Origin of the sequence: Winogradskyella sp. KYW1333 (assembly GCF_003335675.1) — a bacterium.
Classification (GTDB): domain Bacteria; phylum Bacteroidota; class Bacteroidia; order Flavobacteriales; family Flavobacteriaceae; genus Winogradskyella.
This window is the reverse complement of sequence record NZ_QPHL01000015.1, coordinates 57,672-424,192: the sequence shown is the minus strand read 5'-3', so window position 1 is coordinate 424,192 and position 366,521 is coordinate 57,672. Positions and strand designations below refer to the sequence as shown.

Here is a 366,521-nt window from a genome sequence, read left to right as displayed (position 1 = left end):
ATCTGCTGATACGGACGGCGACGCGACAGGCGACACTCCTGTTAGTAGCGACGAGAGCGAGACGGTTAACGCGAACCAGACCCCAAGCATAGCGACGGTTAAGGACTTTGCCGATATCGACGGCGGCGCACTTACGGAATACGATACTGTAGGCCAGGTTATCAACTATACGATCACGCTTACCAACGACGGTAACGNACTCCTGTTAGTAGCGACGAGAGCGAGACGGTTAACGCGAACCAGACCCCAAGCATAGAAGCTGTTAAGACGGTAGCGATCAGTAATGATGTAGCACCGGCGGGAGTGAGTTTGGGCGATGAGCTTACCTATACGATCACGGTAGAGAACACAGGAAACGTGACTTTGAGCAATGTGATGTTAACAGATACGTTCTTGGATGCCAACGGTAACCCACTGACCTTAACGGGACCAGCATTTGTAAGTGCGGATCTTGGAAGTGCTGAAGGCATTATTCAAGTTGGAGAAACTGCTACTTATACTGCTACACATATTGTTACTCAAAGTGATATAGATTCGGGTGGATTAAGCAATAGTGTAATTGCTGATGCTAATAGCCCAATGGGTACTGATGTTAGCGATACGAGTGATGATGATGATGACACTGATGGTAATACTGAAGATGATCCAACAGAAACTGTTATTGTTCAAAATCCTTCTATTAGTTTAATTAAAACTACTTTGCCATTAGATGATACGAATGGTGATGGAATTGAAGGAAGTATTGATGATATTATCACCTATGTATTTGAAGTTGAAAATACTGGTAATGTTACTTTAACGAATATTGATGTTCAGGATGTATTACCAGGACTGAATTTAGTAGGTGGACCAATACCAGTGTTAATACCTGGACAAGTGGATAATACGACTTTTACTGCAACGTATCAGATTACTCAAAGTGATTTAGATACGGGATTTGTTACAAATTCTGCTACAGTAACTAGTGAGGGACCTGATGGTGATTTATTAGATCCTTCTGATGATGTGGTTGATATAAGTGATGATCCAAATGATATGAATAACAACGATAATAACGGAAATGGTAACCCTGATGATCCAACAGTAACTGAAGTAAATTCAATTTATGATTTAGAGGTTGGTAAAGTCGTAGATCCGGTAGATCAAGTTGTAGTTGGTGATGAGATTACCTTTACAATTGAGATTGCAAATATTGGTAATGTTACTGCAACAGATATTATTATAAGTGAACAAATTCCAAGTGGATATGTGTTTATTTCAGCGTTAACAACAGCTGGTATATACTCAGATGTAAGTGGAGAATGGAGTATAACTCAATTAGATCCTGATCAAGTTGAAATCTTACAGATAACTGTTGAAGTACTTGGAATAGGTGATTATGTGAATACAGCATTTGTTCAAAGTTCAGTTGGAGGAATAGATGTGAATATAAATAATGACGAAAGTTCTGCATCAGTAGATCCAATATGTTTAACAATTTACAATGAATTCTCACCAAATGGTGATGGTGTAAATGAAACATTTGTGATTGATTGTTTAGAGCGATTCCCAAATAACAAACTAGAAGTATACAATAGATGGGGTAATTTAGTTTACTCTAAGGAAGGATATTTAAATGATTGGGATGGAACATCTAATGGTAGATCAATAATCAATGAATCTGATAAATTACCGGTTGGTACATATTATTATGTACTGGATCTGAGTAATGGTTCAGAACCTAGAGTTGGATGGTTATACATTAATAGATAAACTAATTAACACTGAATTATAAAATACGTTAAAATGATACATAAATCATCAACAATTAAAGGAGTAATAGCTTTAGTATTTATACTAATTAGTGCTAATAGTTTTGCACAGCAAGATCCTCAGTACACACATTATATGTACAATACGTTGAGTGTAAATCCTGGTTATGCAGGACAACGTGAAACACTTAGTGTGGTAGGATTACATAGATCACAATGGGTTGGAGTAGATGGTGCACCGCAAACACAATCTTTAGGTATCCATTCGCCTTTACGAAATGAGCGTATTGGTTTAGGACTAAATATTGTAAGTGATGCACTTGGGCCAGCTAGAGAGACTTTTGTGGATGCAAATTTTTCCTACACTATTCCATTAAATGCAAACGATTTGAAACTTTCATTTGGTGCGAAGGCAGGTTTTCATATGCTCGATACAGATTGGAGTAAAGGTCGTTTTCAAGATCCAGATGTAGTTTTTAACCAAAACTTAAATTTAATATCACCAATGGTAGGTGCTGGATTGTATATGCATACAAGAAAGTGGTATTTAGGATTTGCTATACCAAACTTCCTAGAAACGGAACATTATGATGATTTTCAAGAATCTGTTGCTACGGAAAGAATGCACTTTTATGCAATCGGTGGTTATGTATTTAACCTTAGTGAAACTCTTGAATTAAAACCTGCATTTTTGGTAAAAGGTGTATCCGGAGCTCCATTAATTGCTGATGTTTCTGCAAATTTTTGGTATAAAAAGAACTTAACAGCTGGTATTGCATGGCGTTGGGATGATTCCGTTAGTGCACTTGTAGGATTTCAAGCGACTCCTGGAATGTTTATTGGATATGGCTACGATCTTACCACTACAGGATTGAATAATTACAATAGTGGTACACATGAAATAACTTTAAGATTTGAAGTGAAAAGATTAGGTAGAATATTATCACCACGATTCTTTTAAAAATTTGAATATGAGAAAAGTTTATAGATATATATTATTAGCAATTGTAGTTGTATCAACTTCAATTTCATTTGCTCAACAAGGAAAAATTCAAAGTGTCAAAAACGATTATAGAGATTTTGCTTATGTAAAGACTAGTGAGGTATTACTAGAAGTTGCGAATAAAGGGTACAAGTCAGTTGATCTATTTCAAAAGCTAGCAAATTCTTATTATTTCAGAAATGAAATGAAAGATGCTTCAAAATGGTATGGCGAACTGGTAGCCTTAAACGAGGTTATTGATCCAGAATACTTTTTTAGATATGCTCTGGCACTTAAAGGAATCAGAAACTATGATGAATCCGATAAATGGATGAAGAAGTTCAATGATCTTAAACCAGATGATATAAGAGGTAGAGCTTTTATGTCTAAAGTTGATTATAGAGAAGCGATAGAAGGGTCGAGTAGAGAGGATATTGAACTTGAGAACCTTGAGATAAATACAGAACTTTCTGATTTTGGTGCAACTGAATATGAGAACAGTATTGTTTTTGCATCTTCTAGAGGTGGTGGTCGTAAGTATAGATGGAATAATCAGCCCTATTTAGATCTGTACAGCGTAGAAAAAACTGAATCAGGATTTGGAGAGGTCAATGAGATTCAAGGTAAAGTAAACACTAAGTTTCATGAATCAAGTGCAGTATTTTCACCGAACGGTCAATATATGTTCTTTACTAGAAATAACTTCTTCAATATGAAGTATAAGGAAGATGGAACAGGTGTAAATAGACTTCAGCTTTATAGAGCTAAATTAAGTGAAGATGGAACATGGGATGAAATTCATTCAATTCATTTTAATAGTAAAGACTATAGTGTTGCCCACCCAGCTTTGAATCTATTGGGTAATAAACTCTATTTCGCTTCAGACATGCCAGGAACTTTTGGTCAATCCGATATATTTGTGGTTGATGTTAATGATGATGGTACACTTGGAGAACCTGAGAATTTAGGACCTTCAATTAACACAGAAGGACAAGAATCATTTCCTTTTGTAAATACCGATGGTGACTTATATTTTTCTTCAAATGGTTATCCTGGACTTGGTGGTTTTGATGTGTTTAAATCTGAGGATTTAGATGCGAAAGTTAGAGCTAGTTCAAATAGAAATTTTCCAATAGAGAATATAGGAAAGCCTGTAAACAGTGAGTTTGATGATTTTGGATATTATGAAAATTTAGTAACTAAACGCGTTTACTTTAGCTCCAATAGAGAAGGGGGTAAGGGTAGTGATGACATCTATACTTTTGAAATTCCAGAATGCGAACAACTTGTAGTTGGAACTGTTCAGGATATGGATACAGATGAGTTTTTGCCTAACTCAACGGTTATTCTTTTTGATGGTGAGGGTAATGAATTAGAACGTACAATTGTTCATGAAGATGCCGTATTTCAATTTAGTTTGGACTGTGAAATGGAATATTTGGTCAGAGGAGAGAAGGAAACGTATACCTCTGATGAAAAACGATTTACAACTCCAAACAGAAAACAGGAACTAAGATTGCAACTATTATTAGATAAAGACGAGCAAGTAATAGCACCATGTGATGATTTAGCTAAAATATTGGACATTCCGATTATTTATTTCGATTTCGACAAGTCTAATATTAGATACGATGCAGAAATTGAATTACAAAAAGTCTTGGCTGTATTGAACAAATACCCAACAATGACAATAGATATTAGAAGTCATACAGATTGTAGAGGAACTGAAACTTATAACGAGAGATTATCTGAGCGCAGAGCAAAATCTACGCGTAAATACTTAATTGATAACGGTATTGCTTCTGAAAGACTTACTGCAAAAGGATATGGCGAGTACAGATTAATTAATGATTGTGGTTGTGAACCTACTAACGAGTCTAGTTGTTCTGAAGCTAAACATCAGTTGAACAGACGAAGTGAATTTATTATTACGGGAATCAATGGTGAAACATGTCCTAAAAAATAAAATCAAAATAACAAAATAACTAATAAAATGAGCCGATTAATTTAATTAGTTGGCTTTTTTTTATGAAATCCTTTACTTAATTTAATTCTATTGGTAGTAATTTTGTGATATGGAAGAAGAAAAAGTCATCTTAGTAGATGAAAATGACAATCAATTAGGATTAATGCCTAAAATGGAGGCGCATGAAAAAGCAGTATTGCACCGAGCGTTTTCCGTATTTATATTTAATAATAAAAATGAATTAATGCTTCAGCAACGCGCATTGCATAAATATCATTCTCCTGGTTTATGGACTAATACATGCTGTAGTCATCAACGTGATGGAGAAAGTAATATAGAAGCAGGCAAGAGAAGATTAAATGAGGAGATGGGGTTTGTTACAGATTTAAGAGAAACTACCTCATTTGTTTACAAAGCTCCATTTGATAATGGTTTAACAGAGCATGAATTGGATCATGTAATGATTGGTAATTATAATGAAGAACCAATAATTAATAAAGACGAAGTTGCAAGCTGGAAGTGGATGCCATTGGAAGATGTAAAAGTTGATATAGCTTTAAGACCTGAGAAATATACTGCTTGGTTTAAGATTATTTTTGAAAAGTTTTACGAACATATTAATGTAAATCCGTCATGAAGGTAACTGTACATAGAAAAGCGCACTTTAATGCGGCTCATAGGTTATATAGAAAAGATTGGTCCTATGAAAAGAATGATGTGGTATTTGGAAAGTGTAATAACCCTAATTTTCATGGGCATAATTATGAGCTAATCGCTAGTGTTACAGGCGAAATTGACCCTGAAACCGGCTATGTGATCGACGTTAAAATTCTAAAAAATATTATTAAGGCAGAAGTAGAAGACGCATTTGATCATAAGAATCTCAATGTTGAAGTACCGGAATTTCAAAATTTAAATCCAACAGCAGAAAATATTGCTGTTGTAATCTACAATAAGGTGAAAGCCAAATTAAATCCTAAATTTGATCTTGAAATAACACTTTACGAAACACCTCGTAATTTTGTAACTTATTCAGGTGAGTAAAATTATGACCAAGTTATATCCACTAAAATTTCAACCTATTCTTCAAGACAAGATTTGGGGAGGCAAAAAGCTTAGCCAAATATTTAATAAAAACTCAAATTCTCAAATGTTAGGTGAAAGTTGGGAAGTTAGTACCGTACCTGGTAATGTTTCTATAATATCTAATGGTGTTTTAAAAGGGGTAACCTTACAAAGCCTATTGGATGATTATAAAGAGAGTCTAATTGGTGAAAAGAATTATAAAAGATTTGGTGCAGACTTTCCATTATTAATTAAGTTTATAGATGCAAAAAAAGATTTAAGTATTCAATTACATCCTGATGATGAGCTTGCTAAAAAAAGACATAATTCTTTCGGTAAAACCGAAATGTGGTATGTTATGCAAGCTGAAAAAGGCGCTAACTTAATCGTTGGATTTAAAGATAAAATAGACAGGGAGACCTATTTAAATCATTTAGAAAACAAAACACTGACTAGCATTTTAAACTTTGATGAAGTTAAAGAAGGCAGTACTTATTTCATTGAAGCGGGTCGAGTTCATGCAATCGGTGCAGGAGTTATGTTGGCTGAAATTCAACAGACTAGCGATATAACTTACAGAGTTTATGATTGGGATAGGGTAGATAAAAATGGGAATGAAAGAGAACTTCACAATGATATTGCTATTGACGCGTTCAAATTTGATTTGAAAGACGATTTTAGGGTGAAATATGGAGATTATCCTAACGCATCTAATGAAATGGTAAGTTGCCCATTTTTCACCACAAATTTTTTACCAATTCAAGGTGAGTTAACCAGGAATAACACATATGATTCTTTCATTATATATATGTGTGTTAATGGTGAAGTTGAAATTATTACAGAGGATTTTAGGGAAACCGTTTCAAAAGGCGAAACTATTTTAATACCTGCATCAGTAAAAGATTTTAATTTGATTTCTAACGATGCAAATCTTCTTGAAGTTTACGTCTAAAACAAAGGTGTATTTCTAATTATTTAACTTAAGTATTTATTACTTTTGTACCACAAAATTCAATTAACTATGGCTAATAAAAGAGATTTAAAAAAGGACATAAACTACGTCTTAGGAGATATTATAGAGGCAGTTTATATTTGGGAGTTGGCAAATGCTGAAAAACCAACAAAACAGAGCGAGGCTATAATTGACGAAGCGATTGCAACATTTGATGAATTAATCACTAGGGTCAATGATAGGAGTGTTGAGGATAAAAAAGCACACTTTAAGGCAATTAATAATGATCTTGAGTCAAAAGGTATAAGCCTAATTGACAAAATCAATAAATTAAAATAATTATCAAGCCGATATAGCTCAGCTGGCTAGGGCAGCTGATTTGTAATCATCAGGTCGTGGGTTCGTGGCCCTCTATCGGCTCAATAAAAAACTCCGACTAAAATAGTTGGAGTTTTTTTATTTATTATCTTTTGTCTATAAACTCCTTGAGCTTTTTTCCGTAAAAGGACACTTTGATGTTATCAGTTAATCCATTATAAATTGAGTCGATGTATATAGGATTGGCACTAGGAACTTCATAAAGTGCTAAATATGGTGCAATTTCACTATCAGAATTATTCATAGCATATTGTATGGTATATGAATATTTTCTTTTCACTAATCGTTCAGACAGTTTGTTAATAGAATCAAAAGCAATAGAATCTCCATCTTTTTGGGCTATTAAAGCAACCTCTATTAAATCTAAATTTTGGTTTTTGTAACCTTCCATTATATCTAAATAACCTTCTAAAAGCTCTTGTTGTTTAGATCCTTTAATTGAAGCATCAAAATTAAAGTTTTTCAATGTTGTATTTATTTCTGTAATACCATGGTCTGCAAAAAATGGTATAAAATGTTCTTCGCCATCATTCTTAAAAAGTTTTAAGTAAAGAAGTTTTGGCTCATCGAGATTAGTTTGTAAAACAAATTCTGGCTGTCCTGTAATTTGTAAACTATCTAAATTTACCACTGATGAGTCTCCATCCTTTTGTAAATATACCTTGCCTTTTTTAAGCCCTTTAATTGTTCCTTTTAAAGTGAAATTAGATTCATTAGAATTGTTACAGGAAGCAAGTAGTAATGCAAAAAATAAAGTTGTAAATATCTTATATGATTTAGTCATTTTTAGGATTTAATTTAGGAATACAAATATCTATTATTTGTTTTTAAATTACTAACTAACTGCCGCTAATTCCATTAAAATTGTACAACCAATTGCCGCTATTGTACCAACAGCATAGCCAAATACGGCTAGTAAAACTCCTACTGTAGCTAAGGATGGGTGAAAAGCCGAAGCAACAATGGGTGCAGAAGCTGCACCTCCCACATTTGCTTGACTTCCTACGGCAAGGAAGAAATATGGTGCTTTGATAAACTTAGCAACAAGAATTAAAAGTACCGCATGTATGGTCATCCAAACCACACCAATAGTAATTAACCAGCCATTTTCAAAGATTAAAGTCAAGTCCATCTTCATTCCTATAGTGGCAACTAAAATATATATGAAAACGCTTCCAAATTTGCTTGCTCCAGCACCTTCGTAACTCCTGGCCTTAGTATAAGATAACAGAATAGCTATTATTGTTGCGATGCTAATCATCCAAAAGAATTTAGATTCTAAGAAGGTGAATACATTTCTAGTTGTAACAGATTCAATTCCTGATACTAAATTCTCAAAAAGTGGAGCTAAATAACCAGCACATAGATGTGATATACTCACTGCGCCAAAGGCGATGGCACATATAATCATTAGGTCTGTTAAAGATGGGTTTCGTTTAACTTTCTCGGAAAATAATGTCACTTTTTCCTTTAGTGTTTCGATCGCCGTAGTATCTGCTTTTAACCATCTGTTTATTCTATTTCGTTTGCCAATACCAATTAAAATTATGGCCATCCAAATATTGGCAACAACAATATCAACAAACACCATTCCTCCATATTTGGCTTGGTTGTAACCATAAATCTCTAACATTGCTGTTTGGTTTGCGCCACCACCAATCCAACTTCCGGCAAGTGTTGAAAGTCCTCTCCATACGGCATCAGGACCAACTCCTCCAACTGCATCCGGTGCTACAGTGGCAATTAGTAAAATTGCAATTGGACCTCCAATGATGATGCCTATGGTTCCAGTGAAAAACATTACCAAGGCCCTCCATCCAAGGTTAAATACAGCTTTTAAGTCAATACTTAAAGTCATTAAAACTAAAGCTGCAGGTAGTAAATAACGACTTGCTACATAGTATAAATTTGTACTGTGCTCAATTTCATCACCAGATTCCGTAATAGTTTTCCACTCAGGGGCAATGAGCCCAGCAGTAGTTAAAACAGCTGGTAACATATATGCCATAAAAAGGCCAGGTACAATTTTATAAAACTTAGGCCAGAATCCGGTTTTTATAGATTCTGTAATAAAAACAAAACCTAATGCTAACATTAGGAGTCCAAATACAATAGTGTCGTCTGTAAAGATAGGAGAAGTGTCCATAGTTGAGTTTTAAGAGTATGCAAAATACAAAAATAAAACACCAAATAAAGGGGCTATTTTGGTAGGTATAATTTCATAATAGAAGTACCTAAATATTTAACCAATATGTAAGTTTCAAATTTATTGATCTGGTTTTGGGCGCAAAAGCATTCTCAACAAAATAGTTGTCATTATAGACTAAAAATAAATCTGAAAGAGGTGCAAAACGCCATTGCAGTCTGGTGTTTACGCTAAAATTATCTTGCTGATTGTTGTATTGTAAGAATGTTGCCCAAAAGAGGTTTTTATTAAAAGTTATGTCAAAACGAGGTCCAATCAACCAAAGTTTTGCATCAGAATACGGATCGGGCAAATTTATGTTGTTGTAGTTTAATTGAATAGATGTAGAGAAATGTGGTTGAAATCTATAATTAAGATTGGCATTCAAGGTAAAAATATCACCATTAAAAAAACGTCCCACTGAAGGGTTAATTGAATATGAAAGTATTTTTCTTCTATCTGATCGATAACTAGCACCAATTGTAGTAGCATAATAATCTCCAATGGGAAGTGGTATGGCATTATCAACACCTGTGGGCTCAAATTCATCATACAAGTGTATGAACCTGTTAAACATTTCGAACTGAAGATTAGCTGTGTTTTGTAATGAGCCTTCCCATCTACTAATTATTGTATAGTCAGAGTTTTCAAAATTAAGCTCTGGCCTCCAAATAAAAATAGGAGTAATTGAAAAACTATGTTTTTGCAATGGTCCTTTCTTTGGCCAAAAGTTACGTGTAAATTGAGGGTTTATTTTAAAAATGTCTGTACGTCTAATAAAACCAAGGTCTGATCTAAAATTATCACCAACAAACAATCCGCTCAATCTAATATTATAATTTCTTGAATTGTATTCTGTTGAAGCACCAAATGAGAGGTCATTACTATTTACATTGGGAGAGAAAGATTTATGAAAATAGTACTTACCAGTCCATGTGTTATCTTCTGATGCAAGTCTATAGTCAATACCAAATACTCTATTATAACGGTCGTCAGAAGAGGTGAAATCATAATCTTTAGTAGCTTGTTTGTTGATAAACATGAGGCTGATATTTGACCTTTTGAATAATTTATATTGAGCAGTAATTAAGGCATTATTTGTAGTTGCGATTTCATTAGTTTTATCCTCTGCGGTTTGCATATTTAATATCCCAATTCGCATATTGTTGTTTAACTTACCGCTTAGCCTTACACCCGCTATAATATCATTTTCAATATTGTTTCCATCTAAATCAGTAGCAATCCCAATGCGACGCGAAAAGAAGGGGTTGGAATCTCTTGCATTACCAAAGTCATTAAACAAGTCACTGTTTTCAATGAAGAATTGCCTACGTTCTGGTAGAGAAACTTCAAAGCGCGTTAAGTTCGTTACTTGCTGATCTACTTCTACCTGTGAGAAATCAGGATTTATAGTTAAATCTAAATTTAGACTGTTATTAATGGTCATTTTTACATCTCCGCCATATTTAAAATCTGATGATGAAGGTGTGTCAGATTCATAGTCTTTACCTACTAATTCATTAACGTACGGTATTATGGAAATGGGTGATTTGGATTTGCCCAAAGGCTTTTCAAAAATCATATCACCCATAAATGCTAAGTTGAAAATGAACTGGTTTTGAGGAATTCTTACCCAGGTGTTATTCTCATTATCTTGAGTGTCAAAATGGTAACTATTAAATCGCCATTTTGTTTCACCTTCTCTATATTTGAAAGCTGAAAGTGGAATGATCCACTCTGAAATGTAGTGATCGTCGTGGGCTACAGTTTCGTTTCTCCATTTTGTATCCCAAGCCATATTAAAACCTCTAAGTTCAGTACCGCCTCCAGATAAGAGCATTTCACGTTGCACGCCTTCAGGATTTGAGCCAAAAATAAACGCATTGGTTCCATCATTAAAAGTATCAAATAAGAGTGTGATATTATCGCTCCCACCAGCTCTAAAATCACGTCTTAGAGAAGGAACTATAAACTCATTTCCAGGAGCGTTGACTTTAATGCCTATATAGAGGTTGGTATCGTCAAAAAGCATTTTGATCACTGGTTGTTGCTTGGCTTGTAACGAATCCGTTGGAAAATAATTCCAAAAGTCGGTTGCAGGTTTAGCCTTGCTCCATGAAGATTCATTCAATTGACCATCTAAAATTATGGTCTCAGAAATATATTTTACTTCGAAAGATTTGGTTTGTGCCATCATCAAGGATGATGTACAAAGCAATATAAATTTGAGTAAGCTTTTCAATTAAGATTGGTTAGTGTGAACCAAAAATAATAGAATTATTAATTTTTTAAAGAATTAAGAATCAGAGCTTGTGGATTTTTTTGATGATTTAGGTTGTCTTTTGTTTTCCTTAAGGTATTGCATTAGCATCCATTCTATTTGTCCATTGGTACTTCTAAACTCATCAGATGCCCATTTTTCAATAGCTTTAAGCATATCTTCATTGATTCTCAGTGCAAATGCTTTTTTCTTAGCCATTTTCTACTTTTTTAATCTTTGATTTATATGTTGCTAATATTTTCTTGGTATCATTTTCTTTCTGTGTACCTATTAAAAGCCTTTTTCCGTTTTTTAATTCAAGTTGTATACCAATATCACCAGAAACATTGATGGCAACGCCTTTGGATTTTTTCCATAATGCACCACCTTTTAAACCCCAGCCACCATATTCATTTAGGGCATCATATTTTCTAACATATGCTTCGGTAATTTCATTCCATTGAATGCCTCGGTACTTTATATGAAATGGAAAAAATTTATAATGAATACCATATTCGTCTATTCTAGTAGAAAGTTTAAAAAGAAATATAATTCCTGAAGCAATAATTAGTATTCCGATAATAATTAAAAACTCAGTCGTTGTAAAACTATCAGGTTTCTTTAAATAGGTTCCGACTATAATACCAAGGGGAACCAGCATACTAACCATTATTAGTATGATGATCCATAATTGGTTAAATCTTTGTTCTTCTTTAAAAATTCGCATTATCTGTTTTTATTACGTTCTAATACTACACTCATAAAACCTTGGCCAATGAATTTGACGCTCCAGCCTTCTCTGGCATATTGATTTAAAATGTCTTCAAAATTCTGCAGGCGATTTCTAAACCCTAGTTTAGGCTGTATAACTTTGTACTCTTTCATTTTTCTTCCTCTTTATTATTTAGTACTGTAATTGATATAATGGCTCTTAAAATAATACCCGCCAACATTCCATATACTGTGCCCATAGCAACATCATCAAGTATTGCACCAATGGCAGTGCCAATACTTGTTCCCAAGACACTACTTATTGCAATACTATATATCTGTTTATTGTTCATTTTTTAATGACTTAGTGTACCTGTGTTTACTACTGGAGATGCATCCTTGTCACCACAAAGTACCACCATTAAGTTGCTTACCATAGCAGCTTTGCGTTCCTCATCTAGTTCTACTACTTCATTTTTATTTAATTCCTCTATGGCCATTTCTACCATGCTAACTGCTCCTTCTACAATTTTATGTCTTGCAGCAACAATTGCTGTGGCTTGCTGACGTTTAAGCATTGCGTTGGCAATCTCTTGCGCATATGCTAAATATCCAATTCGTGCTTCTAGAACTTCTATACCTGCTATTGACAATCTTTCGTCAATTTCTTTTTCTAGTGCATTGCTTACCTCGTTTACACTAGATCTAAGCGTAATATCTTCGTCATGTCCTTCATCAGCAAAGTTGTCATAAGGGTACATGCTTGCGAGTTTACGCACAGCTGCATCTGTTTGTACTCGCACAAAATTTTCATAGTTGTCTACATCGAATGCGGCTTTATATGTGTTTTGTACACGCCAAACCAAAATAGTACTGATCATTACAGGGTTTCCTAACTTATCGTTGACTTTTAATCTTTCGCTATCAAAATTACTGGCTCTTAAAGAGATCTTCTTTTTTGTAAAGAATGGGTTTACCCAATAAAAACCATTTTTCTTCACTGTACCTACATATTTTCCAAACAATAGCAAAACTCTAGACCCATTTGGTTGTACCATTATAAAGCCAAAGACCAATAAAAGTGAAATTACTATACCGAAGGCTGGCCAACCAGTTTTAGTAATTGGGAATAGCGCTATACTTCCAAAAAATAGGATTAGAAATATAAACAGCATTAAATAGCCATTTGCTGGGACAATAATTTTCTCTTCTTTCATAATTTAACTGATTAATTGATTAATTTAAATTGATATTAAAATGATATTATAAAGATATAATTTATTTCATAAGTATACAAATGAAATATTTTGTTACACTTTATTTATTAAAATTTAAAAATAAAGTTTGGCACAAGGTTTGCTATATACATTATGTGATGTTTCAAACGAGAGTTACTTAATGTAACATTACTTCAAAATCGTTACATTACAGTTTGGTTAGTTAGTTAGTAAAAAAGCATCTCAATTATGAGATGCTTTTTTAAATGCTCATAATCGGGATAGCTTAAGATTTAATAAAGTTTGTAATGTTTTCAATTAGGGTAGGTGAAATTTTTCTAAAGGACTCATTGTAAGACTTAGAATTTTCTAAATCATCACCTTCTATTTCAATTAGTACATGATTCATCTTTTCTATTATTACAATATTAGAGTTATCGTTGGCTCGTTTCAATAATTCGGCTTCTTTTACTGAAACTTGAAGGTCTTTTGTGCCATTAACTATAAGAACTGGGCAGTTTAATGAATTAATGATATTAGTTGGGTTATAAGCCATCCAGCTTATCATAAATGGTTGAATATCCTTACTGAACATTGAGGATAATGCTAAAGGATAATCATTTGTGGTTTTACCAGCTTTTAAAATTGATACAACCTGCTCAGTATCTTCTTTAAGCATAGGCGCTGTATTATTAATTTGTTCTATAATAACATCACCAATGTTTTGACCAGTTCCAGCCAAAGAAACAAATCCATTAACCTTGTCTTGTGATGCAATCATTCCAACTAAGCTACCTTGACTATGACCGATAACAAATATTTCTGAAAATTGATTGCTCGTTTTAAAATGAGTAATGACATCAGATGCGTCATTTATAAAATCATCAAACTTTATATTGTTATCTAAATTTCCCTGTCTAATTTGCTTAACTATACGTTTATCATACCTGAATGTAGCAATACCGTTGTTGGTTAATTCTTCAGCAAGTTTTTTTAAGGAGTTGTTTATAAGAAAGTTTTGATTTCCATTTCTATCGGTAGGTCCTGATCCAGCAATTATGATTGCCAATTTGTTGGCCTCATTTTGTTCAGGAATTAACAATGTACCATCAATCCATTTAGTGATAGACAATTCGCTTGATAAAAATGTATTTTCTTCATTTTGTGAAAAACACAAATTTGAAATTAAAATTAGCAGTGTATAAATCTGTGTTTTCATATTGTTTTTTAAAATCTAAGTTAATTATTAACGGATTTTATGTCTAAAATTAAAATAAATTTAAGTCAGTTTTAGTATTAGTCCTATCATTTTAATGATTTTTTAAATTGTATTTCATCGATGAAATGCATAATTTCATCTTTAAAAGTTAAAATTTTATGCATTACATCGATTAAATATGTTTTTTGGCGTCAAAATTAAATCCTAATTCTATATTTGAAGTGTACTAAAATTTAGTTTTTAGTTCAATGGATTAATTAATTAATATTTGCATTATGTTGTGTTGACTTAGAGACCCTAAATCTACTTACATAATAAAAAAAGCAAATTAGAAAAACCGGGTTTGAGGGAACCCGGTTTTTTGTTTTATGCATCTAAAAGTTTTCTAAATGTAAGATTGATTCTTGGTGATATTTTAAGTTTTGTTTTTGCAATTTGATGTAGCCAATAATGTTGCATTTCACCTTTCATTATTAGTAAACTGCCATGATCTAATAAAAGTTTATGACGTTCTTCTTTTATGGTTCTGTGTTTAAAATGAAATGGTCGTGACTGACCAAGGCTTAATGATGCTATAATAGGATTTTGACCTAATTCCTTTTCGTTGTCTGCATGCCATCCATTACTATCATTTCCATCTCTATATAGATTTACAAGGACAGTATTAAACGTGGCGTTAGACAAGGTTTCAATCTTTTCTTTAATTGTTTCTAATTCTTTTGTGAATTCTTCTGGATACATTGTTATGTTAGAATATGCATATTGTTTATTAGATTCACCAAAAAGCGCTGTAAGACGTGGTTGTTTATAGGTTTTACCGAAAACTGTTATGTCATCATGTCTCCAATTGGTAGTTTCGTTAATAGAGTTAAAATATTTATCTGCTTCTTGACAAGACAAAAAGCTAGGTACATAAATCAGTTCTGCATTAGGTAAATTAAAGTATTGATTATCGTTTGAAAACAATTCCATAGCATATTTTTTGACTAAATTAGTGCTTAGGTATGAAATTAAAAACTCTTTTAATTCTTCTTTTAACAAGTGGATTGTTAAGCTTGGGTCAGCGACAAACGATGCTACCGACAGGTTTTGTTTATGCTAGGGATGTTATAAATGATCTAGATATAGAGCTACGGTATTTTTCAGTCAATAATTTTGTTGGTGATACTATTGAAGGTTATCATTCCAATAAACTTATTATTACTAAAGAGACTGCAGATAAATTAATGTTAGTACAAGAGGAACTCCAGTCACAAAATCTATGTTTAAAGGTTTATGATGGCTACAGGCCCCAGCGTGCTGTAAATCATTTTATAAGATGGGCTAGAGATTTAAATGATACAATTAATAAATCACAATTTTATCCAGATGTTGCTAAGGAAAATCTTTTTAAGGAAGAATATATAGCATCGAGATCTGGCCATAGTAGAGGTAGTACTTTAGACTTGACTATTATTAATGTAATTACAGGTGAACCACTAGATATGGGTAGTCCTTATGATTTTTTTGGGCAACAATCTTGGGTTGATTACCAAAGTATTTCTGAAACTCAAAAAATGAATAGACAGTTGTTGCAGACAGTGATGTTAAAACATGGATTTAGGAATTATCCTAAAGAATGGTGGCATTTTACCTTGCGTGGGGAACCCTTTCCGGAAACCTACTTCGACTTTGTTGTTGAGTAACTACTTTTTCATGTTGCGCTTGAAGTGTATAATTACACCAACAATATTTACTGCTAAACCTATAACTATAAACGCAGGAGCAGATTCTTCAGTTTTAGCTTGATATCCAATAACTCCTGCGAGTATTACAATTCCTATAAATGCGATTATTAGTCCTGTTTAGTCTTTCATATAATCAATCTATATATAACCATGCCCAATACATTAAAGCGAACTGTAAGGGAATTCTAAGAACTAAAATCCATTTTGGAATTCCTAATGATGCCTTATCATTATTAAGCATATAAAAATGTACGGTTAAAAATACTATCAGCATTGCGATAATACAGTATAAAGATAATGTCTTAAGGGATGGAATACACAACCCAATTCCCATAATTATTTCTGCTATACCACTTAAAATCACTAAATTCTTATGGTTGCAAAAATACTCTGGCATTATGATCATATACATTTTTGTTTTAACAAAATGCAATATTCCTGCGATTATATAAATCGCTGACATAATATAAATGCCTATAGATTCATTCATCTTTATAAGTCTTAAATGAATTGCCTATCCTGTAATTTAATAATTCTTTGTCCATTAAGTTCGGTTTAAAGCCAATTCATTTGTCAAAGTTAAATATTTAATAGTTTTTAAAATAAAATCAAAGTTCAGTGATTTCAGTATCTAACCAATTTAATCTATCTTCTATCCATTCAATAAGGTAATTCTTTTCGTCTTCATAAGAATTTCCAACGAAGTTGTTTGGCCATACATACTGACCCAAGACAGGCCATTTTTCAAAATTCTCTTGAATTCCACCAGATAAGCTAAGTGTTTCTGTATAAGAATCTATTTTTTGAAGTATTGCGCTATTTGAGAGTGAACCACCACGCAATTCTAACCAACGGAGTTTTAATTGAGATACAAATTCTGGATCTTCAAGTAAACGATCCCACCAAAAAGGAATTTGCCAGAAATCATTTGAACATCTCTCATTAAATTTATATGCCCAAACATTAGTTGATCCACCGGAACAATAATCAGCATTACCAAAAGCTAAATTGAAATCCCAGATAGGACCCATTTGAAGTTTTTCATTTTTATCTTTAACGAGCCAAGTACTTAAGCGGTAACCATCTACGTTGTTGGATAATTCGGTAAGTAAAAAGAAGTCAATAAAACTCTGTGTTTCTATATATGCAGAATAGCCAGTATTAGGATCGGTAAAATCATTACTTGATAAAGCATTTTCAAAAGCTAACATATAATTGCTGATGTAGGTTTTTTGTTCTTGTGTAATATCTTCTTCGTCTGGTGTGTCGTATAAAAAATGAATTTCCTGTCCGGAACTTGCATCGTTTGGCGTATAAGTAGATGTAATTGAATTTATATTGGTATATATGGTATTATTAGGGCCATCTGCTTTATCAATTTTAAGTATATAACCACCAGTTAAATCTTCTCCACTATTTTCATTTTCTCTTAATTTATTGATATCGATACGATTATCATCTCTTTTTAATTTTTCCATTAGGACATAAACTCCGTTGTAGGATTCATTTATTATAACATCAACAAATTTTGCTCGGCTGGCATAACGGCCAATTTCTCTGGATAAGTCATAGATAAGCATGTTACGAATCAACGATTTGTCGCTGTAAGGAGCATATAAGATCCAATCTTCTTCTTCAGGGAAACCCAGCAAGGAGACATCAAGGTCTTCATTTGCATCATCTCGCGTTTCAAAGCCAAATTGTTTTTTTGGGAATGATTGAGAAGATGATCCTCTTATTTCAATACCAATATTACCATCATAATCGACTTCATCATTAATTGTGATGGTCATTTGCGCAATTATTTTGGGTTCATCAACAATGGTCGCTCCATTTGTATTTATTTTTACTTGTGGTAATCTGTTTTCTGGTAAAATTATGACTTCTTCATCTTGTTCTCCAGTATCATTTTTCTCGCAAGAATATGTAACTGTGATAATTAGGCAAAGAATAATATAACTATAAACGGTTTTCATTTTAGGTTCTAATATTATATGTTACGAAAATAGAATTATTATAATTTACTTAAATAAAGCTAAGCCATTTCATTCGTCTTTATAGGTCTTATATGCAATACCTATACCATAATTGAATAACCCTTTATCCAATAGGCTTGATTTAAAGCCCTTGTCATTACTGAAATTAATCCAATTATTGCCATTGATAAATACACGTTTTATAAATGTTCTTTTCTCACTTAATTGACTGGTAAAAGGTAGTAGCGGTCTAAAATTAGTTGGTATTTTAATGATACCATTTTTAGCTTGTACCTCTTTATACTTTTTATTTGGTAGTAGCTTACCGTTTTGATCAGTGTAACCCAAAACCTGTAATGAAACAAACAGACCATTGTTTGGAACATAGATATTAAAATCCTCAACGTTTAAGGTAAAAGAGTCACCATTTATCTCTGTAGCTCGAAAAACTATGGTTTCATAGCTTAAAACCTTACCTGGACTACCATTCTCGTTTTCATAAAATTTCACCTTGAATAAGGTTGAAAACTTCTTTTTTTCGCTATTAGAACGTTTTCTTTTTTTCCAATCTCGAGATTCCAAAGCTATTGGGAAAATGACAGATGAAACTTCCTGGTCTTTAAGGTTTGTTTTAGGAAAGTAAACAGCAATTTCAGATTCTATTGTTGGTAGCCAACAATTATAATAATTATCATCTAAATATGGTTTTAACTTTTCTTCTTTAAATTTTCTATTCCGTTTAAATTCTATAGTTACTTCGTCTAGTTCATCAGCTTGGGAAACCATGTATAAAGTATCTATCAATTCATTGGAATTCATATTAAGATCTTTATAGCTTAATGCAGAAATAAATAAAGAATCTATATCTGGATAGAGCTTCTCTGTAAACACAAATTTTCCTTCGTCATCTGCAAAAATTCCATTCCCATTACCAAATGAAACAGCCGCATAACTCACTGGATGTTTAGAAATGCTATCTAAGATGGTAATTTGTGCGCCAACAAATTGTGCAGAAAATAGAAATAGAAAAAGGATTTTACGCATTCTTTATATGTATGGATTTAAAGATACATCATTTATAAACATAAAAAAACGCCTCTGATTAGGAGGTGTTTTTTCATTGATTGGTTTATTTATTAATCTTCTAACGCTTTTTTTGTTTGAGTGTACTCAACATATAAGCCTAAACCTGCAATTATGAATATTATTGACGGATAAACCGCATCTTCATCTAAACCTGTGTAGGTGTCTAATATATTTGCTATTAGCACACCCAAACCTATACCTATTAATAGAAATGCAATGTTGATCACTGTAATTTTCCAAGAAGATCCAGATTTTTTCTAATATTAAAAATAATTGCGTTTACACCTTTTTCTTTTAATGCTAACCTCTCTTTGTTTCTTGTTGAAATATTAGTCGATAATGCCAAATTCAAGCAAAGTACTTATGAAATTTCAACTAAAGTGTACTAGTTGTTATTATCAAACATTTGTTTTATTTCAGGTTTACTAAGTTCAATTAAAGTGAATACACCTAGCAAAATTCCAAGTATTCCTGTTAAGCAGCTTACAACCGCCATTGCGAAAATAAAATTGTAATTCTTAATTGATTTCAAGTAACTAGAGGCTAAAATTTTAAGTATACCCAAGGTCACTGTTATAATTAAACCAATTACCCCAAGAATAATAATTATTATTCCAGGATTGAAAGGCATGTCCTTAGACTGGTCTAGTTCTACAGCACTGGTTACAAAAAATCCTAACCCTACATAAAATATAAAGAAAATCGCAAAGCAGAGTGTTAGTATACCTTTAATTAAAAATAATACACTAAAAGTGTTAAGTTTATTATTAGAGTGCATGATAACAAGATTTAAATATCTGTTACCTAAAGATAACAAAACCACTTCAAAATTGAAGTGGTTTTGTTATTTAAGGTCCTGAATTTCTGTCAGCGTTCCAACTACTTAATCATATCATAACTACGCTTAATAAAGTTTGTTAACTCTTCGCCTTTCAATAGGCCTTGTGACAACCTTGCTAAATCTAAACTCTGATTTATTAAACGCTCTTGTTTTTTACGTGTTTTTGTGTTAAGAATTTCATTCACTAAGTCATGATTTGTATTCACTACCAAGTTGTACATCTCTGGCATGTTACCCATACCAAACATACCACCCCCTCCAGTTTGTTGCATTTCTTTCATACGACGCATAAATTCTGGCTGTGTAATAATAAATGGTGACGCATTACTATCCATTGCTTCCAACTGTACCATGAATTTGTCTGAAGGAACAACCTCTTTTAATAACTCGTTTAGTTTGGTTTTTTCATCTTCACTCAACTTAGAGATAGTTGTATCGTCTTTCTTAATTAAGTTATCAATATGATCAGCATCAACACGTGCAAAAGAGATATTTTCTTTAGATGTTTCTAGCTTTTGCATTAAATGACTAACTATTGGTGAGTCCAATAATAAAACTTCATAATTTTTATCCTTTGCAGCTTGTATGTAAGCATGTTGCTCATCCTTGTTTGAGGCATAAAGAATTACCATTTTATCATCCTTGTCAGTTTGTTTAGCTTTAATAGCATTTGTTAATTCTTCAAAGGTGTAAAATTTACCATCTACAGTTGGATATAAAGCGAATGCATCTGCTTTTTCAAAGAACTTTTCTTCAGATAACATACCATACTCAATAACAATTTTAATATCGTCCCATTTTTTCTCAAAATCTTCACGATTATTATTGAATAATGATTTCAATTTATCCGCTACTTTTCTAGTGATATAAGATGAAATTTTCTTAACGTTTCCATCAGCCTGCAAGTAACTACGAGATACGTTTAATGGAATGTCTGGTGAGTCTATAACACCACGAAGCATGGTTAAGAACTCCGGTACTATACCTTCTACATTATCAGTTACAAATACCTGGTTTTGGTATAACTGAATCTTATCCTTCTGAATATTAAGGTCATTTGTCATCTTTGGGAAATACAAGATTCCCGTTAAATTGAATGGATAATCTACATTAAGGTGAATATGAAACAGTGGTTCTTCAAACTGCATTGGGTACAATTCTCTGTAGAATGAGCTATAATCTTGATCCTTTAAATCTGCTGGTTGCTTAGTCCAAGCCGGATTAGGATTGTTAATGATATTATCAACTGTGATTTGTTTGTGCGGCTCTGTAGTTTCCTTACCGTCCTTATCTTTTGTAGTTTTTGGAGTGAAATCTGGATCGTTAATTTCCTTAGTTCCGAATTTAATCGGAATAGGCATAAACTTGTTATATTTTGTGAGTAACTCTCTTATTCTTGCTTCTTCGAGAAATTCCTGTTCCTCCTCAGAAATATGAAGAATGATTTCTGTTCCTCTTTCTTTTTTATCTGCTTTCTCTAAAGTGAATTCTGGTGAACCATCACACACCCAATGTGCAGCCGGAGCATCAGTATGGGATTTGGTAATAATTTCTACTTTATCTGAAACCATAAAAGATGAATAGAATCCTAATCCAAAATGACCAATGATACCAGCATCTTTACCAGTATCTTTATATTTATCTAGGAATTCTTCAGCACCTGAGAAAGCAATTTGGTTGATGTATTTCTCAACTTCCTCTGCGCTCATACCAATTCCTTGATCTATGATATGAAGTTTCTTTCCCTCTTTATCTATTTTTATTTCAATCTTTGGTTCACCGTACTCTGATTTAGATTCACCAATACTTGTTAAATGCTTTAATTTAAGAGTCGCATCTGTTGCGTTACTGATTAATTCACGTAAAAATATTTCGTGATCACTGTACAAGAATTTTTTAATTAACGGGAAAATGTTTTCTACCGACACATTAATATTTCCTTTTGCCATGATATGTTGTTTTTTTATTCCTGGATTAACAGGTTTGATTTTAATTGTTTATTTCACTAATCCCGTATTCAAATAAAGTACCAAGTATTAAACTGTGACAAGATGGCATAAAAAAACCATTGGCTGTGGAATGGTTTTTCGTTTTCGGAATATTTTTAATTTTTGATTGTTTCTTTAACTTCAATCTTTTCTTCTTTCTTCTTTTTATTCTTCACATGCTTTTCTAACCATTTATCTTGCTCCCATAGCATATGCATTATTGATTCTTTGGCTCTATAACCATGACTTTCTTTAGGTAACATTACCAGTCTAACTGGTGCGCCTAGTCCTTTTAAGGCATTAAAATAGCGTTCGCTTTGCAATGGATAGGTTCCGGAATTATTATCGGCCACACCATGAATAAGTAGTAATGGTGTTTTCATTTTGTCTGCATGCATAAAAGGTGACATATTGTAATAAATTTCTGGAGCTTCCCAATAACTGCGTTCTTCACTTTGAAAACCAAAAGGCGTTAATGTTCTATTATAGGCTCCACTTCTTGCAATTCCTGCAGCAAATAAATTAGAATGAGACAGTAAATTGGCTGTCATAAATGCTCCATAACTGTGCCCTCCAACTGCAACTTTTTCTCTATCAATGTAGCCTAAATTATCAACTGCGTCTATTGCTGCTTTACCATTAGCTACAAGTTGTGTTCTAAACGAGTCGTTAGGTTCTTCATCACCTTCACCAACTATTGGAAACGCGGCGTCGTCTAGTACAACATAACCTTTTGTAACCCAATATATAGGTGAGCCCCAATATGGGTAAACAAACTCGTTTGGATTAGCCGTACTTTGAGATGCACTAGCCTTATCCTTATATTCCCTAGGATATGCCCATAAAATCATTGGATACTTTTCACCTTCCTTATAGTCTAAGGGTAAATAGAGCGTCCCTTCTAGATCTAAACCATCATCACGTTTGTAGCTGATGACGCGTTTGTCCACCGTTTCAAGGCTTTTAAACGGATTTTCAAATGTTGTTATAGCTGTGAGATCGTTTTTTTTATTTATATTCCTAATGTAGTAATTCGGATATTGGGTTTTTGACTCAATACGAACCAGTATTTTACCTTTTTTCAGATCTAAGGCACTATTGAGACTTTCTAACTTATCCGTATACTTAGACTGATAAAGTCGCTTAGTTTTGCCTGTTTTTGTATTGTATTCATCAATGAATGGAAACTGTCCTTCCTTTGAATATCCATTACCCATGAGGTAAATTTTATCACCGTTCATATTGAGTGTGTAGCTACCATATTCATTTTTTGAGGTCACAAAATTTCCAGGATCGCTGTAAACATCTTGATAGTTTCTATCAGAAATAACTTTGGCCTCAGCAGTAGAAGGATTAAACATATATGTTTTAGTATTTCTTGTATTCCACCAATAATCATATGCCATTGCTGAATTGTCATTTCCCCATTCTATCCCGGCAAAACGTTGTTTTGTTTTAAGGATCATTTTTTTTGGTCCATTAAATGGTGCGTTTTGCTCATATACAGCATCTCTATATTCTGCTTCTATTGCTGGATCACCGCTATCTAAAGCTTCTGCCCATACCAAAGTAGAAGGTTTGTCGCCTCGCCATATCATATTGCGTTTACCAAGTCTGGTAGACATAAATCCTTTAGGTCTAACTTCATCTAAAGGAACTTCGTTTACAACGGTTACTATGTTGCCATTTTTGCTATACATAGTGCTTTCACTAGGAAATCTGCCAAATGTTACTAAATAAGAAAACGGTTTTTTAACCTTTGTAATCATTACATAATTACCATCAGGCGAAAAGCTTATGCTTCTATACATATCAGCACCTAGAAAATCATCTACTTTGCCATCAATGGAAACCTTTTTAATCTCAGATCTTGCTAACTGTTCAAAGTTAAACTCGTCATTAGGTGTTTTTAATAAATCTTGATAGGTTCTATTTTGTGCCTTAGCTCCATTACTTACCGAAACAGTTGGTCCAGTTGGTACAGCTACTGCTGTATTTATCAATGGTTTTCTATCAGCAGGTAACATTTTAACCAAAAGATTTTGGTTGTCTTTAAACCAATTTATAGTACTTCCCATATTTGCATTGACCTTAGCATCTGTAAGTTTTGTGACCTTGGCATTGGCAATATTTAATACCCAAACTTCTACTCCAGTGGATGTTGTATTAAGGCAGGCAATCATACTTTCATCTGGTGACCATCTAAATCCTGAAAGTCTTGCGTTTTCTGGTAACCCAGAAACTTGTTTTGCGTCTTTATCTTTTACACCTTTAACCTTAATATTTGTGTAATAATTAGTTCTGCTTCCAATATTGGTTACCGGATTAATTCTAAGACCAGCTAATCTTAATTCTGTTTCAGATAACTCTGCAATTGATTTGTATTGATTGCGATAAAGCAATACCATTTGCTCACCTTTACTGTCAATTTGAACGCCTGGAGCTAATTCTACATCAGCGAGTTCTAAAATCTCATTAGAAGGTTGTTGATATGTAAGATTCTGCTGTGCAAAACCATTAATCACGAAAAGAAATACGAAGATTCTGAGTAATTGTTTCATTATTTTTTTGATTATGGATTAGTGCCTTTAAATTACTCAAAAAAATATCTCCAAAATCTGATAGGCATGTTAAAATTAAATGAAATTTTTAATCTGTTAAATTTATTATGCATGCATAACGAATAGGTTTAGGAATAGATTCAAATGGGTTAAATTTGTTAATCTAACTATATATAACAACTAATGTACAATTCTAGAATAACAGGGTTAGGTAAATACCTGCCAGAAAATGTTGTAACAAACAACGATCTTAGAGAATGGATGGATACCAGTGATGAATGGATACAAGAGCGAACTGGTATAAAGGAGCGTCGTTGGATAGATCCAAAAACCAGTGACGATACTACATCTATTATGGGAGCGAAAGCGGCCAAAATAGCCATTGAACGCGCAGGTTTAACGAAAGACGATATTGATTTTATTGTATTTGCAACCTTAAGTCCAGATATGTATTTCCCTGGAGGAGGAGTAAGGGTCCAAGAGTTATTGGAAATGGACACAATAGGTGCCTTAGATGTAAGAAATCAATGTTCCGGCTTTATTTATGGATTATCTGTTGCTGACCAGTTTGTTAAAACCGGCATGTATAAAAATGTATTAGTAATTGGTAGTGAAAATCACTCAGGAGGATTAGAGCGTTCAACTCGAGGTAGAGGTGTAACAGTTATTTTTGGTGATGGAGCAGGTGCTGCAGTTCTTAGTAGAGAAGAGGACAATAGTAAAGGTATTTTATCAACTCACTTGCATTCTGAAGGGAAACACGCAAAAGAATTAGCCTTGGAAGGACCGAGCACAGGACGTTGGATTGATGCTATTATGGAAGAAAATGACCCTGACGATACATCTTATTATCCATATATGAATGGCCAATTTGTTTTTAAACATGCTGTTGTAAGATTTAGTGAAGCTATAGTCGAAGGCTTGATCACCAATAATTTACAAAAAGAGGATATAGATATGTTGATTCCTCATCAGGCTAATCTCAGAATTGCTCAATTCATTCAAAAGAAGTTTAGGTTGTCTGACGACCAAGTCTACAATAATATAATGCGTTATGGTAATACGACTGCAGCTTCAATACCCATTGCATTGACCGAGGCATGGGAAGATGGTAAAATTAAAGAAGGTGACAATGTCGTTCTTGCAGCTTTTGGTAGTGGATTTACTTGGGGGAGTGCAATTATTAAATGGTAATATTAATTATAAACAAAAAAAGCCCAGATAATTAATCTGGGCTTTTTCAGCTATTAACCAACTTTAACTAACACTACATTATAAAACATAAATTTTATAAAGTTTCGTAATTAAAACTTATCTCCATACTTAAGATGTAACGAATTCAGATTTATTTCAAACTTTAACATATTTAAGTGAATTTTAACAAAAACCCGAAACGCTTGTTTCGGTTTTTTTTATTTAATAGTATTAAAAAGAAATACTTCATTTTTTGATTTTTTTTTGATTGATTTGATAGTTTCTAAGTGTTAAGGCGACTATTTTTACAACGTGTTACCACATTTAATAGAACTTAATATCTTTTTAACAAATGAATAAAACCACTTTAGTTTTAGGTGCCTCATTAAAACCTGAGCGTTATTCGAATATTGCTATCAATAGATTAAGAGGTAAGGACCATGAAGTAAAGGCCTTTGGCTTGAAGTCAGGAGAAATTAATAATGTGCCTATTGATACAGAGTTGATTTCTTATAATGATATTAATACTATTTCAATGTATCTTAGTCCACAAAGACAGAAATCGTATTATGATTATATAATTGGTTTAAGTCCTAAGCGAGTTATTTTTAATCCTGGTACAGAAAACCCTGAACTATATAAAATATTGGAAGAAAATAATATTGAAGTTGAAGTTGCCTGTACACTAGTTTTGCTAGCTACAAATCAATATTAATCTCTTATTCTGAGTAAGTATATTGCTTTAACTCTGCACTATTTGATAAGACAAAAATCACATTATTATCTCTCATCTTTACAACTTCAATTTGCTTTATTTGATCATTAAATGGAGACATACCTAATTTTGAAACAGGTTGATAATTGGACTGGTCTTCAACCAGTAATCCTTTCAATGAGGTGTAAGAACCATGATAGGTGTTGACTTTATCAGAATTACCACCAACAATTAACTTGGTTATGTTGTCAGACTTAATTTCTGCGAAAGTTGTAATTGGTGCAAGTTGCATGGCATCTTCAAATTCAATAAATTCAGAATACTTACCATTGTCATTTCTTAAATAACCAGATGCCAGAGTGTGAGCCACTGACTTTTCAGCTTTTTTAATACTACCTTGTTTAATGACTTCCTCTATCGTTTTACCTGCTACACTTTTATGATCTAAATAAATTTTGTTCATAATATTCATTTGACCAGCCATTTCATCCTTTGAGTTTAGTGGATAATATTTACCATCTCTATTGTAGGCAATTAGTGTTTCGTTAATTCCGTTTTTATCAAAGTCTGAATAGTATAATAAAAGTGGGCCGTCAAAATAAAGGTTGAATTTTGTGTTGAGTCCCCAATTTCCTAACAAAATATCTTTGTCACCATCTGAATCAATGTCAAATGTGCTGATTGACTGCCATAAACCATTCATTTTTTCTGGTATATCAAGTAATTCTAATTTTCCGTTAGTATTGATATATATTTTTGGAGCATCCCACTCACAAGATACGAGTAGGTCCTTGATATTATCACCATTAATATCCGTCCATTCAGCAGATGTTACTTTTGAAGCTTCAAGAGTTTCTTTTATTGTGAAATTACCTGAACCATCATTATTCAAAACGTAAGATTTCACTTTTTTACCGTAGTCATTTGCGACTGAATGATTACCAATAAATAGGTCTGTATCACCGTCACTATCGTAGTCATGGGCTTCGACACTTGTTGAAATATTGGTGTTAGAAGGTATTCTGTCTGAAGCATCTATAAATAGACCATTTTCGTTAATGTATAGTCTGTCTTTCATTAATCCTTCTACCTTCAACTCATTAATACCTGTAGCTACGTAAAGATCGAGATCTCCGTCATTGTCTGCATCAAAAAATGTGGCATCGTTATCTTCATAATAACCATCATTCTTGAATGTTTTTTGTTCTGATAATTTAAATCCAGATCCAGAGTTAAGATATAGCTCACTTACTTTACCTGAAGCACTGCCAATATATACATCTTCAAATCCGTTACCATCAACATCACCTTTGGCAAAAGCCGGTCCAAATATTGAGACCTTGTATGGAATTAATTTTTCTTCTAAAAAATCTGTATAATTATCTTCTACATGCGTGTAATCAATACTGTTATCTGCATTAAACAGGGAGCTTTTGTTTTTAGTGTTATTGTAGACATAAAGCTTATCCGAAGCAGTATATTCAATAGCTATTAATGTGTTTGTGTCTGGAGTATGAATAGTTTGGTATTCATTATTAGGCCATATGATTTCTATAGAATCAATTTTTTCAGTACTACCAATTCCAAAATGAAGCTTACTCTCTAATGAAGATAAAAACCCTCTAGATTTAAATATCTGCTTTGTTTGAGTTTTACCATCGGCATAAACAATTGCTTTTGTACCAATTCCTTCTATATTTGAGCCTTTATAGCTAACATCTAATGAAATATAATTGCTATTATTGTCAGTTGTATTTTTGTACAAGCCAGCAGTCGAATTAAAGTTGTTTGTAACAATATCTAAGTCACCATCATTGTCAAGGTCAACATAAATAGCGCCATTAGAAAGGCTTGGTTTATTTTCTATCCAATTTCCAGTTTGGCTTATTAATCTTTCAGAATTGCCTTCAAAAATTTCATTGGTTACTTTTCCATGAGTCATTTCACCAATAGAATTAAATAGCCATTCCAGGCCTTCACTTTCCGTTCGGCCCTTAAAGGCATTGGATACATACTTCTTAAAATCTAATCCATTGGGACGTCTTAAAATTCCATTGGAAACAAATAAATCCTGGTGGCCGTCATTATTGAAATCTGCAAAAAGTGGTGCCCAACTCCAATCAGTATCAGCAACTTTATTCAATAAGGCAGTCTCGTGAAAATACGCACCATCGTTATTGATTTGTAGCATATTGCGTGAATATTGATCTTTATAACCTAAGTTATCAAGATGTTCTTGCATATTAAACATAGCATCATCACCTTCGGTCTCTTTTAAGATTCGTTCTTCTTTAGGAAGCATATCCAAGGTCATTAAATCTTGGTATCCATCTCCATTAATATCTGCTGCATCACTTCCCATAGAGAATCTGCTAATTGTGGTGAAAGATTCTCCAAGACTTTCTTTAAATGTGCCGTCTTGATTATTTAAATAATAGTAGTCATCTTCATGAAAATCATTACAAACATATATATCATCCCAACCGTCATTATTAAAATCAGCAACAGTGGCACTTAAGCCATAGCCATTTACACCACCATAGATATTTGCCTTTTCACTTACGTCTGTGAACTTACCATTGTTATTATTTAAAAGAACATCGCCTACAAGAGGTACGCGCTTATTTCTTAAATCAGCATTACCATGTGAAAGGGTTGTGTGTACAGCATGGTTTACGATATATACATCAAGATCGTCATCTTTATCATAGTCAAAAAAGTATGCTTGTGTGGAGTAGCCTTTAAAGTCTAGTCCGTAGTCCTTGGCCTTTTCAGTAAAAGAGCCATCGCCATTATTTATAAAAAGTTCGTTATGACCTTTAAAGTCTAACAAACCAGAGACAGCACAGACATAAATGTCTAACAAACCATCATTATTAATATCTATCATAGTAACTCCAGTTTGCCAGTTGGATTTACCATTAATATTAGCTTTGACTGAAACATCCTCAAATTTAAAATTACCCTTGTTGAGATAAAGTTTATTATCACCCATATTTGATACAAAGAACAAATCAGGTAACTCATCATTATTTATATCACCTGCTGCTACACCACCTCCATTATAATAATAAATGTAATTAATAATGCTATGGGTTGGATCTTCAGAAACTAAGTTTGAAAAATCAATACCTGAGTTTTCTGGTGCAATTTCCGTGAGTAAAAAAGATGAGTTTTCAGAGCTTTTATCTCCTTCTTTTGAGCATGCGAAAATAAAAGCAAAAACTAATATTAGTATAGAAAATTTTTTCATTGGAATAGTAGCAAAATCCATGCAACAAATATACTAATAATTTAAGCTATTCCCTTATGCATTAATGCCACCGCAATTTTATTTTACCGTCTTTTTTCTGATTATTAAAAGTCCTAAAAATGTTATTAAGCCATTAATTGGAAGTAGTTCGTAACCTAATGTGTAACCTCCAAGGTTTTCGGGTGGAATTGATCCAATTATTGAAATTATAATAGCAGCGCTTAATGCCACAATCCAAACGTATTTGTCCTTAACTTTATATTTGGTAAAGATTCCAAATGCAAATAGGCCGAGTAATGGCCCATAGGTATATCCTGCAACTGTAAGTAGACTGTCAATAACATTACTTGTTAATACATATTTAAAGATAATTATTACGACAATTAGTAAAATGCTCATTGCGATATGTATCTTTTTTCGGAGGCTTTTTTGGTCTTTTTTAGGTTTCTTATCGATATCTAAAAAATCAACACAAAATGAAGTTGTTAACGATGTAAGTGCGCTATCTGCACTACTATACGCTGCGGCTATTAAACCAAGCATAAACGTGATAGCCAATGTTATACCTAAACCACTGTTTAAGGCAATTTCAGGGAATAATAAATCAGTTCTCGGATTTCCATCCATTAATGGAATTGCGATGTTATTTTTATTAGCATAGATGTATAATAACGCACCTAAAAGCATAAAGAGAAAAGTTGCGGCAACTAACACTATACTAAATGTCACCATGTTTTTTTGAGCATCTTTGAGAGATTTACACGTGAGATTTTTTTGCATCATATCTTGATCGAGACCTGTCATACAAATCGTAATAAACATACCTCCTAAAAAAGATTTTATAAAATGACTACGTTCTAAAAAGCTATCTGTTATAAAGATCTTGTCATAGTTTTTAAGCTCATCTGATGCGAGAAACTCATTGAATGACCAGCCCAAATTGTCATTGATAAAATATATTGAAAGTATAACAGCAATTAACATAAACAAGGTTTGTAAGGTGTCTGTCCAAATAATAGTTTTTATACCACCTTTATTAGTATATACCCAAATAAGTAAAATTGAAATAATCACCGTAATCTCAAACGGAATGTTCCATGCATCAAAAACAAACTGTTGCAAAACAATGGCTACAAGAAATAGCCTAAATGATGCACCGATTACTCTTGAAATAAAGAAGAAAAAAGCACCTGTTTTGTGACTCACCACGCCAAATCGTAACATCAAGTACTCATAGATTGAGGTAACATTGTGTCTATAATAAAGTGGTAGAAGTATAAAAGCTACCACGAAATATCCAAACATATAGCCTAGTACCACCTGAAAATAACTGAATTGCGATCCTTCTATCCATCCAGGAACAGAGATGAATGTGACACCAGAAAGTGATGCGCCAATCATCCCAAAAGCCACTACATACCATGGTGATTGCTTATTGGCTTTAAAAAAAACAGCGTTACTGTCATCCTTACCTGTTAGATAGGAAATTAAGATGAGAATACTAAAATAACTTACAATTAATATCAGTATGGAAACTGGTGACATAAAGCGTTTATTTAAGAATATTTTAGAAAAATACTATTTTTGAAAAAAAAAGCTACCTCAAATTGAATAATTATGAAAAAGTTAATCCTTTTATTTTCACTCTTCTTTATTGTGTTAATCGGGAATTCTCAAGAATATCTTGATTTAATTGCTGAAGGAACTCACACTGTACAATATATATCTCAACAAGCCGAAACTCACTTTGATGAAGTGGGTAGAGATCGTGGTACAGGTTATAAGCCATTTAGAAGATGGAAGTATTTCGCAGAGCGTGCTATGGATGAAAATGGAATACTAAAGACACCTGAATTTTACTACAATGAGCTTCAAAATTATAATGCATTACAAAATAGCGAGTCATTGTTTTCAAGAACAACTGTTGGTACTTGGGAAGAAATGGGCCCAACGTATTGGAATGCTACTTCTGGTTATAATCCTGGTGTCGGTAGAATCACATCTATTGCTGTAGATGAATCTAATTTAGATCATATTATTGTTGGAAGTCCAACTGGTGGCGTTTGGAAAAGTTTAGATGGTGGTAATACTTGGACCGGTCTTACTGATAATTTGGCAAATATCGATGTCTATGCATTGGCTATTGATCCACTAAATAGTAATACATATTATTGGGGATCTAATGTAGGGTCTATTTTTAGATCAACTGATGGAGGAGCAACTTGGGCTTTACACGGGAGTGTTTCCGGTGGTACGGTAAATAGAATTTTAATTGATCCAACGAATACATCTAAAATGTATGCTAGTGCTCAAAGTGGTGGTTTATTCAAATCTACTAATGGAGGATCTACATGGACTTCAATTAATTCTAGTGCCACCACAGGATACGATTTTCAGTTTAAGCCTGGAGATACAAATACAATTTATGCTTCAGGAACTGGCTTTTATGTTTCCACAGACGGAGGCCTAACATTTGATACAGGAGATGGGTTAGGAGCCTGGACTCAAGAATATGTTAGTGGTTCAACAGATTGGACAACTTCTGATTCAAACCAAAACAACACAGCTTCCCCACGAACAGGAAATGGTTTGGCGTTATTCTATATTGGAAACTTTTCTCAGCCAAAAACAAGATTGGTAACACCATCTTTAAATTTAGCTGGTGCTGTTAACCCTAGAGTTAATTTTTCGTACACCAATGTGAATTGGGATGGAGCAATAGATGAATTAAGAGTGTTCTATAAAGCATCTGCAGGTGGAAACTGGACTCAAATTGCAGAATATACTGCTGAGGTGACCAGTTGGTCCGACATTACTTTGAATTTGCCAAATCCAACAGGCGATTATTATGTTGCCTTCGAGGGAACATCAAATTATGGTAGGGGTTTAACATTGGATGATATATCGGTGGAAGACAATAATCTCGGAACTGTTTTTTCAGATGGATTTGAAACTGCACCAAATAGTTTTTCAACTGGTGTTAAAATGATTGGTATTTCGGCAGATGACCCCTCTGTAGTATATGTTGTCGAAGCAGATGGAAATGTATTTGGTGGTTTTCATAAGTCTACAGACAGTGGAGTAAACTTTACTGAACTAAGTCATCCTTTTCAAAATTATTTCGGATATGATACTAATGGGTTTGATAATCTTGGTCAAGCACCAAGAGATATGGCTATTACGGTTAATCCAAATGATGTAAACGATGTGCATATAGCTGGTATTAATACATGGCGTTCTACAAATGGAGGCATTTCATTTAGTATTAGTTCTCAATGGACGCCTGGAGGAGCATCAAATGAGAATATTGGTTACTGCCATGCTGATGTAGATATTATGCAATTTTTTGGAACAGGTGCAAATACGAAGTTATTTGTTGGTTCGGATGGAGGTATTTTCAAAGCAGACGACCCTACATCTGTAAATTCCGATTATTATATGGATTTAACACCAGGATTGGGTATTAGACAATTTTATAGAATTGGAATTAGCCAAACCGATCCGGTTATAGTAACTGGTGGTTCTCAGGATAACGGTTCTTCGGTTTTAAGAGCTGATGGTAATTGGTACGATTGGTGGGGTGCCGATGGTATGGAAGGTTTTGTTGATAAAAACAATTCTCAAATTCTTTATGGAACCTCACAATTTGGATCTTTTGTTAAATCCATAGATGGAGGAGACGATGTCATAAATGTAGCCCAACCAGATGGTAAAGGAGGGCAAAACAATTGGAATTGGGTAGTGCCTTTTGAACAGGATCCAATTGTTCAAAACACCATTTATTGTGCCTTTGATCAGGTATACAAATCAATAGATTCAGGTGTTAATTGGACAGCAATTTCACAAAATTTTGGAGATGATATTGACGAATTAAAGATAGCTCCAACTGACAGCAATAAAATGTATTTAGCTGTTGATGGCGTATTTTGGTACACTTCAAACGGTGGTTTAAATTGGACACAATCGGGATTAAACCTATCTGGTGGACAGGTTAATAGTATTGCGGTTCACCCTACAGAACCTGATAAAATTGCAATTGCTGTAACTAATAGTAATAAAGTTTATGTGAGTACAAATGGCGGTCTATCATTTACAGCTATTCCTTGGGATTTACCAAACTTCTCAGCACAAGCAGTAGCTTGGCAAAATAATGCTGAAGATGGGCTATATGTAGGTATGAATTACGGTATTTATTATACGGATAATGATCTGGGTAACACTTGGATTCCATTCAACAACGGGCTTCCTAACGTGAGAATTAACGAACTTGAAATTAATAGTGCTGATAATAGGTTATATGCGGCGACCTACGGTAGAGGATTATGGAGATCTAACTTATATGATGCTTCGCTTAGTATAGAAGAATTTGATACGGACGATTTTAGTATTTATCCAAATCCTGCAAATAATGAAGTAAATATTAAATGGACCAAACCAGAAATAGTTACTTTAAGGATATATAATAGTTTAGGTAAAATAATGTTTTATGCGAAAAACCTTAAAGTATTTAATGGTCATAAAATTGATGTCTCTAACTTTGAGCAGGGTATCTATTTTGTAAAGTTAAACAGTGACTACGGTGAAGTAACGAAGAAGTTAATATTAGATTAGTATTCTCAAACTGAATATAAGTTTAAGTTCAATTGTTTTACCTTGATAATTGGACTTTTTTATACTTTTTCTTTGAACTTAAAAACTGTACCTTCGCAACTATGGAATTTTCATCAAAACTTCTTGAAAATGCAGTAAATGAGATGTCTCAATTACCTGGAATAGGTAAGCGTACAGCTTTGAGATTAGTATTGCATATGCTCCGTCAACCAGACTCCCAAACCTTTCAATTGGCAGATGCGTTAACCAAAGTAAGATCTGAAATAAAGTTTTGTAAATCATGCCATAATATAAGTGATAAGGAACTATGTGAAATTTGTTCCAATCCAAATAGGCAAGATGATTTGATTTGCGTAGTTGAGGATATCAGAGATGTTATGGCCATTGAAAATACAAGCTCATATAAAGGATTGTACCATGTTTTAGGTGGTAAAATTTCACCTATGGATGGGATAGGTCCACAGGATTTAAATATTGATTCATTGGTTCAAAAAGTGAAGAGTGGACATGTAAAAGAACTGATTTTTGCAATGAGCCCAACTATGGAAGGTGATACTACCAATTTTTATATTTTCAGGCAAATTCAAGGAACTGAAGTTGCCACTTCAACAATAGCTAGAGGTGTTGCAGCTGGTAACGAGTTAGAGTATACAGATGAAATAACTTTAGGAAGAAGTATCGTTGATAGAGTTCCGTTTGAAGCCTCTTTAAAATCTTAGGGATTCGTGAAACTTTCAATTATTATTCTTAATTATAATGTTGAGCACTTTTTAGAGTTGTGCCTAAAAAGTGTGGTAAGGGCAACTAGTACAATAGAGAGCGAGATAATTGTTGTAGATAATGCCTCCAATGATGGAAGTTGCGCCATGGTTAAATCTAAATTTCCCAAGGTTAAATTGATTGAGAATGAAGATAATTTTGGTTTTTCAAAAGGTAATAATATTGGAGTAGCCTGCGCAAAGGGAGAATTCCTTTGCATCCTTAATCCAGATACGGTTGTTGCAGAAGACACCTTTATTAAACTAATAGAGTTTTATAAACAAAGAGCAAAAACTGGGATAGTTGGTTGCCAGCTTATTGATGGGACGGGATGTTTTCTGCCGGAAAGTAAACGCAATATTCTAACACCGTTTGTATCTCTAAAGAAAATGATTGGTATGGATAAATCATACTATGCCAATCATATTGATAAAGATGGAATAGGCAAGGCGGATGTTTATGCAGGTGCATTTATGTTTTTGAAATCAAAAATATATAATGAAGTAGGAGGATTTGATGAGGACTACTTCATGTACGGAGAGGATATAGATCTATCGTATAGAATTAAAAAATCTGGTTATACAAATTATTATTTTGGCAAAACGAGCATAATACATTTCAAGGGTGAGAGTACTATGAAAAATAGTGTTTATGCAGAACGATTTTTCAATGCGATGCAAATTTTTTATAAGAAGCATTTTAAAAGCAATCCTTTGTTTAATACTATTGTTTGGTTAGGGATAAAAGCCCTAAAGAATACAAGTAGATCTAAACAGTCTATAGCACCAATGATAAAAAGCACCTATGTTTTCGCGGAAAACTTGAATAGTGGTGTTTCAATTAAGTTAGTTAAACCAATTGAGCCTATACAAGACTTGGGGATTGAATTACCACCAGATAGTATGCTGGTTTATGATTGCGATTATACAGAATTTAAGACCATAATTAACGATATGAAACAAAAATCAAAACAAGTTAATTGTGTCTATAGATTTTTACTGAAAAGCAGTAATTTTATCCTTGGAAGCGATTCTTCTATCAGTAGAGGCGTTGTGGAAAAATTTTAAATAGATTCAAAATGAATAAAAATCAACAAAATATCTGATTTTTTATTAATTTTGCATTTAACTGACTAATAAAGACCTTCAAATTATAGATATGGCAAAGTTTGAACTTAAGTTACCTAAAATGGGAGAAAGTGTTGCTGAAGCAACAATTACGTCATGGTTAAAGGAAGTTGGTGATACTATTGAAGCGGACGAGGCAGTTTTAGAAATTGCAACTGATAAGGTAGATAGTGAAGTTCCTAGTGAAGTAGATGGTGTTTTGGTTGAAAAATTGTTTAATGTAGATGATGTTGTTCAAGTTGGGCAAACTATTGCTGTAATTGAAATTGAAGGCGAAGAACAAGAGACTACAAGTGCGCCTGTTGAGGCAGTTAAGGATGAGGTAAAAGAACAAGAAATAGTTCAAGAGGTAGCCCAAACGGTTGTGGCTGCTCAACAATCTGTTGAACCTGTAATATCATCTGGAGATCGGTTTTACTCACCACTAGTTAGAAACATAGCAAAGCAGGAAGGCGTATCACAAAAAGAGTTAGATACAATTCCAGGAACTGGTAAAGATGGACGTGTTACAAAAAATGACATGAAGGCCTATCTAGAAAATAGAGGTGCTAAACCTACCGAATTATCTCAAGTGCAGCCAGTATTAGAACAAAAAGTTGAGACGAAATCTGTGTCAAAACCTGTTGTACAACATCAAGAAGCTACACCTGTTATTGCATCTGGAGGTGATGAAATCATTGAAATGACCAGAATGGGTAAACTCATATCCAAGCATATGGTAGAATCGGTCCAAACTTCAGCTCATGTGCAATCATTCATTGAGGCAGATGTAACAAATATTTGGAATTGGAGAAATAAGCGTAAAGATATTTTCAAAAAACGTGAAGGTGAAAATCTAACATTTACGCCTATCTTTTTAGAGGCAGTTGCTAAGGCATTGAGAGATTATCCGATGTTGAATATTTCCGTTCAAGGTGACAATATTATAAAAAAGAAGAATATAAATTTAGGAATGGCTGCCGCTTTACCTGATGGTAATTTAATTGTACCTGTAATTAAAGATGCAGATCAATTGAATTTACTTGGTATGGCCAAAAAAGTAAATGATTTAGCCAACAGAGCAAGAATAGGTGAATTAAAACCAGATGAGATCCAAGATGGTACTTATACTGTTACTAATGTTGGTACATTTGGAAGTATTATGGGAACGCCTATTATTAATCAGCCACAGGTTGGTATATTGGCTTTAGGCGCTATAAGAAAAGTTCCAGCAGTAATTGAAACTCAGGAGGGGGATTTTATTGGAATACGATACAGAATGTTCCTTTCACATTCGTACGACCATCGTGTTGTTAACGGTGCGTTGGGAGGGCAATTTGTCCAAGCCGTTAAAAATTATCTCGAAGCTTGGGATATGGATAGAGAAATTTAATTTTTACTCAAATATTATATTTATTTAGAGGCACAGTTTAATTACTGTGCTTCTTTATTTCACGAAACCTTCCCAGCGTTTCATATAATTAATAAATGTTTTACTTAATCCTTCAGATTTTAAATAATCTTCTGAAACAGGATTTTCTACTGGCATAAAACTTGGGTTTTCAATAAATTTTTGAGGGAAATCGTGATGTAAAATAGCAGAACGACCAATAGTTACAAAATCAATACCAGCCTCAAGTACCTTTCTGACATCTTTACCACTTCGAATATTCCCAGCTACAGTAAGCTTCACATTTTTGAAATTTAGTTGAAGAACATGTTCCATTAAACTAAGTTCGCTTTCAGGATATTCTTCAGGCTTTTTAAAACAATCCCATAAGGATAAATCTAAGAAATCGATATCATGTTCGTTAATTAGCGTTTGACTGACTTTCATCATCTCACTTAATTGCATTCCAAATCGCTCTGGTGATAATCTTACACCAATTAAAAATTTATTACCGCATGCTTGTCTAATTCCGTCCACAATTTCATATAATAATCTTGCTCTATTTTCTAATGAACCACCATATTCATCAGTACGTTGATTAATTTTAGAACTTAAAAACTGAGTTAGGATGTAACCATGAGCGCCATGGACTTCAATACCATCATAACCACATTTATTTGCTCTTGCAGCTGCACCTATGAAATCTTGCCTCAATTGATGAACCTCTGTAAGTGTTAATGCTCTAGCATTATGTTTTTTACTATCTGAAGGACAAACAGCTTTTTGTTTTATCACCTCAAATGGTGACCTCATACCAGCATGATGCAATTGTATAACGGCCAAACTACCATGAGATTTAATTTCTGATGCTAGCCTTTTGTGACCATCAATTAAATCATCTGAAAATATACCTAATTGTCCAGAAAAACCTTTTCCGACTTCTTGTACATGAGATGCGCAAGTCATTACCAAACCAAAACCACCTTTAGCTCTCATGGTGAGCCATTTATACTCATCATCAGATAGCCTTCCGTCTTCGTGGCTCTGTTGATTGGTTAGAGGTGCAATCATAAATCTATTTTTCATTGTTGCACCACAGCTAAAGGCCAATTTAGTTGTGGAATTTTGTATCATGACTATTATTTTTCAAAACAAAATTCGCCTAAATTTATCGTTTCCTCAAATATTTGTTTTCAATAATTATTGTGACTAAATCCACTACCTTTGTATAAAATTTTAGAATATGCAATTAAATCTGAATAAACCAATCTGTTTTTTTGACTTAGAAACCACAGGTATTAATATTTCAAAAGACAGAGTCGTTGAGATTTCTATTCTTAAAGTCTTTCCTAATGGCAAAGAAGAATCGTATACGAAATTGGTTAATCCTACTATACCAATTCCGCCAGAGGTCACAAAAGTGCATAGAATTTCAGATGCAGACGTTGCAGATGCTCCGACCTTTAAGGAAATTGCAAAAGAGGTACATGCTTTAATCAAAGATTCTGATTTAGGTGGGTTTAATTCAAATCGATTTGATATTCCACTTTTGGCTGAAGAAATGTTACGTGCTGAAGTAGATTTTGATATGAAAAATCGAGTTGCTGTAGATGTGCAAACCATATTCCATAAAATGGAGCAAAGGACACTAAGTGCCGCTTATAAGTTTTACTGTGGTAAACATTTAGATGATGCACATAGTGCAGAAGCAGATACAAAAGCTACTTATGAAGTGTTAAAGGCTCAACTTTCAAGATATGACGAGTTAGAGAACGACACTAAATTTTTAGCTGAATTTAGTTCTCGTAAAAAGTTTGTAGATTTCGCCGGTTTTTTAGTCTACAATAAAGAGGGAGAGGAGTGTTTCTCATTTGGAAAGCACAAAGGTAAGCGAGTTGTTGATGTTATGGAACAGGAACCTGGATATTTTGGTTGGTTGCTTAATGCGGATTTTCCATTGTATACTAAAAAAGTGTTAACTGCAATTAAATTACGTCAGTTTAATAATAAATTAGGCTAATGAAACTTATCTGCATAGGAAGAAATTATACAAAACACATTGAGGAATTAGAGAATGAAAAACCTTCAGATCCAGTGATTTTTCTTAAACCTGATACTTCAATTTTATTGAAGAAACAACCATTTTTTATACCTGAATTTTCGGATGAGGTGCATCACGAGGTTGAGGTATTGGTTAAAATTAAAAAAGTAGGGAAGTACATTGATAAGAAATTTGCACACAAGTATTATGATGAAATAGGTCTCGGTATTGATTTCACCGCAAGAGATTTACAAGCAAAATTAAAATCAAAAGGATTACCTTGGGAAAAAGCCAAAGCCTTTGATGGTGCAGCAGTAATAGGTAAATGGTTACCCAAAATACAGTTTGCTGACATTGATAATATAAACTTTAGTTTAAAAAAGAATGAAGAGCAAGTGCAAACAGGAAATACCAGACTAATGTTATGGAAAATAGATGAACTGATAGAATATGCCTCAAAATATTTTACTTTAAAAATTGGAGATATTATATTTACAGGAACACCTGCCGGAGTTGGTAAGGTTTTTGCAAATGATCAATTAAAAGGATACATTGAAGACCAAGAAATGTTTTCAATAAAAATAAAATAAATGGCACAACATTATACATTAGATCGAGTAAGAGAAATGGCAGATAACGACGAAGATTTCGTTATGGCATTGGCCGCGGCGTTTATTGAAGAAGTTCCTGTAGATGCGGACCGATTGAGAAAAGCGATTCCTGAAAATGATTTTTATGAAGCTTATCAAGCTGCTCATAAAATGAAACCAACGTTAGAATTATTTGGATTATCGTCGTATGATGCCTTAATAGAGGTACAAGATTGGGGGAAATTTGAACAAAAAGACAAAGACATAACGTCACAATTGCAAATTGTATTAGAAGGTGTCGAAAACGCAGCTGCAGAGATTAGGTCTGATTTTAATTTGTAATTATTTAATTCCTAAAACATTTTTAGAGATGTGCATGGTAACAAGCATATGTGGCAAATCTACAACTTCTGCTATTTTGAGGTCTCCAGCAAGAGAGCATAAAGCATATGCCTCATTTTCACTTAATTTATGGTCGTTCATTAAATAGTCAACCATATAAAGCGTTGCTTTTTTAGCCGCAATATCAATTGTTGTTCCGTAACCTGTAGTGGCATAGTAATCCTTTGTTTCGTATTGTGGCTCTTCAATGGATTTGTTTTTAATCAACTCAATCTCATAAACTATTCTTAGCGGTACTTCTATAGCTGTACCACATACTTCACCTAAACCTTGCACAGCATGGCCATCACCAATTGAGAATAAGCCACCATCTACAAATACGGGGAAATAAACTGATGTACCAACAGTCATATTAGGATCATCCATATTTCCACCATTTGCCCTTGGTGGAATGGTACTGAGAAGTTCAGATGTGTCTGGAGCCACTCCCATAACGCCAGGAAATGGATTTAATTTAAGTTGAATTGAATCGTTAAAGTTGACTTTAGTTTTGTCATTTTTAAGGTCATATATTCTTAAGTATTCTCCTTTAATGGAGTCGGCAACAAAACTAAATCCAGGATAGATGGCATTCCAGCCCCAATCTCCAAGCTCAATTTCATGCAATGTTACTTTTATAACATCTCCTGGTTCTGCATCTTCAACAAAAACAGGTCCTGTTAAGGGATGGATAGGTTCAAAGTCAAGATTCTCTAAATCTTTAACCGTAGAATTTAAATTAAACTGTTCGTCACTAGCATCTTCAGTAAAAGCTTCAATAATAGCACCAGATTTGACGGTAAGTACAGGTGGTATGGTACTGCTAAATTTATTATGTGTTTCATCCTTGGTAAGAGTAAACTCTGGTTTAAAACTTACTTCTATAGGTAGATCTTCTGTTACTTCAGTAGCCTTTTCTTCATCACATTGATAAAACATACTGCAAAATATTGCACAACAAAAAATTAGATTAGTGATCTTTCTATTGGTCATGGTTAGTCAAGAATTTTATCAAAGGTTGGTTAAAAATAATGAATTAACTTTTTAATAGCTTTACCTTTGCCAAAATCATTTAAAAGACTAACTATTGACGGCAGAAATAATAACAATTGGAGATGAGATTCTCATTGGTCAGATTATAGATACCAATTCGGCATTTATTAGTAAAGAATTCAACAAGATTGGAGTTTCTATATTTCAGATTACCTCCGTACAAGACGATAAGGATCACATATTAAAATCCCTAAAGGAAGCAGAGGATAATGCAGATATCATAATAATCACTGGTGGTTTAGGGCCAACAAAGGATGATATCACCAAGCGTACTATTTGTGAATATTTTGGCGATACTTTAGTTGAAGATAAGGCTGTGCTAGAAAATGTAGAACATTTATTTTCGAAGTATATCAAAACACCTATTTCCGAGATTAACAGACACCAAGCCTTAGTTCCGTCAAAGGCCAAAGTACTAATGAACAAATACGGAACTGCACCTGGAATGTGGATGGAGAAAAGTGATAAAGTCTTTGTGTCATTACCAGGAGTCCCTTATGAGATGAAGGTCTTAATAAGTGATGAAGTTTTACCTGCCTTAAGAGAAAAGTTTCACTTTCCATTCATTAAACATAAAACACTTTTAACCTTTGGGTTGGGAGAAAGTGCTATTGCAACCAGGATCGAGGATTTTGAAGATAATTTGCCTGATTTTATAAAACTAGCTTATTTACCAAGTTTGGGTAGGGTAAGATTACGGCTTTCAGCTAAAGCAATGGATAAGTCTTTAGTTGAGGCCGAAATGGAGAAACAGGTTAATCACCTTGTTAAACTTGTTGAAGATATTTTTATTGGTTTTGAGGAGGATGCTACTATTGAAAAGTTAATTGGTAACAGATTAACTGAAATTGGCAAAACACTTTCTATTGCGGAGAGTTGCACAGGAGGAAGAATAGCACAATCATTAACTGCAAATGCTGGAGCTTCAAAATACTTTAAGGGTAGTTTGGTAAGTTATGCTACGGAATCAAAGGTAAATGTGTTGGGGATTAATGAAGATGTAATTAATAGTTATTCGGTAGTTAGTAAGGAAGTTGCAGAATCCATGGCTAAAAATGTTCGTGAGCTTTTTAACAGTGATTATGGATTAAGCACAACTGGTAATGCAGGTCCTACTAAAGGAGATTCTGATGCAGAAGTTGGAACTGTATGTATTTCTATTGCCACTGAAAATGAGGTTTTATCTAAGGTTTTTAATTTCGGAAATCATAGAGAAAAAGTAATAATGAAGGCAACAAATAAAGCCTTTGAATTACTTCTTAAAGAAATTTCAAAAAAGTGACACTTTATGTTTGTTGAAACATAAAGTTTTACTAAATTTGCACCCTGTTAAAAATTAACGTACCTAAAGAAAGAATACAATGTCAAGAGTTTGTGAACTTACTGGGAAAAAAGCAATGGTTGGAAACAATGTTTCTCACGCCATGAATAAAACAAAGCGCAAGTTTAACGCAAACTTGATTAAGAAGCGTTTTTATATTCCTGAGGAAGATAAGTGGGTAACATTAAAAGTTTCTACGTCTGCATTAAAGACTATCAATAAAATTGGTATTTCTGCAGCACTTAAAGAAGCTAGAGCAAAAGGTTTTTATAAATAATAGCAAAAGCTAAAGTCAATTTACCATGGCAAAGAAAGGAAATAGAATTCAAGTAATCTTAGAGTGTACAGAGCACAAAGCTTCTGGAATGCCAGGAACTTCAAGATATATTACAACTAAAAATAAAAAGAATACGCCAGACAGAATGGAGATTAAGAAATTTAATCCAATCCTAAAGCGTATGACAGTTCATAAAGAGATAAAATAATAGAATCATGGCAAAGAAATCAGTAGCAACCTTACAGACAGGATCTAAGCGTTTGACAAAAGCTATTAAAATGGTAAAATCACCTAAAACTGGTGCCTACATGTTCGTAGAATCAGTGATGTCACCAGAGTTTGTCAATGACTTTTTAAATAAGAAATAATAATATTTCCGATATAAGATTCATAAAACTGCTTTCGTTTGAAAGCAGTTTTTTTATGGCTATATTTGAGCGCATATGACAACTTTACAGAATCCTATAAAAGGCAAGGTTGTTGCCATTAGCAAAGCAAATATATAATATGAGTATTTTTAAAAAAATATTTTCTTCAGAAAAGAAGGAAACCCTCGATAAAGGCCTAGAAAAATCTAAAACATCCTTTTTCAACAAATTAAATAAAGCTGTTGCAGGTAAATCTAAAGTAGATGATGATGTATTAGATAATCTTGAGGAAGTTTTAGTGACCAGTGACGTAGGTGTTGATACTACTTTAAAAGTTATTGAGCGCATTGAAGAACGCGTAGCTAGAGATAAATATTTAGGCACTTCGGAGCTTAATCAAATCTTAAGAGAAGAAATAGCGGCATTACTATCTGAAACTAATATTGGTGAAGCTACTGAATTTACAGTGCCTCAAGACAAAAAGCCATTTGTAATTATGGTGGTTGGTGTTAACGGTGTTGGCAAAACCACTACTATTGGTAAGTTGGCTTATCAATTTAAAAAACAAGGATTAAAAGTTGTGTTAGGTGCTGCAGATACTTTTAGAGCGGCAGCGATAGACCAGTTACAGGTTTGGGCTGATAGAGTTGATGTACCCATAGTAAAACAGAACATGGGAAGTGATCCTGCTTCCGTGGCATTTGATACCTTGCAAAGTGCAGTTAATCAAGATGCAGATGTTGTAATTATTGATACTGCTGGAAGATTACATAACAAAGTGAATCTAATGAATGAGCTGACTAAAGTTAAACGAGTAATGCAAAAAGTAGTAGGTGAAGCACCACACGATGTACTACTGGTTTTAGATGGTTCTACTGGTCAGAACGCATTTGAGCAGGCAAAGCAATTTACGGCTGCTACAGAGGTTACATCATTGGCAGTTACTAAATTAGATGGTACGGCTAAAGGTGGTGTTGTAATTGGTATAAGCGATCAGTTTAAAGTACCTGTGAAATACATTGGCGTGGGTGAAGGTGTCGAAGACTTGCAAGTATTCAATAAATATGAATTTGTAGATTCTTTCTTTAAGTAACATTTAGTATAGATATACTATAAGGCCTTGTTAGCGACAGTCTAATAGGGCTTTTTTTATTTTCTAAACAAATGGTTTTCGTATTTTTATAAAAAAACTAACCATGCGTTTTACATTTATTTTCATTCTTTTTTTGTCCATAGTTTCTTGTAAAAAGGACAAACAGTCAAAATCAACTATACCTCAAGAAACTCAAACTGACGAGATATTATCAAAATCCGAAGATTCAATTGAATTAAAGGCAGTATCAAAATCTGAAGATTCAACTAATTTAAAAGCAATATCTACAAAAGAATTCACTGAATTTAAGGTTTTAGACTCTAAGAATTTAACTAAAGCTGAAATTTGGGATTTAGTTAACCAAAAATTGGATGATTTTACAGATGAAGATTACCATAGGCTTATACCAATTGTTGTAGAACAAGATATTTTAAGTTTACAAGAACATGTTAAAGATGGTAGTTTAAATTATGAAGAACTAACTAAATTCTATTTATACCGAATTAGAAAGTACGATAGGGAAAACCCTAATTCTTTGAATTCTGTTATAGCAGTTAACCCTAATGTGATTGACCAAGCAAAAAAATTAGACCAACAAAAAATTGAAAATACACATCCTATTTACGGTATGCCAATACTGTTGAAAGACAATATAAATGCTTCAGGTATGGCTACAACAGCTGGTGCTGTTGCCTTAAAAGACAATTATGTGGATGACGCGTTTATTGTTAAACAATTAAAATCTAAGGGTGCTTTAATATTAGGTAAAGCGAATTTAAGTGAATGGGCTTATTTTTTCTGTGGAGATTGTCCTAGTGGTTATAGTGCAATAGGGGGACAGACACTTAATCCTTATGGAAGACGGGTCTTTGATACTGGAGGTTCTAGCTCTGGAAGTGGTGTCTCTGTTTCAGCAAATTTTGCAGCTGCAACTTTAGGAAGTGAAACGTCTGGGTCAATATTGTCACCTGCAAGCCAGAATTCAGCTGTTGGATTAAAACCAACCATAGGTTTGGTAAGTAGATCGGGAATTGTACCAATCTCTTCAACGCTAGATACTGCAGGACCCATTACAAGAACGGTTATGGACAATGCAATTGTCTTAGATGCAATTTTTGGCGAAGACAAATCAGATTCTAAATCCATATATGCACTTTGGGATCCGGGTTTTTATACTAATGATATAAAAAAAGCTAGCCTTGAAGGCAAAAGGTTTGGTGCACCCAAACGTTTGTTAGAAGATACGTTGTACCTAAATGCATTGGCCGTATTGAAAAATCAAGGTGCAGAGATTGTAGAAATAGATGAAGAAAAACTAGGCTTACCCAATTTTTTAAGACTTTTAAATCTGGATATGAAAAAGGACTTACCTACTTATCTGGAAAATTATGCCAACAAAGATATTGGGCTTAAATCTGTTGCTGATGTAATGGAGTATAATCTTCAAGACTCAATTGCAACAATGCCGTATGGTCAAAGTTTATTTAAGGGTATTGTGGAGGATCAAGGTGACTCGCTTTTCTTAGAGCTTATTAAAGATACTTTAAATACCAATGGTAAGCAGTATTTTGATATACCTATGAGAAATCATAAGCTCGATGGATTCTTGTCCATTAATAATTATCATGCAGGTTTCGCCGCTGTGGCTGAATATCCTGCAATTACAGTACCTATGGGTTATACAAAAGAAGGTAAACCAAAGGGCTTAACATTTATTGCAAAGCGATTACAAGAGAAGATGTTATTAGAATGGGCTTATGTATATGAACAAGCATCAAAAGCGAGAAAGGCACCCGAATTATAATTAATTAATCATGGCGTTTATTCTAAACCAAAGTTGATTATCAAAATCTGATAGTGCTAAATTTTCACTGTCAGTTGCGCTACCCATCCTAATTACAACTAACTTGTTACTTGGTGATATGTAAATTTTTTGATCGTTTTTTCCTAGTGCGCTATACATATCGGCAGGTGCTTCTGGTATAAGTTCTCCACTAAATTGAATTTGAGTTTGTGGTAATCTAAAAGAAGACTTTCCATTAAGCCACCACATATAACCATAAGCTTCATTTAGATTTTGGGATGTATTTACGGCATCATTTAAAAATGCCTCTGGAATTATTTGTTCATTTTGCCATTTACCATTGGCATAAGTCAATAAACCAAAACGTGCCATACTTCTAGTGTTGCTCCAATAGACGCTAAAGTCACCATTTTGAATCCAAGCACCAGACATACCAATTCTGTCTTTCAATTTTGTATTAAAATAAGACGACCAATTTTGTCCACTCGCACTTGCAATAACATCCTGAAGTTTCACATAAACATTATGATACGCCCAACGCTCTCCAGCATCTGCAATATATTGTAGGTTAGATGAAGATACATTGTCTCCTAGACTATCATCTAATCCAGAAGTCATGGTTAATAAATTTCCGCAAGTAATAAGATCTTCTTTTTCTAGTGGTGTGCTTGTCCAACCAGTTCCAATATAATCGGAAACTTTATCGTTTATATCTAGTAATCCTTCGTCCTGTGCGATTCCCGTAACTGAAGTTGTAAGTGTTTTGCCTGCACTTGCCCAATACCAAGGAGAGGTATTCGTATGACCATCAAAATAAGATTCTACAACAATTTTTCCATTGTGTAAAACCATGAAACTTTTACTATTGTTAATTTCTAAATAGTCTAATAATTCTAGAAGCTCATTTGTATCCCAATTCAATTCCTCCAAAGATTTCGTTTCCCAAATATCTGATGCCAAAGGTGGAAAATAGATGCCTTCTGATTGAGGATTGTTATTATCTGAAGCATTATCATCTGATGAACAGGAAAATAAAAGCAGGGAAAACATCAATAAATAAGGAAAACTAATTCTCATATCAATTATTTGGTTTTTAGACTACAATTAGCGTTAATCGTTTAATTGCTCATTATTAACAATAGTCAATCAGCAATCAAATATCGTAAATCATTGCTTATCTTTGCGCACTGATTTAATTAAAGGTATGCGCACTAAGACAATTAAAAAGAATAGAATTAATGTGGTGACACTTGGCTGTAGTAAAAATGTTTACGACAGTGAAGTATTGATGGGTCAATTAAAGGCAAGCGGTAAAGATGTAGTGCATGAGCAAGAAGGTAATGTAGTTGTTATTAATACTTGTGGTTTTATCAATAACGCTAAGGAGGAAAGTGTAAATACTATTTTAGAGTATATGCAAAAGAAGGAGGCAGGTGAAGTTGATAAAGTTTTTGTTACAGGTTGTTTGAGTGAACGCTATAAGCTAGACTTACAAAAAGAAATACCAAACGTTGATCAGTATTTCGGTACTACAGAGCTACCAGGTTTATTAAAAGCCTTAGGTGCTGACTACAAGCATGAGTTAATAGGTGAACGATTAACAACGACTCCAAAAAATTATGCATATCTAAAAATTGCTGAGGGTTGTGACAGACCTTGTAGTTTTTGTGCAATCCCTCTTATGAGAGGTAAACATAAAAGTACACCTATTGAAGAGTTGGTGATTGAAGCTGAAAAATTAGCCTCTAATGGTGTCAAGGAATTAATATTGATCGCTCAAGATCTAACATATTACGGATTAGATCTCTATAAAAAACGAAATCTTGCCGAGTTATTAGAACATCTTGTTAAGGTTGAAGGTATAGAGTGGATAAGATTGCATTATGCATTCCCAACTGGATTTCCGATGGATGTATTAGATGTTATGAATCGCGAATCTAAAATCTGTAATTATCTAGATATTCCTTTACAGCATATTTCAGATTCAATTTTAAAAAGTATGCGACGTGGTACAACAAAGGAAAAAACCACAAAACTTTTAAGAGAATTTAGGGCCAAAGTACCAGAAATGGCAATTAGAACTACTTTGATAGTTGGATATCCAGGAGAGACTGAGGAAGACTTTCAAACCTTAAAGGAATGGGTTAAAGAAATGCGTTTTGAGCGTTTAGGTTGTTTCACCTATTCGCATGAGGAGAATACCCACGCTTATAATTTGGAGGACGATGTGCCAGAAGATATAAAGTTGCAACGCGCAAATGAAATTATGGAAATCCAATCTCAGATTTCTTGGGAGTTAAATCAAGATAAGATAGGGAAGGAGTTTAAAGTTGTTATTGACCGTAAAGAAGGAAACTATTTTGTTGGTCGTACCGAGTATGATTCACCAGATGTAGATAATGAGGTTTTAATTGATGCTACAAAAACCTATTTAAAAACAGGAGAATTTACAAACGTGAAAATAATCGAAGCAGAAGATTTTGACCTGTATGGCGAGGTTATTTAATCTTAAAATCTAATAAAGTTCCTTTGATTTCAAAAGGATGAAATCTAGAAAAAAGTTCTTCTGAATACCATCCTAGTTCTCTTGTCTTCTTCACCATATCTGCATGTTTTTTATTCTTATAGGCATAGTTGATCATATCATTACCATTGGTCCATAATGAGAATGTAGCTTGCATAAATATGGGCCATTCTCCAATGCCTTTAGAATAAACAAGTCCTTTATAACCATCCATAGATTTGGATACTGAAGGCACATGTCTCCAAAATTTATAGGCTAGTTTGGGTTTAATTGTCGCCCTTGTGATTACAGCCAAAGGTTTGTCATTAGCAAATGGTATAGAAGAATTAAATGGTTCTTGATTACCCCACTTTCCATGTGCTTTTATGGAATACATCAGTATATGACTGTATTGTTTGGCTTCATTTGTATAAGATTGAATAACATCACAATTTAAAAATGCTTGTGCTTCAGATTCCGAGTTAAATACTGTAAGTAAGCCAAAGGTTGAGAAATCTGGCCAAATTGAAAACCCATTACCACTGCCACTACCTAGAGATTTCCAGAATGTAAGTCCGTTGATATTCTTGTCTAATAAAAGCGGTCTACCCATACGACCTAAGGCCCTCCATTTGTTCCGAAGTCCCTCATACTTAAAAAAAGAGATGATAGTAGTTTGTGGCATATAATATAACAGCTAATCTATTGTAAATATAAAGCCATTAGGTTTAAAAATAAAGCTAAAAAAATAGTTGAGCTAAACAATCTAATTATGAAAAATTCGGCACAAAGAAATAAATTAAAGATAGTTTTGCTTTCAATCTACATAGTTTTAAGTGTGTTTATTCGGAACATCATACTTTAAGCTACCTACTTACTTAGATGGTAAGCTGTTAACATAAGCGAAGCTTGGCTCAAAATAAGCTACCATTAGCCCTAATTCGCCCAAAGTGATTCCGGTACCAAGACATAGTCTCTCATTTTTGCACCATTAGAATAATAAGGACCAGTATTGTAGTCTTCCATAAATTTAGCTACTTTCTCCTTAGGTAATCTTATACCAATTTCAGCATCTTTATTTAAAAGTGTAAACATATACCCATTTGATGAGGTATAAATCATTTTTTTGCCTTTACGCTCAAACCCCTTGCATGTATCAACTATTTTATTTTGATTAATACTTAAAGGTAGTAAAATCAAATCAATGCTCGTGGAAGGGAATAATTACTATTTATTTAAAAGTATTGGCTTACCAAATCCTAGATTTTCTAGTTTATCTAATTGAGTTTCTGCATCACCTACAATTAGGTAAATCATCTTATTAGGTTTTATATAGTTATCGATTAGCAGTTTAACATCGTTTACGGACATATTTTTTACTATGGTTTCACGTTGTTTTGCATAATCATCCTTTAGACCATAATTGCCAATGTTAGAAAGCATATTAAGTTTAGCGCCTAATGTTTCAAATGCTCTTGCCGTACTTTTAATAGTGTAACCTTTGGTTACTTCTAAATCTTCTTCACTATAATTTTTTCCATAATTTTCTAGAATTTCCTTTACTAGGTCTGCAGATTCAAAAGTGACATTTGTTCTAACGCCGCTACTAATTGTAAATTCACCAGTATAATTTGATCCAGAGAATCCAGATCTTATGCCGTAAGTATAACCCTTACCTTCTCGTAGTTGCTGTGTGAGCTGTGAAGCAAATCCACCGCCACCCAAGCGGTAATTCATTACTGTGGATGCATAGTAGTTTTCATCTGTTGCTTTTAGGGCAGGATAACCAAACCTAATTACAGATTGTTTGGCACCTGGTACATCATAAAAATATACTTTTGAAGCGTCAGGAACTTTAGCGAATGGTAATTCTGGAATTTCAACTTCTTTTGATTCCCAATTACTATCCATAGTTTTTAACGCTTCTATCACCTTATCTTGGGAAATAGATCCTACCACAAACATCTTTGCAAGTTGAGGTGATAAGTATTTATTATAATAGTCTTGTAAGTCTGTTAATGTTATAGATTCAACGGAGTCTTCTGTGCCACTATTACTATAGGCTAATATGTTATTGTCACCGTAAATTATTTTGGCAAACTCGTAAGATGCTATACTGTTAGGATTACCCTTTCTACGTTTAATACTACTTTTTGTACTTGCTTTTAAGAGTTCAAATTCATTCTCGTCCCATCGTGGTTCTAATAAGATCTCATCGACAAGAGCTATCGTTTCATCAAAATGCTTGGATAGTGTAGTGCCTGAAATAGTAATGTTAGTATCTGTAGCATAGGCATTAATGCGAGCACCTAAACTCTGGATGGCATTTTCTAACTCTTCAGGTGTTTTACTCTTAGTGCCTTTAGTCATTAGATTTGCCAATAGATTTGAAACACCGACCTTATGTTTGTTTTCTAATAAAAGTCCACCTTCAATTTGTAATTCAAATTGTACAAGAGGTACTTCAGTATTCTCAATACCAAGAATGCTTAAGCCAGAATCTAAATTTTGCTTCCAGACTTCTGGTATATTTAATTCTGGGCTTTCACCATAAGATGGCTCAATACTGCGATCAAAATTACTTGGTGTTTTCTCGTAGGTAGCATTGATACTTGGATCAAAAGATTCTTCTGCTCCATCTACAATTTTTTCTTCAACAACACTAGCTAGTTGAGAGTTGTCTAAAACCAGATCAATTTGCCCTTTCGGAACAAAGCTTGTAGCTATATAGTGCTTGTCTTTAATATACTTGTTGTAGACATTCATTACATCTTCTGGCGTAACTTTTAAAATATTCTTCACATCTTGGTTGATGAAACTTGGGTCACCTGCAAAAATTTCATATTGTGCGAGTTGAAACCCTTTGCCTAATACACTAGATAAGCGGTTGTAAAATGATGTTTCTTGGCCTGCTTTTATTCTATTAAGGTCCTTATCTGAAATGCCATTGAGTTCAAAATCCTTAAATCCATCTGAAAGTGCAGTAGAAACCGCATTTAAATCTGTTTGGTTAAATGCTGTAACTGAAAGCATAATTTGTCCTGCTAGTTCAGAATTGTTTTGATAAAAATTTACACGATCTGTAAGTTTTTCTTGATCTATTAAGACTTTGTTTAATGGTGCTTTTTTTCCCGCAGATAAATACTCTGTCAATATACTTAAGGCATAAGACTCCTTATCGTATTGAGGTACTCCTGGCCAAGCCATAGTTAAGCGAGGTAGTCTCGCAAAATTATCTTCATAAAAAAGACGTTTAGAAGATTTTAAAATAACAGGTTGTTTTTCTGTTTCTGATATTTCTTCTCCTTTAGGTATTTCATCAAAATATTTTTTAACCCATGCTTTAGTTTGATCTACATCTATATCTCCTGCTATGGTTAAGGTTACATTATTTGGGACATACCAACGTCTATAAAATTCTTTTACATCATCTAATGTTGCATTTTGGAGATCTTCTAAAGAACCAATAACCTCCCAGCTATAAGGATGGCCTTCTGGGTATAGATTTTTATTAATAACATAAGAATTGTGTCCATAGGGTTGATTGTCCACACGTTGTCGTTTTTCATTTTTTACAACTTGTTTTTCCTTAGCTAAAACAGGTTCCGTAACTGTATTTATAAAGTATCCTAATTTATCAGCTTCTGCCCAAATCATTTTTTCTAAAGCATCTTTTGGGACTGTTTGAAAATAATTAGTTCTATCTCTACTGGTAGAACCATTAGCACCAGATCCACCAATGCGTGCACTCATTTTATCTAAACCTCCTTTACCTAAATTCTCGGATTCCAGAAATAATAAATGTTCAAATAGATGCGCAAAACCTGTCCTACCTTCTTTTTCACGTGCAGATCCAACATGCGCAGTTAAAGCTACAGCTACAACAGGGTCAGACTTGTCAACGTGGAGAATTACTTGTAATCCGTTGTCTAGTGTGATTTTTTCAAAATCTACAGAGAATTCTTTGGTCTCATCTTCGGTATTGTTTTGCTTGCATGCCGTACTAATAATAATAAGGCTGAAGATTACGGCTAGATTTTTTAAAATTTTCATGAGTAATTAATTAATAATTATAATTCAAATACGTTGTTGTTTACAAAAAATAACGAGTTGACTAAAAATAATTTTCCGTTTTCCCAAAAGCTTCTAAATAGAGGATTATCGACCATATAGATAAAACTTCCTCGACCTTTCCTTTCTTCACCGAATACTAGAGAGTTGCTTAATTTCTCAATGGCATTTTTACCTGCAAAACCTGAATATACTTTAGTGTCTTTTATGTGGCCAATATTATATCCTCTATCTAAAAGATTATAACTAGAGCTACCCAATTTTAACGTAAAATACTCCTTATCATAACCATATGCCATAGGATGTGTATTATCTAATTTAACATTGAATATAGCACCTGTAATCATACTATTTGTATATAAACGCTCACGCTCTGCATATGGTATTAGGTTATCTGATGATTCCATTGTATTTGTTGCCTTTAATTTTAATCCAAATCCTTCCTTGCCAGCAAAACTTCTTAAGGCACCATCAATTGCAATTATTTTACCACCTGAGCGCACCCAATCCTCAATCTTTTTAGAATTGTCTTCGTTTAAGACATCGCCATAATATCCATTTGGCATAATAATGACATTATACTTGGCTAAATTTGTTGTGCCCAAATTAGCAGTATTTATGGATGTTAAAGGGTAATTCAATTGATTTTCAAAGAAATTCCAAATTTCACCATAGCTTAATGAAGATGTGCCTTCACCTGATAATACGGCAACTTTTTGTTTGTTTATCAATTTAATGTCTGGTGAACCTATGTCTGGTGTGGTTTGAGAAAATCCGGTATAAATTGGAGTGAGTAATTGATTGTGTTTCTCAGTAAGATATCTTAATGCATCAAGGAAATTGTCAATGTGTTTATTATCACCTTTTGTAATTATTAATGAACCACGCTTAAATTTGTTTCCATTTGAGGTGAAAGATCTTTCAGTAAATCTAACTCTAAAGTTGTTCTTTAGCAGTGAGGATAAAAATTGAGCATCTTTTAATGAATTCCACTTACTCACATAACCGTAAGCATTACTTATTTTCGATTGTCTTTGGTCACTTGATATAGATTGACTTGCCACCTTTGTTTTACTGGCAATTGCATCTAATCCGTACGCATAAGGAAGTGACCAAGCCGTAATATCATAAGTTAGGGAATCTGTAAGTGTTGCATTTGGCTCGAAAAGTACTTTTACCATTTTACCTTTTGGTTGATTGGTGTGTACTACTAAGTCCTCTGATGTAAGACTCATGCTACCTTGTTTTCCTTTGCTATATTGATAACCTGAAGCCTTGGTGCCTGATGCGTATTCAAAATCAATTTCGTGTTTGTTTAATAAGCTTTTTAGACTTTCAATTTTATCATTTTCACCTTTAAGGACGTAACTCTTGTATTTCAGTTTACTATTATCAAAGAATTTTTTGAATTCCACATTTAACTGTTTTGCATTTTTAGAAGCAATTTCAACAGTCGATATTCCAGTGGTGGTATGATGTGTTAAACGCTCTACCAAAGTTAAAACATGCCCTTCGTCATTTAATACGCCCAATCCAGCTCTGCCATGACCGCCTTGTTCGTACGTCATTCCTATAGCTCCCATATAAGTTGGGTAGGTGTCACCATAACTTGGATAAAATAAATCAAATCTTTCCCTAGTAAAAAACAACCAACCTTCAGCGTCAAAATACTTAGCATGGTTTTTACCGATTTGGGTTTGAAAATCAGTTTGCCAATCAGTAATAATTTCATGGTATGGCTTTGCTGCCGGAGCAAAATAGTAAGGTTCATTCATGCCTTGTTCGTGAAAATCTACATGGATGTGAGGTAACCATTTGTTGTATACTTTTAGTCGATTTTGAGTTTCAACTTGGGTTGCCCAAACCCAGTCCCTATTTAAATCAAAAAGATAATGGTTTGCTCTACCACCTGGCCAAGGTTCATTGTGTTCGCTGGCTTGACTATCTAAGTCATATGGTTTGCTCGCTGTCTCGTTATACCAATTGACATAGCGATCTCTTCCGTCTGGGTTAATGCACGGATCTATTATAACAACTGTATTATCGAGCAGATTTTTATATTCTGTAAGAAGTTTGAAAACCGTAAGCATTGAGGCTTCAGAACTAGATGCTTCATTACCATGTACATTGTAGCTTAGCCAAACTATTGCAATATCTGAAGATTCAGAAGTACCCTCTAAAATACCAGTCTGTTTTAAATTGTTCTCTCTTATTGTTTCAAGATTTCTGAGATTTTCTTCGCTAGAAATATAGGCTAGATTTAAGGATCTTCTCTCGTTGGTTTCGCCGTATTTTTCTAAAATGACATTCTTGTGCATTTCATGTGCAACATGCTCAAAATAATCTATAACCTGATGATGACGACTAAATTGTTCGCCAATATTATAACCTAAAAATTCACTTGGGGATTTTAAATTTTGTGAGTTTACAATGGTTAAAGAACTTATTGCAATAAGCAAAATGAAGAAAATGTTGCGCATGTTTAGTTAGTTTTGTTTCAAAGCTAGTAAATATAAAGACTGCAGATTAGATTCTATAATTTGTTAATTTGAATTAACTAAAAATTAGCAGTTAGAAAATTGAAGAGCCTTATATTTATGCCATAATTAAACATAACATGCCAACTGATTATTTACCGTTTAGAGAAACCAATTATTTCTCTAAGTTTATCTGTGATTACCTGGATCAAAAACCAGAGTTGGCGCAATTCTACAACCGTTTTCCAACATTAGCTAATTTTAAGGATCAAATTGAAGAAAAAGCGAGTAGTTATAGCGATGAAAACAGAAAAGTTCTAGTAAAAGTTTTAAATGAGCAATATGCTCATCTTAAAGTGTCTAAAGCCACTTTGAAACATATTGATTTACTTTCAAAGGAGAATACATTCACCATTACTACTGGTCATCAATTAAACCTATTTACTGGGCCGTTATATTTTTTATATAAGATTATTTCTGCCATTAACCTCACAAAACAGTTAAAAAGAACCTATCCTGAGTATAATTTTGTTCCTGTTTATTGGATGGCCTCAGAAGACCATGATTTTGATGAGATAAATTATTTCAATTTTAAAGGGAAAAAAATCCGTTGGAACAGTGAACAAACTGGTGCGGTTGGGCATTTTAATACAAATGGATTAGAGGAAATTTTTAATGTAATTACTTCTGAATTTGGTCCGGGAAAAAATGCAGATCAGTTAAGAGAATGGTTTAAGGAGGCCTATATTAATCATGATAACTTGGCTGATGCTACAAGATATTTGGCAAATCAGCTCTTTGGTGAATATGGTTTGGTTATAATTGATGCTGGTCATAAAGACTTAAAGCGTCTTTTTATTCCGCAAATGACAGCGGAATTGTTAGAGAATGTAGCCTTTAAAAATGTCACTGATACCAACAATTCACTTGAAGCCTTAGACCTTAAAATTCAAGTAAACCCAAGAGAGGTTAATCTTTTTTATATAAATAGTGGAATGCGTGAACGTATCACTGTAGAAGATGGTGTTTATTCTGTTTTAGAAACTAATATACATTGGACGGAAGAAGAATTGAAAAGTCATCTTCAGGAATATCCAGAACGGTTTTCGCCAAATGTAATTATGAGACCGTTATATCAGGAGGTTATTTTACCAAATCTTTGCTACATTGGTGGAGGAGGGGAAATAATTTACTGGTTGCAGTTAAATTCTAATTTTAAGGCTAACAGATTAACATTCCCAATTCTTTTATTAAGAAATTCGGTTTTGGTAAAAACCCGAAAACAAAAGGAGAAACTTGATAAGCTGGAGATTCTGGATAAGGATTTGTTTTTAAATCGCAATACCTTTATTAATAAACGAGTTCGTAAAATCTCTAATATTGATATTGATCTTTCAGAGCAGATTGAACATTTAGAAAATCAATTTATAGGACTTCATCAATTAGCACAACAAACGGATAAGTCATTCTTAAGTGCGGTTAAAGCTCAAGAAGTTAAGCAGTTAAAAGGTTTGAAACATCTTGAGAAACGATTATTAAAGGCCCAAAAGAGAAAATTGGCAAATCAAATAGAACGATGTACAGATTTGCAGGAACAATTATTTCCAAATCAAAGTTTGCAAGAGCGAAACCTGAATTTTTCTGAATTATATCTCGAATTTGGAGACGAACTTGTTACAGAGTTAATGCGAGTGTTAGAACCCTTGAAGGGCGAATTTACAGTGTTAACAATTTGAGGTAATTTTTGTTTTACAGACCTTTCATTTTTAGTTGCAATTATTACTTTTGCACATGCAACATAATAAAGTCCTTATTTTAGATTTCGGTTCGCAATATACACAGCTTATTGCGCGACGTGTGAGAGAGTTAAATATCTACTGCGAAATACATCCTTTTAATAAAATTCCTAAAGAAGTTGACAGCTTCAACGCCGTTATTCTTTCTGGTAGTCCTGTTTCTGTAAGATCAGAAAATGCATTACATCCAGATTTATCTCAAATCAGAGGAAAAAAACCAATGCTGGCTGTATGCTATGGTGCTCAATATTTAGCACATTTCTCAGGTGGAGAAGTGGCAGAATCAAATACAAGGGAATACGGAAGGGCAAAATTAGCTTTCATTAAAGAAGGTGAAGATTTCTTTGAAAATATCCATGAAGATAGCCAGGTTTGGATGAGCCATAGTGATACCATTAAAAAACTACCAACAAATGGTGTTTTGCTAGCGAGTACGCACGATGTTGAAAATGCGGCTTATAAAATAGAGGGTGAGGATACCTACGCTATTCAATTTCACCCAGAAGTTTATCATACAACCGATGGTCACCAGCTATTACATAATTTCTTAATTAAAATTGCAAACGTAAATCAAGACTGGACGCCAAATGCTTTTGTAGAAGAAACAGTTGATGAGTTAAAACTAAAGTTAGGTAATGATAAGGTAGTATTAGGTTTATCAGGTGGTGTTGATTCTTCAGTTGCGGCAATGTTGTTGCACAAAGCCATAAGTAAAAACTTGTATTGCATTTTTGTGAACAATGGCTTATTAAGAAAAAATGAGTTTGAGGATGTCCTGCATCAGTATGCGGATATGGGCTTAAATGTAAAAGGTGTAGACGCTTCGGCACGCTTTTTGGATGCTTTAGCAGGAAAGAGCGACCCAGAAGAAAAACGAAAAATAATTGGTCGCGTGTTCATTGAAGTTTTTGATGATGAAGCACATCGTATTAAAGATGTTAAATGGTTAGCTCAAGGTACCATTTATCCTGATGTAATTGAAAGTGTTTCTGCAACAGGAGGACCAAGTGCAACTATTAAAAGTCATCATAATGTTGGTGGATTGCCAGACTTTATGAAGCTTCAAGTTGTAGAACCATTGAAGGCCTTGTTTAAAGACGAGGTTAGACGTGTAGGTGCCTCCATGAATATGGATTCTCATTTGTTGGGCAGACATCCATTTCCTGGTCCAGGATTGGCAATTCGCATACTTGGAGATCTAACACGTGAGAAAGTACGTATATTACAGGAGGTTGATGCAATTTTCATTAATAACCTGCGTTCTTGGAATTTATACGATAAAGTTTGGCAGGCTGGTGCAATGTTATTACCGGTTAATAGTGTTGGTGTTATGGGAGATGAGCGGACGTATGAAAAATGTGTAGCATTAAGAGCAGTAGAAAGTACTGATGGTATGACCGCAGATTGGGTGAATTTACCTTACGAGTTTTTACAAAAAACTTCTAATGAGATAATAAATAAAGTAAAAGGTGTGAATAGAGTGGTCTATGATATTAGCTCTAAACCGCCAGCGACGATAGAATGGGAATAGTTTGTGACCTTTGGTCAAAATATGTCTCTAATATCATATAGTAACATGAATATTATGAAGAAATTTTTATCTCTGTTATTTTTTGTATTAGCTTTTAATCTATTTGCTCAGAATTATAAGACGCATAGGGTAGAAAAGGGAGAAACTATAGAAAGTATTGCCAAGCAATATTTAGTGACTCCTTTTGATATATACGCTTTGAATCCTGATATAAAGGGTCGTTTAAAACCAAATACAGTTTTAATAATCCCAAATTCAAAGGTAAAGAACCAACCACAAGAGGAAGAAACTTCGGAATTAATTGGTTACAAAAGTCACAAGGTAAAGCGCAAGGAAACCCTATTTAATATTTCAAAAAAGTATAGTGTTTCTATTGAAGACATAAAAAAAGCTAATCGCTTTTTGTACTCTGAAAATCTTAAGAAAGGGGTTAAGCTTAGAATTCCAAAATATAAGACTGTTATATATAAAAAGTCTTATAATAATACCATAAAGAAATATACGGTACTGCCTAAAGAGGGAAAATGGCGTGTTGCATATAAATTTGGTATAACTATAGATGAGCTAGAGGACTTAAACCCAAATATGAAGGAGGTACTTCAGCCTGGTGATGAATTAAATGTACCAAACATTGCTGATAATGAAGAAAAAGCGATAGAAGAATCCTATAACTATTATGAAGTATTACCTCAAGAAGGATTTTATAGGTTGAAGATTAAAACTGGCTTAACACAAGAAGAATTAGAGGAACTTAATCCAGAATTAAAAGAAACAGGATTAAAAGTTGGAATGGTTCTTAAGTTACCAGAAAAATTCGATGCAGAAGGTGAATTGGGTTCTGTTGAAACAACAGCATTACATTCAAAGCTATCAAATTTTGAGACTAAGAAAATAGCATTAATGTTGCCATATCGCCTGAATAAAGTGGATGTGGATTCTGTTGCAGAAACAAAAGACATGATAAAAAACAGTAGGTTAATGTCTGTGGTCTTAGATTTTCATGCTGGAGTTCTTATGGCCTTGGATTCTGCAAAACAATTGGGAATATCTACAGACCTAAAAGTATTAGATACACAATATCAAATTTCAAAAACACGTGAAATATTAGAAGATAACGATTTTTCAGACTACGATGCTGTAATTGGACCCATGAAAGCTCAGTGTTTTGATAGAGTAGCAACTACATTAAGGAGAGACGGCGTCCCTGTTATTGCTGCGCTGAACAAGCCTAATGAAGTATATTCAAATGTATTTCAGACCATACCGCAAGACAAGCTATTGCGAAAAACAATGATAGACTTTATTAAGGCAGATAGTTTAAAACGGCAAGTTGTTGTAATATCAGATCAGGCGAATAGACCAAGGGCAGAAATGTTGAAAAATGAATTTCCTGAAGCTAAGTTGATTTTTTCTCGTAATGACATTAAAACAGATAAAGACGGATATTATATAATACCAGAGGACTTAGAGAGTATATTTCCGACTGATGTGGAAGAAATTAAACCTATTGGCAGATGTATTGTTTTTTTAGAGACTACCAATAATAACTTTGCATCAAATGTAATTAGTATGCTTAATAGCTTGCAAAGAAGCTATAAAGAAATTATTCTAGTTACATTAAATAAAAATAATGCCTTTGAAGGTAAGAATATAGATAATGTTCATCTTTCAAACTTAAAATTTCATTACCCATCTGTTAATAAGAATTTTGAAGAGCAGCACAATTCAAGTTTTGTCAAGGCGTACAAAAGCACTTATGGTGTATCACCAAGCAAATATGCTTCACGTGGATTTGATTTAATATTAGATATTTTATTACGTTTGGCAACTGAAAAAGATCTTTATGAGGCATCTTCGCAAAATATTGAGACAGAATATATCGAAAATAAATTCAGATATAATAAGGCAATGTTTGGTGGCTATATAAATGAGGCACTTTACATTGTGAAATACGATGATTTAAGAATTGTAAGAGCCAAATAATGACATCAAAAGTTACCTATCTAGGAGATTTGAGAGCAAAAAGTACTCATATAAAATCCAATAATACATTTTTAACCGACGCACCCTTAGACAATAATGGTAAAGGTCAAGCATTTTCTCCTACAGATACCGTTGCTACAGGATTAGCAAGTTGTATGCTAACGGTTATGGGAATTAAAGCAAGAAATATGGGTGTTGATATATCTGGTACGACTGCTGAGGTTACTAAAACCATGGCAAGTGAGCCAAGACGAATTTCTAAAATTGAGATTGTAATAAATTTTCCATTTAAGGCCAATGATAAAACAAAAATAATTTTAGAACATACTTCAAAAACTTGTCCTGTACATTATAGTTTGCACCCAGACATAGAAAAAGATGTCACTTTTAATTGGCATTAAATGCAAATAAAACACCTCATAATCTGTTTAACCTTCTTTTTCTTTAGTCAAAACCCTAATGAAGAATCCATGACATGGTCTGAGTTACGCAGACTAACCTGGACAGACTTTAAAGGTGATGTTAATCCAAATTCAGATGCAGTTGCACTAACTGCCTCTGGTATAACATTTGGATTTTCCGTATCCACATCGGGTTCAAGAATTGTTGATTATAGTACTAGTATTGACGCACATTTTTATCCAAATAAATCATGGTATAATAAAGAGGAGGCAGATGATTATATTCTTGAGCATGAGCAACTCCATTTTGATATAACAGAGTTATACACTCGAAAATTTAGAGAGAGATTAACCAAGTTAACCGTTAATCAAAACATAAGAAAGCAGTTAAAACAATTGCATACTTCAATTAACGAAGAACTTAACGAAACTCAAAAACGTTACGACGAACAAAGCGTTCATTCTATAAATACTGAAGTTCAAAAGCAATGGCGAGAACTAATTACTTCTGAGCTTGCTAAACTAAATCAATTTAAGTCACAATAATTGTGGAAGGTAATAAAGAAGCTCTCATTGAGCTGGCCAATTACAAGATGCCTTTTGGGAAATATAAAGGTGAGTATTTAATTGATATTCCTGAATATTATTACACTTGGTTTAGTCAGAAAGGTTTTCCTGAAGGTAAGTTAGGTTTTATGATGACCCAAATGCACGAGATTAAAATTAATGGTTTGGAAGATATAATTAAAAAGATAAGACGCGATTTTAAACGCTGATACTGTACTTTCAAATAACATATTAACAAACCATAAACAATACTTAGAATACTCGTTTTATTTTGTAAATTTGCCTGCGTTTAAAAGCGTATCATGACCACAAACCCTAAGTATATTTTTGTAACTGGTGGTGTGTCTTCTTCCTTAGGGAAAGGCATCATCGCTGCATCTTTAGCTAAACTTCTGCAAGCACAAGGTTACAGAACAACAATTCAAAAATTAGATCCTTACATCAATATTGATCCTGGAACATTAAACCCTTATGAGCATGGCGAATGTTATGTTACTGATGATGGTGCTGAGACAGACTTGGATTTAGGTCATTATGAACGTTTTTTAAATGTACCAACCTCTCAGGCCAATAATGTTACAACTGGGAGAATTTATCAAAGCGTAATTGATAAAGAAAGACGTGGAGAATTTTTAGGAAAAACAGTACAGGTAATTCCGCATATTACAGACGAAATTAAACATCGTATTCAGATACTAGGTAATTCTGGTGACTACGATATTGTAATAACTGAAATTGGTGGAACTGTTGGTGATATTGAATCATTACCTTATATAGAAGCGGTTCGTCAATTACAATGGGAACTCGGTGACAATAATGCTTTAGTAATTCACTTAACACTTATTCCCTATTTGTCTGCAGCTGGTGAGCTAAAAACGAAGCCTACACAGCACAGTGTAAAAACATTGATGGAAAGTGGAGTACATGCAGATATTTTAGTTTGTCGTACAGAGCATGAGTTAAGTAATAGTATCAAAGCCAAATTAGCACGTTTTTGTAACGTTAAGCAAGAAGCAGTTATTCAATCTATTGACGCATCTACTATTTATGATGTGCCAAATTTAATGTTGGATGAAGGGCTGGACAAAGTGGTATTGGACAAATTAAACTTAAAGAGTGATGAACCAGATTTAAACCAATGGAATGAGTTTTTAAAGCGTCATAAAAACCCAAAAAGCGAAGTAATAATTGGTTTAATAGGTAAGTACGTAGAGTTACAAGATTCTTATAAATCTATACTCGAGGCCTTTATTCATGCTGGAGCAGAGAACGAGGTAAAAGTAATGGTAGAGCCTATTCACTCAGAATATTTAACGCCAGAAAATATTGAGTTTAAACTACAGCATTTAGATGGAGTATTGGTAGCTCCGGGTTTTGGTGAACGCGGATTAGAAGGAAAAATTGAAGCGGTTCATTATGTACGGGAAAATAATATTCCGTTTTTAGGGATTTGTTTGGGTATGCAAATGGCAGTTATTGAATATGCAAGAAATGTACTTGGCATTAAAAATGCTAATTCTATAGAAATGGACGAAAGTGCTGAAAACCCTGTTATCAGTTTAATGGAGTCACAGAAAAATGTGGTTAATAAAGGTGGTACAATGCGTTTAGGTGCTTGGGACTGTGACATCGTAGAAGGTAGTATTGCCCATAGTGTATACAATGAAAAGCGTATAAAGGAAAGACATAGACATCGTTTTGAATTTAATAATGACTATAAAGATCAAATTGAATCTGCTGGTATGAAAGCTACAGGTTACAATCCAGAAACTGGATTAGTAGAAATTGTAGAAATTCCTGGTCATAATTGGTTTGTGGGTGTACAATATCATCCTGAATATAAGAGTACGGTTGCAAATCCACATCCTTTATTTGTGGCGTTTGTAAATGCCTCTTTACAATTTAAAAATAAGAAATAGTATCTGCCACTTTGACGTAAAGTGAAATTTGGATAGCTTTTTGGGCTATCGAACTAACTAATCAGATTACCGTAAATTACGGAACAAGTATGGAAGAAAAGAAATTAGATATCAATTCAATAATAGGATTCATTTTAATATTTGGTATTCTATTATATATCATGTATCAAAATCAGCCTACACCTGAAGAAATAGAGGCTCAGAAAAAAGCTGAGCAGGAGCAGGTCGAAGCAGAACGTGAAGCGAGTAAGCAAAATGAAGTGCTTGTAACTAAGGCAGAAGATTATTCTAATACACAGGCATTAGATTCTACACAGCGTGCTGCCCTTCAAAATAAATTAGGAGCATTTTCTTATGCTTTAGCACAGCCAATATCTGGACAACAAACCGAAGTTGAAACGGATGTATTTAAGTTGGTGTTTAATAATACTGGTGGTCATTTGGCTGAGGTCAAATTAAAAAACTTTGTTGACTATGATTCTGTTCCGATTTATTTGATAAAGGACAAGAATAGCAGTTTCAATATTACTTTCGGAACAACTGACAATAGGATTTTTAATACACAAGATTTACCATTTCAATCATCCGTAACAGAAAGTGGTGATAACACAATAGTTTCTATGAAGCTTAAAGTGTCAGAATCTTCATTTTTAGAATACCGTTATGAGTTGAAACCCGATGATTATATGATTGATTTTTCAATTAGATCGCAAGGTTTAAGTAATGTCTTTAACACATCACAACCAATAAATTTAGATTGGCAACAAAAAAATATACGTCAGGCAAAAAGTATAAGCTATGAAAATAGATATACAAGATTAACCTACATGCATGATGGTGATAAGTTGGATAAGTTAGCGCAAATGAATGATGATGAGGAGGTTGTTGATGATGTTAGATGGTTATCGTATAGACAGCACTTCTTCAGTACAATATTAGTTGCAGGCGAGACGACTTTTAAAGATGTGGCTATTACTTCTACAGATTTAGTTGAGGACGAAGAAGTAGATACATTATTTACCAAAAAATATACTGCAAAAATGCCATTGGCATTTAAGGGTGGTGAACTAAATGAAAATTTAGGATTGTATTACGGGCCAACGGACAGTAAAGTTTTAAAATCCTATGGTAAGGATTTAGAAGAAAGTATTCCTTTTGGATGGGGAATTTTCGGTTGGATTAATAAGGCCTTGTTCATACCTCTATTTGGTTGGTTAAGTGGCTTTTTACCTTACGGTATTGCGATTATAGTAATGACCATTATGGTTAAAATATTATTGTCTTTTGTACAGTACAAGCAGTTCTTGTCGCAAGCTAAGATGAAGATTTTAAAGCCAGAATTAGATGCATTAAGAAAAAAGTACAAGGATAATAAACTAAAGGCTCAACAAGAAACTATGGCATTGCAAAATAAGGCAGGGGCTAGCCCATTAAGTGGTTGTTTACCTGGTTTAATGCAGATTCCTGTGTTTTACGCCTTGTTCATGTTTTTCCCTACAGCTTTTGATTTACGTCAAAAAAGTTTCCTCTGGGCAGATGATTTAAGTTCTTACGATTCCATTTTTGAGTTGCCATTTAATATTCCTTTTTATGGTGACCATGTGAGTTTATTTCCAATATTGGCAGCTGTAGCGATTTTCTTTTACATGAAGATGACAACTGGCCAGCAAATGGCTACACAAGCACCACAGCAAGAAGGTATGCCAGACATGAGTAAAATGATGAAGTATATGATTTACTTCTCTCCTTTATTAATGCTTGTGTTCTTTAATAACTATGCATCAGGATTGAGTTTGTATTACTTTATATCTAACTTAATTAGTATTGTATTAATGTTAGTAATTAAGAATTATATCATCGATGAAGAAAAAGTTTTAGCTAAGATAGAGGTGAGCAAGAGTAAGCCTAAGAAACAGAATAGATTTCAGAAGAAAATGGCTGAAATGATGGCGCAAGCTGAGCAACAAAAGCAAACACAACAAAAGAGAAAAAAGTAATTAGTACTAAATATAATAATAAAGCCTTAGCATTTTTGCTGAGGCTTTTTTTGTCTTATGAGATAGATTTATAAAGGCATATCATATGTAAGTTTAAAGTCGCCTAAACATCTGTAAATAGATATTAAACAGAGTTGTTGTTTCTATTGGTAAAAATCTGAGTTTGAAGCCTCATTTATCTTTGATAGTCACAATTAATAATGTAATGAATAGGTATTAGAAAATTTACCAGAAACTATATAAAATGAGTAAACCCAGGCCAATTGCCTGGGTTTACCACTAACTAAATCAATCAATATAAAAATGAGGTAATCAGCCTCGACTTTCCTATAATTAGTCTACCGCTGGTGGAGGTAGAATTACTCTATCAATTACGTGTACAACACCGTTGATAGATTGTACGTCAACTAGGGACGTAATAATGTTACTTACACGGCCATTTTGATCTGTAAGTGTAAAGTTACTCGTGTCTGCTTCAATAGAACCACCTAATGTACCTACAGCACCTGTAGTTAATTCATTAGATTGTACGTTAGCTCCAACAATGTGATATAATAATACAGAGTTTACTGTATCAGTATCTAAATCTGTTAAAGCGCTTAATTCTAATTCAGCCAATAATGCAACAAACGCATCGTTTGCTGGTGCAAATACTGTGAATGGTCCGGCAGTGTTATCAGATACTGTAGCGATATAAGGCACAGTTGGGTTGCCAGTATCAGCATAAGCTAAAGCATCAACTAAAATTGATAATGCTGGATTAGAAGTTGCAAAAGTTGCAATAGTTGGTAAATCTATAACTGTATCAACAATATGGATTGTGCCATTTGTAGCTGTTTTATCTGGATATGTTACTGTAGATACACCATTAATCATTACACCGTTAGATGTTGAAAAATATAAACTTAAATTTTCGTTGTTTGGTCCAGTTGCAGCTGTGTTTGTATAACCAGAACCTGCAGCAACTAAATCAGCAGCCATTAAATTGTTACCTATAATAACGTGATTTAATAAAATGTTTGTTACTAACGCTTCTTCAGCAGCAGACATATTGTTTAAGTCTACACCTGCAGCGTTTAAAAAGGTAGTAAAAGCGTCGTTAGATGGCGCAAAAACTGTGAAAGGTCCAGGGCCTTGTAAAGTACTCACTAATCCAGTTGCTTCCAAAGCATCTGCTAATGATGTTAAATTGTTCTCTAAGGCCACATCGATCACTGTAGTGTCTTGTTCAACAGGGTCATTGCCATAATTGTTGTCATCGTCACTACATGCAGTAAGTCCTAAAACCAAAAAGAATACCGGTAGTAATTTTAATGTTTTTGAAATAATTTTCATTTTTTTAAGTTTTTAATTTGTTCAACATTGCACAAACACTTTATATGTTTGTTTAACGAAATTACAAAATGATTAAACAAAATAGATTTACGGGTTTAATTTTTACAATAATTTTAACAACTTGCTATGCACAAAAGTCAGTTAATCAGTACGATAATAACGGTGAACGTCATGGTATATGGGCAAAAGACTACGAAGGCACCCGTCAAAAGAGATATGAGGGTCAATTTAACCATGGAAAAGAAATTGGCACTTTTAACTATTACAAACTAAAAAATGGCAAAAGTGTATTAAGCGCTACTAAAGTTTTTAATGAGACAAATGATATTGCAGATGTTGTCTTTTATACTTCAGCAAAGAAGATTGTTAGCAAGGGCCAAATGAATCAGAAGAAATTTATTGGTAAATGGACTTACTACCATAAAAACGCTGATAAGGTTATGATTGAGGAACATTATAATTCACAAGGTGAATTAGATGGCTTAAAAACAGTGTACTATGAAGATGGTAATGTTGCTGAAGAGAAATTGTATAAAATTGGTAAGCTTAGCGGAAAAGCTAAATGGTATACCAAAGCGAAGCAATATATAAGAACTACAGAATATTTAGATGATAAGCGCAACGGTCAAACCATTAACTATGATGGTAAAGGAAATAAAGTTTCTGAAGGTACATATAAGGATGATAAAAAAATTGGAATATGGAAGTATTATAAAGAAGGTTCCTTAATCAAAGAAATTGACCATACCAATCAAAAGGTTATCTTTAAGAAAGATTAATATAATATGAGGAAAACTTTACTTTTCATTTTATGCGTTGCAATGCTTTTTTCTTGTGCAAAGAAAAATGTAAACGTTAAACAGATTAAAAAATCTACCATAGATAGTATTACAGATTTAAATTCGTTGAAAGCGTTTGTTAAAACGGTAGATTCTACATTAAAAGATTTTACTTGTGTTTCACCTCATGTTTATAAAAATGAAGAGCTCGCCTCCTCGCCAGTTAAACAAAAGTTAGATTCCATGATTCCAAAAACCGATTATATTAAGGCAGACCTTGATGGTAATGGTTTAATGGATTTGGTGATAACTGGAGAAACCCAATTCTCCTTTCATGTTCTGGCACTAATGAGTTTAGGTGAAGAACAATATAAGATTATACCCTTAAGCTCGCCACGTATCTACAACCAGTTTCCGATTTATACAAAGCTTGTCACTAAAAATGACAGCCCAATTATTGAGCTTTACAAGAAAAGAACAACATTTAAAGATCAAAAAATTGATAAATCAAGCTTAGTATATAAAGACGGTACTTTTGTTGAGTATCAGGATAAGTTTGCAAACTATCAGATTACAAAAATTGAATTTGGTACAACTGGTTGCTTTGGTACATGTCCAGTGTTCGATTTAACCCTAGTTCCTGAGGGCAAATCACTATTTGAGGCAAAATATTACAATTTCAGTCAGAATTTGGGTGAGCGCAAAGAAGAGGAAGGAGATTTTGAAGCTGTCATTAAACCATCTGATTTTAATGCAATTGTTCAAATGATGAATGAGATGAATATTAAAGATCTAGAATCTAGTTATACTGTTAGTTGGACAGACGATCAAACTGCGAAACTAAAGATATCTTTTGCAGACGGTTCCATGAAATACATCCAAGATTATGGGATGCAAGGCACCAGAGGATTAAAGATTTTATACCAGAAGCTATTGGCACTTCGCTTTAATCAAGATTGGGAACGTATTTAGCTTCCCTTTTCATTATAATTTTTAACTATTATTTCCATAGGTTTTCAGAATGGTAAACTAATAAGGATTGCCTTTTTTATTTGTAATTTTGCCACGGTTTTTCAGACCAAGAGACAAAATAAATTAGAATGAAACGTGTTATTGTAGGACTCTCTGGTGGTGTAGACTCTAGCGTTGCGGCTTACTTACTAAAGGAGCAAGGCTATGAGGTCATTGGTCTGTTTATGAAAAACTGGCACGATGACTCAGTCACGATTTCAGAAGAATGCCCTTGGTTAGAGGATAGCAATGACGCTATGTTGGTGGCAGAAAAGTTGGGTATTCCATTTCAAACGGTAGATCTTAGTGTACAATACAAAGAGCGTATTGTAGATTATATGTTTAGCGAATACGAAAAAGGACGTACGCCAAATCCAGATGTGCTTTGTAACAGAGAAATTAAGTTCGATGTCTTTATGGATATTGCCTTAGAACTTGGTGCAGACTATGTGGCAACCGGTCATTATTGTCGTAAAGGATCAATTGAAAAAGATGGTGAAACCATATATCAATTATTATCTGGTGTAGATGGCAATAAAGACCAATCCTATTTTTTATGTCAATTATCACAAGTGCAATTGTCAAAGGCCCTATTTCCTATTGGAGAACTTACCAAATCAGAGGTTAGGGAAATCGCCAAGGCACAAGATTTAATCACGGCTGAAAAGAAAGATTCCCAAGGCTTATGCTTTATAGGAAAGGTGCGTTTACCAGAATTTCTGCAGCAACAGCTTAAACCTAAAGAAGGTGTTATTGTTGAGGTAGATGAATCGCTTTCAACTTACACAAAGGACATACCTAAGTTTGAAAACAAGGAGAATGAGCTGGCTTATTTTTCTACAAAACCATCGTATAGTTTAGATGACGGCAAAGTTGTTGGTAAGCACCAAGGTGCACATTATTTTACAAAAGGCCAGCGAAAGGGATTGGCAGTTGGTGGTACAAAAGAGCCACTGTTTGTTATTGAAACTGATGTTGATGAAAACGTGATCTACACAGGCCAAGGTAAAAGTCATCCTGGATTATTACGTAATGTACTCTTTGTAACTAATGACGAGTTACACTGGATTCGTGAAGATTTGACATTGAAGGATGGTGAAACCATGAACGTTAAAGCACGTATTAGATACAGACAACCGCTTGAAGAAGCAACGCTTCACAAAGTACAATCTGGCTTGTATGTGGAATTTAAAAACAAACAATCTGCCATTACAGAAGGACAGTTTGTAGCTTGGTATATTGGTGACGAATTAGTTGGTTCAGGTGTAATTTCTTAACTTGCAATAAAAAGAAAAGCCATGTTTAGAAACATATTCATGCTTTTATTGCTCCAAATTTCAATAACTGCAACAGCGCAACAAGACGCTTGGATTTACTTAACCGATAAACCAAATGTTGCGTCGTTTTTAGCAAATCCAATTTCTATTCTTACGCAAAAAGCAATCGATCGTAAACAACACCATAACATTGCTATTGATGAGCGCGATGTACCTGTAAATGAAGCTTATATTGCCGATTTAAAAACTCAAACAGGTATTACCGTAATGGCGAAGTCTAAGTGGTTCAATTCGGTGCATGTAAGAGGAACCGAAGCCGATATTAACGCACTTGATGCTTTAACCTATGTGGATTCTATCGATTTTGCTGATAAGAGCCTTAATTCTGGTTCACGAGAATTTCATGCACAAGATAAGTATGATAATTTCGAACAACAGGTTGTTTTTACCTACGGCAATACACAGAATCAAGTTGAGATGATTAATGCAGATAATCTTCATGTTGATGACTTTACTGGTGAAGGCATTACTATAGCAGTTATGGATTCTGGTTTTCCAAATGTGAATACTATAGGAGCATTTCAGCGTTTACGTGATAATGGTGATTTACTAGATGGTTATGATTTTGTAACAAGAAATACAGATGTGTATGCCAATACCGCAAGTTCTCATGGAACACGCGTACTGAGTGATATGGCTGGTTATATACAAGACCAATTTGTTGGTACTGCACCTGATGCGTCCTACTATTTGTTTTTAACTGAAGATGTTTCGAGCGAAAATCCGGTAGAGGAGAGCTATTGGGTAGAAGCAGCAGAACGTGCTGATAGTCTTGGTGTAGATATGATCAATACCTCATTGGGATATCGTGTGTTTGATAATAGTAATTACGATTATACACCTGCTGATATGAATGGCCAAGTAGCCTTTATATCTAAGGGTGCTTCTATAGCAGTTGAAAAAGGAATCTTGGTAGTGGTTAGTGCTGGCAATGCTGGCGCTACAACATGGCAAACGGTAGGTGCTCCTGCTGATTCTCCAGACGTACTTTCTGTTGGTGCAGTTGATGCCAATGGAAATTATGTAGCGTTCAGTAGTCAAGGTGGTACTGCACAAGTAGGTTACCAAAAACCAGATGTAGTGGCTAGAGGAGGAGCATCATACGTCGTGGATCAGAATAATAATATTACCCAGAATAACGGAACGTCCTTTAGCAGTCCTATACTTTGTGGTGGAATTGCATCTTTATGGCAAGCAATACCAGATGCTTCACCGACTGAAGTAATGGATTATGTGAGACAATCGGCTTCGCAATACACTACTCCAGAAGACTTGTTAGGTTATGGTATCCCAGATTTAGACCTGGCAAAGAACATTGCCTTGAGTTTGGATGAAAGCTTACGGCCAGCGTTCTCTATTTATCCAAATCCGGTTGTAAATGAAATACATATTCAATTCCCAGAGAACTATATTAATGCTGGACTAAAGATTTATAACCAACTAGGACAACGAATTTTAAACACCAACCTTACCAACACTTTTAATACGGTTGATGTTTCGTTTATGTCTCCAGGACTCTTTGTTTTAGAACTTAATTCTGAAGGCAATACCAAAACTTACAAGTTCATCAAGCAATAGCACGAATGGAAAATAGAATAACCAAACTCTTTAATATAGACTACCCAATCATACAAGCAGGTATGATCTGGAATAGTGGTTGGCGATTAGCATCTGCTGCAAGTAATGCAGGTATTTTAGGATTAATAGGAGCAGGCTCTATGTATCCAGATGTATTACGTGAGCACATTCAAAAATGCAAACCCGCAACTGACAAACCTTTTGGAGTTAATGTCCCAATGTTGTATCCTAATATTGAGGAGATTATGGATATTATCGTGGAGGAAGGTGTAAAAATTGTGTTTACGTCCGCAGGAAATCCAAAAACCTGGACTAAATGGTTGCAAGACCAAGGTATTACTGTGGTGCACGTAGTTAGTTCTGTAAAGTTTGCGTTGAAGGCACAAGATGCTGGTGTAGATGCAGTCGTGGCTGAAGGTTTTGAAGCAGGAGGTCATAACGGACGTGATGAAACCACAACATTAACCTTAATCCCAATGGTTAAGGAACATCTTAATATTCCCTTGATTGCTGCAGGTGGTATAGCCACAGGAAGTGCTATGCTGGCCTGTATGGTTTTAGGTGCAGATGGCGTACAGGTTGGTAGTCGTTTTGTTGCTAGTGAAGAATCTTCTGCACATACCGACTTTAAAAAAGTAGTTGTTGATGCCAAAGAAGGTGATACACAATTGACCTTAAAGGAATTGGCACCAGTACGTTTAATAAAGAATAAGTTCTACAACGAACTACAAGAGCTTTATAAGACGTCTCCATCACCTGAACAACTAAAGGAATTATTAGGAAGAGCACGTGCCAAACGTGGTATGTTTGAAGGTGATTTAGACCATGGCGAACTAGAAATTGGTCAAATTTCAGGACTTATTCATGATATAAAACCTGTTGCAACTATTGTACAGGATATGTTGACTGAGTTTGAAGAGGCTAAAAAGGAAGTTGCTAAACTTTAGAAATTTTCTTACATAAGTGATATTTATCATACTTAAAGCTTTACCTTTATTAGTTGTAAAAAATACGTAAGGTTACGTATTGACTTTAGTACATAAAATCACGAATTTTAAGACCACCAAGTAATATGTATTTAGAGCGTATTTAATTGGTGATTAAAAGTACATGCGTTTTGTATATCAAAAAATTTGAAAACACGGTATTGTTATACAATATGTATGCATACAAATATTTAATAACCCTTTTTAATACGCGGTTTTTAACGTTATCCATATTAAAATAAATATAAATAAAATGCAGACTTATTTACGTGTTGTACACAATTTGAGAAATGACCGAAACTGAAATAAAAACCGTTGTTGAATTGGAAAAATGGCTAAAGGAAAATTGCTATCCAATGAATAGTTATAGCATTAATGGAAATGCTATTTATGAGGGTTTTGGATTGGAGAATAACGGAGGACTTTTTCAATGGTTCTATACCGAACGTGGAGATAAACAGACTTTGGATTACTTTGCAACTGAAAAAGAAGCTGTTGATTTCGCTCTAGAGAAAATTAAATCGGATGAACACGCTAATCGGAATTATATCGGAATGTATAAATCTGACCAAGAAGTAGAACAAATACTTTCTGTACTAAAAAAACGTGGAATTGAATATTGGACTGACAAAATCCCTTATGGCGGAATAAATGACTGGCGAACTCGAATTTTTGTAATTGGTTGCGGAATTAAAAAAGTACAGGATTTAATAAAAAATGATTAAAAAACTGCGTACAACAATGTATAACCGCAATTACGGCGTAGCTAGCTGGTTAAGATTATGAAACTTCTTACAAATTAATAAAACTAATTACAGCGGAAAAAAACGTAACTTTAAATCCGTAACTGGCGGTTATACGAGACCGTTGTACACAATATCCAAAAAAGACCTAATCTAAACATTAAAATTTTGCAGAAATAAGCTTTTTAAGAAACATTCTGCTGTAAAAGTTTTCAGAAAATTTAGGATTAACTTCCCGCAAGAGTATAAAATTTTCCTAATACATCTGCCTTTCTTAAAAATTTTATACACTTACTACATTTGCCCTTAAATTGATGATTTTTTTGATTACGTATAAAAAACCAGCCACGAAAATCATGGCTGGTCTGCTATTAATCAAAAAATTTGGGGCTGATGGACAAATTACTAACTTATTTACCCTTTTATTTAATTCTTCTCAAATGTGAGCATATCTGTTCCTCCATTACCTCCACTTATATCAATAAGTTCAATTCTAGTAGATGAAGTAGATACAATATCCCAATCATCATTGAGGTCTTCAAAATCATTGCTGTCTGGCACAGGGAAGAAAATATTAAAATCAATATCATCGTCATCATTACTATCATCACTACTGCTATTGCTATCGTCTGTAACAGACCAAGTTCCAGTCATTGTATTTGTACCATTAGTCGCAACCAATGAACCATCAGAATTGAAGCTAAAGTCATACCCATTAAAATCAGAGGTTTCATTTTGACCAGAATCATTAAAGTTCGTGATTCGCCATGTACCAGATTGAGCTGCGCTTTTAATTTCTGCTATTTGTTGACTATTATTGTTTGGGCTTCCGTCATCATCGTCACTAGAACACATGGACGACATTAAAGAAAAACTTAACATTAATAACATTCCAAGATTAAATGCTTTTTTCATAATTATTGTTTTAAAGTTATTTGTTGCTTTTATAGTTTTTGAATAGTTAAGGTATCTGTTCCTCCACCACCTCCGCTAACGTCTTGTATGACTACTTCGGTAGCTGAAACAGAAATTACATCCCAATCATCATCGTTAAATTCTTCAAAAGGCATATTTGTACTAAAATCAAGAGCCATTTGATTACCTGCACTTAAGACTTGCCAAGTACCATTATTTGTATTAGAACCATTTGAAGCTGATACTGAACCATCCATATTAAAATCTAACTCATAACCTGCATAGTCAGAGGTTTGGTCATCTGAATCTTCCGTATAAGAAGCAACTATCCATAAACCATCCGTTAATATTGCTTCTAAATCATCATTTCCATTTCCTCCATCAAATGGGTTTCTCTCAAAAGTTAAGAAGTCTTCTGAACCATCACCACCACTTACATCTTTTAATCTAATAATGTCATTTGTTACTTCAAGAACATCCCAATCATCAGCTAATTCATCAAGTGGAATACCCGTTCCAAAGTTTAAATTTAGTCCAAGTTCGGTATCATCTCCCGATGTTGTTGACCATGAGCCATTTGTTGCGCCGCTCATGTTTGTTGCAATTGCTGAATTATCTGATGCAAAATTGAAAACATAATCTGCAAAGTCTGCCGTTTCATCTGTATCATCAAAGAAATAAGTTACATACCAATCTCCATTTGTTAAGGCATTAACTAGAGCAGTATCATCAATACTTCCTCCTGATGAACAATCACTTTCAAAACGCAATCTGTCATCTCCTAATCTTAAATCGACTTTGACTTCATCATCATCTTCTTGTTCTATTTCATGTAAGTTCCAAGTATCATTAAAATCAGGAAGTCCTGTTACATCAATGGTTACTGAAATATTATTACCAGTTCCTGATGCTTCCCATGTACCATTAAAAGTATTTACTCCTTGAGTAACTAAAATTGTTCCATCACTATTAAACTCAAATTCATATCCTACGTAATTATCTTCTAGGTCATTGTCATTGCGCTCAAGTTTATCAACTGTCCATTCTGAACAATCAGCAAAAACAGTATCAAGGTCATTGGTTGAACAGTTGTCACAATCGTCATCATCAAAATCATTATCGTCATCTTCATCACAACTATCATCTGCAATTTCAATAGCACTTTCTAACTCTTGAATACTATTTATCGTTTGGGTTGTTCCATCTGCAAATATTACAGTAATAGGAAAGTTAATTGTAACTGCTGCAAATTCATCTAAATCATCAATAAAATCATACATATCATTATCGTTGTTGATAATAATAGAATTGATTAAATCATTATTCTCATCAAAAACAGATGCTGTAATAGGGTATTGGAAGTCAATACATTCTATATCATCATCATCTTCGTTTTCGCCAACACAGTTAGCTGTAAGTGCTGCTAACTCTGTATCAGAGTTAACCACAACCGTCGAAAAATCGGTAAGTACTACAGTTATAGGATATGAAATGATAACGGAGTCCACATCATCATCAAACAAATCGATAATATCTTCGATATTCTCATAACCATCATCGTCATTTATTTCAAGTTCAATTCCGTTTACTGTAACGGTAACAGGTAATTGTACGCTTAAACAACTAGCATTATCAATAATGTTATCACTAGAACCATCATTGGTTGCTGTTCTACTCATTAAATTGGCTATAGTTGAATTGGCTTCGATTGTTTCTTCAACTGGTGGGTCAATTGCTAAATCGTCTTCAGTTCTACAAGAAGTCATAGTGATTAAAATCCCTATAACTAATAATAAGATTGGTTTCAATGTTTTCATAATGAAATGGATTTTATTTTAATTTTAAGTTCGTTTGTTAATTGGCTCTTTATTCTTAAAACAACTAATTCAATAAATATCCCAAGAAATTTTTCAAAATTTTCGATTAATTCTTAATTCTAATAATTTTAAATCAAAAATTGTAGACTTTAAATTATTGAATCTGTCATTTGCTTGTCTATATTTATAAAGATTGATAGAGTTGTAATCCTTTTCGAGGATTTGCTCTAATGCCTTTATCTTCATCTTACATTGTAATAATTCCTCTCTTTTCATCATAGAGATTGATTTAATAAATTTTGTTGTTCTATTTACACAAGATGATTGCATTCTATATTATGAATCTTAATACTGATTAAGCAATTAAAGTTTTATATTTAAGACAACTCAAGCTAACATTATCCCAATTAATTCTAGTCAATATTTTTTCTATCTTTCCATTTCAACTAAAAAAAACAATTTTGCCTAAATCATTGCACCAAGATATATGTGATAAAATTCGCTTCTCAAAACTTTATGAGAAGTACGCACAATCGTTGAGCAATATACTTTTTTATAAGTATGGCGAACTTTTAAACCCTTCAGACAAGGTACAAGAAGCATTTATCAAATTATGGGAAAATTGCTCTAAAATAAAACCAGAAACTGCTAAATCTTATTTATATACCACAGCAAATAATATGATGTTGAACGAAGTGAAACATCAAAAAGTGGTATTAAAATATCAACAGGTAAAACCAAAGGACTACACCAATGAAACTCCTGCATTTATCTTGCGTAAGAAGGAATTTTTAAAACGGTTTGAAAATGTGCTGTCTCAATTAAAAGAAGAAGAACGCCTAGCGTTCCTATTGAACAAAGTAGATGGTAAAACACATAAGGAAGTTGCAGAAATTTTAGGCATTACAAAAAAGGTCGCTGAACATAGAATCTACGCAGCTTTAAACAAACTTAAAAATGAGCTTGAAGAACTCAACCGAAAATAATTTTGGGACAATTATAGTTTAAGTTGTTTTATATATATAACAGCAAGTTATGAATAAAGAGTATTTAGTTAAAAAATGGTTAAGTAATGACCTGTCTGACACAGAGACAAAGGCTTTCAATGCGTTGGAAGATGCGGACTTTTACAAAGAAATTATTGAGGAAGCTCAACGGTTCAATGGTAATATAAATGCTAAAGTTGAGTCCTTTAATACATTAGATGAGAAATTAGTTTCCAAAAATAATACTTCTATAAATTGGATAAAGGTTATTTCTAGTTTAGCTGCTATTCTAGTTGTTGGCTTTGCTTTATTTACTTTGATAAATAAAGACCAAATAAGCTCGTTTAAGACCGCTCTAGCTCAAAATGAGACCATAACTCTGCCTGACAATTCAGTCGTTAATCTAAACGAGTTATCAGAACTAAAATATGATAGTTCCAATTGGGACGAGAATAGATCATTACAACTCAAAGGCGAAGCTTTTTTTGATGTAGAAAAAGGAAAACAATTTGATGTTAATACTGACTTTGGAAAAGTGAGTGTGCTGGGTACAGAGTTTAATGTCTTATCAAGAGACAGTATTTTTAAGGTGTCTTGTTATGAGGGCTTGGTGCAAGTAATATACAATGATGAAAAAATTAAATTACCTGCTGGTACAGAGTTTATTTTATCAACAGGAAAAGGTTTAAAATCAAGTATTGCAGTCGCAGAACCTTACTGGCTTAAAAATATGAGTGTTTTTGAAAATGCTTCATTTAAAATTGTCATTGATGAACTTAAAAAGCAATATAATATCAAGGTGCAATATCCATCTGATTTGAATATAAAATTTACAGGTGCTTTTGAACATGACAATCTTGAAAATGCCCTAAAATCTATCACAAACCCCTTTAACTTGACCTATAAAATTCAGAGTACTAACGAGGTCATTATTAAGGATGGGCAGAACTAAATTTTATATATTTCTATTACTGTGCTTTTTTCAAGTATTTAAGTCACTAGGGCAAAATTCAGAACAAAAAGTTCCAATTTCTCAAATACTTGAACAAATTACAAAAATGCATTCTATTACCTTTAATTATGAGAGTAGTCTCTTAAAAGATATTACCGTAATTCCTATATCGAAAGATTTAAGCTTGTCAGCAAAAATCAATAATCTTGAAAGGCAAACCAACCTAGTTTTTGAAAAAGTTAGCGATTTAGTTTACACTATTTCCAAAACTATTAAGTTGTGTGGCTATATTAATAGTTCAGAGTTACCAGAACCTCTCATAGGTGCTACTATCACAAGTAAATTTGCTTATGCAGTAACTAATGAAAGTGGTTATTTTGAAATTGAACTGAAATCTTTAAACGAACTATTGACCATAAGACATATTGGGTTTAAGACGATTGAACGTCAAGTAAAATATTTCACTTTAGAAGATTGCGGAACGATAACAATGCTTGTTCATCACGAGGTTACATCACCAATACTTATTGAAACTTATCTTGTTAGAGGTATAGATAAAAGACAGGATTGGTCAACCTCAATCGACTATAAACGATTTAGTCTTTTACCTGGTCTTATTGAATCTGATGTATTGCAAACCGTTCAAGCTTTACCAAGTATTTTAAGTGTTGATGAAACTGTTTCTAATATTAATATTAGAGGTGGTTCTCACGACCAGAATTTGATGCTTTGGGATGATATAAAAATGTATCAAACAGGGCATTTTTTTGGTCTAATTTCTAGTTTTAATCCGCTTATGACACAAACAGCAAGTGTCATCAACAATGGTTCAGATGTATCACTTACTGATGGTGTTTCTGGGACGATTCATATGCAAACTGACAAACAAATTGATTCAAAATTTAATGGTGTTTTTGGTCTTAACTTTTTAAATGCAGAATTATTTTCAAATATTCCTATAGGTAATAAATCGTCTCTACAAATTGCATCAAGAAAGTCTTTAGATGACTTTGTTAGAACACCAACTTATGACGTTTATTTCGATAGGGTAACTCAAGACACAGAAGTAGAAAATAATAGTTCTAATGTTACAAATTCTAATCAAGAATTTAATTTTTACGATGCTTCATTAAGATGGTTGTATCAACCAACTGATAAAGACTTTATTAGATTAAATTTTATTCTAATTAATAACGATTTAGGTTTCAACGAAACTGCTGATGTCAATGGAGTATCGAGAACCAGAAGAAGTAATATATCTCAAAATAGTCTCGCAATAGGTTTAAATTATAAGAGGCAATGGAACGAAAAACTATCCTCAACTCTTAATATTTATGATAGTGAATATAAACTCGAAGCCCTTAATGCTGATGTATTAAGCAATCAATTGCAATTACAAGAAAATATAGTTTCAGAAACAAGTGTTCGGTTGAATAATTTATATGAACAAAACCAATGGCGTTTCAATCTTGGTTATCAATTCACGGAGACTGAAGTCATTAACTTAAACGATATTGATTTACCACGTTTTGTGAGACGTGATGAAGAAATATTGCGAGAACATGGAGCTTTTGGTCAGGCTTGGTATAAGAATGCAAACAATGGTTTTTCAATTAGAGCTGGAGTAAGATCAAATTACTTAACTCGATTTGAAAAGTTAATTATTGAACCAAGATTAAGCGTAAGAAAATCTATTGGAGAACATATTAAAATTGAAGCCCAAGGAGAATACAAACATCAAAGCACTTCGCAGATAGTCAATTTCCAGAATGACTTTCTAGGAATTGAAAAAAGACGTTGGCAATTAACAGATAATGATAGTATTCCTATTATACAAAGCAAACAGGCTTCACTCGGGTTAACGTATAAAAAAAGTGGCTGGTTACTGGATGTTAAGGGCTATTACAAAACAGTTGATGGTATTACCACACAAAGCCAAAGTTTCAATACAAAATATGAATTTGCAAAAGAAAAAGGAAGTTATGATGCCTACGGTTTTGAGTTTTTGTGTAGAAAAAGGCTAAGTAAATTCAATAGTTGGTTAAGCTATTCGTACATAAACAATACTTATACTTTTGAGGCACTTGAAGATATTAAATTTCCAAGTAATTTTGATATTACACATTCGATTACATTAGGAACAACTTTTAGTCATAAATCATGGAATATTTCAGCAGGATTAAACTACAGAACCGGAAAGCCTACGTCAATCCCTCTGAATGGTAACGAAATTGTAGATGATGACGTAAACTTTGATGAAGGTAATAATGAACGTTTATTGGATTATTTAAGAATTGATGCTTCTGCCATATATAAATTCAAAATAAATAATTCATTAAGGTCAGAAATTGGAGCATCCATCTGGAATATATCAAATAGGGAAAATGCTATTAACAACTATTATAGAGTTAATGAAAGTGATGCAGTTAATGAGTTTTCAAGATTTTCATTAGGTTTGACAACTAATGCTGTAGTTAGACTTCTCTTTTAATAACAATGAATTGAGTTAGAAAAAAAATTAATTTATATTAACATTCCATACACTTTTTCTCCACAAGCTTAAGCCAACACAAAAAGAGTATTCCATTACAATGAAAAAGAGACATTCATCAAGAAAACTTTAGTACTTTTTTGAAGGTTATAAAATGGAATTAAGGTTTAATTATAAAAAAATATTTTTAAGATGAATTTTAATTAAAAACCACAAAATTAGATCTAAAAATACTGTGTACAACACCGTTTATAATTAATTGCTTTGACAAGTGCTTATTTGGAAAATTCCTTCGGAATTTTCTCTGGCACGTTTTTGTTTACTAATTTAGTAGCTGAAACACGCAACTAACCATACACAAAACCGTTAGTGGCAATGCTTCGCACGAGAAAACCGTTCCGAATACTCGGGACTTCCTTTTGCTCTATTGCCACTAACGGCCAGACAGTACGACTGTCATTCGCCGGCAATAGGCTATGGTAGTTGAGCTTAATAATCATTAAAAACAAACAGTGTTAGGCACTGCCACTAACATAGGGTAAAGCGAATAACGTCTAAAGGCTTATATTGCTTATATTTATAAATAAATAGCGCAACTCGCCTTACCCGTATGGCCGTTGGCTGTAATTTGAGAAAAATCATAAAATCACAGTAAAAAAAATGAAACAATCGATTTTAGCTTTACTTATTTTGACCTCATTATGCGGATTTTCCCAAAATTCTGAATATGAAGTTTCTTCGTATCAGACAGAGGGAAGAAAAGCACCTAATACTCATTACATTGGAGAAGCTTGGTTAAATGCTATTATTCACGACGACCCTGAATTGGGTTATAATATCACAAAAGCGACTTTTAAAGCCAACTCGACATTGGATTGGCATAAACATAGTTCTGCACAAGTTTTAATAATTGTGGATGGAGAAGCATATTATCAAGAAAGAGGAAAAGAACCTATAATTCTAAAAACAGGAGACGTTATTAAATGTGAAAAGAATACCGAACACTGGCATTCATCAACCAAAGTTAGTGATGTAACGTATTTAGCTTTATATAGTGGTGGACAACCAACAACTTGGACTGAAGTAGTGACGCAGGAATATTATGGCCATGTTGCCGAAAAGTTGAAAAGCAACTGATTATTGACGAATACAACTAATTGGAATTAAAATGCCAACGAACAACAATGTATAACCGCAATTACGGCGGATTCGACAACGTCCGAATCCATTCGGAATTGCGAGCGTCAGTGCTTAACCGAAAAACAGTAACTTTAAACCCGTAACTCGCGGTTATACTAATCCGTTAGAGTTAATTGAAAGAACAGAGAGTTACTTTATCCATCCAGATAAGGACTATGAAAAAAGTAGGTGAGGTCAACGAAGTGTGCTTTATTGAAGGCTTGGTTTATTTTAAGGATCAATGGTTTTTATATTATGGTACAGCAGATTCTAAAATTTCTGTTGTGGTCTACCAATAACTTATTTCAATACAATGTTTCCTAAATCAAAACCACTACTTTTGCACGATGGTTTTGAGTAACTATACCAAAGAGTTTAGATATAATCTAAGACTGGCGTCTCCTGTTATTTTGGGTATGCTGGGCCACACCTTTGTTAGTTTTATAGACAACGTTATGGTAGGCCAATTGGGTGCGGCAGAACTTGCCGCTGTTTCCTTGGGTAATAGCTTTATTTTTATTGCCATGTCCTTGGGTATTGGATTTTCTACGGCTATTACACCATTGGTAGCGGAGGCAGACTCGGAGAAAAACTTTGGTAAAGGCAAATCTGTATTTAAGCATGGGTTTTTTCTGTGTACCGTATTAGGCATTATTCTGTTTCTATTACTCTTACTGGCTAAACCTTTAATGACAGTTATGGACCAACCAGAGGAAGTAGTTGACCTTGCTATTCCGTATTTGGATTTGGTGGCCTTTTCCTTAGTGCCTTTAATCGTATTTCAGGCTTTTAAGCAGTTTAGTGATGGCTTATCATTGACCAAATACCCAATGTATGCCACCTTATTGGCCAATGTCCTTAATGTAGCGATAAACTACGTGCTCATCTTTGGTAAGTTTGGGTTTCCGCAACTTGGTATCGTTGGTGCTGCGGTTGGTACTTTGGTATCGCGATTTGTTATGCTTTTCTTTTTATGGTGGCTCTTGGCCAAACGAGATAAGTCTAGCAATTATGTGACCAATATTAAGTTCTTTAAACTCAGCAGTCAGCCACTAAAAAAATTGATTAATCTCGGCTTACCTTCAGCCATGCAAATGTTCTTCGAAGTCGCCATTTTTACGGTAGCCATTTGGCTTTCTGGAATTTTGGGTAAAAATGTACAAGCGGCAAATCAAATAGCGCTCAATTTGGCCTCTATGACCTTTATGGTGGCTATGGGACTAAGTGTGGCTTCAATGATACGCGTAGGCAACCAAAAAGGGCTTAAGGATTTTGTAAACTTAAGGCGTATTGCAGAGTCTATCTTTTTTGTTGGGACCATTTTTGCTATGGTCTTTGCCTTGTTCTTTGTAGTATTTCATCAATACCTGCCACATCTCTATGTGAATCTAGATGATGTTACTGAACTGAGCGATATTAATGAAGTGATTGAAATTGCATCAACTTTGTTATTAGCTGCAGCCGTGTTTCAGATAAGTGATAGTTTACAGGTAATCGTATTAGGTGCGTTGAGAGGCTTACAAGATGTGAAGATTCCAACATTAATCACCTTTGTTGCTTATTGGCTCATTGGTTTTCCTATTAGTTATTTCTTAGGTAAGGAAGATGCTTATGGAAGCCTTGGGATATGGATAGGTCTTTTAGCTGGATTGACTTCTGCTGCAATTTTATTGTATATTAGGTTCCATTATATCACAAAGCGTTTAATTTTGCATCAAGACAATACTTAAGCATGGATTTACCAAAGTTTATTTTAGGCGACAATACAGATCATCCTGATGCGATATATATTATCCATACAGAGTTTCCGAGATTCATCATTAACTTAGAAAATGATGAGGTAGAATGGTTTGAGGAGTTTGATCAACACGATCAAAAAGAACTAGAAACCGAAACGGAGAATTACATAAAACTAGCCACAGAATTTTACGATAGGGAAGTACAACGTTACGAAGACTAATGATAGACCAGCTATTAGAACTCGATAGAGAGCTTTTTTTATACCTCAATAGCCTTGGTACTGAGACTTGGGATGACCTTTGGTTAATCATCACTAACAAACTCACATTTATTCCACTGTATGCACTTTTGTTATATTTTATTTATAAAAAATATGGTTTAAAACCCTTATTGCTTATGGTATTGGTGATTTCTGTGATGATCACATTTACAGACCAGATTACCAATGTATTTAAAGATGGTTTTATGCGAGCTAGACCATGCAGAGCAGATGGCGTTTCAGACCTGGCACGTTTTGTAGCAGAACGTTGTGGTAAATATGGTTTCTTTTCTGGTCATTCTTCTAACTCCATGGCAGCCGCAGTTTTCGGAGGGCTCATTTTACGTCCTTACTTTAAGAATCTTATTTTTATTCTGTTATTCTGGAGTTTTATTGTGGCTTACAGTAGAATTTATGTTGGTGTACACTATCCGTTAGATATTATCTGTGGTATGACCTTTGGTGCACTTTCAGGCTTTATGTTTTATAAGCTTGCCAAATACCTCATTAAGCGCTATCTGAACTAGACTTGTCTATCTGGTAGTTGATATACTTGCGTTTCATCCAAAGAAAGGCAAAACAGTCTGCTAATGGGCCAAGTAATCGTTTTCCAAATCCATATTTAGAAGTACCTGCTTGTCTCGGAAAATGTCTCACAGGTACTTGTTTTACGCAACCATTTTGTAGTAGTGTCATAGCGGGTAAAAATCGGTGTAAACCTCTAAACATAGGAATGCCTTTGGCAGTTTCGGTCTTAAATACCTTTAAAGGACAACCTGTATCTTCCATACCATCATTAGTGAATAATCGTCTGACACGATTCGCCATCTTAGAGGATAAGTTTTTTAACAACGTGTCTTTTCTATTGTGGCGTACACCAGAAACGAGTTCGTATTGATCAATATGCTCTAGTAATAGATTAAAATCTTCAGGTGAGGTTTGTAGGTCTGCATCCATATAGCCCACCAAAGGACATGTTACATAATCAAATCCTGCTTTTAGGGCAGTACTTAAACCTTGATTATTTTCAAAAGAAATAAATTCAAAAGCATCATTAACAATGCATATACCTTCAATCTTTGATAAACTGTTATCTGTAGAACCATCGTTTACCAATAGTACTGAAGTTTTAAGAGGTGCGATGTTGATATAATCGTTAAGTTCTTTTTCAAGACGTGCTAAGTTGTCTTCCTCATTAAATATAGGAACTATGATGGTGAACTCAGATTTCATGAGACTATTTTATAAGCTAAGCAAATATTCTGCCGCCACAAAAGGTGTTGTTTTACCAGCTTCAACTAGTGCAAGTTGGTTTTCCAGTTCTGCCTTGATCTTTTCAGAATTATAGAAGTTAGATTTTAAGCGTTCTTCAATAGTCTGAAGCAACCAAAATTTATTCTGGTTATGTCTATTATGTTCAAAGTAGTTATTGGCTTTGGTGGTATTGAGATACTCGGTAATCAATTCCCAAACTTCTGCAATTCCCGTTTGCTTTAAGGCACTACATAGGGTTACTTTTGGTGACCAACCTGAGTCCTTTTCGGGATAGAGGTGAAGTGCTCTATTAAATTCTACCTTGGCAGACTTAGCAGCTTTGAGATTATCACCATCAGCTTTATTGATAACAATGGCATCAGCCATTTCTATAATTCCGCGTTTAATACCTTGCAATTCATCTCCAGCACCAGCCAATTTCAACAACAAGAAGAAATCCACCATACTATGCACTGCAGTTTCACTCTGGCCAACACCCACGGTTTCTATCATAATGGTATCAAATCCGGCCGCTTCACAAAGAATGATGGTTTCTCGTGTTTTTCTAGCCACACCACCAAGGGAATTACCAGAAGGTGAAGGACGTATAAATACATTCTGGTTTTTAACCAAATCTTCCATTCGGGTTTTGTCACCTAAAATACTGCCCTTGCTAAGTGTACTGCTAGGATCAACTGCAAGGACCGCAATCTTTTTACCCAAGTCCGTCAAATGACTGCCAAAGGCTTCAATAAAGGTGCTTTTACCTACACCAGGAACACCAGTAATACCAATTCTAACAGATTTATTGGCATAAGGCAGACAGGCTGTAATTACTTCATTTGCCTTTTTATTATGGTTTGAATTAGTACTTTCAACTAAAGTAATAGCTCGGCTTAAGGCTGAGATATCGCCATTGGTAAGGCCGTTAACCAAGTCTGTAACCGATGGTTGTTTTTGGCGTTTGACCTTAATGGCTTTTGCAGAAACGTTACTGAGAACTTTAGGAGGTTCTACACCTTCTTGTTCCTGTAACGCAGATTTGTATTTAGGGTCTTCTTTTGACACAATAGCTTAAAGTTACAACTTTATTGTTAATAGGCTTCAATAGGAATTTCTATCAATGTTGTATCCCAAGCGAAGGTGAGTTTTAGTTTTCCGGTAGTATTATCAAAAGCAATTGTAAATTTCTCAACGGTTTCGTCCAATTCTTTTACAGCTGCTTCTAGCTCAATGGCGTCGTAGTTTGGGTCCCACATTGGTTCCATTTTTTCATTAACGCCCCATTCGTACTGCCTAGTATTAAACATGATTTTCCAATTGTTTTCCATTGGTACGGTCCATACTGTATATTTTCCTTTGGCTAAGCGCATTCCATTAATCCTTAAATCCATATTGGTTTGAAAGGTCGTAGCTTCATTGGCACCAGTACGCCAGACTTTATTAAAAGGAACAAGAGCACCAAAGATTTTACGCTCGCGCCTAGAAGGTCTATTATATTCTACTTTAAGATTTAAATCGTTCAACTCAATTTTTGCCGAATCCTTAGGACTCAATCTTGGTGAGAAAATATTTTCAACAAATGCAGAATAACATAGTAGACCTACTGCAACAAATGCCAAAATAATAAGTAGGCGCTTGAGAAAACTGTTCATTGATAGCATTTTTTTTGAATGTTAAAGATAAATCAAATACATAAATTTATAAGACTCAAACGCTTAATTTTAAGCAAATCTTATAATTTCTAATTTTTTTATGGCCCTTTATGATTTTCATACTTTTTTAAAATCACTGCAGCCACATACTTTACTTCCATCGTACGTTGAAAAGGAGGATTACGTGTCATTAAATCTATCTCTTGACAATGAGGATCTAAAAAGCGTTGATGTCGGTTCTGTTGATGAATTAAAGGATTATGTTTGGCATGTTATTAAGACAAATAATGGAAAAGTAGCTTATGGTGGCTATTTAGAAAAGCGTGGCATATATAAACGAAGTGATTATTTTAATCAGGCGGATCCAGAAACAGTGCGCAATATTCACTTAGGATTAGACCTTTGGATTGAAGCAGGTACGACGATTTACGCACCTGTGGAAGGAACAGTCCATAGTTTTAAAAACAACACAAATTTTGGTGATTATGGACCATGTTTAATCTTGCATCATCATGTGTCTGGTTTTGAGTTTTACACACTTTATGGTCATTTAAGTTTAGAATCTCTACAAGATAAAAGAACAGGTGATAGGGTCGAAAAAGGGCAACAGATTGCAACTTTAGGGACAGCTGACGTTAATGGTACATATCCACCTCATTTGCATTTTCAGATAATTAAGGACATTAAAAATTATGAAGGCGACTATCCTGGTGTATGCAACAAAATAGATTTGGAATTTTATAAGATGAATTGTCCTGATCCGTCCATTTTAATACAGCCTTTTAAAAAATGATTTAAAATCATCTATTGCAGACACTTTTAAATAGCACTAATAATAGACTAACCTTTTTCATTGCTCTATACTTCAGTTGTTATTTTTTTCATTCCAAGTTGTCTACCTACTAAAAAGCCAATAATCACAAGTACTCCGTCAGAAAGAGTGAACCATAGTTCTTTAGGCAGCATTACAATATTAAAAAAAGTAGCGGCAAGCATTAGACTTCCTACAATGTAGGTTGGTACCATAGATTTTTTGGATATCATTGCGGCAACCAACATACCGATTACGATTCCTGCAAAATGGGCGATGACAACAAATATTTTTGAACCAACAGGTATTAGTTCCATGTTGTTTTTAATCCACTCCATATCCATTGGGTTTGCACCTTCTGGAAATGGAAATAGATTTTGGCCGATTAAGGATTCGAAGATATAAACTGTGACAGAGACGACAATAAAGCCAATAATTGTGGCTAATACATTTTTCATGAGTATTAGTTTAGTTAGTGCTATTAAGGTAATAAAAAAATGATAATAAGTAGATAATTTGGTATTGACCATTTAATATAAAGGCCTGAAATTGTGACTTTTATGGAAAGGATATAAATAATCATCCTGGATTAATGTAACATAAAGTAAATCCTTAAATGTAGATTGCTAAAAAGAAACATTAGTCCTATTAACAACATATTGAAGGCCAGTGTTCTTTACCAAAAAATTCTGATGTCACTCATCAGAATTTTTTAGTTTTCATATTGTTAATTGGTATTAGTATTTGATAATTAGTCATTTACCAATACCCATTCACCTTTATCAATTAGAGGTATTGCTTGCTTATATTTAAGCACTTTACTTTCACCACTCATCACGTGTTTAATGGTAACTCTATCATTACGACCAATCTTTGGTTGTTCTCTCACAATGGTTTCAACAACTTGTTGTTGGCGAGATGCGCCTGCTCCGGCCGCCCTACTTTGTGCAGCGCGTTCATCCATATTTGGAATTTCGTCTTTCTGTGTTTCAAGCTTTTCTTGCTTTCTTCGTTTAGCCTCTTGTATGGTATTTGCAGTTTCTTGTGGAATTTCACCTTTAAACAAGAATGAAATTACATCTTTATTAACCTGATCTATCATGCTTTTAAAAAGCTCAAATGATTCAAATTTATAAATCAATAGTGGGTCTTTTTGCTCATGAACCGCCAACTGTACGGACTGTTTTAATTCGTCCATTTTACGTAAATGTGTTTTCCACGAATCATCTACAATAGCTAAAGTGATATTCTTCTCAAAGTCATTTATTAATTGCTTTCCTTTAGATTCGTACGCCTTCTCTAAATCAGTAACAACCTGTAAATTTTTCACACCATCCGTAAATGGTACTACGATGCGCTTAAACCTATCTCTTTGAGTATTGTAAACATTCTCGATTACTGGATATGCTAAATCTGCTGCACGCTGCATTTTTTCTCGATAATGCTTAAATGCCTCTTTGTAGATTATACCTGCAATATCTGAAGCACCCATTTTAGCAAAGTCAGCTTCAGAAATTGGTGAAGACATCGAGAAGTAACGAATTAGTTCAAACTCAAAGTTTTTATAATCGTTTGCATCCTTGTTGTTAATAGCAATACCTTCTGAAGTATCAAAAATCATATTAGCTAAATCAACACGAAGACGCTCTCCATGTAAAGCATTACGACGACGTTTATAGACAACCTCACGTTGCGCATTCATTACGTCATCATATTCAAGAAGTCGCTTTCTAACTCCAAAGTTGTTCTCTTCAACTTTTTTCTGAGCACGTTCTATAGATTTTGAAATCATGGAATGCTGAATTACTTCCCCTTCCTTTAATCCCATTCTGTCCATCATTTTTGCAATACGATCACTACCAAATAATCGCATCAAATTATCTTCTAAGGATACATAAAACTGAGAACTACCTGGATCTCCTTGACGTCCAGAACGACCTCTAAGCTGTCTATCTACACGACGAGAATCATGTCGCTCTGTACCGACAATGGCCAAACCACCTGCTTCTTTAACTTTATCACTCAATTTAATATCGGTACCACGTCCAGCCATATTGGTTGCAATTGTAACTTGTCCTGGTTTACCAGCTTCTGCCACAATATCGGCTTCCTTCTTATGAAGTTTCGCATTAAGTACATTGTGAGGTACTTTTCTTATACTCAGCATTTTTCCTAATAGCTCCGAAATTTCAACATTAGTAGTACCAATTAATACTGGTCTGCCTGCTTCAGAAAGGGCGGTTACTTCCTCAATTACAGCATTATATTTTTCGCGCTTGGTTTTATATACTAAATCATCCTTATCATCTCTTGCAATTGGTCTGTTGGTTGGAATTTCCACAACATCAAGCTTGTATATTTCCCAGAATTCACCTGCTTCCGTTACTGCAGTACCAGTCATACCGGATAGTTTACGGTACATTCTAAAGTAATTTTGAAGGGTTACTGTTGCAAAAGTCTGTGTTGCGGCTTCAATCTTTACATTCTCTTTGGCTTCAATGGCTTGATGTAATCCATCAGAATAACGACGACCGTCCATTATACGTCCCGTTTGCTCATCAACGATCATAACTTTATTGTCCATTACAACATACTGGATGTCTTTCTCAAAAAGTGCGTATGCTTTTAATAGCTGATTTAATGTATGGATACGTTCTGACTTGATACCGAAATCTCTAAATAGATCTTCTTTAAGATTTGCTTCTTCTTCAGACGATAGGCCTTGATTTTCAATTTTAGCAATTTCAGTTCCCATTTCTGGCATTACAAAGAAATTAGGATCATCCTCGCCAGAAAGAAAATCTACACCTTTATCCGTAAGCTCTACTTGATTGTTTTTCTCATCAATTACATAATAGAGTTCTGCATCTACCTTAGGCATTTCTCTGTTGTTGTCTTGCATGTAGAAATTTTCGGTTTTTTGAAGTAATTGCTTAATTCCTTCCTCACTTAAGAATTTAATTAAAGCTTTATTCTTTGGTATACCCCTATAAACTCTTAACAATTGAAAACCACCTTCTTTGGTATCACCTTCGGTAATTAATTTTTTAGCTTCTGCTAATACGCCAACTAAATGCTTGCGTTGAACTTCTTCAATTTGTTGCACCTTTGGTTTTAACTGATCAAATTCATGTTCATCGCCTTTAGGTACTGGACCAGAAATAATCAATGGTGTTCTTGCATCGTCAATTAATACAGAATCTACCTCATCTACAATTGCAAAGTGATGCGGTCTTTGTACCAAATCTTCTGGTGAGTGCGCCATATTATCACGCAGGTAATCAAAACCAAACTCATTGTTGGTACCATATGTAATATCAGCATTGTATGCTTTACGTCTTGCATCTGAATTTGGTTTATGATAGTCTATACAATCTACTGATAAACCATGAAACTCAAATATTGGCGCCATCCAAGCACTATCACGTTTTGCTAAGTAGTCGTTAACTGTTACTAGGTGAACACCTTTACCTGCAAGGGCATTTAAATAAACGGGTAATGTAGCAACAAGTGTTTTACCTTCACCTGTTTGCATTTCTGCAATTTTTCCTTGATGCATTGCAATACCACCAATTAACTGAACATCATAATGAACCATGTCCCATGTAATTGGCTTTCCCGCGGCATCCCATGTATTGGCCCACATAGCTTTATTACCATCAAGAGTTACATAATCTTTTTCTCCAGACACTTCTCTGTCAAATGCATTCGCAGTGACTGGAATTTCAGTATTGCTCACAAAACGTTTTGCTGTTTCCTTTACTACTGCAAAAGCTTCAGGTAATATAGCGTTTAATACATCTTCTGTTACTTCGTAAATGTCATCTTCTATCTTGTCTGCTGCCAGATATAAATCCTCACGTTCATCGATATCCTCTGTTTCTTCTGCTTTAGATAACAATTCATCTTTCTTTTCTTGGAGTGGTTTTCTGGCTTCAGCAATTTTATTTTTAAACTCTGTAGTTTTAGTTCTTAACTCATCATGAGATAAAGCCTCTAAGGCAGATTCAAATGTTTTTACCTTCTCTACAATTGGTGTAATAACACTAACGTCTTGTTTGGATTTATCTCCTACAAAAACCTTTAATACTTTGTCTAGTATACCCATGTCTATTTATGTTGTAAAAGATTGATTGGTGTCAATCTTTATTTTTTTATATCAATAAATTTATAGTCTCAAAGACTCTTATGCGATTCTTATTTAAGAGAAACCGAAAATAAAAAAAGTCTCTCAGTTATATTAACGTAAGAGACTTTTTTATCAAAATATTATATGTTAATATTCATCCTCATTCCAGAGGTAATCTTCATCAGTTGGATAGTCTGGCCAAATTTCTTCAATTGAATCGTATGAATCACCTTCATCTTCGATCGCTTGTAAATTCTCAACAACCTCTAAAGGTGCACCTGTTCGGATGGCATAATCTATAAGTTCGTCTTTAGTTGCTGGCCAAGGCGCATCACTTAAATATGATGCTAATTCTAATGTCCAATACATTTGCGTCCGTGTTTAATTTTTTTTTGCAAAAATAATTTTTTAGCTGAATAATTCAAGAAAAAATTAAATTAATTAATCATTAATAGAAAGAACATGTAATTTTCAATCGTTTTCAACTTATATAGTTGAATTATACAATTCTAATGACTGAATTCAATTTTTACTTAAGATTCTTTTTTGGGAATCCACTTTATTTCTTCAGCCTGTAAATCATATGACAACTTCCGTGCCAACACAAAAAGGTAGTCAGAAAGCCGATTAATGTACATTAAGGTTTCAGGTTGAAAAGGTTCTAATTCATTAAGATGAGAGGCTAAGCGTTCTGCTCGACGACATACTGTACGCGCTATGTGACAGAATGACACGGTTTGATGACCACCAGGTAAAACAAAATGAGTCATCGGTGGTAGACTGGCTTCCATTGTGTCCATCTCTTTTTCTAAAGCTTCAATATCTTCATTTGATATTTTTGGAATATTTAAGCGAGCCCTACCATTTTTCAGTGTAGCTTTTTCGGGATCAGTAGCTAATATTGCGCCTACAGTAAATAATAGATCTTGAATTTTCATCAAAACATGCTTGTAGTGTTGATTAATATCTTGATCACGTACCAGACCAATGTGCGAATTTAACTCGTCAATTGTACCGTAACTTTCTATTCTTAAGTGATGCTTCGGTACACGTGTACCCCCAAAGAGTGAGGTAGTACCTTTATCCCCCGTTTTTGTATATACTTTCATAAATGTAAAGATAAGGCTAATACTCAAATTCTTAAAAAAGGCCGAGATAGCAAAGTCTATAAATTCAGATTGCTGTTTGTGATTTAGTTATTATAAGTATCTGTGTCAATCATTCCATCATTTAAGCGAATGATTCTTTTTGCATGTGCCGCTACATCTTCTTCATGGGTAACCATAATAACAGTATTACCATTAGCATGAATTTCATCAAATAATTCCATAATTTCTAATGAAGTCTTAGAATCCAAATTTCCTGTAGGTTCATCTGCCAGAATAATTGAAGGCTTATTTACCAGTGCTCTACCAACAGCCACACGTTGTCTTTGACCACCAGACAACTGATTTGGTTTATGGTCCATACGATCTGCAAGTCCAACATCGGTCAATACTTCTGAAGCTCTTTCGGAACGTACTTTTTTAGATGCACCTGCATAAATCATAGGCAAAGCCACATTTTCTAGGGCAGTGGTTCTTGGTAGGAGATTAAATGTCTGAAAAACAAATCCAATTTCAGTATTTCGTATTTCGGCCAATTCATCTTCTGACATTTGGCTAACATCTTTTCCGTTAAGAACGTAGGTCCCTGATGTAGGAGTGTCTAAACAACCTAATAAATTCATTAAAGTAGATTTACCAGAACCTGATGGGCCCATAATGGCGACATATTCACCTTTCTTAATGTCTAAATCTATACCTTTTAAAACATGAACGGTTTGCTGTCCTAATTTAAAATCTCTAATGATGTTTCTAATCTCAATGACGTTGTCACTCATAATTACTATTCTTGGTTGCCATTCATCCTGCAAGATACAGGATTTTACAGTTAATAAGACGTTAAAATTGGGAGGTTGTTACATTCTAATCTTAAAATGTTCTTCGACCTGTTCTTTTCTGAAAAAAACAATACCAAAATGAAAGGTGTCTACAGTAACAGTAACAGAATTGTGATTTTTAATATAATCCCAGGCTTGAGTCATTTCTTGTGACCAATAGATATCATCAAAAATGAATATGGAGTTATTATTTGCTTTTGGCAAAAGAGCTTCAAAGTATTCAATTGTTGCGCTTTTATCGTGGTGTCCGTCAAAAAATATGAGATCAAAACTTTCTTGTTTTATTTTGGGAATGTAGTTTTTAAATGGATTATTTATTAATTGAATATTGCTGTATTTTGACAATGATTTTAGAGCAAATCTGAAGGTGTTATGACATCCTTCAACACTGATTATATTTTCAACTGAATTATTAAGAGACATAGCTTGGGTAGCAATTCCTAGAGAAGTGCCTAATTCTAATATGGACTTAAATTTAAAGTACTTTACAATTCTGAATAGGAGTTTTGCTTTTTTTAAAGGCGTTCCTGCATGAGCTGCAATATCACTGATTTTTCTGATGTTGGATTTAAATACTTTTGAGCCTGATCCAAAATCGGTGATGGTAATACTTTCTTTGTTTTTTAATAGGGCCTTACGATAATCCTTTATGAGATTGTACTCTAGGTGATTCTTTTTGTCATAAATACATTCAGTAACAAATTTGTATACAAAAGGAGAGTGTACACCATGTTTGTTTTTGGATGCTTTAAGGAATTTTAAATAAGCAAGTATCTTGTACATTTAATGCTCTAATTTTTCAGCAAGTTCAAACCAACGCAATTCTTTTTCTTCGATCAAGCTAATTATTGTCTGTAAATCTTCAGACAATTTATTGATATCCTCTTGTGATAGTTCTGGGTTGTTGAATTTACCTTCTAATGCTGTCTTGTCTAATTCTAATGATCGTATTTTTGATTCTAAATTTTTATATTCTTTTTGTTCGTTATAGGATAGTTTATTAGCTTCATTTTCCTTGACAACCTTATTTGTATCTGCTTTTACTTTGATATTTGCAGTTTTTGGCAGACTCGTATCATAAGCCCTGAAATCTGAATAATTACCAGGAAAATCGTCAATGACTCCATTGCCACGGAAAACAAATAGATGATCAACAATTTTATCCATAAAGTAACGATCATGTGATACAACTAATAAAACACCAGGAAAATCTAAGAGAAAATTTTCAAGTACGTTTAGCGTAACTATATCTAGGTCATTAGTGGGTTCATCTAAAATTAAAACGTTTGGATTTTGAATTAAAACAGTACATAAGTATAATCGTTTTTGTTCACCACCACTAAGCTTTTCAACAAAATCATACTGTTTTTTTCTGTCAAACAGGAAACGTTCAAGTAACTGCTGTGCACTAATTTGTCTTCCTTTTGCCAAGGGAATATAGTCACCATATTGTCGAATGACTTCAATTACTTTTTGACTAGGTTTAACAGGGATACCACCTTGTGTGTAATATCCAATTTTAACAGTTTCACCTAACACAATTTTACCATTATCAGGTTTTAAGCTTTGCGTCAGTAAATTCAAAAATGTGGACTTACCAGTTCCATTTTTACCGATAATACCAATGCGTTCCCCTTTCTTAAAAGTGTAGTCAAAACTATCTAATATATTTTTGTCTTTAAATGCCTTATAAACATTATGGAATTCAATGATCTTGCTTCCCAATCGTTCCATATTTATCTCTAACTGTACTTCGTGATCCTTACGTCTTTGGTGTGCCTTTTTCTTTATTTCAAAAAAATCATCTATCCTGCTTTTTGATTTTGTAGTGCGTGCTTTGGGTTGACGTCGCATCCAATCTAATTCTTTTTTAAAGAGTTGTTTCGCCTTACCAACCTCTACCAATTCATTTGCAATGCGTGCTTCTTTTTTTTCTAAGTAATAGGAATAATTTCCTTTGTAGGTAAATAACTTTCCATGGTCAAGCTCTATTATTTCGTTGCAGACACGTTCTAAAAAATAACGGTCGTGGGTTACCATGAACAGTGTTTGCTGTGTTTTTGTGAAATAGTCTTCTAACCATTCAATCATCTCTAAATCTAGATGGTTTGTAGGTTCATCTAGGATTAATATATCGGGTTTACTCAATAAGGATTGCGCTAGGGCCAATCGTTTTTTTTGCCCTCCTGAAAGCGAACTTACTTTTTGCGATAAATCTTCTAATTTTAATTGAGATAAAATTTGTTGGTATTGCGTTTCAAACTCCCAGGCATTATGTCTATCCATAGCTTCAAATGCCAACTGATATCCTTCCGAGTCTTCAGGGTTTTTGAGTGCATTTTCGTAGCTTTCAATGACTTTAAGAATAGGAATTTCCGAAGCAAATATTGTTTCCTCAATTGTAAGTTGCTTGTCTAATATAGGTTCCTGGTCTAGAAACGATAGCCTAAGTCCCTTGCGAATAATTATTTGTCCTTTATCTGGTGCATCCTTTCCTGATAAAATATTTAGAATAGAGGTTTTACCACTACCGTTTTTAGCTATAAAAGCTATTTTTTGATCCTTGTGAATGCTAAAGGACAAGCCTTCAAAGAGGACGAGTTCGCCATAAGATTTTGAAATATTTTCTACATTAAGGTAATTCACTTTTTATTTTTTACAAAGAACGTAAATAAACCAAAAATAAAGCATATAGTTTTGTTATTGTTGGTGATAGATTATATTTGTGAAATACCAAATAAAGACCTAAATGAAAAAGAACATCTTGTTTTTAATATTAATATTTTGTGTTGTCTTGTCATCATGTATTTCAAATAAAGATTTGGTGTATTTTCAAAATAAGGAAACGAGTCAGGATACTTTGATCAATAATCTATCAGAGATTCAAAAACCGTATCGTGTACAGGTCAATGACATCTTAAATATAAGGGTAAAAGCACTAGATCAAGCGAGTGTTTCCATTTATAACCCGGTTGGAGATCAGGTTTTAGATACCCAAGGTGAAGAACGTGCTTATTTAGACGGTTTCACAGTAGATATGCATGGTAATATAAGAATTCCTGTGTTGGGTGAAATAAATGTATTAGGATATACCACAGAGGAAATCCGAAAATTACTAGAACAAAAATTGTTAAAAGATCAGTTTAAAGAAACGGCTAATATTTTTGTTACGATAAAACTAGCAGGTCTCCGTTACGTAACAAATGGGGAGATAGGAAGCCCAGGCGTAAATGTTATATATAAAGACCGTGTCAATATTTTTGAGGCTATTGCCAATGCAGGAGATATCACCATAACTGGAAATAGAAAAGATGTTTTAATTATCAGACAATACCCACAGGGACAACAAATACACAGTGTAGATTTAACCGATATTAATGTTATGAAATCGCCATATTATTTTATACAAAATAACGATATGATTTACATAAAGCCTTTAAGACAAAAGTCTTGGGGTACTGGAGTGACGGGTGCAGATACGTTTAGAACCTTGTTATCTATTGCAACCTTACTTACAACAACAATATTATTAATCAATAGGTAGTAAACAATGTCAGATTTAGAATACGAATTAAATCTTGATGATAATCAACAAGTACAGTTTGATTTTAAGAGTTTGCTTTTTAAAATTTTAGGCAACTGGCCTGTAATATTAATAGCGGTTGTAATAGCTTTAAGTATCGCTGAATTTCAAAACAAAAGAAAGCAAAATATATATCGCCTTGAGAGTTTAATTTCTATAGAGAACGAACAAAGTCCATTTTTTACGGGTAATACCAGTATTTCTTTTAACTGGGGTGGTGTATCAGAAAAAGTAGGCAAAATAATTACAGGCATAAATACGAGAACCCATAATGATTTAGTTGTTGACTCTCTTCAATTCTATGTACAGTATTTGCAGCAGGGACCTTACAATCTTATTGATATTTACAAAAGCTCACCATTTGAATTATTATTAAATAAAAAGAATGATCAGATTACAAATAGATTATTAGAAATTAAGCCTCTAAATGAAAATCAGTTTCAACTTAGTGTAGATTTTACGGAAACTCCAAAGGTGAGTTTTCAAAATTATGACACAAAAACGAAAGGGCAAATAGAAGTAGTACCTAATATTTTTAAAGCGACGTTTAATTATGGGGATAACATAAATTTACCATTTTTTAGTGGTGTGATTAAGAAAAATAAGGGTATTAGCTTTAGTGCAGAATCTAATTATTTTTTAAAGTTTACAGATCATGATGCAACAGTAAATAGCTATAAAAATGCAGTGACTCCTAGAGCAAAATCAAAAAATGCATCTTCTATTCTAATTTTATCAATGCAAGGCACTAATAAGGCTCGTATTGTAGATTACCTAAATGCGACTGTAGATATTTTAGCCAAGACTGAACTAGAAAGAAAAAATATTTATGCCACCAATACCATTAAATTTATTGATAGTAGCCTATCTAAGGTAAATGAACTTCTAAAATCAAATACTTTAGAAATGAGTGATTTTAGAAACCGTAATAAAGTATTTGATATTTCTGAAGAACTCACAACTTTAGCTGAAAGTTTAAAGGACTACGATAAATCTGAGGAGATTGAGCAATCTAAATTAAGCTATCTTAATTCTTTAGAAGATTATCTTTTAACCCAAACTGACTATACCAAAATAGTAGCGCCGTCATCAGTTGGTGTTGAAATTGGTTCTCTGAATGCTATAATCGGTAATATAATTCAACTGGCTATAGAACGCCAAAACTTAGAATACACCACCCAACCCGGTAATGTGCTTTTTAATGATATTGATCGACGTATTGAATCTGAAAAAAATGTATTGTTAGAAACCATAAAATCTACTAAGCGCGTTGTCAATTCTCAAATTAACACATTGAAAGGTAAAATAGTACAATTGGAGTTAGAGTTGGCAGATTTACCTTTAGAGCAACAAGAGTATTTACAAATTCAACGCAGGTTAGATCTTAGTATCGAAGCTTATGATATCTATCAAAGTAAACTAAGCGAGGCTAAAATTATTAAGGCATCTAATGTTTCTGATATTAATTTTATTGATATGGCCAAGGATATTGGTGGTGGTAAAATAGGACCTGATACCACGCTGAATTATGTGATTGCAATAACGTTGGGTATTGGAATACCTATTCTTATTATTATTATTTTATTTCTTTTAGATACTAAGATTCGTAATGTAACAGATGTTGAGAAGTTATCACAAATTCCAATTTTAGGTCTAATAGGAAAGATAGCTCACCCTAATAATCTTATTGTACATGAGCAACCCCAATCTTCAGTTTCTGAATCATTCAGGTCTGTTAGGTCAAGTCTACAATTTATTTTGGGCAAAAATAAAATATCAGACACATTGGCTCAAACTATACTCGTCACCTCCTCTGTGAGTGGAGAGGGTAAAACCTTTTGTTCTATAAATATAGCTTCAGTATATGCTTCAGCAGGTAAAAAAACCTTACTCATGGGGCTAGATTTAAGAAAGCCAAAAATATTTAACGACTTTGATCTAGATAATACGGAGGGTATAGTTGATTATATGATAGGAGAACGACAATTAGATGAAGTCCTTAAAAAAACCCATATTAAGAATTTAGATTTAATTTCGTCAGGTCCAATACCACCTAATCCGTCAGAATTGTTGATGAGTGATAAATTAACTGAGGCCATGTCGATATTAAAACACCAGTATGACTATATTATTTTAGATTCTCCTCCTCTGGGATTGGTAACTGATGCTTTAGATCTATCACGATTTTCAGATGCCATTCTTTATCTGGTACGTTTTGACTATACTCAAAAAGGCATGTTGCAATTAATCAATGCAAAATATAAAAACAGGGAAATTCATAATGTAAGTTACATCCTTAATTTTTACCAGCATAAAGCCCAATATGGTTATACTTATGGCAAGGGTTATGGTTACGGCTATGGCTATGGCTATGGGAGCTATGGAAGTTCATATCATAAAAATAATAAACGATCTATTTGGTCTAGGGCTAAAAAATTGATCTCAAGGAACAAAAAATAGAGTATTTGATAACAAAGCCTCAGCTTAGAGTAAAACGTTATTTCGATTTTATATTAGCACTTATTCTTCTGCCAATTCTTATGCTGCCAATATTTCTTTTAGTATTATTTTGTACAATTGATACAAGGAGATGGGGAGTATTTTCACAGTTAAGGGTTGGGCAACATGCCAAGCTATTTAAGATTTATAAATTAAGAACCTTAAAGGAAGAAAGACATGTCTTAGGACAATTGGACAGAAGTGCGACGCGCCTTGGTAAATTTTTAAGACGGACTAAATTAGATGAATTTCCTCAGATCTTTAATGTCTTAATTGGTAATATGAGTTTTGTTGGGCCAAGACCTGATATACAAGGGTTTGCGGATGAATTAGAAGGAGAAGACAGAAAAATTTTAATTGTTAAACCTGGTATCACTGGTCCAGCAACTTTAAAATATAAGTATGAAGAACGTGTATTAGAGCGACAAAAAGATCCAGAGTATTTCAATAGAACGATTATTTGGGTAGATAAAGTGAAAATCAACAAGAAGTACTTAGAGAATTATAGTTTTTCCTTAGATTTGAAAATCATTTTTAAATCTACTTTTAACATATGACTTACACTAAAGATAAAATTGCCATAATTGGACTAGGTTATGTCGGTTTACCACTTGCCGTTGAATTTGCAAAACAATTCTTAGTAGTGGGGTTTGATATAAATAAGCAACGCATAAATGAACTTAATTCTGGTGTGGATAATACCCTTGAAGTTGAAGATAAAAACCTTCAGGCTGTATTAACTACAAACCTCGAATCTGACAAAGGACTTTTTATAACTGATGATATTGACGCATTATCTGAAGCAAATATTTATATTATAACTGTACCAACGCCAACTGATGTTCTGAATAAGCCTGTTTTTACTCCCTTGATTAAGGCTAGTGAGACTGTTGGTAAAGTATTATCGAAGAATGATATTGTGGTATATGAATCTACTGTTTATCCCGGCGCAACTGAAGATATTTGTATCCCTGTTCTAGAAAAGTATTCTAGTTTAGTGTATAACAAAGATTTTTATGCAGGATACTCGCCAGAACGGATTAATCCTGGAGATAAAAAACATACTGTAACCAAGATTTTAAAAGTAACATCAGGTTCAACGCCTGAGATTGCTGAGAAAATAGATAATCTTTATAAAAAAGTAATAACTGCAGGAACGCATTTAGCCCCATCAATTAAAGTTGCTGAGGCAGCTAAGGTGATTGAAAATTCACAACGAGACATAAATATTGCTTTTGTAAATGAATTATCTAAGATATTTAGACTTTTAGACATTGATACAAAAGCAGTATTAGAAGCTGCGGGTACAAAATGGAATTTCTTAAAGTTTTCACCAGGTTTAGTTGGTGGTCATTGTATAGGTGTAGATCCCTATTATTTAGCTCAAAAGGCTATCGAGTCAGGATATAATCCTGAAATTATTCTTGCTGGACGTAAGATGAATGATAGTATGGGTAGTTATGTAGCAACTGAGACTGTGAAAATGATGATTAATAAAGGAGCCACGATTAAAGGGTCTAAAGCATTAGTGTTAGGAATTACATTTAAAGAAAATTGTCCTGATATCAGAAATTCTCGTGTAATTGATATTATAGAAGAATTACAATCGTATCATGTCAATGTAGATGTATATGATCCTTGGGCATCTAAGGTAGAAGTTAAACACGAATATGGTTTAGATTTAATTACAGATCAAAGTAAACTAGGCTCAGATTATGAGGCTATAATTCTAGCAGTTTCTCATAAAGAATTCCTAGAAATTAACTTAAATAGCATGAAGTCAGACCAATGCGTAACTTTTGATGTTAAATCGTTACTTCCGTTAGATGCTATTGATGCGCGGCTATAACAAATTTAAGAAATAGTATGTACTCAAATCCACATCATAAACAAGATATCTCAAACCTAAGTTTTTTAATTACAGGAGGAGGCGGTTTTATAGGTTCAAACTTAGTAGAATATCTTTTAAAGTATAATGCCAAGAAAGTAAGAGTCTTGGATGATTTCTCAAATGGCTACAGAGAAAATCTTACAGAATTTATGAATAATCCTACCTTTGAATTAATTGAAGGCGATATACGTGACCTTGACACCTGTAAAAACGCCATGGAAGGCATGGATTATGTAAGCCACCAGGCTGCATTAGGTTCCGTACCAAGATCTATCAATGATCCAGCAACAACCAATGACGTAAATATTACTGGCTTTTTAAATATGATGATTGCGCTTAAGGATAGCAAAACCGTCAAAAGAATGGTTTACGCCGCCTCAAGTTCAACGTATGGTGATAGCAAATCATTACCCAAATTAGAGGATAAGATAGGTAAGCCTTTATCACCTTATGCGGTTACAAAATATGTTAATGAATTATATGCGGATGTATTTGGGACTACTTACAATACTGATGTTATTGGTTTAAGATACTTTAATGTGTTTGGGCCTAAGCAGAGTCCTAATGGTGCGTATGCCGCTGTTATACCCTTATTCATGCAATCTTTGAAAGATAATAAGCCATCAAAAATTAATGGTGACGGGGAGCAAACTCGCGATTTCACATTTATTGATAATGTTATTCAGGCTAATGTAAAAGGATTTTTTGCATCAAAAGAGGCTAAGAATGAGGTTTTTAATGTAGCATGTGGAGAACGTATAACAATTAATTATCTCTGGGACTCCCTTAGAGTTGCAGCTGGCTCAGAATTAAAAGCCATATATGGACCACCAAGACAAGGGGATGTTAGAGATTCATTAGCAGATATTTCAAAAGCAGAACGCTTATTGGGTTATAAACCGCAATACACTGTGCGTGAAGGGTTAAAAATTACTTGGGATTCTTTTAATTAATTTCCTGAGAATCAAATCAAAAATTTATCTTTTTCTAAATTGTTAAAATCCCTTTAATAATTGCAGTAGTAAATCATTTATTTCTACCATTTCATTTGTTATATTGGCTCAGACTAAAGCTCGAAAATTGAAAACAACCGAAGACAATTGGTTATATACTATTTCATCAAAACATAAATTAATAGACCTCAATCTAAAAGAAATATGGAGGTATAAAGATTTATTATTCTTGTTTGTAAAACGTGATATTGTAACGGTTTATAAACAAACAATACTTGGTCCTTTATGGTTTTTGATTCAACCACTTTTTACATCTGTAATTTTTACATTAGTATTTAATAATCTTGGGCAGATACAAACTGGTGATATTCCCCCTTTTCTTTTTAATTTGGCAGGAATCACTGCCTGGAATTATTTTAAAGAATGCTTAACAGGAACCTCAGGGACCTTTACCAAAAATCAAAATATTTTTGGTAAGGTGTATTTTCCTAGAGTCATTATGCCAATGTCAGTTACCATTTCAAACCTCTTGAAATTTGGAATTCAAATAGGAATATTTACTGGATTTTATCTTTTCTACTATTTTCAAGGAAGTGGCGTTAATATAAATATCAATATTGTACTGTTTCCAATTTATGTGTTGTTAATGGCACTATTAGGTCTAGGCTTCGGAATGATTATTTCATCTATGACTACTAAATATCGAGACCTGACTATTTTAGTTGGTTTTGGAGTGCAGTTACTAATGTATCTTTCGGCAGTTCCCTATCCAGTGTCTGAAGCAAAATTAAAATTCCCAGAATGGGTTGTACCTATTGTAGTATATAATCCATTAACGCAAATTATAGAGGGCTTTAGATTTATGTTATTGGATTCTGGAACATTTAGTTGGACGAGTTTTGGTTATACAACATTAATAAGTGTTGTAATATTCTTATTGGGATTAATTATTTTTAACAGAACTGAAAAAAGTTTTATAGATACAGTCTAATGGTGAGTAGTGAAAGGTGAATGGTGAGGAGTGAGTTGTTAGAAGTTAATCGAAAAAGAAATTATATGAATCATAAGGATTTAGATGTTTGGAAGAAAAGTATGGAATTAGCTGAATTAATGTATTCAGTGACGAAATCTTTTCCAGAATCTGAGCGTTATGGTTTGACTAGTCAGATGAGAAGAGCTGCCGTTTCTGTGCCTTCAAACATTGCTGAAGGTGCTGCTAGACAAAGTGATAAAGAACTAATTCAATTTCTGATGATTGCACTAGGATCACTTTCGGAATTAGAAACTCAGTATCTCTTGTCAATTAGGTTAGGAATGACAGCCGAGGATAATAAAGTATTGGATTTAATAATTAATGTAAAGAAATTAATCTTAGGGTTGAGAAACTATTTGAGGAATAAATAACAACTCACGTTTCACAATTCACAACTCACATAAAATGAGCGTCATTTTAAGAGCAGAAAATATATCTAAACAATACCGATTAGGTTTAGTTGGTACTGGCACTATAAGTCATGATTTAAATAGATGGTGGCATAAAGTACGTGGTAAAGACGATCCATTCTTGAAAATAGGAGAAGTAAACGACAGAAGTACCAAAGGAGAAAGTGACTATGTTTGGGCTTTAAAAGATATTAATTTTGAAGTGAAGCGCGGTGAAGTGCTTGGTGTTATTGGGAAAAATGGTGCAGGAAAATCGACTTTATTAAAAATTTTATCTAGGGTTACAAGCCCAACAACAGGTGAAATTAAAACAAAAGGACGCATTGCATCCTTATTAGAAGTTGGTACAGGCTTTCACCCAGAAATGACTGGGAGAGAAAACATTTATTTAAATGGTGCTATTTTAGGAATGACCAAAGCAGAAATTCGCTCTAAAATAGATGAGATCATTGACTTTTCTGGCTGTGAGCGTTATATAGATACACCAGTAAAACGATACTCTTCAGGGATGACCGTGCGTTTAGCATTTGCGGTGGCTGCGCATTTAGAACCCGATATTTTAGTAGTAGATGAGGTGTTAGCAGTTGGTGATGCTGAGTTCCAAAAAAAGGCCATTGGTAAAATGCAAGACATCTCAAAAGGAGATGGTAGAACGGTGTTGTTTGTGAGTCATAATATGGGGAGTTTGCAAAGAATTTGTACAAGAGCTTTATTATTAGAAAATGGTGAATTAGTATATGAAGGTTCTGTTGAAAATACTATTGAGAAGTATATCAAGCATGGAGAACGCAATTCTAAAACTTTAATTAATAATGATTTGAATTTACCTCTTTGTGTTACTGGGGCTGAGCTAATTTCTGACAGTAAAGGAGTTATAGATGTTGAAGATGATATTAAATTTAAGATAACTTATAAAGTTAATAAAGCAGATTGTGAAAATTCAATAGCTATAAGATTAGTAAGAAATGGAACAATTTTATTCACAGATTTTGTTAAAATAAACGACGAATATTGTTTAGATAAGCAGTTGGGAAGTTTTCAAGTGATTTCTAAAAACTTTCCTAAAAGATTGCTTAAATCAGGAAGTTACTCTGTTGATATTCATGTAGGAATAATTAAAAAGCAGGTAATTCAAAGGGTAGATGGAGTATTAGATTTTGATGTAGAACTATCTTCAAAACATGGGTACAATTCATCTTTTTCAAAAGATAGACCAGGAGTTATCGGTGTAAATATTGATTGGGATTTAATGTTATGAAAAAGAATGTTCTATATCGATTTTTAAGAAAGTTATATCATAAACTGTTTGGTTTGGATGTGAAAAGAGTAGAAGTGAATTCAAACCCTGAAAAGAATTTTTTTAAAAATGGGGATGCAAATCAGCCATTTAGTGAGCTGCCCTTTGCAGGAGAATCAATGGAGTATCTAATTAAAAACTATGACTTTGAAACAATTTTAGATATTGGAAGTGGTGAAGGAAGACATAGTGATTTACTCGTATCTTTTGATAAAAGAGTAACTTCGATAGATTATGGACGGTCAGTTTATTTTGAACAGAGAATTGAAAAGCATACTTGTATCTTTGGAGATTATTATGAATTTCAATTTGAAGAAAAGTTTGATGCTATTTGGATTTCACATGTTTTAGAGCATCAACCTAATCCAAACTTATTTTTAACTAAAGTTCATTCGGATTTAAAAGAAGGTGGTGTGTTGGCAATTACAGTACCACCATTAAAGCACGAGATTGTTGGAGGCCATGTGTCTTTATGGAATGCAGGTCTTCTAATGTATAATTTGGTACTTGCCGGGTTTAATTGTAAAGACATAAGGATAAAATCTTATGGTTATAACATTGGGATTATGCTTGTTAAAAAAAGTATTTTAAATTTTCCGGAACTTAGCTACGATAAGGGAGATATTATCAAACTGAAAGAGTTTTTTCCAGATAGTATTTCTGAACCTTTCGATGGAGATATTAAAATACTTAACTGGTAAATAATGATTAGTAATTCAAACGATCAGTTGATAGTTTTTAATGAGGTAAAAATTAATTGGATAGTAAAAAGCATTTCCAGTTTTAAATTCTCTATTTATAAGAATGGAATTAAATATTTGCCTTTAAATGAAAATAATGTTGACCAAAACCTTATAAATTTTAATGATCTTAACTTGAATATGAAATACAAATCAATACAATTGTATGATGTAGCGATTTATAATATTTGCAACGATTTAGGAATATTTAAAGACGAATTAAGTTTAGAGGTACATATAGATACAGTTAAGAAGTGGTTTTCTCGAGCTATTAATACAATAGACTATTTAGAAAAAGCTTTTGAAGAAAACGACGTAGCAGGTGCTTTAATCTTTCATGGACATCTTTTGTTTGATGCGTGCTTGTTAGAATTTTGTAGAACAAGACAAACAAAATTTTTAACCCTTGAACTAACGGCGAATAAAAACAAAATTGTATGGGATAATATTTCAGGCTTTGTAGTTACTTATAACCTGTCAAAGAATTTTTTTGATAAGTATATTTATACTCTTGACGAAAATTTAGTGAACGAGTATGTGAAAAATTATATTGAAAATATTCATTCTGTTAAAAGAGAAGAACATTCTTCAAATACTCAATTACAAAATCAGTTAAAAACAGATAAACCATATATTTTATTCTTAGGTCAGGTATATAACGATGCATCTCAGCTATTTACAATTGAAAATGACATTGGCAACCCGGTTAACATTATATATAAACTAGAAGAGATATTAAATCGAGCTAACTTAAGTTTAGTAGTTAAATTGCATCCAAAAGAAATAAATGGAAGAAACCCTGTAACTCAAAAACTGTATGATAACCCTACATATTCTAGAATAGCCAAGAACATAAAGTCAAATAATATACATATCGATAGTGTTAATCAATATGATACATTTCAACTGATAAAAAATTCAAAAGCAGTAGTAACATTAAATTCGCAAGCAGGTTTAGAAGCTAGCCTTTTTAATAAACCCATATTTTGTTATTATAAAGGATTTTATTCTAATTTAGGATTTACAAATGATTATTCTAATTTAGAAGAATTAGAATCTAAACTCTTAGAATTTATTAATGATGATAAAGCTATTAAAAATGAATTATATGCTAAAGGCTTTTTTTATATCTTTTTTGAAAAATATTGTTTTGAATTAAACGAACTTAACCTAATTAATAAAGTTATTGAAATATTTAATTTGAAGACAAAGAAAAGGAACAAATTACTCGTGTTTTACAAAAAACAAACTCAATATTTTAAATATCAATTGTTTAAGTTTACTTGCAAAGCAAGAAAAATGATAAAGAAATAGAAAAATTTATTTTTAATAAGTTAGAAAAAATATAGTCTAGAATGACTAAAGATAGCTATCCCAAAATATCAATAATAACACCAGTTTATAATCAGGCAGATTATATTGAAGCAACCATACTTTCTGTTATCGAGCAAGACTATCCTAATTTAGATTATATCATAGTTGATGGAGGGAGTACCGATGGTACAATAGATATAATTAAAAAGTATGAAAAACAAATCACAAAATGGATAAGTGAACCAGATAAAGGTATGTATGATGCCTTGAATAAGGGCTTTAAACTATCAACAGGTGACATTATGGGATGGATTAATAGTGACGATATTTTACTAAATAGGTCATTGTTTAATTTGGCAAAAATTTTTACAGATGTAAAAAAAGTGAACTGGGTACAAGGCTCAAGTAGTTATATTGATTTAAGTGGAAGAGTCATAAATATAGCAATGCCTAAACGGTTTAGTTTTCTAATGTTTTTAAATAATGATTATAAATGGATACAGCAAGAGTCTACATTTTGGAGACGTAGTTTGTGGGAGAGAGCAGGAAGTAAAATTGATGATAACCTAAAACTTGCTGGCGATTTTGAATTGTGGTTTCGATTTTTTCAATATGATCGCTTGTACAATTGTAATTTGCCAATTGGAGCATGGCGTAAACGAGATGGTCAATTATCTGCGCTGCGAAAAGATGATTATATTAAGGAAATAAACTTGGTTATTGAGACTCATAATATAGACGCAAAAACAACGAGGGCATTAAAACAAATTAAACGTTTAGATGTCTACATTTCTATACTCAAATCACTTAAAATATTTAATGTAAATTATTTAGTCGGCAAAAGAGCAAAGTATTATAATATCATAGATAATGAAATTTACTATTCTTATATGGATAGAGTGTTTAAGACCATATATTAAAGGTGATTTTAGCCTGAAAATTAAATCAAAATTAATTTGAGTATTAAAAGTTTTAAACAACATATTAGAGAACGACTTTATAAACGATATAATATTAGTTTTTCAAAATCTGGAGACGATATTCAATTGCATAAACTCATCAAAGCAAAGTCACCAGGTATTTATGTTGATATAGGTTGTTGGCATCCTACAAAAGCATCAAACACTTATTATTTTTACTTGAGAGGATGGAAAGGGCTATGTATTGATCCAAACCCTGAATTAAAAGAATTATACAATAAAACACGTCCAAATGATAGTTTTTTAAATTTTGGAGTTGGTAATTCAGAAGACTTAGAGTATTATATGTTAGAGGAACCACATAGCTCGATGAATACACTGAATCTTGATTTTTTAAAAAAACATAACTTAACAAATAAGATTAAAAAAACGATAATAGTTCCAACTTACTCTTTAAGACAAATTCTAGACGAGAGTTTAACTCCAAATGACCGACTAGATTTTTTTGATGTTGATGTAGAAGGGTTTGATTTAGAGGTTTTAAAAACAAATGATTGGAATAAATACCGACCAAAAGTTATTATTGTTGAAAGCGATATGTTATTAAAAAAAGATATAACTTCTCCAATTGTTAAGTATTTAGAGTCTAAAAACTATAAATTTATCGGAAAATCAATTATTATGGGTGATTTGGGGAATTTATTTTTAATTGATCAAAAACAAATTTAGTTTTCGTTGTAAGATGTATTTCAACAAGAATAAATATTTAAGTAATTAAATAAAAATGATTTAACTCTCTTAGAGTTTTTTTAACAACAATGACAAGAATATTAATAACTGGAGGCGCTGGAAATATTGGGAGCGCTTTAACTGATAAATTGGCTGAAAACAAAAATAACCAAATAGTTATTGTAGATAATTTTTCTACTGGCGATATTACTAAAATTCCAATTAAAGATAACGTCATTTTTATTAAAGCTGATGTAAACCAATATAAAGACATTATGCCAATATTTGGTCGCTTTGAATTTACATACGTATTTCATCTAGCTGCTGTTGTTGGTGTTGCGCGTACTCTAGAAAATCCCATTGCTGTATTAGATGATATTGAAGGGATAAAAAATATTTTGTCATTATCTAAAAACACAGGAGTTAATCGTGTTTTTTATTCCAGTTCATCCGAGGTTTATGGTGAGCCATTTGAGAGTCCTCAAAACGAAAACACAACTCCTTTGAACTCCAGATTGCCTTATGCTATAGTTAAAAATGTTGGCGAAGCTTTTTTTAAGAGCTATCAAAAGGAGTATGGATTGGACTATACAATTTTTAGATTTTTCAATACCTATGGACCAAATCAAAGTGAAGATTTTGTAGTTCCTAGGTTTTTAAAGATGGCTATGAATAATGAGCCTATAAGCATTTATGGTGATGGTTTGCAAACAAGATCCTTTTGTTATGTAGATGATACTGTTAGCACTTGTATAAAAGCAATGCAATCTTCAGAATTTAAAAATGACGTATTAAATGTAGGGAGTGATAAAGAGATGTCTATTTTAAGCCTTGCTCAACTTATTATAAAGATTACAGACTCAAAATCTGAGATTTTACATTTGGATGCTTTAGAAGAAGGCGATATGAAACGTAGATGCCCAGATAATTCTAAAATGCAAAAAATATTAGGAAGAGAATTAACACCATTGACCGAAGGATTAAACAAATTAATAAGCTATTATGAGAATAGGGCAAAATCCTGAAAAATCTAATGTAGAATTATCTACTAATGTTTTGCATCGAATTGTAATACCTGTTTACATACCAAACCTAGATGAGGATTATTTTAAAGATGGGTTGGATATTTTAAAGTTATGTATTGAATCTTTATTAAATGCCATTCATAATAAAACAAGAATTTCAATAATTAATAATGGATCGTGTGTTGAAGTTAGTTCGTATTTAGAGGAATTGTATGAACAACGTATAGAAATCGATCAGTTATTAAATTCAAAGATAAATTTAGGAAAAGTAAATGCGCTTTATAGTGTTATAAAAAGCTGTTTAGAGCCGATTATTACAGTAACAGATTCCGATGTAATGTTTTTACCTAATTGGCAAAGTGCATGCGAAACTATTTTAAACGATTTTCCTGAAGCTGGTATGGTATCTCCAGTTCCTAGTAGTTTAGGTTATGCAAATGCATTTATAAATAGTACTGTTTATTATGCTTTTTTTAAAGAAAAAATAAAATTTTCTAAAGTTGTATATCCGGAGGGGCTCCTTAATTTTCAGAAAAGTATAGGTAGAGTAATGTATAACGACTATCATTTACAAAACTACCTTACAGTGAGTAATAAAAAAAATAAAGCAGTTATTGGTTGTGGACATTTTGTAGCAACGTTTAGAGCTGAGGTATTTGAAAATTCTCCGAAACAAATTTGTAAAGAGAAAATAGTTGGAGGTAGTGAGAATAGGTATTTGGACTTTCCAAATGACCATGGAGGTTATTTAAGATTGGCAACAATGGATAACTATGCCTATCATCTTGGGAATGTTAAAGAAGATTGGATGTTCAGGGTGCTTAAGGATAATGCTGATAAACCCAAACCAGAGCCACTAAAAAAAATTTCAAAAGGAAAACCCTTAAAAAAACACCAATATTTTATGGGTAAAGTATTACATAGATTATGTTTGGTTAAATTCAAGAAGCAGTTTTTTAAATATAAAGGTTTAAGTAAAGAAGCCGCACAAGAGTATTGATTTTATGACAAATTCATTATCGATTATTACTGTTAATTATAATAATGCAGATGGTTTATCAAAAACCATAAAAAGCATATTGAATCAATCCTTTAAAGGGTTTGAGTATATTATTATTGACGGGGGCAGTACAGATAATAGTTTAGAGATAATAAAAACCCATAAAGAGCATATTACGCATTGGGTTAACGAACCTGATAAAGGAGCATATAACGCTATGAATAAAGGCTTGCGGTCTGCGACTGGTGATTATGTCTTGTTTTTGAACAGCGGTGATTTATTATTTAATAGCGCAACTTTAGAACAGGTTTTAAAAAATATTACTCCAAATGACGACCTAATTTATGGTGATGTAGTATTACGAAATGAGGAACTCAATACTGAACGTGCGCAAGTACATCCCGAAATACTACCGTTTTCTTATTTTTACAAGCAAACTATTTGTCATCAAGCCTGCTTTATTAAACGAAGTTTATTTGATAGAATTTTTTATTTCAATGAGGATTATAAAATTAGTGCAGATTGGGAGTTTTTAATTTATGCCATTTACATAGAAAAAGTAAACTTTAAAAAAGTAGATATAGTAGTTTCTGTTTACGATATGGGTGGTATTTCTAGCAACTCAAAGTATAGATTAACCACTATTAGAGAACGCGAAAAAACTATGGACAAGTATTTTCCGTTATTTAAAGAAGACTATAAAATATTTACATCATATTCATCCAAGAGATTTTCACAATTAAAACGTATTGAAAGCTCAGTGTTTTTAAGAAAAGTAGTATCTGTATTATTTAAATTAATGTTGTTTTTGGTGCCAAATAAAAGGAATTAATATTTATTGCTATTATAAAATAAAACCATGTCTAAAGTTATTTTAATATCACAAAAGCCTTTACCTTATCATGAAATAGGTAGTTGGACAACCATGTATAAAAATTACTTTGAAACTGGAAAAAGCAACATAGATATTATTATATGTGAAGCACCTCAAACTAAATTTAATAACGTAGAATATTGTATTGTACCAAATACAACTTCAACAAAAATAAAGCGAAGATTTTCTAAAAACCCCTACCAAGTTTATATTGACACACTTGTTAAATGCTTAAAGTTTCGTGAAAAGTATGTTATTCAGATTGTAGATAATTTTGGTCTGGCGAAAGCGCTTTGTGATTTTTTAGAGGATGATTTACAGTTGAGGTCACGTTTATTTATTCAGTTCTTTTATCATGGATACCCACCTTTTTTTGGCAACTTTGAAAGCAGGTGGTTTTTTGAGTTTATAGACGAAATGGTTTTGCTAACCCATTCATCTTATATAGAGCACAAAGAGGCATACACTATTTTGCCTTGTCTATTTTCGGTTTTACATAACGGCATAGATGCTGAAAAGTTTTTTAGAGCGTCTGAAGATGAAAAGCGTAAATTAAAGCAAAAATATCAGGTTGAAGATAATACAGTGTTTTTATGGTGTTCACAAGATAGATCCAAAAAAGGACTTGACCTTATTCTTTATGTTTGGAAAATGTTACTTAAGAAACACAATAATATAGAATTATGGGTTATTGGTGCACAAAGAGACATACAGTTAAACCATGTTAAGTTTTTCGGAAAACTTCCAAATGATAAACTGCCAGAATATTATCAAACTTCCGATTGTTATTTGTTTCCCGTTTTAAATCATGAAGGTTTTGGTTTAACCCTAATAGAAGCGTTAAACTGTGGTAATTATTGTATAGCATCAGCACTCGGAGGTGTACCAGAAGTATTACAATACGGTAAGATTGGAAAATTAATTGAAAACCCTCATTTTATTGACGAATGGATTATTGCTGTTGAAGATTTTCTGAAACATAAACACGTATTTAAAAACAAACAAACTCAGCTGTATACAGTTGAAAATTGGATGAAGAATATGAATACTATTATTCTTAATGCAAAGCAACTATTAGAATAATGAAACTAAAAAAAAAACATTAAATTTTTTTTAAAGGTCAATTTCAAAAAAGAGGTTTTAAGATTCAAAATGTGTATCATTTCAATTTTTTAAATAGTTTATTATATCAATTCATTAAAAAAAATAAAGAATTAAACTTCATACAAATTGGCGCAAATGATGGTAAACGATTTGATCCCATTCATGAGTTTATTAAATATAATAAACATTTTGTAGAAGGTTTGGTGGTGGAGCCTGTTAAAGATTACTATAATCAGTTATGTGAAACATACAAAGAATACCCAAAAATAAAACCTTTGAATTTAGCAATCCATAATTCACTTAAAAAAACTTTTATTTTTAAAGTAGGAAAATAATTTGAAGCTAAAGTACCTGAGTTTGCTTTAGGGATTGCTTCCTTTGACAATGAACATCATAAGAAAACAAATATAGCCTCAAAATACATCACAAAAGAAAAAGTAAATTGTACAACTTTAGACAAATTATTGAAGCAAAATTCAATTCAACATTTAGATTTATTAGTTTTAGATACCGAAGGTTATGATTATGAGATATTAATGGATGTAAATTTTAAAACATTATCACCAACAATAATTCATTTTGAGCATGGTTTAAAATCGGGAACAATGAGTAAAAAACAATTTAATGAAATTAAGATATTGTTAAATCAAAATGATTATCAATTATTTATAGAAACTTCAAATACAACTGCGTATAAGACACATGTTTTATTTAATCCCTCATCTTTTTAAATAGAATTATGAACCATTCAACAACCATTATTTTTGCTTATAGAAATCGTGATGTTGTGCGAGTTAATTTAGCACTACAATCTCTACAAACTCAAACCAATAAAAATTTTCAAGTACTTTTAATCGATTATGGAAGCGATATTGAGTATGCTTCTAAACTAATTGCTGTTGTCAAGGCATTTGACTTTGCAAATTATGTTTATGTTGGACATACAGGATTATTATGGAATAAAAGTAAGGCACTTAATTATGGTATTAGAAATGCAACTACAGACTATATCATAACTGCTGATATAGATGTGTTATTTACACCCAATTTTATTGAAAAAGCCCATCAATTAGCTAATTTAAATCAGTTTTCATTGTTTAAAATTGGGTATTTGTCCAAACAAATATCCGAGCAACAACATAGACTTCTAAATTTAAAGCACATTAAAACAACTCATGTAGGTGACACTTTTGGTATTGGTTTGTACCCAAAAATTGTACTCGAAAAGGTTCGAGGTTTAGATGAGTTTTTTCATTTCTACGGTTCAGAAGATGAAGATTTAAATATGCGTGTACAGTTAACAGGAGCAAATTTATTCAGATGTGAGGAGGTAATGCTTTATCACCAATGGCATCCAAGATATCCACAAAAGAAAGATAATAAATTGACAATTCAGCCAAGATTAACAAACATTTTAAGAATAAATCAGCGACATTTTCTTCAAAACAAAAACAATTCAATTAGTCATCCTAATACTAATAGTTGGGGAAATTGTTATAAAAAGGAAGATGCTAAGCGTCTAGAAGATCCAAATGAGGTTATCAAACTAAGCAATATTGCTGCTAATGTTGTACATTTTTTACAAGAAGAATTACCAAAACAATGCAAAGGGGTTATTGAAGTGCTTTTTGTAGAAGACACCTATTATAATTCAGTGAAATATAAAATAAAACAATTACTTGGAAAGCAAACACAACCATATTTTAGTATGAAGGAGATAAATGATTTAGTTTTAAAATCTATTCTATTTCGTTATCGCGATTACAATTACAGTTACGCGATTTCAAAAGACTTTAAGCAAATACGATTTATTATAGATTTAAGTGCATAACATAGTATTAAATCCTTTTAATATGACAGCTTAGATTGCCTTAAACTTTTTTATATTTGAGAATTATCAATCTCGATGAATTAAATGAATAACCTCTTACTTATTGCCGAAATTGGACAAGCACATAATGGTAGTTTACAAAAGGCACACGATTATATCGATGCAGTAGCAACTACAGGAGTTGATGCCATTAAATTCCAAACACATATAGCTGAAGCCGAAAGTAGTATCCATGAACCTTTTAGAGTGAAGTTCACAGATGACTATGCTACGCGATTTGACTATTGGAAAGCTATGGAATTTACTTTAGAAGAGTGGAAATCATTAAAAAATCACTGTGATGAAGTAGGATTAGAGTTTATGAGTTCTCCTTTTAGTAATGCTGCTGTAGATTTGTTAGAGCAAGTTGGAGTAAAACGATATAAAGTTGGATCTGGAGAAGTAAATAATTTTTTATTGCTAGAAAAAATAGCACAAACTAAAAAACCTGTTATACTATCTTCAGGAATGAGTTCGTTTAAGGAGTTAGATGCTGCTACATCTTTTTTAAGATCAAGAAGTATCAATTTTAGTATTATGCAATGCACGTCCGCATATCCAACATCTTCTAAGCAACTAGGTTTAAACATTATACAAGAACTTAAAGAGAGATATAATGTTAATGTAGGTTTTTCCGACCATTCGGCTAAAGTAAGTACTGGAATAGCAGCAGTGGCTCAAGGAGCTGAGATTTTTGAGTTCCATATCGTTTTGAGTAAAGATGAGTTAGGTCCGGATGTTAAATCTTCTTTAACAATTGAAGAAGCAAAGGTGTTAGTAAATGAAACTCGCTATATTTTTAATGCATTGCAGTATCCGGTTAATAAAGATGATGATAGCGCGTTTTTAGAGATAAAGCAAATTTTTGAAAAATCACTAGCGGTTAATAAAAAATTACCTAAAGGGCATCATTTAACATTTGATGATTTAGAAGCTAAAAAGCCAAAAGGTTATGGAGTTAATTCAATTGAATTTGAATCGGTTATAGGAAAACAATTAACTAGAGATTTAAACGAGTGGGAATTCTTGAATAAAAAAGACTTGCCTTAAATGAATACCATTAGAAAAATTTGTGTTGTAATAACGGCAAGACCATCTTACAGTAGAATTAAAACTGCTTTAACTGCTATAGGAGAACATCCTAGGCTAGAACTACAATTAGTTGTTGCAGGATCTGCGTTGCTTGATCGTTATGGAAATGCAGCAAATTATATTGAACGTGATGGGTTTAAAATAGACGAGCGTGTATTCATGGTTCTTGAAGGTGAGAACAAAACAGCAATGGCAAAAACTACAGGCTTGGGTGTTATGGAATTAGCTAATGTATTTTATAACCTTAAACCTGATGCTGTAATTACTATTGCAGATCGTTTTGAAACTATTGCAACGTCTATTGCTGCTGCTTATCAAAACATTCCTTTAGTACATATTCAAGGAGGTGAAGTTACTGGAAATATTGATGAAAAAGTACGTCATGCAAATACAAAACTAGCAGATATTCATTTAGTAGCATCAGAAGATGCTAAAGAGCGAGTTTTGAGGCTAGGAGAGGATAATAACTCTGTTTTCAACACAGGTTGTCCTTCAATTGATATAGCTCATCGATTACTAGAGAGTAAGGGCTTAGACTTTAATCCTATCGAAAAATATGGTGGTGTTGGAGGACTGCAGAAAATGCCAGATAAGTATTTAGTTGTTTTGCAACATCCTGTTACTAATGAATATCACGAAGCAAAAGCTGACGTTGCCAAAACACTTAATGTAATTAACGAATTAAAAATACCAACATTTTGGTTTTGGCCAAATGTAGATGCAGGAGCCGATGGGACTTCTAATGGTATACGATCATTTAGAGAAAAGCATAACCCAAAACATATTCGCTTTTTTAAAAACATGGACTCTAATGATTTTTTAAGGCTTTTAAAGCACAGTCAATGTTTGATTGGAAATAGTAGTGTAGGTATTAGAGAATGTTCTTTTTTAGGTGTTCCTGTAGTTAATATTGGAACACGTCAACACAGAAGACAACGAGGGGAAAATGTTATTGATGTATTGTATGATGAAGTGCAAATCAAAAATGCAATTAAATTACAGTTAGAATCACCTAAAAATAAACGAAGCAATATCTACGGAAATGGTGATAGTGGACAGAAAATCGCTGATATTCTTGCTAATATTGATTTACAATTTCATAAAACAATAGTTTATTAATGAAAATTCTTGGACTTATACCAGCAAGAGGAGGCAGCAAAGGCATTCCTAATAAAAATCGTAAAGTTTTAAACGGGAAACCACTGTTACAATATACTATTGAAGCTGCATTAGGTTCTAAATTACTTAATCGCGTTGTGTTTTCTACAGAAGATGAAACACTTATTAAGTTAGCTAAGGAAATAGGAGTGGAAGTACCTTTCGTGCGTCCTTCGAGCTTGTCTAAAGATAATTCTGGAACCCTGGAGGTTGTACAACATGCATTAAAAATACTTGCTGAAAGAGGAGAAATTTATGATGCAGTATGCTTACTTCAGGTAACAAATCCTTTTAGAACTTCAGAATTTATTGATGAAGCCATAAGGAAGTTTGAAACCGCTAATTCTGACAGTTTACTTTCAGTTTTAAAAGTACCACACACGTACAATCCGCATTGGGTATTCAAGGTTTCAGAAACTGGACACATTAAATTGGCTCTTGGCGATGATAAAATCATGAAAAGACGTCAAGACTTACCTGTTGCTTATCATCGTGATGGTGCTATATATTTGACGAAAGTGGAGACTGTTATGAACAAGAATTCATTGTATGGTGAAACAATTAGTTATATAGAGTCTAATCACGAATACAATATAAATATTGATACTAATGAAGATTGGTTGAAAGCAGAATTGTTAATCAAAACTTTTAGCAAAAAGTAATATTTATAAAACTTAAACATTGTCGAATAACCAAATAAAAATTTTTGTTTTAGTACCTGACGGTGTTAGCTTACGTAATTTTGCATACTCTAGCTTTTATAATCAAGCAAAAGAGAGAGGGTTTGATATTGTATTTTGGCATCATACACCTTTTAATATTGAAACCTTAGGCTTTCACTCTATTTCATTAGAAAACCCAAAATTACACTGGTTAACAACACTATTAAAAAACGTTAGAAAGCGCATAGAGATTTCTCTTTTTGCTAATCGAGAAAATGATAACATATATTATAAATACTTATTCCCATTATCTTATAGCAGTATAAAAAAATCAATTATAAGTATTTTGACACAATTTCTTGTGTTTTGTTTTAATTCTGAAAAAGGAATTAATATTATAAGAAACTTAATTAATACTTTAGAAAAGCAAACAGCTTATTTTAAACATTGTAACTCAGTTTTGGAAAGCCATAAACCCGATTTGGTTTTTTGTACAAGCCAGAGAAATGCTTTAGGTATTGCACCACTACTTGCAGCAAAAAAGCTAAATATTTCTACAATGAGTTTTATATTTTCATGGGATAATTTGCCAAAAGCTACATTAGATGTTTCAGCAGATTTTTATGTGGTTTGGAGCCAGCTCATGAAGAATGAGCTTTTGCATTATTATCGTTTTGTAAGCGATTCTCAAGTTAGAGTGACAGGGACACCACAGTTTGAATCGCATTATGATAAATCACTAATTTTGAGTAAGGATGAGTTTTATTCAAAATATAACTTAGAACAGGATATAACTTACCTTTGTTTTAGTGGTGATGATATTACAACATCTCCAAAAGATGAACTGTATTTGAGGGATATTGCTGAAGCTGTAAGGCAACTAAATATTCAAGGACACAAATTGGGGCTACTTTTTAGGCGTTGTCCTGTAGATTTTTCGAATAGATACGACAGTGTAATAAATACCTATCATGATGTTATTATTCCTGTTCAACCAGAATGGAAAAAAATTGGAGGATCCTGGGATACTATTTTACCCTTACCAGATGATTTAGCCTTATTAGCTAATTTAGCAGAACATACTGAAGCTGTCATCAATTTGGGCTCATCAATGGTTTTCGATTTTGTAGCTCATCAAAAGCCATGTATGTATATGAATTATAATTATCTAAACGCAAGTAATAGCCTTGACAAAGAGGTGTATGTTTATGATTATATACATTTTAGGTCAAAACCAAACGAGGAAGTTGTAGTTTGGTTAAATCATCCACATGCTATTTCTAAAGTAATTTTAGATACCTTAAAGTGCAATCAAAAAACTATTAAAGAAGCAAGTAAATGGTTTGAAAAAATCAATCAGCATCCTCCTCAATTTGCATCAACTCGTATTTTAGATAGTATAGTTGATATTATAAGCACAGCTAAAGCTAAATAACCATGCATATTGCCTTTCTCACTCCAGAATATCCGCGTCCAGAATTAAGTCGCTCTGGTGGTTTAGGTACGAGTATCAAGAATTTGGCAATGGGATTGGTTAAAAGCGGAATTAAAGTTTCAGTTTTTGTAATAGGTCAATCTAGGAATGTTAATTATGATGATAGTGGTATTAAAGTAATTAGTTTGGCAAAAAAGAAACACATTACTTTTAATTGGTACTTTGAACGTAAACGAATTCAGAAAATCATCAATCAATACGTTAAAACAGAAGGGATTCAACTAATTGAAGCACCAGATTGGACAGGTGTTTCTGCCTTTATGAAGTTTAATGTACCATTAATAATCAGACTTAATGGAAGTGATGGTTTTTTTTGTCATTTAGACGGTCGCTCACAAAAGAAGAAGAATTATTTCTTAGAGCATAAAGCCCTAACAAATGCAGATGCTATCGTTAGTGTTAGCACTTTTACTGGTAAGTTAACGAAGCAAGTCTTTAAACTTAAGCATGATATTAAAACCATTCATAATAGTATAGATATTGATGCTTTTAAACCAATTGATGTTGAGATATATGAGGATCAATTATTATATTTTGGAACCATTATTAGAAAAAAAGGCATTTTAGAATTAGCAGAAGCTTTTAATCTTGTTGTAGAAAAAGTACCAAAAAGTAAGCTCCTGTTAATAGGTAAAGATGCCATTGATGTGTTTGAAAAGACCTCTACTGTAAGACTCTTTTTTGACAAACTGTCCTCAAAAGCAAAAGCTAATGTTACTTATCTAACTGAAGTACCATACCATGAAATAAAAAAACATATTGCTGAAGCACAGATTATAGTGTTGCCAAGTTTTGCAGAAGCCTTTCCTATGACTTGGTTAGAAACATTAGCATTGGAAAAGCCTTTAGTTTCTTCTAATATAGGTTGGGCAAACGAATTAATGGTAAACAATTCTACAGGATTTACTGTAGACCCAAAAAATCATGAAGCATTTGCATCAAAAATAATTGAGTTATTAGAAAACTCAGATTTATGCAAAGCATTTGGTAAAGCGGGTAGATTAAGAGTTATTGAAAAGTTTTCAGCTCAAAAAATAACGAATCAAAATATTGAGTTTTATAAATCTGTAATTAATAGATGATTGTAATATTACATAAGGATAATAAGGTTGTCAACGTTTTTGATTATAATTCAAAAGAGGAGATTCAAGCTGGAAGCAGGAATTTATTTGAGGTTTTTTTTGATATTGGAAAGCGGTATGAGAATACCCTTATAGTATGGTGTCATGATGATTTAAAAGATTATATAAACGAAAGTGAATTCAACAATATATTTCATCATAAGTTAATAATGGCTTCTTTTAATACAAAAGATTCTTATTATATAGGTAAACGTATAGGCTATGTGGAATCATCCCCTTTTATAAACGTGAATAAAAAAGTCACTTACCCAACATGGTTAATGAGTAGTTGTATTGGTGGCGTAAATTCTGATGTTTTGTCTAGTTACAATAAAAACGATTATAAAAGTGAAACATTTAGTTATGTTTTAAATTCTATTGCCAAAAGAGGTATGAATAATGGATTATTTTGCTATTCTTCACCCAAACTTCTAATTAACAACAAGATAGCTCCAAAACCTTTCAAACCATCAAAATATGTGCTTTTTAGGTTTATTAAAGCGCATTATAAAAGTAGATGGACTTTCTTAACTTTTTTTAATTGCTTGGTGTATGAAAAAAGATTGTTAGTACTACCTTTTTTAAGGTCTTTTTTTACTTCTAGAAAAGATTATAAACCAAATTTTGAAGATTTAAAAATTGTTACTAGTAAAAGTATTAGTACAATTAATAGTATTGATGTTATAATTCCAACCATTGGTAGGAAGCAATATTTATACGATGTTTTAAAAGATTTAGCAAATCAAACAGTAGTGCCAAAGAATGTGATTATTGTTGAACAAAATCCAGATAAAGGAAGTAAATCAAAACTAGACTATTTACAAAATCAATCATGGCCTTTTCTAATAAAACATACGTTTATTAATAAAACTGGTGCTTGTAATGCTAGAAATATGGCACTACAACAAATAGAGTCTGATTGGATTTTCATGGCTGATGATGATATAAGGTTTGAAAAAAATATTTTAGAAAATGCCCTAAAGGAGATGGCTTCTTATGGTTTAAAAGCAGCTACTTTGAGCTGTATGAGAAAAGAAGATAAAATAATCGAAAAGCCCACGTTGCAATGGAATACATTTGGTTCAGGATGCAGTATTATTTCAAAAAGTATTGCCGAACAAATTAGGTTTGATATTGCTTTTGAAAACGGTTTTGGTGAAGATGGAGATTATGGCATGCAGATTAGAAATTTAGGTGAAGATATTGGTTATATTAGTAAGTGTAGTCTATTGCATTTAAAAGCACCTCTGGGAGGTTTTAGAACAGAAGTTATTCAACCTTGGCAAGATGACGAAATACAACCTAAGCCTTCGCCAACCATTATGTTGTTCAATTTAAAAAACCAAACCAAGAAGCAAATTTTAGGATATAAGACAATTTTGTTTATCAAGTTTTTTAACAGGCAAAAGAACAAGAAAATGTTTTCCTATTTTGTTAATATGAGAAAACGTTGGAAAAAAAGTATGTATTGGGCTAATAAGCTAAAAAACTCTGACAGCTAATGAATTTTTCACTAGTTATATGCACATACATGAGAGCACAACCTTTGTTAAGGTTGCTAAACTCGATTAAAACTCAAACCTTATCTCCTAATGAAATTTTAATCATTGATGGCTCTACAAATATTGAAACTGAACAAATTTTAAAAGTAAAACCTTTTAATAATCTAAAGTATTTTAAAGTAAATAATGACCAAAGGGGATTAACAAGACAACGTAATTTTGGGATTCAACAAATATCAAATGATTGTGAAATTATTTGCTTTTTAGATGATGATATCATCTTAGAGGAAAACTATTTCAAAGAGTTAATTTCAACTTACAAAATCCATCAAAATGCCTTAGCTGTTGGAGGATATATTACTAATGAAGTGAATTGGATGAAATCTGACAGGAGCCGTAATCCATCTAATTTTTATTATGACGGATGGATGCGAAAAGAGCCATCTAGATTTAAGATTAGAGGCAAGTTTGGGCTATTACCAGATAGTAAGCCAGGGTTTTTGCCCTCATTTTCACATGGACGCTCTATTGGGTTCTTACCACCTTCGGGTAAAATTTATGAAGTGGAATTAATTATGGGTGGAGTTTCATCTTTTAAAAAAGAAGTATTTGATAAGATAAAATTTTCAACTTATTTTGAAGGCTATGGGCTTTATGAAGACACCGATTTTACACTGCGATTATCTAAATTGGGAAAGTTATTCGTAAATACTGCTGCTCAATTAGAACATCATCATGATGCACAGGGAAGACCAAACAAATATCAGTATGGAAAGATGGTAGCAAGAAATGGGTGGTATGTATGGAGAGTGAAGTATCCAAAACCCGGACTTAAGGATAGAATAAAATGGAATCTTACTTTTATATTGCTGATGAAACTTAGGTTTTTAAATGTTGTTACAACAAAGAATAGACATGAAGCACTAACAGAATCTATTGGAAGATTGTTCGGATGGTTTTCTTTGCTATTTAACAAGCCAAAAATTCAACGATGAGGTTTCTAATCATAACACATGTACTCCATAAAAAATCAGGGGTTAATTATGCTGGCTATGCACCATATATACAAGAAATGAACTTATGGTTAAAGCATGTGGATGCTGTAGAAATTATTGCACCTTTAATTGAACGAGAAGGGCTATCTCCAATTGATATACCTTATAAACATGATGACCTAAGCATAAATAAAATACCTCAAGTAGAATTTACTTCAATACAAAAGGCAATCATATCATTTTTCAAATTGCCAATTATTTTGTTAACTATTTTCAAAGCATGTAAAAAAGCTGACCATATCCATTTACGTTGTCCAGGAAATATTGGACTGTTAGGAAGCTTGGTTCAAATATGCTTTCCAAAAAAAATAAAAACAGCCAAGTACGCAGGTAACTGGGATCCAAAATCCAAGCAACCCCTCAGTTATAAGGTACAAAAATGGATTTTAAATAATACGTTTTTGACGAGACGTATGACAGTTTTAGTTTATGGCAAATGGAACAATCACACCCACAATATCAAATCTTTTTTTACGGCTTCATATCTAGAGTCCGAAAAGGAATCAATAAACACTAAATCACTAAACGGTACATTAAACTTATTATTTGTTGGTACATTGAGTGAAGGTAAGCAACCGTTGTTGACAGTAAAAGGGATTAATGAGTTGATTAAGTTAGATTATAATGTGTATTTAGATATTTATGGTGAAGGACCGCAGCGCAATATAATTGAAGACTATATTTCTAAAAATAATCTATCAAAACATATCACTCTGCACGGTAACAAGGATAAGGCAACGCTTAAAAATGCCTATCAAAAAGCTCACTTTTTAGTAATTATGTCAAAATCTGAGGGTTGGCCTAAGGCTATAGCAGAAGCTATGTTTTGGAAATGCTTACCCGTAAGTACAGCGGTTTCTTGTGTGCCAGAGATGTTGGATATGGGTTCTAGAGGCAGTTTGGTACAAGACAATGTACATGCCACTGTTAAAGAAATTGAAAATTATATTAAAGATGAAGCACTATATGCCTCTAAAATAGAGAATGCCTTTAATTGGTCAAGACAATACACGCTCAATCGTTTCGATAATGAAATTAAAGATCTTTTGAAAAAATGAGAGTTGTACAATTAATAGATACACTCAATACAGGAGGTGCCGAACGTTTGGCGGTATCATATGCCAATCTATTGACGAAAGATATGAAGGGTTCTTATTTGTGTACAACAAGAGGAGAAGGTCTACTCAAAGCCACTTTAAATGATGAGGTAGGTTATCTTTTTTTAAATAGGAAATATATAATTGATTTTAGGGCTATTGCAAAATTTCTATCATTCATAAAAAAGAACAAGATAACTGTAGTACATGCACATGCTACATCTTTCTTTTTTGCAACCGTGATAAAATGCTGTTATCCAAAACTAAAAATTATATGGCATGATCATTATGGTAAAAGTGAATCACTTGCTAAACGACCTGTTTTATTCATTAAGTATTGTTCCCTATTATTTAACCAAATAATTGTGGTTAATCAAAAGTTATTAGATTGGGCATCTGCTAAAACATGGTGTGAAAATATTAGATATTTACCCAATATTGTAACTCTAGATAATTGTAGTCCTTCCACTATGCTTAAAGGAAATTCTGGCAAACGTATTTTATGTTTGGCTAACTTAAGACCCCAGAAAGATCATTTAAATTTGTTTAGTGCGATGCTTCTAGTAAACAAAATGTATCCAGATTGGACATTACATTGTGTAGGCCTCGATTTTAAGGATGATTATTCCCGTGAAATAAAACAGTATGTCAGTGCAAATAATTTAGAAGAGGTAATTTATTTTTATGATAGTAGGTCAGATATAAAAAACATTATTAAACAATCTGATATAGGTGTATTATCTTCAAAATCAGAAGGTTTGCCTATTACTTTATTGGAATATGGTTTTTTGGGTTTGCCGGTTATCGCGACTCATGTTGGAAACTGTGAATTGGTAATCACTTCAGATAAAATGGGGCAATTGATTCCGAGTAATGATTCTAAGGCGCTATCCAAGGCTCTAATGTATTACATTGCGCATGAGACTAATAGAAAAGCATCGGGACTATATTTAAAAAAACATATTCAATCACAATTTACATCTAATGCTATTAAAGGTGAATTATTGAAAATTTATAAAAAATTAACTAAGCTTGGATAAGAGATCTATTGTTCATAACTATAACATTAATAACAGAGAAAATTATATAGCTCTAATTATTATGCATATTGCTTTGGGTGTGGTTATTAATATAATTCCTGTATTATCAAAAGTAATATTTATAGCTACAATCCTATTTTTTCTTTACAGGATATTTAATGCGACACCAGGTAATAAACCCTTAGAGATTATTTTAGCCTGTAGCTATATGGTCGGTGCAGAGGTATTGTTTAGAATGACCTCTGCTACCTTTTTTTATGAGGGGGTGAAGTATTTGGTTATTCTTTTTATGCTTACAGGCTTGGTTACGAGTTATATTTCCAATAGGGCTTATCCCTATCTTATCTATTTAATTTTATTGGCACCTTCTATAGTAGTTGCAATATTAAATTTAAATTATGGTAGTAACTTAAGAACAAATATTGCATTTGTACTGAGTGGTCCCGTTTGTCTTGGGTTTTCGGCATTATATTTATTTGATAAAAAAATAGTAATGCGAGATTTTTTAGAAGCTTTTAAATATTTGAGCTTACCTATAATTTCAATGACAACCTATTTATTTTTATATAATCCAAGTATAAGGGATGTACTTAGTGGTACGAGTTCTAACTTTGCGGCCTCAGGGGGTTTTGGGCCAAATCAAGTGGCTACAGTACTTGGTTTAGGTATGTTTACATTAACAGTTAGGCTTTTTATGAAATCACCAACATTGTGGTTAAAAATTTTAAACACCATACTGTTAATAGCGGTGAGTTACAGAGGAATCATCACGTTTAGTAGGGGAGGAATATTAGTAGCATTAGCAATGATTGCTGTTTTTTTGCTCTTCTTATATCAAAGATCAACACTTAAAATGAAGGGAAATATTGTTTTTTCTTTTTTATTAATTGTTTTATTAGGCCCTTTAATATGGCTGTATACCTCGAACCAGACGGATGGTCTCATAGAAAAACGTTATGCCAATCAAGATGCTCTTGGTCGCGAAAAAGAGGATATCGCTACTGGACGCTTATATATTTTTAAGAGCGATTTAGAAGGGTTCTTTCAAAATCCTATTTTGGGAGTTGGTGCTAATGGCGCCAAAGAACTTAGAATTAAAAATGGAGAGGATATAATTGCATCCCATAATGAGATTAGTAGACTTCTCTCAGAACACGGTTCTTTTGCATTTATAATTTTATTGATTTTAGGTTTTAAGCCATTATTATACCGAGTAAAAAACAATAAAAATATTTTCTTTTATGCAATGCTTGGATTTTGGTTTGCAACTATAAACCATTCAGCAATGCGTATTGCAGCCCCAGGCTTTATATATGCATTGGCACTATTAAATATTCAAAATGACAAACGTCTTATACATAGGAAACGCCTTAGCACAAAAAGGTAATACTAGTACTACTATAGATACACTGGGAGATCAACTAAGTGAATTTTGTAATGTTAATATTGCTTCCAATAAGTCCAACAAGATATTGAGATTATTAGATATGGTTTGGTCTGTGATTAAATTTAATAAAAGAACAGATTACGTTTTAATTGATACATACAGTACTCATAATTTTTATTATGCTTTGGTAGTCAGTCAATTTTGTAGACTCTTACGAATAAAATACATACCAATATTGCATGGAGGAAATTTGGAGAAACGACTAATCCATAATTCTAGATTAAGTAAATTATTGTTTAGTAATGCAAACAAATTAGTAGCACCTTCCAAGTTTCTAGAGTCTATATTTTTAAAATACGGTTATGATAATTTGTGTTTTATCCCCAATAGCATAGAAATTGATAATTATACTTACAGACAAAGGGAAATCAATAATCTTAATCTTCTATGGGTAAGGTCATTTTCATCAATATATAATCCAGAATTGGCTTTGTTGGTATTAGAAGAATTGAAAAGTAAGGGATTAAACTCTAATCTTACCATGGTTGGTCCTGAAGTTGATGGTTCAATGCAAAGGACAAAGGCGCTTGCAACAGAAAAAAAATTAGATGTTAAGTTTACTGGTAAACTATCAAAAAAAGATTGGATCAATCTATCCAAGTCTCATAATATATTTATAAATACCACAAATATTGATAATACTCCGGTAAGTGTTATTGAAGCCATGGCACTTGGTTTACCTGTGGTCTCAACTAACGTTGGTGGTATATCCTATTTAATACAGGATAAGAAGGAAGGGATATTAGTACCTCCTAATGATGCCAAGAAAATGAGCGATGCTATACTAGAAATTTGTAATGATGTTGATTTAAGAAAATTAATATCAAAAAATGCGAGATCTAAGGTAGAAGATTTTGATTGGGATAAAATCAGTTGCAAATGGCAACAAGTATTGGTTTAAGTCAAATATATTAGATAAGTAAAATTTAATTAGGATAACAAAAAAATAGTATCGTAAATTTAGTTGTTAGCAGTAAATAAATTAAATTGCAGTAAACAAGTTATTTTTAAATCAAAGTAAACAAAGGCCTCCCCAAGTTCATAAAATGACCCATAAAAAAAGCATACATTTTGAAGTTTCTGAGCGTAAGATATTACTGAGACTCATCGATTTGTTGGCTATTTTTCTAGGTATAAGGTTATTGGCAATTGTTTTTTCATATGAGTATTTAATTTTAAATAAACAACATACGCTACATGTTGTTGTACTCGGAATTTATATTACAATTGTACATACTATTTTTGAGCTTTATGATTTACAAAAGGCTAGTAAATTAGATAGTACCGCAAAAAATTTAATTGTTTCATCTTTTTTTGTTGCTCTTTTTTACTTATCTACCCCTTATGTAACCCCAGTCCTTCCTGAACAACGTACATTTATAGTATATTTTTACTTGACCTTATGCATTCCAGTTTTGTTGTGGCGTGTTTGTTATATACAATTTATTGAATCCCCTCGTTTTTATAAAAAAGTATTATTAATTGCAGATATTGGTAATGTTGATAGTCTCGTGAAGACTATTCAGAGATCTGATCCTAATTATAAGATAGTTGGTTTTCTCAACAGCGAACCTAGTAAAAAGGATGCGATTAAATATAAAGGCTTAATAGAATTTCAATTTGATACTATTGAACAGGTGATTTTAAATAATGATATATCTGAAATAATCGTGGCAAGGTTTAACGATAACGAGATGATGTCTCAAGTATATGAAAATTTAATATTACTTGTAGAGCAAGGATATAAAGTAAGAGACTATACCCAAGTTTATGAAGAATTACTCAAAAAAGTACCGCTTCAGTTTGTTGGTGACGATTTCTATAAATATTTACCATATAGCAGAAACAATGAAAATAAATTATATCGCTTCATCCGTAGAGTAAGTGATATTATATTTTCAATTATTGGTTTGATGATAATGATTTGTATACTACCTATTGTAGTATTAGGAAATATCTTCGCCAACAAAGGCCCTTTATTTTATAAACAAAAGCGTATCGGTAAAAATGGAGTGCCATTTAAAATATTTAAATTAAGAACTATGGTAGTTCATGCGGAGTATAATGGTGCAAAATGGGCAGATAAAAATGATAAAAGAGTCACACCTTTTGGTCGATTTTTACGCAATTCACGATTAGATGAAATTCCTCAATTTTGGAATATTTTAAAAGGAGAGATGAATATCATAGGACCTCGACCAGAACGTCCATTTTTTGTAAATCAATTGTCCGAGACTGTCCCATTTTATGAAATACGCCATATCATTAAGCCCGGTTTAACGGGTTGGGCGCAGGTTAATGCGAGATATGGCTCTTCGATTGATGATAGTACTGATAAACTTCAATACGACCTGTATTACATTAAACACAGGGGGCTATTTATTGATTTAAATATTTTTATTAAAACCTTTAGTACCATTATTTATTATAGAGGACGGTAGTATTTACTTGAAGCATCGTAATAAATAAAAATAACGAACGCATAAAGTGATAATTAGAGGAATCAGTCCCACAGCGAAAACTTGCACGCCTATGAGCCAATGAAGTGTCATTAAGCAAAGCATAATAATTAAGAATTTTAAATATCCCTTTACCCAATTTTTCATTCTATTTTTTACTACTTGACCAATTAATATAAAATTTAATGGAAATGCCCAAAGGAGGTTGTAATTATTAGCGGTGGCACTGTGGTCTGTAGCAAACCATAGTAAGAATAATAAAATACCCACAATACTGGTTACACTAAATAAAGCAATATCTAACCATTTACTTCTAGAATGGTTTTTATGATTTCTAAACGTTATAAATAGTATAATAAATCCTAAAAGGCTATTGATAAATATTGGACTTAATAAAAAATTTGAAGTGTCTTTCTCTGGTTTTTTATTATATACAATTGATGAGCGTTTTACAATTGAATCAGGTCCATTGTAAGAGGCGTTTAAGAAAAATTGATGGATATATTTTGGTAAGAACATGAACTCGTTAGAAGATGCATTTTGATCGATTACAGAACCCAAGGCTAGGTCAATACCAAAACTTCCCCAACTGTTATTGTCTACGTGTTCATAAATTAATTCTCTAAACGTTTTTGGTTCGAAATTTTTGGGTTTATTAAAAGTTATTGGATTTGCCGTAACCGATTGAGAAACATCTCTGATTCTTGTAGCACAGTTGTCAAAAAAGAAATCATAAAGATATCTTCTGTTTTCCGGTTTATAATTATTTTCTAAGAAATCAAATAAAGCCTGTTTTTCTGTTTCGGAGAAATTTAAAACTTGTTCTTTTAAAGTACGATTATAATGCACATAATGATTATAAAAATCAGAATAATTATGTCTACTGATTAGGTAATTCAGCTTTCCTAGCGCAAACTTTAAATAAAAATTGGGTGCATCAAAGTCATATTCGCCATAGCCATAAGTAACGTCAATGCCAAGAGACTTATCTGTTACCCTAAAAGCGTTATGTCCAAAAGCATCATTTAACGATTTACCAGGTCCAACAGTTAGTATAGATACTTCTGCATTTGGAGATAATTTAATTTGTTGTGCTACAACAGATCCAATGGAAAAAATAAAAATGAATAGTGTAAAAAATAATCTCATAATTATCTAAAGATACCAAAGTCTATTTTTAATGAAAAGACATTAGAGTATAAGGCTGCACTTTGATCGCCAATATCAGTAAAGGCATAGTCTATTTGTATACCCTTATATTTAAAACCTACACCAAAATTTGGTTGAAATGTTAAGGACTCAGAATTGTCTATTTGCAATTCATTCTGAAAATTACCAACACCACCGCGTAAAAAAACAAGATCTGTATATCCAAATTCAAACCCTAAAGCTGGATTTATACTTGCAAAAGAGCTTGAAATGACATCATTATTTTCTTCAAATCTTACAATAAGATTAGTAGCCGCTAGTAATGAGTAGTCATAATTGAATATCCATTTTTTGGATATTCCAAATTGAAGTTTTGGGATGGTTATTTCAGTAGTTTCGGGTAATTCTTGGTTCTGTCCGTCAACAGCACTACTAATTTGCTCAAACTTATCTTCATCAATGGCCCAAGCATTATAAGTTGTGGTAATGTCTCTAGCCATAAGACCAAATTTCCAATCGTTATCAGTTTCAAATTGTATACCTGCGTCAAGTCCAAATCCCCAAGAAGAGGCAAAATCACCAATAATTCGTCTTATGATTTTTGCGTTTACACCAAAATTCAGTCCATCTAATGGCAGTTTTCTAGCATAAGAAAACGTAAGACCGTAATCTGCAGTGGAAAAGGTGCTGATTCTATCATAATTGATATTACCTTGATCGTCAATTAACTGCGTAGTATCTAAAATATCATCTACACCAAATCTTATGAGTGAAATACCAACCGCGCTTCTATCATCAAGTGGCATTGCGAAAGCTATGTAGTTGTAGTTGGCAATATTAGCGAAATAACTAGAATGCATTAATGCTACCTGCTTATCTTCAATATGTACGAGTCCTGCTGGATTCCAATATCCAGAATTTACATCGGAAGTATGGGATACAACCGCATTACTCATACCTAAGGATGCTGCATCTACACCAATATTCATAAATTCATTAGAATATTTCCTTGTGGTTTGTGCTATAGTAGCAAGCGAGGTAAGTGTTAAGAGAATTACAAGGTAATTTTTCAACAGCAATAATTTTTTACAAAGATGCACAATATTTTCTATCTAATAAACTGCAAATACCAGATCTTATTGTGTGTCAGCCATAATTTGGTGATTTATTGAGATGAGAGTTAAATAGTTTTTTATTTTTACGGAAAGTTGAAGAATGAATATAAAGAAACACATTCCTAATTTTGTAACTCTACTTAATCTTTTTTCGGGCTGTATTGCTGTAATATTTGCTGTTTATGGTAATTTTATCATAGCAGCAATTTTTGTTTTTACTGGTATATTTTTTGACTTTTTTGACGGGCTTTTAGCACGAAAACTTAATGTACAGAGCCCACTAGGAATACAATTAGATTCATTGGCAGATTTAGTAACTAGTGGCGTTGTTCCAGGTATAATCATATTTAAACTTTTATCGTTAACTGTAGATACTCCAGATTTTGCATCGTATAATGACAGTTGGAATTCTGTGTTTCATTGGCAAGGATTTAAATTATCTGTGTTACCATTAATAGGTTTTTTAATTCCATTGGCCTCAGCATATAGATTAGCCAAATTTAATCTAGATGAAGACCAGCAAACTTATTTTAAAGGACTTCCTGTACCTGCAAATACTCTATTCATCTTGTCATTTCCATTAATTTTAGAATTTCAAAATAATGACATCATGAATTCAATTATTATAAACAAGTGGTTTTTAATTGGTATTACTTTGGTAAGTTCTTATTTGTTGAATTCAAAAATCAAATTATTTGCTTTAAAGTTTAAAGAATGGAGCTTTAGGGCCAATACTATGCGATACATTTTCTTGGCATTAAGTATTGTGACATTAATTATTTTTCAATTTGCGGCTATTCCACTCATTATCGTTTTATACATAGTCCTATCACTTTCCGACCAAAAGAACATACACTAAAATTATAATCTAAATATTATTATGGCAGAAATCATTTTCACCCTACTCATGCTTGTTATGTTGCAAGCAGTACTTGGTTTTGATAATTTATTATATATATCGTTAGAATCTAAGAAAGCACCTGAACAAGAACAAAAAAGAGTTAGAAAGGTTGGTATTTTAATTGCTATAGTATTGAGAATTGTTCTTCTTTTTGTTTTAGTATCCATCATAGACTATTTTCAAGAACCATTTTCTTTCTTGACTGGTCATATTGAGAATGTATTGGACTTCGCTTTTAATGGACATAGCATTATTGTATTAGCTGGAGGGGGTTTTATCATTTATACGGCACTAAAAGAAATATGGCATATGATATCTGTGAAAGATTTAGATGTTGACGTTGAGGGAGAAAATAATGGCAGAATGAAATCTGCTAATGCTACCATTTTTAGTATTGTAATTATGAATCTTGTATTTTCTTTTGATTCCATCTTGGCAGCAATTGGTCTCACTAACGAGATTGAAAATTCAAATACAGCCTTTATTGTAATGGCTATTGCAATTGTTGTGAGTGGACTTTTAATGTTGCTTCTAGCGAATAGAATTTCTACTTTTTTAGCTAAAAATAGAATGTATGAAGTTTTAGGTTTATTTATACTTTTTATAGTAGGTATAATGCTAGTAACTGAAGGAGGTCATTTAGCACATTTAAAAATATTTGGAAATGAAATCGTACCAATGAGTAAGACCACCTTTTATTTTGTAATTGCTGTATTAATAGTGGTTGATGTAGTTCAAGGTCGTTATCAAAAGAAACTTTTGCAGGCAGAAGTTCCTAATCAAGATAAAGTTTAAAACTCTAACTTCTTTTTTCTAAGCTCAAAATTTTGACCTAGATAAACTTTACGAACCATTTCATCGCTAGCAAGTTCCTCTGGAACACCAGCTTTTAATATTCCACCTTCAAACATAAGATAGGTTCTGTCAGTAATTGCAAGTGTTTCTTGTACGTTATGGTCTGTAATTAAGATACCAATATTCTTTTTAGTAAGTTTAGCTACGATACGCTGAATATCCTCAACTGCCACAGGGTCAACACCTGCAAATGGTTCATCCAATAATATAAAATTTGGATCTGTGGCTAGAGCTCTTGCAATTTCTGTTCTTCTGCGTTCTCCACCTGAGAGTAAATCACCTCTATTGGTCCTAATATGCCCTAGTCCAAATTCCTCAATTAATGACTCCATTTTATCGTGCTGTTCCTTTTTGCTCAATTTAGTAAGTTGCAAAACACTTAGAATATTATCTTCAATACTCAGTTTCCTAAAAACCGAAGCCTCTTGAGCTAAATATCCAATCCCGTTCTGAGCACGCTTATACATAGGATATTTTGTAATGTCTGTATTGTCTAAATAAATATTACCACCATTTGGTTTAATGATACCAACTATCATGTAGAATGATGTCGTTTTTCCTGCACCATTAGGTCCCAATAAACCAACAATCTCGCCCTGGTTCACTTCAAGAGAAACATCCTTAACTACTTTTCGTCCTCCGTAGGACTTCATTAAATTTTCGGCTCTTAATTTCATAATCTATTCAACAACGCTAAAAATAACAAAATCATATAGACAATTCTGCCAGTAGCAAAGATTTATTAAAAGTTTAACCTTGATTTTCAATAGCTTCCCAATATTCATGAGCTCTCCTTAAATGAGGTATTACAATAGTGCCGCCAATTAAGGTCGCTATTCCTAGCGCTTCACTCACTTCTGCCTTTGAAACCCCTTCTTTATAAGAAGATTCTAAATGATACTTAACACAATCATCGCAACGCAAGACTGCAGAAGCAACCAAACCGAGAAGCTCCTTAGTTTTTTTATCTAATGCACCTTCTTGAAAGGCATTAGTATCCAAGTTAAAAATTCGTTTAACTATTTTATTATTATCAGCTAAGATCTTGTCGTTCATCTTAGACCGATATTCATTAAATTCACTTACTATGTCAGACATTTTTTATTTTTCTTTTCTGATTTCTTACAACTACTGCAGAAATATAAATACTAACTTGATATAATATTAAAATAGGAATAGCTACTATAACCTGGCTTGCAATATCTGGTGGTGTAATTACTGCCGCTAAAATTAATACGATTACTAAGGCAAACTTTCTGTACTTCTTCAAAAAAGCAGGAGTTACCAATCCGGCTTTTGTTAAAAAGTAGATGATTATTGGCAATTCAAAAACAAAACCAGACGCAATGGCTGATGATCTCACAATAGCTATAACTGAACTTACATCAAACTCATTTGATATCATTTCACTTATCTGATAATTTGCCAGGAAATTAAGCGATAACGGTGTAACTATGTAATATCCAAAAAGTACACCTAGAAAAAACAAAACAGATGCTGTAAATAAAAAGCCTCTTGAATTTCTGCGTTCATTCTCTTTTAATCCTGGACCAATAAAACTCCATAGTTGATAAATTACATATGGAAATGCTATGATGAATCCGGCATAAATGGAGGTCCAAATATGTGCTGAAAATTGGCCAGCAACAGTTCTGTTTTGAATTATAAAAGGAAACTTGTCTGCACAGAATGTTGTGTCATTAATTCCAATCAGCTGCGAGATTTTACAAAGCCCTTCATAAGTTGGGAAATCCATATTTGTTGGTCCAAATATGATAACATCAAAAATAAATTTCTTGAAAATAAAAGCTAAAGTTGCGGCAATTAAAATACCTAAGGTGGCCCTAATTAAATGCCATCTTAAATCCTCAAGATGGTCTAAAAAAGACATTTCATCAATATTCTTTATCGCCATTATATAATGCCCTCTTTGATTAAATCGTGAAGATGTACAACACCTGCATATTTACCATTATGTTCTACAAGTAGTTGAGAAATCTCAAATTCTTCCATGAGTTTCTTTGCATCAACTGCCATGGCATCCTCAGAAATCCATCTCGGATTTTTACTCATTATATCTTTTGCTGTCAAAGTAGTAATGTCATTGCTTTTACTTAACATTCGTCTTAAATCGCCGTCCGTGATAATACCAATAATTGCATCCTTATCAACAACGGCTGTAACTCCCAGCATTTTTTCGGTGATTTCAACAATGACTTCTTTAAGGGTTGCATCAGGCCCAACTTCTGGTTTTAAATTTTGCGAAGAAAGGTCGTTAACTCTTAAATAAAGGCGTTTTCCTAAAGCTCCTCCTGGATGATATTTAGCAAAATCATTACTAGAAAACCCTCTTAATTCAAGTAAACAAACTGCAAGTGCATCACCAATAACCAATTGTGCGGTTGTACTTGTTGTTGGTGCTAAATTATTTGGGCATGCCTCTTGCTCAACATAGGCATTTAACACATAATCAGCTTGTTGCCCTAAATAAGATGCTTTATCCCCGGTGATAGCAATCATTTTATTCTCGGCATTTTTTATAAGTGGCACCAGTACTTTAATTTCTGGAGTATTTCCACTTTTAGAAATACAGATTACTATATCATCTTTAAGTATCAATCCTAGATCACCGTGTATAGCATCAGCAGCATGCATAAAAACAGCTGGCGTTCCGGTTGAGTTTAATGTTGCGACAATTTTTGTTGCTATAATGGCACTTTTTCCAATGCCAGTAATGATAACTCTTCCTTTAGAATTATAGATTAATTCTACAGCTTCTGCAAATTCATCGGTTAATAATTCTGATAAATGCTCAATGGCATCCCGTTCTAATTTTATAGTACTTTTTGCAGTACTTAAAATGGATTGTTTAGTGTTCAAAACTAATTTTTATGGCTTTTTTTTAGATTTAAAGAAATATGTTATCTTTAAACTTATTGCAAATGTATATAAAATACCAATAGGGATTAATGAGTATTGCAGAAATTGACTTACATTCCGCGTTAAAAAAATACTTCGGTTTTTCTGGATTTAAGGGTCTTCAAGAAGAGGTAATTAAAAATGTGATAGAAGGTAACAATACCTTTGTTATAATGCCAACAGGTGGAGGTAAATCTTTATGTTATCAATTACCTGCTCTTATAAAGGATGGCACAGCAATTGTCGTGTCTCCACTAATTGCATTAATGAAAAATCAAGTTGATGCTTTAAGAGCTGTTTCTGAAAATGAAGGAGTAGCACATGTATTGAACTCTTCATTGAACAAAACAGAAGTTAGGCGTGTAAAAGATGATATAGTTAATGGAGTTACAAAGCTACTTTACGTGGCACCAGAATCATTAACAAAGGAGGAATATGTAGATTTTCTTAGATCTGTCACAGTTTCATTTATGGCAGTTGACGAAGCTCACTGTATAAGTGAATGGGGACATGATTTTAGACCTGAATACCGTAATCTGAGACACATACTAAAGCGTATTGGAGACAATATTCCAATAGTTGGGTTAACTGCAACTGCCACACCAAAGGTTCAGGAGGATATTCTGAAAAGTTTAGGAATGACGGATGCTGTAACCTTTAAAGCATCTTTTAACAGACCCAATCTATACTATGAGGTAAGACCTAAAACAAAAAATGTAGATGCAGATATTATTCGTTTTGTAAAACAAAATGAAGGTAAATCTGGTATCGTATATTGCTTAAGCAGAAAGCGTGTCGAAGAGTTAGCACAAGTATTACAGGTAAATGGTGTTAAAGCTGTTCCTTATCATGCAGGATTGGATGCCAAGACTCGTGTGAAGCATCAAGATATGTTTCTAATGGAAGATGCTGATGTTGTAGTGGCAACCATTGCTTTTGGAATGGGGATTGACAAACCAGATGTGAGATTTGTGATTCATCATGATATTCCTAAAAGCATAGAGAGTTATTATCAAGAAACTGGTAGAGCTGGTCGTGACGGAGGTGAAGGTCATTGTTTGGCATACTATGCCTACAAGGATATTGAGAAGCTCGAGAAATTTATGTCTGGTAAGCCTGTTGCAGAACAAGAAATTGGGCATGCATTATTACAGGAAGTTGTGGCTTTTGCAGAAACATCCATATCTAGGCGTAAGTTTATTTTACATTACTTTGGTGAGGAGTTTGACACTGATACAGGTGATGGTGGAGACATGGATGATAATGTGAGAAACCCTAAAAAACAGGTAGAATCAAAAGATGAGGTTAAAATCTTATTAGAAACCATAAATAGTACTAATGAGAAATATAAGTCTAAGGATTTAGTACAAGTCATAGTAGGTAAATCTAATGCGTTAATTTCTTCGCATAAAACAGATATACAGCCATTTTTTGGAATTGGAAAAGATAAGGAACCGCGTTTTTGGATGGCGTTAATACGCCAAGTTCTGGTTGCAGGTTATTTAAGGAAAGATATTGAAACCTACGGTGTATTAAGGTTAAGCGAAGAAGGAAAGACCTTCATTGAGAAACCGGTTTCGTTTATGATGGCAGAAGATCATGTCTATGATGAAGAATCTAATGACGGCATTATAACCAATGCAAAGAGCGGTGGCGTTTCAGCTGATGAAAAACTGATGACCATGCTAAAAGATTTGCGTAAGCGAAATGCAAAACGTTTAGCTGTACCACCATTTGTTATTTTCCAAGATCCTTCTTTGGAGGATATGGCATTAAAGTATCCTATTACGGTTGAAGAATTAAGTAATGTGCATGGTGTAGGAGAGAGCAAGGCCAAAAAATATGGTAGAGACTTTGTGGCTTTAATAGCAGATTATGTTGAAGAAAATGAGATTGTAAGACCTGATGATATGGTTGTTAAATCCACAGGTTCAAATTCTGCCTTAAAACTTTATATTATTCAAAATGTAGACAGGAAATTACCTTTAGATGATATTGCATCTGCAAAGGGTATGGAGATGCCAGATTTCATAAAGGAAATGGAAACTATTGTGTATTCTGGTACAAAACTCAATATAAGTTATTGGATTGATGAGATTTTAGATGAAGAGCAACAAGAAGAGATCCACGAGTACTTTATGGAATCTCAAAGCGATAATATCTCAGATGCAGTTGAAGAATTTGATGGTGACTATGAAGATGAAGAGCTTCGTTTATATCGTATTAAATTTATTAGCGAAGTCGCAAATTAATTAGTCTTCCTCGTCTTGTGTCCCCACATACTTTGTGAAACTTAAATCTCTTTTTTTAGTTTTTAATGTCAGTTCCGTAATTATCTGGCTTTGCATATTTTCAATATCAGATGCTTCAATCTGAAAATCAATTTTAGTAATAAAACGTTTTGCAACTTGAGATGACTCGGACTCTAACTCTAGTGTATCCGATTCTAGTTCCAATTCAAAATCATCAGAGGCCATGACCAACGTTGCACCATCAAATGTTTTGCACTTAAATGAACCAACTACAACAGTTTGAAAGAAATAATAGCCTCCAAGTTCATTCAATCCAGCGAAGAGCACATTAGAATCAGATACTCCAAAAGGTGTGTTTTCAACCTCTGAAATTATTCGTTCTACAGAATCAACAGGTTGGGTTAGTTTAGAATTACTTCCAAATACAGCCTTTAATTTAGAGAATGAAAATCCCATTACTTTAATTTTGGTAAAACTAACTTTAATAACCGACTTCTCAAATATTAAGACTTAATTCGTAAATCATAAATCATTGATTATCTTTGCACCCTTAAATAAAAGACAAAACAATGCAAAACGGTTTATACGCAAAATTTAAAACAACAAAAGGAGAGATATTAGTAAATCTTGAGTTTGAAAAAACGCCTGGAACAGTAGGTAACTTTGTTGCCTTGGCTGAAGGTAATTTAGAAAATTCAGCTAGACCACAGGGTGAGCCATACTATAACGGTTTAAAATTTCACAGGGTCATACCAGATTTTATGATTCAAGGTGGTTGTCCTCAGGGAACAGGAACAGGAAATCCTGGATACAAGTTTGATGATGAGATACATCCAGATTTAAAACATGATGCTCCGGGCAAATTGTCTATGGCAAATGCTGGTCCTGGTACAAATGGGAGTCAGTTTTTTATCACCCATGTCGAAACGCCGTGGTTAGATGGTAAGCATACTGTATTTGGTAGTGTTATAGAAGGGCAAGATATTGTAGATGTTGTAGCTCAAGACGATACTCTGGACGCTTTAGAGATTGTAAGAGTAGGTGAGGCAGCCCAAAATTTCAATGCTATTGAAGCTTTTAGAACTTTTGAAGGTGAAAGAGAAAAGCGCGTCGCAGCAGAGCGCGAAGCGGCAAGAGCTAAATTAGATAAATTAGCATCAGGGTTTGAGGAAACAGCTTCAGGATTAAGATATAAAGTCCTTCAAAAAGGAGATGGTAAAAAGGCAGAAAAAGGTAATATGGTTTCTGTACACTACAAAGGTCAGTTAGCTGATGGAACTGTTTTTGATTCTTCGTATAAGCGAAATCAACCATTAGATTTCCAAGTAGGTGTTGGTCAAGTTATACCTGGTTGGGATGAAGGAATATGCCTTTTAAATGTAGGTGATAAAGCACGTTTGGTAATACCGAGTGACTTGGGTTATGGCGCTGCTGGAGCGGGAGGTGTTATCCCTCCAAATGCAACACTAATTTTTGATGTAGAACTTATGGCAATAAAATAGGTAATCAGTTATTTTATATGATTTAAAAGTCTCACGGTTATGTGAGACTTTTTTTATGGGCGTATGTTAAGTAATGTACTATATAAGAGGAACAATATGCTGAGAAGGAGTGTATTTTATCGTTAAAATTTACACTTAAAATGTACTAAACTAGAAATTTTTGACTTTCATCGATTTCCTATAACAATAACTCACTTTAGGTCTAGATTTGTTACTTGCTAATAACAAGCAACCCCAAACCTATAATCAAATAAATATTAACCTAACACTATTTTACGATGAAAAAGGGATTAATAGCACTCACTCTTCTTTTAACAACGCTAAACGCGTTTGCTCAAACAACTCAACTAACTTTCGATAATTTTGATAATAACATTGGTAATTGGAATGACGGAGGTAATGACTGTAGTCGAGGTACTTACAGTGATGGATGTCTTGATAATAGTGGAAAAATCCGCTTAAGAGATAATTCTGGGACTAGTTCTTCTCTTTTTTCTAATCCATATGATCTTACAGATTATGATGAAATAACAATTGATTTTGAATATTTTGTTACTAGTTTTGAGGGTAGTGAAAATTGGTTAGTAGAGTTTAGCTCAGATAATGGTTCTAGTTGGAGTATCATAAAAAATTATATTGTAGATGTAGATTTTACTGAAAATATTTGCTATAACGAAACACTAACTATCACTGCTTCGAGCCAAACATTTAATACTCAAAATAGAATTAGATTTAGAGCTGATGCGTCTGGTAATAATGATGAATTATTTATTGATGATATCCTTGTTACAGGTGTAGAGACTTGTGCGACGGCATCAGCAAGTTTTACAGCAAGTACTACAAATGTAGGAATATCGCAAACAGTTACTTTTACTAATACCTCGGTTGGTGCAGATAGTTACGTTTGGGATTTTGGAGATGGCAGTAATACATCTACTGATGTAAACCCAACGCACGTTTACACTACAGTAGGTACGTACACAGTGACACTTACGGCGACAGGTTGTACCGGTGGCCCTTCAACAGCCACAGAAACTATTACAGTTGTTTCGTGTGACACAAACCTTTCACCGGGTGATATAGCTATCACTGGGTATTTATTACATGGTCACTCTATCGACGTTCCATTTTATAATGATGATCAAGCTAATGGTGCCTTCTCCTTTGTATTACTAACGGATGTAAGTTCAGGAGAAGAAATAATATTTACAGATTACGGTGTTAAAAGTGATGGTACAACCCTTAAATCTGGCGAATCTAATGAAGGTTCTTTAACGTGGCAGGCAAATACTAATCTAGCCTCAGGTACTGAAGTTTTTATAATTTTAGATCACGATGGAGGTGTTGAGACAAATGTAGGTACGGTAAGTAGTAGTGAAGAAATGTTTTTTGACGACGATGGAAACGGTGATCAAATACTTGCCTATCAAGAATCAGTTTGTGGCACAAAAACGTTCCTATATGCGGTAAATTTTGGTGATGAAGGTTGGACTAATGATAAAAACGATGATAGTGAGACGGCATACAGCGCCTTACCCTCAGGTCTTCAAAACAATAATACAGCATTAGATCTATACGACAATAATGATGGAGATACTAAAAAATCTCATGCTGTATACAACTGTGGTACAAGTACGGGAGCTGCAGCAACGGTACTAGCGGCAATTTCAAATACAAATAATTGGGATTATACACTGGCTAATGGTGCTGATAATAGTGGAAATGCATGGTTTGAATTAGGGACATGCGGTTTCTCTTTCCAAGTCACAACTATATGGAATGGTAGTGCATGGTCTAATGGTACACCAGATATCAATGCAGATGCCGTTATAAGTGCTGATTACAGTGAAGCTGGCACTGATCCCTCGTTCAGTTGTAAGTCATTAACTGTAGATGCAGGTGTAACATGTAGAGTTAGAAATAATAAATACATTGAAATTGAAACTGACATCACCGTAGCAGGTAACCTGGTCGTAAAACCTTATGGTGCTATTGTACAAAATAGTGCAAACGGCACTGTGACGGTAACTGGTGACGGAAAAATTCAAAATGAAAAAATTACTGCTCCTTCAAATAATTATTATGAGTACACGTATTGGAGTTCTCCAATGACGAGTACTACCTATAACAACACATTCCCAGATGTATCTACGCAAAGTAGATATACATTTAATGCCGCTAACTATGCTGATGGTAATGGTGATTCATTTGATGATAATGGCGATGCATGGGTAGGAGTTGGAGGAAACACGGTTTGGACTCCAGGACGTGGTTATACCGGTTACCCAGATCCTGAAGTATTTAATGCAGGTGACGGTACACTTAAATTTACCTTTGAAGGTGTTTTTAATAATGGGACTATCGATGTACCGGTATATAGAAATGACGAACATAATACTGATGCTAACTCTAACCTGTTAGGTAATCCTTACCCATCTGCCATAGATGTAAACGCATTTTTTACAGAAAACGAGTTTAATGGTATTGAGACACCATCTAATGATTATGTAAGCTCTTCAGCTGACATAACAGATGACGATGGAATTACAAATGTAACCTTTAATACCATAAACAATTCTCATACCAATCAGCCAAGTGTGTACCAAGATTTTACAGCTATTGAGACAACACTTATGCCAGGGCAATCATATGACTTATCTGTAAATGTTAATACTAATGGCGAGTTTCAATATGAAATACGCGCATGGATAGATTGGAATTTAGATGGTGATTTTACCGATGCAGGTGAAGTATATGATTTAGGAACTGCTTTTAATAATAGTAATATTACAACCACTAATTCGCCACTTGCAGTGACGGTACCTTCCGATGCTGTGTCGGGTAAAAGAGTAATGCGTGTTACAGCAAAAAGTAGTGCAAATAACCCTATACCAAACCCTGATGACACTAATTTCTATGGCGAAGTAGAAGATTATTCTATTATTATAGGAGGAGGTAAATCTTTGGATGCTATCGTTTATCTATGGTCACAAAATACGGCACTTAATGCAGGTCAGTTCTCTACAAGTGATTATGCTTACATCAATAAAGGCGGTGCTCTTGCTGGAGGTGATGGAGTTACTCCTGGTTCTTATATACCTTCTGGACAAGGATTTTTTGTAAACTTCAGTGATAGTGCCGTTCCAACGAATGGGCAAGGTACTGTAAGGTTTACAAATAGTATGAGAAGTACAGGAAATAATTCACAATTTTTTAGAAACACAACAAATAATGATGCGGATAATGACGAAGTCTTTGTAAATAAACTAAGACTCAATTTAACATCAGATAACGGTGTTTTTAACCAAATTCTTGTTGCCTACATGAATGAAGCGACAGATTTGGATGATGGCTTGGCTTATGATGCACCAAGACGCCTAGAAACAGGTGCCGCTTCATATCTTTATTCTTTACAAAATGACGATGCTACCAAGCAGTATGCCATACAGGCAAAAAATGATACTAGCCTAGACTTGAGTGAGGTAATAAAAATTGGTTATACTACAAGTATAGAGCAGGCAACAATATACAGCCTTAAACTTGCAGATATAGTAGAAATTAGTGATGAAGATTCGTTCTTTTCTAATGTACCTATATATATAAAAGACAATTTAACAGGTGCAATGCACGATCTTAAGATAGGTCCTTACAACTTTACCTCAGAGAGTGGTACATACAATGAGCGTTTTGAAATTGTTTTCCAAGCCGATACTCTTGGTATTGAAGATGTTGAAGCAAATGAAAATGCACTGAAAATCATAGAAAGTAGAAACGGCGATGTGAGATTTTTGTTTAACGGTAGCCAAACTATGAGCTCTATTGAAATATTTGATGTACAGGGTAGAGCAATCTATAATTTTAGACCTAATAAAACTGATGTAACCTATAAGCTATCTAATCTTAGACAAGCACCATTTATAGCAAGAATAGTTTTAGATAACGATGTGGTCATCACTAAAAAAGCAATTAAGCGATATTAATTAATAAAGTTACAAATCCCTATAAAAAAGCCTTTCAGATTCTGAAAGGCTTTTTTTGTTTTTTATAATTGTTTCTTGCTATTTGTTGTACGCAATAAAGTGGAGTTTTAAGATGATAAGATGTTTTGAAGCACCTTCATTCCTTCTGTTGCTGTTTTTGCAATAACCTTAATATTTGGGTGATTGACGGTAGCAGGTCTCGGATCTATATAATAGATTGGGACCTCAGAGCTTACATAGTGCATCAACCCATTTGCTGGGTAAACCTGCATACTGGTTCCAATTATAAGAAGTATATCAGCTGTATGGCAAATTTCTACGGCCTTTTCAATCATTGGTACATCTTCTCCAAACCATACAATATGTGGTCTCAATTGGTAGCCCTTGTCACAGGTATCACCAAGCTTTATATCTTCTGTCCAATAGCTTATATCCTTGGGGTTACCCGTACTTCTAATTTTAAAAAGTTCACCATGTAAATGCACAATATTACTACTACCTGCACGTTCGTGGAGGTCGTCTACATTTTGTGTAACAACAGTCACTTTATATTTTGATTCGAGATTTGCAATTGCCTTATGGACCTCATTAGGTTCTACCTCTTTGAGCTGGCGTCTTCTTTGGTTATAAAATTCTAAAACGAGATCGGGATTTTCCCTAAATCCTTGAGGTGAGGCAACCTGCATTACGTCATGGCCTTCCCAAAGACCACCATGGTCTCTAAAAGTTTTCACACCACTTTCGGCGCTCATACCAGCTCCTGTTAAAACAACAATATGTTTCATGATGTAAAAATACTATTTTTGATACATGGCAGATTTAAAACTTCTTAAATATCTAGAATCTTATCTCACTGAGCATAGAAGAGAGCGTTTCACTTCAGTTTTAAAACAACGCACCAAATATTTTACTGTTGCTACAGAAGATGTGTACCAATTGCACAATACGAGTGCCGTTATTCGCTCTTGTGATGTGTTTGGTATTCAAGAAGTCAATATTATAGAAGAGGTTAATACTAAACGTATTGATAGAGAAATTGCAATGGGTGCACAGAAGTGGGTAGATCTTAACAGATATAACACGGTCAACCAATGTATCAAGGATTTAAAAACTAACGGTTATCAAATTGTAGCTACGACCCCACATGCGGAAGACTGTGATTTAATAGACTTTGATATCTCTAAAAAGTCTTGCTTCTTTTTCGGTAGAGAAACCGAAGGCCTCTCACAGCAGGTCTTAGACGAAGCCGACTGTTTTCTTAAAATTCCAATGTTTGGTTTTACAGAGAGTCTTAATATTTCGGTCTCTGCTGCAATTATTTTACAACATGTAACTTCCAAACTCCGCAATTCTGATATTCCTTGGCAATTAAAGGAGGAGGAGCGCATTGCAAAACGCTTCGATTGGATTGAAAAAACCATTAAAAACTACGATGCCATTGTTGAGCGATTTAAATCCGAATCGTTATTTTAAAAATTTATTTCCAGAAAATAAAAAACGTAATGTATTGAAGCATTATTATTAAGCTCTACCTTTCTTTTTGCCCTTGTTACGTTTATTATTGCGGCTTATTACTTTGTATTCTTCGTAACATTCGCTTATAGCGTCTAGGATCTGAAGATCGTTGGCTGTATTGATAAAATCTTTGGAGTAATTGCATTGGTTCACGATTTCATCTAAATCGTACTTGTTGACTTGTAATAAAACAAGAAGCATTTCGCGATCAAAACGTTTGGCAAGCTGGTTTCTAATCTGGTCATCTTGCTTCATTTTCTTGAGTTTCCTCATCTCGTTTGGGTTCTTTCCAAACATGTTGTAAAGAAAATCAGCCGGATTAAAAATCGCTCCTAATACTTTAGTCGCGATATTTGGTCTGCCAGCTTCATAGCCTTGACCAGGTAAACCAGATATTCTATAACGATTATTGGACTGAATAGGCACAGCCAACATATCTACTTTTAGATAACCAGTAAGCTGTAACTGCTTTACAGTGACTTCTTCAAGAGCTAGAGCTAACTCCGTCATAGCAATTTTGGTATTACCAAATTTAAGCCAGTCATTTGTTACTCTAACCTTAATGGTTTTATAGCCTAAGTATGAAAGTAATAATGTATCGTTAGCAACGGCCTTTATTTCAAAAATACCATCGTCATTGGTTGATGTTCCGACAACTTGATTAATATTTACAATATTTACCTCGCTCAGTGGTGCCTGAGTAGAACTACTAATAATTGTACCCTTAACGCGTGTAGGTAGTTTAGTATTGGTGCTGTCTTGGCTATAGCTATAAACTGTAGTAAAACATAGAAATAAGATTAATAAATATCGCATACACATGTATTCCAGTGTAAATGTAATAAACAAAACGCAGTTTGCTGTAGGACTATTACAGATTTGACTTAATATTAACAAGATGCTATTTTGCCGTTTATTGTTGTCAATTAGCCACTATTGTAAATAATGACCTTATTTTTTGTAATTGTTTGTATTTTCGTTTGACAAAATTTGCATTAAATCCGCTTGCCATTTTAAAAAAAATTGAAAAAGACGCTTTTAACAATATTGTTTTGTTTTAGTTTCATGTATTGTGTTTTATCACAAGGTGAAGCGGCAAATTGGTATTTTGGCGTAAATGCTGGTCTCAATTTTAGTTCAGGAGCACCTGTATTAGATTTAAATGGTCAACTTGCAACCAACGAGGGTTGCGGTTCAATTTCTGATGCTAATGGCGATTTGCTTTTCTACACAGACGGTATTACTGTTTGGGAAAAAAATCACAACCAAATGCCAAATGGATTTGGCCTAATGGGAGATCCTTCCAGCACGCAATCTGGCATTATTATACCATTGCCTGGCTCTGAAGTCATTTACTATATTTTTACTGTTGATAGTTCTGCTGGTGACCATGGATTTAGGTATTCTATTGTAGATATGAGTCTCAACAACGGAAACGGAGATATTACGGTAAAAAATGAAGCGCTTTTATACCCAAGCACTGAGAAAATTACGGCTGTAAAACACGCTAATGGTATTGATTACTGGGTCATTACCCATGGTTGGAGTAACAAGGAGTTTTTGGCCTACCAAATTTCACCACAAGGCATTAATGTAAATCCCGTAGTTTCAGAAGTTGGTTCAGTTCACGGAAATGAAAATCCCAATGAACTTGATCAAAATATTGCTAATACTATTGGATATCTTAAAGTATCTCCAGATGGTAATCGCATTGCGAGTGCAAAATTTGGTGCTGATAGTAGTGTAGAAATATTTAATTTTAATGATAATAACGGAGTTGTGTCTAATTCCATTGCACTTAACGATCAGTTTTATAGTAGCTCATCAGCCTCTGGTGCTTATGGTTTAGAGTTTTCTCCCAGTGGAGATCTGTTATATGTTTCGGATAAAAATTTCGATTTTCAAACAAACGAGGCTAGCTCAAGGCTATTTCAATTTGATATACGGTTTAATAACGCGAATGCTATTATTAATTCGAAGACCTTATTATATGAAGGAAGTGAAGAGCTAGGTGGGTTACAACTGGCACTAGATGGTAAAATTTATGTATGCAATTCAGGAAAAACAGCACTTGATGCCATTAATAATCCTGATACTTTGGGTTTAGGTTGTGATTACGAGATTGGTGCTGTTGATTTAGGTGGGCGACTAGTAACATTAGGTTTACCACCGTTTATTCAATCACTCTTTAATGCTACATTCACCATAAATAATTCATGCTTGGGCAACGAAACAACTTTTGAGTTAGTTTCAGCAGTAGACAACGCCTCAGTACTTTGGGATTTTGGAGATGGTACAACTTCAAATTTACAAAGTCCATCACACACTTATGCTAGTCCAGGAATCTACACCGTTAACGTAAGTGCCTCAGTTGCTGGGCAATCCTTGGACTTAATCGATGAGGTCATTATTTATGAAACTCCAATAGCCAATTTACCAACAGATTATTACCAATGTGAGTCTCAAGAGGATAGTGGTTTAACAACGTTCAATCTCGATACTAAAATTGGTGAAATTATGGGCAATCAAAACACTAATATATTTTCAGTATTGTTTTTTGATTCTGAATACACGGCTATAACTGGTCAAAACCCTGTAGACAATAATTATGCTATATCTGATTTTCAAACGGTATATGCACGAATTCAAAACAACTTTAATCCAAGTTGTTATGATATTACTTCATTTAATTTGCAGGTAATGGATAGACCTGAAATTATTGAAGAAGAAACATTTTATATCTGTGAAGATGAATCTATTGTCCTAACTGCGGATGCTGGATTTGATACTTATTCTTGGTCTACAGGTGATCTCGTATCATCCATTGAGATTAGTGTTGCCGGAACCTATAGTGTTGAAATATTTAAGAACCATAACACAACGCCAAGCATCACTTGTAGCACTACAAAGGTGTTTAATGTGATTCAATCAGGCTTGCCTATTGTTGCTGATGTACAAGTTGAAGAATGGCAACGTCAAAATAGTATTACAGTTATCACCGAAGGTTTTGGTGATTACGAATATTCACTCGATAATTTCATTTACCAGGATTCCAACTTATTTTCAAATTTAGCTTTTGGAGATTATACCCTTTATGTGAGAGATAAAAATGGTTGTGGTTTTATTATAAAAGCCATTTCAATATTAGGTTACCCAAAATATTTTACACCAAATAGCGATGGCGATAATCCATTTTGGACTATAATACTCCCATCTGACGAAAATGACTTCGAAATATCAATTTTCGATAGGTATGGTAAAAAATTAATCACACTCAATGCTTCAAGACGTGTTTGGGATGGTACTTATAATGGGAAATTAATGCCTACCTCAGACTATTGGTTTGTTTTAAAACGACCAAGTAAAAATGAAATTCGCACAGGCCATTTTTCACTAAAACGATAATACTTTTATCTACGTCTAGAACGTCTTGGTCTGTCCGTACCAGATCCCGAATCCGAACGCCTTGGTCTATCAGAGCCAGATCCTGAACGTCTACGGTCAGATTTTGGGCCATCCGAACGTCTACCTCGTCTTTCACTACGAAATCCAGAATCAGAGGAGCGCTTTTTACCGCGTCTATCGTCACTTCTTCTTTTACCTCTACCACCACGATCACGTCTACCGCCACCGCCTTTGTTCTCAGTGACTTCAACATTAACAAATCTACCATTGTATTTAAAGTCCGTGAAGAAATCTAATACCTTTTTCTCCATGGCTTTATCGGTATTAAAGAACGAAAAACTGTCCTTTACATCTACCTTAAATACATCGTCTCTGCCAAGGTCTAAAACCTCTTTAATGAAATCCTTAAGAGACATCCAATCGTAGCCATCTTTACGACCTACATTGATAAAATAACGGGTTTCATTAGCAGAAGGAGCTCTGCCACCACCATCGCTAGAATCTGTAACGGTAAGGTCTTTGGCCTTTCGGTAATAGTTGTAAAAACGTGTGAACTCAACTGAAAAGAATTTCTTAATCAACTCTTCCTTGCTGGTATCATCAAACAATTCGTTGATGCTCTCTAAAAAGGCATCAATTTCATGGTTAATCTCGGTATTATGCATTTTATTAGCCAAGCTCATTAGCTGCACTTCGCATATTTCCATACCAGACGGGATATCCTTTTTCTCAAACTTCTTTTTAATGATACGCTCTATGGCATTGATCTTACGCAACTCGCTTTTAGCAACAATAACCATAGACACACCAGTTTTACCAGCTCTACCAGTTCTACCAGAACGGTGTGTATAAGTTTCTATCTCATCTGGTAATTGGTAATTGATAACGTGTGTAATATCATCTACGTCAATACCACGTGCTGCAACATCTGTAGCAACCAGCATCTGTATTTGCTTGTTTCTAAAGGATTTCATTACCAAATCACGTTGGTTCTGGCTGAGGTCACCATGCAATGCACCAGCACTGTACCCATCTTCAACTAACTTTTCAGCTACTTTTTGGGTATCGCGCTTCGTTCTACAGAAGATTACAGAAAAAATATCTGGATTAGCATCTGCCAAACGCTTTAGTGCTAAGTAGCGATCTCTACCATTTACCAGATAATATTCATGTGATACTTGGCTCGTACTTTCGTTACGGTTACCTACTGTAATTTCAATAGGATCGTACATAAATTTTCTGGCAATAGTGGCCACTTCTTTTGGCATTGTTGCAGAAAACAACCATGTGCTTTTGTCATCTGGTGTGTAGGATAAAATATCAGTGATATCCTCATAGAATCCCATGTTAAGCATCTCGTCTGCCTCGTCTAATACACTGTATTCTATTTTAGATATATCTACCAAATTACGGCTGATCATATCTTTCATACGGCCAGGTGTCGCCACAATAATCTGTGCACCACGTTTTACTTGTCTGGCTTGTTCTGTTATGCTTGCGCCACCATAAATGGCAACCACGTTTAAACCTTTACAGTACTTACCATAGAGTTTAAGCTCATTGGTAATCTGTAAACACAGCTCTCGTGTTGGCGATAAAATAAGACCTTGCGTTGTACGGCTGTCTACATTTATTTTTTGAAGCATTGGAAACCCGAAGGCTGCCGTTTTTCCTGTACCAGTTTGGGCAAGTGCTACTAGGTCACGTTCTTCCGCTAAAAGGGTTGGGATTGCTTTTTCTTGTACTTCACTAGGTTTTGTAAACCCTAGGTCAGCAACAGCATTTAATAGGTCTTGGTTAAGACCCAATTCTTGGAATGTACTCATTCGTCTAGTTGTATAATCGATTATGTTATGTAGTGTTACATAAGAAGGGAACCGACATACTTTAACCTAAACTTCTTATAACACCTGTCCTAAACCATTTAGGACCTCTCGCTCAATAATGTTGCAAATATATACTTTAATTTCAATATCTAATAAATGCTATAAAATACTTGATTTTTTGGTGGTTTAGTATGTTGTTAATACTTATACTTCAGTAGTTTATTCAATTAATTTAATCATGTAGTTTTTTAGATCGAAGATATTTAAGTAATAATTCAGGTCTATCTGTCTGTATTATATCGATATCATTTTCTAAATACCAGTCATAAACATTTATATTAAGAGCTGCCTTTTCATCATCATGTCCACCATTATGATGTGGCCACAAGGCATTAACCCAAACACTAGAGCCACTTTCTCTTATTGCTTTAAAGTTATTCAAAAAGTTAATTGTGTCACTCTCAATGACAAATTCAAACGCTACGGGTTTAAGATTTTCAATGTAATCATCTACTACGTCTTCGTTATCGTCTGATGGTAGAAACAAAACTGGCATGAAATATACTTTATCCAAATATTGACCAAATTCATCCTCAACTTCTTGTCTTGTTTTTGAACCCTTTATAATTACCTGATCAAGTGTTTGAGTTTTAGCCATTATTTCGTAGCATTTATCAAATATCTTGTAGCTCTTATCAAGATTAATTAGAATTTTATTTTTAGATAGTAATAGCGCCTCTTCCAATGTAGGTATTCTGTGTTCCGTCTCTATTCCTAAACCATCAATTAATTTTAGTGTCTTAAGACTATCTAATGTCCAATCTTTAACGAATCCCTTCGCATTAGTTGTGCGGTCAATAGTTAAGTCATGCATTAAAACAAGTTCACCGTCTTTTGTCTCCCTAACGTCTATTTCTACCATATCAACACCCATATCAATACAATTCTTAATTGCCTGCATAGAATTTTCTGGTGCATTTCTCCAATCGCCACGATGGGCAACGACAATGACATCTTTGTTTTTTGAATCCTCAAGATTTGTGATAAGTGCTTTTATATCTAATTTCTTTTTGAAACTATTAACAGTCTTATGATGCTCTTGACATCCAAACACTATTAATAATATTAAAACTAATCTAAGCTTTTTCATTTATTCCTAATTTTATTCCTGTTAAACAAGAAGATCGCTGGTTATTTTGCCATACCTTAAACTTATATCCTTCAAAAATTTTGATGTAATCATTTAAATTTTCGTCTTTATCTAAGTGAAATTCAATATTAAAAGATTTCACAATTTTAAGCCAATCTTTATTATGCTCATTAAAAATAGCTTTTTCAGCACCTTCAATATCCATTTTTAGAAATTCGATGTTATCAATAGAATGTTGACTGATAATATCTCTTATGGTCAAGCCTTGTGCAAAGGCTACATTTTTATGGGTCACTTCATTATCGATTGAAAAAGAGTCAAATCTAGAGTCTTTATTATAACTTACTTTAATATTTTTTATCCATACTGCTTTATTAAATAATTGGACATTTTTATAGTGTCGCGTATTATGTTTGGCAATTTCAAAATTCGATGCATCCATCTCATAACCAATAATGGGATTTTCTGGATAAATAGTCTTATAGTGAGCAACACTTAAACCAATATTTACGCCTAAATCTAAAATTATACCGTCGCTTGATAGCTCATAACCTTTTGGTGGAAGATGAAATTTTTTCCATAAAACATAGGCAAATACTCCAACATCGTTATCTATATTTCTGATTTTTACAGGGTGGGCCAGTTGTTTTGGTTTTAGGATCAAATATTTGGCCTTATTTTTTTTACGGCCCCACAACAGCACTAGTATTTCCTTTAGGCTGAACGTAGATAAATAAAATATGAGTTTTTTAAATCTGTAAGAATAACCAAACTCATTATAAGAATAATTCTGTTTCATATGCTTCATGGATAAGCCATTACTCAACAATATAGAGATAAAAATCTAACTGAACTACTTATAAAGAAAATTGATGAGTAGTTGCATGGCCAATCCACGATGACTAATTTTATTTTTTTGTTCAAAGTCTATTTGAGCAAAGGTTTGCTCATAATCTTGAGGTCTAAACACTGGGTCATAACCAAAGCCTTTATTACCATGTTTGCCCTTGGTAATCTCACCTTTGTAAATGGCATTAAATGTATTGAGTTACCCTTATTGTTTTTTAGATATTATTTTCATTTTCCACTTTAATCAAAATGATATTTTTATTTACAATATCTATAATTCTTAAGAGTCAATTCTTCATTAAAAACCGTTCCAAATGGAAGAAAATTTTTTAAATAATTTTCAATATGAATGATGTTTCTTTCTTCTGAGTACATAGGGACTCTGTTAATACTTAGAAACCAATCATAGAGGTAAAAAAATGTTTTTCCGTTTTGATCTTCTCTATAGTATTCTTGAATTTCCATTGGTAGTGAGGTTTTAACCTTGTCGGATACTTCATAATAAAATTGATTTACATCATAAGTATACATTTTAAAAGCTAAATGTTCGTCCCATAAATTAGCTTTGTTTAATAAAGGGCCTACTAAAATAGTAGTAGCTAAAATTAGAGTAGTAATTCCCTTTTTCGATTTTTCTAGAGAAAAAGAAATGTTTTGATTTTCCCAAAAAAGATGAAACAAAATGAAGCAGTTAATAATATTCCAAGGAATTATATTATAGCTTTTAAACAAAAAAAAGACTAAAATTAAAATAAAAACATGCATAGTTACAAGCCCTATAAAAGCATACTTCTTGGTTAACTTAAAAATAAGTCCTAAAGCTAAAAGAGTTTCTGTAAGAGGAATACCAATAGCTACAACTGACTTGAAAAAATAAGGTAGTCCAAACATATGTAGATTAGAAAAATAGCTATAAAAACAAGGATTGAATTTATGAATACCACCCCAAAAATAAATACCAATAAACAAACCTTTGAAGATAGTAGTAGTAGAGTTGAATAGAAATAAAAGTAAAATAATCATTACCTGATAATGGTAGGTGACGAGTCTATTTTGATCATTTAAAACCATTATAATATAAAGAAAGATAATAAATCCTATAAAAATTTTCTTAGGTTTTATGAAGGCTAAAAGATGAAGTATACCATAAATAATAAGAATAGGCATTTCTAAATAATCTGGAGTCAACCATTTATTATTTATTAAAGGAAAAATAGGTAAAGATTTTGTATTTATCCAAAGTTGATTGCATGTAAACAACATGATAAAGTTTAATAATAAACTAAATCTTACGATGGTATAATGTAATTGATGAGCGCTCTGCATTTATTTAAAGTTAATAATTCTATAATTTAACCTAAATAAAAATAAAACAAAGGAGCTAACAACCTAATGACAGAGTTTTGGTCATAGCTTTCCATATTAAGGTTACTTTTAGATAAAATTTAAAGTCGTAAAGCCAATAGATATGTAGATTAATCTTTTAGATGTTTTTTATTTGTGACATTCACTTTGTAAATGTTTACAACGTTGAGATAAATTCAGTTAAAATTGGTTTTTCTGTTGATAAGCGAAGTTAGTATTTTCTCAGTAAGATTTTAATCCGTAATCTTACGTATTCTTTAAAAAATCAAAAAGTTGCTTTATAGCCTTACCACGATGTCCAATTTGGGTTTTTAAGTTGAGGTTGATTTGAGCAAAGGTTTGCTCATAACCTAGAGGTCTAAACACTGGGTCATAACCAAAGCCTTTATTACCTTGTTTTCCCTTGGTAATCTCACCTTTACAAATTCCTGTAAATTCATGGTAGTTACCATTGAGATGCAGGGCAATAACCGTTTTAAACTGGGCATTTCTGTTGGGATTGTCCTTTAGATTATTCAGTAGTTTGTCCATATTGTCATTGGCATCACGCTGTGGGCCAGCATAGTATGCCGTATTTACTCCAGGTTCGCCATTTAGGGCTTCAACTTCCAAACCAGTGTCATCCGCAAAGCAATCATAACCATAATGGTTTTTGATATGGTCTGCTTTTTGTTTGGCATTGCCTTCAATGGTTCCTGTGGTTTCTGGGATATCCTCAATACACAATATATCAGCCAAGCTTAATAGTTTAATATGAGCTGGTACTAAGGCTTGTATCTCCTTTATTTTGTTTGGATTATTGGTGGCAAAAACAAGTTGCATAAATGAGTATTAAATAGGATTTTAAAGATAATTTAATATTCGGTTAAGCGCAAAAAATTGGGTAGCTTTACATTTTATAAAAAAATTGATATGCGTTACTTGATCTTTAGCCTGTTTTTTTCATTCTTATCATATGCACAAACCACTGTAGAAAAGATAGAGAATCAATGGGTTTTAAAGGTAGATGGCGAACCTTTTGAAATTAAAGGTGCAACTTGGGGTTATGACAAGGATGTGGCTAATTATGACACTTATTTTAAGGATTTAAAATATTTGGGCGTAAATACTTTACGTCTTTGGGCTACTGGAGACAACACACCTGCTTTAATGGATATGGCGCATACTCATGGCATGAAAGTGATGGTTGGTATTTGGATGCGTCATGGAAGACCTGGTATGGAAGACGATGATAGTTTTAACTACCTCACTGATAAAAAGGGCATAGAAGATCAATACAATAGCGCCATTGAGGTTGTAAAAAAGTACAAGGATCATCCAGCAACACTGACTTGGGGAATAGGCAATGAGGTATATCTCAATATGGCTACTGACGAAGAAAAGCTGGTGTATTCTCAATTTTTAGAACGTATTTGCAGTGATATTAAGAAGATAGATGCCAATCACCCGATATCATCAACCGAGGCTTGGACCTTTGGAATGGATTGGTGGAGTAAATATGTGCCATCTTTAGATATTTACGGTCTTAACGCTTACGGTGCTGGTGCCAATTTCTTGCAGGAAGAAATGGAGAAACGCAACATTGATAAGCCTTACATTGTCACAGAGTTTGGCGTTATGGGAGAATGGGATGCTACAGAAGATAAAAACGCTGTAAAGATAGAGCCTAACGATACGCAAAAATATGATGCCATTGCCAATGGCTATAAGGATTGGATAACAAATAAAACCAATTGTTTAGGTGTTTATGTATTTCATTACAGTGATGGAAAAGATTTTGGTGGTGTGTGGCTAATGACACATTTTAATGGCAGTTACAGACCACAATATTGGGCCATACGTGATGCTTATACTGGGAACAAACCAGAAAATTATGTGCCAGAAATCACCAACTTAAATTTGCCAGATAGAGCCTATAGTAGTGGTGAATGGGTTACCGTGGATTTAGAAATTTCAGATAAGGAAAACGAAACTTTAGACGTAAGTTTTGCCTATAACCATCGTGTTGGGAGTAGACGTTATAGAAATCAGATTACACCATTAAATCATAGAGGGAATGTTAATGATGGTTTTGAAATACAATTGCCTAAGGTTAATGGTAGTATAAAAGTCTATGCCATGGTGAAGGACACCTACAATAATTTGGGCATTGCTTCTTCGTCTATTGTGGTACAAGATGCTATTGCCAACGCCAAAAGATTCTTAGTACCCAAAGTAGAGCTCCCGTTTTATGTGTATAAGGATGATATAGAAATGCCTTATTTCCCTTCTGCTTATATGGGAAATTATAATGCCTTAGAAATTGATATGAACCACACACGCGAAAAGCACTCTGGTAAAACCTCCATGCGCATTCATTATAAAGAACGTAGCGGTTGGTATGGCATTGGTTTGGTAGATCCAGCCAATGATTGGGGCGATATTTTAGGCGGTTATGATATTAGCGGTGCAAAGACTTTTAGTTTTTGGGCGAAGTCAGATTTTGGAGGTGTCAGTGCCAAGATTGGTTTTGGTTTAATTGGTAAGGACAAGACCTATCCAGATTCGGCCATTGAGGCTAAGGAAATTCCATTGGATTCTAAATGGCACAAGTTTACTATTAAGCTCAAGAAATCAGATTTAAGTTGCATTCGTTCTGGATTTGTGCTTTTTGCAAACGCTTATGGCTCACCACATAAAATTTATATTGATGATATTGTGTTTGAGTAGTATGAAAGTTATTTTTAAACTAGAATTAAATTAGCTTTATTAAAAACCAACCTATGCGATTGAATTATAAATTCATCATTCTCATAGCACTAATAGTAAATGTGTGCCTAGCACAAGATTGGGTATAAACACCAATTTCTGGTATTGGAAGTATTGAGTTTCCATCAGATCCTGAAATCTTTGACTAAAGCGTTGTTTTAATTTATAAGGTTTAAAATAATCATGTCCTTAGAAGTTTCTTGATTCATTATTCGCTAGTTTATAAAACCATAGACGTGATCTTGGTTTTAAATTTTCAGCACTTAAATATTTAGGTATTATTTATGACAATTATCAGTAATAAACCTTATAAAAAATTGTATATTAGAGTAAGGAATTATTAATTAAAACAAGTATATATATGACGGTGAATTTTCAATATGTAAATACTGATGTTAGCGAGACTTTATCACGGTTTACGACAGAAAAATTAGAGAAATTAGCAAATAAATTTGAGTTCATTATTTCTGCTCAAGTTTATATTAAACACGATGACAAAGATCACCAGGCCGGAAAAATCTGTAATATAGAATTGAGTTTACCAGGTCCTAGAATTTTTGCTACATCGAATGAAAAAAATTATGAATTGGCAGTAAATCAAACGATAAGCGATTTATCACGTCAATTAAAAAAACGCAAGGAAATTTTTAAAACACACTAATTATTATCTATAAACGCACAGGCGTTTAATTATACCGGAGGGTTTGCTATCTATCTATGATGATAGGGTTCGTTCTTTAAAATAGTAAACCCTCTGTATAATTGTTCTATAAAGAATAAGCGTACCATCTGGTGCGAAAATGTCATTTTAGACAGTCCTAATTTGCCATTGGCACGTTGGTAAACTGCTTCCGAGAAACCGTAAGGTCCACCTATTACAAATATTAAGTTTTTTATACCAGAGTTGAGGTGTTTTTGCAGGTAGTTAGCAAAAGCAACGGAATCCATTTGTTTGCCATTTTCGTCTAATAATATCAGCACGTCAGACTTTTGGGTTTTAGAAAGGATAAGTTCTCCTTCCTTGTCCTTTTGCTGCGATTCGCTTAGGTGTTTTACTTTTTTTAGATCTGGTATGATTTCAAATTCAAACCGAACATAATGTCCCAGACGCTTCTGGTAATCAGCAATAAGTGTTTGCAAATTGTTGTTGTCGGTTTTACCGATGGCAATGAGTTTAATGGTCATAATTTCAAAGTTATACTTTTTTAGAAATTGATATTCTCTTTTTAAAATTTTTAATCTTTCAATTCCTATTTTTACAGTAAATACATATGTATGATTTCAAAAGAACAATTTGATAAGGAAATAGAACTGATAATCTCTAATGCTTTCCGTGAAGATGTTGGTGATGGCGATCATAGTTCATTAGCTTGTATACCAGGAACAGCAAAGGGAAAGGCAAAACTATTGGTAAAAGACGATGGTGTAGTTGCAGGTGTAGAATTTGCAAAAAAAGTATTTGCTTATGTTGATGAAGACATGGTTATTGAAACCTTAATAGAGGATGGAAGCGATGTGAAATATGGTGATATTGTATTTTATGTTGAAGGTGCATCCCAATCTATATTAAAAGCAGAACGATTGGTATTAAATGCAATGCAACGTATGAGTGCAATTGCCACAAAAACCAAGAAGTTTGTAAATCTACTAGAAGGTACAGGTACTAAAATATTAGACACACGTAAAACCACGCCTGGAATAAGAGCCCTAGAGAAATGGGCGGTAAAAATTGGTGGTGGCGAAAACCACAGATTTGCACTGTATGATATGATTATGCTCAAGGACAATCATATTGACTTTGCTGGTGGTGTTGCAAAAGCTATTAACCTTACCAAGCAATATTTAAAAGATACTGAGCGCGACCTAAAGATTATAGTTGAAGCTCGCAATCTTGAAGAAATAAAAGAGATACTAGACTGTGGAGGAGTCTATCGTATACTAATAGACAACTTTAATTATGAAAATACACAAAAGGCTGTAAAACTAATTGGTGATCAGTGCTTAACAGAATCCTCGGGTGGTATTAATGAGCATACCGTAAGAAAATATGCAGAGTGTGGTGTAGATTATATTTCATCTGGAGCCTTAACACATTCGGTTTATAATATGGATTTAAGCCTTAAAGCCGTTTAATATAATGCTATGACCAAGCCTATAGAAGATAAACTTGATAAAATTCCCGTCCTCAATCTTATTGTTAGATTTTTTAAGAGAATAAAATTACCAGGATTTGAAGGGTTATCAATTTATGATCTCTTGGAACTATATATCATGGGAATAGTTAATGGCGCACTAACCACAAGGGCTAGTGCTATAGCTTTTAGTTTTTTCACGGCCATATTCCCTTTTTTGTTATTCGTTATCATCATAATGCCATATATACCTATTGATGGCTTTGAAACTGAGTTTTTAGATTTTCTAAATTCATTTTTACCACCTCAGACCTCTGATTTTTTCTTCTCCAATATTTTTGAGAATATCAGTGGTAGTGGAGGAGCTGGGCTGATATCTACCATCTTTTTACTGTCCATGATATTAATGGCAAATGGTGTAAGTGCGGTCTTCTCCGGGTTTGAATATTCGTACCACGAGCAATTAACCCGTAATGTAGTGCAGCAATACCTCTATGCATTTGGTGTATCCTTGATTTTGGTATTCTTGGTTCTATTGACCGTTGCGGTATTTGGCTATTTTCAGATTTATATAATTCAACCTATTTATGAAAGTCTCACAGGTCAAGATGCGTTGAAAACTGATTCCGGATTGGGTTGGATTGTCTTTGCTAAGTATTTATTTTTTGTGGTGATGGTGTATATCGCCACTGCAACCTTATACTATTTCGGAACCAAAGAAGGCAGGCATACACGTTTCTTTTCCATTGGAGCATTATTGACCACCTCATTGATTATACTCACGTCGTATTTGTTTGGTGTCTATATTGAAAACTTTTCACAGTATAACAAACTATATGGTTCTATCGGAGCATTATTGATATTGCTGTTATATCTGTGGCTCAATTCTAATATTTTATTGCTTGGTTATGAGCTAAATGCTACCTTAAGAAATTTAAGGAAGAGCTCAGTAGATAATATTGTAAGTTAGTATGAACTACTTCATAGACGTCATACTACCAATACCGCTTCAAAAGGCTTTTACGTATCATATCACTGAGGCAGAAGCCGATTTTATTAAAACGGGAATGCGTGTTGCGGTACCTTTTGGTAAGAACAAAATCTATACTGCCTTAGCGTATAAGATTCATATTAATCCTCCCACAGCCTACGAACCCAAAACGATCCATCAAATCCTGGATGATACTCCTATCATTACCAAATTACAATTAAAGCAATGGGAATGGATTGCCAATTATTACATGTGTAGTTTAGGAGAAGTTATGCGTGCTTCATTACCAAATGCATTAATACTTGAGAGTGAAACCATTATCTCAAGAAATGAAAGTATTACAGTAAATGATGTTGAACTTAAGGATGATGAGTTTTTAATATATGAAGCATTACAGTATCAGTCTTCTTTGAAAATTCAGGATGTCATTTCCATATTAGATAAAAAGCGCGTACTTCCTGTCATAAAAAGTTTGGTTGAGAAAAACATACTTCACCTGCACGAAGAACTATACGAAAAATATAGACCAAAATTAGTAAGATACGTCAAACTTGACGATGCCTTTAAATCCGAAACGAAATTACAGGAGTTGTTGGATATTTTGAGTAGAGCTCCAAAACAACGAGAGGTTGTTTTATCCTTGTTTACACTCCAAGCTCAGAATAATAAACCCATTAAGGTTTCAGAGCTTACCAAAGCTAGTGGCGCATCTACTGCAATTGTAAAGGCATTGATAGAAAAATCTATTTTAGAAGAATATCATATTCAGACGGATAGAGTGCAATACAAAGGTGAAGATAATTCTGAAGTTAAAGCCCTTAGTGAGGTTCAAAATGAGGCTTTAATAGCTATTGAAAATAATTTTCAGGATAAATCCGTTACACTGCTTCATGGTGTGACCTCTTCAGGTAAAACCGAGATATATGTCAACCTGATTAAAAAACAACTAGAACAAGGAAAACAGGTGCTTTACTTGTTGCCTGAAATTGCCTTAACTACACAATTGGTAGAGCGTTTACAGAATTATTTTGGTGAGCAAGTTTCAGTATTTCATTCTAGATACTCTAGCAATGAACGTGTTGAGGTTTGGAACAATTTACTCACCCAAAAGAGCAAGGCACAAATTGTAATTGGAGCGAGATCTGCCGTATTACTACCTTTTTCTGACTTAGGTTTAATCATTGTAGATGAAGAACATGAGCAATCCTTCAAACAGTTTGATCCTGCACCAAGATATCACGCAAGAGATGTGGCAATTGTATTGGCAAATTATCATAATGCTAAAATATTACTGGGTTCTGCTACACCAAGTTTAGAGAGTTATTTTAACGCAATTAACGGTAAATACGGACTAATACAGCTGACGACACGATACAATAATGTTCTAATGCCAGATATTGAATTGGTAGATTTAGCAGATAAGTACAAGCGGAAGCGTATGAAAGGTCATTTCAGTGACCGGCTTGTTGAGGAAATGAAAGTGGCATTAGATGATGGACAGCAAATTATATTATTTCAAAATAGACGTGGTTTTTCTCCAATTGTAGAATGTGTTACCTGTGGGCACTCACCTCAATGTCCTAATTGTGATGTGAGTTTAACCTATCATCAATTTAGAAATCAGTTAAGATGTCATTATTGTGGTTATAATTCTGCCATGATGAATAATTGTGAAGCTTGCGGTAATGCTTCATTAGATACTAAGGGATTTGGTACGGAACAGATAGAGGAGGAGGTGAAGGTGTTATTCCCTGACCATAAGGTAGCTCGTATGGATTTAGATACCACACGAGGTAAATTTGGTTTTGAAAAACTGATAAATAATTTTGAACAAGGAGAAATAGATGTACTAGTCGGTACTCAAATGCTTACTAAAGGGTTAGACTTTAGAAATGTTAAGCTCGTTGGGATAATGAATGCGGATAACTTGCTCAATTTTCCAGATTTTAGAGCTTATGAACGAAGTTATCAATTAATGTCTCAAGTTGCAGGAAGGGCAGGCCGTACGGATTTAAGAGGTAAGGTGTTAATACAAACGTATAATCCACACCATAACATATTACAGCAAGTTTCTGTAAATGCCTATAAAGAGATGTTTAAAGAGCAAATGAATGATAGATATAACTATCATTATCCACCAATTTATAGATTAATTAAAATAACATTTAAGCATAAGGATTATAATAAAGTGAATTTAGCTTCAGATTGGTTTTCAAAATCGTTGAGACAGGTGTTTAAAGCCAATGTGTTAGGTCCAGAGTTTCCGCCAATCTCTAGAATTAGAAATTTATACAATAAGAACATTCTTGTAAAAATTCCACAAAATCAATCCTTAAACAAAACAAAAGAAGCCATTATGAAAATACATAATAGCTTCAATGCTGTAAAAGATTTTAGGCCTGTAAGAGTAATTTTAAATATAGATAACTACTAATAGTTACATATTATTTAAAGCATCTACCAATTGAGTCTTTTTATTTCTACTCAATGGAATCTCATAGGCTCCCACTTCAACATTTTTACTGTTAAAGCGATCTATTTTGTCAAGATTCACAATATAAGATTTGTGAATTCTTAAGAATTTACCTTCTGGTAATTCTTTTTCAAATGCTTTCATTGTAGATAAAACGACTAGGCTATTTTCTTCAGTTACAACTTTTACATAATCGCCTAATGCTTCAATCCATTTAATATCCTTAATATAAACTTTACGTTTTTTAAGATTGCTCTTCACAAAAATGTGTTCGCCATCTGTTTCGTTAAAGTCTAATTTTAATTTATGCTGCTCAATAGCTTTCTCTACAGCAGTATTAAATCTTTCTTTAGTAATTGGTTTTTGAAGATAGTCGGTAGCGTCGTAATTAAATGCTTTAAAAGCATATTCGGTTTTACCAGTAACAAAAATAATTTGGGGTTTGTTGTTGAGTACATCTAATAGCTCAAAACCGTTTAATACAGGCATCTCTATATCTAAGAAGATAAGATCAACCTTGTGTGTATTAAGACCGTTTTTCGTTTCTAACGCACTGCTGTACTCTGCAATAAGATTAAGCGAGGAATGGTTCTCGATTAACTTTACTATAGAGAGACGCTGAATCGCAGAATCATCAACAACTACACAGTTTAAAGTCATAACATTTATATTTTATTAGGTTAAGATATCGACAATAGTACAATATTTTCGGTTAAAAAACAAATTTTACCGACAAAGTGTAATTTTTAACATAATTTTTTGTGCATAAAAGCACGATATTTTAATAGTAAAAACGTTGCTAGAATTAGAATAAATATGTATTTTTGCACCCGTTTTAATAACAAACAAATAAATTATTATGAACAATTATGAAACTGTTTTCATCTTAAATCCCGTTTTATCTGAAGATCAGATAAAGGAAACAGTGAAGAAATACGAAGATTTTCTTGTTTCTAAAGGTGCTAAGATGATAGCCAAAGAAGATTGGGGCTTAAAAAAGCTGGCTTATCCAATCCAAAACAAAAAAAGTGGTTTTTATCACTTATTTGAGTACCAAGTAAATGGTGAAGCTATTGAACCTTTAGAGTTAGAGTTTAGACGTGACGAGCGTTTTATGCGTTACTTAACTGTAAAATTAGACAAGCATGCAATTGCTTGGGCTGAAAAAAGAAGAGAAAGAAACAAACAAAAAGCGTAAACTATGTCATCAATAGAACAACAAGCAAAAGGAAAAAAGGATGGTGAGATTAGATATCTTACACCATTAAATATAGAGACTACAAAAGCAAAGAAGTACTGTCGTTTTAAAAAGTCTGGTATCAAGTATATTGATTATAAAGATCCAGATTTCTTATTAAGTTTTGTAAACGAACAAGGCAAACTATTACCAAGACGTTTAACAGGAACTTCTTTAAAGTATCAAAGAAAAGTATCAGTGGCAGTAAAAAGAGCTAGACATTTAGCTTTAATGCCATACGTTGCTGATTTATTAAAATAAAATATCATAACAATGGAACTTATATTAAAACAAGACGTTGAGAATTTAGGATTTAAAGACGATATTGTAACAGTTAAGAACGGTTATGGTAGAAACTATTTAATTCCACAAGGTCAAGCTGTAATGGCAACACCTTCAGCTAAAAAAGTTTTAGCAGAAACTTTAAAGCAAAGAGCTTTTAAAGAAAAGAAAGTTATCGATGAAGCTAATGCGACTGCAGAGGTATTATCTGGTTTAGAAATCAAGATTGCATCAAAAGTAGGTGCTGGTGATAAGCTATTCGGTTCTGTTAACAATATTGACTTAGCTTCAGCTTTACAAAAAGAAGGTCAAGAAATTGACAAAAAATACATCAATGTAATTGGTGGTAATGTAAAGCGTTTAGGAAAATACAATGCTATTATAAGATTGCATAGAGAAGTTACTGTAGATTTACCGTTTGAGGTGGTTGCAGAAGCTTAATCTTAAGACTATTATAATTAAAAACCGTTTAGTTTACTAAGCGGTTTTTTTATACCTCATTAATGTACAAGTACATTCTCATTTTCGTTTTATCATTTGTTGTGATTTCATGCAAATCCAACAAAAGTGAAACAGTAGCTAAATCTAAACTTGTTGAAGTCTTTAGGGCATCTAACAAGAATTATCCTAATATCAGTGTACATCGTGGTGGAAAGGATATTTTTAATTATCCTGAGAACTGCCTTGAAACTATACAATTTATCAACGATAGTATTTCGGCAATTTTTGAGATTGATATAGCACAAACAAAGGATGATAAATTGGTACTAATGCACGATAATTCTATCAACAGAACTACAACAGGTAGCGGATTAGTTAGAAAAATGACGTATAAGCAGCTTTCAAAATTTAACTTAATAGATGATTTTGGCAATAAAACCTCGTATAAGATTCCTTTGTTTAAGGATGTGTTAAAATGGTGCAAAACCAATAATGTAATTCTTACTGTTGATATTAAACGCAGTGTAAGACAGATTGATGTTATAAACGCTATTAAAGAGGCTAATGCTGAGGATATATGCGTTTTGATTACGTATGATGTGGCTCAAGCTAAATCAGCTTTCAAGAATGCTCCTGAACTATTATTGTCTGTCTCTGCAAGAAACAATGAAGAATTTGAAAGGTTATTGCAATCCAAAATCCCAACAGAAAATATGCTTGCATTTACAGGGACACGTTTGTCACCTCAATCCTTGTATAAACGCCTTCATCAAAATGATATAGTTTGTATACTCGGTACCCTGAGTAACTTAGATAGACAGGCAAAGGCTAGAGGAAATCAATTATATGAGACTTGGAAAGCTATGGGGATTGATATCATTGCAACAGATAGACCTTTTGAAGCTTTTAAAGCCATTAATTGAGAATTTTCGTTGATAACTTCGCGTTTAGGTTAATAAACTATTGTCATTTTTCTTCATAATTAGGTTCTAAAAAATTAATTTTAGTGAGTATTAACTAACACTATTTTTAATAATTATGAAAAATTATGTTTTTGTTATTTGTTTGTTATTTGTCTCCCTGTCTTTTGCACAAGTAACAACATCTAATATTAAAGGTCTCATTCAAGAGGAATCGTTAGAGCCATTATTTGGTGCCAATGTAGTAGCTGTACATACACCTACCGGTACAAAATATGGCGCAATTACAAATATTGAAGGTCGCTATAACCTATTAAACCTTAGAGTTGGTGGTCCTTATACCTTAACCATTAGCTATGTTGGTTTTGAAACTAAGGTGTTCTCTGACGTCTACTTAACACTAGGGATAACAGAAAATATTGACCATGTTATGCAATCAGGCAGCGAAGAATTGGAAGCTGTTGTTTTAACTGGTACTACTTCTGGCACATTTAGTAGTGATCGAACAGGAGCCGAAACTAGTGTTGGAAGACGCGAAATAACTAGACTACCTACTATTTCTAGGTCTGCATCTGATTTTACCAGATTAGAGCCTTCTTCTACGGGCAATTCCTTTGGTGGAAGAAATGACCAGTTTAATAATTTTTCGTTAGATGGTTCTATTTTTAATAATCCATTTGGTCTAGATTCTCCTACACCAGGAGGACAGACTGGAGCACAACCAATATCTTTAGATGCAATTGACCAAATACAAGTTTCTTTAGCACCATATGATGTTACACAATCTGGATTTACAGGTGCAAGTGTTAACGCGGTTACAAAGAGTGGTACTAATGAATTTCACGGCACAGTATATGGATTTTCACGAAACGAGAGTCTTACAGGCGATAAAGTAGATGGTGATTCTGTGTTAAGACCTGAACTCGAGCAAAATCAGTTTGGATTTAGTATTGGTGGACCATTAATAAAAAATAAACTCTTTTTCTTTGCAAATTTTGAAAAAGATCAGCGTACTGATTTAGGTACAAACGGATTCTTTGCAAGAACAACTCCATCTGGTAGTGGTGCAGCTGGAGAATCAAGAGTTCTAGAGTCAGATTTTCAATTGGTTGATAATATCCTTAGACAAGTATCTATAGGTGGTGGTGAATTTTATAATCCTGGTGCATACGAAGGTTTTACTTTTGATAGTAACTCCACTAAAGGTATATTTAAGTTAGATTGGAATATTAATGATAAAAACAGATTAGCTTTTATCTATAATTTCCTTGAAGCTTCTAGAGAACAGCCAGCTCACCCATCTGCATTAGGTTTTAGAGGGCCAGGTCCAAATCAATTGCAGTTCCAAAATGCTGGTTATCAAATCAATAATAACCTTGATTCATTTCAATTAGAATTAAATAGTGATTTAGGCGATGGCGTGAGTAATAAATTTCAAATTGGTTATACACATTTTGATGATTTTAGAAATCCATTATCGACACCAGCACCCACTATTACTATTTTAGAGGGGGGTGCAAACTATATAATTGCTGGTCATGAGCCATTCTCAATAAACAATAACTTAGATCAAAAAGTGTTTCAATTTACAAACAATTTAAACTTTGTAAAAGGAGACCATACCTTCACGGTCGGTGTTTCTTATGAGAAATTTGAATTTGATAATTCATTTAATTTAGGTGCTTATGGCGCTCAAGGGGTGTTCTTCCCTACTGCAGATATCCAATCGTTTAGAGATGCAGCAGGTGATCCAGCAGCAGAAGCAGGATTAGTAGCATTTTATCAAGGTTTATTTAATGATGCTATTGCTGCAAACAGTTCTTTGAATGCAGCAGGTTTAGGAAATCCTGGAGGATGGGCATTAGCAGAGACTAACGTTGGTCAATTGGCTTTTTATGCCCAGGATGAGTGGAATGTTACAGAAGATTTTAAATTGACCTATGGAGTTCGTTTTGATAGACCATTATATTTTGATACAGCTACAAAAATACAAGAGAATATAGATAGAAAAGGTGGTGTGTTTAATCCAGCTGATTTCTCAGGAGGTACTTACCAACCAACTATAGATTATTTTGATCCTGAAACAGGAGAAATGGTTAACCTAGATTCTACAACCTTACCATCAAATAGTTTATTGGTTTCACCAAGACTTGGATTTAATTGGGATGTTAATGGCGATAATAAAACGCAGATTCGTGGTGGAACAGGATTATTCACAGGTCGTTTTCCTTTTGTTTGGTTAGGTAACCAAGTACAAGGTGTAGATTTCTTCTTTTATCAAGTTGTAGATCCTGACTTTAAATGGCCACAAGTATGGCGCACAAATTTAGGTGCTGATCATAGATTTGAAAATGGTCTTACCTTAACTGCTGACCTTTCATACACAAAAGATGTAAATGGTGTCCATGTACAAAATTGGGCATTAGATGATCCTTCAGGAACTTTACAAGGTGTTGATAACAGACCGGTCTACGAAGCTTCTGATATTGCAACAAACGAATTTGGTGGACCAACAAATGCCTATGTATTTACAAACTCGGATAAAGGTAGAATTTGGAATGGTACGTTGAAAGCCCAAAAGACATTTGGTGATGGTTTCTATACTAGTTTAGCTTACAACTATTTAAATGCTAAGGATGTAAACTCCATAGAAGCAGAAATTACGGGTGATGCTTTCGCGGGAAATGCAATTTCTGGTAACGCTAATGATGATGTATTATCTTATTCTAAGTATGGCGACACACACCGTTTTATTGGTGTAGGATCAAAGAAGTTTGAATATGGAGATGGCAAATTTGCCACCACAATTTCTACGTTTTTTGAATATGCTAGAGGTGGTAGATTCAGCTATACTTATGGAGGTGATATCAATGGTGATGGATCTAATTTTAATGATTTATTGTACATACCTACAAGTGGTGAAGTGCAACAAATGACGTTCTCAGGTCCGGGACAGGCGGAGGCTTTCGAATCGTATATTCAACAAGATGATTACTTAAGCGAAAATCGCGGTAGCTATGCTGAACGCTATGGAGCACTCTCACCATGGAGAGGGCGTTGGGATATTAAAATCTTACAAGATTTTAATTTCAAAATTGGTGAGAAGACACACACTTTACAGTTTAGTGCAGATGTACTGAATGTTGGTAATTTAATCAATAGTAAATGGGGTGTTGTAGAGGTGCCAAATAGTATACAACCAATAGGTGTATCTGTAGATGCTAATAACGACCCAACGTATACTTTTAATGGTAATCTAACAGAAACTTTCAGTGCGGATGTAAGTCTATTGTCAAGATGGCAAGCACAATTCGGAATTAGATACATATTCTAAAAGTTATACAGCTTTATTTATTACATTTGCGCTCTTATTTTTAAGGGCGCTTTTTTTATGAAATATACCAGACTTACAAAAGAGCAGTTTGAAGAATTGCACCAAGAATTTATCAATTTTTTGGCGACACAGTCCATTACGGCTAATGAGTGGGAAGATTTAAAGAAAAACAAGCCCGAATCTGCAGAGCAGGAACTAGATGTGTTTAGTGACTTAGTTTGGTTTGGTGTGTTGAGTAAAGTTGAATATTTAGAGCATATCTCACCTCAACACATACATTTATTTAAGTGTAAAGAAAAAAACATGCACCTCATTGCTCTGAAATTAAAACATGACCAGGTGGACTTAACAACAACAGAAGGGTTTCAATGGTTGCGTGATAATCTATTATCTAATGATATAGAATTCTTTAATGCGAACAAAGATTATTCTGACGACAAGCACTTAGATATTTTCAAGCTAATTCAATCAGGTGCCAATATCACTAAAGGTGAATTATTTCAGTATTTCGAAAAATTAATAGGTCAGTAATTGTATTACTCGTAGCGTAAAGACTCAATTGGATCTAATTTGGCCGCTTTTGTAGCAGGATAAAGCCCAGAAATAACAGCCACAATAAACGCTATACTTGTAGCCCAAATCATTGCAACCCATGGAGTGGAGAACTGCAAACTAAATCCAGATGCAACTGCCCAGCCGATTAAGATACCTAGTAATATTCCTAATAGACCACCTAATTGACCAATAATAATGGTTTCCATAAAAAATTGAAACGCAATGGTTCTGTTTTTTGCACCTAAAGCTTTGCGCACTCCTATTTCTCTTGTTCTTTCCGTAACTGAAACCAACATGATGTTCATTAAAGCTATAGTCGAACCAAAAATGGTTATAATACTAATTATCCAAGCGGCTATATAAAGTGCAGCTGTGTTTTCAGCAACTCGATTAAGAAGATCGTCACTACGTTCTATCCCAAAATCATTATCTTCTACTGGGTTTAGCCCACGTATGTTTCTAAAGGTTAAAATTGCATCATCTTGGGCCGCTTCAATCATATCTTGCTTATCAACCTTGATACTTAAACCATAGTTTATTCTAGGGTTGGTAAAAATTGATCTTGCCTTTTGTATTGGTATAATAGCTCTTAAATCTTGATTATTTCCAAATGTGGCACCTTTTTCCTTTAGTACTCCTATGATTCTGAATTTTGAACCTCTAACACTAATTACCTTATCAATAGGGTTTTCTTCGGGAAATAAAGCTTTTTGCAAGTCGCTTCCAATAACTGTAACCGCATTACTGTTTTCAATATCAAATACGTTAAGGGATCGTCCGTTCTCTACTTCAAGTCCAGAGTTTTCTATAAAATTTTCATTTGCACCCAAAATAGTTACTTCGGGATCAGTCTTAATATTTTCATATTTAACCTCTGCTGAAATGGTACCAGTAAAAACTACAGCAACCTTTGTAAATGGATAGTTATAGTTATCTTCAAATTCCTTTACATTTCTATAATTGATAACAGGGTTTAATTTCTGGCGCTCTCTACTGCTTTGACGTTGCGCTGTAAACTCATAGCGTTGAATGTTAAATGTATTGGATCCCATGGAAGAGAAATTACTAGAAATTGTATTTTCTAATGCTGATACACCACTTAAAATACCAACAAGGGCCATAATACCAATGGCAATAATTAATACAGTTAAGACGGTTCTTAAAAGTTGACTTTTTATCGAGCCAAAAGCAATCTTAACATTTTCTCTTGCTAATGAAAACATAGAATTTCTCTAATAGTTGGGTTGTTTAAAAGTATAAGACTACTGAAACAGCATAAAGTTACTATAAAATCAAAATATCTTGGTTATGCCTTTAAAATTTATAATATTTTTGTGAAAAATTAATTGAGAATATGGCGCAAAAACCAAGTATCCCTAAAGGAACAAGAGATTTTAATGCAACTGAGGTAGCAAAGCGAACTTATATCGTAGATACGATTAAGAATAAGTTTGAGGTTTTTGGTTTTCAACCAATTGAGACTCCTAGCTTTGAGAATTCCGATACCTTAATGGGAAAATATGGAGATGAAGGTGATCGATTGATTTTTAAGATTTTAAATTCAGGAGAATACCTCAAAAAAATATCAGATGATGATTATTCATCAAAATCAGAGCAAAAACTAACACCGAGAATTTCAGAAAAGGCACTTAGGTATGATTTAACTGTACCTTTTGCGAGGTATGTAGTACAACACCAAAATGAAATAGAGTTTCCTTTTAAACGCTATCAAATTCAACCTGTATGGAGGGCAGACAGACCTCAGAAAGGACGTTTTAGAGAGTTTTACCAGTGTGATGCTGATGTTGTTGGATCTACATCATTATTTCAAGAGATTGAGTTTATTCAGCTTTATGATGCAGTATTTGACGTTTTAAACCTTAAAGGTGTAACCATTAAAATAAATAACCGCAAAGTTTTATCTGGTATCGCTGAGGTTATTGGTGCAAAAGATAAACTTATTGATTTTACGGTTGCTTTAGATAAACTAGACAAAATAGGTAAGGAGATGGTCAAAGCAGAAATGCTAAGCAAGGGAATTTCTGAGGAGGGAGTTGCAAAACTTCAGCCATTGTTTGAACTAACTGGTGACTTTGGAGACCAAATTAAAAGTTTAAAAGCTATTTTAATTAATTCAGAAGAGGGATTAAAGGGTATTGAAGAACTTGAGTTTATCAATAAAGCTACTGCTGAATTCAAACTTAAATCTGCCAAACTGGAACTTGATGTGACACTGGCACGCGGGCTCAATTATTACACAGGTGCCATATTTGAGGTTTCTGCACCAGAAGGAGTTAAGATAGGTTCAATAGCAGGTGGAGGTCGCTATGATGATCTTACAGGTATTTTTGGACTGAAGGATATGAGCGGTATTGGTATTAGTTTTGGATTGGACCGTATTTATTTGGTACTTGAAGAATTGGGCCTGTTTCCTAATACCATAACAGCATTTACAAAAGTATTATTCATAAATTTTGGTGAGACGGAAGCCATGGCTTGTCTAAAGGCTGTTACAAAACTCAGAGAATTTGGTATTAAAGCCGAGTTGTATCCTGATAAGGCTAAAATGAAAAAACAGATGAATTATGCTAATCGCAGAAATATACCATTTGTTGTTTTAGTTGGTGGTGAGGAGTTAAAAACAGAAACCTTTACCTTAAAAGATATGAATAAAGGTTCGCAGGAATCTATAACTTTTAATGAATTGCTAGAAAAAGTTAATTAATAAAAAAACCCTGACATAATTATCAGGGTTTTTTGAGGTTAAGATTTAAGATTTGGGGCAAAATTATTTTACCAGGACTTTTTTAGTTGATACCGAACCGCTTGCAGTATACAGCTTAATGATATAAGTTCCGGTACTTAAATTCTCAACGTCATATTCAGAGTAACCGCTCTCTGAAATATTTTCTAACTGTTTTACCAACTGTCCCATGATATTGAAGAGTTCAATTGAAGTCACCTCAATAAGGTTGGGATTAATCAGTACAATTTTTTCTATGTCGTTAGAGTAGACAACGTCTAGGGTTTTGTTTTCTTGATCGTCAATACCGAGCAGGTTATTTGTGCCAAATGTAATTTCGAAACGATCTTGATACTCACCTTCGTTTAGGAAAATCGAGTAATCGCTTTCCCTAAGATCGTGGTAGATTTCCAGTACCTTGTCGTGTAGATAGATGTCAACATCACTGGGTACGTTCTTCAGCTTGTCAATGGTTATGGTATTGGTGCCATCTGAATCGGTCTTGACACCCAACGGATACACCGTATCAACGTTTGCCTCGCTGTTGGCCTGTACCATATATGCCTCATCGTTTATAATCCAGTACATATCATCTATCTGTTCTTCGCTAAGAACGGCATCATAGGCCCAATCCACGCCTTCGGTAGTATTTTCGTCTATAGTAAGCAAAAGTTGTCTATGAACGGTATTAACCGAGTTGAATCCTATTCTGAACTTCATTCTATCGTCAGAGGTTTGGTTGTCACTAGAGTTCTGTGCAGACATGTTTCTTACGAATACGGACGATGCACCGCCTTCTTTCTGAAATACGCGCTGACCGTTGTTAAAGTTAATTGTTCCCGAGTTTTCGGCTAAGACGAAGAACCCTTGACCAACAGGTATGTATCTTCCCGGCAATTTGGTAGGTGTTCCGCCAGTACCGACATCAGGATCGTTCGTTCCCATAGATGCCGCGGCAACGGCACCAGAGTAATTATAGGTAGCGTAACCACCTTGGTATTGTTGTAGTACGTGAGAACCGCCTCCCCAATGTTCCCAGAAGTAGAGCGTACCGCTCAATAACGGGTCAGTTTCAGGATTAGAGCCTGGGTCTATATATTCCAGTTCAGGTCCGTTGTCCCTTATAAACTGATCGGCATCGATGGCAGAGGCGTATGGGTTACCTACTAGGTAATTGTTGCCTGCAGTTATTGTTAGGTTAATATCTCCATTATTAGGTTTTCCTAGATATACATAGTTTTGCTCGTCTAATATAGCACCGGTACCAGGTCCTTTCATTGTAAATCCTTCACCTGCTTTAAGGGATCCTGTGCTTCTTACGTGCTGCCATGACGAATAATCACCAGCTGTCTGATTTGAAAACTTCCAAATCCAATAATCTGCTATGGTCACAGGATTTGTAGCAGCGCCGTTATACCCTGAGCTAGTGAAGTTTACAGCGTTGTTACCGTCATAGAATATATCTTGCAGTGTATAGCTATAGTTGTTGGTGGCGATATCCGTATCTCCCACAGGAGCGGACCAGTAGTTATAGGTAAAGGTATCGGCGGTACCTTGCTGGTCTCTTTCCAGTTCGCCATTTACGGCAACTAAAAGATCAGAATCTTCTTCCTGTATCAGCTGAGACTCACCTTCAAGGTCTAACTTGCCTGTAAGGCTTAGGTAATGCGATATATTGATACCGTTACCTGTATCAGTACTGTTGTTACCATCAATGGTCAATTCATTAGCATCTACGTACAATCCTAGAACCGTTCGAACATCATTATTGCCTGCTGGCAGAGATGAATTGTCCATGGTAATATCGTGTGATGTCCTAACGATATTCCAGTCTACCGTAATTGTATTGTCAACAATTGATGTTGTGCCTGGTAAGGCAATGACATCACCATTAGCCCAAGTAGCATCTAAGTCCCAATTACCATTTTGAGTTGACTCGTATGGGAGCGGTGTCGTTTGTCTGTCTACGGTATCCAAGTTTCTTAATGCGCCGTGATTATTATTACCAGACGCATCATCAGTATTGGTATAGGTGTAAATACTCATCGGATAATATCCTGCCAAGTCAGACCAAGGGATTGCATTTGCATCATTTCTCGCAATAGAGGTTGGTAATTCATTACCCATTACTTGACCGGAATTATCCGATATTTCTTGATTCATTACAAAGCGCAGTTCGTCAGCTGAAAGTGCAGAATCCCAAACTCTGACTTCGTCGATATTTCCTCTAAAGAACTGTGTAGGCGCGTTTTTACCTGCTGCTGCAATATAGAAGTTCTCGTCCGTAGCTACTGGAGCTGTCAAATTTCCAGAGTTATCTTCAACACCGTCAATATATAATGAGATACGAGTGCCGTCATAAATAGCGGCAACTTCGTGCCACTCATCATCAGGAATACTTGTATTGGATATTAAACTTTGATCAGAGCCATTTTTCCAAATAATTTCAATTCTGTTGTCGTTTAATATTCTCAAATCATACCCTTGTGTAAATATTACGTCTCGTTTAGAAACAATTGAAGCTGTTCCGGTATCAGCTGCATCTCTTTTAATCCAAGCAGAAATTGTAAACTCAGCAGGATTAAGATCTAATCGGTCATCAACATCAATATAGTCCACTGTACCGTCAAAATAAACAGAGCGTTCAGCAATTACTTGAGGTGCATAGCCAAAGGTGACGTATTTTGTGCCATCGAAGTCATAAGAGGTTTCAAGGTTGCCGTTACCATCAGATATCATAACGCGATAATCTGCCGTAGGATCAAAAACACCTGTATCTGAAATAAACATATAGTAATGTCCTGGAGGTGTTGTATTTCTAATCGCATTTTCTGGGATACTGATTTTGACTTCTGGTATATCGCCACCGGTTTCATTGAACTTCCACGTACGTTGCATTGCTGTAAATGATACGTTTGTTGTTAAAGCAGGTGTACAACCTGCACTCATATTTACTGTAATTGTAGAGGCTGCTAGGTCAAGGTCAGTACCGTCATTTGCCCATACCAAGAATTCTTTATCCTCTAAGGACGTTGCATTTAAATCTTTATTTTCTTTATTAGTGTCATAAATATCAGTAAGCCCTACGGTTAGAATGCCTTCAATAGGTCCTGTACCATCAACGGCATCATTTATACTACTGGATTGTTTTTGGTTTAATTCAGAGGCATCGTCCCTGCCAATACCGGCAACATCATAATTATAGGCCCCACCATCTTCAGATTGGTCCCAAATTACGGTACCGTCACTATTAACATAGTCTTGCGATGTACCATTAATACCAAGCGTAATACCATATTTTATTGCTAGATAGGATTGAATTCTGTTTCTGGCCTGAGTGGCATCACCGTCATTTTGAGTTGAAGAGTAGGTAATAACCTCTGCAATTCTGCCATCAAAACTACCATTCCAGTACTGGCTTCGGCCTAACCAGTATCTGGTATTACTAATAGACGCAAAATCTGGTAAATCGTTCGATGTATTGGCTATAGAATTATTATTAAGAAACATGTCCATATTAGTTACTGAAGCGTTATCTCTTATATTGATAATTCCGATTTTATTGTAATCATTTATTCCAGAGGTGTCAGATCTGCCATAGCCATTACTTCCTGATGTTGTGCCAATACAATATGTAAAATATTCTCCAGAAAAACGTTGTGTATAATTTCCATAACCAAATCCCGTAACATCTTCGTTTTGTGTATTATCTTCAACAGGATCCGAACTTGTGAAGGTATCTAAAGGGATCATGCTTGTGGTAATCGTTGGATCTGGCATAATAACAACGAACATATCAGTACTGTTAAAACCTCCTGTTCCTGTTAATTCGTCTCTACTTCCATCGCTAATTATATAAGTTAAATCACGATTTGCAGTGTTGTTATTATTTTCGAATTCAATAACAGGGTTAAAATTAAAGTTATTAGTAGAATTATCTCTATATACGGGCTCTAATCCGGATACCATTGTAGAGGCATGGTTTCCTTTACCATTATCAAACCATTCTGAAACTAGAGCACCGTCTATATCCTCTTCAATACCATCAATCATGTTTGCTTTGAGCCATAAATCTAGATTTGAAGTAACACCGCCGGGACCATGGGTTGGGCTATTATAAATAGTACCTTTTATTGTAATGTTATCAATATAAACTTCATCATCATTTGCACTGGCATTACATCGTATTCTAAATCGAGAAATTGTAGATGCTGGAAATGTGTATTCACTACTTTTAAGAGTTACTATTTTAGAGTAAAAAATGGGACTAGATGTCGTTTCAAAATCAGCACTTTTTGCGCTAATAGAACCTCCTTCGAATACCTGTACTGTTGTCCATGTACTACCGTTATCATCACTATATTCAATCATGAATTCTTCTGTGTCTTCAACACTATTTGGAGCAAAGAAGAATTTAAAATCAACTTTATCATAATCTGACAAATCGAATGCCTGAGAGTCAAAAGATGAAGCTGATCCTGTGGCATCGTCGTCTCTTACCCTGAGACTGTAATTACCTTCGTACGACCATGTGGAGTTATTAACTCTTGAGGCATCCGCACCCCCCGAACTCCAGCCGTCCAAGCCACTTTCTAAATCAGTGGAATGTATTAATACAGTCCCTGGACCAGGTGGTGGTGGGCCTTGCGCTTTGATATGATAAGGCATTGTCAGAATGACAAGGAATACCCATAGCAAGTTTAGAACTATACGGTTCATTAGCGGTTAAATTTAGATTTGGGACTAAATCTGATACAATAATAGAATATAAATCTATAAAATGCAAAAAAAATCGATGAAACGCATACGTAAAATGTAAATAAATGAATTCCAATAATTTAATTTTCATGAGTTTTAAGGGAGAATAATTATCAAAAACCAAGAAAAACCTACAAATGTGAAGCTAATTAATAAGGATTTTATAAAATTTATATTTTATGCCAGATACCGTCTGCATCTAGGTAAAAACTTCCAATATGGTTAAAATTACATTCTTCTGGTGAAATTATTGAAAGGAAAGTGGAGTCATTTTCTCTAATATAAAGATGGTAATTTTCACCAACCACAGGTTCAAAATTAAAGGAAGCACTATATACCAAATTGTTATACTCATACTGTTCCATCATTTTATCATATTCAGATTTGAGTTCATTGTACTTGGCCTGTATATGCTTATTGACCTTATTAATATTATTGGTTTTCCAAGCAATGGAATCTGTTGATGTGATAACAGGCGCGACCAAATCAGTGGCATAAGGCTTTATATTTGCCTCATAACGTCCAGTTTCAGTATTAAAGACAACTTGATCTGGTTTCTTTTCTTTTTTCACCTTATAAAACAATTGTATTATTGTCGTGCAAAGTTAAGTAATACAATTACAACTGTAGATAGCTTTAATAATTTCTTATGAAGGAAAAATTTTGGAATACTAGTTCAGTTAATGCTGTTTTAAAACTAAAATTAGCTAGTCTGGTTATCGTAAAATCCGTATAATCATCGAAAAAAGACCTTGTGCATTGCTCATTTTGTCATAATTTAAGTACATTGAAGCGCTTCATATTGTTCGTTATTAAAGTATTATGCCTAAAATTAAATATAACCTACTCGCTCTAACATTCCTCTTTCTTTTTGGATGTATTGGGGCTTTTAATCTCGCTAGACGTGTCATATCAGACGCAGAATTCAGGCTTAATATTTCTGAAATCATTGCTTTGCCACCTAGTGCAACGATCTCTGGAACGGCCACTGCTTGCTTAAACGAAACACCTTTACCACAGATCACCTTTACAGGATTAGGAGGTGATATACCTTACACATTTGTTTATACGGTTAATGGTGGCCTGGATCAATCGGTTACAACAAATGGTAACGATAGCTCAGTTTCAATTGATGTAAATACAAATATTTCTGGTGATTTTGTTTATGAACTTATTTCAGTAACTGATAACAATAACGATATTCAATTAGTTAATGGACAAGCAACAATTACAGTTGCAGAACCACCAAATGTCACTTTCATTTATGCGGATACGGGGTGCTCTGCTGATACTGTTATTTTCACATCAAGTGTTAGTGGCGCCGAACCCTTTTCATATAATTGGTCATTTGGAGATGGGAATTTTTCTCAAGATGAAAACCCTGAGCACATTTTTGATGCTTTAGGCTGTGGATTTTCTAATTACACTGTAGAATTAACAGTTACAGATAATAGCGGATGTACAAATACATTCTCATCTCAAATAAATTTGCAACAACGTCCAAACTTGAGTTTTGAGGATTTAAATGCAGGATTTGGTACACCATTTGATAATTGTGGAAACAATACGGTTGACCCTACCTATACTATTAATGTTGGTAACACATCAGTTTCAACAGGTTGCATTATGAGCTATGATGTAGATTGGGGAGATGGTAATACGGCGTCTAATATTACTTTTCCAATTGAACACACTTATTCTGATATTGGATCATATTTTATGACTTTTACAGGAAATAGCGATTCGGGTTGTGACGCAACAAAAACTATATTAGTAAGAAATTCTAGCAACCCTGTTGGAGCAATTATATCACCAGGTAATACAATTGGTCTTTGTGTACCAGTTGATGAAATTGACTTTGCTATAGGATCCTGGGGTTTAAATCCTCCAGATACAGTATATAATATTGATTATGGCGACGGAACAGAAATTCAAATCTCTCAAGACGAACTTATAGCAGGTACGGTGAATTATGACCCATCAAATCCTGAATTATCAGATCCTTTTCCTATACCTCATGAATATACGGTATCGAACTGCCCGGAGCCAAATTATACAATTACAATGGTCATAGAAACCTCCTGTGGTGAAACTATTCTGACGGCCGGTCCTATCATAGTTTTAGAACAACCTGTAGTTGATTTTGAATTTAATAATCCAGGATGTGTAAATACTCAAATTCAATTTACAAATAATTCTACTGGCGGATTTAGTTCTAATTGCTTATCTGTTGGAAACCATTTATGGGATTTTGGAGATGGAACTACTTCAAACCTTCAAAACCCTTCACATATTTATCCGGCCCCTGGCAATTATACAGTCACCTTGCAAGAGTCAAACATCTGCGGTGTTTCCATTCCGGTACAAAAAACTATTTGCATAAACCCACAACTTGAAGCCAATTTTGTATTAGACAACAACACAGGATGTATACCTTTTGAGCTGAATGTAACTAATACAACCGATTTATCACAAACTTGTGGTGATGACACTTATTTATGGAGTATTATTTACATTAGCGATTTTTGTGGTACTGTGCCTTCGTGGTCTTTTACAAATGGAACTGACGAGACTTCAGAAAATCCTTCATTTCAATTTAATAATGCAGGATTATATCAAATAACCATGACGGTTACAAATTCTTGTGGCGATGACTCAACTACTGAAATTATTGAAGTAAAGCAACCTCCAGAGTCGAATTTAATTAGTATTCCAGATTCATGTGGTCCAACCTCAATAAATCCAGTAGCAACAATATCAGCCTGTTCACCAGAGTCTGAAACGATTTATAATTGGTCATTTCCAGGAGGAATACCTGCATCATCAGATCAGTTAAATCCTGGTCTTATAACCTATACCTCAGTTGGAGATTACACAATAACATTTGAAATTACTACTAGTTGTGGTACTTCAACAAGTACAGAGGTCTTCTCTGTAAAAGAAGTTCCAGAGGTAACAAATACAGATATAAACCAAACAATTTGTTCTAATACCATTTCTGCAGAAATTAGCCTTGAGTCTAATCTGATAGGAACAACGTATACTTGGAATGCAAACAATCCAATTGGATTAACAGATTATATACCTTTTGGTGATTCAGATTTAATTCCTGCACAAATTCTTCAAAACAACACAGATACAGATATAACACTTACCTACACTGTAATACCTGAGAATAATGGTTGCCAAGGTCCACCTGTAAATTTTGATATTATAATAGAATCTACACCAGTTATTATAACGCAACCTGAATCTAATGATTGGTGTTTAAATGAGGTTCCAGATGATTTAAATGTAAGTTTTCAAGGATCCGGTTTACCCGATTATCAATGGTATGAAAATACGTTAAATGATAATATTTCAGGAACACCAATTGTTGGTGCAAATAATGCCACTTATACACCTTCAACAGCATCAATTGGTACAAAATTCTATTACGTTATCATAACATTTCCAACAGATCAATGTAATGAGACAATTTCAGAGCCTGCAGAAATTACAGTTTTTCCAGTACCCTTTATTTCAGATAGTTCTTTTATAATTTCCATATGTAGTGATAGTAATTTTACTTATACACCAGATGCATCAAATGGTGATATAGTACCAGAGAATACAACCTATATTTGGCCTATGCCTGTAGTAGAACCCGTTGGAGCTATTTCTGGAATTAGTGAGCAGTTAACCCCAGTTTCATTGATTGAGCAAACATTAGTAAACACCTTAGCTATTGAAGCAACTGCCACTTACACAATTACTCCAATAACGGGAGATTGTATTGGCGAAAGTTTTGAAGTGGTTGTCGAGGTTAATTCGCCAATTTTACTTGATGCTACAGTGGCTAATGATCCCTGCTCAGGCACTAATGATGCTACAATTACTATTAACGGAATTACTGGTGGATCACCACCATATAATGTGCAGTGGAGTAATTTTGGTACAGGAGATATTCAAAGTAATTTATCACCTGGTATTTACACAATAACAATTACAGATGCTCAAGATTGCGTTAGTGAATTCCCTTTTGAAATAGAAGATAATCAACCTTTAACAATTGATTCAATGGTTAATCAGATGTCTTGTGTGGGTGAAAATGACGGACAAATCCAACTCAATTTACAAGGGGGTATAGATCCTATTTCAGTAGTTTGGGAAGATGATCCTACAGCTGGTGTTGAACGCAATAATTTAGCACCCGGAACTTATTCTGTGACTATTACTGATGGTAGACCCTGTATAATTGAAGAAGATTACGTTATATATGATATTTTACCTCTACAGATTTCTGCTATTGTAACGGATGCTTTGGACTGTGAAAACGCAAATAGTGGAAGCATTAACGTGTTAATTGAGGGTGGTACGCCGCCATTCTCATCAGTATGGTCAAATGGTGAAGTTACAGAGGATTTAGATAATCTAATACCTGGAGCTTACAGCGTGGAAGTTACAGATGCAAATGGATGTAATATTGAAGGTAGTTGGGATATTTATCGTTTTGAACCCCTTGTTCTAGATGTGGTAACACAAAGTGAAATAGATTGTGATACCAAATCTGTTGTGCAGACATTTGTAGCAATGGCAAGTGGGGGTGTACCACCATTTCAGTATACATGGTCTAGTGGTACAACAAGTGGAATAAACAACGAATTAATGATAACAGATCAAGAAGGTCTGGTCACCTTAGAAGTATTAGATGCTCAAGGATGTACAGCTAATTTTAGTTTGAATGTTGATTTTCCAGAATTGGGTGACCCTGATTTTGATACCTCCTCCTTTGGGTTCTTGAATTTTGGTGTTTATTCCATTCAAGATCCAATAGAATTTACCAATACTGCTACTGGCGATTATGTTAGTTTTTTATGGGATTTTGGAGACGGAAGTTTTTCGGCTGAAGAAAATCCGGTGCATACCTATTTCAATGTCGGAAGCTATATTGTAACACAATCCGTGACTTATCCATTTGGTTGTGTATACGAACGTATTTATACAATTGATATTGAGAAGGGTTATAAACTAATAATGCCAGATGCCTTTACACCAAATGAAGATGGCCTAAATGATTATTTTGGGCCACAATTTACAGGATTAAATTCTCTAGAACTCAATATTTTTGATACTTGGGGCAGTTTAATCTATTCAGAGTCTGGTGATGATATTAGAGGATGGAATGGTAGGATTAAGGATGAAGCTGTAGAAAACGGCAATTATTATTACATGTTCACCGCCAAGACTTTCTATGGTGATATAATCAAAAAACAAGGCGTATTTGTATTTATTAAATAAGACAAAAATGAAGTTTGGATATATAGCCTGCGTTGCCCTTGTTTTTTGTGTTTGGTCAGTAACTGCACAAGATCCTATATTTACGCAGTCTAATTACATACAAGAAACTCTAAATCCAGGGTTTTCTGGCTTTGAGGATAGCGATCGTATTAGTGCAGGTGTATTGAGTAGAACACAATGGCCAAATCTAAACCTTAGGATTAACACGCAGTATGCCTATGCTAATAAGTCCTTTGATTATGGTCCGAGTATGGGCTTTGGAATAGGGATAAGTGCCCTTTGGCAACACGAATCATTTAATAACTACAATTACTATCAACTCAATGCCAATTATGCACATCGTGTTAATTTAAATGGTGGATGGTTTTTTAGACCAGCAATTGAGGTAGGCATGGGCTTTAAGGATATTAGATTTAGAAGCCTCACTTTGGCAGATCAGATCAATATAGATACAGGTGTCATTAATCCTATTTCCTTAGATCCAGTGAGCAATAATGTGGAGAATGTGTTTTTTGCAGATATTTCTGGTGGTTTTGTTTTTGAAAAAACAGAATTCAATGGCAGAACGTATTGGTTTGGTTTTTCTGCAAAACACCTTAATACACCTAATATTTCTTTTGTAGATGGTGAAAAACTGCCGTTAGATATTTTCTTCTCGATACATGGTAACTACAGATTCCCGTTTTTAAATAATTACAGCATTATGATGACGGCCAATTACATGCAACAAGGACTTTATAATAGATTAGATATTGGTTCTATGTTTCAGTTTAATGATTTTTTAATAGGCGTTACCGCGTCTACAAATCCTGCGAAGAATGATGACAATAGCCACTTATTAACCTCTGTAAATGCCTTTTTTGGCTTGGAGTACAAAGAATTGCGATTTGGATTGTCTTATGATATGAATACTACTAATATAGGAAGAACAGATGGTGTGTATGAGATTTCCGTGACCTATCTTTCAAGATGTAGACGTTGTAGTACAGATCGCAGTAGAAAGCGATAATAGGTTTGCGGTAAAAGTTTCCTGTCATGAAAACCTCTGTTGCAATTGCCTATAACGTCTAAACTTAATTAAAACTTATTACTAAGTATTAAATTATATAAACAGTAGGTGAGTTCCATCCTGATCAGTTCTACTGTAAAAATCACCAATGGTTATTATTCCATCGAGTTCTTTGATAAAGTCTTCCTTTTTAAGATGGAACATATCCACAGCAAGTTTACAACCCCAAAGTTTTTGCCCATACTTATTTCAGTATAGCTCAAGAGATACTTCGCACTTTTGGGCTTCATAAATGAAATAATTTTATAAATTATTATTAGTTTAAGAGGTATTAGAAGTTAAATTCAACAATTTAGAAGATACAATTCTCAGTGATTTAAAATTATAATAATTGGTTATTTGCTTATTAATAAGTTAATTTGATAAGCGCCTCGAGAGGTTAATAAATGTAAGATTTCTAAAATTATTTTCTGTGTTATGTAACAAATGTTACATTAATAATTAATTAAATTCACTATTTTTGATTTAGTAACGGGTTAAAGTGTTACTATCATAAGGTTAAAAAGGCGCCATTCAATAGCAATGGTGCCTTTTTTTTTATCAATATTGAGTTTTAATAAAATGTCATTTTTGTTAAAGAATAAGAAAAATCATAAGTGTAATTTGTAGAAAGTAAACTTTTTTTTATTTTCGTGTAACCTTATGAGCTAAATATTCCCCTAACGAAATATTTAGAATATTTAGATAACACGCCAATAAAGAGGATAGATTAAATCTATCCTCTTTTATGTTTTTTGTGAATTAAGATTTGTATTAGTACACAATGTAAAATCAAATATTGAAGTAATTTTTTTGCAACCATTTAGCATTATTGTTTAGTAATAAAAAGCATATGCTCTTTTAGCATCTGAGTAAAACTTTTATTGCTTTTATTTTTTTGAATTTTTAATAAAAAGGGAATATTTAACTTTACAGAATTACAAAGATATCTGATGTCCAAAAAGAACACATTAGCAGATGCTATTCTCCAACTCATAGAAACCATTATGAAAGCCTTAGGTCATGGCCCAAAACGCACCTGGAACCAGCACGTCGTCCCTTATGAAGACGGTTGGGCTGTGCGACGCGAAGGCAATAAGCGCATTACCTCTAAACACAGAAAACAAAGCACTGCAATACGCAAAGCTAAAACCTTGGCCAAACGTAAAAAAGCAGATGTTGTTATCCACAGAGCAAGTGGTGGGATAAGGGACAGGATTAGTTATGCAGAGTAATTTTCATAACTTTATTCTAACTGTAAATTCTAAAATACAATGTATCAACGCGTCCTTATGTTAGTATTACTAAGTTTATTCCTTAATTGCCAAGGGTCTTGGAAGTCTATACCCTTAGATAGTGTTAAGATTGATACTTTACAAGGGCAATCCTTTTTAATGAAGCCGTTAGTTAGCCCGCAATTGGTGGGTAAGAACTCTGCCAAAGTTGCTAAATACCTTAAGGCATTAGATACTTATAATAGTAATCCTATGAATGCGGATTTTATCATCTGGCTGGGTAGACGCATTGCCTATTTGGGTGATTACCAAAAAGCCATTGGTATTTTTACAGAGGGCATTGAAAAATTCCCTTATGATGCACGTCTATATCGTCATCGAGGTCATAGATATGTAACCACGCGCCAAGTAGATTTGGCAATTACCGATTTAGAAACGGCTGTTGCACTTATAAAAGGAAAGCCAGATCCTATTGAACCTGATGGTATGCCTAATGCACTTAATATACCAGTATCATCACTACATACCAATATCTATTATCATTTAGGTTTGGCGTATTATCTAAAGGCCGATTGGACCAATGCCTTAACCAATTTTGAGAATTGTTTACGAGCCTCTACCAATGACGATATGCGCGTAGCTTCCCTGCATTGGTTGTATATGATATTACAACGCTTAGATCGTGCAGAGGAGGCTAATGCATTGCTCGAACCCATAACATTTGAGATGAACATTATTGAAAACAAGGCATACCATATGCTATTGCTGTATTACAAAGGTGACTTATTGGATAATGATTTAGATGCCAATACCTCGGGCGGATCAAAAGAAGCTGTACATTATGGCATAGCACATTGGCATCAGTATAATGATCAGTTAGAAACGGCAATGGCCATGTATAAGCATTTAATGGCCAATGGTAATTGGGCCGGTTTTGGATACATCGCAACAGAAGCTGAGCTATCCCGAATGCAAGAGTAACTATTATAGGTAGGCCGTTAATCCGTTAAGGTAACAATCTCAAATTTCCAGCCCTTATCGCGTTTATGATTTTTATTGAAATTTGGTGAGTTTAATCCTGCATAGAGCAGAGCACTTCCGGGAATCACAAACCAAAGTGCAGACGCATCTGCGAATACACCAGCTATAACGCTAAAGCCAACCGTTATAGCGCCAAGATAAATAAAAAATGAAGGGCCAATTATAGAGATTAAGAGGGGATTACGTTTTAATGCATCAATATCAGCTAAGTCTATATTTATGTCATCAAAAATAATGGTATTGGTATTGACTACTCTAAAACGGCCTTTAAATTTTTGGCCGTCAAGGGTTCTAAGTTTTATTCTTTTATTTTCTTTAATAATTTTTTCTTTATTAGTGTTGAGGTTGGTGATTTTTATGGCATTGGTTTGAGCGGTAGCAACATTAAAAATGAATGTGCTGATAAGGAGTAAGAATAGATATTTCATTAAGCTGTTTTTTGTTTATATACTAAAATAGGACAATGGTAGTATTAAAACTATAGAATATAAAGTAAAGACCCAAATTTAGGGTCTTTATTATATTACATATTACTCACAGTCTGTTGGTGAGGTACCAATGCGCCACCACTGCCACACACTATCGGGAAATATGACGTTAACAACATCGCCATTGCAATCAAACTCAATATTAAAGAGCATATCGCCATCAATAATTAATACATTAGGTTCAAATGAAAAGGTATCAGGATTGGGTATGGCCTCGCTTGTTTCGAGAGCACTCCAGTAGGCATCATCACAATTAGTGGTTTCATCGTCTCCGCAGTAGTAGATGTAGCGCAATCCGTCTTTAAACTCGTACATAGTGTTTGGTGGTAATTCACTGCCGCCAGCATTGGCCAAAAGCCATTTGCCTTCAATATAATAGGTTTCTTCTGTGACATCGTCGTCACATTGTATGGCGAGAAGTAGGGGCATGAGGCATAAAAGTTTGATGGTTTTGATAAGTGTTTTCATAAAATTTATATTGCTTTTTTTAATAGAACAGTTAAGATAGAAAAATTCCTACTCTTAGTTGCTACTCTTTTTAATTTAGGGTATAACTACAGGATGTAATTTTATTTAAATATGCGTAGGGTTACGTATTGTTATTGTAAGTATTTTCTTTGCTTTTACAGCCTATCGTATAGTTGGGATTAAAACATGGTTTTTTATGCGCCTGCACTTAAAAGCAAGCTTTACATTTGTAGAGATTTATTGAATCTGCGTTTAGGAGTTGTACAATAGTAAAAACCCATAAAACTCCGTTTTGATAGTCTTTTTTTATGCGCCTGCACTTAAAAGCAAGCTTTACGTTTGACGCATAAAAAAACCCTGTACTTATCAGTACTGGGTTTTTACTGCTGTAGCGAGATCGAGATTTGAACTCGAGACCTCCGGGTTATGAATCCGACGCTCTAACCAACTGAGCTACCTCGCCATTATTGCGGGTGCAAATATAAAAACAAATTCAACGACAACAAACCAATCATTCTAAAAAAATAATTTTATAATAAAGTTTTGAATTGCACCATAATTGTATATATTGAGCACATAATACTTACAGTAAATGGACGATAAAGAAAAATTTGAAATGGAGTTTGTAATTCAGGCATCTCCTTCATTATTATACCAATACATATCTACACCTTCTGGACTTTCGGAGTGGTTTGCAGACAACGTAAATTCACGTGGTGAATTATTCACCTTTATTTGGGACGGTTCTGAAGAGCAAGCAAAATTACTAAGCAAAAAAAGTAGTGAGCGTATTAAGTTCCGTTGGCTAGAGGATGATGAAGATGGTGCAAGCTATTACTTTGAATTGCGCATACAGGTAGATGAGATCACAAAAGACGTGTCTCTTATGGTAACGGATTTTGCTGAAGATGATGAGGTAGAGGAAGCTAAAATGCTATGGGAAAATCAAATCTCTAGCCTGAAACAAGTTTTAGGTTCTGCTTAACACGTAACTAACTATTCTATTATATCTTTGTCTCGATTTTTTACAACATAAATCGGGACATTTTTTTATGGTAAATTTTAACGGTAATCTTGTAGAGGCAACGAACTCTAAATTAACTTCTGAGAATAGAGGCTACAAGTACGGTGATGCACTTTTTGAAACGCTTAAAGTGGTAAACAGTAAAATCTTCTTTTGGGAAGATCATTACTTTAGACTCATGGCATCCATGCGTATTATGCGAATGGATATTCCTATGAATTTTACCATGGAATTTCTAGAAGAAGAAATCCTTAAAACTATTGAAGCTAACGACTTAAGCAATAGTGTTGCGCGTGTGCGCCTTAATGTAGATAGAGGTGAAGGCGGTAAGTATTTACCTGGTGAAGATGCGAGCATTAATTACAATATTGTTGCAGAGCCACATCCCAATCCGTTCTATACTATTGATGACGCGTTTTATGAAGTAGATCTATACAAAGATTTCTATATGGCACCTGGTTTATTATCTGGTTTAAAATCCAATAATAAAGCCATACAGGTTATTGGTAGCATTTATGCTAAAGAAAATGACCTGAACAATTGTTTGGTGCTCAATACTGATAAAAGTGTTATTGAAGCATTAAACGGTAATCTATTTTTGGTAAAAGGCGACTGTGTAAAAACCCCACCATTGGAAGATGGTTGTTTAAAAGGTATTATGCGCCAGCAGGTTTTGGAGGTATTGCGTAAAGATGTGAACCTTATCATTGAGGAAGCGTCTATATCGCCCTTTGAACTTCAAAAAGCAGATGAACTGTTTATTACCAATGTAATAGTTGGTATTCAGCCTATTTCGAAATATCGCAAGAAGGACTATGGCACTGAATTCGCCAAGTCGGTTATAACAAAGATTAATGCAAAGATAAGGTTGCTTTAATTATAACTCGGATTTTCTGGTGCATTAGACCAAATGCTATAATCGCCACCTAATTCTAACATTTTTTCACGCCAGAAGGTTGTACAACTTTTAGAGATAATCTGGTTATCGTACACGTTCTCCAAAACCAGCCAAGCATTAGACTCTAGCTCATTATCTAGTTGCTCTTCTGCCCAACCCGAATAGCCAAGAAAAAACCTAATATCATCTTTAGAGATTTTATCAGAATTAATAAGGTCTAAAACCACACTAAAATCACCTCCCCAAAAAATACCATTTGAGATTTCAACACTATTAGGTATAAGACCAGGTGATTTATGAATAAAATAAAGATTGTCTTGTTCTACAGGTCCGCCATTATAGATGGTAAAGTCAGATTCTGTGCCTTCAATTAAATCCTTAAGGTTATATTCTAAAGGTTTATTTAAGATAAAACCCACTGAACCAAGTGCGTTGTGATCTGCTAATAGAATCACGGCACGGTTAAATGAAATATCTCCGATTATGGATGGCTCTGCAATAAGTAAATTGCCTTTTTCGGGTTTCATAATTTTGATTGTAAGCGTACAAAGGTTAACTAAATCTAGGTTATTTTTTTGAAATACACAACTTTAGCTCTTTTAAACTTAAGGCAAAAAAAAACCCGCTCATTAAGCGGGCTTTTTATGTAAAATAAAAATATCTTAGTTTACAGCGCTATTTAAGTCAGATCCTGCCTTAAATTTTACTACATTTTTAGCTTTTATTTTGATTGTTTTACCAGTCTGTGGGTTTCTTCCGTCTCTCGCAGCTCTTCTAGATACTGACCAAGAACCAAAACCAACTAAAGAAACTCTGTTACCTTTTTGTAAAGATCCTTCGATATCAATTAATAACGAGTCTAATGCTTTCTTAGCAGCAGCCTTAGTGATACCAGCATTTTCTGCCATACCATTGATTAAATCTGTTTTGTTCATAAAATTTTAAATTTAAATTGTTAAAAATTCGGTTTTTAATAATAGTTGTTAAAAATCCTTACACAAATTTATAAGTAAAATTAAGCTACGCAAGTAATAGCAAGGGAAAGCAGCGATTTTGTTAATAAGTTGAGTCTTTTGTTAATAAAGCGATGCATTTTGTCTGATTTTCCCAAGGTCAATGATAATAAGGGCTTAGAGAAGTTTTGCGGTTTCAGTAAACTTAAATCCGTTTAAAAGTGATTTTACGTCCATTTTTCGCTTTCCAGGAAGCTGTATTTCCTTAATAATTACATAACCGTCTTTGCATGCCACTTCTAAATGATCCTTATTAATAAGGAGATGGCCTGCTTTAAGATTATGATATTCTGCTTTCTTTTCAACAGCAAATAACTTTACCGTTAACGGTTCGTCTTCATCATTGTCTAAAAAGCACCATGCGGCAGGAAATGGATTTAACCCTCTTATTTTATTATAAATGGTATCTAAACGTTCTGTCCAATCAATTTTACAATTATCACGATTGAGTTTATAGGCTGTTTTTAAATCGCCTGATTTTGGTTGTACGGTCGTTGAAACATTATCCGCTTCAATCTGTTCTACGGTTTTAATAACTAATTCACTACCAAGTACCATTAAGTCATCATGAAGTTCACCAACAGTTGTGTCATGTCCTATAGATGTGCTTTGGGACATAATAATTGCACCAGTGTCAATTTTCTCATCAATAAAAAAGGTGGTTACACCAGTTTCGGTTTCACCATTAATGATAGCCCAATGAATAGGCGCAGCACCTCTGTATTGAGGTAGTAAGGATGCGTGAAGATTAAAAGTACCGTATTGTGGCATTTGCCAAACCACTTTTGGCAACATTCTAAACGCTACTATAATTTGAAGGTTGGCCTTTAAGCTCTCAAGCTCTTCAATAAAGGATTCAGCCTTAAGATTTATTGGCTGTAATATGTTTAAATTATGCTCTAAGGCAAACTGCTTTACTGCCGAGGCTCTTAATTTTCTACCACGACCCGCAGGTTTGTCTGGAGCTGTGATAATACCAACAATATTATAATTATGGTCTAAGAGCGATTTTAGTGTTGCCACGGCAAAATCTGGTGTGCCCATAAATACAATTCTCATATCTCGCTTAGTAGTCATAATTTTTTGTAGGTATTTGTTGCTGTTATTTCTATTTTATTGATTTCCACTAATTCCGAAAGGCTTTTTACAAGTAGCATTTCCGTACATTTCAATTGATTTAATAATTGGCGCGAATTTAAATCTTCTTGCTCTAAGGCTTTCAATATTCGTGCTGAAAGGGTTTTGGTTTCAGATGCATTGGGTACAGATTGACTCGCCAAACACACCGAGCATTTACCACAATCTTCTGAAACAGTTTCACCAAAATACCCTAATAACTTTTTGCTTTTGCATTGTGAGTCATTATTAATATACGCTATTACAGCCTCGATCTGCTGATGTTTCAGTTGATGTTGATGCTCTATGGTTTTAGCAATAGGATTAATAGTAATTTCATCTTCACGTGGTTGTAAAAATATTATTTCAGAATCCGTATTGGCAATTTGAAGCTTAATGATATTGTCTTTTTCTAATAGTTTTAGTTGTTCTATAACCTTGTTTTCTGAGAGATTGGATTTGCTGATTACCAAGTTGAGATTTACTTTGGTATCATAATCAAAAATACCACCATAGGTTCTTAAAAGTGCCTTAACCAAGGTATTGAGATCCAAATGTTTCTCTAGGTATTTAAACAAAAGGTCATTTGAGACTATAAACTGAATCTTGGTTCTAAAATTAAAGTGTTGCGTTAAGGCTATAATTCCATTCCTATCTAATGCCAACAACACATTATAGGTCATACTTGCGTTGAGCTTATAGGTATTGCAAAAGGATTTAAAATCAAGCTGATGCTGACTGTTTTCACCTTCACCATAAGACACTTGAAAATAGTTGCAGAGCTTGTTATAGACTAATTTTATATAGTCAATCGAAGGCAAGGTGCTCAAAAATTGACTTTTAAGATGATCTTCGTCTATATGCTGTTTTAGAATAAATGAATAAGCATCATTTCCATCGCGACCTGCGCGACCTGCCTCTTGATAATAACTTTCTAAACTTTCTGGTAAATTGAAATGTATTACTGTTTTCACATTAGCTTTATCGATCCCCATTCCAAAAGCAGTTGTGGCAATGATTATTTCTTTATTACCATCGGTCCATTGCTGCAAACGGTCTTGTTTTTCTTTATTGGTGATGCCACCATGGTAAAAGGTTGTAGAAAATCCTCTGGTACCCAGATAATTATGGATATCTTTTGTAGCACGACGATTTCTCACATAAATAATTGAGGAACCAGAATGTTTGGTCAATAAATGTTCTAGCTTATAGAGTTTATCGTCGGTATGAATGACATGATAACCAATATTAGGTCTACTAAATGAAGCCTTAAAAATCTTTGGAGCCACAAAATCTAAGTTGTCAATAATATCATCTACAATATTATGCTTAGCCGTAGCCGTTAGCGCTATACAATTCACATGAGGATGTATGTCCCTTAATTGTCTAATGTTGCTATATGCTGGTCTAAAATCATGTCCCCATTGGCTAATACAATGCGCCTCATCAACTGCAATAAGATTAACTTTCATTTGGGCGATACGCTCTTTTATTAATGGCTGTTGTAAGCGCTCTGGTGATAGGTACAAGAATTTATAATTACCATAAATGCAGTTGTCTAAAAGTGTATCTAACTCACTATAAGAGATACCTGAAGTTAAGGCTATGGCTTTTATACCTTTGCGTTTTAGTGATGTCACCTGATCTTTCATTAAGGCAATTAAGGGCGATACCACAATACAAATACCCTCTTTAATAAGCGCTGGTACTTGAAAGCAAATGGATTTACCACCACCTGTTGGCAATAGGGTAAAGGTATCTTCATTTTCAAGAACAGAATTAATAATGTCTTCTTGCAATGGTCTAAAGGAGGTATAATTCCAGTAGCGCTCTAAAACTTCAATTGGATGCATTATTGCAAATTTAAGACCTCTAGAACAAAATCTGAACGTTTTTCTATGGTTTCGAAGGGTACATCAATAAGTTGATACCCAAATCGCATATAAGTTTTTAATAAGTTATGGTGAATTTCAATCGCTTGCTCAAAATTTTCATAGCGTTCACTGTCGCTCGTAAATATTTCTTGCCACGGTGCCAATACAAAAACATATTCGTATTGGTGTGTTGCACAGGTCTCGATGAATTGGTTTGGGTAATCATCACCAATAAAATCCATATACGCCAAAACGTCAGGTAACCCTCTGTCTAAGAAAACCACATTCTCAGATTCTTGAGTGGCGTTTAAATACTGTTGTTTCCTGCCTTCTAAAAGCTTTTTACTAAACAGTAGTGGCTTCGTTAAAAAAAGTTGCTCTATACCGTCTTTTCTGGCTTGTAAGGTAACCTGTCGAGAAATTTCTTCGTAACAAAGAAAACCTTTGGACTTTAGATGATTTATTATGGAGGATTTACCTGTCCCAGGACCACCAGTAATTACAATTTTCTTTGGATTCAAATTGACAATATTTTTGCAGTAAAATTCGTGATAAAAAATTAGACAGAAAAATGCATGGATAAGCTTATCTTTGTAACTGAACAATATTGATATGAGCGACGCTAAAAAATCGGAAGAGTTTTACAGCAAACTAAAAATACAACTGCAAGACACAGCCTTGTGGCCAACGACCTATTTATATAAGTTTATTGTTATTTCTGAAACAGAAAAGATAGATAATCTTAAGGGGCTTTTTAATCATTTAGGAGCGGTTATAAATACCAGAGCTTCAAAAAATGGTAAGTATACTAGTATATCAATTAACGTACGCATGAAAAACCCAGATACAGTAATAGCTAAATACCGAGAAGTAGCAGAAAAAATTGAAGGAGTAATTTCCCTTTAAATTTCTTTTAGGCTTCATTATTTTTTGTACTTTGCAAGAAAACCTAAAGACTGCGGGTTTTTAATTTTGTTTACTACACATTTTAATAATTTTGATAGACGATTTAGAATACAACACAGAACGCGAGCATTTGATAATACCAGAATATGGACGTCATTTGCAGAAGATGATCAATCATGCCAAAACGCGTGAAACCAAAGAAGAGCGAAACAAATTAGCAAAAGCCATTATTTCTGTTATGGGAAATCTACAGCCACATTTAAGAGATGTGCCAGATTTTCAACATAAATTATGGGATCAGCTTTTTATTATGGCCGACTTTGAATTAGATGCTGATTCTCCTTACGATATGCCATCTAAAGAGGAATTAACCTCTAGACCAGACCCTTTAAACTATCCTCAAAATCATCCTAAGTATCGTTTTTACGGAAACAATATTAAAACTATGATTGATGTTGCACTTACATGGGAAACTGGTGAAATGAAAGAAGCTTTGGTTTATACCATTGCAAATCACATGAAGAAGTGCTATCTCAATTGGAACAAAGATAGTGTTGAAGATACAGTGATTTTCGAGCATTTATTTGAATTGTCTAACGGTGAGATTGATCTTAGAAATAGTGAAGAGGATTTGAGCGATTCTTCAAGCCTATTGCGCACAAAAACCAAGTATAGCAACAAAGGTGGTAAAAAATCCAAAAAGAAATATTCTAGCAATAGAAAACGTTACTAAAACGTATGAGTACATTTAAAATAGAAGGTGGCCACCAACTCAAGGGTTCTATTAAGCCACAAGGTGCTAAAAATGAAGCATTGCAGATTCTTTGTGCTGTGCTCCTAACACCAGAAGAAGTAACAATTAAGAACATTCCGGATATTGTTGATGTCAATAAGCTAATTACACTTCTTGGTAATTTGGGTGTTGCCGTTAATAAATTAGATGCCAATACCTATAAGTTCAAGGCAGAGCATATAAATTTAGAATATCTAGAGTCAGACGAGTTTAAAGTTGAAGGTAGAGGTCTAAGAGGTTCAATTATGATTGTTGGACCATTATTAGCGCGGTTTGGTAAAGGATATATTCCTAAACCAGGTGGAGATAAAATTGGACGTAGACGTCTTGATACGCATTTTGAAGGCTTTATTAATCTTGGTGCTAAGTTTAGATATAATCGCGAAGATCATTTTTATGGTGTAGAAGCAGAACGTTTAAAAGGTACCTTTATGCTTTTGGATGAAGCTTCTGTAACAGGAACAGCCAATATAGTAATGGCTGCAGTATTAGCTGAAGGTAAAACTACCATCTACAACGCAGCTTGTGAACCTTACTTGCAACAACTGTGTAGAATGCTCAACCGAATGGGTGCTAAGATTTCTGGCATAGGATCTAATATGCTAGTTATTGATGGTGTTGATAATTTGGGAGGTACTGAGCATACCATGCTACCAGACATGATTGAAATTGGTAGCTGGATTGGTTTAGCAGCAATGACAAAAAGCGAGCTTACTATAAAAAATGTAAGTTGGGATGATTTAGGGCAGATACCTAATGTGTTTAGAAAACTTGGTATTACGGTAGAACAGCAAGGGGATGATATTCATATTCCTGCACACAAGGATGGTTATCAAATACAGAATTATATTGATGGCTCTATATTAACCATTGCAGATGCGCCTTGGCCAGGGTTTACACCAGATCTATTAAGTATCGTTTTGGTAATAGCAACACAGGCCAGAGGAGAGGTGTTGGTACATCAAAAAATGTTTGAGAGTCGTTTGTTCTTCGTAGATAAATTGATAGATATGGGTTCAAAGATTATTCTTTGTGATCCACATAGAGCTACAGTTATAGGGCACGATTTTAAATCTACCCTAAAAGCAACAACAATGACCTCGCCAGATATTAGGGCTGGTATTTCTTTGCTTATCGCAGCACTTTCAGCAAAAGGAACATCTGTAATTCATAATATAGAACAAATTGATCGTGGTTACGAAAATATAGACCAACGCTTAAGAGCTATTGGAGCTAAAATAGAACGTCTACCAGGTAATTGATATTAATCAGAAATACATGAAATTAAAAGCTTCAAGATGACTTGGAGCTTTTTTTGAATAAAGCAAAAGCTCTGAGGCACATCAGAGCTTTTAAATTGTTTTTGAAATGGTTATTTTCAGTTCAAGACGTTAACGTCTTGAATAGCATAACGCATCTATTTTTTATTTATTGTCTAAAAATTCAAAAAAAAGTTAATTTATTTAGATTAATACAGTTTTTATGTTAATTCAATGCGGCTTTATAAGTAGTTAAGCAGCGTTCTCTTGCCATTTTATGCTCTACCATTTTTTCTGAATATATGAGTTCCTGAAATTCTGGCACCCATTTTTTTATGTATTCTAAATTCTTATCGAATTTTTGAATTTGTGACGTAGGATTAAATATTCTAAAATAAGGCGCTGCATCTACACCAGAACCAGCTACCCACTGCCAATTACCAACATTGCTTGCCATTTCATAATCGTGTAACTTCTCTGCAAAATAAGCTTCGCCCCAACGCCAATCAATAAGTAGGTGTTTACACAAAAAACTACCAACCAGCATACGAACGCGATTGTGCATAAATCCAGTTTCATTCAATTGTCGCATACCTGCATCAACCAATGGATAGCCTGTTTTACCTTGGCACCATAATTTGAATTCATCTTCATCATTTCGCCATTCAATCCTATCGTATTTAGGTTTAAAAGACTGATCTTTTGTATGAGGAAAATGCCATAGAATTTGCATAAAAAATTCGCGCCAGATAAGCTCTTGCCAAAATATTTCGTTCTTTTCTTGTATGGCTTTGTCAACCATTTTTCTGATACTCACAGTACCGAATCTTAGATGAGGTCCTAAACGTGATGTTGTATCTTTAGCCGGAAAGTTTCTAGTAGCTTCATATTCTTGGATTAACCTTGGAGTAACCTCATAAGGTTTAATAGGTTGATTGGATCTTGTAAATCCTATATCTTCTAAACTTAAATTCGGAAGGTTGATGTTTTTTACACAATTGTTTAGTTCTTTCTTAGACGGACAAAATTTAAAGTTGATAGTTTTAAATTTTTCCTTCCAGGTTCTCATGTAAGGTGTGTAGACTACATAAGGATTTCCGTCTTTTTTAACGACCTCGTCCTTTTCAAATATGACTTGGTCTTTAAACGTATTGAAGGCAATATTTTCTGATTCTAAAAGTGTTTTTAATTGAGTATCTCTTTCCGTTGCGTAGGGTTCATAATCGTGATTGGTGAATACTTCTGTTATGTTATATTCTTTAATCAGATTTTTATAAATATCAATTGGTTTACCATGAAAGATCGCAATACTACTCCCAAAATCACTCTGAAGTTTTTCTCTTATGCTTTGAAGTGTATCATGTATAAAAGTGACACGAGCATCATCTCTCGGTAATTTTTCTAAAATTTCAGAATCGAAAATAAAAATTGGTAAAACATTTTGCCCACTTTTTAAGGCATTATATAAACCAATATTATCGTCTAATCTAAGATCTCGTCTAAACCAAAATATACTTAAAGGTGTTTGCATTGTTAATAGGTTCCGAAAAGTTGTTCGAGTTGTTCTTTTCTGTAGTTAAAAATACCTTCAAGTTTTGGTTTCACCAAAACCGGATGCAAAAGCCTGCCAAGTATTCCAAAAGGAACTTTATAGTCAATAATATCTTCCATTTCTACACCACCTTCTATTTTATGTACAAAATGTTTGTGGTGCCAAAAGGCATAAGGGCCATACAATTGGAGATCAATAAAATACGTTTTGTCCTTGTATTGAGTGATTTCGCTCACCCATTGAGTTCTAAATCCTGGTATTGGTCTTACACTATATTGTATTACTTGACCAGCATACATTGGTCTATCAGCACCAGAAATAATTTTCATATTCATTTCTTGAGGTGTCAACTTTGAGAGATTTGCAGGATTACACAAAAAAGCCCATGCTTCATCTAATGAAATAGGTAATTTTTGTTTTTTATGTAGGGTAAATATTTTCATTTCTAGTTATTCAAAACAACATAGCCGTTTAGAGATATTGCAATACACAGCCATAATATATATGGCACTAGCAGATATCTCATTTTGCTTAATTCATCATCACCAAAACTTATAAATAAGTATATGATAACCAAAGCTAATGCAATGAGATTATATAGCGCAATACTTGTAAAATGCTGGTTAAAGAACAAATAATTCCAACTTATATTAAGTAATAAAGCGATGCCGTATATGGTTGTAACGTATTTGGATTTTCTTAGAGAAAATAAAAATGACAGGTAAATGGAAAAACATATCATTATTAGTGTCCAAACAACACGAAAAACCCAACCTGGTGGTGTCCAAGATGCTTTATTAAGGCTGTTATACCATATGCCATTGGGGCCATCTCCCATAAAGAAATTGCCGAGTGCTAGTCCAACAAAATTGAGAATTAAAAATAATATGATATAATGGATTTGCTTCAAACCTATTCTGGTTTCAAAACTTCTATCTGGTCCAGTATTTTCTGTGCCTCGGCATATTTTTTATCACTTTCCGTACGGTTAGTCGTAGATAGTTTGTGCCAATCTGCCATTAATTTCTCATACTGCTTTTGCAATTTCTCCAATTTTGTCGTTTTCTTGAATAAACCGAACATAATAGATTATTTTAAATATTTTAGGATTCTATCGTTAAACGGTTTGGTAATAGAATAAAAGTAATCTAGAAACTCACCGTTTTCGTCAACTAGATATTTCTGGAAATTCCATTTCACTGAAGAGTTTTGTCTACCATTTATATACTTTTTTGTTAGCCAAGCATAGAGTCGGTGCTGGTTAGAACCTTTTACGTCAATCTTTTCTGTAATTAAGAACGAAACACCATAATTGACTTGGCAAAACTCCTGAATTTGGTCTGAATTGCCGGGTTCTTGCCTCCCAAACTGGTTGCAAGGCACACCAATAACTACCAATTGATTTTTGTAGTAATCGCTTAACTCTTGAAGTTCTTTATATTGTGGGGTAAATCCGCATTTAGAAGCAACATTTACAAATAATAATTTCTTTCCTTTAAACTCTGATAGATTTATAGGATTACCGATTAAACTGTTTATTTCAATATCATAGATCGATTTTGTTGCATTTTCAACAACATCACTTTCAGTTCCTGTTAGTGTGCTAACAAAGGCTTTTAATGGGTTCATTTTTTTAAAGTTTAAAACTTACTATTCCGCAATCCATTTCAAAAATTTGTCCTGATAAAGACGCGGCCTTATCAGATAATAAAAATGCAGCCATATCAGCCACTTCTTGTGGTTGTAAATATTTTTTAAGCGGATGACGCTCATTCATGTTTTCTATCATTCGTTCATTACGCAATAGCTTCGAAGCCAAATCTGTATCAGTTACCGTTGGCGCTATTGCATTAACCCGTATTGTAGGTGCTAATTCGGCTCCAAGTGATTTGGTAAGTCCTTCTACTGCTGATTTTGAAGCCGCTACACTAGCATGAAATGGCATTCCTAATTTAGCTGCCACAGTACTAAATAATACTACTGACGGTTTGTTTCCGTTTTTAAGTGCTGGCAAATACTTTTGAATTGCCTTTACTGCTCCCAGAACGTTTATGTCAAAATCATTTTTAAAATCATCAATACTTAAACGGTTTATGGGTTTAAGGTTGATACTTCCAGGACAATACACTAGGCCGTCAGCAGAATCTATTTCTGGTAATTCGTCATTTAATATATCGCAATTGTAATGCGTTAAATTACCTGCCGTTTGTATCGGTTCGGTTCTACTGATGTTTACTATTTCATCATAAGAAGAAAGCAAAGACGAGACAATTGCATTGCCTATACCTTTGCTTCCTCCAATCACTATTAATCTGCTCATTGCTTACGCTGCGGTTAGGGGACGACCTTTTAGTCGTTTTTCTATTTTTTGTTTTATAACAGTTAAACGCTTCATTAATTCCATAAGTTTTGCGTCTTTTTTCTGCTTGTATACTTCATTAACACCTAGGATGATTTCTTTGGCTTCTCTAGCTGCTAAAATTCTATCACTTGTTGTCTTAAAAGAAAACTTTCTGTTTTCAAATTCTGTTGCTCTTTCTAAAATATCCATAGCTAATTGTTTATGTAATTTTGTAATTCTGAAATTTTCTCTGGTGTATTAAACTCTCCACCATAATAAGTCGTTACTGTCGCAGATGTATCATCTTTAACACCTCTTGATGAAACACAAAGATGTTTGGCGTCAATTATAACCGCCACATCTTCTGTTTCTAAAACTGTTTTTAGTTCGTTGGCAATTTGATTAGTTAATCGCTCTTGAACTTGCGGACGTTTAGCATAGTACTGTACTATACGATTTAATTTGGACAATCCAATAACCTTACCTGAAGACTTGTATGCTATATGTGCCTTTCCAATTATTGGTACAAAATGATGCTCACAGTTTGAATAAAACGTAATGTTTTTTTCAACTAGCATTTGATTGTACTGGTATTTGTTGTCAAACAAAGCTACTTTTGGCTTATTCTCAGGATCTAAACCTGAAAATATTTCTTCAACATACATTTTTGCTACACGGTCTGGTGTGCCTTTTAATGAATCGTCCGTTAAATCTAAACCTAAAACATCCATTATTTCTGAAAATAATATGGAAATTCGATTTTTCTTCTCGTGGTTAGACATATCGAAAGCATTAGCTTTCATTGGTGTCTCTAAACTTGTGAATAAATGGTCGTCTCCAATATCTTCATGGGTAAATCCATTAAGTTTGTGACCATTTGTTTTGGAAATTGCTTCTGTGTTCATAGCATCTTTTTTATGTGCTGTCTTTAAGTACTCCAAGCTTAAATCAAAGCACGTGTTAACGTTTTGAAATAGAGTTATTTGTTATTGTTCTTTGACGCGAACATTTAAATCTGCCTTTGTCAAACGTTCTTTTTTTACTGTGTTTGGTTGCTCTTCCTTGAACTCGTTCTCTCCACATTCTGAAACTGCTAGGTTTCATTTCTTTGCGCATCAGCTCAATGACTTCTTGCTCTTTTAAACCAAACTGAAATGTAATTGCTTCAAAAGGTGTTCTGTCTTCCCAAGCCATTTCAATTATGCGATCAATATCCTTTAGTTCTAAATTCATATAAATTCAGGTATCGCATATTGCATATCATACTTTACTTTCTCATCTAATAGCTTATCAAAGAATTTTTTGTTCTCCTTGAAAGTTTTGCTATTTCTAAAATGGATAAAACGACCCTGAGCATGCAAACTAGAACCATTTACCTTATAAATAACTAACTGATAGTATGGTATAATCCATGTAAAGTTTTTTAAACCTTGGTTAATCATTACTAAAATACCTTTTGGTCTGAGCTCTATATTTGCATAATTAATATCAGAAACCCTATTCATCATAGTCTGCATATTAGGGCTAACTTCATCAATAATCATGCGTTTTGAGCCTATACCTTTCATTTTCAATTTCTGTACCAAACTAAAGGAACCTCCTACTAAATCAGCGATAATCTGTTTATGGTCAAAGTTATAATGTGTCGTATTAAGAATCATATCTATGTAAATATACAAATGTTTAACTTTTATAATAAATAGTTAAACAAAAATTAACAGAGAATTATGATTGTAGGAATATGACTGCTTTTTTTTGAAATTACTCATTACGAAGCATTCGATTTCTGTCTTGTAGAGTATGTCGTTTTAAAATGCGAAAACTTTCTTTCACTACTTCCGGATCTTCTTTCATATTCCAGAGAATTTCACTGGCACGCTTTCGATTTTCCTTAATATCGACAATAGGATTTGGATAATCTTTGCCCAATTTAAAATAATATAAGCCTTGTTCTAACTCTGTCATAAGATAAGGCTCATGTATAAAAGGTATATCTAAATGGGTAAGTTCAGGGACCCATTTTTTGATGAAAAGAGCATCTGGATCGTGTTTCAGGCTATTAACGGTTGGATTATAAATTCTGAGATTATTTATACCAGTTTCACCTGCTTGCATTTGCAGTTGCGGAAAGTGAATCCCTGGCTCGAAATCTAAAAATTGCTGTGATAAATGTTCCGTAGCATCTTGCCAAGGTTGCCATAATATATGCGTAAAGAATGACACCAGCATAGCACGCATCCTAAAATTAATATAACCCGTTTCTACTAGACAGCGCATACTTGCATCTACTAGTGGAAAACCAGTTTGCCCTTCACGCCAAGCCTTTTGGTAGTCTTCTGATATACTTTTCTTAAGTTTATGATAGCCTTTGTTTACACTGGCATTTTCCATGGTGTGTTCCATTTCAAACTTCTGAATAAAATGTGCTTGCCAGCGTAATCGTGATAAAAAGGCACCAATATGGCGTTTATCTGAAGTCTTATTTTTTAGTTCTTGACCTTTTTGAAATATTTGGCGAATAGAAACATTTCCCCATGCAATGTAAGGTGATAATCTACTACAACTACTTCTTGATGCTTCAGGTTTAGAAATATTGAACATGTAATCTTCATGCCTGTCCTCAAAGAAAGAATTAGCATATTTCCAGGCTATTGTACTTCCGCCTTTTTGAAATGGTGTGTCTTTAGGTGTACTTAAATCAGTCTCTTTTAATACACTTTCTAATTCTAGAATCTTATCAATAAATAACAATTGACTCTCCTTTGGTTGAAATACCTCTTGTGGTTGATACATGTAGCTTTCCCAGTTTTCAAACCAATTATCGCGATTTACCAAACCTCGTTCAACACCATTATTTTTAGATTCAATCCACTCTATAAGGTTATTTCTGCAGTAACGTGTAATTTCTTTATCTCTGTTATAGGTTATGAGTAACCCGGTTTCAACATGAGAATATATAGTATCAATTTTATAGAATTCTTGTATGATATTGAAAGTGCTCTGTATATCATTTATAACTACTAAAACCTTGGTATTATATAGCTTAAGTTGTTCATTGATATCTCTAATTGATTCCTTTATAAAGTTAAAGTGTCGTTCACTGTAATGCCCATCATTTAATAGAATATGCTCAAAGACATAGAGTAGAAGAGTAGGTTTGCCACTTTTTAAGGCATTGGAAATGGCTTCGTTATCTTGAAGTCTCAAATCACGCTTTAACCAAACTACATTTATCCGTTTTTTGCTTGCCATTTACAATTGTGATAAGAAAGATTCAGCATTTTTAAAGTGCTTTTCCCTAGTTTCTTGTTTCATTTTATCGAATGTTCTGATTAACATCCCTAACCTAGGATTGCTTAAAAAGAATTCACGATGTTTATCCATAAAAGTCCAAAAGAGCCCATCCCAAGTTGCTTGCCAAGCACCTTTAGAATAGTTGCTCATTTTCATAATGTAGTTGCTACTGCTTATGTAGGGTTTGGTAGACATGAGTCCACCATCTGCATACAAGCTCATACCGTAAACGTTTGGTACCATAACCCAATCGTAAGCATCAATAAATAACTCCATAAACCATTCGTACACTTCATCTGGATGGAACTCGCACAATACCATAAAATTGCCGAGTATCATAAGGCGTTCTATGTGATGTGCATAAGCGGTTTTGTTTACTTTCTTTATAACATCGTCAATAGGTTGTATGCCAGTTGTACCATCATAAAAGGACTTAGGAATTTTTCTATTGAAATTCCAAAAGTTTTTAGTACGTTCTTCAGTACCCTTTACTTGGTAAACGCCACGAATAAATTCACGCCAACCTAAAATCTGGCGCACAAAGCCTTCTGTTGAATTTATAGGCACATCATTGGACCTGGCATAATCAATCGCTTTATCTATGACATCTAATGGATGCAATAGACCTACATTGATTAATGGCGAAAGCAAGCTGTGATTTAAAAAATGTTCTTCTTTAACAATGGCATCTTCATAAGCGCCAAACTCGTGAAATCGATACTCAAAAAATTGTTGTAACCATTGTTCAGCTGATTTAAAATCCATAGGATAATTAATAAAATCATTCAATTCACCATAGTGGGAATCAAAGTTTTTCTCTACATAAGAAATTGCTTCATTGTGATATTTTGATATATCAGGAAACTGAATACTTGGTGGTGTTTTATCCTTGGGATATTTCTTGCGATTTTCAGAGTCATAGGTTAGTTTTCCGCCTTCTGGTTGGTCATTAACCATGAGTATGTCTCGATCTTTACGTTGTTGCTTGTAAAACGAGGTTTGAAAAAATTTTTTTTTTGAAGGTTTAAAGAAAGAACTCAATTCTTCCTTGGTGTTTATAAATAAAGGACTCTCGTACCATTCTACAGCTATTGATTCAGAAACAGATTTTATATGTTTCTCTAACCAGTTATCGGATGGGTCAATTATATGAAGCGTTTCGAGACCTTTATGAATTAATTCAGGAATCAATTCTCTGACATCAGATGTCTCTGACGTAGCCTCAATATAATTTACTGAAAGCCCCTTGTCTTTTAAAAAGTCTGCATAAGCTTTCATTGATGCCCTGTGAAATGCAATTTTTTGCTTGTGGAATTTGTAATGCGAAAAAAACAAAAACTCTTCAACCAAATAAACATCACAATTTAAGTTTAGAATTGGTGTATCCTTAAATAGCTGATGTGGGAATAGGAGTACTGCATCTGCTGTCATAGTCTCTTGAATTTTATTGTAGGTTTATTACTAGATGAATTGTTGGTTTCAAACTTGTTATGAATTAGAATAATTGCCAATCCAAACAATACAGCAGATATTATTAAAACCGTACTTACCAAACCACTCACTCCAAAGGATAACCGAATTAAAATAGTGGAAACTATAAAACCTGAGTTTCTTATTATTTTGTGGAACTTGTCTGTATAAAAGAAAGAGATCAGTAATAAAACAACATCCACTAAAATTAAAACGGTAAAGAACTCGTCAAAAAATAGGTTATTAATTGTTTCAAAACTTGTTAAACCTTCTGTCGTAAATGAAATACTATCTAACCAACTTGAGAATGTAATTAATGCCATTATGAAAAATGTTGGAACCAAAAAAACTGCTAATATTTTTTTTCGATTTATAAATCTTTCAATTTTTGGCACATCAATCTTGGGTTGGTTGTTTTTGCGTTTTCCTTGTTTTTGAAATTGAAATATTAAATAAAATAGAACAATGGACGCCAAAATATCATATGTAAACTGTAAATCATCTTTTATCTCAAACCAATTTGACGTCAGTTGAAGTCCTGATAAATCTTTAAATAACTTTCGTATGATTATTAGCGTGATAATCTCATATTGTTTGGTTATGTATGTGGTAAAGGATTTTGGTAAATAATAGATTAAGAGATATACCTCATAAATTAAAATAAATGAAAATGGTGTGTAGATGGCTGAAATAGGATTTTTAAATAATTCTGATTCTAAATGAAAATTAATAATATTAAATTTTGACAGAAAGATAAGAGCCAAATGGATAAAGAAGCCCAACAAAGCTACATATAGAATAACTTTCTCAATTCGCTTTTTGGTATTCTCTGATAGAAAAACTGGATATATTTTATTTAGTAAAACCATTTTTAGTTCTTTTTAATTATTTACACATCATTTAGTCATTTGGATGATTTGGTTTTTTTATATAAACAAACTAGGTTGTAACCAAATTCGTCTAAATTTTCCGCTAGCATCATAGCGCTCTGCTTGCAGTTGTACATTAAACTTTCTGTCCCTCGGATCATTACCCACACCTGCGACATACATCCAATTACCATAATTGCTATGTACGTCATAATCTAAGAGCAAAGACTCAAAATAAGAAGCACCTATACGCCAATCTAATTCTAGTTCTTTAGCGAAATAAGAGGCTACATTTTGTCGTCCCCTATTACTCATCCAACCCGTTTCCTTTAATTCAATCATATTGGCATTTACAAAGTCAGATTGTGTTTCACCATTTATCCATTTTTGTAATTGGTTTTGATTTTTAGACCATTCATAATCTTTTTGAAGTATGCCTTCTAATTTAAAGATTTGGTTACCATATTTTAGCGACACATATTTAAAATAGTCACGCCAAATCAACTCAAAAATGAGCCAGTAGGTCGATTGGTTTTTAAAATGTTCTTTTTCAAACTGTTTAATCTTCCAATAGATGGTTCGTGCAGAAATACAACCATTGGCCAGCCAAGGTGAAAACTTAGAACTATAATCAACACCAGCTAAACCATTTCTGGTTTTCTTATAAAATCCTAGTTTCTTAGTTTTAAAGAAGTAATCGTTAAGTCGATTTATAGCTTCTGTTTCGCCACCTTTAAAAGGAAAGGCAGAATTAGGATGGGATTTAAAGTCTACAAAACTTAAATCTGATAATTTTGGTATGCTGGTATTATTTTCAATCCTATTAAATTGGCTTAGTTTTGTTGTTGACGATTCCTCTCGTATATCTATATATTTTTCTAGTTTCTTTCTAAAAACTGTAAAAACTTGAGGTGTTTTAGAAACATCAAAATTGATATCCTCAGGGTGATATAAAAACTGGTTATAAATGTGATGCCAGTTGACATCTGTAGTTTGAGCTTTCACAGTATTTTCTGTATCAACTTCCTCTTGGGTCCATTCCTTTTGAAGGTAGATATCAGTTATTTGATTTGCCTCACAAATTTTTGGAATCACGTTTTCTGGCAAGTCATGGTAGACGAGTAAGTCTATATTTAGTGCATCGAGTTGGGCTTTAAGATTATGAATTGATTCAATTAAAAACCCAGTACGGTATTTTTCGATCTTTTTAAAACCAAATCTGTTCTTATCAAAATGCCTTGGATCAAAACAATAAAGTCCAATAACCTTGTCCGCTTGTTCACTGGCTTTAGTCAACACAGCATTATCTGCTATTCTAAGGTCATTTCTAAACCAAACTATGCTATATTTTTCTGTCTTCTGCATTTTTCACTGCAATATTTTACGTTTTCCCAGTATTTTTCCCATTTTTTGCGCCAAGTAAATTGTCGCTCGCAAACAGGACATATTTTTTCTGGTAGATGTTGTTTTTTAACACCTTTCATTTTGGTTTAACTAAGGCGTTAATCATTCCTTCAAATACAAAAGCATGTAAGGGTGAAATCATGTACCAATACAATCTTCCCCAAACACCTTTTGGTCTAAAAACAGCACGTTGATATAACCTATCTTTTACAATTTTAAATTCTAACCAGGCCTCACCTGGCAGTTTCATTTCAGCAAATAAAAGAAGTCTTTTATCTTTTTTATCAGCAAAAAGTACACGCCAGAAATCAAGTGGGTCACCAGCTTCTAGATACGTGTCATGTGTTCTACCTCGCCGTAATCCTACACCGCCAAATAATTTATCGACGTAACCCCTGATCTTCCATAAACCGTTGAAACTATACCAGCCATTTCGACCACCAATTCCCCAAATCTGATTCAGTGTAAATTCTTCATCGATAATCGTCTTGGAGCGAATATCCTTAAAACAGCCATATTGTGGTAGCTCTATATGTTTAGATAGTTGGTCTTTAAAAACTCCACTACTTACGGCATCTTTCCAACTAGAGATCACAGAATTTTGTTGAATCCGCTGAAACGCCAACTCTACAGCCTTTTTATAGGTCATGGGTTGGATCCTAATATGATTATTGATATCACTTGGTTTACCAATGACTTCAACCTTCATACTATCTACTAATGCTTGAGCTAATTGAAACGATGTTGAAGTTACAAAATAAAGCCAGTAAGAAGAGAGTTTTGGTGTCAAAACTGGTAAAGTATAAATATATCGTTTTAGTCCTCTTACTTCAGCAAACTGTAATAACATTTCCTTATAGGTCAGTATTTCAGGTCCGAAAATATCATAAGAGCTATTGTAAAGCGCTTCTTTTTCTAGCGCACCTGATAAATAGGTTAGGACATCTCTAATGCCTAAAGGCTGTGTTTTGGTATTTAGCCATTTTGGTGTAATCATCACCGGGAGTTTTTCAACGATGTCTCGTATAATTTCAAAAGAAGCACTTCCGCTACCAACAATAATACCTGCTCTGAATGTTGTTAGCGCATATTTCTCTGATTTAAGGGTTTCTTCTACCTGTAATCTAGATTTTAGATGTTTTGATAACGAATGATCATTAACAATACCGCTCAGATAAATAACTTGCTTACATTGGGTGGCCTCAACAAGATTTTTAAAATTTTGTGCACACCGACGTTCTAAGGATTCAAAATCATCCGCGTCAGTGGCCATGGAATGAATTAGGTAATAGGCAACCTCAATATTTATTGGAACTTTGTTGGGTTCTGGACTTAGAAAATCTATTTTTATAAAAGAGCACAGAGGATGCTCAGCTATTTCATCTGGAATACGATTAGTATCACGGACACAGCAAATAAGTTCGTGCTTATCTTCTAGTAACTGTAAAGCTAGTCTTTTGGCTATATAGCCTGTTGTACCTGTAATTAATATTCGCATTAGTCATTGATTATTGCAAATTCTGGCTTTGGTCGTTGGTATTCTAATCGTTTTTTTAATTTTGGCACTGCATAACCATCTAGTCCGTTAATGGTCGCTACTTTACCCTTTGATAAATTAATAAAACCATCATTTTCTAGCAAGTTATCAGGAACATAAAGTTTTTCAATTTGCCCAATAAGTAAAATTGTGTTATTCGCTTTTATGGGATACTCTTCAACATAGCTCATAGCCAATTGAATAGGGCATCCTTTTACAAATGGTGCAATAAAATCGTCCTTAAATTCTTCAATTAAGGACGTTACATCAAATTCTGATATAGACGAATCATACTTTGCAGATGTATGATGAGCATCTTCTAAAATGCCTTCATGGATATGGTTTAGCGTATATTTACCTGTCGTTTTGATATTATCATAGGTATTACGAATAACAGTGGTAGGTCTTAAAAAAAAACCTAATAAGCCAGGATTGGAGCCTAAATGTGTTATGGAACTGAATACAGCAACATTACTCGTACCGGCACTATCCTTTGTGCCAATGAGGTTTGCAGATTTGTACCCAGAACAACTATTTATTAAGTTAATCCTATATAAATGGTGCATTTGGTTGATATCATCTAAACTGAATTTAGCCATCTTATAGGTTTATGAAATTGTTGATTTTAATATTCTCAGCTTTGAGATCAAACATTAAGTTATATAAACCGAAAAATGTTCTGTTGATGTATATAAAGTGAGTTGAACCTCTGTTACCATTCATATTGCGTAGTTCAGTACTTTTTGAATATTTCTGTCCAATTTCACCAACTTTATTGAAAAACTCAGGATCTGAAAAATCAAAAGTTTCATTATGAAAAGGTTGGGTGAATAGGCTTAATAGTTCATGAAACATGGAAGTAAAGAAGTCTATTTCTTGTTTTGAATCGTCATGTCTTAAAATCTCGAGCTCGTACATTTTCTCAGTAAAAGCTTTAGGGTTGTCAATACATTTCTTTTGAGCTAATTCAAAATAGGGTTTATAAAACTCATCTGGTATAGCTTTCATACATCCAAAATCTAGCGCAATTAAATGACCTTCTTCTGATATTAAGAAATTCCCCGGATGTGGATCCGCATGGACCTTCTTCAAAATATGAATTTGATACATGTAGAAATCCCAAAGTGCTTGACCTAATTTATTAGACAATTCTTGGTCATTATTATCAGTTGCAAATTCTGAAAGGTGTTTACCTTCCATATAATCCATTGTAATGATTCTTTCTGATGATAAACTCTCATAATATTGTGGAAATTTTAGATTTGGGATATGCTTGCAAGCTTCCACCACTTCATTACTCTGATTTAACTCAAGAAGATAATTGGTTTCTTCAATAAGTTTATTTTTAACCTCTTTGAAATATTTATCAGAATCCTTTCCTTTTATATTAAACATTTTTATGGCTATAGGTTTAACCAGCGCCAAATCAGAGGTGATACTCTCCGCAACTCCAGGATATTGGATTTTCACAGCAAATTTTCTCCCATTCTTATCTGCAATATGGACTTGCCCAATGCTTGCAGCATTGACTGAAGTTGCGTTGAAAGTATCATATAGTTCTTCGGGATGTTTTCCGAAATATTTTTTAAAGGTTTTTATAACCAATGGTGGCGAAAGTGGAGGTACAGAAAATTGTGATAAAGAAAACCTCTCAACATAAGCTTGAGGTAATATGCTCTTTTCCATACTTAGCATTTGAGCCACTTTAAGTGCGCTTCCTTTTAATTTTTTAAGGCTGTCATATATATCATCCGCATTATTCTGATTAAGACGTTCTTTGGCGTCTTCTTTAGGATTAACGATTTTATCTCCATAATACTTGAGATAATTAACACCAACCTTTGCGCCAGTTGAAACGAGTTTTGAGGCTCTTGAAATTTTTGTAATCGGTATGCTATCTATGGTCTTCATTTAATTGGCGTGCATTTTTTCTTTATACAAAAACTTACCTAAATCTATAAGACTTTTGAAAGAGGTTGTGTCTATAAAATCAAAACTTGCTTTCACAGATTTCTCAATGAATAGATCAGTTTTTTCAAATTCAGAAGACGTATCGTCTAGCCAGAATTTCATTGTAACTAACAATTGTAACCAAGCCGTTTCTTTGATGCTTTTATTTTGGATTTTATCCAACTTCTCGTGGTTTATTTCAAATATGTTAATGTTTAGATGCTCAATATAGCTTGTAAATCTTTGCTTTAGCCTTGCCAATACTTTAACAGTTTTTAATTGGTTTTTACAATCGTCTAAAACATTAACAACGTAGCTTCTATTAGCCGTTAGAATTTCAAAAAAGGTATAATAAAAACTTAATAATTTATTTCTGGAATCAAATGTTAGGTAGTCTTCGCTTTTTTCTAAAACCTCATGTGCGTTATCAAAAAACACTTTAAACACACATTGCTCTAAAGTCTCGAATGAATTAAAATATTCATAAAACTTTTGCTCTTCAAAATTGTTAGTTTTAGCAAACGCATAGATCGACTTGGGTTGCTCGCCATAGGTTAGCACATGGTCCATGTATGATATGATGATATCGGATTCTGTAACTGATTTTTTCTTTGCCATTGTTTTTCATTTACAATGTAAAGTTACAGAATGTTTAACGATAATTAATAAACGTTAAACAAAGTTTAACATCATGAGTAAATCAAGTACTGGCTTGGTAGTATTTATTACGTAACCAAAATGCAACTCTTACGAGTAAAATAAGAGCTGGTACTTCTACTAAAGGTCCAATGACACCTGCAAAGGCTTGTCCTGAATTTAAACCAAATACAGCAATGGCTACAGCAATAGCAAGCTCAAAATTATTTCCCGAGGCTGTGAATGAAATGGCAACATTTTTATCGTAGCTGGCACCCATCGATTTACTGACGAAAAATCCAACAATAAACATCAAGGCGAAATAAATCAGTAGTGGAATGGCTATAACCAAGACATCCATTGGTATTTCTACAATAAGTTCTCCTTTTAAAGAAAACATAACAATTATGGTGAATAGTAATGCTATAAGTGTTAGCGGTGAGATGGTTGGTATAAATTTGTTGGTATACCAGTCTTCACCTTTGAGTTTTACTAATATTAAACGAGACAAGATTCCAAGTACAAATGGTATGCCTAAATAAAGGGCAACACTCTCTGCAATTGTGGCAATTGATATATCTACAATTGCACCATCAAACCCAAAATAAGGTGGAAGAATAGTTATAAAAATATAAGCGTAAAAGCTATAGGCAAAAACCTGAAATATGCTATTTAGTGCAACTAGACCAGCACCATATTCATTGCTGCCTTCTGCTAAGTCATTCCAAACTAATACCATGGCGATACATCTTGCAAGTCCTATTAATATTAGGCCTACCATATATTCTGGGTAGTCCCTTAAAAATATTATGGCAAGAAAAAACATTAAAATGGGACCTATGATCCAATTCAACAATAAGGAAATTGATAAGATTCTGACATCTTTAAATACCTTTGGTAATAACGCGTAATTAACCTTTGCAAGTGGTGGATACATCATTAATATTAGACCAATTGCAATAGGTATATTGGTTGTGCCAGTACTGTATGAGTCAATTAATTTGGAGAATGATGGAATAAAATAACCAATGGCAACACCAATTGCCATAGCCATAAAAATCCATAGTGTTAAATAGCTATCTAAAAAGCTTAGCTTTTTTTTAATGTTGGGCATGGTATCTATTTTTTTAGTTTAGAGAAAACATACTTTAATTCCGTTGCAATTTGAATACTACGCTCTTTATATTTTTCGGCTTGTTGAGGTGTATTGTCAAATGCTTTAGGATCTTCGAAAGTTACTGGAATTCGTTTTTCAGCACCTGAAATAAAAGGACAGCCTTTGTCTGCACTTGAGCAAGTCATAATCGCTGCAAATTGAGAAGAAGGGTTAAAGCTGTGATCGTAAGTTTTTGAAAATCCAATAACAGGATGTGCAAACTCAGAAAATTTTATGGCATAGACAGGATTTGATTCTTTAGATAATGTGTCAATTTTAAATCCAGAAGATTCGAGTGCCTTGGCGGCAGAAGAGAATAACGCAGTAGCTTCAGTTCCACCTGAATAACAAAAAACATTAGTAATATCAAAGTATCGTGCTATGGTTTGGGCCCATATCTGAGACAAATGACTCCGTCTTGAATTATGCGTACAAATAAAATTTAGGTTTACAACTGAATTGTTATTGATTTTATTCTGAATATACTCTGTAAGAGGTTGCAGTATTTCTTTACGTTTGGCAGAAATAGTTGAGACATCTAAACTGTTTAAGGTGTCTTCGATGGTTTTATATAACATGGATTGATTTTAATAATATTAGCAACAGCCTGAATCTGGCGAACAACATGCTGTTGTGTTCTGTAATTCTGAAAGTTTAACCCTAGGTTTTAATGCCTTTTCAGGAATACCGCAATTGTCTTTAGCCAAACAATCGGTGCGTTTTGAGCTTAGCAAGAAATGTTTACCGTCAAAATCTAAATTATACTTACCAATTGTGTCCCCTTGGTATTCAACTTCTACCGGAAGGTCTTCATTTAAATTAAGTTTTGATTCAGAAAGTTCAATGATATTCAATAGTTTTTCAGGATGAAGTCTATGATCGTAATCATTGGCATCCCATAATTGAAAATTAATTACCTCCTCATTTCTTATGGTTCCACCACAATCTATAAAGAGTTTATTTATTTTACCTACTTCTGTTACATGAAAATGTTTTGGTACTAATTCTCCATTTGGAAACTCAAATCCTATAGTTTCTAAGAATCTTAGTTTTTGTTTAATTTCTAATAAGGTCATGATTCTATATGTTTTAACAACAATTTAATTTGATTTCTTGGTTAAAAAAAGTGGTTAGGAGTTGTTTCATTTCCTGCCATTTTTTTTCATTTATGCAGTAGCAAACACTTGTACCTTCAATGTTACCTTTTATTAACCCAAGATTTTTAAGTTCTTTTAAATGCTGTGAGATCGTAGCTTGTGCCAACCCAATTTCGTGCACCAAATCACCACAAATACAGGTTTCTGATTTAAATAATTGATGAAGTATGGCAACTCTAGCCGGATGGGCAAATGCCTTTGCAAGGGTAGCAATTTTGTTTTGAGCATCAGTAAATATTTCTGATTTTGTGACTCCCATATATCCTTTTAATTCGTTTATTGCAATATTACGATTAATAATTGATATGCTAATGATTTATTTAGGAAAATTGTAGTTATTCTTCAAATTGGCTTTTTAAGTTATTATTAACATTTAGCACTGTGGTTAAGTCGTAATTTTATATAGTCTTATAATTCAAATATTAAATCCAAATTAAATGAAAAAATTAGTACTATTTGTATTTGCTGTAACGCTATTGTTTTCAGTAGATGCGCAAATTGAAACACCCCAACCAAGTCCATTCACAAAAATTGAACAAAAAGTTGGTTTAACTGACGTAACACTTGAGTATTCTAGACCCAGTATGAAAGGTCGTAAAATATTTGGTGATTTAGTACCTTATGGCAAGATGTGGCGCACTGGAGCTAATAAAAACACAATGGTTACATTCAGTGATGATGTAGTCGTAGACGGAACTACATTAAAAGCAGGTTCTTATGCAATATTTGTTATACCAGGCGAAAGTTCTTGGGATGTAATATTTTATTCTGATATTCAAAATTGGGGTACACCTAGGGAATGGGACGACTCTAAAGTGGCAGCCAAGACCACAGTAAATACTTATGAAATGCCTATGGCTGTTGAAACTTGGACTATTTCTATAGATGACCTTAAAAGTAACTCTGCTCAAATAGGTTTCATTTGGGAAAACACATATGTTGGTGTTAAAGTTAAGGTGCCGACAGATGATAAGGTTTCAGCGTCAATTGAAAAAACAATGGCTGGTCCTGGTGCAGGAGATTATTATTCTGCAGCGGTATACAATCTCACTGAAGGAAAAGATTTAGATAAAGCTCAAATATGGATGGATAAGGCTATGTCTATGATTGAAAACCCTGGTTTTTGGCAATTAAGACAACAGTCTTTGTTATACGCTAAACTAGGCGATAAGAAAAAAGCCATTGAAACAGCAAAGAAATCATTAGCTGGTGCAGAAGCAGCAGGTAATGCAGATTATGTAAAAATGAACAAGGAGTCCCTTAAAGAATGGGGTGCTCTGTAAAAATTGATAAATAATATCATACAACGCGACTCATTTGAGTCGCGTTTTTTATGCTTTATTTTTAGTAAATATTTGAAGTAAATTCGCAATAATAATAACCACAATGCAACCTATTACATTTAACCATAAATATGGTAAATTAATTATGCCTTCATTATCCATAAAATAAAGTGCTATTATAACTAATTGAGTAATCAAGGCGCCAACAAAGACAGCATTTCCTCTAATGTTTTTAAAGAAAAATGCAAGTAAGAATATACCAAGAACATTACCATAGAAAATGGAACCTATGATATTCACTAATTGAATTAGGTTCTCTGCAAGATTTGCAAAACATGCAATTATTATCGCGACTATTCCCCAACCCAATGTGAACCATTTGGTCATTTTTACCATGTGTTCTTCACCCTTATCTTCTTTTAGGTTTCTGCCATATAAATCAATTGAGGTAATCGTTGCTAATGCATTAATTTCTGATGCAGTCGAAGACATTGCTGCAGATAGTATAACTGCAATTAATAAACCAACGAGTCCAACTGGTAGGTGATTTAGGATAAAACGTATGAACATATAGTCTCTGTCATTGGTCTGGGTGTCCTTTGCAGCATCACTGTAAAGGTTTTTAAGCGCTAATGATTTTTCTTTGAATACAATATTAGAGGTGTCAGATTGTAATGTAATAACCTCTTTTTCTAATTCTTCATATTCTTTTGTATATTCAGGGTCTATTGCTTTTTTAATTAGGAATTTGGATTCAGATCTATATATTTTTTCAATAGCATCTAGTTCTGCAAGTTTCTCTTTAGCTCCATTGTTTGAACTTTCAGTAGTGGCAAATTCTAAAGAGATACTTTTTCTTGAGTCAAAAAGTTCAGATTGTTTTTTCTGAAGTATTCTATATTCATTTCCATATTTAGAATTCAAAACCGTTTGGGTAGAAGCGTCAATAAAGTTTAATGGTGCAGGATTAAACTGGTAGAACACAAAAACCATAACTCCCACTAAAAGTATAAAAAACTGCATAGGGACTTTTAGTAGCCCATTAAACAAGAGGCCCATTTGCATTTCTTTCATGGATTTCCCTGAAAGATAACGTTGTACCTGGCTTTGATCCGTACCGAAATAAGACAACATTAAAAAAGTACCACCGATTAACCCGGTCCAAACGGTATATCGATTTTCTAGATCAAATGAAAAATCCAATACTTCCATCTTGCCTGTTGCACCTGCAATATCAATAGCCTCTGTAAATGAAACTTCATCTGGTATTAGGTCAATAACAACATAAAGTGCCCCAAGCATACCTGCAAAAATTACGAACATTTGTTGCTTTTGTGTTACCGTAACGGCCTTGGTTCCACCAGATACAGTATAAATAATTACAAGTAATCCAATTGCGATATTTAGAGTTACAATATTCCAATCTAAGACCACGGATAAAATAATTGCAGGTGCAAAAATTGTAATACCTGCAGCTAGGCCACGTTGGATTAAAAATAGTATAGCTGTTAGGCTTCTAGTTTTTAAATCGAATCTATTTTCTAAAAATTCATAGGCAGTATAAACTTTTAGCTTATGATAAAGTGGGATAAATACCATGCAAATAATCACCATTGCAATCGGAAGCCCGAAATAGAATTGAACGAATCCCATACCATCAGAAAATGCCTGGCCCGTAGTTGATAAAAATGTTATGGCACTTGCCTGTGTTGCCATTACTGATAGACCAATAGTCCACCATTTAGTAGTATTTCCTCCTTTAACGTAATCTTGTACATTTTTACTTCCTCTTGTTTTCCATGTACCATAGCCAACTATGGTCAATAAAGTAAGGAGTAATACTGTCCAATCTATCCAATCTAGCGTTTGATGCATATGTTATGAGAATGAAACGGTTATGAAATAAAAAAGAATGATATAAATGGCATTAGCCACCAAAATAATGGTGTACATCTTATCCCATTTTTGTTTTGATTCTGGTTGGTTGTCCATTTTTACTAGTTTTTGAGCTGTGTTTTATCTTCTTTTCCAGCAGATAATAAATTGGCGAATAGTCTATATGCACCAGGAACTCCTGCGGGAAACTCCCTAAAGAAACTCAATCCAGTATAGATATAATTTCCTTTCCCATATTTTGCTACTATAAGACTTCCCTTTTTAGAGTTTTCTCCACTATCATTCATTGCAAGGAGTGGTGTAAATTCATCAGACCACTGATTAGGAAAGTATAAACCACGTTCTTGTACCCATCCATCGAAGTCATCCGCGGTAATTTTATTTGGAAAGTTAAGAATTGGATGTTCAGGTTTTAAAATTTTCACATTTGCATTTTCATCTGTAACCCTATCTCGTGACAGCTTCAACTCATACGGTGCGAGTTGTTCGGTTTTTAATTGTCTACTCGTATTATATTGAACCACTAAGTTGCCACCTTCCTTCACATAATCTAATAAAAATCTTTGTTTGAATTTGAGTTCGTCTAAGATGTTGTAGGCGCGTATACCAACAACGATAGCATCAAAATTTGATAAATTTTTAGGTGCTATTTGGTCAGGTTTAATAATTGTTACATTGTAACCAATCTGTCTTAGGCTTTCTGGCACCACATCACCTGCACCTTCTATGTAACCAATATTATTTCCTCTTTTATCAATATCAAGTCTTACAACCTTACTTACGCTTGGCATTAAAACAGTTTGAAACGGAATATGGTCATAATCTATCTCTATTAATTCGTCTGTGTAGTATTCACCGTCAATGTTTATTATAGGAGTGATCAATCCCTCGCTTTGGTTCTTTGGCGGTATTACAGTAAACACAACTTTTTGAATGTCGCCTTTATTTTCAATCTGAATTTTTTGTTTTTGTGGGTAGACGTTCCAATCATTAGGATGTGCCATTTGTACATAACCCTCAATATTTTCTTTACCAGCTTTTACAGTTATTTCAATTTCTTTTTGTTGGTCATTTTCAAAAATAAAAACCTTATCACTTATGCTTCCAGAGACTTGAGGAATAATTTCAAAAGGCCGGTATAATTCGCCTTTATCAGGTCTTGAGTATCTATAAATTACTGGTTTGGTTATTGTTATTGGTGTTTTGGCCATAATTAAGTTAAAATCTACAGAAATACCCCTTGGTGTTTCAGGTAGACCAATTAATTCTTGCTTTTCTACATGGTAGATTCCAATGTCATTTTTTTTATTTAGCCAGTATGGAGTGGTATAATTTAAATCCTCAGGTATAATGACATCTTCAAGAAAATTAAGTTTTTGATTAGGAAGCATTGAGAGTGATTTTGACACGCCTTCAGTCATTGTGGAAATATTGTATGATGCCAATTCTATATTAACATTACTACGGTTAAGAACTTCCATGCGTAAACCAATCAATGAATTTGGCGCAGCTTGTGGCGAGTTTGCAGATACTTCAATATATAATCCTGTGCACGCCTCAATGATTTGAAGAATTTCTTTTGTTTTAACAGATTTCCAATGGTCGTTCGGCAGATTTTGTATTAATTTATATCCTTCAATAAGTTTTGGAAGGTGAGTAGAAGGGTTCATAAAATCGAAACTATTTTCGATATCCTTTAAAATAGTACCAATTGCTTCTCCTCCTTCAATACGGTTCCAAGATGTATCTATCCCTGAGAATAAATCATTACTACCATCTAAAGGTTTGCCCTTCAGAAATTCAATATATTCTTGTTGCGTACCGCGTTGAGATAGACGCCCAAAACCTTGGCATAAATGTTGGCTACTAGCAATAGCTGCGACTTCATTATTAGACAGACCCTTGGTAGGATAATATACTCCAACATCAAAATTTATCATGTTACTCTTGTCTGCCTTTTCGAAGTTCTCTTGACTACCATAAAACCACCAAGACGTATTAAAAAATAACCTCTTAGGTTGCCATGTATCAGTTAAATTAAGATGGGAAGAGTATTTTGTTTTATCGTTTGCAAGATCAAAAGCCTCTATACTTAGCATGGCAGAACTCGTGTGATGGCCATGGGTTCTTCCTGGTGTTCTGTGATCGAATCGATTTATGATGACATCTGGTTTAAACGTTCTAATAGCCCATATCACATCAGACAAAACCTTATCCTTATCCCATATTTTTAATGTCTCATCTGGATGCTTTGAATAGCCAAAATCATTTGCTCTAGTAAAACGTTGTTCACCACCATCAACGCTTCTAGCTGCTAAAAGCTCTTGTGTTCTTATAACACCAAGTAATTCTCTAATTTCTGGGCCAATTAAATTTTGCCCGCCATCACCTCGAGTTAATGAAAGGTAAGCAGTTCTGGCTTTTACATGGTTTGCCATGTACGAAATTAGTCGGGTATTTTCATCATCTGGATGCGCAGCGATGTACAAAACCGATGCCAAGACATTAAGCTTCTGGACGGCCTCATAAATCTCTGATGCATTAAGTTTTTTAGGTTGCTGTGCTTGAATAGATACTATTGTGCTTAATAGAACCAATAGACAAAGTACAAATTGTCTCATGAATAAAGAAGTTAGTTACACCACCAAAGGTAAAAAAGATAATAGGTGAAGATTGTGATTTTAGATTTATTTAACGGTATGGTTTATTTGATGAATTAGGTAAAGGATTTTGAATTTACTACAGCCATTTCTTTTTCTTAAAATAATAAATCATACCTAGAAATATCATAATCATTATTCCCCAAAGAATATAATAGCTGTATTTATAATGCAATTCAGGAATGTTTTCGAAATTCATTCCATAAATTCCTGCAATAAAAGTTAGAGGAATAAAAATGGTAGCAATAATGGTAAGTAATTTCATGACTTCATTCATCTTATTACTAATGGTAGTCATGTACATATCCATTAAACTCCAGATCATTTCTCGATATATGTCTAGATTTTCTGTTACTTGAACTAAATGATCGTAAATATCTCTAAAATAGGTAATTGTGCGTTTGAAAATAAACGGGTAATCACCTTTTTCAATTCGATTTATTATTTCACGAAGTGGAAAAATAGCTCGTCTTACTTTAAGGATTTCTCGCTTTAATTGTTGTACTTCAATATTAATATCTTCTCGTACAGTTCCGGTAAATAAATCAGTTTCTAAATCTTCTATTTTATTGCCTAAGGTTTCAATAATCGTGAAATAGTTGTCTACAACTGCATCGATAAGAGCATAAAGTAAATAATCAGATTTCATTCCTCTGATACGACCTCGATTTAATCTTAATCTATCTCTAATAGAACCGAAGACATCACCTTCTGATTCTTGAAAAGTCAATACGTAGTTTTCACCTAAAACAAAACTTACTTGTTCAATAACAATATTTTCGTCTTTATTATAATAGAGCATTTTTAGTACTATGAATATGTAATTTTCATATTCATCAATTTTAGGGCGTTGGGTGGTATTAACGATATCTTCTAATACCAAGGGATGCAACCCATATTGCCTACCAATATTTTCAATTTCATCAGTATATTTTAAGCCTTCTATATTTATCCAGGTTACAGATTCTGTTTCTTTATAATTAATTGCCTCTTCAATATAAAGCAGTATAGATTCTTCAATATTATCCTTTGTGTAATCAAAACATTGAACATTGAATTTCTTATCGGATTTTTCGCCTGTATAGACTAAGGTTCCAGGAATTTGCCCAATTTGTTTTTGATACTTTTGGGTGCGTTTTTTAGTCATGATTTAAAGTATACTAGTATCATCCAAGGCGTCTTTTTGAACTAAAGTTACCGCCTTCTGAAGGATTAGGTTATTTGGATATGTAACTAGGTTTCCATTGTCTTCTCTCAAAATTAATTGGAAAGCTCTTATGTCTTCTATGATGGCTTCTACCGGATAATCTTTATCGTGAATTTTTATTTTGTCTCCAACTTTGTAAGGAAAGGAAAAGAACATTATAACTCCAGATGTTACGTTGCTTAGTATGGACCAAATTGCGAATAGGGCAATACCAATAACTGCAAAAACAGAAGAAAATAACAAGGTGATATCTTGGGTATCTGCACCTAGGATAAAGGCTTCTATTAATAAAGCAATAAGAATCAATGTTACCGTTACATAACGGCCCATTAAAATTGCTCGTGCTTCAGAAGTGCCACTCTTTTTGCCAATTTTCTTAACTGTTAGTATAATTATTGCTCTGATAATTAATAGTATCAGCAATAACACCACAGTATAAATTATTTCAGATTTACAGGTATAATAAAAATCTAACATATTAAAGCAAATTTGTCTTAAACAAATATAGCCCTAATTCTATTTTAATTTCAAGGTTTTTCTCAACCCAGTATCAGCAGTACTGTTCTTGTTCCAATAAGCGGATTTAATTGTTTCAAGCTTGGTAGCTTTTGTTGTTAGTGTTTTAGACTCAGAACCATAGCCACTTACTGTAGTTTCTTCCCAACCATTTATTTGATACGGAAAACTATTTTCAAAATTGATTTTAAGGGTTCTATTGAGGTTTGGGTAAGACAACATATACATTCCATCCTTTAATACTGCGTAGGCTTTATAGGCTTTAATTTTTTGGTGCTTTAATCTCGTAAATTCTAAGGATGGAATAATATCTAAATCTCCTATTGGCAAGCTTTTCGGATCAATTCTTAATTTGACCCATAGTTCGTTTTCAGTCCAAGTTTTACTTAATTTATAGTTTTGATCTGCTTCTTCTTGAAAATACGAATGAGATATTAATTCAAATTTTTCTCTATTATTTAGTTGGGCATAAACATGGCCACACCAATCTTGTACTGATGCTGTGACTTTTAAGGCATGATTGTTATTTGTAACTGGATAAAATGTGCTTTGCATTATTGAATAAGGATATACACCAGTATTAAATTTTTTTGTGGCATTTAGTTTTAAAACGGGAATATTTGATTTGCTGTAATTGTCAGCTTTCACCTGTAAATCAGGTAAAAAATCTTCAGTAACAAATACCATAACTGCACTACCTTCTCTAATTTCACCATAGCGTGCCTGCTCTAATTTATATGAGGTTATTTCTGCATCACCATCATACCAGTAATTTTTAAATGAAGAAGAAAGCTTTGTTTTTAGTTGAGGGAGATTATCTACGGTTTCATAAACTGATATCTCATCAGTGATTTTTGTTTCTTTCTCCTCACATGAAATGCAAACAGAGAGATATATGATAGGCAACAAAAAGACTAATCTTTTCATAAGGTATTGTTTTTTTACAAAGTTACAATCCTAGTCTTCCATAGCAATGCTATTTAACGTTTCATAAAGTAAATGTGTGGGAAGGCCAACAACGTTATTATAAGAACCTTCAATATTGGTTATGCCTACAGATCCTATCCATTCCTGTATACCATAAGCACCTGCTTTATCGAAGGGCTTAAATTTCTTTATGTAGTACCAAATTTCTTTGTCTTCAAGAGCTCTAAAAGTTACCTTGGTAGTCGTGTGAATAATTTTCTGTGATTCTTTTTGAGTAAAACAAATAGAGGTAATAACATCGTGTGTTTTGTTGCTCATAGATTTGATCATATCAAAAGCATGACGCTCATCTTTTGGTTTTTCAATCGGTTTACCCTCTAGCCAAACAATGGTATCACTTGTTATTAGAATGTCATTTGCTTTCAATTCATTTATAAACGGTTGTGATTTTAATTTCGCCAGATAATCAGTGATTTCATTTGCTTTTAAATTATCTGGATATATTTCTTCTACAGGGTGTAATTTAATTTTAAAATCAATATCCATAGCTTTTAAAAACGCATGACGTCTTGGAGAACCAGAAGCAAGGATGATATTATAACCCTTCAATTTGTCTTTTAGCATTGTACTTACTTTAAGATTAATTGGTACATTAAAATAGAAAGCATTCCGGTTAGCATAACAACTTTAAGGACATGACTTATATGCCTATAATCTGATTTTTGCTCGGCATTAAAGATCTTGATAGTTGCATATATAAGAGGTCCAACCACAAATACTAAAAAGTAAGCAACTACCAATTGTTGCTTAAATAAGTATGTTATTACATAATATATTACAGCGATTATAGGCAGGAGTGAAACTAAAAATGCGACACTATTAGCTCTATCTCTACCAATAACAACGGGGAGAGTTTCTATACCAGCATTATAATCTCCATCAATGTCTTCAATATCCTTAATAATTTCTCTTACGAGATTAATTAAAAATGCAAACACTGCATAATCTAAAATAATGTCAAGGAATGTCTGTTGAGCGGATTTGTTTATTTCTGCCATTACTGGTAAGAGTTCAAAAATACCTACCATTAATATGCTCAATGCCACAACTAGAGAAATAATAATGTTACCAACTATCATTATTTGTTTGAGGGCGGTAGCGTACAGATATAATAAAGCAGAGACTACTACAAAAAGGACGAAGAAGGTCGATTTACCTATACTATTAGATAAATAAAAACCAAGTCCCACACCAATTATATTGAGGACTATAAAGAGGTTAAAGCCCATTTTTTCTGAAATGTGTTTATTTATTATTAACCGTTTGGGCTTGTTGATTTTATCTGTTTCAATATCATAGATATCATTTATAATATATCCTGCGCTAGCAATACAGACTGTTGAAAGTACAAGAATGAAGAACTCAAAATTGTTAAGGGCAGTAAATACGCCATATTTATCTTTAAAGGGAACTAGAAGGGCATATTTTAGTAAATATTGTACAAATACAATTATTAATAAGTTTTGCCAACGAATTAATTTTAAATAATGAATCATTCTAAGGTTTAATGGGATAATATTTGATTGATAAGGTAATAGGCGAAATATGCAACACCCATGAATACAAACAGACTGATGACTGAGGTTCTAATCAAAAGCTTACGCTCTTGTCTTCTTATTTTATCTTTTATTTTTTGTTTGTATTCCTTAGTAAGGTTTTTATGCATAAAATGCATTTCATAGTGCAGATGGGCCTCTAAGTCTAACTTTTCTTTATATACAGAAAACGGTGTGCTAGTCTTTTGGTTAAATGTAGTCTGATTATTACCAAAACCTATGTATCCAAATCCTGTACTATGTCGTCTGCTTTTTCTTTTCATTAAGTTAGTCGTATTTAGCATCAAAATTACCATTCCATTTGCCATGCACTTTTAAAACCTGTTCAATTACATCGCGCACAGCACCATTTCCACCATTTTTGTGAGATATATAGTTGCAAATTGCCTTAATTTCAGGTACTGCATCTTGTGGACAACATGGTAAACCCACCAGCTTCATAACTGGGAAATCTGGAATATCATCTCCCATATATAACACGGACTCTGATTTTATATTATAAATTTCTAAATATTCATCTAGTTGCTCAATTTTATTATGTGCTCCGAGGTAAATATTGGTAATGCCTAATCCTCTTAATCTTTTTCTAACGCCTTCATTAGAGCCACCTGAAATAATACAGACATTAAATCCTGCATCTACAGCAGTTTTTAGGGCAAAACCATCCTTAATGCTCATTTTACGCAACATTTCTCCTTCAGTTGTAACAGTGATGGTGCCATCGGTAAGTACACCGTCAACGTCAAAAATAAAGGTGGTTATGTGCTGTAGGTATTCTTTGTAGCTTTTATCTTTTTCCATGTGTTTTTTTAATAGAATTAGTAAGCATTTGATAAATTGCCTTATGTTCTTCGCTTTCTATTTGTTTAAGATGTCTTTTTATGGTTTTTTTATCATTTCGCTTTGCTGGTCCTGTTTGCGCCATGTATGGTGACATATCTTGTACTTTACGAGCAGTCTCCATTATTAATGGCTTCAAGATATCAAAATTAATGCTTTTAGCATCACTGATTTCGTGTGCAATTCTATATAATTGGTTCACAAAATTATTTACGTATACTGCAGAAAGATGAAGTGTTTGTCTCTGTTCTGTGTTTATTTTATAAAATTTACAGCCTAATACTTCTGCCAATGATTTTAACACTTGTAAATTTTCTTTTTCCAAGCATTCAATACAAATTGGTACTTCGCTAAAATCTATCGTTGCTCCTTTAGTGAAAGTTTGTAATGGATAAAATACAGCTCGTTTGTGTTTTTTGTCTAATTGGTGAATAGAAACACTACCAGAGGTATGTGCAACAAGTCTATTACTAAAAGGTAATGCATTAGATAATTCTGCTATGCTATCATCACTAACTGCCATGATGTATATGTCAGCCTCTTTTAAAGTACTTAAATCATCTGTAATATCAACATCGTTTTGAAAAGGCTTAATGGTATCAATAGTTCTGTTATACCATTGTATAATGGATGCTGATTCTGATTTTTTGATAGCATTGAATAAATGTGAGGCCACATTGCCAGCACCAATTAAAATTACTGATAACATGTTGTAAAAATACTAAGTTTTACCAATCTCTACTGATATGATTAATACAAATAAGATAACTTTGAGAATTATGGTTAAAAAAGATATTCAAAATAGATACGATATTCATCTTTTGGTGAAAAATTTCTACTCCAAAGTTAGAAAGGATAATACGCTAGGGCCTTTTTTCAACGATAGTATCAACGATTGGGATGCACATTTAAAATATCTAACTGATTTTTGGGAATCCGGCTTGTTTCTTAAAACAAAATTTACTAGCGATCCCTTAGTGGCTCATATTAAGGTTGATAAAGCTCATAATAATTCCATTACAGAACTGCATTTTGGTATATGGTTAAATTACTGGTCTCAAACTATTGATGAGTTGTTTAAGGGTGATTATACACAAAATGCGAAAAGGAGAGCTCGTAAAATGGGCACATTTATATATTTAAAGATATTGAGCTTCTTTCTGATTTAAAAACACTAATAGAAGAACAAAATAACCTATTGAAATCATCAAAATAAGCGTAAGTAATTTTAACATCATTTGTACGGATTAAAGGCATAAATTAATCCTTAAAAAGCACTATCTTTGCACGTGCTTAAAAACAAGCCAAAAACTATGCAAAAGAAGATATTTAATTTCCTTTTTTCCACAAGACTTACTGCTGTTCTATTTATTGTTTTTGCTCTTGCTATGGCAATAGGTACTATCCTAGATAGAAATATGGATACTTCACCAACGCCTTACACAAGACAATTAATCTATAATGCCCGGTGGTTTGAAGCTATAATGATATTTTTTGTTATAAATTTTGTTGGGAATATTTTTCGGTTCAAACTACATAAAAAGGAAAAATGGGCTACTCTAGTTTTGCACCTTTCCTTTATTTTTATTTTAGTAGGTGCCTTTGTAACGCGCTATATTGGTTATGAGGGTATGATGTCCATTAGAGAAGGTGCCACTGAGAGTGAATTTTTATCTCAAAAAACTTATATCAAGGGTAGAATTGTCGGTGATTTTCAAATAAATGGCCAGCTTCAGCAACGTAATATTGAAGAAGAGGTAGATTTTTCACCACGATTAAACAATGATTTTAGTGAAACTTACGATTATGGAGGAACAAAAGTAGTTATAACCCTAGACGAGTTTATTAAAGGTGCAGAAAAGGATATTATTCCTAACGATAATGGTGAGCGATATTTAAAAATTGTCGAAGCAGGTGGAGGACAGCCACATAACCATTTTCTCAAGGATGGTGATATTGCAAATCTACATAACGTTTTAATTAGCCTTAATAATTATCAAGAGGGTGCAATAAACATTACAGAAACTGACGATGGTCTTTTTATTAACTCTCCATATGAAGGTGAGTATTTAACCATGGCAACTATGACAGGGGGGGAACTAGTAAAAGATAGTTTGCAGCTATTAAATTTAAGATCTAGATATATAATTGGAAATATGCAAATGGTATTTCCAAAGCCAATAATTAAAGGTGAGTTTAGTGTTGTAAAAAAATCCCAGATTTTAAAGAATGATACTGATGGAATTCTTTTGAATGTTACAGCTAATGGTGAGACCAAGAAAGTTGGGCTTTTAGGAGGTCAAGGCAATTACAATGGATTTGAAGAGTTTGAAGTTGGCGGTATGGAAATGACCTTGCAATATGGTTCTAAAGTATTGAGTTTGCCATTTCAGGTAAAACTAAATGATTTTATAGCCGAAAAATATCCAGGAACCGAAAATGCCTATTCTTCCTATGAGAGCAAGGTAACGGTATTGGATTCTGAAAAAGGTGATTTTGATTATCACATTTACATGAACAATATATTAGATCACAGAGGTTATAGATTTTTTCAAGCAAGTTTTGATCCTGATGAAAAAGGAACGATTCTTTCAGTTAATTACGATCAATGGGGAACCTATTTAACTTATGCGGGTTACCTATTGTTATATTTTGGTTTATTGGCTATTATGTTTGCTAGACATACGCGTTTTGACAAACTAAGAAAACGATTAGAAAAATTAAAAACGAAGAAGGCTAAATTACTAACCATGTTGGTTTTAATGTTTAGTATTTCTGGTTTTTCTCAAGAGCATTCCGAGAATGATGGACATGATCATTCAGTGGGATTAAGACCAACTAAAACCCAAATTGATTCTATTTTAAAAGCAAATATTACACCTGAGGCTCATACTGAGGAGTTTGCAAAAATGGTAATTCAGGATTATAGTGGTAGAATGATGCCTATGCATACCTACGCTTCTGAAATGTTGAGAAAACTGAGTAAGAAAGAAACCTATGAAGACTTTACGGCTACTCAAGTATTTCTATCTATTCAAGAAAGTCCATTACTGTGGTACAATGTCCCTATTATTTACTTGAAACCCCGTAAGGCGGATTCGATAAGAACCATCATAGATGTGGATTACAGTGAAAAATATGTTAGTCTTCTAGACTTTTTCACACCAGACGGACGCAACAAACTGGGACCATATATTGAGGAGGCCTACAAAGCCCAGGTGCCAAATGGGTTTCAAAAAGAAGTGAAAGAAGCCTATGGTAGGTTGGGATTACTGTCTGATGCAATTGAAGGAAGATCCATTAAGATTTTTCCTGTACCAGAAGATGAAAATAATACATGGATTTCTTCTTTAGATTTTCGAGAAGGTAATTATCGTGATAAGATTAAGGACTCACTTTATGGTAATTTTATAAACAATGGGTTTAGTGCTTATTTGGTAACCTTAAATAATGGAAAATTGAATAATGATTTTTCAAAAGCCGAAGAATTATTAACCGGTATAAAAAAGACACAACAAAAGTTTGGTGCTTCAGTAATGCTACCTGATGAAAAAATTGAAGCCGAGATAATGTATAACAAATACGATATCTTCAAAAGGCTTTTTAGTTGGTATATGTATGCCAGTACCATCTTATTTATTCTTATTATTGTCCAGATATTCAAATATCGAAGCAAGTGGATAGACATAGCTATAAAGACTTTATTAGGTATTATTATTTTCTTGTTTGCGCTTCACGTAGCTGGTTTAGGAATGCGTTGGTACTTGTCTGGTCATGCACCTTGGAGTGATGCTTATGAATCCATGATTTATGTGGCTTGGTCGGTAATGCTGTTTGGATTATTATTCGGCCGTAAGAGTAATTTAACTATTGCCTCATCTGCATTTGTATGTTCCATGATTCTAATGGTGGCACATTGGAATTGGATGGATCCTGCGATAGCCAATCTACAGCCAGTTTTAAAAGGCTATTGGTTAATGATACATGTATCAGTTATTGTAGCTAGTTATGGACCATTTGCAATTGGTATGATATTAGGGTTGGTTGCACTATTACTGATGATTCTCACCAATAAGGAGAATAAAGCGAGAATGGATATTAATATTAAAGAGCTAACCATTATCAATGAATTAGCACTTACTGTTGGATTGGTAATGTTAACTATCGGTAACTTCCTTGGTGGAATGTGGGCTAATGAAAGTTGGGGACGTTACTGGGGCTGGGATCCAAAAGAAACTTGGGCATTAATTAGTATAATGATATATGCATTTGTAATTCATATGCGACTAGTACCAGGTTTGCGAGGTCTTTGGCTTTATAACTTGATGTCCGTGTTAGCTTTTGGAAGTATTTTAATGACCTATTTTGGTGTTAATTTCTATTTATCTGGTTTACATGCCTATGCAAGTGGTGATCAAATATTGAGTTTTCAATTTATAGCAATTACGTTAATCGTCATTGCAGTTCTAGCATATTTTGCCTTCAGAAAATATAAGACTTACTATAAATAAGCTTAACTTTTCGCACAAAAAAATAGATTCGAAAAGTATTTTTATTAACTTGAGGCTTTAAACCCGGTCGTATAAATGAAATTCTTCAAAAAATTAGGTTTCGCAAACGTTTTGATGTTAGCATTATGTGCGTTGATAATTCTAGTGTCAGAATATTTATTTCTTAATGGAGACCAAATGCATGGTTTGTTTATTGGTCTTTGGGCACCAACATTACTCGGTGTTATGATTTATTTAAAATTAATACAGAATGGAAGCAAATGATATAGTTTTTTGGTTTTCTATAATTGTTTCTGTATTAGTAGTGATATGGGCAATTTTAATGATCCGTGCCTACAATAAAATAGACTAGTTGTAACAATTCGTTTCAAACCCTAATCAATTTATTCCTTTCAAAAGATAAAACAGTTAGTTTGCTTAATGAAAGATGTATTATCATTCCGTTCTTAATGTGACAGGTATAGCTATCTAAATTTGTAAAAGATGTATATGGATTTTTTACTTGACTCACTTTAAAACTAATGATATAATCATCTAGAAAAAAATCGATGTTAACAATCTAAAATAAAAAAACCCCCTTGATACAGGAGGTTTTTTCTTTTATGTGATGATAAGTTATGCTTCGTCAGAAGATGCTGCAACGGCCGCACCGTAAACAACAAGACCAAAACCTATCTTATTTACTGCATCTCCAATGTTGTAGATGACATCCATATTCAGTCCTAAATTAGCAATACCATCGTACCATCCTTCAGTACCAGCCATATATCCTAAAGGATAAATAGCCCAACCGACGAGTACGAACCAGCATAGCGTTTTATGTGCTTTTAATACAGCACCACCCGCTTGTTCCGCAAGTTGTTTTGCTTCTCCGAACCATATCATATATGCAATAGCAAAATAAGCTAGTCCAGAAATTAAACCCCATACTGCAGGTCCGTTACCTGTGGTGTAAACTGCTTCACCAAAATAGCCCGTAACTAACATTACAACTGATAGGAAAATTAGTTTCCACATCATGGCCTTTTTAGCCCCTGCTACTTTTAGGATTAAATAAAATTCAACGCACATCAATGGAACGGTTAAGACCCAATCAACATACCTAAAGAAAGTTGGAGATTCTCCAACAGCAGCCCAATAGTCTCGCATGTACCAATAGTGCACAGCTGCAATAAATGTAATCAATCCTGATACAAGGATTGAAGTTCTCCATTTCTTATCAAATGAATTCATTGATAAAAAGAAAAAGGCCGAAGCGGCCATCATAGCCATACATCCAACAAAGAACGTAAAGCCTACATAGTCATCAGTAGCAATTTTGCTTACATCAGCTAATAAAATGGTTAGTATTTTCATGTTTATTTAATTTTGTTGAAACAAAAATATAAAAACGTAAACAATAATTCTGTAAAATTTTAATAAAAAATTTAAGAATAATCAAAAAAACATACCTTTACATTATGAAATTGTCAAATTATAATTTGTTTATTACAGTCTTTTTACTATGGTTAACTCAAAGATTACAAGACACTTATGAATCATATTTTGCCTATATTTTAATTTTAACGGTTGGTATTTTTCATGGATCTAATGATATAGCTTTAATAAGATTTTTAAATAAAGGATCCTCAAATCATATAACGAGATACCTGTTATTTTATGTTTTATTAGTTCTAATTACATGTTTTGTGTTCATAAAATTACCACTTTCGGCCTTATTGATTTTTATAGCTTTTAGTTGTTATCATTTTGGTGAACAACATTTTAGTAGTCAATTAGAAAGTTCTACTCGAATTAATCAATTTCTTTATGCCGGATATGGTATATTAATATTTGGTCTTCTTTTCTATTTTAATTATGAAGCAACTGACTCAATCATTTTAGAGTTAACAGGATTTTCTTTCTCAAAATATTACTATCTGGTATTTCTCGTAATTGGATTTATAATGACTTGTATTTTTGGATATATAAGCCTGTCCAATTTTAAAAAAGACGTTGATTTTTTTAGGGAAGTATTTTTGATCTTACTTTTCGCTTTATTATTTAAGCTGGCTTCGTTATTATGGGCTTTTGCCATATATTTTATTGTATGGCATTCACTACCATCTTTAAAAGATCAAATACAATCGCTACATGGTAAATTTAATGCAAGTAACTTAATTAGTTATATTAAGTCTTCTGTTATTTATTGGTTGATTTCATTAGTTGGATTGGTAATAGTATTTTATATTTCCGAAAGTTTTGACATCCGATTTATTACTTTATTTTTTGCCTTTTTAGCGGCTATTACAATACCGCATGTCATTGTGATGTATTATCTCAATAAGAATTAAAATATTATAGTGATTAAGTATTAATCTATTATTTTTATGCTATGAAAAAACTAGGATTAAATACAATTTGCATACATGTGGGTGAAGTAAAAGATGAACAATTTAAGGGTGCAGTATCACCAATGTATTTAAGTTCGTCATATGAATTTTTGGATGTTGAGATAAAACGCTATCCAAGATATTTTAACACACCAAATCAAGAATATTTATCAAAAAAAATAGCTGCTTTAGAGCATACAGAAGCTGCAATGATTTTTGGGTCAGGAATGGCTGCTATTAGTACAATGTTCCTCGCATTTCTTCAAAAAGGTGATCATCTTGTGGTTCAAAATACCCTTTATGGTGGTACAGTTAATTTTATAAAGGAGGAGTTTCCTAAATATGGTATTGAATTTACTTTTACCAATGGTTATACGGTGAATGATTTTGAAAATTCAATTAAACCAAACACAAAATTGATTCATATTGAAACACCATCTAATCCTTTAATGACCATAACAGATATGAAGGCTATAGCTAAGCTTGGAAAAACTAAAGGTATTCTAACATCTATGGACAATACATTTGCATCACCTGTAAATCAAAACCCAATTGATTTTGGAATTGATATGGTTATGCATTCTGCAACAAAATATTTTGGTGGTCATAGTGATATTTGTGCAGGTGCAGTTGCAAGTACAACCGAACATATTGAACGTATTTGGAATGTTGGTAAGAATCTAGGAGGAAATCTTAGTGATATGACGGTTTGGATGCTAGAACGAAGTATGAAAACTCTGGGATTGAGAGTTAAAGAACAAACTAAGAACGCAATGAAATTAGCTAAATGGTTAAATAAACATCCAAAGGTTTCAAAAGTATATTACCCAGGTTTAAAATCTCATCCAGAATATAAATTGGCAAAGAGCCAAATGAAGGGATTTGGGGCGATGCTTTCTTTTGAATTGACTCAAGATTTAGATTCTATTAAATTTCAAAAACAACTTAAATTAATTAAATCATCAATGAGTTTGGCAGGTATCGAAAGTACTGTTATTTCTCCTCATTTAACTTCACACGCCTTATTAACTCAAGAGGAGCGTGACAAGGTGGGAATTAGTGATCAATTGATTCGTTTTTCAGTAGGAATAGAAAATATTAAGGACATAAAGCGCGATATAAATAATGCTATAGATGTACTATAGTATTTTGTTTTCTGGCATCAGTTTGTATACTTATACCCATCTGAATTCGATTTAGATTATTTTTTCGGATATGTTGCTTTAAATAACCAATTTGTAATTGTGAGTTTTTGAGAAAATTTATACCTAAGCCAGTGTAGAATCTATTTTCGTGAAATACCTGATCTTGAAAGTTCACAAAAGGTTCTTCTGATACTACTAAAAACAAGGTTTTATTGATATCATACCTAGCCTGTATTTTATATCTGAATCGATTTTGCAATTCTGAATTAGATGTGAAATATTGAAATCGTTGTTCCAATCGACCTCGATGCGAGAGCTTTAGTGTATTTAATCTATGATATTTTGTGTACTGTTGGAAAAGTCTATGTTCATGTACATTAGGTTCTTCGTCAAACTCAAATAATGTGTCTATATTTAGGTAGGCATATCCAAACCCTATGCTTTGATTTTTCTTAAAATGATAATTACCTCGGATAGAAACAAATGCCAAATTATAGTTTGAAGAAGCTTCGTAAAAACGAAGTTCTGCATATGGATTTATACTAAATCTTTCATTCAACCTGTGGTTACTACCGTAAGTATACCAAGAGCCTAAATAATCTTCTGTAGAGGTTTGGGAATAAGAGATAAACTGAAAGGCGGTAATTAAAATGGCAAATATTATGTATCTCATCTTAAAATTAATATGAAAGAGCCCATTTCTGGGCTCTTTCTAATCACGGAATTTTTAAACATGGTCGCCTAAGTGATGGTGTTCATCAATTAATGGACCGCCTTCTATAATCTGATCTGAAGCTTCACTAGCAAATTTTTCGAAATTCAAGTGGAATGAATGCGCCAATTGAATTGCTTTACTAATGTATGCACCTTTTTGTAACCAAGTATTCATAGGGTCTAACATTTCTGTTGGAACGTTAGGACAATACTTAGGCATATTTAATCCAAATATTGGATGTTGTTCAAAATCAACGTTGTCTAAATCTCCATTTAATATGGCGGTAATCATAGCTCTTGTATATTTAAGCTTAATACGAGATCCAACTCCATAAGGACCGCCACTCCAGCCAGTATTGACTAACCATACGTTTACACCAGCTTCTTGCATTTTCTTGCTTAACATTTCTGCATATTTAGTTGGGTGTAACGGCATAAATGGCTCACCAAAACATGCTGAGAATGAGGGAACAGGTTCTGTAATACCAGCTTCTGTACCAGCAACTTTAGCAGTATAACCAGATATGAAATGGTAAGCTGCTTGTCCAGGAGTTAATTTAGATACAGGAGGTAATACACCAAATGCATCACATGTTAAGAAAAATATGTTCTTAGGATTATCAGCATATGATGGAGTTTGAATGTCATCAATATGATAGATAGGATAACTTACACGCGTATTCTGTGTAATGCTACTATCAAAATAATCCACGTTGTTATTTTCATCAAAAATCACATTTTCTAGAATTGCTCCAGGCTTTATGGCTCTATAAATGTCTGGCTCTTTTTCTTCAGTAAGGTCAATAGTTTTAGCATAACATCCACCTTCAAAATTGAAGATTCTATTTTCTGCTGTCCAACCATGCTCGTCATCACCTATTAATTTACGTTCAGGATCCGCTGAAAGTGTTGTTTTACCAGTGCCAGATAAACCAAAGAAAATTGCAGTATCTCCATCATCCCCAACATTTGCCGAACAATGCATTGGCAATACGTTTTTGTCGACTGGTAATATCATATTTAGAGCAGAGAATATACCTTTTTTCATTTCACCTGTGTAAGCAGAACCACCAACTAAGGCAATTTTCTTAGTGAAATTAAGTATAGAGAAATTACCTTGTCTTAAACCATATTTAGCAGGCTCAGGACATTCATAGCCAGGCGCACAAAGTACCAGCCATTCTTCTTCAAAATTTTCTAATTCTTCTTCTGAAGGTCTTAAGAACATGTTATAAATAAACATATTAGACCAAGGATACTCAGTTATAGTTCTAACGTTTAATCTGTATTTTGGATCAGCACAAACATATCCGTCACGAGCAAAAATTTCTTTGCCACTAAGATATTTTTCAATCTCACCTTGTAAAAAATCAAAGTTCTCGGGAGAAATTCCTTTATTTGTTTTTCCCCACCATACTCTATCTTTAGTGTAATCATCTTTAACCAAAAATCTATCTTGAGGTGAGCGTCCTGTGAATTTTCCAGTATTAATGGCTAATGTACCATTTGCTGTCTCTTTTCCCATACCTCTTTCAACGGTAATGGCTTGTAATTTTTCTGGCGATAAATTCCAATGAACTTTAGCATCTCTAACACCATACTTTGTAAGGTCTCTTGTCTTCACTGTTTGATCTTTTAATAATGTTTCCATGAGTTAAAAATTTATTTTGACGTTCTTTAAAATGGCCAAATTAATGGTACTAATAATAATGTTGATATTAAAAACAGTAGGAGCAAAGGAGCACCCACTCTTACATAATCTATAAACTTGTAACCACCTGATGTCATAACCATAGCATTTGTTGTTGTACCTACAGGTGTTAAAAATGCTGTTGACGCACTAATGGCAACTGCAATCATAAATGGAGCCGCAGATAAGCTTAATGTGTTAGCTGCAATAATGACTATGGGAGCCATAAGTACTGCTGTAGCAGAATTGTTAATGACTTGACTAAATCCAGTAGTTAATAAGAATACTCCTGCTAATAGTACAATAGGATCTAAGCTACCAAGTGTACTCACAAGTCCTTGTGCAATGAGTTGAGCAGTACCCGTTTTTTGTAAAGCAATTCCCATTGGAATCATTGCTGCAATCATTACAACACTTATCCAACTTATACCATTGTAGGCTTTAGTTATTGGTACACAACCTGTAATGAGTATAATACCTGCCGAAATCAATGCAGCTACGGCGCCAGGAACAACTTTAAATACCAATAGTATAATCATTAAGATTAGAGCGAATAACGCGATATATGATCTATACGTAAGATTGGTAACTCTTTTAGACATACCCTCTGGACTGCCACATATCACAAGATTTTCATGGTGTACTTTTAATTGTTCAATATCACTCCATATACCTCTAATTAAGAATGCATCTCCTGCCTTAACCCTAACTTCTCTTTCTGTAAATGGTTTATTGTTTCTAGATGTAGCCATTAGTTGAACTCCAAACCGTTTAAAGAATCTACCAATTCTAATTTTTCTGCCAACTAGAACAGATTTAGGAGTAACTAAAATTTCAGCCATACCTACCTCTTGGTTAATAAGATTGTTTCTCAACTCGTCAGCAACTGGCTCTAATGGAAGTAGACCTAATCTAAATTTAATCATTAAGGCATTAATAGCTTGTGTATCACCTTTTACGGTAATAATATCGTGATATTTAAATACTGTATCATTTTCAGGAAATTCTATAAATGGGTCATTCCCTTTTAATCGATTTGGGTGTCTTCTTTTTATTCTAAGGATAGATACATTGTGATTCTTCTCAAAGTCCCATTCACCTAATCTGGTGTCTAAAAGAGGAGAAACTGAACGTACCCTTAATCTATAGTAATCATCGTTGACTTTATAAGCTTCAATCCATTTATGCAGTGTTGTACTTATATCGACCGGTTTATTGTTTGTTTTATTATTTGGTAAGAGTTTGTAGCCAATAAATCTGAAGTACAATAATGCTAATAAAAGTAAAGGCAATCCAATTAAAGCAAATTCAAAAAATGAAAATCCTTCTAAGCCACTCTCTAACATAGTATTGTTTACAATAATATTAGGAGGTGTACCTGTTAAGGTTAATAGTCCTCCTGTGTTTGATCCAAAAGCTACAGGCATTAACATCTTAGATGGTAAGGTTCCTATACTCCAAGCAGAAGAAATAGTCACTGGCATAAGAGTAGCAACAGTACCTGTATTACTCACTACACCAGACAAAAGGCCAGAACCTAAAGTAGTAATCAACAATAGTTTTGTTGAACTTTTACCTGCTAGTTTTATAAATTTTTCTCCAGCCATTGCTGTCCATCCTGTTTGAGATAGGCCCTCACCAATTATAAATAAGGCAGCAATCATAATCACCGTTGGATTGCTAAAACCACTTAATGTTTCATCTAATGTTAGTATTCCGAATAGAAATAAACTTAACATTGAAATCAGTGCAATAATATCTGGTGTGAATTTGCCCCAAATAAATAAGGCGATGGTAATGATTAAAATTATAAGCATTAGGCTCATATACGTTTCTATCTCTAATTATGGTATAAAGTTAGTGGCATTAAAAGCCAATATTTATGACGAATGTCATACTTTTATATTATTATGGATTTTTCAACTTAGCTCATTTTTTTAATGCTAAAATGGCTTTATTTTAAACCGATAACGTTTGCGAAATAGAAAGTAAATGATAATCTATCTACTTTTTAATATTTTTGATATCACAGAAAAGTAAAATTAAATGAAATTAGACATTTTAGCCATTGGAGCACATCCAGATGACGTTGAATTAGGTTGTGGCGCAACACTCGCTAAAGAGGTTTCCAATGGAAAAAAAATTGGTATAATTGATTTAACTCGCGGTGAACTAGGAACGAGAGGGACAGCTGAAACACGTGATGAAGAATCTTTTAATGCGGCCAAGATTCTTGGTGTTAAGAGCAGATATAATATGCAGTTTGCAGATGGATTTTTTGTTAATGACAAATCACATCAATTAGAAATAATAAAAATGATACGCTTTTACAAGCCTGAAATTGTCATTTGCAATGCGATAGAGGATAGGCATATTGATCATGGGAAAGGAAGTAAGCTGGTCAGTGACTCTTGTTTTTTAAGTGGATTAAGAAAAATAGAAACTATTGACAAGGATAATACGGTACAAGATGCTTGGAGACCAAAAGCTGTCTATCATTATATGCAGTGGCAGGATATTCTACCAGATGTTGTTGTAGACGTTTCCGGTTTTATGGACAAAAAAATGGAAGCTGTTTTAGCTTATAAAACTCAGTTTTATGATCCTAATAATAATGAACCAGAGACACCCATTTCTAGTAAAAATTTTACAGACAGTATAAAATATAGAGCCAGAAATCTTGGTAGATTGGTTGGTACTGAATATGGTGAAGGCTTCACAGTAGAGCGATATCCTGCTGTAGAATCTCTTTTCGACCTAAAATAAGTAACGAAAACACTTTGTAGAAAATTGTAAATAATTTACATTTGCAGTCCAATTTAAAATGGTGGTTGTAGCTCAGTTGGTTAGAGCGCCTGATTGTGGTTCAGGAGGTCGTCGGTTCGAGACCGATCTTCCACCCAAAAAGACCAAGCCTTTCGGAAACGAAGGGCTTTTTTTGTTCCTTAAGACTACCCCAAATTTACCAAAAAAAACACGTTCACTGCCACTTTGCTGGCAGTAAATAGACATTGGATTTTGTCTCTTTGTAATAGCATCATAACTTTGTGAAGTTTTAAAAAGGTCCACTATTACTATCCCAGTTTGGTAAGTTCTTTTTTATTTCCAATTTATCATCTGCTATGTAAAAAGGTGGGTCAGTTTGCTGTTCTTCATTTAAGCGCTCAACAACTTCATAATCTTTTTTCCATTGCGCTAGTTGTTCCTCAGACCAAAATTCATCTGGGCTAGGTAAATCATCAATATTAATCTTAACCAACTCTAACTCAGATTTAAAGTAGTATGAAAAATTAATTTCAAGTTTTGACACATCTATTGGTCCTTGCCCGGCAATATTTAAAAGTCTATTAATAAGCTCGTCTCTTTCCTTAGTTGAATTAGTGTAAAACCCAAGCTCAATACATGGCCGTTGTTTAATCTTCCACCCATTTGTAAATTCCAATTCTAATTTTATAATTTTATAAGGTTTATTACTAAGATATTTCATTAGCTCAGCTGTGTTTTTATGCACCTTATGCATCTTCCTAATGGGGTGTTTGGTATTTTTGCGCTGTCTGATGCCATTATCTACTTGATAATAGATGGTCTTACTCTTAATCTCAAGGTCTTTAAAATGGAGTAGTAACCACAAGTTTCTTATGGTGTCAACATGTAAGCTAAAGCTTTTATGGTTTGAGTAAAGTTCAATGCTATTTATTAAATAGGACCACATTTTTATTTTTTAAAATTACCACCAACCGTGAGGATTCCCTAAATCTGTATCACCGTATGGGTCATAATCATCATTTTGATTGTCATAGTTTTGATCTTCTTCCTGTGAAGACAAATATTTTTTTCTTTCTTCATCCATACTTTCTGAAGCCCAACCTTTTTCAGGCATAATTTGACTTTTAAAAAATCTAATTAGCTTTTTACCTTTATCCCTGCTAATCCTGTAGTTGTGAAAACTTGCAGAAAAAGAAACACTAGACCAATCAAATTCCCAATCACTTTCAATTAAATTATTCTTTATTAAATTTAAATTGGAAGTTGACTTTAGTGTCTTTTCAAAGTCAAACTTAACCAGCTCAGATTTCCAAAGATCTTTTTGATGTTCTCTTTCCTCATCATTTAACAAATTAGAACACTTGTAGAGATTAATTTTTAACTTGAATTGCTCCAAGTAAAAAAACCCATCTGGTATAAAATCCCAGTCATTATCATACTTTAAATGATTTAAATTATTTACAACGTTATTACTTCTATAAATTAGCTTACCAATATATCTTTTAATGCCTTGAATTTGTATTAATTCGCCCATACCAATTTCAAAAGCATTATTATTTGATTTTAAAAATAAATTATAGTCATTAATTTCACAATTAATCTTTGCTGAAACATCCTTATTGTAAATTTTATATTTTTTTTCCTTGCTACTTATATCAACAGGTGTAATATTTGCATTTTTCAATTGAAATAAAATATTAATTACAATGACTTTGTAATAATGTGAGTTGTAATAAATTTCAAAGAGCCATCTTAGTTTAGTATTTGATCTGCTACCATAAAATTTACCATTTAAAATATCTTGGATATTTACCTTGTTATTGATTTCTTTGTGGACTAAGCTTTGAGCTATTTCTAAGTCAATCAATACATCAATTACATTATATTCATAATTTCCATTTTTTTCCTGGACTAGGACATAATTTTTGTCCATGACATCCCTAAACTCAATTATTGCAGCTAAAGCTCTTGAGTAAAAATCCTTCCAGGTAAAGCAGGACCTTGTTTTTTTGAGACACCAAGTATTGAGAGATTTAGAGTATTCACCCTTTTCGTAATATAACTTTGAAATATATCTATGAGCATTAGAAACCTCTAAGCTATTTTTTGCGTGATTTTTTTGCTTTAAAAACTCTTTAAACTCATCCAAAGCATAGTTAGTCAAACCTTCTTTAAAAGACTCTTGACCAGCTTTATAATTACTTAAATAATCAGTGTTACCCACAACAGAATTAATTTAAATTGTGTAAAAAATAGATAAAAATCATAATATATCAACTGCAATTTAACTCTATTAGTAATATAAAAAACACTGTTCTTTTAATTTTACTCACAATTTTAAGCTATAAATAATCAATAGATTGTAGGGGCACTTGGATTAGCTTTGGTGATAAATTTGAGAACACATTAAGTTTAGAGAAAATTATAGGAGATCTCAATACTTATAAATTTTCATTTGATGGCTGGAGGAAGTCATATGACACTTTTACAGATTAAGAAATTAAATTTTTTGGTGGGATGAATAAATGAAGTTTTTTTTATTGAAACAAAAATAATAATCAATCGCTCAGTTGGTTAGAGCGCCTGATTGTGGTTCAGGAGGTCGTCGGTTCGAGACCGATCTTCCACCCAAAAAGACCAAGCCTTTCGGAAACAAAGAGCTTTTTTTGTATAAAAAAAGGCCATTCAAATTTGAATGGCCTTTTTATTAATATCATTTATTTTTTATTGTTCACTTGTTTTGTCTACAACAATACGTTCCTCACGATTTGCTATTTCCCAGGCGGTATGAAAAACAAGCCTAGTTCTGTTTTCTAATAAATCGTACTCAATTTTATCAGGTGTATCCGTATCCTTGTGATAATCTGCATGAGTACCATTAAAATAAAATATCACTGGAACATTATTTTTTGCAAAATTATAATGATCTGATCGATAATAATATCTGTTTGGATCGTTCTCATCATTGTAGGTGTAATCTAATTCTAGATTAGTATATTTTTTGTTTACTTCTTCAGAAAGATTATGCAGGTCAGAACTCAATTTATCACTTCCAATGAGATAAACATAGTTTCTACTACCTTCCTTGCGTTTAGGATCGATACGGCCAATCATATCAATATTTAAATTTGCCACAGTGTTTTTCAATGGAAAGATCGGATTCATATCAGTGTAATATCTTGACCCTAAAAGACCTTTTTCTTCTCCAGTAACATGCAAAAACAAAATCGAACGTTTAGGTGCATCTCCAGCTAATTGCGCTGTCTTAAAAGCTTCAGCAATTTCTAATATTGCAATTGTACCAGAACCATCATCATCAGCACCGTTATATACTTTACCATTTTTTACACCTTCATGATCTAAATGGGCAGAAATAACCAAAATCTCTTCAGGTTTTTCTGAACCTTCAATAAATGCTACAACATTTTCTGAAGATATGTTGATTGAGTTGTTCTCAATTGTCATTTTTAATTTGGTATTAACAACTTTAGGAGTATTATCATCCATAATTTCAGAATGAAGGGCAGTTGCAAGATTTTTATTTACCATTAGCATCATCATTCCTTCCTCCTTGTTTTTTAACGAAAGGCGACCTGCAGAGCCAGAGGAGGCTTGACGCTTAAAATAAGGAGCATATCTCGAAAACAAACCTTCATCTAAATAAATCAATCCTTTAACTCCGTTTTCCATTGCTGCTTGGCTTTTACTAGATAATGATTGACGTCCGTTAGTCCATTTAGTTTCTTTTTTATCACCAGAGGTAATATAGTTACCATCCACGTCTTCAGGTTCTCCTGCTTTTGCTAATACAATTTTACCCTTTACGTCAACACCTTTATAATCTGAGTAATTATCGGCATCTATACCATAACCAACATATACAACTTCATTAATTAAAATATCAACCGATTCTGAAACCGCTACAGCAATAAGATCTTTAAAATTTTCAAAATTTTTACCATTGACACTGAGTTGTGCTTCTGCTACCTTTTGCTTTTCAAGTGGTACATCTTGAAAATAATTATCGCCAAGTGGTGATGCAATGCCCATATCTTGGTATTTAGTTTTTAAATAATCTACAGCCAATTTCTGGCCTTTTTCACCAGTTTCTCTACCTTCAAACTCATCTGATGCATATTTGTAAAGCATTTCCTTTAATTCGTCTGAGGTAATTGTTGCTGCATAAGTAGCTGGAGTAACAACATTTGTAGATTTAGTTTCAGGTGTCGGCGCAGGAGCTAAACTCTTAGTGGATGTGGCACAACTTGCAATAATCAGTGGGATACATAAAAGTATAAGTAGTTTCTTCATTAATTTATTGTTAGATAATTGTTTAAAGAGCAGTAAAGCTACAAAAATTAAGAGGCCTTACTTAATACACTAAATTTCTTTTAACAAACTTTAACTTAAATTTTCTCCGCCTTAAGTTTATAATTAGAATTAGCTAAATACCAAGCTGTTGCAAAAATTAACTTGGTTCTTTTTGATAGTAAAGGATAATTTATTTTTTCTGCTATGTCGGTTGGTTTGGTATAGTCTTCATGCTCACCATTAAAGAAAAAGATAACAGGTATTCCTTTTAAGGCAAAGTTATAGTGATCAGACCTGTAATAATAGCGGTTAACGTCTTTTTCCGCATTAAACGTATAATCTATTTCCAAATTTGTAAAAGTAGAATTGGCAGTCTGTGCTATAAAATGTAATTCTGTACTGATTCTGTCTGATCCTATAAGGTATATATAATCTTCATTGTCTTTGTGATCTTCATCAACTCTTCCTATCATGTCAATATTTAAAGTTGATACTGTATTCTCAATTGGGAAAATAGGATTATTGGTATAATATCTGGAGCCGTGAAGACCAATTTCTTCAGCCGTAACGTGAAGAAAAACAATACTACGTTTAGGTCCATTGCCATCAATTGTAGCCTGCTTAAATGCTTCTGCCATTTCTAAAACAGCTGCTGTACCTGATCCATTGTCATCTGCTCCATTATATATTTGACCATCGATTATTCCTTCGTGGTCAGAATGTGCAGAAATGTATATATATTCATCAGGAAATTGAGACCCTTCAATATATGCTATAACGTTTTGAGACGCCTTAACGTCCTCTGGTAAGACTTCTTTAGGTACTACTTGAAAATAATCTGGATGCGATTCTGGCGCCTTAATATTTTGCCGGAAATAATAAGATCTAATATAATTACAGACTTCATTATGTCCAGGTTCACCTGTCATTCGCCCCTCATACTTATCATCCGAAATTTCCTCGACGTGTAGTTTTAATTCTTCTTCAGTAATTGTGTTTAAGTACTTGTCAACGGTTAGTTTATCATCATAAGAAATACTATTCTTAAGGTTTTCAATTCTTTCGCTATGTCTAAGAGTGGAACATGAACCGACAAGAATCAATGCTGAGGCAAATAGTAATTTCATAGATAAATAACAGATTTGCGCAAAAATAAATTAAAAATTTTAATATGTGTTAATAGAGTTAAGGGGGTAATTACAAATCTTCATCGATTTCTAAACCTTCGAGAATTTCTTTAGAATCTTCAAGATTTTCTTCTTCTTTTTGTTCTAATTGCTCAGTATCCCCCAATTCTGCGGTACTGAATACACCCTTATAAATTGTTAATACCAATGAAATAATGACTAACAAAAATATATATTGAATTGTTTTTGTTTTTGTATTCTGCTTTTTGGAAATAAACAATATCATTAAGCCACATAAAAACGCAACGATAATTGGTATAATGGCTAGATTTGAAAGTGGTGTTACAGCAAGAATAGTTGCTAATATTGCTGTAATAAAGCCAAGAACTGTAAATACTTTTTTCATGTTTTAATATTTTAAGCCTGATGCTGAATCAATTTTTAATTCGCCGTTACCAACTGGTATTTTAAATTTGGCATAAACTGGTATTTTATTTTGATCTGCTGTTAACCAAATTAAATTAGAGTTACTTCCTTTGAGAACATTGCTACTTTGCATTGAAATGGCCAGTTTATAGCATTCTTTTCTACCAATATTTGTTGATATAGTTTCTTTGGATACATAACGAACCGAAATTACAGTTTCTTCATTATCAAAAAGAACAGTAAGGTTTTGCTGATCGCCAGGATTTGCTTTATGTATATCCATGTTTCTTATACTATACAGCGTTGTTACCAAGTCTTTTGTTGAAGGACTGAATTTTATTGTTTTATTGGTTTCCCAAATTGTTCCATCACCTCTTTTTTTCTTTCTGTTGCTGTGTACAGTATTTGTTTTATGGCTGAATTTATATTGCATAAATTTATAATAGCCACCTTCACTAATATCTCTTTTATAAAGATAGGGTGTCAAGGTTTTTGGATTTACATAGCTTTCGTATAAATCTCTAATCTTAAAAAAATTATCCCACTTTTTATAAGTTGCAGCAGTACATTTAAGTCGCAATAATGTGCTTTTAGAGGTTTTAACCTCGCTTGTTTCCATTTTAACTTGGGCAATATCAGTTAGTATTCCTGACATATTATAGGATGCTGTATATACCAATTTCTCACCTGCGGCAATGGTCTTATTTTGGGCAAAACTCTGGAGCCCAATTACAACCAAAAAAGCAAAAAAATAATTTTTCATAAGTTTTAATTTCTCTAATAACGATTTTATGAGCATTTATTGTGCCGAAAATACAATGCTTTACTAAATGTTACTAATTTAATTTTCAATTGATTTGCCTTTTTGGTTTAATTGAAAAAACTAAAGAAAAATCTTTGGCTAGATAAAAAAGCGTTTTATATTTGCATCCGCTATTGGAGAAATGGCAGAGTGGTCGAATGCACTGGTCTTGAAAACCAGCGAGGGTCACACCTCCGGGGGTTCGAATCCCTCTTTCTCCGCAGAACCCTTTTTAATCATATGATTTTAAAGGGTTTTTAATTTTTGGAAATCTTTCAATAGCTGATTTGATATCAAGTTTTTTTCATCGATAGAACCCATTTATTAATTGCTAAATCAATGCAGTTCTTACTCTAACTGTTTCAATGCCATCAATTACTTCCTTAAGTAGCATCTTTTCCGACTTCTTATCTTTAAAAACGTCTTGCATGTTTTTTACTATACCATATGGGATGTTTTTTAGTTCCAGTTGAGATATCCAGAATTCTGATGTTTTTTGGGCTATATACTTACTTATTTCACTATTTAAGACTTCTCTTTTAGATAATCGCTGGGCATTGGTTTCAAACTTTTTAAATTCTAGACCTGTGAGCGAACAAAAATTTTCAAATTGCTTATCGGATCCAATGGCCAAAACAAGTAGTTTACCATCTTTGGTATTATACGTATCTCCATAAGGAGCAATGTTAGGATGCTGGGTTCCCATGGGCTGCGGATTATGCGCTTCCATTAGCCAATTAGTAGCTTGATTAGCTAAAGATGCTAAAGCACTTTCATAAAGTGAAACTTTGATATGTTTTCCTTTACCTGTATGTAACTTGTTAATAATTGCACACAGAATAGCTTCTTTTAAGTGGTGAGCGGCAAGTATGTCAATTAAAGCAACTGGCATTTTCACAGGGTTTCTATTTGGTTCGCCATTCATGTACATAAACCCAGTTTCAGCTTGTAGTACGACATCAAATGCAGGTCTCGATTCATCACCTTCAAATCCTGTAAGTTCTGCATAAATAAGGGATTGGTTGTATTGTTTTAAGACATCATAATCTAATCTTAATTTTCTAGCTGTGCTTGGTTTATAGTTGGTTATAACAATGTCGGCATTCTTAATATGACTAATTAGAACCTCATAATCAATTTGATCTTTTGCATTAAGCAATATACTTTCTTTCGAAAAATTTGCCGCACTATAATATGCAGAAATAGAATTTTCTTTGGATTCGGTTGGGAGTTTCCAGGTTCTGGTAACATCTCCTTTAGTAAGTTTATTTTCTATTTTAATAACCTTTGCACCTAATTCTGCAAAGAAAGTACCAGTTAATGGACCAGCTAAAACGCTTGCCAATTCTACTATTTTTAAGTTTTTGAGCATAATACATATTCTTTATGAAAGTTATAGAGGACCTTAGGAAAAACTTTGAGTGCTTTTGCTTATCAAAAACGTTCCTTTATTACCCTAAATTACAATTAAAACCTACCAAGAACAATTAACTTTTGTATATGAAAAGATAAGGAAATAGTCAGCAATAATCATAATAGCCAAAGATTATTTTAGCTTAGTTTTTAGGGCGATTATATACCATCAAGCTAGGTAAACTGACTTTTGTTGAGATACCGATTATTGAATTCTTTCAGGTTGAGAATCTCAAAATGGGTTGGTTTATATTTTACAATAAAATTCTTCAGGCAAGATTCTCTAACTACGAAGAATAGATCTGAATTAAAATTTCGCCCATTTATGAGTTTTAGAACTAAATCATGAAAACCTTTATTTTTATTTATTTCTAATGGCCCGATTTCATCTACAATAATTGTTTTGCTGTTTTCTTCAAATAATGATTTAAGAATTATTTTTTCAACTTTGTCAAAACTATTCTTGTCAAAAATATACCTGCCTATTTTAAGATTTTTGTTTTTGGTTTCCATTGGTATAAAATCGTTTGTTTCGATTATTTGAAACATTCTTTTCCCATTTACTAAAGGAGTTAAAAACCCTTTGAGTTGAGGATTGATTTTTACCCATTTTTGAAGGCTGGTAGTTTTACCAATTCCTTTTTTGTCTGAAAGTATATAAATTTTAAGGTTGCACACTATCATCAAAATGGTAATAAAGGGAGAGGCTTAACCAGTTTATTATGAATAACTTAGCTCTTTTCAAAATATTTTTTTCTTTCAAAGTAAGACTATTAGCTGCAGTGATATTTCTTCTGATTGAAGGCATTAACTCCATTATGTTATTTAAAGGTTCATTTTGTGATTCCTTTTTCTTTTTAGCCCATTTCTGTATTAAAATATTAAATATGGGATTAAAAATGAAAAGGAAAAAAATTATGGCACCTATTGTTCTCAATACTATATAAAGTGCACTATTTAAGGAGCCAGAGAACACAAATACCAGAACTGAAAAGAGTAGTAAAAATCCAATAAGATAAATTCTCTTTTTCTTGCGCTTACGTTTACTTAGTCCATTGTCATTAAATTTTATTTCTGAACTATTGATTGTTTTTGCGTTTTCATAAACACGATTTGGTAATCTAATAGCGATTAAGCCAATAAAAATTCCAATTACCAGGTAAAGTAATGCATATAGACCTAGAAACACCCATGGTAAATCCGAGATCCAATCCATATTTAATTTATCCTGAATTCCATTGAATAATTCTTTAATAGAATCCCACAATCCAATTCCAAAAATTATGGTTAAAGTGAGAATTTTTTGAAAGGCTGATTCTAACAAAGCAATTGCTCCGAATATCGTGCTACTAACCTTATTAACACCTAAAGCGGCATAAATACATGCACCTAATACTCCTTGAAATAAAACCGCAATGTAAGCCATTGGCGGTGAATGCGGGCTTGCCGTAACTTTAATTAATACTACTAATAATGTTGCTTTTAAAATTACATTGAATTTATTGGAGCTAATACATGCTAGATAGGTAATAATAAGAACTGCGAAACTTCCAAGAAATAATCCACTAAATGGTATATTTAGAGCATGTAATAAACCGCCAATACCACTTTCACTCACTGCCCATATTGCAGTAAGTTTTGCATTAAATAAAAAAGGTTTGTTTTGTAATTTAATCATTTTTAAAACCTATTTATTTGTATTGATGTTAAAAGTCATTAGCAATTAGTTAATATTTTTAAATGAGTTAAATTAAAAAAAGAAATGTTAAATATAGATGCAATAATGAATTAATATCTTTTGATACGGACATGGCAAAATGAGCAAAATCGTTTGTCTAAATTCTAATTATCCATAGTTATAAGGTGTTAATATTAGCTCGTTGTAATATGAAAGTTTTAATCTACAGTTCTAAAGCTTTTGAATATTTAAGAGGGAATAGCTAAGTTTAATTAAAACATGGAAGCGCTGAAACATAATTTCTTATTTAAGGGTTATTTTAAAAAATTAGAACAGCAAGAAAAAATAGAAGAAAAGCGTTCTGACAATTAGGGGTAATTTTAAAAGTGTTGTATGTATCTTTGCAAAAAAAAAGAACAGCAATGTCTATTATAGAAAAATTAAATTGGCGATATGCTACTAAAAAGTTCGATACTACTAAACAGCTTTCAGATAGTCAATTAGAAATTTTAAAAGAAGCCTTTAACTTAACTGCTTTGTCCTATGGACTTCAAACCTTAAAAATGGTTGTGGTAGGTGATAAAAGTATCAGGGAAAATTTGGTTGCACTTGCGTTTGGTCAAAGACAAGTGGTAGATGCTTCACACTTGCTTGTATTGTGTATTCAAAATGAAATTGACACAGATGATGTAGAGGAACATTTTGATACCGTTAAAGCCATTAGGAATACACCTGATGAGTTATTAGATCCTTTCAAAGAAAAATTAAAATCTACAATTGAAACCATGCCTGATTCTAAGAAATCAGATTGGGCAACCAAACAAGCTTATATAGCACTCGGAAACTTGATGACAGTTTGTGCCATAGAGGAAATAGATAGTTGCCCAATGGAAGGATTCTTACCAGAAGAATTAGACAAGGTTTTGAATTTAGATAAATATGAATTAAAGTCTGTGTTGCTTTTACCTGTTGGTTTTAGAGCTGAAGACGATATGTTTGCTTCTCTTAAAAAAGTAAGAAAGCCAATTTCTGATACGGTTTTAGAATTGTAAAAAAGAATACCCCAAAACATCTCTAAAGACTTATATTTGTTAGTGAATTTTAATTACATAAAGTTTCCAATTTATGCCAGGATTTGAATTATTTAGCCATTTAGAAAGAAAGGAAGTAAATGATGTTTTAGACAATGGTGTTTTAATGCGTTATGGTTTCGATGGCATGCGCAAGGGCCATTGGAAAGCAAAAGAATTAGAGAGTGAGCTACAACATGCATTTCAAAGTAAACATGTACAATTAGTTTCTTCAGGTACAGCAGCGGTTTCTGTTGCATTGGCATCTGCAGGAGTTGGAGCAGGTGATGAGGTTATTATGCCAACTTTCACATTTGTGGCAAGTTTTGAAGCTATAATGATGCTTGGTGCAATTCCGGTATTAGTTGACATTGATGATACATTAACCTTAGATCCAAAGGCAGTAGAATCTGCAATAACACCAAAAACAAAGGCTGTAATGATTGTGCAAATGTGTGGAAGTATGGGTAACATGGAAGTACTAAAGGCAACTTGTAGGTCAAATGACTTAATATTTGTTGAAGACGCCTGTCAGGCCATTGGCGGAACTTATAAAAATAAACCTTTAGGTAGTATTGCAGACGTTGGTTGTTTTTCTTTCGATTTTGTTAAAACCATTACATGTGGAGAAGGTGGAGCCGTCGTCACTAACAATCTTGAATACTACCGTCATGCTGATCATTATAGTGATCATGGTCATGACCATATTGGTAATGACAGAGGAGCAGAAACACATCCGTTTTTAGGTTATAATTTCAGAATATCAGAATTAAATGCGGCTGTAGGATTGGCTCAAGTTAGACGTTTGCCAGAATTTATAGCCATTCAGAAAAAGAACTATTCCATAATAAGGGAGGAACTATCAAAACTTTCTAGTGTAACGTTTAGGACTGTACCTGATGGTGGTGAGGAAAGCTATGCTTTTTTAAATTTCTTTTTACCGAACCTTGAAGATGCAAGACAAGTTTCTAAGGCATTTAAGGAGAATGGTATTGATGCATGTTTCCATTATTACGATAATAATTGGCATTATATCAGAAAATGGGATCATCTTAAGGAACTAAAATCATTGTTTCCTATTACGCAGGAAGTAAAACAAGGATTAAAATATCTTGAGACAAAAACCTTCGAGCAATCAGATCGGTATATTGCTCGTAATATTTCATGCTTAATAAAATTGTCGTGGTCAGAAAATGAGGTTATTGAGCGTGCCAAAAAAATGTCAGAAATTATAAGCTCTACAATAGCAAAATAGGCTTTTGTAATTATTGTATGGTTAAAGTATAGGTAATCCTTTCCCTTCTGGTTTAATTGTTTCTTATCTTTCAAAAAAAAATGAATATATGTTAAAGAATTACGCCTCAGTAATATTGCTTTCAATATGTGTACAGGTCTCAGTAGCTCAGCAAATGCCAATTGACTTTGCCGATAATCAAGATGTGTTTATTCCATTTGCAGGTAGTGGTTTTGCATTAACCGTTGATCCTCAGAATCCAAATGATGTAGCTGGTCAGTTTATTAATGATGGTAGTGATATTTGGCAGGGATTTTATATAGATCTTAGTCAACCTATAGACCTCAGTGTAGAGCAACAAATTACCTTAGATTTTTATCAGTTTGATCCAAATGCTCATACCATACTGCTAAAACTAGAAAATGGTACAAATCCAGATGTTGAGGTACAGCAAACCGCTTCTGGTGCTGGTTGGGATAACGATATTTTATTTGATTTTGCTAATGCCACAATAAGTGGTACTGGTACTGGTGTTAATGCTACAGGTAGTTATACTAGACTTGTTATATTTATTGATGGAGGTGTAGCACAGCCTGGAACTTATATCATTGATGATATTGATGATGGTTCAGATCCAGGTGATCCACATGCATTGGACGTAATTTACACTGATTTGGTCTGGTCTGATGAGTTTGATAGTACAACTCCTGAAGCCATAGACGCTACAAAATGGTATCATCAGACATTCGGTCCAAATGGTGGGCAATGGTTTAATGGAGAGCAACAACATTACACGGATAGACTAGTTAATTCTTATGTAGAAAACGGAAATTTAAATATTGTAGCCAAAGCAGAGAATTTTACACAAGATGGAGTAAACTTAAACTATACATCTGCTCGCCTTAATTCTAAATTTGCATTTACCTATGGTAGAGTAGATGTAAGGGCAAAACTACCATTTGGTGAGGGAACTTGGCCCGCAATTTGGACATTAGGAAAAAACATCACAGAAACCGGAGCTTATTGGGAAACACAAGGATTTGGAACTACTGGTTGGCCGGCTTGTGGAGAAATAGATATTATGGAGCATGGTTTGGGTGCTACAAATCATGTGAGCAGTGCTTTACATACACCATCAAGTTTTGGAGCCACTGAAAACTTCCAATCCTATATTTTACCTGATGTAGCCAATAATTTTCATGTATATTCTATGAATTGGTCTCCAAACCAAATTACTTTTTTAATTGATGGTATTGGTTTTTATACCTACAATCCAGCAGTTAAGGATTCTAGTACTTGGCCTTTTGATGCAGATCAAGATCAATATTTACTTCTAAATATTGCAATGGGTGGTGTGTCAGGTACAATAGACCCTAATTTTGTAGAAAGTAATATGGTAATTGACTATGTAAGGGTATTTCAGAATACTAGTTTAAGTACTAATGAGAATTTTGCAAATAAATTTAGCGTTTACCCTAATCCTACATCAAGTCTAATCAATATAAGTTCAACCGAGCAAGTTGATAGAGTAAATCTATTTAATCCGTTGGGTCAAGTTATACTGAGTAAAACCAACAACTTAACAAAATTAAATGTAGAACACCTCAAGCAGGGTTTATATATATTGAAGTTATACTCAGGTGATAAAAGCGTAACTAAGAAAATAATTATAGATTAATAATTTATGTAATCTACAATCTCTAATCCATAGCCAATCATTCCAACACGTTTAGTTTGAAGACTGTTTGAGATTAGCTTTAGTTTGCTAATCTTTAAATCGTGAAGTATTTGAGCACCTATACCAAAGTCTTTACTATCCATTCCTATGCTTGGTGCTTTTACCAATTTTCCTTCAACTTGATTCTCTTTAAGTATAGAAAGTCTCGTTAAAAGATTCATGGACTGTGCTTGTTGATTAATAAAAATAATAGCACCCTTACCTTCATTATTGATAACATTAAACATATCATCTAATTGTTTGTCAGCATTATTGGTGAGTGTACCAAGAATATCATTATTGACTAATGTTGCATTAACACGTGTCAAAACAGATTCACCAGATTTCCAATTGCCTTTGGTTAAGGCGATATGAATTTGATTGTTGGTTGTTTGTAAATAAGCTCGAAGTCTAAATCTCCCAAAACGCGTTTCAATTTCGAAATCTTCTTTTTTCTCGATTAAAGAGTCGTAGTCCATTCTGTAGGCGACTAAATCTTCAATTGAAACTATTTTTAAGCCAAACTTATTTGCCACTTCCATTAATTGAGGTAGTCGTGCCATTGTACCATCCTCATTCATAATCTCCACAATTACTCCAGCAGGAGAAAATCCTGCCAGTCTAGCAAAATCAATCGCTGCTTCAGTATGACCGGTTCTTCTTAAAACACCTCCTTCTTTCGCAACAAGGGGAAAAATATGTCCAGGTCTTGCAAGCTCAAATGCTCTCGTTTCGCTGTTAACCAATGCTTTAATAGTTTTGGCACGATCTCTAGCTGAAATTCCTGTACTTACACCATTTCCTCTTAAATCCACAGAAACGGTAAAAGCTGTTTCCATAGGGTCAGTATTGTTTCTAACCATCATATTAAGCTCAAGCTCTTCACATCTGTTTTCGGTTAGTGGTGCACAAATTAAACCACGACCATGTGTAGCCATGAAATTGATCATTTCTGCAGTAACCTTATCTGCAGCAGCCAAGAAATCTCCTTCATTTTCTCTGTTTTCATCATCAACCACAATAATTACCTTACCCTGACGAATATCTTCAATGGCTTCTTCAATGGTATTTAGAGAGGTTCTAGTTTTTGCAGTAGTACTCATATAATCAATTTAAAGGGCAAAGATAAGTTTATTTTATATTATTAATACAGCTTAGATAGAAGTGTTGTTCTATTCTATTTTTGAGGAAGATATATTTTAAAGGGTAGAGTGGAAGTGTGATAAAGAACCAAATTGGATTAATACGTTTTTGTTTTTCGTTAATTGTCTTGTAAAATTTTGAATAAACAATCGCAGACACTACAGCATAAATTGCCAAAAAAATAAAACTTATAATACTCAAACTTAAAGATGCTTCAGCCAATTCAGGTAATTTGTTATTTCTAAAGACAAAATGCAATATCAATAAGATACCACCAATTGTAAAACTAACTAAGCTTGTCTTGGAGTAATCCTTGAAGTCTTTGAGGATTGATTTAGCTTCTATTAGTTTGGCTGGTATCTCAAGACCTTCAGTTTTTAAGTTTTCAAGTGATATATTACGGTTAAGCAAGTTATGAAGTGCAATCTCCTTTGGTCTTTTGTCTAGATCATATTCACCTTGGCTTTTTATTACCTTAACCAGTTCTTCAAGAGTATACTTTTTGTAATAATTGTATTCTTTGGTCTCACTTTCTGATAGACGGATCGGACGTTTAGAAGTAAATAATTGTTTCAAAGGAACTAGAAGTGGGTCTATTTGGAAAACACCTTTATCATTGGTTGCACGTGATGTCAAATAGATACTCAAAGGTAACATTACTGTTGTAGATAACCAAGATCCTATAATAGGATTTAAACTTCCTTTTTCTGCACTGTTAATAGCAAAAATCCCAAAGAAATGATAGGTGAGGAATAAAACAATGGCAACAACCATAGGTAAACCTAATCCTCCTTTACGAATTAAAGCTCCCAAAGGTGCTCCTACAAAAAACAGAATAATACAAGCGACAGCTAATACAAACTTGTCGTGTAAAGCAGTAATATGTTTGTTGTACCATATTTTTTTGGTCGCAAAATTTCGTTTGTTAGATTCAATTATCTGAGTGGTGCTATTGGCCGAATTTGTAGCTAAATTTATAATTTGAAGCTTGTTTTGAAGATTAAACAAATCCAATAACTCACCTGTATAGAGTGAGTCTTTTTTATTCTTATCTATATTTAAATTTAAGGCAGTATAAGTAGATCTGTTATAAAGGGTATTAGATAATGCTTTTAAATCATCTTTCCGTTCTTTATCTAAAGTATCTATAGCCCTGTTTAACTGCTTTATATCTAACATACTGTACCTGTCACTTTGACTTTTTTCGTCTAGGTCTTCAGTATTTAAAATTTCTAAATCAACATTTATGATATAACTTTCAAAATAACTTTTGGCATGAGGTTTCTTTTCGTTTCTACTGTTTTTGGAATCAATTATTTCCTCATAATAATTTCCGTTCAATAGCTCTAGCTGTAACACATTAGAATCTGGACTACTTTTGAGCTCGCCTTTCTCTGAAACTATAACTTTATGGTTTCCCGTTCTTGTACTGCTTTTTTCGTGAATGATTACGCCATCTAAATATTGACCTCTTTCACCAGTTTTTTTATCAACCTTAATATTAATGTTTCCAATTTCATTGAATTGACCCTCTGCGATGGCTAGAGCAGGTTTTACTTTAGCAATGTTTTTACGAAGATTGTAGAAATGATACTCGCCCCAAGGAATTACATTATTTGCAAAAAAGAAACAAGCAACGCCTAAGATGACTATAAAAACACTTAGACTTCGCATTGCGCGTTGTAAAGAAATACCAGTAGACTTCATTGCGGCAAACTCATAATTTTCTGCGAAATTACCGAATACCATTATTGAAGTTAATAATATGGTGAGTGGCACAACCAATGGTATGAGCCTTGGCATGTAATATAGAATAAATTTGGCTGTAACAGAAATATCCAAATCTTTACCTGCTAATTCTGATATATAAAGCCAAAGCCCTTGCAGAACAAAGATGAACATGAATATGATAAAAACGCTAAAAAACGTTCTAAGAAATGTGATAAGTATGTACCTATCTAATATTTTCACAAATTACTATTTAAACCTTAATCAATTTTATTGATAAAGTAATCACTGTATTTACTTTCATCAAATGTAAATAAGGTTTTTGATATAGGCTCGTCTGTTTTAAAAGAATTAACGGTTAATGTGGTTTTTGTTCCGTTTTTACCATTTTCTATGAGGTTATAGATGTGTTTTGTAGTAGCATCGATACCCAATAAAATGTTTTTTATTTCTGAATTTGTATCGATAGGATTAAGTTTAACGTACTGAATTTTTCTTCCTCTTACATTTTGAATAATATCCATTTTGTAGGTGTAACCATCTTCATAAAAAGAAAGCATTTTGCTCGGAGTTATGGTTCCTTCCTCATCCGTGTTATCTGAAGAAATAGTTACCTCTTCATCCTCTGGGCTAATAGTATAAAGCGTTTTGCCATTATAAATACGAGTAATACCTAATACATTAAGCTTGTATTTTTCGCCTTGTATGACAACATCGCCTCGGGTTTCTTGATTAATATTTTCACTTATATTATTAAGCTCGTATTTAAAGTCTAAGCTAATATTCTTATAAGTTTTAATTTTCTGACTTACCTCATTAAGTAATGATTCTGCCTTAGCATCATTTTGTGCTAAGCCTGAAAATCCTTGGGCTAAACTTAATATTAAAACTAACTTTTTCATGTGGTATATGTCTACTTTTCTATTGTTTTTCGTTTTCTAATAATTGATCTAATGCTACAAAATCTGGTACTAAGACTTGTCTTGCCTTACTACCTTCAAAAGGACCAACAATTCCGGCAGCTTCTAACTGATCAATTATTCTACCAGCTCTGTTATATCCTAATTTTAATTTACGTTGTAATAGTGATGCAGATCCTTGTTGGGCTGTCACAATTATTTCTGCAGCTTCTCTGAACAACTTATCTCGATCTGCAATATCTATATCAAGATTTGTGCCACCTTCTTCACCTGCATATTCTGGTAATAAGTGTGCATCTGGATATGCTTTTTGAGATCCGATAAATTCAGTAATTTTTTCCACTTCTGGAGTGTCTACAAATGCACATTGTAAGCGAATTAAATCATTTCCTTGCGTAAAAAGCATGTCACCACGACCAATTAACTGATCTGCTCCAGAACCATCTAAAATGGTTCTAGAATCTATTTTACTAGTTACTCTAAAAGCAATTCTTGCCGGGAAGTTTGCTTTTATAATACCTGTAATAACATTTACAGACGGACGCTGTGTGGCAATAATAAGATGTATACCAATCGCTCTTGCCAATTGTGCTAATCTCGCAATAGGAGTTTCTACCTCTTTACCAGCTGTCATTATTAAATCGGCAAACTCATCTACAACCAATACAATGTATGGTAAGAATTGATGCCCATCATTTGGGTTTAGTTTTCTTGCCTTAAACTTTGCATTATACTCCGAAATATTTCTACAAAATGCATTTTTAAGCATTTCATAGCGATTATCCATTTCAATACATAACGAGTTTAAGGTATTAATTACCTTGGTATTATCTGTTATGATAGCCTCTTCACTATCCGGAAGTTTTGCCAGATAATGACGTTCTATTTTATTGAAAAGCGTCAACTCTACCTTTTTAGGATCTACAAGAACAAATTTTACTTCCGCAGGATGTTTTTTGTACAATAGAGAAGTCAACACAGCATTTAAACCAACAGACTTACCTTGTCCGGTAGCACCTGCCATAAGTAAGTGAGGCATTTTAGCTAAGTCTACAACAAATGTTTCATTGCTAATGGTTTTACCAAATGCAATTGGTAATTGCATTTTAGATTGTTGGAATTTTTGCGAGGCTATTACACTACGCATAGATACAATAGTTGCTTTTTTATTAGGGACTTCAATACCTATGGTACCCTTGCCTGGAATAGGTGCAATTATTCTTATGCCCAAGGCTGCTAATGACAATGCTATATCATCCTCTAAATTTTTAATTTTAGAAATTCTTATACCAGCATCAGGTACAATTTCATATAGTGTTACAGTTGGTCCAATAGTAGCTTTAATACTGCTAATACCAATCTTGTAATTGTTTAAGGTTTCTACAATTCTATTTTTGTTTTCCTCTAATTCTTCCTGATCAATTGATATTCCTTCGTTATCGTACTTTTTCAATAGATCTAAATGAGGGAATTGATATTTACCCAGTTCTAGAGTTGGATCAAATTGACCAAAATCTTCAACTAATTTGTCTGAAAGATTATCTAACTCAGATTTTTCTTCTTCTATGGCTTCAACTTCAACCTTTAATTCTGGAATTTGAACTTCTTTTTTCTCAGGTGCTTCGATCTCAACTTTAATTTCTTTCTTTTTTGATTCAGGTTTAGAATATTTTGAAATTGTTGGTTCTGGATTTTCTAGTGGAATCTCAAATGCAGATTTAATAGATTCAGCTTCCTCTGTTAAGCTATTATCAACAGTAAAAGTAGTCATTTCCTCCTCAGTGGTTAAATCTTCTTTAATGTTACGTTTTGCACTCTTAAATATATTGACAAAAGTATCCCCTGTTACCTTGAATCTAATGGCTAAATAAGTGATCAAACCAAATAACAGTAATAGAGCTGTTCCTATTTTGCCAATATAATCTTGTAAGAATTGATTTATTTCAAAGCCAATCGTACCGCCAAGAATATCATATTTATGAGTAAAGAACCCAAACAAGATTGAAAGCCATATGACAATTAACGTACCCCAAATCCAATGTTTTCTTAGACGGTCTTTTTTTAAATTAAGTGTCACATAGACACCAGAAAGAAAAACCAAACCTGAAAATATAAATGAAGGGATACCAAATCCTTTAGATATAAATAATTCGCTTACCCAAGCGCCTAATTGACTAGCCCAATTCTTATATGCCTCAGTTCGTTCTGGAAAATTAGACAATACACTTTGGTCTTCTTTACCCGTGAAAATGTATGATAAAAAGGAAATAAAAAGCAATACGCCAACTATAATCAACAAACTGCCAAATACTAATTTTTGTTGATTAGATAATTTTAGTGAAGGTTTTTTTAATGAATCCTTCGATTTAGTTTTTGTCGTGCTTTTCTTTTTAGTTGTCTTTTTTGCCATATATGATCCAGTATATTGGAATCCTTATTAATTTCTGTAATCTATAACTTTTTTGGATAGGCCATTTACATAATCATTTATCATTTTCATTTCAGTAGCTAGATAATCACCTTTAAATCCCTTAATGTCATTATAGTCCGTATGAGAATTATAATAATTCAAATATTTATTAGCCACCGGCAAATAAGACCAATGCCATTTCTCTAAATTATAACCAGTTCTACCTTTTGATTTGGATGTGTAAACCTGATAAAAACCGAACCTATTAGCATTAGCTTTAAGCCATTTGTATTCTTCATATCCAATTCCGCTGTTAAAATACGAATTATTAAGACTATTTAAATCTAAATCTGTACCCCAATGATGTTTAGAAGTAGACGGCATGGAACTATATTCAAGTATTTTTTTTGCACGTTCTTTCGGATTTAAATCATTGTAATTCAAACACTTGAGTTCCCAAATAGCTTTTTGTTCCTTGAAATTTCGAGTGCCTGACAAGATTTTTAAATTAACTCCATCTTTTTTAGCTGCGTCATACATTTCAATAAATGCTTCATAAACCTGCTTGTTAAGATAAATTTCTTTGGCCAAATATTTGGAATCTACTTTAGTAAATCTAGTGCTATTACGGTAATCAAATTTACCTAAAACCAACTTGTTAGAAATACATTCTGTTTGTTCAATCTTGTTATAAGAAATAAAAAGATGCCCATTACGGTCTTCACTAAAAAACTTAAATGTTGCATCTGTACTATTTAAATACTGAATAGAAGGTAGTAGGATTATTAAAAACAAAAAGTACCTGATATGTACCATAGTAAGTTGTTGTAATCAAGGGTAGAACAAAAATACAAATATGTAACGCTAATCCTAAGGCTTTTGGTATTAAAGAAATTTAGGAATATAAATTATTCCGGCAATGATAACAGCTATAATTGACGCTATAAAAACAGCACCTGCCGCAATATCCTTAATTAAACCAATTTTTTTGTGTTGCTCTGGATGCACAAAATCTGCCAAATATTCAATTGCAGTATTTATACCTTCAATACTCATAACCAATCCTATCATAGTTATTTGTATCATCCATTCTGTTCTAGAGATATCAAAATAAAATCCTGCTATCGTTACTGCAATGGCTATAAAGACTTGAATCTGAATACTTGGTTCCGTCCTTATAAGCATCAGCATACCCTTAAAGGCATAGCCTACGCTTTTAAGTCTATTGACAATAAACGATTCCTTTTTCTCCATTGAGTTTTAGCTCCGTTTAGCCTAATGCATTTAATGCAGCTTCATAATTTGGTTCGTCACCAGTTTCAGGAACTTGTTCCGTGTACAAAACTGAGCCATCAGAATCTAAAACGACTACTGAACGCGATAAAAGAGCTTCAAATGCACTGTCTTTTAACGTAACTCCATATGACACTCCGAAATTACCAGTCTTATAATCAGACAAAGTTATGACATTATCCAACCCTTCAGCACCGCAAAAATTTGTTAGTGCAAAAGGTAGATCTTTTGAGATGCATAATACTTTTGTTTTTTTTAATCCACTCGCTTTTTCATTAAATGTTCTTACAGATTGAGCACAAACTCCTGTTCCGATACTCGGAAAAATATTTAGGACCAATCTAGAACCGGAAAAATCGGATAAAGTTTTATCTGATAAGTCTGTTGCTGTTAATTTAAAATCAGGTGCTTTTGTACCAATTTCAGGAAGTTCTCCAATAGTTGTGGCGGGATTTCCACCAAATGTGATTTTTGCCATAGTAGTCTTTAATTTTCTTGTTAAAAGTAAAAAATATAACTAATTCTCATATTACCTTAATTCTGCACCTAACTTACTTTCAAAATTAGATTGCAGCTTAGACATAATTTTATCAATCTGTTTATCAGTTAAGGTTCTATTTTTATCTTGAAGTGTAAAACTTACGGCGTAACTCTTTTTGCCTTCAGGTAAATTTTTACCTTCATAAACATCGAAGAGATTTATAGTTTTAAGTAGTTGTTTCTCTGTCTGTTTTGCAGTAGTAAAAATATCTTCAAATGTAACTGATCTGTCAATTAACAAGGCAAAATCACGTCTAACTTCAGGGTATTTTGGTATGGCTTTAAAAGTGATAGTGTTATGCTTTGCCATATCTAACACATTATCCCAATTTATATTAGCAAATAATACTTGTTGAGAAATTCCGAAAGACTTTAATATTGACTTCTTAACCAATCCAAAGTCAACCAATTTCTTTTTGCCGAGCGATAAGGTCATTCCTTCATTAAACAAATCAGATTTTACAGGTGCAGACCTTAGGTTGTTTATACCTAGACGTTCTAAAATGCCTTGAACGGTTCCCTTTAAATAAAAGAAATCACTTGGGCTCGCTTTAGAATTCCAATTTTCTTTGGTTTTATTTCCTGTCACAAACAATGAGAGGTGTTTATATTCTTCTCGAGACTCATTGTATTTATGGTAAGATTTACCAAACTCAAACAGTTTAAGATCACCGCGTTTTCTATTAATATTGTGTGCAACAGTTTCTAAACCAGAAAACAATAATGACTGTCTCATCACACCTAAATCACTACTAAGAGGATTAAGCATTTCTACATTATGCTCTGAATTTAATTGTTCACTCAGTCCAATGTAATCTGGAGTTGTTAGGGAATTAGTCATGATTTCAAAAAACCCTTGAGATGCCAATTGATGACCAATTATATTCTGAAGTTTATAATCCTCAAATCTTGTTGAATTAGATATCGAAGCATTTAATTTTTCAGTTGTACAAATATTGTTGTAGCCATAAACACGTAGGATTTCCTCGATGATATCTGCCTCTCTTTGGACATCATTTCTATATGCAGGAACGGTCAATCCTAAACCAGTTTCAGTTACATTGTTTACCTTAATGTCTAATGAAGTCAATATGCTTTTAATTGTTTCCCTCGGGATTTCTTCTCCAATGAGTTTTTTGGCGTTGTCAAAACTCAATCTCACTTGAAAATCCTCAATCTTTACAGGATAGGAGTCAGAGATATCACTTGTAATCTCACCACCAGCGACTTCGCAAATCAACAAAGCTGCACGTTTTAAAGCATACTCTGTACTATTGGGATCGATACCACGCTCAAATCTAAAAGAAGCATCAGTATTTAATCCGTGTCTTTTTGCAGTTTTACGAATACTAACAGGATTAAAATAGGCACTTTCTAAGAAAATATCTCTTGTATTTTCGGAAACACCAGAATCTATGCCGCCAAAAACGCCGGCGATACACATTGGCTTTTCACCATCACAAATCATTAAGTCATCTGCGTGTAATTCTCTAACAACTTCATCTAAAGTGGTAAATTTCGTTCCAGCTTTGCAAGTTTTTACTACAATTTTATTACCAGATATTTTTTGCGCATCAAAAGCATGTAACGGCTGTCCTAGTTCATGCAAGACATAATTAGTAATATCAACAACATTATTAATTGGTGATAGTCCTATAGATTTTATACGATGTTGTAACCAATTTGGAGAAGCTTCAACTTTAACACCAGAAATGGTAACTCCACAATAGCGAGGACATTTCTCTTTGTCTTTAACATCAACATCAATTTTTAAAGATCTTGCATCAACATGATAAGAGCTTACAGAAGGTGTAATTAGCTCTAATGCTACTTCCTTTTGCAATAAACCAGCTTTTAGGTCCCTTGCAACACCATAATGGCTCATTGCATCAGCTCGGTTTGGTGTTAGGCCAATTTCAAAAACCTGATCATTTTCAATTGCAAAAACTTCTGCTGCAGGTGTCCCAACTTTTAAACCAGCATCTAAAACCATAATACCATCGTGGGATTCGCCAAGGCCAAGCTCGTCTTCAGCACAGATCATTCCATGGCTTTCTTCACCACGTATTTTACCTTTTTTAATTTTCCATGCTTCACCCTCAGGCGTATATAATGTGGTTCCGATGGTTGCAACAGGTACTTTTTGTCCTTTAGCCACGTTAGGTGCACCACAAACAATTTGCACAGGTGCATCCTTTCCTATATCTACAGTAGTCAACTTAAGTCGGTCAGCATTAGGATGTTGTACGCAAGTTAAAACCTCGCCAACAACAATACCGTTAAGTCCGCCTTTTACAGACTCATACGCTTCAATTCCTTCGATTTCTAACCCTAGATCTGTCAGTAACTCTCCGGTTTTCTCTGCATCCCAGTCTATCTTAATAAACTGTTTGAGCCAATTATAAGATATCTTCATAATTTCAGTTCAATGAAGCAACAAAGATAATAATAGTTGTATGGTATTAAAAGATAGAAGCAGAAAATTAAAACACACTTCATTATCCTTTTTTTTGTAAGGTAATTGTTGTTATTTTCGAACTTTATACAAAACCTTTTTATATGAGAAACATATTAGTACTACTTGTTGCTTTAATACTTTGTTCTTGTAACAATGAAAATAAATTAAAAACTCTAAAAGCGGGAAATTACCGTGTTGTTTTAGCCGTACAAGACAATGAGGAATTACCTTTTAATATTGAAGTAACGAGCTCAAATACATTGAAAATATTTAATGCCGAAGAAGTCATAGAAGTAGATGAGATACAATACCGCAATGATTCTATATTTATCATGGCTCCTGTATTTGAAGGCTATTTTGCTGGTGTTTTTGAGGGTGATAATATAAAAGGAAACTTTATTAAAGAAAGTCTTGATAGAGTAGTGCCATTTAAGGCCCAATTTAGTAATGCTAAGAGATTTGTTACCAAAGATGAAGCTTTGGAAAATATTACTGGTACTTGGGAAACAGTATTTAGCCAAGGCATTACAGGTGATGAATATATTGCCAAGGGTATTTTTAAGCAAGAAGGTGAAACTGTAACAGGAACCTTTAGAACGACCACAGGTGATTACCGTTATCTCCAAGGTGTAATGGATGGTAATACAATGAGGCTGTCTACTTTTGACGGTGCTCATGCCTTTTTGTTTACTGCAAAAGTTACGGATTCTACAATGGAAGGGACATTCTATTCTGGTAACCATTGGAAAGAACCCTTCGTTGCAAAACGCAATGCTAATTACGAATTGCCAAGCGCCAATGATCTTACCTTTTTACAAGAGGGTTATAATAGTGTGGAATTTTCATTTCCTGATGCTACAGGAAATATTGTAAGTCTTAAAGACGAAAGGTTTAAGGACAAGGTGGTAATAGTTCAAATTATGGGAACATGGTGCCCAAATTGTTTGGATGAAAGTAAATACTATGCAGATTTCTACAACAAAAACAAGGATAAGGGAATTGAGATTGTTGCCTTGGCATTTGAATATGCAAAATCCAAAGAGATTGCATTTAATAGAATTAATCGATTGAAATCTAAGATAGGAATCGATTATGCGGTACTGTTGGCACAATATGGTACTTCTGACAAAAAGAAAGCTCAGGAAAAATTACCAATGCTCAACCATATTTTATCTTATCCAACATCGATATTTATTGATAAAACAGGTAAAGTTCGTAAAATACATACGGGCTTTAACGGACCAGCAACAGGCGAGAAGTATAAAGAATTTAAGGTTGAATTTGAAGGGTTTGTTGAAGAGCTTCTTTCCGAGTAGATTCGAACATATTGAATCTACTGCAGTAAAAAATAAGGGTTGTTATTTTTCAGTATTCAAATTCATAACTTTTACAAACGTTATGTTTTACTGTTTGTAATTTGGATCATGATTATCCGTTATTTGCTTTGCGATTTCGTGTAAGTCTGTATTGAATCCTGTTTGATATGTGTTAGTATTTAGAGCGACATGATAGATACTATTTAACCATATTAGACCACCTGTTTCGCGAACTATATTACCCTGATGTCCTTTTGAATCGGTAAAAATAGAAGTTTCGCGTGCCCCAAACATATCAATATCATCTAGCAATAAGCCGTCAATATTCATTTGTGCTAAATCAAAGGTTGCCAATCCAGTTGGGATAGTAAATATTTTGGTAGACGGAAATTCGATACGCAATTGGTCTACAATTTCGTTATGTATAATCTCATTTATATAATAATCATAGAACTCTTGTATTGAGTTGAATCCATTGTCGCTTGCAAATGTATTCCAATCTGGTCGAGTGCCATTTGGATCTCCATTAGGAAAGTCAAAAGGTGATAATGATATGAAAATAGTTATGTCTGGATTGTTTTGTAATGCATATTCTATCCAAGCGTAATGACCTTCAATTCGATTGATAGAATCATGTCCAAAAGTCATTCCAAAGTATTCAATATTACCCGCATCGAGTGTAGACTTTATCTGTTGATGTTCTGCACTAGAAGAATCGTTCCAAAAATTGATAGGTCTTCCATTTTCGCCCCCACGAAAGACAGTAGTACTATTGTGATTTGTAAAACCAGCATCAAATGCCATTTCATTAAGTTTTTCTGCATAAGGTCTAAAAAAGCTATTCCCAATGAGAAGCATGTTATAACCTCGCGCTTCTGTCAGTTGGGGAATTTCTTCTTCTTTGCTGCAAGAAAATAATACTAGTAATAAAGCAACTGTTAAAAATCTAAATATTTTCATTTTATTTACTTTTTCCTTTTTAGACTAGTATTTTCTTAATTGGTTTAATAACAACTAGTGGGGGCGGTGAATTATCATTAAAAACAGAATAAATCCGATATAGATTGATTAGAATCATTTTTCGTGGTCAAGAAGTTAAAAACCCAAATATTTATGGTGATTTCTATCTATAACCATTGGTATTGCCATCAATGGTTACCTTATTTAATAATGGTTATAGGAGTTCCTTTGACTCCAGCATAAAATACAATAATCTCTGCAGGTACTGTACCAGGATTTTCCCCATAATGCCATACGTTAACAAGTTCAACAATTGGTTCACCTGCCTTAAGCATTAATGTATCATTTTCTTTGCTAATTACTCTTAATTTTCCTTTTAACAAAACACCAGCATTAATTTCAGGATGCTTATGCAATGGTAATTTTGCTTTTGGAGGTATAATTATTTTTAGAATAGTTATTTCAGGATTACCATCAAGATATTTTGGGAGTAGCTTTCCATTCCAACTCTTACTTGTTTTAGCTAAAGAAATTACCGTAATTTCTGCCGTTTTATTCGATTTACAGGCAACTAAAAAGATAAATGTAAAACAGAATAGGATAATTATTTTTTTCACTTTAAATAATTTAATCTTTAATTTTATTTGAGTTTTTCAGTCAATTTTATAAATCAGTTTTATTGATGTTTAATTCGTAGTTAACTTTTTATTTATAAATAAATTGTATAATAAAATACCCTTGAAATTGTTTTTTTGGTAGCAGACATTTAGTTAGTTACATATATTATAACCACTAGTTTTTATTTTATTATTTTTAAAATTTCCAATAATCTCGGTATTTTATCGACTTGTGATTCTGTCCAAAAAGTGTAGTTATTAAATTCACTATCATCATAACTATTAAGTTTAATAGTTAATCTTCGCTTTTTTTCATAAACAAAATATGATAAAGTCATTTCATTTGCTTTAAAAATAAATTCCGATGATTTATCTTTAAATCTTAAATCTAAATTAGGAATTACATTTTCCTCAATAAAATGTATAAACTCATTAATTTCTTCTATTCCAATCCACGCAGTTTTAAAAACCTCAGGTTTCTTAATATTCATATCTAATTGTAGAGCGTTAGTTTTTTCCCCAGTTTTTAAATTGATAACTTCAATGGGATAAAACTCTACTGTTTCACCAATTCCAGATTTAAATTCAGCAATTGTGGTCCAATCTTTATTGATCCTAGTAAAATGAGCTTTATCAATAAATTTTCGAGTCGAAGACTCAATATTTTGACCGAAGGATATCGATGTTACGGTAAATAAGAATAGTAAAATTTGTAGATTCATAATTATTTTTTATTTAGAGCTTGAATTTTTTCCTTATAGTAATTATCACCACTCAATTCATAAGCCTTGTTTAAATATTTTATGGTATTTTCTTTATCGTTTTGAGACTCATAATATTCAGCCATTGAATCATAAGCATATGCACTTTTTGGATTATACTTTATATTCATTTCAAAAAACATAAAGGCCTTCTCAGGTTGTCCCATTTGCATATTCATGTAACCATAGCCATTTAACATTTCGTCAATCATTGGTGCCGTAGGAACACCAAAATGTTTGGTATAGATTTGTTTCTGTTCCTTCAATAGCGCTACCAATTCCTCTATTGGTGTTTCTGGGTTATTATATTTTTGAGGTGATTTAAACTGATACCATTCAAATATAGAAATTAGCCCATCTCTCATTGATGGTAATGTAACTGTACCATGTAAATCTTCATGATAAACTTTCCATGAAAAATTTAGTCCATTCTGTTTTTGAGATTTCGTATAATTTGAAAACTCAATAATTGAACGCGCAAACAAAGTAAATTCTGAAGAGTCATCCATAATATTATCTATGTTTATTTCTTCATTCCACATATGTAGTTGCTCTGCAGCTAAAGAAACAAAAAGGGACTTACCTTTATAACTTTCTATACTAAGCTTTTGTTTTGCCTCCTTCAATAATTTTTGGTCATCCCAATCTAAACTTGGATCTATGGCTATATAGTTTTGAAAAAGATGTTTATGATTAACCAACATATTTATAGTAAACAATCCGGCATAAGAATGTCCAATTAATGTACGATAGTTCATTGTTGGGTATTTACCATCAATATATGGGATGAGTTCTTTTTCCAAAAATTTAGTAAAGGTTTCTGCACCCCCAGTTTTATCGTTCATTGCACTACCGCGTCTCATTTTTATCTGCGAAGTGGTTAAATCTCTAATTCGGTTGTTGCGATTAGAAATCCCAACAAGTATCATATGTGGCAGGTAATGTCCCCAATAATTAGCATAAACAGCTTGCAGAGTACTTTCTAATGAAAATCCATCAATTAAGTATATCACAGCATATTTTTCATCATTATCTTGCTGAAAATTATCTGGTAATCTTACCCAAAAGTCACGACTTTCATTTAAAGTTGTAGAAAATATTGAATCTACTATTCGATTTTGAAATTGCTCAATTTGGGGAGCAGTTGCTTGTGCAATTGCATTTTGATTTACGATTAAAATTGATCCGACAAGCATAAATAAGTAGATGTAATATTTCATTTTTAGATTTAATTTAATTATTGTCAATGTTTTGTCTATGATCAGTTGTGTGGGTTAGTGCGAACATTTGTAAGTACACAACAACCTAAAAATTCCGCAGAGATTTTCAGGGTAAGTCTGTAATAGCAATTGTTTACAGCTATTGTTGTCGGTAGTTTTATTCTATCCATAAGTTTCCAATTGAATAGGTTTTTGCTTTTCCACCAATGATTACTCTATCGTTTTTATCCTTACATTTTAAAAATCCGATTCTATCAGAGATTTGTATTGCATCCATGTCTTTTTTCCCAAGCCTACTTGACCAGAATGGAATTAACGAACAATGTGCAGATCCGGTTACTGGATCTTCTAAAATAGATGCTTGTGGCGTAAAAAATCTTGAAACAAAATCATTATTATCACCTTTTGCTGTAACAATAACTCCTCCTGGATTAAGATTTATTTGGTCAAATATTTGTCTGTTAATTTTGATGTTCTTTATGTCTTGTTCAGAATCATATACCAATAGATAATCTCTTGATTTGTAGACTTCATTGGGTTGTATATTTAAAGATTTCTTTATTATTTCAGGAAGTTCACTAGTTTTTGGCATACGTGAAGGGAAATCTAAAAAGTAAGTATCATTTTTGTTGAAAACGGTCAAATTCCCACTCAATGTTTCAAATATAAATTCTTCTTGAGAATAATTTAGAATTGATTTTAGGCAATGTGCTGTTGCTAGTGTTGCATGTCCGCATAAATCCATTTCTATTTCAGGTGTAAACCAGCGTAGGAGTATTTTATCACCTTTGTCAATAAAAAAAGCAGTTTCGGCAACTGCATTTTCCTTTGTGATATTTAAAAGTATATCATCTGGTAACCAATCATTCAGAGGGACAACACAAGCTGGGTTTCCACCGAAGGTTTTGTCTGTAAATGCATCTATTTGATATAGGTCTAGCTTCATTTTTATTGGGCTAGTTAAGTTTACTATCAAAGCATGGCTTTGTTTAATCTTACGTTTGAAATTATTTGCTTAATTACCGAAGGTAAGCATAAAAAATAAATAGAAGTTAGTATCCTATATTGTATATGGCTTTTGTTCTATAAAATTTTAATAATATGCTTTTTTAATACTATTAGTTTCAATTTCAAATTTAGTTGCTTGAATATAGTTTTTGTTAATTATTATTTTTAATAAACTAAATGAATCCATTCTATATTGCATTTCATTTAATGTAAGATTTGATAGATTATTAATTGTAATTATATCAATTAAATCCCTTATCCTGAAATAATTGTGTTTGTCTTGTTGGGGACTTCCTTGAACCTATTTAATAAAACATAAAGGTTGTTAATTGTATTTAATGAGTTTAATAACTTGACCTTCAATATGCAAATAAAACATACTTTCTGGAAAGTGCGACAAGTCAATTTGTTTGTTATTTTTAGTTAAATTCCCTTTTAAAAGGAGTTGTCCTAATGGTGAAATGAGTGTGAATTGTACATCCCTAATTATTTTAAAATTAATTATATCTCGAGTTGGATTAGGGTAAAATCCGGTAAACAATTGTTGCTCATTGGTTCCTAAAGATTCACATTCAAAATTTTGTTCTATTTTAGAGGCTACATCAGAATCAACAAAGAGATTATCCATCAATAAAGTGCAATAGCAATCATTTTGTTCTACATAAAGTTTTAACCAAGAAAGCGCTATTTTACCAACAGTACCATTTGCGCCGTTTGGCGTATTGGCAACGGAATGATTACCGTTTTCGATTTCGAATAGCACTTTATTTGTAGTGTTAGGAGTGACATTATAATGAATGTCAGCCTGTTGAGAGGGTGGGGCTGTAGGATCATCCTCACCACTAAAAATTAAAACAGGACTCGCATGATCGAGTTGAGGAGTATTGAGATATGGACATAAAGCAATAACGCCCGCAATACTGTTATCAAGTACAGCAGCTCTTTGTGCACCACCACCACCCATAGACCAGCCACTCACGGCCAATTGATCTAGGTTAAGTAATCCTTCAAGTGGAGATCCGTCCCTATTATTTTCTTGTCTTATAGTTTCCAAAGCATCTAACAAAGCATTTGCACGTGCTTCTGGAAAATCAAAAAGAGAATTTGTACCTATAATAATGGTTACAATTCCGTGAGAGGCATAAAATGGACCCCAATCTTGAACACTCGAAGGAAGCGATACAAATCCAGGAACGATTGCTATACTTGAGAATGGCGGTGTTGCGTTTGTTGGGTAGTAAATGGTCGCTCCAAAATAATCGGGGCCATTACGTATTCCATCTGCCTCGGTAAGAGTTTCCACTTCAAAAGGGCCAGGATTAGTAAGGCTCTCTAAAGTGGCACCATCACACTGTGCAAGAATAATATTGGTAAATAGTGGTGAGATAAGTGTAAGGAGAGCGACAAGGTATAAGTTTTTCATATTTTATTTTTATAATAATAGATTTAGAATCTAATCATTCTTAATCAATAATTATAATTTTTTATTGTCTTTAATTATTAAATAGAGCTCTTTTTAATTTAAATTCTTACCAATGTGTTTTTGCTTGATTTGTCATCATTCCCCATAAACTCGGCATATAGTGTGTAATCGAAATTCAATTCAGACCCCTTGTTGTTCGTGGTTACTTTTGCCCTTAATTGGTGATTGCTACAATTCTTAGTGGTGCGCCACTTCCGCCTTGAATTTTCATAGGTAATGCAATTATTTCAAATCCAATATTTGGTAATTTGTCTAGGTTGGTTAGATTTTCAAAAGCTGGAATGTTTTGAGATAGTAATATAACATGACTCTCAAAATATTCAGATTGACCATAATCAATACTTGGTGTATCAATTCCAATTGCATTTATATCTCGTTTTTCAACTAACCATTTTGCTGCTTCTTTAGACAGCCCAGGAAAATGTAGTTTTTTAACTGCGTCTTCTCCACGTTCGTCCGTTCCCATGTATTTAATTTTATCGGGGTAGTATTTTGAAAATCCTGTTTCTAATAAAACAATACTTCCATTTGGAATTTTGATTCTTTCAGTATTTTCCCACTCTAATAAATCATCAATTTTTATTAAGTAGTCTGAATTATTGTGTGTTTTTGAAGAAACATCAATTTTGATTGCTGGTCCTATTAATTTTTCTAGTGGAATTTCATCAACTGTTTGGCCATTTTCTGCAAAATGAATAGGCGCATCTATGTGGGTTCCACCATGTTCAGCAGTACTAAAATTATTTGCACAATAATAAAACCCTTTATCTGTCTCCCCATTAAAAACAGTATCTAACTCGAATTCCTCTGCTGTAACCCAATATACCGTCTCGTCCGAATAGGCGTGGGATAAATCTATAAGTTTATCGTCTGATGTATTACTTTGAATTGATCGATTAGAATCTGATGAAGTGGCCTGTTTTTCACTACATGACAATAATGAAAGAAGGAATAATAGAATTGAAAAACGTCTCTTTTTCATTTATATAATTTTTAATTTCTACATGCTTTATAGACATTGTCGGCAATAGTTTTTTTTAATATCCGATGTGTTCTTTGACTTCAATTTTCTTTTTCGTACCAGTAAGTTCTGGTCTGTATCCTCCTTCAACATAATGTTCTGAACTTATCGTGTCATTTGAAGAGTAGACAAAAACTTTAAAAGTTCCTTCACCCTTATTTTCAAATCCGAAAGAAACTATCTTATGATTTTCTAAGTCGTCCGAATTCATTACCTCGATATTCCCATTTGCTTGAAATTCAATTTTTGTTATACCCGTCTTATCAAGAACTTCAAGATTAACTATTACATCATCTCCTTTTCCCAATTCAAGAGTTCTGTTGTCACTTGAACACCCCGCTAAAATTGAAATTGTTAGTATCAAGAAAAGTTGTTTAAGCATATTTATTTTTTCTAATTGTTGCCAACGTTCTTTTATATATTTCCGTTATGGCGAAAAACAGAATGATTTTCAGAGCAGGAATCAGTAGCATGGGTTAGGGGATTAAATTTAGTTTTTCTCACAGACTTAGAAATGGATTATAGCCATTGTTGCGTAGCGTATTTTTAATCAATTTTAAATTTGATGGTAACTTCAGTTGCAACTTTAATTGGTCTAAATTCAATTTCTACGGGTTTATATTCCGTCTTTTTTCTTGAGCCATAACCAACGACTACTACTTCATCCAATTCTGCATCATAATTATAACCTTGATAGTATTTGTCAACAATGTATAGTGCTCCACCAATCTTTTGATTCAGTGGTTTGATAAGATATTCAGCTTGTTTTTTTGCTTTTTTTACTGCTTTTGATTTCAAATCCAATTTCAACTCTTCAATTTTCGAGTATTCTGTTTTATCAAGTGATACATTTGAAATCCCAATGCTTTCTAATTCAACAAGGACTTTTCCAGCAGTTTGAGCGTCAAAAACCTTTAGTTTATATGCTTTGCTTTTTAGAACATCTTTTTGTTTTAAGAAGTATTTTTTGAAATTACTTGCTAAGTCAGAGAGAGTTAATTGTTTTTTTAAGTCAACACCCAAAGATTCCAACTTTATCGCCATCTTATTCTCTAATTCTTCAACAGAAACTTTATTTCTATTATCTTTTTCTTGTAATAAAATGTCAAGATATATTATGTCAGGTTTTACAAGAGAATCAACTTTTGCAGTTGTTTCTAAGTATGGTTGGTCAATGAAGTTTTTTGTTTGCCCATTTGCAAAGTGGAAAGTTAAAACAATTCCTAAAGTCAGTAATATTCTATTCATATAATTTTTTATTTACTACACAACGGTCTCGGCTATGAGTAGTTGCGTGGTTTAGTGGTTAAGTTTGCAAGTACACACCAAACTGAAAATCCGCGAGGATTTTCAGAAGTAGGCGAGAACAAGCAATTATTTATAGCCATTGTTGTGTCTCGTTATTTTTCTCCAACGTGTTTTTTATAGAATTTCCAAACCTCATTAGCCACATTTCGCCCTAATTCAAGTCCGGCTACATTGTCGGCTTGTATGTGGTAACCCCCTAATACTCTTGAGATACCAGCCATTTCAGCAGTTTCTGTAAAAGTTGGAAACTCTAAGGTTACCGTTTCGCCCAAATTATCTGGTTCTGTCATTGCACCTGCCACTAATTGCGCACTAGAGCCAAATTCATCACTTCCAGTCCATATTTTTAACGCTTCTCCACATCCTCCACTAATTGTGCTATGCCCAGAAACGTAACTTGGGAAAGGTGGACATAAAAACGTTTCAGGTGAGTAAGGTCTCCATTGGTTTCCATCCATTTCAATCATTCCTTTTCCTTCACCACCCCAAGCTTTTATTTTCTGCTTATCGTAATATTCGTGAACTAATGCATATGGTCTAGCATAATCGTAATACATTTTAGAATCCCAAGATGCAATAAAGGCATCCATAGCCACTACTTGATTGTAGAAATACATTTTTACATCTTGGTCGAGGGTATGATTGTCTCTTCTAGAAACGTCTTGTGCAAATTTTAACCAATGTCCAGCTTGTTGCACAGATTGTGGACCATCTCGCATAAATTCAACCAATGCTTTTTGGTAATCAGTCAAATTTGCCTGCATTTCAATAACTTCTTGCACCTCTTTCTCCAATTGTTCACTACCTATCATTGGTGGTGGGCCTGGTCTAAACTGGTTACCAGATTTTAATGCAATTGGCTTGACTTTGTCCCAATAAGGTGTTAGGCAACCTGGTGCAAACTTTCCACCTTTGCCGTCCGAAAAATATTTTGGTTGCCAACGATTTGCATCAACGTTCTTATCGGCTGAATTAACAGGTTCATAGCCTATATAATTAAAGTAAGGTTCTCCGTCCGAACCATCTTCTTCTCCATATTGATTTGCTCCGTCTCCTTTTCGTGCCTCGATAACGGCTTTAGCTGCTAAATTCCCAATTCCTTCTGGTGTGTTTGGGTCTAGACTTTCATTGTTTGGGTCTAATCCCAATTTAGTCATAAATTCTTCAAATAGTTTTTTATCAGAATAGTAGTACTCATTCATTGCTCTGAAAGCGGCATAGCTAATAGCAATTTCTTTATTTTTTAGGGATTGTTCATTTGTGGGTCTTCTATCCACGTCTTGTAAATAAACTGGAATTGCCTTTTTATCATATCTTGACCAAGCATCAAAAACAGCAACAGAAATTAATCCTAAATAACGCGAGGTAATTGTTGGTCTTGGTTTAAATCTTTCAGTGTCATTTGCTGTTGCAGTTAAAGCCATTTTACCCCATTTATAAGCAATATTCTCAACTCCTTCGGGTTCGGTTATTACAATAGAACTTTGTAGTTGTTTGTTTTGGTTATTCTTACACCCAAAAAAGGTCAAGGTGATTATTGATAACAGTAATATTCTTTTCATTATTTGTAGGTTGATTTTACTTCAGAAATTTAAAATAATTTTTTGAGATTGTCATTTTTCATAATGAGACACAACGTTTAGGCTATGATTAGTTGTGTTTTTAAAGTTACGTTTTTTTCAGATGTAATTGTTAGTGTTGATTTGTAGGAATTACACTTCTCTTAACCAGCTAAGCAATTATTTATAGCCATTGTTGTGCTTTGTTTTATTTACTATTCCCAATAAAGAGAAACAATAACAATCACAGCTATTATAATCGTTGATATTATTAAAAATCGCTTTAACCCGTGCCAATCTTTATCAACAACTAAGTCAGTTATTGCACTGCCTAAAAAAGTCCAATAAATAACTGGTATTATAAACAAATAGCTTAATTCAAATTCACTGGCAATTGCCGCCGTAATACACCAAATAATCCCCCAAATAACCATTGATTTATTGCTATTAAATTTTATCCTCATGTTTTTATTAGTTTTTATTCTTTGATCAATATGTTAAATATTTAATTAGATTTTGGAAACATTAATAGTGTAAATGCCATTTAGATATCTCTTTTTCATCTTTAAATGTGTTTGTTTTTTCTGGTGGATTTCTAAGTATGTAGATATCCCCCATACCCCGAATTATGGGTAGCTGATAGTTTATACCCGGTTTAATTTTTATTATTTTCGATGGATTATTTTCTGCACTTGGATTAAAGATGTTATCTAAATATTGCATTTCATCCAAATACCGAACTTCCTCTAGATATAATATTTCTGACGTTTGATTATCGATAAAATAGTCCGACATACTCCAAACATCACGTAGATTAGAAGATTCTTCTCTAGACTGATATTCAAGCTTCCAACCTTTTTCAAAATTTTTATTTATTCGTAGAATATTCTTCTTTTCTACTGAATTACAGCTTGCAGATATTATTACAAGAACAAGGAAAAATATATTTATTTTATTCATATATATTTTATCTAATGAAGCACAACGGTCTTGGCTATGAGTAGTTGCGTGGGTTAGCACTTAACTTTGCAAGTACACACCAAACTGAAAATCCGCGAGGATTTTCAGAAGTAGGCGAGAACAAGCAATTATTTATAGCCATTGTTGGCAATAGTTATTTTTTATATTTATTTACTAGTACTATATTTAGCTTCCAATTCTTGTCATTGTTATAAAAATCAGTATCAATGTTAGTATTCCAATTATGCTAGTAAATCGTCCTACTTTTTTTGATTTTGTCCAACCCGATAAAGCAATCATAGCAGAAAGGGAAATAAGCCCAATCATAAATGTCAACATTCCCAAAATTCTGGCAATTTGAAAGTCATTCAATGAAACATTTTTAATATATCCTCCTGGAGTTGTAGTCATTACAATATTTACCATTGCAAAAACACTCACAAGAAAACATCCAGCTGATAAAGTCGCTGATTTCAAAATTCGATTGTTCAGTTTATCATTTTTGTCAGAAACCAATAAATTCGCCACTACGGTAATTGAAAATCCACTTAATAACGAAGTAATCAGTAGTGTTTGCTTTCCAAGTTCATTCCAATATTCTAATGTAATTTCCATTTAAAATTTTTTTCGTTCTAATTATTGCCAACGGCCATACGGGTTAGGCGAGTTGCGCTATTTATTTATAAATATAAGCAATATAAGCCTTTAGACGATATTCGCTTTACCCTATGTTAGTGGCAGTGCCTAACACTGTTTGTTTTTAATGATTATTAAGCTAAACTACCATAGCCTATTGCCGGCGAATGACAGTCGTACTGTCTGGCCGTTAGTGGCAATAGAGCAAAAGGAAGTCCCGAGTATTCGGGAAGGTTTTCTCGTGCGAAGCATTGCCACTAACGGTTCTCGTGTATGGTGCGTGTCCCTCTGGGCATGCACTATACCTTTTGTTAGCAGTTTTTCTATTTCAAATTTACTTTTCAATTTTTGAATAATACTCTACCCATTCTCTATCTATTTCCCAGTTGTGAAAATCTAAATCATAATCTGAATCTGTATAAGAATAAACTAGATTTTTTTTATCATCAACAAGCAACTCACGGGTTCTAACATTACTTTTATAACGTGTATTAGTTACTTTATTCACTGAGAACCGATTGTATAAAATGCATATGCCATAGTTATCATATCTATATTCTCGATTTGACGAAATTCTAGCAGTTGAAATGTCATTTTCACAAAACTTAATGAAGTTCGGAACATAAATAACTCTTTTATTTTCGTGTTTATTTTTTAAAACTTCAGCTAACCAGTAGTGATCTTTTGGTGAGAATTTTTTATTCTCTTTAAAGCTATATCTTACTTCACCGTTATTATATAGTTGCATCTTTCTTAAATCATTATCCCATCTATATACTTGTCTATACTGTGCATCTAATAATACACTGTAAGTGAATTTATATTTTGTTTCCAAAAAGAATTCATCACGATAATCATTATAGTAAGATTTATAATCATACCAATAACTTTCTATGATATTACCTGCTAAATCATATTTGTATTCAGTTTTTGAATTAGTATCAAATTCTTCTAATTCTGAATTCCAAGTATACCACAAGCGTAATATTTTTCTTCCTTGCTCATCATATTTAAATTCTTCCTTGTCGTATGGCAAGTAAGTCTCTTTATCAGTACTCCAGAAATATTGATATTGAAATAAATTATTCCCATTATCATCGTAAATAAATTCGGTTTTTGATCCATTCATAACGGCTTTAGGTTGAAACTTACCTAACTCTTCTTTCCAAGTGTATTTGAACTCTAGGATAATTAAGTCTCTGTCGTTATAAATACGTACAGTTTTCTCCTCAGGGCTAGTGCTGTTGTCAACTTTTTTAAAAACTTCTTCTGTGATTTTGTTTTTTTCATAGTACCAACGAAGTATAAACTCATTTTCTCCTCTTTTACCAACTAAACTATCTAATCGAAGATCAAATGTGTTTTTTCTTTCAATTGAATCATAACTCCCGCTGCTATTGACATCAATCTTATCATCATTGTCAGAGCTTTGCCCAAAAGTAGAGCTCAAACTCAAGCTAAGTAAAAGGACTAAAGACTGCGTTATTTTATTTTTCATTAGTGTTTATTTCTCATTACTGCTAACGGTCTGGCTAAGCTGCGTTTTAATGCAGTTTAGGTTTTGTTAGCACCTGTTTTATTTGAGTTATTTGATCCAATTTCTGGTATTTCCGTTTGAAACAATCCAATTATTAACTTCAGAATATGCCATATCAAGTGTATCAAAAAGTTGGTCAATTGGCGATGCTTTCTCCCAACTTTTCGTTACTCGTTGTCTATTGACTTTCTTACCTAAATCCCAATGAGCTTTCACGGTGTAATTACCACCATTTCCATTCTGTTCAACCCAAATATGATAAGATAATCCGCTATCGTCTATTACCTCAATAGATCTTACTAAGTAATCTTTATATTCCTTAAAGACCATTAGTCCATATTTCGGTAACCACTCATCTAAAATTGGGTCTATGTCCTTAAATTTATTTTGAATCATTCTTTAATTGGTGCTAACGGCCATACGGGTAAGGCGAGTTGCGCTATTTATTTATAAATATAAGCAATATAAGCCTTTAGACGTTATTCGCTTTACCCTATGTTAGTGGCAGTGCCTAACACTGTTTGTTTTTAATGATTATTAAGCTATTATAGTCTATAATGGTATGTAAGTCACCATTAAGGCTTGTAAAATAAAAAACAAAACAAAGGGGATAAATAAATAGCCAACAATATCTCTAGCCTGTATTTTAATACCCTTCCCCATTACCGGAAACACTAACAATAAAAAGAAAGGTTGAAGCAAATTACTCAGACTTTCTCCATAGGCTACAGACATTGATGCTCTAGCCATCATAGTGTTAATTTCACTTGAAGTCATATTTATACCCAAATCCTGAACCATGTTAATAATACTAGGGCCTATAACGGCAAACTCTCCACCAGCAGAAGGGATGGCAAAATTTACAATACCACCTGTGATATAAGAAATAAAGGCGTAGGAGTTGGGCGTAGCAACAGAAGCTAAGACTTCGCTAATTTTTACACCAAGACCAGATGCCATCATTATGCCCATAATACCTGCATAAAAGGGATACTGAAACAAGATGCCAGAAATATTACTACTAGCACGTTTCATGGCAATGCTATAGCGCATTGGTGTTATATGAAGAAATAAGCCTACTATAATAAAAATAAAGATCATAATATTAAAATTAAGATCAAATCCTTTGGTCGCGAAGTGATATACAATATATACCAATCCTAAAAGCGCAATAGTTATTTGAAGCCAACCAGCATTGTTTAAAGCGTCGGATAAGGCTTTATATGGTAATTTATATGATAATGCTTCGCTCTTTATGGTAGCTTCTGAATCTGTTCTTTCAACGATAAGATTATGAAGCTCTTTGCCATTAGCTGATTTGGGAATTAATAACCAAATAATAAATGGTGCTACAAAAAGAAATAAAATAATCATGAGTAAATTAAGGGTAGAACCTAAACTGTAACTTGTAGAAATGGTATCGGACAGAATATTACTTTCAATAAGAAAATTGTTTTCGGTATTTAATAGTAAGGGAACAGAACTAGATAGACCGCAAACCCAAGCATTACCAGAAAAATACACACAAGCTACTAAAAACGGATAGTGAACACCTTTAATTCTAATTGCCAATTCTCTCGCAAGAATTGATGTTACCACCACCATACCAAAACTTATAAAAGAAATAAGAATACCAAAAACCATTATCGTAAGATATACTTGAATAGGCGTTGTAATCCTTTTAGACAACCAATTGATACCTCTCTTAATTGGAGGTGCTTGCGCAATACTATAAGCAGTGATTACAATTAATACAATTTGCATCCCAAAAGATAACAGTTTCCAAAAACCATCGTACCAACCTTCAAGGATGGTGATAGGTTTTGTACTTGTAAAAATTAGGGCCATCAGCCCTGAAAGTAAGGTTAGCAATAATGCAAATACATAAGCGCTTGGCATGTATCTGGTAAACGTATCTGTAAATTTTTGACCAAGTTTGGTTAGCATCTAAAATTGATTTGTGAGATTAAAGATAATTTAATTTTGAAATTCAGAATTTTTCACTTCATATTATGGCTGTCTTAATCTACAGTTAATTTACATAGTTTAATTTTTTAACATGTCCATAACAGCATGCTCCTGTTAAACAGAGTAACTTAGGCGTACAACTAAACAAAGTTAAATAAAGATATTCATCATTAAAAGACGTTTAGTTACTGTTTTGGAAGGCCTGGTTGTAGTTGGTACTAGGCCTTTTTTAGCTTATATAGTTCCAAATATTTTTATACTTGGCCATTTGCCTGTAGGTCTGTAGTATGAATTTATTCTCTGGTAAGCTAAGGCTTGGATCAATTTTAAGGATGGTTTTGGCAAAATATCGTGCTTGGTCTAAAATTGCTTTGTCTTTTACTATATCCGCAATTCTTAGGTTTAAAATACCACTTTGTTGTGTACCCATAATATCACCAGGCCCACGTAGTTTTAAATCCACTTCCGCAATTTCAAATCCATCATTAGATCTTACCATAGTTTCAAGTCTTGTTTTGCTATCATTACTCAGTTTGTGGCTGGTCATGAGTATACAATAACTCTGTTCAGCACCACGACCTACACGTCCTCGTAGTTGGTGCAATTGAGATAAGCCAAAACGTTCAGCACTCTCAATTACCATCACAGAGGCATTAGGAACATTAACGCCTACTTCAATAACTGTAGTAGCAACCATTATATTCGTTTCACCTTTGGCAAATCGCTGCATTTCATAATCCTTATCACTTGCTTTCATTTTGCCATGAACAATAGAAATTTGATATTGAGGTAGTGGAAATTCTCTAGAGATACTTTCGTAACCGTCCATTAAATCTTTGTAATCCATCTTTTCACTCTCTTGAATTAATGGATATACAACATAGACTTGTCTGCCTTTGGCAATTTCATCCTTCATGAATTTGAAAACATTCAGCCGATTATTGTCATAACGATGCACTGTTTTTATCGGTTTTCTTCCGGCAGGTAATTCGTCAATTACCGAAATATCTAGATCTCCATAAACGGACATTGCCAAGGTTCTTGGAATTGGAGTTGCGGTCATAACGAGTACATGCGGAGGAGATGTATTTTTATGCCATAATTTACTTCTTTGTGCAACTCCAAATCTGTGTTGCTCATCGATAATTGCAAGTCCTAAATTTTTAAATTTCACCTTGTCTTCAAGTAGGGCATGAGTGCCAACTAAGATCTGTAAACTACCATTTTCGAGATTTTCGTGAATTTCCTTTCTTTCTGAAGTTTTACTTGAACCAGTAAGTAATGAAATGCTGATATTCAATTTATTACATAATTCAATTAATCCGTTATAGTGTTGGACTGACAAAATTTCAGTCGGAGCCATTAAGCAACATTGAAAACTGTTATCAAGCCCCATTAGCATTGACATAAAGGCAACTATAGTCTTTCCAGAACCTACATCACCTTGTAAAAGCCGATTCATTTGTGCGTTACTACCTAAGTCCGATCGAATTTCTTTTAATACACGTTTCTGGGCTGAGGTTAATTCAAAGGGTAAATGGTCTTTATAAAAGATGTTAAAATAATCTCCAACCTTATCGAATTTAAACCCTTTTATTTTTGATTTATGAATTAAATTTTTGAGAATTAGTTGCAATTGAATATAAAATAATTCTTCAAATTTTAATCGGAATTGTGCTTTTGAAAGTAGATTAGATGATTTTGGAAAATGAATATTGAAAAGAGCATCAGATTTTGAAATCAATTTCAATTGACCCAAAATAGTTTTCGATAAGGTCTCAACAAATTGCCCTTTAGTTTCGAGAAACAACTGTTGCATTATTTTGGTAATAACGCGATTGGTAATACCTTTGTTAGACAATTTTTCTGTAGAAGGATAAATGGCCTGCATTGCAGAGCGGAGGTTTTTCTCATGCTCATTCAATAATTCCAATTCTGGGTGTGGCATACTAAATTTACCATTATACCAGTTGGTTTTCCCAAATATAACATAGGGTTGACCAGTTTTAAGGCTCTCCCTTATCCATTTCTGTCCTCTAAACCATACAAGTTCCATCACACCTGTATCATCTTTAAAATCTGCTACCAACCGTTTACCGCGTTTTTGCGCAACCTCTCTAAAGCTAATTATGGTTCCGACAACCTGAACTTCCGCATTGTTTTGTTGAAGCGCATTGATTTTATAATATTTAGTGCGGTCTATATAGCGATTTGGAAATAAGTTGATAAGGTCTTGGTAGGTGTGGATGCCTAATTCTGAGCGCAGTAAATCAGCCCTGTTGGGGCCAACGCCTTTAAGATAATCTATAGGTGTTTGCAGATTGACACTCATGGTTGCGAATTTACTCAATTTAGGAATAAAAAGGAATCTCAATTATGAGAGAAAATGACTAAAATTCGTACTTTGGCGTTATCCTTGTATACTGTCAATTCATGAAGAGGTTTATATTTTTTTTTACATTTTTATTTTCTATTGTAATTTATGGGCAACAAACTGAATATGTTGACTTTAAAGAGGGTGTGGCCAAGCTTAAGATAATTCCAGATTCTGGTACAGTTGATGGTTTAATAGCTTATAAGTTTGACGTGGTAAGGCCTATTGATTCTATTTATTTAGACGCTCGACAAATGAGTATTGATGCGGTTTATTTAAATAACGAACCGATTAATTTCTCATATCAGAATGATAAAGTTGTATTAGCATCGAAATTTAAACCTTCTCTCGATAATAATTTGCTCATTCAGTATAGTGCAAAGCCCAAGAAGGCCTTGTATTTTCTTAAACGAAATGAAAATTGGAATATTTGGTCTCAGGGTCAAGGTAAATACACAAGTAGTTGGTTGCCAAGTTTTGATGATGTAAACGAAAAGATTGTGTTTAGTTTTAATTTTGAAGCACCAGAAGATTATCAGGTGATTTCAAATGGAGCATCGCTAGGAAGGAACATATCGAGGGATGGTTGGTTAAGTTGGTCTTACCAAATGGAAAAGGCAATGTCTAGCTATCTGGTAGCATTGGTTGTAGGTGAATACAATAAGGCAACAGAAATCTCAAATAGTGGCATTCCTTTGGAGTATTACTACTATCCTGATGATTCGCTGAAAGTAGAGTCTACCTATCGTTACAGTAAAAAAATATTTGATTTTCTAGAAGAAGAAATTGGTATTGCTTTTCCTTGGCAAAATTATAGGCAAGTACCAGTTCATGATTTTTTATATGCTGGTATGGAAAACACGGGCTGTACTATTTTTTCAGATGCCTTTGTTGTGGATTCCATTGGTTTTAATGATAAGAACTATGTAAATGTTAATGCGCATGAGTTAGCACATCAGTGGTTTGGAAATTTGGTAACAGCAACATCGGGAGCGCATCATTGGTTGCAAGAAGGCTTTTCAACATATTATGCGCTATTAGCAGAGCGTGATATTTTTGGAGATGACTATTTTGATTTTAAACTCTATGAATCTGCAGTAGATTTGGGTAGGCAAGATATAGCAGACCAAGGAACATCGCTCCTAAATCCTAAATCTAGTAGTTTAACGTTTTATCAGCGCGGTGCTTGGGTCTTGCATGCGTTGCGCGATAAGGTTGGTGATAAGGTATTTAAACAAGCAGTGAAAAATTATTTAAATAAGCATGCCTATGGCAGTGCGGAAACTTCAGATTTTATTTCCGAAGTTGAGCGTCTTGCCGGTGTTAATCTCAATTCCTTTGTCAGAGACTGGGTTAAAAATGAAAAATTTCCAGCTTATGGCGCAATCGAAATCTTAAAGAAAAGATCTGCGTTTATTCAAGAATATTTAATGGTAGATTGTCAAGTTAAGTCTTCAAAGTGTACCGAGTATTTAAAATATGATGTTTCGGATGAAGCTAAGATTAAAGTGATTTCACAGGCTCCAGAATTAGTTAATAAAGAGACATTTAAAAATAGTCTTAAGGTGCGTCAAGCAATAGCTAAGTACCTTACAAAAATACCAGAAGAACTTAAGGAAGACTACGAAACCTTGTTAGATGACGCATCATATTTAACGGTAGAAAGTACTTTATATAACCTATGGAATAATTTCCCTTTAGAACGTGGAAAGTACCTATCTAAAACAAGGAGTATTCAAGGTTTTAGTGACAAGAACGTTCGGTTACTCTGGATTGTCCTTAATCTTAATACGCCTTATTACAATGCTGAAAGTAATCAAGAGCTTTACTCTGAGCTATTAGGATATACAGATGATAAACACAATGCTGATCTAAGGATAAATGCATTTCAGTATTTAAGTTTAATAAACGGTTGTAATGATATTTGTAAAAACAACATAGAAAGCGCTAAGTCTCATCATAATTGGAGATTGGTTACATTCGCCAAAGAATTCAGTAAAAAACTAGAAGAAAAAAAGAATTAATGCGAGCATTGGTTATATCAGGAGGTGGAAGCAAGGGTGCATTTGCAGGAGGTGTTGCCCAATTCCTTATGCAAGAAGAAGGTCGTGAATATGATATGTTTCTAGGAACCTCTACAGGAAGTCTGTTAGTGCCTCACTTAGCTGTTGGTAAAATTCACAAGCTCTATGACATTTTCACTAACGTGCAACAACAGGATATATTCAGTATTAGTCCGTTTGTGCAGCGTAAGAAGGGAGATAGGGAATTTGTTTCCATTGATTTCATTAATTCATTGTGGCAATTTATTAGGCTAAAACGAACCTTTGGCGAAAGCAAAGCATTAAAACGTAACATAAAGAGAAATTTTACTGAAGAAGAATTCAATCAAATTAAGCAAATTAGGCATGATGTTGTGGTCACTGTATCCAATCTCTCTATGAACAGGGTAGAGTATAAGTCCATTAATGATTACACATACGAAGAGTTTTGTAATTGGATTTGGATATCTTGTAATTATATTCCTTTTATGTCCTTAGCTGTTGTTAATGGTCACGAATATGCTGATGGCGGTTTAGGTAGCGTTATACCAATAAGAGAGGCGATTCTTAGAGGTGCAACAGAAGTTGATGCTGTTGTATTAGAGGCTGAAACAATGAATAGACAAAAGGTATTGGGTAAAAACCCATTTTCTTTAATGATAAGCTTATTTGGCCATTTGCTAAATCAAGTGGAGCGTAATGATATTGTAATTGGAAAATTGGCAGCAAAAAACAGAGGCGTAAAACTCAACTTATATTACACGCCAACGAGTTTAACGGAAAACTCTCTAATATTTAGTAAACGACTGATGGAAAAATGGTGGCAACAAGGCTTTGAATATGCTTCCCAAAAACATTCTAATGTTACTAGTGCATCATCTTAGAATTACCACATTTCACTCACTTCTTCTTTTATTAAGGCAAGTGCTGTATTGCTAGGTGCCTGTTTGTCCATAAGATCAGTTAAAACAACTTCTCTTAATTTATTTGCGGTATCTGTTTTTTCGTTCATAGTGGCTTTTCTTATAAGCTGAATTGTTGCGTTTTTTGCACCTCTAATCACATTCCAGCATTCGTCACTAACGTATATTTGTTGTGATAAATTATGTTCAAATTCTTGTTCAATTGTTGCTATAAGTAAAGATTCATAATCTTCTTTATTTGAGGAATTTGGATGTATTCTAGTTAATAATTTTGAAGGTGAAATACGCTCTAGAAATAGCACCATGCGTTCATAGGCTTGGAGTCTTATAGGAAAAGTTTCTTTTTGCATGCTTTTTTGAAGCTTAAAGCGTCTTATATTATTTTCGTTCTCTATATGTTGCTTGAAAAAATAATAGGCAATAGCCGCAACTAGAATTGCTGGTAAAAGACTTAAGCCAACCTCTATGAGTTTATCAATATCCATGTAATGTTTTGTTTTTAATTATTTAAATAATTGATGCCAATACACTGTCATTATCTATTTCAATCATTTAAATAGTCTAACGTAATTTGAGAAAACGCTCTTACGCCTAATAATAAACCAGAGTCATCAATTTTAAAATCTGGTGTATGATGAGGAAAAACTTCAGTTTCACCTGGTGTCATGCCGCCTAAGAAGAAATATACACCTGGTACAATCTCTTGGAAGTATGAGAAGTCTTCACCTCCTGTGGTTGCTTTCGTGAGTTGCACATGGTCTTCGCCAGCAACTTTTTGTAAAGATGGCAGAATTTGAGCTGTTAATTCAGGGTCGTTATAGGTAACAATGGTATTGTTTTGCCATTCAATTGTAGCTTTACCACCATATGCATTTGCAATATCAGAAGCCATCTCATTCATACGTTTTATTATCAGTTGACGCATATCCTCATCAAGAGTTCTTACGGTTCCGATCATTTCTGCTGATTCTGGTATGATATTAAATCGTGTACCAGCAGTTATTTTACCAACGGTAATTACCGCAGGCGCTTCAATTAAATAAGATTCTCGAGAAATTATAGTCTGAAATCCATCGATGATTTTAGCAGAAATCAAGACTGGGTCGACACCAGACCAAGGTTGAGAACCATGGGTTTGCTTACCTTCTACTTTTACAACGAATCGTTCAACTGCGGCCATGATTCCTTCTGTTTTGTATTTTATTATACCAACAGGAGTTTCGGAATTGATGTGAAGACCAAAAATGGCATCTACCTTTGGGTTTTCTAATACGCCTTCTTTAATCATAAGTTTTGCACCACCTTCTTCACCTGGTGGAGGTCCTTCTTCTGCAGGTTGAAAAATAAACTTTATTGTACCTTTTATTTTGTCCTTGTGTTTTGATAATACTTCAGCAGTTGCCATTAATATTGCAATGTGTGTATCATGTCCACATGCATGCATTACTCCTGTTTCAGTATTAAGAAATGTTGTTCTTACTTCAGATTTAAATGGTAAATTATTGCGTTCTGTAACAGGTAACGCATCAATATCTGCTCTAAGTGCAACAACCTTTCCTGGGTTATCGCCTTCAAGAAGGCCAACAACTCCTGTTTTGGCAATATTGGTTTCGACTTTTAATCCAAGAGATTTTAAATGTTTCGCAATTTTTTCAGCGGTTTTAAACTCTTGATTTGATAATTCGGGATTTTGGTGAAAATAGTGTCTCCATTCAATTAATTTACCTTCAATGCCTATAATATCTTGTTCTATAGAATTTTGGGCAAAAGTTAGGGAGCAGGTAACGAGGAGTAGTGATAAAAGTACTTTCATGTTTTTAGAAAAATTTTTTCACTAATATATTGAAATTTGATCAATAAAAATCTTGATACATTGTTTATAATTATTAATTGAATCACATGGTTAAACCTAATACAATACTTAATTTCACATTTCTTAAAAAATAGTAATTGGAAAAGTATTTAAGTCAACTTAATGATGCGCAATTGGCGCCAACTTTGCAAAAGGATGGTCCTATGATTGTTATCGCAGGCGCAGGATCTGGTAAAACGAGAGTATTAACTTATCGTATTGCTTATCTAATGAGTCAAGGCGTTGATGCTTTTAATATTTTAGCTCTTACCTTTACCAATAAGGCAGCAAGAGAAATGAAGGGAAGGATTGCCAAGATTGTTGGGGAAAGCGAAGCCAAAAATCTTTGGATGGGAACGTTCCATTCTGTATTTGCCAAAATACTCAGATTTGAAGGTCACCACCTAGGTTTTCCAAGTAATTTCACTATTTATGATACACAAGATTCACAAAAACTTTTGGGATCTATTATCAAAGAAATGGGCCTAGATAAGGACATTTATAAAACGAAGCAAGTTTATAGTAGGATTTCCTCTTACAAGAACAGTCTTATTACAGTAAAGGCGTATTTCAATAATCCTGAACTTATGGAAGCTGATGCTATGGCGCGTAGACCAAAAATGGGAGAGATCTATGCTGAATATGTGGACCGTTGTTTTAAAGCTGGTGCAATGGATTTTGATGATTTATTGTTGAGAACCAATGAGTTGCTTACTCGGTTCCCTAATGTATTAGCACAATACCAAGATAAGTTTAGATATATATTGGTAGATGAGTACCAGGATACTAACCATTCACAATACCTCATTGTCCGCGCACTTTCAGATCGTTTCCAAAACATTTGTGTAGTAGGTGATGATGCGCAGAGTATATATGCTTTCCGTGGGGCAAACATTAACAATATCCTTAATTTCCAGAAGGATTATGATGATGTTAACGTCTATCGATTAGAGCAGAATTATCGCTCTACAAAAATGATCGTTGGTGCTGCAAACTCTGTAATTGATCATAACAAAACAAAATTAGATAAGATTGTTTGGACTGCAAACGAAGAAGGTGATAGGGTAATTGTACACCGTTCTATGACAGATGGTGATGAAGGACGGTATGTCGCTAGCACCATTTGGGAAACCAAAATGAACCAGCAATTACCTAATAGTGATTTTTCAGTACTTTACAGAACAAACGCGCAATCAAGGGCCATAGAGGATGCTTTAAGAAAACGGGATATACCTTATCGTATTTATGGTGGTTTATCCTTCTATCAGCGTAAGGAAATAAAAGACGTTACCGCTTATTTAAGATTGATACTCAATTCAGCAGATGAAGAAGCATTAAAGCGTGTTATCAATTATCCTTCAAGAGGAATTGGGCAGACAACGGTAGACAGATTGGTTGTTGCAGCCAATGCGACTGGCAAAACCATTTATGATGTTATGAAGGACATTGATAATGTCTCAATCAACATCAATAACGGTACTAAAAATAAGCTTAGAGATTTTGTAACCCTGATTGAGAGTTATAAGGTCATGAATCAAACAGCAAATGCTTTTGATCTTGCAGAGCATGTTACAAAAACCAGTGGATTAATTAGGGAACTCAATAAGGACGGCACACCCGAGGGTGTTACCAGAATGGAAAATGTACAAGAATTATTGAATGGTATAAAGGATTTTGTAGAAGGACAAATTGAGTTGGCAGATGCAGGCGACTCCTTAGCAGAATTTTTAGAAGATATAGCTTTAGCCACAGATCTCGATGGCGATAAGGGCGATCCAAACCACGTGGCATTAATGACAATTCACTTGGCGAAGGGTCTAGAGTTTCCACATGTGTTTATTGTAGGAATGGAAGAAGATTTATTTCCAAGTGCAATGAGTATGAATACACGCAGTGAACTTGAGGAAGAAAGACGATTATTTTATGTAGCATTGACACGAGCAGAAAAACAAGCGTACTTAACATATACGCTTTCACGTTACCGTTGGGGAAAATTGATTGATGCTGAACGTAGCAGATTTATTGAAGAGATTGATGATAAATTTGTAAATATAACAACGCCATTAAAAGAACAACGATTTAACCCAATGTTGGATGCTTCAATATTTGGTGATATAGAACCTAATAAAGTACGATTTGCTAAACCCAAATCACCAAAATTTCGAAAGAAAGAGCCTAAAAAAAACCCAGAGAACTTTAAGATAAGTACGCCTAAAAAGTTGAAACCTGTAAGTAAGACTAGCGGTTCTACTAATTTGTTTGACACGAAGTTAGTTGTTGGGAATGTTGTAAATCATCAGCGATTTGGTAGAGGTGAAGTAATGAAAATTGAAGGTGCAGGTGGTGATTTAAAAGCTGAAATAAAATTTGAAAATGGGAACACTAAAAAATTGCTGTTGCGTTTTGCAAAACTTGAAGTATTAGGATAATTCTAATTTTTGTTAACTATTATAAACTGATATGAGAGTATTAATTTTCTTACTTGTATTTTTTCAATCTGCATGTGTATATGCACAGCCACCTAGTGGCGGAAGAGGAGGCTATTCCAATCAATCTCAAAATTCTGGAGCTAGGGAAGTTCAAAAATTTGAATCTCAAAAAGTGTCTGGTATAATTGCGTATGATTCTAAGAAAACCTTGAAAAAGTTGAAGCTTAAAAAATCTGATTCTATTGCCACAATTGTTCTTTCTAAAATTGAGAACCATAATCGTCAAATGAACAAAATAAAATCTGATAATAAGGATTTATTTGAAGGATTAGATATTGTAGTAAATCAAAACATGGAAATTGCGAGGTCTACCCAGAATAGAGAATTAATGCGAGAAACCATGATATTGGTTAGAGAGAAACTACAACCAATACAAGAACAGATAAGAAGTGATGAAGATGAATTAAACAATCAGTTAAAAGCATTGTTGAATGAAGATCAAAACGAAAAGTGGTTAAAGTTTCAAAAAGCAGAAAAAGAAAAGATAATGCCGAGACGAAGAGGAAATGATGCAAGGAATAGACCTGATAATTATAATAATCAATCCAGACGGCGAAGAGGCTAGATTATTAAACAATGGCAGAATACATTAAAATATATCCAGAAAACCCTAACCCAAAAGCGGTTCAAAGAGTTGTTGAGGTGCTTCAAAAAGGTGGTTTGGTAATATATCCGACTGACACGGTTTATGGTTTGGGATGTGATATTACAAATATTAAAGCCTTAGAGCGCATTGCTCAGATTAAAGGTATTAAGTTAGAGAAAGCTAACTTCTCGTTTGTTTGTGAAGATTTAAGTAATCTTAGTGATTATGTAAAGCAAATTGATACCACTACATTCAAAATTTTAAAGCGAGCATTACCTGGAGCATATACGTTTATTTTGCCTGGTTCCAAAAATTTACCCAATCCATTTAAAAAACGTAAAACAGTTGGTATTAGAGTGCCAGATAATTCTATTGCATTGGCGCTTGTTTCTACTTTAGGCAATCCAATTGTATCTACCTCAATTAGAGATGAAGATGATATTATTGAATATACTTCGGATCCCGAATTAATTTATGAAAAATGGAGTAATTTAGTGGATATTGTTATTGACGGTGGCTACGGCGGTAATGAAGCTTCTACAATAATTGACCTCTCGCATGATACTCCAGAAGTTGTCAGAGAAGGTAAGGGTAGTTTAGAAATATTTTAGACATCTTCTATGCAATAAGCGGTCATTTATCTACAGTAAAATGTCGCTTATCTATTTTTATTTTTTTAAATTAAAAAAAGTAATAAATTACTGACAGAGAGCTATTAAGTAATAATGTATTGAAAAATCATAAGAATATCTGTTTAGTCATTGGGATGACATTCCTAATACTTCAATTATGTTCAGTTGTGTATGCTAGATTTATACCCGAAAAGTTTTTTTGTTGGGCACCTTATGACGAGCATACCAACTATCAAATAAAGGTTAATATAAATGGTAAAGACTTGTCTCGGAGTGAGATTACATCTCGCTACAATTATTTATCTAAAGGTTGGGAACCTAGGTCTATTGATAATATTTTTTCATTAGTGCAACAGTATGAAACTACATATGGTAAAGCTGAAAAAGCTGATGTGGAAATATTATATAACACAAATGGTAATGGATGGAAAATTTGGAAGCCAATAAAATAATTAAGTTTTTATCATTACCTTTTAAAGTCTATGGTACATCAATGAGGCCGGGTGTTTTAATGATGTGTAAGATTTTTGTTGTTTTGCTTATTGCTCATAATTTTTTTGGCAGTATAACAGACCCTTTTATTCCTTTTATTAGCTCATTGGATAATTTAAATGAATACCCAAAACTACTCGAGTCAATAATTAAATCACTATTCATAATTGGGAGTGCTACTTTAGTATTTAATTATAAAGTTAGACTTGCTGCGATATTTATTGCTTGTAGTATTTTTTTAGCCATTTTAACTTCCAAACCAATTTTTAGAAATCATTTATTTATAATCGGTTGTGTGTATTTTCTTTCTGGACTTTCTTCCAAACAAGAAAGTCCTTGGCTTTTATTTTTTCAGCTTGGACTAGTTTATTTAGGCGCATTATTGAATAAATTAACACAAATAGAGTGGTGGTCTGGACAATTTATGCACAATTGGCTTTTTGTTGCGCTCGAAAATCCAGTTTATAGCGCATGGTATCAGTCGACCAGTAATTTAATATTAGCTAAATTGATATCATATGCAGCAATGCTGGCAGAACTTTTAATTGGTATTTGTTTGTTTTTTCCAAAGGCTCGTTTCTATGCTATTGCTATGATATTAGTATTTCATACGATTCTATTTTCATTTACCGGTGAGACCTTTGGCTATTTTATGGAGGATATTTTAATTATTCTGATTGCTTTTAAAGAATGGCCTAAACAATTGGTGCAAATAGAATATGGATTATCCAATTTTAATGTTAGATTAGTTGAACTAATTAAATTATTGGATTTTGATAAGCGCTTTGTCCTTAGAAAAAGTTCCGAGCAACATTGCAATGCTATTAAGGCAAAAGGTGAATTTAAAGACTTTTATGGTAAGACCTTAATAGTACATATTTTGTTGAGTACTTCCGGATTTTATATGTTGATTTTGTTTATTGAGTTGGGGATTCGATATTTCTTTAATAACGTCATAGAATATTGGTTATTATTTATTCTCTTTTGGGTTTTACTTTTGTTACTATCACCAATAGTATTTAATTGCATGAAAATAAAACATTTGAATAAATCACATGTTATATAATGAAATTGAATAACAAAAAAATAAATGTTTTAATTCCTGATGGTGAATGTGATTTTATTCATCAAGTTCTTATTTGTCTCTCACAAGACAAAAATATAAGGGTTACTATTTTATCTCAAGACAAAGGTAACCCAATAAAATTCTCAAGGCTTAAGAGTAAATATTATCAAATTGATAAATGTGGCGCTAAGGAATGGATAGCTGTAGTAAATGAATATGTAAGAGATAACGAAATAGATTTAATTATACCTATTGGACACGAAGCAATCGAAAAAATTCTTAAGAATAGACACCTAATTGAAAATAAGGAAAAGTTAGTATATCTAACTGACACCGAAAACTACGATTACTCTTTAGATAAAGCATTATTTTCTAGTCTCTTAAATCATATTAAACTACCACACCCTAAAACTTTTATTTTACATCCAAATGTTGAAAATGGTATAACACATGATCTTAAGTTTCCTCTTATAACTAAACCGGCTAAAGGTTCTGGAGGTAATGGTATTCATAAATTAAATTCGGATCAAGAATTCAAGGAGTGGCTAAATAAAAAAGCAAAACCAGTCACTTATGTGTTGCAGGAGTATATCGATGGTTATGACATAGACTGTAGTATACTATCAAGTGAAGGAGAAATAATTGCTTTTACGATTCAAAAAGGAGTTTCGTACGAAAAGGATAATTTTAAACCACCTATTGCATTAAAATTTTGTACGGATAATGAAATTCTAAGAGTAGTTAAAGTACTTATCAAATCTTTAAAATGGTCTGGTGTAGCTCATATAGATTTAAGATATGATTTTAACGAAAAAGCGTTTAAAATAATTGAATTAAATGGTCGTTTTTGGGCTTCAGTTGAAGGTTCATTAAAAACAAATGTTAATTTTCCCTTAGTTTATTGTCAATCTGCATTGGGTATTTATAAGAAGAAATATACCTATAGACCTATTATTTATTATAGATTAAAAGGATCTGTCAAAAAAATAATTCAAAAACCTTGGTTAATATTTAATCTAAGTTTTATAGCAAATCAAACATCTTTATTATATTGTATTAAGGATCCTCTGCCTTTTTTCCTCAAATTTTATAATAGAACTGTAGTAAAATTAAAAGGCTCGTAAAACTTATTTTCTAATTAATAAATAAGTAAAAATCTTTTTAAATTTAGCGCTTTCCATGTAAAAAAGTATTAATGATACAGTGCCACATACCAAAAACCCAATAAATAAGGGGTGTACTGAATCTTCAATATAACTCCCAATGTAATCTGCAATTGGTACAGCCATCACAGTTGAAATAAAACCATTTAATGCAGAGCCTATGCCAGCTATATGTCCCATAGGTTCCATAGCCAAAGCCCTTAGATTTCCGAATAAAAATCCAATCGTAAAAAACTGTACAGCAAAGAAACCTATTAAAACTTCAATACTCGGATTATTTCCCCCTGAGAACATTAATAAAAAAATAATCGAAGTTAAAATGAAGCTAATCATTGCAATATGAACAATGGTCTTCATGCCGTATTTCACAACCAATTGACTGTTCATAAAAGTAGCTAAACCTACTGAAATAGCTAAGCTTGCAAAGATTAATGGGAATTCTTCGGCCAAATTATATTGATTTTCAAAAATCTGTTGTGATGTGCTTAGGTAAACCATAAAGGAACCTGTTATAAAACCAGATAGAAGTGTGTAAATTACAGCAGATTTTACTCTAAAGAATTGAACAGTTCCTGTGGTGAATATTGTCAACCTATAAGGAATTCGATATTTCTCTTTTAGAGTTTCTGGTTGTCTTAGCCAAAACCACAGAATTACAATTACCCCAAAAATTAATGTAAATGTGAAAATAAACTGCCAACTATAATTATTCATTAAATATTGACCTAGAGTAGGAGCAACAACAGGCACAAGAATAAATACCATAACTACTATAGATAGTATTTTGGCCATATAATTGCCTTCATAAGAGTCTCTAACCATTGCGATGCACATAGTTCTCGGTGAAGCTAAACCTATTCCCTGTAATACTCGACCAAAAAGCATCATTTCAAAACTTTCCGTTGTAACACATATCAAGGATGCTATAACAAAGAGTATAAAGCCTACATAAACTATTGGTTTTCGACCAAAACTATCAGATAATGGGCCAAAAATAAGTTGTCCAATTCCAAGTCCCAGAAAAATTGAAGTAATCAATTTAGGATTTTCTAAAGGGCTAGACACATTTAAAAACTCTCCGATTTCAGGCAATGCAGGAAGTACAGCATCAATTGACAATGCAACGATTGACATAAGGGCGGCCATTAAGACAACAAATTCAAATTGAGAGCGCTGTTGGTTTTGCATTGTGCAAAAATAAGCTAATTATAAGGTGATTGCTTTAGATTTTATAATTATCATAACACTATCAAATCAAAACATAAAAATCAATTTTATTAAAAGTTAAAAGCCTACCAGATTAATAGTAGGCTTTTCCAAATTAAACCGTTTAATACTTAAATTAAGCGCACTAAGTTTGATCATTAAACTGACCAATTTGCTTTAAAAAGAAATTTCTTTGTTCGATTTTTTGAAAGCAACCGCTGTATTCAATAGTGGTTGTAGAACTGTTTTTGTCCTTTATTCCTCTTGATGATACGCATAAATGTTTAGCATTAATAACGACAATTATATCTTCTGTTTCTAAAGAAATTTTTAAATCCTCCAGAATTTGAATACATAATCTCTCTTGCACTTGAGGTCTATGAGCGTAATAATCGACCAAGCGGTTAATCTTTGATAATCCAATAACCTTCTCTTTTGGTATATAGCCAACATGAGCTGTTCCAGTAATTGGCAGAAAATGATGTTCACAAGACGAGTCGATGTTAATATTTTGCTCAATAAGTAGCTTGTTATAACCATATTTATTTCTAAAAGTGGATATTTTAGGACGTTTGCTTGGATTAAGTCCATAAAACAGTTCTTGCACATACATTTTTGCAAATCTGTACGGTGTACCTGATAAACTGTCATCATTTAAATCTAATCCTAGTTCGTACATAATCGCCTCAAAATGTTTTTGAATGGCTTCAATTTTTTCACTATCTGATTTATCAAATGCACCAGGTCTTATAGGTGTATCAATACTTGTTGATATGTGAGCATCTCCTAATAATTCAATGTCTTCTGAATTCATTTTTAATTAATTAGTTTGTGGTAGCACAACAGTTTTCATCTTTACATTCACAGTATTTACGATTATACAGATGCAGAAGAATTAAAGCGATTGCTGGTATATAAATACTTGTCTCTGGTACTGTTAATAGCCCGATTTTTTCATTTAATATGACCAAACATAAGAAAACCCAACTTGTCCATAAAGCATATTTAATCCAAGAATTTATACTATTCTTTACTGACCAGTAGATCGCAAAATAGGACATACCAATAAACAAAAAATCTATTGTAGCCCACCATACTGGTGTGGATGTACAACAAGTTGCAGTACAAGTTTGCGCTAAAAAAAGAAATGGTGTAGCAATACAATGTATTAAGCACAGACTACTTGCCAACGCTCCAACTGAATTAGGATTTGTTTTTTTTACGAAAGTTTTTGCTATCATAATATTAATGCAACAGAATTGCAAAAATATAAAAAAATCACTAACGCAACAAAGGTGCGTTAAAATAATATATATAGATTACCTATGCTTATTATTCTAAATTGGTATAAATTGTTAATCATGTAGCAATAGATTTAGAACACGTTATTTTAAATAATTAAAGAATCATATTAATTCTACTACTTTTTGAACTAATAAAGAATGGCGAGTCTTTTACTGGTTGAATTCAAATTTAAAAACCCTAACAGAATTCTACCTTTAATAAGTACTCGCCATATGTTGTCAAAATGTTTGCTTTATAAATTTCTCAATGAAGACTAAAACTAATAATGCAACCTAGTTGCAAATAAAAGAATTATTATTTGATAATGCAACATTGTTGCCTTAAATTTGTGATATGAGTATTAAAAGAAAGACTAAATCTGTAAATCGAATCTTGTCCATTTTTGAACATGGATATGAGGCTTTATCTGTTGTGGAACTAGTTCAACAACTTAAGGATGAAATGAATAAGACTACAGTGTACCGTATTCTTGAACGTTTAGAGAAGGAGGGAACCATCCATTCGTTTTCAGGTACAAATGGACTTAAATGGTATGCGAGATGTCAAAATTGTACGACTCATCAACATAATGATCTGCACCCGCATTTTGAGTGTAATGACTGTGGTAAAGTAGAGTGCTTAGATGTAAATATTACTATACCAAAAATGAACAATCGTTACATTGAATCAGCAAATATTATGCTTAAAGGTCAGTGTACCGATTGCGCATATTCTAATTAAATAGTATTACAGAGGAATATTACTGTGTTTACGTTTTGGTTTATTAACCTCTTTATTTTCTAACATGCTGAATGCTTTAATAAGTTTATGTCTCGTATTTTTTGGTAAAATAACTCCATCATAATAACACTAAATTCATACGCCTAATGATTTAATTGCATTAAGCACAAATTGGTAATAGGGTTTATTAGTTGGGACAAAATGGCTGTTAACCTCACTCATTTCAAGTAACTCTTCAAATTGACTGTGAGTAACTAGTTTTAATGCTTCAACTTCATCTTCTTGAGGCTCTAATTTGTCAATCTTTTCGTTAAGCTGAGCAATATAAACTTGATGAAACTCATAATCAAGAACATTACCATTGTCATATGATGATTTGTGGAGTTTAACACCTATTTTTTTAAGGTCACCAGGGTTTAAATCTAAACCAATTTCCTCTTTTGTTTCACGCAGTGTAGCTTCTATAAACGATTCACCAGCATCAATATGTCCGGCTACCGAGACATCCCAAAGTAGTGGAAAAATCAATTTTTTATGGGATCGTTGTTGTAATAAAATTTTACCATCATTTGTATATAACCAAAGATGAATAGTGTTGTGATACCAACCATTTTTATGGGCATCTGATTTTAGAGCCACTTTACCTGTTGGTTCTCCGTCTTTTGTTACTATATCTATAAATTCATCCATAAAAAATAGCCTCAAATATATGAGGCTATAGTTTATTTAAAATAACTAAAGGTTTCTCCATCTTCTATGTTTAGAAGTGTTTCATAAATCAATCTAATAACATTTTCCACATCTTCTTTATGCACCATTTCTACAGTTGTATGCATGTATCTTAGTGGTAATGATATTAGGGCAGAAGCCACACCACCATTACTATATGCAAAGGCGTCTGTATCAGTACCTGTTGCTCTAGATAAAGCAGCACGTTGGAAAGGTATTTTCTTTTCTTCTGCAGTATCTGTTATTAAATCTCTTAGTTTTTGTTGAACCGCTGGTGCATAAGCTACTACTGGACCTTTACCAATTTCTGCATATCCTTGTTTCTTCTGATCAATCATTGGAGTCGTTGTATCGTGAGTAACATCTGTTACTATGGCAACATTTGGTTTGATAGTTTGTGTTATCATTTCTGCACCTCGTAGGCCGATTTCCTCTTGCACAGAATTAGTTACATATAGGCCAAATGGTAATTTCTTTTTATTAAGGTGCAGTAAACGAGCAACTTCAGCAATCATAAATCCGCCCATTCTATTATCTAAAGCACGACAAACAAATTTATCACCATTTAAAATATGAAACTCGTCTGGATAGGTTATTACACAGCCTACATGCACTCCCATTTTTTCAACTTCGGCTTTATCTTTGGCGCCTATATCAATACAAATATTATCTGGTTTTGGTGGTTGTTCTTTGGCTCTACTTCTAGTATGAATTGCTGGCCAGCCAAATACACCCTTTACAATGCCTTTTTTAGTATGGATATTTACTATTTTACTAGGTGCAATTTGGTGGTCACTTCCACCATTTCTTATCACATATAAAAGCCCTTTATCTGAAATATAATTAACATACCATGAAATTTCATCGGCATGACCTTCAATAACTACTTTGTATTTTGCTTTTGGATTAATTACAGCTACAGCAGAACCATAGGTGTCTGTAATAAATTCATCAACATAAGGTTTTAAGTAATCCATCCAGAGTTTTTGCCCATCCCATTCATAACCAGTTGGTGATGCATTATTTAGATATTTTTCTAAAAAGTCCATTGACTTTTTTGTCAATAATTGCTTTTTTGCCATGTGTAAAAATTTTTGTTTAAAAATAATAATATTAATACGAAATTAAGGTTAATGGTAGTATTAATTCTTAATTTTGATGCTACTCTAAATAGGTTTTTTGGAATGGCTTTAGCTAGAGTTTATTTATGAAATATTTAGTCTATATTTTTTTATTTTTTAACCTTCTTGTCATTGCTCAAGTTGATCCTGTAAAACAAGATTCAACAGTAGTAGAATATATTATAATTGATGGTGATTCTATTCCAAGAACTGCTATAGATTTAGATGAGGTTTTGGTATTACCAGAATTGAATTTTAAGAACAGGGATGAAAGAATTAGATATATAGTTTTACGTCGTAAAACATTAAAAGTCTATCCATATGCAAAGTTGGCAGCAGACCGATTAGAATCTTTAAAGGAACGACTCTCAAAACTAAAGCGCAAGAGCCAGAAAAAGCGTTATGCGAAGGTGATACAAAAATATATAGAGGATGAGTTTTCTGCTGAGTTGAAGAAGCTTACTAAAACAGAAGGTCAAATTTTAGTAAAACTTATACATAGGCAAACAGGTACCACAACTTTTGATTTAATAAAAGAATTACGAAGTGGATGGCGAGCTTTTTGGTTTAATAATACAGCGAAGGTTTTTGATATTTCTTTAAAAAAGGAGTTTAGTCCTATTTATGAGAAGGAAGACTATTTAATCGAAGATATATTACAGCGTGCATTTCAGAATGAACAGTTAGAGCGTCAAAGGCCTGCTTTTGAAATCGATTTTTATGCATGTGTAAATAAATGGGGCAAACCTAAAACCAAAAAATAATGAGCGTACAAACAAAGCTAGAGGAACAGCTTAATTCTTGGTCTCATGGCATTGGTGCAGCACTGGGTATTGTTGGCTTGATATTGTTAATTTTATTTGTTGATAAGGAAAAACCGTTTCATTTATTCAGCGTTATTGTATATGGAATTTCTATGATCATTCTTTTTTTAGCATCAACACTTTATCATGCCGTAAGAGGTCAAAAACGCAAACATTATTTTAGAATCGTAGATCATATAAGTATCTATTTGCTTATTGCTGGTACTTATACACCTGTCTTACTTATACAGTTGAATCAAAGCTTTGGTTGGCCTTTATTTTGGACTGTCTGGGGAATTGCCTTGTTTGGGATAATTCTTAAGCTTTTCTTTACTGGTAAGTTTGAAGTGTTTTCAACATCCTTATATCTTATTATGGGCTGGCTAATAGTATTTGATTTTAGTAATTTATCAGATGCTCTTGGACCTAATGGTTTACTTTGGTTATTCGTAGGTGGTTTATTCTATACAGTAGGTATCGTTTTTTATGCCGTACAACGCTTACCATACAACCATGTGATATGGCACTTTTTTGTGCTAGGAGGTGCTATAAGCCATTTTTTTATGATTTATTTCCATGTTATTTAAAAGCGTATCTTTTTATAAAGAGCTATTTTTTGTCTAAGTTGTTTACAGGAGAAATCATAATATGCGCCCTATGTGTTCCTGGGTTCATAATCCAAGGATGATTAGAAGCTACTGGTGCTTCAGGAAGTCCTGTCGTTTCTGAAGTTGCAAATGGTAGATATACAACATAACGGTATATTGAATCTTCAACTAATGAGGTTTCGGGGTCGTATCTATCGCTAGTGCCGTAGTAAATATGAAGTGTAGCACCAGGTTCTCCCATGCTCAGCTTACCAGATTTAACTTCCTCTTCTCTGATATCAAATATTTCTACTCCTGTTTTACCCTCAGCTTTTAATTCTCGACCTCTTGCCATAAAAGGTTCTAGGCTTTTATGATAACAGGCAGCATTAAATCCTGACTTTTTTGGATTGTCAGTTAAAACAATGAATTCATTGGTACCTTCTCTAAACGTCACAAATTCTCCAGCCATATTATAGCCCATAACTTTGCAATTTGCCCTACTTGATTTTGGAGCTGCCATTAAGGCTGTAGCTACTAATGCCTCGTCATTATCAATCGAGATATAGTTTATTTCAGTTGTATCACTTGCTATATCTTTTGTAACCTCTGTAATTTTTGATTCAGATTCGGTCTTGGTTTTTTCATTTGTATTACATGATGTAATAACGACGAATATGAATAGAGCTGACCATAGATTTCTCATGAGCTAAGAATTTATTGGTTAATTATGACATACTGAAATTCTGTACCTTATAAAAATACACAATTTTACTGGCAATAATATATCACACAAACAATTAGGGAATACTTATCTTTTGATAATATCTCTATATTCTTCAAAGAATGTTTCAAACAAAATCATGTTGGTATTAAAGAATTCCATAACAGCTCTCCATGAGTTTTTGTTATGAATAGATACTTTTTGTTCTAGTGGTAAATAGATTCGAGATATTTCTTTTCCATTGTCTAAATAAAACTCTTCTTCATATATAGCATCGGGCAGATAATCACTGTGCAGAATGCTTTTTAGTGCAGTTAATTTTTCCCAACAATTAATGCGATTTTCTAAATTATCTTCTAGATCTAGAGTAATGTATGCCTTTTTTGTGTCGAAATAAAATTTAAAGGAAAGACCTTTGATTTTTGTGTTATATAAAAGCCATTTTCTTGGAAAGGATTTTCCGAAACTAGTCCAAAATTCTTGACGTAATAAGCGACTATCTTCTTTCGAGAACATTAAATAAAATAAGCAATTAACACACCTAATACAATAGCGAGAAGCTTTGATAAATTAAACTTATGTCCTTCGCCAGTTTCAAATAAAATAGTTGTAGAGATATGTAAAAAGATACCAATAGCAACTGCACTAACAATATCTACATATTCTGGTGCTATTGCAGTGTTGTTTGATATTACTGTGCCTAAAGGTGTCATGGCTGCAAAAACAATCAAAAAACTAAAAATCTGAATTTTGTTGTAATTAGCTTGTAATAAAAATGCTGTGATAAGAGCTGCTATAGGAATTTTATGGATAAACACACCATAAACCATATCATTGTGCTGATGAATAGGAAATCCTTCAGTTAGACTATGAATACATAAACTTAAAAATAACAACCAAGGGAATCTAGATTCTTTTTTTTGTAAATGTATATGACCATGTTCAGCACCTTTTGAGAAAAACTCTAGTATTACCTGAAGTAATATTCCACACATGATAAATAGACCAGTTTTCTTCGCTTCTAATTGTTCATAAACTTCGGGAAGAAGATCAAAAAGTGTAAGAGCCAATAAAAATGCACCACTAAAAGATAATAAAAGCTTCGTGCCAATTGGTTTTTGCTTCTTAGTAAGTATAGCAATTACAACTCCTATAATTATGGCATAAATAGGAAATAAATACTTGTTCATATCTGTAAATTACTTAAAAATCATAATTAGACGTTCTGAGGATTCTGATAGGTATTTATTAAGATTATAATCACCGAATACATCAAGTAAGTGAACACCTGCTTTTTCAAATAAATTTTCAAAATCTTCTAGTATAAAAGCTCTCACACATTCTTGAAAGTTAAATTTCTCGCCATCAATTTCAAAACTTATATCTTTCATAATGAAACCATTTTCAGCCCTTCTTTTTTGATAAAAATCAATTCCATCAACCGATTTAACATCTTGAGCTACTAAATTGGATGTAACATAATTGGTGTTCATAAAATCAATAACTCCAAAACCAAATTCATTAAGCTCTGATTTTATTGCTTTAATTGTATTAAGATTACAGCTTTCGTCGTCGAAATAGCCAAAGCTTGTAAAGAGATTAAAAACGGCGTCAAACTTATCATTTAAAGGTTTGCTCATATCATGCACCTTAAACTTTAAGGTGTCATTTTCATATTGCTTCGCGTAGTTAATGCTCTGTTCTGATAAATCTACACCTGTAACATCATAGCCTAATTTATTTAGATAAACCGAATGCCTTCCTTTACCACATGCCAAATCCAAAATTTTTCCATTATCTGGCAGATTTAGATAATTGGTAAGATTATCCATGAAACCCTGTGCTTCAGAGTAATCTCTGTCCTTATATAAAATATGGTAATAAGGCGTGTCAAACCAAGATATATACCAATGTTTAGTGGATTTATTCATATCAATAAATGTCGTACAAAAATACTGTATTTTTGCAATCTATTAGACTTTGCTTATGGACAATAATTTCAAAATGGTTGCTAAAACTTTATTTGGCTTTGAGGATATTCTGGCCAATGAATTGACCCAATTGGGTGCTATGCATGTGGAAAAAGGTGTTCGTAATGTGAGTTTTGTTGGTGATAAAGGTTTTATGTACAAGGCAAATCTTGGACTTAGGACAGCAATAAAGATTTTAAAACCAATTCATTCTTTTAGAGTGATACGTGAGCAAGATTTGTATAATAATGTTAAGAAAATTAAATGGGAAAATTTCCTTAAGACGGATGGTTCACTGGCAGTAGATGCGACGGTTCATCATAGTATTTTTACCCATTCAAAATATACTGCACTTAAGACAAAAGATGCTATTGTAGATCGATTTAGAGAAGCAACTGGTAAAAGGCCTAATGTAGATCTTCGCTTCCCTGATCTAAAAATAAATGTTCATATCGATAGACAGCGTTGTACAATATCACTCGATACGTCTGGTGAATCCTTGCACAGAAGGGGATATAAAACAGCAACTAATATTGCACCAATAAATGAAGTATTGGCTGCAGGTTTAATAATTATGAGCGGTTGGGATGGTCAAACTGATTTTATGGACCCAATGTGCGGTAGTGGAACTATTTTGGCAGAAGCCGCAATGATTGCCTGTAATATTCCACCCAATTTAATGCGTAAAGAATTTGCTTTTGAGCGCTGGCAAGATTGGGATGTTGATTTATTTGAAAAAATAGAAGAATCGTTACTGAATAAAACAAGAGATTTCCACCATAAAATTTTAGGGTATGATAAATCACCATCTGCTGTAAAAAAGGCAAAAGAAAATATAAAAAATGCCCACTTAGATGAGTTTATTACAATAAAACACGAAGATTTTTTTAAAACTCAAAAAGCAGGTTCTGAAAAATTGCATATGGTTTTTAATCCACCGTATGGAGAGCGACTAGAAAATCTTAATGTTGAAGAATTCTATGGTAATATCGGAACTACACTAAAACATGGTTATCCAAATACAAATGCTTGGTTAATAACTTCAAATATAGAGGCACTCAAGTATGTCGGTCTGAGACCTTCACGAAAAATTAAAGTATTTAACGCAAAATTGGAGTCGAGATTGGTTAAATACGAAATGTACGAAGGTAGCCGAAAAGCAAAGAAGCAAGTTTAATAATTAAAATGTCTTTAAATCCTTTTTTTCATCTGGATTCCTTGCTACTTACGTTTTAGGATAAGTATCGTACAGATCTGATATTAGGTCGTATATGTATGGTTTCAATTTTTTCTGTGATTGTTGAAGATCACAAACTATAGAAGCATGCCAAATTACTTTTTTGGTTTCAAAATCAGCAACATAGACAACTAAGGTCTCTTCTTCATAAGTTTCAGTGTGAATTGCACAGCTCTCCCAATATTCTAATTCTTCCAAATGTTCACAATCCGTAAATTCTGCAGTCTCTTCACTAATTAGTAATCTAAATCCGGCTTGTAATTGTGGTTTTAATACATTGGTTCGGTGTCCTTTATTTTCAATTTCTAAGGCAACCGCGTCACCAATAATTCTTCGTACTTCTTCATTGTCTAAATTGGGATGATTGGTATGTTCTACAAAAAAGTCGTCCATACATAATACATAAGTATCGTATTGGTTAAAGTCTACTTCTAGGTTGTAATCATATACGATTTCGCTGGTATAAGCACAGCCTAAATTAATTGCGAATAACAATAACAAAAGTTTATTAACAGTTTTCATGACTTCATGAGTTTAGAACTTTACTAAAGGTCTAAATATTGAAGTAGAATAACTATGACAAATGTCAAGTTTAAAATAATAAGTTTATTTCTGGTTTTCTATCTCCTCTAGTTGAATCGTATAGTCATATTGAAGATCTTCATGAAGTGCAGTGATTTTCTTCTGAATAGAAACCACTTGTCTATGGTAGAGATTGCTCAAAGTCCTGTTTCTGTGAATTGAAGGTCTAAGTGAATTTAACCGTTCACAGAAATAAAGAAGGAGTTCTACTTCGGTAGACTTTTTATTAGAATACCTGCTGTAGGTTCTTATTTGCCTTAGTATTTTACGAATCGTTTTTTTCATATAGAAATAACTATCCGTATTCATAGTTTCAAATAGTTCGTCTAAGGTATTTTTTACACTAGTTACATAACCATCTTCATCAAGGGATTCAAAAAGTAGATAGGTGAGTAGTGCTTTATTTTCTTTTTTAAATCTACCTAATCGTAAGCATAGAGTTAGCAAATCCTCTTTTGGAAGGTGTTTTAATTCTTTTTTAATTGTAACAATAGATTCAATCTTCATTCTACAAATTTAAAGCATTTAAAACGGATTGCCTATAGGTTTGGCCAATTGGAATTGTGTAATTATCAACTGTAATTTGATTACCGGAAACTTGTGTCATTTTATTGAGATTTACACTAAACGATTTGTGTACTCTAAGAAAATAATCTGGAAAATTTTCAATTAAACTAGAAAAAGTACTATGTGTTGCAATAGTTTTGTTATGTGCATGCACCTTTACATAGTCGCCAAAAGCTTCTAGGTAAAGAATATCATCAAAATTAATTTTATGAAGCGATTTGTTCTCTTTTAAAATTATAAAATTTTGAGTGTCGCTTTCAATGTTTAATAGGCTTATGGTTTTGTTAATTGCTGTAAGAAAGCGTTCAAACGAAATAGGTTTTAATAAGTAATCCACTGCATTTACTTCAAATCCTTCAACAGCATATTGGGGATAAGCTGTAGTGAAAATAACCTTTGGAGGATTTTTAAGGGTTTTGTAAAAATCTAATCCTGTTTGATTAGGCATATTAACATCTAAAAACAACAGATCTACATATTCATTTAATTGCAGGTATTTAAATGCTTCAGAAGCATTATTGCAAGTTGCTTTTAAATCTAAAACAGTTACTTCTGCAACAAAATGTTGCAACACCTTTTGTGACGAAATTTCGTCATCAATAATCAAGCATGATATTTTGGTTTTGTGCTTCATCGGTTAAATTTAAGATAACTTTAAAAATATCTTCATTTTCACTTATAGTTAGTTGGTGTTTATCAGGATATACCAAATTTAAATTATTCTTAAGGTTACTTAAACCAACACCTGAGTGTTTTGCATTAATTGCATTTTTTATTTGAAGATTTGCGTTTGAAATTTCAAAGCAAAATGTATTTCCCTTTTGTGAGATACTTGCCTTAATAGGTAAATGATCTTGATCATGGATATCCCCATGTTTATAACTATTCTCGAGCAGTGGTAATAAAAGCATAGGATAAATCTTAAAGTCGTAATTTTCTATATCTAAAGTAAAATCTACGGCATTTGTTGCGTTTATACGATAATTTTGAAAGGCAATATAATTCTTCAATAAATTAACTTCATCTTTAAGACTTACACTTTCAGTATCAGAATCATAAATAACATATCTTAAAATATCAGAAAGTTGAACAATCGCTTTAGATATGTCTTCTTTTTTTTCTAAAGCCAGCGCATAAATAACATTGAGAGAATTAAATAAAAAATGTGGGTTAATTTGAGACCTTAAAGCTGATAATTGGGTTTCAAACTGAAGACTTTTCTGTTTGAGTGCTTTATTCTGACTGCTATTAAAATAGAACCAATCCTCTCCTAGTTTCAACAATGTAGTGCTAATAAGAAATATAACAATTACTATGATTAAATTGTTGTTTGTGAGATATGAAATGAAAAAATAAGAAGGAAAAAGAGTATCTAAAAATGGTTGAAAAAAATTATAAATAATGTAGCCAAATACTAGGCCAGATAAGGTAAATCCTATTATATATAATATATAATTTTCTCTTTTGAGAAACTTTGGGATGAGCCAATAGAAATTAATACAAACAGGAATAGCTATAAGAAGCAGAAATCCAATGGTGTAAATAAAATCTATTGTTACCGGTTGCTTGCCTTTTGTAAAAACAAATATTAAAATTAGAAAAGCCAATATCCACAGAACACTATGAAACAGTAATGGTCTGTGGATATTTTTTGGTTTTATATATTGCATATTAAGGCTTGGCATTAGAAGGTTTAAGCGTTTTAATTACATCTTTATCCCATTTGTTTTCAATATCAGATTTCATAAATTTTTTCAGAAAACTGTAAAGTTCTTCACTACTTGCCGTAAGTACCAAATCTTCATCTATACCTGTTTTTTCATGTTTTAACCTTAATTTTTTCTCGCTTATTAAGTTTGTCACAACTGATTCATCCAACCATTTTAACTTAATGGTACCATCATTTTGAAAATCTACATAGGTTACAGAATGTGTTTTTAAAAGATGTTGAGCTACTAATCTGTTAATACCACTGTCCTCATATTCAAATGGTGTAAAATCTAAAAACAAATGTTTATCTACCATAAAGGGCATAGCTAAAAAGAACGCCTCTTTTTCTGAACTCATGTATTTAACAACATAAGCATTCTTGTATGATTCATAGGCTTCCATATCGTCTTCCATCAGTTTTGAATTTCCTTCATTGTCTTTTTCCCAAGTTTCTTTAAAGGATGTAATTTCCCAGGTACTATTCTCTCCTGTTGTCCAGTTACCAATTAATTGGTCGTTAAACCTAATGTGTTCTGCTAAATAAAATGGGCGTAAAGACTTAACAATACAAGAGTTTAGAAGAAAGATCAAGGTGAATGATAATATGTGCTTTAGCTTTTTCATGTCGTACTTGTTTTAAAGTTTATACAAATTTCAGCTGGTTATATCTTTTAACCAACAAATTTCGACAAACTAAGGTCTGCTCATGTCAAACAATGAACATATACTAATTGAAAATATTTTTTTAAACTAAACCTTATAGTGTTTTCGTATTTTATGTTTAACACGTATAAAGCGAAAGATACCAATCGCAAGAATAATTATAGATACATTAACTAATATTATTCCAAAGGATTCTATATCCGAAAACATTTCTAGTTTTATTATTGTTACTCCTGTCCCAAGTTATACTAAAAAGGTCCTAAAGTAAGCTAGAAATGTGCGTTCGTTGGTAAGTTTAGTGCGTTCTATGGCAAGCCAATCTCTAGTAATTAATTGATTCTCTTCTTTATTTGACATTAAAGTGCTCCCTTTAATAGGTTAATACTCACTGTGGCTAAATCGCTATCAGGAAATCTGGCAAAATGATTGTCATCTGGTATTAGTCCTGCTTTCTGTGCCATAGCTCTAAATACACCTACCTCTAAGATATACTGATCACTGAAACCATGAGTGGCATCGTATGCTGTGGCTGGTGTCTTGCCAATATTTTTGGCTGTCAATTCTGGTTTTATTGTATGTAATTCGATAATTAATAAGCCAAATTTCTCAACATAAGGTTTCCATTTGTTGAGGTGTTCGAAAAGAGAGGCTTCAACATTGTTATTTGACAACCTTATGCCATTAGTTGCAAAAGCTCCTGAGGAATTGCTAATAATATTGTATTGATTATTCGGTGCATTCCAGATTCTATTGTGATCTAAAAATGTCCTTACATTTAACAAATCTCTAAGCTCAATGTTGTAATCTTCCTTTAAATCCGAAGCTAAAAGATCAGGTCTTCCAATATCACCCCAAATTACCTTAGCCCAAATATCTGCCTTGATTAGATTTGCTCGCGTTACCTTAAGAGCAGTCTTATTAAAATCAGCTCCCACTAATAGGAGAGGGTATTCATCTAACATCGTTCCTCTGAGAGTTTGTTGGTCAATTACATTAAAAATGTGCTCTATAAATGCGCCATTGCCACAACCCATGTCTAAAATGCCTTTAGGTTGCTCATCAATCGGCCTGTTAAACAAGTCAATAATTACCTTGTCAATTACTTTAAAATAAGTGGCGTGAGCACCACCACTTCCCCAAACATTCATCTCTCTATGAACATGTTTTTCGGTTTCGCTATGTGATGTAGTCTTTAAGATTTTTGGGTTTCCAAAGATGAGTTCATCAAGTTTTAAAAAAGTTGGAATGTAGGAAACTGTTACACCGTAAGCACTAGCACGTTTAGCAAAAAACAGACCTTTATCGGTAAATTGATAAGTATTCTTTTTCTTGTTAAACCACCCTAAATGTGAAAAGAAGTTAAGAATCTTCCTAAAGCTCTCAGGATCTCTATGGTATTCTTCGGCTGTAAATGAGGCCTCCATAAAGTATTTATGAAAAAGACCATTGACACCAAGTAAAACTATAATAGGACCTGCAATTACACCCTCAATATGTTTTAAAACTTGAAATTCTATTGATGATTCATCCTCATCAACTAAACCATATTTATTTTCAAATTTTTTAAAGATTCGTTCCAAAGTAATAAATGCATCAACACTTATCATTTTTTCTTGAGCAAACCTGTCTGAATATTTTAATAGATTAACGACATCTTCATATAATAATGCAAGCTCAAATGCTTTTTCACTATTATCGTTAGTTTTGTAGGTTACTTGGTTGGTTTCATTATTTATTTCTTGGATTAGCCATCCTTGCGAGCATACTACTCTCAGGGCCACATTAAGATAGCCTTCATTGGCTTTAAATTCTTTAGCTAAGTCATGCAAATCAACAGTTTCTAACCTTAGAATATGGTCTAAAACTTTATGTTTATGTAATGTATAAATGGATGTTGATGTAGCAATACCGTCTAAGTGTCTAAAAATGGTGCTTCTAAGTTTTGACTTGTCTTTTTTTGTAAGCATTTAAGTTGTTTGATTTAAAGATATAAAAAAAGCACTTATTGTGTTTAAGTGCGTTTTAAACTATAATTAATGAATACAATAAATAAATGGCTTTGCCTTCATATTCCTTTTTTATCTCAATCAGTAATTTTTTAAATCCTAATCCATTGACTTTATAAACTTTTGTACCAACAGACCAGTTTCATTTTTTTTAGAATTATGCATTATTGGAAAGCCGTAACTAAATTTCGACCCGTCAGTTTTGGGGCCAACCACATAAAAGAGGTTTCTGTTATTTGAATTATTCTTTATCCTGAATTTTAATAAAATTCAACTATATATAAAGTACGACTATCCTTCTAATAATGCGCGGATGGATTTAGGTTTTATAGTTTCTAAATCTTTGTTTTCGTAAGGAATTTTATGTAGAATATACTCAAATGCTCTAATCCTAGCATTTGTTTTTCTATTTGCCTTAATGATTTTCCAAGGCGTAGCTTTCTGTGTATTTAGGAACATTGTTTCCTTATACTTTGTATATTCATCCCAAAGTGTTATCGCTTTTTTATCCACCTCACTATATTTCCATTTTTTGTGAGAGGAGGAAATGATGTCATTAAAGCGTCTTGCCTGCTCATTCTTTGTTATTGAAAAATAAAGCTTCAATAAAATAATTCCAGAATCTTGAATCATCTTTTCAAATTCATTTACTTGGCCCATAAATATGTCATATTCTTTTTTAGAACAGAATCCATTTACAGGTTCAACTACTGCTCTGTTGTACCAGCTTCTATCAAAGAATACTATTTCACCATTATTTGGGAGTCTATTGATATAACGCTGAAAATACCATTGGCCTATTTCGGTTTGATTTGGTTTTGGTAATGCAACAACTCTAATAGCACGTGGTGGCAAATGTTGAATAATACGTCTAATAGCACCACCTTTACCAGCGGCATCGCGTCCTTCAAAAAGGATGATTACTTTTTTATTATTTCTAGCAACCCATTGTTGTAAAATAAGCATTTCTTCTTGAAGTTTTTCGAGACGCTTCTCGTACTTGACATTTCTTAGCGCCTTTTGTAGATCAAATTTGTTTTGTCTTAAAAGTGCTTCTAATCCTTTCTTAGAATTAAGAATATTAAGATCCTTATCTGTTAGATTAAATGAATTTTTCATTACTGGTCTAGCTGAATGGTGTTTCTAAAATAACGTTGTACAATGTTAGGGTCTGGCAGTAGATTTTTACCAATCTCACCTTTGTTTTCGTAATCAAATAAACTAAGCACGTACTTTATACTTTCTAAGCGAGCTTGCTTTTTGTTGTTAGATTTTATTACTACCCATGGGCTAAAGTGATTATGGGTCCTGCTAAACATTTGGTTTTTATAGGTAGTGAATTCGTCCCAAAGTTCTTGGCCCTTTTCATCAACTGGGCTAAATTTCCATTTTTTAAGTGGATTATTTAAGCGTTTTTCAAACCGACGCTGTTGTTCTTCTTTAGAAACTGAAAACCAAAATTTAATGATGTGAGTACCAGATTCAAATAACATGTGTTCAAATTCTGGTACTTGAATCATAAAACGATCATATTGTGTTTTATCACAAAACCCCATTACAGGTTCCACAACTGCCCTGTTGTACCAACTTCTATCAAAGAATACAATTTCTCCAGCATTAGGTAATTCTTTTATATAGCGATTAAAATACCACTGATTCCTTTCAACCTCAGTTGGTTTATTCAATGCAACAACCCGCATGGCTCTGGGATTAAGATGCTCTTTAAATCGTTTTATAGTGCCACCTTTACCTGAGGCATCCCGACCTTCAAAAATTATAGCTATCTTTTTATTCTCTTTCTGTACCCATCTCTGAAATTGTACTAACTCAGCCTGTAATGGCAATAATTCTTGTTCATAGGCATGTTTTTCAAGCACTTTGTCAAAACTTAAATTTGAAGCTCTGTTAGCCTCTAAATAATCATTAAGATCAGATTTTGTTTTAAAAGAATTTATAAGTTCTCTAGTCAGCATAGAAGAGTATTGTTTATAATAATAGTTGTTTCAAATCTATTTAATACACCTTAAATATATTATGATTTATGTTATATGAAAAAATAAAGCCCTCATTTTTTGAGAGCTCTATGTAACAATTGCTATAATCAAGACTTATTTATCGTAATGCAGGATAATTGGTTGGATTTAATTCATGCATTATCGTATACACAGTTTCAAAAATATCTTCTGTCGATGGTTTTGAGAAATAATCACCATCGGTTCCATATGCAGGTCTATGAGGTTTTGAAGCTAATGTTTTAGGTTGGCTGTCTAAATGCTCAAAGGCATTTTGTTTATTTAAAATCTCATTTAATATAAAAGCTGATGCACCACCTTCAACATCCTCATCTATTATTAAAACACGATTAGTTTTAGCTATACTTTTTACAATATCGTGATTAATATCTAATGGAAGTAATGACTGAACATCTATGACTTCTGCATTTATACCTACTTCTAGTAATTCTCTCGAGGCTTCCATTACTAAACGCAAAGTAGAACCATAAGATACTAAAGTAATATCCTCACCTTCTTTTAAGGTTTCAACAACGCCGATTGGTGTTTTAAATTCACCAATGTTACTAGGTAATTTTTCTTTTAATCTATAACCATTAAGGCATTCAACTACGAGTGCTGGTTCATCACTTTGTAGTAAGGTATTATAAAACCCTGCTGCTTTAGTCATATTTCTGGGAACTAACACATGGATACCTCTAATTAGATTTAGTATACCACCTAATTGCGATCCAGAGTGCCAGATTCCTTCTAATCTATGACCTCGAGTTCTAACTATCATTGGAGCTTTTTGCCTTCCTTTAGTACGGTACTGAACTGTAGCCAAATCATCACTCATAATTTGAAGAGCATACATGAGATAATCCAAATACTGAATTTCTGCTATAGGTCTTAATCCACGCATTGCCATTCCGATACCTTGACCCACAATTGTAGCTTCTCTAATTCCAGTATCTGATATTCTTAGTTCACCATGTTTTTCTTGTAATCCCTCTAAACCTTGATTTACATCACCGATGTATCCAGAATCTTCTCCAAAAATTAACGCTTCAGGATATTTATTAAAAATGGCATCAAAATTTTCTCGTAAGACGATACGCCCATCAACAACTTTAGAATCTTTGCCATAAATTGGTTCTACTGCTGTTTGATTAAATACGTTTTTATCAGACTCGCTGTAAAGGTGTGAGCTGTATTTTAGTTGAACATCTTCTATATAGGTACTAATCCAATTTTGAAGGGTGGTTTTTTCCTTTGAATTTTCAAATAATACGTATCTGAGGGCCTTTCTAGCTATTGATAAAACATCTCGCCTTAATGGTTCATTAACAGATTCTAATTCACCAATTAATTTGTTGATAAATACACCATTTGGGCTAGATGAAGCAAGCTGTTTTAATAAATCTAATACTTCATTTTTCTCCTTGAGAATTGGCTTCAAAAATGCAGACCAAGCTACCTTTTTCCCATCTCTCACAGCCTTTTTTATTTCACGCTCTAGAGTTAACAATGTATCGTCCGTAGCAATATTATTGTTAATGATCCATTTACGCATCTGCGTATTACAATCGTGCTCAACTTCCCATGTTAGTCTTTCGTTATCCTTATAACGTTCGTGCGATCCCGAAGTTGAATGCCCTTGAGGTTGGGTTAGCTCTTGTACATGTATTAGAACAGGAACATGCTCATTACGTGCTATTTGTCCTGCTCTTTGATAAACATCAATTAGTTCAGGGTAATTCCATCCTTTTACACGGAAAATCTCATAACCATTTTCATTGTCGGTACGTTGGAATCCTTTAAGGATTTCTGATATGTTTTCCTTAGTAGTTTGATGTTTAGCATGTACTGAAATTCCATAGTCGTCATCCCAAACACTTATAACCATAGGTACTTGTAAAACACCTGCAGCGTTTACAGTTTCGAAGAACAGACCTTCACTAGTACTTGCATTACCAATAGTACCCCAAGCAACTTCGTTTCCTTCAATAGAAAAATTAGTAGTGTCAATTCCTTTCACATTTCTGTATATTTTAGATGCTTGAGCCAATCCTAATAGTCTTGGCATCTGAGCTGCAGTTGGTGAAATATCAGCACTAGAATTCTTCTGCTTGGTTAAATCTTTCCAATTCCCGTTTTCATCTAAACTATGTGTTGTAAAATGACCACCCATTTGACGCCCAGCAGACATAGGTTCTTGCCTAAGGTCTGTGTTGGCATATAGTCCGGCAAAAAACTGTTCTATTGTTAATTCTCCAATCGCCATCATAAAGGTTTGATCTCTATAATATCCTGACCTAAAGTCGCCGTTGGCGAATGCTTTTGCCCAAGCGATTTGAGGAATTTCCTTTCCTCCGCCAAAAATTCCAAATTTTGCCTTTCCTGTTAAGACCTCTCGACGACCTAGTAAACTACATTCTCTACTTGTAACAGCAAGCCTGTAATCATTTAAGACTTCTGCCTTAAAATCTTCAAATGTAATCTCTGTTTTAATATCTGGGTTGGTCTTCATTAAGGTCTAAATTAGAATACGCAAAGGTACGGAAAATAAAATTTTATACAATATAATCCACTGTTATAAAATTGAAATATTCTTAATAAATAAGCTTCATAATTACATAATTATTAAAAAAATGTAAAAAATTAACATTACTCTAAGAATATGTTAATACCATTTTCGTCTAAACAGCCCTAAAAGTACTTGTGGGTCTACGGTTATGATGAAACGGATTTTTTCTCCATAATTTGGTTGGGAAATCTCCCAGCCCAAGTTTGAATAAAGTGGAAAGTATAATTCAAAGTAATCTTCAACTAGATTTAGCCTAATACCAGAATCGTATACGAATTTGGTTTTTTCAAATTTGTTTTTGACCAAACCAATGTCACCATAGGCTTGAATATAGCGCCAGATAGATGTGCTGAAATTGGCAGTAGTAATCCATTGATTGGCAAAGGGTGTATCTAACATGGACTTAAACCCTCCTTCTGCAATTATAATTTGTTGGCTAAATAATCCTGCATCTTCGGATCTTCCAAGGTAGTTTAAATCAAATAGATAATCCGTCGGTCTGTCTAGTGCAAAGCTAAAATAGTCAGAATTTGGATCACTGTCATTGTTTAAGAAAATACCAGCAAATAATCTAAAATTTATATTTCTATTACTCCTTGTGAGACGCCTAAATTCATAGTTTACAGAAAGTTTGCTGAACTGATTTGCTAACTGAAAATCTGCGTTAAATCTTGAAAAATTAATAATTCCAGGATTAGAATGTGTGTAACGTAAATTAAAAACTCCATAATCAGGCTCGTCAACCGTTACGGTAGCATTTTCACCAATATCTCTAGTAATGCTAACATACCTTGCTGTAATAAAATCTCTACCATCAGCTCTAAAGTCATCATCATCTCTAAACGAAAAGGAAATGGATGGTCTTATACTTGTAAAAAATGCATCTTGTGCAAAAGATTGATAACCTGAGGCTATACCGTAAGTGATATCAAATAGATTTTGGTTCTCCAAATTATGAGTGTAATAGACAGAGGCAGATCCTGTTAATGACTTAGATTTCAATGCATATTGTGGCGAAAACCTGTAGTTAAGGCGTTTCCTTAAAATCGTTTTATTATAAATTTTGGTACCAAGGGTTAAACCATCATAAATATTATTGAACTCAACTAAAGGCATGAAAAATATTTGATTATAATCTGGATCTTCTATATCCTTAAATAACCTAAACTGAAATGGCTTATTATTTAAGAAAGACCCATTTACTGCTTTATAATTATCTCTTTGATTAAATTCTGGGACTATATTATCATAATCAAGTACAAACTTTTCCGTATCGTCTTTTGGAATGGAAATAGTCTTTGTGCCAACAATATTTTCAATCCAAGTTTGACCAATTACAGAATCATTTTTGAGTTTAAAAAGAGAGATAGGCATAGTATTTCCCCTCTTATTCCTAATAGTAACCTTGATGGAGTCCTCAGTGGTATCTACGTCTTTTATTTTAAAATCTATTTTTTTTCTTGTACCAACATAATCTTTAAAAAACCAATCAATATCCTTAGTTGTTTCTTTTTTTATAAATGATTCAAAGTCACTTACTGAAACGTTTTGTATTGTATTTGTTTTAAGAAACTGAGTAATACTCTCCCTCAAAACAATATCGTTAGCAAATTCATCTAGATAATTAAAACCAACACCAGCTTTGTATTTATTAGCAATATTGGCATTAAACTTTATAAGTGAATCTTTTGAAGTTGCTAGTGGCTGATCACGGTTTTTTCTAGCAATTTCCATTGAATATAAAAAGTACTGAAAATTAAAGTCTAGATCAGCAGCATGGAAAGCTCTAATACCCCAGATATTGGCAAGTGTACCAATTAATTTCATATCAGGGTAATACTCTTCAACGTATTTGATTAGAAAATATATTTGTAATCCGTCACTAAGCCAATTTTCCTTGCGTGGATTTATAAGCAGAATATTATCTAGATACTTTTTTAAAGCTGTTTTTAGCAATTTCAATTCGTATTGAAATTCTTTTGGAAAAGGTCTTAGAAAGTCTGGTAACTGGTTAAGACCATATAACGGATTCTGGTTGTAATCAATTTCAGTAACTAAAAGTTGTTTATGTGGATATTCTCCTAAGTTTTTCGTTAAAAACCGTGTAATTTTATCAGTTAAAACAGCCTTATCCGTTGGAGCAAGTCCTTTTTCATTGATATTAGAAAGTACTATAAAATCATCAGTCTGCACAAAGCTAAATCGCGGAAACCGGTTTATCGACAAATATGTATCAACCCTATCTTTACCACTAAGAAAGGTTATCTGTGATTTTTTATCTTCGGTTAAATCAAGGCGTGTCAAATCTAACTCTGAGGTTACCTTGTAATTCAAGGGGTGGGTAACTTTTAGTTCTAAGTCTGCTTTTGGAACAAATAAATCATTTAAATCCTTGTTACTATAATAATTCCATTTACCATCATAAACAGTAGGCGTTATGTACCAGTATTTAAGATCAAAATTCTTATTTTTAGTAAAGCCGTAATCTGTAAAGGTTGCGTCTGGTAATACAAGATTGTAATTCAGTATTAAATGATAGGAATCACCTGGTTTTAATTCTGAATGTAATGTCACCTTAATTACATCAGGATGATTTATTAAATTGGTAAACTCTAATTTATTATTAGAGATATCCTTTAGAGAAGTAATTGTGGTAAATCCTCTTTGTTCACTTTTTGCTAAGTGAAATTTGGTGCTAAATTCTTCCTCAAACCGTTTTGCAAGTGGTGTAGTTTTTGTTGAGTAGCTATTATTCCAATCATTTAGGTAAATTTCTTTTAAGGCATCGTCTGATTCATTTTTATAAATTATCGTTTGCGAAATAGTAATAGACTTTTTGTCTATATCAACTACAGCATCAACGGTAATTTTGTTCTGAGCAAATAATATTGACCCAAAACAGAATAACAGAATTGCTATGTGAGATTTACCTATCAATGAGAAACAATAATTTTAATCGGTTTGATCTGAAAATTCGGGATAGTTAAAAAGTAAATACCGTTTGCCAAATCTGAACAATTGATTTTTAAGTTAGAATTTAATACTAACTGTATTTTTTTTATCATTTTACCTAAACTATTATAAATGACTATATCTTCGGCAAAAAGTTTCGCTGGTATATTTATGATGTGAATCTCCGAATCTACTATGGTTTTTTCTAGTTTTAATTCTGCTTCTGCAATATTATCATATATACTAAGCAAATTTTCATCTATTTCTAGGTTCATTGTGACAGGTAAATGGTCACTGAAATTATGTAGGGCATCTCTAACTTCAAAAGAAAATTCAGAACCAGGAATTGCACATGCGGAAGAATTTATGGCACTATTATAGCATGCTGATAACCCGTTATTACCATAAACTTGATAAGAGTTCGGTTCGTATGTAATCGTAGCATTAGTCAACATATTCTCCGAGGTTAAAATAAAATCGAACCTATCATCTAAACCACCTGATGCACCACCTAATCCATTTTGGGTTCTCGTAGATTGCGTAAAAACATCAACAAAATTAGGGTTGTTGTTCCAACTTCCAACTCTATCAGCCGGGTCGGCAAGAGTTATATTGTTGGTGTCTTGCAACAATAGCTGAAAGGCTGGTTCTGACCCTGTATATATATTTAAATCTCCTCCTAACAAAATATTTGAGTCTGAAGGTAAAGTACTTAGGTAATCATCTAACTCTACGACCATATTAAAGCGCCTTAATTCATTTTGATCACCACTTGATGCCTTTAAATGACAAACGATAACATAAAATTCTATTGGATTAGTAGTTTGATCAACAGTGTTTACTTTCAATTTATATACATTAAAATCTCTTAAATCCGTTGGTACAATGATCTCGTCCTCTAATATGAATTTAGTGCTATCATAATACAATAGATTTTGTAAATCATTTTGATCGCCTGTGGTATCATCTGAAGTATTAGAAACATAGGTTGCCATTTCATAATTTGTAGAAATTGAAGATCTAGTAATGTTAAGTACATTATTTGCACCAATAATATTGTTTAATTCGCAAACCAAAAATAAATCGGGTTGGTAATCAGAAAGTATAAATTCTAAATCATCTTCTCTGTTAGGCACGGCATCCTCTAACGGATAGTTTAGAAGATTATAAAACATCACCTTAAATGTTTCTTGACCAGAAACATCTATCCAAAACATGCAGGCGAGCAAAAAGCATCCAAATATTTTCTTTTTCATAGCGGTGAAATTAAAAAGGACAATTTTAGAAATTTGGGCTAAGTCTAGATTCTTTGTAAAAATCGTTTAATATTTCTATGACATCATCAGCACGATCAACAACGTGGAAAAGATCTAAATCCTCTGGGCTAATATTTCCAGCATCTATCAATGTGCTTTTTATCCAATCAACCAACCCGCCCCAAAATTCTGTTCCAACCAGAATAATAGGGAAAGTCTCAATTTTTAAAGTTTGTATCAATGTCATAGCTTCAAAGAGTTCATCTAAAGTTCCAAATCCTCCAGGCATTACAACAAAGCCTTGAGAATATTTTACAAACATTACCTTACGAACAAAGAAGTAATCAAAGTCTAGACTTTTATCATTATCAATGTAGGGATTGTCATGTTGTTCAAAAGGCAACTCAATATTTAATCCTACTGATGTGCCACCAGCAATATACGCACCTTTATTACCTGCCTCCATAATTCCTGGACCACCACCTGTGATAACACCGTAACCATGCTCAACTATTTTACTAGCAACATCTACTGCTAATTTATAGTATTTGTGGTCTGGTTTTGTTCTAGCTGAACCAAAAATAGAAATACAAGGACCTATCTTACTTAGTTTCTCATATCCACCAACGAACTCACCCATAATTTTAAATATGGCCCATGAGTCATTAGTTTTTATTTCATTCCAACTTTTGTGCTTATGCTCTTTTCTCATATAATTATTCTTATTTCCTTTTTGAAAACCTACTAATATAGTTTTTTATTATGGTTATCAATACAGGATCAATTGTAAAATAAACTTAATATTAAGACAGCTCTTTTATTAAGAATTTCGCTGTGTAGCTATTTTCATCTTTAATAAGTTGTTCCGGTGTGCCTTTTGCAACAATTTGTCCACCGCCTTTTCCGCCTTCGTACCCAATGTCAATAATATAATCTACCGTTTTGATCACATCTAAATTGTGTTCAATAATTAAAACGGTATTTCCTTTGTCAACAAGTTTGTTGAGTACTTTCATTAATACTCTAATATCTTCAAAATGAAGCCCAGTTGTGGGTTCATCTAAAATATAAAATGTATTCCCTGTATCTCTTTTGCTTAGTTCTGTCGCAAGTTTAATACGTTGTGCCTCGCCACCTGAAAGGGTTGTGCTTTGTTGGCCTAATGTTATATAACCAAGACCAACATCCTCAATAGTTTTAAGTTTTCTGTAGATTTTAGGAATATGCTCAAAGAAAATAGTAGCTTCTTCAATTGTCATATTTAAAACATCGCTAATAGACTTCCCCTTGTATCGTATTTCTAACGTTTCCCTGTTAAATCTTTTACCTTGGCATGTTTCACATTCTACATATACATCAGGTAAAAAATTCATCTCTATTACTCTCAATCCTCCACCTTGGCATGTTTCGCATCTTCCACCCGCAACATTAAAACTAAATCTACCCGCTTTGTAACCACGAATCATAGCTTCAGGAATTTGAGCAAAAAGCTTTCTGATTTCATCAAAAGTTTTAGTGTATGTTGCAGGATTACTACGCGGTGTGCGACCAATTGGTGATTGGTTTATATCAATAACTTTATCAATATGCTCTAAGCCTTTGATTGATTTATATGGCATAGGCTTTTTTACAGCATTGAAAAAATGTGCATTTAAAATAGGGTAAAGGGTTTCATTTATTAAGGTAGACTTCCCACTTCCAGAAACACCTGTTACACCTATCATTTTCCCTAAAGGAAATTCTACATTAACATCTTTAAGATTATTCCCGGTACACCCTTTAAGACTTATCTTTTTTCCATTTCCCTTTCTGCGTTTTTTTGGAACTTCAATTTCTTTTTCACCATTAAGATATGATGCGGTCAATGTATGATGTTCCAATAGTTCTTTTGGTGTGCCCTCGCTAATAATTTCACCACCATGTTTTCCTGCAAATGGACCAATATCTATGACATGGTCGGCACGTTCAATCATATCCTTGTCATGCTCTACAACAATTACAGAATTGCCCACATCTCGCAGTGAAGCAAGAGAATTGATTAGTTTTTCATTATCTCGTTGATGTAAACCAATACTAGGTTCGTCTAAAATATAAAGTACACCGACCAGTTGAGATCCAATCTGTGTAGCTAGTCTAATACGTTGCGCTTCACCACCTGATAACGATTTAGAACTTCTATTTAATGACAAATAAGTAAGCCCAACATCTAACAAGAATTGAACTCTGTTTTTTATTTCCTTTAAAATTTCAGTGGATATTTTTAGTTGCTTGTCTGAGAGTCTTTCCGAAAGGCCCTCTAACCATTCGCCAAGCTCAATTACATCCATTTTGACTAAGGCGGCAATGCTTTTTCCGTCAACTTTGAAATTAAGGGATTCTTTTCTTAAACGAGAACCTTCGCATACTGGACATTCGATTTTATCCATGTATTCCTTGGCCCAACGCACTAATGAGGTAGAATTTGACTTATGTTGGCTCTCAATGAAATTGGCTACACCTTCAAAATCGATATTATAATTTCTTGAGACACCAAGTAATTTACTTTCTACAGTAAATTTATCCTTACCACCATATAGAATCATCTGTTTTGCCTCATTGGGAATATCTTTCCAGGGGTCATTGAGGGAAAAATCAAATCGTTGGGCAATGGTATCAAACTGTTTGAAAATCCAACTTTTTTTCTGAGGTCCATGAGGTGCTAATGCTCCATTTTTTATTGATAGAGACCCATCTGGCACCAATTTTTTTTCGTTAACTACATATTTCTCTCCTATACCATTACAATTAGGACAAGCACCTTTTGGCGAATTGAAAGAAAAGTTATTTGGTTCAGGGTTTGGATACGAAATTCCTGATGAAGGGCACATTAAATTTCGACTAAAGTATCGCGTTTCATTGGTGTCTTGGTCAATAACCATCAATACATCATCACCGTGATACATGGCAGTATTAATAGATTCCATTAGCCGCTTTTCATTGTCTTGAGAATCATCAATTTTTAAACGATCAATTACTATCTCAATGTCGTGCGTAACATATCGATCTAACTTCATTCCTTTTGCGAGTTCAACAATTTCACCATCGGTACGCACTTTTACAAAGCCTTGTTTTGCAATTTGTTCAAAAAGTTCTCTGTAGTGGCCTTTACGTGATCGAATTACTGGAGAAAGAATATTTATACGCTTGCCACTGTAGGCCTCGATAATTAGGTCCTTGATTTGCTCATCACTGTAGCTAACCATTTTTTCACCAGTCTCAAAGCTAAAGGCATCTGCCGCTCTAGCATATAAAAGCCTTAAAAAATCATAAATTTCAGTAATCGTACCTACAGTTGAACGTGGTGATTTGCTAGTGGTTTTTTGTTCAATTGCGATTACAGGTGAAAGACCATCAATTTTATCTACATCAGGTCGTTCAAGACTTCCTAAAAACTGACGTGCATATGCCGAAAAAGTTTCAATATATCTGCGTTGACCTTCTGCATAAATAGTATCAAATGCTAATGAAGATTTGCCACTCCCTGATAATCCTGTGATGACCACAAGCTTTTCTCTTGGAATGGTTACATCAATGTTTTTTAGATTATGTACACGAGCACCCTTAACTTCAATAGAATCGTTAAATGTTGTCATATAAGTAATAGCCGACTTGAATGTTTTGACAAAGTTGCAAAGGTACAATATTTAGTTGTTAATTTAGTGTGAAGGTTTATTCTTAATAATTAGAATTAAGGCATAAAAAAAAGTGCATTGTTAACAATGCACCTTATAAATTATAGCTATTTTTATTTAAGTTGTTGGCGCTATTTCACCAGCTTCAATAGATTTATTGTAATTGGCTTTTACGCTTTTTAGATATCCAAAAAATTTAGTGCCGTCTTTTCGTTCTAAAACCACATATATAGTACCATCCTCATTGGCCATTACTTCTTTTACTATGACAGTATCTCCATAAACGCTCTTGTAGTTAGCTACTTTACCTCTTTTTGCAAGTATATTTAGCTTAGGAAATTTTACATATTTGTAATTAACTGCAGTAGGCTCATTTATAACTAATTCATCACCAACATTCGGTTCTGTTTGAGCAGAAGCAAAAAAACAAAATCCTAAAAAAAACAGAGTTAATATTACGTTTTTCATAATTAAATAGGTTTAAATTGATAATTATACAAATTTATGAAGTTTAAGAGAATTTTTCAAGTTTTTATGTGGATAAATAATCCATTATAATTTGGTGTAATAGAGTATTTTTAAATTCATTTTTTTGAACAAAATCAATAAAAAATATTTGTATAAAATTATATAGTATAGGTTCACGTATTAATCACTCAACCTATGGTAAAGGTGTGGTTACCAATGTGACCTCCAAGCAATTTTGGGTAACATTTATTGAACGCGGATTGTAAACTTTAGAGGTTGATGAGGAATTTGAAGTGATTGATGCCGTTGAAGACGATGTAGATACTGTAAGTTTCTTTGAGGTAGATAAAAGCTAAAGAAGTATATTGAAGAAATGGTCTGATGTTTCTAAAACTGTAAAAATAGCAGACAAAGGAAAGGCGGTAAGCTCATACTAGAATCAAGTGATACTAATTTGCAAGGAAAAGAATTACCAATTGATACCTTTTTTCACAAAATCACAATGGTTAGGATAGGTTAAGAGTCATGGAGCAGAAGATAAATTCTATCAATCTAGATGAGCAAGAAAAAATAGACCTGCAACAGTATATCACAAGAAATTAAGGGAGTTTAATTAGTTTTAATATTCTTTTTAAGCTCAAAAGTCAGCACTTTGTTGGTCAAAGGAGTAAATTGTCACCTGATAATCTGTCAGTAAGTACAGCTTTGGAGCAAGAATTATTCTTTGCTCGGTATGGTAAAAGCATTCAAAAAGGTATAACGTATTTTTTATATGATAATGGTTGCTTGTATGTTAGGTGTTTCTAATGTCATTCTGGAGAAAATAAGAATGGTAGATGATACACAAGTAGTTATTGAACAAAAATAAGAGGCGCCGGATATACAGATTTCTATTCAGAAAATTTAATCCTTTAAAACAGTACCTTTCACATCATCAATTTCAAGTCCTAGAAACAAGATATTGTGCAACGTTGGTAGCATTGCGCCACTCTCAGTTATCATCCAATTTTCCCAAGTTGCTTCTATGCCACCAATTGGTAATATATCAACCCACATTTGAAAACTTTTTGGTTTGCCATCCTTATCAAAATGCCATAAGTAACTATCACCAGGTGTTGTGCCACCTTTGGTATATGTTACCAAAAGTGATTTATCACCATCTTCGGATTCAACAATACGTCTCTCTACACCATTATCAAATACTTTATAAGGAGCAACAAGCCAAAAGGAATCGTTGTTGAAAAAAGCTTCAGCTTTTTGGGTATAATCATGTTTTTCTATACCGTTATACTCTTGTTCTGCAACAAAAACTTTTGAATTATCATGATCTCTTAAATCTAATTCGACCTTAAAGTCATCCCAGTAAACTTCGCACCTGTTGTTAGCCTTAAACCATTTATAAAAGTGTCTACCTTTAAAAGTCCATTCTAAATAATCTGTATTTTTATATGCTTCAAAATCTAAAGCAATTAGCATGCTCGTAGCCAATGCATCAGCCTGTTTATCAATTTTTCCAACAGGTAATTCGTCGTTATATTTTAAATAAATAAAACCATAAAACAGGAGTGAAGGAAGGGTGAAAAATATAATTAGTCCACCAATAATTTTTAAGATGCGTTTAGTTCTTGATGCCTTTGTCAAAACAGATAATATTTACAACAAAGATAATTTTTCTTTTGTAGCTTTAGCTAAAACATTAGCTGCTTCTGGATTATTCCTAAACCAAAGTTCTGGCTCAATTAACTCTAATTCCGCTAAAGCAATTTTACCTGAATTGTCATTGAAGATATCTACTCTTCCATATAAAGGCATTTCATCACAAGCATGGACAGCCTCAATGGCAAATTTAATTTCTTTTTCAGAAGGTGAGTAATTATAAATGGTGCCGCCAAAGTCGTCTTGTACTCTAAAATCACCAGCTTTAGCTTTTTTTAGTATGGCATGTGTAAATACTCCGTTGAATACCATCATTGATACTTCACCTTCAGTAACTATTTTATGTTGAAATGGCTGTAGCATCATCGCCTCTTGTGCAATTAAATCCTGAAAGATGGATTCATAATGGTTCAAATTATCAGAATTTAGTTTGTAAGTATGTCTTGCAGCACCAGAAATACATGGTTTTAAAACGGTTGTTTCACAATTCATTTTTGTATGAAGATCTTCTAGATTACAATCGGTACCTTTTTCAATAAATAGTGTTTCAGCAATATGAATACCATTGTTTTTAAGGTCTTTTAAATAATGTTTGTCAATATTCCATCTAACGGTAGCTTCTGAATTCATAAGTGTTGTGACTTTTGAGACGTCATTTAACCAATTGGAAAACTCATCGAAATCATCAAAATAATCCCACGTTGTCCTGAACATTATGGCTTTGGTATTAGACCAATCAAATTCAGGGTCATTCCAAGCTTTTCTGTTGACTTTTAATCCTTCTGATTTTAAAGCTTCACATACCAATGCATCTTCATAAAATACATTCTTGTAATATGGGTCTTTACTATCCTTTAAATAGCGACTATCAGTTAAAACAACAACATCGTAATTCATATAAAATGTTTTAAAGCTTCTCTTTCACTCAGTGGTTTTAAATCAGTTCTTTTAACAAAATCAAGAACGGGCTTACTGTTACACTTTGCATATTCCCTTAAAGCCCAGCCTATGGCTTTTTTAATAAAGAATTGGTTGGATGACTTATGTTTAATACATAATTGTGAAAGTAGATGAAAATCTGTTTGCTCCCTGTAACCCAATTGAAATAAAATTGCCGAACGATTTAACCACATTTTGTCACTGTTTGAAAACGACCTAATGGTTTCATCTCGCATTTCAGGTATTTCAAGCAAAAATTGACCAAGTATATGTTTTGCGATAAAATCTACGGTATCCCAATGCGAATTTTTAGTAATTAAAAATTCTATTAAACCAATGTCAGTTTTGTTGTAATTTCTTTTTTTAAACCTTGAATATACATCCATGGCACAATAATGAAATTCTCGTTCTGGCTTATTGTAAAGTGTTTGAGTGATCTCTGAAATATCATTCTTTAATTCGACTTTATTTGAATTAATTATTTCTCTTAGAATAGACTTTCGCAAAGCAGATTTAATACCAAAAAAGACAAACTTATTTTTCATGTAAGCTTTCATTGGTATGGCATTAGCTTCATCTCTATTACTTTCTAAAGAAAAGCTAACTTCTTTTACAAAAGACATATCTAACCTACTAGATTACTTTCAGAATTAATTATCATTTTTGTAACCATCAGGGCGTTTCCATCTTACAGGAGCCTTAGGTTCTGGCTTAAGCTCAAATTCATTACCTCTAAGTAATTTCAAAGCCTCTTCTACAGCACGTTCTAATTGCGGATCGTTACCTTTGGTTGTTTCTTTAGGATGTTGGATTACTTCAATGTCTGGTGCTACACCTTCGCCTTCAACAGCCCAATTGCCATTAACATCATAAAATCCGCCACGAGGAGCTACCATACGACCTCCATCTATAAATCTTGGTGTATCCCAGGTTCCTACTAATCCTCCCCACGTTCTAGTACCTATTAAAGGACCAAGGTCTTTCATTTTAAACATGTATGGTAGTAAATCACCACCAGATCCTGCACGCTCATTAATAATCATAACTTTTGGTCCCCAAATACCAGCCATTGGTGTGGTCCAAGGTCTGTTGTCATTTGCCTTGCTATTAAAATAGCCAAATAGTTCACGGGCCATTACGTCGATCATATAATCCGCAGCAGAGCCACCACCATTATTGCGCTCATCAATTACTGCACCTTTCTTGTCTTGTTGAGAGAAATAATATCTATTGAACGATGTAAAACCGCCACCACCAGTATTTGGTACATAAACATAAGCTAATTTTCCATTAGATAATTCATCTACTTTTCTACGATTTTTTTCAACCCATTCAATACTGCGTAAACTGCGCTCATTCCTAACAGGTTTAACCAAAACAGTTCTAGGATTATTTCCGTTTGCAGAACTACTTATTGTAATATTAATTTCTCGTTCAGATGTTTGTTCTAAATATTCATAGATGTTGTTGTTACTCGTAAGTTTCTTTCCATTGATAGAAAGAATATAGTCTCCTTCATTTACATTTATTCCGGGTTGTGCTAGAGGTGCTCTTGTGTTAGGGTTCCAACGTTCACCATTATAGATTTTTGCAATCTGATATTTACCATTGTTAATTTTGAAATCACAGCCCAATAATCCAATAGGTACAAAATACAAATCAGGAAAATCACCACCAGAAACATAAGAATGACCCACAGCAACCTCACCACTCATAATATCTACAACATAATTTAAGTCGGTTCTATGACGTACATGATCAATCCAAGGCGAATACCATTTGTAAATATCATCCCATGGTGCACCGTGCACATTGTCTACATAAAGAAAATCGCGCATGTAACGCCAACCTTCCTTAAAAATTTGATGTGCCTCAGCTTTAGGGTCTAATTTAATTTTCAAGTTGGTTTTTAATTTGTCATCAGCAGGCTTTGGTTTACCTTTTGAGCTGGTCAATATCCAACTTCCGTTTTGAGATAGAAGAACAGATTTTCTGTCTTCTGAAGCGACCATTTGTGACACACCTTTAGTGAAATCTGTAGCTTTTTCTTTTTCCACATCATACGAATGTACTTTTAGGCCATTTTCATTTGGTATAGCCTCAGCGATAAATACTTTATGCTTCGGTCCTTTTAACAGAGCTACATAATTTCTTGCAGGCAATTTTAATGCAACAGCTCTATCGAAAATACCCTTATCATCAATAATAATTTCAAGATCTTTGTCTTCTTTCTTGTCCTTTTTAGTGTCATCAGATTTGTCTTCGACCTTAATTTCTTCCATATCATTTTTAGGAAGATTCGGCGCTTTGTCAGATGAATTGAGAACAACTGCATATAAACTTCTGGTCAAGTTAGAACCTGGGTCATAGTTACTCATATCTAACCAACCTGAAGATAAGCCATAGTTTGTGCTGGCAAGTGTATACAGGTATTTGCCAGATTCATCCCAAACAGGGGTTATTGCATCTGCTATTGGATCTGTTAATTGAATAGTTTTTCCGGATTCAATATTGTAGGCAAAAATTGATTTAAAGTGACTTTCTTGTTGTTTGGCGTAGGCAATCCATTTACTGTCAGGTGACCAAACTGGATTCATACTTCTGTTAGGATGAGCGTATCTGTCTGTTGCAACTTTCTTTGTTTTTTTGGTATCAAGATTTAAAATCCAAATATTATAATGCGTATCTGTGTAAGTAATATTTTTGCCATCTGGAGACCAATCTGGTTGAAAATAGAAGGTTGGTTCTGGCAATGCAATGGTTACTGGATTTTGACCATCTTGGTCAGCTAAAACTAAACTGTATTCACCACCCATATCTGAAAACCATGCAATTTTATCACCCTTTGGTGACCAAATAGGACTTCGATCTGCAACACCTGGAGAATTGGTGATATTCATCCAAGTTCCATTCTCTTTAGGTATAGTAAAGATTTCTCCTCTATATTCAAATACTGCACGCTTTCCTTTTGGTGATAAATTAGGATTTGATAGGTTTCTACCTGTTACATCATCCCACTTGGATCTGTAAAAATTTAAATCGGCTTTAACTTCAATATTCAATTGACTGCTTTTGCTGTTACTAGGGTCATAAATATGTAAATAACCACCTTGTTCGTACACAATTTTATCAATACTGGAGTCAAGACTTTTTACGTCGAATTTTTTATGAAAAGTGATCTGTTTTTCTTCCTTGGTATTTGGATTAAATGACCAAATGTTCATTGTGTAATCTCGCTCAGACATAAAATAAACGATACCATTTAACCAAACAGGATCAAGATGACGTTCCTTAGTTGGTTGCTTTGTTCTTAGTAACTCTTTCGTTTTCAAGTTAACTACCCAAACTGGCATGGCCTGTCCACCGCGATAATTCCTCCATTCAGCATCCCAACCAGTAATGGGAGTATATGCTAGGTGTTTACCATCTCTTGACATTTCTCCATAAGCGGCTCTTGGTATCTCTAAAGCTTCAGGTAACCCACCATTTGTGGAAACGGTAAAGAATTTATTAGTCATTGTTGGTTGGCTTTCTCTACTAGATCTAAACAAAACTCTACCATCAGGTGTCCATCCTTGAACAAAATCACCACCTGGATGATATGTTAATCGTTTTGGTTCACCACCTTCAGCAGGCATTACAAATACATCTATATTACCGTCATATTGCGCAGTAAAAGCAATTAATTTTCCATCATTAGAATAATGTGGGCTTGATTCATATCCTTCATCACTTGTAAGTCTAATTGCAGTACCACCTTGTGTTGAAGCTTTCCAAAGATCATTTGCATAAACAAATACAACATTATCTCCATGTAAAGTTGGTTGTCTCAAAAGTTGAGTGCCTTGTGAAAAACTGATTAAACTAATAAAAAGGCCTAAAAAGCCAATATAATATCGCATGCTTAGTTGGTTTAAAGTGTAGATTAAGAATTCGGATTGGTGCTTCTAAAGATACAACTTAGATGAGGTGGATATTTTAAAAAGTTGTTAAAACTAAAAACCTATAGCAGTATCGTCTCCACGACTGTCTGCACCTCCCTCTAATCTTCCGTCATCGAGAATCAAAATACCATCAACTTTACCAATAACAGGAGATCGAGTTAAGTTGATAGAATATCCTTTTGCCTCTAATTGCTTTATTATGGAGGGATCGAACGCATTAGGTTCCATTCTTATTTCATCTGGCAGCCATTGATTATGAAATCTTGGAGCATCAACTGCTTTTTGCATACTAAGACCAAATTCGTGCACATTTAAGATGGTCTGTAATACTGATGTAATTATTGTAGATCCACCAGGAGTACCAAGAGACATGTAAAATTCTCCATCTTTCTCAATGATTGTGGGTGTCATGGAGCTAAGCATTCTTTTTTCCGCAACTATACTATTTGCTTCAGCACCAATAAGACCAAAATAATTTGGGACACCCGGTTTACTGCTAAAATCATCCATTTCGTTATTAAGAAAAATACCAAGTTCATCAACAAAAACTTTAGATCCAAAACCTGCGTTTAAAGTTGTAGTTACTGCTATGGCATTACCAAATTGATCAACGATAGAATAATGTGTAGTTTCTTCACTTTCATAGCCAATAATTTTTCCATGAGAAATAGAGTCAGCAGGTGTAGCCCTATTAAAGGAGAAATCCTTCATTCTTTGTTCTAGATAAACTTGACTCATTAGGGTTTCTGTTGGTATTTCAATAAAATCTGGATCTCCAAGATAATAACTACGATCTGCATAAGCACGTTTTTCTGCTTCCGCCAAAACTTGAATCGTTTTAAGTTGGTTATGACCATAATCGGCTAAGTCAAAAGGTTCTATCATTGTCATTATCTGGCTCAAGCAAATTCCGCCCGATGAAGGTGGAGACATGGATGTAATTACTAAATCATCATACTGAAATGTAATTGGGTCTCTCCATTTACTTTCATACTTATTTAAATCATCTAATGTGATAATACTACCTCTTGATTTTAGGAAATCGACAAGAATACGTGCAGTTTCACCAGAATAAAATTCATTTCTTCCGTTTTTGGCTATACGCTTTAGAGTATTGGCTAATGCTGGGTTTTGAATTCGCGTACCCGCTAATACATTCTTGTTATAAAGAATCTCTTTTCCATTAACAACCTGAAAAATACTATCCTTTGACTTAAATCTACGTGCTTGTTTTTCAGTAACAATGTACCCATTTTCAGCAAGTTCAATAACTGGTTGAATAATAGTTTCTACATCTAATTTTCCAAACTTTTCCTGAGCTTTAAAAATACCAGCAATAGTTCCTGGAACACCAATTGCAAGGCTTCCTGTAGTGCTTTTTCCTTTAATTACATTTCCGTGCTCATCGAGGTACATGTCTTTTAATGCACCGATTGGTGCTTTTTCTCGGTAATCTAAAGCACCTTTTGTACCATCAGCCAAGCGATAAACTAAAAATCCACCTCCACCAATATTCCCGGCAACCGGATAAGTTACTGCTAAAGCCAATTCTGTCGCCATCATAGCATCAAATGCATTGCCTCCTTTTTTTAAAATATCAGCACCAATTTTTGAGGCTTCTTGTCTAGCACTTACAACCATCGCATTTTCTGAAATTACACCTCTTTTACCGGTTTGGATAATTTCTAAAACGCGTTCTTTTTTACAGCTTGTAAAAGAAAGTATAGTTATAATTAATAGACCAAATAATTTTCTCATAAATTAAACTTCTTGGTTAATGTTTTTAATTTCTGGTTATTATAAAAGATAAGTTCGTTAAAAAATTCAGTAAAATCTTTTTCAAATTCAGAATAGAACAATTTAAGTTCCTTTGTGGCTAAATTCATTTTAGATCGACCATAGGTTCTTCTATTCATACCATTTAATACCGATTGGATGCCATCAATCTCAGCATAACTCAGTAACCAGTTATCTTCTATCATTAATGGCGTTAAGTGTTTAAATTTGGGAGGTAAAATTTCAAAATGGCGCTCTAGACTATGGTAAAAGTTCTTAACATATGAATCTAAAGGAATCTTAGAATACGCACTCCAATTTTTTGCCAAAAAATGATCATAAAAAATATCTACAATTACACCACTATAATGGCCATAAGGGTCATGAAGACGCTTAGTACTTCTTCTAAAAACTGGATGTGCGTCTGTAAAGGTGTCTATAGCTCTGTGTAATAAAATACCAACTTGGATTTCTTCTGGGTATTGCTCATATTTTTTTCCTCTAATACCATCGGCGACAAAATTTCCTATAGTTATTAATTCATTGTCACTAGAAAGATAAATATGAGCTAAAAAATTCATTTTCCGAATTTACAAATTCATAATAATATAATAGGAATTAGATACTATATTTGCTCAAAATCAAAATTATATGACTTTAATAAAATCCATTTCTGGGATTAGAGGGACAATAGGTGGTAAGGTTGAAGATAATTTAACTCCAATAGATGCAGTTAAATTTGCTGCCGCATATGGTACTTGGATAAAGCAACAGCGCAATAAGAAAAATTACAAAGTAGTTGTAGGAAGAGATGCTAGAATATCTGGAGAAATGATTCAGAATTTGGTAATGAATACCCTGGTAGGTTTGGGAATCCATGTTGTAGATTTAGGATTGTCTACCACACCTACTGTTGAAGTGGCTGTACCTATGGAACACGCTGATGGTGGTATAATATTAACAGCAAGCCACAATCCAAAGCAATGGAATGCACTAAAGTTATTGAATGCAAAAGGTGAGTTTTTAAATGGTACTGAGGGACAAAAAATTTTAGAAATTGCAGAGTCTGATAGTATGAATTTTTCTGAAGTTGATGTTTTAGGGAAAATAACTAAGAATGAAGCTTATATAGATTTGCATATAGATGAGGTGTTAGATTTGCCATTGGTTAATAAAAAAGCAATTGAAGATGCCAATTTTAAAGTTGTAGTAGATGGTGTTAATTCCACAGGAGGGATTGCTATACCATTACTTTTGGAGCGTCTAGGTGTGCATGCAGTTAAGCTTTATTGTGAACCCACAGGTCATTTTCCTCATAACCCAGAACCTCTTAAGGAACATCTAGGAGATTTAGCGCAGGCTGTTGTTAACGAACATGCGGATTTTGGAATTGTTGTTGATCCAGATGTTGATCGTTTAGCATTTATGGATGAAACAGGAGAAATGTTTGGTGAAGAATACACACTTGTTGCTTGTGCGGATTATGTTTTGAGTAAAAACCCAGGAAATACGGTGAGTAATATGAGTTCAACAAGAGCGTTAAGAGATGTAACTGAAAAATATGGCGGTGTGTACGAAGCTAGCGCCGTGGGGGAGGTTAATGTTGTTGAATTAATGAAGAAGAATAATGTTGTGATTGGTGGAGAAGGAAATGGTGGAATAATCTATCCTGAATTACATTACGGAAGGGACGCTTTAGTTGGTGTAGCCTTGTTTTTAAGTCTTCTTGCTGAGAAAAAAATGAAGGTTAGTGAGTTAAGAGCTACTTATCCAAATTACTTTATGAGCAAAAAGAAAATACAGTTAACTCCAGAATTGGATGTCGATGGTATTCTTAGCACAATGGAGTCTAATTATAGTCATGAGAAATTGACCACTATCGACGGTGTGAAAATTGACTTTGCAGATAGCTGGGTACATCTTCGTAAAAGTAATACTGAGCCTATAATTAGGATTTATACTGAAGCACCGACTCAAGAATCTGCTGATAACTTAGCAGATAGATTCATAACTGAGATAAAGACCATTGCTAATATTTAGTATCATTGCTTATCTACTTATAAAATGACTACATATATGGTTTCTGGGGCTTTTACAAATAGAGTATCTGATTTAGAAGCTTATTTTACGAATATAATTGGGTAGGATGAAACATTTAAATCATCATATGGCAAATAAACAATAATTTATACGGATTGGACAGTTTCATGCAGGTTATGCCGGCCAATTGAAGAAAAACTAAGAAACATGGGCATTGGACTATGGATATTCAGGTTGTAATAATGAATTTGTCCATAAATATCAAAATAAAGTACCTTGCAACTCTTCTGATGTAGATTCTTGGTTTAATTTAAGGTAAACCAGATTATTTCAAGTTTTCAGGAACTTGATTACTATATTTCCAGCGTTTATGTGTCCATAAATAGAACTCTGGCTTTTCATAAATCTGTTTTTCGATATATTCTATGTACATATCCGTGATTTCGTTTTCATCATAACCCTTAGGGTTCATAATTACCGGCTCAATTGTGGCTTCATAATAACCACGTTTGATTTTATCTATTCTAAAAAATATAACAGGTACATCCAGTTTCTTGGCAATCATTTCAGGGCCTGTGATAACAGGGACCTCAATGCCCATAAACTTTCTCCAATAGTGCGCTTTTTTCAATTTTGGGGATTGGTCTGCTGCAAAACCAGCAACAAATAATTCACCATTTGCTTTAAGTTGAGTTAAGGTAGCTATAGTTTCTTTTGTAGTAATGAGATAGGCATTGTATCTCGCCCTCATACGCTTAACCAAGCCGTCAAAGTGTTTATTACTTAAACGCTTATAAATTGCATAACCCTTATGCTTTATATGACATTGAATAACTACTGACCATTCCCAATTTGCATAATGAGAACACATTAATAAAACACTACGATTTTGAGATTCTAGTGCTTTTATTTCTTCGATGTTTTTATAAACAAATCGTTTTTTTATTTCACTTTCCTTAATTGTTAATGACTTTATTGCTTCAAGAATTAAATCACAAAGATGACTGTAAAATTCACTCATGATTTTTGAAATCTCTTTTTCAGATTTTTCAGGAAATACCAACCTTAAATTAGATTTAACAACTGATTTTCGGTATCCAAATATTCTATACATAAAAAAGTGTATGACATCAGATAAGCCATACAAGACTTTAAAGGGTAATATGGAGATTAACCAAAGAATTGGAAAAATAATTATGTAAGCAATAAGTTGCATCAAATGATGTTAGTTTTAAAGGGCAAATATATGTTATATTTGAATTAATAGATTAGAGTTTATGTACAATTTAGGAATAGTTACAATTGTTATTATCGCATCCAATGTCATTATGTCTTTTAAGGGTTTTGATGATCGTTTGTTTTTTGAAAAATATAAATTTAATGTTGGTAGTATTAGAAGAGGTGAGCAGATAAGAATGATTAGTTCTGGGTTTTTACATGCCGATACTACGCATTTATTGATGAATATGATAACTCTTTATTTTTTTGCTGGTACTGTAATAAATCAGTTGGGCAATTTCAATTTTGTTATTATTTATATAGCAAGTTTAATTTTTGGAAACTTATTATCCCTATACTTTCATAAAGATGAATATTGGTATAGTGCTATTGGAGCAAGTGGTGCTGTGACAGGCATTTTATATGCAGCAATTTTATTAGAACCAAGTATGAGCTTATATATGTTCTTTATACCCATCCCAATACCTGGTTATGTTTTCGGTATTGGTTATTTGTTGTATTCTATCTATGGTATAAAAAACAGAGTAGGCAACATAGGTCATGATGCCCATTTTGGAGGCGCAGTTGGTGGTTATGCATTAACTCTTTTATTAATGCCGAGTTTATTTAAAACAGACATAGGTCATGTAGGTTTGTTGGCCATACCAATCATTATACTGTATGTTATGCATAAAACGGGTAAACTCCGTTAGAATATAGATGTAAAACTTATTGCATAAACAATTGTTGAATCTTTGATTCTAATTGCCGTCCTCTAAGGTTTTTAGCGACAATTTTACCGTCTTTATCTAAAATATAAGTGGCAGGAATAGCATTAACATCATAAAGACGTGCAACAGGGTCATTAAAATACTTAAGATGTGAAACTTGTGTCCATGCAAGTTTATCTTTCTCAATGGCATCTAACCAAGCTTTCTTAGGATTTGATTGACGAGAATTGCCGTCTAGTGAAACCCCAATAATCTCCAGACCCTTGTCGTGATACTCATTGTAAATTTTAACTATATTGGGATTTTCTCTTCGACATGGTCCACACCAAGCCGCCCAAAAATCAATTATCGTAACCTTTCCTTTGAGTTCTTCTAAAGATACTATAGTTCCATCTGGTTTTGGTGCTTCAAAACTAGGTGCAATTTTACCAACTTGTAGGTGTGCTGTCTTTTGATATTCTGTATTAATACTATCCAATTTGCGTTTTACTTTTCCGCCCATTGGAGTATTCTTTAAACTTGGTGTTAAATTGTCGTAGGCATCTAAAAAATCCTCAATATCAAATTTCTTTTTGTTTGCCTCAAGTCCGATTAAATTAAGACTGAAATAGCTGTCATTATTATCCTTAACATACTTCGCAGGAAATTTCAAAAATCGTTGGCCATGATCTTCTAGAAGAACTTTCATAGAATCTAATCTAGCTGTATCCTGCTCCTTTCTGTATTTCATAAAAGTATTTATCAAGTTTCTATTTTCCTCTTGAAGCTCTTTAATGCCACCTTGATAAGCTACAAGATCATTATGTGTTTTAGATCCAGTTGCTGTAGATTCAAGCATTAATTGCTTATTTATTTCAATTTCAATTTCACTGTTTTCGAGCATAAATAAAAATTCACCAGGTATACCTTGTATTTCTAAAAACCTCACTTTCGGTTCATTAACACTTCCTTTTAATATGAATTTTCCATCCATAACGATTGCTGTATCTGTATAAACCTCTCTTCCAAGATTGCTTACATCTTTTAGATAGACTCTCGAGCCGTTATATACATCCTGTGCAATACCATTAATCACGAAATCTGTTCTTGGTTCCTGTTTGCAACCTACAAATGCAACAAGAAGTACAGCTAGTATTAAAATTCTTTTCATGTTTTTTCTTTTTATAAACTAGAGTTAGCTATTAAATATGCGATTTCTAGTCTTGCAAATATATAAACTAACACTAAAAATTATTAAAATGGATTGTGAATTAAATTATAAAATACAGTAATTGGTTATGGTAGAATCTTTTTATTTACAATACTTTTGCAATAAATTTATTTCTAATGCATAATGATACAATAGTAGCTTTAGCAACACCATCTGGAAGTGGTGCAATTGCTGTTGTAAGATTATCTGGTATCAATGCAATTGCTATTGTAGATGCACATTTTAAATCTGTTACAAATAAAAAATCCCTTGCTAAACAGAAGACACATACTATTCATCTAGGTCATATTGTAGATGAAGGACGTACTTTAGATGAGGTGTTAATTTCAATTTTTAAGAATCCTAATTCTTACACAGGTGAAGATGTCGTTGAGGTTTCCTGTCATGGATCAGCATATATTCAACAAGAGATTATACAGTTGTTTTTGAGAAAGGGTTGTCGTATGGCTACTGCAGGAGAATTTACATTGAGAGCCTTTTTGAATGGAAAATTAGACTTAAGTCAAGCAGAAGCTGTAGCAGATTTGATTTCAAGTGATAATGAGGCATCACATAAAATAGCTATGCAACAAATGCGTGGTGGTTTTTCTTCAGAAATTGCAAAGTTGAGAGAAGAGTTGCTGAATTTTGCATCGTTGATTGAATTAGAATTAGATTTTGCAGAAGAAGATGTTGAATTTGCGGATAGAACCCAATTTAAAGAACTAGTAGATCGAATTTCGTTTGTATTAAAACGGTTGATAGATTCATTTGCTGTTGGTAATGTAATTAAAAATGGTATTCCGGTAGCTATTGTTGGTGAACCAAATGTTGGTAAATCTACCCTCTTAAATGCACTCTTGAATGAAGATAGAGCTATTGTTTCTGAAATAGCAGGTACAACTCGAGATACAATTGAAGATGAGATATCAATAGGTGGAATAGGATTTAGATTTATAGATACAGCTGGTATAAGGGATACAAAGGATATAGTAGAGAGTATAGGTATAAAAAAGACTTTTGAAAAAATCGATCAATCTCAAGTTGTGATTTATCTGTTTGATGCACAGAAAAATATGGAACAATTAGAATCGGTTAGAATAGAAATTGAAAAGATTCGGAATAAACATCCTCAAAAACCATTGCTGGTTATAGCAAATAAAATAGATACATTAGATGATATCCAATTGGCCGAAGTAAATAATTCTATCACAGATATCTTTCCCTTATCGGCAAAAACAGGTTTTGGTATAGAGCAACTTACCAATTCACTTTTAAATCTAATTAATACAGGTTCCCTTAGAAATGACGAGACTATCGTTACTAACTCACGGCATTATGATGCTTTATTAAAAGCGTTTGAAGAAATTCAAAAAGTTAAGCATGGTCTAGAAACTGGACTTTCAGGTGATTTACTGGCTATAGATATTAAGCAAGCCTTAAATCACTTCGGCGAAATTACTGGTGAAATTACTACTGATGATCTTCTTGGGAATATCTTTGCAAATTTTTGTATTGGAAAGTAACTATCGCAAACTGCCTCAAACTACATCAATATAAGTAATTGAAATACAAGTTATTATATTTTTTATTGTGAATTGAACTTTTGTTTGTTTGTTCTAATTTAGTTATTTTTGTCCCGTATTTGTACCTTTTTTAATTTGCGGTACAAAACGGTACAAAATTTTGTCACATGAATGTATCCATTAGAACACGAAAGAAAAAGGACGGTCAGGAAAGTTTATATTTAGATTATTATCTACCAAAGGCCAAACAAAAAAGAAAGAAGGAATCGCTCAATTTGTACTTATATAGTTCGCCAAGTACTTCCAAAGAAAGAGCTCACAACAAAAAGACTTCGTTGTTAGCGGAAAGCATTCGTTCAAAGAGGTTTTTGGAGATGCAACAAGATGCTCATGGTTTTTCGAATATTGCCAAAGAGAATCTTAATAAAAACTTCATTACTTATTTTTCCGAAAAAACAGATGAGCGCTATAACCAGTCTACTGGGAACTATGGAAATTGGGATAGCGTTTTAAAGCATTTGATAAAATTCAGAGGAGACTTTGTCCCATTCAAAGATGTTGATATGAAGTGGCTGGAGGACTTTAAATATTATTTAAAGCATACTGCAAGAACTAAAAGTAATAAACCACTCTCTCAAAATTCATGTTATTCTTATTTTAATAAAGTAAAGGCGTGCTTAAGAGAGGCCACAATAGAACATATTATAACTAATAATCCAGCGGATAATGTCAAAGGGTTTAAACAAGGTGAATCAGAACGCGAGTTCTTAACCTTAGAAGAACTGAAAAAAGTTGCTAATACGGAATGCGAGATCCCAATCTTGAAACAAGCCTTTATTTTTAGTGCACTTACAGGATTAAGGTGGTCTGATGTCCATAAGTTGATATGGAAGGAAGTCCAATATTCTAAAGAGCAAGGTTATTACATACGCTTTAAGCAAAAGAAGACCAACGGTTATCAAACACACCCAATTCCAGAACAAGCCTTTAACTTGCTAAATGATAGACAAGGTGATGAGGAACGTGTATTTAAGGGTTTAAGATATAGTGCTTGGAATAACTTAAAACTGCAGCAATGGGTTATGAAAGCAGGAATTAGTAAAACAATCACATTCCACTGTGCACGTCATACGTATGCAACCTTACAACTTACATTTGGTACGGATATATACACAGTTTCTAAATTACTCGGCCATAAGGAGTTAAAAACCACACAGGTTTATGCCAAAATCATCAATCAGAAGAAGGTGGAGGCTGCGAATGCAATACCTGATATTAATTCTTAATGATGAAAATTAACTATTCTTATTACAAAATCGATACGTCCGATATCAAGGATTATGAGCGATCCTTGATTCTATTAAATAAAACTTCTGACAAATTAGGGTTAAAGATTCTCAACAAGATTGAAGCCATGATATTTAAAAATGGACAACCAGTTTTAAAATCAAAAGATTATAATAATGGGACAGATAAATACTTTAAAGATTATTTAGAAAAGTATGAAGAGGCACATAGTGATTTACGTGAGCGGTTCAATTTGAACTTTTTTATGATGAAGGGTGATTGTTTTCATTATAACGAAAATATTATTATTGATAAGAACGATCCAGAATTCGGTTTCTGGTTTGCGCTTAAATTAAGACAATACGAGTTTAATCTATCTGAAATTGAAAATTTTTTAAAGTTTCAATTGTCAACCAACTTCGACGGTAGGATAAATGAATTTATTGATTTTTTGAAATTTAATATCGCGAAACATCAATCTCAACTTCTTGATGTTGAAGTGGTGGAAAAAGTGAATAATTTAATCCAACATAGATTTGAGAACAGGCCAATCTTAGTAATTAATAATAATAATTTGAATTTGTTTGATGCTTTAAGACCATATTTTGAAAAAAAGGATCGAAAAAAATTAGAGCAACTACTCAATGGAGAGGAGATTCAGAATAAAATTTGTTTTAGAGGTAATGCAAATAAATTTCTTTTAGTATTTAGGCAGCTTTATTTAAATCAAAGGGTCGTAGGTAAATTATCAAATATAGAAAGATGGATTTGTGAATATTTCACTTACATTAACAAGAAAGATGAAGTTACTGATTTTAGCTTAGGATATGTTCATAAAATAATTGCCACCAATTCCCGTACTGTCAAGAAATCTAATAGAATAAATGTACCAGGATTGGAACATATAATAATTAATAAAGACAATTAATTACATAAATCGAGTCACTACTTGATCCCTAAACTGTTTAGGGTCTTTTAAGTGATCTAAATCACTTCCGATTATTGCATCATTAATTAATGATTCGAATGCTCCATATGATTCGACTCAAACTATAAGTGATGCAATGAAAGATTTATCAAAACCCCTTTATTCCCTTACTGTTGGAGAATATATAGACCTTAGTAAAGAAGCTTTTGCTCAAGAAGCAAAAAAACTACTTAACAGCACTGACGGTACATCTGGCCGTTCAAAGTCAAATAGCGACATCATCTTTGTTGAGGAAGTCCAACAACTCACAGGTTATAAAAAGTCAACCATTTATTCAAAGGTGTGCCGCTTTGAAATACCAGTCATTTCTAAACGAAGGCCATTAACCTTTTCAAGAACAGACATTATTGATTGGCTTAAAGCAGGAAAGCCTTCTGTAATAAATCAAGAGGCTAATGACTATTTAAGTAAAACCTAACTAGAACTTAATTAAGCACATTAATTTAAAATTTATATGGATTTAAGTTAGGTGAACATATGCCCAGTTGCATTAACCTATTTCTGTATAAGTTCAAATACATTATAAATACATTGAATTATATAAAATATTAGAAATATGAATGAAGACAACAAAGAAAAGGCCATGGACCCCTTAACAGGTGAAGAGTTCGTACCAAAGCGAAGCAACCAAAAGTTTGCCAGCAGAGAGAACCAAATTAGATATAATAATCTTAAAGCTAAAGAAATACGACAAGCTAAATCCAAAACAAGAAAGATTTTAGATACTAATAGAAGGGTATTACAGATTGTGTTAGGACCCCATAATGAAATTACAAGGTCATACGACTATTTGTTAGGAGCAGGATTAAACTTTGGATTTAATACGCATACGATGAAAATGCAAGGAGTCACATGGACATGTATCGACGATTATGCATACACTCGAATTGATGCAAACACTTTTAAAATTATTAAACTTAAAGTATAAGCCATGGAACAAGAAATTATTAATTGTTTTGAATTAGATGTTAGGCAGGATATTCCTGCAGAGATGGATTTGCTCGCATCTAGTAATAGAGAGCTAAAGAAATCGAATCATCATCTTACAATTATTCTGTTATCTGTTGGTCTTGGGACTATATTGTACGCTGTTTACCAAAGTTCAAAACAAGTAATGGAAAAAAAGAACAATAGGTAAATTTTATTTTTGTATCTGTAACCAATTTACACCTGATTATTTTAGGGAATTTTTGGTTGATTGTTTTCGAATATGGTTGATTAGAACTCAAAAAAAAATCTCGAAAAAAACTAGGCTTTTTTTTAGTGATAATTACTTTGTTATTTTTGTACATAATGGTTAATTTTTAGTCAACCTATTTCAGGAAAGTTCATTTCTTAAATGACGCACAACGGTTGGTGTATGGTGCGTTTGCATCCCGAAGGGTGCATATGCACTATACATAGTGTTGTGCTTAGTTTTTACTTACAGTAAATCTAATCATTTTTATAGTTTGCTTTTGCTAAATCAAAACTTGAAACAAATCTGGCTTATCATTCAAATATTCTCCAAAGAAATTTTTTGTTTTCATTTTTAGAATCAGTCCGTCTAAATCCCTTGGGTTACTTATTTCTAAACCAACAATGGCTGGACCTGAATTTCTGTTGTGTTTTTTGGAATATTCAAAATGGGTAATATCATCATTTGGACCTAAAATATCATTTAAAAACTCTAGTAAAGCACCTGCTCTTTGCGGAAATTTTATGATGAAATAATGTTTGTGTCCAGAATGAAGCAAAGCACGCTCTTTTATTTCTTCTGTTCGAGTAATGTCATTATTTGAGCCACTAATTAAACAAACTACATTTTTACCTTTTATTTCAGTAGAAAACTGGTCTAAAACTGCTGTGGTTAACGCACCAGCAGGTTCAACCACAATAGCGTTTTTATTGTACAAATCTAAAATAGTTTGGCACACTTTTCCTTCGTGAACGGTTACCATTTCGTCTAAATTTTCTTTACAAATTTCAAAGTTTAAATCACCTACTTTTTGGACAGATGCGCCATCAGTAAATTTATCTATGTTTTCTATTTTTGTGTTAAATCCATTAGTTATTGAAACAGACATTGAAGCTGCGCCTTTTGGTTCAACACCTATAATTTTTGTGTTGGGAGAAAGTTCTTTAAATATACTGGAAACACCAGCAGCCAAACCACCACCACCAACAGGCAAAAACAAATAATCTACAGGTGTTTTGCTTTGTGCTAATATTTCTAAAGCAATGGTTGCTTGCCCTTCTATTACTTTTATATCGTGAAAAGGATGTACAAAAGACATCTTTTTTTCTTTGCAATAATCTGTGGCTGCATAAGAAGCATCATCATAAGTATCGCCATTTAAAACCACTTCTACATAATCTCCGCCAAACATTTTTACTTGTTCTATTTTTTGATTGGGTGTAATCGTTGGCATAAATATAACACCCTTTATTTTTTTTGCTTTACAAGAAAAAGCAACACCTTGCGCGTGATTTCCTGCACTGGCACAAACGACTCCTTGCTCTAATTCTTCGCCAGTTAATGATGAAATTTTATGATAAGCTCCTCTTATTTTATAAGAACGAACGCCTTGTAAATCTTCTCGTTTAAAAACAATATTAGCCTCATATTTTTCAGACAAATACTGATTTTTTTGTAATGGCGTTTCCAAAACAACATCTCTTAAAAGAGATGCTGCTTTTTTCACGTTTTCTAAAGTAATATATTGAGTTTCTGAGGTCATTTTTTTAGTTTTTGCATTGCGCTCATAGAAGTTCTCAAAGTCGCACCTATTTTTTCTATTGGATGATTTCTCAAAGCTTGATTTACTGCTATTAATTTTTTATTATCCACTTGATTATCTATTGAAAATTGTTTTCCTATTAAACGTGTTTCTATGTTTGTCATAAAATTGGCTAATAATGGTTTACAAGCATGATCAAATAAATAACAGCCATATTCTGCGGTATCAGAAATAACTCTGTTCATTTCATATAGTTTTTTTCGAGCTAGTGTATTGGCAATTAATGGTGCTTCGTGCAGTGATTCGTAATAAGCAGATTCTGCTTTTATTCCTGAAGCTGTCATAGTTTCATAAGCCAATTCTACACCTGCTTTTATGAAAGCTGCTAATAAAGTTCCATTATCAAAAAACTCTTGCTCACTAATGAAAGCGTCTGTTGCTTTTGTTTGCTCAAAAACGGTTTCGCCAGTTGCTTTTCTCCAGTTCAACAAATCTTTGTCATTATTTTTCCAATCTTTCATCATCCTTTTTGAAAATTCTCCTGACATAATATCGTCCATATGTTTGTTAAATAAAGGTGTCATAATTGTTTTTAATTCCTCTGCCAGTTCGTATGCTTTTACTTTTGCAGGATTTGAAAGTCTGTCCATCATATTAGTTAAGCCTCCTTGCTTTAAGGCTTCTGTCAAAGTTTCCCAGCCATATTGAATGAGTTTTGCAGCATAACCTGCCTCTAGTCCTTTCTCTAACATTTTATCAAAGCAAAGTATAGATGCTGATTGCAACACGCCACAAAGTATGGTTTGTTCGCCCATTAAATCTGATTTTACTTCAGCTACGAAAGAAGAATGTAACACACCAGCTTTATCTCCACCAGTGGCAACGGCATAGGCTTTTGCTAATTCAAGTCCTTCATTTTTCGGGTCGTTTTCTGGATGAACAGCAATCAAAGTGGGTACACCAAAATTTCTTTTATATTCTTCTCTTAATTCCGAACCAGGCGATTTTGGAGCCATCATTATTACTGTTAAATCTTCCCTTATTTTCATTCCTTCTTCTACAATATTGAAACCGTGAGAATAAGATAAAGCTGCTCCTTTTTTCATTAAAGGCATTATTTTACTTACCACATCGGTATGTTGTTTATCAGGCGTGAGGTTTATAACCAAATCTGCGGTTGGTATCATTTCTTTATAAGTTCCAACCTTAAATTTGTTTTCATTTGCATTTTTAAAAGATTGTCTTCGCTCTTTTATAGCACTTTCTCTTAAAGTGAAAGAAACATCTAAACCAGAATCTCGCATATTTAAACCTTGGTTTAAACCTTGTGCGCCACAACCTATAATGACAATCTTTTTCCCTTTTAAAGCACTTACGCCATTTGTAAATTCTGAGGCATCCATAAAATCACATTTTCCTAATTGTGCTAATTGCTCTCGAAATGATAATGTATTGAAATAATTTTCCATTTTTTTAATTTTTTACTAATCCTTCTAATTGTTCTACTATTGACGATAATGTTTTCATTGGTTTGGTAATAGCAACTCTTCCAGAACGTACAAATTCCAATATTCCGAAAGGTTTTAAATCATCAAATAATTGTTGTGTTTCTTCTTTGTGTCCCGTTTTTTCTAAAACTGTAAATTCCGTTTCTACAGATAAAACTCTTGCATTATGTGAACGCACAATTTTTTCTGCATTTCCACCAGAGGCCAAAACACCTGTTTTCACTTTGTAAAGTGCTATTTCTTGGTGCACAGTTTCATCATCAGGATGAAAAACAGCTTTCACCACTTCTACTTGTTTTTCCAGTTGACCTACCACTTTTTTTACTTGGTCTTCTGTTTCTGTTATTACAATTGTATATCTGTAAATTCCCTTAATTTCGCTTTCAGACGCAGCAATACTTTCTACATTTATTTTCCTTCTTGTAAAAATTATTGACACTCTATTGAGTATTCCCACTACATCTTCTGTAAATACGGATATTGTAAATCTTTTCTTTTCCATAGTTTTATTTTAATCTTATGTCTGAAACAGATGCACCAGTTGCTATCATTGGAAATACATTGTTTTCTTTCCCAACCATCACTTCAAGAAAATACGAACCTTCGTGCGCCAACATTTCTTTTACTGCTGCTTCTAAATCTTCTCTTTTTTCTACCTTTTTAGTTTTAATTCCATAGCCATTTACTATGGTTTGAAAATCTGGATTGACCATAGTAGTTGAGGCATATCTTTTTTCAAAAAACAGCTCTTGCCATTGCCTTACCATTCCTAAAAATTCATTATTCATAACTACAATTTTTACTGCAGTTTTAAACTGAAAAATTGTTCCTAATTCTTGAATGGTCATTTGAAAACCACCATCTCCAATAATTCCAATAACTTGTGCATCTGGTCTTCCCATTTTTGCACCAATGGCAGCTGGCAAGCAAAAGCCCATAGTTCCCGAGCCTCCAGAAGTTATTAAGGAACGTGTTTGTTTAAATTTGGCATATCGGCAAGCTACCATTTGGTGTTGCCCAACATCTGTTACAATAATGTTTTTTTGATCCGAATGAAGGTTTATTTTATCCATCACTTCACCCATTGTCATCAATTCTGTTGTCGGATTAAGGTCATCTTTGACCACTTCATCAAACTCTTCTTTTTCTAAATTTCTGAATTTTGCCAGCCAATTTTCATGTTCGTTTTCATTAATTAATTCAGTTAATGCACTTAAACTTTCTTTAGCATTTCCCAAAACGGCAACATCTGTTTTTACATTTTTATTAACTTCCGCAGGATCTATTTCCAAATGAATCACTTTTGCTTGCTTGGCATATCTGCTTAAGTCACCAGTAACTCTATCGTCAAAACGCATACCTACTGCTATCAAAACATCACATTCATTGGTCAATTTATTGGGTGCGTAATTGCCATGCATTCCCAACATTCCTACATTCAGATTATGGTCAGAATCTAAGGCCGACAAACCCATAATGGTCCAAGCCGAAGGCAAATCCGCCTTTTCTATAAATGCTTTAAACTCTTTTTCGGCTTCTGCCAAAAGCACACCTTGCCCAAACAAAACAAGTGGTTTTTTGGCAGCATTAATCAATACTGCGGCTTCTTTTACTTTTTCTAAATCTAATTGAGGAGTTGGCACATAACTTCTCATTCCTTTAAAAGGTTTATACTCAAAATCAAGCGTTTCAAATTGAGCATCTTTAGTAATATCTACCAAAACGGGACCTGGTCTTCCTGTTCTTGCTATATAAAAAGCTTTTGCTAAAGCATAAGGAATTTCTTCTGCTTTAGTTACCTGAAAATTCCATTTGGTAACAGGCATTGAAATACCAATAATATCCGTTTCCTGAAAAGCATCTGTGCCTAATAAATGACTTGCTACTTGTCCCGTAATACACACCAATGGCGTAGAGTCTATTTGTGCATCTGCTATTCCAGTAATTAAATTGGTAGCTCCAGGCCCTGAGGTAGCTAAGCAAACACCCACTTTTCCTGTTGCTCTGGCATAGCCTTGTGCTGCGTGTGTTGCGCCTTGTTCGTGTCTGGTTAAAATGTGTGTTAACTTAGCTTCTACATCATAAAGTGCATCATAAACAGGCATAATTGCTCCGCCTGGATAGCCAAATATTAAATCAATTCCTTCTGCTATAAGTGAATGAACGACAGCTTGCGAGCCAGTCATTACTTGTTGTTTTGTTGTCGTTTTTATTGCTAATTCTTCCATTTTTAGGGGTTTGTTTTTTATTTAAAATTCATCTGTAACACATCCTTCAGATGCACACGAAACCGATCGTGCATATTTATACAATACGCCTTTTTTGTGTTTTAAATCGGGTTGTTTCCAGTTGGCTTTTCGTTTTGCTAATTCTTCTTTTGAAATTTCAAAATCAATGGTATTTTTTATAGCATCAATGGTTATTTTATCACCATTTCGTACAAAAGCAATCGGTCCACCAACTTGTGCTTCTGGTGAAATGTGGCCTACTACAAAGCCGTGTGTTCCACCTGAAAATCTACCGTCAGTTATTAAGGCAACGTCATTTCCCAAACCAGCACCAATAATTGCCGCAGTAGGTTTAAGCATTTCAGGCATCCCTGGACCACCTTTTGGCCCTTCATACCTTATAACTACGACATCTCCTTTTACTACTTTTCCATCTCGAATTCCATCATTGGCTTCATATTCTGAATCAAACACTTTTGCAGTTCCAGTAAATTGAAGACCTTCTTTTCCTGTAATTTTTGCAACAGCACCTTTTGGCGATAAATTTCCTCTCAGTATTCTTAAATGCCCCATTTCTTTTATAGGATTTTCTAATGGTTTTATAATTTGTTGACCGGCTTTTAAGTCTGGAACGTTTTCAAGATTTTCGGCTAAAGTTTTTCCTGTAACGGTTAAACAATCTCCGTGTAATAAACCGTTTTTCAATAAATATTTTAAAACCGCAGGAATTCCACCAATTTCGTGAACGTCTTCCATCAAAAACTGTCCGCTTGGTTTCAAGTCTGCTAAAAAAGGAGTTGTATCTGCTATTCTTTGAAAATCATCTAAGGTAAATTCCACTTCAGCAGTTCTGGCAATTGCCAAAAAGTGTAATACGGCATTGGTAGAGCCGCCCATTATCATTACTAATCTTATGGCATTTTCTAATGCTTTTTTGGTAACAATGTCTTTTGGTTTAATGTCTTTTTCAAGCAATAAACGAACGGCTTCACCAGCCTTTATACTTTCTACTTTTTTCTCTTTTCCTAAGGCTGGGTTTGAAGAATTGTATGGCAAAGACATTCCCAAAGCTTCAATAGCAGATGCCATAGTGTTTGCTGTGTACATTCCGCCACAAGCACCAGCTCCAGGACATGCTTTTTCTATTACATTTTGATATTCTTTTTCATCTATTTTACCTGCTACTTTTTGTCCCCAGGCTTCAAAAGCAGAAACTACATCTAGTTTTTTATCTTTGTGACAACCAGATGCGATAGTTCCACCATAAACCAAAACGCCTGGTCGGTTTGTTCTGAGCATGGCCATTAATGCGCCAGGCATATTTTTGTCGCAACCAACAACTGTTACCAATGCGTCATAAGACATTCCTTCCACTACTGTTTCCATAGAATCTGCGATTACATCTCTTGATGGTAATGAATATCTCATTCCTGGAGTTCCCATAGAAATACCGTCACTTACACCAATAGTGTTGTATATTAAACCTACTAAATTGGCGTTTTTGGTACCGTGCTTAACTTCAAGTGCTAAATCGTTGAGGTGCATATTACAAGGGTTACCTTCATAACCCGTGCTAGCAATGCCCACAAAAGGTTTACTAAAATCTTCTTTTGTTAAGCCGATTGCGTGCAACATTGCTTTTGCAGCTGGTTGCGAATCGTCTTGAGTTACGCGTTTGCTGTATTTATTTAATTCCATTTTTATTTATTTTATATGAACACATTTTTGATAAGCATCTTCCAATTGATAGCCTAAAGTTTTTTCCCAAGGCAAATTGAAACTGTGATTGTCCAAACTTCCAATTGCAGCAACTTCTGCTGCCGTTCCTGTGAAAAAGGCTCCATCTGCCTGATATACTTCTTCAACTTTAAAAAACTTTTCTACTACTTCAAAACCTAAATCTTCTGCTAATTCAAAAATAGTTTGTCGTGTTATACCAGAAAGGATATTTCCCAATGGTGCAGTAAATAATTTTTCGTCTTTTTCAAAAAAGAAATTTGCTCCAGGTCCTTCGGCCACATTTTCGTTCATATCCAAAAGTAAAGCTTCATCAAAACCTTTTTGCTTCGCTTCGGTAGTTGCCAATAAAGAATTGGTGTAATGACCGCTTACTTTGGCTTCTACAAAACAAGATTTTGGATTGGGTCTCTGAAAAGATGAAGTCATTAATTTGAGCTGCGTATCGCCTAAATATCTTCCCCATTGCCAAGCGCAAAGCATTACGTGAACATCTTCTGTGGGTTGAAGAGACATATTTTCGCCTAAATAAACCAAAGGACGGATATAAGCATCTTCCAATTGGTTTCTTTCTAGTAATTCATAACTTAAATCAATTAATTCCTGAACAGAATACTTCAGATTGATGTGCATTTTTTCTGCTGAATAATGCAACCTTTCATAATGTGCTTTAGCTTTAAAAATATTTGCGCCTTTATCTGTTTTGTAAGATCTAATCCCTTCAAAAACACCAGCTCCATAATGTAGCGTTTGACTATACAGATTCGTTTTTCCATTTTGGGCTTTTATCCATTGGCCATCCAAAAATATTTGGGTTTCTTTGTTGTAATACATTTTTTTATTTTGTGTTTATTAATTTTTTAGTCAAAAAAAAAGCCCTTCTCATATTTTTTGAGAAGGGCTTTTATATTATATCAATACAATTACATTCTCACCTGGGCGGTAAAATAATTATGCTAATAATAATTTTGCTTATTATAGTAGTCATCAAGTAGATTGAATTTAAATTTTGTGTTTTCATTGTTTGTTTATTCTGAAATTTTAATCAAAAAAAAGCCATCCTAACTGGATGGCTTTTAATAAATATATTTCATTTATAGGCATCCTTATCTTTCGTGACTAATAATCACGATTTCCAAAATAGATGCTATAATGTTTCTGTTTTTCATTTAGGTGCAAATGTACACTTTATTTTTATAAAACCTAATGAGAAGTTTTATTTCTGTTGTATTTACTTGACATCCATGAATATGGTTGTGCTGATTCTCTTCAGTTATTCTAAATTAAGCACAACAGTTGGCTAAACGTATTACGTTTAGCCCCATTATGTTTATACCTACAAATCTAACGGATTTTTAATGTAATCAAAGCTTGTGGAAGCAATATGGGTGTAAATTTCGGTGGTTTTTGTTGAGTTATGCCCCAGTAATGCTTGGATATGCCTTAGATCCGTTCCGTTTTCCAATAAATGGGTTGCAAAGCTGTGTCTCAAGGTATGTGCCGTAACCTTTTTTTTAAGGCCAATCTTCATGGCAGCAGAATCTATGATCTTAGTAATACTACTTCCGCTATATTGCGGTTTTGTCTGCCCTTCGAACAAGTATTCTTTAGGGCGGTATTCCCTGTAGTACGTCCTTAGTTCTTTAAGCATTTTATCACCTAGCAAAGTGTAACGGTCTTTGTTCCCTTTAGAATTTTCAACTTTAATCAACATCCTTTGACTGTCAATGTCCTTAATTTTGAGATTTAGCAATTCACTCCTTCTCAACCCAGATGAGTAGAGTAGTGACAGTATGCATCTATGCTTTAAGTTATTAGTAGCATCGATAAGTTCAATCACTTCATTTTTTGAAAGGACCGTTGGTAATTTTCTGTCTTTTCTAGGCCTTTCAATCTCGTAGAACCTGTTTGGCATGCCAAGAACAACCTCATAATAAAATTTTATACTGTTGATACTTTGGTTGATGGAAGAGTTAACCAAGGCTATTGGTCATCCACCAACAATAAAACAAGAGGTATGGTGTAAAAGCAATATGGTAAAGCATCTTGAAACTTTAAAGGAGAAAGCAAAGGTTGTCGCTTAAATAAAATAATTGCACAACCATTGCATCATTAAATTTTTATCTTTGTACTTGTGAAATTTGTAACAATCATATTATCATTAATTATACTATTGCTTTCAGCAAAGCCTTGTTCTGATGGGCAAAATATAGAAGACCAGCAGCATCAAGACGAGATAAGTACAAATCATAATCATCAAGAAGATAGCGACGATTCTTGTCCTGTAACTTGTATTTGTAATTGTTGCGGTATGACAATTACTTACGAACCCATCAAGACATTTGATTTAAAACTTAATATTGAAATCTCAACGGATTTAATTTCTACATATCAACCTATTTACGGGTTTAATTTCCTTTCCAATATTTGGCATCCGCCACAAGTAATCAGCTAAAACAAATCGATTTTAAATCAATTATTTAGTTAATTACAAATACAATTCAATGAATAAATACCTATTGAGCATAAAGCTCATATTAATACTTTGCCTATCGTTACAGGCACAAACATCAGACATACAAATAAAAGTCCTAACAGAAGCTGAAAACGAGCCTTTATTGGGCGCAACGGTTTATTTTGAAGCATTAGAAAAAGGAGCAGTAACCGATTTTGATGGTATTGCAACTTTTACAGAAATACCAGATGGTCAGCATCAAATAATAATTTCCTTTTTAGGCTTTGAAGCATTTGAGACAACAATTCAAATTCCAAGTAATACAGCGTTAGTCTTTAAATTAAAAGAAGGTGGTAATCAATTAGATGCTGTAGTACTGCAATCTTCAAGAAGTACGAGAACCGTTAGAAAAATACCGACACGTATAGAGTTTATAGGTGCAGAGGAATTAGGAGAAAAAGCAATAATGAATCCTACTAATATTTCTATGGTGCTTCGTGAAAGCACAGGAATACAAATGCAACAAACATCATTAAGTAGTGGGAGTACCAATATTCGTATTCAAGGTTTAGATGGTAGGTACACACAGCTTTTAAGAGATGGATTTCCATTATATGGTGGTTTCTCAAGTGGGTTAAGTATTTTACAAATACCACCTTTAGACTTACAACAATTTGAAATTATTAAAGGAAGTTCGTCAACACTTTATGGTGGAGGTGCTATTGCAGGATTAGTAAATATGGTATCTAAAACACCAGACGAAGAACCTGCATTAGACATAATGCTCACGCAGACACAAGCATTAGGAAGTACAGCCAATGTGTTTTATAGCAAACGAAATGAAAAATTCGGTGTTTCACTTTACGGCTCTGGTCACTATCAAAAAGCGTATGACCCAGAAGATGATGGTTTTAGTAATTTACCAAAAACGACATCAATTTCATTCAATCCAAAATTATTTTATTATCCATCAGATAAAACAACACTTTGGTTTGGATTAAACGGAACGTATGATGATAGAATTGGCGGAGATATTACCAAAATTGAAAATGGTGAAGATGGTATTCATCAATACACAGAAGAGAACAATTCAAAACGATTAAGCAGTCAATTGGTATATCAAACTCAATTAGATTCTATAAGTTCATTAGAATTTAAAAATAGTGTCTCTTTTTTCGATAGAAATTTAACAGTTCCTGATTTTAATTTTGATGGCAAACAAACAAATACTTTTACTGAAATCACATATAATACAGCATCAGAAAAAACGGATTGGATAGTTGGAGCTAATCTATATACCTCAAATTTCGATGAAAATGATAACGCACCATTACAGCGAGACCAAAAAGATGTAACCTTTGGAGCATTTGCAAATAATATCTTCGACATATCAGATAATTGGATATTGGAAACTGGATTAAGAGCAGATTATAATACTGATTTCGGTTTCTTTCCACTTCCAAGAATTTCACTACTCTATAAAAATAATAGTGGATTTTCAAGTAGAATTGGTGGAGGTTTAGGGTATAAGATTCCAGATATTTTTACAGAGGAAGCAGAATATATCAATTTTGAAAATGTGCTTGCAATAAATAAGTCTACAGTAGATGCAGAACGTTCTTATGGTGTTAATTTTGATTTGAATTATCAAACACGTTTATCTGATGAGATTGGTTTTTCTATAAATCAATTATTCTATGTGACTGCAATAAATGATGGATTGCTTTTAAATTCAACAGATAATGGATTATTTCAGTTTGAAAATGCAACAGATGAAATATTTAGTAAAGGAGCAGAAACAAATATAAAATTTACATACAAAGACTTTAGATGGTTTTTAAACTATGCGCTTATTGATACTAAACTAAATTATTTACCTGGTAATCCACAGAAGCCATTAACCGCAAAGCACAACGCAGGTAGTGTATTAATGTACGAATCTGAAAAATGGCGAATTGGTTACGAAACCTTTTATACAGGCAAACAGTTTTTATCTAATGGAACAGAGACTACAGACTTTGTAACTATGGGCTTATTGGTTATGCGTAACTTTAAATTAGGAAGTGTATTTGTAAATTTTGAAAACTTTACAGATAGAAGACAAAGCAGGTTTTCACCTTTGGTTTTACCACCTCACGAAAATCCTGTTTTCCCAGAAATATATGCGCCAACAGATGGTTTTATATTTAGTGTAGGACTTATTATTAAACCATTTGGAAACGAACACCACGATTAATTATGGAAACAATAGAACAATTATTAGAGTCAAAAGATATTCGCATAACGGCAATGCGTTTGCTTATATATAAGTTTCTTGCAGAAAAAGAGATAGCAGTAACATTGAGTGACATTGAAAATGCTTTTGAAAAAGCAGATAGAACTACCTTATACAGAACTATTAAAACTTTTGAAGAAAAGGATATTGTACATCAAATTGATGATGGCACAGGAATTACTAAATATGCATTGTGTGAACAAGGTTGTAGTTGTGATATAAAAACAGATTTACACTTACACTTCCATTGTAACAATTGCAATGAAACCATTTGCTTAACAAACCATAAAATCCCTCAAATTAAAGTGCCTGATGGCTTTGTTTCGGAAAATGTAAACTTGGTTGTAAAAGGTATATGTGATAAGTGTAGTGGATAACAAATGCACTTCCATTGCACTTACTATTAAATTACTTTTATCCAAAATTAGTGGATATGAAGTTTAATACTAAAATACCTAAACATCTTAAACAGGCTTATAACGAAGAAATAAAACAATACAGTTTATGTTTAGAAAATAAACAGTTTGGTTATGCTTGGTTTCATTTAGAGCGTAGTCATATAATAGGACAGTCTTATCCTATAGAACATACCTATTCACATTGGCTAATGCTAAAATTTGGATTTAGACAAAAAGATACTAAAGAAGTAATAGGTCAAATAGTTAGGTTGTTTGTGGGTGGCTGGAAATCATTTATAAATCACGTTCCACTTGGTAATACTGGTGGCGCAAACGTACCACCATTAAAACGTATGCCTATTCCAAAAGACATTGAAAAATTATTAGATATAGAATGAAAAATAAATTAGCGGTTACAAGTATCCTAACAGCAATCACAGCTTCATTGTGTTGCATCACACCTGTTTTGGCATTAATTGCAGGAACAAGTGGTGTAGCTTCAACTTTTTCTTGGATAGAACCATTTAGACCTTACTTAATAGGGCTAACTATATTAGTTCTTCTCTTTGCTTGGTATCAAAAATTAAAACCAGAAAAAGAAATCGACTGTGAATGTGAAACGGATAAAGAACCAAAATTTATGCAGTCAAAAACCTTTTTAGGCATTGTAACAGCTTTTGCAATTGTGATGTTGGCTTTCCCATACTACTCAAGTATGTTATATCCAAAAACCGAAAAACAAATCATAATAGTTGATAAATCAAATATAAAAACAATAGAGTATAAAATAAGTGGAATGACTTGTGCCAGTTGTGAAGCACACGTTAACCACGAAGTAAATAAACTTAACGGAATTGTAAACTCAAAAACATCATACGAAAATGGTAACGCAATCATTGAGTTTGACGAAACTAAAACCAATGAATTGGAGATTGAGAAAGCAATTAACGCAACAGGTTATAAAGTAACTAACAAAAAAGAAAATTAATGAAAACCATATTAAAATCGGAAATCACTTGCCCTAACTGCGGACATAAAAAAGTAGAAGATATGCCAACAAATGCTTGTCAATTCTTCTACGAGTGTGAGCATTGTAAAACGGTTCTAAAACCAAACGAAGGTGATTGTTGTGTGTATTGTTCTTATGGAACAGTTCCCTGTCCACCAATTCAAGAAAATAAAAGTTGTTGTTAAAACTAACTTGATGAAAAAAAAGAAAGTCAATTTAAGAGATTTAAAACCAAATTCAGAAGAACAACATTCTCACGATGATGGTCACGACCACGGAAATGGAAGTGCATTCAAAACATACATTCCAGCACTTATAAGTTTTGTGATGCTAATCGTAGGAATTGCTGTAGATTATTTTGATGCCATTCCTCAATTTGAAGGATGGATTCGAGTAGTTTGGTACACTTTAGCATATATTCCAGTTGGGTTTCCTGTAATTAAAGAAGGATGGAAAAGTCTTATAAAAGGCGATGTTTTTACCGAGTTCTTTTTAATGTCTATTGCCACCATTGGTGCGTTTATCATTGGTGAATATCCTGAAGGTGTGGCAGTAATGCTATTTTATGCAGTAGGAGAATTATTTCAAAACGCAGCAGTTAATAGAGCAAAAGGAAATATTAAAGCCTTATTAGATGTTAGGCCAAAAGAAGCCAATGTATTTCGTGATGGTGATTATATAAGTGTATCGCCCGAAGCTGTAAATATTGGCGAGAAAATACAAATTCGAGTAGGTGAAAAAATTCCATTGGATGGTATTTTATTATCCGAAAAAGCATCTCTAAACACCGCAGCATTAACAGGAGAAAGCAAACCAGATTCTATTCAGAAAGATGCAAAGGTTTATGCAGGTAGTATTAATTTAGAAAGCGTTATTGAAGTTGAGGTAACCAACATCTTTGAAGATAGTTCTATTGCGAGAATATTAGACTTGGTTCAAAATGCAACAGCTCGTAAGTCTAAAACAGAATTGTTTATCAGACAGTTTGCTCGTATCTACACACCAATTGTAGTGTTTTTAGCTATTGGTGTTACTTTTATACCTTACTTTTTTGTAGATGATTATGTATTTAGAGATTGGTTATACAGAGCATTAATTTTCTTGGTAATATCTTGTCCTTGTGCGTTAGTGATTTCAATACCATTAGGTTATTTCGGTGGTTTGGGAGCAGCTTCAAAAAATGGAATTTTATTTAAAGGTGCTTCATTTTTAGATGCAATGACCAAGATAAATACTTTGGTAATGGACAAAACAGGAACCGTTACCAAAGGTGTTTTTAAAATCAAAGAAGTAAAAGCAATCGGTTGGAAAGAAACCGAATTTATGCAATATTTAATGGCGATGGAAGAACAATCCACGCATCCAATAGCTAAAGCCATAATGGTATATAAAGGAACTGAAAATAGCTATGAAGCAAAAGAAGTTTCTGAAATTGCTGGTAAAGGATTAAAAGGTATAGTAAACGATAAAACTGTTTTAGTAGGTAACAAAGCCTTGATGACTACCAATAGTATTGATATTCCAAGTGAAACGGAAACTATTGTAGAATCTATAGTATTAGTTGCAATCGATAATCAATTTGCAGGTTATGTAGTAATAGCGGATGAATTAAAAGAGGATGCAAAAGAAACTATTACAGAATTACACAAAGTAGGCATTAAAAATATTATGATGCTTTCCGGTGATAAAGATTCCATTACGCAACAAGTCGCTAAAGAGTTGAATATCGAAAATGCTAAAGGTGGTTTACTACCAGAAGATAAATTAAACGAAGTTGAAATTTTAAAGAAAAATCCTGAAAACAAAATAGCCTTTATAGGTGATGGTATTAACGATGCACCAGTTTTAGCAGCGAGTAACGTTGGTATTGCAATGGGTGGTTTAGGTAGTGATGTAGCTATTGAAACAGCAGACGTTATAATTCAAACAGACCAGCCTTCAAAAGTAGTTAGAGCCATTAAAATAAGTCGTTCTACAAGAAAAATTGTTTGGCAGAATATCATTTTAGCGTTTGGAGTTAAAGTTATTGTATTGATATTAGGAGCAGGTGGTTTAGCCACAATGTGGGAAGCAGTTTTTGCAGATGTAGGAGTAGCATTATTAGCAATTTTAAATGCAGTTAGATTACAACGAATGAGTTGGGATTAAGCAGATTATTCAATTAAACTTCTGTTAAACAAAATCAATAGTTGTTAAAATTTCGTAACTTCGCAATCAATATGAAGCAGTTTTTCCATAAAATAATGTCTTTAGCAATGGCTTTTGTAGTGTTATGCTCTACAATGTCATTTACTGTGAATATGCATTATTGTGGAGATACTTTAGTAGAAACTGCTATCTTTCAAAAAGCCAAAGGGTGCGGAATGGAAATGGAAAAGCCTTCAACCGAAGGATGTTCTATTACCAAGAAAAATTGTTGTGATGATGAACAATTAGCAATTGAAGGTCAAGACGAATTACAATTGCAAGTTGACAAAATCTCATTTGAGCAACAGGTATTCATCGCTTCATTTGTTTATACTTTTATTAACCTTTTTGAAGGTTTAGACAATAATGTATCTACTTACGAAGAATATAAACCGCCACTCGTCGTCAGGCAACTCTACAAGATTGACGAGACATACTTAATTTGATTTTTAAACAATAGACTCTTTTATCCTATGACTGCAATGTCGTAAGGATAATTTGCTGTATTCGGTGTTTTTCAAACACCAATGTCTAATTGTTTAATTATCAAAGCCAATGCTAAATAAAAGCATCAAATTTTTAATAGAAAATAAACTCGTAGCAGTTTTATTATTAGTTCTCTTTATAGGTTGGGGAACAGTCAACGCACCTTTCAATTGGGATACAGGATTCTTACCAAGCAATCCTGTTGCTGTAGATGCCATACCAGATATAGGTGAAAATCAACAAATCGTTTTTACCAAATGGGATGGTCGCTCACCACAAGATATAGAAGACCAAATAACGTATCCATTAACCACATCCTTGTTAGGGATTCCTGGAGTAAAAACCATTCGTAGTTCCTCTATGTTCGGCTTTTCAAGTATCTATATCATTTTTGAAGAAGACATAGAATTTTACTGGAGTAGAAGTCGTATTCTCGAAAAACTTAATTCCTTACCAAGTGGTTTATTACCCGAAGGTGTTAATCCTGCTTTGGGTCCCGATGCCACAGGATTAGGACAAATATTTTGGTACACGCTTGAAGGTCGTGATGAAAACGGTAATGTAACTGGTGGTTGGGATTTACAGGAATTACGAAGTATTCAGGATTACTATGTAAAGTATGCGTTGTCCTCTGCAAGTGGTGTTTCAGAGGTTGCTTCTATTGGTGGCTATGTTCAAGAATATCAAGTGGATGTAAATCCAGAACTAATGCGTCAGTATAATATTGGATTGCATCACGTTGTAAAAGCGGTTAAGGAAAGCAATAAAGATATTGGTGCACAAACTTTGGAAATTAACCAAGCCGAATATTTAGTGCGTGGTTTGGGTTATGTGAAATCCATTTCAGACATCGAAAATGCAGTAGTCACTTCAGAAGACTATACAGCGATTAAAATTAAGGATATTGGAAAAGTCTCTTTAGGTCCTGCAACACGTAGAGGGCTTTTAGATAAGGAAGGTGCAGAAGTTGTTGGTGCTGTTGTGGTTGCTCGTTATGGTGCAAATCCAATGGAAGTCATCAATAACGTAAAAGAAAAAATTAATGAATTAAGTGCAGGATTACCTTCAAAGGTATTGGCGGATGGTAGAACTTCCCAAGTAACCATAGTACCCTTTTATGACAGAACAGAATTGATACAAGAAACTTTAGGTACACTCAATGAGGCATTGACTTTAGAAATACTTATAACCATTCTGGTCATAATCATTATGGTGTTTAATCTTCGAGCGTCCGTATTAATTTCTGGACTACTGCCAGTAGCAGTTTTAATGGTATTTATAGCGATGAAACTCTTTGGTGTCGATGCTAATATTGTCGCATTATCTGGTATTGCTATTGCTATTGGTACAATGGTCGATGTTGGTGTTATACTATCAGAAAATATAATTCGACATTTAGATGAAGATGATGGCACACAATCCATTAACACGGTAGTTTACAACGCAACAGCCGAAGTATCTGGTGCAATCGTAACCGCAGTAATGACCACCATTATTAGTTTCATTCCTGTATTTACGATGATTGGTGCAGAAGGAAAACTATTCAGACCATTGGCTTTCACAAAAACCTTTGCATTAACAGCTTCTATAATTGTAGCGCTATTTTTAATTCCGCCTTTCGCTGCATTTTTATTTCGAAAGAAAAGCATTAATAACACTTTTAAATATGTTTTAAATGGCGTTTTAATAGCATTGGGAATTGTAGCAATAGTCTATGGATATTGGTTAGGATTGATTTTGATAGCGTTTGGAATTACAGCACTTCTCAATCTTCAAAGTAAGATAACAGACAAGCAAGCTAATCTTATCAATATCATTATTTCGGTATCAGCTATTGTATTCTTGTTAGCAGAATACTGGAGACCATTAGGCATTGATAAAAGCATTTTTTGGAATCTCATTTTTGTGAGTGTTATTTGCTTTGGTTTATTAGGTGTTTTCTCATTATTTATAAAATACTACACACGTATTTTAAAGTGGTGTTTAGATAATAAGTTGCTCTTTTTGTCTGTCCCAACAGCTATTGTCATTGCAGGATTTTTCATTATGAAAAATACAGGCAAAGAGTTTATGCCCTCATTAAATGAAGGCTCATTTCTACTAATGCCAACCTCGATGCCTCATTCTGGTGTAGAAGAAAACAAACGTGTTTTACAGCAATTAGATATGGCAGTAGCCAGTATTCCAGAGATTGAAACCGTAGTTGGTAAGGCAGGAAGAACAGAATCAGCTTTAGACCCAGCGCCATTATCAATGTATGAAAATATCATTCAGTACAAACCAGAATATATGCTTAATGAAAACGAAGAACGTCAACGCTATAAAATAAATGAAGATGGTTTGTTTGAATTGAAAGATGGACGATTCATCGCAAATCCAAATAATACTAAAGATGTTACTTTGAGCGTAATTAAAAACTCTCAATTAATAGAAGATAATGATGGTGAGTTTTATAGAAATTGGCGACCAGAAATACAATCACCAGACGATATTTGGAATGAAATTGTAAGAGTCACCAAATTGCCTGGTGTTACCTCTGCACCAAAGCTACAACCTATTGAAACCAGATTGGTAATGCTTCAAACAGGAATGAGAGCGCCAATGGGTATCAAGGTAAAAGGTCAAGATTTAAAACAAATTGAAGCGTTTGGTGTGCAGTTAGAGGATATTTTGAAACAAGCTGAAGGTGTAAAAGATGAAGCTGTTTTTGCAGACCGTATCGTAGGGAAACCCTATTTGTTAATTGATATTGATAGAGAAAAAATTGCACGTTATGGTATTTCAATACAAGATGTACAAGATGTACTTAAAGTTGCAGTTGGCGGAATGGTATTAACCCAAACCGTTGAAGGTAGAGAGCGTTATGGTGTACGTGTTCGATACCCAAGAGAGTTAAGAGCTAATCCAACCGACTTAAAACAGATTTATGTACCAGTAGAAAAAGGCAGTCCAGTTCCTTTAAGCGAATTGGCAACAATAAAATATGAACAAGGTCCACAAGTAATTAAAAGTGAAGACACCTTTTTAGTAGGCTATGTATTATTTGATAAAATGGATGGTTTCGCAGAAGTAAGTGTTGTAGAAAATGCACAAGCCTTAATTCAAGAAAAAATAGATAATGGCGAATTAGTAGTACCAAAAGGTATTAATTATCAATTCACAGGAACATACGAAAATCAGTTGCGAGCCGAAAAAACCTTGTCGGTTGTTGTGCCTTTAGCATTAGCAATTATTTTCTTAATTCTGTATTTCCAATTCCGTTCTGTAGGTACATCATTAATGGTATTTACAGGTATTGCAGTAGCATTTGCAGGCGGATTTCTAATGATATGGCTCTATGGTCAAGATTGGTTTTTAAACTTCAATTTCTTTGGCGAAAATCTACGTGATTTATTTCAGATGCATCCTATTAATTTAAGTGTTGCAGTTTGGGTGGGCTTTATTGCTCTTTTCGGAATTGCAACGGATGATGGTGTAGTTATGGCAACGTATTTAACGCAAACTTTCAATAGAAACACACCAGATAATAAAAAGGAAGTAAGAACATCTGTTGTAGAAGCAGGAGAAAAACGTATCAGACCTTGCTTAATGACAACAGCTACAACCATATTAGCATTATTACCAGTATTAACATCAACAGGACGTGGTAGCGATATTATGATTCCTATGGCAATACCAAGTTTTGGTGGAATGCTTATAGCCTTAATAACCTTATTTGTAGTACCAGTATTATATAGCTGGAAAGCCGAAGTTCAACTTAAAAGAACTGTAAAATGAAACACATAAAATCACACATAAAAACAGTCTTTTTTCTTTGTTCGTTATTCTTTGTTCTCAAAGGAAATGCACAACAATTAGAAGTACTCATAGATGAAGCCTTAACAAACAATCCAGAAATTCAAAAGTTTGAGTTACAATACAAAAGAGCTTCTGAAAAAGTGAATGAAGTCAATACCATTCCGAACACCGAATTTGGAGTTGGTTACTTTGTAAGTGAACCGGAAACCAGAACAGGTGCACAACGCTTTAAAGTATCTGCTAAACAAATGTTACCGTGGTTCGGAACCATTACATCGAGAGAAAATTATGTGAGTTCATTGGCAGATGCTAAATACGAGGACATTGTTATCGCAAAGCGAAAACTAATGGCTTCGGTATCACAATCCTATTATAATCTATACGCGAACAAAGCAAAGCAAGAGGTCTTAACTGAAAACATTAAACTATTAGAAACTTATGAGACGTTGGCATTAACTTCTGTTGAGGTTGGTAAAGCATCCGCAGTAGATGTGTTGCGATTGCAAATGCGTCAAAACGAAATGCAACAATTAAAAGATGTATTGCAACAACAATTTTTAGCAGAACAAACCAAATTCAATAATCTATTGAATAGAGATAATGATGTTACCGTGAATGTGGTAGATAGTGTAATGATACCTTCTGAAGACTTTGATATTACTTCTGAAAATTTAGCATTACATCCTGAATTACTAAAATATGATAAGCTCTATCAATCCATAGAGCAATCAGAATTATTAAATCAAAAAGAAAGCAGTCCAATGATTGGTTTTGGATTAGATTATATCAATGTTTCAGAAAGGCCAAATATGGATTTCAGCGATAACGGAAAGGATATTGTAATGCCAATGGTTTCGGTTTCTATCCCAATTTTCAATAAGAAATACAAATCCCAAACCAAACAAAATGAGTTGCAACAGCAGGAAATTACAGCTCAAAAACAGGAACGATTAAACACTTTGGAAACACTTTTAAGCAAGGCGATTAATGAGCGTATTTCTGCAAGAATAAGTTATACTACTCAAACTAAAAACCTAAAACAAGCAAAAGATGCAGAAGATATTTTAATCAAAAGCTATGAAACAGGAACGATTGATTTTAATGATGTTTTAGACATTCAAGAGTTACAGCTAAAGTTTCAAATGAACCAAATAGAATCTGTGAAGACCTACTTTGTACAAACTACTATAATTAATTATTTAACTAATTAAACTATGAATAAATCAACATATATAATCGTATTGGTAATAATGGTAATTGCTTTTACCTCTTGCCAAAACACACACAAAAAAGAAGTCTCAATATTAGTAAAACATTCGGGAGCTTTAAGAACAATAATGTCTGGTAACATTCAACCCGTAATTAGTTTAGATACACTTTCAAAAAAGAAACATCTATATGCTCTTGGTGCTGTAGATAATCTCAAAGGTGAAATACAAATATTTGATAGTAAACCGAGCAACAGCTTTGTGATTGATAGTAGCTTGCAAATTAAAGATTCTTATAGTCTAAAAGCGTCTTTATTAGTATATGCTGAAGTGGAAGAATGGGATACTTTTCAAATCGAGAATAGTAAGACAAAAAGTGATTTAGAAGAACAAATTTTTGAACTCGCCACAAATAGTGGAATCAATACTGAAGAACCATTTCCTTTCTTATTAGAAGGTATAATCGCCTCTGTGGATTGGCACGTCATAAATTGGAAAGATGGTGATACTATCCACAACCATAAAAAGCATAAGGAATCTGGTTTAAATGGAACTTTAGCAAATAGAAGAGTTCAAATTATAGGCTTCTATTCCACAAAGCATAAAGCAGTTTTCACTCATCATACTACCAATATGCATATGCATTTTAAAACTGATGATAATGCTATTGCTGGTCATATTGATGATTTATCATTTAATCAAACAGTAACATTAAAGCTACCAAAAAAATGAAACATATATATAAAATAAAAGGAATGACCTGTGGCAGTTGTAAAGCATCTGTAGAAAACAGTTTAAGAGATATAGATGATGTTTCCGATGTCGAAGTTAATCTTGAAAATCAAGAAGCAACAATAACTATGGATAAACATATTGATATTGTAGAACTTCAAAAGTCTTTAGCATCGAAATATACCATAACTCAAAAAGAAATAAAGAATGTTTTTACGTCTACGCAATCTTCAAGTTTTGAGATTGAAGAAGAAAAAAGCAAATTACAACAACTTAAACCACTATTACTCATCATCTTCTATATAGCGTCAGCAAGCGTATTGTTAAATTATAAAAATTGGAGTTGGAGCGAGTTTATGCTGGACTTTATGGGCTTATTCTACATCGTTTTTAGTTTTTTCAAGATGTTAGATTTAAAAGGTTTTCCAGAATCCTTTCGTATGTACGACCCTTTAGCTAAACGTGTTCCTTTTTATGGGAAAGTTTATCCATTTATTGAAACAGCTTTAGGACTGATGTTTTTAATGCGGTTTGAAATTAATATAGCTTTAATAATTACACTAATAGTATTAGGGATAACAACAATTGGAGTAACAAAAACATTATTGGACAAAAAATCAATACGATGTGCGTGTTTAGGTACTGCTTTAAAATTACCTATGACAGAAGCCACTTTTATTGAAAATGCTATTATGATTGTAATGGCGACATTAATGCTTATAAATTAAATTGTTATGGTAAATAGACATACGGCGTTAAAAATTAGAAAAACCCACAGGTATTTGGGTCTCTTTTTAGGGATTCAATTCCTGTTTTGGACTATTAGTGGTTTATACTTTAGTTGGACGAACATCGATGAAATACACGGAGACCAATTTAAAAACTTGGAGTATCAACCCAAAGCATTTAATAGTTTAATAAGTCCTTCAGAAATGGATGTTTCAAATGGAATAAAGACTATTGAATTAAGAGATATTGATAATGCACCGTACTATTGGATAAATAAAGAGCAATTGTATAATGCTTTAGATGGAATGCCAAAAAATAGTATTACGCAGGATGAGGCACTCTATATTGCCAAAAACCATATGAAAAGTGGTTTAGAGGTAGAATCTGTTGAGCAAATTACTGAAACTGGAAAACACCACGAGTATCGAGAAAAACTACTACCTGCTTATGTTATCTCATATAAAACAGATGAAGCACTAAAAGCATACGTTTCTGTAAGCGACGGAAAATTTCAAACCGTAAGACATCGTTCTTGGCGTTGGTTTGATTTTCTTTGGATGACACATACTATGGACTATGAAGGCAGAGACAACTTTAATACAATAGTATTAAGAGCATTTTCACTTTTAGGATTGATAACCGTTTTAAGTGGATTTTTACTATGGTACACGTCTTCACCTTCGATTAGGAAGTTAATTAAAAGAAAAAATAAATAGGAATGAAAAAGTATATAATTTATATCGGAATATTAGTAGTTGGTTTACTATTAGGTTGGTTGATTTTTGGTAATTCGTCAAATGAAAATACAAAACAAAATCAATCTGAATCAGTAAAAACCAATCAAATGTGGACGTGCTCTATGCATCCGCAGATTATGAAACCAGAACCAGGCGATTGTCCTATTTGTGGTATGGATTTAATTCCTGCTGAAAATAGTGCAGATGGCCTGTTAGCAGACCAATTCAAGCTCACAGAAAACGCAATGGCTTTAGCCAATATCCAAACAACCGTCGTGGGTAAAGGCAATGCAGAAGGCAATACCATAAAACTATCTGGTAAAATTGCTGAAAACGAAGAAGCCAATGCAGTACAAGTAAGTTATTTCGCTGGAAGAATTGAGCGTTTGAATGTGAGTTTTACAGGCGAAGAAGTTCGTAAAGGTCAATTATTGGCAACCATTTATTCGCCAGAACTCTATGCAGCACAACAAGAATTAATTACAGCAGCATCTTTAAAAGAATCACAACCTGCTTTATACAAAGCAGTCCGTAATAAACTGAAATTATGGAAGCTCTCTGAAAATCAAATCAATCAGATTGAAGAAACTGGAAAAGTGAAAGAAAACTTTCCTGTTTATGCAACCTTTTCGGGTACTGTTACAGAAAAATTGGTAGAGCAAGGCGATTACATTAAACAAGGTCAACCCTTATTAAAAATTGCCAATCTAAACACAGTTTGGGGAAATTTTGATGTGTATGAAAATCAGATTGACCGCTTTAAAAAAGGACAGGAAGTGATGATAACAACCAATGCTTATCCTAATAAAGAGTTTAAAGGTAAAGTAGATTTCATTGACCCAGTTTTAAACACGAAAACAAGAACAGTAACCTTGCGTGTGGTTCTAAACAACAAGGATGATGTATTTAAACCAGGAATGTTTGTAACCGCAAATATTGAAGGCAGTACAGCTAAAAATGACGAAGTATTAACAATTCCTACATCTTCTGTGTTATGGACAGGTGAACGTTCTGTGGTGTACCTTAAAACAAATCCAGACCAACCTATTTTTGAAATGCGTGAAATTAAATTAGGCAATCAAATTGGAAATGAATATGAAGTTGTAGAAGGATTATTTGTTGGAAATGAAATAGTGACTAACGGTACATTTACGGTTGATGCAGCAGCACAATTACAAGGGAAAAAGTCTATGATGAATAAAGATGGTGGTAAAGTAATGACTGGACACGAAGGTCATTTAGGTATGGATAACAATGCATCTAACAAAGAAAGTGACCACACTAATATGAATGAGCGTTTGGAAGTATCAGCGAAATTTCAAGAGCAGTTAAAAGCTGTTTTCAATGCGTATATCAATTTAAAAGATGCTTTAGTAAAAGAAGATTCAAAAAGTACTTCAACAAGCACAAAAACTTTATTAAATGAATTGAACAAAGTAGATATGAAATTGTTGTCAGATAATAAGGCGCATAACCATTGGATGTCATTAGAAGGCGAAATAAAATCTTCTGCAACTTCAATTTCTGAAACGTCCGATATAGAATCACAAAGAGACCATTTTAAACATTTATCATCACATCTAATCAATGCTGTACAACTATTTGGTGTAAATGAAAAGGTTTATGTGGAATTTTGTCCAATGGCAGATAACAATAATGGTGCATATTGGTTGAGCAAAGAAGAAAAAGTAATCAACCCATATTTTGGTGAAGCAATGCTAACCTGTGGAGAAGTAAAACAAGTAATAGAATAATAACAATTAAATTTTTAAACAATGAAAAAAGTAATTTTAAGTGTAGCTGTAATAGCAGCATTAGGTTTAACAAGTTGTAAAAACGAAACCAAAAAAGAAACAGAAACCACAACTACTGAAATGTCAAAAGATATGGCAATGACAGACCTGTCTTTTGGCGTAAGAGGTAATTGCGGAATGTGTAAAAGTACCATCGAAAAAGCAGCTAACGGTGTTGAAGGTGTAGCAAGTGCTAATTGGGATGTCGATAAAAAGAAGATTGACGTGTCTTTTGATGATACAAAAACCGATGCAATGGCAATCCATAAAGCAATCGCAGCTTCAGGATATGATACCGAAAAAGTAGCAGGTGATGAAGAAGCATATGATGGTTTACCAGGTTGTTGTAAATACGACCACGAAATGATGATGAATCAATCTGGTGAAGAAAAAAGTGATGACCATTCAAATCACGACCATTAAGCCAATAATTAAAGAGTCTTTTTAGGAAGGCTCTTTTTTATTTTATGTAATGAAATAAGAATCGCTAATCATTTCATGAAAAGTGTGGTAGATTCATGTAAGGCTTGAAATATATTAGAAAGAAATTTTTATAAATATGTTGATATTCAATGTGCCAATTTTGTACCGCTAATCTTATAAACGATATTATAGTTATGTTTTTACTTTCTGTATCGGAAAGTAACTGCCTTAAGCAGCTTCAAACTACATAAATGTGCGGTAAAGTCATAGTCCTAAATGTATTTTTATTTCTGTGTAACATTCGTTACTAATTACCATAATTTGTAATTTAATGCAGTCTTCCATAACTAAATGGTGTTTAATGGATACCATATTAGAAAAATTGGGAGTTAAAATTAATATTTATAGTGTAACATATTTAGATTATTTGCGTCATATCTATGTAAACAATCAAGAAATGGAATCAAATTACCACACACTTAAACGTACAGACAATCAGATGTTAATGATTACGCATTTAGCACAATTATTGACTTACATCACTGGATTTGGAGGTTTAATAGTACCTCTAATACTTTGGGCTACACAAAAGGATAATGTAGAAGGTATGGATGCTCATGGAAAAGCTATTTTAAATTTCCAATTAAGTATCATCGTATATTGCATCTTGAGTATACCTTTAATTTTGATATTTGGTTTAGGAATATTATTATTAATATTAATAGGAATTTTAGCATTTGTGATGCCTATTGTAAATGCTATCAAAGCTAGTAATGGAGAATTACCTAGCTATCCATTATCTCTTAATTTTGTTAGTTAGTTATTAAAGAAATGGAAAATAAAAAGCTCACTTTTCAGTGAGCTTTTTTTATATGACTAGTCAAGTCAAGTTTAATTAACACATATAATCAAACCAATTAAAACTAATTGGTTAATTGTTGAGCATCACAGGCATAACAAGCATTGTTAAATGCTCTCCCTCATCTAAACCATCAATTGGTGTTAGAATACCTGCTCTGTTTGGTAAACTCATTTCTAACTGCACGTTATCAGAGTTTAAGTTATTTATCATTTCTGTTAAGAAACGAGAGTTAAAGCCTATTTGCATATCATCGCCTTGATAATCACAACTTAAGCGTTCTTCAGCTTTATTGCTATAATCAATATCTTCAGCGGAAATGTTTAATTCGGCACCTGCTATTTTTAATCTAATTTGGTGCGTAGTTTTATTAGAGAATATACTAACTCGTCTTACTGAGTTTAAAAATCGAGTACGATCAATGACTAATTTATTAGGATTCTCCTTAGGGATTACAGCTTCGTAATTAGGATATTTGCCATCTATTAAACGACAGATTAACACAGAATTTTCAAAAGTAAACCTTGCATTAGAATCGTTGTATTCAACTAACACATCATCATCACTACCGGCCAAAATACCTTTTAAAAGATTTAATGGTTTTTTTGGCATGATAAACTCTGCAGATTCAGTTGCACTAACATCAGCTCTTGTATATTTAACTAGTTTGTGAGCATCAGTAGCTACAAACGTTAAATTATCCTGAGAGAATTGAAAGAAAACACCACTCATGACAGGTCTAAGGTCATCATTACCTGCAGCAAAAATAGTTTTGCTAATTGCTGTAGCAAGAATGTCACCCATTATTGTAGTTTTACTTGCATCTTCAACAGTAACTGCATTTGGAAATTCAGCACCATCAGCATAAGCCAATGCATATTTACCATGGTTTGAGCTAATTTCTACCGTGCTGTTATCTTCAACAACAAACGTTAGAGGTTGCTCTGGAAATGTCTTAAGCGTGTCTAATAATAATCTTGCTGGTAAAGCGATACTTCCTTCTGAATCACTTTCTACATCTATTGTAGAAGACATGGTTGTCTCTAAATCACTTGCAGAAATCGTCAATTTCGACTGACTTAATTCGAACAAAAAGTTATCTAGGATAGGTAAAGTATTACTATTGTTTATCACACCTCCTAAAACCTGAAGTTGCTTTAATAAATATGTACTTGAAACTATAAATTTCATGAATGTAAAAATGATTTATATCTAGAATAAAATGTCTTACAAATATATCTTAATAGATGGGTTTTATAAAACAAACTTATTAACAAATTCTAGCTGTATTTTTTCCTTCTGTAGTAGTTATAGGCAAATCCGAAGACACAAAGTAAAACTAGTGGTAATACGATATTTATAAGTTGCCATTTTACTTTATTTTCTTTAATATTTTCAGAATCTAAAAACGAAACACTTATTTCTTTAGCTCTTATGTTTATAAGTCCTTTATCATCTAAAAGAAAATTGACGACATTTAATAAGAATTCCTTGTTGCCAAAAGATTTTCCTGTTACTTCATCAAAACCTAATTCTTGAGGTCTATTACGAATAACTTTATTTTTAATAATATCTCCATCTGATACCACTACCATTTTAGATGGTCTTCCAGTGCTTTTAAAATCTCTTACATTAAAAGGCAAGATACGCTTATCGTAGACAGAATGAAACTCACCTTCTAGCAGTACGCCCAAGTTTTGACTTCCATCGTTATATGTACTTCCGTCTGGTGTTTTAGTAACCTCTGCTAAAGATATTTCAGTTGGAACACCTTCAATTTTAGAATTGGGCGAACTTCTTAGTAAAATGGTTTTTTCAATACCATTTTTTAAAGTATCGATGGGACTTGAAAAATCAAATTTAACAAGGTTAAGATTTTTTGTAATTGGATGGTTGGCATTAGATGCAGCTAAAGGCGAATACTGCCACTGTATAGGTTGGAGTTGTGCTTGACTACCTTCACCAATTGCCAGCATAATAGGTGCCGAAAATAAATCTTTAACAAGACTAGGATTAACACGCAATCCATAATTGAAGAAGAAATCATTTAAATTTAAATCTCTTAATATCGATACGCTCGTATTTGTTTCGTTATACAAACTATCTTTGTCCATAACCACTGATTCGGTAAGCCATAGACTTTTCCCTCCATTCATTGTG

Annotated in this window: 331 protein-coding genes, 5 tRNA genes and 2 pseudogenes (1 of these 338 only partly in view); 157 read left to right on the top strand and 181 right to left on the bottom strand. The window is 33.4% G+C overall.

Going from position 1 to position 366,521, the window contains the following annotated elements:
* Nucleotides 1–252 precede the first annotated feature (252 nt).
* The 8 genes from DUZ96_RS07630 (at nucleotide 253) to DUZ96_RS07595 (ending at nucleotide 7,136) form a co-directional block, all read left to right on the top strand.
* Nucleotides 253–1,752 (top strand): gliding motility-associated C-terminal domain-containing protein, encoded by a 1,500-nt coding sequence (locus DUZ96_RS07630; RefSeq protein WP_309484649.1) that lies wholly within the window; start codon nucleotides 253–255, stop codon nucleotides 1,750–1,752.
* Nucleotides 1,753–1,785: 33 nt separating this feature from the next.
* A complete protein-coding gene (locus DUZ96_RS07625; RefSeq protein ID WP_114301333.1) occupies nucleotides 1,786–2,712 on the top strand; it encodes a type IX secretion system membrane protein PorP/SprF in 927 nt (308 codons plus the stop codon).
* Nucleotides 2,713–2,722: 10 nt separating this feature from the next.
* Nucleotides 2,723–4,699, top strand: a complete 1,977-nt coding sequence (locus DUZ96_RS07620; RefSeq protein ID WP_114301332.1) for an OmpA family protein — start codon at nucleotides 2,723–2,725, stop codon at nucleotides 4,697–4,699.
* A gap of 109 nt (nucleotides 4,700–4,808) precedes the next feature.
* Nucleotides 4,809–5,336 (top strand): isopentenyl-diphosphate Delta-isomerase, encoded by a 528-nt coding sequence (idi, locus tag DUZ96_RS07615; RefSeq protein ID WP_114301331.1) that lies wholly within the window; start codon nucleotides 4,809–4,811, stop codon nucleotides 5,334–5,336.
* Entirely contained in the window at nucleotides 5,333–5,743 is a 411-nt protein-coding gene (locus tag DUZ96_RS07610) for a 6-carboxytetrahydropterin synthase (RefSeq protein ID WP_114301330.1), read from the top strand. The genes idi and DUZ96_RS07610 overlap by 4 nt, the downstream gene beginning before the upstream one ends.
* A gap of 4 nt (nucleotides 5,744–5,747) precedes the next feature.
* On the top strand, nucleotides 5,748–6,716 hold the full coding sequence (locus DUZ96_RS07605) for a type I phosphomannose isomerase catalytic subunit (protein ID WP_309484648.1): 969 nt from the start codon (nucleotides 5,748–5,750) through the stop codon (nucleotides 6,714–6,716).
* Nucleotides 6,717–6,785: 69 nt separating this feature from the next.
* Nucleotides 6,786–7,055 (top strand): hypothetical protein, encoded by a 270-nt coding sequence (locus DUZ96_RS07600; RefSeq protein ID WP_114301329.1) that lies wholly within the window; start codon nucleotides 6,786–6,788, stop codon nucleotides 7,053–7,055.
* 7 nt (nucleotides 7,056–7,062) lie between these two features.
* Nucleotides 7,063–7,136: transfer RNA gene (locus DUZ96_RS07595), tRNA-Thr, on the top strand.
* Nucleotides 7,137–7,179: 43 nt separating this feature from the next.
* Here the strand turns inward: DUZ96_RS07595 and DUZ96_RS07590 are convergent.
* The 10 genes from DUZ96_RS07590 to DUZ96_RS07545 form a co-directional block, all read right to left on the bottom strand.
* Nucleotides 7,180–7,878 carry a DUF4369 domain-containing protein gene (locus DUZ96_RS07590; RefSeq protein ID WP_114301328.1) on the bottom strand — a complete coding sequence of 233 codons (699 nt, stop codon included), beginning with the start codon at nucleotides 7,876–7,878 and terminating at the stop codon, nucleotides 7,180–7,182.
* 51 nt (nucleotides 7,879–7,929) lie between these two features.
* Nucleotides 7,930–9,240, bottom strand: coding sequence for a DUF819 domain-containing protein (locus DUZ96_RS07585; RefSeq protein WP_114301327.1), 1,311 nt, complete (start codon nucleotides 9,238–9,240; stop codon nucleotides 7,930–7,932).
* A gap of 88 nt (nucleotides 9,241–9,328) precedes the next feature.
* The gene (locus DUZ96_RS07580; RefSeq protein ID WP_258774342.1) at nucleotides 9,329–11,473 is read right to left on the bottom strand and encodes a carbohydrate binding family 9 domain-containing protein; all 2,145 of its coding nucleotides are present in this window, start codon (nucleotides 11,471–11,473) and stop codon (nucleotides 9,329–9,331) included.
* Nucleotides 11,474–11,575: 102 nt separating this feature from the next.
* Nucleotides 11,576–11,758: an Arc family DNA binding domain-containing protein gene (locus tag DUZ96_RS07575; protein WP_114301325.1), complete on the bottom strand. Its 183-nt coding sequence runs from the start codon at nucleotides 11,756–11,758 to the stop codon at nucleotides 11,576–11,578.
* Nucleotides 11,751–12,266, bottom strand: a complete 516-nt coding sequence (locus DUZ96_RS12925) for a hypothetical protein (protein WP_181855247.1) — start codon at nucleotides 12,264–12,266, stop codon at nucleotides 11,751–11,753. Before DUZ96_RS12925 ends, DUZ96_RS07575 begins: the two co-directional genes overlap by 8 nt.
* A complete protein-coding gene (locus tag DUZ96_RS07565; protein WP_114301324.1) occupies nucleotides 12,266–12,424 on the bottom strand; it encodes a DUF4177 domain-containing protein in 159 nt (52 codons plus the stop codon). The genes DUZ96_RS12925 and DUZ96_RS07565 overlap by 1 nt, the downstream gene beginning before the upstream one ends.
* Nucleotides 12,421–12,603 carry a hypothetical protein gene (locus DUZ96_RS07560; protein WP_114301323.1) on the bottom strand — a complete coding sequence of 61 codons (183 nt, stop codon included), beginning with the start codon at nucleotides 12,601–12,603 and terminating at the stop codon, nucleotides 12,421–12,423. Before DUZ96_RS07560 ends, DUZ96_RS07565 begins: the two co-directional genes overlap by 4 nt.
* A 3-nt stretch (nucleotides 12,604–12,606) precedes the next feature.
* The gene (locus tag DUZ96_RS07555; RefSeq protein ID WP_114301322.1) at nucleotides 12,607–13,467 is read right to left on the bottom strand and encodes an SPFH domain-containing protein; all 861 of its coding nucleotides are present in this window, start codon (nucleotides 13,465–13,467) and stop codon (nucleotides 12,607–12,609) included.
* A gap of 286 nt (nucleotides 13,468–13,753) precedes the next feature.
* Entirely contained in the window at nucleotides 13,754–14,686 is a 933-nt protein-coding gene (locus tag DUZ96_RS07550) for a S9 family peptidase (RefSeq protein ID WP_114301321.1), read from the bottom strand.
* 366 nt (nucleotides 14,687–15,052) lie between these two features.
* Complete coding sequence (locus DUZ96_RS07545) at nucleotides 15,053–15,658, bottom strand: alpha-ketoglutarate-dependent dioxygenase AlkB (RefSeq protein ID WP_114301353.1); 606 nt, start codon at nucleotides 15,656–15,658, stop codon at nucleotides 15,053–15,055.
* Nucleotides 15,659–15,690: 32 nt separating this feature from the next.
* Here DUZ96_RS07545 and DUZ96_RS07540 point away from each other — a divergent pair, with 32 nt between their 5' ends.
* Entirely contained in the window at nucleotides 15,691–16,371 is a 681-nt protein-coding gene (locus DUZ96_RS07540) for a M15 family metallopeptidase (protein ID WP_114301320.1), read from the top strand.
* A 175-nt stretch (nucleotides 16,372–16,546) separates the two neighbouring features.
* On the opposite strand, the gene DUZ96_RS07535 is transcribed toward DUZ96_RS07540, so the two are convergent.
* From DUZ96_RS07535 to DUZ96_RS07505, 7 genes are all read right to left on the bottom strand, one after another.
* Nucleotides 16,547–16,876, bottom strand: coding sequence for a hypothetical protein (locus DUZ96_RS07535; RefSeq protein ID WP_258774341.1), 330 nt, complete (start codon nucleotides 16,874–16,876; stop codon nucleotides 16,547–16,549).
* A 145-nt stretch (nucleotides 16,877–17,021) separates the two neighbouring features.
* Complete coding sequence (locus tag DUZ96_RS07530) at nucleotides 17,022–18,389, bottom strand: CotH kinase family protein (protein WP_114301318.1); 1,368 nt, start codon at nucleotides 18,387–18,389, stop codon at nucleotides 17,022–17,024.
* Between the two features lie 69 nt (nucleotides 18,390–18,458).
* Nucleotides 18,459–19,433 carry a hypothetical protein gene (locus DUZ96_RS07525; RefSeq protein ID WP_114301317.1) on the bottom strand — a complete coding sequence of 325 codons (975 nt, stop codon included), beginning with the start codon at nucleotides 19,431–19,433 and terminating at the stop codon, nucleotides 18,459–18,461.
* 92 nt (nucleotides 19,434–19,525) lie between these two features.
* The gene (locus DUZ96_RS13110) at nucleotides 19,526–19,702 is read right to left on the bottom strand and encodes a hypothetical protein (protein ID WP_258774340.1); all 177 of its coding nucleotides are present in this window, start codon (nucleotides 19,700–19,702) and stop codon (nucleotides 19,526–19,528) included.
* A gap of 158 nt (nucleotides 19,703–19,860) precedes the next feature.
* The gene (locus DUZ96_RS07515; protein WP_114301316.1) at nucleotides 19,861–20,253 is read right to left on the bottom strand and encodes a hypothetical protein; all 393 of its coding nucleotides are present in this window, start codon (nucleotides 20,251–20,253) and stop codon (nucleotides 19,861–19,863) included.
* A gap of 101 nt (nucleotides 20,254–20,354) precedes the next feature.
* Nucleotides 20,355–22,265: a molecular chaperone HtpG gene (htpG, locus tag DUZ96_RS07510; RefSeq protein ID WP_114301315.1), complete on the bottom strand. Its 1,911-nt coding sequence runs from the start codon at nucleotides 22,263–22,265 to the stop codon at nucleotides 20,355–20,357.
* A gap of 155 nt (nucleotides 22,266–22,420) precedes the next feature.
* The gene (locus DUZ96_RS07505; RefSeq protein ID WP_114301314.1) at nucleotides 22,421–24,865 is read right to left on the bottom strand and encodes a S9 family peptidase; all 2,445 of its coding nucleotides are present in this window, start codon (nucleotides 24,863–24,865) and stop codon (nucleotides 22,421–22,423) included.
* A gap of 183 nt (nucleotides 24,866–25,048) precedes the next feature.
* Between DUZ96_RS07505 and DUZ96_RS07500 the strand changes: the two genes are divergently transcribed.
* Nucleotides 25,049–26,059 (top strand): 3-oxoacyl-ACP synthase III family protein, encoded by a 1,011-nt coding sequence (locus DUZ96_RS07500; RefSeq protein ID WP_114301313.1) that lies wholly within the window; start codon nucleotides 25,049–25,051, stop codon nucleotides 26,057–26,059.
* Nucleotides 26,060–26,411: 352 nt separating this feature from the next.
* Nucleotides 26,412–26,774 (top strand): CoA-binding protein, encoded by a 363-nt coding sequence (locus DUZ96_RS07495; protein ID WP_114301312.1) that lies wholly within the window; start codon nucleotides 26,412–26,414, stop codon nucleotides 26,772–26,774.
* Nucleotides 26,775–26,778: 4 nt separating this feature from the next.
* Here DUZ96_RS07495 and DUZ96_RS07490 read toward each other — a convergent pair whose 3' ends face one another.
* Nucleotides 26,779–30,027, bottom strand: coding sequence for a VCBS repeat-containing protein (locus tag DUZ96_RS07490; RefSeq protein WP_114301352.1), 3,249 nt, complete (start codon nucleotides 30,025–30,027; stop codon nucleotides 26,779–26,781).
* 78 nt (nucleotides 30,028–30,105) lie between these two features.
* The gene (locus DUZ96_RS07485; RefSeq protein ID WP_114301311.1) at nucleotides 30,106–31,572 is read right to left on the bottom strand and encodes a sodium:solute symporter; all 1,467 of its coding nucleotides are present in this window, start codon (nucleotides 31,570–31,572) and stop codon (nucleotides 30,106–30,108) included.
* Nucleotides 31,573–31,644: 72 nt separating this feature from the next.
* Between DUZ96_RS07485 and DUZ96_RS07480 the strand changes: the two genes are divergently transcribed.
* From DUZ96_RS07480 to DUZ96_RS07465, 4 genes are all read left to right on the top strand, one after another.
* Complete coding sequence (locus DUZ96_RS07480; RefSeq protein ID WP_114301310.1) at nucleotides 31,645–34,638, top strand: VPS10 domain-containing protein; 2,994 nt, start codon at nucleotides 31,645–31,647, stop codon at nucleotides 34,636–34,638.
* A 101-nt stretch (nucleotides 34,639–34,739) separates the two neighbouring features.
* Nucleotides 34,740–35,357 carry a recombination mediator RecR gene (gene recR / locus DUZ96_RS07475; protein WP_114301309.1) on the top strand — a complete coding sequence of 206 codons (618 nt, stop codon included), beginning with the start codon at nucleotides 34,740–34,742 and terminating at the stop codon, nucleotides 35,355–35,357.
* A 6-nt stretch (nucleotides 35,358–35,363) separates the two neighbouring features.
* The gene (locus DUZ96_RS07470) at nucleotides 35,364–36,464 is read left to right on the top strand and encodes a glycosyltransferase family 2 protein (RefSeq protein WP_114301308.1); all 1,101 of its coding nucleotides are present in this window, start codon (nucleotides 35,364–35,366) and stop codon (nucleotides 36,462–36,464) included.
* Nucleotides 36,465–36,555: 91 nt separating this feature from the next.
* The gene (locus DUZ96_RS07465; RefSeq protein WP_114301307.1) at nucleotides 36,556–37,896 is read left to right on the top strand and encodes a dihydrolipoamide acetyltransferase family protein; all 1,341 of its coding nucleotides are present in this window, start codon (nucleotides 36,556–36,558) and stop codon (nucleotides 37,894–37,896) included.
* Between the two features lie 54 nt (nucleotides 37,897–37,950).
* Here DUZ96_RS07465 and DUZ96_RS07460 read toward each other — a convergent pair whose 3' ends face one another.
* The gene (locus DUZ96_RS07460; RefSeq protein WP_114301306.1) at nucleotides 37,951–39,027 is read right to left on the bottom strand and encodes an NADH:flavin oxidoreductase; all 1,077 of its coding nucleotides are present in this window, start codon (nucleotides 39,025–39,027) and stop codon (nucleotides 37,951–37,953) included.
* Nucleotides 39,028–39,136: 109 nt separating this feature from the next.
* Here DUZ96_RS07460 and DUZ96_RS07455 point away from each other — a divergent pair, with 109 nt between their 5' ends.
* Genes DUZ96_RS07455 through DUZ96_RS07445 form a run of 3 tightly spaced genes read left to right on the top strand, consistent with a single transcriptional unit; the run spans nucleotide 39,137 to nucleotide 40,866 of the window.
* Complete coding sequence (locus DUZ96_RS07455; protein ID WP_114301305.1) at nucleotides 39,137–39,913, top strand: 3'-5' exonuclease; 777 nt, start codon at nucleotides 39,137–39,139, stop codon at nucleotides 39,911–39,913.
* Nucleotides 39,913–40,524: a fumarylacetoacetate hydrolase family protein gene (locus tag DUZ96_RS07450; RefSeq protein WP_114301304.1), complete on the top strand. Its 612-nt coding sequence runs from the start codon at nucleotides 39,913–39,915 to the stop codon at nucleotides 40,522–40,524. The genes DUZ96_RS07455 and DUZ96_RS07450 overlap by 1 nt, the downstream gene beginning before the upstream one ends.
* Nucleotides 40,525–40,866, top strand: coding sequence for an Hpt domain-containing protein (locus tag DUZ96_RS07445; RefSeq protein ID WP_114301303.1), 342 nt, complete (start codon nucleotides 40,525–40,527; stop codon nucleotides 40,864–40,866).
* On the opposite strand, the gene DUZ96_RS07440 is transcribed toward DUZ96_RS07445, so the two are convergent.
* On the bottom strand, nucleotides 40,867–41,844 hold the full coding sequence (locus DUZ96_RS07440; RefSeq protein ID WP_114301302.1) for an acetamidase/formamidase family protein: 978 nt from the start codon (nucleotides 41,842–41,844) through the stop codon (nucleotides 40,867–40,869).
* Nucleotides 41,845–41,992: 148 nt separating this feature from the next.
* Between DUZ96_RS07440 and DUZ96_RS07435 the strand changes: the two genes are divergently transcribed.
* From DUZ96_RS07435 to DUZ96_RS07410, 6 genes are all read left to right on the top strand, one after another.
* Nucleotides 41,993–43,240, top strand: coding sequence for a competence/damage-inducible protein A (locus tag DUZ96_RS07435; protein ID WP_114301301.1), 1,248 nt, complete (start codon nucleotides 41,993–41,995; stop codon nucleotides 43,238–43,240).
* Between the two features lie 79 nt (nucleotides 43,241–43,319).
* Nucleotides 43,320–43,556 carry a 50S ribosomal protein L28 gene (gene rpmB, locus DUZ96_RS07430; RefSeq protein WP_114301300.1) on the top strand — a complete coding sequence of 79 codons (237 nt, stop codon included), beginning with the start codon at nucleotides 43,320–43,322 and terminating at the stop codon, nucleotides 43,554–43,556.
* Nucleotides 43,557–43,581: 25 nt separating this feature from the next.
* On the top strand, nucleotides 43,582–43,764 hold the full coding sequence (gene rpmG / locus DUZ96_RS07425; RefSeq protein ID WP_076616981.1) for a 50S ribosomal protein L33: 183 nt from the start codon (nucleotides 43,582–43,584) through the stop codon (nucleotides 43,762–43,764).
* Between the two features lie 7 nt (nucleotides 43,765–43,771).
* A complete protein-coding gene (locus DUZ96_RS07420) occupies nucleotides 43,772–43,924 on the top strand; it encodes a DUF4295 domain-containing protein (protein WP_114301299.1) in 153 nt (50 codons plus the stop codon).
* Nucleotides 43,925–44,063: 139 nt separating this feature from the next.
* Nucleotides 44,064–45,017 (top strand): signal recognition particle-docking protein FtsY, encoded by a 954-nt coding sequence (gene ftsY, locus DUZ96_RS07415; protein ID WP_114301351.1) that lies wholly within the window; start codon nucleotides 44,064–44,066, stop codon nucleotides 45,015–45,017.
* Between the two features lie 103 nt (nucleotides 45,018–45,120).
* A complete protein-coding gene (locus DUZ96_RS07410) occupies nucleotides 45,121–46,821 on the top strand; it encodes an amidase family protein (protein WP_114301298.1) in 1,701 nt (566 codons plus the stop codon).
* Here DUZ96_RS07410 and DUZ96_RS07405 read toward each other — a convergent pair whose 3' ends face one another.
* Complete coding sequence (locus tag DUZ96_RS07405; RefSeq protein WP_114301297.1) at nucleotides 46,822–47,898, bottom strand: serine hydrolase; 1,077 nt, start codon at nucleotides 47,896–47,898, stop codon at nucleotides 46,822–46,824.
* Nucleotides 47,899–48,025: 127 nt separating this feature from the next.
* Between DUZ96_RS07405 and rimO the strand changes: the two genes are divergently transcribed.
* On the top strand, nucleotides 48,026–49,327 hold the full coding sequence (gene rimO / locus DUZ96_RS07400; RefSeq protein ID WP_114301296.1) for a 30S ribosomal protein S12 methylthiotransferase RimO: 1,302 nt from the start codon (nucleotides 48,026–48,028) through the stop codon (nucleotides 49,325–49,327).
* On the opposite strand, the gene DUZ96_RS07395 is transcribed toward rimO, so the two are convergent.
* The 4 genes from DUZ96_RS07395 to DUZ96_RS07380 all read right to left on the bottom strand — a co-directional run bounded on the left by DUZ96_RS07395 (nucleotide 49,320) and on the right by DUZ96_RS07380 (nucleotide 55,875).
* Nucleotides 49,320–50,009, bottom strand: a complete 690-nt coding sequence (locus DUZ96_RS07395) for a hypothetical protein (protein WP_114301295.1) — start codon at nucleotides 50,007–50,009, stop codon at nucleotides 49,320–49,322. The two genes, rimO and DUZ96_RS07395, sit on opposite strands and share 8 nt — an antisense overlap.
* A 251-nt stretch (nucleotides 50,010–50,260) precedes the next feature.
* Nucleotides 50,261–50,446, bottom strand: a complete 186-nt coding sequence (locus DUZ96_RS13105) for a hypothetical protein (protein ID WP_258774339.1) — start codon at nucleotides 50,444–50,446, stop codon at nucleotides 50,261–50,263.
* A gap of 105 nt (nucleotides 50,447–50,551) precedes the next feature.
* Entirely contained in the window at nucleotides 50,552–53,377 is a 2,826-nt protein-coding gene (locus tag DUZ96_RS07385; RefSeq protein ID WP_114301294.1) for a pitrilysin family protein, read from the bottom strand.
* 17 nt (nucleotides 53,378–53,394) lie between these two features.
* A complete protein-coding gene (locus tag DUZ96_RS07380) occupies nucleotides 53,395–55,875 on the bottom strand; it encodes a M14 family metallopeptidase (RefSeq protein WP_114301293.1) in 2,481 nt (826 codons plus the stop codon).
* A gap of 137 nt (nucleotides 55,876–56,012) precedes the next feature.
* On the opposite strand from DUZ96_RS07380, the gene bshC reads away from it, so the two are divergent.
* The 8 genes from bshC (at nucleotide 56,013) to yidC (ending at nucleotide 66,066) form a co-directional block, all read left to right on the top strand.
* Nucleotides 56,013–57,608: a bacillithiol biosynthesis cysteine-adding enzyme BshC gene (gene bshC / locus DUZ96_RS07375; protein WP_114301292.1), complete on the top strand. Its 1,596-nt coding sequence runs from the start codon at nucleotides 56,013–56,015 to the stop codon at nucleotides 57,606–57,608.
* 55 nt (nucleotides 57,609–57,663) lie between these two features.
* Nucleotides 57,664–59,199, top strand: a complete 1,536-nt coding sequence (guaA, locus tag DUZ96_RS07370) for a glutamine-hydrolyzing GMP synthase (protein WP_114301291.1) — start codon at nucleotides 57,664–57,666, stop codon at nucleotides 59,197–59,199.
* Nucleotides 59,200–59,253: 54 nt separating this feature from the next.
* The gene (locus tag DUZ96_RS07365) at nucleotides 59,254–61,182 is read left to right on the top strand and encodes a LysM peptidoglycan-binding domain-containing protein (protein ID WP_114301350.1); all 1,929 of its coding nucleotides are present in this window, start codon (nucleotides 59,254–59,256) and stop codon (nucleotides 61,180–61,182) included.
* Nucleotides 61,182–61,583: an OsmC family protein gene (locus tag DUZ96_RS07360; protein ID WP_114301290.1), complete on the top strand. Its 402-nt coding sequence runs from the start codon at nucleotides 61,182–61,184 to the stop codon at nucleotides 61,581–61,583. The genes DUZ96_RS07365 and DUZ96_RS07360 overlap by 1 nt, the downstream gene beginning before the upstream one ends.
* Nucleotides 61,584–62,129, top strand: a complete 546-nt coding sequence (locus DUZ96_RS07355) for a DUF922 domain-containing protein (RefSeq protein WP_114301289.1) — start codon at nucleotides 61,584–61,586, stop codon at nucleotides 62,127–62,129. It abuts the gene before it with no gap.
* 2 nt (nucleotides 62,130–62,131) lie between these two features.
* A complete protein-coding gene (locus tag DUZ96_RS07350) occupies nucleotides 62,132–62,359 on the top strand; it encodes a DUF3820 family protein (protein ID WP_114301288.1) in 228 nt (75 codons plus the stop codon).
* A gap of 93 nt (nucleotides 62,360–62,452) precedes the next feature.
* Nucleotides 62,453–64,069 (top strand): CTP synthase, encoded by a 1,617-nt coding sequence (locus DUZ96_RS07345; RefSeq protein ID WP_114301287.1) that lies wholly within the window; start codon nucleotides 62,453–62,455, stop codon nucleotides 64,067–64,069.
* Between the two features lie 89 nt (nucleotides 64,070–64,158).
* The gene (yidC, locus tag DUZ96_RS07340) at nucleotides 64,159–66,066 is read left to right on the top strand and encodes a membrane protein insertase YidC (RefSeq protein ID WP_114301286.1); all 1,908 of its coding nucleotides are present in this window, start codon (nucleotides 64,159–64,161) and stop codon (nucleotides 66,064–66,066) included.
* A 333-nt stretch (nucleotides 66,067–66,399) separates the two neighbouring features.
* Here the strand turns inward: yidC and DUZ96_RS07335 are convergent, their stop codons facing one another.
* Nucleotides 66,400–67,401, bottom strand: coding sequence for a fasciclin domain-containing protein (locus DUZ96_RS07335; protein WP_114301285.1), 1,002 nt, complete (start codon nucleotides 67,399–67,401; stop codon nucleotides 66,400–66,402).
* Between the two features lie 68 nt (nucleotides 67,402–67,469).
* Here DUZ96_RS07335 and DUZ96_RS07330 point away from each other — a divergent pair, with 68 nt between their 5' ends.
* The 6 genes from DUZ96_RS07330 to DUZ96_RS07305 all read left to right on the top strand — a co-directional run bounded on the left by DUZ96_RS07330 (nucleotide 67,470) and on the right by DUZ96_RS07305 (nucleotide 73,817).
* Nucleotides 67,470–68,180, top strand: a complete 711-nt coding sequence (locus DUZ96_RS07330) for a toxin-antitoxin system YwqK family antitoxin (RefSeq protein ID WP_114301284.1) — start codon at nucleotides 67,470–67,472, stop codon at nucleotides 68,178–68,180.
* A 6-nt stretch (nucleotides 68,181–68,186) separates the two neighbouring features.
* Nucleotides 68,187–69,152 carry a DUF6438 domain-containing protein gene (locus DUZ96_RS07325; protein WP_147267064.1) on the top strand — a complete coding sequence of 322 codons (966 nt, stop codon included), beginning with the start codon at nucleotides 68,187–68,189 and terminating at the stop codon, nucleotides 69,150–69,152.
* A gap of 128 nt (nucleotides 69,153–69,280) precedes the next feature.
* Nucleotides 69,281–70,468, top strand: coding sequence for a tRNA 2-thiouridine(34) synthase MnmA (mnmA, locus tag DUZ96_RS07320; protein ID WP_114301282.1), 1,188 nt, complete (start codon nucleotides 69,281–69,283; stop codon nucleotides 70,466–70,468).
* 21 nt (nucleotides 70,469–70,489) lie between these two features.
* Nucleotides 70,490–72,106 carry a S8 family serine peptidase gene (locus tag DUZ96_RS07315; protein ID WP_114301281.1) on the top strand — a complete coding sequence of 539 codons (1,617 nt, stop codon included), beginning with the start codon at nucleotides 70,490–70,492 and terminating at the stop codon, nucleotides 72,104–72,106.
* A 5-nt stretch (nucleotides 72,107–72,111) separates the two neighbouring features.
* A complete protein-coding gene (locus DUZ96_RS07310; RefSeq protein ID WP_114301280.1) occupies nucleotides 72,112–73,053 on the top strand; it encodes a nitronate monooxygenase family protein in 942 nt (313 codons plus the stop codon).
* Between the two features lie 329 nt (nucleotides 73,054–73,382).
* Entirely contained in the window at nucleotides 73,383–73,817 is a 435-nt protein-coding gene (locus tag DUZ96_RS07305; protein WP_114301279.1) for a hypothetical protein, read from the top strand.
* A 444-nt stretch (nucleotides 73,818–74,261) separates the two neighbouring features.
* On the opposite strand, the gene DUZ96_RS07300 is transcribed toward DUZ96_RS07305, so the two are convergent.
* The 3 genes from DUZ96_RS07300 to DUZ96_RS07290 all read right to left on the bottom strand — a co-directional run bounded on the left by DUZ96_RS07300 (nucleotide 74,262) and on the right by DUZ96_RS07290 (nucleotide 76,846).
* Nucleotides 74,262–74,750 (bottom strand): hypothetical protein, encoded by a 489-nt coding sequence (locus DUZ96_RS07300; RefSeq protein ID WP_258774338.1) that lies wholly within the window; start codon nucleotides 74,748–74,750, stop codon nucleotides 74,262–74,264.
* 29 nt (nucleotides 74,751–74,779) lie between these two features.
* Entirely contained in the window at nucleotides 74,780–76,567 is a 1,788-nt protein-coding gene (locus tag DUZ96_RS12920; RefSeq protein ID WP_181855246.1) for a hypothetical protein, read from the bottom strand.
* Between the two features lie 93 nt (nucleotides 76,568–76,660).
* Entirely contained in the window at nucleotides 76,661–76,846 is a 186-nt protein-coding gene (locus DUZ96_RS07290; protein WP_147267063.1) for a hypothetical protein, read from the bottom strand.
* A 182-nt stretch (nucleotides 76,847–77,028) separates the two neighbouring features.
* Here DUZ96_RS07290 and DUZ96_RS07285 point away from each other — a divergent pair, with 182 nt between their 5' ends.
* From DUZ96_RS07285 to DUZ96_RS07250, 8 genes are all read left to right on the top strand, one after another.
* A complete protein-coding gene (locus DUZ96_RS07285) occupies nucleotides 77,029–77,553 on the top strand; it encodes an RNA polymerase sigma factor (RefSeq protein WP_114301277.1) in 525 nt (174 codons plus the stop codon).
* Nucleotides 77,554–77,602: 49 nt separating this feature from the next.
* Entirely contained in the window at nucleotides 77,603–78,505 is a 903-nt protein-coding gene (locus DUZ96_RS07280) for a FecR family protein (protein ID WP_114301276.1), read from the top strand.
* 106 nt (nucleotides 78,506–78,611) lie between these two features.
* Nucleotides 78,612–80,996 carry a TonB-dependent receptor gene (locus tag DUZ96_RS07275; protein WP_181855245.1) on the top strand — a complete coding sequence of 795 codons (2,385 nt, stop codon included), beginning with the start codon at nucleotides 78,612–78,614 and terminating at the stop codon, nucleotides 80,994–80,996.
* A gap of 660 nt (nucleotides 80,997–81,656) precedes the next feature.
* The gene (locus tag DUZ96_RS07270; protein WP_114301274.1) at nucleotides 81,657–82,133 is read left to right on the top strand and encodes a cupin domain-containing protein; all 477 of its coding nucleotides are present in this window, start codon (nucleotides 81,657–81,659) and stop codon (nucleotides 82,131–82,133) included.
* A 218-nt stretch (nucleotides 82,134–82,351) separates the two neighbouring features.
* Nucleotides 82,352–82,474, top strand: coding sequence for a hypothetical protein (locus DUZ96_RS07265; RefSeq protein WP_258774337.1), 123 nt, complete (start codon nucleotides 82,352–82,354; stop codon nucleotides 82,472–82,474).
* A gap of 48 nt (nucleotides 82,475–82,522) precedes the next feature.
* Nucleotides 82,523–83,905 (top strand): MATE family efflux transporter, encoded by a 1,383-nt coding sequence (locus DUZ96_RS07260; RefSeq protein ID WP_114301273.1) that lies wholly within the window; start codon nucleotides 82,523–82,525, stop codon nucleotides 83,903–83,905.
* A gap of 2 nt (nucleotides 83,906–83,907) precedes the next feature.
* The gene (locus tag DUZ96_RS07255; RefSeq protein WP_114301272.1) at nucleotides 83,908–84,135 is read left to right on the top strand and encodes a hypothetical protein; all 228 of its coding nucleotides are present in this window, start codon (nucleotides 83,908–83,910) and stop codon (nucleotides 84,133–84,135) included.
* The gene (locus DUZ96_RS07250) at nucleotides 84,135–84,701 is read left to right on the top strand and encodes a phosphatase PAP2 family protein (protein WP_114301271.1); all 567 of its coding nucleotides are present in this window, start codon (nucleotides 84,135–84,137) and stop codon (nucleotides 84,699–84,701) included. The genes DUZ96_RS07255 and DUZ96_RS07250 overlap by 1 nt, the downstream gene beginning before the upstream one ends.
* Here DUZ96_RS07250 and DUZ96_RS07245 read toward each other — a convergent pair.
* From DUZ96_RS07245 to DUZ96_RS07235, 3 genes are read right to left on the bottom strand one after another with little or no spacing between them, the layout of a single operon-like run.
* A complete protein-coding gene (locus tag DUZ96_RS07245) occupies nucleotides 84,682–85,407 on the bottom strand; it encodes a glycosyltransferase family 2 protein (RefSeq protein WP_114301270.1) in 726 nt (241 codons plus the stop codon). The genes DUZ96_RS07250 and DUZ96_RS07245 overlap by 20 nt on opposite strands.
* Before the next feature lie 9 nt (nucleotides 85,408–85,416).
* Nucleotides 85,417–86,496, bottom strand: coding sequence for a methylmalonyl Co-A mutase-associated GTPase MeaB (gene meaB / locus DUZ96_RS07240; RefSeq protein ID WP_114301269.1), 1,080 nt, complete (start codon nucleotides 86,494–86,496; stop codon nucleotides 85,417–85,419).
* A gap of 26 nt (nucleotides 86,497–86,522) precedes the next feature.
* The gene (locus DUZ96_RS07235; protein WP_114301268.1) at nucleotides 86,523–87,083 is read right to left on the bottom strand and encodes a DUF2911 domain-containing protein; all 561 of its coding nucleotides are present in this window, start codon (nucleotides 87,081–87,083) and stop codon (nucleotides 86,523–86,525) included.
* A 100-nt stretch (nucleotides 87,084–87,183) separates the two neighbouring features.
* Here DUZ96_RS07235 and DUZ96_RS07230 point away from each other — a divergent pair, with 100 nt between their 5' ends.
* Nucleotides 87,184–87,876 carry a peptidoglycan DD-metalloendopeptidase family protein gene (locus DUZ96_RS07230; RefSeq protein WP_114301267.1) on the top strand — a complete coding sequence of 231 codons (693 nt, stop codon included), beginning with the start codon at nucleotides 87,184–87,186 and terminating at the stop codon, nucleotides 87,874–87,876.
* A 65-nt stretch (nucleotides 87,877–87,941) separates the two neighbouring features.
* Here DUZ96_RS07230 and DUZ96_RS07225 read toward each other — a convergent pair whose 3' ends face one another.
* The 7 genes from DUZ96_RS07225 to DUZ96_RS07195 form a co-directional block, all read right to left on the bottom strand.
* Entirely contained in the window at nucleotides 87,942–88,424 is a 483-nt protein-coding gene (locus DUZ96_RS07225) for a hypothetical protein (protein WP_258774336.1), read from the bottom strand.
* 221 nt (nucleotides 88,425–88,645) lie between these two features.
* Entirely contained in the window at nucleotides 88,646–92,002 is a 3,357-nt protein-coding gene (gene secA / locus DUZ96_RS07220) for a preprotein translocase subunit SecA (protein WP_114301266.1), read from the bottom strand.
* A gap of 168 nt (nucleotides 92,003–92,170) precedes the next feature.
* Nucleotides 92,171–92,392: a DUF2795 domain-containing protein gene (locus DUZ96_RS07215; RefSeq protein WP_008272287.1), complete on the bottom strand. Its 222-nt coding sequence runs from the start codon at nucleotides 92,390–92,392 to the stop codon at nucleotides 92,171–92,173.
* 164 nt (nucleotides 92,393–92,556) lie between these two features.
* Complete coding sequence (locus tag DUZ96_RS07210) at nucleotides 92,557–93,132, bottom strand: cob(I)yrinic acid a,c-diamide adenosyltransferase (RefSeq protein ID WP_114301265.1); 576 nt, start codon at nucleotides 93,130–93,132, stop codon at nucleotides 92,557–92,559.
* A gap of 83 nt (nucleotides 93,133–93,215) precedes the next feature.
* Nucleotides 93,216–93,905, bottom strand: coding sequence for an ABC transporter ATP-binding protein (locus DUZ96_RS07205; protein ID WP_114301347.1), 690 nt, complete (start codon nucleotides 93,903–93,905; stop codon nucleotides 93,216–93,218).
* 78 nt (nucleotides 93,906–93,983) lie between these two features.
* Nucleotides 93,984–94,748 (bottom strand): O-methyltransferase, encoded by a 765-nt coding sequence (locus DUZ96_RS07200; protein WP_114301264.1) that lies wholly within the window; start codon nucleotides 94,746–94,748, stop codon nucleotides 93,984–93,986.
* Nucleotides 94,749–96,611: an ABC-F family ATP-binding cassette domain-containing protein gene (locus tag DUZ96_RS07195; RefSeq protein WP_114301263.1), complete on the bottom strand. Its 1,863-nt coding sequence runs from the start codon at nucleotides 96,609–96,611 to the stop codon at nucleotides 94,749–94,751.
* A 103-nt stretch (nucleotides 96,612–96,714) separates the two neighbouring features.
* Between DUZ96_RS07195 and DUZ96_RS07190 the strand changes: the two genes are divergently transcribed.
* From DUZ96_RS07190 to DUZ96_RS07040, 30 genes are all read left to right on the top strand, one after another.
* The gene (locus DUZ96_RS07190; protein WP_114301262.1) at nucleotides 96,715–97,509 is read left to right on the top strand and encodes a polysaccharide biosynthesis/export family protein; all 795 of its coding nucleotides are present in this window, start codon (nucleotides 96,715–96,717) and stop codon (nucleotides 97,507–97,509) included.
* Nucleotides 97,510–97,515: 6 nt separating this feature from the next.
* Nucleotides 97,516–100,008 (top strand): tyrosine-protein kinase, encoded by a 2,493-nt coding sequence (locus tag DUZ96_RS07185; RefSeq protein ID WP_114301261.1) that lies wholly within the window; start codon nucleotides 97,516–97,518, stop codon nucleotides 100,006–100,008.
* A 5-nt stretch (nucleotides 100,009–100,013) separates the two neighbouring features.
* Nucleotides 100,014–100,604, top strand: a complete 591-nt coding sequence (locus tag DUZ96_RS07180; RefSeq protein ID WP_258774335.1) for a sugar transferase — start codon at nucleotides 100,014–100,016, stop codon at nucleotides 100,602–100,604.
* Nucleotides 100,601–101,896 carry a nucleotide sugar dehydrogenase gene (locus tag DUZ96_RS07175; RefSeq protein WP_114301260.1) on the top strand — a complete coding sequence of 432 codons (1,296 nt, stop codon included), beginning with the start codon at nucleotides 100,601–100,603 and terminating at the stop codon, nucleotides 101,894–101,896. The genes DUZ96_RS07180 and DUZ96_RS07175 overlap by 4 nt, the downstream gene beginning before the upstream one ends.
* Nucleotides 101,897–101,913: 17 nt before the next feature.
* Nucleotides 101,914–102,891: an SDR family oxidoreductase gene (locus DUZ96_RS07170; RefSeq protein ID WP_114301259.1), complete on the top strand. Its 978-nt coding sequence runs from the start codon at nucleotides 101,914–101,916 to the stop codon at nucleotides 102,889–102,891.
* A gap of 127 nt (nucleotides 102,892–103,018) precedes the next feature.
* Nucleotides 103,019–103,882, top strand: a complete 864-nt coding sequence (locus tag DUZ96_RS07165) for an ABC transporter permease (RefSeq protein WP_114301345.1) — start codon at nucleotides 103,019–103,021, stop codon at nucleotides 103,880–103,882.
* Nucleotides 103,883–103,947: 65 nt separating this feature from the next.
* On the top strand, nucleotides 103,948–104,295 hold the full coding sequence (locus tag DUZ96_RS07160) for a four helix bundle protein (RefSeq protein WP_114301344.1): 348 nt from the start codon (nucleotides 103,948–103,950) through the stop codon (nucleotides 104,293–104,295).
* 34 nt (nucleotides 104,296–104,329) lie between these two features.
* A complete protein-coding gene (locus tag DUZ96_RS07155; RefSeq protein ID WP_114301258.1) occupies nucleotides 104,330–105,592 on the top strand; it encodes an ABC transporter ATP-binding protein in 1,263 nt (420 codons plus the stop codon).
* Nucleotides 105,589–106,332: a bifunctional 2-polyprenyl-6-hydroxyphenol methylase/3-demethylubiquinol 3-O-methyltransferase UbiG gene (locus tag DUZ96_RS07150; RefSeq protein ID WP_114301257.1), complete on the top strand. Its 744-nt coding sequence runs from the start codon at nucleotides 105,589–105,591 to the stop codon at nucleotides 106,330–106,332. The genes DUZ96_RS07155 and DUZ96_RS07150 overlap by 4 nt, the downstream gene beginning before the upstream one ends.
* 180 nt (nucleotides 106,333–106,512) lie before the next feature.
* Complete coding sequence (locus tag DUZ96_RS07145; RefSeq protein WP_181855244.1) at nucleotides 106,513–107,685, top strand: hypothetical protein; 1,173 nt, start codon at nucleotides 106,513–106,515, stop codon at nucleotides 107,683–107,685.
* A gap of 41 nt (nucleotides 107,686–107,726) precedes the next feature.
* Nucleotides 107,727–108,605: a glycosyltransferase family 2 protein gene (locus tag DUZ96_RS07140; RefSeq protein ID WP_114301255.1), complete on the top strand. Its 879-nt coding sequence runs from the start codon at nucleotides 107,727–107,729 to the stop codon at nucleotides 108,603–108,605.
* A gap of 36 nt (nucleotides 108,606–108,641) precedes the next feature.
* The gene (locus DUZ96_RS07135; protein WP_181855243.1) at nucleotides 108,642–109,334 is read left to right on the top strand and encodes an FkbM family methyltransferase; all 693 of its coding nucleotides are present in this window, start codon (nucleotides 108,642–108,644) and stop codon (nucleotides 109,332–109,334) included.
* An 89-nt stretch (nucleotides 109,335–109,423) separates the two neighbouring features.
* Entirely contained in the window at nucleotides 109,424–110,359 is a 936-nt protein-coding gene (locus tag DUZ96_RS07130) for an NAD-dependent epimerase/dehydratase family protein (protein WP_114301253.1), read from the top strand.
* Nucleotides 110,337–111,359 carry a glycosyltransferase family A protein gene (locus DUZ96_RS07125; RefSeq protein ID WP_114301252.1) on the top strand — a complete coding sequence of 341 codons (1,023 nt, stop codon included), beginning with the start codon at nucleotides 110,337–110,339 and terminating at the stop codon, nucleotides 111,357–111,359. The genes DUZ96_RS07130 and DUZ96_RS07125 overlap by 23 nt, the downstream gene beginning before the upstream one ends.
* A gap of 4 nt (nucleotides 111,360–111,363) precedes the next feature.
* The gene (locus DUZ96_RS07120; protein WP_114301251.1) at nucleotides 111,364–112,191 is read left to right on the top strand and encodes a glycosyltransferase family 2 protein; all 828 of its coding nucleotides are present in this window, start codon (nucleotides 111,364–111,366) and stop codon (nucleotides 112,189–112,191) included.
* Between the two features lie 27 nt (nucleotides 112,192–112,218).
* Nucleotides 112,219–113,316, top strand: coding sequence for a glycosyltransferase family 4 protein (locus DUZ96_RS07115; RefSeq protein WP_114301250.1), 1,098 nt, complete (start codon nucleotides 112,219–112,221; stop codon nucleotides 113,314–113,316).
* Between the two features lie 389 nt (nucleotides 113,317–113,705).
* The gene (locus DUZ96_RS07105; protein WP_114301248.1) at nucleotides 113,706–114,068 is read left to right on the top strand and encodes an FkbM family methyltransferase; all 363 of its coding nucleotides are present in this window, start codon (nucleotides 113,706–113,708) and stop codon (nucleotides 114,066–114,068) included.
* Between the two features lie 8 nt (nucleotides 114,069–114,076).
* Nucleotides 114,077–115,168 (top strand): glycosyltransferase family 2 protein, encoded by a 1,092-nt coding sequence (locus DUZ96_RS07100; protein WP_114301247.1) that lies wholly within the window; start codon nucleotides 114,077–114,079, stop codon nucleotides 115,166–115,168.
* A gap of 84 nt (nucleotides 115,169–115,252) precedes the next feature.
* Nucleotides 115,253–116,257: an N-acetylneuraminate synthase family protein gene (locus DUZ96_RS07095; RefSeq protein WP_114301246.1), complete on the top strand. Its 1,005-nt coding sequence runs from the start codon at nucleotides 115,253–115,255 to the stop codon at nucleotides 116,255–116,257.
* The gene (gene neuC, locus DUZ96_RS07090) at nucleotides 116,258–117,418 is read left to right on the top strand and encodes a UDP-N-acetylglucosamine 2-epimerase (protein ID WP_114301245.1); all 1,161 of its coding nucleotides are present in this window, start codon (nucleotides 116,258–116,260) and stop codon (nucleotides 117,416–117,418) included.
* Entirely contained in the window at nucleotides 117,418–118,119 is a 702-nt protein-coding gene (locus DUZ96_RS07085; RefSeq protein ID WP_114301244.1) for a cytidylyltransferase domain-containing protein, read from the top strand. The genes neuC and DUZ96_RS07085 overlap by 1 nt, the downstream gene beginning before the upstream one ends.
* Nucleotides 118,120–118,138: 19 nt before the next feature.
* On the top strand, nucleotides 118,139–119,554 hold the full coding sequence (locus tag DUZ96_RS07080; protein ID WP_114301243.1) for a UDP-glycosyltransferase: 1,416 nt from the start codon (nucleotides 118,139–118,141) through the stop codon (nucleotides 119,552–119,554).
* 2 nt (nucleotides 119,555–119,556) lie between these two features.
* Complete coding sequence (locus DUZ96_RS07075; RefSeq protein WP_114301242.1) at nucleotides 119,557–120,696, top strand: glycosyltransferase family 4 protein; 1,140 nt, start codon at nucleotides 119,557–119,559, stop codon at nucleotides 120,694–120,696.
* A complete protein-coding gene (locus DUZ96_RS07070; RefSeq protein WP_114301241.1) occupies nucleotides 120,693–122,237 on the top strand; it encodes a glycosyltransferase family 2 protein in 1,545 nt (514 codons plus the stop codon). Before DUZ96_RS07075 ends, DUZ96_RS07070 begins: the two co-directional genes overlap by 4 nt.
* Nucleotides 122,237–123,232, top strand: a complete 996-nt coding sequence (locus DUZ96_RS07065) for a glycosyltransferase family 2 protein (protein WP_114301240.1) — start codon at nucleotides 122,237–122,239, stop codon at nucleotides 123,230–123,232. The genes DUZ96_RS07070 and DUZ96_RS07065 overlap by 1 nt, the downstream gene beginning before the upstream one ends.
* Nucleotides 123,229–124,350: a glycosyltransferase family 4 protein gene (locus DUZ96_RS07060; protein ID WP_114301239.1), complete on the top strand. Its 1,122-nt coding sequence runs from the start codon at nucleotides 123,229–123,231 to the stop codon at nucleotides 124,348–124,350. The genes DUZ96_RS07065 and DUZ96_RS07060 overlap by 4 nt, the downstream gene beginning before the upstream one ends.
* Complete coding sequence (locus DUZ96_RS07055; RefSeq protein WP_114301238.1) at nucleotides 124,347–125,429, top strand: glycosyltransferase; 1,083 nt, start codon at nucleotides 124,347–124,349, stop codon at nucleotides 125,427–125,429. Before DUZ96_RS07060 ends, DUZ96_RS07055 begins: the two co-directional genes overlap by 4 nt.
* Entirely contained in the window at nucleotides 125,422–126,816 is a 1,395-nt protein-coding gene (locus DUZ96_RS07050) for an O-antigen ligase (RefSeq protein WP_258774334.1), read from the top strand. Before DUZ96_RS07055 ends, DUZ96_RS07050 begins: the two co-directional genes overlap by 8 nt.
* Nucleotides 126,770–127,777, top strand: a complete 1,008-nt coding sequence (locus DUZ96_RS07045; RefSeq protein ID WP_114301237.1) for a glycosyltransferase family 4 protein — start codon at nucleotides 126,770–126,772, stop codon at nucleotides 127,775–127,777. Before DUZ96_RS07050 ends, DUZ96_RS07045 begins: the two co-directional genes overlap by 47 nt.
* Before the next feature lie 145 nt (nucleotides 127,778–127,922).
* Nucleotides 127,923–129,317 (top strand): sugar transferase, encoded by a 1,395-nt coding sequence (locus tag DUZ96_RS07040; protein WP_114301236.1) that lies wholly within the window; start codon nucleotides 127,923–127,925, stop codon nucleotides 129,315–129,317.
* Nucleotides 129,318–129,320: 3 nt separating this feature from the next.
* On the opposite strand, the gene DUZ96_RS07035 is transcribed toward DUZ96_RS07040, so the two are convergent.
* Together DUZ96_RS07035 and DUZ96_RS07030 are read right to left on the bottom strand one after the other, a co-directional pair.
* Nucleotides 129,321–130,484, bottom strand: coding sequence for a DUF4105 domain-containing protein (locus DUZ96_RS07035; protein WP_114301235.1), 1,164 nt, complete (start codon nucleotides 130,482–130,484; stop codon nucleotides 129,321–129,323).
* 2 nt (nucleotides 130,485–130,486) lie between these two features.
* A complete protein-coding gene (locus tag DUZ96_RS07030) occupies nucleotides 130,487–131,557 on the bottom strand; it encodes a PorV/PorQ family protein (RefSeq protein WP_114301234.1) in 1,071 nt (356 codons plus the stop codon).
* Nucleotides 131,558–131,699: 142 nt separating this feature from the next.
* Between DUZ96_RS07030 and DUZ96_RS07025 the strand changes: the two genes are divergently transcribed.
* Together DUZ96_RS07025 and DUZ96_RS07020 are read left to right on the top strand one after the other, a co-directional pair.
* Nucleotides 131,700–132,458, top strand: a complete 759-nt coding sequence (locus tag DUZ96_RS07025; protein WP_114301233.1) for a phosphatidylcholine/phosphatidylserine synthase — start codon at nucleotides 131,700–131,702, stop codon at nucleotides 132,456–132,458.
* Nucleotides 132,459–132,479: 21 nt separating this feature from the next.
* Nucleotides 132,480–133,295, top strand: a complete 816-nt coding sequence (locus DUZ96_RS07020) for a TerC family protein (RefSeq protein WP_114301232.1) — start codon at nucleotides 132,480–132,482, stop codon at nucleotides 133,293–133,295.
* On the opposite strand, the gene lptB is transcribed toward DUZ96_RS07020, so the two are convergent.
* The 4 genes from lptB to DUZ96_RS07000 form a co-directional block, all read right to left on the bottom strand.
* On the bottom strand, nucleotides 133,292–134,032 hold the full coding sequence (gene lptB / locus DUZ96_RS07015; protein ID WP_114301231.1) for an LPS export ABC transporter ATP-binding protein: 741 nt from the start codon (nucleotides 134,030–134,032) through the stop codon (nucleotides 133,292–133,294). The two genes, DUZ96_RS07020 and lptB, sit on opposite strands and share 4 nt — an antisense overlap.
* 73 nt (nucleotides 134,033–134,105) lie before the next feature.
* The gene (locus tag DUZ96_RS07010; protein WP_114301230.1) at nucleotides 134,106–134,453 is read right to left on the bottom strand and encodes a carboxymuconolactone decarboxylase family protein; all 348 of its coding nucleotides are present in this window, start codon (nucleotides 134,451–134,453) and stop codon (nucleotides 134,106–134,108) included.
* Nucleotides 134,446–135,270, bottom strand: a complete 825-nt coding sequence (gene tatC / locus DUZ96_RS07005; RefSeq protein WP_114301229.1) for a twin-arginine translocase subunit TatC — start codon at nucleotides 135,268–135,270, stop codon at nucleotides 134,446–134,448. The genes DUZ96_RS07010 and tatC overlap by 8 nt, the downstream gene beginning before the upstream one ends.
* Nucleotides 135,270–136,235, bottom strand: coding sequence for an SIS domain-containing protein (locus tag DUZ96_RS07000; RefSeq protein WP_114301228.1), 966 nt, complete (start codon nucleotides 136,233–136,235; stop codon nucleotides 135,270–135,272). The genes tatC and DUZ96_RS07000 overlap by 1 nt, the downstream gene beginning before the upstream one ends.
* An 89-nt stretch (nucleotides 136,236–136,324) precedes the next feature.
* Here DUZ96_RS07000 and recQ point away from each other — a divergent pair, with 89 nt between their 5' ends.
* On the top strand, nucleotides 136,325–138,526 hold the full coding sequence (gene recQ, locus DUZ96_RS06995; protein ID WP_114301227.1) for a DNA helicase RecQ: 2,202 nt from the start codon (nucleotides 136,325–136,327) through the stop codon (nucleotides 138,524–138,526).
* Here recQ and DUZ96_RS06990 read toward each other — a convergent pair whose 3' ends face one another.
* Nucleotides 138,527–138,982 carry a hypothetical protein gene (locus DUZ96_RS06990; RefSeq protein ID WP_114301226.1) on the bottom strand — a complete coding sequence of 152 codons (456 nt, stop codon included), beginning with the start codon at nucleotides 138,980–138,982 and terminating at the stop codon, nucleotides 138,527–138,529.
* 113 nt (nucleotides 138,983–139,095) lie between these two features.
* Here DUZ96_RS06990 and DUZ96_RS06985 point away from each other — a divergent pair, with 113 nt between their 5' ends.
* Both DUZ96_RS06985 and DUZ96_RS13200 read left to right on the top strand, forming a co-directional pair.
* Nucleotides 139,096–140,028, top strand: coding sequence for a peptidylprolyl isomerase (locus DUZ96_RS06985; protein ID WP_114301225.1), 933 nt, complete (start codon nucleotides 139,096–139,098; stop codon nucleotides 140,026–140,028).
* Nucleotides 140,029–140,306: 278 nt separating this feature from the next.
* The gene (locus DUZ96_RS13200; protein ID WP_114301224.1) at nucleotides 140,307–144,008 is read left to right on the top strand and encodes a GEVED domain-containing protein; all 3,702 of its coding nucleotides are present in this window, start codon (nucleotides 140,307–140,309) and stop codon (nucleotides 144,006–144,008) included.
* A 107-nt stretch (nucleotides 144,009–144,115) separates the two neighbouring features.
* Here the strand turns inward: DUZ96_RS13200 and DUZ96_RS06975 are convergent, their stop codons facing one another.
* Nucleotides 144,116–144,793 carry a Sir2 family NAD-dependent protein deacetylase gene (locus tag DUZ96_RS06975; protein WP_114301223.1) on the bottom strand — a complete coding sequence of 226 codons (678 nt, stop codon included), beginning with the start codon at nucleotides 144,791–144,793 and terminating at the stop codon, nucleotides 144,116–144,118.
* A 25-nt stretch (nucleotides 144,794–144,818) separates the two neighbouring features.
* On the opposite strand from DUZ96_RS06975, the gene DUZ96_RS06970 reads away from it, so the two are divergent.
* Nucleotides 144,819–145,481 carry an RNA methyltransferase gene (locus tag DUZ96_RS06970; RefSeq protein ID WP_114301222.1) on the top strand — a complete coding sequence of 221 codons (663 nt, stop codon included), beginning with the start codon at nucleotides 144,819–144,821 and terminating at the stop codon, nucleotides 145,479–145,481.
* A gap of 48 nt (nucleotides 145,482–145,529) precedes the next feature.
* Here the strand turns inward: DUZ96_RS06970 and DUZ96_RS06965 are convergent, their stop codons facing one another.
* Entirely contained in the window at nucleotides 145,530–146,345 is an 816-nt protein-coding gene (locus tag DUZ96_RS06965) for a carboxypeptidase-like regulatory domain-containing protein (protein ID WP_114301221.1), read from the bottom strand.
* A 201-nt stretch (nucleotides 146,346–146,546) separates the two neighbouring features.
* On the opposite strand from DUZ96_RS06965, the gene DUZ96_RS06960 reads away from it, so the two are divergent.
* Nucleotides 146,547–148,928 carry a T9SS type B sorting domain-containing protein gene (locus DUZ96_RS06960; RefSeq protein WP_147267062.1) on the top strand — a complete coding sequence of 794 codons (2,382 nt, stop codon included), beginning with the start codon at nucleotides 146,547–146,549 and terminating at the stop codon, nucleotides 148,926–148,928.
* A 5-nt stretch (nucleotides 148,929–148,933) separates the two neighbouring features.
* Here the strand turns inward: DUZ96_RS06960 and DUZ96_RS06955 are convergent, their stop codons facing one another.
* The 6 genes from DUZ96_RS06955 to DUZ96_RS06930 all read right to left on the bottom strand — a co-directional run bounded on the left by DUZ96_RS06955 (nucleotide 148,934) and on the right by DUZ96_RS06930 (nucleotide 154,940).
* Nucleotides 148,934–150,754, bottom strand: a complete 1,821-nt coding sequence (locus DUZ96_RS06955; RefSeq protein WP_114301219.1) for a DEAD/DEAH box helicase — start codon at nucleotides 150,752–150,754, stop codon at nucleotides 148,934–148,936.
* A 232-nt stretch (nucleotides 150,755–150,986) separates the two neighbouring features.
* Nucleotides 150,987–151,904, bottom strand: coding sequence for a glycerophosphodiester phosphodiesterase family protein (locus DUZ96_RS06950; RefSeq protein WP_114301218.1), 918 nt, complete (start codon nucleotides 151,902–151,904; stop codon nucleotides 150,987–150,989).
* Nucleotides 151,891–152,712, bottom strand: a complete 822-nt coding sequence (locus DUZ96_RS06945) for an FkbM family methyltransferase (RefSeq protein ID WP_114301217.1) — start codon at nucleotides 152,710–152,712, stop codon at nucleotides 151,891–151,893. The genes DUZ96_RS06950 and DUZ96_RS06945 overlap by 14 nt, the downstream gene beginning before the upstream one ends.
* Before the next feature lie 45 nt (nucleotides 152,713–152,757).
* On the bottom strand, nucleotides 152,758–152,934 hold the full coding sequence (locus DUZ96_RS06940; RefSeq protein WP_114301216.1) for a non-canonical purine NTP pyrophosphatase: 177 nt from the start codon (nucleotides 152,932–152,934) through the stop codon (nucleotides 152,758–152,760).
* Nucleotides 152,935–153,011: 77 nt separating this feature from the next.
* Nucleotides 153,012–153,776, bottom strand: coding sequence for a MauE/DoxX family redox-associated membrane protein (locus tag DUZ96_RS06935; RefSeq protein ID WP_147267061.1), 765 nt, complete (start codon nucleotides 153,774–153,776; stop codon nucleotides 153,012–153,014).
* A gap of 588 nt (nucleotides 153,777–154,364) precedes the next feature.
* The gene (locus DUZ96_RS06930; RefSeq protein ID WP_114301214.1) at nucleotides 154,365–154,940 is read right to left on the bottom strand and encodes a non-canonical purine NTP diphosphatase; all 576 of its coding nucleotides are present in this window, start codon (nucleotides 154,938–154,940) and stop codon (nucleotides 154,365–154,367) included.
* 90 nt (nucleotides 154,941–155,030) lie between these two features.
* Between DUZ96_RS06930 and DUZ96_RS06925 the strand changes: the two genes are divergently transcribed.
* Nucleotides 155,031–156,827, top strand: a complete 1,797-nt coding sequence (locus DUZ96_RS06925; protein WP_114301342.1) for a glycoside hydrolase family 2 TIM barrel-domain containing protein — start codon at nucleotides 155,031–155,033, stop codon at nucleotides 156,825–156,827.
* 400 nt (nucleotides 156,828–157,227) lie between these two features.
* Nucleotides 157,228–157,527, top strand: coding sequence for a ribosome hibernation-promoting factor, HPF/YfiA family (hpf, locus tag DUZ96_RS06920; RefSeq protein WP_114301213.1), 300 nt, complete (start codon nucleotides 157,228–157,230; stop codon nucleotides 157,525–157,527).
* Nucleotides 157,528–157,577: 50 nt separating this feature from the next.
* Here hpf and rlmH read toward each other — a convergent pair whose 3' ends face one another.
* Nucleotides 157,578–158,051: a 23S rRNA (pseudouridine(1915)-N(3))-methyltransferase RlmH gene (gene rlmH / locus DUZ96_RS06915; protein WP_114301212.1), complete on the bottom strand. Its 474-nt coding sequence runs from the start codon at nucleotides 158,049–158,051 to the stop codon at nucleotides 157,578–157,580.
* A gap of 90 nt (nucleotides 158,052–158,141) precedes the next feature.
* On the opposite strand from rlmH, the gene nadC reads away from it, so the two are divergent.
* From nadC to priA, 3 genes are read left to right on the top strand one after another with little or no spacing between them, the layout of a single operon-like run.
* A complete protein-coding gene (gene nadC, locus DUZ96_RS06910; protein WP_114301211.1) occupies nucleotides 158,142–158,999 on the top strand; it encodes a carboxylating nicotinate-nucleotide diphosphorylase in 858 nt (285 codons plus the stop codon).
* Between the two features lie 9 nt (nucleotides 159,000–159,008).
* Nucleotides 159,009–159,968, top strand: coding sequence for a YihY/virulence factor BrkB family protein (locus DUZ96_RS06905; RefSeq protein ID WP_114301210.1), 960 nt, complete (start codon nucleotides 159,009–159,011; stop codon nucleotides 159,966–159,968).
* Between the two features lies 1 nt (nucleotide 159,969).
* Nucleotides 159,970–162,423 carry a primosomal protein N' gene (gene priA / locus DUZ96_RS06900; RefSeq protein WP_114301209.1) on the top strand — a complete coding sequence of 818 codons (2,454 nt, stop codon included), beginning with the start codon at nucleotides 159,970–159,972 and terminating at the stop codon, nucleotides 162,421–162,423.
* A 3-nt stretch (nucleotides 162,424–162,426) separates the two neighbouring features.
* Here the strand turns inward: priA and DUZ96_RS06895 are convergent, their stop codons facing one another.
* On the bottom strand, nucleotides 162,427–163,122 hold the full coding sequence (locus DUZ96_RS06895) for a LytTR family DNA-binding domain-containing protein (protein ID WP_076620930.1): 696 nt from the start codon (nucleotides 163,120–163,122) through the stop codon (nucleotides 162,427–162,429).
* A gap of 199 nt (nucleotides 163,123–163,321) precedes the next feature.
* On the opposite strand from DUZ96_RS06895, the gene rpsF reads away from it, so the two are divergent.
* The 6 genes from rpsF to DUZ96_RS06865 all read left to right on the top strand — a co-directional run bounded on the left by rpsF (nucleotide 163,322) and on the right by DUZ96_RS06865 (nucleotide 169,207).
* Nucleotides 163,322–163,660: a 30S ribosomal protein S6 gene (gene rpsF, locus DUZ96_RS06890; RefSeq protein ID WP_114301208.1), complete on the top strand. Its 339-nt coding sequence runs from the start codon at nucleotides 163,322–163,324 to the stop codon at nucleotides 163,658–163,660.
* Nucleotides 163,661–163,663: 3 nt separating this feature from the next.
* A complete protein-coding gene (gene rpsR, locus DUZ96_RS06885; RefSeq protein ID WP_114301207.1) occupies nucleotides 163,664–163,960 on the top strand; it encodes a 30S ribosomal protein S18 in 297 nt (98 codons plus the stop codon).
* Between the two features lie 12 nt (nucleotides 163,961–163,972).
* Complete coding sequence (gene rplI, locus DUZ96_RS06880; RefSeq protein WP_114301206.1) at nucleotides 163,973–164,422, top strand: 50S ribosomal protein L9; 450 nt, start codon at nucleotides 163,973–163,975, stop codon at nucleotides 164,420–164,422.
* Nucleotides 164,423–164,484: 62 nt separating this feature from the next.
* Nucleotides 164,485–165,345 (top strand): glycerophosphodiester phosphodiesterase family protein, encoded by an 861-nt coding sequence (locus DUZ96_RS06875; protein ID WP_114301205.1) that lies wholly within the window; start codon nucleotides 164,485–164,487, stop codon nucleotides 165,343–165,345.
* 115 nt (nucleotides 165,346–165,460) lie between these two features.
* The gene (locus DUZ96_RS06870; protein ID WP_114301204.1) at nucleotides 165,461–168,676 is read left to right on the top strand and encodes a carboxypeptidase regulatory-like domain-containing protein; all 3,216 of its coding nucleotides are present in this window, start codon (nucleotides 165,461–165,463) and stop codon (nucleotides 168,674–168,676) included.
* 57 nt (nucleotides 168,677–168,733) lie between these two features.
* Nucleotides 168,734–169,207 carry a DUF6495 family protein gene (locus DUZ96_RS06865; protein WP_114301203.1) on the top strand — a complete coding sequence of 158 codons (474 nt, stop codon included), beginning with the start codon at nucleotides 168,734–168,736 and terminating at the stop codon, nucleotides 169,205–169,207.
* A 5-nt stretch (nucleotides 169,208–169,212) separates the two neighbouring features.
* On the opposite strand, the gene DUZ96_RS06860 is transcribed toward DUZ96_RS06865, so the two are convergent.
* Nucleotides 169,213–170,454, bottom strand: coding sequence for an ABC transporter permease (locus tag DUZ96_RS06860; RefSeq protein ID WP_114301202.1), 1,242 nt, complete (start codon nucleotides 170,452–170,454; stop codon nucleotides 169,213–169,215).
* A 131-nt stretch (nucleotides 170,455–170,585) separates the two neighbouring features.
* On the opposite strand from DUZ96_RS06860, the gene hisS reads away from it, so the two are divergent.
* Nucleotides 170,586–171,956: a histidine--tRNA ligase gene (hisS, locus tag DUZ96_RS06855; protein ID WP_114301201.1), complete on the top strand. Its 1,371-nt coding sequence runs from the start codon at nucleotides 170,586–170,588 to the stop codon at nucleotides 171,954–171,956.
* A 63-nt stretch (nucleotides 171,957–172,019) separates the two neighbouring features.
* Here the strand turns inward: hisS and DUZ96_RS06850 are convergent, their stop codons facing one another.
* On the bottom strand, nucleotides 172,020–176,693 hold the full coding sequence (locus DUZ96_RS06850; protein WP_114301200.1) for a LamG-like jellyroll fold domain-containing protein: 4,674 nt from the start codon (nucleotides 176,691–176,693) through the stop codon (nucleotides 172,020–172,022).
* Between the two features lie 209 nt (nucleotides 176,694–176,902).
* Complete coding sequence (locus tag DUZ96_RS06845) at nucleotides 176,903–177,304, bottom strand: DUF2452 domain-containing protein (protein ID WP_114301199.1); 402 nt, start codon at nucleotides 177,302–177,304, stop codon at nucleotides 176,903–176,905.
* A 250-nt stretch (nucleotides 177,305–177,554) separates the two neighbouring features.
* Between DUZ96_RS06845 and DUZ96_RS06840 the strand changes: the two genes are divergently transcribed.
* From DUZ96_RS06840 to DUZ96_RS06825, 4 genes are all read left to right on the top strand, one after another.
* Nucleotides 177,555–182,012 carry a PKD domain-containing protein gene (locus tag DUZ96_RS06840; RefSeq protein ID WP_114301198.1) on the top strand — a complete coding sequence of 1,486 codons (4,458 nt, stop codon included), beginning with the start codon at nucleotides 177,555–177,557 and terminating at the stop codon, nucleotides 182,010–182,012.
* A 7-nt stretch (nucleotides 182,013–182,019) separates the two neighbouring features.
* Nucleotides 182,020–183,021: a PorP/SprF family type IX secretion system membrane protein gene (locus DUZ96_RS06835; protein ID WP_114301197.1), complete on the top strand. Its 1,002-nt coding sequence runs from the start codon at nucleotides 182,020–182,022 to the stop codon at nucleotides 183,019–183,021.
* 1,046 nt (nucleotides 183,022–184,067) lie between these two features.
* Nucleotides 184,068–184,295 carry a DUF2188 domain-containing protein gene (locus tag DUZ96_RS06830; RefSeq protein WP_409010766.1) on the top strand — a complete coding sequence of 76 codons (228 nt, stop codon included), beginning with the start codon at nucleotides 184,068–184,070 and terminating at the stop codon, nucleotides 184,293–184,295.
* Between the two features lie 57 nt (nucleotides 184,296–184,352).
* Nucleotides 184,353–185,276, top strand: coding sequence for a hypothetical protein (locus DUZ96_RS06825; RefSeq protein ID WP_114301341.1), 924 nt, complete (start codon nucleotides 184,353–184,355; stop codon nucleotides 185,274–185,276).
* A gap of 17 nt (nucleotides 185,277–185,293) precedes the next feature.
* On the opposite strand, the gene DUZ96_RS06820 is transcribed toward DUZ96_RS06825, so the two are convergent.
* The 3 genes from DUZ96_RS06820 to DUZ96_RS06810 all read right to left on the bottom strand — a co-directional run bounded on the left by DUZ96_RS06820 (nucleotide 185,294) and on the right by DUZ96_RS06810 (nucleotide 186,755).
* The gene (locus DUZ96_RS06820; protein WP_114301195.1) at nucleotides 185,294–185,764 is read right to left on the bottom strand and encodes a hypothetical protein; all 471 of its coding nucleotides are present in this window, start codon (nucleotides 185,762–185,764) and stop codon (nucleotides 185,294–185,296) included.
* A gap of 102 nt (nucleotides 185,765–185,866) precedes the next feature.
* Nucleotides 185,867–186,253, bottom strand: a complete 387-nt coding sequence (locus DUZ96_RS06815) for a hypothetical protein (RefSeq protein ID WP_114301194.1) — start codon at nucleotides 186,251–186,253, stop codon at nucleotides 185,867–185,869.
* 428 nt (nucleotides 186,254–186,681) lie between these two features.
* Nucleotides 186,682–186,755 (bottom strand) — tRNA-Met (locus DUZ96_RS06810).
* A gap of 129 nt (nucleotides 186,756–186,884) precedes the next feature.
* On the opposite strand from DUZ96_RS06810, the gene DUZ96_RS06805 reads away from it, so the two are divergent.
* Together DUZ96_RS06805 and DUZ96_RS06800 are read left to right on the top strand one after the other, a co-directional pair.
* Nucleotides 186,885–187,277: an START-like domain-containing protein gene (locus tag DUZ96_RS06805; protein WP_114301193.1), complete on the top strand. Its 393-nt coding sequence runs from the start codon at nucleotides 186,885–186,887 to the stop codon at nucleotides 187,275–187,277.
* A 67-nt stretch (nucleotides 187,278–187,344) separates the two neighbouring features.
* On the top strand, nucleotides 187,345–188,193 hold the full coding sequence (locus DUZ96_RS06800) for an aminotransferase class IV (protein WP_114301192.1): 849 nt from the start codon (nucleotides 187,345–187,347) through the stop codon (nucleotides 188,191–188,193).
* Here the strand turns inward: DUZ96_RS06800 and DUZ96_RS06795 are convergent.
* From DUZ96_RS06795 to DUZ96_RS06775, 5 genes are all read right to left on the bottom strand, one after another.
* The gene (locus tag DUZ96_RS06795) at nucleotides 188,190–188,741 is read right to left on the bottom strand and encodes a YqgE/AlgH family protein (protein WP_409010764.1); all 552 of its coding nucleotides are present in this window, start codon (nucleotides 188,739–188,741) and stop codon (nucleotides 188,190–188,192) included. The two genes, DUZ96_RS06800 and DUZ96_RS06795, sit on opposite strands and share 4 nt — an antisense overlap.
* Nucleotides 188,742–188,876: 135 nt before the next feature.
* The gene (locus tag DUZ96_RS06790; protein ID WP_114301190.1) at nucleotides 188,877–189,149 is read right to left on the bottom strand and encodes an HU family DNA-binding protein; all 273 of its coding nucleotides are present in this window, start codon (nucleotides 189,147–189,149) and stop codon (nucleotides 188,877–188,879) included.
* A 195-nt stretch (nucleotides 189,150–189,344) separates the two neighbouring features.
* Nucleotides 189,345–190,304, bottom strand: coding sequence for a methionyl-tRNA formyltransferase (gene fmt / locus DUZ96_RS06785; RefSeq protein WP_114301189.1), 960 nt, complete (start codon nucleotides 190,302–190,304; stop codon nucleotides 189,345–189,347).
* Nucleotides 190,301–192,196 carry an ATP-dependent DNA helicase RecQ gene (locus tag DUZ96_RS06780; protein ID WP_114301188.1) on the bottom strand — a complete coding sequence of 632 codons (1,896 nt, stop codon included), beginning with the start codon at nucleotides 192,194–192,196 and terminating at the stop codon, nucleotides 190,301–190,303. Before DUZ96_RS06780 ends, fmt begins: the two co-directional genes overlap by 4 nt.
* Nucleotides 192,196–192,738 carry an AAA family ATPase gene (locus tag DUZ96_RS06775; RefSeq protein WP_114301187.1) on the bottom strand — a complete coding sequence of 181 codons (543 nt, stop codon included), beginning with the start codon at nucleotides 192,736–192,738 and terminating at the stop codon, nucleotides 192,196–192,198. The genes DUZ96_RS06780 and DUZ96_RS06775 overlap by 1 nt, the downstream gene beginning before the upstream one ends.
* A gap of 91 nt (nucleotides 192,739–192,829) precedes the next feature.
* On the opposite strand from DUZ96_RS06775, the gene DUZ96_RS06770 reads away from it, so the two are divergent.
* The 3 genes from DUZ96_RS06770 (at nucleotide 192,830) to murA (ending at nucleotide 195,178) form a co-directional block, all read left to right on the top strand.
* A complete protein-coding gene (locus DUZ96_RS06770; protein ID WP_114301186.1) occupies nucleotides 192,830–193,123 on the top strand; it encodes a DUF493 family protein in 294 nt (97 codons plus the stop codon).
* A gap of 91 nt (nucleotides 193,124–193,214) precedes the next feature.
* Nucleotides 193,215–193,856, top strand: a complete 642-nt coding sequence (locus DUZ96_RS06765) for a DUF4290 domain-containing protein (RefSeq protein WP_114301185.1) — start codon at nucleotides 193,215–193,217, stop codon at nucleotides 193,854–193,856.
* Nucleotides 193,857–193,861: 5 nt separating this feature from the next.
* Complete coding sequence (gene murA / locus DUZ96_RS06760; protein ID WP_114301184.1) at nucleotides 193,862–195,178, top strand: UDP-N-acetylglucosamine 1-carboxyvinyltransferase; 1,317 nt, start codon at nucleotides 193,862–193,864, stop codon at nucleotides 195,176–195,178.
* A 223-nt stretch (nucleotides 195,179–195,401) separates the two neighbouring features.
* On the opposite strand, the gene DUZ96_RS06755 is transcribed toward murA, so the two are convergent.
* The 23 genes from DUZ96_RS06755 to DUZ96_RS06645 form a co-directional block, all read right to left on the bottom strand.
* Nucleotides 195,402–196,706, bottom strand: coding sequence for a deoxyribodipyrimidine photo-lyase (locus DUZ96_RS06755; protein ID WP_114301183.1), 1,305 nt, complete (start codon nucleotides 196,704–196,706; stop codon nucleotides 195,402–195,404).
* Nucleotides 196,707–196,708: 2 nt separating this feature from the next.
* Complete coding sequence (locus tag DUZ96_RS06750) at nucleotides 196,709–197,170, bottom strand: SRPBCC family protein (protein WP_114301182.1); 462 nt, start codon at nucleotides 197,168–197,170, stop codon at nucleotides 196,709–196,711.
* A gap of 2 nt (nucleotides 197,171–197,172) precedes the next feature.
* Nucleotides 197,173–197,637: a TspO/MBR family protein gene (locus DUZ96_RS06745; protein ID WP_114301181.1), complete on the bottom strand. Its 465-nt coding sequence runs from the start codon at nucleotides 197,635–197,637 to the stop codon at nucleotides 197,173–197,175.
* Between the two features lie 2 nt (nucleotides 197,638–197,639).
* Complete coding sequence (locus DUZ96_RS06740) at nucleotides 197,640–197,810, bottom strand: Lacal_2735 family protein (protein WP_114301180.1); 171 nt, start codon at nucleotides 197,808–197,810, stop codon at nucleotides 197,640–197,642.
* 6 nt (nucleotides 197,811–197,816) lie between these two features.
* Nucleotides 197,817–198,356 (bottom strand): glutathione peroxidase, encoded by a 540-nt coding sequence (locus DUZ96_RS06735; RefSeq protein WP_114301179.1) that lies wholly within the window; start codon nucleotides 198,354–198,356, stop codon nucleotides 197,817–197,819.
* Nucleotides 198,357–198,360: 4 nt separating this feature from the next.
* Entirely contained in the window at nucleotides 198,361–199,047 is a 687-nt protein-coding gene (locus DUZ96_RS06730; RefSeq protein WP_114301178.1) for an SDR family NAD(P)-dependent oxidoreductase, read from the bottom strand.
* 3 nt (nucleotides 199,048–199,050) lie between these two features.
* Nucleotides 199,051–199,278, bottom strand: coding sequence for a hypothetical protein (locus DUZ96_RS06725; protein WP_114301177.1), 228 nt, complete (start codon nucleotides 199,276–199,278; stop codon nucleotides 199,051–199,053).
* 2 nt (nucleotides 199,279–199,280) lie between these two features.
* Nucleotides 199,281–199,973 (bottom strand): GTP cyclohydrolase I FolE, encoded by a 693-nt coding sequence (folE, locus tag DUZ96_RS06720; protein ID WP_114301340.1) that lies wholly within the window; start codon nucleotides 199,971–199,973, stop codon nucleotides 199,281–199,283.
* A 55-nt stretch (nucleotides 199,974–200,028) separates the two neighbouring features.
* On the bottom strand, nucleotides 200,029–200,301 hold the full coding sequence (locus DUZ96_RS06715) for a TIGR03643 family protein (RefSeq protein ID WP_114301176.1): 273 nt from the start codon (nucleotides 200,299–200,301) through the stop codon (nucleotides 200,029–200,031).
* Nucleotides 200,298–200,747, bottom strand: coding sequence for a hypothetical protein (locus DUZ96_RS06710; RefSeq protein ID WP_309484647.1), 450 nt, complete (start codon nucleotides 200,745–200,747; stop codon nucleotides 200,298–200,300). The genes DUZ96_RS06715 and DUZ96_RS06710 overlap by 4 nt, the downstream gene beginning before the upstream one ends.
* Before the next feature lie 82 nt (nucleotides 200,748–200,829).
* Nucleotides 200,830–202,320, bottom strand: coding sequence for a cryptochrome/deoxyribodipyrimidine photo-lyase family protein (locus DUZ96_RS06705; protein WP_114301174.1), 1,491 nt, complete (start codon nucleotides 202,318–202,320; stop codon nucleotides 200,830–200,832).
* On the bottom strand, nucleotides 202,321–203,793 hold the full coding sequence (locus DUZ96_RS06700) for a cryptochrome/photolyase family protein (protein ID WP_114301173.1): 1,473 nt from the start codon (nucleotides 203,791–203,793) through the stop codon (nucleotides 202,321–202,323).
* Nucleotides 203,790–204,701, bottom strand: a complete 912-nt coding sequence (locus DUZ96_RS06695) for a hypothetical protein (protein ID WP_114301172.1) — start codon at nucleotides 204,699–204,701, stop codon at nucleotides 203,790–203,792. The genes DUZ96_RS06700 and DUZ96_RS06695 overlap by 4 nt, the downstream gene beginning before the upstream one ends.
* A 57-nt stretch (nucleotides 204,702–204,758) precedes the next feature.
* The gene (locus tag DUZ96_RS06690; protein ID WP_114301171.1) at nucleotides 204,759–206,066 is read right to left on the bottom strand and encodes a DASH family cryptochrome; all 1,308 of its coding nucleotides are present in this window, start codon (nucleotides 206,064–206,066) and stop codon (nucleotides 204,759–204,761) included.
* Nucleotides 206,039–206,185 carry a DUF2256 domain-containing protein gene (locus DUZ96_RS06685; protein WP_114301170.1) on the bottom strand — a complete coding sequence of 49 codons (147 nt, stop codon included), beginning with the start codon at nucleotides 206,183–206,185 and terminating at the stop codon, nucleotides 206,039–206,041. Before DUZ96_RS06685 ends, DUZ96_RS06690 begins: the two co-directional genes overlap by 28 nt.
* A complete protein-coding gene (locus tag DUZ96_RS06680) occupies nucleotides 206,182–207,603 on the bottom strand; it encodes an SDR family oxidoreductase (protein ID WP_114301169.1) in 1,422 nt (473 codons plus the stop codon). Before DUZ96_RS06680 ends, DUZ96_RS06685 begins: the two co-directional genes overlap by 4 nt.
* Complete coding sequence (locus tag DUZ96_RS06675) at nucleotides 207,603–208,241, bottom strand: flavin reductase family protein (protein WP_114301168.1); 639 nt, start codon at nucleotides 208,239–208,241, stop codon at nucleotides 207,603–207,605. The genes DUZ96_RS06680 and DUZ96_RS06675 overlap by 1 nt, the downstream gene beginning before the upstream one ends.
* 1 nt (nucleotide 208,242) lies before the next feature.
* Nucleotides 208,243–209,553, bottom strand: a complete 1,311-nt coding sequence (locus DUZ96_RS06670; protein ID WP_114301167.1) for an AarF/ABC1/UbiB kinase family protein — start codon at nucleotides 209,551–209,553, stop codon at nucleotides 208,243–208,245.
* Entirely contained in the window at nucleotides 209,554–210,210 is a 657-nt protein-coding gene (locus DUZ96_RS06665) for a TetR family transcriptional regulator C-terminal domain-containing protein (RefSeq protein ID WP_114301166.1), read from the bottom strand. It abuts the gene before it with no gap.
* 82 nt (nucleotides 210,211–210,292) lie between these two features.
* On the bottom strand, nucleotides 210,293–211,342 hold the full coding sequence (arsB, locus tag DUZ96_RS06660) for an ACR3 family arsenite efflux transporter (RefSeq protein ID WP_114301165.1): 1,050 nt from the start codon (nucleotides 211,340–211,342) through the stop codon (nucleotides 210,293–210,295).
* A gap of 5 nt (nucleotides 211,343–211,347) precedes the next feature.
* Nucleotides 211,348–211,962, bottom strand: coding sequence for a low molecular weight phosphatase family protein (locus DUZ96_RS06655; protein WP_114301164.1), 615 nt, complete (start codon nucleotides 211,960–211,962; stop codon nucleotides 211,348–211,350).
* 18 nt (nucleotides 211,963–211,980) lie between these two features.
* Nucleotides 211,981–212,460: a DUF6428 family protein gene (locus tag DUZ96_RS06650; protein ID WP_114301163.1), complete on the bottom strand. Its 480-nt coding sequence runs from the start codon at nucleotides 212,458–212,460 to the stop codon at nucleotides 211,981–211,983.
* Nucleotides 212,461–212,473: 13 nt separating this feature from the next.
* Complete coding sequence (locus tag DUZ96_RS06645; RefSeq protein ID WP_114301162.1) at nucleotides 212,474–212,800, bottom strand: helix-turn-helix transcriptional regulator; 327 nt, start codon at nucleotides 212,798–212,800, stop codon at nucleotides 212,474–212,476.
* A 178-nt stretch (nucleotides 212,801–212,978) separates the two neighbouring features.
* On the opposite strand from DUZ96_RS06645, the gene DUZ96_RS06640 reads away from it, so the two are divergent.
* Complete coding sequence (locus tag DUZ96_RS06640) at nucleotides 212,979–213,824, top strand: DUF2911 domain-containing protein (protein WP_114301161.1); 846 nt, start codon at nucleotides 212,979–212,981, stop codon at nucleotides 213,822–213,824.
* A 48-nt stretch (nucleotides 213,825–213,872) separates the two neighbouring features.
* On the opposite strand, the gene DUZ96_RS06635 is transcribed toward DUZ96_RS06640, so the two are convergent.
* The 10 genes from DUZ96_RS06635 to DUZ96_RS06590 all read right to left on the bottom strand — a co-directional run bounded on the left by DUZ96_RS06635 (nucleotide 213,873) and on the right by DUZ96_RS06590 (nucleotide 224,195).
* Nucleotides 213,873–215,699, bottom strand: a complete 1,827-nt coding sequence (locus tag DUZ96_RS06635) for a sodium:solute symporter (RefSeq protein WP_114301160.1) — start codon at nucleotides 215,697–215,699, stop codon at nucleotides 213,873–213,875.
* A gap of 122 nt (nucleotides 215,700–215,821) precedes the next feature.
* A complete protein-coding gene (locus DUZ96_RS06630) occupies nucleotides 215,822–218,341 on the bottom strand; it encodes a PIG-L family deacetylase (protein WP_114301159.1) in 2,520 nt (839 codons plus the stop codon).
* A gap of 118 nt (nucleotides 218,342–218,459) precedes the next feature.
* Complete coding sequence (gene corA, locus DUZ96_RS06625; RefSeq protein ID WP_114301158.1) at nucleotides 218,460–219,527, bottom strand: magnesium/cobalt transporter CorA; 1,068 nt, start codon at nucleotides 219,525–219,527, stop codon at nucleotides 218,460–218,462.
* A gap of 3 nt (nucleotides 219,528–219,530) precedes the next feature.
* Complete coding sequence (locus tag DUZ96_RS06620) at nucleotides 219,531–220,064, bottom strand: mechanosensitive ion channel domain-containing protein (RefSeq protein ID WP_114301157.1); 534 nt, start codon at nucleotides 220,062–220,064, stop codon at nucleotides 219,531–219,533.
* A gap of 39 nt (nucleotides 220,065–220,103) precedes the next feature.
* Nucleotides 220,104–221,030, bottom strand: a complete 927-nt coding sequence (locus tag DUZ96_RS06615) for a septum formation inhibitor Maf (protein ID WP_114301156.1) — start codon at nucleotides 221,028–221,030, stop codon at nucleotides 220,104–220,106.
* Between the two features lie 30 nt (nucleotides 221,031–221,060).
* Nucleotides 221,061–221,654, bottom strand: coding sequence for a Maf family nucleotide pyrophosphatase (locus tag DUZ96_RS06610; RefSeq protein WP_114301155.1), 594 nt, complete (start codon nucleotides 221,652–221,654; stop codon nucleotides 221,061–221,063).
* A gap of 5 nt (nucleotides 221,655–221,659) precedes the next feature.
* Nucleotides 221,660–222,586: a geranylgeranylglycerol-phosphate geranylgeranyltransferase gene (locus tag DUZ96_RS06605; RefSeq protein ID WP_114301154.1), complete on the bottom strand. Its 927-nt coding sequence runs from the start codon at nucleotides 222,584–222,586 to the stop codon at nucleotides 221,660–221,662.
* An 8-nt stretch (nucleotides 222,587–222,594) separates the two neighbouring features.
* The gene (locus tag DUZ96_RS06600) at nucleotides 222,595–222,909 is read right to left on the bottom strand and encodes a hypothetical protein (protein WP_147267060.1); all 315 of its coding nucleotides are present in this window, start codon (nucleotides 222,907–222,909) and stop codon (nucleotides 222,595–222,597) included.
* A 4-nt stretch (nucleotides 222,910–222,913) separates the two neighbouring features.
* Nucleotides 222,914–223,447 carry an HAD family hydrolase gene (locus DUZ96_RS06595; RefSeq protein WP_114301152.1) on the bottom strand — a complete coding sequence of 178 codons (534 nt, stop codon included), beginning with the start codon at nucleotides 223,445–223,447 and terminating at the stop codon, nucleotides 222,914–222,916.
* Nucleotides 223,434–224,195, bottom strand: coding sequence for a Rossmann-like and DUF2520 domain-containing protein (locus tag DUZ96_RS06590; protein WP_114301151.1), 762 nt, complete (start codon nucleotides 224,193–224,195; stop codon nucleotides 223,434–223,436). The genes DUZ96_RS06595 and DUZ96_RS06590 overlap by 14 nt, the downstream gene beginning before the upstream one ends.
* A 37-nt stretch (nucleotides 224,196–224,232) precedes the next feature.
* Here DUZ96_RS06590 and DUZ96_RS06585 point away from each other — a divergent pair, with 37 nt between their 5' ends.
* The 3 genes from DUZ96_RS06585 (at nucleotide 224,233) to DUZ96_RS06575 (ending at nucleotide 228,261) form a co-directional block, all read left to right on the top strand.
* The gene (locus DUZ96_RS06585; RefSeq protein ID WP_258774333.1) at nucleotides 224,233–224,655 is read left to right on the top strand and encodes a group III truncated hemoglobin; all 423 of its coding nucleotides are present in this window, start codon (nucleotides 224,233–224,235) and stop codon (nucleotides 224,653–224,655) included.
* 144 nt (nucleotides 224,656–224,799) lie between these two features.
* Nucleotides 224,800–227,997, top strand: coding sequence for a cytochrome c biogenesis protein CcsA (gene ccsA, locus DUZ96_RS06580; RefSeq protein WP_114301150.1), 3,198 nt, complete (start codon nucleotides 224,800–224,802; stop codon nucleotides 227,995–227,997).
* A gap of 75 nt (nucleotides 227,998–228,072) precedes the next feature.
* Nucleotides 228,073–228,261 (top strand): hypothetical protein, encoded by a 189-nt coding sequence (locus DUZ96_RS06575; RefSeq protein WP_114301149.1) that lies wholly within the window; start codon nucleotides 228,073–228,075, stop codon nucleotides 228,259–228,261.
* A 351-nt stretch (nucleotides 228,262–228,612) separates the two neighbouring features.
* Here the strand turns inward: DUZ96_RS06575 and DUZ96_RS06570 are convergent, their stop codons facing one another.
* A complete protein-coding gene (locus tag DUZ96_RS06570; RefSeq protein ID WP_114301148.1) occupies nucleotides 228,613–229,353 on the bottom strand; it encodes a bacteriorhodopsin-like in 741 nt (246 codons plus the stop codon).
* Between the two features lie 104 nt (nucleotides 229,354–229,457).
* Here DUZ96_RS06570 and DUZ96_RS06565 point away from each other — a divergent pair, with 104 nt between their 5' ends.
* Both DUZ96_RS06565 and DUZ96_RS06560 read left to right on the top strand, forming a co-directional pair.
* Nucleotides 229,458–230,330, top strand: a complete 873-nt coding sequence (locus DUZ96_RS06565; protein ID WP_114301147.1) for a Brp/Blh family beta-carotene 15,15'-dioxygenase — start codon at nucleotides 229,458–229,460, stop codon at nucleotides 230,328–230,330.
* Nucleotides 230,331–230,371: 41 nt separating this feature from the next.
* Nucleotides 230,372–231,514 (top strand): PLP-dependent aspartate aminotransferase family protein, encoded by a 1,143-nt coding sequence (locus DUZ96_RS06560; RefSeq protein ID WP_114301146.1) that lies wholly within the window; start codon nucleotides 230,372–230,374, stop codon nucleotides 231,512–231,514.
* On the opposite strand, the gene DUZ96_RS06555 is transcribed toward DUZ96_RS06560, so the two are convergent.
* The 3 genes from DUZ96_RS06555 to DUZ96_RS06545 are packed head-to-tail and all read right to left on the bottom strand — an operon-like array spanning nucleotide 231,498 to nucleotide 235,735.
* Complete coding sequence (locus tag DUZ96_RS06555) at nucleotides 231,498–232,187, bottom strand: DUF2490 domain-containing protein (RefSeq protein ID WP_114301145.1); 690 nt, start codon at nucleotides 232,185–232,187, stop codon at nucleotides 231,498–231,500. The two genes, DUZ96_RS06560 and DUZ96_RS06555, sit on opposite strands and share 17 nt — an antisense overlap.
* A 54-nt stretch (nucleotides 232,188–232,241) precedes the next feature.
* Complete coding sequence (gene pckA, locus DUZ96_RS06550; protein WP_114301144.1) at nucleotides 232,242–233,879, bottom strand: phosphoenolpyruvate carboxykinase (ATP); 1,638 nt, start codon at nucleotides 233,877–233,879, stop codon at nucleotides 232,242–232,244.
* 26 nt (nucleotides 233,880–233,905) lie between these two features.
* On the bottom strand, nucleotides 233,906–235,735 hold the full coding sequence (locus tag DUZ96_RS06545; protein WP_258774332.1) for an SLC13 family permease: 1,830 nt from the start codon (nucleotides 235,733–235,735) through the stop codon (nucleotides 233,906–233,908).
* A gap of 229 nt (nucleotides 235,736–235,964) precedes the next feature.
* Between DUZ96_RS06545 and bshB1 the strand changes: the two genes are divergently transcribed.
* Together bshB1 and DUZ96_RS06535 are read left to right on the top strand one after the other, a co-directional pair.
* Complete coding sequence (gene bshB1, locus DUZ96_RS06540; RefSeq protein ID WP_114301142.1) at nucleotides 235,965–236,684, top strand: bacillithiol biosynthesis deacetylase BshB1; 720 nt, start codon at nucleotides 235,965–235,967, stop codon at nucleotides 236,682–236,684.
* A 60-nt stretch (nucleotides 236,685–236,744) separates the two neighbouring features.
* Nucleotides 236,745–236,820 (top strand) — tRNA-His (locus DUZ96_RS06535).
* Nucleotides 236,821–236,973: 153 nt separating this feature from the next.
* Here DUZ96_RS06535 and DUZ96_RS06530 read toward each other — a convergent pair.
* Nucleotides 236,974–237,630 (bottom strand): hypothetical protein, encoded by a 657-nt coding sequence (locus tag DUZ96_RS06530; protein WP_114301141.1) that lies wholly within the window; start codon nucleotides 237,628–237,630, stop codon nucleotides 236,974–236,976.
* Nucleotides 237,631–237,645: 15 nt separating this feature from the next.
* A complete protein-coding gene (locus DUZ96_RS06525) occupies nucleotides 237,646–238,908 on the bottom strand; it encodes a hypothetical protein (RefSeq protein WP_114301140.1) in 1,263 nt (420 codons plus the stop codon).
* Nucleotides 238,909–239,247: 339 nt separating this feature from the next.
* Here DUZ96_RS06525 and DUZ96_RS06520 point away from each other — a divergent pair.
* Nucleotides 239,248–239,307 (top strand) — tRNA-His (locus tag DUZ96_RS06520).
* A gap of 101 nt (nucleotides 239,308–239,408) precedes the next feature.
* Here the strand turns inward: DUZ96_RS06520 and DUZ96_RS06515 are convergent.
* From DUZ96_RS06515 to DUZ96_RS06500, 4 genes are all read right to left on the bottom strand, one after another.
* On the bottom strand, nucleotides 239,409–240,995 hold the full coding sequence (locus DUZ96_RS06515) for a M28 family peptidase (RefSeq protein ID WP_114301139.1): 1,587 nt from the start codon (nucleotides 240,993–240,995) through the stop codon (nucleotides 239,409–239,411).
* Between the two features lie 95 nt (nucleotides 240,996–241,090).
* Nucleotides 241,091–242,122, bottom strand: a complete 1,032-nt coding sequence (locus tag DUZ96_RS06510) for a M28 family metallopeptidase (protein WP_114301138.1) — start codon at nucleotides 242,120–242,122, stop codon at nucleotides 241,091–241,093.
* 70 nt (nucleotides 242,123–242,192) lie between these two features.
* Nucleotides 242,193–242,528, bottom strand: a complete 336-nt coding sequence (locus tag DUZ96_RS06505) for an FUSC family protein (RefSeq protein WP_114301137.1) — start codon at nucleotides 242,526–242,528, stop codon at nucleotides 242,193–242,195.
* A gap of 3 nt (nucleotides 242,529–242,531) precedes the next feature.
* On the bottom strand, nucleotides 242,532–243,311 hold the full coding sequence (locus DUZ96_RS06500; RefSeq protein WP_114301338.1) for a DUF3108 domain-containing protein: 780 nt from the start codon (nucleotides 243,309–243,311) through the stop codon (nucleotides 242,532–242,534).
* A gap of 175 nt (nucleotides 243,312–243,486) precedes the next feature.
* On the opposite strand from DUZ96_RS06500, the gene DUZ96_RS06495 reads away from it, so the two are divergent.
* Nucleotides 243,487–243,571, top strand: a tRNA-Ser gene (locus tag DUZ96_RS06495).
* 110 nt (nucleotides 243,572–243,681) lie between these two features.
* Here the strand turns inward: DUZ96_RS06495 and DUZ96_RS06490 are convergent.
* From DUZ96_RS06490 to DUZ96_RS06480, 3 genes are all read right to left on the bottom strand, one after another.
* Complete coding sequence (locus DUZ96_RS06490) at nucleotides 243,682–244,722, bottom strand: CaiB/BaiF CoA-transferase family protein (protein ID WP_114301136.1); 1,041 nt, start codon at nucleotides 244,720–244,722, stop codon at nucleotides 243,682–243,684.
* Between the two features lie 215 nt (nucleotides 244,723–244,937).
* Nucleotides 244,938–245,441 (bottom strand): nucleoside-triphosphatase, encoded by a 504-nt coding sequence (locus tag DUZ96_RS06485; protein ID WP_181855242.1) that lies wholly within the window; start codon nucleotides 245,439–245,441, stop codon nucleotides 244,938–244,940.
* Complete coding sequence (locus DUZ96_RS06480; RefSeq protein ID WP_114301134.1) at nucleotides 245,428–246,441, bottom strand: hypothetical protein; 1,014 nt, start codon at nucleotides 246,439–246,441, stop codon at nucleotides 245,428–245,430. The genes DUZ96_RS06485 and DUZ96_RS06480 overlap by 14 nt, the downstream gene beginning before the upstream one ends.
* Nucleotides 246,442–246,863: 422 nt before the next feature.
* Here DUZ96_RS06480 and DUZ96_RS06470 point away from each other — a divergent pair, with 422 nt between their 5' ends.
* The 3 genes from DUZ96_RS06470 (at nucleotide 246,864) to DUZ96_RS06460 (ending at nucleotide 250,423) form a co-directional block, all read left to right on the top strand.
* Complete coding sequence (locus DUZ96_RS06470; protein WP_114301133.1) at nucleotides 246,864–247,493, top strand: NAD(P)H-dependent oxidoreductase; 630 nt, start codon at nucleotides 246,864–246,866, stop codon at nucleotides 247,491–247,493.
* 73 nt (nucleotides 247,494–247,566) lie between these two features.
* A complete protein-coding gene (locus tag DUZ96_RS06465) occupies nucleotides 247,567–248,766 on the top strand; it encodes a DegT/DnrJ/EryC1/StrS aminotransferase family protein (protein WP_114301132.1) in 1,200 nt (399 codons plus the stop codon).
* Between the two features lie 88 nt (nucleotides 248,767–248,854).
* The gene (locus DUZ96_RS06460) at nucleotides 248,855–250,423 is read left to right on the top strand and encodes a family 16 glycosylhydrolase (protein WP_258774331.1); all 1,569 of its coding nucleotides are present in this window, start codon (nucleotides 248,855–248,857) and stop codon (nucleotides 250,421–250,423) included.
* On the opposite strand, the gene ribB is transcribed toward DUZ96_RS06460, so the two are convergent.
* The 8 genes from ribB to pheT all read right to left on the bottom strand — a co-directional run bounded on the left by ribB (nucleotide 250,420) and on the right by pheT (nucleotide 260,912).
* A complete protein-coding gene (gene ribB, locus DUZ96_RS06455; RefSeq protein ID WP_114301130.1) occupies nucleotides 250,420–251,565 on the bottom strand; it encodes a 3,4-dihydroxy-2-butanone-4-phosphate synthase in 1,146 nt (381 codons plus the stop codon). The two genes, DUZ96_RS06460 and ribB, sit on opposite strands and share 4 nt — an antisense overlap.
* Before the next feature lie 28 nt (nucleotides 251,566–251,593).
* Nucleotides 251,594–253,576 (bottom strand): LptF/LptG family permease, encoded by a 1,983-nt coding sequence (locus DUZ96_RS06450; protein ID WP_114301129.1) that lies wholly within the window; start codon nucleotides 253,574–253,576, stop codon nucleotides 251,594–251,596.
* A 17-nt stretch (nucleotides 253,577–253,593) separates the two neighbouring features.
* Nucleotides 253,594–254,235, bottom strand: a complete 642-nt coding sequence (locus tag DUZ96_RS06445; protein WP_114301128.1) for an outer membrane lipoprotein carrier protein LolA — start codon at nucleotides 254,233–254,235, stop codon at nucleotides 253,594–253,596.
* 19 nt (nucleotides 254,236–254,254) lie between these two features.
* Nucleotides 254,255–256,663: a DNA translocase FtsK gene (locus DUZ96_RS06440; RefSeq protein ID WP_114301127.1), complete on the bottom strand. Its 2,409-nt coding sequence runs from the start codon at nucleotides 256,661–256,663 to the stop codon at nucleotides 254,255–254,257.
* A 27-nt stretch (nucleotides 256,664–256,690) separates the two neighbouring features.
* A complete protein-coding gene (locus tag DUZ96_RS06435) occupies nucleotides 256,691–257,479 on the bottom strand; it encodes a M15 family metallopeptidase (protein WP_114301126.1) in 789 nt (262 codons plus the stop codon).
* Nucleotides 257,480–257,548: 69 nt separating this feature from the next.
* Nucleotides 257,549–257,917: a diacylglycerol kinase family protein gene (locus tag DUZ96_RS06430; protein ID WP_114301125.1), complete on the bottom strand. Its 369-nt coding sequence runs from the start codon at nucleotides 257,915–257,917 to the stop codon at nucleotides 257,549–257,551.
* Between the two features lie 16 nt (nucleotides 257,918–257,933).
* The gene (gene tpx, locus DUZ96_RS06425) at nucleotides 257,934–258,434 is read right to left on the bottom strand and encodes a thiol peroxidase (protein WP_114301124.1); all 501 of its coding nucleotides are present in this window, start codon (nucleotides 258,432–258,434) and stop codon (nucleotides 257,934–257,936) included.
* Between the two features lie 51 nt (nucleotides 258,435–258,485).
* Nucleotides 258,486–260,912 (bottom strand): phenylalanine--tRNA ligase subunit beta, encoded by a 2,427-nt coding sequence (pheT, locus tag DUZ96_RS06420; RefSeq protein ID WP_114301123.1) that lies wholly within the window; start codon nucleotides 260,910–260,912, stop codon nucleotides 258,486–258,488.
* A 143-nt stretch (nucleotides 260,913–261,055) separates the two neighbouring features.
* Between pheT and DUZ96_RS06415 the strand changes: the two genes are divergently transcribed.
* On the top strand, nucleotides 261,056–262,270 hold the full coding sequence (locus tag DUZ96_RS06415) for a peroxiredoxin (protein ID WP_114301122.1): 1,215 nt from the start codon (nucleotides 261,056–261,058) through the stop codon (nucleotides 262,268–262,270).
* An 87-nt stretch (nucleotides 262,271–262,357) separates the two neighbouring features.
* On the opposite strand, the gene DUZ96_RS06410 is transcribed toward DUZ96_RS06415, so the two are convergent.
* The 17 genes from DUZ96_RS06410 to recG form a co-directional block, all read right to left on the bottom strand.
* Nucleotides 262,358–263,230 carry a hypothetical protein gene (locus tag DUZ96_RS06410; RefSeq protein ID WP_114301121.1) on the bottom strand — a complete coding sequence of 291 codons (873 nt, stop codon included), beginning with the start codon at nucleotides 263,228–263,230 and terminating at the stop codon, nucleotides 262,358–262,360.
* Nucleotides 263,231–263,430: 200 nt separating this feature from the next.
* The gene (locus DUZ96_RS06405; protein WP_114301120.1) at nucleotides 263,431–263,847 is read right to left on the bottom strand and encodes a cupin domain-containing protein; all 417 of its coding nucleotides are present in this window, start codon (nucleotides 263,845–263,847) and stop codon (nucleotides 263,431–263,433) included.
* A 182-nt stretch (nucleotides 263,848–264,029) separates the two neighbouring features.
* Nucleotides 264,030–264,569, bottom strand: coding sequence for a hypothetical protein (locus tag DUZ96_RS06400; protein WP_114301119.1), 540 nt, complete (start codon nucleotides 264,567–264,569; stop codon nucleotides 264,030–264,032).
* Nucleotides 264,570–264,571: 2 nt separating this feature from the next.
* Nucleotides 264,572–265,828 carry an alpha/beta hydrolase-fold protein gene (locus tag DUZ96_RS06395; RefSeq protein ID WP_114301118.1) on the bottom strand — a complete coding sequence of 419 codons (1,257 nt, stop codon included), beginning with the start codon at nucleotides 265,826–265,828 and terminating at the stop codon, nucleotides 264,572–264,574.
* A gap of 157 nt (nucleotides 265,829–265,985) precedes the next feature.
* Nucleotides 265,986–266,774, bottom strand: coding sequence for a PhzF family phenazine biosynthesis protein (locus DUZ96_RS06390; RefSeq protein WP_114301117.1), 789 nt, complete (start codon nucleotides 266,772–266,774; stop codon nucleotides 265,986–265,988).
* 387 nt (nucleotides 266,775–267,161) lie between these two features.
* Nucleotides 267,162–268,259, bottom strand: coding sequence for a lipase (locus DUZ96_RS06385; RefSeq protein WP_114301116.1), 1,098 nt, complete (start codon nucleotides 268,257–268,259; stop codon nucleotides 267,162–267,164).
* 214 nt (nucleotides 268,260–268,473) lie between these two features.
* Nucleotides 268,474–269,301 carry a cyclase family protein gene (locus tag DUZ96_RS06380; protein WP_114301115.1) on the bottom strand — a complete coding sequence of 276 codons (828 nt, stop codon included), beginning with the start codon at nucleotides 269,299–269,301 and terminating at the stop codon, nucleotides 268,474–268,476.
* A gap of 55 nt (nucleotides 269,302–269,356) precedes the next feature.
* Entirely contained in the window at nucleotides 269,357–269,722 is a 366-nt protein-coding gene (locus tag DUZ96_RS06375) for a hypothetical protein (protein WP_114301114.1), read from the bottom strand.
* A 164-nt stretch (nucleotides 269,723–269,886) separates the two neighbouring features.
* Nucleotides 269,887–270,588 carry an SIMPL domain-containing protein gene (locus DUZ96_RS06370; protein WP_114301113.1) on the bottom strand — a complete coding sequence of 234 codons (702 nt, stop codon included), beginning with the start codon at nucleotides 270,586–270,588 and terminating at the stop codon, nucleotides 269,887–269,889.
* Between the two features lie 152 nt (nucleotides 270,589–270,740).
* A complete protein-coding gene (locus DUZ96_RS06365) occupies nucleotides 270,741–272,210 on the bottom strand; it encodes a vanadium-dependent haloperoxidase (RefSeq protein WP_114301112.1) in 1,470 nt (489 codons plus the stop codon).
* Nucleotides 272,211–272,422: 212 nt separating this feature from the next.
* Nucleotides 272,423–272,671, bottom strand: coding sequence for a hypothetical protein (locus DUZ96_RS06360; RefSeq protein ID WP_114301111.1), 249 nt, complete (start codon nucleotides 272,669–272,671; stop codon nucleotides 272,423–272,425).
* Nucleotides 272,672–272,732: 61 nt separating this feature from the next.
* On the bottom strand, nucleotides 272,733–273,167 hold the full coding sequence (locus DUZ96_RS06355) for a hypothetical protein (RefSeq protein ID WP_114301110.1): 435 nt from the start codon (nucleotides 273,165–273,167) through the stop codon (nucleotides 272,733–272,735).
* 186 nt (nucleotides 273,168–273,353) lie between these two features.
* The gene (locus tag DUZ96_RS06350) at nucleotides 273,354–273,782 is read right to left on the bottom strand and encodes a hypothetical protein (protein ID WP_087490815.1); all 429 of its coding nucleotides are present in this window, start codon (nucleotides 273,780–273,782) and stop codon (nucleotides 273,354–273,356) included.
* A 355-nt stretch (nucleotides 273,783–274,137) separates the two neighbouring features.
* Nucleotides 274,138–275,301 carry a hypothetical protein gene (locus tag DUZ96_RS06345; protein ID WP_147267059.1) on the bottom strand — a complete coding sequence of 388 codons (1,164 nt, stop codon included), beginning with the start codon at nucleotides 275,299–275,301 and terminating at the stop codon, nucleotides 274,138–274,140.
* 87 nt (nucleotides 275,302–275,388) lie between these two features.
* On the bottom strand, nucleotides 275,389–275,736 hold the full coding sequence (locus tag DUZ96_RS06340) for a hypothetical protein (RefSeq protein WP_114301108.1): 348 nt from the start codon (nucleotides 275,734–275,736) through the stop codon (nucleotides 275,389–275,391).
* A 156-nt stretch (nucleotides 275,737–275,892) separates the two neighbouring features.
* Nucleotides 275,893–277,287 (bottom strand): TIGR00366 family protein, encoded by a 1,395-nt coding sequence (locus tag DUZ96_RS06335; RefSeq protein WP_114301107.1) that lies wholly within the window; start codon nucleotides 277,285–277,287, stop codon nucleotides 275,893–275,895.
* Between the two features lie 250 nt (nucleotides 277,288–277,537).
* Nucleotides 277,538–279,640: an ATP-dependent DNA helicase RecG gene (recG, locus tag DUZ96_RS06330; protein WP_114301106.1), complete on the bottom strand. Its 2,103-nt coding sequence runs from the start codon at nucleotides 279,638–279,640 to the stop codon at nucleotides 277,538–277,540.
* Between the two features lie 101 nt (nucleotides 279,641–279,741).
* Between recG and DUZ96_RS06325 the strand changes: the two genes are divergently transcribed.
* Together DUZ96_RS06325 and DUZ96_RS06320 are read left to right on the top strand one after the other, a co-directional pair.
* Nucleotides 279,742–281,706, top strand: coding sequence for a M1 family metallopeptidase (locus DUZ96_RS06325; protein WP_114301105.1), 1,965 nt, complete (start codon nucleotides 279,742–279,744; stop codon nucleotides 281,704–281,706).
* Nucleotides 281,706–282,608, top strand: a complete 903-nt coding sequence (locus DUZ96_RS06320; RefSeq protein ID WP_114301104.1) for a patatin family protein — start codon at nucleotides 281,706–281,708, stop codon at nucleotides 282,606–282,608. The genes DUZ96_RS06325 and DUZ96_RS06320 overlap by 1 nt, the downstream gene beginning before the upstream one ends.
* Before the next feature lie 2 nt (nucleotides 282,609–282,610).
* Here DUZ96_RS06320 and DUZ96_RS06315 read toward each other — a convergent pair whose 3' ends face one another.
* Both DUZ96_RS06315 and DUZ96_RS06310 read right to left on the bottom strand, forming a co-directional pair.
* Entirely contained in the window at nucleotides 282,611–283,132 is a 522-nt protein-coding gene (locus DUZ96_RS06315; RefSeq protein ID WP_114301103.1) for a hypothetical protein, read from the bottom strand.
* 59 nt (nucleotides 283,133–283,191) lie between these two features.
* Complete coding sequence (locus DUZ96_RS06310) at nucleotides 283,192–284,460, bottom strand: amidohydrolase (protein WP_114301102.1); 1,269 nt, start codon at nucleotides 284,458–284,460, stop codon at nucleotides 283,192–283,194.
* Between the two features lie 137 nt (nucleotides 284,461–284,597).
* On the opposite strand from DUZ96_RS06310, the gene DUZ96_RS06305 reads away from it, so the two are divergent.
* The 6 genes from DUZ96_RS06305 to DUZ96_RS06280 all read left to right on the top strand — a co-directional run bounded on the left by DUZ96_RS06305 (nucleotide 284,598) and on the right by DUZ96_RS06280 (nucleotide 290,888).
* The gene (locus DUZ96_RS06305; protein ID WP_114301101.1) at nucleotides 284,598–286,928 is read left to right on the top strand and encodes an ATP-dependent helicase; all 2,331 of its coding nucleotides are present in this window, start codon (nucleotides 284,598–284,600) and stop codon (nucleotides 286,926–286,928) included.
* A gap of 31 nt (nucleotides 286,929–286,959) precedes the next feature.
* Nucleotides 286,960–287,553, top strand: a complete 594-nt coding sequence (locus DUZ96_RS06300; RefSeq protein WP_114301100.1) for a hypothetical protein — start codon at nucleotides 286,960–286,962, stop codon at nucleotides 287,551–287,553.
* A gap of 11 nt (nucleotides 287,554–287,564) precedes the next feature.
* Entirely contained in the window at nucleotides 287,565–288,185 is a 621-nt protein-coding gene (locus DUZ96_RS06295) for an L-threonylcarbamoyladenylate synthase (protein ID WP_114301099.1), read from the top strand.
* A 119-nt stretch (nucleotides 288,186–288,304) separates the two neighbouring features.
* Nucleotides 288,305–288,658: a hypothetical protein gene (locus DUZ96_RS06290; RefSeq protein ID WP_147267058.1), complete on the top strand. Its 354-nt coding sequence runs from the start codon at nucleotides 288,305–288,307 to the stop codon at nucleotides 288,656–288,658.
* The gene (locus DUZ96_RS06285) at nucleotides 288,631–289,764 is read left to right on the top strand and encodes an HTTM domain-containing protein (protein WP_114301097.1); all 1,134 of its coding nucleotides are present in this window, start codon (nucleotides 288,631–288,633) and stop codon (nucleotides 289,762–289,764) included. The genes DUZ96_RS06290 and DUZ96_RS06285 overlap by 28 nt, the downstream gene beginning before the upstream one ends.
* The gene (locus DUZ96_RS06280) at nucleotides 289,764–290,888 is read left to right on the top strand and encodes an ATP-grasp domain-containing protein (protein ID WP_114301096.1); all 1,125 of its coding nucleotides are present in this window, start codon (nucleotides 289,764–289,766) and stop codon (nucleotides 290,886–290,888) included. The genes DUZ96_RS06285 and DUZ96_RS06280 overlap by 1 nt, the downstream gene beginning before the upstream one ends.
* Before the next feature lie 3 nt (nucleotides 290,889–290,891).
* Here DUZ96_RS06280 and DUZ96_RS06275 read toward each other — a convergent pair whose 3' ends face one another.
* The 3 genes from DUZ96_RS06275 to DUZ96_RS06265 all read right to left on the bottom strand — a co-directional run bounded on the left by DUZ96_RS06275 (nucleotide 290,892) and on the right by DUZ96_RS06265 (nucleotide 293,374).
* The gene (locus DUZ96_RS06275; protein WP_114301095.1) at nucleotides 290,892–292,115 is read right to left on the bottom strand and encodes a multidrug effflux MFS transporter; all 1,224 of its coding nucleotides are present in this window, start codon (nucleotides 292,113–292,115) and stop codon (nucleotides 290,892–290,894) included.
* Nucleotides 292,116–292,278: 163 nt separating this feature from the next.
* Complete coding sequence (gene folE, locus DUZ96_RS06270) at nucleotides 292,279–292,947, bottom strand: GTP cyclohydrolase I FolE (RefSeq protein WP_114301094.1); 669 nt, start codon at nucleotides 292,945–292,947, stop codon at nucleotides 292,279–292,281.
* 10 nt (nucleotides 292,948–292,957) lie between these two features.
* Complete coding sequence (locus DUZ96_RS06265) at nucleotides 292,958–293,374, bottom strand: MerC domain-containing protein (protein ID WP_114301093.1); 417 nt, start codon at nucleotides 293,372–293,374, stop codon at nucleotides 292,958–292,960.
* 397 nt (nucleotides 293,375–293,771) lie between these two features.
* Here DUZ96_RS06265 and DUZ96_RS06260 point away from each other — a divergent pair, with 397 nt between their 5' ends.
* On the top strand, nucleotides 293,772–294,158 hold the full coding sequence (locus tag DUZ96_RS06260; RefSeq protein WP_114301092.1) for a Fur family transcriptional regulator: 387 nt from the start codon (nucleotides 293,772–293,774) through the stop codon (nucleotides 294,156–294,158).
* Nucleotides 294,159–294,293: 135 nt separating this feature from the next.
* Here DUZ96_RS06260 and DUZ96_RS06255 read toward each other — a convergent pair whose 3' ends face one another.
* Together DUZ96_RS06255 and DUZ96_RS06250 are read right to left on the bottom strand one after the other, a co-directional pair.
* A complete protein-coding gene (locus DUZ96_RS06255; protein ID WP_114301091.1) occupies nucleotides 294,294–294,848 on the bottom strand; it encodes an NUDIX domain-containing protein in 555 nt (184 codons plus the stop codon).
* Between the two features lie 32 nt (nucleotides 294,849–294,880).
* The gene (locus tag DUZ96_RS06250; protein ID WP_114301090.1) at nucleotides 294,881–295,969 is read right to left on the bottom strand and encodes a M42 family metallopeptidase; all 1,089 of its coding nucleotides are present in this window, start codon (nucleotides 295,967–295,969) and stop codon (nucleotides 294,881–294,883) included.
* Between the two features lie 125 nt (nucleotides 295,970–296,094).
* Between DUZ96_RS06250 and DUZ96_RS06245 the strand changes: the two genes are divergently transcribed.
* Together DUZ96_RS06245 and DUZ96_RS06240 are read left to right on the top strand one after the other, a co-directional pair.
* Complete coding sequence (locus tag DUZ96_RS06245; protein WP_114301089.1) at nucleotides 296,095–296,772, top strand: DUF4294 domain-containing protein; 678 nt, start codon at nucleotides 296,095–296,097, stop codon at nucleotides 296,770–296,772.
* Nucleotides 296,772–297,398: a PAQR family membrane homeostasis protein TrhA gene (locus DUZ96_RS06240; RefSeq protein WP_114301088.1), complete on the top strand. Its 627-nt coding sequence runs from the start codon at nucleotides 296,772–296,774 to the stop codon at nucleotides 297,396–297,398. Before DUZ96_RS06245 ends, DUZ96_RS06240 begins: the two co-directional genes overlap by 1 nt.
* Nucleotides 297,399–297,420: 22 nt before the next feature.
* On the opposite strand, the gene DUZ96_RS06235 is transcribed toward DUZ96_RS06240, so the two are convergent.
* The 4 genes from DUZ96_RS06235 to DUZ96_RS06220 all read right to left on the bottom strand — a co-directional run bounded on the left by DUZ96_RS06235 (nucleotide 297,421) and on the right by DUZ96_RS06220 (nucleotide 300,053).
* Nucleotides 297,421–298,104, bottom strand: coding sequence for a hypothetical protein (locus DUZ96_RS06235; RefSeq protein WP_114301087.1), 684 nt, complete (start codon nucleotides 298,102–298,104; stop codon nucleotides 297,421–297,423).
* Between the two features lie 105 nt (nucleotides 298,105–298,209).
* Nucleotides 298,210–298,638 carry a DUF4268 domain-containing protein gene (locus tag DUZ96_RS06230; protein WP_114301086.1) on the bottom strand — a complete coding sequence of 143 codons (429 nt, stop codon included), beginning with the start codon at nucleotides 298,636–298,638 and terminating at the stop codon, nucleotides 298,210–298,212.
* A complete protein-coding gene (locus tag DUZ96_RS06225) occupies nucleotides 298,638–299,312 on the bottom strand; it encodes a ZIP family metal transporter (RefSeq protein ID WP_114301085.1) in 675 nt (224 codons plus the stop codon). Before DUZ96_RS06225 ends, DUZ96_RS06230 begins: the two co-directional genes overlap by 1 nt.
* Nucleotides 299,313–299,321: 9 nt before the next feature.
* Nucleotides 299,322–300,053, bottom strand: a complete 732-nt coding sequence (locus DUZ96_RS06220; RefSeq protein ID WP_114301084.1) for a bifunctional 2-polyprenyl-6-hydroxyphenol methylase/3-demethylubiquinol 3-O-methyltransferase UbiG — start codon at nucleotides 300,051–300,053, stop codon at nucleotides 299,322–299,324.
* Nucleotides 300,054–300,108: 55 nt separating this feature from the next.
* Here DUZ96_RS06220 and DUZ96_RS06215 point away from each other — a divergent pair, with 55 nt between their 5' ends.
* Nucleotides 300,109–301,269, top strand: a complete 1,161-nt coding sequence (locus tag DUZ96_RS06215) for a class I SAM-dependent RNA methyltransferase (protein WP_114301083.1) — start codon at nucleotides 300,109–300,111, stop codon at nucleotides 301,267–301,269.
* A 48-nt stretch (nucleotides 301,270–301,317) separates the two neighbouring features.
* Here DUZ96_RS06215 and DUZ96_RS06210 read toward each other — a convergent pair whose 3' ends face one another.
* The 14 genes from DUZ96_RS06210 to DUZ96_RS06140 all read right to left on the bottom strand — a co-directional run bounded on the left by DUZ96_RS06210 (nucleotide 301,318) and on the right by DUZ96_RS06140 (nucleotide 319,785).
* Nucleotides 301,318–301,851 (bottom strand): DUF4136 domain-containing protein, encoded by a 534-nt coding sequence (locus DUZ96_RS06210; protein ID WP_114301082.1) that lies wholly within the window; start codon nucleotides 301,849–301,851, stop codon nucleotides 301,318–301,320.
* Nucleotides 301,852–301,935: 84 nt separating this feature from the next.
* Nucleotides 301,936–302,418, bottom strand: a complete 483-nt coding sequence (locus tag DUZ96_RS06205; RefSeq protein ID WP_114301081.1) for a hypothetical protein — start codon at nucleotides 302,416–302,418, stop codon at nucleotides 301,936–301,938.
* A gap of 1 nt (nucleotide 302,419) precedes the next feature.
* Nucleotides 302,420–303,112: a LytTR family DNA-binding domain-containing protein gene (locus DUZ96_RS06200; protein WP_114301080.1), complete on the bottom strand. Its 693-nt coding sequence runs from the start codon at nucleotides 303,110–303,112 to the stop codon at nucleotides 302,420–302,422.
* Complete coding sequence (locus tag DUZ96_RS06195) at nucleotides 303,075–304,148, bottom strand: sensor histidine kinase (protein WP_181855241.1); 1,074 nt, start codon at nucleotides 304,146–304,148, stop codon at nucleotides 303,075–303,077. The genes DUZ96_RS06200 and DUZ96_RS06195 overlap by 38 nt, the downstream gene beginning before the upstream one ends.
* A 1-nt stretch (nucleotide 304,149) precedes the next feature.
* A complete protein-coding gene (locus tag DUZ96_RS06190) occupies nucleotides 304,150–304,812 on the bottom strand; it encodes a hypothetical protein (protein ID WP_114301078.1) in 663 nt (220 codons plus the stop codon).
* 395 nt (nucleotides 304,813–305,207) lie between these two features.
* Nucleotides 305,208–306,818, bottom strand: coding sequence for a class I SAM-dependent methyltransferase (locus DUZ96_RS06180; RefSeq protein WP_114301077.1), 1,611 nt, complete (start codon nucleotides 306,816–306,818; stop codon nucleotides 305,208–305,210).
* 330 nt (nucleotides 306,819–307,148) lie between these two features.
* The gene (ppk2, locus tag DUZ96_RS06175; RefSeq protein ID WP_114301076.1) at nucleotides 307,149–307,976 is read right to left on the bottom strand and encodes a polyphosphate kinase 2; all 828 of its coding nucleotides are present in this window, start codon (nucleotides 307,974–307,976) and stop codon (nucleotides 307,149–307,151) included.
* The gene (gene ppk2 / locus DUZ96_RS06170; protein ID WP_114301075.1) at nucleotides 307,976–308,830 is read right to left on the bottom strand and encodes a polyphosphate kinase 2; all 855 of its coding nucleotides are present in this window, start codon (nucleotides 308,828–308,830) and stop codon (nucleotides 307,976–307,978) included. Before ppk2 (DUZ96_RS06170) ends, ppk2 (DUZ96_RS06175) begins: the two co-directional genes overlap by 1 nt.
* 139 nt (nucleotides 308,831–308,969) lie before the next feature.
* Nucleotides 308,970–311,381 carry a thiamine pyrophosphate-dependent enzyme gene (locus DUZ96_RS06165; RefSeq protein WP_114301074.1) on the bottom strand — a complete coding sequence of 804 codons (2,412 nt, stop codon included), beginning with the start codon at nucleotides 311,379–311,381 and terminating at the stop codon, nucleotides 308,970–308,972.
* A 153-nt stretch (nucleotides 311,382–311,534) separates the two neighbouring features.
* Nucleotides 311,535–314,375 (bottom strand): metalloprotease, encoded by a 2,841-nt coding sequence (locus tag DUZ96_RS06160; RefSeq protein WP_114301073.1) that lies wholly within the window; start codon nucleotides 314,373–314,375, stop codon nucleotides 311,535–311,537.
* Nucleotides 314,372–315,646 (bottom strand): T9SS type A sorting domain-containing protein, encoded by a 1,275-nt coding sequence (locus DUZ96_RS06155; RefSeq protein WP_114301072.1) that lies wholly within the window; start codon nucleotides 315,644–315,646, stop codon nucleotides 314,372–314,374. The genes DUZ96_RS06160 and DUZ96_RS06155 overlap by 4 nt, the downstream gene beginning before the upstream one ends.
* 25 nt (nucleotides 315,647–315,671) lie before the next feature.
* Nucleotides 315,672–316,358 (bottom strand): TIGR00730 family Rossman fold protein, encoded by a 687-nt coding sequence (locus DUZ96_RS06150; RefSeq protein WP_114301071.1) that lies wholly within the window; start codon nucleotides 316,356–316,358, stop codon nucleotides 315,672–315,674.
* 91 nt (nucleotides 316,359–316,449) lie between these two features.
* The gene (gene uvrA, locus DUZ96_RS06145; protein ID WP_114301070.1) at nucleotides 316,450–319,278 is read right to left on the bottom strand and encodes an excinuclease ABC subunit UvrA; all 2,829 of its coding nucleotides are present in this window, start codon (nucleotides 319,276–319,278) and stop codon (nucleotides 316,450–316,452) included.
* A gap of 156 nt (nucleotides 319,279–319,434) precedes the next feature.
* The gene (locus tag DUZ96_RS06140) at nucleotides 319,435–319,785 is read right to left on the bottom strand and encodes a hypothetical protein (protein WP_114301069.1); all 351 of its coding nucleotides are present in this window, start codon (nucleotides 319,783–319,785) and stop codon (nucleotides 319,435–319,437) included.
* 152 nt (nucleotides 319,786–319,937) lie between these two features.
* On the opposite strand from DUZ96_RS06140, the pseudogene DUZ96_RS13080 reads away from it, so the two are divergent.
* A pseudogene (locus DUZ96_RS13080) lies at nucleotides 319,938–320,457 on the top strand (hypothetical protein); the annotation flags it as partial.
* Nucleotides 320,458–320,688: 231 nt separating this feature from the next.
* On the opposite strand, the gene DUZ96_RS06130 reads toward DUZ96_RS13080, so the two are convergent.
* The 6 genes from DUZ96_RS06130 to DUZ96_RS06105 form a co-directional block, all read right to left on the bottom strand.
* Nucleotides 320,689–321,426, bottom strand: a complete 738-nt coding sequence (locus DUZ96_RS06130) for a hypothetical protein (protein WP_114301068.1) — start codon at nucleotides 321,424–321,426, stop codon at nucleotides 320,689–320,691.
* A gap of 12 nt (nucleotides 321,427–321,438) precedes the next feature.
* Nucleotides 321,439–322,338, bottom strand: coding sequence for a RimK family alpha-L-glutamate ligase (locus tag DUZ96_RS06125; RefSeq protein ID WP_114301067.1), 900 nt, complete (start codon nucleotides 322,336–322,338; stop codon nucleotides 321,439–321,441).
* Nucleotides 322,335–323,003: a DNA alkylation repair protein gene (locus tag DUZ96_RS06120; RefSeq protein WP_114301066.1), complete on the bottom strand. Its 669-nt coding sequence runs from the start codon at nucleotides 323,001–323,003 to the stop codon at nucleotides 322,335–322,337. Before DUZ96_RS06120 ends, DUZ96_RS06125 begins: the two co-directional genes overlap by 4 nt.
* 27 nt (nucleotides 323,004–323,030) lie before the next feature.
* Nucleotides 323,031–326,282, bottom strand: a complete 3,252-nt coding sequence (locus DUZ96_RS06115; RefSeq protein WP_114301065.1) for a S41 family peptidase — start codon at nucleotides 326,280–326,282, stop codon at nucleotides 323,031–323,033.
* A 93-nt stretch (nucleotides 326,283–326,375) separates the two neighbouring features.
* On the bottom strand, nucleotides 326,376–328,082 hold the full coding sequence (gene ggt / locus DUZ96_RS06110; RefSeq protein WP_114301064.1) for a gamma-glutamyltransferase: 1,707 nt from the start codon (nucleotides 328,080–328,082) through the stop codon (nucleotides 326,376–326,378).
* A complete protein-coding gene (locus DUZ96_RS06105; RefSeq protein WP_114301063.1) occupies nucleotides 328,079–328,681 on the bottom strand; it encodes an ACP phosphodiesterase in 603 nt (200 codons plus the stop codon). The genes ggt and DUZ96_RS06105 overlap by 4 nt, the downstream gene beginning before the upstream one ends.
* A 70-nt stretch (nucleotides 328,682–328,751) precedes the next feature.
* Here DUZ96_RS06105 and glmM point away from each other — a divergent pair, with 70 nt between their 5' ends.
* Nucleotides 328,752–330,140: a phosphoglucosamine mutase gene (gene glmM, locus DUZ96_RS06100; protein WP_114301062.1), complete on the top strand. Its 1,389-nt coding sequence runs from the start codon at nucleotides 328,752–328,754 to the stop codon at nucleotides 330,138–330,140.
* A 325-nt stretch (nucleotides 330,141–330,465) separates the two neighbouring features.
* Here glmM and DUZ96_RS06095 read toward each other — a convergent pair whose 3' ends face one another.
* On the bottom strand, nucleotides 330,466–331,356 hold the full coding sequence (locus tag DUZ96_RS06095) for a lysophospholipid acyltransferase family protein (protein WP_114301061.1): 891 nt from the start codon (nucleotides 331,354–331,356) through the stop codon (nucleotides 330,466–330,468).
* A 61-nt stretch (nucleotides 331,357–331,417) separates the two neighbouring features.
* Between DUZ96_RS06095 and DUZ96_RS06090 the strand changes: the two genes are divergently transcribed.
* Nucleotides 331,418–332,071, top strand: a complete 654-nt coding sequence (locus DUZ96_RS06090) for a rhomboid family intramembrane serine protease (RefSeq protein WP_114301060.1) — start codon at nucleotides 331,418–331,420, stop codon at nucleotides 332,069–332,071.
* 16 nt (nucleotides 332,072–332,087) lie between these two features.
* Here DUZ96_RS06090 and DUZ96_RS06085 read toward each other — a convergent pair whose 3' ends face one another.
* Nucleotides 332,088–333,239, bottom strand: a complete 1,152-nt coding sequence (locus tag DUZ96_RS06085) for a TlpA disulfide reductase family protein (RefSeq protein WP_114301059.1) — start codon at nucleotides 333,237–333,239, stop codon at nucleotides 332,088–332,090.
* A 176-nt stretch (nucleotides 333,240–333,415) separates the two neighbouring features.
* On the opposite strand from DUZ96_RS06085, the gene mnmE reads away from it, so the two are divergent.
* The 6 genes from mnmE to DUZ96_RS06055 all read left to right on the top strand — a co-directional run bounded on the left by mnmE (nucleotide 333,416) and on the right by DUZ96_RS06055 (nucleotide 338,217).
* A complete protein-coding gene (gene mnmE / locus DUZ96_RS06080; protein WP_114301058.1) occupies nucleotides 333,416–334,804 on the top strand; it encodes a tRNA uridine-5-carboxymethylaminomethyl(34) synthesis GTPase MnmE in 1,389 nt (462 codons plus the stop codon).
* A gap of 167 nt (nucleotides 334,805–334,971) precedes the next feature.
* Nucleotides 334,972–336,090 (top strand): site-specific integrase, encoded by a 1,119-nt coding sequence (locus tag DUZ96_RS06075; RefSeq protein WP_114301057.1) that lies wholly within the window; start codon nucleotides 334,972–334,974, stop codon nucleotides 336,088–336,090.
* 2 nt (nucleotides 336,091–336,092) lie between these two features.
* Nucleotides 336,093–337,019 carry a hypothetical protein gene (locus tag DUZ96_RS06070; RefSeq protein ID WP_114301056.1) on the top strand — a complete coding sequence of 309 codons (927 nt, stop codon included), beginning with the start codon at nucleotides 336,093–336,095 and terminating at the stop codon, nucleotides 337,017–337,019.
* A gap of 136 nt (nucleotides 337,020–337,155) precedes the next feature.
* Entirely contained in the window at nucleotides 337,156–337,497 is a 342-nt protein-coding gene (locus tag DUZ96_RS06065) for an AlpA family transcriptional regulator (RefSeq protein WP_114301055.1), read from the top strand.
* A 138-nt stretch (nucleotides 337,498–337,635) separates the two neighbouring features.
* Nucleotides 337,636–338,007, top strand: coding sequence for a hypothetical protein (locus tag DUZ96_RS06060; protein WP_114301054.1), 372 nt, complete (start codon nucleotides 337,636–337,638; stop codon nucleotides 338,005–338,007).
* Nucleotides 338,008–338,010: 3 nt separating this feature from the next.
* Nucleotides 338,011–338,217 (top strand): hypothetical protein, encoded by a 207-nt coding sequence (locus tag DUZ96_RS06055; RefSeq protein ID WP_114301053.1) that lies wholly within the window; start codon nucleotides 338,011–338,013, stop codon nucleotides 338,215–338,217.
* Nucleotides 338,218–338,539: 322 nt separating this feature from the next.
* Here DUZ96_RS06055 and ilvA read toward each other — a convergent pair whose 3' ends face one another.
* The 7 genes and pseudogenes from ilvA to DUZ96_RS06020 all read right to left on the bottom strand — a co-directional run.
* Nucleotides 338,540–339,799, bottom strand: coding sequence for a threonine ammonia-lyase IlvA (gene ilvA, locus DUZ96_RS06050; protein ID WP_114301052.1), 1,260 nt, complete (start codon nucleotides 339,797–339,799; stop codon nucleotides 338,540–338,542).
* Nucleotides 339,796–341,268: a ketol-acid reductoisomerase gene (gene ilvC, locus DUZ96_RS06045; protein ID WP_114301051.1), complete on the bottom strand. Its 1,473-nt coding sequence runs from the start codon at nucleotides 341,266–341,268 to the stop codon at nucleotides 339,796–339,798. Before ilvC ends, ilvA begins: the two co-directional genes overlap by 4 nt.
* A gap of 4 nt (nucleotides 341,269–341,272) precedes the next feature.
* Complete coding sequence (ilvN, locus tag DUZ96_RS06040; protein ID WP_114301050.1) at nucleotides 341,273–341,809, bottom strand: acetolactate synthase small subunit; 537 nt, start codon at nucleotides 341,807–341,809, stop codon at nucleotides 341,273–341,275.
* Nucleotides 341,810–341,813: 4 nt separating this feature from the next.
* A complete protein-coding gene (gene ilvB, locus DUZ96_RS06035; protein WP_181855240.1) occupies nucleotides 341,814–343,535 on the bottom strand; it encodes a biosynthetic-type acetolactate synthase large subunit in 1,722 nt (573 codons plus the stop codon).
* 21 nt (nucleotides 343,536–343,556) lie between these two features.
* Complete coding sequence (gene ilvD / locus DUZ96_RS06030) at nucleotides 343,557–345,233, bottom strand: dihydroxy-acid dehydratase (RefSeq protein ID WP_114301048.1); 1,677 nt, start codon at nucleotides 345,231–345,233, stop codon at nucleotides 343,557–343,559.
* Nucleotides 345,234–345,239: 6 nt separating this feature from the next.
* Nucleotides 345,240–346,106 carry a branched-chain amino acid transaminase gene (locus DUZ96_RS06025; RefSeq protein WP_068485144.1) on the bottom strand — a complete coding sequence of 289 codons (867 nt, stop codon included), beginning with the start codon at nucleotides 346,104–346,106 and terminating at the stop codon, nucleotides 345,240–345,242.
* Nucleotides 346,107–346,608: 502 nt separating this feature from the next.
* Nucleotides 346,609–347,247, bottom strand: a pseudogene (locus DUZ96_RS06020) (tyrosine-type recombinase/integrase); the annotation flags it as partial.
* 159 nt (nucleotides 347,248–347,406) lie between these two features.
* Here DUZ96_RS06020 and DUZ96_RS06015 point away from each other — a divergent pair.
* The 16 genes from DUZ96_RS06015 (at nucleotide 347,407) to DUZ96_RS05940 (ending at nucleotide 364,322) form a co-directional block, all read left to right on the top strand.
* Nucleotides 347,407–347,727, top strand: coding sequence for a DUF6660 family protein (locus DUZ96_RS06015; protein ID WP_079738439.1), 321 nt, complete (start codon nucleotides 347,407–347,409; stop codon nucleotides 347,725–347,727).
* Nucleotides 347,728–347,776: 49 nt separating this feature from the next.
* Entirely contained in the window at nucleotides 347,777–349,963 is a 2,187-nt protein-coding gene (locus tag DUZ96_RS06010) for a TonB-dependent receptor (protein ID WP_114301046.1), read from the top strand.
* A gap of 2 nt (nucleotides 349,964–349,965) precedes the next feature.
* Nucleotides 349,966–350,379 (top strand): Fur family transcriptional regulator, encoded by a 414-nt coding sequence (locus DUZ96_RS06005; protein WP_069674099.1) that lies wholly within the window; start codon nucleotides 349,966–349,968, stop codon nucleotides 350,377–350,379.
* Nucleotides 350,380–350,435: 56 nt separating this feature from the next.
* Complete coding sequence (locus DUZ96_RS06000; protein WP_069674100.1) at nucleotides 350,436–350,798, top strand: DUF3703 domain-containing protein; 363 nt, start codon at nucleotides 350,436–350,438, stop codon at nucleotides 350,796–350,798.
* Complete coding sequence (gene merTP / locus DUZ96_RS05995) at nucleotides 350,795–351,388, top strand: mercuric transport protein MerTP (RefSeq protein WP_069674101.1); 594 nt, start codon at nucleotides 350,795–350,797, stop codon at nucleotides 351,386–351,388. Before DUZ96_RS06000 ends, merTP begins: the two co-directional genes overlap by 4 nt.
* Nucleotides 351,388–351,594, top strand: a complete 207-nt coding sequence (locus DUZ96_RS05990) for a GDCCVxC domain-containing (seleno)protein (RefSeq protein WP_083236541.1) — start codon at nucleotides 351,388–351,390, stop codon at nucleotides 351,592–351,594. The genes merTP and DUZ96_RS05990 overlap by 1 nt, the downstream gene beginning before the upstream one ends.
* Nucleotides 351,595–351,604: 10 nt before the next feature.
* Complete coding sequence (locus tag DUZ96_RS05985) at nucleotides 351,605–353,557, top strand: heavy metal translocating P-type ATPase (protein WP_069675413.1); 1,953 nt, start codon at nucleotides 351,605–351,607, stop codon at nucleotides 353,555–353,557.
* Nucleotides 353,558–353,628: 71 nt separating this feature from the next.
* Nucleotides 353,629–354,042 (top strand): HYC_CC_PP family protein, encoded by a 414-nt coding sequence (locus DUZ96_RS05980; RefSeq protein WP_224476888.1) that lies wholly within the window; start codon nucleotides 353,629–353,631, stop codon nucleotides 354,040–354,042.
* Nucleotides 354,043–354,151: 109 nt separating this feature from the next.
* Nucleotides 354,152–357,859 carry an efflux RND transporter permease subunit gene (locus tag DUZ96_RS05975; protein WP_109352962.1) on the top strand — a complete coding sequence of 1,236 codons (3,708 nt, stop codon included), beginning with the start codon at nucleotides 354,152–354,154 and terminating at the stop codon, nucleotides 357,857–357,859.
* Entirely contained in the window at nucleotides 357,856–359,091 is a 1,236-nt protein-coding gene (locus DUZ96_RS05970; RefSeq protein WP_114301045.1) for a TolC family protein, read from the top strand. The genes DUZ96_RS05975 and DUZ96_RS05970 overlap by 4 nt, the downstream gene beginning before the upstream one ends.
* Before the next feature lie 3 nt (nucleotides 359,092–359,094).
* Complete coding sequence (locus DUZ96_RS05965; protein ID WP_069674104.1) at nucleotides 359,095–359,820, top strand: acetolactate decarboxylase; 726 nt, start codon at nucleotides 359,095–359,097, stop codon at nucleotides 359,818–359,820.
* A complete protein-coding gene (locus DUZ96_RS05960) occupies nucleotides 359,817–360,548 on the top strand; it encodes a heavy-metal-associated domain-containing protein (protein ID WP_069674105.1) in 732 nt (243 codons plus the stop codon). Before DUZ96_RS05965 ends, DUZ96_RS05960 begins: the two co-directional genes overlap by 4 nt.
* Before the next feature lie 6 nt (nucleotides 360,549–360,554).
* Nucleotides 360,555–361,265: a PepSY domain-containing protein gene (locus DUZ96_RS05955; RefSeq protein WP_114301044.1), complete on the top strand. Its 711-nt coding sequence runs from the start codon at nucleotides 360,555–360,557 to the stop codon at nucleotides 361,263–361,265.
* 2 nt (nucleotides 361,266–361,267) lie between these two features.
* Nucleotides 361,268–363,040: an efflux RND transporter periplasmic adaptor subunit gene (locus tag DUZ96_RS05950; protein WP_114301043.1), complete on the top strand. Its 1,773-nt coding sequence runs from the start codon at nucleotides 361,268–361,270 to the stop codon at nucleotides 363,038–363,040.
* 21 nt (nucleotides 363,041–363,061) lie between these two features.
* Complete coding sequence (locus tag DUZ96_RS05945) at nucleotides 363,062–363,502, top strand: heavy-metal-associated domain-containing protein (protein WP_114301042.1); 441 nt, start codon at nucleotides 363,062–363,064, stop codon at nucleotides 363,500–363,502.
* Nucleotides 363,503–363,959: 457 nt separating this feature from the next.
* Nucleotides 363,960–364,322 (top strand): DUF4870 domain-containing protein, encoded by a 363-nt coding sequence (locus DUZ96_RS05940; protein WP_114301337.1) that lies wholly within the window; start codon nucleotides 363,960–363,962, stop codon nucleotides 364,320–364,322.
* A 111-nt stretch (nucleotides 364,323–364,433) separates the two neighbouring features.
* On the opposite strand, the gene dnaN is transcribed toward DUZ96_RS05940, so the two are convergent.
* Together dnaN and gldG are read right to left on the bottom strand one after the other, a co-directional pair.
* The gene (gene dnaN / locus DUZ96_RS05935; RefSeq protein ID WP_114301041.1) at nucleotides 364,434–365,552 is read right to left on the bottom strand and encodes a DNA polymerase III subunit beta; all 1,119 of its coding nucleotides are present in this window, start codon (nucleotides 365,550–365,552) and stop codon (nucleotides 364,434–364,436) included.
* 89 nt (nucleotides 365,553–365,641) lie between these two features.
* Nucleotides 365,642–366,521: the 3' portion of a gliding motility-associated ABC transporter substrate-binding protein GldG gene (gldG, locus tag DUZ96_RS05930; RefSeq protein WP_114301040.1), read on the bottom strand. It continues 782 nt past the right edge of the window; 880 of the gene's 1,662 nt are visible here — the last part of the coding sequence; its start codon lies beyond the right edge, outside the window — the gene reads right to left on this strand; the stop codon is at nucleotides 365,642–365,644.

Coding starts and splice junctions, on each gene's coding strand:
- DUZ96_RS07625 (WP_114301333.1), top strand. CDS start 1,786: ATGATACATAAATCATCAACAATTAAAGGAGTAATAGCTTTAGTATTT.
- DUZ96_RS07620 (WP_114301332.1), top strand. CDS start 2,723: ATGAGAAAAGTTTATAGATATATATTATTAGCAATTGTAGTTGTATCA.
- idi (WP_114301331.1), top strand. CDS start 4,809: ATGGAAGAAGAAAAAGTCATCTTAGTAGATGAAAATGACAATCAATTA.
- DUZ96_RS07610 (WP_114301330.1), top strand. CDS start 5,333: ATGAAGGTAACTGTACATAGAAAAGCGCACTTTAATGCGGCTCATAGG.
- DUZ96_RS07605 (WP_309484648.1), top strand. CDS start 5,748: ATGACCAAGTTATATCCACTAAAATTTCAACCTATTCTTCAAGACAAG.
- DUZ96_RS07600 (WP_114301329.1), top strand. CDS start 6,786: ATGGCTAATAAAAGAGATTTAAAAAAGGACATAAACTACGTCTTAGGA.
- DUZ96_RS07590 (WP_114301328.1), bottom strand. CDS start 7,878: ATGACTAAATCATATAAGATATTTACAACTTTATTTTTTGCATTACTA.
- DUZ96_RS07585 (WP_114301327.1), bottom strand. CDS start 9,240: ATGGACACTTCTCCTATCTTTACAGACGACACTATTGTATTTGGACTC.
- DUZ96_RS07580 (WP_258774342.1), bottom strand. CDS start 11,473: ATGGCACAAACCAAATCTTTCGAAGTAAAATATATTTCTGAGACCATA.
- DUZ96_RS07575 (WP_114301325.1), bottom strand. CDS start 11,758: ATGGCTAAGAAAAAAGCATTTGCACTGAGAATCAATGAAGATATGCTT.
- DUZ96_RS12925 (WP_181855247.1), bottom strand. CDS start 12,266: ATGCGAATTTTTAAAGAAGAACAAAGATTTAACCAATTATGGATCATC.
- DUZ96_RS07565 (WP_114301324.1), bottom strand. CDS start 12,424: ATGAAAGAGTACAAAGTTATACAGCCTAAACTAGGGTTTAGAAATCGC.
- DUZ96_RS07560 (WP_114301323.1), bottom strand. CDS start 12,603: ATGAACAATAAACAGATATATAGTATTGCAATAAGTAGTGTCTTGGGA.
- DUZ96_RS07555 (WP_114301322.1), bottom strand. CDS start 13,467: ATGAAAGAAGAGAAAATTATTGTCCCAGCAAATGGCTATTTAATGCTG.
- DUZ96_RS07550 (WP_114301321.1), bottom strand. CDS start 14,686: ATGAAAACACAGATTTATACACTGCTAATTTTAATTTCAAATTTGTGT.
- DUZ96_RS07545 (WP_114301353.1), bottom strand. CDS start 15,658: ATGGAATTGTTTTCAAACGATAATCAATACTTTAATTTACCTAATGCA.
- DUZ96_RS07540 (WP_114301320.1), top strand. CDS start 15,691: ATGAAATTAAAAACTCTTTTAATTCTTCTTTTAACAAGTGGATTGTTA.
- DUZ96_RS07535 (WP_258774341.1), bottom strand. CDS start 16,876: ATGTCAGCGATTTATATAATCGCAGGAATATTGCATTTTGTTAAAACA.
- DUZ96_RS07530 (WP_114301318.1), bottom strand. CDS start 18,389: ATGAAAACCGTTTATAGTTATATTATTCTTTGCCTAATTATCACAGTT.
- DUZ96_RS07525 (WP_114301317.1), bottom strand. CDS start 19,433: ATGCGTAAAATCCTTTTTCTATTTCTATTTTCTGCACAATTTGTTGGC.
- DUZ96_RS07515 (WP_114301316.1), bottom strand. CDS start 20,253: ATGCACTCTAATAATAAACTTAACACTTTTAGTGTATTATTTTTAATT.
- htpG (WP_114301315.1), bottom strand. CDS start 22,265: ATGGCAAAAGGAAATATTAATGTGTCGGTAGAAAACATTTTCCCGTTA.
- DUZ96_RS07505 (WP_114301314.1), bottom strand. CDS start 24,865: ATGAAACAATTACTCAGAATCTTCGTATTTCTTTTCGTGATTAATGGT.
- DUZ96_RS07500 (WP_114301313.1), top strand. CDS start 25,049: ATGTACAATTCTAGAATAACAGGGTTAGGTAAATACCTGCCAGAAAAT.
- DUZ96_RS07495 (WP_114301312.1), top strand. CDS start 26,412: ATGAATAAAACCACTTTAGTTTTAGGTGCCTCATTAAAACCTGAGCGT.
- DUZ96_RS07490 (WP_114301352.1), bottom strand. CDS start 30,027: ATGAAAAAATTTTCTATACTAATATTAGTTTTTGCTTTTATTTTCGCA.
- DUZ96_RS07485 (WP_114301311.1), bottom strand. CDS start 31,572: ATGTCACCAGTTTCCATACTGATATTAATTGTAAGTTATTTTAGTATT.
- DUZ96_RS07480 (WP_114301310.1), top strand. CDS start 31,645: ATGAAAAAGTTAATCCTTTTATTTTCACTCTTCTTTATTGTGTTAATC.
- recR (WP_114301309.1), top strand. CDS start 34,740: ATGGAATTTTCATCAAAACTTCTTGAAAATGCAGTAAATGAGATGTCT.
- DUZ96_RS07465 (WP_114301307.1), top strand. CDS start 36,556: ATGGCAAAGTTTGAACTTAAGTTACCTAAAATGGGAGAAAGTGTTGCT.
- DUZ96_RS07460 (WP_114301306.1), bottom strand. CDS start 39,027: ATGATACAAAATTCCACAACTAAATTGGCCTTTAGCTGTGGTGCAACA.
- DUZ96_RS07455 (WP_114301305.1), top strand. CDS start 39,137: ATGCAATTAAATCTGAATAAACCAATCTGTTTTTTTGACTTAGAAACC.
- DUZ96_RS07450 (WP_114301304.1), top strand. CDS start 39,913: ATGAAACTTATCTGCATAGGAAGAAATTATACAAAACACATTGAGGAA.
- DUZ96_RS07445 (WP_114301303.1), top strand. CDS start 40,525: ATGGCACAACATTATACATTAGATCGAGTAAGAGAAATGGCAGATAAC.
- DUZ96_RS07440 (WP_114301302.1), bottom strand. CDS start 41,844: ATGTTTTATCAATGTGATGAAGAAAAGGCTACTGAAGTAACAGAAGAT.
- rpmB (WP_114301300.1), top strand. CDS start 43,320: ATGTCAAGAGTTTGTGAACTTACTGGGAAAAAAGCAATGGTTGGAAAC.
- rpmG (WP_076616981.1), top strand. CDS start 43,582: ATGGCAAAGAAAGGAAATAGAATTCAAGTAATCTTAGAGTGTACAGAG.
- DUZ96_RS07420 (WP_114301299.1), top strand. CDS start 43,772: ATGGCAAAGAAATCAGTAGCAACCTTACAGACAGGATCTAAGCGTTTG.
- ftsY (WP_114301351.1), top strand. CDS start 44,064: ATGAGTATTTTTAAAAAAATATTTTCTTCAGAAAAGAAGGAAACCCTC.
- DUZ96_RS07410 (WP_114301298.1), top strand. CDS start 45,121: ATGCGTTTTACATTTATTTTCATTCTTTTTTTGTCCATAGTTTCTTGT.
- DUZ96_RS07405 (WP_114301297.1), bottom strand. CDS start 47,898: ATGAGAATTAGTTTTCCTTATTTATTGATGTTTTCCCTGCTTTTATTT.
- rimO (WP_114301296.1), top strand. CDS start 48,026: ATGCGCACTAAGACAATTAAAAAGAATAGAATTAATGTGGTGACACTT.
- DUZ96_RS07395 (WP_114301295.1), bottom strand. CDS start 50,009: ATGCCACAAACTACTATCATCTCTTTTTTTAAGTATGAGGGACTTCGG.
- DUZ96_RS13105 (WP_258774339.1), bottom strand. CDS start 50,446: ATGATTTATACCTCATCAAATGGGTATATGTTTACACTTTTAAATAAA.
- DUZ96_RS07385 (WP_114301294.1), bottom strand. CDS start 53,377: ATGAAAATTTTAAAAAATCTAGCCGTAATCTTCAGCCTTATTATTATT.
- DUZ96_RS07380 (WP_114301293.1), bottom strand. CDS start 55,875: ATGCGCAACATTTTCTTCATTTTGCTTATTGCAATAAGTTCTTTAACC.
- bshC (WP_114301292.1), top strand. CDS start 56,013: ATGCCAACTGATTATTTACCGTTTAGAGAAACCAATTATTTCTCTAAG.
- guaA (WP_114301291.1), top strand. CDS start 57,664: ATGCAACATAATAAAGTCCTTATTTTAGATTTCGGTTCGCAATATACA.
- DUZ96_RS07365 (WP_114301350.1), top strand. CDS start 59,254: ATGAAGAAATTTTTATCTCTGTTATTTTTTGTATTAGCTTTTAATCTA.
- DUZ96_RS07360 (WP_114301290.1), top strand. CDS start 61,182: ATGACATCAAAAGTTACCTATCTAGGAGATTTGAGAGCAAAAAGTACT.
- DUZ96_RS07355 (WP_114301289.1), top strand. CDS start 61,584: ATGCAAATAAAACACCTCATAATCTGTTTAACCTTCTTTTTCTTTAGT.
- DUZ96_RS07345 (WP_114301287.1), top strand. CDS start 62,453: ATGACCACAAACCCTAAGTATATTTTTGTAACTGGTGGTGTGTCTTCT.
- yidC (WP_114301286.1), top strand. CDS start 64,159: ATGGAAGAAAAGAAATTAGATATCAATTCAATAATAGGATTCATTTTA.
- DUZ96_RS07335 (WP_114301285.1), bottom strand. CDS start 67,401: ATGAAAATTATTTCAAAAACATTAAAATTACTACCGGTATTCTTTTTG.
- DUZ96_RS07330 (WP_114301284.1), top strand. CDS start 67,470: ATGATTAAACAAAATAGATTTACGGGTTTAATTTTTACAATAATTTTA.
- DUZ96_RS07325 (WP_147267064.1), top strand. CDS start 68,187: ATGAGGAAAACTTTACTTTTCATTTTATGCGTTGCAATGCTTTTTTCT.
- mnmA (WP_114301282.1), top strand. CDS start 69,281: ATGAAACGTGTTATTGTAGGACTCTCTGGTGGTGTAGACTCTAGCGTT.
- DUZ96_RS07315 (WP_114301281.1), top strand. CDS start 70,490: ATGTTTAGAAACATATTCATGCTTTTATTGCTCCAAATTTCAATAACT.
- DUZ96_RS07310 (WP_114301280.1), top strand. CDS start 72,112: ATGGAAAATAGAATAACCAAACTCTTTAATATAGACTACCCAATCATA.
- DUZ96_RS07305 (WP_114301279.1), top strand. CDS start 73,383: ATGACCGAAACTGAAATAAAAACCGTTGTTGAATTGGAAAAATGGCTA.
- DUZ96_RS07300 (WP_258774338.1), bottom strand. CDS start 74,750: ATGAAAAAAGCATTTAATCTTGGAATGTTATTAATGTTAAGTTTTTCT.
- DUZ96_RS12920 (WP_181855246.1), bottom strand. CDS start 76,567: ATGAAAACATTGAAACCAATCTTATTATTAGTTATAGGGATTTTAATC.
- DUZ96_RS07290 (WP_147267063.1), bottom strand. CDS start 76,846: ATGATGAAAAGAGAGGAATTATTACAATGTAAGATGAAGATAAAGGCA.
- DUZ96_RS07280 (WP_114301276.1), top strand. CDS start 77,603: ATGAATAAAGAGTATTTAGTTAAAAAATGGTTAAGTAATGACCTGTCT.
- DUZ96_RS07275 (WP_181855245.1), top strand. CDS start 78,612: ATGCATTCTATTACCTTTAATTATGAGAGTAGTCTCTTAAAAGATATT.
- DUZ96_RS07270 (WP_114301274.1), top strand. CDS start 81,657: ATGAAACAATCGATTTTAGCTTTACTTATTTTGACCTCATTATGCGGA.
- DUZ96_RS07265 (WP_258774337.1), top strand. CDS start 82,352: ATGAAAAAAGTAGGTGAGGTCAACGAAGTGTGCTTTATTGAAGGCTTG.
- DUZ96_RS07260 (WP_114301273.1), top strand. CDS start 82,523: ATGGTTTTGAGTAACTATACCAAAGAGTTTAGATATAATCTAAGACTG.
- DUZ96_RS07255 (WP_114301272.1), top strand. CDS start 83,908: ATGGATTTACCAAAGTTTATTTTAGGCGACAATACAGATCATCCTGAT.
- DUZ96_RS07250 (WP_114301271.1), top strand. CDS start 84,135: ATGATAGACCAGCTATTAGAACTCGATAGAGAGCTTTTTTTATACCTC.
- DUZ96_RS07245 (WP_114301270.1), bottom strand. CDS start 85,407: ATGAAATCTGAGTTCACCATCATAGTTCCTATATTTAATGAGGAAGAC.
- DUZ96_RS07235 (WP_114301268.1), bottom strand. CDS start 87,083: ATGAACAGTTTTCTCAAGCGCCTACTTATTATTTTGGCATTTGTTGCA.
- DUZ96_RS07230 (WP_114301267.1), top strand. CDS start 87,184: ATGGCCCTTTATGATTTTCATACTTTTTTAAAATCACTGCAGCCACAT.
- DUZ96_RS07225 (WP_258774336.1), bottom strand. CDS start 88,424: ATGGTCAATACCAAATTATCTACTTATTATCATTTTTTTATTACCTTA.
- secA (WP_114301266.1), bottom strand. CDS start 92,002: ATGGGTATACTAGACAAAGTATTAAAGGTTTTTGTAGGAGATAAATCC.
- DUZ96_RS07215 (WP_008272287.1), bottom strand. CDS start 92,392: ATGTATTGGACATTAGAATTAGCATCATATTTAAGTGATGCGCCTTGG.
- DUZ96_RS07210 (WP_114301265.1), bottom strand. CDS start 93,132: ATGAAAGTATATACAAAAACGGGGGATAAAGGTACTACCTCACTCTTT.
- DUZ96_RS07205 (WP_114301347.1), bottom strand. CDS start 93,905: ATGAGTGACAACGTCATTGAGATTAGAAACATCATTAGAGATTTTAAA.
- DUZ96_RS07200 (WP_114301264.1), bottom strand. CDS start 94,748: ATGTACAAGATACTTGCTTATTTAAAATTCCTTAAAGCATCCAAAAAC.
- DUZ96_RS07190 (WP_114301262.1), top strand. CDS start 96,715: ATGAAAAAGAACATCTTGTTTTTAATATTAATATTTTGTGTTGTCTTG.
- DUZ96_RS07185 (WP_114301261.1), top strand. CDS start 97,516: ATGTCAGATTTAGAATACGAATTAAATCTTGATGATAATCAACAAGTA.
- DUZ96_RS07175 (WP_114301260.1), top strand. CDS start 100,601: ATGACTTACACTAAAGATAAAATTGCCATAATTGGACTAGGTTATGTC.
- DUZ96_RS07170 (WP_114301259.1), top strand. CDS start 101,914: ATGTACTCAAATCCACATCATAAACAAGATATCTCAAACCTAAGTTTT.
- DUZ96_RS07160 (WP_114301344.1), top strand. CDS start 103,948: ATGAATCATAAGGATTTAGATGTTTGGAAGAAAAGTATGGAATTAGCT.
- DUZ96_RS07155 (WP_114301258.1), top strand. CDS start 104,330: ATGAGCGTCATTTTAAGAGCAGAAAATATATCTAAACAATACCGATTA.
- DUZ96_RS07150 (WP_114301257.1), top strand. CDS start 105,589: ATGAAAAAGAATGTTCTATATCGATTTTTAAGAAAGTTATATCATAAA.
- DUZ96_RS07145 (WP_181855244.1), top strand. CDS start 106,513: ATGAAATACAAATCAATACAATTGTATGATGTAGCGATTTATAATATT.
- DUZ96_RS07140 (WP_114301255.1), top strand. CDS start 107,727: ATGACTAAAGATAGCTATCCCAAAATATCAATAATAACACCAGTTTAT.
- DUZ96_RS07130 (WP_114301253.1), top strand. CDS start 109,424: ATGACAAGAATATTAATAACTGGAGGCGCTGGAAATATTGGGAGCGCT.
- DUZ96_RS07125 (WP_114301252.1), top strand. CDS start 110,337: ATGAGAATAGGGCAAAATCCTGAAAAATCTAATGTAGAATTATCTACT.
- DUZ96_RS07120 (WP_114301251.1), top strand. CDS start 111,364: ATGACAAATTCATTATCGATTATTACTGTTAATTATAATAATGCAGAT.
- DUZ96_RS07115 (WP_114301250.1), top strand. CDS start 112,219: ATGTCTAAAGTTATTTTAATATCACAAAAGCCTTTACCTTATCATGAA.
- DUZ96_RS07100 (WP_114301247.1), top strand. CDS start 114,077: ATGAACCATTCAACAACCATTATTTTTGCTTATAGAAATCGTGATGTT.
- DUZ96_RS07095 (WP_114301246.1), top strand. CDS start 115,253: ATGAATAACCTCTTACTTATTGCCGAAATTGGACAAGCACATAATGGT.
- neuC (WP_114301245.1), top strand. CDS start 116,258: ATGAATACCATTAGAAAAATTTGTGTTGTAATAACGGCAAGACCATCT.
- DUZ96_RS07085 (WP_114301244.1), top strand. CDS start 117,418: ATGAAAATTCTTGGACTTATACCAGCAAGAGGAGGCAGCAAAGGCATT.
- DUZ96_RS07075 (WP_114301242.1), top strand. CDS start 119,557: ATGCATATTGCCTTTCTCACTCCAGAATATCCGCGTCCAGAATTAAGT.
- DUZ96_RS07070 (WP_114301241.1), top strand. CDS start 120,693: ATGATTGTAATATTACATAAGGATAATAAGGTTGTCAACGTTTTTGAT.
- DUZ96_RS07065 (WP_114301240.1), top strand. CDS start 122,237: ATGAATTTTTCACTAGTTATATGCACATACATGAGAGCACAACCTTTG.
- DUZ96_RS07060 (WP_114301239.1), top strand. CDS start 123,229: ATGAGGTTTCTAATCATAACACATGTACTCCATAAAAAATCAGGGGTT.
- DUZ96_RS07055 (WP_114301238.1), top strand. CDS start 124,347: ATGAGAGTTGTACAATTAATAGATACACTCAATACAGGAGGTGCCGAA.
- DUZ96_RS07045 (WP_114301237.1), top strand. CDS start 126,770: ATGACAAACGTCTTATACATAGGAAACGCCTTAGCACAAAAAGGTAAT.
- DUZ96_RS07040 (WP_114301236.1), top strand. CDS start 127,923: ATGACCCATAAAAAAAGCATACATTTTGAAGTTTCTGAGCGTAAGATA.
- DUZ96_RS07035 (WP_114301235.1), bottom strand. CDS start 130,484: ATGAGATTATTTTTTACACTATTCATTTTTATTTTTTCCATTGGATCT.
- DUZ96_RS07025 (WP_114301233.1), top strand. CDS start 131,700: ATGAATATAAAGAAACACATTCCTAATTTTGTAACTCTACTTAATCTT.
- DUZ96_RS07020 (WP_114301232.1), top strand. CDS start 132,480: ATGGCAGAAATCATTTTCACCCTACTCATGCTTGTTATGTTGCAAGCA.
- lptB (WP_114301231.1), bottom strand. CDS start 134,032: ATGAAATTAAGAGCCGAAAATTTAATGAAGTCCTACGGAGGACGAAAA.
- DUZ96_RS07010 (WP_114301230.1), bottom strand. CDS start 134,453: ATGTCTGACATAGTAAGTGAATTTAATGAATATCGGTCTAAGATGAAC.
- tatC (WP_114301229.1), bottom strand. CDS start 135,270: ATGGCGATAAAGAATATTGATGAAATGTCTTTTTTAGACCATCTTGAG.
- recQ (WP_114301227.1), top strand. CDS start 136,325: ATGAGTATTGCAGAAATTGACTTACATTCCGCGTTAAAAAAATACTTC.
- DUZ96_RS06990 (WP_114301226.1), bottom strand. CDS start 138,982: ATGGGATTTTCATTCTCTAAATTAAAGGCTGTATTTGGAAGTAATTCT.
- DUZ96_RS06985 (WP_114301225.1), top strand. CDS start 139,096: ATGCAAAACGGTTTATACGCAAAATTTAAAACAACAAAAGGAGAGATA.
- DUZ96_RS13200 (WP_114301224.1), top strand. CDS start 140,307: ATGAAAAAGGGATTAATAGCACTCACTCTTCTTTTAACAACGCTAAAC.
- DUZ96_RS06975 (WP_114301223.1), bottom strand. CDS start 144,793: ATGAAACATATTGTTGTTTTAACAGGAGCTGGTATGAGCGCCGAAAGT.
- DUZ96_RS06970 (WP_114301222.1), top strand. CDS start 144,819: ATGGCAGATTTAAAACTTCTTAAATATCTAGAATCTTATCTCACTGAG.
- DUZ96_RS06965 (WP_114301221.1), bottom strand. CDS start 146,345: ATGTGTATGCGATATTTATTAATCTTATTTCTATGTTTTACTACAGTT.
- DUZ96_RS06955 (WP_114301219.1), bottom strand. CDS start 150,754: ATGAGTACATTCCAAGAATTGGGTCTTAACCAAGACCTATTAAATGCT.
- DUZ96_RS06950 (WP_114301218.1), bottom strand. CDS start 151,904: ATGAAAAAGCTTAGATTAGTTTTAATATTATTAATAGTGTTTGGATGT.
- DUZ96_RS06945 (WP_114301217.1), bottom strand. CDS start 152,712: ATGAAGCATATGAAACAGAATTATTCTTATAATGAGTTTGGTTATTCT.
- DUZ96_RS06935 (WP_147267061.1), bottom strand. CDS start 153,776: ATGATTATTTTACTTTTATTTCTATTCAACTCTACTACTACTATCTTC.
- DUZ96_RS06930 (WP_114301214.1), bottom strand. CDS start 154,940: ATGCAACTTGTTTTTGCCACCAATAATCCAAACAAAATAAAGGAGATA.
- DUZ96_RS06925 (WP_114301342.1), top strand. CDS start 155,031: ATGCGTTACTTGATCTTTAGCCTGTTTTTTTCATTCTTATCATATGCA.
- hpf (WP_114301213.1), top strand. CDS start 157,228: ATGACGGTGAATTTTCAATATGTAAATACTGATGTTAGCGAGACTTTA.
- rlmH (WP_114301212.1), bottom strand. CDS start 158,051: ATGACCATTAAACTCATTGCCATCGGTAAAACCGACAACAACAATTTG.
- nadC (WP_114301211.1), top strand. CDS start 158,142: ATGATTTCAAAAGAACAATTTGATAAGGAAATAGAACTGATAATCTCT.
- DUZ96_RS06905 (WP_114301210.1), top strand. CDS start 159,009: ATGACCAAGCCTATAGAAGATAAACTTGATAAAATTCCCGTCCTCAAT.
- priA (WP_114301209.1), top strand. CDS start 159,970: ATGAACTACTTCATAGACGTCATACTACCAATACCGCTTCAAAAGGCT.
- DUZ96_RS06895 (WP_076620930.1), bottom strand. CDS start 163,122: ATGACTTTAAACTGTGTAGTTGTTGATGATTCTGCGATTCAGCGTCTC.
- rpsF (WP_114301208.1), top strand. CDS start 163,322: ATGAACAATTATGAAACTGTTTTCATCTTAAATCCCGTTTTATCTGAA.
- rpsR (WP_114301207.1), top strand. CDS start 163,664: ATGTCATCAATAGAACAACAAGCAAAAGGAAAAAAGGATGGTGAGATT.
- rplI (WP_114301206.1), top strand. CDS start 163,973: ATGGAACTTATATTAAAACAAGACGTTGAGAATTTAGGATTTAAAGAC.
- DUZ96_RS06875 (WP_114301205.1), top strand. CDS start 164,485: ATGTACAAGTACATTCTCATTTTCGTTTTATCATTTGTTGTGATTTCA.
- DUZ96_RS06870 (WP_114301204.1), top strand. CDS start 165,461: ATGAAAAATTATGTTTTTGTTATTTGTTTGTTATTTGTCTCCCTGTCT.
- DUZ96_RS06865 (WP_114301203.1), top strand. CDS start 168,734: ATGAAATATACCAGACTTACAAAAGAGCAGTTTGAAGAATTGCACCAA.
- DUZ96_RS06860 (WP_114301202.1), bottom strand. CDS start 170,454: ATGTTTTCATTAGCAAGAGAAAATGTTAAGATTGCTTTTGGCTCGATA.
- hisS (WP_114301201.1), top strand. CDS start 170,586: ATGGCGCAAAAACCAAGTATCCCTAAAGGAACAAGAGATTTTAATGCA.
- DUZ96_RS06850 (WP_114301200.1), bottom strand. CDS start 176,693: ATGAACCGTATAGTTCTAAACTTGCTATGGGTATTCCTTGTCATTCTG.
- DUZ96_RS06840 (WP_114301198.1), top strand. CDS start 177,555: ATGCCTAAAATTAAATATAACCTACTCGCTCTAACATTCCTCTTTCTT.
- DUZ96_RS06835 (WP_114301197.1), top strand. CDS start 182,020: ATGAAGTTTGGATATATAGCCTGCGTTGCCCTTGTTTTTTGTGTTTGG.
- DUZ96_RS06830 (WP_409010766.1), top strand. CDS start 184,068: ATGAAAGCCTTAGGTCATGGCCCAAAACGCACCTGGAACCAGCACGTC.
- DUZ96_RS06825 (WP_114301341.1), top strand. CDS start 184,353: ATGTTAGTATTACTAAGTTTATTCCTTAATTGCCAAGGGTCTTGGAAG.
- DUZ96_RS06820 (WP_114301195.1), bottom strand. CDS start 185,764: ATGAAATATCTATTCTTACTCCTTATCAGCACATTCATTTTTAATGTT.
- DUZ96_RS06815 (WP_114301194.1), bottom strand. CDS start 186,253: ATGCCCCTACTTCTCGCCATACAATGTGACGACGATGTCACAGAAGAA.
- DUZ96_RS06805 (WP_114301193.1), top strand. CDS start 186,885: ATGGACGATAAAGAAAAATTTGAAATGGAGTTTGTAATTCAGGCATCT.
- DUZ96_RS06800 (WP_114301192.1), top strand. CDS start 187,345: ATGGTAAATTTTAACGGTAATCTTGTAGAGGCAACGAACTCTAAATTA.
- DUZ96_RS06795 (WP_409010764.1), bottom strand. CDS start 188,741: ATGAAACCCGAAAAAGGCAATTTACTTATTGCAGAGCCATCCATAATC.
- DUZ96_RS06790 (WP_114301190.1), bottom strand. CDS start 189,149: ATGAACAAAACAGATTTAATCAATGGTATGGCAGAAAATGCTGGTATC.
- fmt (WP_114301189.1), bottom strand. CDS start 190,304: ATGACTACTAAGCGAGATATGAGAATTGTATTTATGGGCACACCAGAT.
- DUZ96_RS06780 (WP_114301188.1), bottom strand. CDS start 192,196: ATGCATCCAATTGAAGTTTTAGAGCGCTACTGGAATTATACCTCCTTT.
- DUZ96_RS06770 (WP_114301186.1), top strand. CDS start 192,830: ATGAGCGACGCTAAAAAATCGGAAGAGTTTTACAGCAAACTAAAAATA.
- murA (WP_114301184.1), top strand. CDS start 193,862: ATGAGTACATTTAAAATAGAAGGTGGCCACCAACTCAAGGGTTCTATT.
- DUZ96_RS06755 (WP_114301183.1), bottom strand. CDS start 196,706: ATGCAAACACCTTTAAGTATATTTTGGTTTAGACGAGATCTTAGATTA.
- DUZ96_RS06750 (WP_114301182.1), bottom strand. CDS start 197,170: ATGAAAATATTTACCCTACATAAAAAACAAAAATTACCTATTTCATTA.
- DUZ96_RS06740 (WP_114301180.1), bottom strand. CDS start 197,810: ATGTTCGGTTTATTCAAGAAAACGACAAAATTGGAGAAATTGCAAAAG.
- DUZ96_RS06735 (WP_114301179.1), bottom strand. CDS start 198,356: ATGAACCCATTAAAAGCCTTTGTTAGCACACTAACAGGAACTGAAAGT.
- DUZ96_RS06730 (WP_114301178.1), bottom strand. CDS start 199,047: ATGAGCAGATTAATAGTGATTGGAGGAAGCAAAGGTATAGGCAATGCA.
- DUZ96_RS06725 (WP_114301177.1), bottom strand. CDS start 199,278: ATGGATATTTTAGAAAGAGCAACAGAATTTGAAAACAGAAAGTTTTCT.
- folE (WP_114301340.1), bottom strand. CDS start 199,973: ATGAACACAGAAGCAATTTCCAAAACAAATGGTCACAAACTTAATGGA.
- DUZ96_RS06715 (WP_114301176.1), bottom strand. CDS start 200,301: ATGAATTTAGAACTAAAGGATATTGATCGCATAATTGAAATGGCTTGG.
- DUZ96_RS06705 (WP_114301174.1), bottom strand. CDS start 202,320: ATGGCAAGCAAAAAACGGATAAATGTAGTTTGGTTAAAGCGTGATTTG.
- DUZ96_RS06700 (WP_114301173.1), bottom strand. CDS start 203,793: ATGACAGCAGATGCAGTACTCCTATTCCCACATCAGCTATTTAAGGAT.
- DUZ96_RS06695 (WP_114301172.1), bottom strand. CDS start 204,701: ATGGTTTTACTAAATAAAATATATCCAGTTTTTCTATCAGAGAATACC.
- DUZ96_RS06690 (WP_114301171.1), bottom strand. CDS start 206,066: ATGCAGAAGACAGAAAAATATAGCATAGTTTGGTTTAGAAATGACCTT.
- DUZ96_RS06685 (WP_114301170.1), bottom strand. CDS start 206,185: ATGAAAGGTGTTAAAAAACAACATCTACCAGAAAAAATATGTCCTGTT.
- DUZ96_RS06680 (WP_114301169.1), bottom strand. CDS start 207,603: ATGCGAATATTAATTACAGGTACAACAGGCTATATAGCCAAAAGACTA.
- DUZ96_RS06675 (WP_114301168.1), bottom strand. CDS start 208,241: ATGGCTAAATTCAGTTTAGATGATATCAACCAAATGCACCATTTATAT.
- DUZ96_RS06670 (WP_114301167.1), bottom strand. CDS start 209,553: ATGAAGACCATAGATAGCATACCGATTACAAAAATTTCAAGAGCCTCA.
- DUZ96_RS06665 (WP_114301166.1), bottom strand. CDS start 210,210: ATGGCAAAGAAAAAATCAGTTACAGAATCCGATATCATCATATCATAC.
- arsB (WP_114301165.1), bottom strand. CDS start 211,342: ATGCCCAACATTAAAAAAAAGCTAAGCTTTTTAGATAGCTATTTAACA.
- DUZ96_RS06655 (WP_114301164.1), bottom strand. CDS start 211,962: ATGTTATATAAAACCATCGAAGACACCTTAAACAGTTTAGATGTCTCA.
- DUZ96_RS06650 (WP_114301163.1), bottom strand. CDS start 212,460: ATGACCTTATTAGAAATTAAACAAAAACTAAGATTCTTAGAAACTATA.
- DUZ96_RS06645 (WP_114301162.1), bottom strand. CDS start 212,800: ATGGGAGTCACAAAATCAGAAATATTTACTGATGCTCAAAACAAAATT.
- DUZ96_RS06640 (WP_114301161.1), top strand. CDS start 212,979: ATGAAAAAATTAGTACTATTTGTATTTGCTGTAACGCTATTGTTTTCA.
- DUZ96_RS06635 (WP_114301160.1), bottom strand. CDS start 215,699: ATGCATCAAACGCTAGATTGGATAGATTGGACAGTATTACTCCTTACT.
- DUZ96_RS06630 (WP_114301159.1), bottom strand. CDS start 218,341: ATGAGACAATTTGTACTTTGTCTATTGGTTCTATTAAGCACAATAGTA.
- corA (WP_114301158.1), bottom strand. CDS start 219,527: ATGACTAAAAAACGCACCCAAAAGTATCAAAAACAAATTGGGCAAATT.
- DUZ96_RS06620 (WP_114301157.1), bottom strand. CDS start 220,064: ATGTTAGATTTTTATTATACCTGTAAATCTGAAATAATTTATACTGTG.
- DUZ96_RS06615 (WP_114301156.1), bottom strand. CDS start 221,030: ATGAAAAGATTAGTCTTTTTGTTGCCTATCATATATCTCTCTGTTTGC.
- DUZ96_RS06610 (WP_114301155.1), bottom strand. CDS start 221,654: ATGCTAAAAGACAAATTGAAGGGTTATAATATCATCCTTGCTTCTGGT.
- DUZ96_RS06605 (WP_114301154.1), bottom strand. CDS start 222,586: ATGATTCATTATTTAAAATTAATTCGTTGGCAAAACTTATTAATAATT.
- DUZ96_RS06600 (WP_147267060.1), bottom strand. CDS start 222,909: ATGAAAAGAAAAAGCAGACGACATAGTACAGGATTTGGATACATAGGT.
- DUZ96_RS06595 (WP_114301152.1), bottom strand. CDS start 223,447: ATGGAAAAAGATAAAAGCTACAAAGAATACCTACAGCACATAACCACC.
- DUZ96_RS06590 (WP_114301151.1), bottom strand. CDS start 224,195: ATGTTATCAGTAATTTTAATTGGTGCTGGCAATGTGGCCTCACATTTA.
- DUZ96_RS06585 (WP_258774333.1), top strand. CDS start 224,233: ATGATTAATACAAATAAGATAACTTTGAGAATTATGGTTAAAAAAGAT.
- ccsA (WP_114301150.1), top strand. CDS start 224,800: ATGCAAAAGAAGATATTTAATTTCCTTTTTTCCACAAGACTTACTGCT.
- DUZ96_RS06575 (WP_114301149.1), top strand. CDS start 228,073: ATGAAATTCTTCAAAAAATTAGGTTTCGCAAACGTTTTGATGTTAGCA.
- DUZ96_RS06570 (WP_114301148.1), bottom strand. CDS start 229,353: ATGAAAATACTAACCATTTTATTAGCTGATGTAAGCAAAATTGCTACT.
- DUZ96_RS06565 (WP_114301147.1), top strand. CDS start 229,458: ATGAAATTGTCAAATTATAATTTGTTTATTACAGTCTTTTTACTATGG.
- DUZ96_RS06560 (WP_114301146.1), top strand. CDS start 230,372: ATGAAAAAACTAGGATTAAATACAATTTGCATACATGTGGGTGAAGTA.
- DUZ96_RS06555 (WP_114301145.1), bottom strand. CDS start 232,187: ATGAGATACATAATATTTGCCATTTTAATTACCGCCTTTCAGTTTATC.
- pckA (WP_114301144.1), bottom strand. CDS start 233,879: ATGGAAACATTATTAAAAGATCAAACAGTGAAGACAAGAGACCTTACA.
- DUZ96_RS06545 (WP_258774332.1), bottom strand. CDS start 235,735: ATGCTTATAATTTTAATCATTACCATCGCCTTATTTATTTGGGGCAAA.
- bshB1 (WP_114301142.1), top strand. CDS start 235,965: ATGAAATTAGACATTTTAGCCATTGGAGCACATCCAGATGACGTTGAA.
- DUZ96_RS06530 (WP_114301141.1), bottom strand. CDS start 237,630: ATGTGGTCCTATTTAATAAATAGCATTGAACTTTACTCAAACCATAAA.
- DUZ96_RS06515 (WP_114301139.1), bottom strand. CDS start 240,995: ATGAAGAAACTACTTATACTTTTATGTATCCCACTGATTATTGCAAGT.
- DUZ96_RS06510 (WP_114301138.1), bottom strand. CDS start 242,122: ATGAAATTACTATTTGCCTCAGCATTGATTCTTGTCGGTTCATGTTCC.
- DUZ96_RS06505 (WP_114301137.1), bottom strand. CDS start 242,528: ATGAAAAAAGTATTTACAGTTCTTGGCTTTATTACAGCAATATTAGCA.
- DUZ96_RS06500 (WP_114301338.1), bottom strand. CDS start 243,311: ATGAAAAATTATTTTTTTGCTTTTTTGGTTGTAATTGGGCTCCAGAGT.
- DUZ96_RS06490 (WP_114301136.1), bottom strand. CDS start 244,722: ATGCTCAAAAACTTAAAAATAGTAGAATTGGCAAGCGTTTTAGCTGGT.
- DUZ96_RS06480 (WP_114301134.1), bottom strand. CDS start 246,441: ATGATTAAATTACAAAACAAACCTTTTTTATTTAATGCAAAACTTACT.
- DUZ96_RS06470 (WP_114301133.1), top strand. CDS start 246,864: ATGTCTATTATAGAAAAATTAAATTGGCGATATGCTACTAAAAAGTTC.
- DUZ96_RS06465 (WP_114301132.1), top strand. CDS start 247,567: ATGCCAGGATTTGAATTATTTAGCCATTTAGAAAGAAAGGAAGTAAAT.
- DUZ96_RS06460 (WP_258774331.1), top strand. CDS start 248,855: ATGTTAAAGAATTACGCCTCAGTAATATTGCTTTCAATATGTGTACAG.
- ribB (WP_114301130.1), bottom strand. CDS start 251,565: ATGAGTACTACTGCAAAAACTAGAACCTCTCTAAATACCATTGAAGAA.
- DUZ96_RS06445 (WP_114301128.1), bottom strand. CDS start 254,235: ATGAAAAAGTTAGTTTTAATATTAAGTTTAGCCCAAGGATTTTCAGGC.
- DUZ96_RS06440 (WP_114301127.1), bottom strand. CDS start 256,663: ATGGCAAAAAAGACAACTAAAAAGAAAAGCACGACAAAAACTAAATCG.
- DUZ96_RS06435 (WP_114301126.1), bottom strand. CDS start 257,479: ATGGTACATATCAGGTACTTTTTGTTTTTAATAATCCTACTACCTTCT.
- DUZ96_RS06430 (WP_114301125.1), bottom strand. CDS start 257,917: ATGGAGAAAAAGGAATCGTTTATTGTCAATAGACTTAAAAGCGTAGGC.
- tpx (WP_114301124.1), bottom strand. CDS start 258,434: ATGGCAAAAATCACATTTGGTGGAAATCCCGCCACAACTATTGGAGAA.
- pheT (WP_114301123.1), bottom strand. CDS start 260,912: ATGAAGATATCTTATAATTGGCTCAAACAGTTTATTAAGATAGACTGG.
- DUZ96_RS06415 (WP_114301122.1), top strand. CDS start 261,056: ATGAGAAACATATTAGTACTACTTGTTGCTTTAATACTTTGTTCTTGT.
- DUZ96_RS06410 (WP_114301121.1), bottom strand. CDS start 263,230: ATGAAAATATTTAGATTTTTAACAGTTGCTTTATTACTAGTATTATTT.
- DUZ96_RS06400 (WP_114301119.1), bottom strand. CDS start 264,569: ATGAATCTACAAATTTTACTATTCTTATTTACCGTAACATCGATATCC.
- DUZ96_RS06395 (WP_114301118.1), bottom strand. CDS start 265,828: ATGAAATATTACATCTACTTATTTATGCTTGTCGGATCAATTTTAATC.
- DUZ96_RS06390 (WP_114301117.1), bottom strand. CDS start 266,774: ATGAAGCTAGACCTATATCAAATAGATGCATTTACAGACAAAACCTTC.
- DUZ96_RS06385 (WP_114301116.1), bottom strand. CDS start 268,259: ATGAAAAACTTATACCTTGTCGCTCTCCTTACACTTATCTCACCACTA.
- DUZ96_RS06380 (WP_114301115.1), bottom strand. CDS start 269,301: ATGAAAAAGAGACGTTTTTCAATTCTATTATTCCTTCTTTCATTATTG.
- DUZ96_RS06375 (WP_114301114.1), bottom strand. CDS start 269,722: ATGCTTAAACAACTTTTCTTGATACTAACAATTTCAATTTTAGCGGGG.
- DUZ96_RS06370 (WP_114301113.1), bottom strand. CDS start 270,588: ATGAATAGAATATTACTGACTTTAGGAATTGTTTTAACTTTCCACTTT.
- DUZ96_RS06365 (WP_114301112.1), bottom strand. CDS start 272,210: ATGAAAAGAATATTACTGTTATCAATAATCACCTTGACCTTTTTTGGG.
- DUZ96_RS06360 (WP_114301111.1), bottom strand. CDS start 272,671: ATGAGGATAAAATTTAATAGCAATAAATCAATGGTTATTTGGGGGATT.
- DUZ96_RS06355 (WP_114301110.1), bottom strand. CDS start 273,167: ATGAATAAAATAAATATATTTTTCCTTGTTCTTGTAATAATATCTGCA.
- DUZ96_RS06350 (WP_087490815.1), bottom strand. CDS start 273,782: ATGGAAATTACATTAGAATATTGGAATGAACTTGGAAAGCAAACACTA.
- DUZ96_RS06345 (WP_147267059.1), bottom strand. CDS start 275,301: ATGAAAAATAAAATAACGCAGTCTTTAGTCCTTTTACTTAGCTTGAGT.
- DUZ96_RS06340 (WP_114301108.1), bottom strand. CDS start 275,736: ATGATTCAAAATAAATTTAAGGACATAGACCCAATTTTAGATGAGTGG.
- DUZ96_RS06335 (WP_114301107.1), bottom strand. CDS start 277,287: ATGCTAACCAAACTTGGTCAAAAATTTACAGATACGTTTACCAGATAC.
- recG (WP_114301106.1), bottom strand. CDS start 279,640: ATGAGTGTCAATCTGCAAACACCTATAGATTATCTTAAAGGCGTTGGC.
- DUZ96_RS06325 (WP_114301105.1), top strand. CDS start 279,742: ATGAAGAGGTTTATATTTTTTTTTACATTTTTATTTTCTATTGTAATT.
- DUZ96_RS06320 (WP_114301104.1), top strand. CDS start 281,706: ATGCGAGCATTGGTTATATCAGGAGGTGGAAGCAAGGGTGCATTTGCA.
- DUZ96_RS06315 (WP_114301103.1), bottom strand. CDS start 283,132: ATGGATATTGATAAACTCATAGAGGTTGGCTTAAGTCTTTTACCAGCA.
- DUZ96_RS06310 (WP_114301102.1), bottom strand. CDS start 284,460: ATGAAAGTACTTTTATCACTACTCCTCGTTACCTGCTCCCTAACTTTT.
- DUZ96_RS06300 (WP_114301100.1), top strand. CDS start 286,960: ATGAGAGTATTAATTTTCTTACTTGTATTTTTTCAATCTGCATGTGTA.
- DUZ96_RS06295 (WP_114301099.1), top strand. CDS start 287,565: ATGGCAGAATACATTAAAATATATCCAGAAAACCCTAACCCAAAAGCG.
- DUZ96_RS06285 (WP_114301097.1), top strand. CDS start 288,631: ATGGAAAATTTGGAAGCCAATAAAATAATTAAGTTTTTATCATTACCT.
- DUZ96_RS06280 (WP_114301096.1), top strand. CDS start 289,764: ATGAAATTGAATAACAAAAAAATAAATGTTTTAATTCCTGATGGTGAA.
- DUZ96_RS06275 (WP_114301095.1), bottom strand. CDS start 292,115: ATGCAAAACCAACAGCGCTCTCAATTTGAATTTGTTGTCTTAATGGCC.
- folE (WP_114301094.1), bottom strand. CDS start 292,947: ATGAATTCAGAAGACATTGAATTATTAGGAGATGCTCACATATCAACA.
- DUZ96_RS06265 (WP_114301093.1), bottom strand. CDS start 293,374: ATGATAGCAAAAACTTTCGTAAAAAAAACAAATCCTAATTCAGTTGGA.
- DUZ96_RS06260 (WP_114301092.1), top strand. CDS start 293,772: ATGAGTATTAAAAGAAAGACTAAATCTGTAAATCGAATCTTGTCCATT.
- DUZ96_RS06255 (WP_114301091.1), bottom strand. CDS start 294,848: ATGGATGAATTTATAGATATAGTAACAAAAGACGGAGAACCAACAGGT.
- DUZ96_RS06250 (WP_114301090.1), bottom strand. CDS start 295,969: ATGGCAAAAAAGCAATTATTGACAAAAAAGTCAATGGACTTTTTAGAA.
- DUZ96_RS06245 (WP_114301089.1), top strand. CDS start 296,095: ATGAAATATTTAGTCTATATTTTTTTATTTTTTAACCTTCTTGTCATT.
- DUZ96_RS06240 (WP_114301088.1), top strand. CDS start 296,772: ATGAGCGTACAAACAAAGCTAGAGGAACAGCTTAATTCTTGGTCTCAT.
- DUZ96_RS06235 (WP_114301087.1), bottom strand. CDS start 298,104: ATGAGAAATCTATGGTCAGCTCTATTCATATTCGTCGTTATTACATCA.
- DUZ96_RS06230 (WP_114301086.1), bottom strand. CDS start 298,638: ATGTTCTCGAAAGAAGATAGTCGCTTATTACGTCAAGAATTTTGGACT.
- DUZ96_RS06225 (WP_114301085.1), bottom strand. CDS start 299,312: ATGAACAAGTATTTATTTCCTATTTATGCCATAATTATAGGAGTTGTA.
- DUZ96_RS06220 (WP_114301084.1), bottom strand. CDS start 300,053: ATGAATAAATCCACTAAACATTGGTATATATCTTGGTTTGACACGCCT.
- DUZ96_RS06215 (WP_114301083.1), top strand. CDS start 300,109: ATGGACAATAATTTCAAAATGGTTGCTAAAACTTTATTTGGCTTTGAG.
- DUZ96_RS06210 (WP_114301082.1), bottom strand. CDS start 301,851: ATGAAAACTGTTAATAAACTTTTGTTATTGTTATTCGCAATTAATTTA.
- DUZ96_RS06205 (WP_114301081.1), bottom strand. CDS start 302,418: ATGAAGATTGAATCTATTGTTACAATTAAAAAAGAATTAAAACACCTT.
- DUZ96_RS06200 (WP_114301080.1), bottom strand. CDS start 303,112: ATGAAGCACAAAACCAAAATATCATGCTTGATTATTGATGACGAAATT.
- DUZ96_RS06195 (WP_181855241.1), bottom strand. CDS start 304,148: ATGCAATATATAAAACCAAAAAATATCCACAGACCATTACTGTTTCAT.
- DUZ96_RS06190 (WP_114301078.1), bottom strand. CDS start 304,812: ATGAAAAAGCTAAAGCACATATTATCATTCACCTTGATCTTTCTTCTA.
- DUZ96_RS06180 (WP_114301077.1), bottom strand. CDS start 306,818: ATGCTTACAAAAAAAGACAAGTCAAAACTTAGAAGCACCATTTTTAGA.
- ppk2 (WP_114301076.1), bottom strand. CDS start 307,976: ATGAAAAATTCATTTAATCTAACAGATAAGGATCTTAATATTCTTAAT.
- ppk2 (WP_114301075.1), bottom strand. CDS start 308,830: ATGCTGACTAGAGAACTTATAAATTCTTTTAAAACAAAATCTGATCTT.
- DUZ96_RS06165 (WP_114301074.1), bottom strand. CDS start 311,381: ATGAAGACCAACCCAGATATTAAAACAGAGATTACATTTGAAGATTTT.
- DUZ96_RS06155 (WP_114301072.1), bottom strand. CDS start 315,646: ATGAAAAAGAAAATATTTGGATGCTTTTTGCTCGCCTGCATGTTTTGG.
- DUZ96_RS06150 (WP_114301071.1), bottom strand. CDS start 316,358: ATGAGAAAAGAGCATAAGCACAAAAGTTGGAATGAAATAAAAACTAAT.
- uvrA (WP_114301070.1), bottom strand. CDS start 319,278: ATGACAACATTTAACGATTCTATTGAAGTTAAGGGTGCTCGTGTACAT.
- DUZ96_RS06140 (WP_114301069.1), bottom strand. CDS start 319,785: ATGAAAAACGTAATATTAACTCTGTTTTTTTTAGGATTTTGTTTTTTT.
- DUZ96_RS06125 (WP_114301067.1), bottom strand. CDS start 322,338: ATGAATTACGATGTTGTTGTTTTAACTGATAGTCGCTATTTAAAGGAT.
- DUZ96_RS06120 (WP_114301066.1), bottom strand. CDS start 323,003: ATGTCTTTTGTAAAAGAAGTTAGCTTTTCTTTAGAAAGTAATAGAGAT.
- DUZ96_RS06115 (WP_114301065.1), bottom strand. CDS start 326,282: ATGCGATATTATATTGGCTTTTTAGGCCTTTTTATTAGTTTAATCAGT.
- ggt (WP_114301064.1), bottom strand. CDS start 328,082: ATGAGAAAATTATTTGGTCTATTAATTATAACTATACTTTCTTTTACA.
- DUZ96_RS06105 (WP_114301063.1), bottom strand. CDS start 328,681: ATGAATTTTTTAGCTCATATTTATCTTTCTAGTGACAATGAATTAATA.
- glmM (WP_114301062.1), top strand. CDS start 328,752: ATGACTTTAATAAAATCCATTTCTGGGATTAGAGGGACAATAGGTGGT.
- DUZ96_RS06095 (WP_114301061.1), bottom strand. CDS start 331,356: ATGCAACTTATTGCTTACATAATTATTTTTCCAATTCTTTGGTTAATC.
- DUZ96_RS06090 (WP_114301060.1), top strand. CDS start 331,418: ATGTACAATTTAGGAATAGTTACAATTGTTATTATCGCATCCAATGTC.
- DUZ96_RS06085 (WP_114301059.1), bottom strand. CDS start 333,239: ATGAAAAGAATTTTAATACTAGCTGTACTTCTTGTTGCATTTGTAGGT.
- mnmE (WP_114301058.1), top strand. CDS start 333,416: ATGCATAATGATACAATAGTAGCTTTAGCAACACCATCTGGAAGTGGT.
- DUZ96_RS06075 (WP_114301057.1), top strand. CDS start 334,972: ATGAATGTATCCATTAGAACACGAAAGAAAAAGGACGGTCAGGAAAGT.
- DUZ96_RS06070 (WP_114301056.1), top strand. CDS start 336,093: ATGAAAATTAACTATTCTTATTACAAAATCGATACGTCCGATATCAAG.
- DUZ96_RS06065 (WP_114301055.1), top strand. CDS start 337,156: ATGAAAGATTTATCAAAACCCCTTTATTCCCTTACTGTTGGAGAATAT.
- DUZ96_RS06060 (WP_114301054.1), top strand. CDS start 337,636: ATGAATGAAGACAACAAAGAAAAGGCCATGGACCCCTTAACAGGTGAA.
- DUZ96_RS06055 (WP_114301053.1), top strand. CDS start 338,011: ATGGAACAAGAAATTATTAATTGTTTTGAATTAGATGTTAGGCAGGAT.
- ilvA (WP_114301052.1), bottom strand. CDS start 339,799: ATGACCTCAGAAACTCAATATATTACTTTAGAAAACGTGAAAAAAGCA.
- ilvC (WP_114301051.1), bottom strand. CDS start 341,268: ATGGAAAATTATTTCAATACATTATCATTTCGAGAGCAATTAGCACAA.
- ilvN (WP_114301050.1), bottom strand. CDS start 341,809: ATGGAAAAGAAAAGATTTACAATATCCGTATTTACAGAAGATGTAGTG.
- ilvB (WP_181855240.1), bottom strand. CDS start 343,535: ATGGAAGAATTAGCAATAAAAACGACAACAAAACAACAAGTAATGACT.
- ilvD (WP_114301048.1), bottom strand. CDS start 345,233: ATGGAATTAAATAAATACAGCAAACGCGTAACTCAAGACGATTCGCAA.
- DUZ96_RS06025 (WP_068485144.1), bottom strand. CDS start 346,106: ATGTATTACAACAAAGAAACCCAAATATTTTTGGATGGCCAATGGATA.
- DUZ96_RS06010 (WP_114301046.1), top strand. CDS start 347,777: ATGAATAAATACCTATTGAGCATAAAGCTCATATTAATACTTTGCCTA.
- DUZ96_RS06005 (WP_069674099.1), top strand. CDS start 349,966: ATGGAAACAATAGAACAATTATTAGAGTCAAAAGATATTCGCATAACG.
- DUZ96_RS06000 (WP_069674100.1), top strand. CDS start 350,436: ATGAAGTTTAATACTAAAATACCTAAACATCTTAAACAGGCTTATAAC.
- merTP (WP_069674101.1), top strand. CDS start 350,795: ATGAAAAATAAATTAGCGGTTACAAGTATCCTAACAGCAATCACAGCT.
- DUZ96_RS05990 (WP_083236541.1), top strand. CDS start 351,388: ATGAAAACCATATTAAAATCGGAAATCACTTGCCCTAACTGCGGACAT.
- DUZ96_RS05985 (WP_069675413.1), top strand. CDS start 351,605: ATGAAAAAAAAGAAAGTCAATTTAAGAGATTTAAAACCAAATTCAGAA.
- DUZ96_RS05980 (WP_224476888.1), top strand. CDS start 353,629: ATGAAGCAGTTTTTCCATAAAATAATGTCTTTAGCAATGGCTTTTGTA.
- DUZ96_RS05975 (WP_109352962.1), top strand. CDS start 354,152: ATGCTAAATAAAAGCATCAAATTTTTAATAGAAAATAAACTCGTAGCA.
- DUZ96_RS05970 (WP_114301045.1), top strand. CDS start 357,856: ATGAAACACATAAAATCACACATAAAAACAGTCTTTTTTCTTTGTTCG.
- DUZ96_RS05965 (WP_069674104.1), top strand. CDS start 359,095: ATGAATAAATCAACATATATAATCGTATTGGTAATAATGGTAATTGCT.
- DUZ96_RS05960 (WP_069674105.1), top strand. CDS start 359,817: ATGAAACATATATATAAAATAAAAGGAATGACCTGTGGCAGTTGTAAA.
- DUZ96_RS05955 (WP_114301044.1), top strand. CDS start 360,555: ATGGTAAATAGACATACGGCGTTAAAAATTAGAAAAACCCACAGGTAT.
- DUZ96_RS05950 (WP_114301043.1), top strand. CDS start 361,268: ATGAAAAAGTATATAATTTATATCGGAATATTAGTAGTTGGTTTACTA.
- DUZ96_RS05945 (WP_114301042.1), top strand. CDS start 363,062: ATGAAAAAAGTAATTTTAAGTGTAGCTGTAATAGCAGCATTAGGTTTA.
- DUZ96_RS05940 (WP_114301337.1), top strand. CDS start 363,960: ATGGAATCAAATTACCACACACTTAAACGTACAGACAATCAGATGTTA.
- dnaN (WP_114301041.1), bottom strand. CDS start 365,552: ATGAAATTTATAGTTTCAAGTACATATTTATTAAAGCAACTTCAGGTT.